Raw genomic sequence first — 448918 nt, forward strand, 5'->3', positions numbered from 1 at the left:
GTGACCCCGACGGCCTGAAACTCGCCCTCGTCGCGCACCCGCAGGGCGACCCGCGCGACCCGTGGGACACCGAGCTGGTCCCGGCCGAGCACGCGATCCGCGGCCTGCACTCGGTGACACTCTCCGTGACGAAGGAAGACGCCACCGCCGGCATGCTCACCGACGGCCTCGGCCTCAGCTTCGCCACCCAGGACAGCAACCGCCTGCGTTTCGCCGCCGGCGAGGGCGGGCCCGGCGCGCTGGTCGACGTCCTCGTGACGCCGGACGCGCCGCGCGGGCTGGTCGCCGCCGGCACCGTGCACCACGTCGCCTGGCGCGCGCCGGACGAGCCGACCCAGAAAGCCTGGCGCGAAGAGCTCGTCGACCAGGGCGTGCACGTGACGTCCATCCTGGACCGCCAGTACTTCCGCTCGATCTACTTCCGCGAGCCGGGCGGCACGCTGCTGGAGGTCGCGACCGACGAACCCGGCTTCGCCATCGACGAGCCGCTGCTGGAGCTGGGCCGCGCGCTCAAGCTGCCGCCGTGGCTCGAGCCGCGCCGCGAAGAGATCCAGCACATGCTGCCGAAGCTGAACCTCCCCGCCGAAAACAACCCGGAGCTGTCATGACGCTGGAGCACAAGTACGTCGAGGGTTCGCCGGACGCGCCGTTGCTGCTCCTGCTGCACGGCACCGGCGGCAGCCCGGACGACCTGCTCGGCCTGGCGCGCGAGCTGAGCCCGGACTCCGCCGTGCTGGCCCCGGCCGGCCCGGTGTCCGAGTACGGCGCCGCGCGCTGGTTCCGGCGGCTCGCCGAGGGCGTGTTCGATCACGAAGACGTCGTCAAGCGCGCGAACCAGCTCGCGGACTTCGTCCTCGAAGCCCGGGAGAAGTACGGGCTCGGTGACCGGCGGCTGGTCGCCGTCGGCTTCTCGAACGGCGCCAACATCGCGGCCGCGGCGACGCTGCTGCGGCCGGACGTCGTCCGCGAAGCCGCGCTGTTCGCGGCGATGTCGCCGGTCCCGGACCCGCCGGACCACGACCTGAGCGCGTCCCGCGTCTTCCTGGCCAACGGCGAACACGACCCGATGGCCCCCCTGGCGTCCACGGAGGAGCTGATCGGGCTGCTGCGCGAACGCGGGGCCGACGTCGTCACGCAGCGCCACCCCGGTGGGCACCTGATCACGCCGGACGGCGTCCGGGCAGCCCGGAAGTGGATCACGCCCTGACGTTTGTACGGGCCGTATATCGGCTGGTCCTACGATCGGGCGATGACTAACGAGGCACTACAGCGTGCTACGAAACTGCTGGACGCCACCATCCTCGCCGACGGGCACAACGACCTGCCGTGGGAGCTGCGCCAGCACGGCGGTCCGAACCCGGTCGAGGCGGCCGCGTCGCTCGACCTGACCGTCCGGCAGCCGGCCCTGCACACCGACTTCCCGAAGCTCGCCGACGGGAAGCTCGGGATGCAGTTCTGGTCGGTGTACGTGCCCTGTGAGTTCGAAGGCCACAGCGCAGTCACGGCGGTGCTGGAGCAGATCGAGGTCGTCCACCAGCTGGCCGAGCGCTACCCCGACCGGCTCCGGCTGGTCGACACCGCCGACGAGGCCGAGGCCGCGTTCGCCGACGGCCGGATCGCGTCGCTGCTCGGCGCCGAGGGCGGGCACAGCATCGCCGAGTCGCTCGGCGTGCTGCGGATCCTGCGCCGGCTCGGCGTCCGGTACATGACGCTGACGCACAACTTCAACACCACCTGGGCCGACTCGGGCACCGACGAGCCGGCCCACGGCGGGCTCACCGAGTTCGGCCGCGACGTCGTGCGCGAGATGAACAAGATCGGGATGATGGTCGACCTCTCGCACGTCGCGCCGTCGACGATGCGCGCGGCGATCGAGGTCAGCTCGGTCCCGGTGATCTTCAGCCACTCCTCCTGCCTCGCGGTGAACGACCACCCGCGCAACATCCCGGACGACGTCCTCGCGCTGCTGCCCGGCAACGGCGGCGTCGCGATGACCACGTTCGTGCCGGCGTTCATCTCGCCGAAGGTGAGCGCGTGGGACCAGGAGCTGAAGGCCGCGATGGAGGCCGCGGGCAAGGAGTACCGGAACCTGGCCCAGCGCGGGGAGTTCGTGAAGGAGTGGGACGGCCCGGTCAAGCCGAAGGCCACCGTCGACGACGTCGTCGCGCACGTCGAGCACGCCCGCGAGGTCGCCGGGATCGACCACATCGGCCTCGGCGGCGACTACGACGGCGTCGGCACGCTGCCGGAGGGCCTCGAGGACACGTCCAAGTACCCGGTGCTGTTCGCGGCGCTGCTCGAGCGCGGGTGGAGTGACGAGGACTGCGCGAAGCTGGCCGGGAAGAACACGCTCCGCGTGCTGCGGGAGGTCGACGGCTTCGCCCGTTAGGGGGTTTGACACAGCGCTCCCCGCGTGCCGGACGGACACTGAACACATGACGCACGCGCGCGGGGACGCGGCCGACCACCCCACCGGCCCGACACACCAGGACCTGCCCGGGAGCGAGGTGCCCGAGGGCGCCCTCGAGCCCGCCGAGCTGCGTGCCGGCGACGTCCGGCCCGGCGCCGAGGAGGTCGCGCCGGTGCGCCCGGCGCCGGCCAGGACCGGAGCGGCCACCAGGGGCCGGAGCCGGCCGACGCGGATCAGCGGCACCTGGGTCGCCGTCATCGCCGGTCTGGTCGTGCTGGTCGTCCTGCTGGTCTTCATCCTGCAGAACCTCGACCCGGCGACGGTGCGCTTCTTCGGCGCCGAAGGCAGCCTGCCGCTGGCCATCGCGATGCTGTTCTCGGCCATCGGCGGCGCGGTGCTGGTCGCGCTGATCGGCGGCGCCCGGATCCTGCAGCTGCGCAAGCAGGCCCGCCGCCCCCGCTGACGCATCACTTTCCCTAGGAAAGATGCGTCCGGAGGGCCCCTCAGACGTATCTTTCCTAGGGAAAGTGACGGCTCAGGCGATGATCGAGGTCATTGTCAGGAGCTGTGCGCAAACGTTTTCGTCCCCGGTCGTCCGGACGCGGCCGACGTCGGCGGCGTTGCGCGTGCAGAGCCGCCAGAACGTGTCCAGGTCCGTCGTCACGGTGGCCAGCGGCGTGCGCGACGGCGGCGCGCCCCGGTCCAGGACCCAGCCGTCGCGCTCGCGGCGGGCGTACCACCTGCCGGCGCCGGTGACCGTGTACCCCACCTGCTTGCCGACGCGCGCCTCGACGTCGCGCAGGGTGTGCGGGAGCGCGCGGACGAACGTGTCGGCGATCGGCTCGGCGTACTCGGCCTCCAGCGGCGTGTGCTCCAGCGCTTCGCGGATCTGCACGTGGTGGACCCAGAACTCCGAATAGTCGCGGGCCGCGTCCAGCCAGCGCGGCGCCGGCTCGTCGCCCGCCCAGCTGACCGGCTCGCCGTCGCCGTCGAGGTCCAGCTTCGCCCAGTATTCGGTCGTCTGGCCCATGAACTCGTACATCATGGTGAGCAGGACGTCCGTCGAGAGACGGCGGCAGGCGACGACCCACTCCTCGTTGAGCCGGTCGATGAAGCGGGGGAAGGACTCACCCGCGCGGGGGGCTTCGGAGGTGTGCCCGTCGCGGCTTCGGGACAGCCGGCCGACCTTGTCTCCCAGCAGGTGGGCGGCGACGTCCTTGACCGACCAGCCCGCGCACATCGTCGGCCGCCGCCAATCCTCGTCGGTCAGCGCGCCGAGCAGCGTCATCAGCGCTTGCTCTTCTTTCGAGAAGTACGGGAGGACGTCGATCGGCGGGCCCCAGCGCGTCGGACTCATGGCGTCCATCCAACACGGATGTCACACCACCATTCGGCCTACCCGCAGGTAGCATCAGCCCGTAAGCAGAGGGGAGTCCGCCGGTGAACGCAGAGCGACCGAACGGCCGGGGCACCGGCGACGAGGTGGCCGACCTGGCGCGCCGCGCCGGGCAGCTGGCGGGCTGGGCCGCGCGCACCGGGTTCGCGCTCGGCCGCAGGCTCCCCGGCGTCGAAACCGCCGAACGCGGGGTGCGGCAGGTCGAGCGCCAGCTGCTGGCCGAGCTGCGCCGCCGGCTCGACGAGGTCGACGACCCCTACCACGCGGCGCTCACCGCGGCGTCCGCGATGAACCGCCCGGCGGTGCCCGGGAAGGTCGAAGCCGCGGTCACCATCGTGCCGGCGCGCGACAACCACGCCGAGCCGCTGCGCGCCGCGATGGCCGAGCTGCTCAACCACTCCATCGGCTTCGGTCGCGAGCGGGCCCGCGAGTACTTCTACGCGATCATCCTGCGCCAGCTGACCCCGGACGAGGCGCGCATCCTGTCCGCGCTCTCGGACGGCTCGCCGTTCCCCGTGGTCGACGTCGTCGAGCGCACCGGCATCGGCAGCAGCGGGCGCGTCGCGCTGCGCAACGCGTCGACGGTCGGCAAGTCGGCCGGGGTGTCGCTGCCCGACCAGGTGCCCGGGTACGTCACGCGGCTGATCGGCCTGGGCCTGGTCGACCTCGACGAAGAGGTGCCGTCGCTGGAGACGCAGTACGAGATCCTGCTGACCGACGAGACCGTGCGTGACGCGGAGAAGCACGTCAAACGCGCGAAGTACGTCCGGCGGACGATCCACATCTCGCGCCTGGGGGCGCAGTTCTGGCAGGCCTGCGACCCGAGCTTCGGCTGACCCGGATGGGGTCGTTCCTCGCCGGCATCGTCGCCGACTTCGCCCAGCACTGGCCCCTCTACGTCTCGATCCCGGTCGTCGCCGCGCTGATCGGCTACGGCACCAAGCTCGTCGCGATCCGGATGATGTTCCAGCCGGTGGAGTTCATCGGAGTCAAGCCGTTCCTGGGCTGGCAGGGCATCGTGCCCAAGCGCGCCGCGCGGATGGCGAGCATCGCCTGCGACACGATGACCGAGCAGCTGATCAAGCCGGCGGAGGTCGTGGCGCGGCTGGACGCGTCCCGCATCGCCCAGGAGATCGAGAAACCGCTGCTCGCGGGCGTCGAGGACATCGTGCGAGAGGTGGCCGGGCACTACCAGCCGGGGCTGTGGGAGTCGCTGCCGGTGCGGGTGCAGCGGCTGGTGATCGAGCGCGTCCAGCAGGAGTCGCCGCGGATGGTCGCGGCCGTGCTCGACCTGATCAAGTCCGATGTGGACAGTGTGTTCGACCTCAAGGGCATGGTCGTCACCAGCCTGGTCAAGGACAAGCGGCTGCTGAACCGCATCTTCCAGGAAGCGGGGGCGAAGGAGTTCAAGTTCATCGCGCGGTCCGGGCTGGTGTTCGGCGGCGCGATCGGCGTGATCCAGATGGTCGCGTGGGTGCTGTTCAAGTTCCCGCTGATCATGCCGCTGTTCGGCCTTTTCACCGGCTGGTTCACCGACTGGCTGGCGCTGCGGATGATCTTCTACCCGATCGAGCCGCGCAAGTACTTCGGGGTGACTTGGCAGGGCTTGTTCCTGAAGCGCCGCGCTGAGGTCGCGGAGGCGTACGGGTCGCTGATCGCCCGGGAGATCATCACCCCGCACAACGTCATCGAGGCGATCCTGCACGGGCCGTTGTCCGACCGGGTGCTGGCGCTGATCCAGCGTCAGCTCGACCTCGAGCTGGGCCGCCGGGTCAGCGTCGCGAAGCCGTTGCTGGTGTTCGCGGTGGGCAGCCGGAAGTACCAGGACATGAAGCTGGCGATCGCGGAGCAGATCATGAACCGGCTGCCGGAGACCATGCGGTACATCGAGGACTACGCGGCCGACGCGATGGACATCCGGAACGTGCTGGTGTCGAAGATGAAGGAGCTCTCACCCCACGAGTTCGAGCGCCTGCTGCGGCCGGCCTTCGAGCAGGACGAGTGGATCCTGATCGCGACCGGTGCGGTGCTGGGCTTCGCGGTCGGTGAGGGTCAGGTTCTGCTGCTGGAGCACCTGGCGGCCTAGGCGTTGGCCACGTCGTAGGCCCGCCGCGCTTCGCCCACCTTCGCGCGGTGCTTCGCCGCCCACGCCGAGAGCGCGTGAAGCGGTTCGTCCAGCTCCGCCCCGTGCGGCGTCATCGTGTACTCGACCCGCGGCGGGACCTCCGGGTAGACCTTCCGCGTCACCAGGCCGTTGCGCTCCAGCCCGCGCAACGTCAGCGACAACATCCGCCTCGACACGCCCGCCAGAGCGCGCTCCAGTTCGCTGAACCGCCGCGGTCCGTCGCCGAGCTGGACCAGGACCCGGATCGCCCACTTGTCGCCCACCAGGTCCAGGACCTCGCGCAGGGAGCACATCTCGGCCGGAAGAGTTTCGCCGTCGTCCATCGCTGTGACCTCGTTCGTAACAGGCATGTGCCGCCGTACCAGGAAAGTGCCGTCTTCCAGCGGAAACGCAACCGGTCCACGATCGATTCCGGCAACCACGGAAAGGAACCAGGAATGACGAAGGCAGTGCGGTTCGCGACCGAAGGCGGACCGGAAGTGCTGGAGCTCGTGGACGTCGACCTCGGCGAGCCGGGCCCGGGCGAGCTGCGGCTGCGGGTCGAGGCGATCGGGCTCAACCGGGCGGAGGCGATGTTCCGCGCCGGCACCTACTTCGAGCGCCCCGACGAGTTCCCGGCCAAGCTGGGCTACTCCGCCTCCGGGATCGTCGAGGCCCTCGGTGAGGGGGTCACGAACTTCGAAGCCGGCGACGCCGTCAGCACCGTCGCGGGGTTTTCGATGCGGACGCACGGCGTCTACGGCGAGGCCGCGATCGTGCCGGCCACCGCGGTGCTCCGCCGCCCCGAAGGGCTCGACGCCGCCGAAACGGTGGCCCTGTGGGGGCCGTTCCTCACCGCGTACGGCGCCATCGTCGACGAAGGCCGCGTGCGTCCCGGTGACTTCGTGCTGATCACGGCGGCGTCGAGCAGCGTCGGGCTCGCGACGATCGACGTCGTCAACCACATCGGCGCGATCCCCATCGCCGCGACGCGGACAGCGGCGAAGAAGCAGCGGCTCCTGGACGCCGGCGCCGCGCACGTGATCGTCACGGACGACGAAGACATCGCCTTCCGGACGAAGGAAATCACCGGCGGCCGCGGCGCGGAGTTCGTCTTCGACGCCGTCGCCGGGGAGGGTGTGCGCAAGCTCGCGGAAGCCACGGCGAAGGGCGGAACGCTGGTCGTGTACGGCGCGCTCGACACCAAGGAGACCCCGTTCCCGCTGTGGTTCGTGCCGACCATGCGGCTGTTCAACGCCTTCGACCTGACCCTGGACCCCGGCCGGCTGGCCCGCGCGGAGCACTTCATCCGCGCCGGCGTGCGCGCCGGGACGTTCCGGCCGCGCGTGGACCGGACGTTCGACCTCACCGCGATCGCCGAGTCGCACCGCTACCTCGAAGCGAACGCGCAGTTCGGCAAGGTGGTGGTCACCGTGGGCGGCTGACCGGGCGAGCAAGTCCACCCGAACAGCCGTACACCTGTACGTATCCCCGGGCTCACCTCGCGCCTCTAATCTGCGTCGGCACCGACGACGACGGGCGGGGGAGCCCATGCCTCAGACAGCTGAACCGTGGCAGCAGGAGATCCGCCTGGCGATGACGATGGTGGGCGGCGCCAGCCTCGCCATCTGGATGGGCGGCGTCGCCACCGAGACGTCGCAGCTGCTGCGCGAGTCGCGGGGCGACGCCGAGCCCGGGCTCTACCGGAAGCTGCTCGACCTCCTGCGCGCGTCGGTGTCGATCGACGTGCTCACCGGGACCAGCGCCGGCGGCATCAACGCCGCCTGCCTGGGACTGGCCGAGGCCTTCGGTTCGACGCCGCAGGTGCTGCGGGACACCTGGATCGAGATCGGGTCGCTGGAGAACCTCGTCCGCGACCCGGCCGAGGCGCAGCCGCGGTCGATCCTCGACGGCGATCGCGTGCTGCTCGGCGACCTCGAGCGGGCGCTGCACCGGATCACCGACCCCGGTGCCGCGCCCAGCGAGCCGCCGGACGTCACCGTGCTGCTCACCGGCACCATGATCGACGGCGAGACCAGCAGGTTCGACGACGCGCTCGGGAACCTCGTGCGGGACACCGAACACCGCATGCTCTTCCGCTTCGAAGGTCCACTGTGGATGCAAGGGGTGCAGGGCCCGCTGGCGCTCGCCGCGCGCTCCACCGCGTCGTTCCCGGGCGCCTTCGAGCTGTCGCGGATGCCGATCGGTGCCGAGTGCGCCGACGAGCTGCACCCCGACATGACCGCCTACACCGACCTGACCCGGTCGCACTGGCTGACCGACGGTGGCGTGCTGCTCAACAAGCCACTGCGGCCGGCGCTGCGGGAGATCTTCGAACGGCCGTCGCACGCGGACGTCCGGCGGCTGCTGCTCTACGTCGTGCCGACCGGCGAGCGGGAGGTGACCGAGGTCGCCTGCGACCCGGCGGACCCGCCGCTGCTGTCGAACGCGATGAGCCGGGTCGCCTCGACGGTGATGAGCCAGTCGATCAGCGCCGAGCTCGAGGACCTCACCCGGCACAACGACGCCGTCGTGCGGACCCGTGACACCCGCGTTTCGCTGGCCGCGCTCGGCCTGCGCGGCGGCCCGGACTGCCTGATCGACCGGCGGCTGGCCACCGCCTACCTGGACCGGCGGACCGCGGAGGACGCCGCCGAGCTGGTCCAGGCGGCCACCCGGCGCTACGCACTGTCCGATGTGGACACCGAGGACCGCGAGTGGGCCTCCGGCATGTCGCAGCAGCTGCGCGCGGTCGCCGTGGCCGGGCTGAGCAGCGGCATCCCGCCCGAGCCGCCGTCGGCCACCGTGACGGTGCCGGACCTCGTCGCCTACCGCACGAGCGCGCTCGACGACGCCGTCGCGACCGGGCTGCAGCTGATCAACGGCGGGTTCCGGCTCGGCCCCGACGCCACGCAGGCGAAGGAGCTGAACGAAGCGCGCGCGGGGCTGCACGCGGCGCGGCAGAAGTCGGCCCGGGGCGTGCGGCTGGCGCAGTGGATCGCCGCGCACGACGGGCCCGGTGCGAGCAGCACGCTCGAGGTCTGGATCCGTGCGCTGGCCGAGGAGTGGGCCGGGCTCGGCCGCTCGGACGTGCTCGCGCAGGCCTGGCCGATGGTCCTGACGGCGCTGCGCGCGGCGGCGCCGACGTTGCGGGCGCTGACCGAAGCGGCGGAAGACGACACGGTGCAGACACTGCTCGACTGGCTGGCCCTGCCCGACGGCGGCGACGAAGTCGTCCAGGCCCGGCTGCTCGGCCTGCACGTCGCGACGCGGGGGCTGCTCGCGCAGGCGCCGTCGGTCGACCAGCGGGTGGAGCTCGTGCAGGTCAGCGCCGATTCGCGGACGCTGCTGGACCTGAAGCGCCGCCGGTCTTGGGACAAGCTGACCGGGATGCAGGCGGACTACTTCGGCGCGTTCTACAAGTCGTCGTGGCGTGCCAGCGACTGGATGTGGGGCCGGGTCGACGGCGCCGGCTGGCTGGTGCAGTGCCTGCTCGACCCGCGGCGGCTGGAGACCCTGCGCGACCTGGTCGGGGCGGAGACCTTCCGCGACGAGCTGGTCGCCGCCTTGAAGCCGATCTGGCGCGCTCCCGGCCGCGACGACAACGCCGAGCCCGCCGAGGTGGCGGAGCTGACCGGCCAGCTCGACGAGGAACTGGCGTTCCTCGGGCTGGATGCGGAGCTCGACCCGGTGGACTTCGCCGCCGGCCGGCCGGTCAGCATGCCGGTGACGGCGATGGTGCTGGCCCGCACGCGCCAGGCGGAGATCGCCGCGGAGGAGCTGCCGGTCGTCGCGACGCAGGCGGCCGCCGACGTCAAGGTGAGCGGGTGCAGCGGGAAGGCGTCGGCGGGGTTCCGGGCGCGGGCCGCGCAGCCGATCACCGACGCGGCCGCCGCCCAGCGCGTGTTCCAGGCGTGCCAGGTGTCGGCGGAGAAGCTCGCGGGCGAGCAGGGCACGGCTCAGCTGACGCGCACGCTGGTCAAGCTCGGCGCCGCGACGGTCAACGCGGGGACGGTGGCGTTCCACCTGCCCGGCGGCTGGCCGAAGACCGTCGCGGGCATCCTGCGGACGGTGGCCCGGAGCACGACGAAGGTCACGCAGAGCGCGTCCAGGCTGGGGACGCCGGGTTCGCTGGCGGCGGGCGTGCTGGCGCTGCTGGCCGGCCTGGTGATCGGCGACAGCGGCGGCGCGATCCTGCAGTGGGTCGGCCTCCCGGTGCTGGCGGGCGCGGTCGTCTACCTGGCGACGGCGGTGCTGACGATGGGCCGCACCCCGCGGCGGCTGTTCGCGGTGCTGGGCGTCCTGGTCGTGGCGGCGCTGCTGCTCGCGGCGTTCCTGCCCCCGATCGCGCAGCCGTTCTTCGGCTGGCTGGGGAGCGTGGTGGCCGGCTGGCGCCGGGGTGAGGGCGCGGTGTGGTGGCTCGCCGTGTCCGGGCTGCTGGTCCTGCCCGCCGTGGTGATGCCGGTGAGCGGGGCCTGGCGCCGGCTCCGGAGCCGCCGCCGGGCCTGACCGGACGATCGGCCGTCTCGGGGCCGTCCGCGGGCGAGGTGTCCGGAAGAGGGCGCCGCTCGTGCGGACCCGTGCGGAATACGGCCCGTCGCCTTGCGATCAAGGGCCCGAAGGTTCATGGTGCGGGTAGGTCGTGAGCCACGGGCGCGCGACCCAGGCGCGCGTATGCCCCGGAACCGTCCACTTCAAACATGTTTGTGGGACTGCTCACCGGGTACTCCGCGTCGCCGCAGGTCATTGCGGGGGTCGTGAGCCACGTCGCTGGCGAGCCGAAAATTCTCTGTTACGTTTCCTGAGTATGTCCGTAACGCACTTGATCGAATCCCCGACCAAGGCGGACGGCGCGGAGCTGTGGCGAATCGCGCGTGATTCCGCCAAGCTCGATCTCAACTCGCCGTACGCATACATGTTGTGGTGCCGCGATTTCGCCGAGTCCTCGGTCGTCGCGCGCGAAGACGGCAAGGCGGTCGGATTCGTCATCGCCTACCGCAGGCCCGGTGAGCCGGAGGCCGCGCTCGTCTGGCAGGTCGCCGTCGACGCCTCGCAGCGCGGGAAGGGCCTGGCCGGAGCGCTGCTCGACGCGCTGTACACCCGCCTGGTCGATGCAGGGGTGCGTTACCTCGAGACCACCATCACCCCGGACAACGACGCGTCCATCCGGCTCTTCACGTCGTTCGCGAAGCGCTGGAACGCCGCGATGGAAACCAGTGTGCTGTTCGGTGGAGAGGAATTCCCCGAAGCCGGGCACCTCCCCGAAGAGCTTTACCGCATCGGTCCGCTCACAGCACGCAAAGATCCGGGCGAGTAGGAGAAAAGAAACGTCATGAGCATCTTCGAAGAGCTCGAATCAGAGGTCCGCAGCTACAGCCGCGGCTGGCCGGTCGTGTTCGACCGCGCCCAGGGCAGCCATCTCTACGACGAGAACGGCAAGTCCTATCTGGACTTCTTCGCCGGGGCCGGCGCGCTGAACTACGGGCACAACAACCCGCGGCTGAAGCAGGCCCTGATCGACTACATCCAGCGTGACGGCGTCACCCACGCGCTGGACATGTTCACCGTGGCCAAGCGCGACTTCCTGCAGACCTTCCGCGACAAGATCCTCGACCCGCGCGGCCTGAACTACAAGGTCGTCTTCCCGGGTCCGGGCGGCGCGAACGCCGTCGAGGCCGCGCTGAAGCTGGCGCGCAAGGTGACCGGCAAGGAATCGGTCATCAACTTCACCAACGCCTTCCACGGCATGACGCTCGGCGCGCTGTCGGTGACCGGCAACTCGATGAAGCGCGGCGGCGCGGGCGTCCCGCTGGTGCACGCCACGCCGATGCCCTACGACGCGTACTTCGACGGCGCGATGCCGGACTTCCTGTACTTCGAGAAGCTCCTCGAAGACTCCGGCAGCGGGCTCAACGAGCCGGCCGCGGTGATCGTCGAAGGCGTCCAGGGCGAGGGCGGCATCAACGCCGCGCGCCTGGAGTGGCTGAAGGGTCTCGACGACCTCTGCAAGCGCCACAACATCCTGCTGATCCTCGACGACGTCCAGATGGGCTGCGGCCGCACCGGCCCGTTCTTCAGCTTCGAGGACGCCGGGATCAAGCCGGACATCGTGTGCCTGTCGAAGTCCATCGGCGGCTACGGCATCCCGATGGCGCTGACGCTGATCAAGCCGGAGCTCGACGTCTGGGAGCCCGGCGAGCACAACGGCACCTTCCGCGGCATCAGCCCCGCGTTCGTCACCGCGACCGAGGCGATCAACGTCTACTGGAGCGACGACGAGCTCGAGAAGTCGACCAAGGCGAAGGGCGAGCGCATCGCCGCCGCGTTCTCGGGCATCGTCGAGGCCTACCCGGACGCGAACCTGGTCGCCAAGGGCCGCGGCCTGGCGCGCGGCCTCGAGTTCGAGAGCGGCGACCTGGCCGGCCGCGTCTGCGCCGAAGCGTTCGCGCGCGGCCTGCTGATGGAGACCTCCGGTCCCGACGGCGAAGTCATGAAGCTCCTGCCGCCGCTCACCCTGACCGACGACGAGCTGACGCAGGGCCTGTCGATCATCGACGAGTCCATCAAGGCCGTCCTGAAGAAGTAGAGGAGTCACCCCCGTGCTCGTTCGCACGCTCGACGAGATCACCGACACCGACGCCGACATCAAGACCGAGAACTGGCGCAGCAAGCGGATCATCCTCGCCAAGGAAGGCGTCGGCTTCTCGGTGCACGAGACCACGCTGTACGCGGGAACGGTCAACGACTTCTGGTACGCCAACCACATCGAGGCGGTGTTCATCACCTCCGGCGAGGGCGAGATCGAAGACCTCGCCACCGGTGAGGTGCACCAGCTCAAGCCGGGGACGCTGTACCTGCTCAACGACCACGACAAGCACCAGGTCCGGCCGAAGACCGAGATCAAGTGCGTGTGCGTGTTCAACCCCCCGGTGACCGGCCGCGAGGTCCACGACGAGAACGGCGTGTACCCGCTGATCACCGAGTGACGAGGGAAGCGGGAGAGGAAACAGGAGGCGAAGCCCGTGACGCTGATGGACACCCGGGTCGACGACAGTTACCCGACCCGGATCACCGGTACGCCGGCGCACCTGCCGCGCGTGCACCCCACGGTGTGGGGTACCGAAGCCGACGGCCCGATCGACGCCGCCACGCTGGCGAACCACGAGACCAAGGGTTACACCGTGGTCGAGGACATGCTGTCGGTCGGGGAGGTGCAGACGTACTGGCAGGAGCTGGTGCGGCTGTCGTCCGACCGGGAGCTCGCCGGGGACGAGCGCGTCATCACCGAGGCGAAGACCGGTGAAGTCCGGTCGATCTTCGACGTCCACGAGATCTCGGACCTGATCGCCGAGCTGGTGCGCGACCCGCGCGTGCTGGACCGGGCCCGGCAGCTGCTCGGCTCCGACGTGTACATCCACCAGAGCCGCGTCAACTACATGCCGGGGTTCAAGGGCACCGGGTTCTACTGGCACTCGGACTTCGAGACCTGGCACGCGGAGGACGGCATGCCGTCGCCGCGCGCGGTCAGCTGCTCCATCGCGCTGACGGACAACTACCCGTTCAACGGCGGGCTCATGATCATGCCCGGCTCGCACCGGACGTTCGTCCAGTGCGCCGGCGAGACGCCGGACCAGAACTACAAGAGCTCGCTCAAGGACCAGCGGGTGGGCGTGCCGAGCGAGGACGACATCACCAAGATGGCGGCCGAGCACGGCATCGACCAGTTCACCGGCCAGGCCGGTTCGGCGCTGTGGTTCGACTCGAACATCATGCACGGCTCCGGGAACAACATCACCCCGTACCCGCGCTCGAACATCTTCCTGGTGTTCAACAGCGTGGAAAACGCCCTGGACCAGCCGTTCGCGGCGAGTTCGCCGCGGCCCGCGTTCATCGCCGGCCGCGACTCGACGCCGATCTCGCGCTGAGTCGTACCGGGGCTTCGCCCCGGGCCGGGGGCTCCGCCACCCGGAGCCCCCGGAAAGCGGAGAGCCCGCACGGCCCGCCGGTGACCGACCCGGTGCGCTTTGTTACCGTGTCGCCACCGCGCGGGCGTGTGGTCCGCGCAACAGACGTCTTCGCTGACGACCGGCGGGTGCTTCGCTCGGGGTGAGCTCACCCGCCCGGTCACCGGCGGTGACGGACGGGCGGACCGCGCCCCCTGGCGGCCCGGCCGAAGTTTCATCACGACCCCGTACCACCGGATCGGGACCGGTGGTACGGGGTCGTGTCACGTCCGTCCCCGTTCGCCGCTGGATGTCGCACCCCGCCGGGCTCCCCGCTGCGGATTTCGCAGATGCCTCAAAACTCCTGGTACCGGGCCTGCTCGACAGCCGGTGACCACGGTAGGTTGATTTTTCCGGCGAGGGAGACGCCGGCGAAACCGTGAACCCCCGGGGAGGTGGGCGCGAGCATGGCCGAATGCCGGTTCAAGCTGCTCGGGCCCGTCCAGCTCTTCGACGGCGACGTCGCCGTCCCGATCGGCGGCCCCGGCGTCCGCGGGCTGCTCGCCCTGCTCGCGCTCAAGCCCGGCAAGGTCGTCGGGCTCGACGAGATCATCGACGCCCTGTGGGGCCACGATCCGCCCGCCACCGCCCGGACCATCGTCCACGGCAACGTCTCCCACCTGCGGCGGATCCTCCGTGACATCGACGGCCCGAGCATCCTGACCACCCCGCCGGGCTACCGGCTCGAGGTCGAGCCCGACCGGATCGACGTCCACCGGGCGCGCACCCTGCTGGACAGCGCGTCCGTGGCCACCCCGGAGACCGCCGCCGCGCTGCTGGCCGAAGCGCTCTCGCTCTGGCAGGGGCCGGCGCTGGGCGGCGTGCCCGAGTCGCTGCAGGCGCCCGAGCTGGAGGACCTCCGCCTGGCCGTGCACGGCGCTCGCGTCGACGCCGACCTCGGCCTCGGCCGGCACGCCGAGCTGATCGTCGAGCTGAGCCCGATCGTCCGCGCCGACCCCCTCGCCGAGCGGACCGCCGGCCAGCTCATGCGGGCGCTCTACCACGCCGGGCGCCGCGGGGACGCGCTCGAGCTGTACCGGACCGTCTCGCGCGCCACCCTCCGCACGCTGGGCGTCGAGCCCGGCGCCGAGCTGCGCTGGCTGCACGAGCGGGTGCTCAACGACGACCTCCCGGTCCGGACCGCGGCCGCCCCGGCCGCCACCGAGGAGCCGGGCAAGCCGATCTCGCAGCTGCCCGCCGCGGTGCCGAGCCTGGCCGGGCGCGCCGGCGAGCTGGCCTGGCTCGACGGCCTGGTCACCCGCGCCGAGGCCGGCGAGACCACGATCGCGATCGTCACCGGCACCGCCGGGGTCGGCAAGAGCACGCTGGTCGTGTGGTGGGCGCACCGGGTCGCGGCGCGGTTCCCGGACGGCGTCCTGTTCGCGTCGCTGCGGGGCTTCGACCCGCACCACCCGCCGCTGGAACCCGCCGAGCTCCTCACGCAGTTCCTGCTCGGCCTCGGCGTCGAGACCGCGAAGATCCCGGAGCTGCTGCACGAACGCGTCGCGCTCTACCGGTCGCTGATCGCCGGACGGCGGATGCTCGTGCTGCTCGACGACGCCCGCACCGCCCAGCAGGTGCGCCCGCTGCTGCCGCCGAGCGCGCGGACGATGACGGTGGTGACCAGCCGGTCGCGCCTGGACGGGCTCGCCGTGTCGAACGCGGCCAAGCAGCGCGTCCTCGGCACGCTCGCGCCCGAGGACGCCGTCCGGCTGATCGAGGAGCTCGCCGGCCCGGCCGGGCACAACCACACGCTCGCGCGGCTCTGCGGCTACCTCCCGCTCGCGCTGCGGATCGCCGGGGCCCGGCTCTCGGCCAGCCCGCAGCGCACCGCGGAGGAGCTGGTCGACGAGCTCGGCAACGAGCGGACGCGGCTGGCCGGACTGCAGGTCGACGGCGCCGACGACAGCGTGCGCGCCGCCTTCGACGTCTCCTTCCGCGGCCTGCCCGGCGAGATCGCCGAGACGTTCCTGCAGCTCGGCGCGGTGCCCGGGGTCATGGTCGGGCCGCACCTGATGGCCGCGGTGGCGCAGATCCCGGTGGCCGAGGCCCGGCGGCGGCTGCGCGCGCTGGCGGCGCACAACCTGATCGCCGAGATCGCCCGGGACGTCTTCGCCCCGCACGACCTCGTCTGGCTCTACCTGCGTGAGCTCGCGGAACAGGAGCTCGGCGAGAAGGAGCGCGACGAGGCGATCGGCTGGACGGTCCGCTACTACCAGGCGGTGGCCGACCGGGCGCGGCGCCGGCTGGGGCACGTCGCCGATCCGCTCGACTTCACCGGGGTGCTCGCCGACGAGGCGATGCCGCCGCTGGCCGGCGCCGCCGAAGCGCGCGACTGGTTCGCGGCCGAGTGGCCGAACCTGCTGGCGGCGCTCGATGCCGCGTACACCGCGGGCCGCTACGACGACGTCTGGCGGCTCGCCCTGCTCGGTCACACCTACCGCGTCGCGTGCCCGCTGCTGGACGAGTGGACGCGGATGGCGGATCTCGGCGTCGCGGCCGCCGAAGCCGCGGGCGACGTCGCCGGGCAGTGCTGGCTGCGGCTCGCGCGGTGCGAGATCGCGCTGACGTTCGAGCTGCCGGGCGCCGGCCTGGCCGACGCCGAGCGGGCGCTGGAGCTCTCCGCCGGGTCCGCCGACGCGCGGCTGGTCACGTCCGCCGACCTGCACCTCGGCCGCGCGCTGAGCCGGCGCGGCGAGCACCAGAAGGCCATCGACCGGCTGGCCAAGGCGATCGCGGAGGCCTCGGACGTCACGCTGCGCGGGCAGGCGCTCAGCAGCTGCGCGCAGGCGGAGAAGCGGGCGGGCCGCCTGCCCGACGCGATCGCCCACCAGCTCGCGGGGCTGGCGATCGACCGCTCGCTCGGCGACGACGACCGGGTGGTCGTCTCGCTGGACAAGCTGGCCGAGCTCAGCCTCCGGGCCGGCGACCTGGAGGCGGCGGAGCGCTACGTCTGGGAGGCGATCGACCTGGCGATCAGCCGCGAGTTCGCGGCGCGCGAAGGCGCGCTGCGGCTGACACTGGGCCGGGTGCTGCGGGCGCGCGGTGATCTCGACGGTGCGCGGGAGCAGCTGGCGCTGTCGGTGCGCATTTACGAGCGGGTGCATCCGAAGCTGGTCGGTGAGGTCCGCGCGGAACTCGCCGAACTGCAGTGAGGATTTCCCGCGCATTCGAACTGCGACAACTCCGCGCCGCTGATTCAGGCTTGTGAAGAATCCATCGGTTGCGAATGTGTCACGGCCCGGTCTCGCGACGGCCGATTCGGCACGTCCGTGTCCCGGTGAGCCGGAAAGCGGGCGGAACCGGGGCCGATCCTTAGTGGATTCTTAGTGCTCCCGGGCGGCGTCCGCGTAGGTTCGACAGTGCCGGCCGAGCCCTAGGGGAGGGGCAGGCGGAGACGCCGGCGCCAGGCCCCGTGCGGGAAACCCCGCCGGGGCCGGGAGCCGCCAGGAGCGGCTCGTGGCGGCCCGGCCGGCCGACTTGGGGGTCAGGCCGGCCGGTCGCCAGGCTCCCGGCCGCCGTGGCTCAGCTCACGTTCGCCGTGCAGAGCGCGATCGTCGTCCCGCTGTTTTCCGCGACCTTCTTGCCGTCGACCAGAATGGCGCAGCTGATTTCGTTGTTGAGCTGCGAATTGCGGGTGTCCGCGGTCAGCGTCAACAGGTACGAACCATTGTTGTAGGACGCCTGGCCCTCCCACGCGTCGGTGCTCGCGGGAGCGTTTTCCGTGCGCTGGTCCGACAGGCTGCCGTACCGCACGGTCGCGCCGCCGGCGGAGGTCACCTGGAACGTCACGGCGTGCTTGTCGCCGGCCACCGCCGGCAGGTGCAGCCCGGACTCGCCGCCGCCGAGGAAGGTCGAGTACAGCAGCATCCCGGCCGTCGAGAGCAGTGCGGCGACGGAGACGACGGTGGCGGTGATCGCCAGCCCGCGATCGCCCACCGCCCCCTTCTTGGCCTGGACCAGTCCGACAACCGCCAGGACCAGCCCGATTCCGGCCAGCGGCCACGCGACGAACCCGATGTCCGGGACGAACGCGACAACCAGGGCGGCCACGCCGAGCACCAGCCCGACTATCGCGAGGATGTTCCGTCCGGGCTTCGCGTTGGCCTGACGACGCTCCGTGGCCGTCACCGGAGGCGCGGGCCGTCCGTGGCGCGCGGTGGTCGGCGGCGGGTACTGCGGGTCGGTCATCATGCGGACCCCTTCGGGTGGGAGTGCGACGACGTTAACCCATAAGAGTGCCCGAGAACGAAATTGTTACATTCTGGAAAAAGTCATTGTCCCACCATTTCGTGTCAGGTATCGGTATTTCCTGACAACGTGCGCAGGGTGTGGCCTGGTGATCAATGGGAAGAATATCGGAGTTCCCACTGTTCGGCGGCCGGTTTCACGACCTCGCAGCGGGTATCGTAGGTACCGGACGCACACCCGGATACCGCCGTGGAGCCTACGACGAGGGGTTGGTCCTGTTGCCCACGGCGAAAGTCGGATATCGGACTTATCAGTCGAAAAGGCTTACTTCGGGTGTGATTTCGAGGAGCTCGAAAACCGGGCGGCCGCGGCGGCCGTCGATCGTCGTGGCGCGCACGACGCGCAGCCGGGCGGTCACCGGGCGGTCGAGGTTCTCCTTGATCTCGTCGAGCAGGTCCGGCGCCACCGCGCCCTGGATCGTCCCGCCCGACTCGCGGTCGAGGTAGAAGATCCGGCGCCGGGTGCGGACGCCGTCGAGCCGCCCGCGCACCGTCTCGTAGCCGACGGCCTCGCGCGACTCCCGGAGGCTCCCCTGCAGGATCCGCGCCTGCTCGGTGGTCATGCTGCGCGTGACCTGTTCGCCCGAGGTCGGCGTCAGCGCCATGCCGATGCCGGCGTTCTTCGCGACGGCGTTGACGATGTCGCTCACGGCGTTGCGGACGGTGTCGCGCTGCAGCAGCACGGCGTCGAGGGCGCCGTCGTCCGAGCCGTTGGCCGGCAGGAAGTCGCACAGCTCCTTGACGGCCCGCTCGGAGAGCGTCTCGATGCCGTCGACGATCAGCGCGTCGTCGACGGCATCGAGCTCGGGGAAGCCGAAGAAGATCGCGTTGCCCGCCTGGCCGCGCTGGATCAGCGGCGCCTTGTCGCGGTCGGCCTGCTGGACGATCGTGACCTCGCCGGACGGGTTCCGGATGATGTGCCCGATCTTGGCCGTCGCGTCCTGCAGCGCGCGGCTGATGTCGGAGAAGGTGTAGGCGTCGATGCTCTGCTCGCCGATCACCGACACGTGCAGCAGCGGCGAGCGGGACGTCCGCTCGAACTTGGCGTTCGCCGCCATCGCCGAGGCGCGCGCGAGGTCGTCGAGCCACGTGCCACCGGGGATCTCGTCGGCGATGCGCCGGAACTCGTTCCTCACCAGACCATCTCCGGGTATCCCCTGCCGCCTTCGGCCCAGACCTCGGCCCAGACGTCCTCGTCGCCGGGCCGGCAGAGGAAGCCGTCCAGCATGCCCCCGACCGGCTGAACCTGGTCGAGGTACATCGCGGGCTGCCCGACGATCACGCCGCGGAGCGTGAGCAGGCCGTAGAGCGCCGACCGGCCGGCGTCGTCGAGCCGCTTCAGCGCGCCCCACTCGTCCGGGACGAGGACGACGTCGAGGCCGCGCGGCGGGTGCGCGGTGCGCATGACCAGCTCTCCGCCGATCCACGCGCGCCCGGACGGCATGATCCGCCGGGCCACGCCGAGGTAGCTGTTGAGCGCGCTGAAGAGGATCTCGCGCTCGTTCTGGTGCGGGGCGTCGAAGACCAGGCGTTCGTAGACGTCGGCGAGGTCGCAGGCGTGGCGGCCCGGCGGCAGGACCTGCTGCGCCGTCCAATGGGGGAGCGCCACGCCACCCCCTCCTCAGGCCTCGCTCACAGTGCGTAGCCGAACTTACCAGGATGGGTGTCAGTCACCGCGGCCAGGCTGGTGCGGCCACTGCGGAGCGGCCTCCGGGAGTTCGTCGGCCTCCGGCCAGGCGGGTTCCTCCTCGGTGGGCCAGTCCTCGGCCTGCACCCCGCGCTGCGGCGGCAGCGGGAGATGGCCTTCGCGGTGGCCGACGGGCTCGGGCTCTTCGTCGTCGTGGACGGTTTCGGTCCGCTCGGCGCCGGGCTGCATCCACGCCGCGGGGATGAACTGCGTCTGCTCGGCCGCGAGCGGTTCGGGCTCGGGTTCGGGCTCGTAGTACGCCTCGTCCACGGGCTCGGCGGCGGGCCTGGGCCGCCGGGTGGTGCGCAGGACGAGCCACGAGGTCAGCGCGCCGAGGGCGAAGGCGATGACCAGCCACAGCCAGATCTGCCCGAACAGCCACACCATCTGTTCACTCACCCCTAAACGACCGTGATCTCGACGCGCCGGTCTTCTTCGCCGCCGGTGGCGGGCCGGGTGTCGCCCAGCCCCCGGTAGGTCACGCGCTTGGCAGTCAGCCCGTTGGTGGTGAGGATCCGCGCGACGGCCCTGGCGCGGTCCCGGGAGAGCTTCAGCGCGGCCCTTTCGCCCCCCGGCCCGCGGCCGACGTGGCCGGTGACGCGGTACCGGAAGGTGTCCGGCGACTGGGCGAGGGCGATCGCGACGGTGCGGGCGGCCTGCTCGCCCTCGGGGGTGAGCCGGGCGGTGTCCGGCACGAAGGTGATCGGCGCCTCGGAGAGCATCCGGTCGATCTCGGCCTGGACGCCGGCCTTGTCGGTGGGCGGCGGTGCCGCGGTGGCGCTGGTGGTCGGCGGCGGGCTGCTGGTGCTGGGCGCGCTCGTCGGCGGCGGTGTGCTCGGCGCGCTCGGGGCCACCGGGGTGACGTCGCCTTGCAGCTGGGCGGCCCGGACGCCGTCGACGTTCTGGACGATCTCGAGGGCGCGCAGGGCCTGGTCGGGCGCGAAGCCGCTGAGGGTGGCGTCCCGGCCGTCGAAGGTGACGTTGCCCTGGGACAGCCCAGCTTGGGAGAGCGCGGTCCGGGCGTCGGCGGTGAGGTCACGCTGGATGTTCCCGCCCTGCGCCCAGGTGACGACCCCCGCCAGCAGCGCGGTGACCAGCACTCCGATCGGGACCACGAGGATCCAGCGACGACCACCGGGCATAAGGGGACTGTAAGCCGGGTGAGGCGGGCTGGCGAGCCGGAGAAGAGTGGTGGTCCACAAGTTGTCCCCAGGTAAGTCGACATGTGGACAACTGGCCGGGCTGTGATCGCTTCGGCACTTTGCGTCGGTGATGGCCGATACGATGGACTCGGGGTCGCCCCCCAGGGAAGGGCGGGGGCGTGTCTTGGGCGGCTGGGAGGTCCTCCGGATGTCGTGAATGACTCATTCCTGTCGTCAGATGAGGTGAATGGGTCATTCACGACAGCACGACCGAGCCCCTCGACCCGCCGGCGCCGAGATCCGACCTTGCCGACCCCCTTGCCCTCGGAAGGGCAGAGTGCATCGGCAACAGTCGTCGGGTGAGGTGAACGAGCCGTTCATGACGCCGCCGCGGCAGCCCCTGGTCACGCGCGCCGACTTTGCCGGAGCCCCGCCAGGGAGGGCGGGGGCCGCCTGAGCTGCTTGCCGCAGCGGGCCGAACGCGTGAAGGCCACCACCGGCGGTCGATGGTGGCCTTCGGGGGAGTTCCTCTCAGCTGGCCTGCTGCCGAGCCTGGGCGTTGTCCGGCACCTCGAGCACCTGCGGCACGAACGGAGCGAGCTGAGGCCGCTTGGGCGACAACCCGTCCCCCATCGACTCCCCGCGCAGCTGCCGCCGGATCCACGGCAGCAGGTGCACCTTCGTCCACGTCAGATCCGACCGCCGCGAGTCGATCCACCGGCTCGGGACAGCCTCCGCCGGCCACGGCTCCCGCCAGTCGCCCTCGACCGGCACCCCCAGGACCTCGGCCGACTTCAACGCGATCCGGCGGTGCGCCTCCGGTGAGAAGTGCAACCGGTCGTCACTCCAGGCTCGCCGGTCGTGCAGCGGGGCCATCGTCCACAGGTCGACCATCCGGGCGCCGTGCCGCTCCGCGATCGCCCACAGGTGGGTGTTGTAGATCGCCACCTTGCCGCGCAGGACCGACATCACCGACAGGACCTTCGTGTCCGGGCCGTTGAAGATCAGCACCGGGATCCCCGCCTCGCGCAGCTTCGCGACGCCCTCCTCGAAGCGCTCCGTCACCGCGTCCACGTCCGCCCCCGGGACGATGATGTCGTTGCCGCCCGCGCACAGGGTGACCAGGTCGGGCTTGAGCTCCAGCGCGATCGGGAGCTGCTCGTCCATGATCTCGTCGAGCATCTTGCCGCGCAGGGACAGGTTGGCGTACCGGAAATCGGGTCGCCCGCCGGCCAGTATCTCCGCGAGCCGGTCGGCCCAGCCCCGGAAGGAGCCGTCCGGCAGCGCGTCGTTGAGCCCCTCGGTGAAGCTGTCCCCGATCGCTATGTAGCTGTCGAATCCGTACACGCTGGGTCCCCTTCCCGTCTTGCGACCGATCACTCCCCGACATGTAGTTGTACACCCCAACTAACCATCCGGGCCCCACCGGTGTTCAGCCTGCGGTAACAGTGTCTTATCTTGTCGGCCTTCTCCGCCTCTCTATTACGTAGTCTTCACCTTGGGCATGCCGTGAGACAGCACACTCGAAGACAATCACCAGACTCTTGTGGTGAAAATCTCCCTGCTTGGAGCCTCCCCGGCGCGATCCGGCACGCTGGACACGTGTCCGCAGAACCCCGTGAGTCGCTCGCGCAGATCCTCGGTGGCCGCCGGGGCGCGCTCGACGCGAGCATCCCGCCCGCCGGCTTCGTCGTCGGCTGGCTCGCGGCCGGGCAGTCCATCGCCTGGGGCGCCGGCGTCGCCATCGCGGTCGCCGTGGCCCTCGGGGTCTACCGGACCGTCCGCGGCGGGAAGATCCGCGCGCTGGTCGTCAGTCTGGCCGCCGTCGTCGCGGCCGCGCTGATCGCCCTGCACACCGGCCGCGCCCAGGACTTCTTCCTGCTGCAGTTGATGTCCAATGTGGCCAGCGCGCTGCTCTGGGCGGCCAGCATCGTGATCCGCTGGCCGCTGCTCGGCGTCGTCGTCGGCCTGGTGCTCGGCCAGAAGACGCGCTGGCGCCGCGACCCCGTGCTGCTGAAGGCGTACTCGCGCGCCAGCTGGGTGTGGGTGTTCGGCCAGTACACGCTGCGGGTCGTCGTCTACGGCCTGCTGTGGTGGTCCGGCCAGGTGATCGCGCTCGGCGTGGCCCGCACGGTGCTGTCGTGGCCGCTGGTCGCACTGACCGTGGCGGTGAGTGGCTGGGTGCTCTACCGGGCGTTGCCGCCGGAGCACCCCGGCCTGCGCCTGGCTCCCGAAACCCGCTCGGACGACGTACCCGGGGCATAAGGCGGCCCCCGGCGAGGGGGGAGGGTCCGGGGGCCACTGCCTACGTTACCCGGCCGACCCGGGTTCAGTCGACGTTTTGACGTCTTCGCGTCGCGTTTTACTCAATTTTTTAGGGAAATACTGGTCTAACCACCCCTTCGCCGAAGGCGTCCACGGCCGCGAGCCAGGCCGCCCCCAGCACCCCATCGGAGCTGGTCAGCACCTCGAGCCCGGCCAGTCCGCGGCGCACGAGAGCGCCGACCGGGCTGGTTCCGGTGAGCACCGAACCCACGAGCACGACCGGCGTCGACTCGCCGGGCTCGCGCGCGGCGAGGGCGTTCGCGACCAGAAGTTCGGCCGCACGGGTGACGATCTCGCGCGCGCCGGGCTCGCCCGCGTCGTGCGCCGCGCTCACCAGCGGGGCGAACCGGGCGAGCCGGACCGGCGCCTCGGCGTTGGCGGCCGTGATCAACGCGCGCGACGCGGCGAGACGCTCCGCGTCCGTCCGGACGTCCAAACCGGACGGTCCGAGCGCGGCGGCGAGCACCGCGGACGGGAGCCCGTCGAGGGGCAGGCCGCGGCCGAGAGCCTCCAAAGTGGATCGGACGGCTTCGCGGCCGAGCCAGAACGCGGACCCTTCGTCGCCGAGCAGCCAGCCGTAGCCGCCCGCGGTGCCGGCCAGCCGGCGCTTGCGGATCCGGCCCGCGATGGAACCGGTGCCGGCGACGAGCACGGTCCCGTCCGGCGCCGAGGTCGCGGACGCGTACGCCACTTCGGCGTCGGCCACGACCCGGACGACGCCGGTGAGCCCGATCCGCGCCCACGCCGCGTCGAACACCGCGGCCACCGCCGGGTCGCTCAGCTTGCTGACCCCGGCCATGCCGACGACGCACGCCCGCACGCCGGCCGGATCGCGCGGGCCGAGCGCCTGGGTGATCGCGTCGGCGATCCGGCCCGCGGCGACCTCGGGCGCGTGCGCGTTCGGATTGGCACCTTCGCCGCGCCCGGTGCCCAGGACCGCGCCGGCGGCGTCGACCAGGGCAGCCCTGGTCGACGTGCCGCCGGCGTCGACGCCTACCGCGTAGCTCACCTCGTCTTGGTCACCTTCAGCAGGCCGCGCGGGCTGTCCGGGTCGCCGCCGCGGGCGAGCGACAGGCCGAGCGCGATCCGCTGGATGGGCAGGATCTCGAGGATCGGCGCGAGCTCCTCGACCGTGGGCGCGACGTCGATGCGCAGCGCCGCCGGCATCTCCGAGGCGGCCGAGCCGACCGCGAGCACGTCCGCGCCGCGCTTGCCGACGGCGTCGAGGACCTCGTGCATCGCCTGGCCGCCCTGCCCCTTGCTGGTCACCGCGAGCACGGCGGTCTCGCCGTTCACCGCCGCGACCGGGCCGTGCAGCAGGTCCGCGCCGCTGTACGCGCGGGCGGCGAGGTAGCTGGTCTCGGCGAGCTTGAGCGAACCTTCGAGCGCGGTCGCGTAGGAGTAGCCGCGGCCGGTGGTGAGGACCCGGTCCACGAAGCGGTACCGGTCGACCGCGCGCTGGACGCCCTCGGCGGCACCGTCGAGGGTCTGCTGCGCCAGCTCGCCGATCTTCTCGGCGTCGGCCGCCTTGCCGCCGCGCACCGCGTCGATCAGCAGGTAGAGCGCCATCAGCGTCGCCGAGTACGTCTTGGTCGCGGCGACGGCCTTCTCGACGCCCGCGCCGATGTCGACCCCCAGCTCGGACACCGCGCGCAGCGGCGAGTCCGGCGTGTTGGTGACGGACACCGTCAGCGCGCCCTGGCGGCGCGCCGTTTCGGTGACCTCGATCAGGTCGGGCGAGCCGCCGCTCTGGCTGACCGTGACGAACAGCACGTCCCGCAGATCGGGCCGCGCGCCGTACAGCGTCGCCGTGGACGGGGAGACAAGACCAGCCGGAAGGCCGAGAAGTACCTCGATCAGGTACTTCGCATACAACGCTGCGTGGTCACTCGATCCACGCGCGGCGAGCAAAGCGAAGCGCGGGGGGCGTTGTGAGATCTTTTCCGCCACCCCGGCGATTTCCGCCTGACGCTCGACCAGTCCCGCCAGGACGTCCGGCTGCTGGGCGATCTCCGCGGCCATGTGCTCGCCGGGCCGTTGTTCGGTCATCATTTTCCTCTCCACCTCCGGCATTATGTACCGGACTCAGGCGGCGTCGGTCAGGTCTAGACCAATGTTAGTGGGGCGGCGCGTTTGGGGAAAAGGGTACGTTTCTTACGGGGACGTGGCGCGCAATGAGGGAAGACATAGGGAGTCGGGCATGTTGGAGACCACCACCACGGGCGAGGCGGGCGTCATCGCCGGGATGCGCGGGCAGCGCGAGCCCAAGTACTGGGCGCTGAAACAGCACCTCCTCGACCTCTTGGACGTGCTGCCGCCCGGGTCGCCGATCCCGACCGAACGCGCGCTCGCCGGGGAGTTCACGGTCTCCCGCACCACCGTGCGCCAGGCGCTGGCCGACCTCACCGCCGAGGGCCGCCTGCACCGTGTGCAGGGCAAAGGCACCTTCGCGGCCGAGCCGAAGCTCGCGCAGCGGCTGCAGTTGTCCTCCTACACCGAGGACATGCGGCGCCAAGGCCTGAAGCCGTCGTCGAAGCTGCTGGAGCTCGAGGAGCTCCCGGCCGAGGGCGATCTCGCGAAACTGCTCGGAATCCGCACTGGTGCGAAAATTCTTCGCCTTCGACGTCTTCGACTCGCGGACTCGCAGCCGATGGCGCTGGAGACTTCGCACCTGCCGGCGGGCCGATTCCGCGGGCTGCGCAAGCACGTCTCGGCGGGCGGTTCGTTGTACGCCGTTCTACGCGAGTACTACGGAGTGGAACTGGAACGCGCCGAAGAGTCGATCGAGACGTCGCTCGCCGGCCCGGAAGAGGCGGAGATGCTCGGCGCCGACGTCGGCATGCCGGTGCTCCGGCTGACCCGGCACTCGTTCGCCACGGACGGCAAGCCGGTCGAGTACGCCCGCTCCGTCTACCGCGGCGACCGGTACAAGTTCGTCACCACGCTGCTGCCGTGAGCTGTTGACGGCGATCACCGCACGCGGTGGAGTGGCGGGGTGACAGCCACTGAGGACATCGGGATCCGGTGGGGCACCCACGCCGCGCGCGGCGTACTGGCCACCACCATCCTCGGATCGGGCATGGCGATGCTCGACGGCACCATCGTCAACGTCGCCCTGCCCCGCATCGGCGCCGAGCTGAACGCCTCCGTCGCCGGGCTCCAGTGGATCCTCGACGGCTACCTGCTGGCGCTCGCCGCGCTCATCCTGGTCGCCGGCTCGCTCGGCGACCGGTACGGCCGGCGCCGCATGTACCTCATCGGCGTCGTCTGGTTCGGCGTCGCGTCCGGGCTGTGCGCCGCCGCCGGGTCCACCGAGATGCTGGTCGCGATGCGGATCCTGCAGGGCATCGGCGGCGCGCTGCTGACACCCGGATCGCTCGCGATCCTCCAGTCGTCCTTCGCGCACGACGCCCGCGCCCGCGCGATCGGCGCCTGGTCCGGCCTCGGCGGCATCGCGGCGGCCGCCGGGCCACTGCTCGGCGGCTTCCTCGTCCAGGTCTGGTCGTGGCGGCTCGCGTTCCTCATCAACGTCCCGATCGCGGTCGCCGTCGTGCTGATGGCCCGGAAGTTCGTCCCCGAGTCCCGCGACCCGGAGGCGACCGGGCACCCGGACTTCGGCGCCGCCGCGCTCGGCGCGATCGGCCTCGCCGGGGTCACCGGCGCGCTGGTGGAGGCGCCGGCGCGCGGCATCGGCGACCCGATCGTGCTGGTCGCGGGCCTGCTGGGGATCGCCGGACTGGCCGCGTTCGTCGCCGTCCAGCGCCGCTCGGCCGAGCCGCTGGTGCCGCCGTCGCTGTTCCGCGACCGGACGTTCACCCTGGCCAACGCGCTGACCTTCGCCATGTACGCGGCGCTCGGCGGCGTGATGATGCTGCTGGTCATGCAGCTGCAGGTGTCGCTGCACTACTCGCCGACGGCGTCCGGCCTGGCCGGGCTGCCACTCACGGTGATCATGCTGCTGCTGTCGGGGCGGTCGGGCGCGCTGGCCCAGCGCATCGGCCCGCGCGCGCAGCTGGTGATCGGCCCGATCGTCGTCGGCATCGGGATGCTGCTGATGCTGCGCATCGCACCCGGCGCGTCCTATCTCGGCACGGTGCTGCCCGCGGTCGTCGTGTTCGGGCTCGGCCTGGCGACGGTCGTGGCCCCGGTGACCGCGACGGTGCTCGCCGCGGCCCCGGACCGCTTCGCCGGCGTCGCCTCCGGCGTCAACAACGCGATCGCGCGCTCGGGGGGCCTCCTGGCGGTGGCGGTGCTGCCCGCGGCGGCCGGCCTGACCGGCGAGGCGTACGCCGACCCGGTGGCGCTCACCGCGGGCTGGCGGACGGCGCTGATCATCTGCGCCGCGCTGGCGATCGCCGGCGGCCTGATCGCGCTGGGCATCCACAACGGCGTTCTCGCGCCGCCGTCCGAGCCGCGGTCCCCGGACGCGGACGAGTGCCCCCACCTGGGCGAGTGCTTCCACTGCGGCGTCGAGGGCCCGCCGACGCACGTCCGCGGCGGCTCCCCGGTGGCCGGCTCGTAAAGCGCCCCAATGTGGCGTTGGTTGCGTCCCACGCACCGAACGCCACATTGGGTGCGTCTGACGCACCGAACGCCACATTGGGGCGCTCGGGGCCCGCTCAGCCCGCCGCGAGGATCTCGGCGAACAGCGCCGGGTCGGCGTTGCCGCCCGAGACGAGGGCGACCGTGCGCCCGGCCGGCAGCTCGCCGGCGTGGAACAGGTACGCCGCCGTCGCCACCGCGCCGCTGGGCTCGGCGACCAGCCGGGCCTTCCGGGCGAGCGTGCGCATGGCCTCGCGGATCTCGTCCTCGGAGACCGTGACCATGGCGTCGACGACCTGCTTCAGGTGCGCGAAGGTCAGCTCGGACGGCTGGGCGCGCAGGCCGTCGGCGATCGTCCGGGCGCGGTCGGCCTGCGGCCAGTCGACCTGGCGGCCCAGGCGCAGCCCCTCCGCCGTGTCGCCGGCCAGCGCCGGCTCGACGCCGATGACCTTCGCCCGCGGGCAGCGCGCCTTGATCGCGGTGCCGACGCCGGAGGCCAGCCCGCCGCCGCTGACGGGCACCAGCACGACCTCGACGTCGGGGAGGTCTTCGGCGATCTCGAGGCCCGCGGTGCCCTGCCCGGCGATGATGGCCGCGTCGTCGTAGGGCGGGACGAGGGTCAGCCCGCGTTCGGCGGCCAGTTCGCGCGCTTTCCCCTCGTGTTCGCCGATGGGCACCTCGATCACCTCCGCGCCGTACGCGCGGGTGGCTTCGACCTTGATCCGCGGCGCGACGTCCGGCACGACGATCACCGCGGGCACGCCGTACTGCTGCGCGGCGTAGGCGACCGCCTGCGCGTGGTTGCCGCTCGAGTAGGCGATGACGCCGCGGGAGCGCCGCTCCTCGTCGAGGGCGCCGATCGCGTTGAACGCCCCGCGCACCTTGAACGCGCCGACCGGTTGCAGGCTTTCGGGTTTGAGCCACAGGGTTCCGCGGGGATCCCACGTCTGGAGCAACAGGGGCGTGCGCACGGCGACACCTTGGACGCGCTTCGCGGCGGCCTCGATGTCAGAGATCGTCACCAGTTCCATGTGCCGAGTATGTCAAGAAAATGTTCGAACAGCACTGTCTATTATGGACAGTCAGAGTGGTCCTTCTCACGTCGCGGCAACGCGGGGAGTTCCTCGCGCGCCCTACACGTTGGACACGGGAGAAGACTTACTACCGGATCGGGATCATGAGCAAGGAGAACGCAGCGGCTTCCGAAGCGAAGGAAGAAAAGTCGGGTCTGCGCATCGCGCAGGTGATGGCGGCGGCGCTGGCGGCGGTGACGGCTGCGCTGCTGGGGTCGACACTCGGCGTGGCCGGGACCGTCGCCGGCGCGGGCGTGGCGAGTGTGATCACGACGGTCGGCGGCGAGCTCTACCTGCGCTCGCTGCAGCGCACCCGTGCGGCGGCGCTCAAGGCGCGCCAGCTGGCGGCGTCCGGCATCCGCCGGCGCGGGGGGACCGGAGCCGGCGCGGAGGTGGCGCTGGCCGAGCAGCCGACGGTCCAGCTGCCCAAGCCCGGGGAAGACCCGGAAGCGCCCTCGCGGCTGCGGAAGCTGCGCTGGCCGTTGATCATCGGCACAAGCGTGGCGGCGTTCGCGGTGGCGATCCTGGCGATAGTCGGGTTCGAGTCGGCGACGGGCACCCAGATCGGCGGCGGCACGGGATCGAGCATCGGCAAGATCTTCGGCAGCGGCGGTGGCCACCCGGACACGACGCCGTCGACAACGCCTTCGACCAGCAGCACGAACGACACCCAGGAGTCGCCGACGAACACCCCGTCGACGACCACGGAGACGACCGCCCCGCCGACGACCTCGACGGGATCCCCGACGACCACACCGACGACACCGAGCACGACGGCCCAGCAGCCGACGACGTCGGCGGCCCCGCCGACCAGCCAGGGCGCGGCTGCCACCCCGACCCCGTAAAGCCGTGAAGGACTCCTTACCGGCCATAAGAGCCGGTAAGGAGTCCTTCACGGACTTCAGGACAGGGGGGCGCGCAGGTCCCGGGCAGCGGCCTCGGGGTCCTCGGCCTCGGTGATCGCCCGGACCACCACGATCCGCGAGGCCCCCGCGTCGAGGACCTCCGGGAGCCGCGACCCGTCGATGCCGCCGATCGCGAACCACGGCCGTGAGACGGCCGAAGCAGTGACGGCACGCACCAGATCCAACCCCGGCGCCGACCGGCCGGGCTTCGTCGGGGTCGGCCAGCACGGGCCCGTGCAGAAGTAGTCCACCCCCGGCTCCGAAGCCGCCGCGAGAGCCTGGTCAAGAGAGTGCGTCGAGCGGCCGATCACCACGTCGTCGCCGAGGATGCGGCGGGCCAGCGGCACCGGGATGTCGTCCTGGCCCAAGTGGAGGACGTCCGCACCCACCGCGAGCGCCACGTCCGCCCGGTCGTTCACCGACAGCAGTGCTCCGTGCCGCGCGCACGCCTCGGCCAGCACCTCCAGCGCCGCGATCTCTCCCGCGGCTTCCAAGGCGCCGGTCTTGTCGCGCAGCTGGATGATGTCGACGCCGCCGGCCAAGGCCGCGTCGGCAAATGCGGCCAGGTCGCCGCGGTCCGTGCGGGCGTCGGTGCACAGGTACAGGCGCGCGGCGTCGAGCCGGGCGCGGATCTTGTCACCGGAGAGGGCGGGCATAGCGGCGACCGTACCCCGCGCGTTGCTGATCCGACCAAAAGCAGGCCGGCCGTCGAGCGGTACGTGACGTTGCCGCGAAAGCCATCCGGCCGTGACTGCGGTTGGATTATCAGCTAACGGCACAGTAGGGTGGACGCGTCCGCACGGGAGCCCGAGGGACGGGCTGAGAGGGAGCTGCCGCTCCGACCGTGGAACCTGATCCGGGTCATGCCGGCGCAGGGAGCGTGATTCCCATGACGAACACCTTGGCCGTCGTCGGCGGCGGCGTGATCGGCCTGTCCGCGGCCTGGCGAGCGGCACGAACCGGCCGCGAAGTCACCCTCTACGACCCTGAACCCGTCCGCGGCGGCGCGTCCTGGCTGGCCGGCGGCATGCTCGCCCCGGTCACCGAGGCCTGGCCGGGCGAGGAGGACGTCCTCACCCTGGGCGAGGAGTCGCTGCGCCGCTGGCCCGGCTTCGCGAGCGACCTCACCCGGGAAGGCATCGACCCCGGCCTGGCCGGGCACGGCACGCTCGTCGTCGCGTTCGACAGCGCCGACGCCGGTCACCTCGACATCCTCGCCGGTCACCTGCACGCGATCGGCCGCGCGGCCGAACGCCTCACCGGCCGGGAGGCCAAGCGGCTCGAACCCGGCGTCGGATCCGTCCGAAGTGGACTCCACGTGCCCGGCGACCTGGCCGTGGACAACCGCAAACTGCTCAACGCCCTCTACGCGGCCTGTCAGAAGCGAGACGTCCGGTTCGTCCGCGAACGCGTCGAACGCATCCCGGACGCCGACGCCGTCGTGCTCGCCGCCGGCGCCTGGACCGGGCGGCTGCACCCGCAGCTCGCGGACGCCGTGCGGCCGCTCAAGGGCGAGATCCTGCGCCTGAAACCCCGCCGCGGCTGCCTGCCGCCGCCGGCGCACACGGTCCGGGCCGTCGTCGAGGGCCGGCCGATCTACCTCGTCCCGCGCGGCGACCAGGAGCTCGTGCTGGGCGCGACGCAGTACGAGGCGGGCTTCGACCAGGCCGTCACCGCCCGTGGCGTCCGCGAGCTGATCGAGGGCGCCGAACGCGTCTTCCCCGCGATCACCGAGTACGAGCTCGTCGAGACCGCTGCGGGCCTGCGAGCCGGCAGCCGCGACGTGCTCCCGTACGTCGGTGTCCTCGACGACGGCGTCTTCGCCGCCACCGGCCACCACCGCAACGGCCTGCTGATGGCCCCCGTGACCGCGGACGCCGTGGTCGCCTGGCTCGAGGGCGAGAAGCCGCCCGAAGGCGTCGAAGCGGCTTCGCCCGCCCGCCTGCACCAGAAGGAGCACGTGTGATGGAGATCAAGCTCAACGGCAAGTGGACGGAGTTCCCGGACGGCGCGACCGTCGCCGACGTCCTCGACGCGTCCGGCGGGCAGCGGCCCGGCATCGCCGTCGCGGTCGACGGCGTCGTCGTCCGCCGCGGCGACTGGTCCACCACCGCCGTGCCCAAGGGCGCGGGCGTCGACGTGCTCACCGCCGTCCAAGGAGGCTGAAATGGACGAAGAACCACTGGTCATCGGCACCTGCAAGCTGACGTCCCGGCTGATCATCGGCACCGGCGGCGCGGCGAACCTCGCCGTGCTCGAACGCGCGCTCGTCGCGTCCGGCACCGAGCTGACGACCGTCGCCATGCGCCGCGCCGACGCCGAAGGCGGCTCCGGCGTCCTGGAACTCCTGAGCAGGCTCGGCATCGAGCTGCTGCCGAACACCGCGGGCTGCCGCACAGCCGCCGAGGCCGTGCTCACCGCGCAGCTCGCGCGGGAGGCACTCGGTACCGATCTGATCAAGCTCGAGGTGCACGCCGACGACCGGACGCTGCTCCCGGACCCGATCGAAACCCTCGACGCCGCCGAACGGCTGGCCGCCGACGGGTTCACCGTGTTCGCCTACACGAACGACGACCCGGTGCTCGCGCTGCGCCTGGAGGAGGCCGGCTGCGCCGCCGTCATGCCGCTGGGCGCGCCGATCGGCACCGGCCTCGGCATCCGGAATCCGCACAACATCGAGCTGATCGTTTCGCGGGCGGGCGTGCCGGTGATCCTGGACGCCGGAATCGGCACGGCGTCCGACGCGACGCTGGCGATGGAGCTCGGCTGTGACGCCGTCCTCCTGTCCACGGCGGTCACCCGGGCGACGGACCCCGAACGGATGGCTTCGGCGATGCGTTCGGCCGTCGTCGCCGGTCACTTGGCCCGCGGCGCGGGGCGCGTGCCGCAGCGGTTCTGGGCGCAGGCGTCGAGCCCACCCCGGTGAACCCGGGTGGCTTAACGCCGAACGCGCACTGCGAACCCGTAAGGTTGACGGCACTTTCCGGCGCACCCGCGCACGCGTGAGGCAAGAAGGAGCCAGCCGTGACGAGCACATCGGTCCAGGACGTCTCGGGCAGGTTGTACCTCGCCGTCGGCAGGCTGTCCCGGTCACTGCGGCAGGCCGGTGTGCCCGGCCCGGGCCACGGCGCCATCTCGGCCCTCGCGACGCTGGTCATCTCCGGCCAGCTGCGCCTCGGCGACCTCGCCGCGAAGGAGGGCGTCGCCGCGGCGACCATGTCGCGGATCATCGCGTCCCTGGTCGAGGCCGGGTACGTCAGCCGTGAGTCCGACCCGGTCGACCGCCGGGCGTGGCTGGCGAAGGCGACCGAAGAGGGCGAGCGGCTCGTCTCCGGCGTCCGGTCGACGCGGGTGCAGGAGCTGAACCGGCGCCTCGACCGCCTGTCGCCCGAGCACCGCGAAGCCCTGACGACGGCGCTCCCGGCGCTCGAAGCGCTGATCGCCGACGAGGGTTAGTCCTCCGGCGGCAAGTCCCATTCGGTCAGCAGGCGGTTGCCCTCGCGGCGCCTGCGTGGCCGCCTGATCAGCCAAACCACGGCGATGACGACGAGGGCCGCCACCACCAGGCCGGCCACGACCACACCCACGGCGGTCCACGCGGAGACGTCCGGGTCGCTCTTGACGACCGTCTCGGACTGCCGGGCCACCGGATGGGCGGGAATGCCGGCGGCGCCGGAAATCGTGTCGCCCGGTTCGAGCAGCTTCGTGTCGTCGACGAAGTCCGCCAAACTCGGGTACCCCGCGCCGTCGGGTGCCACCAGCAGGCAGTCGCGAGTTCCGGGTTTGCAGGCGATGACCAGGTCGACGACGCTGACGTCGCCGTTCTTCGCCTGCTTCCTCAGTACGTTGATGTGGGAAACGTCGGCGTCCTTGCCGGCGAAGCCCTCGACGGTGCCGATGATGGCGTCGGCCGAGGGGCGCCCCGTGGACGCCGATTCCGGCCCGCAACCGGCGAGGACGACGGCCAGGAACGCGAGAACGACGGCGGGGCGTACGGGCATCTAAGCCGCCTTCTGTCGCAGTTCGGCCAGCTCCGCGCGAAGCGCACGAAGCTCGTCCAGGATCTCCTGGTTCGCGGCGGCCTGGGTTTCGGCCTGCTTCGCCTCTTCCTCGCGGATGTCCTGGCGCAGCTCGTCCTCCATGCCGCTGACCACGACGGCGATGAAGAGGTTCAGCACCGCGAAGCTCGACACCAGGATGTACACGACGAAGAAGATCCACGCCATCGGCGCCTGGACCATGATCTCCTTCGCGATGTCCGGCCACGCTTCGCCGGTCATCACCTGGAACAGCGTGAACAGCGACGTGCCGAGGTCGCCGAAGTTCTCCGGCGAGATGACGCCGAACAGCTTTGTCGCCATGACTCCCGCGACGAAGATGATCAGCGCGAGCAGCGCGGCGATCGACGCCATGCCGGGGATCGCCGCGAGCAGCCCGGAGACGACCTTGCGCATCGACGGCACGACCGAGATCAGCCGCAGGACCCGCAGCACGCGCAACGACCGCAGGACGGCGAACGGCCCGGTCGCCGGGATCACCGCGATGCCGACGACCAGCAGGTCGAAGACGTTCCAGTTGTCGCGGAAGAAGCCGCCGCGGTAGGCGTAGAACTTCGCGAGCAGCTCGGCGACGAAGATGCCCAGCGCGATGTGGTCGAGGGTGTGCAGGAGCCCGCCGAACCCGTCCATCAAGGACGTCGACGTCTCCATGCCGAGCGTGGTCGCGTTGAAGACGATCACGGCGATGATGAAGTTCTGGAAGCGGCGGTCCTCGAGGACCTTCGCCACCCGCTCGCGCCCGGTCAAGGCCGTCCCCCGCTCAGTTCAAGGAAAAGTAAACGCAGGGATGGTAACCGGGCCGGTACTCAGCGCTCCTCGGGTGCCAGCCGCCAGAAGGCGGAGACCGGGCCGACCTTGGCGCCCATCGGGTAGGCGTGCTCGACGGCGTGGGAGACGAACCACTTGCCGTACCGCGCCGCCTCCACCACGGACATCCCCTTGGCCAGGCCCGCCGTCAGCGCCGAGGCCATCGTGTCGCCCGCGCCGTGCGTGTGCGGCGTCGCGTAGCGCTGTCCGGGCAGCTCCACGAACGTCGACCCGTCGAACAGCAGGTCCACGCACTCCGGGTCGGCCTGCAGGTGGCCGCTCTTCACGAGGACGTAGCGAGGGCCCATCCGGTGGAGCACCACGGCCGCGGTGTGCATGCCTTCGCGGTCCTTGACGGTCATGCCGGTGAGGAGCCGGACCTCGTCCAGGTTCGGGGTGAGCACCGTCGCGCGGGGGAGCAGCTCGTCGCGCAGGGCGTGCAGGCCGGCGTCGTCGAACAGCGGGTGGCCGTGCATCGACGCCGCGACCGGGTCGACGACGAACGGGATTTCCTCGTCGCGGCCGATCCCGGCCCGGTCGCACGCGGCGGCGACGGCGTGGATGATCTCGGCCGACGCCAGCATGCCCGTTTTGGCCGCGCCGACGCCCATGTCCGCCGCGACCGCCTCGATCTGCCCGGCCACGATGTGCGGCGGCAGGTCGGCGCGGTCGTGCACGCCGAGGGTGTTCTGCACGGTGACGGCGGTGACCGCGACCAGGCCGTGCACGCCGCAGGTCAGGAACGTGCGCAGGTCCGCCTGCAGGCCGGCGGCGCCGCCGGAGTCCGACCCCGCGATGGTGAGCGCGGAGGGAGGGCTCGTCGTCATGGTCTTCCCGACTTCTGGTCTAGGCCAATCGGCCGCTTTTGCTTCATCAACAGTCCACCACGGTGGCACATTGTGTGGGCTACTCACCAGTTCATGGGGCGAAGGAGCCTGAATGAAGCTCTTCTCGGTGGCATTCCTCACGGCGGCGCTCGTGCTCTCCGGGGCGACGGCCGCGAACGCGGACGGCCCGAAGCTCTCCCACGTCACCACGGTCGGCGTGCACAACACCTACGACCCGGCGGCCTACGACTACCTGGCCAGGGCGCTCGACGCCGGCTCGTCGCTGATCGAGCTCGACGTCTGGCCGGACTTCTTCACCCACGAGTGGAAGGTCAGCCACTCGAACCCGTTGGGGAACAGCAACAACTGCGTCGCGGCCACCTCGGCGGCGCAGCTGTACACCGGCGGCAAGAACAAGAACCTCGAGTACTGCCTCGACGACATCCGGATCTGGCTGGCCGCCCACCCCGGGCACACGCCGATCACGCTCAAGCTGGAGATGAAGACGGGCTTCTCGGACAACACGGGCATGGGCCCGGACGAGCTGGACGCGACGTTCCGCTCGCACCTCGGCAGCGTCGCCTTCCGCCCGGCCGAGCTGCTCGGGAGCTACGCCACGCTCGACGACGCCTCCAAAGCGGACAACTGGCCGTCCGTGGACGCGTTGCGGGGCCGGGTGATCACCGAGATCATCCCGGGCACCGTCGAGGAGGGGAACCCGACCGACACGCTGCACACCGACGTCGAGTACGCGCGGTACCTGGTCGGGCTCAAGAACGCCGGCAAGCTCGGCGACGCGAACATCTTCCCGACCGTGCACGGCGCGGCCGGCGGTGACCCGCGGGACAAGTACACCGCCGACCTCAAGCCGTGGTTCGTCGTGTTCGACGGCGACGCGAACGCGTGGGTGACGCAGACCGGGCCGTGGTGGTACGACGCCAACCACTACTACCTCGTGATGACCGACGGTCAGAACGTCGCGCCCGCGATCGACGCGCACAACCCGACGGTCGACCAGGCCAACCAGCGCGTCGCCGACCTCGCGAAGCAGCACGCGTCGGTGGTCACTTCGGACTGGACCGGGCTCACGACGGTGCTGCCCCAGGTGCTCGCCCGGGGTTAGACGGTCAGCACGAGCTTCCCGGACACCCGCCCGGACTCACCCAGCTCGTGCGCCTTGGCGGCGTCTTCCAACGGGAAGGTCTGCTCGACGCGGACCTTCAGCTGACCGGCTTCGATCAACTCGACGAGGCCGGTCAGCCCGCCACGGTCCGGCTCGACGAGGATCCGTTCCGTGCGTACTTTCCTTTCCGCAGCGGCCTTTTCGACGCGGTCGGCGACCCCGCTGGGCACGGCGATCAGCAGGCCTCCCGGCTTGATCGCGGGGAGCCAGCGCAGGTCGCTCTCCTCGCCGACGAGTCCGAAGTAGACGTCCACATCGGACGTCGTGGCTTCGGGGTCGTGGTAGTCGACCGGCTCGTCGACCCCGAGCTCGCGCAGGAAGCCGTGCTTGCCGGCGCTGGCCGTGCCGATGACGTGCGCGCCGCGCGCCTTGGCGATCTGCACGGCGAGGTGGCCGACCCCGCCCGCGGCGGCGTCGACGAACACGCGTTGTCCCTTTTGGACGTTTCCCACGTCCACCAGTCCCTGCCAGGCGGTGAGCCCGGCCAGCGGCAGCGCGGCGGCCTCGGCGAACGACAGGCCGGCCGGCTTGCGCACGAAGTGCCGCGAGGGCGCGGTGACGTACTCCGCGTAGGCGTTGGCCGGGCGCGGGAACCAGGGCATCCCGAGGACTTCGTCGCCCTCCCGGACGCCGGTGGCACCGAAGCCGGTTTCTTCGACGATCCCGGCGACGTCCCAGCCGATGGTGAACGGCGGCTCGCCGAGGAACCCGCCGCCGGTCCGCACCTTCCAGTCGACCGGGTTGATCCCCGCGGCCTTCACCCGCACCAGGACCTCCGTGGGCCCGGGTTCGGGGCGCGGTGCTTCGGTGACGCGGAGCACCTCCGGCCCGCCGAGGGTCTCCTGGGTCACGATGCGCATTGCTCCACTCCTTCGTTCCGGGGTCGGTCCCTATACTCGGAGTGTTCGTCACTTTTCGCTAGAAGGCACTTATCGGTAAAGTAGGTACCTGATGGAAACCACCTGTGACCAGGACGGACCCTGGGACATCTACCTTCGCAGCTGCCCGTGCCGGGAGGTGCTGGACCTGCTGGCCAACAAGTGGACGGCCTTGGTGCTGGGCGCGCTGGCCCGCGGCCCGCACCGCTTCGGCGAGCTGCGCCGCGCGGTCGACGGCATCAGCCAGAAGATGCTGACCCAGAACCTCCGGCAGCTGGAACGCGACGGCTTCCTGACGCGCACGGTGTACCCGACAACGCCCCCGACGGTGGAGTACGCGCTGACGGACATGGGCGCGGAGGTCGGGGCGCACCTGGTGGCGTTGAGCACGTGGTCGCAGGCGAACTTCGACCGCATCCGCTCGGCGCGGCGGGAGTACGACGGCCGGGAGCTGCAGCCGGTCCGCTAGCGAGTCTGCCGCGGCTGGTCGTGAGTGGTTAGGGCGGTTCTAACCGCCCTAACCACTCACGACGGCGGCGGCAGGACCCAGAACGGGGAGACCGGGCCGACGCCGGCGCCGAGCGGGTAGGACTCCGCGACGCAGCGCTCGATGAACTTCTTGCCCGCCGCCACCGCGTCCGGGACCGAAGCGCCCTTCGCCAGCGACGACGTGATTGCCGATGCCATCGTGTCGCCGCCGCCGTGGGTGTTGTCCGTCTCGTACCTCGGGCCGCTCAAGGCGACGTACGAACTGCCATCCGTGAGCAGGTCCACGCAGTCGGCTGTGCCCTGCATGTGGCCGCCCTTGACGAGGACCCAGCGGGAGCCGAAGGCCAGCAACGCCTCGGCCGCTTCGCGCTGGGACGCCGTGTCGACGACGGAAATGCCGGTCAGCAGACGGACTTCGTCCAGGTTCGGCGTGATCAGCGTCGCGCGCGGGAACAGCTCCGTGCGGATCGCCTCCAGGGCGTCCTCCCGCAGCAGGGCGTGGCCCGTCATCGACGCCGCCACCGGGTCGACCACCAGCGGGAAGTCCATGCCGATCTCGTCGAGGGTCTTCGCGACCGCGCGGATGATCTCGGCCGTCGCCAGCATGCCCGTCTTCGCCGCGTCGACACCCATGTCGGACGCCACCGCCTTGATCTGCGCGGTGACGACGTCCGCCGGGATCTCCGTGAAACCCTGTACGCCCAACGAGTTCTGCACGGTGACCGCGGTCAGCGCGACGAGCCCGTGCACCCCGTTGGCGAAGAACGTGCGCAGGTCCGCCTGGATGCCCGCACCACCGCCGGAGTCGGACCCGGCGATGGTGAGGGCGGTCGGCGGAGTCACGGCTGCACCACGGGTAGGTAGACCTGGCCACCGGACTCGGTGAACTCCGCCGACTTCGAAGCCATCCCGGCCTCGATGGCCTCCACAGTGGACAGACCGTGCTCCTCGGCGTACTTGCGGACGTCCTGCGTGATCCGCATCGAGCAGAACTTCGGCCCGCACATCGAGCAGAAGTGCGCGGTCTTGGCCGGCTCGGCGGGCAGTGTCTCGTCGTGGAACGAGCGCGCGGTGTCCGGGTCGAGCGAGAGGTTGAACTGGTCGTTCCAGCGGAACTCGAAGCGCGCCTTGGACAGCTCGTCGTCCCACTCCTGGGCGTACTGGTGCCCCTTGGCCAGGTCCGCGGCGTGCGCGGCGATCTTGTAGGTGATCACACCGGTCTTGACGTCGTCGCGGTTCGGCAGGCCGAGGTGCTCCTTCGGCGTGACGTAGCACAGCATCGCCGTGCCGTACCAGCCGATCTGCGCCGCGCCGATGGCCGACGTGATGTGGTCGTAGCCCGGCGCGATGTCCGTCGCGAGCGGCCCGAGGGTGTAGAACGGCGCCTCGCCGCAGAGCTTTTCCTCCAGCTCGACGTTCTCCTTGATCTTGTGCATCGGCACGTGGCCGGGACCTTCGATCATCACCTGGACGTCGTGCGAACGCGCGATGTGCGTCAGCTCGCCGAGGGTCTCCAGCTCGGCGAACTGGGCGCGGTCGTTGGCGTCGGCGATCGAGCCGGGGCGCAGGCCGTCGCCGAGGGAGAACGTGACGTCGTACTGCCGCAGGATCTCGCAGAGTTCTTCGAAGTGCGTGTACAGGAACGACTCCTGGTGGTGCGCGAGGCACCACGCGGCCATGATCGAGCCGCCGCGGCTGACGATCCCGGTGACGCGCCGCGCGGTCAGCGGGATGTAGCGCAGCAGCACGCCGGCGTGCACGGTGACGTAGTCGACGCCCTGTTCGCACTGCTCGACGATGGTGTCGCGGTAGATCTCCCACGACAGCTTTTCCGGTTCCCCGTCGACCTTTTCCAGCGCCTGGTAGATCGGCACGGTGCCGACCGGGACCGGCGAGTTGCGGATGATCCACTCGCGCGTCTCGTGGATCCGCTTGCCGGTGGAGAGGTCCATGATCGTGTCGGCGCCCCAGCGGGTCGCCCACACCATCTTGTCGACCTCTTCCTCGACCGACGACCAGACGGCCGAATTGCCCATGTTGGCGTTGATCTTCACCAGGAAGTTCTTGCCGATGATCATCGGCTCGGACTCGGGGTGCTTGCGGTTGACCGGGATCACCGCGCGCCCGCTGGCGACTTCGGTGCGCACGAACTCGGGCGAAACCCTTTCGCGGGCGGCGATGTACTCCATTTCCCGGGTGATGACGCCCTGCTTGGCCCAGCCGAGCTGGGTGTTGTGCTCACGGCCGTCGGCCCAGCCGGCCCGCAGCCGGTGCAGTCCACTGTGGACGTCGATCTCCGCTTCGGGATCGGTGTACGGGCCCGATGTGTCGTAGACGTCGAAGTGTTCGCCGTTCGAAAGGTCGATCCGGCGTGCCGGAACCCGGAGTCCGGACTCGGTCTGGTGGTACACCTTGTGCGATCCGGTGATCGGACCCGTGGTGACGGAGACGTGCTTGTTCTCGAGCGTCGTCAACGACTTTCACTCCCTACGCCGGCATTACCCGGTCAGGTTCATGCGGTCGGTGACGCCCGGGAAAATCCCCAGCCACCCTCTCAGCCCGCCATGGCGCGAGCTCCCGCGTTGGTGTTGTGCCCCCGACCATGCCACGCCGACGGCACATACTCAAGCCCGCTCACCTCACCCGACCAGTTCGGCCGGTGTCGCGTACACGTCGACCATGGCTCCGTTGCGCAGCACGGTGATCGGCAGTGCGGTGCCGATCACTTCCGCGAACAGCTGCCGCTGGATGCCCTGGGCGTCCGAGACGCGGGTGCGCCCGACGGTCAGCACGAGGTCGCCGGCGCGCAGCCCGGCGCGGTCGGCGGGCCCGCCCGAGACCACCTCGTGCACCCGCAGCCCGGCCGCCTGCCCGGTGCGCCCGGCGATGTCGTCCGGTAGCGGCGCCGGGACGCCGACGACGCCGAGGTACGCGCGCCGCACCCGGCCCTCGACGACGAGCGTGTCGATGATCCGCCGCGTCGTCGCGTTGATCGGCACCGCGAGCCCGAGCCCGACGCCGGCGACCGCGGTGTTGACGCCGACGACGCGGCCGGCGGAGTCGGCGAGCGCGCCGCCGGAGTTGCCCGGATTGAGGGCGGCGTCGGTCTGGATGACGTCCTCGATCACGCGCCCGGCGCGGCCGTGGCGCACCGGCAGCGCCCGGCCGAGCGCGCTGACGACACCCGCGGTGACGGTGCCGGAGAAGCCGAGCGGGCTGCCGACGGCCACGACGAGCTGCCCGACGACGAGCCGGTCGGCGTCGCCGAGCACGGCGGCCGACGGCGTCTCGCCGCGCGCCCGCAGGACCGCGAGGTCGGACAGCGGGTCGGCGCCGACGACGTCGAAGGGCACCTCGCTGCCGTCGGCGAAGGTCGCGACGCCGCGCCGGTGGTCGGTGACCACGTGGGCGTTGGTGAGCAGGTGGCCGTCGTCGGCGAAGACGACCGCCGAGCCGCTGCCGCGCGAGAGCTGGACCCCGGCGACGTGCGGGGTGACGGTCTTCGCGACCGTGCTGACGGCCTGCGAGTAGGCGTCCATCGCCTCGTCCATGAATGCACCTCGATTACACCGTTGCAGGTGATACAAGTGTGCGCCTGGAGCGGTGGGAAAACCGTTCGCTGCTGGAGAACTCAGCCCTCGAGCGCGACGGTGACGCCGAAGCCCACCAGCAGCCCGCCCGAGGTGCGCTCGAGCCACCGCAGGCCGCGACGCAGGCCAGTAGCGCACCGGCGCCCGCGTGGGCCGGGACGAACTGCGGCAGGAACGACAGCGCGAACACGCCCGCCTTGGGGTTGCCGATGTTCGTGACGAGCCCGGACCGGAAGCCCGCGCCCGGCCGGATCGCCTTCTCCTCAACCGAACCGCGGAAGAACAGCGCCTTGATCCCGAGGCAGACCAGGAAGATCGCGCCTGCGATGCGCAGGACGTCGTACGCCGTCCGGGAGGCGGCGAGCACCGCGGTCAGGCCGAACACCGCGGCGAGCCCCCAGAACGCGACGCCGGCTTCGATGCCGGCGATGGTCGCGAAGGCGTTGCGCTTCGAGCCGCGGGCCGCCTGCTTGATCAGCATGACCGTCGCGGGCCCGGGGACCATCGCGATGAGGAACGCGGCGGGGATGAACGCGAGCAGGTTCGGCATCGCCCGATCGTCGCGGGCGCCGGACACGGTGGGCAAGCGTTTTCCCGGACCAGTGACGGTCAGTGGTTCACCGGTTCGGACCATGCGCCGGTGGAGGATCGGCGAGACACTTCCAGGCGCTTCTGTAACGGTGCAGAAGTGACTTTCTGTGGGGTTGATATGCGCAAACTCATGTTCGGCGCCCTCGCCGGGCTGCTGGTCACCGGATTGATCCCGGGGATCGCGGCGGCTCAGGGCGGTGGCGAGGCACCCGGTGCGCCCGGTGCCCATCCCAGCTGGCTGCCGGCGAACAAGACCGGGTTCGGCACCGCTCACGACCGGTCGAGCAACGTCTGGTTCACCCTCCAGGGTGGCCAGTTGTCCGAGGTCTACTACCCGGACCTGTCGACGCCGAGCGTCCGGTCGATGAACTTCGTCGTCACCGACGGCCGCAGCTTCGCCGTCACCGACTACACGGCGAAGTCCCAGCAGGTCCGGCGCACCGACGACGACAGCCTGACCTACGAGCAGACCATCACCGACGACCAGCACCGGTGGCGCCTGCGCAAGACGTACGTCACCGACCCGGCCGCCACGACGGTGCTGGTGGACGTCGACTTCCAGTCGCTCACCGGGCGGCCGTACCAGCTCTACGCGGTCGCCGACCCGGACCTGACCAACGACGGCTCGGACGACTCGGCCGCGCGGAAGGGCGACGCCGTCACCGCGCAGGACGCCACGAACGCGGCCGCGTTGACCGCGAAGCCCGCGTTCACCCGCACGAGCGTCGGCTATGCGGGCGCGTCCGACGGGAACACGCAGCTCGCGAAGACCTTCAAGCTCGCCGCGTACGACAGCGCCGCGAAGGGCAATGTCGTGCTGACCGGGCAGACCGCGGCCGACGGCGTCCGGAACCGGCACGTCACCCTCGCCCTCGGCATGGGCGCGAAGGCCGCCGACGCGCTCGGCAGCGCGCAGGCGTCGCAGCGACGCGGCGTCCGCGACATCACCCGCGCGTACGACCGAGGCTGGGAGCAGTACCTGCGCGGGGTGAGCAAACCGCCGTCGTCGCTGAAGACCGACGCCGAGCGCGACCTCTACAAGGCGTCGATGCTGACCCTCGCCGCGAGCGAGGACAAGCACCACCCGGGCGCCTTCATCGCGTCGCCGAGCATGCCGTGGCGGTTCGGGAACAACGACCCGGAGTGGTCGCCGTCCGGCACCTACCACCTGGTCTGGCCGCGTGACCTCTACCAGATCGCGACCGGCCTGGCGTCCGGCGGCGACACGGCCGCGGCGAACCGCGCGGTGTCCTACATGTTCGGCACGCAGCAGCAGGCCGACGGGCACATGCCGCAGAACAGCCGGGTCGACGGCGTGCCGTACTGGACGTCGATCCAGCTCGACGAAACCGCTTTCCCGATCGTGCTGGCCCAGCAGCTCGGCCGGACCGACCTGTGGCCCGGCGTCCGGAAGGCCGCCGACTTCATCCTCGGCTACCGGGGCCCGAACGGGCAGGCGTCGCCCTACACCCAGCAGGAGCGCTGGGAGGAGCAGGACGGCTGGTCCCCGTCGACCATCGCCTCGGTGATCGCCGGGCTCGTCTGCGCGGCGGACATCGCTTCGCACAACGGCGCGGCCGCCGACGCCGCCCGGTACCTCGCCGCGGCGGACAAGATGAAGGCCGACCTGCCCAAGCAGACGATCACCACGAACGGGCCGCTGTCGAAGGACCCGTACTTCGTCCGGCTGACCAAGGACGCGAACGCCAACGCTCCGACGACGTACAACCTCGGCAACTCGAGCGTGACGATGGACCAGCGCGCGGTCACCGACGCGGGCTTCCTCGACCTGGTGCGCCTCGGCGTCTACCGGGCCGACGACCCGGTGATCGTGAACAGCGTGCGCGTCACCGACAAGGAGATCGCGTTCACCACGCCGACCGGGCAGTTCTGGCACCGGTACACGAAGGACGGCTACGGCGAGCAGGCCGACGGTTCGCCGTGGGACTACACGTTCCCGGCGGAGAGCCGCACGACGTTCGGCCGGCTGTGGCCGTTGCTCGCCGGTGAACGCGGCGAGTACGAGCTGACGCTCGGCGACCCGTCGTCGGCCGCGCGGCGGCTGCGTGACCTCGGCCGGGTGAGCAGCTCGGCGGAGACCATGCCGGAGCAGGTGTGGGACGAGAACCCGCCGTCGGGCCAGACCGGCTTCCCGGCCGGCACGCCGAACACGTCGGCGACCCCGCTGGCCTGGACGCACGCCCAGTACGTCCGGCTGGCCTGGGACGTCAAGGCGGGCTCGGTCCTGGAGACGCCGAAGGTGGTCCGCTGCCACTTCCTCGGCTGCTGAGTTCGGCAAAAAGCCGTGAAGGCCTCCTTACCGGCTCTTATGGCCGGTAAGGAGGCCTTCACGGCTTTACGGGTCAGATGACGGCGCCGTCGTCCTCGGGGGTCTTCGGCGGCAGCCACGAGTTGCCCGGGACGCCCCACTTGTTGGACTTCAGCATCTTCTTCGCCGCGCGGGCGTGCCGCCCGACCAGCCGGTCGAGGTAGATGAAGCCGTCGAGGTGGTCGGTCTCGTGCTGCAGGCAGCGGGCGAAGTAGCCGGTGCCCTCGACCTCGATCGGGTTGCCGTCGAGGTCGAAGCCGGTCACCTTCGCCCACTTCGCGCGGCCCGTCGGGTACGACTCGCCGGGCGCCGACAGGCAGCCCTCCCAGTCGTCGTCCGGGTCCGGCATGGTCTCCGGGATCTCCGACGTCTCGAGCTTCGGGTTCACGACGAGGCCCTTGTGCCGGACGCCTTCGTCGTCCGGGCAGTCGTACACGAACACCCGCAGGTCGAGGCCGATCTGGTTGGCCGCGAGGCCGACGCCCTCGGCGGCGTACATCGTCTCGAACATGTCGTCGGTGAGCGTGCGCAGCTTCTCGTCGAACTCGGTGATCTCCCGAGTCGGCTGGTGCAGCACGGGTTCGCCGGCGATCACGATGGGGTGGATGGTCACGGCGAGCCAGTTTAGTCGGACCCTTCTGGTAGACCTGCATCAGACCGTGACGCGCCGACGCGGATGCCCACGTCGGCGGCGGCTTCCGTGGTTGAATGGCGCCCGCGGAAGAGCTAGGTCTGATTCGCCATGACGCCCGATTGAGAGGGACTCGGATGGACGCCGCGGAGTCGATGGCTGAGCCGCAGCCGTCGCCGCCGAAGCCCGTGCCCGGCCTGACCGAACGCGAGGTCGAGATCCTCGCCTTCGAGCGCCAGTGGTGGCGACACGCCGGGGCGAAGGAGAACGCCATCCGCGAACGCTTCGATTTGTCCGCCACGCGCTACTACCAGCTGCTCAACAAGCTGCTGGAGAAGCCGGAGGCGATCGAAGCGGACCCGATGCTGGTGAAGCGGCTGCGCAAGACCCGCGCCGCCCGCCAGCGCAAGCGTGGCGCCCGGCGACTGGGGATCGAGCTGAAATGAGCGTGTTTTCGGGAATGTCCCGGCCGATGAAGGCCGCGGGCGTCGCCCTGATCGGGGTGGCCATCATCGCCGCGGTGATCGGCGGGATCTCCGCGTTGAGCGGGGACGGGTCGAACGAAGCCGGGCCGAGCGGCACGCCGACCCAGCCGGGGACGTCCACCGGGTCGCAGCCGCCTTCGGGCTCGACTTCGACGACGCCGCCGCCGACCACCACTTCGCCGTCGTCGCCCACCCCGCCGTCGCCGACCTCGCCGACGCCGGGCCAGCCGACGTCCGGCCAGCCGGGGCAGCCCGGGCAGCCGGGCGACCAGCAGGCGTCCAACAAGTGGGTGACCGTCCGGGTCTTCAACAACTCCCTGATCAAGGATCTCGCCCAGCGGGCCGCCGCCGACTTCCGCGGCAGTGGCTGGAACGTCAACGAGGTCGGCAACTACTCGCAGGGCACCATCCCGACGACGACGGCCTTCTACCGCCCGGGCACCGACGAGGAAGCCGCGGCCAAGCAGCTCGCCCAGGAGTTCGGGATCAAGGCCGAGCCCCGCTTCCCGGGGATAGAGGGCGCGAGCCCCGGCGTGATAGTGATCGTGACGAAGGAATACGAGTCCGGCCACAAGGGCAGCTGACCCCGTAACTCGCGTGTTCGGGGCCGGAACTCACGAGTTCCGGCCCCAACACGCGAGATCCGGTTCGGATCACGCGAGTTGCGGCTTCAGTCCCCGGCCTGCGTTTTGGCGTAGGCCTCCAGCGCGGCGAGCTGGGCCGGGTCGAGGCTCGGACGGACCGTCTTGCGGGCACTGTCCAGGTGGACCGCGGTGACTTCGCGGGCCTCCAGGGACTCGCGCATCGCCGTCAGCGCCGCCTCGCGGATCAGGGCCGCGCAGTCGGCGGCCGAGTAACCGTCCAGAGTGGACGCGACCTCGGCGAGGTCCACATCGGAGGCCAGCGGCGTGTTCTTCGAGCTGGCCGAGAGGATCGCCGCGCGGGCTTCGGCGTCCGGCGGCGGCACGTAGACGCGACGCTCCAGCCGGCCCGGCCGCAGCAGCGCCGGGTCGACCAGCTCGGGCCGGTTCGTCGCGCCCAGGACGACGACCTCGCGCATCGGCTCGACGCCGTCGAGCTCGGTCAGCAGCGCCGCGACCACCCGGTCGGCGACGCCCGAGTCCGACGACTGGCCGCGGCGCGGGGCCAGCGCGTCGATCTCGTCGAGGAAGATCAGCGACGGCGCGGCCTCGGCGGCCCGGCGGAACAGCTCCCGCACCGCGCGCTCCGACTCGCCGACCCACTTGTCCATCAGCTCGGCGCCCTTGACCGCGAACACGTTCAGCGCGCCGGTGCCGGCCAGGGCGCGCACCAGGAACGTCTTGCCGCCGCCGGGCGGTCCGTACAGCAGCACCCCGCGCGGCGGTTCGACGCCGAGCCGGGCGAACGAGTCCGGATACCGCAGCGGCCACAGCACGGACTCGGTGAGCGACTGCTTGACGTCGACCATGTTCCCGACGTCGTCCAGCGTCAGCCCGCCGGTGGCCAGGTTGTCCGAAGTGGACATCGACACCGGGCGGACGGTGGCCAGCGCGTCGAGGAGGTCCTGCTGCGAGATCCGCGGCTCGTCCGCCTCACGCTGGCGCAGCGCGGCCCGCAGCGCCGCGTCCCGCCGCAGCGCGATCAGGTCCGCGGCGACGAACCCCGGCGTCCGCTCGGCCAGGACGCCGCAGTCGATGCCCGTGTCGAGCGGGACGTCGCGGAGCAGGACGTTCAGCAGCTCCCGCCGCGTCTTCGCGTCCGGCAGCGCCAGGCTGAGCTCGCGGTCCAGCAGGTCGGCGGTGCGCAGCCGCGGGTCGGCGGCCTCCGCACGGGCCGTCGTCGCGACGACGGCGAAGCGCTCGCGCCGCAGCGCCGTCCGCAGCTCCTCCAGCACGACGGTGGCGACCGGCGGCGGCGTGGCCGCGGGCAGCAGCGCGTCGACGTCGGTGAGCAGCAGCACGGTCGGCCCTTCCGCGGCGCGGATCGCCTCGCGCAGGCGCGAGACCGCGACGTTCGGGTCCAGCACCGCGAGGTTCGGCGCGGCGACCGGCACCACGCGGATGTCGGATTCGTTCGCGACCGAGCGGACGAGCGTCGCCTTGCCGACGCCCTCGGGACCGGACAGCAGGACGCCGAGGTGGGCGGGCGCGCCCAGCCGGGCCAGCAGCTCCGGCCGGTGGAACGCCAGGTCGAACCACTCGGCCAGCTTGCGCGCGGTCGCTTCGGCGCCGATGAGGTCGGCCAGTGGCACGGTCTCCTCGACGGTCTCCTCGATCACCACCTCGTCTTCGACGATCTCCGCCTCGATCCACTCCTCGGCCGCCGTGACGGCGGAGGTGCGGACGAGCGCGGTCGCCGTCCGGGGTGCGGCGGGCTGGGGCGCCTGCCGCGCGCCGTCGCGCCAGACGACCACTGTGGACGGTCCGACCGCGACGGTGCCGGCCGGCTCGGTCGCCGTGACGGTCAGCAGCTCGTTCGTCCAGGTCGCGCCGATCGCCCGCGACAGCTGGCCGCGCAGGCCGGCCGGGTCGGACCCCGGGCTCGGCGCGAGGTCCTGCGGCAGCAGGGAGACGGCGTCGCCGACGGTGAGCACCTTGCCGATGAGGGCGAGCCGGAGCATGTGCGGGCTGACCGAGACGCTGGCCAGCCGCGACCCGGCGACGGTGACCGTCTTCGCCGCGGAGACCTCGGCGGGCGCGACCACGACCTCGGCGCCCTCGGTGACGCCGAGGTTCGACATGGTGACGTCGTCGGTGAGCACGATGCCGGGCACGTCGGCTTCGTCGGTGGGCGCGGCGAGGGCGGCGCTGACCCGGGCGCCGGTGAGGTGCACGGCGTCCCAGGCCCGCAGGCCGAGCGCGTCGAGCACTTCGGGATGCAGCCGGACGACGCCACGGCGGGTGTCCAGCGCGGACGGCGTGTGCCGGACGGTCAGCGTGATCTGCGGGTGGCTCACGCCGTTCACCCTAGCGATGCCGAGCGGCCCCAGGCGTCGAAGCAGGTGACGTCTTCGACCGCCGGGCGGAAGTCGCACCGGGTCGTGTCGTCCCCACAATCACGCGTGTCGACCCTCTGATCACGAGTGTCGGCTTCTCGATCACGCGCGACCGCCGTGCCTCGAAGGGCAACCGCGTGATCAGAGGGTCGACATCTGTGTCTGGAGGGTCGACACCTGTGATTGGGGGGTCGACACGGCCTTACTTGCGGCGCAGGCCGATCTGGCGCCACGAGCGGCGCCGCGGGCCCTGGCCGTTTTCGCTGCCGCGGGGGGTGCGGACCGTCTCGCCGGTGCGGGGCAGCCGGACCGCGCGCATCGCCGCGCCCGCGACCCGGCGGCGCAGCGGGGGACGCAGGCCCAGGCGGCGCGGGGAGCGGGCCCGGCGGATCGCGCGGCGCTCGCGCGGCGGGACCGTCCAGGCCTCCGGGTGCGCGGCCAGCCAGCGGTGCCGGTAGACCGAGTACGGGATGTGCGCCAGGTACAGGATCATCGCCGCGATCAGGGCGACCAGCGGGAACTGGATGATCGCCGCAGCCAGCAGCGCGACGCCGATCAGCAGCGGCGCGATCGCCTTGGCCGGCGCCTTGACCGTCTTCAGCGACAGCGTCGGGATGCGGCTGATCAGCAGCGCCGCGATCGCGATCGTCCACGCCCACACGACCCACTGCGACGACCACCAGCCGCCGCCCCATTGCAGCCAGGCCACCAGCGGCAGCATCGCGAGCAGGCCACCCGCCGGCGCCGGGACGCCGACGAAGAACTCGCTCGCGTACGGCGGCTGCTCGGTGTCGTCCAGCAGTGTGTTGAAGCGGGCCAGCCGCAGGATCATGCAGACGGCGAAGATCAGCGACGCCACCCAGCCGATCCGGTCCGCGCCGGTCTGCCACACGTAGATGACCAGCGCCGGCGCGACACCGAACGAGATGCCGTCGGACAGCGAGTCCAGCTCCGCGCCCATCTTCGACGTCGCGTCGAGCAGGCGGGCGATCCGGCCGTCCAGGCTGTCGAGCACCGCCGCGATGCCGATCGAGGCGATCGCCATCGCGTAGTTCTTGGTCAGCGCGAACTGGACGGCCGACAGGCCCGCGCACAGCGCGAGCACGGTGATGGCGTTGGGCAGCAGCCGGACGCCGGGGGTGGTCACGCGGACCATCGATCAGCCTTTCGCAGGCGCGGCAGGGAGTTCGGCGATCACGGTCTCGCCGCCGACCGTGCGCTGGCCCTTGCTGACCAGCACCCGGGAACCCGGCGGGAGGTAGAGGTCGACCCGCGAGCCGAAGCGGATGATGCCGTAGGTCGAGGCGGCGCCGACCTTGTCGCCCTCGCGGATCTCGCAGAGGATGCGACGCGCGACCAGCCCGGCGATCTGCACGACGACGAGCTCGTGGCCGTCTTCGGTGCGCATCAGCACGGAGTTGCGTTCGTTGTCCTCGCTGGCCTTGTCCAGGTCGGCGGAGAGGAACTTGCCCGGGCGGTAGGCGACGCGCTCGATCACGCCGTTCGCCGGCACGCGCTGGACGTGCACGTCGAACACCGAGAGGAACACCGACACGCGCATCCGCGGCTCGGCCGGCAGGCCGAGCTCGGCGGGCGGGACGGCTTCCTCGATCAGCGACACGAGACCGTCGGCCGAGGCGAGCGCGACGCCGTCACGCGGCGGCGGGACCCGCTTCGGCTCGCGGAAGAACGCGGCGGTCGCCACGGTCGCGAGTGCACCGACGACCCCGAGGCGCTTGGAGAACCGGCGCGCGAGCAGCGTCGCGGCGACCCCGCCCGCCACGAACGGCCGGCCGGCCGGGTGCATCGGCGGCAGCGTTTCGCGGGCGAGCTGGAGGGCGTGCGCGACGGGGTTGCCGGCGGGCTCCGGCCGGGTGCCGCTCATGGTCGGGTCCCCTGTTTTCGTGTCGGAAGGACGGGTCGGCGCCGGGGTCCGGCGGCCGCGTACGGGCGCCACCACGCTACCGCTGCCCCAGGTGGGGCTCGGCGCGCGCCCCTGGTCGGCTCCCTCGTGAGGGTGTCCCCGCAGCGGGTGGGAGCGGCCACATTCCGGTAACGCAAAGTCGAATTCGGCGACAACACTGAGTAGTTGACGCCGCTCGGGGCGCTGCTGCGCGTACCGCGCCATGACTTGTGGGGGGACGATGACCGATCACCGCGACGCGGCCGATGCCCGCCTCGACGAGCTTCTGGGCGCGTGGTGCCGGGAGATCGACGAGGTGCCCGTGCCACGGCTGGTGGACCCGGAGCGCGCCGTCGACGTCGTCATCGAGGCGAAACGCGGCCGGGTGCATGCGCCCCCCGACGGCGCAGGCACCCGGCCACCGGGCGATGCGCGTGAGGAAGCATTTTAACTCCCCGGAGCGGCTTCGATCACTATTCGTCCGGCAAAAGTTACGAACGGTCACTCGGACGACGGCCGAGACCGCTCACGACCCGCAGGATCGCCAGCAGCACGACGGCGCCGAGGATGGCCACGCCGAAGCTGGGGAAGTCGAACTCGAACGTCATCGGCCGGCCGATCGCGAGCCGGTAGAGCAGCCCGCCGAGTGCCGCGCCGACCACCCCGACCAGCACGCTGACCAGGCAGCCCTGCCGGCGCCGGTCCCGGCCGCCGACGACGAGGTTCGCGGCCCAGCCGACGATCGCGCCGAAGATCACCCATGCGACGAAACCCATGGCGGGAGCTTACGCGAGCAGTCGCACAAGAGGTATTGCACAAGAGTTGTTGTACAACTACTCTTGTGTGACATGAGCGATGAGGTCCGGGACATCCGGGATTCGAAGGTGCTGGCGGCGGTGTCGCACCCTTTGCGGCGGCGGTTGATGGAACTGCTCCACCTGGACGGCCCGGCGACGGCGTCGATACTCGCGGGGAAGACCGGCCAGGCGGTCGGCAACATCAGCCACCACATGAAGGTGCTGGCCGCGGCCAAGCTGGTCGAAGAGGCCCCCGAGCTGGCGCGTGACCAGCGGGAACGCTGGTGGAAGCGCAGTGCGAAGACACTCCGGTGGGCCGCCGCGGACTTCCCGGACGATCCGGTCGCCGAGGCCGCCGAGGTGCTCACCCTCGACCACCAGATGGCGATCGCGCGCGAGTGGATCGCGAACCGTGAGACCTACCCTGAGCAGTGGCGCGGCTCGGCGTTCAGCACCGACACCTGGATGCGGCTGTCGGTTGCCGAGCTCGAGGAGCTGAACGAGCGGATCCTCCTGCTGCTCACCGAGTTCGAGAACCGCACTGAACCGGGTGACGGCGTCGAACGCCGTCCCGTCTTCTTCGCCGCGCGAGCTTCGCTGGGCCAGCCGTGAAGGGGCTCTGGGGGAACCGCGACTTCCGGCTGCTCTGGACCGGCGAGACCACGAGCATGCTCGGCAGCATGGTCGCGAGCACGGCGTTGCCGCTGGTCGCGGTGGTCACGCTCGGCGCGAGCACCTTCGAGGTCGCGCTGCTGACGGCGGTCGCCTGGCTGCCGTGGCTGGTCGTCGGCCTGCCCGCCGGCGCGTGGGTCGACCGGCTCCCGAAGCGTCCGGTGATGCTGACCTGCAACGCCGTGTCGATGGTGGTGTTCGGCAGCGTCCCGGCCGCCGCCGCGTTCGGGGCGCTGACCATGTCGTACCTGCTGGCCGCCGCCCTGCTCGGCGGCGTCGCGAAGGTGTTCTTCACCCTCGCCTACCGGGCCTACCTGCCCGTCCTGCTCGGCAAGGACGACCTCCTCGAAGCCAACGCGAAGCTGCAGGGCAGCGAGTCGGCGACCCAGGTCGGCGGACCGGGCCTGGCCGGGCTGCTGGCGCAGGCGTTCGGCCCGGTCAGCGGCATCCTCGCCGACGCGGTCAGCTTCGGTGTCTCCGTGCTGTGCGTGCGCGCGATCCGGGTGCGCGAGACCGTGGCCCCGGCGGTACGGACGCCGTTGCGCAGCCAGATCGGCGAAGGCCTGCGGTTCGTCATGGGCGACCGGTACCTGCGGTCGCTGATGGTGTTCGGCGCGGTGTCGAACCTCGCGCTGACCGGCTACAGCTCCATCCAGATCGTCTTCCTGTCCCGCACGCTCGGTGCCGCGCCCGGCCTGGTCGGCCTGGTGCTGGCGCTCGCCGCGGCCGGCGGGATCCTCGGCGCGGCGCTGGCCGGGCGGCTCGGCGCCCGCTTCGGCACCGCCCGCGCGTTCCTGCTGTGCGAGGTGGCCGCGGCGCCGATGATGGTGCTCGGGCCGTTGAGCGGACCGGGCTGGCGGCTGTCGCTGTTCGTCCTCGGCGTGTTCGGCGTCTGCGCGGGCGTCGTCGCGTCGAACGTGCTCACCACGACGTTCCGGCAGGCGTACTGCCCGCCGGAGCTGTTCAGCCGGATCACCTCGAGCGCCTCGCTCGCCGCCTACGGCACGATCCCGCTGGCCGGGGTCCTCGGCGGCGTGCTCGGCGAGGTGCTCGGCGTCCGCGAGACGCTGTGGGTGGCGTCCGTCGTGCTGGTCGCCGCGCTCCCGGTCCTCGCGCCCTTCCGGAAGCTGCGCGACTTCCCGGTCACAGCAGCAGGACGTCCACTTCCTCGCCTTCCGCTGCCGACGTGACGTCCTCGGGCAGCACGATCAGGCAGTTGGCCTGGGTGAACGCGGCCAGCAGGTGCGAACCGGGGCCGCCGCGGGGCCCGACGACCCCGGTGACCTCCCGGTCGGACGGCGTGAACACGCCCCGGCGGTACTGGCGGCGCCCGGCCGGCGAGGACATCGCCTCGGTCAGCCGGGCCCGCACCCGCCGCCGCGAGACGTCGGTGTGGCCCATCGCCGTCAGCAGCGCCGGGCGCAGGAACGCCTCGAACGACACCAGGACGCTGACGGGGTTGCCGGGCAGGGTCACCACCGGCACGCCCTGCCAGCGCCCGCAGCCCTGCGGCCCGCCCGGCTGCATCGCGATCTTCGCGAACTCGACGCCCTGGCCGGTCAGCGCGTCCTTCACCACTTCGTACGCGCCCGCGCTGACCCCGCCGGAGGTGACCAGCAGGTCGGCGTCGGCCAGCTTCGGCTCGATGACCTTGCGGAACTCCTCGACGTCGTCGACGACGCTGCGGACCACCTCGACCTCGCAGCCGAGGCCGCGGACCGCCGCGGCGAGCATCACGCTGTTGGACTCGTAGATCTGGCCGTGCCGCAACGGCGCCGGCGCGTCGATCAGCTCGGTGCCGGTCGAGGCGATCAGCACCCGCAGCGGCCGGTGCACCCGCACCTCGGCGAGCCCGACGGCGGCCGCCAGCCCCAGCTGCGAGTGGCCCAGCACCGTACCGGCGTGCAGCGCGACGCTGCCTTCGACGACGTCCTCGCCGGTGTGCCGGATGTGCGCGCCTTCCTTGGCCGCGGCGGAGATGGTCACGGTCTCGGTGCCGCCGTCGGTGTCCTCGACCATCACGACGGCGTCCGCGCCGGGCGGCAGCGGGGCACCGGTCATGATCCGGTGCGCCGTGCCCGGTTCCAGCGTCCCGACGTCGACGCGGCCCGCCGGGATGTCGTCGGCCACCGGCAGGGTCACCGGCGGGGCCGCAGTGTCATGGGCGCGGACCGCGTAGCCGTCCATCGCGGAGTTGTCGAAGGGCGGGAGGGAAACGCCGGCCCGCACGTCCTCGGCCAGGACGAGGCCGGCCGCGGCGGCGAGGGGCAGGGCGGTCGCGGGGGAGCTGCCCAGGAGCGCGGCAACGCGGTCGCGGTAGTCGTCGACGGAGATCACCGGACCATCCTCCCCGTCCTGGAGCGGCGTGCAAGACTCTGCCCGTCACGAGCACGCCGTAGGGGAGCACGCATGCAGGTCGGAGTCCGTCAACAGCCCTCGTTCGCCGTCGCCCGGCTGATGCTGGCGCCCGGCGAGCCGTGCCAGGTCGAGTCCGGCGCGATGATGGCCACCAGCTACGGCGTGCAGGTCCAGTCGCAGTCCCAGGGCGGGATCATGAAGGGCCTCGGCCGCGCGTTCCTCTCCGGCGAGTCCTTCTTCATCTCCACCTTCACCGCGCCGCAGAACGGCGGCTGGGTCGACGTCGCGGCCAACCTCCCCGGCGACATCCAGGTGATCCAGCTCGACGGCCGGACCGGCTGGGCCGTCACCCGCGGCTGCTGGCTCGCGTCGTCGCACGGCGTGCAGACCGAGACCAAGTGGGGCGGGATGAAGAACCTGATGGGTGGCGAAGGCGGGTTCCTGACCCACGCCACCGGCCAGGGCCAGCTGCTCGTCGCCTGCTACGGCGCGGTCGAGACCATCACCCTGCAGCAGGGCGAGATGGTCACCGTCGACACCGGGCACGTCGTCGCGTACGCCGACACCGTGCAGTACCAGATCCGGAAGGTCGCGACGGGCATCATCCAGTCCATGAAGAGCGGCGAAGGCCTCGTGTTCGACTTCGCCGGTCCCGGCCAGATCATGACGCAGACGCGCAACCCGTCCGCGCTGGTCAGCTGGATCGTCTCGCACGTCCCGTCCCGCTGATGCGCGTCCAGACCCGGCACACCCCCGTCTTCGGCGTCGCCCGCGTCCTGCTCGACCCCGGCGAGTCGGTGCAGGCCGCGCCCGAGACGCTGCTCGCCAGCCGCTTCGGCGTCACCGAGGCACCGGTGGGCCGCGGGGGCGTCCGCGCGGGCAAGTCCGCCGCGGTCGTCTACACCGCGCCGTCCGACGGCGGCTGGATCGACTTCGCGCCGCTGCGCCCCGGCGACGTCTACCCGCTCGACCTGGGCGGCGGCACGGGCTGGTCGGTGCACCGCGAAGCCGTGCTGGTGCGGCCCTCGTCGGTCCGGCACGACCCGAACTGGGCGCCGCTGCAGCAGCTCTTCGGCGCGGACTCCGGGTTCCTCGAGCACTACAGCGGAACCGGGCCGCTCGTGCTGGCCGCGCCCGGCCCGGTCGACGCGTTCGAGCTCGGCCAGGGCGAGCTGGTCACCGTCCGGCCGGACTACCTGCTGGCCTACCCCGACACCGTGCAGTGCCGGCTGCGGGCGCTCGATCCCGGCGGGCCGCAGTCGCTGCGCACGGGCGAAGGGCTCGCGGTCGACTTCGCGGGGCCAGGGACGGTGCTCGTGCAAGCGCGGAACGGTCGTCTTTCCCGCACGTGATCTTCGGACGAATTGCCCATTGCCGAGGGGAATAATTCCGGTAGCGTGATTGACACTCCGCCGCTGGCATCCGCTCGGGCCAGCGGATCCTTTGTGCTGAGGGAGGGCGCCGTGGCTGTCGGCACCGTCAAATGGTTCAACTCGGAAAAGGGCTACGGGTTCATCGAATCCACCGACGGTCCGGACGTGTTCGTCCACTATTCCGCCATTCAGGCCGACGGATTCCGCACTTTGGACGAAGGCGACCGCGTCGAGTTCGAAGTCCAGTCCGGCCGCGACGGGCGGAGCCAGGCGGCCGACGTCCGCAAGGTGTCGTAGCCACCCTCATCACCCGATTGGCGAACCCCCGGCAGGCTCCGAACCAGGGACGTTAGGCTGCCGGGCGTGACAGGCGATGTGTCGGGGGACCTCACCGGTCGCCGGCTGGGCAACTACCGTATCGACGGGGTGCTCGGCAAGGGCGGCATGAGCGTGACCTACAAGGCCACGGACGTGCGGCTGGGCCGCAAGGTGGCCCTGAAGGTCATCGGTGACCACCTCGGGGCCGACGCCGAGTTCCGCGAACGGTTCGTCGACGAGGCGCGCAACACGTCCGCGATCGACCACGCCAACGTCGTGCCGCTGTACGACTTCGGCGAGCTCGACGGCATGCTCTACATCGCCATGCGCATGGTCGACGGCGGCGATCTCGCCGGGTTGATCTCGGGCGGCCCGATCGCGCCCGCGCGCACCCTGACGATGCTCGACCAGGTCGCGGACGCCCTCGACACCCTGCACAACCGTGGTCTGGTCCACCTCGACGTCAAGCCGGCCAACGTGCTCGTGACGAAGAAGGAGACCTCGCGCGAGCACGTGTACGTCGCCGACTTCGGGCTGACCCGCCGCGGCGCGACGGGGCACCGGACGCGCGGCGGCGACTTCCTCGGTTCGCCGACGTACGCGGCGCCCGAGCACCTGCGCGGCGAGCCGCTGGACGGGCGCACCGACCAGTACGCGCTGACGTGCGTCCTCTACGCCTGCCTCACCGGCAGCCCGCCGTTCAAGGGCGACGTGCCGACGGTGATCAAGGGCCACCTCAACGGCGACCCGCCGGCGATCTCCCGGGCGGTCGCGCTGCCGCCGGCGATCGACGAGGTCATCCGGAAGGGGATGGCGAAGAACCCCGCGGACCGCTACCCCAGCTGCGTCGAGATGATCGCGGCCGCCCGCCGCGCGCTCGGCCCCCTGGCGGCGTCGGACACCCCACCGGGCCCTCCCGGGTCCAATTCGGGTGGAATCCCCGCGCCGCAGCGCCCCGGTCAGGTACAACAGGGGCCGCACCAGAACAGCGCACCGCAGGGAGAGGGGGCCCCCGTGCATCCGTACGGAGGACAGCAGCAGCCCGGCTACGGCCCGGGCCCGCAGGGGCCGCAGGGCCCGCCGCCCCAGGGGCCGCCTCCCGGCTACGGCTATCCCCAGCAGCAGGGCCCGCCGCCCGGGATGCCGCCGCAGGGCCCGCCCCCGGGGTACGGCTACCCGCCCCAGCAGGGCATGCCCCAGCAGGGCTACGGCCAGGACCCGATGCGGCTGCGCCCCCCGATGCCCGCCGGCGGCGCGGGCGCGTTCCACCAGCCGAAGAGCGGCGGCGGCGCGAAGTGGATCTTCATCGTCCTCGGCCTCCTGGTCCTGGCCGGCCTGGTCGTGGGCGCGATCTTCCTGTTCAGCGACGGCGGCAGCGGTGGCGGCGGCACGACCACGGCCCCGAACATCCCGGTCGGCCCCGGCGACTCGCAGGGCAACCCGACGTCGTCGCTGAACACCCCGCCGCCGTCGATCTCCATCAAGCCGGGCAACTGAATCCGGGCCGCGCTGAGCAGGTCTTCTTGCACTCTCCCCCGCAGAGTGCTAAACACGGACTTGGCACTCGACGCCGTTGAGTGCCAGGTGCGCGGCCACCGGCCGCGTGCTTGAAGGTCGGGACGGTGAGGCTGACCCCCACCCGGTTCAGTCGTCCGTCGCGGGCACCGAGCCTGGCCGAGGAAAGAGTCCTGCTGCCGCCGCTGCATGTGATACAGCGCGGCGGTGGCGCCCAATACCGGAGGACCACACCGCAATGGCCAAACTGATCGCGTTCGACGAGGACGCCCGCCGCGGTCTCGAGCGTGGCTTGAACATCCTCGCCGAAGCCGTCAAGGTGACCCTCGGCCCGCGGGGCCGGAACGTCGTGCTCGAAAAGAAGTGGGGCGCGCCGACCATCACCAACGACGGCGTCTCCATCGCCAAGGAGATCGAGCTCGAAGACCCGTGGGAGAAGATCGGGGCCGAGCTCGTCAAGGAAGTTGCCAAGAAGACCGACGACGTCGCGGGTGACGGCACCACCACCGCCACCGTGCTCGCCCAGGCCCTGGTCAAGGAAGGCCTGCGCAACGTCGCGGCCGGAGCCGACCCGATCAGCCTGAAGCGCGGCATCGAGGCGGCCGTCGAGGCCATCACCGAGCAGCTGCACAAGGCCGCCGTCCAGATCGAGACCAAGGAGCAGATCGCTGCTACCGCCTCGATCTCGGCCGCCGACCGCACCATCGGCGAGCTGATCGCCGAGGCGCTGGACAAGGTCGGCAAGGAAGGCGTCGTCACCGTCGAGGAGAGCAACACCTTCGGCCTCGAGCTCGAGCTCACCGAGGGCATGCGCTTCGACAAGGGCTACATCTCGGGTTACTTCGTCACCGACCCGGAGCGTCAGGAAGCCGAGCTGGAGGACCCCTACATCCTCCTCTTCGGTTCCAAGATCTCCACCGTCAAGGACGTCCTGCCGCTGCTGGAGAAGGTCATCCAGTCCGGCAAGCCGCTGCTGATCATCGCCGAGGACGTCGAGGGCGAGGCCCTGGCCACCCTCATCGTCAACAAGATGCGCGGCACCTTCAAGTCCGTCGCCGTCAAGGCCCCGGGCTTCGGTGACCGCCGCAAGGCGATCCTGCAGGACATCGCGATCCTGACCGGTGGCCAGGTCATCTCCGAGGACGTCGGCCTCAAGCTGGAGAACGCGGACCTGTCCCTGCTGGGCAAGGCCCGCAAGGCCGTCATCACCAAGGACGAGACGACCATCGTCGAGGGTGCGGGCGACGCCGACCAGATCCAGGGTCGCGTCAACCAGATCCGCGCCGAGATCGACAACTCGGACTCGGACTACGACCGCGAGAAGCTGCAGGAGCGGCTCGCGAAGCTGGCCGGCGGCGTGGCCGTCATCAAGGCCGGCGCCGCGACCGAGGTCGAGCTCAAGGAGCGCAAGCACCGCATCGAGGACGCGGTGCGCAACGCCAAGGCCGCCGTCGAGGAGGGCATCGTCGCCGGTGGTGGCGTCGCTCTCATCCAGGCTGCCGAGGCTGCCTTCGCGGGCCTGAAGCTCGAGGGCGACGAGGCCACTGGTGCCAACATCGTCAAGGTGGCCGTCGAGGCCCCGCTCAAGCAGATCGCGATCAACGCCGGCCTCGAAGGCGGCGTCGTGGTGGAGAAGGTCAAGGGCCTGCCGCAGGGTCACGGCCTCAACGCCGCCACGGGTGTCTACGAGGACCTGCTCGCCGCCGGCGTGCCGGACCCGACGAAGGTCACCCGCTCCGCGCTGCAGAACGCCGCTTCCATCGCGGCGCTGTTCCTGACCACCGAGGCCGTCGTGGCGGACAAGCCGGAGAAGGCTTCGGCCGCTCCCGCCGACCCGTCCGGTGGCATGGGTGGCATGGACTTCTGATCCACGCAGGGAAAGCCCGGTCCGCTTCGGCGGGCCGGGCTTTCTTTTTATGGGCGCGGTCTACGGCCTGGTGAAGAACCAGACGGCGTACGCGCCGAGGATGACAACGCCGAGAGCGAGCACGCCGAGGCCCCCTAGCCAGGCGGTGCTCGCTTCTTCCGCCTCCAGCGCGACGACGATCGCGCCGATGCCGGTGAGCAGGATCCAGATCGCGAGCCCGGCGGCGGAGTAGAGCACGGTTTTCGTGGCGCTCGCGCTGCCGGTGTCGTTGAAGGCGAGTGCGACGAACGCGGAGAAGGCCGTCAGCCCCAGCCCGGCGAGCAGGTAGAGCCCGCCCAAGATCCCCACGACGATCTTCGCCGCTTGCCTGCTCCCTTGATCCACGACCGCGAACCCTAACCCCTCGTACGGGGTTCGCGGTGAGCTTTTGCGCTGCTCGGACCAGGCGGCTACGCCGAACGGCCCGGACGTCCCCTTGGCGTCCGGGCCGTTCATCGGCACCCCCCGGTCATCCGGCGGGCACCGGCTCCCCCTGCGAGCCGGTGCCCGCCCGCGTTCAGGAGCCTTCTTCGGGGGTCAGAATCGCGGCGGCGATGTAGACCGGGATCGCGATGCCGACGGAAAGGAAGACGGCGGCGACCATGCCGATGCGCAGGACGCTGGCGTCGATGCCGAGGTAGGTGGCCCAGCCACCGCAGACGCCGGTGAGCATCTTGTCGCTCGTGCTGCGGCGGAGCTTCTTGGTTTCCGGGGTGTACACGCTGTTCGTCATGGCTCAATGTTCGCGCCGGACGGCCCCGCCCCACATCCGGAACGGCCCGGACCCGACCCTGAACTTGCGCTCAGGGAAACCACTCAGGTCAGGGCCCGGACCCTCGCCAGCCGGTCCCGCCACGCCGCCTCGACCTCGGGCGACGCGGGGTAGGCATCGGTGGGCACCGGAGCTTCACCCGGCACCGGCAGGTATCCGTCCACAGGGGACAGTGAGGACGCGCAGACGTCACCTTCCAGCAACGAAATCGTCCCCAGTCCACAAGCGAATTCCAGCTCCGGAAGCGCGCCGGCCAACGCCAGTCCCGCCGCCAGCCCGATGCTCGTCTCCACCGCCGACGACACCACGCACGGCAGCCCGCACGCCTCCGCGACCTCCAGCGCCCGGCGCACGCCCCCCAGCGGCGCCACCTTCAGCACCGCGATGTCCGCCGCCCCCGCGACCGCCACCTTCAGCGGGTCCTCCGCGCGGCGGATCGACTCGTCGGCCGCGATCCGGACCGGCACCCGCCGACGGACCGCCGCGAGGTCGTCGATCGTCGGGCACGGCTGCTCCGCGTACTCCAGGCCGCCCGCCGCCTTGTCGAGGTCCGTGATCGCGCGCACCGCCGTGTCGACGTCCCAGGCCATGTTCGCGTCGATCCGCACCGCACCGGACGGGCCGAGCGCGTCGCGGACCGCCGCCACCCGCTCGCAGTCGTCCGCCGGCGACGAACGCGGGTCCGCCACCTTCACCTTCGCCGTCCGGCAGCCGGAGGCGCGGACCAGTTCGTACGCCTTCTCCGGGCCGACGACCGGCACCGTCGTGTTCACCTCGACCCGGTCGCGGACCGGCGCCGGCCAGCCCGTCTCGCTCGCTTCCAGCGCCGCGTGCAGCCAGGGGACGCTCTCGGCGTCCGAATAGTCGGCGAACGGGCAGAACTCGCCCCAGCCCGCCGGGCCGGGCAGCAGGACGCCTTCGCGGACCGTGATACCGCGGAACCGATTGCGCAGGGGGATCGCGTAGACCTTCATCGTCGCCGATCATGCCATCCCCGACTTCGGCAAACGGGTGCCGAACAGCGCGGTTCCGGCCAGAATGACTCCGTGGTCCTCGACTTCCGCGTGCTGGGTCCGGCCGAGGTCACGGCAGACGGCCACCTGGTGCCACTCGGGGGCAGCCGGCCGCTGATCGTCTTGGCCGGGCTTCTGCTGCGCGCGAACCGGGTCGTGCCGGTCGACGAGCTCGGCCGCTGGCTCTGGAACGACGACCGCCGCCGCTCCAAGGGCGCGCTCCAGACGTACGTGCTGCGCCTGCGCCGCGCCCTCGGCGACCAGGTCGCGATCCGCACCGAGAGCGGCGGCTACCTGATCGAGCTCGACGACGACCTGCTGGACCTCTCCCGGTTTCGTGCCCTCGCCACCCGGGGCAAGGCCGCGATGGACCGCGGCGAAAGCCGGCGGGCGGCCGCGCTCTTCGCCGAGGCGCTCGGGCAGTGGCGGGGCGCGGCGCTGCTGAACGTCGAGTCGGACGCGCTGCACCGCGACGAGGCCGGTCAGCTGGCCGAAGAACGGCTGCGCGTCCGCGAGCAGTGGGCGGACGCCCTGCTCGACGTCGGCGAATACGGCACCGTCATCCCCGAGCTGACCCGGCTGACCAGGGAAAACCCGTTGCGGGAGCGGCTGCACGAGCAGCTGATGGTCGCGCTGTACCGGTCGGGCCGGCAGGCCGAGGCGCTCGACGTCCACCGCCGGATCAGCGACGTGCTGGCCGAGGAGCTGGGCCTCGACCCCGGGCCGTCGCTGCAGCGGACCCGCCAGGCGATCCTCACCGGTGCCGACGACGCGGCCGGCGCCGGCCTGCCGGCGCGCTACCGGCTGGGCGCCGAGCCGCAGGTGCCGCACCAGCTGCCGGCCGACCTGCGGACCTTCTCCGGGCGCGAGTGCGACCTCAAGGCGTTGCACGCGCTGCTGCCGGAGGCGATCGACGCCGGCACGTCGACGCCGATCGCGTCCGTCGAGGGCATGGGCGGCATCGGCAAGACGACCCTGGCCGTGCACTTCGCGCACGAGATCGCCGGCCGGTTCCCCGGCGGGCAGGTCTACCTCAACCTGCGGGGTTACGGGCCCGGCGAGCCGGTCGAGCCGTCGGCGGCGCTGGAGGCGATGCTGACCGCGCTCGGCGTGCCGTGCGAGGCGATCCCGGGCGACCTCGACGGCCGCGCGGCGAGCTGGCGGACGCACAGCGCGGGGCGCCGGTTGCTGGTCCTGCTCGACAACGCCAACCGCACCGAGCAGGTGCGGCCGCTGCTGCCCGGGCCGGGCTGCCTGGTCGTGATCACGAGCCGCTGGCAGCTGCGCGCGCTGGTCGCGACGCACGGCGCGCGGCGGATCGCGCTGGAGGAGCTCGGCGAGGAGGACGCCGTCGAGCTGCTCGCGTCGGCGATCGGCCTCGACCGGGTGGCGCGTGATCCCGCCGCGGCCGAGCGGTTCGTGCGCTACTGCGGCGGGCTGCCGCTGGCGATCCGGATCCTCGCCGTGCGGGCGGCGCAGTTCCCCGACCTGGCGCTCGACGAGTTCGTCGACTCGCTCGAGACCGACCTGCTCGGTTCGTTCGACCTCGCCGACGGCGAAGGGACGAACATCCGCTCGGTGTTTTCGTACTCCTACCAGGCGCTGGAGCCGCCGGCGGCGCGGTTGCTGCGGCTGCTCGGGCTGCCCACCGGCGTCGACTTCACCGCCCCGGCGGCGGCCGCGGTCGCCGGGCTGGACGTCGCGGCGACCCGGCCGATGCTGGAAACGCTGGCCGCCGCCCACCTGCTCGCCCAGCCGCGGCCGGGCCGCTACCAGTTCCACGACCTCATCCGGGCGTACGCCGGCGAAGTCGCTTCGCAGGTCGACCCGGCTTCGGAGCGCGACGCCGCTTTGGACCGGCTGCTGGACTGGTACCTGGCGTCGGCGCTGAACGCGTCACGGCGGATGCGGCCGGAGCGCTACTACCGGCTGCTGGACCTGGACGACCTCGGCGGCGGCCTGGAGTTCGCGTCGTACCACGACGCTTTGGACTGGTTCGGCGAGGAAGCCGGCAACCTGATCGCCGCGGTCCACCTGGCGCGGAGCCGGCGCGACGACGTCTGCTGGAAGCTGGCCTGGCTGCTGCAGAGCTACTTCGTGACGCGCTCGCGGCTCGACGAATGGCGCTCGGTGTTCGCGGTGGCGCTCGAAGCGGCGCGGGCGAGCGGTCACCGGCCGGGCGAGGCGGGCATCCTGAGCGGGCTCGGCGTGGTCAACGGCGTCGCGCGGCAGTACGACGAGTCACGGCGGTTCCTGGAGCAGGTGCTGGCGATCCAGCGCGAACTCGGCGCGCGGGAGGGCGAGGCACGGGCGCAGTACAACCTGGCGATGGCGGCGCACAACCTCGACGACTACGCCTGGGCGTACGAACACGGGATGCAGGCGCTGGAGATCGTCCGCGAGCTGGGGCTGGGGGCGTTCGAGGCCAGTGTGCTGCGGGCGCTGGGCGACATCTGCACGTCGATGGGCGACCACGAGCAGGCGCTGCGGCTGGCGGATGCCGCGCTGGCCGTGCTGGGCCCCGACGGCGAGCCGGTGGACACGCGGTTCACCCAGCACACGCGCGGCTTGGCGCTGGTGGGACTGGGCCGGCTGGACGAGGGGATCGCGTGCATCCGCGACTCGGTTTCGATGTTCTTCGAGATGGGTGAGCAGTACGAGGCGGCGGACGTGCTGGCCCAGCTGGGCACGATCCACCTGCGCCACGGGGACCGGGCGGTGGCGCGGGAGTGCTGGGTCCGCTCGGTGCGGCTGCTGACTGAGCTGGATCACCCGGACGCGGACGACGTGCGCGCGAAGCTGGCGGCTCTGGTGGGGTCCGGCGGCTGACCCGCGTGGATGGTGCGCGGCGGACCGCCCGCGTGCCGACCCCCAGCGACAGCACGCAAGCCGGTCCGGCCCGCGTGTCCACTCAAGCCGACGGCGCTCACTGTCCACTCACTGTCTCGTCTCACTGTCTCGTCGCCGGGGCGACACCGAGCAGATCGGCGAGGGCCTCGGCGTTGCGCGGTGCCTCCACCTTCACGTCGTTGTCGAAGTAGACGTGGACGTCGCGCTTCCCGCCGTCGTGCCAGGCCCGGATCTTGTCCGCCCACCGGCGCAGGGCCTGGTCCGAGTAGCCGCTGACGTAGAGCTCCTCGTCGCCGTGGAGGCGGACGTAGGTGAAGTCCGCGGTCTGGTCCTCGAGGAACGGCCACCTGCCGGCGGTGTCGGCGACGACGAGGGCGATCCCGTGTTCCCGCAGCAGCTCCTTCGCCGCGGGCTCGGCGAAGCTCGGGTGCCGGACCTCGAGCGCGTGCCGCAACGGCCGGCGCTTCCCGGGGTCGAGGTGAGGCGTTCCCTTCAGCTTGTCGTCGTGCTTGGCCGCGAGCTGGGCCGCCTCGGTCGTGGTGCGGGGCAGGAGGGCGAAGAAGTGCGCGAGCCGGTCGGGGTCGAACGTCAGCCTCGGCGGAAGCTGCCAGAGGAACGGCCCGAGCTTCGCGCCGAGGGCCAGAACGCCGGATGCGTAGAAGTTCGCGAGCGCTGTTTCGACGTCGCGGAGCTGCTTCATGTGCGTGATGAAGCGGCCGCCCTTGACCGCGAAGAGGAAGTCTGCCGGGGTCTCGTCGAACCAGGCGCGGTACCGCTCCGGGCGTTGGAGGGAGTAGAAGGAGCCGTTGATCTCGACGGCGTTCATCCGCCGCGACAGGTGTTCGAGCTCCCGCCGCTGCGCGAGTCCTGGTGGGTAGAACACCCCGCGCCACGGCGGGTAGCGCCACCCCGAGGTGCCGATCCGGATTTCGGCGATCGCCCTCACCGCCTTCCCGCGGTGGGTGATGCCCGCTCGCCGGTGCGGCCAAACGCGGCCAAGCGGGTGCCGTCCGGACGGATGGACCACCAGCCGGGACCGCCGACCCAACTTCACGGACGGCCGTCTGATGGGGCCTTTGAGCCGTTTGCTCATGGAGTGACTTTCGGTGGGGACGGGGGCGCCGAGGGGGCGGGTGCGTGTGGCGGGAGGTCGCTTGGGTGCGGGGAGCTGCCTCGCGGCGTGGAGAGCGCGGTAGCGGAGCCGAAACCGCCCCGCCCGCGGGAACCCGGTCGCACCCGCGGGAACCCTGCCCCGCCCGACGGAGCCCGGCCCCGTCCGCGGAAACCCCGCCCCGCCCGCGGGAACCCTGTCCCGTCCACGGGAACCCCGCCCCGCCCGTGGGAAACCGGCGTTCACGCCCAGGAGAACCGCCACAGCCGCGACTGCACCAACCCCGACGCGTACTCGCGCAGGTTCCCCGGCTGCCCCGCGAAGGTCGGCAGGCTGAACGCCCGGTGCTCCGCCGCCACCGTCAAGGCCCGTGCCTGGTTTCGGGGTGGCGCCGACACCGACAGCTCCAGCGTGTCGAACCCCAGCACCACCAGCGTCGCGCCGAAGCGGTCCTCCCAGCTGCGCAGCACCGCGGACAGCTCGGCCACCTGGTCCGTGCACTTGATCATGCCCGTCCAGCCCAGCAGGGCCGGGATGTCCGCCGGCCGCTCGGTCTGGACCAGACCCAGCCGGTGCGGGGCGCGCGACGCCAGGATCGAGCCCGTGTTGCCCGCTTCCGCCAGCGGGTCGGACCTGCGGGGGCTTCGCTTGGCCAGACCCGGGAACCGCGCGCCGAACGGGCGGAGGCACGCGCCGTCGCAGCAGGAACCGTCCCACCAGCGGGCCAGGGCTCCCGCCGCGTCCGCCGCCGGGACCCGGTGGCCCGCCGGGGCCAGGCGGCCGCGGTCGTCGATCCAGTCCTCGCCGTTCGCCGCGAAGCGCTGGTCGTGCGGGATCAGCACCGGCCACAACCCCGACCGCTCGAACTCGGCCACGCAGCCGAGGTAGCGCTCGGGCCGGGTCAGCGGCAGGTCGGACACCCACAGCCGGCCGTGCCACGATCCCGGTGGCAGGGTCTGGACCGGCGGCGCGGGCGTACCGGGGCGGAGCGGTGCGATGGTCATGGACGTCCCCTCGAACTTGTGTTCGGCTGGTGCATGTCGAACAGTAGTTCGAGGGTCCGACAATTTCCAGCGATCCACCCGCTCATCCGTTCGAGTGAATCCACAAATCCGCAGGTCAGAGCTATGGGAGGGACGTCTGTGGCGAAAGTTGTTCCTGTGACGATTCGCTAGGCCGAAGGAGGGATGACGGCCCGGTGTGGTCGCCCACGCCGGTCAGCAGACGGAGGCGTGCGCCCGCCGGATCGATGCGGGACGACCCCAGCGTGAACTCAGAGCGGCCGAAGCAGGTCGTCCGCGTCCACGATGTGGTACGCGTACCCCTGCTCCGCCAAGAACCGCTGCCGGTGTGCCGCGTACTCCGTGTCGACCGTGTCGCGCGAGACGATCGAATAGAAGTGCGCCTGACGGCCGTCGCCCTTCGGGCGCAGGAGCCGTCCGAGCCGCTGGGCCTCCTCCTGGCGGGAGCCGAACGTTCCCGAGATCTGGATCGCCACCGAGGCCTCGGGCAGGTCGATCGAGAAGTTCGCGACCTTCGACACCACCAGCGTCTTGATCTCGCCCCGGCGGAACTTGTCGAACAGCTCTTCGCGCTCCTTGTTGCGGGTCGCGCCCTGGATCACCGGGGCGTCGAGCTCGTCGCCGAGCATCTCGAGCTGGTCGAGGTACGCCCCGATCACCAGGGTCGGCTCGCCGGCGTGCTTCTCCACGATGGACTTGATCACCGGGGTCTTCGTCAGCGCCGTCGCGGCCAGCTTGTACCGCTCGTCGGCCTCGGCCGTGGCGTACTCCAGGCGTTCCGCGTCGGTCAGCGTCACGCGGACCTCGGTGCACTCCGCCGGCGCGATCCAGCCCTGCGCCTCGATGTCGCGCCACGGCACGTCGTAGCGCTTCGGGCCGATCAGCGAGAAGACGTCACCTTCGCGGCCGTCTTCGCGCACCAGCGTCGCGGTCAGGCCGAGCCGCCGCCGGGACTGCAGGTCCGCCGTCATCCGGAACACCGGCGCCGGCAGCAGGTGCACCTCGTCGTAGACGACCAGGCCCCAGTCGCGCGAGTCGAACAGCTCCAGGTGCCGGTACTCGCCCTTGGTCTTGCGCGTGATCACCTGGTAGGTCGCGATGGTGACCGGCCGGATCTCCTTCTTCTCGCCGGAGTACTCGCCGATCTCCTCCTCGGTCAGCGACGTCCGCGCGATCAGCTCGCGCTTCCACTGCCGCCCGGCGACGGTGTTCGTCACCAGGATCAGCGTCGTGGCCTGCGCGCGAGCCATCGCCGCCGCGCCGACCAGCGTCTTCCCGGCGCCGCACGGCAGCACGACGACGCCGGAGCCGCCCGCCCAGAACGCCTCCGCGGCCATCCGCTGGTAGTCGCGCAGGTGCCAGTCCTGCTCGTCGAGCGCGATCGGGTGCGCTTCGCCGTCCACGTACCCGGCGAGGTCCTCGGCCGGCCAGCCGACCTTCAGCAGCGCCTGCTTCAGCCGCCCGCGCTCGGACGGGTGCACGAGGACGGTGTCCTCGTCGATCCGGGCGCCGAGCATCGGGCTGATCTTCTTGTTCCGGACGACCTCGGTCAGCACCGCGCGGTCGGTGGTCGACATGACGAGGCCGTGCGCCGGGTGGTTGGCGATCTGCAGCCTGCCGAACCGGCCCATCACGTCGACGACGTCGATCAGCAGCGGCTGCGGCACGGGGAAGCGCGAGTACGTCGTCAGCGCGTCGACGACCTGCTCGGCGTCGTGGCCCGCGGCACGCGCGTTCCACAAGGCCAGCGGCGTGATCCGGTAGGTGTGGACGTGCTCCGGAGCCCGTTCGAGCTCGGCGAACGGCGCGATCGCGACGCGCGCGTCGCCGGCCTGGGCGTGGTCGACCTCCAGGAGCACGGTCTTGTCGGACTGGACGATCAGCGGGCCATCAGTCACAACTACTGTTATACGTGGCTCGCTCCGGCCCGCTCCCGTCGCGGGGTCGCCGGTGGGCCGCCACGGCCGAGGGGATCACTGGAGGGCACGTTGACCACACCACCGTTCGACGACAACCCGTTCCGGTCGCCGGACTACGCGATGCCGTCCGCGCCGATGCCGGCGGTGCCCGGTCAGCAGCCGATCCCGCACTGGTTCACGACGAAGGTGAAGATCACGCTCGCCGCGTGCGTCATCCTGGCGTTGGGCCTGGGCTCACTGGGCGCGTTGAGCATCTACTGGATCGACCGCGCCGGCCCGCCGTCCGACGGCGACTGCCTCTACCTGACGCGGGAGAGCGGCGGCAAGCTCGCCTACCACCGCGTCGGCTGCGGCACGGACAACGCGACCTACAAGGTCGACGACAGCTACACCGGGACCTTCCGCTGCGGCTCCGGCGACTACGTGCGGTTCCAGATCACCGGCACCGGCTCGGCCTCCCAGCGCACGCTCTGCCTGGCGCTGAACGTCAGCACCGGCGACTGCCTGCGCGACGTCGACGACCAGGCCACCATCGGCAAGGTGAGCTGCAACGACCCGGCGGCCAAGGAACGCGCCGAAGTCATCACCGGCTACCGCGGCGACGAGAGCTGCGAGGACGCCGACCAGGTGCTGAGCTACCCCGGGCCGCCGCGCCGGACCGTGTGCCTGGCCCCGCCGGGCGAGAACATCTAGCCGAACCACAGCCGGTAAGTCGCCGCCGAGATGTCGTGAATGACTCATTCACTTCGTCTGAAGACATGAATGAGTCATTCACGACGTCCGGCTGCCGCCGGGAGCTAATACCCGTTCTGGTCCGGGAGCAGGGCCTGGACGTCGAGGCGGTTCGCGAGCTGGCCCGAGTTGTGCATCAGGTCCGCGACGCGCTGCAGGCGGATGCCGTTGAGCGAGGCCGGGTACGAGCCGAGCGAGATCAGGGCCGCCGTGGTCGTGTCGATGTCAGAGAACTTCGGCAGCGCGTCCCGGACGATGGCCGGGTCGGTCGCGCTCTGCTGGGCCGCGCCCAGTGCCGTGCGGAACGCCGCGAGCGTGCGGGGGTTGGCCTGCGCGAACGGCTTGGCCGACGCGTAGGCGGACAGCGGGAAGTCGAGCGTCGCCCCGCGGGCGCCGTCGGCGAGGATGTGGGCGCCGAGGTCCTTCTCGGCGCGGGTGATGTACGGCTCGATCATCAGCGCCGCGTCGACGTCGCCCGCCTGCAGGGACTGCGGCATCCGGTCGAATCCGACCTGCTTGAACTTGATCTTCGTCACGTCGACGCCGGCGGTGCCGAGCACCGAGCGCGCGGCCAGCGCGCCGACGTCGTCGAGCATGTTCACCGCGATCTCGGGCGACTTCTTCGACGTCGGCACGACGTAGTCCGAGCCGGGCAGGGTGACCAGCGCCATCGTGGTGGGGCCGGACGCGTAGGCCTCGCCCTGCAGCTGGACGGCCGTCCCGCCGGCTGCGGCGCGGAACAACGCGACGTCGGAGGCGAAGGTGACGTCGAGGTCGCCGGCGGCCAGCTTGGCCAGCCCGTCTTCGCCGCCGAGTTCGACGAGCTGCACGTTCAGCCCCGCCGCGCCGAACCTGCCGGCCGCAACGGCGATCCGCAGCGGGGCCGTGTCGATGGCGTTGCCCACACCGACGCGCAGGGTGGTCCGTTCCAATGGCGGCGGGGCGGCCGGCGCGCCGGAAGAGAACACGCTGCACCCGGCGGTCGCCAGAAGCGCCGCCACCAGCGGAATCATCCGTCCGCGTCTGATCATGAACCTTCACCTACCGCGAGAATCTGGTTCTCGTGCTGGATCGTATGGTCCGCGCCCCATACGATCGCGGGCAGGGCCGTATCGCGCCAGCGCGGCTTTCGGATCTTCATGGAGCGGGCTACCGTTCAGTAGGTTCGAGGTGTCGTCGGATCCGTGGGTTCCCTCCCGCGGCGGAAAAGGAAACCAGGTGACCCGTCGCGAGAAGCGTCCCCGCAAGGGCGGCGACGCGGCGGATCCACGTTCGGCCGGCGGCCGGTGGCGGCTCCGCAACTGGCGTCTCGGCACGAAGCTCTTCGCCGTCCTCCTCATCCCCGCGCTGGCGGTGATCGCGCTCGTCGGCCTGCGGGTCAGCTCGGACCTGCGGGACGCCCGGCAGCTCGCGGAGTTCGCCACGCGCGGCCGCGTCGACAGCACGATCGCCGAAGCCCTGCACGAGCTGCAGCGCGAACGCGACCTCACCGTCCGGTTCGTCGCCCAGGACCGCCAGGGCGACACCGCCGACCTCACCGGTCAGCGCAAACGCGTCGACCAGGCGATCGGCACGTTCGAACGGACCCTGGCCGACAGTAAACCCCGGCTCGACGCCAAGGCGGCGGAAAGCCTGCAGCAGACCGACGACCGGCTGCGCGTTCTGGGCGGTCTCCGCTTCTCCGCGGAGCATTCGGCGTTCCCCGCCGACGCCGTGCTGCGCTCCTACAGCGAGCTGATCTCCGGCCTGCTCGACATCAGCGACTCGGCCGCCGCCGACGTCTCGGACCCGGAGCTCGCCCGGCTGCGCCTGGCCGGCAACGCGCTGGCCCGGATCAAGGACCAGATGTCGGTCAAGCGCGCGGTGCTGGCCGAGGCGCTCGCCGAAGGCAGCCTGAACCGCGACCGCACGCGCGCGCTGCTCGGCGCCGAAGCCGAGCTCGCCGCCGCGCGCAACGACTACCGCACCTTCGCGACGCCCGAACAGCAGCGGATGTTCGACGACACGGTGATCGGCCTGGTCGTCGACATCGGCAACGACATGGTCGAATCCGCGCTCACCCGCACCGAGAACGGCCAGAACCTCAACGGCCTCGACCCGAACCAGTGGGACGTCTCGGCCACGCACACGGTGAACCTCGCCCACCAGGTGCAGCAGGCGCTGCTGGTCCAGTTGCAGGAACGCACGGACGCCCTGGCGGCGCAGGCGCGCGCGGCGGCGATCTGGGACGGCGGCGTCGTGCTCGGCGTTCTGCTCGTCGCGGGCGTGCTGTCGGTCGTCATCGCCCGGTCCCTGTTGCGCCCTTTGCGGATCCTGCGCCGGACCGCCCTCGAAGTCGCCGAGCACCGGCTGCCCGCGGCCGTGCAGAACCTGCTCACCGACCCCGAACCCGCCCCGGAGAACCTGCGGAAACGGCTCGCCGTCGCGCCGGTCCCGGTGTTCACGCGCGAAGAGCTCGGCCAGGTGGCGCGCGCGTTCGACGCCGTGCACGGGGAAGCCGTCCGGCTCGCCGGCGAGCAGGCGATGCTGCGCGAGAACGTCAACGCGATGTTCGTCAACCTCTCGCAGCGCAGCCAGGACCTCGTCGAGCGGCAGCTGTCCGTGCTCGACCGGATGGAGGCCGACGAGCAGGACCCGGACACCCTCGCCGGGCTGTTCGAGCTCGACCACCTCGCGACGCGGATGCGGCGCAACAGCGAGAACCTGCTGGTGCTTTCGGGCCAGGACTCGACGCGCGAGGACGCCGGCGCCGTCTCGGCCGACGAGATCATCGGCGCCGCGCTCTCGGAGGTCGAGCACTACCAGCGCATCGAGCTCGGCCCGGCACCGCAGGTCGCCGTCCGCGGCGAGGCCGTCAACGACCTCGTGCACGTCATTTCGGAGCTGCTGGAGAACGCGACGCGGTACTCGCGCGACGCTCCGGTCACCGTCGCGAGCGCCGAAACCCACGACGGCGACTGGCAGCTCGAGATCATCGACCGCGGCGCCGGCATGCCGCAGGCCGAGATCGACCGCACCAACGCGCGGCTCGCGCACCCGCCGGACGTCGACGTCGAGGTGTCCCGCCGGATGGGCCTGTTCGTGGTCGCGACGCTGGCCACGCGCCACCGCATCGACGTCAGCCTGAGCTCGGGCCGGGACGGCGGGCTGGTCGCGACCGTGCTGGTGCCGGCCGCGCTGATCGTCGAGCTGCCGCCGATGCCGGGCCCGCCCCCGCCCGCCGAGCCGGCCGCGGCCCCCGAACCGGAGCTGCTGGCGCCGCTGGCCCCGCTCACGCCGCCGGAACCCGAGCCGGAGCCCGAGCCTGAGCCGGAGGAGCTGACCCCGCCGTCGATCGAGGCGGGCCCGCTGCGCCGGGCCCCGGTGGTGGCCCGCGAGCCCGGCCCCGAATGGCCGACCGCGGACGACGACTCGCACCTGGACCTCGACGCCCCGACCGAGCGGATGCCGGCCTACCGCGACGTCCTGTCGCGCTGGTTCGACGCGGCCGCGGCGCCCGGGGCGGCGGCCGCGCCCGAGGTACCGCGACCGCCTGCCGAACCGCTTCCGGTGGCCCAGGAGCCCCGGCCCGCCGAGCCCCAGCCGAGGCACGCGCTCTCGGCGGCCCCGCCGCCGCCACCACCACCTCCGCCGCCTCCGCCGGTCGTCGCGCCGGTGGCGGCCGAACCGAACCCGGACGACGAGGACACCGAACCGCAGATGGCGCCCGTCTCGCCTCCGGCCGCGATCGAGCCCGACTACGAGTGGCCGACGCCGGCCGAGCTGGAGCAGGAGGACGGCGCCGAGGACACCTGGCCGTTCCTCCAGGCCGCCGATTCGGCGGCGAGCCCCGGATCGGTGCCGGAGCAGCGGCCGATACTCTCTCTTTCCCCGGAAGCGGTACGCGAGCGGATGACGAGCCTTCAAGGCGGCTTCCGGCGAGGGCGGCACGCGAGGGGAGACGACACCCGGAACCAGTGAAACGGATGAGGCATGAGCTCGAAGACGCCCCTGCTGGAAGTGATCGCGCTGGACGCGGCGGACGCCGAAGGCGCGCAGGCGGGCGGGGCCGACCGCCTCGAACTGGTGACGGACATGGCGCAGGACGGCCTGACGCCGTCGGTCGAGACGCTGCGTGACGTGCTGTCGGCGACCGACCTCCCGGTGCGGGTCATGCTGCGTGACAACGGATCCTTCGCCGTCGGCGACCTCGAGGGGCTGCGCGCCGACACCGCCAGGCTGATCGACGCGGGCGCGCGCGAGTTCGTCTTCGGGTTCCTCACCGTCGACAGCGAGATCGACCTGGACGCCTGCGAAGCGCTGATCAAGGAGGTCGACGGTCTGCCGTGGACGTTCCACCGCGCCATCGACCGCACGCGGGATCCCTTGCGCGCGTACGACCAGCTGGCCGAGCTCGGGTGTGACACCGTGCTCGCGGCCGGGCATCCGAACGGGGTAGCCAGTGGGCTTTCCGTGCTGCAGCGGCTCGCGCAGCGTGAGAGCGGCCCGTCCCTGCTGGTCGGTGGCGGCCTGCGCGCGCAGCAGGTGCACCTCTTGCGCGCGGGCGGGGTGCGCGGGTTCCACGTCGGAGGGGCCGTCCGGCCGGATGGCTGGCAGTCCTCTGTGGACGCCGAAACGGTGCGCACCTGGGTGGATCTCGTCAAATCCTGAGGATCTGCGGAAGCCGTACGGCGTGTGGGTGCCTCGATTGGAAATCCGCAGCGGGCAGGCGGACAATTGCGTTATCCGCCAGCCGGTTATACCAGTATCGGTTCCGTGAATCTGTGAAATGAAATTGCATTCGCGTCTTGCGAATGACTGTTCACCACCGCTTGTGCAGCTGCACGTGCGTTACTGTGGTTGGGCTGCTTGGCGGCTGAATCCGTGGCACCTGCCGGTTATTGTTGGCGAAGTCGGGCTCTGTCGACGGTGACAATCGGCGACTCCAGTGAATTTCGACACCCTGGACCTCGGTGTCGCCAATTGTTTGGAATGTGCAGGAGGCGACGTCGTGGGTGCACGTATTCGGTTCGGGGTCGGCCCGGCGAGAAGCCATCCGGAAACCAGGATGGCGACCATCCGGTGGATTTCTGTCGCGCGGGGGCGGCTGATTCCCCGCGGAGATCGCCCGAGTTCGCCCGGAATGAGCCGGAAGGTCGAATCGTGACCGGTGCGATACCGCGTCAACGCGGAACCGAAACCTCCGAAGACGAGTTCGCGAAGCTGGGGCTCGGCGGCTCGCTCGCCCTCACCGGCTTGCTGGCCGCCGTCAAGATCGCGGAAACCGCCACGGGCGTGGTGCTGACCGCCGCCGGGGTACTGCCCGGCGCCAGCCCCGCGAAGGGACGGGCTCCGGCCTGGCCCGGCGGGGAATGAACGGGAGCTGCCCCGCGTCGGCAGCTCTCTACGGACGGAGGGCTGCCATGGCAGGCAGTGACGGGCGAGACGAGGTGCGCGGGGTGCGAGTGGGCCTCGCCGACGTGCGACGGCTGGAGGACGTGGTCGCGGAACTCAGGTCCCTGGACTACCGCTACGGCGGCGGCGCGTGCGGCGCGGCCGTCGAGTCGCGGCTGCCCGCGGCCGCGGCGCTGCTGGAGGGAGTGGCCAAGGCCGGTGTCCTGGCGAGGCTGTGCACGGTCGTCGCCGACCTGTACAACCTGGCCGGCTGGACGAACTTCGACCAGGACCGCCCGGCCGCCGCACTGGCCGCGTTCGAGCGGGCGCTGGAGCTCGCCATCCGGGCCGAGAACGACGACCTCCAGGCCAACGTCCGCTACCGCATCGGACGGCTGCACCTGCACTACGGCGCCGTCGACGCGGCGCTGGAGGAGTTCGCGCAGGGCCGGGAGGCGGCGCTGCTGGCGCACTCCAAGCTCGCCCAGGCGATCCTTTCGGCCAACCAGGCGTGGGCGTACGCCATGAAGGCCGACGTCACCGGGGCGCTGACCTACCTGCGCCGCGCCCGTGAGGAGTTCGCGGAGGCCGAGGAGCGCGAGCCGTCGCCGTGGGCCGCGTTCTTCGGGCCCACCGACATGGCGGCGATGGTCGGGACGGTGCACGGCGAGCTGGCCCAGATGGTCGACATCCGGCACGGCCGCGACGGCATCCCCGCGCTCGCCGATGCGATCGGCGGGTACGGCAGGGGCATGACGCGCAGCCGCTCGCTGACCTTGATCTGGCTCGCCACCGTGCACGCGCTGGACGGTGATCTCGACGTCGCCACCGCCGTCGGCGAGGAGGCGATCGAGCTGGCGATCGCCCTGCGGTCGCCGCGCACGCGGCAGCGGCTGCGCACGCTGTCGGCGGCGGCCCGCCGGTTTTCCGGCAACGCGGACGCGCGGGAGATCGTCGACCGCGTCGACGATCTCGGGCATTCCGGACGCTAATCGAATGACCATGAAAAGGTAAACCGCCCGGAAAATGAAAATGGGAACCGCGAAAGGGCAGACAAAAGTAGGTTCCTCGGCGTGACGGCGGTTTCTTATGCTTCTCGGCAACCTGCGGTGAGTATTGAAGCGCAGGCCCGGTCCCCACCGCCGAGAGGAAATCCCCCATGCGCTTGCGCAAGCTCGTCGCGGCCGCCGTGCCGCTGCCGGCGTTGCTCGGCCTCGCCGTGGTCGTCCCCGCCGCCGCGGCGACGGAAACCCTGGTCACCCTGGCCGACAGTGCCGCCCCGCTCGTCAGCAGTGCTCGCACCGGCGACGTCGCGGGCGGGCAGCGGATCACCGCGGCGCTGTCCCTGAAACTGCACAACCAGCAGGCCCTGGAAAAGTTCCTCGCCGACGTGCAGAACCCGGATTCGCCGCAATACCACCACTTTCTGACCCCGGCGCAGTTCAATGCCGAGTTCGGCCCGACGCAGGCCGACGTCGGCAAGGCCGTCTCATTCCTCGAGAAAGCGGGCGCCACCGGGATCGAGGTTTCCGGCAACCGCCAGGCCGTCACGTTCACCGGCTCGGCGGCCCAGCTCGAATCGGCGTTCCACACCCGGATCGGGACCTACCACGACCAGGTGTCCGGCCGTGACTTCTTCGCCAACGACGCCGCGCCGACCGTGCCGGCCGACGTCTCGGCCGTCGTGGGCAACGTCGTCGGCCTGGACAACCACGCCCTGCGGACGCACACTTCGGCCGTCGCGAAGCCGAACGTCGTCAAGGCCGTGACCCCGCCGGTGCTCAAGACCGCTTACGGCACCAGCGGTCTCTCGGCGACCGGCAGCGGCGTGAAGGTCGGCTTCGTCGAGTTCGACGGCTACCAGAAGTCCAACATCACCCAGTACGACAGCACGTACGGCCTTTCGGCGGGTTCGGTGACCACCGTTCCGGTCAGCGGCGCGAACTACGACTCGGCGCCGGGCGACGGCCAGATCGAGGTCGAGCTCGACATCGAGGTCGTGCACGCGCTGGCGGCCGCGGCGAGCGACTACGTGTACGAGGCCCCGAACACCAGCGCCGGCGAACTGGCGATGTACCAGAAGATCGCGTCGGACCACACGGTCAACGTCGTCTCGATCTCCTGGGGCGCCTGTGAATCCGCGGAAGGCTCGAGCGCGGCGAAGAGCGTCAGCAACGCGATCGCGACGGGCACCGCGGAAGGCATCTCGTACTTCGCGGCCGCGGGCGACGACGGTACGACCGACTGCTACCGCCAGACGGGTTCGACGGCGAAGGCCGTGGACTTCCCGGCGTCGAGCCCGAACGTGACGGGTGTCGGCGGCACGCAGCTGACGGTGACGTCCTCGAACGCCTACAGCAGCGAGAAGGCGTGGAACGACGGCGCGTCCAGCGGCTCGACCGGCGGCGGCATCTCGACGGTGTTCACGGCGCCGTCGTGGCAGTCCTCGCAGAGCACGACCTACCGCAAGGTCCCGGACGTCTCTGCCGACGCGGCGAGCGGCTCGGGCTACTACATCTATACGGCGGGCTCGTGGGAAACGGTGTGGGGCACGTCGGGCGCGGCCCCGCTGTGGGCGGCGTTCGCGACGCTGCAGAACCAGGTCCACGGCGGCGGACTGGGCAACCTGAACCCGAAGTTCTACTCGATCGGGAACGGGTCGTCGTACGGAACCGGGTTCCACGACGTGACGACGGGCAACAACACCCTGCACGGGACGACGGGTTTCAGCGCCGGCACCGGGTACGACCAGGTGACGGGCTGGGGTTCGTTCAAGGGGAGCGGGCTGTCCGGCCTGATCGGCTGAGTGCTCTTCGGCGGGGCTGTCGCGGATTCGCGACGGCCCCGCCGATCCGTTTTCGCCGGTGGCCGGTGACAGAATGCGTGCATGGCACCACTGGTAGCGACACCGCGGTCGCGGGCGCTGGGCTTCGGCCTCCGCACGGCGAGGGAGGCGCGAGGCCTGGGTGTGCGCGAGCTGGCGCGCCTGGCGCAGGTGGTGGCCCAGGATCTGTCGCATTGGGAGAGCGGCATGCGGGTGCCCAAGCTCGAGCAGGTGGGGGTGCTGCTCGGGGCGCTGCGGGTGGAACCACGGGAGCGGGACCGGTTGCTGGAGCTGGCGCGGAACGCCCGCGAGCCCAACTGGCTCGAACGCGCCATGCCCGGCGTTTCACCGGCTTCGGCGACCTACGCGGAGTACGAGCGCACTGCCACGGCGATGTTCGACTGGGAGCCCGTCGTGGTGCCGGGGCTGTTGCAGGCACCGGGTTACGCCAGGGCGATCCTCGAGTCGCACCGGTTGCCGCCCCGGGTGGTCGAGCAGCAGCTGGCGATCCGCCCGCGGCGGCGGGAGGTGCTCACCGGCCGCGATCCGCTGGAGTGCACTGTGTTTCTCGGCGAAGCGGCTCTTCACCAGCGCTTCGGTGAACCCCCGGTGATGATCGAGCAGTTCCGTTTCCTGGCGCGCGCGGCGCAGCCGCGCAACATCACGATCCGAGTGGTCCCGGCGAGCGTCGGCTACCACCCGGGGCTGCTGGGCCACTTCGTGATCTTCGACTTCGCCCAGCTGCCGTCGGTGGTACACATCGAGCACATCCGCGGCAGTGCCCACGTCTACGATGGAGATCACCTGGCCACCTATCGCGCGGCCGCGGAAGCCATGTCGGCCCTGGCTCTGAGCGAGCAGGATTCGCTCGCACTCATCCAGGGGGTGATCGCCGAACTGGAGTGAGATGCCCGAGTGGCGCAAGTCGAGCTACACCGATGAAACCAACTGCGTCGAGGTGGCGCCGGGGCCGGTGTCGCGGATCCGGGACACCAAGGACCGCTCCGGGGGCACTCTCGTCGTCAGTGCGGCCGCTTGGGGGGCTTTCCTTCGCATGACTAAGCATTAGTCTGAAGGCATGATCAAGCGTACGGTGCTGGACGCCACCCGCGAACTCCTCCGCGAACTCGGCCTCACCACGGTGTTCGGCAACCCCGGTACCACCGAGGTCCCGTTCCTGACCGATTGGCCGGACGACTTCCACTACATCCTCGGTCTGCAGGAATCCGCCGTCGTAGCGATGGCTGACGCCTACGCCCAGGCCACCCGCCAGGCGGTGCTGGTCAATCTGCACTCCGCCGGCGGGGTCGGGCACGGGCTGGGCAGTCTGTTCACCGCCTACCGCAACCGGACGCCGTTGATCGTGGTGGCCGGGCAGCAGAACCGGGCGCTTCTGCCGCACGACCCGTTCCTCGGCGCGACCGACGCGCCGGAGTTCCCCAAGCCATACGTCAAGTGGTCGATCGAGCCGGCCACTGCCGAGGATGTCCCGGCGGCGCTGGCCCGGGCTTATCACGTTGCGACGCAGGCGCCGTCGGGCCCAGTGTTCGTGTCCGTGCCCGCCGATGACTGGACCGCCACCACCGAGCGGCCGATCATTTCCCGGCCGCGCATCCGTGGCTACGGCCCCGATCCCGAGGCGGTCGACGAACTCGCCGCCGCGCTCGAGGCGGCCGAGCGCCCGGCGATCGTGGTGGGGGGAGCTGTCGATCAGGACGCTGCTGTCGTGGAGACGGTCGCGCTCGCCGAGCGGCTCAACGCCGGTGTGTGGGTCGCGCCGATGTCGTTCCGCTGCTCGTTCCCGGAGGATCACCCGCTGTTCCAAGGGTTCCTCGACCCGGAGCGTGGCGCGGTCTCGGATCGCCTTGCGGCACATGACCTCGTCGTCGTGCTCGGGGCGCCCGCGTTCACCTACCACGTCGACCGTGGGCGTGGGGAAGCTCCGCTGCCGCCGTTGTTCGTCGTCAGCGACGACGAGCAGGTCCTGGCGCGTGCGTTCGAAGGTACGGGTATCCGGGCGACGCCGAAGCTCGCCGTCCGCGCCATCCTGAACGCGGTCGGCCGGAGTGCCCGGCCCGCGCCGGCTCCGCGCCGGCGCCCCGCGAAGCCCAGCGGCGACCGGCTCACCTGTGAACTCGTCTACTCGACGCTCGCGGATCTGCTGCCGGACGACGCGATCATCGTCGAGGAGACGCCCAGCCACCGCGGCATCCTGCACGACCACCTGCCGATCACCGCGACCGACACCGGCTTCCTGACGATGGCCAGCGGCGCGCTGGGCTACGGCGTCCCGGGGGTGGTCGGCGCGGCGCTCGCCCGGCCGGACCGCAAGGTCGTGGGCTTGGTCGGCGACGGCTCCAGCATGTACGGCATCCAGGGCCTCTGGACGGCCGCGCGCCAGGATCTCCCGGTGACGATCCTGATCATGGACAACACGGAGTACGCGGCGGTCCGCATCCTCGGTGACGCGATCGGCGGCGAGAAGCTCCCGGGCACCCAGCTGGGCGGCATCGACTTCGCCCGGCTGGCGTCGAGCATGGGCTGCGAGGGCGTGACGATCACCGAGCCGTCGGGCCTGGTCCCGGGCTTGACGGCGGCGCTGGGGGACAAGCGCCCGACGCTGGTGCACATCCGGGTGGCCCCGTCGGACCAGACGCTCTACTGAGCTCCTGCACCACCGTCGCCGAGACGTCCACTGTGGACGCCCGTCCTCCGCACCCGCTGCGGCCGACGGTCGTCCACAGTGGACACCGGGTGTTCGGGTCAGCTCGCGGTCTTGGACCCCGTCACGTTCTTGGCCCGCTCGGCCAGCTCCCACTCCGCGGCGTCGGAAGCGGCGGTGGCCGCGGCCGAGGACTGTGCCGAGGTGGGAGTACCGCCGTGCAGCAGCCGCGCCACTTCGCCGCGCAGCGTCACGAACTCCGCCGACTCGCGCGTGGTGATCTGGTCGCGCTCGGCCGGCAGGCCCACGGGCAGGTCCGCCACGATCGACGCCGGCGACTTCGACAGCACCAGCACCCGGTCGGACAGGTAGACGCTCTCGTCGATGTCGTGCGTGACGACCAGGATCGTGCTGCCCTCCTCGCGCTGCACTCGCCGGGTCAGGTCCTCGAGTTCGAAGCGCGTCTGCGCGTCGACCGACGCGAACGGCTCGTCCATCAGCAGCAGCGACGGCCGGCTGGCCAGTGCGCGGGCGATCGACACCCGCTGCTGCATGCCGCCCGACAGCTGCCACGGGTACTTCCCGCCCACTGCGGACAGTCCGACGTGCTCCAGCGCCTCGGCCGCCCGCTTCCGCCGCTCTGCCCTCGAAATCGGCCGCCAGCGCAGGGGGAATTCGACGTTCTTCTGCACCGAGAGCCAGGGGAACAGCGAACGGCTGTAGTCCTGGAACACGACGGCGAGGTCGTCCGGCACGCCCGAGACGCGGTCGCCGTGCAGGCTCACCGTGCCCTCGGTCGGCGGGGTCAGGCCCGCGACGCAGCGCAGCAGCGTCGACTTCCCGCAGCCCGACGGGCCGACGATGCTGGCCAGCTGCCCGGCCTCGACGGTGAACGACAGGTCGTTCACCGCGGTGTGCGCCTTGGCGCCCGCGCCGTAGCGGTGGCTGAGGCCGGACACTTCGAGCATGGTTGACATGGGGAGAGGCCTTTCCAGCGTCAGTCGCGGCCGAGGCGGGTCGGCTGCCAGGCCAGCACCCGCCGCTCCGCGGCCAGGAAGATCGTGTTGAAGACGTAGCCGAGGATGCCCAGCAGCACCAGCCACGACCACATGGTCGGGAAGTCGAAGTCCTGCTGGGCGTTCATCAGCGACCGGCCGATGCCGTTGTAGGCGCCGACCAGCTCGGAGACGACCATCAGCAGCAGCGAGATGGACAGGCTGACCCGCAGCCCGGCGAAGATCTTGGGTGCCGCCGCGGGCAGCACCACCATCGTGAGCCAGTACCGCTTCGGCGTGCGGAAGGCACGCGAGGTCTCCACCTTCACCTGGTCGACCGAGCGGACCCCGTCGACCGTGTTGAGCAGCACCGGCCACACCGCGCCGAAGATGATCGCCCCGATCTGCATCCCCGAGCTCAACCCGAACAGCACCGCGAACACCGGGATCAGCGTGGGCGGCGGGATCGAGCGGAAGAACGCGAACAGCGGGCCGACGTAGTCCATCGCCTTCTCGGACCGGCCGACCAGCACACCCAGCGTGATACCGACGACGGCGGCCAGTGCCCAGCCGCCGAGCATCCGGGCGAGGCTGGGGAACACGTTGTCGAACACCGCGTCGGTGAGGAACAGGCTCGACGCGGGCCCGGTGAACCACAGCTTCGCGGCGGCGACCGCGATCTCCGTCGGCGGCGGGAAGAACTTGCTGCCGCCGGCCCGGGCGGCGAACTCCCAGACCACCACGAGGATCGCGAAGAGCAGCCAGTTGCGGACTACGGTGGCGGCACCGCGGGCAGCCCGGCGGCCCACCCGGCCGGAAAGAGTCGCCGTGCTCACGCGATCGCCTCCCGGTCGATGCTGCTCCAGCGGAACAGCCGCTTGCCCAGCAGTTCGAGTCCTTCGTTGATCAGGTAACCCAGCACCCCGGCAACCACAGTACCGGCCAGGACCAGGTCGAAGCGGACCGAACCGGTGCTCGCGACGAGGATGAAGTTGCCGAGCCCGACTTCGGAACCGGCCAGGAACTCCACGCTGACGACGGCGATCAGCGCGATGGTCGCCGAGAGCCGGATGCCGGTGAAGATGAACGGCGCGGTCTGCGGCAGCGCGACCGACGACAGGATGCGGAACCGGCTGGTCCCGCACGCCCGCGCGGTCTCCATCAGCACCGGGTCGATCTCGCCCATGCCGTAGATGGTGTTGAACATGATGGGCCACAGCGAGGCGTACACCGCGAGGGAGATCTTCGCGTCGGGACCGGAGCCGATCACCAGCAGCACCAGCGGCACCAGCGCGGTGACCGGGATCGGGCGGAGGAATTCGACGATCGCGGCGGTGGCGGTGCGCAGCACCGGGACGCTGCCCAGCAGCAGCCCGGCGAGCACGCCGACGACGATCGCGATGAGGATGGCGATCAGCCAGGCGAGCATGGTCGCGATGACGTCGCGGATGAAGTCGGCGTCGCCCAGCAGGTCCCCGACGGTGACCAGGACGACGCTCGGCGGTGGGATGAACGTCTTACTGACGAGACCGACCTGGACGACAACCTCCCAGAGCACGAGGAAGCCGAGCAGACCGGCCAGGCCGCGAAGCAGTTTCGTCACGTCAGCTGGTCGCCTGCGGAGCGATCATGGACGCGGCGTCGACCTTGCTGGTGATGACGCCCATCTGCAGCAGCAGGTCGGGCACCCGCTGGAGGCGCCGGGCGTCCAGGGTGGAGCCGTAGCCCGGCAGGGTGAGCAGCTTGGCCGTGTCCTGGTCGATCTTCGCGTACTTCACCAGCAGCGGCTCGACCTTCGCGCGGTCGTTGATCGACTCGATGGTGGCCTTCTTCATCGCGCGCTGGAAGGCCGCGAGGGTCTTCGGGTTCGACTGCACCCACTTCGTCGTCGAGCCGTAGCCGGTCAGGGGGAAGTCCTGGCTGGCGCCGGTGTTGATGTCGATGACCGGCGTCGCGCCGGCGATCTTCGCCGCCTGCGAGAGCTGCGGTTCCGGCATGTAGGCCGCGTCGACCTGGCCCTGCTGGAGCGCCGCCGCCATGTTCGGGAGCGGCATCGGCACCCAGTTGACCTTGCTGTAGTCGACGCCGTGGTCCTTCATCACCGACTTGGTGAGGATGTCGGACGCGGTGTTCAAGGCCGTGATCGCGATCCGCCTGTTCGCCAGGTCGTTGACCGTCTTCACGGGCGAGCTCGGCACCGTGACGATCGCGTTGCTCTTCGCGTTCACCGACGTGCCGTCGGCGACGAGCTGGATGTCGGCGGCGCCCTTGCTCTTGGCGACGAAGAACGGCATGTAGGTCGAGAGAGCGATGTCCGCCTCACCGGAGATCGCCTTCGTCATCGACGCCTGCCCGCTCGGCGCGATGATCTGCTCGACCTCGAGACCCTCGGCCTTGAAGTAGCCGCCGTCCTGGGCCAGCCAGAACGGCGCCAGGTCCGTGGTCGGCATGATCGAGACCTTGATCTTCGACTTCTCCAGGCCGCCCCCGTTCGACGAGGCGTTCGAGTCGTCCGAGCCGAGCGCACTGCAGCCGGTGAGGGCCGTGGCGGCTGCGACGGTGAGGGCGAGCCCGAGCGCGGCGCGGCGAGTGCGAACCCGGCCACTGCTCATGGCGTTTCCAAGCAAGGCCTGCTCCTTGAAGAAAGTGACGGTTCGTGAACCGAATCCGGTGGGAGTGCGTAACTCATTCTCGGGTCACCCGGGCCACTGTAGAGAACGTGACAGCTCGCTCACAACGGGTGGGATCGATACCCGAGAGAGTGGTGCAAGTCACCCCCCTGGCCTCTGGTCTAGACCCACTGCTCCACTCGCCGTAGTCGTTCACCCAGCGTAGGGTCCAGTTCCGGAATAAGGCATGACCAGCTGTGCGACGGCTGAGCGAACGCTGTGCAACATCATGCGCGAAGCGTCGGAAGGGTTACATCTTCCCCGGCCGTTCGCTACCCTCTGCACCTGCGGGGAGGTATCAACCTCCGATGTAGTGAGAGAGAGTGCCTGGATGGCCGATCAAGACGATCTACTTCGGTGTACCAGGGCGCGCTGTGCTTTTCCTGAGAGATTCTCCCCCGCAGAGACCACTGCCTGGCCGTGCTCAGCCGCCGTGCCGGTGGGCTAGGCGAAGAAACAGACCGATGCAGGACCAGCGCAGGGACCGGACCGTGATGCTCGAGCTGAACCGATTCCGTCCGACCGGACGGGGTTCAGGAACCCCCGTGGAAGACGATCTTTTCACCCGTACGGGTACCGTCTCGCGCTGGGCTCCTACCGATCGGCAGGAGAGCCGGAGCGCCGGGAGCGTGCTGACGAGTGGCTGAGGAGAAAGCGATGCGCCCTGGCGGGCGCTGGACTGACCAGGGTTTCACGAGCACGAACGATGATGGTGGTGCGGCGGTGCCGAACGAAGACGCCGCGGGGGTAGGAGGGACCCCCGCGCAGTCGCCCGGAGATGCTCCGGGCCGGAAGGCCGGGCTGTTCTCCGGCATGCGCGACTGGCGATTGCGGTCCAAGCTGGCCGCGATCCTCCTGATCCCCACGCTGACCGCGCTCGTGCTGGGCACGTTGCGCGTGGTCGACGACGCCCAGCAGGCGACCGAGTTCCAGCACACCGCCGAACAGGTCGCGTTCGCGGTCAAGGTCACCACAGTGGTGCACGAGCTGCAGAACGAGCGCTCGCTGGCCGTCGCGCGGATCGCGTCGGCGAACCCGCTGCTGCAGACCGGGCTCGACTCGCAGATCGCCAAGGTCGATCGCGAAGTCGCCGACCTGCGCAACGCGGCGGCGACCCTCAGCTACGACGACGACGCGACCAAGGACCGCTACACCCGCGGTATCCAGCGCCTCGACGCCCTGCGCCCGCTGCGGGCGGCGTTCAACACCCAGGGTGGCCTGCCCGACATCACGGTCATGACCGCGTACTCCGGCATCCTGGACGCCCTGATCGAGCTCGGCCGCGAGGTGACCACCGCGGTCACCGACCGGGACGTGCTCCGCCTCGGCACGAGCACGCAGGCGATCAGCGAGGCCAAGGAGTTCACCACCCGCTCGGACGCCGAGCTGCAGATCGCCGCGTTCCGCGGGAACTTCCCCGGCGACCTCCTGGACCAGACGCGCGCGTCGGCCTCCAGCGCGGACGCCTCGGTCTCGGCCTTCCTGGCGAACGCCGACGACGACCAGCGCCAGCTCTACAACGACACCTACTCCGGCCCGGAGGTCGACGACCGCCGGCGGATCCAGACCGCGGCGTTCTCCTTCGCCCAGCTGGGTGACGCGCCGAGCATCGACACCACGGCGCTCGGCAAGGACAGCACCGTGTCGGCGGACAAGCTGCACGCGGTCGAGTCGAACCTGCTGGCCCAGCTCAAGACCCGCGCCGACGACCTCGCCACGGCGGCGGTCAACTCGGCCTGGGTCGGCGGTGCCGTGGTGCTCGCGGCGCTGGCCGCCGCGATCGCGCTGATGCTCGTCGTCGCCCGCCTGATGCTGCGCCCGCTGCGGGTGCTGCGGAAGAGCGCGCTGGACGTCGCCTACACCCGGCTGCCCGAGACCGTGCAAGCGATCCTCGACGACCCGGACCCGGTCGGCGCCTCGAAGAGGGCCGTCCAGCCGGTGCCCGTCACCTCCCGCGACGAGATCGGCGAGGTCGCGCGGTCGTTCGACATCGTCCACGAACAGGCCGTCAAGATGGCCGCCGAGCAGGCCCTCCTGCGCGAGAACGTCAACGGCATCTTCGTGAACCTCTCCCGGCGGTCGCAGCGGCTGGTGGAACGCCAGCTCGGCGTCATCGACCGCCTCGAGGCCGACGAGCAGGACCCGGACCACTTGGCGAGCCTGTTCGAGCTCGACCACCTGGCCACCCGGCTGCGGCGCAACGGTGAGTCCCTGCTGGTGCTCTCCGGCGCCGGCCTGGCGAAGTCCGTCCCCAAGCCGGTGCCCGCCGCCGACGTCATCGGCGCCGCGGTGTCGGAGATCGAGCAGTACGCCCGGATCGAGGTCGGCATCGTGCCCGACGTCGCGGTCCAGGGCCTGGCGATCCACGACCTCGTGCACGTCCTCGCGGAGCTGCTCGACAACGCGACCTACTTCTCCGAGCCGGAGACGAAGGTCATCGTCCGGGCCGTGGTGACCCGCCGGAAAGCGCTCGCCATCCAGGTCACCGACCACGGTGTCGGCATGAGCGACGAGCGGCTGGCCGAGGTCAACGCGCGGCTCGCCGACCCGCCGGACCTGGACGTGTCGGTGACCCGCCGGATGGGCCTGTACGTGGTCTCGCGGCTGGCCAAGCGCCACGGCATCGAGGTCCGCCTGCGCGAGAACGAGGACATCGAGGGTGGCGTGATCGCCCGCGTCGTCGTCCCGGCCGAGCTGCTCACGCACCTCCGCCCGGGCATGGCGCGGCAGACCCCGCTGCCACCGAACCGGTCCGAGACGTCGATGTCGATGCCGAGCATCCCGATCCCGGCCGCGCGCTCGGACTTCGACCAGACGCAGTCGCACACGCCGGTCCCGCCTTCGGCTCCGCCACCGCCGCCCCCGGCCCCGCCGGCGCACGAGCCGGTGGCGAACCAGGGCGGACTGGTCCCGCTCGACCAGCCGATCAGCCTGGACGACCTGGTCAGCGGCGGCCGCGCGGCGGGCCCGTTCCTGTCGCCCGAGCTGCCGAAGCCCGACGTGCCGGCCTGGCCGACCGCCGAGGACCTGGCGCCGCTGACGCCGTCGACGAACGGCGAGGGCGCCAGCTCGAGGGCCGGCGACACGCAGTTCGCGCCGCTGGTCCTGCCGAAGCGCGAGCCGAAGTACGTCCCGCCGGAGGAGCCGCCACCACCCTCGCCGCGTGCGGACGAGGTCGCCCCTCCGTCGGCGCTCGAGGACGATGTACCCACCCGGCGGCTGCCCATCTACCAGTCGGTGCTGTCACGCTGGTTCAGTGAGGGCGACGACTCGACGGCCGACCCGGTGCCGGCGCAGAGCGAGGGTGAAGATCCGAACCTCCCGCCGCTCACCGGCTCCGACGAGCAGGTGGCGGAGCGGACCGTCGTCGCCGAACCGGTCGCCCGGCGCCAGGACCGCGAGCCGGTGGCGGACGAGCTGCTGCCGACCGCGGCGACCCGGCACCCGCTCCTCCCGCCCGACGACGGCTGGCACAGCGCTTCCGACGACGGCTGGCAGAAGGCGCAGTCGCTGCTGGAGTCCAAGAACGAGGAGATCACCACGGCCGGGCTGCCCAAACGTGTCCCGAACGCCTACCTGGTGCCGGGGTCGATATCCAGTCCCTCGTCCGACGGACCGGCGCAGAACAACTTCGCGGACAACACCGCGGGCATGCCCGGAACGGGTGCGATCACCCGCTCGGCGTCCGCGGCGCGGAGCCGGATGGCAAGCTTCCAGCGGGGCTACACCTCGGGACGGCATGCATTGAAGGAGCTCCCGGCCGAAGAACAGCTGGAAAGCAGCAGGGTTCCGGGGCGTGGCAACACCACAGACAGCAGTGAGGAGTGAAAGTGACACGGGCGGGTGCAATGCAGCCGGGTGGCTCCGCGCAGCCGAACGGCCAGGCGCATGCCAAGGCGAACAATGCCGGCAGCTTCGCTTGGCTGATCACGGATTTCGTGCACCGGGTGCCCGGCGCGGCCCACGCGGTCGTGGTGTCGGCCGACGGCCTGCTCCTCGCGGCCTCGCGTGGCCTGCCGAAGGACCGGGCGGACCAGCTGGCCGCGGTGGCGTCGGGGCTCACCAGCCTCGCGCGCGGCGCGGCCAAGGTGTTCGAAGGTGGGACGGTCGCGCAGACCGTCGTCGAGATGGCCAACGGCTTCCTCTTCCTCATGTCGGTTTCCGACGGTTCCTGTCTGGCTGTGCTCGGTTCACCGGAAAGTGACATCGGCCTGGTCGTCTACGAGATGACCCTGCTGGTGGAACGGGTCGGCCAGCAGCTGACGCCGGAGATGCGGGCCCAGCTGCAGGGCTCGGCAGTCCGCCGCTGAGGACACGGGAACCGAGGAGAGAGCCGTGGACGACGGGCGCTTGAGGGGCGATGGCCGGCTCGGTGACGACTTCTCCGGCGGGTGGTCCGAGCAGCCGGACGACGGCCGGGAGGACTGGCAGTCGTTCCGGGAACGGGTCGACCGCGAATGGCGGTCACGCCGGGTGCAGGCGTCCGACAACGACCCGGTGCGAGAACCCCCGAACTGGCTGACCGACAGCAACGCCGGCCAGGAACCGATCCGGCCGATCCAGCCCGGGAGCGGCGAGTACCGCGACCGGCTGCTGGGCGGGCCGGGAGCGGAGCTGTTCGGCGGGTCGAGCGGGCCGCTGTACGACGCGCACGACTTCGCCGCGTACAGCAACGATCGCGACTACTCGGCGGGGCTGGACTCCGGCGAGCTGGCCGCGGCGCTGCCGCGGCAGGCCCACCAGGAGTACGTCGACGAGCCGGCGCCGACCGAGATGGAGACCTCGGGCCTGGTCCGGCCGTACTTCCGGACCCGGGGCCGGACGAAGGCGACCCTCGACCTGGCGATCGAGGCGCTGATCTCGACCAGCGAACAGGGCCGGATGCTCGACCGGGTCCGGGTGCCCGAGCACCGGTCGATCTGCGACCTGTGCCTCGACACCCGGTCGGTGGCCGAGGTGGCGGCGCTGCTGCGCCTGCCGCTCGGCGTGGTGCGGGTGTTGATTGGTGACGTGGCGGGTCTCGGCCTGGTGCTGGTGCACACCAGCAGTCAAACCGTGGGCGACCGCCCGAGTATCGAGTTCATGGAAAGGGTGCTCAGTGGGCTTCGGAGAATTTGACTCCGACGCGAACGCGCCGCAGGTGACGGGTCCGACCTCGTCGGCCAAGATCGTGGTCGCCGGCGGGTTCGGTTCGGGGAAGACAACGTTGGTCGGGGCGATCTCCGAGATCGACCCGCTGACCACCGAGGCCATGATGACCGAGGCGAGCGTCGGGCACGACGACACCTCGGCCACGCCCAACAAGACCACCACCACCGTGGCGATGGACTTCGGGCGCATCTCGCTGGACTCGGACCTGGTGCTGTACGTCTTCGGCACCCCTGGTCAGCACCGGTTCTGGTTCATGTGGGACGACCTCGCGGTCGGCGCCATCGGGGCGGTCGTGCTGGTGGACACGCGGCGGCTCGCCGACGCGTTCCCGTCGATCGACTTCTTCGAGAACCGGAAGCTGCCCTACGTCGTCGCCATCAACTGCTTCGACCGGCTTCTGCACCACCAGATCGAGGACGTGCGGCACGCGCTCACCATCGCGCCGTCCGTCCCGATCATGGCGTGCGACGCGCGTGAGCGCGACTCCGCCAAGCAGGTGCTGATCTCCGTCGTCCAGCACGCGATCGCGCACGATTCGGCGCTGCGCGCGGGCTGAGGGTATGACGCCCCGAACCGGATGCGGCCGTTGGAGTGAACTCCGCGTGCTTCACCCACTTCGGGGAGCGCTGCCGCCGTCCGGAGGACGAAGCGGTCGCCGCGGTTCGGTAGCGTCGGGGACAGCGTCGCCTGCCCGGCCTGCCGCCGACCGGGCTGACCTGCGCGGACACCCCGCCACCGCGGGCCGCGGAGTGGGTTCCGCCTGCGCCGTCCGGACCGGGTCGGCGCGGAGCGCAGCCGAGCGCACACGTAGGGTGCGCAGCGGCCGGCGAGTGGTCGACTCGACACCGACGGCGGGGCGAATACGCTTTACGGTGGCGTCGTCGACCGGCCGTGCCGGCCACTCCGGGGTGCGGCGTGCGGTGCCGCAGGAGCAAGGAGGGGCAGTAGTGACGGCTTCCGGCCAGCAGCAGGGCTCGTTCGGCTGGCTCATCACGGACTTCGTGCGCCGGGTGCCCGGCGCCGCGCACGCCGTTCTGGTGTCCGCCGACGGGCTGCTCCTGGCGCCGTCGGAAGGGCTGCCCCAAGAGCGCGCCGAGCAGCTGTCCGCGGTCGCGTCCGGGCTGATCAGCCTGACGGCCGGGGCCGCGCGCTGCTTCGAGGCGGGCGGTGTCAACCAGACCGTGGTGGAGATGGAGCGCGGCTACCTGTTCCTGATGTCCGTTTCGGACGGTTCGTCGCTGGCGGTGCTGGCCGCGCCGACGTGCGACATCGGCACGGTCGCGTACGAGATGACGCTGCTCGTCGAGCGGGTCGGCCAGCAGATCACCCCCGAGCTGCGCTCCCAGCTCCAGGGCGGCGTGCGTGGGTAGGACACGATGAGGATTTCGGGATTCGACGATCCGGACTCCAGCGGCTGGGACGCACTGCACCGCGGTACCGAGCGCGAGGGTTTCGATTCGCCCAGCAAGTTCGACATGTCGACGCTGTCGACGATCATGCCCAAGCGCAAGCCGGCCCGTCCCCAGCCGGATTCGCAGGGCTACACGGACGAGGACACCCGCGAGTGGGGCCCGTCGTCCGATTCCGCCGACTTCGACGAGGACTACGACGAGGGCTACGACCCCGCCGAGCCGGAGTGGCAGGACGGGGAGACCTACGAGCCGGAGCCCCCGCCGCTCGAGCCGGCGTGGACGCCCCCGCGCGGCGCGCGTCCGCCTGCCCCGCCGCGCCTGCCGGCACCCCCGCGGCCCCCGGCACCCCGGCCGCCGGCACCGAGACCCCCGGTGTCCAGACCCCAGGCGGCGCCCCCGCCTGCGTGGGCTCCGCCGATCGACCCGCGGACCGGCTGGACGCCCCCGCCGGACCCGGAGACCCGCTGGATCCCGCAGCCGGAGCCGTGGGGGAGCCGGCCCGCGTCCTGAGCCCGGCGCCGGTCGCTTCGGCGGGCTCCCGGGTGCGCCCGTACACGCGGACCGGCGGTCGTACCCGGTCCGACCACAACCTGGCGCTGGAGGCGCTGGTCTCGACGTCCGACGACGGGCGCCGGTACCGCGGCGTGCGGTCGGTCGAGCACCGCCGGATCTGCGACCTGTGCCTGGACACGCGGTCGGTGGCCGAGATCGCCGCCCACCTGCGGCTGCCGCTGGGCGTGGTGAAGGTGCTGGTCGGCGACATGGCCGACATCGGGCTGGTGCTGATCCACCAGACGGAGCTGATCCTCGGGGACCGCTCGTCCCGCGATTTCATGGAACGCGTCCTGGCCGGACTGCGGGCGCTCTAGCCGCGCTACTCCTCGACCAGCGCGGCCGAGGTGATCCGGTGCAGCGAGTACCGCTCGTTGTTGTCGCCTTCGAGGATCCCGCCGCCGACCCGGACGGGCCGGATCACCCGCTGGCTGGCGGTCCCGCGTGAGTCGACGAACCCGATCCAGACCTCACGGCGTTCCAAGGTGGCCCGGGACAGCAGCTCCAGCGTTGCCGACGTGTCCGCCCCACCGCCGACCGGCGCCCGGACCGCGGACCCCCGGCGCCGGGCGGACGCGGCGTCCCCGGCCCGCAGGTTCGAGACGATCCGCGCCGCCTGGTCGGCCGTCAGCACCGCCTGCTCACCCGGGCTGCGCCGGGCCGCCCTGGCCTTCGCCGGCAGCCGGCGTCCACCCGGCCGGATGTCGACGACCCGGCCGTCCGGGCCCTCCGCCGCCGGGGCGAACCCCGCCGCGCGCAGGCCCGTGAGGACCTCGTGCAGCGGGTCCGGGCTGATCACCACCGTCGGCGCGATCAGCCGCAGGTCGTGCTCCGCCGCGACCGGGTGGGCCAGCACCTCCGCCAGCAACGCCTCGTCGTCGCACCGCAGGAACGACGCCGCGACGCCGCCGCGCAGCCGGCCGTGGCGCCGGGCGACGTCGTCGACCAGGTAGCTCAGCGACTGCGGGACCGGCGTCGCGGACTTCGCCTTGAACAGCGCGTGCAGCTCGCCCGCGGTCCGGCCGGTGTCCAGCGCCCGCCGGACGGACGCCTCGGTGATCCGGTAGACCGTCGCGTGGCCGGCCGACTCGACGTCCGCGGCGGCTGAGATTTCTGCCGCCAGCTCCGGCTCCAGGGGCCCGGGCGCGACGACCGTCAGGTCGGCCTGCAGCAGCACGTGGTCCACCGGCGCGGGCAGCGCGTCCAGGATCGCCTCGACCGCGCCCCGGCGGTCGTCGGCGAGCAGGGCCCGCGTCGCCGTCGTGACGCCGCCGAGCCCGACGATCCCCAGCGCCGACGCCTCGGACATCGTCCAGCGGACGGTCTCGTCCCGCAGCCGCCCGCCACGCCGCGGGGCCCGCCAGGCCAGCACCGCGACGAGCTCGTCGACGCTCTTCACACCGGCGCCCCGGGGCAGGTCGGCCAGTGCGGCCAGGACCCGCCGCCGCGCGACCGGCGCCAGCGGGCGGCGCAGCTCCTCCGACAGCGGCGCGATCGGCTTGTCCTTGGCGTCGCGCCCGCCGGCCATCCCCGGCAGCCGCGGCAGCTCCAGCCACGCCTGGGCCAGCGTCATCCACCGCTGCGCGGTCGGCGACGCGAGCCACGAGTCGGTCAGCGTCGTCGGCACCCACTCGGGCGCGGTCGTCTCGCTGTCCGCGACGAGCCCCGCGCCCACGGCGAGCTCGGCCAGCAGGATCGCCTGCGGCTCGTCGATCTCGAGGTCCTTGGCCAGCTTCTTCAGCTCGCGCACGCCGAGGCCGCCCGACTTGAGCACCGGCGGCGGCGCCGCGGACCACGAGCGCAGCAGGGATTCGGTGTGGCGCAGGAACTCCATCGCCTCACCGGCCGCTGCTTCGTCCAAAATGGACGGCTGGTGCGGGTGGACCGGCAGCGCGGGCTCGGTGAGCGCGCCCGGGGCGAAGACCCCGCCGCGCACCGCGATGCCGAGTTCGCGCGGCAGCTCGACGGTCTGGTCGTCGCGTCGCAGCAGCAGCCCGCGGGCCAGCAGCTTCTGCACCGGTGTCCCGGCCTTCTCGAGCGTCAGGTCGAGCCCGGCGTCGCGGGTGCGGCCGATCGGCGGGCCCGCGGCGAGGGCGGTGAGCACGCCGCGCTCGTCGTCGGGCAGCTCCGCGATCCGGGCCTCGAGGTCCTCTCCGGCGAGCGACGGCGCCGACGCGCCGAGCCCGGCCGGGAACGGCCCGAGTGCCTCCCGGACCGAGGGCGGCACGCGCAGCGCGTCGTCCGGGCCCCAGGCGAGTGCGCGGGCGCGCAGCCGGGTCAGTGGCCCGGCGATGTCGGCGCCGACCAGCTTCGCGACGTCCTCGACCGGCACCGGGTCGCGGTCCGCGCCGGCCAGCAGGCACGCTTCGAGCACGGCCAGGGTGACCGTGTCGAGGTCTTCGCAGGCGCGCGCGACGGAGCCCGGCGTGCCGGCGCGGGTGGCCAGCACCGTGCTGTCGGAGGGCGGTGGCGTCGACAGGTCGCGCCGCGTGCGGAGCAGCTCTTCGAGAGCGGCGTCGGACTCCGCGCGCAGCCAGTCCGCCAAGGAGGTCGCGGGCATAGAAGGCCAGGGTACCGGGCGGTTGCGACAGTCCGCCCGGGCTCAGGCAGACTGTCTCCCGAGAGACGGAGCACGGCTGTGGAGGACGTTGTGGCCAAGGGCGAGAAGAAGCACAAGGGTATCGACCCGACCTGGCCGGGCGAGGCGGGCGAGCACCCCGTGACCGAGCTGTCCTCGGACCGCCAGGGCGCGCTGTCGCCGTTCGGCGACATCACGTTCCCGCTCGACACGGTGCCCTACGTGCACCCCGAGACCGAGATCAACCGCTGACCGCATAGTTACTGGTCAGTACCGGTATCGGGGCCTCGTGAGGGCGGTCACGGGAGTAGGTTCGCTCCCGTCCCAGCCCCTCTTTCCCACGCGGGAGTAAGTCATGCCGGTTCCCGGTCCCGGATACTCGATCACCGTCCGGGTCGAGGCCCCGGCCTCGACCAGCGCGGCCGGTGACCTCACCACCGCCGTCGGGCGCGTCGGCGGTGTGCTGACCGCGTTCGACGTCGTCGAGTCCCACTCCGACTCGATCGTGGTCGACATCAGCGCCAACGCGCTGTCGGAGAACCACGCCAACGACATCACCCAGACGCTCGACTCGCTGCCCGGCGTCAAGGTCCGCAAGGTCTCCGACCGGACCTTCCTGATCCACCTCGGCGGCAAGATCGAGGTCACCCCCAAGGTCGCGCTCCGCAACCGTGACGACCTCTCCCGCGCCTACACCCCGGGCGTCGCCCGCGTCTGCCAGGCGATCGCGAACAACCCCGAGGACGCGCGCCGGCTGACCATCAAGCGCAACACCGTCGCCGTCGTCACCGACGGGTCCGCGGTGCTCGGCCTGGGCAACATCGGCCCGGCCGCCGCGCTGCCGGTGATGGAGGGCAAGGCGGCGCTGTTCAAGAAGTTCGCCGACGTCGACGCCTGGCCGGTCTGCCTGGACACCCAGGACACCGAGGAGATCATCAAGATCGTCAAGGCGATCGCGCCGGTGTACGCCGGGATCAACCTCGAGGACATCGCCGCGCCGCGCTGCTTCGAGATCGAGAAGCGGCTGCGCGAGCAGCTCGACATCCCGGTGTTCCACGACGACCAGCACGGCACCGCGATCGTCGTCGTGGCCGCGCTGCGCAACGCCCTGCGCGTGGTCGGGAAGAACATCGAGGACTGCAAGATCGTGGTCAGCGGCGTCGGCGCGGCCGGCTCGGCGATCATCCGGCTGCTGCTGCGCAAGAACCCGGGCGACATCGTCGCCGCGGACATCGACGGCATCGTCCACTCCGCGCGCGGCAACCTCGACGACAACCTGGCGTGGATCGCGTCCCACACCAACAAGCAGCAGGTCAGCGGCACCCTGCACGAGGCGCTCGCCGGGGCGGACGTGTTCATCGGCGTCTCGGCGCCCAACCTGTTCGGCGCCGAGCAGGTCGCCACGATGAACAAGGACGCCGTCGTCTTCGCGCTGGCGAACCCGGACCCGGAGATCGACCCGCTGGAGGCGCAGGCGCACGCCGCCGTCGTCGCGACCGGCCGCAGCGACTTCCCGAACCAGATCAACAACGTGCTGGCCTTCCCGGGCGTCTTCCGCGGCCTGCTCGACGCGCACGCGAACAACATCGACGACACCATGCTGCTCGCCGCGGCCGACGCGATCGCCGACGTCGTCGACAACGGCATGCTCAACGCGTCGTTCATCGTGCCGAGCGTGTTCGACAGCGCCGTGGCGCCCGCGGTCGCCGAAGCCGTCCGGAAGGCCGTGCGCGCCGAGCGCTGAGTGGTCGGTTCGGCGGACCCCGGAGTCGTTCTTTTGCCGGACGACCGGGGCCCCGCCGCGTCCTAGGCTTGACCCCGAGACGGTGGGGGGAGGCCGAATGCGGAGGACTTTGCTGGTCGCGGCGGTGGCCGTGGTGGTGGCGTCCGTCGTGCCGGGTGTGGCGCAGGCGGCGCCGGGTGCGCTGCGGTGGGGTGCGTGCCCGGCGGACGTCACGGCGCCGGGCCTGGAGTGCACGACGCTCGAGGTCCCGCTGGACTACCGGAAACCGGACGGGCGGCAGATCCAGGTCGCGGTGTCGCGCCTGAAGAGCGCGAACCCGGCCCACCGCCGGGGAGTGCTGCTGACCAACCCGGGCGGGCCCGGCGGGCCGGGGCTGGACATGCCGGCGCTGCTGGCGCTGATCGGGCTGCCGCAGAGCTTGCTGGACACCTACGACGTCATCGGGTTCGACCCGCGCGGCGTCGGCCACAGCACGCCGGTGACGTGCGATCTGGCGCCCGCGCAGCTGCGGAGCAACGTCCCGCCGTACGCGCTCGGCCCGGCGGACGTCGCCGCGCACGCCGAGTACGTGCAGGGGGTCGCGCGGCAGTGCGGCGCGTCGCGGACGGCGGCGATGCTGCCGTACGTCACGACGGCGAACACGGCCCGCGACATGGACCGGATCCGCGCGGCGCTGGGCGAGCCGAAGCTGTCGTACTACGGGATTTCGTACGGCACGTACCTGGGCGCGGTGTACACGACGCTGTTCCCGCAGCGCAGCGACCGGATCGTGCTGGACAGCAACCTGGCCCCCGGCGGTCTCGACGTCACCGGCTCGCGCTTGTTCGCCCAGGGCTTCGACGACCGCTTCCCGGACTTCGCCGCGTTCGCCGTCGCGCACCAGGAGTTCGGCCTCGGCAGGACGCGGGCCGAGGTGACGGCCAAGTACTTCGACCTGGCCGCGCGGCTGGACGCGAAGCCGAGCCCGGAAGGCGTCGACGGCAAGCTGTTCCGCCAGCTCACGTTCGGGATGTTCTACAGCGACGCGACCCTGCCGTACCTGGCTTCGGCGTGGCACGCGCTCGACACCGGGGCGCCGGTTCCGCAGCCACCGGGCGGGACGGTCCCGGACCTGGACAACCTGCTGTCGAGCCAGCTCTACGTGGTGTGCGGTGACTCGGCCTGGCCGGAGCCGGTCCGGACGTACCAGAAGAACGTCGCGATCGACCGCATCCGCCACCCGATGTTCGGGCCGGCGGCGGCCAACATCTGGCCGTGCGCGTTCTGGCCGTCCGAACCGGCGGAGCCCCAGGTCCGCATCGGCGACCGCGGCCCATCGGACATCTTGATGCTGCAGAACCTCCGCGACCCGGCAACCCCGCTGACGGGCGCCCGCCAGCTGCGCCGCGCGTTCGGCGACCGGGCCCGCATGGTGACGGCCGACCAGGGCGGCCACGGGACGTTCTTCTTCGGAGGCAACACCTGCGCGAACAACGCGGGAACGAAGTTCCTGACGACGGGAGAACTTCCACCCCGTGACCTGGCATGCGCGGCGGAGCCGTCCCACCAGGCACCAGCGGCGGCCCTCGCGGCGTTTCCGGTCCGCTTGTTCTGAGCTTGCGGACGGCCAACGCCAGGGTCGCTGCCCGCCGACGGTCCTCGCCGCGATGGCGGCGACACCCTCCGCCGCCGCCGGAAGTAGCCTCGGCGTGTGAGTGAACTCAGCCACGTCGACGAGACCGGCGCCGCCCGGATGGTCGACGTCTCCGGCAAGACCGCCACCGCGCGCACCGCGCTCGCCGCCGGGACCGTGCGGACCACCGCCGAGGTGCTCCGGCTGCTGGCCACCGACGGCCTCCCCAAGGGCGACGCCCTCGCCACCGCCCGCATCGCCGGGATCATGGGCGCCAAGCGCGTGCCCGAGCTGATCCCGCTCTGCCACCAGATCGCGCTGTCCGGGGTCAAGGTCGAGTTCACCCTCGGCGAGGCCGAGGTCGGGATCCGCGCGACGGCGAAGACCACCGACGTCACCGGCGTCGAGATGGAAGCGCTGACCGCGGTCGCGGTGGCCGGGCTCACCCTGCACGACATGATCAAGGCCGTCGACCCGGCGGCGACGCTGGACGACGTCCGCCTGCTCCGCAAGGACGGCGGCAAGACCGGAACCTGGGAGCGGCCGTGAAGCGCACCGCACGCGTGATCGTGGCGTCCAACCGCGCCGCGAAGGGCGTCTACGAGGACAAGACGGGCCCGGTGATCGTCGCCTGGCTGGCCGGGCGCGGCTACGACGTGCCGGCGCCGGTCGTCGTCGAGGACGGCGACCCGGTCGGCGTCGCGCTGCGGGCCGCGCTGGCCGACGGCGTCGCCGTGGTGCTCACCACCGGCGGCACCGGCATCTCGCCGACCGATCGCACCCCGGACGTCACGCGCGCGCTCCTGGACCACGAGCTGCCGGGTGTCGCGGACGCGATCCGCGCCGCCGGGCTGCCGAAGGTGCCGACCGCGGTGCTCTCGCGCGGTGTCGCGGGCGTTGCGGGGCGGACCTTGGTCGTGAACCTCCCCGGCTCCAGCGGCGGCGTGAAGGACGGCCTGGGCGTGCTCGACGGCGTCCTGGACCACGCGGTCGACCAGCTGGCCGGGGGCGACCACCCGCGTCCCGCCGCGGCCGGGCCTTCGGTGCGCGTCGCCCGGGCGCTGGTGACCGAGGACGTGCTGTCGGTCGAGGAGCACGCCCGCCTGGTCGAGGACGACGCCGCGGGCGCGGTGGTGACGTTCGCCGGAGTGGTCCGCGACCACGACGGCGGCAAGGGCGTGCGCGACCTGACGTACGAGGGCCACCCGAGTGCGAGCCAGGTGATCGCGGACGTGGTCGCGGAGCTGGCCACGCGCTGGTCCGGCGTCCGGGCGGTGGCGGTGAGCCACCGCATCGGTCACCTGACGATCGGCGACGTGGCGCTGGCGTGCGCGGTGGCGGCGGAGCACCGCGGCCAGGCGTTCTCGGCGTGCTCGGACCTGGTCGACGAGGTGAAGGCGCGGCTGCCGGTCTGGAAGCACCAGCACTTCACCGACGGCACGGACGAGTGGGTCAACTCGCCGTGATCCGGAAGACCGCGACCTGCTCGGCAGCCGCGGCGAACTCGTCCGGGTCGGCCGACCTGACCAGGCCCAGCCGGACGAACATCGGCACCCCGTGCGGCACCTCGCGCGGGAAGGCGCGCATGACGCTCGCGCGGAGGCCGGGATCGGTGACCTCTTCGAGCGTCACGGCTTGTTTCCGGCGTCCGTGGGCGAGCTCGCCCCGGCCGGCGGCCCGGACGTTGCGCGCCCAATCGCCGTCGGGAACGCCGGCGATGACGTAGCGCCGGCCGTCGACGGTCAGCGGCGAGACCGGAGTGGGCCGCGGCGCCCCCGACCGGCGACCGGGGACGGTCAGGACGTGGATGGTGCCGAGGCGCAGGCCCAGCCGCGTCAGCAGGCGGACGAACCGGTTGGCGGGGCGGAGCCAGCGAGGCAGGGCTTGACGGGGCACCACGGCGGCAAATCCTTTCGAGTATCGAAGTATCTGTCGTCACGGTAGACTCCTTCGAGTGTCGAAGCAATCTCTGGTCACGGAGGCAACCCGGGCGGCAGCGGCCTCCGGCGCGGCGAACGACGTGGTGGACGAAGCCGCGGCGTCGGCGTTCGGGGTCAACCGGACCGACCTGCGGATCATCGGCCTGATCGCGGCGGCGGGAACGCTCACGGCGGGTCAGTTGTCGACCCAGGCGCACCTGAGCCCGGCAGCGACGACGACGGCGATCCAGCGCTTGACGCACGCGGGGCACCTGACCCGCCGGACTTCGACGGAGGATCGCCGCCGGGCGGTGGTGGAGCTGACGCCGGAGGCGGCGAAGCTGCTCGAGGAGATCTACGCGCCGATCGAGCGTGCGGGGCGGGCCATCTTGGCGGACTACTCGGCGGAGCAGCTGGCGCTGGTGGTCGAGGTGCTACGCCGGGGCGAGCAGATGCAGCTGAGGGAGGCGGAGCGCATCCGCACGCTCTGAGAGGCCCGCAGAGGGCCGCACAAGCCGCCTGCGCGGGGGGATGGCCGCCGCTGGTGGCTGCGCACGGCAGCTCGCGCCTGGAGGGCCGCAGGCGGCTTGCGCCGGGCGCCTCGCACGGAGGTGCTGCGGGCGGCTCCTGTCGGGCGCCCAGCATGACGGGGCCGTGCGAACGGCTCGCACCAGGCTCGCGCGTGGCGAGGCCGTGTTCGAGCGGGTCTGTGGGTGTGCGGCCAAAGCCGGCAGCACACCGGGAGCGGCACGTGCGGCTCGCCACCGGCCGGTACCCGGCACGGCGCGGCCTCGGCCGCGCGCCGGATACGCACAAGCCCTCCACCGCCCGGGGGATTGGCGGTGGAGGGCTTGTGGTGTCACGGCTCGAGGCCGGACTCACGCATCACTGCGCGATCGTCACTTGGTGGCGATCTTCTGCCCGACGAGGATCAGGTCCGCGTTCGGGATGTACTTCGCGTTCAGGTCCTGCAGCTTCTTGTAGCCGCCGTCGACGTTGAACTGCTTGGCGATCTTGGACAGCGTGTCGCCCGCCACGACGGTGTAGTCACCGGCCGGGTTGGAGCTCGCCACGCCGGTCGCCGCCGGGGCCACCGGGGCCGCCTTCTTCGGGGCGACCGTGGACTTCTTCGGCGTCGACTGCTTGGTGGTCGTCTTGTGGGTGGCCTTGGGGGCCGACGAGCCGCCGCCCTTCTTGCCACAGACCGGCCAGGCGCCGATGCCCTGGCCCTGCAGGACGCGCTCGGCCACGGCGATCTGCTGCTCGCGGGACGCACCCGCCGCGCTGCCGGTGCCGCCGTAGGCCTTCCACGTGCTCTGCGAGAACTGCAGGCCGCCGTAGTAGCCGTTGCCGGTGTTGGTGTTCCAGTTGCCGCTGCTCTCACACTGCGCGATGGCGTCCCAGTTGGTCGCCGACGCGGGGGTCGCGGCGATAGCGAGGGGCGCGCCGACCGCAATGCCCGCGATGGCGACGCGAGCGACGGTGCGGGTGGCAGCGGACATCTTGCGGTGCTTGCCTCGGTAAGACATCTGAATGCATCTCGTTCCCTGCGCCTACGAGCCTGTGCTGAGGGTCAGGATCGGGGTCCTGGCGCCGGCCGTCTCAGACCGGCAGACGAGTCCGACGCACGACGCGTCTTCTTCGTCCCCTCGTCCCTGTCCGGAAATGCTTTCGCTCGGGGTATGGGTCCGGGGATCCGTTGGACAGGGCTAGGCGCTACGGATTCCCGGTCGTGCTGGTTGGTCGGGGCCAACCGAAAAGCGACGGTACGTAACGAGAGCCGTGATCGGAAATTATTCGGGGCGTGACCTACGTCACAGTAACAGCACGCAACCCCTGTCGATGCGACCGTTTGTGCAGGTCAGCGGGCCGTTATCTGCCCGTTTCCTTGTCGAGATAAAACACGGATCGTGAGGCTTGCATCACGTGTTTTGTGCAGCGAATGGACCATTCGCGACGTCCTGCCGGCGATAGAAGCGCGCATCTTATGACCACTCGCGGACCGACGCCAGACTTGACAACTGTGCCTCATGTGCCCCTTGAGTCACAGTAGTCCCACCTCTTCGTGGGGTTTGAAGTCACACCTGGAGCGGCTCCGGCGGGTGCCGGCGCCCAGGGGGGTCAACGCGCCGCGACGGACCAGGCGAAACGCGTCACCGGAAGGCGTTGCGGGTGGGGCGCGATCAGCTTCCCGCGAACACCCGGATCCGGTGACGCGCCACGCCGAGGGCCGGGAGCGGCTTCGCCGAGCGGTCGGATGCCGTACTCGAACGGTGGTCCGCATATAGAGAGGACGAACTCGCGTACCCGGGCGGACGGCACGGCCGGCGGGACGTGATCAGGCGGACGTCACGCGTGATCGGCGGGACGACACGCCGGTGTCAGCCGCCGGCGAAGGGCGGGAGGACGTCCAGCTCGGCGCCGTCGTGCAGCGGGCGGGTGAGGTCCCGCACCGCGAAGCCGTCGAGCAGGTAGCTCGCGGCGTCCAGGACCCGCGGCAGGTCCGACGGGTGGAGGCGGCGCAGCTCGGCCACGGCGTCGCCGACCGACGCGCCGGAAGGCAGCTGCACCTTCTCCTCTTCCTCACCCGCGGCGGCGCGCGCCGAGGCGAAGTACCGCACCACGATGGTCAGAGTCGACATCTCAGCCGCCGATCGCGCTCATCGGCCGGATCGGCTGCGCGAACCCGGCGTCGTTGATCTCGTGTCCCGCGAGCTTGCCCCACATCGTCGCGCGCCAGGCGTCCGCGATTTCTTCATCGCGCGCGCCCGCGCGCGCGAGGGAGCGCAGATCCGTCTCGTCGTTGCTGAAGAGGCAGGAGCGCACCGCGCCGTCCGCGGTCAGCCGCGTCCGCTCGCACGCCGCGCAGAACGGCCGGGTCACCGACGCGATCACGCCGACGTCACCGGGCCCGCCGTCGACCAGCCAGCGCTCGGCCGGCGCGCCGCCCCGGGCGACCGGGAACGGCGACAGCGTGAACTCCGCCTCGAGCATCTCGAGGATCTGGGCCGCGGTGATCATCTCGCCGCGGTTCCAGCCGTGCTGGGCGTCCAGCGGCATCTGCTCGATGAACCGCAGGTGGTAGCCCTCGGCGAGGCAGAACTTCAGCAGCGGCACGGCTTCGGTCTCGTTGAGCCCGCGGATCAGCACGGCGTTGACCTTCACCGGCGTCATCCCGGCGTCCCGCGCCGCGGCCAGCCCGGCCACGACGTGCGAGAGCCGGTCGCGCCGGGTGATCGTCACGAACGTCTCGGGGTCGACGGTGTCGAGCGAGACGTTGATCCGGTTCAGCCCGGCCGCCGCGAGGCCGGCCGCGCGCTTGGCGAGCCCGATCCCGTTGGTGGTCATGGACAGCCGGGGACGCGGCGACAGCGCCGTGACCCGCGCGATGATGTCCTCGAGCCCGGGCCGCAGCAGCGGTTCGCCGCCGGTGAGCCGGATGTCGGTGACGCCGAGCTGCTCGACGGCGATCCGCATGAGCCGGACCAGCTCGTCGTCGGTCAGCACCTGCTCGCCCGGCATCCAGTCGAGGCCCTCCGCGGGCATGCAGTAGGTGCAGCGCAGGTTGCACCGATCCGTCAGGGAAACCCGGAGATCGGTGGCCACCCGGCCGAAGGTGTCGATGAGGTGCGGGTTCTCGGGCCTGGGCACGCGAGATGACCCTCGTGTACCGGGGACGCGAGGAAACCCGAGATCCACTGCCGTCATTAGGCACAGGGTAGCTCCGGAACGTGCGAACTGACCCGCTCGCTAGGATACTTTGCGGAGTGAGTGGTTCAGTTGCCGAACTATCGTGCCGGGAGAAGGACCTGTGACGGAAAAGACTTACCCGGTCACCGAAGAGGAGCTGTTCCGCTTCGCGGAATTGGGCCGCCAAGGCAGCACGTTCACCGTCCTGCGGCACGCCAGGATCGCCGAGCGGATGGGCCTCTCCGGCACCGACCACAAGACGTTCGACCTGGTCATCCAATCGGGCGGACCGTTGACCGCCGGGCGGATCGCCGAGCTGACGGGCCTGTCGACCGGTGCTGTGACCGGCGTCATCGACCGGCTGGAGAAGGTCGGCCTGGTCCGCCGGGTCCGCGACCCCGAGGACCGCCGCAAGGTCCTTGTCGAGGTCGTGCCGGGGGCCGAAGAGCGCTTCGCGCCGCTCTTCCAGTCGGCCTTCGACACCCTTCGCGAGACGCTGGCGCAGTTCTCGCCGGCCGAGCGAAAAGCCATCGAGCGTTATCAGAATGTCATCCTCGAACAGCTTCGCGCTGAAGTCATGCACAATTCCCGCCCCGCGTAGCTTTTCCTCAACTGCGGAGATAATGTCTGCGGCATGCCGCAATTTCGGTTGTCCGAGGCCGCGCGCCTGCTCGGCGTCAGTGACGACACCGTCCGGAGGTGGGTGCGCGCGGGGCAGCTGACCGCGACCGACGACGCCGCCGGCCGCAAGGTCGTCGACGGCGCCCAGCTGGCGGGGTTCGCCCGGGCCCAGGCCTCCGGCCCCGAAGACCCCTCCACCGTCGGCCGCTCCGCCCGCAACCGGTTCGTCGGGCTGGTCACCGAGGTCATCGCCGACAAGGTGATGGCCCAGGTGGAACTGCAGTGCGGGGCACACCGGGTGGTGTCCCTGATGAGTACGGAAGCCGTCCGCGAGCTGGGCCTGCGCCCGGGGGTGCTCGCGGTCGCGGTGGTCAAAGCGACCACCGTCGTGGTGGAAACACCGGAAGGAAGTCGATGAAGAACCTCGCTTTTCGGGGGTCCGGGTGGCGAAGCGCCCGGCTAGGGGCGAAGCCCCGGTTGTCACAGCTCGCTCTCGCCGTCGCGGCCGTCGCCCTGTTCGCGGGCGCGTGCAGCAGCTCGGACGAGCCCAGCACGCAGTCCGGCGGGTCGTCGGTCACCGCACCCGCGCCCAAGGGGGCCGGGAACAGCGGCGGCACGCTCACCGTGTTCGCCGCGGCGTCGCTCACCGAGTCGTTCACCGCGCTCGGCAAGGAGTTCGAAGCCGCGCACCCCGGGGTGACCGTGAAGTTCAGCTTCGCGGGCTCGTCCGGCCTGGTCCAGCAGCTGACCAACGGCGCGAAGGCCGACGTGTTCGCCTCGGCCGACCAGGCCAACATGGACAAGGCCGTCCAGGGCGGCGTGATCGACGGCCAGGCGACCGTGTTCGCCACGAACAAGCTGGCCATCGCCGTCGCGCCAGGCAACCCCAAGGGGATCAAGTCGTTCGCCGACCTGAACAAGGCCGGGCTGACCGTGGTGACCTGCGCCGCGCAGGTGCCGTGCGGCTCGGCGACCAAGAAGGTCGAGCAGAGCACCGGCGTCACGCTGAAGCCCAAGAGCGAAGAGCAGGACGTCAAGCAGGTGCTCAACAAGGTCCAGTCCGGCGACGCCGACGCGGGCCTCGTCTACGTCACCGACGCCACGTCCGCCGCGGGCAAGGTGGACAAGGTGGACTTCCCGGAGGCGCAGCAGGCGATCAACAGCTACCCGATCGCCGCGATCAAGGGCGGCCAGGCCGAGCTGGCGCACCAGTTCGAAGAGTTCGTCCTCGGCACCGAGGGCAAGACCGAGCTGGGCAAGGTCGGGTTCGGCGCTGCGCAGTAGGGGTTCCGCGAGTGGCCGGCCGGGGCGCGCCCCGGCCGGCCACTCGCGCGTCCCGTGGGTGCTCGGGGTCCCGGCCGCGCTCGCGCTGGCACTGGTGGTGCTGCCGGTCGTCGGCCTGCTGGTCCGCTCCGACCTGACGCGGCTGCCGTCGCTGATCGCCACGCCGTCGTCGTGGCACGCGCTGCGGCTGTCGCTGATCACGGCGGCACTGTCCACCCTGGCCTGCGTGCTGCTCGGGGTGCCGCTCGCCGTCGTCCTCGCCAGGGCCCGGTTCAGCGGGGTCCGGCTGCTGCGCTCGGTCGTGCTGCTGCCGCTGGTGCTGCCCCCGGTCGTCGGCGGCCTCGCACTGCTCTACCTGCTCGGCCGCAAGGGCTTCCTCGGCATGCTGATCACCACGCTGACCGGCGAGTCGGTGCCGTTCACCACGACCGCGGTGGTCATCGCGCAGACGTTCGTCGCGATGCCGTTCCTCGTGGTCAGCCTCGAAGGGGCGCTGCGCGGCTCCGGCGACCGCTACGAGCAGGTCGCCGCGACGCTCGGCGCGCGCCCGTGGACCGTCTTCCGGCGCGTCACGCTGCCGCTGCTGCTGCCGGCGCTCGGCTCCGGTGTCGTGCTGAGCTTCGCCCGCGCGCTCGGCGAGTTCGGCGCGACGATCACCTTCGCCGGCAGCCTCGAAGACGTCACGCGCACGCTGCCGCTCGAGGTCTACACGCAGGCCGAAGTGGACATCGACAGCGCCGTGGCCCTGTCGTTGCTGCTCATCATCGTGGCGATCCTGGTCATCGCCGTCGCGCGGCCGCGCTCGTGGGAAGGGGGCCTGCGGTGAGCCTGACCGCCCGGATCGACGCCGTCCGCGGCTCGTTCTCGCTGGACGTGGACCTCGATGTGCCCACCGGGACCGTGCTCGCGCTGCTCGGCCCGAACGGCTCGGGCAAGTCGACGGTGCTGGGCTGCCTCTCCGGGTTGATCACGCCGACGTCGGCGGAGATCACCGTGGCCGGGCGCGCCCTGGCCGGCGTGGCGCCGCACCGCCGGGGGATCGGCCTGCTCTCCCAGGACGCCCTGCTCTTCCCGCACCTGTCCGCGGCCGACAACGTCGCGTTCTCCCCGCGCTCGACCGGCGCCGGCCGCCGCGCCGCGCGGGAGCGCGCCTTCTACTGGCTGGCCGAAGTGGACGCCGTCGAGCTCGCCGACCGGCGGCCCGGGCAGCTGTCCGGCGGCCAGGCCCAGCGCGTCGCGATCGCCAGGGCGCTCGCCGCCGAGCCGGAGCTGCTGCTGCTCGACGAGCCGTTCGCCGCCCTCGACGTCGACGCCGCGCCGGCGATCCGCGGCCTGCTGCGGCGGGTGCTCAAGACCGGGCCGACGACCGTGCTCGTCACGCACGACCCGCTGGACGCGCTCGCGCTCGCCGATCACGTCGCGGTGATGAACGGCGGCCGGATCGTCGAACGCGGCCCGACCCGTGAAGTGCTTTCCGCACCGCGGACGGCGTTCACCGCGCGGATCGCCGGGCTGAACCTCGTCGCCGGCACCGCGGTGCCCGAGGGACTGCGGACGGCGTCGGACGAGGTGGTGAGCGGGATTCCCGCCGCCGACGTGGTGCCGGGGGAGTCCGCGGTGGCGGTGTTCCCGCCGAACGCCGTCGCCGTCTACCCGCACGACGGCGAGCACCGCGGCAGCCCCCGCAACACGACCGACGCCGTCGTCGCGGCCCTGGAGCCGCACGGGCCGGTGATCCGGCTGCGCGCCGAGGGCGACGGCTGGGCGCACGGCCTGACCGCCGACCTCACCCCGGCCGCCGTGGCCGAGCTCGCCCTGGAGCCCGGCTCGGCGGTGACGCTCTCGGTGAAGGCCGCGACCGTGACGATCCACCCGGCGGCAGTCTCCTGACCCGAGCGCCCCAATGTGGCGTTGGTTGCGTCAGACGCACCGAACGCCACATTGGGTGCGTGGGGCGCACCGAACGCCACATTGGGGCGCTGGAGAGCCCGGGTCAGGCGTCGTGGTGGGGGTGGCCGCCGCCCGGGTGGACGTGGAACTTCGCCACCTCCGGCGGGTGCACGACGAACGGCCGCATCATGCCCTCGTCCTCGTGGTCGAGGATGTGGCAGTGGAACATGAACTCGCCGGTTCCCCCGCCGAACCGCCCGGCGACGCTCACCCACTGGCCGGGGTTCACGATGATCGTGTCCTTCCAGCCCTCCTCGTACTTCTCCAGCGGGACGTCGGTGAACCCGCTGATCGGCGCCGTCGTCCGCTCCGACGCCTGGTCGAACGTCGTGGTGAAGCTCCGCCGGAACAGGGCCTGGAACTCCGTCAGGTGGATGTGGACCGGGTGAGCCGGGGGCCCGCCCGCGACGTGCACGAGGTTCCACACCGCCCACCGGTCGTGGTCGATGAAGATGCCCGTGGTGTCGTCGAAGAGCCGTCCGGTCATCCGGAACGTCTTCAGCCCGCCGTTCGGGTCGTCCAGCTGGATGACCCCCTCGCCGCCCGGGTCCGCGTCGACCTGTTCGAGATCCCACATCTCCGGGTGGCCGTCCTTGTCGAGCAGCAGCGCGACCCAGACGTGGTCGTGGTCCTCCGGCAGCGTCGTGCCGTGCTGCAGCCGCACGTAGGACGTCGAAACCTTCTCCGGCAGCGTGAAGGAGTCGTGCTTCGCGCGGCCGTCCACCCGGAACTCCATCAGGTCCGGCTCGATCCCGCCGAGCCGCGGGTCGGCGTTGCGCAGCTTGAGCTGCTGCCCCTTGAAGCGGCTGAAGTCGATCAGGACGTCGAAGCGCTCGGCGGGGGCGACGGTCAGGCCGTTCGCCGGGAGCCGCGCGGGCGCGGGCAGCAGGCCGCCGTCGGTGCCGATCAGGCGGACGGCGTCGTTCACCGGGTTGTTGTTCTCGTCGACCAGGTTGAGCGTGTAGAACCGCGAGTTGGCCGCGTTGAGCAGCCGGAAGCGGTACCACTTCGCGTCGACGTCCAGGCGCGGCCAGATCACGCCGTTCACCAGGTTGAACGGCCCGGAGAACGGGATCATCGGGCCGTCCGGGACGTACGGGGACTTGAACAGCAGCTGCCCGGTGAGCGCGCCGGTCGCCGGGTCGGTGTCGAGGTTCCGGTCGGTGATGACCAGCGGGATCTCGCGGTCGCCGTGCGGCAGGTCGAGCGCGTCCTCTTCGTCGTCGCGGATCAGGTACATCCCGGCCAGGCCGGTGTGGACGTTGAAGCGCGTGATCGCCATGGCGTGGTCGTGGTACCAGAGCGGCATCGCCTGCTGCCGGTTCTGGTACTCGGCCAGCTGCGACGTGCCCTTGAGCCCCGCGTTGTGCGCCCAGCCGTCGTTGCCCGCGTTGGTGCGCGCGCCGTGGAGGTGCACGACCGTCCACGCCGGCAGGTCGGCGACGCCGTCGACGATCGAGTAGCCGGGCTTGTCCAGCTCGCGGCCCGGGCGGCTGGTCGGCGCGTCGGTCACCGGGCCCTGAACCGCGACCAACGGGAACTCGCCGTCGATTTCGTTCGACCACGAAATCCGCAGCTGCTTGCCGCTGCGCACTTCGATCGTCGGACCCGGGAAATGACCGGCATAGGTCCACAACGTACTTTCGGGCAATTGTGAGTGCAGTCGCTGCCGCCGGGTCACCATCGGAATGGTGATCGTCTCCCGGCTTCGGGGCCGGAGCACCGGTGGAATCGGCAATGGGTCGAGGAACTTGGTGAGTCCCCAGTTCGGCGCGGTGATGGCCCCGGTCGTGGCCGGGCGCTCGATGATATCGGTCATGCGATTCTCCCCCTTCTTGTCCGGGGGCAGGACGAATTGCGCCCCGGCGATTCCGCCGGCGACGTCGAAAAGTATTCCCCCGAACCCCTCGGTGACCGGATACGCGACTCCCCTCGCGATACCGGTAATTCCCACTGTAGCCTTTTTCGGCGTGAGCCGCAGGTGCTTCGCGCGCGTGATAGGTTCCGCGCATGAACGAACGCCGGTGGACGTATCTCTCCGACATGGACGGCGTCCTCGTCAAGGAGGAGCACCTCGTCCCCGGAGCCGACGAGTTCCTCGCCGAGCTGAAGTCGAACGGCATCGACTTCCTGGTGCTGACCAACAACTCGATCTACACCCCGCGTGACCTGCGGGCCCGGCTGGAACGCACCGGGCTCGACATCCCGGAGGAGTCGATCTGGACGTCGGCGCTGGCGACCGCGAAGTTCCTCTCGTCGCAGCGGCCGAACGGCTCGGCGTACGTCATCGGGGAAGCGGGCCTCACCACAGCGCTGCACGAGGTCGGCTACGTGCTGACCGAGCGCGACCCGGACTACGTCGTGCTGGGCGAGACCCGCACGTACAGCTTCAGCGCGATCACGCGCGCGATCCGGCTGATCGAGGGCGGCGCGAAGTTCATCGCGACCAACCCGGACGCGACCGGCCCGAGCGTCGAAGGCTCGATGCCGGCCACCGGGTCCGTCGCGGCGCTGATCGAGAAGGCCACCGGGCGCTCGCCGTACTACGTCGGCAAGCCGAACCCGCTGATGATGCGCTCGGCGTTGCGCCGATTGGGTGCGCACTCGGAGTCGACGCTGATGATCGGCGACCGGATGGACACCGACGTGCACTCGGGCATCGAGGCCGGGCTGCAGACGATCCTGGTGCTGACCGGCATCTCCACCCGGGAGTCGGCCGAACGCTATCCGTACCGGCCGACGCTGGTGCTCGACTCGATCGCCGACCTGATCGGGCGAACCACGGACCCGTTCGGCGAAGGCTGACGATGGGCCGGGCGGGAGCAGGGCTTATCGTCACCGGATGAGCAAGTCCACGTACGTAGTGGGCGACGTGCACGGCCACCGTGACGAACTGGCCTCCGCACTGCGCGCCGAAGGCCTGGTCGACGACGAAGACAACTGGTCGGGAGCGGAGGACCAGCTGTGGTTCCTCGGCGACTTCGTCGACCGAGGACCGGACGGCGTCGGCGCGATCGACCTGGTCATGCGGCTGGAAGAGCAGGCCGCGGAGGCCGGCGGCCAGGTCCAGACACTGCTGGGCAACCACGAGATCCTGGCACTGGGGATGTACCACTTCGGCGACGAGCCGGTGCCGTCCGACTTCGGCCCGCGCAGCTTCGCCCGCAGCTGGGAGATCAACGGCGGCCTCCTGTCGGACCAGGACCGGCTGACGCCCGAGCACATCGAGTGGCTGACGGCCCGCCCGCTGGTGGCGGTGGCGGCCGACCACCTGCTGCTGCACTCCGACACGCTGGAGTACCTCGACTGGGGGTCGACGGTCACGGAGATCAACGAGGCGGCGGGGGAGATCCTGGCGGGCTCGGACATCGAGGCGTGGTGGGACGTGTGGCGCCGCATGACGACGCGCTACGCGTTCCGCGGCCCGGACGGCGAGGAGAACGCCCAGAAGCTGATGGACGCCCTCGGCGGGTCCCGGATCGTGCACGGCCACAGCGTCATCGCCGACCAGCTCGGGATCCACCCGACGCAGATCGAGGGGCCGTTCCTGTACGCGGGCGGGAAGGCGCTGGGCGTGGACGGCGGGTTGTTCGTCGGCGGGCCGTGTCTCGTGGTGGAGCTGCCGTACGAGCCGGAGTCCTAGGGGATCTCGACGATCTCCTTGCCGAGCGGCATCAGGGACACCGGGATCATCTTGAAGTTCGCCACGCCCAGCGGGATGCCGATGATCGTGACGCACAGCGCGATGCCCGTGAACACGTGCCCGATCGCCAGCCAGAGTCCGGCGAAGAGGAACCAGATGACGTTGCCGAGGAAGGACGCCGCGCCCGCGTCGCGGCGTTCGACCACCGTGCGGCCGAACGGCCAGAGCGCGTAGTTCGCGATCCGGAAGGACGCCAGCCCGAACGGGATCGTCACGATCAGTACGCAGCAGATCACGCCCGCGAGCAGGTAGCCCAGTGCCATCCAGAAGCCGCACAGGACGAGCCAGATGATGTTCAGCAGAATGCGCATCAGACGTGCAGCTCCCCGCTCACGACGGTGACGGCCTGGCCGGCGAGGTGGACGCGGTCACCGTCCTGGCGGGTCCGGACGATCCCGCCGCGTGCGGAGATCTGGTGGCCGGTCAGTTCGGTGCTGCCGAGCTTCTCGGACCAGTAGGGCGACAGGATGCAGTGCGCCGAGCCGGTGACCGGGTCCTCGTCGATGCCGACGCCCGGCGCGAAGAACCGGCTGACGTAGTCGACGTCGTCGCCCTTCGCGGTGACCAGCAGCCGTCCGGTCCAGGTCGTCTTCAGTTTCGCGAAGTCGGGTTCGAGTTTTTTGACCGCTTCGGCGTCGGGGAGGACGGCGACGAGGTTCTCGACGCCGCGGCCGACGTACTCGATCTCGGCGCCGGGCAGGATTTCGGACAGGTCGTCGTCGGTCGGGGTCGGCGGGTCGGAGGGGAAGTCCAGCTCGACCCAGCCGCCGTCGGCCTTGGCGCGCAGCTCGCCGCTTTTCGTGGTGTAGGTCTGTTCGCCGCCGAGGACGTGGGTGGTCGCGACGGTCGCGTGGCCGCACAGCGCGACCTCGACCGCCGGGGTGAACCAGCGAAGCGATTTGGGGCCTTTTGCGTTCGTGACCACGAAGGCGGTCTCGGCGTGCTTCATCTCGGCAGCGACGGCTTGCATCCACGTGGGGTCGGCGGGCTCGTCCAGCAGGACCACCCCCGCGGAGTTCCCGGTGAAGGCCCGGTCGGTGAAGGCGTCGACGACGAAGAAGCGCATGTTCCCAATGTAGCCCGCGACCTGGGCGTGGTGATCATTTCTCAGGGAGATTCAAGGGTTGTCCCTTACGTCTCCCCGATAGTGGGCTTGACGATCTTCTCGCCGTCCGGGCCGCGTTCGGGCTTGAGGTCGAAGACGTCCTCCTCGACCGCGTACTTGTTCTTGTGCTCCTTGTCGTCTTCCTTCTTCTTGCCGGCCCCGGCGCCCGCGGCCCCGGCGCCACCGGCCTTGCCCTTCGCGGCCGCGGCGGCGGTCGCTCCGCGTTCGAGGCGCTGCCCTGTCTTCCCGGCGCCGGCGGCTTTGCCTTCGCCGGCGGCTTTGCCTTCACCGGGGGCTTCCTTCGGACCACCGGTGTAGCCGCCGCCGGAGACGCGCGAGCCGGCGAACCCGGTCCCGGCCCGCCCGGAGCCGATGCCGGGCTTGCTGCGCGTGATGTCGCCGCCCGAGCGGCCGCCGGACGTCCCGGGGGCCATCGCGAGGCCGTCCGGGGTCATCCGCGGGAAGGCGCCCGGGGCGGGCGTGCCGCGGAAGCCGGTGTTGCCACCGCTGAAGTTCGTCCCGCCGATCCCGCTGGTGGTCCCGGGCTGGACGAAGTTCGGCGGCGTGGTGCCGGGTGGCGTGGTGCCGCCGGGCGGGACGTAGCCGCCGGTGGTTCCGCTCGTTCCGCCGGGGCCGGTGCCGCCGATCGCGGGGGTGCCGGTGAAGCTGGTGCTGCTGGTGCCGTGGAAGCCGGAGACGGAGGTGGAGTCCCCACCCCCGAGCTGCGGCGGCGGCGCGTAGGTGGGCTGGGAGCTGGCGGTCTCGTGGTAGGTGCCGTCGAGGTTCTGGAGGACCTGGACGGCCTGCTGGTGCGCGGCGTCGGCTTGCTGCTGCTTGGCCTGGATGCCGGCCATGGTGCCGCTCATGCCGATGAGGTCGCCGTTGTTGTACTGCTGCTTCGCCTTGTCGAGCTCGGCTTGCTGGTCGAAGCCGGTGGGCTCGGGCATGTTGGTCTTGGCGTAGTGGGCCGCCGCGGACTGCTGGGAGTAGTGGTTCGACGCCAGCTGCATCGCGTTGCCGGTTTGTTCGGTGTGCCCGGCTGTGCTCTGGAAGAAGCCGTTCGCCTGGTCTGCTGCCGGGCCCTGCCAGGATCCGCCTGCCGCTGTGGCCGCGTCGCGGAACTGGTTGGAGGCGTCGGCCAGCCAGTTGCCGTAGACGTTGGCGACCCGGCTGCGGTCGTTGAGGTCCTCGAGGTCCAGGTTCTTGTGGACCATGTCGTACAGCACTTCGTGGGGCTGGTTCGCGTAGTTCTCGTCGGGCGATGGCGCACCGCCCCGCAGGGTTTGCCCCTCCTGCAAGAGTTTTCCCTGAGCAACCGAGTAGTCCGACGCGGCCTTCTCGGTGATGTGCTGGCCGTCGGCACCGCGACCTTGGAGCTTCTGGGCGGTTTCCGCGTAGTAGTCACCCTCGGACTGGCGATGCTGCGCCCGGTGCGGCTGACTCATGGCTGGACTCCGTATCAGTTCTTCGGCAGCAGGGGTTCGATTTTCTCCGAGAATCCTTCGACGAGCTTGCAGGCGTTGGCCGTGTCCGATCCCGAGGTCACCAGCACGAAGGCACGGGATGACGGCTTCACTTCCAGCCAGATGCCGCACTGCCCGGGCGACTGGCGAGGTTCGCGTACCTCGACCGCTGCGCGCTCGTGGACCTTCCCCTCACTTGCTTGGCTCGGGTTGCTGACGTTGTTCTTGTAGCCTCGGCCGGGCTGAAGGGACAGCGCCACGTCGACCGGGCTCACGTCGCCGGCCCTCGGCTTGTTCGCGGCGCAGCTTTCCTTCGCGTCGGCGACGGTCGGGATCGCCGCCGGAAAACCTTCACTGGCAAGCGCTTGGTCCAAGAGCGAGCACGGGTTCAGGGAGGCGAAGGGATTGTCCGGATCGCTCGACGACGGGGCAGTGCTGGATGTATCCGTCGTGCTGACGGCCGAGCTCGGGTTCGCTTGACCGCCGACCTGACTGGTGCAGGCAGCCACCGCCAACACCGTGAAAGCGGCGGCGGCCAGAACGGACGGGATGCGTTGAGAGATCACTGACCCTGCAGATTCTTGTTCAGCTCGGTGAACGCCACGGTGTGGGCGTCTTCGGTTTCGCGGTAGTTCTTTCGCGCGATCACCATCGCCTCACGCGCCTCTTCGACCCCGCGTTTCATGAGCAGGAGGTTGGGGATCAACGCCTGCGGGTCACCGTTGATCGTCGTCGCGTTGAACCGGGCGACTGCCTGCGCGTAAGCGCTGCTCCCCATCCTCGCGGCATCAGCTATGATTTCCACGTCACGGAGCATCTTGTCGTAGCCGTCGATGAAGAAGTCGCAAGCTTTGATGTAGGCCTGGAACCCTTCCTCGTTGACCGCGAACTGACCGCCCTCCGCGAGGGCCTTCAGGTGGCTGCCGCCCGTGCTCACCTTCTGCGCGGCCGCGGTGTCCGCCGGTCCGGCGACTATGCCCGAGAGGAAGTTCGACCCCGCGTCCCCTTCGCCGGGTGGTGGCGTGAACGATCCCGGCGCGCCGAACTGCGAACCGCCCATGACGCCCTCCCAGTCGTCGGCACCACCCTGCGTGGTCTCTCCGCACTGTACTAGTGACGAACAAGCCGCGTCAGTGGTTCCTGCCACGCTCGTGGAGCCAGGTGCGCAGGTGAGAACCGTCCGATGGGGTGAACGTGACCCGGGTTTCGCCGCCTGGCAGGGCCTCGCTGAACATCAGGAAGCGGCCGCCCGCGTTGTCGACGAACGTCACCGTTCCCGCCGGCCTCAGCGTGCCCGACACCCGGACCGACAGCTCGAACGTGCCGTAGCGGTGCAGGGGCCACGACGAAAACTCGGTCGCCGCGTCCGCGTCGCGGCGGGTGCCGGGCTCGATGAACGTCAGCTCCGCCAGCGGCACCGGCCGGTACGCCGGGAGCATGCCGACCACCAGGTCGACCAGCCGGTCGGGCCGGGTCTGGGCGAACAGGATCTCCTCGCCCGCCAGTTCCGAAAACACCCCCAGGCCGTGGCCGACGGCCGCGCGGTAGAACACCTGGCGGCCCTCCTCCGCCGCGCGGACGACGATCAGCACGTCCGGCTGGGTCCACGCCCGCAGCGTCTGCTCCACCTCGATGTCCAGCTTGTCCGGCCCCGCCAGCCCGCGCGCCCGCATCGACTCCCAGGACGCCGCCGCGATGCGTTCGTTCTCCGTGAGGGTGCGGCCGGGGCTGCGGATCTCGAACGGGTGCCAGTTCGCCGGAAGACCGGTACGCCGGACCGCCGTGTCGACCTCAGCCAAGCCCAGTGAAAATTCCTCCGGCACGTCCCCGAGCGTAGCGGAACGGCCACCCCGCGCTCAGATGTCGAGCTGCCGCACACCCGTCTCGCGCAACGCCACCCGGCCGGCCGTCGCCCGTTTGCGCAAGCGGACGATTTCGTGCGGCTGCAGGCCGATCGCGACGCCGAACGCCTCGACGTCCGGGAACCCGCCCTGACGCTGCCGCAGCTCCAGCGCCTTGGCCACCTGCTCCGGGGAAAGCAGGCGAGCCAGCTCCGGCCCCGAAGCCGAGTTGACGTCCACCAAGGGCGCGGCCACCGGAACGGGAGCCGGCGGCGGAGCCAGCGCCACGGCGTCCGCCGACGGAGCAAGCGCGACGGCGTCCGCCGGGACGTACGCCTCGATCGTGTCGTTCTCCCGCAGGTGCCGGTACGCCAGCCCGACCGTGAACGTCCGCATCCCGCCGTTCGTCCGCACCGCGACCCCGTCCCGCGCCAGCGACAGGATCCGCAGGTCCGACGCCACGACCGTGCTCCGCTCGTTGAACGTCGTCCCGATCGGCCGCAGCACCCGCGCCCGCGCACCCACGGTGAACAGCGAAGCGCGCTCCTCCGGGACCTCGACCGCCGCCACCACAGACCCGTTGGCCAGGTCGTTCAGCCCGTGCACGACGGCGACGCCCTCGCGCCGTTCCAGGTGGTCGTGCGCGGGCTCGTGGAACGCGGTCAGCACGTCGCCGGCCATGGGCGGCACGTCGCACTGGAAGCCGAGCAGCACCGTCCCCGGTTGGCCGGTCGGCAGCTCTTCGAGACGCCCCGCCGGCCCGAACAGCCCGAGCACCCGCATCGGCTCGCCGGCCGGACGCCCACCCCGTGCCAGCGAGACCAGGGCCCCGGACCGCAGGACACCGGTCCGGACGACCACCTGGACGTGGAAGCCGGTCAGCTGGTCGTAGGCCGGCGCGACCACCTGGGAATGGCTGTCCTGGCGGCTCAGGTCCGGGCCGACCTCGTCGTCTGTGTACAGCTCCAGCGAGTCGCCGCGCCCGAGCTCGGTCCACCCGGCCGCGACGTAGACGTCCTTGAGGAACCCGGCGTCGGTCACCGGCTCGATGTCGCTGGAGAAGAACTTCTTCCGCACCATGATCCCGAGGCGCAGGTTGTCCGCCAGGACGCGGTCGCGCCGCAGCAGCCGCGCGCGGGCGCCGCGGACCGCGCGCCCCACGCTGACCTGCCCGCCGGGCAGCTCCCCGAGGCCGGGGACGGTGACCGAGCTGTGGAGCGCCTTCCCGAACTCGACCAGCCCGACCCTGACCTCGGTCACGACGTGGCGGCCAGGGTGACGCTGATCGACTGGTCGGCGTTGACGCGCTCGGACTCGACGACCATCCCGTTCGAAGCCGCGCGCTCCTTCAGCCGGGCGAGCACCGCGCGCTGCACCTCGGCGGCGTAGGCCTCGTCGACCGACAGCACCAGCCGCTGGGCTTCGGCCTCGGCGAGGCCGGGGCCGTCGACGTGCGCCACCTGGACGCCGTCGGGGCCGTAGCCGAACGTGATCCGCCGTCCCTCCCACGCGGCGACGACGGAGGTGCCGTCGTCGGTGACCTGCGCCCGCAACCCGGTGAGCGCGCGGGCCAGCAGGTCGCGGTGGCGCATCCGGGTCCGCACGGTGACGACGCCGGGCTGCGCCTGTGCGTGCGCCGCGATCGTGGCGGCGTTGAGCTGGGCCAGCGCCTCACTGCGCAGCTTGAGCGTGACACTCATCGGTGATCCCCTTCGAGCAGCGCTTCGAGTACTTCGGTGGTGGCGAACCCGTTCAGCTCGATCGCGCCGTCCGGGGCGATCGTCAGCTCGAGGCGGTTCGGGGTGGTGAAGATCGACTCGTCGTAGCGGTCGGTCAGGAAGTGGAACCGCTGGTTCACCGACCCGACCCACGGCCGCGAGGTCTCCGGCCGGTCGGCGAGGAAAGGCCCGTCCACCAGCAGATCCGTCGAGTCCAGGAGCTTCGACGGCGGCAGCTCCTCCAGGACGTGCCCGGTGAAGGTCATCACCGAAAGACCCGCTTCACGGACGGCTGCGGCGAAGAGACCCAGCGGTTCCGGCTGGTCGAACGGCTCGCCGCCGAGCAGCGTGACGCCCTCGATGCCGTCGATTGCCAGGACGCGCGAAACCAGCTCCTGCCACGGCACGAGCGCGCCGCCGCGGGTCGTCCACGTCTGCGGGTTGAAGCAGCCGGGGCAGCGCACCGAACAGCCCTGCGTCCACACCGCGCACCGCAGGCCGGGGCCTTCGGCCGCGGTGACGTCGACGATCCGGTGGAGGTTCAGGAGTTCCATTGCGACTGCTGCTGCGAAGCGGTGTTCTCCGCCTGGACGGACGTGCGCCGGTAGTCCTCGGTGAACTCCGACGTCACGGTCTCCGCGCCGAGCAGGTCCTCCAGCAGCGGGATGTAGTCGAGGCACTTGGACCCGGTCACGCCGTGCGTCTCGGCGCTGATCGAGCCGTCCTTGCCGATGGTGACGGTCACGCGGTGCGTCATACGTCGATCGTCCTTCCCCTCGGGGACTCCGGCGGTGGCGGCGCGACCGGGGCCGCCTCGACCTCGGCTTCGGTGTCCGTCGCTGCGACGGCCCGGGTCTCCGCCCAGTTCCGGATGGCCAGGATTTCGTCGGCCTGGGTGACCGACAGCGGCACGGTCGACTTCACCGCCCGCACCAGGTCGTCGCGGCGCAGCGGCCGCTTCTCGGCGAACGCGTCGACCAGGCCGGACAGCACGGCCTGCTCGATCTCGGCGCCGCTGTAGCCCGCACTGACGTCGGCGAGCTCGGTGAACAGGGCGTCGTCCAACCGCAGCTCGCTGCGGACGAAGTCGTCGGTGACGCGCCGGCGCAGGTGGATCCGCCAGATCGCGGCGCGCTCGGGCGCCGAGGGCAGGTCGACGAAGAAGATCTCGTCGAAGCGGCCCTTGCGGAGGAACTCCGGCGGCAGCGAGCCGACCTGGTTCGCGGTGGCCATCACGAACACCGGCGCCGACTTCTCCTGCATCCACGAGAGGAACGTGCCGAAGACGCGCCGCGCGGTGCCGCCGTCGCCCCCGCCGCCCGCGCCGGCGAGGCCCTTCTCGATCTCGTCGACCCACAGCACGCACGGCGCGATGCCCTCCGCGGTGCGGATGACCGTGCGGATGTTCTTCTCGCTGGAGCCGACCAGGCCGGCGAAGACGCGGCCCAGGTCCAGGCGCAGCAGCGGCAGCCGCCACATGTTCGCGACGCACACCGCGGACAGGCTCTTGCCGCAGCCGGGAACGCCGGTGAGCAGCAGGCCCTTCGGCGCCGCGAGGTTGTACGCCGCCGCCGCGGGTGTCCACGTGCCGGTGCGCTTGGTCAGCCACCGCTTGAGCCGGTCGAGGCCGCCGACGGCGTCGAAGCTGGTTTCCGCCGGCACGATGTCGAGCATCCCGGACCGGCGGACGGCCTGGCGCTTCTCGGCGAGGATCAGCTCCAGGTCGCTCGGGTCGAGCCCGCCGCCTTCGACGAGCGCCCTGGCGAACGCGTTCTCGGCCTCCGGCAGGGTCAGCCCGCGCGCCGCGGCGACGATCATGTCCCGGTCGTCGCGGTCGATGCTGATCCGGACGTTCTGCCGGTGCGCGGCGACCATGCCGTCGAGCAGCTCACCGATCTGGCGCTGGTCGGGCAGCGGGAAGTCGACGACGGTGGCGTCGTGCTCCAGTTCCGGCGGCACGGGCAGCGACGGCGACACGAGGATCAGGCTGAGCGGCACCGGCCGGGTCTTGAACGCGGCGGCGAGCTCCCGCAGCCGCCGGACGACGTCGGGGTCCGGCCGGTGCCCGCCCTCGGAAACCAGCGACGGGTGCAGGTCGACGAAGACGAACACGGCGGGTTCACCCCAGCCGTAGACGCGCTCGAGCGCGGCGGCCGCGGCGCGGGTCTCGCTGATCGGCGGGCCGCCCGCGGGGGCCAGCCCGGTGGTGGACGACCAGACGTACACCCGCCGGGGTGTCCGCAGCCGGCCCTGGTCCTCGGCCACCGCGCGGATCTCCCGCAGCACCCGCTGCTCTTCGTGCGTCTCGACGACCAGCAGCGGGTAGCGAGCCTGCAGCAACTGGGTCAGCTCGTCGCGAAACCCCTGGCCGGCCATCGATCGCCCCCTCGAAGTCCGCCCGGACATTACCAGCGCTTCGATCTCGAATCGGCTCCGAGCAGTCGCGACCGGCGGGTTCGCTTCCTAGACTCGGGTCGCCCGACGAAGACGTCTAAGGGAGGCACCATGCCTGACGCGCCCGCCCTGCCGAGCTACGACTCGGGAATCGCCGAGGTTCCGCTGCTCGGGGACACCATCGGCGACAACTTCGATCGGACGGTGGCGGCCTTCGGCGATCGCGACGCCCTGGTCGACCGGACGGCCGGCCGCCGGTGGACCTACCGCGAGCTGGCCGCCGAGGTGAACGCGCTGGCGCTGGGCCTCGTCGCGCGGGGTATCGGCAAGGGCGACCGGGTCGGGATCTGGTCGCCGAACCGCGCGGAGTGGACGTTCCTGCAGTACGCGACGGCGAAGATCGGCGCCATCCTGGTCAACATCAACCCCGCCTACCGGTCGCACGAGCTGGAGTACGTGGTCAACCAGGCCGGGATCGGCCTGCTGGTCGCGTCGGACAAGTTCAAGACGTCCGACTACCCGGCGATGGTCGACGAGGTCCGGGAGAAGTGCGCCGCGCTGGAGCACGTGGTGATCCTCGGCAGCGAGAGCTGGCAGGCGCTGATGGACGCCGGCTGGCAGGGCGATCCGGCAACGCTGGCGGAGAAGCAGGCCGCGCTCTCGGCCGACGACCCGATCAACATCCAGTACACCTCGGGCACGACCGGCTTCCCCAAGGGCGCCACCCTCAGCCACCACAACATCCTCAACAACGGCTACTTCGTCGGCGAACTGTGCAGCTACACCGAATTCGACAAGGTGTGCATCCCGGTGCCCTTCTACCACTGCTTCGGCATGGTGATGGGCAACCTCGCGTGCACCAGCCACGGCGCGTGCATGGTGATCCCGGCGCCGGCGTTCGACCCTCGCGCCACGCTCGAAGCCGTCGCCGCCGAGCAGTGCACGTCCCTCTACGGCGTGCCGACGATGTTCATCGCCGAGCTGAACCACCCGGACTTCGCGAGCTTCGACCTGTCGTCGCTGCGGACCGGGATCATGGCGGGCTCGCCGTGCCCGGTCGAGGTGATGAAGCAGGTCATCGACCGGATGGGGATGGCGGAGGTGTCGATCTGCTACGGCATGACCGAGACGTCCCCGGTGTCGACGCAGACCCGGTCGGACGACTCGATCGAACGTCGCGTGTCGACGGTCGGGCGGGTCGGGCCGCACCTGGAGATCAAGGTCGTCGACCCGGAAACCGGGCTGACGGTGCCGCGCGGGGAGCCGGGCGAGCTGTGCACGCGCGGGTATTCGGTGATGCTCGGGTACTGGGAGCAGGCGGACAAGACGGCCGAAGCGATCGACGCGGCCCGCTGGATGCACACCGGCGACCTGGCGGTCATGGACGACGACGGCTACGTCAACATCACCGGCCGCATCAAGGACATGGTCATCCGCGGCGGCGAAAACCTGTACCCGCGCGAGATCGAGGAGTTCCTCTACACGCACCCGGACATCCTCGACGCGCAGGTCATCGGCGTCCCGGACGAGAAGTACGGCGAAGAGCTGATGGTGTGGATCCAGATGCGCGAAGGCGCGGAGCCGCTGACGGTGGAGAAGGTGCGTGAGTTCTGCGAAGGGAAGCTCGCGCGCTACAAGATCCCGCGGTACGTGCAGGTCGTCGACGCGTTCCCGATGACGGTGACCGGCAAGGTGCGCAAGGTCGAGATGCGCGAGAAGTCGATCAGCCTGCTGGGCTTGGAAAAGGCAGCCGCCGCCAAGCACGCCTGAAAGCCGTGAATGGCACATTCAGGGACTTCAAGTCCCTGAATGTGCCATTCACGGCTTACGTCAGCCGGCTGCCGCGGCGGCCTCCGCGATCGCCTTCGCGTCCTCCTCGCCGAACGTCTCCTCCAGCTGCTCCGGCGAGTAGTCGACGTCGATCTGCTCCACCGGCATCCCGCGCGCCGACTCGATCGCGCCCAGCCGGCGCTGGGCCCGGTCCGCCGCGTACTGGATGATCTCCTGCGGGTCGTTGTCGAACGGGATCTCCTCGAACTGGTCCTGCACCCACTGGATCATGTTGAGCGCGTGCGGCAGCAGCTCGCCCATCCGCTGCTGGACCGCGTCCCACAGGGAGTCGTCCGCGGCGACGTGGCGGCGGCACGTGAACGTGCCCCACGCCATGTGCCGGCGCTCGTCGTCGCCGATGCGGCGGACCAGCTCCTGCATGCCCGGCAGGATGTCGTGCTGGGTGCAGATCAGCTGCCACGAGTAGTAGCCGGTCAGCGCGAGGCTGCCCTCGATGACGTGGTTGTACGTCACGCTCGCGCGGATCTGGTTGAGCGGACTGGGGTCGTCCTCCAGCGCGCGCAGCGACTGCGGTAGTTCCTCGTAGAACAGCTTGCGGTAGTGCGGGTTCTCCGCGACGAACGGGTGGAGGTCCTGGGTCAGCCCGACCGCGTCCATCCAGCGCCGGAACACCTCGGTGTGCTTGGCCTCCTCGAAGCAGAACTGCGTCAGGTACATCTCGTCGCCGAAGCGGCCGGTCGCCGACATCGCGCGCATGAACGGCTGGATGTCCTCGGTGACGGCCTCTTCGCCGGCGATGAACTGCGCGACCAGGTACGTCGTGCTTCGTTTTTGCTCGTCGTTGAGGGTGTCCCAGCCTCCGCGTTCCCGGCTGAAGTCGATGTCGGCCGGGTTCCAGAACTTCTTGTTCCCCTTGACGAACAGGCGCAGCGGGAACGAGTCCCAGTTCAGGCCGCCCTTGCGCAGCGAGGAGAACCCGGTGCGCAGTTCCGCGAGGGTGTCGGTCATCGTGTCACTCCATTGTGGACGAATTGGCGGATGGTGGGTGCCAGCACCGCGGTGACGGAGTCGGCGGCTTCGGTCGCCGAGTGCGTGGGGAGCACCAGGTGCGACAGGGAAAGCCGCACCACGGTCTCCGCGAGCAGGGCGGCCGCCTCCGCCGAAAGCCCCGGTTCGAGCTCCCGGTACTGCTCGGCGGCGAGCTCGGCGGCCGCGGTGAGGATCGGCTCGCCCCTGGTGGTGAGCAGCGGCAGCAGGTCCTCGCCGGCTTCGGTGCCGAGCGCCGCCGCGACCAGGCGGTTCTCCCGCGCGTGCTCGATCGTGTAGACGACGGCGTGGTGGATGCCCGCCAGGAGCCCGTCCGCCGTTTCGAACCGCTGCCGGATCCCGTCGAGGAACTCCGACGCGGTGCGCAGCGCCACCGCCTGGGTCAGCGCCGCCTTGTTGCCGAACTCGTTGTAGACGGTCTGCCTGCTCACCCCGGCCCGGGCCGCCACGTCGGCCATCCGCAGCCCCGCGTAGCCGCCCTCCGGCAGCAGGTCCGCGGCGGCGTCGAGCAGGGCTTCGCGAAGAGACGCCTTCGTCCGGTCAGTGAAGCTGGTCACACCTTCACCTTGACACAGATCACTCTGCTGTCAAGACGCTGTACACCATCGGTCGACGTGTAAATCTGTCGGTGGTCGCCAGTACCGTGTCAAGCGTGGGCATCACGGTGGGGTTCGACCTCGACATGACACTGATCGACCCGCGGCCGGGCATGGTCGCGGCGATGAACGCGCTCGGCGCCGAAGCGGGCCTGCCGCTGGACGGAGAGCACTTCGCCGCCAACCTCGGCCCGCCCCTCGACGACGCGCTGCGCGGCTTCGAGGCGCCCGAGGAGCGCATCCCGGGTCTCGTCGACCGGTTCCGCGCGCTGTACCCGGAGCTGGTCGTGCCCATCACCGTCGCACTGCCGGGCGCGGCCGAGGCGCTCCGGGCGGTGCGCGCGGCCGGCGGGCGCACGCTGGTCGTCACCGGGAAGTACGGGCCCAACGCGCAGCTGCACGTCGACGCGCTCGGCCTGGAGGTCGACGAGCTCGTCGGCGAGCTGTGGTCGACGCGGAAGGCGGAGGCGCTCCTGGCGCACGACGCCCGGGTGTATGTCGGAGATCACGCCGGCGATGTCCGGGGAGCACTCGCCGCGGGCGCGACCCCGGTCGGCGTCGCCACGGGCCCGTGCGACCGCACGCTCCTGCTGAGCGAGGGCGCCGAGGTGGTGTTCGACTCGCTGACGGAGTTCCCGGACTGGTTCGAGCGGACCTTCGCGGGGAGCGTGGTGCCCTAGTCGGCTTTCTTGGCGCGCGCCTCGCGGACCAGCGCGATCAGCCCGAGCAGCAGGCCCAGCGGAGTGATGATCCCGGCGGCGGCCGAAAGCCACACCGGCAGGTTCTCCAGACCGGCGGCGAACATGATGAACACGGCGAGCACGGCCAGCATGCCGATGCCGAACAACCCGATGCCGATGCGCATCAGGAACGGTTTGCCCGGGGCTGCCACGGCGGCCTCCTTCGTCGCGGTCTTCATGAAGCAGAGGGTATCCGCAGGTATCGACTTCTCCCCAGGGCCGGTGGCGAGATACCCTTTCAGGAGCGCGCCCTGGGTACGCCCCCGGGCGCGTTCGTCGTGAGCGGGACAGCAGAAGGATTGGTGAGGGAAGTGCCGACCGGCAAGGTCAAGTGGTACGACGCGGAGAAGGGGTTCGGCTTCGTCACGCAGGACGGCGGCGCCGACGTCTACATTCGCAAGGCCGCGCTGCCGCAGGGCGTCGAGGGGCTCAAGGCCGGGCAGCGGCTCGAGTTCGGCGTCGCCGACGGCCGCCGCGGGCCGCAGGCCCTTTCCGTCCGCCTGCTCGACCCGCCGCCGTCGGTCGCCGAGGCGCGGCGCCGTCCCGCGGAGGAGCTGCACGGCCTGATCGAGGACATGATCAAGCTCCTCGAGCTGAAGGTGCAGCCGGACCTGCGGCGCAACCGCTACCCGGACCGCAAGCACACCAAGCAGATCGGCGAGATCATGCGCGCGGTGGCCCGGGACCTCGATCCCTAAGCCTCGAGCCGCAGGCCCCACACGTCGCTGGGCAGCAGGCCCGACTCGCCGGTGCTGGAGTTCAGCACGGCCGTGTACTTCTGCACGTCGACCGCCGAGATGCGGTCGGCGGGCGTCGGCGGGGTGACGGTGTAGGCGTACCGGTCCAGTGACGTGAACGGGATCGGGTCGCTCTGCTTGTACTCGCCCTGCGGGGTCACGTACTCGTAGACGATCTGCCACGGCGCGTCGGCGACCTCGCCGGGCACCGAGATCTGCACGGGCTTGCCCGGGCGGACCTTCAGCGTCTGCGTGTCGCCCTTGGCGCTGCACGGCTGCGCGAGCTGCTGGGAGTAGTCGCACGACAGCACCGGCGTGGTGTTGATCGTGTGGCCGTCGGCGTAGAAGGTGACCTCGGCCGGGCCGGGAGCCGAGCAGCCGGCCACCGCGAACCCACCGGCCGCAAGCAGGGCCACCACCCGGGAACGTCGCATGTGCCGGAGCCTACCGGCGGGGCGCCGGGTCCCTGGGCAGGCCCTGGGCCGGGAAGCTGCCGGTCGGCTCGGGGCGCAGCGGCCGGTCGCCGCCGAGGCCCGGCACGAGCGAGCCGCCGCGGCGCACCAGGTACGTCTGGGTCAGGCCGACCGCCAGCACGAGCGTGATCACCAGGAAGCCGATCCAGTACGTCGGCGGCAGCAGCAGGCCGACCGCCCCGCCGAGGCACCAGGCCAGCTGCAGCACGGTTTCCGAGCGGCCGAACGCCGACGCGCGCGACTCCTCGGGCAGGTCCTCCTGGATGACGGCGTCGAGGCTGATCTTGGCCAGCGCGCTGGCCGTCGCGCCGACCAGGCCGACGATCGCGGCCGTGGCCAGGCCGGGCAGGATCGTCGCGACCAGCGCGGCCAGCACGCAGCCCGCCACGCACCCGACGATCACCTGGTCCGGGCGGCCGAAGTGCAGGCGTGAGCCCAGCGCGTTGCCGAGGAACCCGCCGGCGCCCGCGGCGGCGCCGATCACGCCGAGCAGCAGCAGCTGCATGAACGGCGTCTGCCCGCTGCCTTCGGTCTGGGCCTTCACCGCGAACGCGGCGAACATCATGAGGAAGCCGGTGAGGATGCGCACCGAGCCGTTGCCCCAGAGCGCGACGACGATGTGGCGCCCCATCGGCTGACGGCGCTTCTTCTCCTTCGGGTGGGCCCACAGCGACGTCGGCACCTCACCCTCGGTCGCCTCGACCCAGGCCGGGATCCGCATCGACTGCACGGCGGCGGCGACGCAGATCAGCGCGGTGAACCAGAGCGCGCCCGCCGAGCCGGAGATCGCGTTGATGCCGCTGGCCAGCGCGCCGAACGCGCCCGCGGCGACCAGGCCGAACGTGGTCAGCCGGGCGTTGGTCTTGGAGAGCGTGATCTCCGACGGCAGCACCCGCGGTGTCACCGCGGCCTTGAGCACGGTGAACGACTTCGACAGCACCATCATCCCGAGTGCGGCCGGGTAGAGCAGCCAGTCGTCGAAGTGCAGGGCCATCACGACGGCCATCAGCCCCTGGCCGACCGACGACGCGCACATCGCCAGCCGCCGGCCGCGCTGGACCTTGTCGAGCGCGGGCCCGATCACCGGCGCGACCAGCGCGAACGGCGCGATCGTGATCAGCAGGTAGAGCGCGACCTTGCCCTTGCTCTCGCCGCTCGTCGCGGCGAAGAACAGGGTGTTGGCCAGCGCGATGGCCATCGCCGCGTCGCTGGCGTAGTTCAGCATCACGGCGTAGGTCAGCGACGTGAGACCGGATTTTTCGGCGCCGTCGGCCTTCGTCGCGCGCTGGAAGGCGCCCACGGCCTGGCCGGTCAGCTGCCGGCTGCGCATCGCCGCGACCCGCGTGACGGTGATCTTCTTCGGCAGCTTCGGCGTGCCGCCCGGGGTGCGCGGTTCCTCCCGCGGCGGCTGGGGCGCCGGCTCGGGCGGCCGCGGTTCGCCCGCGTAGCCGCCGGTGTCGTAGTGCTCGTACTCACCGCTGCCGGGGCGGCGTTCGCCCTGGTAGAAACCGGGCGGCTCGCGGTGCACGGGCTCGGTGCGGTTCGGGTCGTACGGCCGGGCACCGCGCGGAGGCGGCGGACGGTGCCCCCGCGGCGCGGCGGCGGTCGGCGCTTCGTTCGCGTTCGGCACGCGGTCGTCGTAGTAGCCACCACGCGGGGGTGGCGACGGTGGCGGGACGGGCCGTTCGACGCGGGTGGGCGGCGGCGCACTCCGGTGCTCGACGCGGGTGTGCTCCGCCCGGGTGGGGGCGACGGCCTCCCGCCACGGCTTGGCCTGCGCCGCGCCCGGCTCCGGTGCCCAGCGCCGCTTCGGCTTGCGGCCGCGCGGCTGCGAGCCGGAGCCGTCGGAGCGGGAGCCGAAGAGTGCCACGTCTCAATCCTGCCTTACCGGGGGCCGGTTCCGCCTGCTCATCCGTGCTTCAGTCGTTCTTCGGGACGAACCTCACCCGGAACGTGACCTGCCACTGCTTCCCGGTGAGGAGGAACTCGTCCGTGCCCGGTATGGCGGCTATGCCGTTGAGCACGTCCTCGGTGCCGGTTCTGTTCAGCTGCGCGCGCAGCTGACCTGCGTCGATCATCCCGGTGACGTGTCCGGTGGCGGCGTCGACCCGCAGGATGGTGTCGGTGTGCCAAACGTTTGCGTAGACGTCGCCGCCCACGCATTCGAGCTCGTTGAGCTGGTCGCGCCCGACGTCGACGGCGCCGGTGACGGCGAAGGTCTTCGGGTCGCGGAAGGTCAGCTGGGCCGAGCCGTTGCTCATGACGAGCCGTCCGCCGGCCTGGTGGCACAGGCCCCAGCCCTCGCCCTGGAAGGGCACTCGCCGCAGCTCGGCGAGGGTTTTCGCGTCGCGTTCGATGGCGAAGCCGTCCTGCCAGGTGAGCTGCCACAGCGTCGGCCCGAGCACGGTGACGCCTTCGCCGAAGAGCGGCGAGGGGAGCGTGGCCGTGGTGGTGGGTGGCCCGCCGGCGGGCCCCGCCGTGAGCGTCGACTGCCCGGCGAGGCCCGTGCTTTCGTAGAGGGTGTCGCCGGCGAACTCGAGGCCTTCGGTGAAGGCGGCGGGGTCGTGCGGCAGGGTCGAGACCACCTGGACGGTCAGCTGTTCCGGGCTCGTCTCCTGGCCGGGGGCACTGGCGCAGCCGCCCAGCGCGGCGGCCACCAGCAGCGTGGTGATGATCGGCGTGCGCACATGAACAGCCTGGCACGGGCGCCGAGGATGCGTGCGGCACAATTGGCCGCATGACGCTGCTGCTGACCCTCGATGACGGTTCCGTGCAGCGCAAGCTCGCCGATGCGGTGGAGTTCGCGCGCGCGGCGGTGCTCGACGAAACGCCCGAGGAGCAGATCGGCACTCACGTGGGTGTTTCCCGTGAGGACGCGGTCACGGCGAGTCACCTCTTCGAGGCCCAGGTACCCGGCTACCGCGGCTGGCGCTGGTGCGTGACGGTCGCCCTGGCGGGCGACGACGAGCCGGTGACGGTCAGCGAGGTCGTGCTGGTGCCCGGCCCCGAGGCGCTGATCGCGCCGGCGTGGGTGCCGTGGGAGCGCCGGGTGCGCGCGGGCGACCTGGGCGTCGGCGACATCTTCCCGACGGACGAGAACGACCCGCGCCTGGCCCCGGCGTACCTGCAGTCGGACGACCCGGCGGTGGAGGAGGTTTCCCGCGAGGCCGGCCTGGGGCGCGTCCACGTGCTGTCCCGTTTCGGCCGGACGGAGGCGGCGTCCCGCTGGCACGGCGGCGAGTTCGGGCCGCGCTCGGACATGGCTCGCAGCGCCCCGGACGTGTGCGGGACGTGCGGGTTCTTCGTGCCGCTGGCGGGTTCGCTGCGCGGGGTGTTCGGGGCGTGCAGCAACGACATCTCCCCGGCGGACGGCCACGTGGTGGACGTGGAGTACGGGTGCGGGGCGCACTCGGAGGTCGAGGTCGAGGTGACGTCGTCGGTCCCGGTGGCCGAGCTGGTGTACGACGACTCGCTGTTGGACTTCACGCCGGTCGCCCCTTCGGAGGTGGCGGAATCGGCGGCGGCCGAGCCGGAGACGGCGATCACGGAGGCGGACGTCTCGCCGGCGGAGGTGGAGCCGGAGGTGGCCGACGCGGCTGTGGCTGAGGATGCGGCTGTGGATGTGGTCGCTGTCGCGGTCGCCGAGCCGGTGGCGGCCGACCAGAGCGCGACCGAGTCCGATTCGGCTCCGGCACAGGTTGAGGCGGCTGTGGCTGCCGAGCCGGTGGCGGCTGAGCCCGACTCACCGCAAGCCGAGGCAGCTGTCGTGGCTGCCGAGCCGGTCGCGGCGACCGAGGGCGAAGCGGCCGAGGGCGAAGCGACTGAGGCGGCGGCCGAGCCGGTGCAGGCCGAGGCGGCCGATGTGGTGGCCGAGCCGGTTGCGGCCGAGGGCGAAGCGACCGATGCGGCGGCTGAGCCGAGTGCGACCGATGGCGAAGCGGCCGATGCGGCGGCCGAGGAGGTGCAGGCCGAAGCGACTGATGCGGCCGCCGGCGCGGGTGCGGCGGACTCCGAGCAGACCGAGGTGACGGTTCCCGAGACCGAGCGTGCGACGATCGCCGAACCGGTCGCGGCGCAGGCCGATGTGGCTGCCGAGCCGCAGGCGGCAACCGAGCCCGCGGCCGAGTCGGCCGATGAGCAGGCGGAAGTTGCCGCCGAAGCTGCTGCGCCGGTGCAGGCTGCTGTGGCGGACCCTGCGGAGGCGCAGCCGGCGCAAGCCGAGGTGACCGATGCCGCTGCTCAGCCGGAGCCGAGCCCGGCCGAGCCGCCGGCGGCTCCCGTCGCGGCGGATGTTCCCGAGCCCGCGGAGGCCGAGCCCACTCAGGCTGAGGTCACGGATGCGGTTGCCGACCCTGCGCCAGCGGTTCCCGAGCCCACGGAGGCTGAGCCCACTCAGGCTGAAGTCACGGATGCGGTGGCCGAGCCGCAGCAGGCCGAAGCCGTTGCGCCGGTGGTGCCCGAGCCCGCCGAGGCCGAGCCTGCACAGGCTGAGGTCACCGACGCGGAGCCGCCGCAGGGTGATGAGTTGCCTGTCGCCGCTCTCACCGACAATGTCGTCACCGAGACCTCGGAGACCGCTCAGGCCGATGAGGCTCAGGCCGCGGCCGACAGTACTGGCGAAGCCACCGGTGAGCAGCGGAACCTCTGAGCCGCACGGGGCCGATCCCTTCGGCACCGCGCGGCTCCGTGACTCCACCCTGCGCGCCTGGCAGGACTCGCCCACCCGGCTCATCGAGGACACCAACGTCGAGCGGGATCTGCGCGTCGGTGCCTATCGGGATCGGCTCTTCGTCGAGCTCGCCCAGAACGCCGCCGATGCCGCCATGGCCGCCGGGCGGCCCGGCCGGATCCGGGCGTCCCTCGTGGACGGGGAACTCAGGTTCGCCAACACCGGCGCCCCGCTCGACGCGCGCGGGGTCGCTTCCCTCGCCTCGCTGAGGGCATCCGGGAAGACCGGGGACACCGTCGGGCGCTTCGGGGTCGGGTTCGCCGCCGTCCGGACCGTTTCCGACGCTCCCAGCGTCGTCTCCACCACCGGCGGGGTCACCTTCTCCGCCCGGGAAACCCGCGCTGCCGCACACATCGAAGGCGACGTTCCGGTCCTGCGGCTTCCCTGGCCGGTGGCGGCCGACGTCCCGGCCGGCTTCGACACCGAAGTCCGGCTGCCGCTCCGGGACGACGTCGACGGGCAGGCGCTGCTCGATCAGCTCGGCGAGGACGTCGGGGACCTGCTCCTCGCCCTGCCGTGGCTCGCGGAGGCCGATGTGGACGGTCGCGTGTGGACACGGCGAGCTGACGGCGACACCGTCGAAATCCGGGGCCCGGAAAAGGAAACCCGGTGGCTGACCCATCGTGGTGACGTCGTCTGGGCGGTGCCGGTCGACTCCGACGGAGTCCCGAAGCCGCTCGGCGAAGACGTCCTGCACGCGCCCACCCCCACCGACGACGGACTCTCGCTGCCCGCGCGGCTTCTCGCGACCTTGCCCGTCGAACCTTCGCGTCGTCGGGCGCTGCCCGGGCCCGAGCTGACCCAAGCGCTCGAGAACGCCGCCGCCGAGTACGTTCGGCTGGTTCGCTTGCTGCCGCCGGAACAGCGGTTCGCCCTCGTTCCCGTGCCGGGGTTCCCGAAGTCCACTGTGGACGCAAAGCTGCGGGACGAAGTGCTGGCGAACCTCAGTGCCGAGCCGTGGCTGTCCACTCAGGACGGTGGGGAAGTCGCCGGGCGGCAGGCGAAGGTGCTCGACGTCGACGTGCCCGGGCTGCCCGAGCTGATCGCCGACGTCGTTCCCGGCCTGCTCAAGGGCGCGGCGCCCGCCGGTGTGCTGAAAGCCGTTGCGGTGCAGGTCATCGGCATCGAAGAGGTGCTGGAAACGCTGACCGGCGTCTCCCGTGAGCCGAGCTGGTGGCACGACGTCTACGCGGCACTCGCCCGGGCGGTCGAGTCCCACGCGCTCGCGAGTGAGCGGCTGGACGGGCTGCCCGTGCCCCTCTCCGACGGCCGGACGCTGCCCGGGGCGCGGGGTTGCCTGCTGGTCGAAGGCTCGGCCGAGCTGCTCGAGCTGCTGTCCGATGTGGATATTCCCGGACTGAGGCTGGTGCACCCCGCCGCGTCGCACCCGCTGCTGGAACGATTGGGCGCCAAGCAAGCCGACGCCAGGGAACTGCTCAACGCCGACCAGCTGCGCGACGCCGTCGAGCGCAGTGTCGAAGACGTCAAGTCCGGATTGGACGGGACGACCCTCGCGGGGGCCGTCCTCCGGCTGATCGCCGACTGCGGCGACGAAGCCCCTCGGTGGGTCGGTGCGCTCGCCCTGCCCGCCACCGACACCTGGCGACGCGCCGACGAGCTCGTGCTCCCGGCGTCACCGCTGCTCGACGTCTTCGACGAAGAAGTCTTCGACGAGGACGGCGCACTCGACGTCCTCGACGAGGACTTCGCCGAAGACTGGCCGGACGACACGCTCGAGGCCGCCGGTGTGCTCGACTCGTTCGCGCTGGTCGTCGACGACGAGCCGCACGAGCCCGACCACGACCTGCCGGACGAGGAAGCCTGGTGGGACTCGCTGCCGGAGCCGCCGTCGACGCTCGTCGCGATCCGGGACCTCGACCTCGTCGCCGACGACGCCTGGCCCGCCGCCCTGCGCCTGCTCGCCGCGCGTCCCGAGACGCTGCGCGCTCTGCGCACGTCGAACGGGCACGCGGCCTGGTGGATCGCGCAGTACGCCGTGCTCGGCGGGCTCGCCCCCAGCGAGTGGCGCCTGCCCGGCGCCGACCTGGCCGGGCTCTACGACGAGGCTCCCGACCTCGGCCTGAGCGAGGACCTGCTCGAGACCGCCGGGGTGCGGACCGACCTGACACTGTCCAGTGTGGACGAGGTCGAAGACGTCCTGAAGCGCCTCGCGGATCCGAATCGGACGATCTCGGGTGGACTGACCACCCGTGCTTACGACGCGGTCGTCGAGTCCGGGTTCGAACCCCGGCCGCCGGAGGCGGTTCGCGCCGCCGACGGGTCCGTCGTGGACGGTGCGCTGGTCCTCGACGTGCCGTGGGTGGCCGGCGCCCTGGAACCCGACCAGTACGTCGTCGCGCCCGAGGACCCCGAACGCCTCGCCGACCTGCTCGACCTCCCGCTCGCCAGTACCGAAGAAGCCGTGGTGACCAGTGCAGGCGAGTACGCGCCTTGGGCCGAGCTACCTGCGCTGAAGCTCGTCGCGGACCAGCTCGGCATCCGGCTGCCCGAGGGCGGCGTCCTGGTGCACGACCCGCTGACCGTGGCGATCCAGGGCACCGAGCACGATGTCCAGTGGTGGTCCGACGACCGGCTGCACGCCGCCGACACGTCCGAAGGCCTGGCGCGCGCGTTCGCCTGGGCGGCCGGGCGCTGGCCGGACCGGCACCTGATCACGGCGCTGCTCGACGACCCCTCGCCGCGGACGCTGCTCGCGTAAGCGCCGACGGCCTCAGAGGCGCTGCGCCGACTTCGAGCCCCGCCGGGCGGCGGCCCGCTGCCAGGCGATGATCGCCATGCCGACGAACCCGAGCACGAACCCGGACAGCGCGGTCTGCACCCACAGCCCCGAAGTCGTGAAGAAGAGCACCACCAGCGCGACAGTCCAGATCGAAGTGCCTACGATCACCACCGGCGTCAGGTCGGTCAGCCTCTTGGGCAGCTCCGGCGTGGGCCGCAACGAGCCCGTAACCTCCGGTGGATTGATCGGTTCACTCACGTGGTGAAGGGTACTCCGCAGCAGCGACAGAATGGGCAGGCGAATGGCGGAGCAGGAGACGACCCGTACCGGGACGTCCACACTGGACCGGTTCTTCAAGATCACCGAACGGGGTTCGACCGTGCCGCGCGAGCTGCGCGGCGGGCTGGTCACCTTCGTCACGATGGCCTACATCGTGGTGCTGAACCCGCTGATCATCGGCAGCTTCTCGGCCGGCGACGCGGGCGCGCACAAGGACCTCTTCGGCGGCATCCTGCCCGTCCCGCAGGTCGCCGCGGTGACGGCGCTCGTCGCCGGCGTCATGACCATCCTCATGGGGCTGGTCGCGAACTACCCGTTCGCCATCGCGACGGGCCTGGGCATCAACAGCCTGGTCGCGGTCACCATCGCCCCGCAGATGACCTGGCCCGAGGCGATGGGCCTGGTCGTCATCGAGGGCGTCATCATCGTGGCGCTCGTGCTCACCGGGTTCCGCACCGCGGTGTTCCGGGCGGTGCCGGCCGCGCTCAAGTCCGCGATCGCCGTCGGCATCGGTGTGTTCATCTGCCTGATCGGCCTGGTCGACGCCGGGTTCGTCCGCCGGCTGCCGGACGACGCGCACACCACCGTCCCGGTCGGCCTCGGCATCAACGGCTCGATCGCCTCCTGGCCGACCGCGGTGTTCGTCGTCGGCCTGCTGGTCACCGGAATCCTGGTCGCGCGCAAGGTCAAGGGCGCGATCCTGATCGGCGTGCTGTCGTCGACCGTGCTGGCCATCGTCGTCGAGGCGATCGTCAAGGCCGGGCCGTCGCAGGGCACGAACCCGAAGGGCTGGAACCTCGGCTACCCGGCGCTGCCGGACCAGGTCGTCGGCCTGCCGAACCTTTCGCTGGTGGGCGACGTCTCGTTCGGCGCCTGGACGCGGCTGCCGATCATCACCGTCTGCCTGCTGGTGTTCACCCTGGTGCTGGCCGACTTCTTCGACGCGATGGGCACGATGACCGGCCTCGCGAAGGAGGCCGACCTGCTGCCGGCGGACGGCCAGCTCCCCAACGTCGGCAAGGCGCTGTTCGTCGAGGGCCTCGCGGGCGCGGCCGGCGGGTTCGGCTCGGCCAGCTCGAACACGGTGTTCGTCGAATCGGCGGCGGGCATCGCGGAAGGCGCGCGGACCGGCCTGGCGAACGTCGTCACCGGCGTGCTGTTCATCGCCGCGATGTTCCTGACGCCGCTCTACCAGGTGGTGCCGGTCGAGGCGGCCGCGCCGGCGCTGGTCGTGGTCGGCGCGATGCTGATGGCGCAGATCCGCGACATCGACTTCACCGACTACTCGATCGCGCTCCCGGCGTTCCTGACCATCGTCGTCATGCCGTTCACGTACTCGATCGCCAACGGCATCGGCGCCGGCTTCGTCAGCTACGTCGTGATCCGCGCGGCGACCGGCAAGGCCCGCCAGGTGCACCCGCTGATGTGGGTGATCGCGGTGGCGTTCGTCGCGTACTTCGCGGTCGGCCCGCTCCAGGCGGCGTTCCGCTGATCAGCCCCTGATCTTCAGGGCTTCGTCGAGGACGCTCCGGTCGCGCTCGAAATCCGCGGCCGGGGCCTCGAACCGGATCGTCACCAGGGCGTCGCCGGCGCCGAGACCGACCACGGTCACCCGCCGGGGTACGCCGTCGCGCTCGTAGGTGAAGTCCCATTCCGCGGCGTCGCGTTCGGCGATCTGGGCGTGCTCGACGACCGTGCCGCCCTGCCGGCCCGCCACCGCTTGGAGCCCGCTGAGGGCGTCCTCCTGCGTGATCGGTACCCGGTCGGTCTCGAGCAGGAGATCGCCGTGGCGGAAGCTCGCGTGCTCCTTGTCGCGGGTCACGGCCCAGGACGACGGCACCGGGATCTCGATCGCCGAGCCGGGGCCGTCCGCGTCCGCGAGCCGGTAGACCTCAAGCGAGCCCCGGGTGGTCGTCGGTGCGGGCGGCGGTGGTGCGGCCGCCGGAGCGTCTTCGCCGCGCCAGAACTGCGCCGCCACGATGGCCAGGACAGCCGCGCCGATCACGGCCGAGCCCACCAGCTTCTTGTTCATCAGACCCCCAGGTCTCGTCCCTCGGAGAGGACGCGCGGCCGTGTCCCAGGTTGCGGGTTGACGGAGATCACCCGTGTGGCCGAAGTTTCGTAAGGTATGCTAACTATATGTCCGGCGACACGCACGAACGCTCCTTGGCGAGCCGTCTGCGTCTCGCGGTGGTCCGGCTCAACCGCCGGCTGCGGGCACAGCGCGTCGGGGACGACCTCACGCTGACGCAGGTCGCCGCGCTGTCCACCCTGCACAAGTGCGGTGCGCTGACCCCAGGTCAGCTCGCCGCGAAGGAAGGCGTCCAGCCGCCCTCGATGACGAGGGTGATCGCCGCGCTCGAGGAGATGAAGTTCGTCGAGCGGCGCCCGCACCCGACCGATGGCCGGCAGGCCATCGTCGAGCTGTCCGAGAGCGGACTGGCCTACGTGCAGAAGGCCATCTCCGTGCGGGAGGCGTGGCTGGACCGGCAGTTGGCGGAACTCGGCGACGAAGAGCGCGAAGTGCTCTCGAAAGCCGCCGAAATCATAGACAGGATGGCGGGGAACTAACCACGGTGACGGCCACGGGTAGCGAAACGAAGCGTTCCATCGAGACCACTGCTACCCGGGACACGGCACCACCGCCGTCCGCTTCGCCACCATCCGAGCCCCTTCCGCCGGAAACCCCGCGCCGCGGCAGCATGTTCGCCTCCCTGCGGGTCCGCAACTACCGGCTGTTCTTCACCGGCCAGGTCATCTCGAACATCGGCACCTGGATGCAGCGCATCGCCCAGGACTGGCTGGTGTTCACCCTCAGCGGCAACAACCCGATCGCCCTCGGCATCGCGGTGGCGCTGCAGTTCGCGCCGACCCTGTTCCTCTCGCTGTGGGCCGGCGTCCTCGCCGACCGCGTCGACAAGCGGCGGCTGCTGACCTGGATCCAGGTTGCGGCGTGTTCGCAGGCCGTGGTGCTCGGCGTTCTCGACATCACCGGGCTCGTCGCGCTGTGGCAGGTCTACGTCCTGTGCTTCACGCTCGGCATCACCGCGTCGCTCGAAGTGCCGACGCGGCAGTCGTTCGTCGCCGAAATGGTCGGCCGGGACCAGATCGCGAACGCCGTCGCGCTGAACTCGTCGATCTTCAACATGGCGCGGATCGTCGGCCCGGCGATCGCCGGGTTCGCGATCACGTGGATCGGCACCGGCTGGCTGTTCATCGCGAACGCGGTCAGCACGGTCGCGGTGATCACCGGGCTGGTCCTGATGAACCCGGACAAGCTGTTCCGCGTCGCGGCCGTGCCGCGCGAGAAGGGGCAGCTGGCCGAAGGCCTCCGGTACGTCCGGCGGCGCTCGGACCTGATGACGGTGATGGTGCTGGTGCTGTTCGTCAGCACGTTCGGCATCACCTACTTCAGCTCGCTGCCGATCGTCGCGGCGAACGTCTTCCACACCGCGGCCGACGGCTACGGGCTCCTGTCGACGCTGGTCGCGGTGGGCACGTTCACCGGCGCGATCATGTCGGCCCGCCGCGGGACGAAGGGCCGGCCGCGGGTGCGGCTGATGCTGGTGTCGGCGTTCTTCCTCGGTGTGTTCGAGCTGATCACGGCCTTCATGCCGACGTACCTGACGTTCGGCCTCGGCCTGATCCCGCTCGGCTTCGCCACGATGACGTTCCTCAACACGGCCAACGCGCTGGTGCAGACCTCGGTCAGCCCCGAGATGCGCGGTCGCGTGATGGGGCTGTACGTGCTGGTGCTCATCGGCGGCAACCCGATCGGCGGGCCGATGGTCGGGTGGATGGCGCAGGCGTTCGGCGGGCGGTCTCCGTTCTACATCGGCGGGGCGGTTTCGGCTTTGGCAGCAGTGGTCTGTGCGGTCGTGCTGATCCGGCGGGGTGGGGTCTCCTGGCCGGTGCAGCGAGGGTTCGGGCTTCGGGTCTTGAAGCGGGCGAAGGTCTAGCGGCCGAGGAGGGGCGGCACCACCTTCTCGGCGATCCGGCGTATCCCCGGCATGGTCCGGTCCAGGTCGTACACGCTGATGACGAGCGTCTGGGCGGAACCGTCGACGAGCTGGACTTCGATGATTCCGCCCGGCTCGCTGACGTCTGCCGGGCGGCCCGCGAAGCGGTCACCGAAGTGCTGGGTCAAGCTGCTGGGGTGGTACGAAAGCTTGACCTCGGCTCCGCCGGCCTGGTGCCTGCCCGTGCCGGGCCAGTCGGGTTCGACTTCGCCGAGGGAAAGGCCCAGCGCCCGGGCCAGCTGGGTGTAGAGCTGTCTCATGATCAGCGGGTAGGCGGCGTCGGCGATGCCCGTGCCGGTGATCGGGGTCATCTCGGGTGGGTGCAGCCGCTCCGCCTCGCTCGGCAGCGATGGCCCCGGCGTGGCGATCGCCCCGATCATCACGGTGCCGAGCCTCTCCGCCATCCCCCGGAAGTCACGCTCGGTGCGGACGCCCGCCTGGCTCGCGACCCGGAGCCGGAGCTCCGGTGCCGCCACTGTTCGCCGGTGTCGGCGAGCCGGACGATCAGCGTCGCGTCGTAGCCGGAACTGCTGGTCATCGTGCCCTGGTGCCCGGCGACCGCGACTCCGGCCGGTTCGACCCCGGTTACCGGAGCCGGCTCGGCGGTGTTCGCGGTGACGTCCAGCTCGGGGGTGACGACGTGGCAGGACGCGGCCGTCACCTCGCGCAGGACCGGGCCACCCAGCACCTGGCTCCAGGTTTGCTCCGGGACGGCTTCGCAGAGCACATGGCCCCGGCTGCTGAACGGCAGTGCGGCGGCCAGCTCGCCGGTCGGCATCGGGACCGGGCGGAGCGCCTCGCCGTGCGCCGTCGGCCACACGGACGGCAGTGCCCTCGGTGCCTCTTGCGGCGAGTCGCGGGTCAGGAACCAGCCCAGCCCGCCCACCAGCATGAAGGCCGCCGTCAGCGAGACGGCGAGCAGCACTGTGTGGTCCTTCGGCATCCCCCTCGTGTTCACGGCGTAACCGTATCGGCACGCACCGACAGAAAAGTGCGGTTTCCGGGGCCAGCGTCACGCGAACGAGTGAGATCCGGGTCTCCCCGGTCGACCTCTTGCCGATCGAGATGAGGTTAGGCTAACCTCATACATGTCCGCTTCGTGGTGGGAGCGGCAGTCAGTTCGGGAACGGACGGAGCCCCGGCCCTGGGAACCCCAGGCCGGGGCTTCGTTCATGCACGGCAGGGTCTATTTCACGGCAGTGTCGGGCTGAGCGCACCGCTCGTCAAGGGACTCTCACCCGGTGGCGTGGGCAGCCGCGTCAGCGGGAGGCCGAAGTAGACCCGGTACGCCGTGCGGATCGCGGCTTCGGTCGGCAGCACGACCTCGTGCCGGACGCCGTCGACCGTCTCGATCAGCCGGTCGCCCGAGAGCGTCACGCGGCCCTGGGACGTCGGGCGCGAGCACGTCAGGGACTTCGTGAAGTGCGACTCCGGGGACGTCGCCTGCCACCACGCCATCGGGACGAAGTCCGAGAGCGGCCGCGGCCGGCGCTCCAGGCGGTACTGCGGCTTGCCGTCCTGCACCACGTCGACGTCGCCGTGCGGTGCGTCCAGTACCAGGAACTCACCGTCCGGATCGGACTGGGCGTCCACGCCGGACAGTCGCAGCGGGTACCGGGAGAACCGGCCGAAACCGACCTCGACCAGCCAAGGCTCGTCGAGCTCGACGACGATCGCCGCGTGGTCCAGCGGCGGGCCGAGGGTGCCGTCCGGGCGGAAGACCTGCGCGGCGTGCAGCGACGCGGCGTACCCGAGTTCGCGCAGCAGCGCCGCGAAGAGGCCGTTCAGCTCGTAGCAGAAACCGCCGCGCCGGCGCTCGACGATCTTGCCGAACAGTGCTTCCTCGGCCAGCTTCACCGGCTCGCCGAGGTGGATGCTCAGGTTCTCGAACGGGACCGCGGTCAGGTGACGCTCCTGCAGGTGGCGCAGGGTTTCCAGGTCGGCTGCCGCGGGCCACGCGACCCCGAGGCGAGCCAGATACGCGTCAACGTCCATGGCGACCACTCTCACACCTCGACCGCACTCGAGGTCAAGCGAATTCACCCGACGACGAAAACGGGGCCCTCCCGCAGGAGGACCCCGTTCGCGAACCGCGTGCTCAGCCGAGCAGCAGGCCGTTGCCGCCGGCGACGGCGTTGTCGAAGCGCTTGCTGATCTCGGCCCAGTTGAAGATGTTCCACAGGGCCTTGACGTAGTCGGGCTTCACGTTCTTGTAGTCCAGGTAGAACGCGTGCTCCCAGACGTCGACCAGCAGGATCGGCACGGTCGGCAGGATCAGGTTGTTGTGGTGGTCGCGCAGCTGCTGGGTGATCAGCGTCTTGCCGATCGGGTCCCAGGAGAGCGCGCCCCAGCCGTTGCCCTGGATCGTGGTCGACACGGCGGTGAACTGCGCCTTGAACTTGTCGAAGGAGCCGAACGCCTCGTCGATCGCCGCGGCCAGCTCGCCGGTCGGCTTGTCGCCGCCTTCCGGCGACAGGATCTTCCACCACACGACGTGGTTGGCGTGGCCGGCCAGGTTGAAGGCCAGCGTGGTCTCGAGACCGACGATGTTGCCGAAGTCGCCGGCGTCGCGGGCTTCCGCGATCTTGTCGAGCGTGTCGTTCGCGCCCTTGACGTAGGTCGCGTGGTGCTTGCTGTGGTGCAGCTCGTTGATCTCGCCCGAAATGTGCGGCGCGAGGGCGCTGTAGTCGTAGTCGAGATCGGGGAGCTCGTAGCGGGCCATTGGCCCTCCTTCTGTCTTCGACACAAGTTTCCGGTATCGAACCTAGTAGCACACCGCCCTCCGCGGCGAGCGGGGGCGCGTGGTCGTCCCACTGCTTGGGGGTCCGGGTGGCGGAGCCCCCGGCCCGGGGCGGAGCCCCGGTCGGCGCAGTGTGGGACGACGGCTCGACAGTGGCGTACCCGAGGGCCGGCCACCCGAAACCGAGCCTGCTACCTGGACCTAACTGGAGGTCAACGAGCTGTGATGACGATCATTCAGGCGCGGTACTCGTCCAGCTGCGAAGCCAGCTCCTCGAACACGGCGACGTTGCACTCGAACGCCACCAGTGTCTCGTCGATCACCCGTGCGCGCTCGGCTTCGTCCCACGGCGCGTTGTCCAGCTTCGCGCGGTACCGGTCGCGGAAGCGGGGCGCGCTGCCGATGCCCTCGAAGTGGTAGAAGAGCGTGCCCGCCTCGGCGACGTCGTACTTCTTCTCCAGCAGCCGCCGGATCGCCTGGCCGCCCGCGATGTCGCCCAGGTAGCGCGTGTAGTGGTGCGCCACGTACCCGCCCGCCCACGAAGACGCTTCGCCGATGCGCGCGACATACGCCCGCGTCGAAGCGAGCGGCGAGATCGTCGAGCGCCAGTCCGGGCCGGCCAGGTGGGCGAGGTCGCGCTCGAGGTGGGGCAGCCGCCGCAGCTCGTCGAAGACGAACTCGCCGCCGATCGGGTGGCCGGCCATGCGGTCGCTCGCCGCCTCGAGCGCGCCGTAGACGAAGTAGTACTGGATCGCCAGCTGGGTGTAGCCCTCCTGCGTCAGCTCGCCGCCGAGCAGGGCGCGCATGTACGTCGAGTAGTTCGCCTTCTCGTGCACCTCGAGGGTGGACGCGCGCAAGGTCGCCGAGAACGGGCGGGCGTCGAGGTCCGTGGTCACCGACATGGGCAGGCCTCCCGGCGATCGATCTGACACGCTGTCAGAAAGAGCGTAGGCCATTTCCTCGGGTAAGGCTACCCTAAATCGAGGCCCCGACCGCGCGCAGCACGAACCGCACCGCGGCCTCGACGACGTCTCCCAGCTGCTCAGGAGGCCCGTCGACCAGCGTCCGGTTGCCCAGTGCCGCGGTGATCATCGGGATCAGGACGTCCGGGTCCTCGGCCGGCCAGCGCCCCAGGTCGACGCCGCCGGCCAGGATCGCGCGCAGCCGGTCGGTGATCGGGTCGGCGTGCGCGCTGATCCGCCGGTACGCCGCGGGCGCCAGCGCCGACGCGAGCGCCGTGCCCGGCGGCATGTGGTACTCGGCCAGCACGCGCAGCTGCAGCCGGACGAACGTCGCGAGCTGGTCGACCGGGTCGGCGTGGGCCTCGACGGCTTCGGTCAGCCGCGTGACGTACCGGGCCGCTTCGTCCTCGACGAACGCGACCAGCAGGCTTTCCTTGTCGGGGAAGTGGTTGTAGAGCGCGGTCCGGCCCACCCCGGCGGCCGCGGCGACGCCGGCGAGCGTGATCGCGTCGAAGCCGCGTTCGTAGAGCTGGGCGCGCAGGACTTCGAAGACCCGTGTCCGCACCTCGCGCCGGTGCGCCTCGAGCGACTCACCGAGAATCTTCGGCATCGACCCAGGCTAGCGGTCAGTCCGACAACTGCCAGGTGTGCACCGGCTCGCCGCTCTCCGACAGCTCCAGGTAGCGCCCGAGCATCCGGGTCAGCGCCGCCTCGCGGTCGAGCCCGCGTTCCTGCGCGCGCAGGACGTAGTCGCGCTGCCAGGTCGCCCCGGTCCGCCGCGCGAGGCAGCGGCGCTCGATGATCCCGAGGTACCGTTCGCGGGCCTCGTCGGAGACGTCGGAGCGGCGCAGCCCCTCGTGGGCGAGCGGGAGCAGCACGCGCAGCGCCAGCTCGTCCGGCGGGATCCAGCCGATGCCCGGCCAGTACAGCTGCGCTTCGAAACCGCGCCGCGCGCCGGCGTAGAGGTTCTCCTCCGCCGCCTGGAAGGACATCTGGCTCCACACCGGGCGTTCCGCCTCGGCGAGCGCGCGCTGGGCGCCGTAGAAGAACGCCGCGTTCGCCACGGTGTCGACGACCGTCGGCCCGGCCGGCAGCACGCGGTTCTCCACGCGCAGGTGCGGCAGGCCGTCGACGACGTCGTACACCGGGCGGTTCCAGCGCCAGATGGTGCCGTTGTGCATGCGCAGCTCGGTGAGCTTGGGCGCCTGGCCGGCGTCGAGCGCCTCGATCGGGTCTTCGACGTCGGTTTCCGGGAGCAGGCCGGGGAAGTAACGGACGTTCTCCTCGAACAGGTCGAAGATCGACGTGATCCAGCGCTCGCCGAACCACACGCGCGGCCGCACGCCCTGGTTCTTCAGCTCCTCCGGCCGGGTGTCGGTCGCCTGCAGGAACAGCGGGATCCGCGTCTCGTGCCAGAGCGCCTTCCCCAGCAGGAACGGCGAATTCGACGCGAGCGCGATCTGCAGCCCGGCCAGGCACTGCGCCGCGTTCCAGTGCGCCGCGAACTCCTCGGGCGCGACCTGGAGGTGCAGCTGCACGCTGGTGCAGGCGGCCTCCGGCAGGATCGACTCCGCGTAGCTGCGCAGGCGCTCGGGCTGCTGGCCCGGCAACGGCGCGCCTTCCATCGCGAGCACGGTGCGTTCGCCGCGGGCGGCGAAGATCTGGTCGTTCAGCGTGGAGTACCGGCTCTTGTTGGTGAGCCACTTCTGGTCGAAGTGCTCGTGCTTCAACGTCGGCAGGATGCCGATCATGGCCAGCGACGACCCGGTGTCGCGGGCCTTCGACGCCGCGGTGGCGAGGTACGCGCGGAGGTCGTCTTCGAGCTGGAGGGCCGAATCGCCGGCCAGCGGCCGCGGCGGCACGTTCAGCTCGATGTTGTGCTGGCCCAGCTCGGTGGTGAACGACGGGTCGTCGAGCGCCTCCAGCACCGCCGTGTTCGTCATCGACGGGCGCAGCTCGCGGTCGACGAGGTTCAGCTCGACCTCGAGCCCGATGTTCTTGCGGGGGAACGAAAAACTGCCGTCGGTGAGCATGCGGGCCAGCGTGTCCAGGCAGCGCTGCACCTTGCGGCGGTACCGTCCTCGGTCCAGCGTGTTGAACGGCTGAGCCGCGAGGTCCATCCCCATGACCATCCCTGCTTTGCGTCGGTGTGGACTAGGACGTGTTCAGGCCCCGGCGGACAACCGTTACACAGCCGATGCACCCGGGCTAGCGGCCAAACTGGTGCTCTCAGTCACGGGGGGTTAACCGACAGCAAAATACCCCCGTTCGGACCATTCACGGCTCGACGTTCGGACCAGTGAAGCACCCGGCAAGCGGATGACAAACTGGACGGATGGGCCTGATCCACATCGCCGATCGCGACGACCCCCGGGTCGACGATTTCCGGGACCTGTCCACTGCGGACCGCCGCCCGGACCGCCCGGGCGGCAAGGGACTCGTCATCGCCGAAGGCACGGTCGTGGTGTCCCGGCTGCTGGCGTCCCGGTACCCGGTACGGGCCCTGCTGGGCGTCGAACGGCGGTTCGCCGAGCTGGCGGACGACCTCGCCGGGCTCGACGTGCCCCAGTACGCCGCTTCCGCGGAAACGATGGCCGACGTCGTCGGCTTCCACCTCAACCGGGGGATCCTCGCGGTCGCGGACCGGCCGGCACCCCTGACAGTTCCCGAGGTCGTGTCCGGCGCCGGCACGATCGCCGTGCTCGAAGGCGTGGGGGACCACGAAAACCTGGGCGCGCTCTTCCGCAACGCGGCCGCGCTCGGCGTCGACGGCGTGCTGCTCGGGCCCGGCTGTTCCGACCCGCTGTACCGGCGCAGCGTGCGCGTGTCGATGGGCCACGTCCTGCGCGTGCCGTTCGCGCACCTCGCGGACTGGCCGGGCGGGCTCGACGACCTGCGGGCGCGCGGGTTCGCCGTCGCCGCGTTCACGCCTCGGCCGGGCTCGGTCCCGCTGCGCGAACTGCGGGCGCACGCGCCCGGACGGGTGGCGCTGCTGTTCGGCGCGGAAGGTCCCGGACTGACCGAAACGGCGCTCGCGGCGGCTGATCACGCGGTCCGGATACCCATGCCGGAGGGAGTCGACTCCCTCAACATCGCGACGGCCGCCGCCGTGGCCTTCTACGAACTGGCGCGGGCCCACTAAGGTTTCGGTTTCGAGGCGAAACCGGCGCGAAAGGACACCATGGAGCTGCGGATCCGCGGTGAGCGCGCGGTACTGGCCGGACCCGGCGGGGAGCACGCGCGCGAGGTCGACCCGCACAAGCTCGCGATCGGCGCGGACCTCGCGCAGGCCCTGCACGAGTGGGCGCGCGTCGCGTCCGCGGTCTCCGCCGACTCCGGCGCCGAAGCGGGCGCGGTCGTCTCGCAGCGCGGCCGTCAGCTGGCCGGCCGGCTCGCCTCGGTGATGGGTACGACCGTCCGGTTCGTGGACCCGGTGACCGGCGCCGACACGGTCGTCGAGCCGGCCCCGCGGACGGACACGCCCGGCCACCGGTTCGTCCGGTCGGTGCTCGGCCCGTCGGGCCCGCCCGGGGAGCCGACGCCGTGGCTGACCGGGCTGACCGTCTCGGCGTTCATCGCGGCCGTGGTCGTGGTGGCCATGCTGGCGCTGGCCTCGACGCTGGCCCGCGAGACCAGCGGCTGGCTGGCGCTGGTGGCGTCGGTCGTCGTGACGGCCGGGATCACGCCTTCGCTGTGGCTGATCCGCCGCACCCCGATCCTGCGCTGGGCCGCGTACGGCGCGGCGGGCGGCGTCGTGATCGCGTGGGTCGGCGTGCTGGTGATCGCCTTCTAGCGGTACCGGACGTAGGTGACGAGCGTGCCCTGGGCGCGCGTCCGGGTCTGCGAGCGGAAGACGTAGCCGTGGTAGCCGGCGATCTGGCGGAGCAGCTCGGGGGAGACGTCGAACTGGCCGGTGAAGAAGCTGACGCTGGTCTTCCCGGTGAACTCCTTCGCCAGCCAGCCGACGCGGGTGGAGCGCGGGAAGACCCGCAGCACCCACAGCAGCGGGGGCACGCCGAGCGCCGTGAGGAAGACGCCGATCCCGAGGAGGCGGGTGTCGCCGGTGATGGCACCGGTGACGGCGCTGCCGCCGAAGCACAGCAGGACCCACGCCACGGGGGCGAGGAAGCCGGCGAACGACATCCGGAACTTCCGAGGGGTGCTTGCCCTCGGAGCCGACGGGCGGCGCAGCAGCAGGATCCGGTCGGTGACGTCGGCGAACTCGGCGACCGGGGACAGGCCCTCGCCGGCGGCGAGCTCGGCGATCCGGGCCGGCGGCAGCTTCGCGTGCCGGACGCTCACCCACAGCTCGTCACGGCCGTCGAGGTGGTTGCGCAGCCACTGCTCCCGGTCCGGCGAACCGGCCGGGAGCTCGAAGACGGGCCGGGCTTCCGGCGGCGTGCCGAACACCAGGCCGGGACGGCACTTCGCGAAGAGGAACGACTCGCTATTGCGGCCGGTGACGAACGGGCCGCCGTAGAAGTAGCCGTGGAGCGAGGCGACCTCGCCGAGCAGTTCGGTGGACAGCGACACCGGGAACGGGACCGCGACCTGCGGGCTGCCGTCGAACGGCGCGTCCAGCCACGGCAGGCGCGGCGACCGGCCGGCGACGAACCGCATCACCACTCCCGCGCCGAGCAGGACCGCGGCGCCGCCGACGACGAGCAGCATCGGGCCCAGCGCCCGGTGGGCCAGCTGCGCCCAGACGATCGCGGTCCCCACGCAGGCGGCGAACAGCACGGCGAGGCCGGACCAGACCTGCGCGCGGGTGATCCGCCGCCGGGTGCGCGGCCGCAGTTCCTCGTCCGGCAGCCCGGCTCGGCGCAGCAGCAGGAGCCGGTCGGTCGGGTCGGCCACTTCGGCGACCACGGCCATCCCGGCGGCCGCCGCGACGGCGTGGACGTCCGCGCGGCCCAGGCGCAGGCGGCGCAGGCTCGCCCAGAACCGGTCCTCCCGGCCGAGCAGCCCGGCGAGCCGCCGCCGGTCGGCGTCCGTGCCCGGGCCGCGGTCGAAGTGCGGCGGGAACGAGCCGGGCGCGAACTCGAACCGCAGGAAACCGGCCTGGCCCGGCGGGGTCTCGCGGTACCGGCGGCCGGCCGCGGCCTGCCGGACCGCCGCGGGGTCGAGCCCCCACTGCGCCGGCGCAACCTCGACGACCGGGGCGCCGGAGAAGACGCGGAACCTCAGCTCGCCCAGGCGCAGCAGCCGCGCCTGCTCGGCGGGCGGTGCCGCCGTCGTCATCGAATGTCACGCTGCATGACCGATCCCTCCCTCAGCGTGACATCGTAGCCTGACGGGATGCGGCAGCTCGACGCGTTGCGGAAGTTGTGCCTGGCCCTGCCCGAAGCGACCGAGCGGCTCAGCCACGGGTCGCCCGCGTGGTTCGTGCGCGGCAAGAAGACGTTCGTCATGTTCGCCGACGACCACCACGGCGACGGCAGGCTCGCGTTCTGGTGCCCGGCGCCGCCCGGGGCGCAGGAGGAGTTGGTGCGCACCGAGCCCGAGCGCTTCTTCCGCCCGGCGTACGTCGGGCACCGCGGCTGGCTGGGCGTGCGGCTGGACGTCGACGTCGACTGGGGCGAGATCGACCGGATCGTGCGGGACGCCTACCGCCTGGTGGCCCCGAAGACGCTCGCGGCGCTGGTGGACTAGCGCCCCAATGTGGCGTTCGGTGCGTCAGGCGCACCCAATGTGGCGTTCGGTGCGTGAGACGCAACCAACGCCACATTGGGGCGTTGGGGACTGGCCGGATGACTAGCCGCGCTGTGAGCGGACCCCGAGGAGCACGTCCTCCCAGGACGGCACGATCGGGTGGTTCTTCTTGGCTTTCGGCCGCGGCTGGTCGGCGGCCGTGTCGTCCTCGGGATCCGCCGGGACGCGGGGGATCTCGCGGGTGTCGTCGTCCGGGTCCGGCTCGGCGGCCGGCAGCTCGGCGTGGTCCTGCGGCGGCACCGAGTCCAGCGTCGGCTGGAACTCCGCGTCGCGGGCCGGGTCGAGGGCGCGGACCGTGCGGGGTGCGCGGTAGGCGTTCGGGTCGAGCAGGACCTCGGCGTTCTCGTCGAGCGCCACCACCGTGCCGCCGTGCGCCCCGGGCGAGAACGCCCAGTGCGCGCGGTTGTCCGACCGGCCGGCCTTCCACTGCAGCACGACGACCCAGCGGCCGTCGTCGCCCTTCCAGGAGTCCCAGGTGGCCTGCGAGTAGTCGTGCCCGCGGACGCCGAAGCCGTACGCGACGACCTCGCCGAGCGTCTGCACGTCGGGGCCGTCCTCGCGGACCGGGTGGGCGCTCTGCGCGAGCTCGGCGGTCCGGGACCGCTCGAGGAGGACGGGGTAGGCGTAGCGCTCGACGCGCTGCTCCGAGATCCCGGCGCCGCTCGCGACTTGCTGGACTGATTCGCCGGCGCGGATTCGCGCCTGGATCTCGCGTGGCCGCATCTGGCTCTCCAACTCGATTTCGATCTGGCCGAGGCGGGTGATGTCTCCCCGCGCCGCCGCGCGCAGTCTCTCATCGGCCGGGAGGAGGAAACGCGTACGGCTCGCCGGGTCTTCGCACACGATGGACTTACCGTCCTCGTGCAACCCGACCACTCGCAGCGCGCGCATTGTTCGCCTTCCCCGATGCTTCACCGTTGTGGGTGCCCACGTTAGAACGGCGCGTCGGCTTGACGTGCGAGGCGCGCCGAGTCCGTGCAGAACTGCCCACTGTTCATTTCGAGACGTTCGCATCATGGATCACCCAGGTCGGCGGCTGCTGTGTGACACGCCGGACACGGTCAGTCACGATCGAGTGGATCATGAAGGCGGCAGGCGGACCGTCACGGTGAGGCCGCCGCGCCGGCCGGGCTGGGCGTCGGCGTAGCCGCCGTGGGCCTGGGTCACCGACCGCACGATCGACAACCCCAGCCCCGCGTTGCGCGTGTCCCCGGTCCGCTCCGCCCCGCCGACCCTCCGGAACGGCTCGAACAGCGTCGGCACGGCTTCGGGCGGCACCACCGGCCCCGAGTTCCGCACCTCCAGCGCCGGATCCCCGCGGACTTCGACGTACACCCAGCCGCCCGAAGCGTTGTACGTGATCGCGTTGACCACCAGGTTCGTCACCAGCCGCTCGAGCAGCACCGGGTCGCCCGCGACCGTGCGCGGACGCAGGCGCGTCTCGACCGTCACCCCGGCCGAGGCGGCCTGCGCGGAAGTCGCCCGGACCACCGACGCCACCACCTCGTCCAGCCGGACCGGGGCGCGCGCGGTCAGCCCGCGGTCGCTGCGGGCCAGGATCAGCAGGCCCTCGATCATCCGTTCGCTGCGCTCGTTCGTGTGCAGCAGGTGCGTGCCGAGCTTCCGCAGCTCCGGCGCCACTTCGGGGTCGGCCATCGCCACTTCGATCAGCGTCCGCTGCACCGCCAGCGGCGTCCGCAGCTCGTGGGACGCGTTCGCGACGAACCGCTTCTGGCTGTCGAACGACTCCGCGAGCCGGTCGAGCATGCCGTCGAACGTGTCCGCGAGCTCCTTCAGCTCGTCGGGCGGGCCTTCGAGGTTGATCCGCCGGTCGAGCTTGCCCGCCTCCAGCCGCCGCGCCGCCGACGTGATGTCGTGCAGCGGCCGCAGCGCGCGGCCCGCCATCAGCCAGCCGAACAGCACGGCCAGTGCCGCCGTCGCGACCAGCGCGATCGCCGAGCCGACCACCAAGGTGGACAGCGTCGAGGAGCGGTAGTCCTCCAGCGAGCCGCTGAGCAGCCGCACCGCGACGCCCGCGGACGGAATGGGCGTGCCGGCCGCGATGCCGTAGGTGGCGTCGACCGAGCCGATCGTCGTCGAGGCGACCCGGGCCGGGTCGGGCAGCTCGCTCTGCACCAGCAGGTAGTTGATGACGACCAGGACCAGCCCGGCGAGCAGGAACAGCCCGCCGTACCAGGCCGTCAGCTTCGTCCGGACGGAAAGGGCGTTCACGGCGTGCCGAACCGGTAGCCGGCGCCGGGCACGGTCTCGATCACCGGCGGGTCGCCGAGCTTGCGGCGCAGCGTCATCACCGCGACGCGCACCGCGTTCGTGAACGGGTCCGCGTGCTCGTCCCACGCCTTTTCCAGCAGGTCCTCGGCGCTGACCACCGCGCCCTCCGCCCGCATGAGCACCTCGAGCACGGCGAACTCCTTCGGCGAGAGCAGCAGGAACCGGCCGTCACGCGCGGCCTGGTGCCGCGGCAGGTCGAGCACGACGCCGTCGCGATCGAGCACCGGCGGCAACGCGGGCCGGGCGCGGCGCGAAAGTGCCTGCACCCGGGCGACCAGCTCGGCGAAGGCGAACGGCTTCGTCAGGTAGTCGTCGGCGCCGATGCCCAGGCCCGCGACGCGGTCGGTGACGTCGGCGGCCGCCGTCAGCATCAGGACACGCGCCTCGCCGCCCGCGCGGACCACCGCGGCGCACACGGCGTCGCCGTGCACCTTCGGCAGGTCGCGGTCGAGGACCACGACGTCGTAGCCGTGCACGCCGACCCGCTCCAGGGCCTGCTCGCCGTCGTAGCAGACGTCGACGGCCATCGAAAACCGCCGCAACCCCTCGGCCACGGAATCGGCCAGCAGCCGTTCGTCCTCCACCACCAGCACCCGCACCCGCACAGTCTGCGCAGGGAGGCCATAAGGACCGCATAAGCGACGTCGCTTAGCGCGCCCGAATCCCCCGATCCGTAGACCTGGCACCCATCCGGACACGAAAGGAGCGAGCCATGCGGACACGGATCGTCGTCGCGGCGCTCGGGGCGGCCCTGCTGCTCGGGGGCTGCGGCGCCAAGGGGGACGACGGCGACAAGGTCGCCTCGATCTCGACGCCGCCGAAGTCGGGCGGGCCCACCGCGGCCGACAGCAGCGGCAAGAGCGACGAAGACAAGATGCGCGAGTTCGCCAAGTGCATGCGCGAGCACGGCGTCGACATGCCCGACCCCAAGCCGGCCGGCGACGGCAAGGGCATGGCGATCACCCTGGGCGGCGACGAAAAGGACCACTCGAAGCTCGACGCCGCGCAGAACGCGTGCAAGCACCTCATGCCCAACGGTGGCGAGATGAAGCCGCCGAGCGCCGAGGAGCTCGACAAGATGCGCAAGGACGCCAAGTGCATGCGCGAGCACGGCATCGACATGCCGGACCCCGACCCCAGCGGCAAGGGCGCGATGCGGATCGGCGGAGCGGGCGACGACCCGAAGAAGTTCGAAGAGGCCGCGAAGGCGTGCGGACTCGGCATGAGCGTGCACGCCGAGGCCGCCAAATGAGCGAAGTGACCCACCTCAAGCCCCGCCGCCGTGGCCGGACGCGCTGGTTCGTCGCCGGCGCCGTCCTCGTCGTGGTGCTGGGCACCAGCTCGGTCGTGATCCTGACCCGGGTGTCGAGCGCGACGCCGGTCAAGGAGGCGACACCGCCGTCGGTCGAGACCGCCGAGGTCGTCAAGACCGACCTCAGCGAGGAGGAGGAAGCCGACGGCACCCTCGGCTACGGCGACGAGGAGACCGTCCAGGGCCGCAGGCCCGGCACGATCACGTCGCTGCCGGCGGCCGGCGCCACGATCACCCGCTGCAAGCCGGTGTACGGAGTGGACGCGAAGCCGGTGCCGCTGTTCTACGGCACGCTGCCGTTCTACCGCGACCTCGCCACCGGCGCGGACGACGGCGCCGACGTCAAGCAGCTGGAGGAGAACCTCAAGGCGTGCGGGTTCGGCGGTTTCGGCACGCCGGACAAGAAGTTCACCTCCGCGACGGCGGCCGCGCTGAAGAAGTGGCAGAAGTCGCTGGGACTGGAGCAGACCGGCGCGTTCGGCCAGGGCGACGTCGTGCTCGCGGCGGGCGAAGTCCGGGTGTCGGCGGTGTCGGCCAAGCCCGGTTCGCCGGCGCAGGGCGAGGTGCTCAAGACGACCGGCACCGTCCGCTCGGTGCAGGTGAAGCTCGACGCGGCGAAGCAGGATCTCGCGCAGCAGGGCGCGAAGGCGTCCGTGACGATCAACGGGAAGACGACGCAGGGCACGATCACCGACGTCGGGCGGACCGCCGTCGAGGGCAAGGACGCGGCGGGCCAGGACGACGGCAAGCCCAAGATCACCGTGAGCGTCCGGCTCGACGACCCCGCGGCCGGGGGCACGCTCGACTCGGCCCCGGCGACCGTCCGGTTCACCAAGGACGTCCACCAGGGCGTGCTCGCGGTCCCGGTCGGCGCACTGCTCGCGCTCGCCGAAGGCGGCTACGCGGTCGAGGTCGACGAGAACGGGCAACGACGGCTCATCGCCGTCCAAACGGGACTGTTCAGCGGCGGCAAGGTCGAGGTCACCGGGAACGGCCTGACCGCGGGCATGCGGGTGGTGACGACGTCGTGACGCCCGTGCTGCGCGTGCACGAGGTCACGCGCACCTACCCCGGCGGGGTCGCTGCGCTCGACGGCGTCTCGCTGACCCTCGAAGACGGCGAGATGGTGGCGATCGTCGGGCCGTCGGGGTCCGGCAAGTCGACCCTGCTGCACCTGATGGGCACGCTCGACCGGCCGTCGTCGGGCCGCGTCGAGCTGCACGGCCACGACGTCGCCGCGCTGCCCGACCGCAAGGTGTCCGCGCTGCGCTCGCGCTGGATCGGGTTCGTGTTCCAGCAGTTCTTCCTCGACGAAGGGATGAGTGCGGTGGACAACGTGTGCACCGGCCTGCTCTACGCCGGGGTGCCGCGGCGACGGCGTCGCGAGCGGGCCCTGGCCGCGCTCGACCGCGTCAAGCTGGGGCACCGGGCGTGGCACCGGCCCGGCGAGCTGTCCGGTGGGGAACGCCAGCGCGTCGCGATCGCGCGGGCGGTCGTCAACGAGCCGTCGATCCTGCTGGCCGACGAGCCGACCGGCAACCTCGACACCGGCACCGGCGCGTCCGTGCTTTCGCTGCTCGGCGAGCTGTCCGCGGACGGCACCACGATCGTCGTGATCACCCACGACCGGGAGATCGCCGCGGGCATGCCGCGCCGGATCGAGCTGCTCGACGGCCGGCTGCGGCTCGACACCGGCCTGGTGGGTGCGCGATGACCCTGGTGACGCTGCCGGAACCGGCCCGGCTCAAGCCGCCGGACGTCGTCGCGCTCGGCGCGCACGGCATGCGGACGCGGCCGGTGCGCGCGGTGCTTTCCGCGCTGGGCATCGCGATCGGCGTCGCGGCGATGGTCGCGGTGCTGGCGATCCCGGCGTCCGGCGGGCAGGCCCTGCACGACCGGCTGGCCGCGCTCGGCACCAACCTGCTCACCGCCGGGCCGGGGCAGACGCTGTTCGGGGACAACGCCGTGCTGCCCGACGACGCGGTCCCGATGGCCAAGCGGATCGGGCCGGTGGAGGCGGCCAGCGGCACCGGGAACACGTCGGCGAGCGTGCGGCGCAGCGACAAGATCGCGCCGGACGAGACGTCGGGGCTCGCCGTGTTCGCCGCCAAGCCGGACCTGCTGGGCGTGCTCGGCGGGAAGGTCCGCACGGGCGCGTTTCTTGCGGCGGGGAACCAGGACTACCCGGTGACGGTGCTCGGTGCGCAGGCCGCGGCCCGGCTCGGGATCGACCACGTCGACCCGGCCCGGCCGCCGCAGGTGCTGATCGGGACGCAGTGGTTCACCGTGGTCGGGATCCTCGCGCCGATGCCGCTCGCCCCGGAGATCGAGCGGTCGGCGCTGGTCGGCTGGGACATCGCGAAGCGGCTGCTCGGGTTCGACGGCCATCCGTCCACTGTGTACGTCCGCGCGAAGGAGTCCCAAGTGGACAGTGTGCGGTCGGTGCTGGGCGCGACGCTGAACCCGCAGGCGCCGAACGAGGTCGAGGTGCGCCGTCCGTCGGACGCGCTGGCCGCGCAGAAGCTGACGGACACGACCTACAGCGCGCTGTTCCTCGGCCTCGGCGGCGTCGCGCTGCTCGTCGGCGGGGTCGGGGTGGCCAACACGATGGTCATCTCGGTGCTGGAGCGGCGGCGCGAGATCGGCCTGCGCCGCGCGCTCGGGGCGACGAAGCGCCAGATCCGCGGGCAGTTCCTGGCCGAGTCGGTGCTGTTGTCGGGCCTCGGCGGGCTCGCCGGCGTGCTGGCCGGGGTGCTGGTGACGGCGGGCTACGCGCTGAGCCAGGGGTGGCCGGCGGTGCTGCCGTGGGCGACGCTGGCGGGCGGGGTCGGCGTCGCGGCCCTGGTGGGGGCGATCGCGGGGGCGTACCCGGCGGTGCGGGCGGCCCGCCTCGCGCCGACGCAGGCGCTGGCCTGACGCGGGTCAAGTCCGTGAATGGCACATCGAGGGACTCAGAGTCCCTCGATGTGCCATTCACGGCTTCAAGGCACCGGGTGCTACCTCCGGCGTGCGCAAAGGGAAGAGCGCACGGTGGAAGATCCACGGCCGTCGCCCGGCGAGTTGAATCGGGAGGCGAACCCGAGCGAAGGGAGCCGGCCGTGGAGCGGGTCGAGGCGAACCGGCGTGACTTCCTCCGATGGCTGGCGGTCGCCGGTGCGGGGCTCGCCGCCGCGGGGATCGCGCCCGCGGTGTTCGCCCAAGAGGCCGCCGCGGCCGGCGCGGACGTCGTCGTGGTGCTCGGGGCCACCGTCGTCGACGGCACCGACGGCCCGCCCGTCCCGGACGCGGCGGCCGTGCTGGTCGGCGACCGGATCGCCTGGACCGGCCCGGCCGCGGACCTGCCGCCCCTGGCCGGCGTCCGCGTCGTCGACGGCCGGGGCCGTCACCTCGTGCCCGGTCTCTGGGACCTGCACACGCACGGCCTCGACCTGGAGGCGATCTTCCCACCGTTGTACCTGGCCAACGGCGTCACCGGGATCCGCGAGATGTGGGGCTACGCCGAGAACCGCGCGGCGCGCGACAAGATCCTCCGCGGCGAGCTGGCCGGACCCCGGGTCGTCATGGGCAGCTCGATCATCGACGGCCCGGTGTCCCTGCTTTCCGCGCCCGTGACGAAGGTGGCGACGGCCGGCGAGGCCCGCGCGGCCGTCCGGACCGCCGAGGCCGAAGGTGCCGACTTCGTCAAGGTGTACTCGTACCTGGGCGCGGAGGCCTACGCCGCGATCGTCGACGAGTGCCGGCGCGCCGGGCTGCCGTTCGCCGGGCACTGGCCGTACCGGGTTTCGCAGCCGGCCGCGAGCGACGCGGGGCAGCGCAGCTTCGAGCACCTCTTCGGCGTCCCCACCCACGCCTCGGCGCGCCGGGACGAGATCCTCGCGACGCTCGCCGCGACGCCGTTCGACCCGGCGAACCCGCGGGCGTTCTTCGTCATGGCCCGCGAGCTGGACCGGCAGGCGACGGAGGCCTACAGCCCGTGGCGGGCCCGGGAGTTCTTCGGCAGGCTCGCCGGCAACGGCACTCGGCTGAGCCCGACGATGGCCGTGAACCGGGTGCTCTGCCTGCCCGCGGACACGTTCGCGCACGACCCGCGGCTGAAGTACCTGCCCCGGGACCTGCGGGACAACTGGGCCGAGCAGGTGCGGATCCGCACACCGGTCACCCCGGTGGAGATCGCGCAGCAGGACGCCTACTTCCACGCGCAGGTGGAGCTGGTCGGCGCGGCGCACCGGGCGGGCGTCGGCCTCCTCGCCGGCACGGACTGCCTGAACCCGTACGTCTTCCCGGGCTTCAGCCTGCACGACGAACTGGACCTCCTGGTCGAAGCGGGCTTGCCGCCGCAGCGGGCGCTGCAGGTGGTGACCCGCGACGCGGCGGCGTTCCTCGGCCGCTCCGCGACGGCGGGCACGATCACGCCGGGCAAGGTGGCGGACCTGGTGCTCCTCGACGCGAACCCCCTGGCGGACATCCGCGCGGTCCGGCGGATCGACACGGTGGTCGCGGCGGGCCGGGTGTTCGACCGCGCGGCGCTCGACCGGATGCTCGCCGACGTCGAGGCGGCGGCCGGCGCCCCGGTGAACGCCAGGTCAGTGCGGTTGCCGGTGCACAGCTGTTGCTGAGCGCCCGGTAATCTCGGCCGGTCGGACACCGGGCTGAGTGGGGGTAAGGCGTGTCGGGTTGGTCCGGGCGGAAGCTCGTGGCGGGGCTCGCCGTGCTCGAGGTCGCCGCCGTCGTGCTCGTTCTCGTGCTCAAGCGGTTCGACGGCCTGGACCTCGAGGTCTACCTCGGTGGCGCCAAGGCGCTGGCCGAGAACGGCTCGCCGTACGACGCCTGGGTGCCGACCACCCACCAGATCCTGCTGCCGTTCACCTACACGCCGTTCGCCGCGGCCGTGTTCCTGCCCGGCACGCTGCTGCCGTTCGCCGTGACGATGAAGCTGGTCAGCATCGCCTCGATCGTCGCGACCGGCGTCGTCGCCTACCTCTACGTCGCGACGCTCAACGGCTCGCTCACCGACCCGGCCAAGGTCAACGGCCGGGTGTCCGCCGCTCTCGTCGCCATCGGGGCGCAGCTCGCCGGGGCCCTGCTCGAACCGGTGCGCTCGACGCTCGGCTTCGGCCAGATCAACGCGCTGCTCATGGTCCTGGTCGTGCTCGACGTGCTGCTCCCCGGCGACCGCCGGCGGACGAAGGGCCTGCTCATCGGCGTGGCCGCGGCGATCAAGCTGACGCCGGCGGTGTTCGTCGTGTACTTCCTGGTGCGCCGGGACTTCAAGTCGGCCGCGCGGGTGGTCGCCGGGTTCGTGGCCGCGGGGGCGCTGCTGTGGCTGGTCCGGCCGTCGGCGTCCTTCACGTACTGGACGAAGCTCGTCTTCGACGCCGGCCGGATCGGCGGTGTCGACTACGTCGGCAACCAGTCGCTGCGCGGGCTCGTGACGCGGCTCGGCCTGCCGGAAACCGCCGGGAACGTCGGGTGGCTGCTGGCCGTGCTCGCCGTGATGGCGGTGGTCGCGGTGGTGATCGTGCGGGCGGGTGAGCCGGTGCTCGCGCTGACCGCGTGCGCGCTCGGCGGGCTGCTCGTGTCGCCGATCTCGTGGACCCACCACTGGACGTGGTGCGTGCCGATCCTGGTCCTGGCCGGCTACTACGGCGCTCGCGCGTGGCGGACCGACCGCGTCGTGACGTGGTGGTCGGGCGCGGTCGTCGCGGCCGGCCTGGCGCTGTTCATCGTCGGGCCGATGTGGTTCGCGCCGCGCCCGGCGCCGTCGGCCGGCTGGTGGCTCGCGACGGAGTCGTACGAACTCTTCGGCCTGCTGCTGCTGGCTCTCGCCGCGTTCGCCGCACCCCGCCTGAAAGCCGTGAATGTCGCATCGAGGGACTCTAAGTCCCTCGATGCGACATTCACGGACTTGTGATCAGCCCAGGCGCTCGACGACGTACTCGATGCTCTGGGTGAGCTTCGTGACGTCGTCCGGGTCGATGGCCGGGAACAGGCCGACGCGCAGCTGGTTGCGGCCCAGCTTGCGGTACGGCTCGGTGTCGACGATCCCGTTGGCGCGCAGCACCTTCGCCACCGCGGCGGCGTCGACCTCGTCGGTGAAGTCCACCGTGCCGACGACCTGCGAGCGCAGGTCCGGGTCCTTCACGAACGGCGTGGTGTAGCTCGTCTTCTCGGCCCACTCGTACAGCCGCGACGACGAGTCCTTCGTGCGCGCGGTCGTCCACTCGAGGCCGCCCTGGCCGTTCATCCACTCGATCTGCTCGGCGAGCAGGAAGAGCGTGGCGACGGCCGGGGTGTTGTACGTCTGGTCCTTGCGGGAGTTGTCCAGCGCGGTGGTCAGCGACAGGAACTCGGGGATCCAGCGGTCGCCGCCGCCGATCTCGCCGATGCGCTCGACCGCGGCGGGCGAGGCCAGCGCGATCCACAGGCCGCCGTCCGCGGCGAACGACTTCTGCGGCGCGAAGTAGTAGACGTCGAAGTCCTCGGCCTTGACCGGGAGCCCGCCGGCGCCGGAGGTGGCGTCGATCGCGACGAGCGCGCCGTCGCTGCCCTCGGGACGGCGGACCGGGACGGCGACACCGGTCGACGTCTCGTTGTGCGCCCAGCCGACCAGGTCCGCGCCGGCTTCGTAGGCGATGTCCGGCGCGCTGCCCGGCTCGGCCTTGACGACGATCGGGTCGGCCAGGAACGGCGCGCCCTTGGTGACGGTGGCGAACTTCGAGGAGAACTCGCCGTAGGTGAAGTGCTGCGCGCGCTCGCGGACCAGGCCGAACGCGGCGGCGTCCCAGAACGCCGTGGTGCCGCCGTTGCCGAGGATCACCTCGTAGCCCTCGGGCAGGGAGAACAGCTCGGACAGGCCCGCCCGGACGCGCCCGACGAGGGACTTGACCGGCTTCTGCCGGTGCGACGTGCCGAGGTAGGTGGAGCCGGACTCCGCCAGGGCGCTCAGCTGCTCGGCGCGGACCTTCGACGGTCCGCAGCCGAAGCGGCCGTCGGCCGGCTTGAGGTCTGCGGGGATGGTCAACTCAGCGTCGGTCATGGGGCCAGTCTCTCAGGTCGGGATGCGGCTGTTGAAGGCGGTTCTGGAACGTCCGGTATGTGGAACACGGGCCGTCGGACGTCCGCGTCCGACTCTGGGCGGCTCGTCCGGTTGGCGGCTTCCCGTGCCGGATCGTGGGGGTAAAAACACGGTTCCCGGACGTCCGTGCCGCCGGTAGCTTCCCGCGTTGAGGCTCTTCCGGGTCCCGCTCACCACCGCTCTGGGGGTGTGAGCGGGGCCCGGCGATCACTGCCAGCCCTCGACGCCGCCCGGCACCGGGGCGGCCGGGTCGTAGGGCGTGCGGGTGAAGATGAACGTCGCGAGGTCGAGGTGCGTGGCGACGCCGTCGGAGTCGCGGCCCACTTCGAGCGTCTCGCCGGCGTAGTAGCCGTCGAGGCCGACGTAGGTGTCCTGCCCGGTGGCGCGGAAGCGCGAGCTGCGCCCGGCACCGTCGGCGGGGGCCAGCAGGAGCAGCCCGTCACCCTGGATGCGCAGGTGGTACGGCGTCGGACCCCAGTGCCAGAGCCCGGTGAGGGCGAGCAGCGCGGGGTCGACGGCCGAGGGCTGCCACTCGGCGGGCAGGCGCGGCTCCAGCTCGTCGGTCATCGTGATCAGGTCCAGGCAGAGCTGGGTGATGCCGACGCCGGACGTCGAGTTGACGAGCGCGAGCGCGCCGGTCTGCGCGACCGGGTCGACCAGCGTGACGGCGAGGAACCCGGGCATCGAGCCGGTGTGCCCGGCCAGGCGCCGCCCCTGGTAGCGCACGAGCATCAGGCCGAGGCCGAACCCGGTCGTCCAGACGTCGGTGTCGTCGACGGTGACCATGGTCCGCATCTGCTCGATGGTCTCCGGCGCGAGCACACCGCCGCCGTGGCCGCCGAGGAACGCCGTCCAGCGGGCGAGGTCGGTGGCGGTGGACCACAGCTGCCCCGCGGGGGCCATCGCGCCGGCGTCCGGGCTCGGCTCCGGCAGGAGGACGTCGGCGAAGGGGTGCACGGCGAAGCCCTGCGCGTGGTCGCCGACCGGGTGCGGGGTGGTGCGGGTCATCCCGAGCGGGCCGAGGACCTCCTCGTCGAGCACCGAGAGCCAGCCCTTGCCGCGGTGGCGCGAGACGAGCTCGCCGAGCACGCCGTAGCCGACGTTCGAGTAGTGGAACCTCGCGCCCGGCCGGTGCCTGGTCGCGCCCTCGGCGAGGCTGCCGGCGAGCGCGTCCCAGTCGGCGCCGGGGGTGCGCTCCCACCACAGGCCGGGCGACTCCGCGGTCAGGCCGGAGGTGTGCGACAGCAGCTGGGCGACGGTGGCGGCGCCGAAGGGCGTGCCCGGGACGTGCTTTTCGAGCGGGTCGTTGAGGTCGAGCAGGCCTTCGTCGCGCAGCCGCATGACGGCGGTGGCGACGAGCGTCTTGGTGATCGAGCCCAGCCGGTACTGGGTGTCGGTGCCGGGCTGCCGGTCGCCGACGCGCCCGCGGCTCCCGGACCAGACGATCTCGCCGTCCCGCACGACGGCGGCGACGATCGAGGGGGCGCGGCAGGCGGCCTGCTCGTGGGCGATCCGGCGGAGCAGGGCGTGTTCGGTCGACTCAAGCATGGGGGCATTCTGCCGCGCCCCGGCCGGTGAAGCAGGTCCCGGCGCCAGACCTCACACCCGCCGGCCGTGCGCGAAGGGTCGACACGCGTGATTGGAGGGTCGACACGCGTGATTGGAGGGTCGACACGGCGTTGGGCCGGGCCGCCGCCGTGTCGACTGCTCAATCACGCGTGTCGGCTTCCCAATCACGCGTGTCGACCTCCCAGACACGGGAAACTCGGTTCAGCTCAGGAGGTTGCGGGACATCGCGGTTGTCACCGCGGCCGTGCGGTCGGACACGCCGAGCTTGCCGAACACGCGCAGCAGGTGCGTCTTCACCGTCGCCTCGCTGATGTGCAGCGCCCGGCCGATGTCGGCGTTCGTCCCGCCCTTCGCGACCAGCCGCAGCACCTCCACCTCCCGGGCCGACAGCGGCTGCGGCTCCGGGTTGCGCACCCGGTTGACCAGCTTCCCGGCCACCGACGGCGCCAGCACCGTCTCCCCGCGCGACGCCGCGCGGATCGCGTTCGCCAGCTCCGTGCGCGACGCGTCCTTCAGCAGGTAGCCCGACGCCCCCGCCTCGACCGCCCGCAGGATGTCGGCGTCCGTCTCGTACGTCGTCAGCACCACGATCCGCCGCCCCGGCTGCTCGCGCAGGATCCGCTTCGTCGCACCGACGCCGTCCAGCCCGGGCATCCGCAGGTCCATCAGCACGACGTCCGGCTGCGCGACGCGGTCGAGCGCGACGGCTTCGTCACCCGAGCCCGCTTCGCCGACCACGGTCAGGTCGGGTTCGGCTTCGAGCATGCCCCGGAGGCCTTCGCGGACGACAGGGTGGTCGTCGACGAGCATGATGCGGATCAAGCCGGCACCTCCAAGGTGAGTTCGGTGCCGCTGGGGCCACTCCGGACGCTCAGTCTGCCACCCACCTGCTCGGCGCGGGATCGCATGCCGCGCAGGCCGAAACCGCTGACGCCGTCCGGGTCGAAGCCGGTGCCGTCGTCCCGGACGGACAGCCGCACCGCACCGTCCACAACGGACAGGCGCACCGACACCGCCGACGCGCCCGCGTGCCGCCGGACGTTGGTCAGCGCCTCCTGCGCGCCCCGCAGCAACACCACTTCACCCGCCATGCCCAGCGCGGGCAGCTGATCGTCCACTTCGTACCGGACCGCGATGCCGGCCTCGTCGGCGAGCCGGTCGGCCTGGCGGCGGACGGCGTCCACGAGGGATCCGGCGGTGAGGTCCGCCGGCGCCAGCGCGGCGACCATCGTGCGCGCCTCGGCGAGGTTCTCCCGCGCCGTGCGGGCGGCCAGCTCGACGTGCCGCCGCGCCGCCGCCGGGTCGGTGTCCAGTTCGGACTCGATGGCCTCGGCGAGCGTGACGATGCTGGTGAACCCCTGGGCCAGCGTGTCGTGGATCTCGCGTGCGAGCCGTTCGCGCTCGGCCGCCGTACCCGCCTCGCGGGAGAGCCGGGCGACCTCGGCCTGGCTCGCTTCGAGCCGGTCGATCAGGTCCGCCCGCGCCCGGCTCTCCTCGATGACGTGCAGGATGAACTTGCCGGACAGGATCCCGAACACGACGAGGATCGCGGTCATCGGCAGCAGGATGTGCAGCGCCGGCCCCCGCAGCCCGTCCGCGGCGATCGACGACAGCGGGCTCAGCAGGATCACCAGCGTGGTGAGCACCGCGGCCGGCCGGAAGTCGAGCGTCGAGAACAGCAGCGGGCACACCATGAACAGGATGAAGCTGGACGTCGTGTTGGCGAACATCGCGACCGCGACCAGTGCCACGATCACCAGGGCCAGCGCCCACCGCTGTTTCAGGTGCCCGTCGTCGCGCACCACCCGCCGTCCCCACAGCAGGTACGTCAGCGCGAGCGCGGTGAGCGCCCCGACCGCGACGACGCTGCGGACCGGGTCGGTCTCGTCCAGCAGCACCAGCGTCGTCGTGGCCAGGTACGCGACCGCGAAGAGGATCTCCCAGAGCCAGTTGAACCGGTCCCAGGCGTCCTTCACTTCGTGTCGGTCCACCGGAAGCTCAGCCGCGCCAGCACCGCGCCCACCACGCACCAGATCCCCAGCACCAGTGCCACCCGCGGAAGTTCCCATGAGCCAGCCATCTCCATTCCGACCGCGCCGTCCGGCAGGAACACCGACCGGAAGCCCTGGCAGATCCACTTCAACGGGAAGAACGACGCGATGTCCACCATGATCTTCGGCAGGTTCGTGATCGGCGTGACGAACACGCCGGAAATGAACTGCAGCACCAGGTACAACATCTGTACCACGGCGACCGCGCCGGTGGTGGACTTGGCGAGCGAGCTGAGCGCGATCCCGAGCAGGGTGCACGACACGATGCCGAGCGCGAAGACCCACACCAGCGTCAGCCACTTCGAGGGCTCGGACGGCAGCTTCAGCCCGAAGAGCAGCACGGCGACCGCGGCCATCAGCACGGTCTGCGCCAGGCTGGACACCGCGACCAGCACCATCTTGCCGATGAAGTAGGACGACGAGGGCATCGGCGTGCCGCGCAGCCGTTTGAGCGCCCCGGTTTCCCGGTCGGCCGAGACGCCGGTGGCGATGCTGTTGAACGACGTCGAGACGATGCCGGAGCCGATCATCCCGGCCGCCAGCAGCTGCCCGGACGTGACGCCCGCCAGCGCCGTCGGACCGTCCAGGATGGATCCGAGCAGGATCATCAGGACCGCGGGCAGGGAGAAGGTGAAGACCACCTGCTCCTTGTGCCGGAAGAACTGCCGCAGCTCGGTGCTGCCCCGGGCCAGCCCGAGCGACAGCGGGCCGGGGAGGGCCACCGTTGCTTTTCCGGGGTTCCGGACGGCGGAGCCCCCGGCCTCGGACGAAGCCCCGGGTGTCGCAGTGGTCATGCCTTGTCTCCGATCAGGTCCAGGTAGATGTCCTCCAGGCTCGGCCTGGTCACGGTCAGCCCGGCGAGCTCCCTACCCCCAGCAGAGAGCTCGGTGACGAGCTTGGTCGGGTACGCGGTGCGCTCGACGTGCTCGCCGCGTTCGTCCGTCCACCGCACGGTGGCCTCGGCGGCGGCCCGGCCACCCAGGTTCTGCGGGGTGTCCTGCGCGACGATCTCCCCGCGGGCGATCACCGCGACGCGGTCGGCGAGCGCTTCGGCCTCGTCGAGGTAGTGGGTGGTGAGGAGGATGGTGCTGCCCTCGGCGGCGAGGTCGCTGATCAGCGACCAGAACTGCCGCCGCGCCTCGGGGTCGAACCCGGTGGTCGGCTCGTCGAGGAAGAGCAGCTCGGGCCGGCCGATGATCCCGAGCGCCACGTCGACGCGGCGCCGCTGCCCGCCGGAGAGCGACTTGACCCGGGCCTTGGCCTTCTCGGCGAGCCCGACCTTCTCGATCACCTCGTCGGGGTCGCGCGGGTCGGGGTAGTACTTCGCGAAGTGCCGCACGGTCTCGGCGACGCTCAGCTCGGCGGCGTCGTTGGCGGTCTGCAGGACGATGCCGATGCGTGACCGCCAGGTGCGCCCGGCCTTGCCGGGGTCCTCCCCGAGGACGGTGACCTCGCCGGCGGTCCGCTCCCGGTGGCCTTCGAGGATCTCGACGGTCGTGGTCTTCCCGGCGCCGTTCGGGCCGAGCAGGGAGAACACCTCACCCCGCGCGATGTCCAGGTCCAGCCCGGCCACCGCGAGGTGACCGGGGTACTGCTTGCGCAGGCCGCGCACGCTCACTGCTGTGGTCATGCCTGAAAGCTTGCTCGCTCGGGGCGGTGGACGGGAGCGACGCTCAGCTGAATCCGGGTGTCCACCGTTCGGTGGACAGAGTCGTCAGCCGGGACGCCCGATCCGGCCGCGTGGTTTCCCGTGGAACCACGAAAACGCTGTCATACAAGCAAAAACCGCCGAGATGCATGAACAGCGTCCGGCCGCCAGCCGCCGCGCGGGTGAACCACGCTGTTGACAAGTTGTCTAACATGACAGAATGTCTCACAAGTGGGTGACCGCCAGCGACGGTGTCCGCCTCTCGGTCCGCATCGAAGGCCGCGAAGACGGGCCCACGGTCGTGCTCGTGCACGGCTACCCCGACAACAGCTCGATGTGGGCCGGTGTGGTCGCCGAGCTGCGGGCAAGCCACCGCGTCGTGACCTACGACGTCCGCGGGTCCGGACAGTCGGACAAGCCGGCGGGACGCGCGTCCTACCGGCTGGACCAGCTGGCCGACGACCTCCGCGCCGTCGTCGACGAGGTGAAGCCGCACGGCAAGGTCCACCTCGTCGCCCACGACTGGGGCTCCATCCAGACCTGGCACGCCGTCACCGGTGACGGCCTGCGCGGCCGGATCGCTTCCTACACGTCGATCTCCGGCCCGAGCCTCGACCACGCCGGTGCGTGGTTCCGCGCGCAGCTCACGCGCCCGACGCCGAAGCGGCTCAAGAACGCGCTGAGCCAGTTCCTGCACTCCTGGTACATCCTCGCGTTCCAGGTCCCGCTCGTGCCGCAGCTGCTCTGGCGCACCGGGCTGCTGGGCGCGCAGATCCAGCGCATGGAGCCCGACGCCGCGAAGCCGGACAAGAGCGACGGCATCCACGGCCTCGAGCTCTACCGCGCCAACATGTTCACCCGCCTGTCCCGCCCGGTGCCGCGCACCGCCGACGTCCCGGTGCAGGTGCTGGCCCCGACTGGCGACGCCTACGTCACCACGCCGCTGCAGACCGAGATCGCGCGCTGGGTGCCGGACCTGCGGGTCCGCCCGATCGTCGGGACGCACTGGGTGACCCGCGCGAAGCCGAAGGTGGTCGCGGGTGCCGCCGCCGAGCTGATCGAGTACGTCGAAACCGGCGTCGAGAGCCGGGCCCTGAAGAAGTCGCGGGTGGGCACCGGCCGGTTCGAGCACAAGCTGGTCGTCGTCACCGGCGCCGGCAGCGGGATCGGCCGGGCCACCGCGCTCGCCTTCGCCGCCGAAGGGGCCGACGTCGTCATCACCGACATCGATCCGGCGGCCGCCGCGGAAACCCTGAAGCTGCTGGAAGAACACGGGATCGCGGAGTACACAGTGGACTCCAGCGACGGTGCCGCCGTGCACCGCTTCGCCGAAGACGTCCGGAAGAACCACGGCGTCCCGGACATCGTGGTCAACAACGCCGGCATCGGGATGTCCGGCCCGTTCCTCGACACGTCCGTCGAAGACTGGGAACGCGTCATCGACGTCAACCTCTGGGGCGTGATCCACGGCTGCCGCGCCTTCGCGCCGATGCTCGCCGAACGCGCCGAAGGCGGCCAGATCGTCAACCTCGCTTCGGCGGCCGCCTACCTGCCGTCGAAGATCCTCACCGCCTACGCCACGACGAAGTCCGCCGTGCTGACGTTGAGCGTCTGCCTGCGCGCCGAGCTGGCCGAGCACCACATCGGCGTCACGGCTGTGTGTCCGGGCATCGTGAAGACCAACATCACCAACACAACGCGGTTCGTCGGAGTGTCCGAAGAGGAGCAGCGACGGCGTCAGAAGGAAAGCTCGAAGCTGTACGCCCGGCGGGGTTTCGGCCCGGAAGGCGTCGCGAAGGACATCCTGCGAGCGGTCGAAAAGGACATCGCGATCGCCCCGTCCACCCCGGAGGCCAAGGCCGCGCTGGTTCTTTCGCGGCTGACGCCCGGGCTGCTGCGGCAGGCGGCCAAGCTGGACCTGACGCCGTGAGCCGGCCGCGGCGGATGTCGCCGCAGGCCCGCCGCGACGACCTGATCCGCGCGGCGCTCGACCTGTTCGGGTCGCGGGCGCCGGAGCTGGTCACCGTGGACGACATCGTCGCGCGCGCCGAGGTGTCGCGGCCGCTGTTCTACCGGTACTTCTCCAGCCTGCGCGAGCTGCAGGTGGAGGCGCTGCGCACGGTCACCGACGGGCTCATCGACGGCCTGGCCGGCCTCGAGGAGGGCCCGCCGGAGACCCGGCTGTGCGCGGCCGTCCGCGGCCTGATCGACGTCGCCGACCACTACCGCGCGGGCTACATCGCGTTGCTGCGCAGCGGTTCGGTGATCGCGACGTCGGAGACGGACGCGGCGATCGACGAGGTCCGCAACCGCGCGGTGGCGCTGATCCTGGACGCGCTCGGCGTCGAGGACCCGTCGCCGCTGCTGTCGCTGACCCTGCGCTGCTGGACGGCGGTCGTCGAGGGCGCCCTGCTCAGCTGGCTGCAAGAGCGCAGCGTCGCCCGCGAGTCCCTGGACACCTGGCTGGTCGACCAGCTCACCGCCATGCTCGGCGCGACCGCGGCCCACGAGGTCGCCCCAAAGCCGTGAATGGCACATCAAGGGACTCTAAGTCCCTCGATGTGCCATTCACGGACTTCAGCGGTCAGTGCTTGGTGACCAGTTCCCAGCCCTCGACGTCTTCCGGCGTGCGGGGCGCCGGGCCGACGTACTTGGCCGACGGCCGCACCAGGCGTCCGGTGCGCTTCTGCTCCAGGATGTGCGCGGCCCAGCCGGCGGTGCGCGCCGAGCTGAACATCGCGGGCATCATGTGCGGCGGGACCTGGGCGAAGTCCAGGATGACCGCGGCCCAGAACTCGACGTTCGTCTCGATCGGGTGGTCCGGACGCCGCTCGCGCAGCTCCGCCAGCGCCGCCTGCTCCAGCGCGGCGGCCGCCTCGTAGCGGGCCGCGCCGAGCTCCTGGCAGGTGCGGCGCAGCACGCGCGCCCGCGGGTCCTCGGCCCGGTAGACGCGGTGGCCGAAGCCCATCAGGCGTTCCTTGCGGTCGAGGATGCCCTTGACCAGGCCGACCGGGTCGCCGGTGCGCTCGACCTCTTCGATCATCGGCAGCACGCGCGCCGGGGCGCCGCCGTGCAGCGGGCCCGACATCGCGCCGATGGCGCCGGACATGGCCGCCGCGACGTCGGCGCCGGTGGACGCGATGACGCGGGCGGTGAAGGTCGACGCGTTCAGGCCGTGCTCGGCGGCCGACACCCAGTAGGCGTCCAGCGCCCGGACGTGCGCCGGGTCGGGCTCGCCGCGCCAGCGGATGAGGAACCGCTCGGTGATCGAGTGGGCCTCGTCGACGCGGGTCTGCGGGACGGCGGGCTGGCCGATGCCGCGCGCCGACTGCGCGACGTAGGACAGCGCCATCACCGAGGCGCGGGCCAGCTGCTCACGGGCCTCTTCGTCGGTGATGTCGAGCAGCGGGCGGTAGCCCCAGATGGGCGCGAGCATGGCCAGCGCGGCCTGGACGTCGACCCGGACGTCGCCGGTGTGCACCGGCAGCGGGAACGGCTCGGCGGGCGGGAGGCCGTGGCCGAACCGGCCGTCCACGAGGAGGCCCCATACGTCACCGAAGGTCACCTTGCCGGCGAGGTCCTCGATGTCGACGCCGCGGTAGCGCAGCGCACCGCCGTCCCGGTCGGGTTCGGCGATCTCGGTGTGGAAGGCGACGACGCCCTCCAGACCCGGTCGGAAGCCGTCGTCGGGTTGGCCGGACGGCTGTGGCTTGCTGATCGTGGAGGTAGTCACTGTTTCGCGGAACCTTTCGGTGCGCTTTTTTCCCCGTCTTGGTGGTGGTGCTCGCGCGGACGGAATAGCGCACGGAAAGCGCGCACCATCGCACGGATGGATAGACCTTGCTCCCTAGATCGCCGGGGGGCAATCGAAAGATGCGGTGGTTTCGGTCACGATTACGAGAACGATTCAGTCACCGAGGCCGTCCGGCAGGAGAATCTCCGCCACGCAGTGTGACGAAGCCCAGGTTAAAGGTATGTTTCCGAACCAGGCGGAGCCGTCGTCCGGGTGATAGACCTGAGCGATGCACCTCAGCCCGCAGGAGCGCGACAAGCTGCTCGTCCACGTGGCGGCCGACGTCGCGCGGAAGCGGCTGGACCGCGGCGTCCGGCTGAACTACCCCGAGGCGGTCGCGCTGATCACCGACCACGTCCTCGAAGGGGCCCGCGACGGGCGCACGGTGAGTGAACTGGTCGCGAGCGGCCGGAGCGTGCTCTCGCGTGCGCAGGTGCTCGACGGCGTGCCGGAGATGGTCGACTCCGTTCAGGTCGAGGCCACCTTCCCGGACGGCACGAAGCTCGTCACCGTGCACGACCCGATCGTCTGAGAGGACCTCGATGCGTCCAGGCGAGATCATCCCCGGTGCCGAGCCGGTGGAACTGAACCCGGGCCGCGCCCGCGTCCGGCTGCTCGTGCGCAACCTCGGCGACCGGCCGGTGCAGGTCGGCTCGCACTACCACTTCGCCGCGGTCAACCCCGGCCTCGAGTTCGACCGGGACGCCGCCCGCGGCCACCGGCTCGACGTCCCGGCCGGCACGTCGGTGCGGTTCGAGCCGGGCGTCGAACGCGAAGTCGATCTTGTTCCGCTCGCCGGGGCCCGCCGCGTACCGGGCCTGCGATCCGAATTCTCCGGAGAGTTCTGAAATGCCGCAGATCGACCGCGAGCGCTACGCCGAGCTGTTCGGCCCGACCACCGGCGACCGGATCCGGCTCGCCGACACCGACCTGCTGATCGAGGTCACCGAGGACCGCTCGATGGGCCCCGGCGGCTCGGGCGACGAGGTGCTCTTCGGCGGCGGCAAGGTCATCCGCGAGTCGATGGGCCAGGGCATGGCGACCCGCGCCGAGGGTGCGCCCGACCTGATCATCACCGGCGCGGTGATCCTCGACCACTGGGGTGTGATCAAGGCCGACATCGGCGTGCGCGACGGCCGGATCGTCGGGATCGGCAAGGCGGGCAACCCGGACACGATGGACGGCGTCGACCCGGCCCTGGTCATCGGGCCGTCGACGGAAGTCCTGGCCGGCAACGGCAAGATCCTCACCGCCGGCGGCATCGACTGCCACGTCCACTTCATCTGCCCGCAGCTCGTCGACACGGCGCTGGCCGCGGGGCTGACCACCTTGGTCGGCGGCGGCACCGGCCCCAACGAGGGCACGAAGGCCACGACCGTCACGCCCGGCGCGTGGAACCTCGGCCGGATGCTGTCCGCCATGGACGGTTATCCGGTCAACGTCCTGTTGCTGGGCAAGGGGAACACCGTCCGGCACGAGGCCCTGCGCGAACAGCTCGCGGCCGGCGCGGGCGGCTTCAAGCTGCACGAGGACTGGGGCACGACCCCGGCCGCCATCGACGCCTGCCTGACCGTGGCCGACGAGTCCGGCGTCCAGGTCGCGATCCACACGGACACCCTGAACGAGGCGGGCTTCCTGGAGTCCACTGTGGACGCCATCGGCGGCCGCTCGATCAACGCGTACCACACCGAGGGCGCCGGCGGCGGGCACGCGCCGGACATCATCGAGGTCGTCTCGCTGCCGAACGTCCTGCCGTCGTCGACCAACCCGACCCGGCCGCACACGGCGAACACCCTCGACGAGCACCTCGACATGCTGGTGGTCTGCCACCATCTCAACCCGTCGGTGCCCGAGGACCTCGCCTTCGCCGAGAGCCGGATCCGGCCGTCGACGATCGCCGCCGAGGACGTGCTGCACGACCTGGGCGCCATCTCGATGATGAGCTCGGACTCGCAGGCGATGGGCCGGATCGGCGAGGTGATCATCCGGACGTGGCAGACCGCGCACGTGATGAAACGCCGCCGCGGCGCGCTGCCCGGCGACGGCGCGGCCGACAACCTTCGCGCGCGCCGCTATGTCGCCAAGTACACGATCAACCCGGCCATCGCGCACGGCATGGAGACCGAGATCGGCTCGGTCGAGGTCGGCAAGCTCGCCGACCTCGTGCTGTGGGAGCCGAAGTTCTTCGGCGTCCGCCCGCACGTGGTCCTCAAGGGCGGCTTTCCGGCGTGGGCGGCCATGGGCGACGCGAACGCGTCCATCCCGACGCCGCAGCCGGTCATGGCGCGGCCGATGTTCGGCGCGAACATCGGGGCCGCGCTGAGCCTGCACTTCGTCGCACCGTCTGCTTTGGACAGTGGCCTGCGGGAGACGTTCGGCATCACGCGGCCGCTCGTCGCGGTGGCGAACACCCGCGCGCGGACCAAGGCGGACATGGTGCTCAACGACGCCACGCCGGACGTCCGCGTCGAGCCGGACAGCTTCGCGGTGCACGTCGACGGCGAGCTCGTCGAACCGCAGCCGGTGACGGAACTGCCCATGGCCCAACGGTACTTCCTCTTCTGATGGACCTCTCGGCGCTGATCCTCGCGGACTCCCGCTTCCCCGGTGGCGGGCACGTCCACAGTGGAGGGCTGGAGGAGGTCGTCTCCCGCCGGCTCGTGACGGCTGTGCGCGATCTCCCGGGATTCCTTTCCGGACGGTTGCGGACGGCGGGCGCGCTGGCCGCGGTCTTCGCCGCCGCGTCGGCACATGCGGCGGCCCGTTCTGTCGCAAGTGGACACTGGGCGCTGGTGGATGCCGAGCTGGACGCGCGGACGCCGTCGCTCGCGCAGCGTGAGGCGTCGCGAGCGCAGGGCCGGGGGACCGCGCGGGCCGGGCGGATCGCCTGGCCGTCTCCCGTGCTGGACGCGTTGCTGGCGGAGACTCCACGGCCGCATCACCCGGTGGTGCTGGGCGCGCTGGTCGGCGTCGCGGGCGGTTCGCCGTACGACGCCGCGATGGCCGTCGCCTACCTGGCGGTGAGCGGGCCGGCGAGCGCCGCGGTGCGGCTGCTGGGGCTGGACCCCTTTGCCGTCAACGCGGTCGTGGCCCGGCTGGATCTCGAATCCGTCTGTTCGGAAGCGGCGGCGGTGGCCGGGGACGACCCGGCGTCGCTGCCGTCGCCGGGCTCGCCCGCGTTGGATCTGTTCGCCGAGGCGCACGCCCGGCACCACCAGGAAGAGGTGCGTCTCTTTGCCAGCTGAGCACGGTCACGGACATTTCCACGAGGTCAACTTCGACCCGACGGCCGCCGAGCCCGACCACTACGACGCGGCGCCGACCGCGGGCCGCGCGTACCGGATCGGCATCGGCGGCCCGGTCGGGTCGGGCAAGACGGCGCTGACCGCGGCCCTGTGCCGCGCGCTGGGCGACGAAGTGAACCTCGCGGTCGTCACGAACGACATCTACACCACGGAGGACGCGGACTTCCTGCGTCGCGCGGGGGTCCTGGACCCGGCCCGGATCGAGGCGGTGCAGACGGGCGCGTGCCCGCACACGGCGATCCGCGACGACATCACCGCGAACCTGGACGCGGTCGAGCGCCTGGAGGAGAAGTTCCCCGGCCTGGACCTGGTGATCATCGAAAGCGGCGGCGACAACCTGACGGCGGTGTTCAGCCGCGGGCTGGCCGACAGCCAGATCTTCGTGGTGGACGTCGCGGGCGGGGACAAGGTGCCGCGCAAGGGCGGCCCCGGCGTCACGACGGCGGACCTGCTGGTGATCAACAAGATCGACATCGCACACCTGGTGAACGCCGACATGACGGTGATGACGTCGGACGCGCACCGGATGCGGGGTGAGCTGCCGGTCATCACACAGTCCCTTGTGGATACCCCGGACGCCCCGGCGGTGGCCGCCTGGGTGCGTTCCCTGCTGTGAAGGCCCACGCCCGGCTGACGGCGTGCTTCGACGGCACGCGCACGGTGCTGCGCGAGCTGCGCTCGATGGCGCCGCTGACGTTGTTCCCGCGCCGGGGCCGCGGTCCGGGAGCGGTGGTGCACCTGGTCAACTCGGCGACCACCCCGCTGGGCGGCGACGACCTGCTGCTGTCCGTCCGCGTCGGTCCCGGCGCTTCGCTGCGTCTTTCCGGCGTGGCGGCCACCCTCGCGCTGCCCGGTCTCCACGGCGAAGGTTCGTTGTCCACGGTTTCGGTGGTGGTCGAGGCCGGTGGTTCTTTGGAGTACCTGCCCGAGCCCACGGTGATCACGGCGCGGGCCCGGCACACAGCGGTGTTGCGTGCTTCGGTGGCTTCGGATGCGTACCTGCACACGCGGGAGGTCCTGGTGCTGGGGCGGGCGGGGGAGCGTCCGGGTTCGCTGACGACCTCGTCGCACATCACGCGGGGGGCCGTGCCGGTGCTGCGCCAGACGCTGGCGATCGGTGATTCCACTTTGGACGGCAGCCTGGCGGTGCTGGCCGGGCGCCGGGTACTGGCGACGGACGTGGTGGTCGGTGGTCCGGAGCTCCCGCCGACGTCGGGCGAGTGGTGGTCCCGCAGCCCCCTCGCCGCGGGCGGCACCCTGACGACTTCGCTGGGGCCGGACGCGGTCACCGCCCTCCGCCCCTTCGCCTGACCCGCTCGCCGGAGAAGACCCCCTGCGGCTTCTCCGGCGAGCGGCGATGTGAGCAGCCCCCGTTTTCCACGCTACCGGGGGCCACCGACGGTTTCGGCCGTCAGAACTTCGTGCCCAGCCACGTCAACGCCACCGGGCCGCCCGCCGACACCCCGCCGATGTGCTCCAGCAGCGGGAACTCCTGCCACGTCACCGACGCTCCGGCCGACTTCCAGCGGTCCCGCAGTCCCGCGCCGACGCTGAACGGGATCAGCTCGTCCAGCGTCGCGTGGTACAGGAACACCGGCGCCGAAGGTGCCACCGTCCCCAGGTAGTTCTGGGCCAGCCGGGCCTGCCAGCGCGGGTCGTGGATCGGGTCCGGCACCGTCACGAAGTCCCGCAGGTGCGCGAACGGCGCCGCCGCGCCCAGTTCGACCGTGCACGCCTTCGACACCCGGGCCACCGCCTCGCGGCCGCGGTCGTTCAGGATCGAAGAAAACGGCACGTCGGGATAGGCTGCGGCGAACCCCGTCGCCGCGCCCAGCACCAGGCCGAACGCCGCGCCCCCGTCGTTGGAGCGGAACACCGCGTTCAGGTCCGCCGGGACCCCGCCGGCCGCGACACCGACCACCCGAAGAGAAGGCGCGTAAGAACCCTGCAACTCCGCCGCCCACGCCGCCGCCTGGCCGCCCTGCGAATAGCCGAAAACGCCGACCGGGCCGGACGGCGACAGCCCCGCACCCGGCACCAGGGCCGCCGCGCGTGCCGCGTCCAGCACCGCGCGGCCCTCGGACTGCCCGACCGCGTACGTGTGCGTTCCCGGCGTGCCGAGTCCCTCGTAGTCCGTGACGACGACCGCCCAGCCCTGCGACAACGCCTGCGCCAGCAACGCGCTTTCGTTCTCGACGCCGTGCGCCAGCAAGGTGGACGGCGCGCACTGGTCGCCGAGGCCGTGCGTGCCCACCGCGTAGGTGACCAGCGGACGCGGGCCGCCGCGCGGCCACGGCGCCGACGGCACCAGCAGCGTTCCGGAGACCTCGTTCGGCGCGCCGGTCGCCGACGTCGAGCGGTACAGCAGGTGCCACGCCTTGACCGGGGCGGGAAGCGGGCCGACGAACACCGTCGTCGCCCGCGCCGAGACCAGGACACCGGGATCCGCGTGCGCCACCGGTGTGGCCACCGCGAAAATGAGGCTGACAGCGACCAGCAACCGACGAAGCATCATCGCCTCCGGTCCTTGGTAATCAAGATTTTCACAAACTAGTCAGACGGGTAGGATCTGGCAATCCCTCAGAAGGAGGAGACAACCGGTGGCTCGCACGTACGGCGGTGTCGCACCCGAGCAGCGCCGCGCCGACCGCCGCCAGCGGCTGCTCGTCGCCGGCCTGGAGCTGTTCACCTCCACCGGTTTCCGGCACACCAAGATCACCGAGGTGTGCGCGAGGGCCGGCGTGTCGACGCGGAACTTCTACGAGGAGTTCACGGGCAAGGAGGACGTGCTCCGCACGCTCCACGACCAGATCAACAGCCTGGCGCTCGCGCACGTCACCGCGGAGCTCGACAAGGTCGCCGACGCCGACGCGCTCACCCGCATCTCGACCCTGCTGGACGTCTTCATCGCCACGGTCACCGCGGATCCCCGGATGCCGCGCCTCACCTACGTCGAAGCGGTCGGCGTCAGCCCCGAGCTGGAGGCGCAGCACCAGGTGTGGGTCGACCGCTGGGCGGACTTCATCGCCGCCGAGGCGAGCCGCGCCGCCGAGCACGGCGTCGCGCCGGTGCGGGACTACCGGCTGACGGCGATCGCCCTGGTCGGCGCGGGTACCGGGCTGCTGCGCGAATGGCAGGCGCACGACCCGCCGCTGCCGGTCGAAGAGGTGGGCGCGGAATTCCGCGCGATGATGCTGGCGGCCATCATGCGGCCGGAAAAGATCTTGGAAATCCCAGGCAACCCCGGCGGCCACTCCGGCGTGGAAGAGTCGAGCCGGGAGGGGGCCCAGGGGGGAACCCGGCGAACGTGAAGGCCCGTTACCTGCAGCGGACGCAGGTAACGGGCCTTTACGGACGTTACGCCTCGCGCGGGGCCGGCATGCCCAGCGAAACCGGGCCTGTCGTCCGGCACACGTCGTGGCAGCTGTTGTCGAGCGTGCAGCACAGTGAGCAGATCGGGCCGTCCTGCTTCGCGCAGTCGGCGACGTCCGGCAGCTCGTACGGGTCGCTGCAGACCGAGCAGGTGTGCGTCGCCCGCAGGTCGGCCTCGACGTCCGGGCCGGCGACCGTGTTCGGCCGGACCAGGTAGTACTTCCCGCGGGTCACCGCGGCCAGCGTCGGTACCAGGATGATCGCGATGACCAGCGCGAGCAGCGGGCTGAACGCCGCCAGGAACGGCCCGAACAGGCCGAAGTACGCGGCGATCGACACCGCCGACGCGACGACCATCGAGCCGAACCCGACCGGGTTGATCTTGTGCAGGTAGGCCCGCTTGAACTCGATGTAGCGCGGCGAGAGCCCGAGCGGCTTCGCGATCACCAGGTCCGCGCACACCGCGCCGATCCACGCGATCGCGACGTTCGAGTAGAAGCCCAGGATCTTGTTCAGGAAGCCGAACGCGCCGAACTCCATCAGCGCCAGCGCGATCCCGCAGTTCACCAGCACGTACCAGACGCGGCCGGGGTGCTTGTGCAGCACGCGGGAGAAGAAGTTCGCGAACGACAGCGAGCCGGAGTACGCGTTCGTCGTGTTGATCTTGATCTGCGAGACGACGACGAACAGCGCCGCGAACGTCAGCGCCACGGGGCCGAGCGCGGGCTTCACCGCTTCGAGGTACGGGGCGATCGGCTCCAGCGCGTGCGACTTGCCGACGACCCCGAGCGCGAGGAACGCCAGCAGCGCGCCCCCGATCTGCTTCGCGGCGCCGAGAATCACCCAACCGGGTCCGGCCGCGAGCACCGCGGCCCACCACGACCGCTTGTTCTCCGCCGTCTTCTCGGGCATGAACCGCAGGTAGTCGGCCTGCTCGCCGATCTGCCCGATCAGCGACAGCGCGACGCCCATGCCGAAGCCGAACCCGATCGCGGAGAACCCGGCGCCGGCGCCCTCGGTGCCCCCGAAGTGGGTGAACTCGGCGAACTTGCCGGGCTCGCGGACGAGCACGACGACGAACGGCAGCACCAGGCCGGCGATCCACAGCGGCTGCGTCCAGGTCTGCATCTTCGCGACCGCGCCCATGCCGTAGAGCGCGAAGGGCAGCACGATCAGCGTCGCCAGGAGGTAGCCGACCGGCAGCGGGATGCCGAGAGCGAGCTCGAAGGCCTGGCCCATGATCGAGCCCTCGAGCGAGAAGAAGATGACGGTGAAGCTCGCGTACACGAGCGACGTCAGCGTCGACCCGAAGTAGCCGAAGCCGGCTCCGCGGGTCAGCAGGTCCATGTCGACGCCGGACTTCGCGCACGCGGCCGCGATGGGCACGCCGGTCACGAAGATGACGACGGCCGCGGCGAGGATCGCGAGGACCCCGGACGTGAAGCCGTAGGAGAGGACGATGCTGGCTCCGATCGCGAAGTCGGCGAGGTAGGCGATACCGCCCAGCGCCGTCGTCGCGACCACGAACGGTGACCATTTCCGGAACGAATGAGCGGCGAAGCGCAGTGAGTAGTCCTCGCGGTTTTCGTTGGCCGCGAGCGGGGCGTAACGGCGTTTCGGCGGAGCGCTTTCTTCGGCGTTGGACAGGGTCTCGGTCATGCCTGCCTCCGGGGTGGTGGGGAACGGGCCGAAGGTAGGGCGGCGCTGTATCGATCCTGGTCCGGCGGGTAACGCCCGCGTTACGGCTTGCTGACTAGCGGTTACGGGCTGATGGCGGGAAGGGGGTGGCGGGTCTCACCGTTCAGTGGGTTCCGCCGCAGCTCGGAAGGCCCTAACGTGCCTAGGGCCGAAGTCGACTGATGCCCCGACCGGGCGTGGAGGTTTGGCGTGATGCCGGAGATCGATCAGCAGGTGGAAGACGCCGTGGTTCGCCTGCCCGGAATGCGCGTGGCGTACGACGGTGCAGCGTTCGACGAATCCGCACTGGCGGCCACCTGGACCGATCAGCTGCAGGGCTGGCTGAACCAGGCCGTCACCGCGGGCATCGCCGAACCGAACGCGATGGTGCTGGCGACGGCGGACGCCGAAGGCCGGCCGTCCTCCCGCACCGTGCTGTGCAAGGGCCTCGACGAGCGCGGCGTCGTGTTCTACACGAACTACACGTCGGAGAAGAGCCACGACCTGACCGCGACGCGCTACGCGTCGGTGACGTTCCCCTGGTACGCGCTGCACCGCCAGGTCCACGTCCGCGGCGAGGTCGAGAAGGTCGGCGTCAAGGAGACGGCGGAGTACTGGGCCCAGCGGCCCCGCGGTTCGCAGCTCGGCGCGTGGGCGTCCCCGCAGTCCCGGGTGGTCGACGGACGCCGCGCGCTGGACAACGCGCTGAACGGCATCGAGCGCCGCTTCGCCGACGTCGAGCAGATCCCGGCCCCGCCCCACTGGGGCGGCTGGCGGATCCGCCCGGACCTGGTCGAGTTCTGGCAGGGCCGCGAGGACCGCATGCACGACCGGCTGCGCTTCGTCCGCAACGACGACGGCTGGAACATCGAGCGCGTCGCCCCCTGAGTTCCCAGCGCCCCAATGTGGCGTTCGGTGCGTGGGACGCACCGAACGCCACATTGGGTGCGTCTGACGCAACCAACGCCACATTGGGACGCTCTTCCGGGCGACGGAAATCACGCGACCCGAGATAGTTAGCCCAGCTAAACTCGTCCGTTGTGACTTCTGAACCGGAGACCTTGCCGCCCCGCTCGGGCGTGCGCAAGCTCCTCGGCCGCATCATCGTCGACACCCGGCCGCTGAAGATCCCGGCCTTCCGGCGGCTCTGGCTGTCCACTGTGGTCACCGCCGTCGGCACGCAGCTGACCGCCGTCGCCGTGCCCAAGCAGGTCTTCGACCTCACCGGGTCCTCCGCCTACGTCGGCCTCACCGGGCTCGTCGCCCTCGTCCCGCTGCTGGTCTTCGGGCTCTGGGGCGGCGCCGTCGCCGATGCCGTCGACCGGCGGAAGCTGCTCGTCGTCACCAACGTCCTCGTCGCGATCACCTCCGCGCTGCTGTGGCTGCAGGCGTTCCTGAACTTCGGCTCGGTGTGGCTCGTCCTCGGCCTGCTGGCCGTCAACCAGGCCCTCTTCGCGATCAACATGCCCACGCGCGGCGCCGTCGTCGCCCGGCTCGTGCCCGGCGAGCTGCTGCCGTCGGCCAACGCCTTGAGCTCGACGATGTCGACCTTCGGCGCCGTCTTCGGCCCGCTGCTCGCCGGGGCGCTCATCCCGGTCCTCGGCCTTTCCACGCTCTACCTGATCGACGTCGTCGCCCTCACGATCACGCTGCTCGCGGTCTGGAGGCTGCCGGCACTCCCGCCGCTCAACGGCCCGTCGCGGCGCGCGGGCGTCAGCGACGTCGTCGAAGGCTTCCGGTACCTCGCGACGAAGAAGGTGCTGCTGGCCTCGTTCGTCGCCGACATCATCGCGATGGTCTTCGGCATGCCGCGGGCGCTGGTCCCCGAGATGGCCGAGCGCACGTTCGGCGACCCGCCCGGCGGCGGGCCCGCGCTCGGCTGGCTCTACGCCGCCCTGCCCGCGGGCGCGATGCTGATCGGCCTGTTCTCCGGCTGGCTGACGCGCATCCACCGCCAGGGCGTCGCGGTCGTCGTGTCGATCTGCGCGTGGGGCGCGGCGGTGGCGGCGTTCGGGCTCGCGCACTCGCTGTGGCTCGCGGTCCTCTTCATGGCGGCGGCCGGCGCGGCGGACATGGTCAGCGCGGTCTACCGGATGGCGATCCTGCAGGTCGCGACCACCGACGAGATGCGCGGCCGGCTCCAGGGCGTGTTCACGGTGGTGGTCGCCGGCGGCCCGCGGATCGCCGACCTCGTCCACGGCTGGGGCGCGGCCGCGTTCGGCACGGCGGTCGCGGCGAGCGTCGGCGGCCTGCTGGTGATCGTGTCGGTGTGCGCGTCGATGTTCCTGCTCCCGGCGTTCTGGCGGTACCGGGCGCCGACCGCGTAGGCCGTTCGGACTAGGGTGCCGGACATGCGTACCCTCGCCGTCGTTTTGGTCGCTTTTGCCGCGTTGACAGCCTGCTCTTCGGGCGACAAACCGTCTTCGACGCCGTCGTCGTCCGCGCCCAAGCCGAGTTCGAGCGCCAACGCCGCTGCGGCGGCGTCGCTGGACCCGTGCAAGCTGCTGCCCGCGGCCGCCGTCTCGAAGGCGCTGTTCCTGGACAACCTCCAGGCGGTGGCGGGCCCGGTCCAGGACAACGCGGCCAACGGCGGCAAGGCCCGCAGCTGCGAGTACCAGCTGAACGGCAAGGCCGCGGGCGCGCTCGCGGTGACGCGCTACGAAGGCCGCCGGGCGAAGCCGGCCGACATGGTGGCGTCGATCAAGAAGGCGAAGGCGGGCGCGAAGGACGTCGCCGGCTTCCCGGACGGCGCCGTCTACTACGTCGACGAGCAGAAGACGGCCACCCTCGCGTCGGCCGAGCTGGTGTCGGGTACGCCGGTGCTGGTCAACTACACCGGCCCGGCGAAGATGACGCCGGAGCAGATCGCGCCGCTGGTCAAGCAGGCCCTCGACGCCAGCTGATCACGCCCAGCCGACGAGCCGCCGCTCCGACAGCGTCCCGGCGGGCGGCAGCTGCGTGAGCGCGGGCCGCGCGATCGCGCCCGGCGTCGTCGGCGAGGTGAACCATTCGCCCTGGTCGGTCTGGTAGAGCACGCCGGCCTTGTCCGGCGCGGCGGCCACCTTGGCGATCGACGGCTCGGACCGCTCGACGAGCTTGGTCAGCTGAGGGGTTCCGCCGTCGAGGTGCAGCCGCATCAGCACGCCGTGCTCGTCCGAGCCGGCGACGGCGGACATCAGCGCCGTCGTGGCGTCGAGCGCGGTGACGAATTGGTAGGTGGCGCCCGGTTCTTCGTAGTAGGCGTAGGCGATCGCACCCGACGAGTCGGCCAGATAAGCCAGGCCGTCGCCGGCGTGCCGGACGTCCCGCCAGGTCAGCACCTCGCCTTGCGGTCCGATACACCAGTCCTCGACGTGCTGGTCGGAACTGTCGTTCGGCACGATGTCGGCTTCCTTGACCGGCTGCCCGAGCTGCCGGTAGCCGACGGAGTACACCGCCTTGTCGTCGTCGAAGTACAGCTTCGACCCCGCCGGGCCGAACCGCGGGTTCCGGAACCGCGAAGTCTTCTCGCTCATCGACCGCTCCGGCGCGGGCACGCTGCCGGTGCGTTCGTACCGCCGGTCGGCGGCGTTGAGCTTGAAGACGTCGACGCCTTCGTCGGTCTCCAGCGTCGCGTACTGGCCGTCGGGGGAGACGAGGTCCAGCTTCGTGGCCGGCCCGTCGAAGCGGGTCAAGGAGCTGTCGTAGCCGGGCAGGGACAGGGTCGTCTTCACCGCGCCGGTGGCGGGATCGGCGAAGACGACGTCGTCGAAGCCGGTCTGTTCGGAGTGCTGCAGCAGGACGACCCCGGAAAGATCGAGCGGTGCCGCTTCCGGCATCGCGGCGGCGGCCGGGGCAGGCGGTGTGCCGCTCCCGCACGCCGTGACCAGCACCGCGACCGACCCGATCAAGGCCGCACTCCACCACTTCTTCGTCACCACTGAGCCTCCTTCGTCACGGCTCAGATGCGACGGAAGATCATCCGGTTCCCTCGATCAGCGGCGCAGTGCCGCCAGCTCGACCGGGCTGTGCGCCGAGAACACCGTCACCTCGTCCGGGTGCTCGCGGGCCAGTTCGTACAGCCGCTCCAGGTTCGCCAGCCGAGCCTTGCGGTCGGTCTGGACGAGGTTCTGGAACGCCGTCATGCCCGGCGGGCAGTGCGGGGCGACCGGGTCCAGCTGGCCGTGGAAGAAGTACGCGTCGCCCGCGTGCAGCAGCCAGCCCTCGCCCGTGTCGACCGCGACGCCGGTGTGGCCGCGCGTGTGGCCCGTGAGCGGGACCAGCAGGATCTCCTCCGGCAGGCCCTTGAGCGACCGGACCGCCTCGAAGCCGAACCACGGCTCGCCCGGCTCGTCGTAGGTGCTCCACAGCGGGCGGTGCGCGAACTGGGCCGCGCGGTAGCGGTTCTTCTCGGCCGCGTTCGACGGCGACGTCGCCGCCCGGTGCTCCTCCGCCCGGACGTGCACGACGGCGTTCGGGAAGTCGGCCAGCCCGCCCGCGTGGTCGACGTCGAGGTGCGTCGCGACGACGTGCCGGACGTCGGCGGGGTCGAGCCCGAGCGCCTTGATCTGCGCGACCGCCGTTTCGGCGGCTTCGAGCCGGGCGCCGACCATCGCCATGAACGGCCGGCCCAGCCACTCGCCGGGGCGGGCCACGGCCTGGCTGCCGAACCCGGTGTCGACCAGCACCAGGCTGTCGCCGGTCTCGATCAGCAGGCAGTGCGCGACCAGTTCCGCCCGCCGCAGCAGGCCGGGCTCGCCGTCGAGCAGCTTGCCGCCCGCCGGGCGCATCGATCCGCAGTTCAGGTGGTGCACCTTCATACCCTGCTCCTGCTCGTTTTTCGGGGGTCCGGGTGGCGAAGCCCCCGGCCCGGGGCGAAGCCCCGCTTGGCACGGAGGCTCAGCCGGAGGAACTCGGTCTCGTCGTGCGCGGCGAAGACGGTGACCTCGCCGCCGTGCTCCTGAACAAGCTGGCGCAGGCGGCGGTGATTGTCCAGCCGGGCGCCCTTCACCGTCTCCATGTGGCCCTCGAACCACTTCAGGCCCGGCGGGCAGTGCGGGGCCTCCGGGTCGACCTGGCCGTGGAAGAAGTACGAGTCACCGGCGTTGAGCAGCCAGCCGTCGCCCGTGTCGACGGCGACCCCGGCGTGCCCGCGCGTGTGCCCGGAGAGCGGGACCAGCAGGATCTCCGGCGGCAGGCCGTCGAGCTGCCGGACGGCGCCGAACCCGAACCACGCTTCGCCGGTGTCCGCATAGGACGTCCACTGTGGACCATGGGCGAACTGGATCGTGCGGTAGCGGCCGCGCTCGGCGGCGTCGCGAGGCTCCTGGAACGCCCGCAGCTCTTCGGCGTAGACGTGCACGCGCGCCCACGGGAAGTCGATGAGCCCGCCGGCGTGGTCGAGGTCGAGGTGGGTCAGCACGATGTCGCGGACGTCCGCCGGGTCGAAGCCGAGCGCGCGGATCTGCGCGATCGCGGTCTGCGCGGGATCTTCGACCGGGTTGGACTGGCGGACGAAACCCGCGCCCAGCCAGGCGTTCCGGTCGACGGCGGCCGGCGTGCCCATGCCGGTCTCGACGAGCACGAGACCCGTGTCCGTCTCGAGGAGCAGGCAGTGGCAGACCATGGTGGCGCGCCGGAGCAGGCCCGGCCGGCCGTCGATCAGCTTGCCGCCGAGCGGGCGCATGGTGCCGCAGTTCAGGTGGTGGACGCGCATCAGGAGAGCTCCCGGTCGAGGGTGGCGTGCAGGTGGGTGGCGACGGCGCGCAGCGGTGCGACGTCTCGGCGGGTGCGGGCCAGCAGCAGCCCGCCTTCGATCGCGGCGAGCACGACGGTGGCCAGCTCGTCCGCGCGATCGGCCGGAAGCCGGTGTCCCGCAAGGTGTTCTTTCAGGATTTCGTGCCACGACGAATAGCCGTCGGCGCAGGCTTCGCGGATCGGCTCGCTTTCCGCCGCGGCGTCGAGCGCGACCGTCGCGAGTGGACACCCGCGCTGGAAGTCCGACTCGGTCAGGAAGCCCGCGAGCGCTTCGACGGCGCGGTCGACCGCGGTCACGGCGTCGGGCGCGTCGCGCAGGATCGCTTCGAGGAGCGCGCCCGTGCGCTCGCCGGAAAGCCGGACGGCCTCGGCGGCGAGCTGCTCCTTGCCGCCGGGGAAGTGGAAGTAGAGCGACCCCTTGGGCGCGCCCCCGGCCGTGGTCAGCTGGGTGAGGCCGGTGGCGTGGTAGCCCTGGGTCTGGAACAGGTCGGCGGCGGTGTCGAGCATCCGCTGCCGCGTGTCGGTGCGACGGACCATGACACCGACTGTAGCTCAAACTATGACGACCGGTCTAGTTAGTTCGAGTCTCGGTAAGGTCGTCGCATGGGCAACCCGACCGGTCAGCAGTTCGAGATCACCCGCGGCAACGCGCGCGCCGTCGTCACCGAGATCGGCGCGGGGCTGCGCGCGTTCGAGGTCGGCGGGGTGCCGTACGTCGAGGAGTTCCCCGAAGACGCGAAGCCGCCGAAGGGGGCCGGGCAGGTGCTGCTGCCCTGGCCGAACCGGACCAAGGCCGGCCAGTGGACGTTCCAGGGCGAGAAGCAGCAGCTCGAGATCACCGAGGAGGCGCGCGGCAACGCCATCCACGGCCTGACCCGCCACCTCGAGTGGGAGCTGCTGGAGCACGCCGAGTCGTCGATCACCCTGGCCGTCGACGTCGAGGTGCAGCCGGGCTGGCCGGTGCCGCTGCGCGCGACCGTCACCTACGAAGTCGCGCCGCGCGAACTGACCGTAACCCACGAGATCCGCAACGAAGGCGAGCAGCCGATCGGCGTCGGCGTCGGGACGCACCCGTACTTCCGGATCGGCGACGTCCCGACCGACGAGCTGACCCTCACGCTGCCCGCGAGCCGCGTCCGGCCTTACCTGGGCGACGAGCAGATGCCGTACGCGCCCGAGCAGGACGTCGAGGGCACCGAGTACGACTTCCGCGCCGGCCGGGTGCTGGCGGACGTCGACCTGGACACGGCGTTCGGCGGGCTTTCGGCGGCTTCGGACGGAACGCACCACTTCGTCCTGGGCCACGAGGACCAGCGGCTGGTGGTCTGGACCGGCCCGGACTTCCACTGGGCGCAGGTGTTCACCCCGGACGACCTGGTCGGGCGCGGCCGCGCGGTCGCCGTCGAGCCGATGACCTGCCCGGCGGACGCCCTCAACACGGGCACCCACCTGATCGAGCTCGAGCCGGCGTCGTCGTGGTCGGGCAGCTGGGGCATCCGGGTCGGGTGAGGCGGCTGGGCGTCGCGGACGCGGGCGAAGTGCTGACGCTGCAGCGCGCGGCGTACGTCACCGAAGCCCGCGCGCACGACGACTGGAACCTGCCGCCCCTGTTGGAGACCCTCGATGAGACGCGGGCGGCGCTTTCGTCGTGCCTGTCCTGGGGCATCCGGGAGAACGACCGGTTGGTCGCGTCGGTGCGCCTGACGGTGACCCGGCACGTCGGCGTGATCGGCAGGCTGGTCGTGGCGCCCGACCGGCAGGGGGCGGGCCTCGGCAGCCGGCTGCTGCTGGCGGCGGAGTCGATGGCCCCGCCGTCGGTGACGCTGTTCCGGCTCTTCACCGGCTCGAAAAGCGCGGGGCCGCTGCACCTGTACGCGAAGCACGGCTACCGCGAGACGCACCGGACGCCGGAGAACAACCACGAACTGGTGCACTTGGAGAAGGCCCGCGTGCGGCCGTCCGAGTGAGTTCGTTAGCGTGGCGAACTATGGCGAAGGCAATTGTCGGGGGCCATGTCGTCCCCATCGACGGTGATCCCATCGAAGGCGGCACGGTCCTGATCGACGACGGCAAGATCGTCGCGGTCGGCACCGAGGCCGACGTCGACATCCCGGAGGACGCCGAACTGGTCGACGCGGCGGGCACCTGGGTGCTGCCCGGCTTCATCGACGCCCACGCGCACCTCGGGGTGCACGAGGAGGGCGAGGGCTGGGCCGGCAACGACACCAACGAGATGACCGACCCGAACGGCGCCCGCTTCCGCGCGATCGACGGCATCGACCCCTACGAGTCCGGCTTCGACGACGCGCTGGCCGGCGGCGTCACGAGCGTGGTCATCAAGCCCGGGTCGGGCAACCCGATCGGCGGCCAGACGATCGGCGTCAAGACCTGGGGCCGCAGCATCCTCGACATGGTCTTCGCGGAGCACGTCAGCGTGAAGAGCGCGCTCGGCGAGAACCCGAAGCGCGTGTACGGGGAGAAGAAGCAGACGCCGTCGACCCGGCTGGGCGTCGCGGCGATCCTGCGCGAGGCGTTCACCAAGGCCCGCAACTACCAGGCGAAGCGCGCGCACGCGGAGTCCGAGGGCAAGCCGCACGAGGTCGACCTGACGCTGGAGACGCTGTCGAAGGTCCTCGACGGCGAGCTGTACTGGGACCAGCACGTCCACCGCGCGGACGACATCGTGACGGCGCTGCGGCTGGCCGACGAGTTCGGCTACAAGCTGGTGATCAACCACGGCACCGAAGGCCACCTGATCGCGGACCTGCTCGCCGAGCGCGACGTCCCGGTGATCCTGGGGCCGCTGTTCACCACGAAGTCCAAGGTGGAGGTGCGCAACCGGACCTTGCGTTCGGCCGGCATCCTGGCGCGGGCGGGCGTGAAGATCGCGATCACGACGGACCACCCGGTGATCCCGATCAACTTCCTGGTCTACCAGGCAGCCCTGGCGGTCAAGGACGGCCTCGACCCGGCGACGGCGCTTCGCTCGCTGACCGTGAACCCGGCCTCGATGCTGGGCCTCGACGGCCAGATCGGCTCGCTGAAGCCCGGCCTGGACGCGGACGTGGTGCTGTGGAGCGGCGACCCGCTCGATGTGATGAACCGCGCGCTGCGCGTGTTCGTCCGGGGCGATGAGGTGTATCACTTCGACGAGACGCTCGGCGAGGGCGTCTCGAAGGACCGGCGGTACCGCGAGGCCCGCTGAGTTTCGGACGGCACGCCGGTAACCGGGCGGTTCCGGCGTGCCGTCCGATCAGTCGAGGAGCGCGTTCAGGTCGATCTTGACCGGGAACGGGACTTCGGTGGTGAAGGTGCCGGTGACCGCTGAGGCGTCCTGGTAACCGAATTCGCCGGCTTGGTGGCACGCGACCAGTGAGACTGGCTCGGAGATGTCGACGATCCAGTAGTGCGGGATTCCTGCGTCGGCGTACTCGTCGTGTTTGACGTGGTAGTCGGTGCGCTTCGAGCCCGGCGACACGATTTCGACGACGATGGCTACCTCTTCCGCCCGGAGCATGGTGCGGTCTTCGCGAATGCGGGCAACCCCGGCTCTCTCGACGATGAGCAGATCCGGGCGGCGGGAAAAGCCCGGTCTGCCCGGGGGAGCCAGACCGAGGTTCACGTCGGTCTCGGGCAGAACGCGGAGATGGTTCGGCAACTGGCCGGCGAGTTGCTGCCCCAGTTCGAAGACCACGATGTTGTGGTCGGCAATAGGGCTGGGTGACATCACGATGCGGCCTTCCACAAGCTCGGTGAAACCTGAGTCGGTTTCACCGAGTTCCGCGTACTCCTCGATCGTCAGCAGGTGATCGGGGATCTCCCACCGGCGAGCGGGGCGCGGCTGGGGAAGTGCAGTCACAGCTACTCCTCACGTCGCCGGAATTGTCTCACGGTTCAAGTGCAACCATGAGTAACCGTATTTGTACCGAGCGTGTGACACCTTTCCCTCGACCGGCTATGCCTTCTTCAGCTCCCGCGCGATGACCAGCCGCTGGATCTGGTTCGTGCCTTCGAAGATCTGCGGCACCTTCGCCTCCCGCATGTACCGCTCCACCGGGAAGTCCCGCGTGTACCCGGCCCCGCCCAGGACCTGGACCGCGTCGGTCGTCACCTTCATCGCGCCGTCCGTCGCCACCAGCTTGGCGATCGACGCCTGCCGCTGGAACGGCAACCCGCGGTCACGTCGCCGGGCTGCCTCCAAGTACGTCGCTCGCGAGGACTCCACCGTCGCCGCCATGTCGGCCAGGAGGAACTCGATCCCCTGGAAGTCGATGATCGGCCGGCCGAACTGCGACCGGCCCTTCGCGTACGTCACCGCTTCGTCCAGGGCCGCCTGGGCCAGGCCCACCGCGCACGCCGCGATGCCGAGCCGGCCGGAGCTCAGCGACGACAGGGCGATCCGCAGCCCGTCTCCCGGCTCGCCCAGCAGCCGCGACGAAGACACCCGGGCGTCCGAGAACACCATCTGGGCCGTCGGCGAGCCGGTGAGGCCCATCTTGCGTTCGCGCGGGGCCGCCGACAGGCCGTCGGTCGAGGAGTCGACCAGCAGGCACGAAATCTCCTCCGGGCCGGTGCGGACCATCGTCGTGTAGAAGTCCGCCACGCCCGCGTGCGTGATCCACGCCTTGGTGCCGTTCACGACGTAGTCCGGGCCGTCGAGACGCGCGCGCGTCGAAAGGGCCGCCGCGTCCGAGCCCGCCTGGGTCTCCGACAGCGCGTACGCGCCCAGCAGATCGCCTTCCAGCATGTCCGGCAGCCACTCGCCGCGCTGCTCGTCCGTGCCGTACTCCGCCAGCGCGTAGCAGGACATCGTGTGCACCGACAGCCCGACGCCGACCGTCATCCACGCCGTCGCGATCTCCTCGAGGGCCTGCAGGTACACCTCGTACGGCACCCCGCCGCCGCCCCAGCGCTCGGCGTACGGCAGCCCGAGCAGGCCGGACTTGCCGAGCAGGCGGAACTGCTCACGGGGGAACTGTTCGGCCTCTTCGGCCGCCGCCGCGCGCGGAGCGAGCTCGTCACGGGCGATTTCCCTGGCCAGCGCGACGAGGTCCTCGGCGTCCGAATCCGGGAGCAGGCGTTCGGCGGGCATCGGTGTCCTCCAAAGCGGTACTGAAAACAGTACTGTGGGCTTGGTTAGAGTACAGTACGACGGGCCTGGGGTGGCCGGAAGACGTAGGAGATAGTGAGCCGATGCCCCCCGAACCCCGCCGACGGCCGACCGCGCGCCAGCGCGCCCTGCTCGGCGACCTCGAGGCACTCTTCCTCGCCGAGGGCTTCGCGGACTTCACCCTCGACGACCTCGCCGGGCGCCTGCGCTGCTCGAAGTCGACGCTCTACGCGCTCGCGCCCAGCAAGGAGCAGCTCGCCGTCAAGGTCGTCACCCACTTCTTCCGGGGTGCCGGCGCGCGGATCGAGGAGCGGATCGCCGGGATCGACGACGCCCGCAAGCTCATCGGGGAGTACCTGGCCGGCGTCGCCGAGCACCTGAACCGGGCGTCGCCGTCGTTCATGCGCGACCTCGCCGAGTTCGGCCCGGCCCGCGAGGCCTACCAGGTCAACAGCCGGTTCGCCGCCCAGCGGCTGCGCCAGTTCATCGACAAGGGGGTCGCCGACGGCGTCTTCCGCGACGTCCACGCCCGGCTCGTGGCCGAGATGACCGGGCTGATCATCGAGGGCATCCAGACCGGGGTGCTCGGGCAGCGGATCGACGTCTCCGACGCCGAAGCGTTCACCGCCCTGGGTGAACTGCTGCTCGGCGGGCTGAACAAATAGCGGACAGGAATTGTCAGCCTGAACTCCATTAAACTCCCCGCGTGATCGTCGTAGGCGGAGAAGCTCTGGTCGACCTGGTTCCCGGTGACCCCTTGGATTCCACTGTGGACGGTGGGCTGCGCGCGCTGCTGCCCCGCCTCGGCGGCGGGCCGTACAACGTCGCGCTGGCGGCCGGCCGCCTCGGCGTGCCGACGGCGTTCCTCTCGCGCGTGTCCACCGACCGCTTCGGCGACGCGATGGTCGAGCGCCTGCACGCCTCGGACGTCGACACGTCGCTGCTGCAGCGCGGCGACGAGCCGACGACGCTCGCCGTCGTCGCGCTCGACGCGAAGGGTGCCGCGCGCTACACGTTCTACGTCGAGGGCACCGCGGACCGGCTCGTCGCGGACCCGGGCCCGCTGCCGGGCACCGTGACCGCGCTCTCGCTGGGCACCCTCGGGATGGTCCTCGAGCCCGGCGCGTCGGCGTACGAGGCGATGCTGCGGCGCGAGGCCGCCCGCGGTGTGCTGACCGTCCTCGACCCCAACATCCGCGAGGCTTTGATCACCGATCCGGCCGCCTACCGCGCCCGGTTCGCGTCCTGGCTGCCGGACGTCCGGCTGCTCAAGATCTCCGACGACGACGCCGCGTGGCTGACCGAGGGGGCCGACCCGGTCGCCGCCGCGAAGACGTGGATCGAGTCCGGTGTGGACGCCGTGGTGCTCACCCGGGGCGCCGACGGCGTCGCGGTGATCACCGCCGCAGGTGAGCTGGCCCACGTGCCGTCGCGAAAGGTCACCGTCCGCGACACCATCGGCGCCGGCGACACCGTGCAGGGCGCCCTGCTGGCCTGGCTGCACACCCGCGACGTCACCGACCTGGCCTCACTCGACGCGGGAGCGTGGCGCGAGGCGCTGGAGTTCGCGGCGAAAGCGGCGTCCATCACCGTTTCGCGGAGCGGGGCCGAGCCGCCCACGTCCGCCGATATGGCGTCCACCGTGTGAACCTGGTCCCAAAGGGGCACCCAGGAGCAACGTCACCGCTGCGCGAACGCACGTATCTCGACTAGCGTAGAGAGGCATTCTTCATACCCCAGCGGGGCGGTGTGCAGCGAGGCGCCAGTGTTTCCTCGCGTGAACACGTGGCTACCTGTGGAACCCGCAGGCGCCGCCGACCCGTGACGAAACGTGAGAGGGACTTGCATGTCCGACGCGACGACTGCGGGGCAGTCCGGCGGCGAAACCGCGAAGCTGACCCTGCCGAGTGGCGAGCACGAGTTCAAGATCGTCCACCCGGTCGAGGGCGCGCCCGGGATCGAACTGGGGAAGCTGCTGGCGCAGACGGGGTACATCACCTACGACCCCGGGTTCGTCAACACCGGCGCCGCGTCGTCCGCCATCGCCTACATCGACGGTGACGCCGGGATCCTCCGGTACCGCGGGTACCCGATCGAGCAGCTGGCCGAGAAGTCGACCTTCGTCGAGGTCTCGTACCTCCTGATCTACGGCGAGCTGCCGACCGAGGCCCAGCTGGCCGACTTCACCGAGAAGATCCAGCGGCACACGCTGCTGCACGAAGACCTGAAGGCGTTCTTCAGCGGCTTCCCGCGCGACGCGCACCCGATGCCGGTGCTGTCCAGCGCGGTGTCGGCGCTGTCGACCTTCTACCAGGACTCGCTCGACCCCTTCGACGAGCCGAACGTGGAGCTGTCCACCATCCGCCTGCTCGCCAAGGTCCCGACCCTGGCCGCGTACGCGTACAAGAAGTCCGTCGGCCAGCCGCTGCTGTACCCGGACAACTCGCTCGGCCTGGTCGAGAACTTCCTGCGGATGACGTTCGGGTTCCCGGCCGAGCCGTACGAGGTCGACCCGGACATCGCGAAGGCGCTCGACCTGCTGTTCATCCTGCACGCCGACCACGAGCAGAACTGCTCGACCTCGACCGTGCGCCTGGTCGGCTCGTCCGAGGCGAACCTGTTCGCGTCGATCTCGGCCGGCATCAACGCGCTGTTCGGCCCGCTGCACGGCGGCGCGAACGCCGCGGTGCTCGACATGCTCGAGGGCATCAAGAACGACGGCGGCGACGTCGCCAAGTTCGTCGAGCGGGTGAAGAACAAGGAAAAGGGCGTGAAGCTGATGGGCTTCGGGCACCGGGTCTACAAGAACTACGACCCGCGCGCGAAGATCATCAAGAACACGGCCGACGAGATCCTCGGCAAGCTCAAGGGCGGCGACCAGCTGCTCGAGATCGCCAAGAAGCTCGAAGAGACCGCGCTTTCCGACGACTACTTCATCGAGCGCAAGCTGTACCCGAACGTGGACTTCTACACCGGCCTGATCTACCGGGCGCTGGGCTTCCCGACGAAGTTCTTCACGGTGCTGTTCGCGCTCGGCCGCCTGCCGGGCTGGATCGCGCACTGGCGCGAGATGATCAACGACCCGGCCACCAAGATCGGCCGCCCACGGCAGATCTACACCGGCCACGCTTCGCGGGACTACACCCCGATGTCGGAGCGCTGATTCTTTCAGCTGATCGATGAGCGCCCCGTCGTGCACCCGCACGGCGGGGCGCTTATCGTTGTCCGTCGTGACTCGAGAAGCACCCGTCGTCCTGTGGTTCCGTCGCGACCTGCGGCTGGGCGATCACGCCGCCCTGCTCGAAGCCTCGAAGCACAGCAAGCACGTCCTCGCGCTGTACGTCCTCGACGAGGCGCTGCTGAAGCCGGGCGGTGCCCCGCGCGAGGCGTTCCTGTACGGGTGCCTGGAGAAGCTGGACGAGCAGCTCGGCGGACGGCTGATGCTGGTGCGCGGCGAACCCGCGGCCGAGGTCGTGAAGGCCGCGAAGAAGATCGGTGCCGCGGCAGTGCACGTCAGCGCCGACACCGGACCCTATGGTCGCCGCCGGGACGCCGAAGTCGCGAAAGCGTTGGCGGAGAACAACATGGACTGGGTCGAGACGGGCTCGCCGTACGCCGTGACGCCGGGGCGCGTCACCAAGCCGGACGGCGATCCGTACCGCGTCTTCACGCCGTTCTTCCGGGCGTGGACCGCGCACGGGTGGCGCGGGCCCGCCGACACCGGACCGTCCCTTGTGGACTGGGTGGAGCCGCCGCGCTCGCTGAAGATCCCCAAGCCGCCCAAGGTTTCCGCGACGCTGCCCGAGCCGGGTGAGCAGGCCGCGCTGGACGTCTGGCACGAGTTCCTGGACGACGGCGTCGAGACCTACGACTCCGATCGTGATCGCCCGGACCGCGAAGGCACGACCCGGCTTTCGCCGTACCTGCGCTGGGGCTGCGTCCACCCGCGGACGCTGCTGGCCGACCTGGCGGGGGACGACCGCGCCGGCGCGAAGTCGTTGCGCAGCGAGCTCTGCTGGCGCGAGTTCCACGCCGACGTCCTGTGGCACCGCCCGGAAACCGCGCGGAAGAACTACGACAAGCGGTTCGACGGGATGAAGCACGATGACGACCGCGAGGCCTTCGAACGGTGGTGCGCGGGCAAGACGGGCTACCCGATCGTCGACGCCGGGATGCGGCAGCTGCTGGCCGAGGGCTGGATCCACAACCGCGTCCGGATGGTCGTCGCGAGCTTCCTGGTCAAGGACCTGCACCTGCCGTGGTGGCTCGGCGCTCGGCACTTCATGAAGCACCTCGTCGACGGCGACCTCGCGTCCAACCAGCTGAACTGGCAGTGGGTCGCCGGCTCCGGCACCGACGCGGCGCCGTACTTCCGGATCTTCAACCCGACGACGCAGGGGGAGAAGTTCGACCCGAACGGCGACTACGTCCGCAAGTACGTGCCGGAGCTGCGCGCCGTCGCCGGGAAGGCCGTCCACAAGCTGAAGGACCGCCCGAAGGAGTACCCGGAGCCCATGGTCGACCACGCCCACGAGCGCCAGGTTTCCTTGGAGCGGTACGGAAAGATCACTTCATAGCGTCGAGGACCAGCTTCGCCGCCACTTCCGCGCCGTCGGTCCGGATCGTGGCGGCGACGGCGGTCGCGCACGCTTGGGCTTCGAAGGCCGTCTTGAGCGCGGAGGACAGGGATTCGACGGTCGGCACCGGGCCGTCGTGCGCCGCGCCTATGCCCAGCTCGGCGACGCGGCCGGCCCAGTACGGCTGGTCGCCGCCCTGCGGGACCACCACCTGAGGCGCGCCCGACCGGGTGGCGGTCGTCGTGGTGCCCGCGCCGCCGTGGTGGACGACGGCGGCGCACCGGCCGAACAGCGCCTGGTGGTTGACCTCGCCGACGACGAAGCAGTCGTCCCGGTCATCGGCCAGGCCCAGATCGGCCCAGCCCTGGCCGACGACCGCCCGGCGGCCGTGCGCGCGGATCACCTCGATGGCAACGCGCGCGGCGTCCTGCGAAGCGCGCATGGGCATGCTGCCGAAGCCCGCGTACACGGGGGGTTCGCCGGCGTTCAGGAACGCCTCGAGGCCGGCCGGGAGCGGGCGGTCGTCCGGCACGATCCACGCGCCGGTCTGCACGACGTCGAGCTCGGCCGTCTCGCGCCACGGGTCGAGCACCGGGTCCGTCGCCAGCAGCGGGCGGTCGCCGAGCACGTAGCCGAGGACGCCGCCCACCGGCGGCAGGCCGTGGGCCGCCCGCTGGGCGTCGAGCGGCGTCTTGAACAGCGCGTCGATGTTCCGGGCCTCCAGCTCCCACAGCGCCCGGTGGCCGGTGTCCGACGGGAGCGAGAGGTTCGCGTGCGTCAGCCGCGGTGGGTGGTGCGGTGTCGGCAGCGTGAGCTGCTGGAACGTCGCGTACAGGTAGGGGATGCCCCGCTGCTCGGCCACCGACCGCGCGCCCGCCACGGCGGGCACCAGGCCGGTCGCCACCACCGCGTCGCACCCTTGCGCGCCCGCGGCGAACTGCGCGGCGATCAGCTCGGCCGCGCGCTCGGGAAGCCCTTTCGCCGTCGGCGGCTTCGCCCCGGTGACCAGCGGCCGCACGGCCTGGCCGACCGGCACCATCTCCACGCCGACGCCGGTCAGCCGCCGCGCGAACTCCTCGTCGGGCGGCGCGCACACCCGCACGTCGGCACCGCGCGCCCGCAGCCGCACCGCGAGCGCCACCAGCGGCTCGACGCCCCCGCGCGAGTCATACCCGGACAACAGAACACGCACTCGATCACTCCCGATTCCGCGGATCTCCGGTCAGGACGGTGATTCTGCGGCAAGAACCGGGTCTTGCCGCAAGCCCGGGGGTGCGCTATAACGTGAGAAGGGGAAGGGGCCGGTGCTCCTTCCCCTTCGTCGTCCGTCGTAGACGGACACTGTGGACGGACCTCAGCCGCGCAGGGCTTCCGACAGCTTGATCCGGCTGCCGATGCGCAGCACGCTGTTGCCGTAGATCTTGCCGCCCAGCCAGGTCAGCAAGGCGACGAGCGCGACGGTAAGCCCGAGCGAGAGCGCGATCTCCCAGCCCGCCGCCGCACCGGTCGAGATCCGGGCCGGCATCAGGATCGGCGAGAGCAGCGGGATGAGCGAAAGCACCTTCGCCCCGGTCCCCGACGGGTCCTGCAGCAGCAGGTTGATCCCGGCGATGAACCCGACGACGAGGATGATGTTGAGCGGGGAGACGACCGACTGGGTGTCCTCCTGCCGCGACACCAGCGACCCCAGCGCGCCGTAGATCGTCGCGTACAGCAGGAACCCGAGCAGGTACCAGAGCAGGCCCCACAGCAGCGTGCCGGTGGCGAAGCCGGACAGGCTGAACACGCCGGTCACCGACGCCGCGACCAGCCCGGCCGCGCCGAGGATCACCAGCTGCGTCAAGCCGACCAGGCCGAGCCCGATCACCTTGCCCAGCAGCAACTGCCACGGCCGCACGCTGGCGAGCAGGATCTCCACGACCCGGCTCGACTTCTCCTCGACGACGCCCTGGGCGACCATGGTCCCGTAGGTGATGATGCTGATGTAGAGCAGGAACGCCACGATCAGCCCGACGATGAGCCGCTGCGTGTGGTCGGCGGGTTCCGGTGAGAGAGCGTCGTCGCGCACGTGAGTGCCGTTGACCTGCGCCATCACGTCGGCGGGCTCCAGCTGCGCGGACGACAACACGCCGTCGAGCACCTGCTGCTGGGCGACCTGGTCGAGCACCCGGCGCAGTTGATCGTCCAAAGAGGACTTGTAGGTGGCGGTCAGCTTCGCCGCGCTGCCCGAGACGAGCGCGTCGAGGTCGCCGTCCTCGACCTTCTTGCGGCCCTCGGCTGGATCGGTCACGACGACCGTCGAGATCTCCCGGCCGGACAGGGCGGCTTCGGTCTGCAGCTGCTGGGCGATCCCGATCGCCTGGCCGGTCAGCCCGACCTCGTTCTTGTCCGCCGAACCCGCCAGCGCGGTCTGGAACCCGACGTACCCCAGCAGCAGCACCAGCAGCACGGCCGTGCCGATGACGAACGAGCGGGTGCGCAGCCGGGTGTTCAGCTCGCGCTTCATCACGAGCCAGACGGCCCGGCGGGCACTGAGCTTCCTCATCGCGGTTCCCCCTCTTTCGAACCGGCACCGTCGGACACGGCGTCGCGGAAGAGCTCGGTCAGCGACCGGCGACGGCGGCTGAACTCGGTGACCGGCCCGGTCGCCAAAGCCGCGGCGAGCACGGCCTGGTCGTCGGCGCCCGGGTCGAGGTCCAACACGGTGGTGGTGCCGTTCTCCTCCAGCACGCGCACGCCGGGCAGGCCCGCGGCCCAGCCGGGGCGCGCGGCCGGGGCGGTGACCACGAGCTTGCTGCGCGCGCTCGAAGTCAGCTCGCCGACGGTGCCGACGGCCACCATCCGGCCGGTGCGGATGATCCCGACCCGGTCGCACAGCCGCTCGACGAGGTCGAGCTGGTGGCTGGAGAAGACGACCGGCACGCCGGTCGCGGCCTTCTCGCGCAGCACGCCGCTCATGACGTCGACGGCCAGCGGGTCGAGGCCGGAGAACGGCTCGTCGAGCACCAGCACGGCCGGGTCGTGCACCAGCGCGGCGGCCAGCTGGACGCGCTGCTGGTTGCCGAGGCTCAGCTTCTGCACCTCGTCCTTGCGGCGGTCGGCCAAGCCGAGCCTGCTGATCCAGTTCTCCGCGTTGCGGTGGGCCTCGTTCGCGCTGAGGCCGTGCAGCTCGGCGAGGTAGATCAGCTGCTCGAGGACCTTCATCTTCGGGTAGAGCCCGCGTTCCTCGGGCATGTAGCCGATGTGCGTGCGGGCCTCGTGCGTGATCTTTTCGCCGCCGAACCGGACCTCACCGCCGTCGGCGGCGAGCACCCCCAGCGCGATCCGCATGGTCGTCGTCTTGCCGGCGCCGTTGCTGCCGACGAAGCCGAACAGCTCCCCGGCGCGGACGTCGAACGTGACGCCGTCCAGCGCGACCTTCGCGCCGTAGCGCTTGGAGATCCCGTCGATCTCCAGCGTCCCCTCAGTCATTCCCCATCCCCTCTTCGAAGTCCTCGGGGTCGTCGTCCGGCAGCGACCAGCCCAGCACGATGGTCGGCATGGTGGTGCCGGTGACCAGCAGCGCCGACAGCATCATCGCGCCGCGGACGCCGCCGTCTTCGGTGTGGGCGACCAGCAGGCCGTAGATCATCGCGACGATCATCAGGTAGCTGAGGATCTGGAACCCGGCGTAGGTGACGCGGTGGCGCCACTCGCGCTCGCGTTCGTCCAGCAACCGCGAGAAGCCGCCGCTCATCCGGCCGGTGAGGATCCGCAGCAGTACGAAGGTGCCGCCGCCCAGCAGGATGCTGCCGCACCAGAGCGCGCCGTACAGCCAGTCGCTGCCGGTGGTGAAGATCGACGCGCTGACGATCAGCCCGAGGTCGGCGAGCGCCAGCGCGGCGACCAGCGGCCGCCGGTGCCGCCGGTCGCGCCAGCCGGGCAGCCGCCGGGCGTGCCGCAGTTCGCGCTCGTCCATCTTGTCCAGCTGACGTTCCCAGTAGGCCGCGAGCCGGCCCGGTCGTTCGGTCATGCTCCCCCCTCGCGGTAGACCTGGGTGGACAGCGGCGTGAACGGCGCGCGGCTGAACACCGCTTCGACCGGCAGGTCGAACACCGCGCAGATCCGGAAGGCCAGGTCCAGGCTCGGATAGTGATCGCCCCGCTCGAGAGCGCCGATGGTTTGCGGATTGACCTCGACGGCGTTCGCGAGCGCGGCCCTGCTCAGCCCGCGCTCGGCCCGGAGCACGGGGAGCCGGTTGTAGATCGGCAGCTCTTTGCCGCGTCTGACCGGACTCATGGAAGGTACTGTTGCAAAAACCCAACGAGTCGTCAACTCAAGAGAACATCAAGTCCGAGTTTTCCGGCTGCCTCGAGCGCCCCAATGTGGCCTTCGGTGCGTTGAACGCACCGAAGGCCACATTGGGTGCGCCGGATCAGGTTGGCCTGGCGGGACGACTGCCGGGTCAGGCGAGGCCGGCGAGCGACTTGTCGACAAGCTCTGCGACCCGCGGCGCCGCGGCCTCCGCGTCCGCCGGGATCAACGCCAGCCGCGTCCGGCGCTCCAGCACGTCCGCCACGTCCAGCGCCCCCTCGTTGCGGACCGCCCACACGACCTCGGCCGCCGTGATGTCCGCTCCCGGGGCCACCGGGGCCGCGAACTCCGCGTCCAGTTCGCCCAAGGCCGCGACCCGCGGCGCCTCCGTGCCGTAGCGGGCCACCAGCCGGGGCGCAGCGTCCACAAGAGACAGATCCGACCGCGAAGCCGCCCCGAGCAACGGCAACCGCGCGGTCCGGCACGGGGAAGCACTGAGACCGGCCAGGCGAACCGCCGCGTCGACCGCGTCCTCCGCCATCCGGCGGTACGTCGTCAGCTTGCCGCCGACGACCGTCAGCAGCCCGTCCGAGCCCACCAGCACCGCGTGCTTGCGGGACAGGTCCGCCGAACGTCCGCTCGTCCCCTCGACCAGCGGCCGCAGGCCGGCGAACGAGCCCGCCACGTCCGCCCGCGTCAGCGGCCGGGCCAGTACCGAGGAGGCGAGCGACAACAGGAAGTCCACATCGGACTCGGGAACCGCCGGCACGTCGGGGATCGGGCCCGAGACCGGCTCGTCCGTGAGTCCCAAGTAGACGCGGCCGTCCGGCTGGGGGAGCAGGAACACGAACCGGTTGGTCTCGCCCGGCACCCCGATGTTCACCGACGTCGTCCCCATCGGGACCGTGCCCGGCGCCAGCACCAGGTGCGAACCCAGCGACGGCCGCAGCCGGACCGCGCCGGTCAGCGTCCCCGCCCACACGCCCGTCGCGTTGATCACCTGGCGCGCGTGGATGTCCAGCGAGTCACCCGAAACGCCGTCGCGGACCCGTACCCGGTCCGCCGACAGCGACGAAGCCGACAGGTGCGTCAAAATGCGGGCGCCGAACGAGGCTGCCGTCCGCGCCAGGGAAACCACCAACCGCGCGTCGTCGACCAAGGCGCCGTCGTAAGCCAGCAGGGCGCCGCGCAAGCCGTGAGCGGAAAGTCCCGGTGCCAGAGCCAGAGCCTCGGCAGCAGGGATCGAACGCGGCCGCGGCAGCACCGACGACGGTGTCCGCGCCGCCCGGCGGAGGCCGTCGCCGGCCCGCAGGCCGGCCGCCACGAGTGCCTGGTGCGCCCGGGATGTGCTGGGGTACAACGGAAACAGCTGCGGCATCGCCCGCGTCAGGTGCGGCGCGGTGCGCGTCATCAGGATGCCGCGCTCGACCGCGCTCTCGTGCGCCAGGCCCAGCTCGCCCTTCGCCAGGTACCGCAGGCCGCCGTGCACGAGCTTCGACGACCAGCGGGACGTCCCGAACGCCAGGTCGTGCGCCTCGACGAGCGCCACCGACAACCCGCGCGAAGCCGCGTCCAGGGCGATGCCCGTTCCGGTCACCCCGCCGCCGACCACGACGACGTCGACGCGCTCGCCCGCCGCCAGCTCCGCGAGCTCGCGTTCGCGGCGCCGCGCGTTGAGCGAGCCGGACGTCATGGCTTCAGTGCCGCGTCGAGCACGTGGGTGAACTCCGCCAGCAGCGCGGCCTCGCCGACGTCCGCCGTGGCCGGCCGCAGCGAGAACGCGAACGACTGGACCACCAGCAGCACCGACCGGGACTGCACCGCGACCGGTGCCCGCCGGATCGACCCGTCCTGGTGGCCGGCCTCCAGCAGCTGGTGCAGCGCCTGCTCGGCGAACTTCTGCGTCGCGCCCAGCCGCTCCACGATGTACGGGAGGACCAGTTCGGGGTCGACGTCGAGCAGCGTGCGGAACAGCGGGTCGGCCGCCAGCGCGCGGACGCCGGCCGCCGCGATGAGCACGAGCCGCTCGCGGCTGTTCGCGGCCTCGGCGCCGCGTTCGCTCGCCGTGCGCAGCAGCCCGCTGAACTCCCGGGTCATCAACGCGGCGAGCACGCTGCGGACGTCCGGGAAACGGCGGTAGACCGTCATCCGGCTGACGCGCGCGGTGCGGGCGATTTCGGCGAGTGTGGTGCGGCGCACACCGACGGCCAGCACGCACGAGCGCGCGGCGTCGAGCAGCACGTCATCGGCCACGCGCGTCGCCGTCTGACGGTTGCGGGTGTCCGCGAGCGCCGAGGATCCCGCGGTCTCCGTAGTGTGACGTTTCACGTCCATGTGTCACACTGTATCGGTGAACGCGCTCATTGACCACCGCCTTCGACGGTCCTGGACCCCGGAAGCCGCCGACGCCGCCCGGCTGCCCGTGCGGGCGGCCAAGTGGCTTGAACAGCGTATCGGCCCGACGGCTCCCGGTGCTGCCCCAGCCGGCGATTTGCCGGTGAAAATACCGTCACCGAAACTGGACGAATCTGCTGTCGCCGCGTTGACGGAAGTGGTCGGCGCGGAAAACGTGCTGGTCGGCGACGCGGAGCGGCTGGCGCGCGCGACCGGACTGTCCTACCTGGATCTGCTCCGCCGTCGCGCGCCTTCGGCGGACTTCCCGGTGCCCGACGCGGTCGTGCTGCCGGCGGACCCGGACGAGGTCCAGGCGGTGCTCGAAGTGTGCGTCCGGCACGACGTCGGGGTGGTGCCCTTCGGCGGCGGCACCTCGGTCGTCGGCGGGGTCGCCGCGCTCCGCGGTGAGAAGGCGTCGGTGATCGCGCTCGACCTCGTCCGGCTCGACGCGCTGGTGTCGGTCGACGCCGAGTCGCGCCTCGCCGTCCTGCAGGCCGGCGTCCGCGGTCCCGAGGCCGAGCGCCTCCTCGGCGAGCACGGCCTGACGCTCGGGCACGTCCCGCAGTCGTTCGAGCGGGCCACGATCGGCGGTTTCGCGGCGACGCGCTCGGCCGGGCAGGCGTCGTCGGGCTACGGGCGCTTCGAAGACATGGTCAAGGGCGTGCGGCTGGCCACGCCGCGCGGCGAGTGGAAGCTCGGGGTCGCGCCGGCGTCGGCGGCGGGCCCGGACCTGCGCCAGCTCGCGGTCGGCAGCGAAGGAACGCTCGGCGTGATCACCGAGGTGTCGCTGCGGGTGCGCCCGGCGCCGCCGGTCCGCCGCTACGAGGGGTACGCGCTGCCCGGCTGGGAGGCCGGCGCGGCGGCGGTGCGCGACCTCGCGCAGCACCACGCCCTGGCCGACGTCACCCGGCTCTCCGACGGCGACGAAACCGAAGTCTCCTTGGCGCTGAACGCCAGTCTCAAGACGACGGCGCTGCGCCGGTACCTCGCCGCGCGCGGAGTGGCGCGGCCGTGCTTCCTCATCGTCGGCTGGGAAGGCACGGCGCACGACGTGGCGCTGCGTCGCCGCGAGACGGCGCGCCGGCTGAAGGCCTCGGGTGCCGTGCGCGTCGGCAAGGCGCTCGGCGAGTCCTGGCGGCACGGCCGGTTCGCCGGACCCCGGCAGCGGGACGCCCTGCTGGACCAAGGGGTCTGCGTCGAGACGCTGGAGACCGCGGCGTACTGGTCCCATGTGGACGAACTGCGCGACGACGTCCGGGCGGCGTTGACGTCGTCGCTGGGCCGGTCGATCGTCATGTGCCACATTTCGCACGCGTACGAGACCGGCGCCTCGCTGTACTTCACGGTCCTGGCCGCTCGCGACGAGACCGACCCGATCGGCCAGTGGCAGCGCGCGAAGGCGGCGGCGTGCGAGGCGATCACCGGGCTGGGCACGATTTCCCACCACCACGCGGTCGGCGTCGACCACGCGCCGTACCTGAAGGCGGAGATCGGCGAGCTGGGTGTCGAGGTGCTGCGCGCGGCGAAGTCCGCGGTGGACCCGACCGGGATCCTCAACCCGGGGAAGCTGGTCTGAGCACTTCGCAGGGGACGCCGTGGCCGCCCGCGGCGACGCCTTCGAGCGCCGCCGCCTCGGCTTGGGCGACGTCGGCGGTGCGCACCGGCTTGCCGTCCACCAGCAGGGGGTAGCGGATCGGCGCGGCGCCGACGTACGTGTGGACCTCGCTCAGGCGGGTGCCGTCTTCGAGCGTGATGTCGGGTTCGGTCAGCCGGGCCAGGTGGTAGCGCGTGCCGCGGCCCTCGCAGCGGTCGAGCACGGCCAGCTGGTCCGGCGTCACGAACCAGATCGCGTGGTCTTCGACGCCGTCCGTGGCGGTGAGGGTGGCCGGGCGCTGGTCGTCGACCACGCGGAAGCCGGCGGCCCACACCGCGGCGAGCCCGCCGCAGCGCGCGTGCGCCACCACGACCGGGCCCTCGAGCCCGAGCCGCCCGCGCAGCCAGGTGATCTTCGACGGGTTCGCGTTCGAGCCGTAGGCCAGCACGGCCATCCGGTCGCGCCAGCCCGCGGGCGCGGCGTCGAGCGGGTGCCCGACGCCGTCGACGTGCACGAACGAATGGCCCGGCCGGGTGCCCGGGTAGGGCTCGGCCGGGTACTCGTCGTCGGTGAAGAGGGTCAGAAGGTCACCACGCTGCGCAGGACGTCACCGTGGTGCATGCGCTCGAAGGCGTGCTCGACGCCGTCGACGCCGATGCGCTCGGTGACGAACTTGTCGAGCGGCAGCCGGCCCTGCAGGTAGAGGTCCACGAGCATCGGGAAGTCGCGGCTCGGCAGGCAGTCGCCGTACCACGACGACTTGAGCGAGCCGCCGCGCGAGAAGAAGTCGATCAGCGGCAGGTCGTTCAGGCGCATGTCCGGCGTCGGGACGCCGACCAGGACGACCGTGCCGGCGAGGTCGCGCCCGTAGAACGCCTGCCGCCAGGTCTCCGGGCGGCCGACGGCGTCGATCACGACGTCCGGGCCGAAGGAGTTCGTCGCGTCCTGCATGGCCTCGACGACTTCGGCCTCGGCGAGTCCCTTGCTGTTGACGGTGTGGGTCGCACCGAAGTCCTTGGCCCACTCCAGTTTCCGGTCGTCCGTGTCGATCGCGACGATCGTGGTGGCGCCGGCGAGTTTCGCGCCCGCGATGGCCGCGTCCCCGACGCCGCCGCAGCCGATGACCGCGACCGAGTCGCCGCGGGTGACGGCACCGGTGTTGAGGGCCGCGCCGAGCCCGGCCATCACACCGCAGCCGAGCAGCCCGGCGACCGCGGGCTCGGCCTCCCGGCTGACCTTGGTGCACTGTCCGCTGTGGACGAGGGTCTTTTCGAGGAAGGCCCCGACGCCGAGCGCGGGCGACAGCTTGGTGCCGTCTCCGAGGGTCATCGGCTGCGCCGCGTTGAACGTCGAGAAGCAGTACCAGGGCTTGCCGCGCCTGCACGCCCGGCAGGTGCCGCAGACCGCGCGCCAGTTGAGGACGACGTAGTCGCCGGGCTCGAGGTCGGTGACGCCCTCGCCGACGGCTTCGACGACGCCGGCGGCTTCGTGGCCGAGCAGGAACGGGAAGTCGTCGTTGATCCCGCCCTCGCGGTAGTGCAGGTCGGTGTGGCAGACCCCGCAGGCCTGCACGTTCACGACGGCCTCGCCCGGCCCGGGATCGGGCACGAGCACGGTCTCCAGCGAGACGGGCTCACCCTTCGCGCGCGAAACGACCCCCTGGACCTCGTACGGCATGCGAATCCACCTTCCGGCTGCACTGCTGGTTCCGCCCGCAGCTAATCACGGATCATGCGGAGATGGCGACATCCGCATGAGTGAGGTTCGGTGATCCATGCGCAACCAGTTGCGCTTTACGCAACTGAGTGTGGCTCACGTCCGGGAGGGCGCGCGGGCGTGGTGTCGTGAATGACTCATTCACCTCGTCCGACGACATGAATGAGTCATTCACGACGTTCGGTCACTCGAACACCGGCGTGCCTCCGGCCCCCGGTTTCCAGCTTATCGGGAGGTACCGACAGTTCCGGGCGGCTCCGGCAGGTCCATCGACGCGAGCCGGGCCGGGTCGGCCACCGCCGCGATTCCGGCTATCCGGCCGTCGACCACTGTGAACGCCACCACCGACAACGGGCTGCCGTCCTCGCGCCAGGCCACGACGCCGGGCAGGCCGCCCACCAGCACCGCACGGCCGCCCGACGCCGCGCCGAAGCGCGCGCCCGCCGCCACGTTCGTCGCGCCCAACACCACCACCACACCGTCCGGGGTGTCGACCGTCAGCTTGACGTCGGGGTCGAGCACGCGCAGCAACTCCTCGAAGTCGCCGTCGCGGGCCGCTCTCAGGAACGCGTCCACCACCGCACGCTGCTCGGGCCCGGCCGACAAGGCCGGCGAAGGCGTCCGGACCTTCCGGCGGGCGCGGCTCGCGAGCATCTTCGACGCGCCGGGGGTCTTGCCGAGGATCCGGCCGATCTCCTCGAACGGCACCCCGAACAGGTCGTGCAGCACGAACGCCAGCCGCTCGCCCGGCCCGAGCGACTCGAGGACGACCAGCAGCGCGAGCCCGACCGAATCCGCGAGAGCGACGTCGTCTTCGGGGCTCTCGTCCACCGCCACGACGATTTCGTCGTAGGGCGCCTCGGGACGGGACCGGCGCGAGCGCAGGACGTCCAGGCTGATCCGGCCGACCACCGTGGTCAGCCAGCCGTCGAGGTTGTCGATGCTCGCCGCGTCCTGGCGCGACAGCCGCAGCCAGGCCTCCTGGACCACGTCCTCGGCGTCGGCGTGCGAGCCGAGCACGCGGTGGGCCACCGCGCGCAGCCGGTCGCGCTGCGCTTCGAAGGCCTCGGTCACCGTGTCGGGCATGTCGTTACCTTCCTCCGTTCCGCTCCGTCGTGGGGATGACGGGCCCGGAGGGGCACAGGTAACAGGCGGAGGACCGATGGAAGCACGGGTGAAGGACTCGGGGAATCCCGAGGTGTTCGGCGCGATCCAGCAGATCGTCAAGGCGGTGCACGCCGGCGGGGTCGACCCGCTGGTGCTGGAGCTGGTCCACCTGCGGGCCAGCCAGATCAACGGCTGCAGCCCGTGCGTCCACGGCGGAGTCCAGTCGGCGAAGCGGCACGGCGAGACCGACGAGCGGCTGCACAACGTGGTCGCGTGGCGTGAGACGCCGTTCTACACGGAGCCGGAGCGGGCGGCGCTCGCGCTGACGGAGGCCGCGACCCGCATCCAGGACGGCGAGCCGGGGGTGACGGACGCGATCTGGGAGGCGGCGGCGAAGCACTTTGACGAGAAGCAACTGGGCGCGATCACCCTGAACATCGCGCTCACCAACTTCTTCAACCGGATCAACCGCACCACGCGGCAGCAGGCCGGCCAGACCTGGTGAAGGTCCGTGAATGTCGCATTGAGGGACGCTACGTCCCTCAATGCGACATTCACGTCCTACGCCGGGGTGATGATGTACGCGACGCCGCCGGGGCCGCCCGCCACCGTCCCGTCGGCGCGGTACCGCTTGGTGCGCTGCCAGATCTTCTCGAACTGGTCGCGCTTGTAGACGTTGCGCACCCGGTCGTTGCTGCTCGACGCCGGGTCGTTCGCGATCACGTCGCCGTCCTTCGTGAAGCCGACGACCACCATGATGTGCCCGGACGTGCCGTAGCCGGCGCCGTCCAGCTCCGAAGCCAGGAACGACTGCGACGTGATCACCGGGATTCCGCGGGCGATGTACCCCTCGAGCTCGTTCAGCGAGTGCAGCCGGGTGATGTGCCCGCGCAGCCCGCGCGACGCCGCGTACGCGGTGTTGAACGGCCAGTTGCCGGTGCCGTCGTAGGCGTGGTCGTAGGTGTAGCGCGCCGCGAACGCCACCGACGGGTCGACGTAGTCCGCCGGGATCCAGGACATCTCCGCCGCCGACGGCTTCTTGCCCCAGTACTCGGCGACCATCTCGGTCGACGTCGGGCTGCACCAGGCCTCGCCGCCCCCGCCGTACTGCGGGAACTGTCCCTTGTGGAGGTTCTGCGCGTACGCCGGCACCTTCAGCTCGATCCCGGTGGCGCGCCCCGGCTTCGTCGTCTGCACGTCGAAGCGGTCCGGCACGGCGGACGTCATCGCGCCCAGTGAGGTCACCGACGGCGTCGCGGCGGACCCGGCCTCGCGGTAGAGGCTGATCCGCAGCTTGTACGACTTCAACGTCACGCCGGTCTTCATGACCAGCGTGTCCACGTCGACCAGCGCGTTCGCGTCGTCCTGGCCGTCGACACTGGTGCGCAGGATGTCGGCGTCGCCACTGGCCCAGCGGCCCATCACGTACCACGCGGTTTCGGTGCCCGTCGAGGTCCGGCCCTGCGCCTCGACCTGCAGCCAGGTCTTCGCCGGCGTCAGCGCGTTCCAGGACGCGACCAGCTGCGTCGCACCGAAACCCTGCCGGTACGACGGTGACGTCCACTGGCCGTACTCGTACGTCTTCGTCGTGCCGAGCTCCGGCTCGGTGTGCTCGACCGTGCCGATCGGGCGCGTGATGCGCAGGCCGTCGTGGGTCAGCGCGAGCCCGGCGAAGTCACCTTCGTGGAAGCGGCCGCCGCTCCACTCGTGGTAGTCGATCGCCTCGTCGTCGTGGGGCCGGGCCGGCGCGGCCTCGGCGACTTGCGCGGTTACAGCGGTCAACACGACTACCGACAATAAGGTGAACAACTTGCGTACGTGCATCCCGGCTCCCTGTTAGACCCACCCAGTAGCCAGGGATTTTCGCCGGTCGGGCCAGGTATGTAAACAGGTACCTACAGGACGGCCTGCGTCTGTGTCACTTTCGCGACCAACTTGCCGTCGTCGTCGTGGATCTCCGTCTCCACCACGACGAACTTGCGGCCGGCGTGCAATGGTCTGGACGACGCAACGGCGTAGCCCGAACGCACGGCACGCAGGAAGTTCGTCTTCGACTCGACGGTCGTCGTGCCCTGCCCGCCTTCGGGGAGGTTGAGGAACGCGCACACGGCACCGGTCGAGTCGGCCAGCGCCATGAGCGCGCCCCCGTGCAGCGCGCCGCCGAGCGTGCAGAGGCTCTCGTCCCACTTCAGCCGGCTGCGGACGAGCGCGGCCCCGTGCTCCAGCACCTCGACGCCGAGGCGCTCGGAGAACGGCATGGAGCGGTGGAAGAGCTGGGTGCCCTCGGGATCGGTCATGCGGCCCAGCCTGCCGCACCTCCCGCAGCGAGTCGATTACCTCGCAGGTAAGGCCCGTCGTGAGTGGTTAGGGCGGTTCTAACCGCCCTAACCACTCACGACGGCCGCGGGAGACTCAGGACAGGGGGTTCACCAGCAGCAGCTCGGTGTTGTGGTCCGCGGCGTCCCCGACGCGGCCGAGGTCGGTGTGGATGTCGTTGTAGGACAGCTCGCGGTACAGCGACGCAAGCGCTTGCGGCGTCCGGTCGCCGTAGTCCACGGCGTACGGTGCCTCGGCCTCGATCAGCGTCGTGAACAGCGACAACGTGCCGTCCGCGTTGTCCGCGACCTCGACGATCCGGGCGTGCTGCGGGAAGTCGATGTGCGACGCCGTGTTGATCTCCCAGAAGCCCTGCTGCGGCGTGTTCCCGGCGTGCGGGGTGATCTTGTTGAGGTGCGTGTGGCCGTTGACCCACGCGAGCACGTTCGGGAACCGCTTGAGCAGCGCGACGAACGCGTTGCCGTCCAGGCGCGGGTCGAGCAGGTGGCGCGAGTCGGGCAGCACGTTGCCCATCGAGCCGCTGGTGTGGTGGCTGAACAGGAGGAACAGCTCGTCGGAGACGTCGTGGGTGACCTTGCGGCCGAAGAAGTCGTAGTACGTCGAGCTGTTGCGCTTCAGCGTCGACTCGACCCAGTTGTACTGCGCGAGGCCGATCGAGCCGTCGGCGAACCCGGCGTCGGTCGTCGTGTCGAGGCTGATCCCGGTGACGCCCGGCGCGATCCGGAAGGTGTAGTAGACGTTCTTGCCGTCGGCGTTGGCGCTGGTGAAGCCGTGCCCGACCGGGCCGGGGCCGGTGTTGGCGGTGTCGAGGTGCGCGCGGACGAACTCGCCCGTGTCGAACGGGCGGCGCCGCGCGTCCGGCGTCACCTCGCGGATGGTGCCCGAACCGCCGAACAGCTCGGCGATCGGCACGCTGGAGCCCGGCTTCTCGATGGCGTCGGCGAGCTTCTTCGCGGTGGTCTCGTCCTTGCCGATGACCTTGTACTTCCCGGTGTAGAAGGCGTCGATGCCGGGGATCTGCGCGGGCAGCGAGCCGACGATGCTGTCGTCGTGGTTGCCGAAGGTGCAGAACCACGGGACGTCGAGGCCGGGCGCGGTGAACGTCTTGATGCCCGCTTCGAGCAGGCCGGGCAGCTGCGGGAAGCCCTTGGCGGAGTAGGCGTCGCCCACCCCCGGGATCGACGGGTTCCAGAACTCCTTGTTGCCGGAGCTCTGGACGCCTTCGTACGCGTTCGCGGCGCCGGAGTTCGGCGTGACGCTGCCGCCGTTGAGGACCTTGAGGAACCAGTCGAGCTCGATCAGCTCGTGGTTGTCGGTGTTGTCGCCGGTGGTGACCATGAGGTCGAACGGCCGCCCGGTGAACGGGCCCTGCCGCACGCTGTTGACGCGTTCGACGAGCGCGCTGGTGGCGACGGTGCCGAGCGCTTCCTGCGGCCGGTGCGCGGAGCCGATGAAGGGGTGCAGGTACTCGAAGCGCGCGGGGCTCTCGGTGTCGGTGATGTGCAGGTCGGTGAACTGCACGAACGCGCTGAGGGCGCGGCGCCGGTCGTCGCGGCCGCTCTGCGGGGTGGCGAGGTCGCTGCGCACGACCAGCGGCCAGCCGGGACCGCCGGTGAGCCGGGTGTAGGCCGGGCCGGCGGTGACGGCGGTCGCGACCTGCTCGAGCGTGGTGCCGGCGGTGGAGACCGAGCGGGTGCTCGTGAGCCTCAGCGCGCGGTCGAGGGCGTTCGCGGTGGGCGTGCACAGCAGGAGTCCGAGACCGGCGGCGCCCGCGGTGGCGAAGGTGCGCCGGGTGAGTTCGGCCATTGTTGTTCGCTCCCCAGTTTCTCGGTTGCCCAGCACCGTGCCGGACGCCGGTGTCCGGTCGGTGAACGTGACGTTTCGAGCCACCTTGTCACAGGCGTCGGGGAGGGTGTACCGCCGAAGGTCGTGGTCATTTCGGCCGCTGGGGAGCCGGTCGAGGACGACCTCGGTGCCGGCCGGTCAGCAGGCGTAGGTGCACGCCGCCGTGCCGGCCGCCGCCATGACGCCGAAGAAGAACAGCATCACGATCACCGCCGGGATCACCGCGATGATGCCGCACACCAGGCCCGCGATCCCCATGCCCTTGCCCGTGTAGCCCGGGCGGTCGGCCTGGACCATGCCGCCCCACGACAGGCCGATCGCCAGGAAGCCGAGGACCAGGTCGAGGAACGGGACCCAGAACAGGACCAGGGCGACGATGCCGACGACCATGCCCGCCACCGCCATCCCGCTGGTGATCAGCGGCTGGTACGCCGGGTACGGCTGGGACACGTACTGCTGCGGGGTGTACGGCTGCACCGGGTACTGCTGCTGCGTCCCCCAGGGCTGCGGGACCGGCGCCGAAGGCGGGTACGCCGGGCCTGGCTGGTCAGGCTGCCGGTAGGGGTCGAACTCGGTCATCGTGCACCTGTTTCTGTCGTTACCCGGAGTCGTCGGTGCGCCGGTTCCGGGCGTTACGTCAGCAGTAGATACCGCAGGTCGTCACGGCCGCCGTCGCGGAGAAGAAGATGACCATGAAGATGATAGCCGGGATCATCGCGATGATCCCGCAGACCAGGCCCGCGACGCCCATGCCACGGCCGGCGAACCCCGGCTTGGCGGCCTGGGCCAGGCCGGCCCAGGACAGCCCGATCGCGAGCAGGCCCATCAGCACGTCGCCGACCGGGATCCAGAACCCGAGCAGGGCGAGGATGCCGACGACCATGCCCGCGACGCACAGTCCGCTCGTGCGCAGCATCGGCATCGGCATCGGCACGCCGTACGCCGCCGGGTACGGCTGGGCAGGCACCGGCACCGACACCGGGTTCTGCTGCCAGACGGGCTCGCTCGGGACGGGCACGCGCGACGCCGGGTCGTCCGGGTGGACCGACGGGTACGGGTCGGAACCGGTCATGGGAGTACCTGCTTCCTTCGGGACGACCCCGGAGTCGGCCGTGCCCCGCGGCTTGTTACGAGCCGCCCAAACCGGACTCCGTCACCCCGCGCACCAGGTACCGCTGCAGGAAGGCGAACAGCAGCACGATCGGCAGGATCGACACCGCCGCCGCCAGGAACAGCAGGTTCAGCTGCGGGTTCTGCGCCGTCAGCAAACCGGACAGCGCCACCTGGACGGTCCACGAATCGGGGGACTGGGCGATGATCAGCGGCCACAGGAACGCGTTCCAGCTGCCGATCACCGTGATCACCGCGATCGCCGCGAAGAACCCCCGGGAGTTCGGGACCACGACGCGCCAGAACACGCCCCAGCGCGTCAGCCCGTCCACCCGCCCGGCCTCTTCCAGCTCGCGCGGGAAGTCCAGGAAGTACTGCCGGAACAGGAAGACGCTGAACGCGCTGAACAACCCGGGAACCACCAGCCCGCGGAAGTCCGACAGCCAGCCGAGCGTCGAGACCACCACGAAGCTCGGCACGAACGTCACCGACGTCGGGATCATCAGCGTCGCCAGCACCGCGGAGAACACGATCCGGGAATGCCGGTACGGGATCCGCGCCAGGCCGTAACCCGCCAGCGAGCAGACCACCAGCAGGCCGACCGTCTGCAGGACGGCCACGATCGCCGAGTTCAGGAGGCTGCGCGCGAAGGGGACGTCCTCCAGGGAGAACAGCTTCGAGAAGTTCTCCCAGTGCACAGTGGACGGAAAGAGTGTCCACTGTGGAGCTGTGATCTCCGCCCGGGACGCCAGCCCGTTGCGCACCAGCAGGTAGAACGGCAGCAGGAACAGCACCGCTGCCACCGCCAGTGACGTCCACCGGAGGAAGGCCCTCATGACGCCCGTCCGAACCGGAAGACCCGGCCCTGCAGCAGCGTCACCAGGGCGATGATCAGGGCCAGGATCACCGCGCCCGCGCTGCCGCGGCCGAGGTCCTGGCCACCCGAGCCCAGCGACGTGTAGTACAGGTACACCAGCGGCGGCCGGGCGAACGGCGGGTAGCCGCGGGAGTCGCCCATGATGTTGTAGAACTCGTCGAACGCCTGGTACGCGTTGATCAGGTTCAGCAGCAGCACGGCCACGGCCGTCGCGCGCAGCTGCGGCAGCGTGATGTACCGGAACACCTGCCACCCCGGCTTCGCGCCGTCGAGCCACGCCGCTTCGTACAGGTGCCGGGGGATCCGCTGCAGCGCCGCGATGAACAGGATCATGTAGAACCCGAGCTGCAGCCACAGCCGCGCGGTCACCAGCACGATCCAGTACAGCGGCGGGTGGACCGTGCCCGTCCAGGCCACCGGGTCGACGCCGAACAGGCCGAGCACCGTGTTCGCCAGCCCGTACCGGACACCGGAGAACAGCGACGTCTTCCAGATCAGCGACGCCACGACGTACGAGCACGCGAACGGCAGGAAGAACACCGACCGGAAGAACGCCCGCGCGAACCGCAGCTGGTCGACGCCGAGCGCGAGCGCCAGCGACAGGACGAACGTCAGCGGCACGATGAACACCGCGAACACGCTGAACGTCCCCAGGCTCGCCAGGAACGGCTCGTCGGTGAGCATGTGGCCGTAGTTGTCCAGCCCGACGAACTGCGTCGGCGTCACCGTGTTGCGCGCGTCGAAGAACGACAGGTACGCGCTCCACCCGATCGGCAGGTACGCGAAGACGGCGAGCCCGATCAAGAACGGCCCGACGAACAGCCAGAACGCGCGTGCGTCGCGCCGCTTCGTCCCCGGTGTCATCCGAAGAGGCGCTTCAGTTCGGCCTTCGCCACCTCGACCGCCGTCTTGGTCTGCGCGACCGGGTCCGCCCCCTCCTTCGCGATCTTCGCGACGGCGTCGGACAACGCCGTGTTCGACTGCTGGGTCCACACCGGACCGCCGACGAGGTGGCCGTTCTCCTTGACGAACCGGGCGGCGTCGGCAGCCGGGCCGGACTTGAGGCTGTCCGCGCGGCCGACCAGGCTCTGCCGCGCCGGGACGTGGAAACCGAACTTCGTCGCGAATTCCAGCTGGTCCTGCGTCTGGTCGACCCAGAGCCACTTGACGAACGCCTTCGCCTCGGCGACGTGCGCGCTCTTGGCGTTGACCATCGCGCCGTACGCGCCGACCGGGACCGACGGCGCCCCCGTGCCGTCGAGGCGCGGGAAGGGCAGCACGCCGAAGTCGTCGTCGAAGGCGTCACGGATCTTCGGCACGGCCCACAGCCCGGTCCACTGCATCGCCGCGAGCCCGTCGATGAACGCACCCGGGTCGGACCAGTCCGCCGGCGCCCCGAGCAGCAGCGAACCGTTGGCGTTGAGCGTGTGCAGCTTGGCCAGCGCGGTCGCCGCGCGCGGGTCGTCGAAGCCGACTTCGCGGTTGCCGTTCTTCAGGTAGTCGAGACCGGCCGACCAGAGCAGCGGCCCGGTGAACACGCCGACGCCGCCGTCGTTGCCCGCGAAGAGGCCCTTGACGCCGTCCTTCGTGAGCTTCGCGGCCGCGTCGATCAGCTCGTCGACCGTCTGCGGCGGCTGCACGCCCGCGGCCTGCAGCAGGCTCTTGCGGTAGAACAGCACCTGCGTGTCGGCGGCCTGCGGGATGCCGTAGACCTTGCCCTCGACGGTCTGCGTGGCCAGCACGGCCGGGCTGAAGTCGTCCTTGACCGGCGCGATGACGTCGTCGAGCGACACCACCTGGTTCTGCCGCACCCAGTCGATCTTGACCTGCGCCTCGAAGACGTCCGGCACCTTGCTGTTCTGCAGCGCGGTGACGATCTTCGAGTCGTAGTCGCCGGGGTTCCACTGCACGTCGACGGTCGCGCCCGGGTAGGTCGCGGCGTACCGCTTGACCGCGTCCTGGACACCGTCTTCGCCGTACGCGTGGTACCACTGCTGGAGCGTGACCTTCGGCGTGTCCGAGGGTGGCGGGCCCGCCGAGTACGCCGTCGACGGCGGCGGGGTGCCCTGCCGCCCGGTGTTCGACCCGCACGCCGTCGCCAGCGCACCCATTCCCGCGAGCGCGAGAAAACTCCGCCTGTTCCGCTGCTGCATCCCCAGAACCCCTCCGACGTGCTCTGAAGGCCACCATGAGGGCGTCAGACTCCCTCATGGTGGCCCGCAGAGGCTTGCAGACTCGCCGGAGATTTACCCGTTAGAGCTGTGCGATGTCGAGCTTTCCCTCGGAGTAGGACGCGCGGATCCGCTTCTTGTCGAACTTGCCGACGCTCGTCTTGGGGACTTCGTCCACGAACGTCCAGTTCTCCGGCAGCTGCCACTTCGCGACCTTGTCGCTGAGGAACTCGCGCAGCTCGGCGGCGGTGACGTTTTGGCCCTCCTTGAGCACGACGGCGACCAGCGGCCGCTCGTCCCACTTCTCGTCGGGGATGCCGACGACCGCGGCCTCGGCCACCGCCGGGTGGCCCATGACCTGGTTCTCCAGGTCGACCGACGAGATCCACTCGCCGCCGGACTTGATGACGTCCTTGGCGCGGTCGGTCAGCGTGAGGTAGCCGTCCGCGCTGACCTTGCCGACGTCCCCGGTGCGCAGCCAGCCGTCGTGGAACTTGTCCGGGTCGACCTCCGCGCCGCCGTAGTAGGAGCCGGCGATCCACGGGCCCTGGACCTCGAGCTCGCCGACGGCCTCGTTGTCCCAGGGCAGCACCGCGCCGTCGTCGTCGATCAGCCGGGCCCGCACGGACGCCGGGAATCGGCCCTGCGTGTAGCGGTAGCGCCAGGCCTCGTCGCCGGTCGCGCCGGCCGGCGGGCGGGCGACGCTGCCCAGCGGCGACGTCTCGGTCATGCCCCAGGCGTGCAGGATCGAGACCTTGTGCTTCTCCTCGAACGCGTGCATCAGCGACGGCGGCACCGCCGACCCGCCGACGACGACTTCGCGCAGGTGGGAGATGTCCTGCGGGTTCGCGTCGAGGTGGGCGAGCAGGCCCTGCCAGACGGTCGGGACCGCGCCCGCGAACGTCGGCTTCTCGGCGGCCAGCATCGCGGCGATCGGGGCCGGCTGGAGGAACCGGTCCGGCATCAGCAGCGACGCGCCGACCATCAGCGACGCGTACGGCAGGCCCCACGCCATCGCGTGGAACATCGGCACGATCGCCAGCGCCTTGTCGCTCTGCGCGAGGTTCATGCTGTCGCTCATGCAGACCTGCATCGAATGCAGCCAGATCGAGCGGTGTGAATAGGCGACGCCCTTGGGGTCACCCGTCGTGCCCGAGGTGTAACACATCGCAGCGGCGGAGCGCTCGTCGACGTCCGGCCAGTCGAAGGTGTCCGGCTGGCCGGCGAGCAGCTCGGCGTAGGCGTGCACCTGGACGCCGTCCGGAGCCTCGAGGGCCGCGGCGTCGCCGTTGGCCACGATGACGTGCCGGACCGTCTTGAAGTGGGGCAGCTGCCTCGCCAGCAGCGGGACGAGCGTGCCGTCGACGATGACGACCTGGTCCTCGGCGTGGTTGGCGACGAACACCAGCTGCTCGGGGAACAGCCGGATGTTCAGGGTGTGCAGCACGGCGCCCATCGCCGGGACGGCCAGGTAGGCGGCCATGTGCTCGGCGTTGTTCCACATGAACGTGCCGACGCGCTGGTCGCCTGTCACGCCGAGGCTCCGGAGCGCGTTCGCGAGGCGGGCGGCGTTGCGGCCGAGGTCGCCGTAGGTCTCGCGGCGGGCTTCTGAACCGGTCCAGGTGATGACTTCGCTCGCCGAGTGCACCGACGTGCCGTGGCGGAGCAGGTTCGCCAGCGACAGCCGGCCGTCCTGCATGGTGCTCAACATGGTCGCTCCCGGGGGGTCGTTCGCCGGTGAACTGGGGTTGCGCCGACTCTAGTGCGGATCGGGTGAAGCGGGCATGGTCAACAACGGCTCCGTTCGGTCACGGTCGTCGCGCGATCGGGCGACGACCGAACGGTGATCATGATCGACAATTTTTGCGCTTTTCCTGGTATGTAAGGAAATACGTGTCGAAACCGGGTGTAGTGGAGACTTCACTTCCGGGTGAGTGAGGCCACTCGGGGTGCTTCTTGGGAGCGTTTCCGCAGGCCGGAGCGGGTTGCCTGGCATCACCTCCGGGGGTAATAAGTGCGTGTCGGTTGCACGGTCATCAAGCCGGTGGCGTTTACTGGGGCCGTGGTAAGAGACGGCTGGCCAGCGCTTGCAGGAGCAAGCGCACCGAAAAGCCGTCGGCCGCGAAAGCGGAGACCTGAGAGGAAAGGACTACTACGTTGGCTCTGCCTACGTTGACTCCGGAGCAGCGCGCCGATGCACTCGCCAAGGCGGCCGAGGCTCGCAAGGCGCGTTCGGAGCTGCTCGCGTCGATCAAGTCCGGCAAGGAGAGCATCGAAAAGGTGCTCAAGCAGGCCAAGGAGAACAAGACGATCGGGAAGACGAAGGTCACCCAGCTGCTGAAGGCCGTCCCCGGCCTCGGCGCGGTGAAGGTCGCCGCCCTGCTCGAGCAGGCCGGCATCGACCCGGACCGGCGCGCCGCCGGCCTGGGCGAGCGCCAGCGCGAGGCGCTCATCGACGCGCTCAAGTAGCCCGTCACCAGGAGCTCCCGCGAGGGGAGTGTCGCTCGTGACACTCCCCTCGCGGATCTCCCGAAGCCTGGGACGCTGGACTACGTGAGCTCACCTGATCCGGCGACCCCGGTTTCCGACCTCGCCGCCCGCTACCAGCGAGGCGACTTCCTGTTCACGACGGCCGAGCGCGCACTCCTCGCGCAGGGCACGATCCGGACCGTCACCGAGACGGACCCCCGGCGGCTCGCCTCGGCGATTCCCGGCGTCCTGGCCGGCACCGGTGCCCCGCTGGCCGTCGGTGTCCTGCCGTTCGACACCGGGCCCGACACGAAGGTGCCGGGCCACCTCGTCGTGCCCCGGACCGTCCACCGCGCCGAAGGGGCGCCCTCGCTGCCGCGGGAGGTCCTGCCGGCGCCCGTGCGGGTGCGTGCGGTGCCCTCTCCCGAGCAACACATGGCCACCGTCCAGGCTGCCGTCGCGGCTTTGGCCGACCGTGGCCTGCGCAAAGCCGTCCTCGCCCGGGCGCTCGACCTCGAGTTCGCTTCGCCCGTGTCCGCGGAGCGGATCGTGCGGAACCTGGCGGTCGGCAACCCCCGGCACTTCACGTACGCGGCCGAACTGCCCGGCGGCCGGTCGCTCGTCGGCGCCACGCCCGAGCTGCTGCTGCGCCGCACCGGCCGCACGGTCTTCTCGTCGCCGCACGCGGGGTCCATGCCGCGCTCGGCCGACCCGGCGGCCGACCGGGCCAACGGCGAGGCGCTGCGGACGTCGCGCAAGGACCAGCTGGAACACGCCGTGGTGATCGACTACCTGGTCGAGGCGCTGCGGCCGTTCTGCCGGACGCTCGAGGTCCCGGCGGAACCGGAGCTGGTCACGACGCCGGCGATCTGGCACCTGCGCACGCCGATCACGGGCGAGCTGGCCGACCCGGACGTCACGGCGCTCGACCTGGCGGCGGCGCTCCACCCGACCCCGGCGATCTGCGGCACCCCGACCGAGGGTGCGCGCGAGCTGGTCCAAGAGCTGGAGCCGTTCGACCGCGACTACTACGCGGGAGCGGTCGGCTGGGTGGACGCCTCGGGCGACGGCGAGTGGGCGGTGGCGATCCGCTGCGCCGAGATCGCGTCGACGTCGATGCGGCTGTACGCGGGGGGCGGCATCGTCCCGGCTTCGGACCCACGGGCCGAACTGGACGAGACGACGGCGAAGTTCCGGACGCTGCTGAGCGCGATGGGCCTGGAGGACAGCGTCTAGGGCACCCAGTGTTCCTCGGTCACCGACAGCTCGTCGGTGGTCAGGACCGCGATGGCCGCGCGGTAGCCGTCGGCGGCCTTGAGGTCCGCCAGCCGCGTGCGGGCCGGCTCCAGGGCCGGGTCGCCCGACTCCACCAGCCGCGCCGGTTCGTCGAAGCGGGAGAACGTGATGCTCTTCAGCGGGATGCGCAGGCCCTTGCCCGTGGCCTTCATGACGGCTTCCTTGCGCGTCCAGTAGACGAAGAACGCCGCCGCCTTCTCCGCGTCGCTCAGGCCGGTCAGGTGCGCCGCCTCCGCCGGGCTCAACGCGTATTCGATCAGGCCGTCGTCCGCCTTGCGGCCGGCCGTCTCGACGTCCAGGCCCACCGGGACCGACGGCGTCGCCGCGACGCCGATCAGCTCGCCCGAGTGCGAGATCGACAGCGTCAGGTCCGCGCCGGGGATCCGCGGCCTGCCGTGCGGCTTTCCGCAGTCTTCGCAGGTCGCGTCGAACTTCACGGCCTCGACGGCCAGCCCCAGCCGCTCCGCCGCCACCGTCTTCGCCAGCACCCGGCCGGTGAGGAAGCGCCGCTTGTCCGCGTCCTGCCGGTACGCGTCGAAGCGGCCTTGCTCGACCTCGTCCAGCAGGCGCAGGAAACGCTCTTCGGCGGGCAGCGGGGACGACCAGCGGACCACGATCTCCATCACCTCTCCGATCCTTCCGGGCGCCGGAGCGGTTGTCACGAATCCGGGGACAGGTCTGGGGTGATCACCCCTTGCGGCCGGGCGATCGCGCGTCCGCCCGAGGCGGCCCTTTGGGGGATTTCCTTCGCATGACTAAGCATTAGTCTGTGCCCATGATCAAGCGCACGGTGCTGGACGCCACCCGCGAACTCCTCCGCGAACTCGGCCTCACCACGGTGTTCGGCAACCCCGGTACCACCGAGGTCCCGTTTCTCACCGATTGGCCGGACGACTTCCACTACATCCTCGGTCTGCAGGAATCCGCCGTCGTAGCGATGGCTGACGCCTACGCCCAGGCCACCCGTCAAGCGGTGCTGGTCAACCTGCACTCCGCCGGCGGGGTCGGGCACGGGCTGGGGAGCCTGTACAACGCCCATCGCAACCGGACGCCGTTGATCGTGGTGGCCGGGCAGCAGAACCGGGCGCTTCTGCCGCACGACCCGTTCCTCGGCGCGACGGACGCCCCGGAGTTCCCCAAGCCGTACGTCAAGTGGTCGATCGAGCCCGCCACTGCCGAAGACGTCCCGGCGGCGCTGGCCCGCGCCTACCACGTCGCGACGCAGGCGCCGTCCGGGCCGGTGTTCGTGTCCGTGCCCGCCGACGACTGGACCGCCACCACCGAACGGCCGATCATTTCCCGCCCCCGCATCCGCGGCTACGCACCGGATCCCGAGGCGGTCGACGAACTCGCCGCCGCGCTCGAGGCGGCCGAACGCCCGGCGATCGTCGTCGGCGGAGCCGTCGACCAGGACGCAGCCGTCGTCGAGACCGTCGCCCTCGCCGAACACCTCAACGCCGGCGTCTGGGTCGCGCCGATGTCGTTCCGCTGCTCGTTCCCCGAGGATCACCCGCTGTTCCAAGGCTTCCTCGACCCCGAACGCGGCGCGGTCTCCGACCGGCTCGCGCAGCACGACCTCGTCGTCGTGCTCGGGGCGCCCGCGTTCACCTACCACGTCGACCGTGGGCGTGGGGAAGCTCCGCTGCCGCCGTTGTTCATCGTCAGCGACGACGAGCAGATCCTCGCCCGCGCCTCCGAAGGCATCGGTATCCGGACGACGCCGAAACTCGCCGTCCGCGCGCTGCTGAACGCGGTCGGCCGGAGTGGGCGGCCCGCGCCGTCGCCCCGCGAGCGGCCCGCGAAACCGAGTGGGGAGAAGCTGACCGGCGAGTTCGTCTACTCGACCCTGGCGGACCTGCTGCCGGAGGACGCGATCGTCGTCGAGGAGGCGCCCAGCCACCGCGGCGCCCTGCACGACCACCTGCCGATCACCGCCACGGACACCGGCTTCCTGACGGTGGCCAGTGGCACGCTCGGTTATGGCGTCCCGGCTGTGGTCGGCGCGGCGCTCGCCCGGCCGGACCGCCCGGTGGTCGGCGTGATCGGCGACGGCTCCAGCATGTACGGCATCCAGGCTCTTTGGACGGCCGCGCGCCAGGATCTCCCGGTGACGATCCTGATCATGGACAACACGGAGTACGCGGCGGTCCGCATCTTCGGCGATTCGATCGGCAGCGAGAAGCTGCCGAGCACCGAACTGGGCGGCATCGACTTCGCCCGGCTGGCGTCGAGCATGGGCTGCGAGGGCGTGACGATCACCGAGCCGTCGGGCCTGGTTCCGGGGCTGACCGCGGCCTTGGCGGACAAGCGCCCGACGCTGGTGCACATCCGGGTCGCTTCGTCGGAAAAGTCGCCGTACTGACAAGGTGACGCGTCCGCCGGCCCGGTACCCGCCGCGGCCGGCGGCCCGTCCGAACGACCAAGGCCGGCCCGGTCGGCAACCTCCCGGAGCGGGAGGAAGCCGACCAGGCCGGCCTTGGTCGCGGAGCAGTTCTCGTTACGTCAGCTGGTCGCCTGCGGAGCGATCATCGACGCGGCGTCGACCTTGGTCGTGATCGCGCCCATCTGGAGCATCAGGTCGGGCACCCGCTGCAGGCGCCGGGCGTCCAGCGTGGCACCGAAGCTGGGCAGGCTGAGCAGCTTGGCCGTGTCCGCGTCGATCTTCGCGTACTTCACCAGCAGCGGCTCGATCTTGGACCGGTCCTTGTTCGTTTCGCTGGTGGCCTTCTGCAGCGCGCGTTGGAAGGCGGCGAGGGTCTTCGGGTTCGCCTGCACCCACTTCGACGTCGCGCCGTAGCCCGAAAGCGGGAAGTCCTGGGTGGCACCGGTGTTGACGTCGATCACCGGGATCGCGCCCGAGGTCTTGGCGGCCTGCGAGAGGAACGGCTCGGGAAGCAGGGCCGCGTCGACCTGTCCCTGCGCCAGCGCCGCCGCGGTGTTCGGGAACGGGATCGGGACCCAGTTCACCTTGTCGATGGGGACGCCGTGGTCCTTCATCAGGGACTTGGCCAGCAGGTCGCTCGCCGTGTTCCGGGCGGTCATCGCGATCCGCTTGCCCGCCAGGTCGTTGACCGTCTTCACCGGCGAGTTCGGCGCCGTGACGATCGCGACGGACTTCGGGCTGACCGAGGTCGCGTCCGCGACCAGCTGGAAGTCGGCCGTACCCGTGCTCTTCGCGACGAAGAACGGCATGTAGCTCGAGATCGCGATGTCGGTTTCACCGGAGACCGCTTTCGTCAGCGCCGCCTGGCCGCTCGCGGCCACGACGGCCTCCACCTCGAGACCCTCGGCCTTGAAGTAGCCGGCGTCCTGGGCCAGCCACAGCGGAGCGGTGTCGACGGTGGGCAAGATCGCGACCTTGATCTTCGACTTCTCCAGGCCGCCCCCGTTCGACGAGGCGTTCGAGTCGTCCGAGCCGAGCGCACTGCAGCCGGTGAGGGCCGTGGCGGCTGCGACGGTGAGGGCGAGCCCGAGCGCGGCGCGGCGAGTGCGAACCCGGCCACTGCTCATGGCGTTTCCAAGCAAGGCCTGCTCCTTGAAGAAAGTGACGGTTCGTGAACCGAATCCGGTGGGAATGAGTGACTCATTCTCGGAGTCACGCGGCCACTGTAGAGGCGGTGACAGGGTGCTCACAACGGGTGGGATCAATACCCAAGAGCGTGGCGCACGTCACTCTTTTGGCCTCTGGCCTAGGCTCACTGCTCCACTCGCCGTAATCGTTTACCCAGCGTAGGGCCAAGATCTAAAATATGAGATGACAGTAGCTCGCTGTCGGCCGAAGTGGGTCTGGGAGCAGTGCTGGACCAAGCTGTTCGGGCATGCCACCACCGTCAACGCACGACTGCCGCAGTGGTCGATCCACTACTCTTCGTGATCGTGCCGCTGCAACGAGTCCTTGCGTGTGCGTGACAGGTCGCGCAAAATGGCAACTTAGCAAGCGCTTAGCCAGTGGCGGAGGAGCAGCTCGGATGGATTTCTCACTCAGCACCGAAGAACGTGAAGTGCGCGACTGGGTCCGCACGTTCGTCCAGCGGGAGCTGATCCCGCTCGAGCAGGAGGTCCTGCGGCGCGAGCGCGCCCACCAGCCGGGGCTGACCGGTGAGGAGCTGAAGGCCCTCCAGCTCAAGGCCAAGGAGTCCGGCTTCTGGGGTGTCTTCACCCCGGAGGAGTACGGCGGCATGGGCCTGTCCGCCGTGATGGCCGCGCTGCTGGAGGCCGAGCTCGGCCGCACCTTCGTGCCGTTCCGCTTCGGCGGCGCCGCGGACAACATCCTGTTCCACGCCAACGAGGAGCAGAAGCAGACCTACCTGCTGCCGACCATTTCGGGCGAGCGCAAGTCCTGCTTCGCGATCACCGAGCCGGGCGCCGGGTCGGACGCCAAGGCCATCCGGACCACCGCCCGCAAGGACGGCACGGACTGGATCATCAACGGCGAGAAGACCTTCATCACCGGGGGCAACGAAGCCGACTTCACGATGGTCTTCGCCATCACCGACCCGGAGAAGGGCGCGAACGGCGGCGTCACGTGCTTCCTCGTCGACCGCGAGGCCGGCTGGAAGTCCGAGTACATCGACACCATGGGCGAGTGGGGCCCGGCTTCGCTGATCTTCCAGGACGTCCGCGTGCCCGAGACGCAGATCCTCGGCGAGGAGGGTCGCGGCTTCGAGCTCGCCATGCAGTGGATCGGCCAGGGCCGCTACCTGCTGCCGGCGCGCGCGATCGGTTCGTGCGAGCGGCTGATCTCGATGGCCATCGAGCACGCCAACACCCGCGAGACGTTCGGCCAGAAGATCGCGGAGCGGCAGGCCATCCAGTGGATGATCGCCGACTCCGGCGTCGAGCTCGAGGCGCTGCGCTGGCTGGTGCTCAACGCCGCCTGGCAGGTCGACCAGGGCGTCGACTCGCGGCACGCGCAGTCGATGGCGAAGCTGTACGGCGGCCAGAAGGCCAACGAGATCGTCGACCGCGTCCTGCAGATCCACGGCGGCATGGGCTACACGCGGGAGCTGCCGGTCGAGCGCTGGTACCGCGAGCTGCGGCTGCTGCGCATCTACGAAGGCACCGACGAGATCCAGCGCCGCACGATCGCGCGCAACCTGCTCAAGGGGCACGTGAAGGTCGGCGGCGTGCTCGGCTGAGGTCTCCGGAAAGCGAACGAGGCCACCTCCCGGACGCCCGGGAGGTGGCCTCGGTGGTGCTCCGGGTTACTGCTTGTTGCGGATGGCGATCGGAACGCCGGCCAGGTCCTCTTCGTTGCACAGGAGCTTCACGTCGTAGTACGGCGAACCCTGACGGTCGTCGTAGTCGAGGTGGATGGCCAGGACGTCGAGCGGCTCGCCCAGCCATTCCTGCGCCTGCCGTAGCCATGCGGAGCACCGCTCCAGGGCGGTGGGGAGATCGTCATCGCGGAACTCGACCGGGCGGTAGGGGACATCCTGCACCTGATCGCGGGGGTGTGCCGGCGCCGGGAGGCCCGGCGCGAGACCCGAGTCGTCCAGTTCCAGTTGGATCGTTTCCTCAGTCACCCTTCGAGCGTCCCCCACACACGCCGTCTGGGCAAGGCGTACACAGGTAAAAGCGCCGCTAAACGGACATGCCCCACTCTTTCGCGACGATTTCCCGGCAGCGTCGCAAGTCGGCCACGCCGGGCGCGGACGTGCAGCCCAGCGCCCTCGACACCAGCTCCGCGTAGTGCTCGGCGAGCTGGTCCAGCGCCAGCGGCCCGCGTGGGGAATACCACCTGGCCACGCCGCTGCACATCTCCAGCAGCGCGAGCCGGGTGACCGCCGGGTGTTCGGTGTGGAACACCCCCGCCGCGACGCCTTCGTCGATCGCCGCCGCCCACAGGTCTTCGTACGCGTCCCGCAACGCCACCACCGGCTCGCGCGCGGCCGGCGACAGCACGTCGACTTCGTTGTCCACCACGCGGGTTTCCGCCGGGCCGACCGCGTGCGCGAGCACGTGCAGCGCGACCAGCGTGCGCAGCCGGTGCACCGGGTCCGCGCTGCCGGCCGTCGCTTCGCGGGCGGCGTCCAGCAGGCGGTTCAGCGCCGTGTGCATGATCTCCGCGAGCAGATCCTCCTTGGTGCCCATGTAGTGGTACAGGCTCGCCGAGGAAAGTTCCGCCTCCTGTGCCAGGTCCCGGATGCCCGTGCCGTGGAACCCCTTGGTGGCGAACAGTTTCACCGCCGCCGCGCGGACGCGCTCCCGGCTGGTCACAGCCATGCTTCCGCCTTCGCGTCCCACGACCCGGCGCGCGGGTCGGCCACCTTCCGCAGCTCGCCCTTGGCGACGCGCTCGGACGGCGTCATCGGCAGCTCGGCGGCGAACGCCCAGAAGCGCGGAACCTTGAAGTAGGCCAGCTTTCCCGAACAGAACTCGACCAGGGAAGCCGGCTCCGGCCGCTCGCCGTCGCACACCACGTACGCCTTGATCTCCTCGCCGCGCAGTTCGTCGGGCACCGCGACGACGGCCGCGAGCCGGACCGCCGGGTGCAGCAGCAGCGCGCGTTCGACCTCGTCGGCGGAGACGTTCTCGCCGCTGCGGCGGATCATGTCCTTCGTGCGCCCGACGTAGTACACGCGCCCGGCGTCGTCCATCCGGGCGAGGTCGCCGGTGTGGAACCAGCCGTTCCGGAACGCCTTCGCCGTCGCCTCGGGATCGTCGTGGTAGCCGTGCATCAGCCCGATCCCGCGGATCAGCAGCTCGCCGGTTTCCCCGCGCGGCACCGGCTTCCCGTCCGCGCCGGCGATCATCGCCTCGCGGTCGCGGCTCGGCCGCCCGATGCAGCCGGTGCCGACGGTCTCGTCGTGGTCGGCCGCCGTCATCCGGATGTCGCCGCCGGTCTCGGTCATCCCGAACGCCTCGTACCACGGCACGCCCCAGCGCGCCTCCAGTTCGGCGTGCAGCTCGTGCGGGATCGCGGACGCGCAGATCGCGCGGACCCGGTGGTCGCGGTCGGCCTCCGACGGCTCCTGCCGCAGCAGCAGCGCCGGCATCAGCCCGAGGCAGTAGAACCAGCTGACGTCGTGCTCGCGGACCTTCGCCCAGAACGTGCTGGGGTGGAAGCGGTCCAGTACGACGAGGGTGGCGCCGGCGGCGAGCCCCAGCGCGACGTTCCACTGTGGATCGATGTAGTGGAACGGCTGCGCGGTCAGCATGACGTCGTTCTCGCCGACGGCGGGGAAGTCGGTGGCCAGGCCGACCGCCAGGGTCGTCCAGTACCGGTTCGGCAGGACGCAGCCCTTGGGCGCGCCGGTGGTGCCGGACGTGTACTGGATGTTGACGGGGTGTTCCGGCACCGGGGTGAACTCCGGCGGTTCGGCGCCGGTGCGGAGCCGGTCCGGGGTGATGACCTCGGTCAGCCCGATCCGGCCGAGGAGATCGGTGAACTCCGGTGCGGCGACGGCCAGTTTCGCGCCGGAGTGGCGGAGCACGTGGGCGCCGTCGAACTCCTGGTAGTTCGTGTTGACCGGGACCAGCTGCGCGCCGATCTTGGCCAGCGCCAGCCACAGCAGCGGGAACGCGGGAACGTTGCGCAGCATCACCGCGACCCGGTCGCCGGGGCCGATGCCGCGCTCGGCGAGGGCGGCGGCGAACCCGTCGCTGAGGCGGTCGACCTCGGCGAAGGTGAAGCGGTGGCCGCCTTCGTCGAACACCCAGGCCGTGCGGTTCGGCCACAGCTGCGCGGCCCGCGTGACCAGCTGGGCGAGCGTGCCGATCTCGGCGAGCGGGGTCACGTCCGGCTCCGGAAGGCCTCCGTGGACGCGGCGACCGCGGCCGAGGTTTCGGTGATGAGGGCGTGGCTGACCTCCAGCTCGAGCGCCGGCTCGAGGTCCGTGGTCGCGTCGAGGACGCGCTTCGCCATCGCCGCGGCGGCCGGCGGGTGCTCGGCGATCCGCTTCGCCCAGCTGAGTGCTTCGGCCTGGAGCTGCTCGGCGGGTACGGCGGCGTTGACCATGCCCAGCTCCGCGGCCTTCCGGCCGTCGAAGCGCTCGCCGAGCAGCAGGAGCTCCTTCGCCTTGAGCGGGCCGACCAGGAGCGGGAGCAGCCGCGACGCCGCGCCGGTGACGCTCAGGCCCAGCGAGACTTCCGGGAACGCGAAGACGGCGTCCTCGGCGGCCAGGATCAGGTCGCAGCCGAGCGCGAACTCCGCGCCGGCGCCGATCGCGTAGCCGTGCACCGCCGCGATCACCGGCTGGCGCAGCCCCCGCAGCCGCCGCGTGACGTCCTGGAGCCGGTCGAGCCGCGCCCGCGAGTCACCCGCGGGGGTGGGCTCCTTGAGGTCGTGGCCGGCGCAGAAGGCGCGGCCGTTCCCGGACAGCACGACGACGCGGGCGTCGCTGCGCGCGGTGGCGTCGAGGGCGGCGAGGAAGTCGTCGACCAGGACGACGGCGACCGCGTTCAGCCGCTCGGGCCGGTTCAGCCGGATCTGCGCGATGCCGTCCTCGACGGCGAACTCCACGGTGGGCATGCGGCCGATGCTAGACGTTCGATCGATCGATCGATAGCCTCTTGACGGTACAGCGGCGCGGAGCGCCTCCGTTGAGGGTGGCGGCGGGGGGAGGAAGGCGGAGATGCGGGTCGACACGGTCTACGAGAACGCCACGATGTGGACGGGCGCGGGTCTCACCAGCGCACTCGCCGTGCTGCACGGCCGGGTGGTTGCGCTGGGCGACGATGCCCGCGAGCTGTCCGCGCATTCCCGCGTCGACCTGGCCGGCGGCTTCGTCGTGCCCGGCTTCCACGACGCGCACAACCACATGGCGTGGTTCGGGATGGGCCTCGACGACGTCCCGCTGGGCGGCTGCCGCAGCGTCGAGGAGGTCTACGACGCCGTCGCCGCCCGGGCCGCGACGCTGCCGCCCGGGAGCTGGGTGATCGGCAGCGGGTACGACCAGAACAAGCTCGCCGGCGGGCACCCGGACCGGCACGGGCTCGACCGGGCGGCGCCGGGGATGCTCGTGCGGCTCAAGCACACGTCCGGGCACATGACCGTGGTGAACTCGGCCGTGCTCGACCGGCTCGACCTGGCACACGTCCCGGTCGGCGGCGACGTGGTCCACGTGGACGGCTCGCCGACCGGGTTGCTGCGCGAGCAGGCCCAGCTGCTGCTGCGGCCGCTGACGTACCCGACGCCGGTTTCGCGGGTCGTCCGCGGGCTCGACCGGGCGTCCGAGCAGTACCTCTCGGAGGGCATCACCAGCGTCCAGGAGGCCGGGATCGGCGGCGGGCTGGTCGGCGAGACACCCGCGGAGCTGGCCGCCTACCAGGTGGCGCGCGATTCGGGGGTGCTGCGCGTCCGGAGCACGGTGATGGTCGCGGCGAGCGTGTTGCACGACCTGCCCGACGGCGCCGGCTTCGGCCTCGACCTGGGCCTCCGCACGGGCCTGGGCGACGAGTGGCTGCGCGTCGGGCCGATGAAGCTGTTCGCCGACGGGTCGCTGGTCGGCCGCACGTGCGCGATGCACGAGCCGTTCGACGGCGAGCCGGACAACCGCGGCTACTTCCAGGTGCCCGAGGACGAGCTCGCCCGCACGATCCGGCGCGCGCACGACGCGGGCTGGCAGATCGCGACGCACGCGATCGGCGACCGTGCGATCACGGTGGTGCTCGACGCGTACGAAGCCGCGTTGGCCGCTTCGCCGCGTACGGACCACCGGCACCGCATCGAGCACTGCGCGGTGCTTCAGCCCGCGGAGCTTTCTCGGCTTGCTTCGCTGGGGTTGCTCGCTTCGCCGCAGGGACGCTTCGTCAACGAACTCGGCGACGGCATGCGCGCCGCTCTCGGCGAGTCTCGCGTCCCGTGGTGCTATCGGCTGCGAAGCGTGCTTGACGCGGGTTGCGTGCTACCCGCGTCTTCGGACCGCCCGGTCGTCAACGGCGCTCCGCTGCTCGCGCTGGCCGACATGGTGCGTCGGCTCACCGCGTCTGGAGAGCCCTTCGCGCCGGAAGAGGCGTTGACGCCGGAGCAGGCATTGCGCGCGTACACGTACGGCTCGGCGTACGCGACCTTCGCCGAGCGTGACCTGGGCACGCTGGAGGAAGGGAAGCTCGCCGACTTCGCGGTGCTTTCGGGATCACCGCTCGAGGAGTCCGCTTTGGACGGGCTGAGCGTGCAGGGGACGGCGGTCGGCGGCGAGCTGCGTTACCAGGCTCGGCTCTCGTGAGGCTCACGGCCTCGGCCACCCTCCGCTCATCCCTTCCCGCCCACGAACTCCAGCGCCTCTTCCGCCAGCGCGGCCCACGGCTGCGGCGACCCCGCGTCCAGGGCCAGCCACTCCTTCATCGGCGTGCCCTTGTTCGCGTCGAAGCGCACGCCGTGCCCGCCCTCGACCAACTCGTCCACCCGGCTTCGGGGCAGCTTCAGCACCAGCTGCCCGCGGACGAACATCGCGAAGATCCGCCCGCCCACGCGCAGCGCCGTGCGCCCGAATCCGCCGGTCGCCCCGGGTGGCGTGATGCCCGGCCGTCCGGTGAACTCGTCGACCAGCTCCTCGAACCGCTGGTCCGGTGACATCGACCACCTCCGGCCCCGACACTAACGACCACCACCGACAGAAACAGGAGGCGAGATGCCCGTCCGCGACGCCGTCTTCGAAGACATCGAAGAGATCTGCACGCTCATCGAAGAGCACGCCGTCTACGAGGACAACCACGACCTGAAGCTCGACCGCGCCGAGATGAGCGGCCACCTCTTCGGGCCGGCGCCGAAGGCGTGGGTGCTGATCGCGACCCCGCCCGGCGAGCCCGGGACGGTCGCCGGCCTCGCCTTCTGCAGCTGGAGCTTCTCCACGTGGGAAGCGCGGCCGGGGATCTGGCTGGACGACCTGTTCGTCCGCCCCGCCCACCGCCGCTACGGGCTCGGCAGCGAGTTGCTCGACGAGCTGAGCAACCGCACCAGCGGCCGCGTCGAGTGGGACATGCAGGAGGGCAACGAAAAGGGCAAGGCGTTCTACGCCCAGCTCGGCGCGGAACCCGTCCCCGGCTGGATCCGCTACCGCTGGCGGCCGTGAACTTTCACGAGAAAGAACCCGGCCCCGTATCGTATGCGGCATGGGAGATGGTTCGGTCCGGAGGTCCTCGTCGGTCGAGGACTACGTCCGGGTGATCTACGGCCTGGTCGAGCGGGGCGAGGCGGTCACGAACACCTCCCTCGCCGGCCGGCTGGAGGTCAGCCCGTCCTCGGCGTCGGGGATGGTCACGAAGCTGTCCCAGCTCGGGCTGGTCACCCACGTGCCGTACCGCGGGATCGAGCTCACCGCCGACGGGCGGGTCCTGGCGCGCTCGGTGCTGCGGCGCCACCGGCTGATCGAGACGTACCTGGTCTCCGAGCTCGGCTACACGTGGGACGAGGTCCACGCGGAGGCGGACGCGCTGGAGCACGCGGTGTCCGACCGGCTGGTCGAGCGCATCGCGGCCAAGCTGGGCAACCCGGTCCGCGACCCCCACGGCGACCCGATCCCGGCGGCCGACGGCAGCGTCGAGGAGCTGTCGGTCCGCATCCTGGACGACCTCGAGCCGGGCGCGGTGGGCGAGATCGTCCGGGTCTGGGACACGGACCCGGAGCTGCTGCGCTACCTGACCGAACACGCGATCAACCTGGGCGAACGCATCGAGGTCGTCGAGCGGCAGCCGTTCGGCGGGCCGATGGTGGTGAAGGTGGGCTCGCCACCGGATGCGGCGACGCACGCCATCGGCAAGGAGATCGCGCAGGCCCTGTCGGTCACCCTGCGCTGAGCCCGAGCGCCCCAAGGCCACCTTGGGTGCGGTGAACGCACCCAAGGTGGCCTTGGGGCGCTCTGTCGTCAGGCTGCGTACGCGCGAGTGACGTCGTGAAGCGGATGTGGTGACCTGCCCGCCACCCCGACCATGGCCTGCATGAAACCCTTCCGCTTCGGCGTCGTCGCCGGTCACGCGCCCGATCTCGTCTCGTGGACCGCTCAGGCCGAACGGGTCGAGAAACTCGGCTTCGACACCCTCCTCGCCACCGACCCCGTCGGCACCGCCGACCCCTTCGTCCTGCTCGGGGCCGCCGCCGCGGTCACCTTGGACCTCACCGTCGGGACCTTCGTGCTCGCCGATCCCTTCCGGGACCCGAAAGCCCTCGACTGGCAGGTCCGGACCCTGCACCAGCAGACCGGGGGCCGGTTCGAGCTCGGGCTCGGCGTCGGGCGGCCCGGGGCCGCGGCGCACACCGAAAGCCTCGGCCGGAAGTTCGGCGAACCGGGTGAGCGGATCACACGGATGGCGGAGACGATCGCGTACTTCAAGCGGTCGGCCGACCGCCCGCGGCTGGTGCTCGCCGGCGGCGGGCCGAAAATGCTGGCGCTCGCCGCGCAAGAAGCCGACACCGTCACCTTCACCTGGATGCCGAAGACCACCGAAGCGGAGGCCGAGTCCATTGTGGATCGATTCCGTGCGCTCGCCGGCGACCGGCTGCCGGACATCGAGCTCGGGCTGAACCTGATGGCCGTCGGGGACGAGCCGTCGCCGGGAATCGCGCGGTGGGCCGGGGTCGACGTCCCCGAACTCGCTGCCGCCCACGCCGTCACCGTGCTGCCCGCCGATCCGGGTCGAGCGGCGGAAAGGCTTCTCGGGTGGCGGGAGCGGTGGGGGATTTCCTACGTCACGATCAACGCGGGCTACGCGGAACCCTTCGCCGCCATCGCCGCGAAGGTACGGCTCGCAGGTGGGTGAGGGCCCTTCCGATCTTGCGGAGCTGGGCCTACGCTCCAATTTTCGTATTCGGGAGTGCTTCGGAGCGTTGTGATGACCGGTCAGCGAACACGCACCATCGACCGGGGGGAACAGGCGGAGCTGAGCCAGCTGCTCTCCGCCGGGCCGTTCGACGTGGCACTGCGGGCGGCGATCCGGGCCCGCGGGCTCGGGCTCGACCGGATCCGCTATCGCTTGCGCGGCAGGGGAACCACGGTCAGCCTGGCCACCCTCAGCCACTGGCAGTCCGGGCGGTGCCGGCCCGAGCGGCCGGAATCGTTGGAGGCGCTGCGGAATCTCGAGGACATCCTGAACGTGCCGGACGGCGCGCTCAGCAAGCTCCTCGGGCCACCGCGGGGAAGAACGCGCTTCCACGTGCAGGCTCCGCCGCTCAATTGAGCGGTACCAACGGAAATCCGCTCACCTGAGCGGATCACGTAGGCTCGCGGCATGCGAGCTGTGGTGATGGAGGAGTTCCGCGTCCCGCCGGTCGTGCGGGAGGTGCCGGAGCCGGCGGCGCCGCCCGGTGGCGCGGTGATCGAGGTCGACGCCACCGGCGTCTGCCGCAGCGACTGGCACACGTGGCAGGGCCACGACACCGCGGTGAAGCTGCCGCACGTCGCCGGGCACGAGCTCGCCGGCCGCATCGTCGCGCTCGGTGCGGGCGTGCGCGGCTGGGAGCTCGGCGCGCGCGTCACCGTGCCGTTCGTCTGCGCCTGCGGCACCTGCCCCCAGTGCGCCCGCGGTGACCAGCAGATCTGCGACCGCGAGTTCCAGCCCGGCGCCACCCACTGGGGTTCCTTCGCCGAGCGCGTCGCCATCGAGCACGCCGAGACGAACCTCGTCGCGCTGCCGGACTCGCTCGGCGCCGCCGAAGCCGCCGCGCTCGGCTGCCGGTTCGGGACGGCGTTCCGCGCGGTGCTGCGGCAGGGCCGGGTCACCGCGGGGCAGTGGGTTTCGGTGTACGGCTGCGGCGGCGTCGGGATCTCGGCGGTGCTGCTGGCCGTCGCGGCGGGCGCGAAGGTCGTCGCGGTGGACGTCTCGCCGGCGGCACTGGCGCTCGCGGCGAAGTCGGGTGCGGCGCTGACCGTCGACTCGTCGGCCTTCGCCGGCCCGGAAGCCGTCGCCGCGCACGTGCGCGAGCTGACCGGCGGCGGCACGCACGTCTCGCTCGACTGCCTCGGCGCGCCGTCGACCTGCGCGGCGTCGGTGGGCAGCCTCCGCAAGCGCGGCCGGCACGTCCAGGCCGGGCTGATGCCGCCCGCGCAGGGGATCGCGCCGATCCCGATGCACCGGGTCATCGGCGGCGAGCTGGAGCTGGTCGGCATCCACGGGCTCCAGGCCCACGAGTACCCGGAGCTGCTGCGCGTCGTGGAGACGGCGGGGATCGACCTCGCCGCGCTGATCGGGTGCCGGATCGGGCTCGACGACGTCCCGGCCGCGCTGGCCGCGATGAACGACCCGGTACCGGCGCGGGCCGGGGTCACCGTCGTGACGTTTCGTGACTGATCCGCGTCGGCGAGGTCAAGTGACGCGTTCGTAGCTGATCCACGCTGGCCTTGTGACATTCAGGTGTGGGAACGTCTAGGCATGGTGGCCCATAGCGAGGGGACACGGCCGCAGGAGCGTCCCGTTGGTCCGATCGGGCGGCTCCTGCGGCTGTACACCGCCGCGGGCGTGACGTTCCGCGGCCACCGTGTCGTGCCTTCGACGATCACCGAACGTGTCCAGCAGGAGTCTCCGGCACAATCGAGGTGATGGACGCCCTCCTGCCGCGCCCGCGCGCCGAACTCGCGCCCGGTGCCGTCCACGTGCCCGACTGGCTCGGCTTCGACGAACAGCGCGAGCTCGTCGCGGCGTGCCGTGGCTGGTCCGGCTACCGCCACACCCGGCTGCCCAACGGCGGCGTGATGTCGGTGAAGTCCGTCTGCCTGGGCTGGCACTGGTACCCGTACGGCTATTCGCGCACGACCGGCGAGGGGACGCCGGTGCTGCCGTTCCCCGGCTGGCTCGGCGACCTCGGCCGCCGCGCGCTGGCGGACGCGTACGGCGAACCGGACGCGGACTACGCGCCGGACATCGCGCTGGTCAACTTCTACGACGCCACCGCGAAGATGGGCCTGCACCAGGACAAGGACGAGCGCAGCCTCGCGCCGGTGGTGTCCTTCAGCCTCGGCGACGCGTGCGTGTTCCGCTTCGGCAACACCGAGACCCGCGGCCGGCCCTACACCGACGTCGAGCTCCGCTCGGGTGACGTGTTCGTGTTCGGCGGCCCGTCGCGACTCGCCTACCACGGCGTGCCCAAGACGCTGCCGGGCACGGCCGACCCGGCGCTCGGCTTGGCCGGGCGGCTGAACATCACGCTGCGGGTCTCGGGTCTCTAGTCCGCTGTGGACTCTTCCTCCGGCACGACGATCAGGCGGATGGCGAGCGCGCGCGAGCCCGGCGGGCGGTGGCCCGGCTCGGTGACGTACTTCCAGACCAGGTTCTGGTACTCCTCGACGAACGAGGTGATCTGCTCCTTCGTCAGGGTCAGCCCCGCGCGGAAGATCTGGTTCCAGCCCTCGCCGCTGTCGTAACCGGCGTACGCCCGGGTGACCAGGCCGAGGTCGTGGCTCATCTTGAGCGCGCCGAGCTTGCGCGCGGCCTCGCGCTCGTCCGGCGTCAGCTCCAGGCCCGGCGGGGTGTAGATGTCCTTCATCAGCGATCGCCACCAGCGTTCGCGGCCGGTGGAGCGCTCCTCGATCTCCGCGATCAGGTCGAGGTCGGCGAGCCGGCGGAGGTGGTAGCTGGTCGTCCCGGTGCTCTCCCCGAGGGCTTTCGCGACGCTCGTCGAGTTCGCTTCGCCGTGTTTGCCCAGGTAGGACAGGATGTCCCGGCGCACGGGGTTGGCCAGGGCCTTGTAGAAGGCCTTGAGATCCGCGCCGGTGAGGACGCGCCGTTCGGGACGTTCGACCATCGCCCGAGCCTACTACAGAGGATGTTTGCAAAGAATCTCTGCAATCGGCTACGGTGGTTCGCGAACGGGGGTTCCGATGAAAAGACTCTTCTGGGCGGCTGGACTGTGCCTGCTGCCGTGGATCGCGGTACTGGGGCTGACACTGCCGGACGTCTACCCGGCGCAGCACTGGCGGCTCGCGTGGACGGGCTTCGACACGGCGGAAGCGTTCGGCCTGCTGGTCACGGCCTGGCTCCTCGGGCGCGACGACCCGAGGACGCCGTTCGCCGCGATCGGCACGGCGACGCTGCTGCTGACCGACGTCTGGTTCGACGTCGTGACGGCCGGCGACGACGTGGTGTTTTCGCTGCTCATGGCCGGTCTGGAGGTGCCGCTGGCGCTGGCGTGCCTGACGGTGGCGGTCCCCCGCCGGGTGCCGGCGCATGTCTGAGCTGAGCCCGCGCCTGCGCGACGAGATCGACGACCAGGTGGCGGAGGCCTTCGACGCCTACCTCGCCGAGCGGCGGCCGCGCCGGCCGTGGCGGGGGTGGCCGCTGGTGGTGACGGTGGCACTGGGGGTCGTCACCACCTGGCTCGCGCCGGGCGCGGCCTGGGCGGCGTGGCTCGCCATCGCGGTCACCAACGTCGTGTGGCTGGTGGTCGTGAGCGGGAAAGCCGGCCTGGGACCCGCTAATCGCGGGGAGGGACCCGGGTTTCCGTCGTAGGATCGCGATCCGGACGGCGAACAGGATGACATGGTGAGCGGTACCAGGGTGTTGGTGGCGGGGGCGAGCATCGCGGGGCCCGCGCTGGCCCACTGGCTGCGTCGGCAGGGAGCCGAGGTGACCGTGGTGGAGCGGGCCCCCGGGCTGCGTCCCGGCGGGCAGGCGGTGGACGCGCGCGGGGTGGCCAAGGAGGTCATCCGGCGGATGGGGCTGGACGCGGCGGTGCGCGCGGCCCGCACCGAGACCGCCGGCGCGCACACCGTGGATGCCGAGGGGAACGTGCTGGAGACCTACCGCGCGGACGACCACGGCGGCGACGGGTACATCGCGGAGATCGAGATCCTGCGCGGTGACCTGTCCCAGGTGCTGTACGACGACACCCGCGACACTGCCGAGTACGTCTTCGGCGACCGGATCGCCGAACTCACCCAGGACGCCGACGGGGTCGACGTCGTCTTCGCGAGCGGCGACCGGCGGCGCTTCGACCTGGTGGTCGGGGCGGACGGGCTGCACTCGGCGCTGCGGGCGATGGTCTTCGGGCCGCGCGAGCGGTTCGTCCGCCACCTGGGATCCGTGCTGGCCTTCTACAGCGTGCCCAACGAGTTCGGGCTGGACCGCTGGATGCTCGACTACCAGGAGGCCGGGCGCTCCGCCGGGCTGCGCCCCCTGCCGGACCCCACCCGGGCGATGGCCATGCTGTCCTTCTCCGCGGCGGACTTCGACGTCGACCACCGCGACGTCGAGGCCCAGAAGCGCCTGCTGCGCGAGCGGATGGCCGGCTTCGGCTGGCTGACCCCGCGCATCCTCGCGCACCTGGACGACACCCCGGACTTCTACCTGGACCAGATCGCCCAGGTGGTGATGGACCGCTGGTCGGACGGCCGGGTGGCGCTGCTCGGGGACGCGGCGTTCAGCTCGTCACCGCTGTCCGGCGGCGGTACCGGGCTGGCCCTCGTCGGCGCCTACCTGCTGGCCGGGGAGCTGGCCGCCGCGGAGTGGGACCCGGCGGCCGGGTTCGCCGGCTACGAGCGGCGGATGCGCCCGTTCGTCGAGGCCAACCAGGAGATCGGCCGGCTGCACGCGCAGAGCCGAGGCATCCCCGGGCCGGACGCCGAGCCGGCCGAAGAGCCCGACATGGAGGCGCTCACCGCCCTGGTCGAGCGCGCGATCAACGGTGTCGAGCTACCCGACTTCGGGGCGGTCACCGCTCACGACGCGGGCCTGAAGCGCAGGGTCTGACCGGGGCGCAGCTGGGCCGCGACGTCCAGGTCGTCCTCCTCGACGACCGCGATCACCGGGTAGCCGCCGGTCGTCGGGTGGTCCGCGTGGAACAGGATCGGCCGGCCCGACGGCGGCACCTGCAGCGAACCCGGGACGCACGCCTCGGACGGCAGCTCGTCGTGGCGGACCCGCTCGAGTGCGGGTCCCGTCAGGCGGATGCCGACGCGGTCCGAGTCCGGCGAGACCGTGTACACAGCGGACAGCAAGTCGTCCGGCGACGCGAACCAGTCGCGACGTGGTCCCGGTGTGACGCGCAGGACCGGCGCGTCGGGCAGCGCCGCGCGCGGTGCCAGATCGGCCGCCGGGAAAGCGCCAGGCGTACCCACCGGCAGCAGCATCCCGGCGGCGAGCGGTGGCGGCCCCAGCTTCCCGAGCGTGTCCGTGGACCGCGAGCCGAGCACCGGTGGCACGTCGATCCCGCCGCGCACCGCGACGTAGCAGCGCAAGCCGGCGGAAGCCGTGCCCAGCACGAGCTCGTCACCCGGCCACAACGTCATCGGCGCGTTCATGCCACCCGGCGACACCGGGCACAGCGCGCCGGTCACCGCCACCGTCGTGACGGCCGAAGCGCGCAGCACCAGCCCGCCGAGCGTCACCTCCAGAGCCGCGGCGCCAGGAGGGTTCCCGACGAGCCGGTTGGCCAGCCGGAACGACCCGCGGTCCGCGGCACCCGATCGGCCGACGCCGAGCGCCGCGTGCCCGGGCCGGCCGAGGTCCTGCACCGTCGTCGTGAACCCCGGCCGCACGACTTCGAGCTTCACGCCCTCACCGCCTCGAACCGCACCTTCGTGCCCGGTGGCAGCAGGTTCGGCGGGTCGCGCTCGACGTCCCACACCGGAACGCCCGTCCGGCCGAGCAGCCGCCAGCCGCCCGGCGACGCGCTCGGGTACACCGCGCTGTACTCGCCGGCGATCGCCACCGAGCCCGCCGGGATGCGCGTCCGGGGCGTCGGCCGGCGCGGGACGTGCAGCGCCGGGTCCAAACCGGACAGGTACGCGAACCCCGGCGCGAACCCGCAGAACGCCGAGACGTACGAACCCCCGCTGTGCCGGGCGATCAGGGAAGAAACGCTCAGGCCCGCATCGGCCGCGACGTCGGCCAGGTCCTCGCCGTCGTACACCACCGGGATCACCACCTCGGCCGAAGAGGAGACCACACTGTCCACAGGGGACACCTGACGCAGCAGCGCGCCCAGCCGGTCCGCGTCCGTCACCGACGGGTCGAAGCGGACCAGCAGCGTCCGGGCCGCCGGGACCAGCTCGACCAGGCCGTCCGGAGGTGCTTGTTCCAGCGCGGCCTGGAAACCGAGCACGTCGTCCGGTTCCACGAGCACCGCGCGCCGCCCGCACGGCAGCAGCCGGACGGTCATCCGGCGAACGCGCCGAGCGGGACGTCCGCGCCGGTCAGCCCGTCGCGGATCCGCCGGGCCAGCTCCACCGCGCCCGGCGTGTCCCCGTGCACGCACAGGGAATCCGGGCGCAGGTCGAGCCGGCCGCCGTCGGCCGTGACGACCCCGCCGCCGGTCGCCATCGCCACCGCCCGCTCGGCCACGGCCGAAGCGTCGTGCAGGACCGCGCCCGGCTCCCTGCGCGACACGAGTTTGCCTTCGGAGGTGTAGGCGCGGTCGGCGAACGCCTCCGCGTACGCCACCACGCCCGCTTTTTCGGCCTGCCGCTGCATTTCCGAGTCCGGCAGGCAGAGCAGCGCGAGCGCGGGGTCGTAGCGGCGCAGGCCGTCGACGATCGCCGCGGCCTGCTCGACGTCCACCGCCGCGGTGTTGTACAACGCGCCGTGCGGTTTCACGTACGTCACGCGGCTGCCCGCCGCGCGGGCGAACGCGTCCAGTGCGCCGATCTGGTAGAGCACCTCGTTCGCCAGTTCGTCCGGCGGGATGTCGAGCGCGCGCCTGCCGAACCCGGCCAGGTCCTGGTAGCCGACGTGCGCGCCGATCGCGACGCCGCGCCCGGCCGCCAGCTCGCACACCCGCCGCATCACCGACGGGTCGCCGGCGTGGAAGCCGCACGCGACGTTCGCGCTGGTCACGATGTCGAGCATGGCTTCGTCGTCACCCATCTTCCAGGCGCCGAAGGCCTCGCCGAGATCGCTGTTCAGATCCATCTCAACCCATCCGGTATTCGCTGTCGTGGCGGTCGGTGATGAACATGTACCCCGGCGCGTGGGTGATCGCGAACGGGGGCCTCGACGCCATCAGTGCCGCCTGTGGCGTGACGCCGCAGGCCCAGAAGACCGGGACGTCACCCGGCTCCGCGGCCACGGGATCGCCGAAGTCCGGCCGGGAAAGGTCCTCGATGCCCAGTGCCCGTGGATCGCCGACGTGCACGGGCGCGCCGTGCACGGCCGGCATCGCGCGGGTGATCCGGACGGCGTCGTCGACGCGGTCCTCCGGGATCTGCCGCATCGACACGACCATCGGTCCGAAGAGTCGCCCGGCGGGCTCGCACTGCCGGTTCGTCACGTACATCGCGACGTTGCGGCCCTGCTCGACGTGCCGCAGCGGGATGCCCTCGGCGGCCAGCGCCGTCTCGAACGTGAAGCTGCAGCCGATCGAGAAGGCGACCATGCCGCTGCGCCACAGGCCGGTCGCGTCGGACACCTCGCCGGCCAGCACGCCGTTCTGCCAGATCCGGTAGCGCGGCAGGTCGGTGCGCAGGTCCGCACCCTCGGCGAGCCGGGTGGCCGGGTCGCCGGGGTCGGTGACGTCGAGCAGCGGGCACGGCTGCGGGTTGCGGGTGCAGAACAGCAGGACGTCGTAGGCCCAGTCCTCGGGCACGGCGATCAGGTTGGTTTGGGTGAAGCCGTTGGCCCAGCCCGTGGTGGGACGAGCGGTGCCGCGGCGGAACACTTCGCGCGCTTGCGCCGGTGTGAACGTCGCGGGTTCGTCAAAGGTCGTCACGAGTTCCCCCTCAGTCGACGAGTTCGATACCCCGGGTCTCGGGAAGGCCGAGCAGCGCGAGCACGGCGATGCCGTAGCCGAGCGCGCCGAACACGATCGCGCCGCCGGCACCGAGGAAGCCCACGATGGTCGGGAAGATGGCGCCCACCGCACGGCCGAAGTTGTACGTGAAGCCCTGTCCCGTCCCGCGCAGCGACGTCGGGTACAGCTCCGCGAGGTACGCGCCGAAGCCGCTGAAGATGGCGGACATCGAGAAGCCGAGCGGGAAGCCCAGCACCAGCACGAGCCCGTTGGCGCCCTTGGGGATCTGCGTGTACGCGACGATCAGCGCGGCCGAGAGCAGCGCGAACGTCAGGAAGGTCTTCTTGCGCCCCATCAGGTCCGTGAGGTAGCCGCCGCAGACGTAGCCGACGAAGGCGCCGGTGATGAGGAACGCGAGGTACCCGCCGGTGCCGATCACGGTCAGCTCACGCGTCTTCTTCAGGTAGGACGGCAGCCACGTCGAGATCGTGTAGTACCCGCCCTGGACGCCGGTGGCGAGCAGCGCGGCGAAGAACGTCGTGCGCAGGAGGTCGGTCTTGAAGATCCGGACGAGCGTGCCCTTCGGGCGTTCGGCCTTCAGGCGTTCTTCGGCGCGCGGGGCGTCCTTGACGCTCTTGCGCACCCACAGCACGAGCAGCGCGGGGATGACACCGGTCCAGAACATGATGCGCCAGGCCACGTCGTCACTCGCGACGCTGAACACGACGGTGTAGACGATCACCGACAGGCCCCAGCCGACCGCCCACGCGCTCTGCACGAACGCCACGGTCCGGCCGCGGTAGCGGGCCGAGGAGTACTCGGCGACCAGCGCGGCACCGGCCGCCCACTCACCGCCGAAGCCCAGGCCCTGCAGGGCGCGGAAGACCAGCAGCGTCTCGAAGTTGGGCGCGAAGCCGCAGAGCACCGTGAAGATCGTGTACATCGCGATGGTGATCTGGAGCGTGCGGACGCGGCCGATCCGGTCGGCCAGCATGCCGGCCCCGACCCCGCCGATGGCCGACACGACCAGCGTCGTCGTGCCGAGCAGGCCGGCTTCGCCGCTCGAAATGCCGAAGTACGCGGTGATCGCGGCCAGGCCGAGCGGCAGGGTCTGGTAGTCGAACGAATCCAGGCCATAGCCGCCGAACGCGCCCACGAAGGCGCGCCGCCCGCGTTTTCCGAGCGTGCGGAACCAGTCGAACGGCCGGGCCTCGGTAGCAGTTGTCGCAGTCATGGGCACCTCCTGGCCAGTGTCTCATCGTGGCGTGCCTCACACAGTAGGGATTGTTGAACAATTCCACAAGATGCCAATTGGATCGTCCTCAGTGTGCTGGGTACCATCGGTGTCGTGGTCATCGAAGACAGCGACGTCCCGGGCCTGGAGGCCGACCGCGGCCTGGTCAGCCGCAAGAGCACGGCCGAGCGGGTGGCCGGCGTCCTGCGCAAGCGCATCGCGGAAGGCTTCTTCCTGCCCGGCGGCCGGCTGTCCGAGCAGGACATCGGCAACGCGCTCGGCGTCTCGCGCAACACGCTCCGCGAGGCGTTCCGGCTGCTCACGCACGAACGGCTGCTCGCCCACGAGCTCAACCGCGGGGTCTTCGTCCGGATCCCGAGCGTCGAGGACGTCGTCGACATCTACCGCGTCCGCAAGATCATCGAGTGCGCGGCGGTCCGCGGGGTGACGGCGAAGCCAGCGTCCTTCGCGCGGATCAAGGAGAAGGTCGACATCGGTGACGAGGCCGCCCGCACCGGCAACTGGAAGGACCTCGGCACCGCGAACGTGTGGTTCCACCAGGAGCTGGCCGCGCTGTCCGGCAGCGAGCGCGTCAACGAGCTGGTCGGGCGGCTGACCGCCGAGCTGCGGCTGGTGTTCCACATCATGGCCGAGCCGCGCCGCTTCCACGAGCGCTACCTGCCGCGCAACCACGAGATCCTGGACCGCATCGAGGCCGGCGACGGGCCGGGCGCGGAGCAGCTGCTGATGAAGTACCTCGAGGACGCCGAGGACCAGCTGGTCAGCGCGTACGCCGACCGCGCCGAGGCGGCCCGGGCGGCCGTCGCAGCGGAGTAGCTACTTCCGGCGGCGCACCATCTCGGCGATCCAGACCGGCGCGAACGGCGACGTGCAGTTCGGCGGCGTCGGGTAGTCCTTGAGGACTTCCAGGCGTTCGCCGATTTCGACGGCCCGGGCGCGGTGGCCGGCGTGCTCGATCCCGATCTGGGCCAGGCAGTGGTTCATCGCCCACTGCAGGCGGTCCGGCGCGTCCTTCATCTCCTTCTCGATGACGTCGAGCAGGCCGTCGAGGTCCTCGGGGTGCTTCGCCACGCGTTCGGTGGTCAGCGCCCAGCCGGCGCTCGCGACCACGGGGTCCGGGTCGGCGAACCAGCTCCGGCGCAGCTCTTCGGCGTGCGGGCTCTTCTTCACGACGTAGTTGACGAGCCAGTCGTGCACCTTGGGGGTGCGCGCGCTCCGCAGCATGGCGTCCAGCTCGTCGCGCTCGAACGCCTTCGGGCGGCAGATCAGCGTCGCGAGGAGCTTCGCCGCCGTGTCGTCGGTGGCCCACAGCCCGCGTGCGAGGTCCTGCTGCGTCTTCAGCCGTTTCGCGACCGCGCGCAGCTTGCTCAGGTTCACGCCGTGGTCGTCGCCGTGGTTCTCGTTCACGGCGCGGACCTTCGGGTCTTCGAGCGCGGCCAGCTCGGCCAGCACGTCGTCCACTGTCGATTCGGGCACGGCGGTCAGTCTACGGCTGCCCGTTCGGGCACCCCGGCATTTTGACGGTCCCCAATCCGCCCTCGGCTCGCTAGCCTGCGAAGGCGGTTTCGCCGCCGGAGACCCCCAGCGGCAGGCGAAACCCACCCGCTGCCGGGCCGGGGCCTCCCCAGTGTCACGGTCCGGCAGCCCAGACCCGTAAAAGCCGTGAATGGCACATTGAGGGACTTAGAGTCCCTCAATGTGCCATTCACGGACTTTCGGGGGCGGGGTCAGCCGGCGTAGCGGGCGAAGATCCTCGTGAAGTCCCACGCCTGCTGGGAAACGCCCGAACACGTGTCGTCGTTCGGGTAGGCGCCCGGGCAGGGCCGGTCGCGGTTGGCCGACCAGAACGTCAACCGGGCCAGGTGGTGCTGGTTCGCGTAGGCCAGGATCGTGGTGAAGTCGTTCAGGGTGACCGTCTCGCTGTTGTCGGTGATGCCGTTCATCGACGAGATGCCCATGTGCCGGTAGGCCGTGTCGTCGTCATAGCCGTAAGCCGACTTGACGACGTTCTTGAGGCCCTCGGCCGCGCGCTGCGTGAGCGTGCCCATGTTCTGGCCGGCGCCGCCGAAGTCGAACGGCATGATGACCCAGCCGTCGACCGTCAGCCCGGCCTGCGCCGCCCGGTTGACCAGGCTGTTGTCCGGCCCCGACTGGCCGGTGCCGAAGGTGACGTACAGCTTGATGCCCGGGTTGTTCGCCCGGACCGTCTTCAGCGCGTCGACCGTGCGCTGCTGCACCGTCGGGTTGCTGTAGGCGTCGGCCTCGATGTCGATGTCGATCGCCTTGAGGCCGTAGGCGCTGATCACCTTCTGGTAGCCCGCGGCCAGCTCGCCCGCGCTGCCGCACGACGACTCCAGCTTGTTGCCGGAGTAGCCGCCGAACGACGGGATGACGTCGCCGCCGCCCGCGCGCACCGCGTTGATCGTGTTCTGGTCGACGCCGCCGGTGAGCGCCCGGCCGCCGTCCCACTGCGGGTTGCAGTAGCCGTTGGACAGGATGAACGCCAGCGTGAACCACTTGACGCCGGTGGCGTTCTGGATCGTCTGCGGGCTCGGCGGGTTGCCCCAGCCGTTGTAGAGGTACGGCGCGACGGCCATGACGCCCGGCCCGGGCGGCGGGGTCGTGCCGCCGGACGGGAGCGTCCACTGCTGGTTGGCCGTGCTCGCGCACGTCCAGATCTGCAGCCGGGTGCCGTTCGCACTCGAGTTGCCGGTGGCGTCGAGACACTTGCCCGACCCGGTGTTGACCAGGTTCTTCGCCGCGTTGGCCGTCCACTTCTGGGCGTTCGAGCCGTTGCAGTCCCAGAGCTGGATCGTGGTGCCGTTCGCCGTGCCCGCGCTGGTGACGTCGAGGCACTTGCCCAGCGCCTGCAGGGAACCGTCGGACCCGACTGTCCACTGCTGGGCGTTGGAGCCGTTGCAGTCGTAGAGCTGGATCGCCGTGCCGTTCGCGGTGCTCGCGGCGTTGACGTCGACGCACTTGCCGCCTAGGCCGGTGATCGGCCCGGTCGCCGCCTGCGCGGTGCCCGGGGCGAGCACCACCGCCGACGCGGCGATCAGGGCACCGAATGCTGCTCGTTTCTTCATGCGGGCACGTTCCACTTCTGGTTGGCGGCGCCGGTGCACGTCCAGATCTGCAGCCGGGTGCCGTTCGCGCTCGAGTTGCCGGTGGCGTCGGCGCACTTGTTCGAGCCAGCGCCGACGAGGTCCTTCGCCGCGGTGGCCGCCCATCTCTGGTTCGCCGTCCCGCCGCAGTCCCAGAGCTGCAGCTGCGCACCGTCCGCTGTGGACTGCCCGGTGACGTCGAGGCACTTGCCCAGCGCGCGGATCGTGCCGTCGGTGCCGACTGTCCACTGCTGGGCGTTGGAGCCGTTGCAGTCGTAGAGCTGGACCGCGGTGCCGTTGGCGCTGTTCGCGCCGGCGACGTCGATGCACTTGCCGCCGAGCCCCGTGATCGGGCCGGTCTTGCCGGTGCCGCCGCCGTTGCCCTGGTTGCCGGCCCAGGTGAACGTCGCCGATGTGTGGCCGGGCAGGGTGTAGGTGAACGAGGAGGTGCCCCAGTTCACGCGCACGCTCTGGTTGCCCGTGCTGGAGTTGTACGCGATGAGCGCCTTCGAGCCGTCCGGGTTCTTCCAGGCGACGTTGCGCACGGTCGAGTTGTCGTTCGAGTCGATCCGGTACGCGCCCGGCTTCACGAACTTCGTCAGGTGGCCCATCGTGTAGTACTCGACGGTGTAGTCGACCTGCCCGCTGCGCGAGTCTCCGTTGTGGACGGTGATCAGGCCGGTGCAGGTGCCGCAGCCGCCGTTGTGCGGGCCCATGTTCTGGTCGACGGCGAGGCTCCACTTGGTGACGCTCTTCGACCAGTTGCGCGTGTAGTCGACGATGTTGTTCATGTCCTCGGCCTGCTGGTTCGAGATCCAGGTGCCGCCGGAGTGCTCGGTCGAGTAGGCGTTGACGTTCGGGTACTGGTTGTGCGTCGTCGTCTGCTGCGCGATGTCGCCGCCGTAGCCGTGCCAGGCCACACCCCCGAAGTTCGGGTGGGTGCGGATCGCCGCGTCGTCCAGGGTGGGCGCGCCGTAGGACGCGTAGGTGTCCCAGTTCCAGTCGAGCGCGAGGACCTTCGTGGACAGTCCGGCACCCTGCAGCGCCGGCAGCAGGTTGTTCTTCGCGAAGTACGCCAGCCCGGCGCCGTTCCAGTTGGTCGACGGGTAGCTCGAGCAGCACGTCGGCTCGTTCTGCATCGAGACGTAGTCGATCGGCACGCCCGCGGCCTGGTAAGCCTGGAGGTACTTGACGAAGTACTGCGCGTAGGCCGGGTAGTACTGTGATTCGACCCAGCCCAGCAGGTAGCTGTCGTTGTCCTTCATCCACGGCGGCGCGCTCCACGGCGACGCCATCACCTTGGCCTGGGGGTTGAGCTGCTTGGCCTGCTTGGTCAGCGGCAGCACGTCGGCCTGGTCGTGCGCGATCGAGAAGTGCGTCAGGTTCGGGTCGGTCTGCCCGGCCGGCATGTCGTCGAAGGTGTAGCTGTAGCGGGCCAGGTCGGACGCGCCGAGCGGGTTGCGGATGAAGCTCAGCCCGATCCCGCTGTTCGGGTCGAACAGCTTGCGCATCGTGTCGTCGCGGGTGGCCTGGCTCAGGGCGCCGCTGGAGTTCATCAGCCACGCCGCGGTGTCCGTGAAGGACGCTCCGCCGCCTTCGAACTGCTGGTAGGTGGTGCCTTCGTTGACATTGATCGTCACGCCGCCGGTGCCGGTGCCGGAGGTGAACGTGACCGGGGTCTGCTGCTGGAGGCCGCGGGTGACCGTCCGGCCGCCGGAGTCGCTGGTGGTGGTGAGCCAGACGTTGACCGTCTCGCCCGCGGCCTGCGCGGGCGCGGCGAAGGTGGCGGCGGCGACCGCGGTCACGCCGAGCAGGGAGAGAAGAGAGCGTTTTCTCATGGGAGCGTCCACTTCTGGTTCGCGCCGGTCCCGCAGGTCCAGATCTGGAGCCGGGTCCCGTTGGCGGAGCTGGCGCCGGTCGCGTCCAGGCACTTGCCGGAGCCGGCGTTCACGAGGTTCTGCGATCCGTTCGCGGACCACTTCTGCGCGGCGCTGCCGTTGCAGTCCCACAGCTGGATCGGCGTGCCGTTGGCCGTGCCCGCGCTGGTGACGTCGAGGCACTTGCCGAGCGCGCGGACCGTGCCGTCGGTGCCGACCGTCCACTGCTGGGCGCTGGACCCGTTGCAGTCGTAGAGCTGGACGGCCGTGCCGTTGGCGTTGTTCGCGCCGGCGACGTCGACGCACTTGCCGCCGATGCCGGTGATCCGCCCCGCGTTTCCGGCGGGCGGCGTGGTGGTGCCGCCGGCGAACTGCGTGGCGACCTGCTCGCCGAGGCTGGTGGCGTTGGCGTGGTTCTCGATCGGGTCGACGTGCGTGTTCGGGAACACGATGTAGGTCACCGGGCCCTCGGTGCCGCCGTTGGACGGGTCGGGGTTGATGCCGAGGTTGACCGCGGTCGCGTAGGACGCCTCACCGATGATGCTCGTCGGGCCGGTGTCGCCGACCACGGCGTAGGTGACCTGGTTGTTGTAGATCACCGCCACGACGGAACCGCCGTCGATGCCGTGGTTGCGGTAGTCCCAAGTGGACGTCGGCTGCGGCAGGACGATGTACGGCAGTTGTGCCGCGTTGAGCGGCTGGTCGGTCGAGGTGTGGAAGGCGGTGTCGGGGTAGAAGCAGCAGTCGGTCTGCTCGTTGCACTGGGTCGTCCGGACACCGTCGCAGTCGATGTCCATGTCGGCCGTGAAGAACACCGCGCCGTTGGCCTGGCAGACGGGCACGGTGGCCGCGCCGCCTTCGTCGAAGGAATATCTGCCGTTCGAGATCTGCTGGCAGTTCTGCGTCTTCGCGAGCAGCTGGCTCGCGGACGGACCTGCCTCGACGGCGGCTTGGGCGGAGCCGGTGGTGAGGAAGGAAAGCGCTAACAGGGCACACCCCATTAGCGCGACGAGAAATCGTCGCACTGGAATTCTCCTTGTGGGGGAAGGAAATAGTGCCGGGTAGGCGGGCCGGGCGGGGCCCGCCTACCCGAGGTGGTGGATCAGGGAGTGGTCCACTTCTGGTTGGCGCCGCCGCCGCAGGTCCAGATCTGCAGCCGGGTGCCGTTCGCACTGGAATTGCCGGTGGCGTCGAGGCACTTGTTCGCGTTGGGGTTCACGATGTCCTTCGCCCCGGTCACGACCCATTGCTGGGCGCCGGTTCCGTTGCAGTCGTAGAGCTGCACCGGTGTCCCGTCGGCGGTGCCGGCGGCGTTGACGTCCATGCACTTGCCGAGGGCGCGGATCGTGCCGTCGGTGCCGATGGTCCAGTTCTGCGCCGCGTTGTTGTTGCAGTCGGTGATCTGGATGGGCGTGCCGTTGGCGGTGTTCGCGCCGGCGACGTCGACGCACTTGCCGCCGATGCCGGTGATCCGCCCGGTGCGCCCGCTCGGGGTGCCGCCGCCGGTGTCGTTGGTGACGTGGACGTAGTCGACGACCAGCTGCTGCGGGAACTGCGTGCTGCTGTTGGGGTCGCCGGGCCAGTACCCGCCGACGGCGAGGTTGAGGATGATGAAGAAGTTGTGGTCGTAGACCCAGCGGTTGCCGTTCAGGTCGGCCGGCGTGCGGGTCTGGTAGAGGTTCCCGTCGACGTACCACTTGATCTGGTTGGGCGACCAGTCGACGGCGTAGGTGTGGAAGTCGTCGGAGAAGTTCGGGCCGTTGTAGGCCGCGCCGATGCCGCCGGAACCGGAGTAGCCGGGGCCGTGGATGGTGCCGTGCACGGTGTTCGGCTCGAACCCGACGTTCTCCATGACGTCGATTTCGCCGTCGGTCGGCCAGTTGCCGCCGCCGAGCATCCAGAACGCCGGCCACATGCCCTGCCCGCGCGGGAGCTTCATGCGCGTCTCGAAGTGACCGTAGGCCTGGCTGAACTTGCCGGCGGTGTTCATCCGCGCGGAGGTGTACTCGCAGCGGCCGTACCAGCAGTTGTAGTTGCCGGGGTTTTCCTTCTTGGCGGTGATGACCAGGTGGCCCTGGCCGTCGAGCTGGGCGTTGTTGGTGCCGGAGGTGTAGTACTGCCGCTCGTGGTTGTTGACGTTGTCGCCGGTTTCGAGCTGCCACTTCGACCCGTCGACGGCAGCGCCCGCAGGGCCGTTGAAGTCGTCGGTGAAGGTGGCGGCGGCCATCGCGGGGGACGGCGCCAGGACCTGCTGGCCGAGCAGCAGCAGGGAGCAGGCGGCCAGGAGCGCCGCTGTTCTCTTTCTGGTTTTGCGGAACGAGGTGGACATCTTTGTCGCCTCTCTCACCGGGGGGACCGGCGTTCCGCGCGCAGCACGGAACGCGGGAGGGGGAGGTGGCCTCGCATGCCGGGGCGGCGGCAGGCGCGACCGTTGCGCCGACGCTCGCGGTCCGGGCGGGGTGGATGCCAGCGGCGGCGGGTCTTCGGTGCTTTGTTGTGCTTGGCAACAAAGTATGCATGGTCCAGACAAGCCGGGCAACCGTCGGCCGGTCATTTTTTTTCAACCCGAATTAAGGGTGGGTGGGTGACGGGTGGAGCTGCTGGAGTGCTGGTCGAGCCGGTTCCCGCTCAGTGGGGCACGGGCTCTCTCCACAGGCTTGGCGAGTTGTGGACAGGTGGGGTGCCTGGTGCGGGCTTTGCCCGGGTTTTGTCGGGCGGCACCGATACGCTGGAGCGGGGATGGACCCCCTGGGAGGGCGGGCTCTGCTCGGGGCCGTGGGGGCGAAGCGAGGGGCACGTCATGGCCGACGGCAAGCCGGCACCGCCGGCCGGGATGCCGGCTGGCCGACGGCAAGCGGCACCGCCGCCTGGGACGCCGGCCGCTTCCGTGTCTGGCGTGGTGCTCCGCTACGCCTGGTTCGAGGGACGCAAATGGCTCACGCTGCGTCGGAGTCCGGGGCGCCCGGCTTCGCGATCCTCGAAGTCGCTCCCTGGTCGAGCAGATCCGCCACCGGCAGGGTCGCCGCTCCCGTCGCCACCGCGTCCAGGCCCAGTGACCCCAGCTGGATCGACGTCTGGCTGAACGGGTGCCGCAACGCGTGCTCGCCCGCCGCTTCGCGGATGCGGGGCAGCAGCTGCTCGCCCAGCGCCAGCCCGGCCCAGCCGCCGATCACGATGCGCTCCGGGTTGAACAGGTTGATCAGGTTCGCGATCCCCGCGCCGAGGTACCCCGCCGTCTCGTCGAGCACGCGGGCCGCCGTCTTGGACTTCGGGGCCGCCTCCAGCAGCGCCGCGAACTGGGCCTGCTCGTCCTCGCCCGGGACGTCCTTGCCGCGCACCCGGCGGTACCGGGCCAGCACCCCGCCCGCCCCGATGTACGCCTCCAGGCACCCGCGCGCGCCGCAGCGGCAGTCCTGCCCGCCGTAGGCGATCGTGGTGTGGCCCCACTCGCCCGCGCTGCTGGTCGAACCCCGGTACGTCGTTCCGTCCGTCACCACCGCCGCCCCCACGCCCGAGCCGATCAGCGCGATCACCGCGTGCTTCGCCCCGCGGCCCGCGCCGAACCACATCTCCGCCTGGCCCTGCGTCTTCGCGCCGTTGTCGACGAACAGGGGAAGCGTCACGCCGGCGTCGTGCAGCAGCGAAACGAGCGGCACCGCGTCCCAGCCGACCGTCGGCGCGTGCACCAGCACCCGCGAACCCTGCTCGACCGTGCCCGGCACGCCGATGCCGACGCCCAGCACCGCCGAGTCGTCGATGCCCGCGCTCGCGAACACCTCCCGCAGCCCGGACGTCACCTGCTCGACCGCCGTCGCCGGGTCCGGGGCCTTCGGCAGGGGGTGCTCGACCGTCGCGAGGCGGTTCATCGCCAGGTCGAACAGCTCGACCTTGACGCCCGTTTCCCCGATGTCGACGCCTGCGACGTGCCCGTACGCCGGGTCGACGCGCAGCAGCACGCGCGGCCGGCCGCCGTCGGACTCGACCTGTCCCGCCTCCGTGATGAGCCGTTCTTCGCCCAGTTCGGCGGTCACGTTGCTGACCGTGGCCGCGCTCAGTCCGGTGAGCTGGCTGAGTTCGTGCCGCGACAGCGGGCCGTCGAAGTACAGTTTCGACAGCAGGAGGGAACGGTTGTGCCTCCGCAGGTCACGGACGGTGGTGCGCTTGCTCGCCATGGGCAACCCATCTGAACTCTTACCGGCTCACGGACAGAATGCCTGATCACCGCAAGTTGTGGCTATGTATTAAGTAGTGAACTAAGTCCCGAACCCATGGTCGCACGGCCGGTCTCTGGCACAATCCCGGACGTGACCCAGGTGGTGCGCCAAACGACCAGAGACCTCCGGCGGCACAATCGCGCGGCGCTCCTCTCCTCCCTCTACCTCCGCGGCCCCGTCAGCAGACTGGAACTGGTAGCTGAATCGGGTTTGTCGGCCGCCACCGTTACCAACGTCGTCTCCGAGCTCATCGCCGACGGCGTCGTCGCGGAGGCCGGGTCGGTCGAATCCGACGGGGGACGGCCCCGGACACTGCTGGCCGTGCGGCCGGACTTCGGGCACGTCGTGGGCGTCGACGTCGGCGAGACGCACGTCGAGGTCGGCCTGTTCGACTGCGCGCTCGGGACGCTCGGGACGGTGCGTCACCCGCTCGTCGGTACCCGGCTGGATCCGGACGAAGTGGCCGGTTTGGTGCGAACAGGCATCGCGGAAGTGCTCGAAGGCGGCGAACCGGACGCGGTGTTCGGCGTCGGCATCGGCGTGCCCGGCGCGGTCCGCGACGGCGGGATCGTGCACGCGCCCACCCTCGGCTGGCGCGGCGTGGCCTTCGCCGACCTGATCCGCCCCCACGTCGACGCGCTGTTCACGCTCGGCGCCGAGCGCGGCCCCATGCCGGTCCACCTGGACAACCGCGCCCGCACCCTCGGCCAGGCCGAAACCTGGCGCGGCGCCGGCCGGGGCGCCGAACGCGCCATCGTCGCCCTGCTGGGCGTCGGGGTCGGGGCCGCCGTCGCGACGGCCGGGCGCTCGCACCCGGACATCACGACCAGCGAGTGGGGCCACACCGTCGTCAAGGCGGGCGGGGCCGCCTGCCGGTGCGGCTCGCACGGTTGCCTGGAGGCCTACGTCGGCACCGAGGCGGTCGTCCGCCACTACGCCGACCTCGTCGGCAAAGAACCGGTCATCGGGGACGAAAGCGATGCCGAACTGGTGCACATCGTCGCCGAGGCGGCCGTCGAGGGCCCGGCCGCCGACGTGCTCGCCGAGGCCGCCGAATACCTCGGGATCGGCATCGCGAACCTGATCAACCTGCTCAGCCCGGACCGGGTGGTGCTGTCCGGCTCCGCGGGGGCGATCATGGGACCGGCGATCCTGCCCGCCGTGCGCGACGCGGTGAGCCGGCACGCGCTCGACTACCTGGCCGAGCGCACCGAGGTCGTCCTCGGCAGGCTCGGGCCCGAGGCGGTCGCACTCGGCGCGGCCACCCTGCCCATCGCGCAGCTGCTCGCGACGGGTGGCCGGACCGGCTGAAACCCTTGCGTCGCAAGGAGTAGTGCCCTCAACAGGTCCAGACCGCCAGTTCTTTTATTACTTAAACTTAGGCACAAAACGTTACCCGCGTGTTATTGACGTGACCCGAGTCACCCGGGTTGACTTCGGGGCGTCGTTCGGTCGCCGGCGGTCGGGGCTCGCTACCAGTCGACAGCAAGCAAGTCGTCGATGACCAGGAGGAACCGATGCGAGTCAAGCGCTCCATCGTCGCAGCGCTCGTGGCAGTAATGGCCGTCGGAGGCCTGACCGCGTGCGGGGGAGGCAGCTCCGACGCCGGTCAGAGCAACCCGAACGCGGTGCTCAACGTCGGCAAGCCCGACGGCCCGCAGTCGGAGAACAACAACCCGTTCCTCGAGACGTCCGCCCTGTCGAACATGGGGTACCGGTGGATGATCTACGAGCCCCTGGTCATGCTCAACCGCGTCAAGCCGCAGGAGCCCGGCAAGCCGTGGCTGGCGACGAAGTGGGACTGGTCGGACAACTACAAGAAGCTCGTCCTGACCGTCCGTGACGGCGTCAAGTTCTCCGACAACCAGCCGATGACCGCCGAGGACGTCGCCTACACGTTCCAGCTGCTGCGCGACAACAAGGCGCTGAACATCGACGCCGTGCCGTACAAGGACATCACCGCGGCCGGCAACCAGGTGACGCTGGGCTTCGACAGCTCCCAGTTCGTCAACCAGGTCAAGATCCTGCAGACGCTCGTCGTGCCGAAGCACGCGTGGCAGGGCATCAAGGACCCGGCGCTCGACACGGTGAAGAACCCGATCGGCACCGGGCCGTACACGCTCAAGTCGGCCACGCCGCAGACGATGATCGTCGTCCGGCGCGACAGCGGCTACTGGCAGGAAGCGCCGAAGGTCAAGGAGATCCGCTACACCTCCTACACCGACAACAACGCGCAGGTCGCCGCGCTGGTCAGCGGGGCGTCGGAGTGGAGCTTCGTCTTCATCCCGAACTACAAGGCCGTCTACACGAACAAGGACCCGCAGCACTACAAGCTGTGGTTCCCGGCGCAGCTGGCCGTCCACGGCCTGTGGTTCAACACCGAGAAGGCCCCGTGGAACGACGCGAAGCTGCGTCAGGCGGTCAGCAAGGTGATCAACCGCGACGACATCTTCAACCAGGGTGAGGCCGGCTACTTCTACCCGAAGAACGACCAGATCACCGGCATCCCGACGCCGGCGGGCGACCCGTTCATCGCGCCGCAGTACAAGGGCCAGACGGTCAAGGTCGACGTGCCGGGCGCCAAGGCGCTGCTGACGGGAGCCGGTTACAAGTTCACCGGCGACAAGCTGGCGGACCCGAGCGGCAAGCCGGTCACGATCAAGCTGACCGTCCCGTCGGGCTGGTCGGACTACATCACCGACCTGGAGATCATCAAGGACAACCTGGCGCAGATCGGCATCACCGCCACGGTCGAGAAGATGAACCAGGACGCGTGGATCAAGTCGGTCGACACCGGTGACTTCGAAGGCCTGATGCACTGGACCAACGACGGTGCGACGCCGTACGACATGTACCGCGACGTCATGGACGGCAACCGCTACAAGCCGACCGGTCAGGGTGGCATCAACGGCAACTACGGCCGCTACAAGAACGACGAGGCGACCAAGGCGCTCGAGACCTACGCCAACGCCGAGGACGACGCCGCCCGCACCGCCGCCATGGCGACGCTGCAGAAGATCATGATCGACCAGCAGCCGATGATCCCGACCTCGGCGGCCAACTCCGGCGGCGAGTACAGCACGAAGAACTGGGTGGGCTGGCCGGACGACGCCAACCCGTACGGCCCGGCGCAGCCCACGCTGCGCAACGCGCTCGACATCGTCCTGCACCTGAAGCCCGCGGCCTGATCCATGGCGGACTCAGTTGTGACGAAGGATCACGGGGACGGCCGCGGCGACGCGGCCGCCCCCGCCCCCTCCGGCCCCGTCGCCGTCGGGCCGGAGGGGGACACGGCGGCGGTCACCTCCGGTGCGGGTGAGGTGGCCGGCGCCGTGGTCCTGGAGGCCGCGGGACTCACCAAGCACTTCCCGGTGCGGCGGAAGGGCCGGGCGGCACTGACCGGCCCGCGGCGCGCCGTCCAGGCCGTCGACGACGTGAGCCTGACGCTGCGGCGGGGCCGGGTCACTGCGCTGGTCGGCGAGTCCGGCTCGGGCAAGTCGACGGTCGCGCGCCTGCTCGCGGGGCTCTACCCGCGGACCGGCGGCGACATCCGGCTGCACGGCGAGACCGTGAACATCCACCGCGGCAAGGCGTTCCGCGCCTACGCCCGGCAGGTCCAGATGATCTTCCAGGACCCGTTCGCGTCGCTGAACCCCGTGCACACCGTGCGCTACCACCTGACGCGGGCGCTGAAGATCCACGGCCGGGCGGGCGACGACCTCGAGAAGGCGTTGCACGACCTGCTGTCCCGCGTGCAGATGACACCGCCGGAGCGGTACATCGACAAGTTCCCGCACGAGCTGTCCGGCGGGCAGCGCCAGCGCGTCGCGATCGCGCGGGCGCTGGGTGCCGACCCGGAGGCGCTGCTGGCCGACGAGCCGGTGTCCATGTTGGACGTCTCCATCCGGCTCGGTGTGCTGAACCTGCTGCGCGACCTGAAGGAACGCCTGCACCTGGCGATCCTGTACATCACGCACGACATCGCGTCGGCGCGCTACTTCGCCGACGAGACGATGGTGATGTACGCGGGCCGGATGGTCGAGGGCGGCGACAGCGAGACCATCACGCAGCGGCCGGCGCACCCCTACACGCGCCTGCTCATCGACTCCGCGCCCGACCCCGACCGGCTGGCCGGCGGGAGCGACGAGCTCGACCCCGGCGAGGTGCCCGCCGAGCGCGGGGCGGGCGAGCCGCCGAGCCTGATCGACCCGCCGTCCGGCTGCCGGTTCCACCCGCGCTGCCCGGTCGCGATGGAGCGGTGCAAGAGCGACCTGCCGCCGCGGTTCGAGGTCGACGACGCGCCCGGCCACTGGGCCGCGTGCTGGCTGTACGACGGAGCGGCCCGATGAGGTTCCTGCTGCAACGGCTGGCCTTCTACGTCTTCACCGCGTGGGCCGCCGTCACCATCAACTTCTTCATCCCGCGGATGATCCCGGGCGACCCGGTGCAGTCGCTGATCGCGAAGAACCAGGGCATGATCAGCGCGGACGCGATCCAGTCGCTGTACACCCTCTTCGGACTGGACAAGAACGAAAGCCTGATCTCCCAGTACTTCGACTACTGGGGCCAGCTCTTCCGCGGCGACCTCGGGATCTCGTTCACGTTCTTCCCGTCGCCGGTGTCGGAGCTGATCGGCGACAGCCTGCCGTGGACGATCATCCTGGTCGGCATCACCACGATCGTCGGCTTCGCGCTCGGCACCGGACTCGGGGTGGTGGCCGGCTGGAAGCGCGGCTCGTGGGTCGACGGCCTGCTGCCGGTGACGACGTTCCTCTCGTCGATCCCCTACTTCTGGCTCGGCCTGATCGCGCTCGCGCTGCTGGCCGGCCCGGGCAGCTTCTTCCCGTCGTCCGGCGGCTACGACCCGGGCGTGGTGCCCGGCTGGGACGGCGGGTTCATCGGCAGCGCGATCCAGCACAGCCTGCTGCCCGCGCTCACCATCCTGATCAGCTCGATGGGCAGCTGGATCCTGGGCATGCGCAACATGATGGTCACCGTCGCCTCGGAGGACTACGTCACCGTCGCGCACGCCAAGGGCCTGCCCGAGCGCCGGGTGATGGTCGGGTACGCCGCCCGCAACGCGCTGCTGCCCAGCGTGTCCGGCTTCGCGCTGGCACTCGGGTTCATCGTCGGCGGCACGCTGCTGGTGGAGATCGTCTTCTCCTACCCCGGCGTCGGCTACCAGCTGTTCCAGGCGGTCGGCTCCCAGGACTACCCGCTGATGCAGGGCATCTTCCTGATCATCACGCTGTCGGTGCTGGTGGCCAACCTGTTCGCCGACGTCGCCTACCTCGCACTCGACCCCCGCACCCGGAAGGAGGGCTGACATGGCCGTACCCGCGGCGGACGTCAAAGCCGCCCAAGCCCTCCCCGTCGACGCGATCGCCGGCCGGGCGAAGCGCCGCCGCTTCCGGTTCCTGACCGGCGGCAAGACCGGCACCGGCCTCGCCGTCATCGTCTTCTTCGTGGTCATCGCGATCATCGGGGACTGGATCGCGCCGTACGACCCGTCGGCGCGCAGCAACGACCTGATGGAGTCGCCGTCGGGCCGGCACTGGTTCGGCACCACCCACCTCGGCCAGGACATCTTCAGCCAGGTCGTGGTCGGCACGCGCAGCGTCATGCTCGTCGGGCTCACCGCCGGCGTGGTGGCGACGATCCTCGCCGTGATCGTCGGCGTGACGTCCGGCTACCTCGGTGGCACGCCCGGTGAAGGCCTCTCCGCACTGTCCAACGTGTTCTTGGTGATCCCGGCGCTGCCGCTGATCATCATCATCGGCAGCGCGGTGCCCACCGGCGGCGACTACCTGGTGGCGGTGATCATCGGGTTCACGTCGTGGGCGTGGGGCGCGCGCGTCCTGCGGGCGCAGACGCTTTCGCTGCGCGGCCGGGAATACGTCGAAGCGGCCCGGGCGACCGGCGAGTCGACGTGGCGGATCATCTTCTTCGAGATCCTGCCCAACCTGACCGCGGTGATCGCGTCCAGCTTCGTCGGCACGGTGATCTTCGCGGTGATGTCGGAGATCACGCTCGCGTTCGTCGGCGTCTCGGGACTGTCCAACTGGAACTGGGGGACGATCCTGTTCTGGGCGCAGAGCCAGCAGGCCCTCGCGCAGGGCGCGTGGTGGTGGTTCGTGCCGGCCGGGCTGGCGATCGCGATCCTCGGCACCGCGCTGTCCCTGCTCAACTTCGGCATCGACGAGTTCGTCAGCCCGCGGCTGCGCGGCAGCGGCAAGGCGCGCGTCAAGGGCGCCGACGGACGGACGCATCGCATGCGCGTGGGCTTCACGCCCGTGCTCGGGCGGGAGGAACAGTCATGATGGACCCGGTCCTGGAGATCAAGGGCCTGGACGTCGACTACGGCGTCGGCGACGAGGCCGTGCGCGCGGTCCGGGACGTGCACCTGACGCTGCACCGCGGCGAAGTCCTCGGCCTGGCCGGGGAAAGCGGCAGCGGCAAGTCCACTTTGGCCTACGGGCTGACGCGGCTGCTCGCGCCGCCGGGTGTGATCCGCGGCGGCCAGGTGCTCTACCACCCGGCCGACGGCGAGCCCTACGACGTGCTGAAGCTGACGGACAAGCAGCTGCGGGACTTCCGGTGGGCGGAGACGTCCATCGTGTTCCAAGGTGCGATGAACTCGCTGAACCCGGTGCACAAGGTCGTCACGCAGCTCGTCGACGTGATCAAGGCGCACGAGCCGCGGTCGACGAAGGCCGGCCGCTACGCCCGGGCGAAGGACCTGCTGAAGCTCGTCGGCATCTCGGCCGACCGGCTGGAGGCCTACCCGCACCAGCTCTCGGGCGGCATGCGCCAGCGCGTGATGATCGCGATGGCGCTGGCGCTCGAGCCGCGCGTGGTCATCATGGACGAGCCGACGACCGCGCTCGACGTCGTGATGCAGCGCCAGATCCTCGGCCAGCTGGTGGAACTGCGCGAGCGGCTGGGCTTCTCGGTCCTGTTCATCACGCACGACCTTTCGCTGCTGGTCGAGTTCTCGGACCGGATCGCGATCATGTACGGCGGCCGGATCGTCGAGCAGGCGCCGGCGGCCGAGCTCTACCGGGACGCGCTGCACCCGTACAGCCACGGCCTGCTGAACTCGTTCCCCGCCCTGCGGGGGCCGCGCCGCGAGCTGTCCGGGATCCCGGGATCGCCGCCGGACACGCGCGGGATGCCGGCCGGCTGCGCGTTCCACCCGCGGTGCCCCAAGGCGTTCGAGCCGTGCGACTCGAAGGTGCCCGAGCTGGGCCTGCCCGGCGGCGACCCGACGCGGGAAGTGGCCTGTTTCCTGCACCCTGTCGCCTCTCACTGAACGCCGCCCGTCCTGTCCGGTACACCTGGAGGAGACCCGCCTTGACCGAGACCACAGCCGCGACCGCCGAACAGCAGGCGCTGATCGACACGCTGCCGCCGGACTTCCGCTGGGGCGTGGCGACCGCCGCGTACCAGATCGAAGGCGCGGTCGCGGAAGACGGGCGTACTCCGTCCATTTGGGACACCTTCTGCCAGGTCCCGTGGGCGATCGACAACAACGACACCGGCGAAGTGGCGTGCGACCACTACCACCGGATGCCGGCGGACATCGAGCTGGTGAGCGAGCTCGGCGCGGACACCTACCGGTTTTCCGTGGCGTGGCCCCGGGTCCAGCCGCGCGGGCGCGGCGGGGTCAACGAGGCGGGCATCGGGTTCTACGACCGGCTGGTCGACGAGACGCTCGGTCGCGGGATCACGCCGTGGCTGACGCTGTACCACTGGGACCTGCCGCAGGAGCTGGAGGACGCGGGCGGCTGGCCGGCGCGCGACACGGCGTACCGGTTCGCCGACTACGCGATGCTGGTGTTCGACCGGCTCAAGGACCGGGTGCGCCACTGGACGACGCTGAACGAGCCGTGGTGCTCGGCGATGCACGGGTACGTCCACGGCGTGATGGCGCCGGGCCGCCGTGACTACGCGGCGGGCCTGCACGCGGTGCACCACCTGCTGCTGGGCCACGGGCTCGCGACGCAGCGGATGCGCCAATCAGCACAGCGCCCCACGGAGTTCGGGATCACGCTCAACATGTGCACGGCCGACCCGGCGACGGACTCCGAAGAGGACGTCCGCGCGGCGCGGCAGGCCGACGGCCTCGGTGTCCGGATCTACCTCGACCCGCTGGTGCGCGGAGAGTACCCGGCCGACGTGGTCGAGGACCTGGCCGCGCGCGGCGTGCGTCTCCCGGTCCAGGACGGCGACCTCGACGTGATCTCGACGCCGCTGGACTTCCTGGGCGTGAACTACTACTTCGGCCAGCAGTTCTCGGGCGTGGACGAGACCGGCCGCGCGGTCGACGACGACGGCGTGCCGGCGTCCCGGACGGTCCCGTTCGGCGAGCCGACGACGGCGATGGGCTGGGAGATCCTGCCGGACAAGTTCACCGAGCTGCTGACCCGGCTGGGCCGCGACTACCCGGGCCTGCCGATGTACATCACGGAGAACGGCTCGGCGTTCGACGACGACCCGGACTCGTCCGGGTTCGTCCGCGACGAGCAGCGCACGGCGTACCTGGCTTCGCACATCGCGGCCGTGGCGGCGGCGCGCAACGCGGGAGCCGACGTGCGCGGGTACTTCGCCTGGTCCCTTTTGGACAACTTCGAGTGGGCGTACGGGTACGCGAAGCGGTTCGGCCTGATTCGGGTGGACTACGAGACGCAGGCCCGCACGATCAAGCAGAGCGGCTACTTCTACCGCGACACGGTCCGCCGGGTCCGCGGCAGCTGACCCAAAGCCGTGAATGTCGCATCGAGGGACTCTAAGTCCTTCAATGCGACATTCACGGCTTGCGGCTGGGTCACCCGAGTGGGGGTGGGGTACGCCCCACCCCCGTGTCGGTGGTGCGCACCATGGTTCGGGCCGCCGCGCAACCCCTAACGTCGGACGGGAAAGTTCCCGAGACGACGGACAGGGGGAATCATGGCGGTCCGGACAGCGGCCCAGCCCATCCCGAGCACGACGACGAAGGCCACGAAGGCCTGGTGGCGGCGGCCGTGGATCGGTCCGTTGGCCCTGCTCGTGCTCGCTTTCCTCTCCTTCTCGTTGCCGCCGTACCTGGCGTTCGACCCGGCGCAGTCGCGGGTGCCGGCGCCCGAGGGGTTCCCCGCGCACTACTGGTTCCTCGTCGGGCACGTCATCTTCGGCTCGGTCGCGATGATCGGCGCCGTCCTGCAGATCTGGCCGTGGCTGCGCCGGACGCACCCGGTGGTCCACCGCTACGCCGGCCGCGCGTACGTCTTCGCCGGGGTGCTGCCCTCCGGGCTGATGGCCCTGACCATCGGTTCGCAGAGCCCGTTCGGCCCGGTGACGCGGGTCAGCGACGTGCTCGCCGCGGTCCTGTGGATCGGGTGCACCATCGCCGGCTGGCGGGCGGTGCGCGAGCGCCGCTTCGGCGACCACCGCAAGTGGATGATCCGCAGCGTGACGCTGACCTTCTCGATCATCGTCAACCGGGTGATCGCGCCGATCGCGATGATCGTGCTGGAACCGCAGATCCCGACCACCTTCGGCGGCAGCGAGCTCGCCTACAGCCAGAGCGTCGGGGCCATCTCCGCCTGGGGCGGGCTGGCGTTCGCGCTGATCGTCAGCCAGCTGATCCTGGAGCGCCGGCCCGCGAAGAAGCCAGCCATCGCGCGATGATCGTCCGCTGGATCTCCGACGCGCCTTCGTAGATGCGCGGGGCCCGGACTTCGCGGTAGAGGTGTTCGAGCAGGTGCCCGCGTCGCAGGGCGCGGGCACCGTGGAGCTGGACCGCGGAGTCGACGACGAACTGGGCCGCCTCGGTCGCGAACAGCTTCGCCATCGCCGCGCGGCCGCCGAGGTTCGGCTCGCCCGCGTCGTATGCTCCCGCGGCCGCGTAGACCAGGAGCCGGGCGGCTTCCGTGCGGGTCGCCATCTCCGCCAGTGCGTGCCCGACCGCCTGCTGCTTGATCAGCGGACCACCGAAGGCATCCCGCACCCCGGTGTAGTCCACAGTGGCGTCGAGCGCCGCCTGGGCCATCCCGACGGCGAACGCGCCGACGCTCGGGCGGAACAGGTCGAGCGTCCGCATCGCCACCGCGAACCCGCGGTTCTCCTCGCCGAGCAGCTCCTCGCGCCGGACCTCGACGCCGTCGAAGGTGACCGTGCCGATCGGGTGCGGGCTCACCAGGTCCAGGTGCTCGCCGCCCAGTCCCGGCCGGTCGGCGGGGACGACGAACGCGCTGACCCCGCGTGCGCCTGCCCCGGGCGTGGTCCGCGCGAACACCGTGTAGAAGTCGGCTTCCGGCGCGTTCGAGATCCACATCTTCTCGCCCGTCAGGCGCCAGCCGTCGCCGTCGGGCTCCGCGGCCAGCGACAACGCCGCGGCGTCCGAGCCGGCGTCCGGCTCGGTCAGCGCGAACGCCGCCACCGCGTCCCCGGCCGCCACCGCGGGCAGCCATTTCGCGACCTGATCGTCCTGGCCGGACTGGAGGATCGGGTAGCTTCCCAGGCCCTGCAACGCCAGCGCCGTCTCGGCCTCGGTGTTCACCGTGGCGAGGTTCTCCCGCAGGATGCACAGGTCGGTCGCGGCCGCCTGGCGTGACGGCTTTCCTTCGGCGATGCCGGGGAAGAGCCGCGAGAGCAGCCCGAGCGCGCCCATCTCCTTGAGCAGCGGACGGTTCACCGCACCCTCCACACCGGACTCGGCGAGCGGGCGCAGCCGGTCCTCGGCCAGCCGCCGGACTTCCGCGGCGAAGGCCTGCTGGTCGGGGTCGAGGGCGAAGGTCATGACGAAGCTCCCGGTCGCCAGCGGGCATGGGCGGTGCCGGCCGGGCCCGACCGGACGAGGTCGAGCCGCGGCTCGGGGCCGTCGGTGCGGCCGGACTGCGGCTTGCGGCTGCCCGCGGCGAACGGCTTCGGCCACGGCATCGCGTACCCCTGCTCGGCCGCCGCGTGCAACGTCCACTGTGGATCGTAGAGGTGCGTGCGGCCCAGCGCGCAGAGATCCGCGCGGCCGGCCAGGATCAGCGAATTGACGTCGTCGTAAGAGGAAATCGCGCCGACCGCGATCACCGCGACGCCGTACTCCTCGCCGATCTCGTTGCGGATCCGGTCCGCGTACGGCGTCTGGTAGCTGCGGCCGTACTGGGGCTTCTCGTCGCAGACGACCTGGCCGGTCGAGACGTCGATGCCCGCGGCACCGTGGGAGGCGAACGCCCGCGCGATCTCGACCGAGTCGTCGGCGTCGATGCCGCCGTCCGCCCAGTCGGTCGCCGAGATCCGGACGGTCATCGGCCGCTCGGCGGGCCAGGCGGCGCGCACCGCGTCGAAGACTTCGAGCGGGAACCGGAGCCGGTTCTCCAGCGAGCCGCCGTAGTCGTCACTCCGCTGGTTGGTCAGCGGCGAGAGGAACGAGGACAGCAGATACCCGTGCGCGCAGTGCAGTTCGAGGACGTCGAACCCGGCGCGCGCGGCCGCGTGAGCGCAGGCGACGAACTCGTCGCGGATCGTGGCCATGTCCGAAGTGGACAATTCGCGCGGGACCTGGTTGCGGTCGGAGTACGGCAGTGCGGAAGGAGCGCAGACTTCCCAGTTGCCCGCCGGAAGTGGTTCGTCGATGCCCTCCCACATGAGCTTCGTCGAGCCCTTGCGCCCGGAGTGCCCCAGTTGGACGCCGATGCGCGCGGGGGACTGGGCGTGCACGAAGTCGACGATCCGCTTCCACGCCGCTTCCTGCTCCGCGGTGTACAGCCCGCCGCAGCCGGGGGTGATCCGGCCTTCGGGGGAGACGCAGACCATCTCGGTCATCACCAGCCCGGCGCCGCCGAGGGCCTTGCCGCCCAGGTGCACCAGGTGGAAGTCGCCGGGCACACCGTCGACCGCGGAGTACATGTCCATCGGGGACACCACGATCCGGTTGGCCAGCTCCAGCTCGCCGAGCTTGAACGGCTGGAACATCGGCGGCCGCGACGTCGTGCCGAGCGACCGTGCGAACCAGTGGTCCAGCTCGGTCGCGAACTCACGATCGCGCAGGCGGAGGTTGTCGTAGGTGACGCGGCGGCTGCGCGTGAGGATGTTGAACGCGAACTGCGGCGGCTCCTGGTGGGCGTACTGCGCGATGTTCTCGAACCACTCCAGGCTCGCCTGCGCGGCGCGCTGCGTCGACTGGACGACCGGCCGCCGTTCCAGTTCGTACGCCTTGAGCGCCTCGGCGACGCCGTCGTTTTCGTGCAGGCAGGCGGCCAGCGCGAGTGCGTCCTCCATCGCCAGCTTCGTGCCCGAGCCGATCGAGAAGTGCGCGGTGTGCGCGGCGTCGCCGAGGAGGACGACGTTGCCGTGCACCCACGTCTCGCAGCGGACGGTGCCGAACGAGACCCACTTCGAGTTGTTCGCCATGATCTTGTGCCCGCCGAGGACGTCGGCGCACAGCTCGCGGATCAACGCGATGGACTTCTCGTCGCTCTCGCCGGGCTTGAGCGAGGTCGTCGCGATCGGCCCGAACGTCCGCTGCCAGACGTCCTCCTGGACCTCGAGGATGAACGTGCTGCCGTCGCGGCCGTACGGGTAGCCGTGGATCTGCATGATCCCGGCCGGCGTCTCGAGGACGTAGAACTTGAAGGCGTCGAACACCAGGTCCGTGCCCAGCCAGATGTACCGGCACCGGCGGGTCTCGACGCTCGGCCGGAACGTCTCGGCGTAGCGGGCCCGCATCGCGGAGTTGACGCCGTCGGCGGCGATGACCAGGTCGTAGCCCGAGAGGTCCGCCGGCGCCTCTTCGCGGAAGTGGAGGCCGACGCCGAGCTCGGCGCAGCGGCTCTGGAGGATGCCGAGCAGGCGCTTGCGGCTCATCGCGGCGAAGCCGTGGCCGCCCGAGGTGGTGACCGTGCCGCGGTAGTGGACGTCGATGTCGTCCCAGCGGGCGAACTCGGCGCGCATGGCTTCGTGCACCGCCGCGTCGGCGTGTTCGATGCCGCCGAGCGTCTCGTCGGAGAACACGACGCCGAAGCCGAACGTGTCGTCCGGCGCGTTGCGCTCCCAGACGGTGATCTCGTGTCCGGGCCCGAGCTGTTTCGCCAGCGCGGCGAAGTACAGACCCGCCGGGCCGCCACCGATGACCGCGATACGCACGCCGTCCAGGGTATGTCGTCACCTCTACGACCGTCAATAACGCGAAAGATGGCGTACGGTGTCCCGCATGGAACGCATCAACCCGCCGGAGCTGGGCAAGCCGTCCGGGTTCTCGCACGCGGTGGTGGCCGAAGGCCGGGTCGTCTTCCTCGCCGGGCAGACGGCGCTGGACGCGTCGAACCAGATCGTCGGCGACGGCGTCGTCGAGCAGTTCGAGCGCGCGCTCGGCAACCTGCTGACGTCGCTGCGCGCGGCGGGCGGTTCCCCGGAAGACCTGTGCAGCGTGACGATCTACATCGTCGACATGGCGGACTACCGGACCCACGCGCGCGAGATCGGCGCGGTCTGGCGGCGGCTCGCGGGCACCGAGTACCCGGCGATGGCCGGCATCGGCGTCGACCGGCTCTGGGACGAAGAGGCCCTCGTCGAGGTGCAGGGCTTCGCCGTCGTCCCCGGTCGTGAGTGAGAAACAGTGTTCTAACCCTGTTTCTCACTCACGACCACTTGCGCCGGGTTTCAGCCGAAGCTGATCGACTTCGTGACGAACGCCCGGGCCGGGTCCTCCAGCTGCGCGTGCAGCTCGAAGAACAGGTCGGCCGCGCGGATCCCCGACCAGTCGTCGGGCAGGAACTCCGCGGGCAGGCCGGGGTCGAGGTAGGGCATCCGCCGCCAGCCGGTCAGCACGCGGACGTAGTCGGCGAAGGCCTCTTCGTCGGCCGTGGACTTGCGACGCTGCCAGCGGCGCAGCGCGGGACCGTGCTCGTCGAGGAACGTCGTGTAGAGCTCGTCGAGCCGGTCGAGGTCCCACCAGTCGCGGACCTTCGCCCGGACGTCGCCGAAGGCCAGGTGGTCGGCGCGGAACAGGTCGGCGTACCCGGCCAGGCCGAGCCGGGTCAGCGCCTCGGCGGTCGCGGCGTGCAGGTGGGCCGGGGCGATCCAGACGCCGGAGGCGGCGGTGCCGAAGCCCATCCGGGCGAGCTGGGTGCGCAGCAGGTGGCGCTTGTGCCGCTCGGTTTCCGGCACCGAAAACACCGCGAGGAGCCAGCCGTCGGCCGCGGTCGCGCGCCCGCGGCGGAAGATCCGCTCGTCGCCCTCGCGCAGGATCTCGCGCGCGTCGTCCGACAGCTCGTAGCCGGCCGTGGCACCGCGGCGCACCGCTTCGAGGATCCCGCGCCGCTTCAGCCGGGAGATCGAGGAGCGCACCGCGGGCTCGTCGACGCCGACGGCGGCCAGCAGGTCGATCAGCGAGGCGACCGAGAGCCAGCCGCCCTCGGTGCGCGAATAGAGGCCGTACACCGTCACGATGAGCTGGCGAGGCTGGGCCGCCCGGCCGGAGCCGTCCAGTTCGGTTGCCTCGGGTACGGCCGTCATCGGGCCACAATAACGAACGCTGGCCCACCAGGGGATACGCGTTTGGGAGCAGTTTGGAACGAAGGGGAGTTTCTAGGTCTGTTGTCGCTGGTCAACCGGCGTTCGTTACGCCGTTGTTCGGAGCGTCTGGGAGCGGCTGGTTGCCGCGCTTCGTCCCACGTTTCGTCCCACGCGGTCCCACGGCGCGCAGCGGCTTCTTGTCGCCGAGCGCGGCGCGCAGCCGGTCCTCGGACTGCTCGGTCTCCTGGACGTAGCCGAACAGCTCTTCGAGGTCGGCGTGGCCCATCGACCGCTTGACGGCCATCACGTCTGCGCCGCCCTCGACCGCCCGCGTTGCGTAGCCGCGGCGCAGGCCGTACCCGCCGGTGTCCAGCCCGGCGCGCTTCATCGCTCGGCGCAACGCCGGCTGGTTCGCCGGGCGGCCTTCCCGGTTGACGAACAGCAGCGCGCTGGTGCACTTCGAGCCGTCGTAGTGCTCGACCCCGCACCCGCCCTTCAGGTCTCGGCCCTCGATCCGGGAGTCGTAGATCTCGCACGCACGCACGGTCATCGGCACCGTTCGCACGTCGCCGTCCTTCGGGTACCCACGGATTTTCTTCGAGCGCTCCACGTACACCTCGACGACGTGGACCTTTCGCCCCTTGCGATCGATCCGCGCGACGTGCAGGCCGGCCAGCTCGTTCGGTCGCATCCCGACCTCGAGGCCGAAGTCGACCATGTCGGCGTACACGCCGGAGTCGTCGCCGAAGTTGCCGCGGCTCTCGGCGGCGCGCTCCGTGGTCACGAACTTCTTCGGCTTCCGCCTGTTCAACGGCGGCAAGGCGATCCGCACGCACGGGCTCGCGTCGAGGATTTCCTGATCGACGGCGGCGGTCATCACCAGTCGGAACGCGGAATAGATCAGATGGACGTACCCCGGGGACATGCCCGTCCGGACCTTCAGGTCGGTCTTCACCCACGTGTTGACCTGCACGCGCTTGATCCGATTCAGGGGTTCGTCGCCCCACTTCGGGAACACGTACTTGTTCATGACGCTGGCCTCGACCACGCCGCGGTCGGACTCGAACCGGCGCTCGTCGCTCAACTGCTCGTACCACTCCCGGAAGGTGACGCTGGCCGAGAGCGTGCCATCGGACGCCGCGGCCTTCCGCTTCGCCTTCGCCTCGGCGTCGACGGCGGCTTCACGGGCGTCGCTCTTGCGCGGGAAGGTGCCCTTGACGCGCTGCTTCTTCCCCTCGGCGTCGACATAGAGGCCGCGCCATCTACCGCTCGGGAGCTTCTCCGTGCTCGGCACCGGCCATCCCTTCCGCGTATTTCGCAGCTTTTGCTGCAGCTTCGTCTTGGACTTCTCTCAAGTGGTGGTATTCCATCCTTCTCATCGTCAGCCTCGACTCTGCCTCCATGATCTGGATCTCCACACTCCGCGCGCGCGAATGCAGGGATTTCAGTGCGTCCGGGTCGTTCCGCGCCGTAGCCTGGCCGGTCTCCTCTCTGATCGAAGTTTGCTGCTTGCGCAAATTGTCAAGTCTCTCGCTCGCTTCGGCGATCTCCATCGCCGCGTGTGCAACCCGGCCATCAAGTTCGGGTTGATGCCACCGATACAGTGCGCCGTCAATGAAGTCGCGTAAGCGAATGAGGTCATCGCGATCCAGGCCGGCAATGCGATCTCCAAAGCTGGGCTCCCTGGCGGTCACGGTCGTATCGGCGGTGACGACAGCCGGAGATCCGGCTGTTCCATGGCCCATGGCTAATCCTGCGGAGGCGAAGACGACTCGGTCGGAGGCGGGTGCGTTCGCGGGCGTCAGTCGCAAAGCGCTCTTGTGGAGTTTTTGGTGCGTTCCGTCAATAGCGTCTTGCGTAAAAGCATCAAGATCGAACTCGTTTATCCTGCGCGCTATGTTGACGGCAGAGTTCTTCCCGAGGAGCGCGAGACTGGTTCCACGTGTCCATCCCAACGTGTCATCGATCGCATGGAGCGTCTTCGGCTGGTACCGGTCGGCGCGCGCGTTCTCGACGCTTCGCTGCGTGCCAAGGGACGGTCCGCCCAATTCAACAACTTGGTCCTGCGTGAGACCTAGTGCCTCTCTGCGGGCGCGCACGACCTTCGCGAGCAGGTGTGGGCCCGCCTGGTTGGACGGCCGGTCTTCGGTCTTCGCCACGCGGGCCCTCTTCCTTGGTCGATGGGAGCGTGTGAGGACACTAGTAGACGACAACTTGTTGGTCCGTGCAAGTCGTGCGTGCCTTACATCACCGTAATGGCCCTGGTGGGCGACTATCTGAGCGACAGCTTGTCGACCCTGGCGACAAGCTGTGTTTGTAATGGCGATCTGATGCTGGTAGCTTCCGTGATTGCCAGAGGACATCTGAACGGAGTAGCGCCATGGACCAGAGCCCGCCGGGCAGACGGATCTTCAGCCCCAAAATGGCCGCACAGTCGGTGGGCTGCCACGAGAAGACGATCTTGAGGGCCCTTCGGCTGGGGGAGCTGATCGGCTACCAACGTGCCGCGAACTGCTCGTGGCGGATCTTCGAGGGCGATCTGCTCGCCTGGGTTCGCGGCGAGCGACCCGTCAAGGCCCGGAAGTCGGCGTGACCACGCCGAACACCACTCAGAAGATGACGCCGCCCGGCGGCCACCGGACGGCGTCTGCGAACACGAAATTCCCGGGAAGGAACACCATGTCCAACAGGCATTCTACCGAAGACCAGCAGCGCATCGCTGCGGAGTACCGCGCGCTGGGGATGCCCGCGACGGCGGACAGCGTCCTGAACCCTCCCCGCCGCTACTCGCGCCCCGCGTGGCAGCGCCGCATCCTGCGGGTCATCAGCCCGTCGTGGCGAGCACGGGAACGCCGGGTCGCCGAGTTCACGCGGCTGGTGGCGCTGGCCTCACGTGCCCTCGAGCGCGAGCAGGCCGGGCCGCAGGTCGAGCAGGCCCGGGACGGTGCTCGGTGAACGACCTCTTCGACGCTGGCGACTCCGTCCCCTCGTGGGTCGCCAGTCCTGCAATGCATCCGGCAGAACTGGTGAACCGCACTGTCCACTTCGCGGAGGCTGCCCGAGAAGGCCGCCTCCGCGCGCTCGACGCGATCGTCGCCGTCGAAGCCGAAGTTCTGGCCTACGTCCGGCACCTCGGCGACATGGCTGCCACCCGGGACGCCGAGGTCACCCGATCCGCGGAGGGCAAGGTGGCTGCGGACCCGACTGGGACCTCGGCGCGCGCGGCCCGGCTCGTCGAGCCGCGGACCGGTAACCAGCGTGGGGCCATCTTGCGGTTCATCGTCGAGGGCAACGGCTCGACCGACTTCGAGATCGCCCGGGACCTGCGCATCCTGCCGAACAGTGTTCGGCCGCGCCGGGGTGAGCTGACGGATGGCGGGTACGTCGTCGACTCCGGCCGGACCCGCCGTCATCGCGGCTCGGACTGGGTGGTCTGGGAGGCCACCGACGAGGCCCGTGCCTGGTACGCCCGCACCCTGAAGGAGTCAGCATGAGCAAGATCGTCGCGCTCCTCGGCTACCTGTTTGGTCTCGCCGGGGTCGCTGCTCTCGCTCACCACGCGGGCCGGCGCTCTGTCGAGCGCCGGTTCGCCCAGGCCGTCGCCCGCGTCGTCGAAGACATCCAGCGGGAGGATCGATGACCGCCACGATCATGACGTGGGTACTCGCAGTCGCCGCGGTTTCCGGCGTGCTCGGCCTGCGGGCCGGGGTCGGCCTGGCGCGGCGCTGGTCCCGGCGAGCACTGCAGGATCACGACGCCGCAGTGCTCGCCGAGTTCACCAGGCGCATGAGGGACCACCGAGTACGGTCCGTCGATCTCGACCGCCGGGTGGCTGACGCCGAGCAGCAGCGTGTCGATGCTGCCGAGATCCGCGCGACCGCGGAGAAGCTGGGGCCGCGTATCCGGGAGGCCGGTCGTGGGTGACTTCGTCTACCGCACGGCATCCGACTTCGCCCTGCACACCCGGCACTTCTCCCGCCGTGGCGGCGTCGAGACGATGGACGGTGACGCCGTAGCCATCTGCTCCGGCATCCCGGCCGACGAGATCGCTCGGCGCATCGCCGCCGGCACTGGTGCCGTGATCACCGAAGAGGAACTGCGTCGCGGCTGGGCACGCACGGACGCTGTGCGCGTCAAGCTCGGCCGGAATCCAACCGTCTACGACGTGCTGCGGGAGTTCGGCGACGAGTCCACTGAAGCGGGCCTGCTCGGCGGCGCGGCGTGAGCGCACTCCCGCTGGAGGGACATTTTTGGTGTCCCTCCAGCGCGTGGAATGGTCATAGCGTCGTCTCCGTGCTGAGTGACGCGGGAGCGCGTTCGTGAATGAGTCCGTTGTGGACGGGGTGCTGCAGGTGGTCGCGGTCGAGCCGGTGGATATCACCGGGTCGACCGCGGCCGCCCGTGCCGACGCTGAGAAATATCGGGCTGAGGACCCGCCCTACGCCGAGCTGATGGCGACTCTCGCCGCGCTCGGCGACCTTCTCGACACCGACCCGGATCCCGCCGAGTGCGCTGCGCTGCTGCAGCGCGTCGATGCGCTCGACCGGACGGTCGACTACCAGGCCTGCCAGCGGTGGGTGCGCTGGTCCGTGCGAACCATGAACTTGGAAAGGGTGGCGTGATGGCGCGCGAGCACGCACGCATCTTGTGTCGCATTTGGAGAGATGCCGACTTTCGGGCCTTGACGGTGGACCAGCAGTGGTTGTTCGAGGCGCTGCTGTCGCAACCCACCATCAGCAACGCTGGCGTGCTGGCGTTGACTCCACGCCCATGGGCGCGGCTCGCGGAGGACATGACGGCCGAACGTGTCGAGGCCGCGCTTGCCGGGTTGGCTGCGAAGCGGTACGTCGTGCTCGACGAGGACACCGGCGAGCTGTTGGTGCGCACGTTCATGCGCAACGACGGTGTGTCGTCGAACGGCAAGGTGTTCAAGAACGCGCTGAAGGTGGCGCTGCAGGTGCAGTCCGAAGCGCTGCGCCGCGTGCTGGCTGCCGAACTGCGCAAGGTCGGCACCGAGGACGCGCGCCAGGCGGCCGCCGAGCTGGCCCCGGATGCTGATGCGCCGGTGCCGACGACGGTTCATGGTGGAAATTCCACATCGGACAGGATCGCCGATCAGAAAAAAAGTGAACGGCCGCAAAAAAGCTGCGGGGTAGGGGAAGGGGTAGGGGAAGGGGGTAAGTCACCTTCCGTAGGTGGTTCCGTTTCGTCCAACCGTCGCCGGTCGGACAGCGCGAGCGCCAGGGCGATCGACAAGGCGTTCGACGAGTTCTGGTCGGCCTACCCCCGACGCGAAGCGAAGAAGGGCGCCCGGGTCAAGTTCGGCCAGGCCGTCAAGAGCGGCACCGACGCTGCCACGATCATTGCCGGTGCCCGCCGGTACGCCGCGTACGTCGCCCAGGTGGGCCGCGAGCGCGAGAAGATCAAGATCCCGACGACATGGCTCAACAACGGCTGCTGGGACGACGAGCTGAACGGCCCCACGACGACGCAGGCGCCGAAACCGACCGGGGACCTCGCGGAGTGGCTGCGCGAGCGCTGGCAGGCCGGTGACGCCGCCGGAGTGGCCCGCCTGCTCGGCGAGCGCTACGAGCGGCCCGACATCCCGGTCGCCGTCGACGGCAAGGACGCCATTGCCGCGTTCTTCCGCACCTCGGCCCGTGCCTGGATCGAGGACCACCGCGGTGCCGTGCTGGCGAAGCTGACCGGGAAGGCGGCGGCATGAGCGACGACGAGCAGTACCCGGCGCCGAACCTGGCCTCCGAGGCGCTGGCCCAGCTGCGCCCGGTTGCCGAAGAGGGCTACCTGATCAGTCTCCTGACCACGATCACCGCCCGCGAGCTCCGCGAGGAAGCCCTGGTGCGTGTTCAGCCGGAGGACTTCTCCGTGGCCGCCTACGGCGGCCTGTGGGAAGCCGCGCAGCAGCTGCACGCCGAGGGCAAGCCGGTCACTGCGCGGACCGTCGCCGCAGCCGCCGACACCGCCGGCGAGCTCGCCGAGCGCACCGTGGCCCGCTTCGTCGGCGCCGTCCCGAACCCGGCGGACTTCCCGTACGCGCTCGCCGAGGTCACCCGCTGCGGCGCGCTCCGGCGCGTCGTCGAGGCCACCGTGCGGATCCAGCAGCGCACCATGGCGGCCGCCGACGGCTCGGCCGCCCTCGCCGCCGCGCACGAGGAGCTGGGCAAGCTCGACACCGCCGAACTCGGACAGGACGAGCACACCCGCACCTTCCGGGACGTGCTCACCGAGCTAGACGCCGCGCTCCGGAGCCCGGAGACCTACCGGTTCGTGCCGACGCCGTGGGACGACCTGAACGAACGGTTCTCCGGCGGGCTCCACATGGGACGCATGATCATCGTCGGTGCGCGGCCCGGCGAAGGAAAGTCGATCGCCGCGCACCAGATCGCCGAGCACGCCGCGAGCCTCGGCCACCCCGCCGCGATCTTCAGCGTCGAGATGGGCTCGGTCGAGGTCGCCGGCCGGATCGTGGCCAACGGCGCCACCGTCGAGATGGGCGAGATCACCCGCCGCGAGCTGTCCGACCACTCGTGGCGCAACTTCCACGAGTATCGAGCTCGCGCGCAGGACTTCCCGCTCACCATCAACGAACGCCCGGACCTGACGCTCGGCTACATCGCCGCGCAGTGCCGCGCGCTCAAACGCCGGAACGGTCTCGACGTGGTGGTGATCGACTACCTGCAGCTGCTCAACGGCGACCGCCGAATGCCCCGCGAACAACAGGTGTCGGCGATCTCCCGCGGCCTCAAGCAGCTGTCCCGCGAGCTCGACTGCGCGGTGGTTGTCCCGGCCCAGCTGAACCGCAACGCCGTCGCCCGCGGCAAGGCCGGGCTGTCGGACCTGCGCGAGTCCGGAAGTATCGAGCAGGACGCCGACGCCGTCATCCTGCTCGCCCGCCAGTACGACGACGAGGGCGAGCCCAACGGGATGCTCGCCGTCGACATCGCGAAGAACCGCTTCGGCCGCATGGGCGAACTCGAACTGCCCTGGCGCCCCTACCTGTCCCGCATCGGCTGAACGGAGAACCCCGTGCGCGAGTCAGTCCCCGGTCGCCCCGTCACCTACGACCCCGACGAACCCCGCCCACCGTCCGAATGGGCGCAGATGTGCGCCGACTTGGAGCCCGTCCGGCAGCAACTCCGGAATGCACCCCCACCCGACGAACTCCAGCTCGCTGCGGTCAAGGCAGAGGAGAAGGGCCGCCGTCGGCGTGACCACCGATGGCACCGCGCTCGGGCGGAACTCGGGGGGTGACGATGCTCGAGCCGAGCAGGGCGGCGAGGGTGTCCCGCTGGCGAGGGGTCAGCGGGGGTGCTTCGTCGGCGAGCCGCTTGGCAGCGGCAGCTGTGTCAGGGTGCACCCGGGCACGGAGCTCTTCGAGCGTCACTTAGACCGAAGCCCCTTGTTCCGGTGGTGCTTCGCCGATCGGGGCGTCGCACCAAACACCGACACGTCGACAGGCTCCGGCGAAGGCTTCGGCGGTTGCGCTACCGTGAGAAAACGATCCAGCTCGGCGTCGGGAACGGCGTAACTCTTCCCAACCTTCACAGCGCCGAGCTGCCCGCTGTGGATCAGCTCAAGTACGGTGCCGTAGCTGAGACCGGTGAGCTTGGCGACCTCCCGCGGTCGCCAAGCAACCCGCGGAGGTTGTCCAGTGTCTCGCTGCGGCGGCGAAGCCGACTCCTGCCGCGAGCTCAGGACCGCGACCATCAGGTCCGCGATCGCCTGGCCAGCTCTACCTGCAGCAGCCCGGATCTCGGCATCACCCATTCCGGACTCCCGCGGCGCGACGCCTCCGCGCCTCGACGCCCTTCCGTGACAGCTGGGTGAACCACAACCGCCGGGCGTACTCAGCTCGCCTCGCCCGCTCCGCTGGGTCAAGCACGCCGTCAGGATCCACCTCACGCTCAAACCGGTCCGCTGCGGCAGCTCGAGCCGATGCGGTCATCTCGGTTCGGTCCTCACGGGCAAGGCGGGACAGCATCCCCATCCGGCCGGCCCTCGAACGCTCCTCAGGAGTCATGGAAGCCAGTCTTAGTTGATCAACTGCTCTCCCGCCCGGTGAACTCGGCCTCGGCCTCGCGAAGAACCGCTTCGGCCGCATGGGCGAGCTCGAGCTGCCCTGGCGCCCCTACCTGTCCGGGATCGGGTGATGATCAGAAGAGTTTGACCGTGAGAGCCACTCCCGGAGAGACGAGCAGTTCAACCTCGTTCCTGCCGTTGGGCTCGCCGACGATCTCAGCGGACAACCAGAACGGGCCCTTCAGCAGCTGCTCTGTGATGAAATCCCGGGCTTGCTCGGGATTCTGGGCGTCGTGGAGTCGGTACTCGATACCGCCGTACGTGATGTTGACCATGCTCATCAGTCGTGTGCCGCGCCCGAAGTGTTTCCGCGGGGTCGTGCTCGATCCATGGAACAGTGTCCACAGGACGCCCCTCGCTTCGTCCTGGATCCGCAGCACCCGCGCGAGTCGTCCGGCTCCTAGGCGAGGACTCGCCGTCGAGGAGGAACAGGTGAGGCCGGGCCGCTAGATCAACGAGTAGCCCGGCCTCATCCAGTTCGAGACTGCCGGCGCGTAGCGCCGCGGGCGAGATACGCCTGAATCTCGTCTTCAGGGATCAGGTAAGACCTGCCGCTGATGAACCCGCCGAGCTGGCCGCTGCGCACCCGCCGGCGGACTGAGTGCGAACTCATGCCCAGCAGCTCAGCGGCCCCTGGAGCTGACCAGCCGAGACGGCGCTGCGGCCCACGCCGGTCGATCCCCGGCCGCAACGCCGTCTTAGGCGGTCCCGGCGACGGCGTGACCACCTGCGGCAAGGCCTTCAGCATCGCGACCACCAGGTCGGCGCAGGCGGCCCCGATCCTGTCGGCAGCCGCCCGGATCTCGGCATCGTCATCGTGCCGTCCTAGCTGGAGCCGAATAGCGCTGCCGCGCGAGACACCCGAACGTGGAACTAACCTTCTAACCGAGTTAGAGAGTTAGAATACGTACATGGCGAACGACACGACCGGTGTCGGCCGGCACCTGCGGATGCTGCGCGAGCAGGCCGGCCTCACGCAGACCGAGGCCGCGCTCCGCGCCGGCCTCACCCGCGAGGCCGTGTGCGCCATCGACAACGGGCGCCACGACCCACGCATGTCGACCATCCGCCGCTACTGCGACGCCATCGGCGCACGCGTCTACATCGGACTCGGCGGCGATGGCTGACCACCAGCGTCCGGGCGACACCACCCGCAAGGGCTACGGCGCCCAGCACCAGCAGCTACGCGCACAGCTCGCCCCCGCCGTGGCTCTGGGCACCGTTCCATGTGCACGCTGCGGCTACCTCATCGCACCCGGCGAACTCTGGGACCTCGGCCACAAGGACGGCACCAACAAGCGCGAGTACTCCGGGCCCGAACACCGCACGTGCAACCGAGCCGCCGGCGCGGCCGCGCGCGAGGCCGCGCGCATGGCCGACCCCGCCCCTCGACCGATGACCAGGTGGTGACAGACCATGCGACGACAAGCCTCTGACCTGCAGAAATACGAGTGCGCAATGGATAGTGCCTCTGACCTGCGGTTTTTCCCGGACCTCCCTGGCCGGTTGATCCACGTCCCTGTCATCTTCTCTCTCCCCGGGCTCTGCGGGGGCCCGCGGTGACCGGCTTGGGCGCGCTGGCCGACCCGGGGGACGTGCTGGGCGCTGTCCGGGTCGCGCTGGCCGAGCTTGACTTGGACGGGGAGGACCAGGCCGCGATCGTGCTTGCCTTGCGGCTCGGGGCGGCGGTCGACGCTGAGGAGTCCGGGCGGACGTTGGCCGAGCTGGCGGGCAAGCTGCTGGCGGTGCTGACCGAGCTGGGCGCGACGCCTGCGGCTCGGAAGTCCATCGTGCCGCAGGCCGCGCCGACGGCCCGCTCGGCGGCGCAGCTGGCCAAGGATGAGCTGAAGGCGCGTCGCGTGGCCCGGCAGACGGACGGAACTGGCTGATGAGCGCGGCCGAGGTGCCGGAGGCCGGCGCGGTGCTGGGCTCGACGCTGCCGCGGATCTGGACTCGGCCGCTCATCGAGGGCCCGCCCGGTCCATGCGGGTGCGGGTGCGCACTGACGCCGGCCACGTCGTACGGGTTCGAGGTCGAGGAGTTCGCCCGGGACACCCTCGAGCGGCCGCTGGACCCGTGGCAGCGATGGGCGGCGATCCACGCCGGTGAGCTGCTGCCGGACGGCCGTCCGCGGTTCCGCGTGCTGCTGATCCTGGTCGCCCGCCAGCAGGGAAAGACCGAGTTGCTGGTCATCTTGGTGCTGTTCTGGCTGTTCATCGAGGAGCGTCGTCTGGTGCTCGGCACCAGCACGAACCTCGACTATGCGCGGGAGTCCTGGGAGAAGGCAGTCGAGCTGGCTGAGGGCTCCGACGCGCTCGCCGAGGACATCCCGGTGAACGGCGTCCGCCGCGCGAACGGCGAGCAGACGCTGCGCACGATCTACAAGACGCGGTACAAGATCGCCGCGTCGAACCGCAAGGGCGGTCGGTCCCTCACGATCGACCGGCTGATCCTGGACGAGCTGCGCGAGCACCACGACTGGACGGCCTGGAACGCCGCCGTGCCGGCCACGAACGCCGTGCCGGACGCGCAGGTGTGGGCGATCAGCAACCAGGGTGATCACCGGTCGGTGGTGCTGGACTCGCTGCGCGCCTCGGCGATGCAGTTCATCGAGTCTGGCGAGGGGGACCGGCGGCTCGGCCTGCTGGAGTGGAGCGCGCCGCTTGGGTCCAAGCCGACCGACGTGCGCGCGCTGGCGATGGCGAACCCGAACCTGGGGCGCCGTACTGAGGTTGACTCGCTCCTCGGTGACGCCTTGCGTGCCGAGAAGGCCGGCGGCGAGGAGCTGGCGGGGTTCCTCACCGAGATTCTCTGCGTCAAGGTGCCGATGCTGGACCCGGCCGTGGACGCCGGCGCATGGGCCGACTGCGCGGACCCGGGCACCCTCGATGGCGTGCGCGACCGGGTCGCGGCCGCGGTCGACGTGTCGCTGGACGGCAAGCACGCGACGCTCGTCGCGGCTGCGCTGCTGCCGGACGGGCGGGTACGCATCGAGGTCGTGCGCCGCTGGGAAGGGCCGAACGCCACGCAGCAGCTGCGCCGCGAGCTGCCACCCCTGGTGGCGAAGATGAAGCCGCGCAAGCTCGGGTGGTTTCCCAACGGCCCGGCCGCCGCGATCGCCGCCGATCTCGCCGACCGCAAGCAGGGCCCGCGGGCAGCCTGGCCGCCCCGGGGCGTCGAGGTCGACGAGCTGCGCAAGGACGGCGCAGCGATCTGCATGGGCTTCGCCGAGATGATCACCGGGCACGAGATCGCCCACTCGGACGACGAGCTGCTGACCGCGCACGTGACGAGCGCGGAGCGAGCCCGCCAGGGCGACGCCTGGCGCTTCACCCGCAAGGGCGCCGGGCACTGCGATGCGGCTTACGCCGCGGCCGGCGCCGTGCACCTGGCGCGCACCCTTCCGCCACCGGCGGCTCGGCCGCTCGTGGTGGTGGCGCGCCCCCGTAGTGAGTAGTCCACACCAACACTCGAATGATGACGGTATTCGGATACCGGCCGTATCTTGATCGACGTGGGACTGCTGCGGGACATCTTCACGTGGGGCGCGGGCCCTGCGCCCGCACCCGAACGCGTCCGCGCGCAGGCCGACCCTGCGGAGACTCCCCGCTGGGCTCGGCCGCTGAACTTCCAGCTCGACATCCCGCCGGAGATGGCCGCCGGCGGCCCGCTGTCGGACGGGCTGCTCTCCACCCGCGTCTCCCGCCGCATGGCCATGTCCGTGCCCGCGGTCAAGCGGGCCCGTGACCTGATCTGCGGCACCCTCGGCGCGCTGCCCCTGCAGACCCACGCACCGACGCGCGCGGTGGTCGAGGACACGTACACGCTGCTGCTGCAACCCGAACCCGACGTGGCGCGGTCGGTCACGATGACCCGCACCATCGAAGACCTGCTGTTCGAGGGCGTGGCCTGGTGGCGGGTGCTCGAGTTCGGCTGGCACGGCTACCCGACCAAGATCCGCAAGCTTGACGCGCGCACGGTCAACGTCCAGGAGGACTCCAAGGTCTACGTCTCCTCGACGACCGGCCGGCCGCAGGGCTCGGCGTGGGAGTACGTCCCGGACGCCGAACTGATCCGCATCGACGCGCCGAGCGACCCGCTGCTGGTCGCCGGCGCCCGTGCGATCCGGATCGCGTTGATGCTCGACGCCGCCGCGTCGCGGTCGGCGTCGGACCCGTTGCCGCTGGGCTACTTCTCGCCCGCCGACGGGATGACCGACCCCACCCCGGACGAGGTGCAGGAAATCCTTAACGAGTGGGCCAAGGCCAACCAGGAACGCGCCTGGGGGTACGTCGGGGCGGCACTCAAGGCGAACACCCTGCAGTGGTCGCCCGAGCAACTGCAGCTCGCATCGTCGCGTGACTACGCGGTGCTGGAGATCTCCCGGCTGACCGGGCTGGACCCGGAAGACCTCGGCGTGTCCACCACCTCGCGCACCTACGCCAACGCCGAGCAGCGGCGCCTCGACCTCATCGACTTCACGCTGCGCGCCTACGCCGCGGCGATCGAGGACCGCATGTCCATGAACGACGTGTTGCCGCGCGGCTACCTGGCCCGCTACGAGTACGCCCACTTCCTCAAGTCCGACACCTTGACCCGGATGCAGGCGTACAAGGCCGGCCGTGAGGTCGGCGTCTACAACGACGAACGGATCGCCCGGCTGGAGAACATCCCCACCGCGACCGTCCCCAAGCCCCCGGCGTCGGCACTTCCCCCGACTCCGCCGACGCCGGGCACCAAAGCCCAGGAGACGCCCGTGTCCGCTGCACTGCCCTTCCCCACGGTCCGCTTCGCCGACGACAACCCCGGCACCCTGACGCTCGGCTTCGCCGCCGACCCCGCCGCCGCCGAGTTCAAAGTGGACAGCGCGAAGCGCACCGTCTCCGGCACGGCGGTGCCCTGGGGCGCAGTCGCGCGCTCGGGCGGCCGCAAGTGGAAGTTCGCCAAGGGCTCGCTGCACTGGGGCGGCGACGCCACCCGCGTGAAGCTCAACCGCGACCACGACCGCTACCAGTCCTTCGGCTACGCCTCGACCCTCGCGAGCACCGACGCCGGTCTGGCCGCCGCGTTCCGCATCGGCCGCGGCCCCGACGGCGACTCCATGCTCGCCCTGGCCGAAGACCACGTCTACGACGGCTTCTCCATCGAAGTCGACTTCGAACAGGGCGACGGCTGGGAGCCCGACCCCACCGACGAAACCGTGTGCCTGGTCTACAGCGCCACGCTGCGCGCGGTCGCCCTGACCGCCATGCCTGCCTTCGACGGCGCGCGCGTCGCGTCCGTCGCCGCCACCCGAGAGAAGAAGGAACCCACCATGACCGCACCCACCGCCGAGCCCACCGCCCCGTCGGCAGCGGGCGCGGCCCCCGACTTCGCCGCGTTCACCGCCGGCCTGTCCGAGGCGATCGGCTCGGCCGTCGCCGAGGCGTTCGCCAAGCTCCCCGCCCCGCAGGGCCGGGAAGTCATCCCCGCGGGCCAGGCCGCCACGGTCACCAGCGAGCCGCTCGTGTACCAGATGGACGGTCACGGTCCGTCGATGATCAAGGATGCGTGGAAGTCCCGCACCGAGGGCGACGTGGACGCCCGGTCCCGACTGGAGAAGTTCTCCCTGCAGCTGGCCGACGCGCAGCGCCGCGCATCGCACCAGGCGACCTCGGCCGCGTTCGCCGGCGCGACCACCGCCAACGCCGCGGCCGTGATCCCACCGGGGTACCGGCCGGACCTCTACGTCACGCAGCTGCTGCAGGGCCGACCGCTGTGGGGCTCGGTCTCTCGCGGCACCCTCTCGGACGCGACGCCGTTCACCATCCCGGCCTACACCTCGAGCACGGGCATGGCGGGCAACCACACCGAGGGCACGAACCCGACCTCGGGCACGCTGACCATCGGCACCAAGACCGTCACCCCGAACGCCGTGTCGGGCCTGTTCACCATCACCCGGGAGATCGCCGACAGCTCGAACCCGGCGATCGACGCGATCGCCACGCAGGCGATGTCCGAGGCGTACTCGCAGAACGCCGAGGCGAAGCTGTACGCCGAGCTCAACGGCGCGAACGGCCAGGGCGGCACCATCACCACCGGGCAGGTCCCGTCCGGCGCCTGGGTCTACACGTCCACCGGCGGGTCGGCCGCGGCCGGCACGTACGGCGGTGAGAAGCTGCTCGCCGCCGAGCGCGCGGTCCTCGCGCAGTTCCCGTTCCACCGCTTCGCCGCGCCGACCGTGGCCCACCTCTCGCAGGAAGGCACCACCGGCTACGCCACCGCGCTCGACGGCAACGGCCGGCCGCTGCTGCCGAGCATCGGCGCGCAGAACTCCGCCGGCATCGGCAACGCCGTCACGCAGGGGTGGTTCGTCGACGGCCTCCCGAACCTGCCCACCTGGTCGATGAGCGGCAACGCGGCGGGCGACGCCGACGTGCTGATCTTCAACCGCAACGACGTGTGGGCGTGGGAGTCGCCGCTTCTGACGTTCCGCTTCGAGGAGCGCGGCGGCCCGGCGAACATCGACCTGGCGCTGTTCGGGTACGTCGCGGTGCGCCTGCTGCGCCCGACCGGCCTGCACGCCATCCGTCACACGGTGGGCGCCTGATGGCCACGCCGAAGTCACGTGTGGCCGGTGCTGACCGGCCCACGCCCGAGCAGACGGCCGAGAAGGATGCGGCCGCCGCGTCTGCAGCCGAGCGCGCCGAGGAGACAGCGGCGGCCGAGGCCGCCGCGGTCGAGGGCAGCGACACCACCACGGACTACGCCCGCCGAGCCGGCGGCTGGGTGCTCACCGACCGCGGTTGGGTGATCGAGGACCAGCCTGCCGACGCGCACCAGGACGACGAGCACGCCGAGGGAGGCGAGCAGACGTGACCGTGGCGTGGCCGCCGCAGCTCGCGGACCTGAAGGAGGACATGAACGTCCCGGACGACCGGGACGACGACCTGCTGCAGGCGAACCTCGACGCCGCGGTGGCCTTCGTCGAACGCGTCCGGTCCGATGTGGACTACGGGCAGTTCCCGATGCCGGGGGCGAAGGTCCCGACGGCCGATCTGATGCTCGGCACGATCCGGCTGGCCGTGCGGTGGTTCACCCGCCGCCGGTCGCCGGAGGCGCTGGTGGACATGGCCGAGCTGGGCTCGGCGCGAGTGCCGTCGTTCGACGCTGACATCGACCGGCTGCTGCGCATCGGTCGCCACGCAAGGGCGATCGTCGGATGAGCACCAGCATGCAGGACGCCGTCGCCGCGCTGGAGACCGCGCTCGCCGCCATGAACAAGCTGCGTGTCTACCAGGACCCTGGCGCCACGGTTCAGGGCATCGGCGCGGTGATCACGCCGCCGACTGTCGCGTGGGACAGCTTCGGCCGAGGCTGCGGCCCGACCGAAGCCACGTTCGTTGTGCACCTGGTCGTCCCATTCGACCAGTACGCCACCGCACGGCTCTACGAGCTCGTCGAGCCGGTGCGAGACGCGATCGAGGCGAACCCGCTGTTCGCGGTCGTCTCGGCATCCCCGGGCCTGCTGAGGCAGGGCGGGGCCGATCTTCCCACGTACGCCCTGACGGTCGACGTGGGTTTGTAGGAGGAGGAAGACCATGGGTGCGCTTACCGCTCGGCGGCTCAAGCTGCTGAACCTCACGATCGGCACGGTGTCGGTCGAGTGCCAGCTGTCGAGCTGGACGCTGGACCCCGGCGTGCAGGACGGCGACCGGCTGTACAGCTACTGCCCGGACGGCGTCGCGGTCGCCGAGACCGACGCGGAGCCGACGCTACAGGTGAAGACCTACAGCAAGTGGGTGGCCGGCGGGTTCGAGGACTTCCTGTGGAACAACCGCGGCGTGGTCGTGGACTTCCAGCTCGACCACCACCCGGACATCGCGCTCGAGCACGTGCGGTGGACCGGGCAGGTGCTGATCCAGCCGGCGCCTGTCGGCGGCGACCGGGGCGACCAGGAGATGACCGAGATCACGTTCATGTGTGTCGGTGACCCCGAGTTCACGCGGCCGTAAGGGAGATCGACGACATGGCACGCCAGTCCGTTACCACGCAGCAGATTACTCGCGCCGGGACGATCCCGACCGCGGGCTCCCCGAACGTCGACGGCGACATCATCGACACCGGCGCGTCGGTTTTCCTGTTGCTGTCCAACACCGGTGCTTCGCCCGCATCGGTCACCGTCGTCTCGCAGGCCACGTTCGACGGGCTCGCCGTCGACGACCTGACGGTGTCGCTCGCGGCCGGCGTCACGCGCGTGGTCGGCCCGATCTCGCCGGGCACGTTCGGGTTCCCCGCCGGCGACACCAACGCCAGCCGGGCGTTCGTGAACTACACCGGCACCCCGGCCGACATCAAGCGCTCCGTTCTGTCCTACTAGGAGACACGTCATGCTGACCTTGCACATCACCGGTGACAACGGGTTCGACGCTGAGGTGGTCGCGAAACCGCGGCACATTCTCGCGTTCGAGCGCGCGACCGGCACGAAGTTCTCCGAGCTGGAGGACGAGGTGTCGATGGCCACGATCTACCAGCTGGCGCACCTGGTCATGAAAATCCAGCACCCCCAGGACACCCCGGTGAAGCTGGCCGAGTTCGAAGAAACCTTCGACGTGCTGCCGGTCGCCGACGAGCAGACGCCGGACCCTACCCCCGCGGGAGCCTGAACCGCACGGTGATCGCTCTCGCGGTCGCCACCGGGATAGCCCCGCAGTCCATCGCAGCGCTGGACGAGCGGTCGATCATCACGATGGCCTGGATGGTCGACCAGCAGAACAAGCAGGCCAACGGGAAAACCTCGGGGACAGGTGAAGTCCCGAGCCGCTACGGCTCCGCCCAGATGTCCGGATAGGCGCGAGGGAGGTGCACCCGATGGCGAAGACCATGCTCGTCGTGAAGGTGCGCATCGACGGTGTGCGGGAGATTCTGCGCGCCTTCAGCGTGCTGCCGAAGGACGCGCAGAACGCGATCCGCGACCACTCGCAGGCCCTGGCGCGCAAGCTCGCGATCAAAGCCGTGGTGGACGTGTCGCTCCACGGTGGACCGCAGGGGCCGAACCTCTCGACCACGGTCAAGGCCGTGCGTGACCGGGTCCCGGCGATCCAGGTGGGCGGCACCCGGCGGATCGGTAGCACGCGCGCACCCGCGTACGGGATGCTGTTCGGCTCGCTGTTCGGCATGAACGGCCGGTCCGGGTGGTTCTCCTACGCTCGCTACGCCAGCGCGGCCGGACGCCAGTACCGACCGCACCAGGGCCGGGACGCGTACGCGTTCTTCCCGCTCGTGGAGCGCGAGGCCGCCACGATTTCGCGCGAGTGGCACGCCGCGGTCGATGACGTGATCCGCAAGTTCTCCGAGGGCGGTGCGTGATGGCCAGCGGCGAGCGCACGGTCAGGATCAAGTTCGACGGCTCCAGCGCCGGTCTCGTCGCCGCGGCGGCGGTGGCCAAGGCCGAGATGAAGTCGCTGAGCGACGACGCGAAGAAGCGCAGCAAGGCGCTGAACGACTTCGCCGGTGGCGTCGGCAAGGCCGCGCGCGGCGTGATGGATCTGGCATCCAAGGCCGCGTCCGCCGCGTCGATCGCGAATCTGCTGCCCGTCGCCATCAATGGGATCATCGCTGCGGCCGGGCTGCTGCCGCTCGCAGTCGCGGCCGGGTTCGCGTTCGCCGGTGCGATGCTGGCTGTCAAGCTCGGTGCCGACGGTGCGAAACGTGCGTTCTCCCAGCTGAATCCGCAGCTGACTTCGTTGAAGTCGGCGGTGTCGGCGAGCTTCGAGAAGTCCCTGAACCCTGCCGTCAAGAACCTGCAAGGCCTGCTCCCGAAGACCACCAGCGGGTTTCAGCAGATCGCCACCGCGATGGGCGGCGTGGCCACGAAGGTCACGGGCGTGGTCGCCTCGGCGAAGGGCGCCGAGCAGGTCAACACCCTGCTGTCGGGCACGGCCAAGGTGGTCCAGAACGTCGGCGCGTTCTTGGCCCCGGTGACCGCCGCGTTCCTGCGGATCGGCGCGGTTGCGATGCCGATCCTGGTGCAGCTGACCGGCGGGCTCGGCGCGGCCGGTGAGAAGTTCAACGCGGCGGTGCAGAGCTTCGCCGACTCCGGCGGGCTGGAGCAGTGGATCCGCAAGGCCGTCGACGGGTTCAAGTCGTTCTTCGCCGTCGTCGGTGACGTGGTCGGGATCATCTCCTCGGTGCTCGGCGCGATCCAGGACGCCGGTGGCGGAGTCGGTGGGTTCATCGGCCCGCTGCTGAAGACCGTGCGCGAGTTCCTGGACTCCGCGCAGGGGCACGACACGCTGGTGAAGTTCTTCCAGGCGCTGAACACCGTGGCCGGTGTGGTGTCGAAGGTGCTCGGCGCGCTGCTTCAGGCGGTCGCTCCGGCGATCCCGCCGCTGGCCTCGGCCTTCGCGAACCTGGCGACGACCATCGGCAACATCCTGGTGCCGGTCATCAACTTCCTGGCGCCGGTGCTGCAGAACATCGCGAACTTCATCGCGCAGAACACCAGCTGGATCACGCCGCTGGTGATCGCGATCGGCATTTGGTCCGCGGCAATCTGGGTGCTGAACGCCGCAATGTACGCCAACCCCATCGGGCTGGTTATTGCGGCGATCGTGGCGCTGATCGCGATTGTGGCCGTGATCATCACCTACTGGGACCCGATCGCCGCCTTCTTCGTGAGCCTGTGGAACACCGTCAAGGACGCCGTGACCGCAGCGGCCGCATGGATCTGGCAGCGGCTCGTCGACGCCTGGAACTTCATCAAGGGCGTGTGGTCGAGCGTCTCCGGGTTCTTCTCCGGTGTGTGGGGCGGAATCACCAGCGGTGTGACTACCGCGATGAACTGGGTCCGCGACCGGTTCAACGATGCGTGGGGCTTCATCAAGGGCGTGTGGAACGGCGTTGGCAGCTTCTTCTCCGGCGTGTGGTCCAGCATCGGCAACGGTCTGAAGAGCGCGCTCAACGGCGCGATCCGGCTGCTGAACGGCGCCATCGACGGCATTAACAACATCACCGGCGCCGTCGGTATCCCGTCGATCCCGCACATCCCGTACCTGGCCAAGGGCGGCACCGTGCAGGGCGGCCGGCCGTACATCGTCGGCGAGCAGGGCCCCGAGCTGTTCGTCCCAGGCCAGACCGGCCGCGTGGTGTCCAACGCCCAGACCTTCGGCGGCCCGCAGGTCGTCGAGCTGACCATCGACCTGGGCAAGGGCATGAGCGAACGCATCCGGATCGAGCTCGACGAGACCGGACGGGCAACGGCGCGCGCGGCCGGCGCCGGGGCGGGGGGTATGCGATGAGCACCACCACGACCTACCTCGATGACCTCGGCCGCGTGCGCGTGGCCTTCACCGGCCTGAACACCGACGCGGACTACGCGCTCGTCGAGCGGTCCACCGACGGCATCACCTGGACCACCGTGCGCGGGGGCGACAAGGTCGGCCTGACCGCCGGCGCGGGCAAGCTCGACGACTACGAATTCACTGCGGGCGTCGCGAACACCTACCGCGTGACCGCCGTCGACTCGGCCACCGTGACGCACTTCGGCGTGGGCACGTTCACCACCGGCAACAACGCAACCCTGACCCCGCCGCTCCCCGCCGGGTCCATCCCCACCGGCGCGATGCTGGTGCTGACCGTCACGCACCGGAACACCGCCGCCACGATCACCACGCCGGCCGGATGGACGCTGCTCGCGGGCGGGGCGGGGCACATGGCCGTCTTCTACCGCACGTACGGCGCGGGGGTCACGGCGCCGTCGGTGGCGTTCTCCGGGGGCGCGGCGGGTGACTCGTGCTCGGCGCAGAACGTCGCCTACCCCGGCGCGACGCTGGCGCAGGACGGCGTGGTGTGGCTGCTGGACACGTGGAAGCAGATCCAGCCCACCACCGCCGCCGTGCCCCCGGCATCGTTTGCCGATCAGCAGGGCGGCTCCAACTCGGCGGGGGCGAACGGCGAGACACACGTGAGCTGGCGGACCGACGCCACCGCGAACGTCCGCACCGTCACGGCCGGAACGATGACGTGGACCGGTGGCGGCGCGGCGGTGTCCAAGGCCCGGTTGCTGCGGATGACCCGGCGCCCCAACGTCGGGGTGGAGACCTCGGCGATCACGCCGGTACTCGATTCCGTCTGGATCAAGAACGTGCGCCGGCCGTCCCTGAACCGCAAGGTCACCGTCTCCGGCATCTCCGAGATCACCCGCCCGGCGCGCGTCGCGATCATCGACGTGATCGGCCGCACCTACCCGCTGGCGATCAACGACGTGCGGGGATCGAGGCGGCTCACGCTCACGGTGACCACCCCGAGCCTGGCCGCCGCCGCCGACTTCGACAACGCACTACTCACCGGCCACGCCGTGTTCATCCAGGCCCCCGAGCTGGACTGTGCCGTGCCGACGCTGTACGCCACGATCGGCGACACCGCCCAGCGCAAGACCTCCGCACGCGGCGTGCGCCGGTACTTCGACCTGCCGGTGACCGAGGTCGCCGCCCCGGCGTCCACCGTGTACTCCGACACCTTCACCTACGCCGACGTGCTCGCCACGTACGCCACGATCGCCGACGTGATCGCGGCCAACGCGTCGTACTCGGCGCTGGTGGACAAGGTCTCGACTGCGGTGGTGATCGTGCCATGAGGCCCACCACGGACAGCTTCCTGACCGGCCTGCGCGGCTCGCACACGCTGGCGTCCCGGTGCACGCTGGTCGCGCCCGGCCAGACCGGCACGTCCCCGGCCGGGATCCCGGTCCCCGGCGTCTCCGATCTCGGTCGTCTTCCGATCATCTCCGGCGACGTGACCACCGACATGACGGCCGACGTTCAGTCCACCTTGGACCTGGCGACCGTCTACCCGTGGCCGTCCAAGCCGAGTGACCCGGGCACGCCCTACGGCCAAGAGATCTACGTCGAGCGTGGCATCGAGTACGGCACCGGCACGCAGGAACTGGTGGGGCTCGGTTACTTCCGCATCGACAAGGTGGAGCAGCAGAGCGTCCCCGACGGCGCGATCCGGATCACCGCATCCGACCGGATGGCGATGGTCCGCGACGCCCGCAACACCGCGCCCGTGCAGTTCGGCTCCGGCGCCTCGGTCGGCTCGGTCATCGACTACGTGGTCGGACAGGCCGTGCCGGGCCTGGTCACGGTCTACGACTTCAGCGCCTACACCACGCTTCTCGGCGCCGATCACGTGCTCGACGAGGACCGGCTCGGGTTCGTGCAGGACTTGCTTGCCGCGTACGGGAAGTACGGCTACTTCGACTACGCCGGGCGGTTCCAGGTGAGATCCGTGCCGGACCTGACGAAGGCGTCGCCGGTGTGGGATATCAACTCCGGCCGCGACGGCGTGCTGGTGTCGATGCAGCGCACCATCTCCCGGGAGGCGGTCTACAACATCGTCGTGGCGCGCGGTGAGCCCGTCGGTGAGCTGCCGCCCGTGCAGGCCGTCGTGTCCGACGACGACCCGAACTCGCCGACGTGGGTTGGTGGCCCGTTCGGGCTGGTGCCCACCGTTTACGCCTCGGCGTTCATGACGACCGTCGACCAGTGCCAGCGGGCCGCAGCGGCGAAGCTGTCGAAGGTCACCGGCCTGCCCTACGCGGTGTCGCTCGGGTCTGTGCCGAATCCGGCGCTGGAGGGCTGGGACGTGGTCACCGTGACCTACCCGGGCGGCGCCGAGGTGCACGTGATCGACCGCGTCACCTACGGCCTGGCGCCGGGCGACTCGATGGGCATCGACACCCGCAAGCAGTACCTGACGCGGAGGGCCGGGTGATGGACGCTCTCGCCTACGCCGTCGCCATGGCCGCCGCGAACGCCGCCGCCGCAACCCCGCCGGGCGGCGGTGACCTCGCGCATTATCAAGGCCAGATTGTCTCGTGGGACGAAGCCTCCGGGCTGAACTCGGTACGGGTCAACGGTGCGATCGTCTCGAACTTGCGCGTGATCCGTGGTGGCATCGGGCTGGCCTACCAGCCGGGCGACACCGTACTGATTGAAAAGCGCATGTCGCAGTGGTACATCCTCGGCAACGTCGGCGCGCCGGGCGCGGGCGCTGCGAACCAGATCCAGTCCGCGCTAGTTGCTGCATCGGAGGCCACCGGTTCCACGAGCTTCACCGATCTGGCCACCGTAGGCCCGTCGGTGACCGTCTACATCGGATCGTCTCGCCGCGCGCTGGTGCTCGTGTCCGCCTACATCGTCGCAACAGGCACCGCATCCTCAGGCACGGCGCTAGGCGGCAGGATGAGCCCGCAGGTAAGTGGCGCCTCAACCATCGCTGCGGACAACACCCTCTCGGCAAGTCTTGCGGCTGTTACGGACCCGTCCGGCTTCGCGGGCGCAGGCGTCACAGCAACCTTTCTCCGGCTGTACACAGCAGCCGACGGGCTCAACGTCGGGATGAACACGTTCACGTCCAAGTACAACTCTCGACTGTCCAGCCCGACATGTGCTTTCGCCTCCCGCAACCTCACCGTTATTCCGTTCTGACACAAGGAAAGGAGCCCAGTCATGGGCAACACCGCTCGGTACGGCTGGGCCTTCCCCGAGGTCACCGACCCGCCGAACACCAGCCTGCACCTGAAGAACCTCGCGCAGGCCGTCGAATCCACAGTGGGCGGGCTCGACGACACCGCGGGAGCCGCGAGCCGTCCGCGTGGCTACGTCGGCGGCGCTTCGAACAACGTTGACCAGAACGTGAACACCGGCGAGGCTATCGTGATCTCGACGACGTTCACCGCCGTGGCCGGCCGCCGGTACAAGTTCACCGCCGATTTCGAGTACTACCAGAAATCTGGGACCCCGGCCACGAACATGTCGCAGAAGATCCGGGTCATCGCCGGCGGCACGGCCACGGCGACTGGCGGAACGATCGTTCGTGGCAAGTACCCGAACACCGGGCCCGCCCTGTTCATCACGCTGCCCGTGACCCTCGTGGGTGACTGGGTTGCTCCGTCGTCCGGCACGTTCGCCGTGTCGTTAACTACCAAAGTCGATGCGGGGCAGGGTGGTATCGCCGGTGGCGGTACAGACCACACGTACGAGATCCTCGTGGAAGACATCGGGGTCTGACCATGATCACAAGCACCCGCAACCCGTTCGAAACGCTGATCGTCGCGGCGTTCGGCCTGTATTGCGTGGCCGGGCTGGTCGCGTTCGACAAGGTAGCCACCACGACGCTCCGCGGCTACCCCGTCCCCTTCGGGCACGTGTTCCTTGCCGTCGGGCTGGTGACATGCTCGGTCGCGCTCACCGGCATCATCCGCGCGACGACCGTGCGCGGCGTGCTGTGGGAGCGGGCCGGGCTGACCGGGCTCGCCGGAGTCGGCCTGGCGTACGCGGTCTGGGGCTTCGGCACCACCGGCGTGCGGGCGCTGGCCTTCTGCCTGCTGCTGCTCGCGATGTCCGTAGCAGCGGCTTGGCGGGCGGTGCAGATCTCGCGTGCCCGGAAAGTGGCTCTGGCATGAGCGACATCGGTACCTGGGTCGGGATCGTGCTGGGCAGCGGTGGCGTCGGCAAGGCGGTTTACGACCTGATCAAGAGCCGGGCTGACGCCCGGAAGGTCGGGGCCGACGCCGCCAAGACGCTCGTGGAGACCGCGGCTGAGTCGAACAAGGACCTCGGCGAAGACCTGAAAGAAGTCCGCACCGAGCTACGCGAAGTCCGCGCGACACAGCGGCGCCACGACGACGTGCTGCGCGTTCACCATCGATGGGACGAGCAGGTCGTGGACCAGCTCCGCCAGCTCGGCGGATCGATCGCCGACCCGCCACCGCTCTACCTTCCGGAGGTGCCCTGATGCGCACGATGTACGACGCGGTCACGGCCGCGAACATCACCAAGGCCAACCCGAACCCGCAATTGGTGGCTGGCTATATCGACAAGATCAAGCTCGAACCGTGGTCGGCCGCCGACTGGGCCCGGTTCCCGAACGCGCGCAAGGTGACCATCGTCAAGAAGGCGTCCACGAACGACGGGCATGTCCTCGACGTGGAACCCGGCGACGCCACGCCGGAGCAGGCACCTGGCTGGGCTGCGATGCGCCGGCGCTCCGGGTTCGCCTACCCGGTCATCTACTGCAACCGCTCGACGTGGCCGAAGGTCAAGGCCGCGTTCGTTGCGCAACGGGTCGACCCTCCGCTGTACTGGATCGCAACTGCCAGCGGCCGGCCGGAGATCCCCGAGGGCGCGATCGCCGCGCAGTACCTGCTTGACGTGGCGCCCGGCATCGACGTGTCCGCCGTCGCGGACTACTGGCCGGGCGTCGACCCCGCCCCAGCCAACGGCGGCCCGGCCGCCTCGACCACCGGAGTGGAGCTCATGGAGCGCATCACGATCAATCCGCCCGCCGACGACCCGACCAAGGACCAGGCCCGCCGCGTGTTCCTGTCCGGAAGCCAGGGTGCCGCGGTCATCTTCCGGCCGCGGCTGAATGCCGAGGGCTACGCCGTCAACCCGATCTGGGTCCCCTCGATCTTCGCGTGGGGCAACGACCACCAGGGCATCGGCTACAACCCGGCCGACGACAAGGACTACCAGATGAAGCTCACCAGCCACCGCGCCTACCGGCTGCCGGGCGCGCTGTGGGCCGACCTGAACTTCAGCTGTGCCGGACCGTTCGAGCTCGACATCGTCGGCTGAGCGGAGAACCCCACCGCCCGCTTCATGCCGGGATGATGGGGGCCTTCTCATGCTGAGGTGCGAGCAAACTACGGCCGGGCCAGTTCGCGCCGACCATCGTCGGTGAGGACGTAGTAGCGGTGGGTCTGATTGGGTTCATCCCACCCGTCGGTGAGCCAGCCGCGGTCCTGCAGCTTGTTCAGCATCGGGTATAGCAGCCTGCTGTGCACCTGCGCGTCGCGGCGCAGGTCTTCGGGGTAGAAGCGTGCCTCGGCTGCTCCCGCGAGCAACACCGCCACCAGCCTGCGCATTTCCCGAGTCGACCGCATGGGCTCGATCCTAACTCTCGTCGTCCTGCTCCGGCGGGTGCTGCAGCCAGCGGAACAAGTTCGACCGGTACGGGCCGCCCGGTCGGGTTGGGCCGGCCGGCTGCTGCGGCGGGTAGCTTCCGGCCAGTCCGTCGTAGACCACGCTCCCGTCCTGGCCTCCGGCGAGGCAGCTGCGGCGGTCCCGTCGGCGACCGCCGGGCTTCTTCGGCATGGGCTTCTCCTAGCGCCGCGGGGGCGGCGGCTGGATCGGGCCGCGCTGCGGGGCGGGATTGTCGCGGGTAGGGCTGCTGGGCCTGTCCTTGCCCGGCCCCGGCCTTGTCGGTCCGGGTCCTGCGGGGTTGCGCGGCATCGGCCGTCCTTGGGTTCAGCGAATGGGCAGGGTGAGTTCGGGGCCGATGCGCCCGGCAAGGCCGGCCGTAGCCGCGCACCGGGCCCCGACTCCGCCGCGCACGGCACGGTGTGGGCGGCGGCCTGGAACCCGGCCGGCGCGCAGGGGAGGGCGAGCGCGCCGGCCGGGAGCTCACGACGGCTCGTCAGGTGGCTCTGCCGTCGTGAGCAGCTCGTGAGGCTTGGGCTGTAGGCCGTCGAGCTGGCCAGCGCGGGCGGCAAGTTCGGCGCCGATGCCGACGAGTTGACGGCCGAGCGTGCGCAGCCCGTCCGCGTAGGCGGCGTCATCGGGCTGCAAGGTCAAGAGCTCGACCGTGACGCGCCCGATCTCGGTGTTCACCTTGGCGAGTCCGGCGAGCAGGCGGCGGTCATGTACGTCCACGGGTCACCACCTCGAACAGGTCACCTGCGAACCCGCCACCAGGCGTGCGCGGGTGCGGTAGTCTGGCCCACGAGTGCGCAGCACACGAGGGACAAGCCTGGCTGCGGAGCGGGATCAGGCCGCGCGGACCGATACCCGGCCGGTCGTGCTCGAGCGGATATCCCGGGCCGAGCAGACACCAGGGCCGTAGCAGGTCCAACCGCCGGTCGTTCAACTCGGCGACCAGGTAGAGGTGGGCTCGTCCGTCGGCTTCGAACAGGCGCCACTCCCAGCGCGCGAGGGGAGGCAGCAGGTTCAGGCGTGTGCGCGGCCGCTCGTCGAGGGAGGTCACGACGGATACCGGCTCTGCCTCGGCCACCACCGCTGAACCTCGGCGCGCGCGGCCTGCCACTCGCGAGTGGTCATCTCCGACGCCGGGCGGAACCGGTCGCCAGCCGCCGTAGTCCGGTCGGGGCGTGAAGAGGTGAACAGGCGGGTCTCGGCGGCCCGGTCCTGAGGCGGAACCCGGTCGCTCACATCGCCCCCGTCTACGGAGGGTGGCTCACCTTCGCGTGCCGTCACATCGTTGACGCTAGGAGCGATAATGGCTGGTAGGAGTAGCCCGAGAAGGTGGCCATCCGACGGGGGTGGCCAGAAACAGGGGCCAAGGCGATGATGGCCACCTGGCAGGGTGCGAACCGCGAGGAGTACGAGTGGAGCAGCAAGGGGTCGGCGCACTGCTCCGAATCCAGCGAAAGGGCGCCGGCCGTTCCCAAGCCGATCAGGCCGTTGTGCTTTCCGCGATCTCCGGGCGGGCCGTCACCCGCAATGAGGTGTCGCGGTGGGAGTCCGAGCGACGGTTGCCGACCCCGTTCTGGCAAGAGCACATCGCTGCGAGCTTCGAAATCGACGTGCTGGACATTCGGCGAGCTGTCGTGGCGACTCGTGCAGAACAGCGGAAGGCGAAGACGGGAGAGGTAGTGCAGCGGCGCGAATTCATCGGAGCAATGGCCTCTCTGGCGATTCCGCTGGCTCGCACCGAACAGCCGACCGCGCGCCGGATCGGGCAATCCGACATCGATGAGTTGCGCCGCCGAACAGCCCGGCTCCGCCGCCTCGACAACATCATGGGCGGTGCCGAGACCTTTCCGGTGTACTCCGCCGAGGTCGATTTCACGCAGCGGCTGCTCCGCGAATCCAGCCACGCGATAGAGATCGGCCGGCAGCTGCGCGCGCTGCTGGCCGAGCAACAGCAGCAGGCCGGCTGGGCGGCGTTCGACCACGGCCAGCACGCACTCGCCCAGCGGTTGTACAGCGCCAGCCGGGACGCCGCCGAGGAGGCCGGGGCGCTCGACCTCGCCGGGAATGCACTGGCCTACGCCGCCTATCAGCAGACGACCACGGCGCAGAGCGGCACCGCGCTGGCCACCGACTCGTGCGAGGTTGCGCGGCCGATGGCCACACCGAAGGTGAACGCCCTGCTCCTCGAACGGAAGGCGTGGGCGCACGCGACGGCGCGTGAGCCGCAGGAGGCCGACCGGGCGCTGAACCAGGCTCGTGAAGCGCTGCAAGTCCGGGACGACCGGCCCGATCCGGACTGGGTGTTCTGGGTGAACGAGGCCGAGATCGACATCATGGCCGGCCGGTGCTGGACCGAGCTACGCCGCCCGCTGCGAGCCGTGCCGGTCCTGGAGCAGGTGTTGGCCGGGTTCGATGACACGCACGCGCGGGACAAGGCGCTGTACCTGACGTGGCTCGCCACGTCCTACCTGCACGCCCACGAGGTCGAACAGGCCGCCGCGACCCTTACACGCGCCGCCGACCTAGCCGCTGGGGTCAGCTCGGTGCGCCCGGCCGTCAGGATCCAGGCTGTAGCTCGCCAGCTGACGCGGTACCGGTCGACGCCGGTGGTCGGCGAGCTGCTAGCCCGGCTGGGCGCCTAGGCATCCGAGCTCGTCGCCTCCTCGAGCCACCGCAGGTAGTCGGCGGAGCCGCGTACGAGCTCGACGGCAGTCACCTCCGGCTTGTCCCACGGGTGCTGTTCGACGATGTGCGCTTCGAGTTCGGCGTAGCGGGCGTCGGTGGTCTTGAATGTCACGTTCCACTCTTCGCCCTCGCCCTGCTCGCCGAGGTGCCAGAAGAACGACGCCACGGGACCGGTGACCTGCGCGGTGGCCGCCAAGCGCGCGGACACCGCAGATCCGGCGATCTTCGCTCCAGCCGCGCGGTCCGGGGTCGTCGTCGTCACGAGAAGGTGAACAGCCATGCCGCCAGCCTAGGGGCGCACAGACCTCGCCCGCTGCCCCGTGAAGGTACGTTCGCTAGCTCGTCGGCTGGACGTGCTCCGTCCACTTGGCGCCGTCCCACCACTGCGTCACGCCATCTTGCGTCGGCGACGGATACCAGCCCGCCGGAGGTCCGACCGGCGCCGGCGCGGGTGCGGCAGGTGCCTCGGCCTGCTGCTTGAGTGCCTGCTGCTGGAGTCGCGTCTGCGCCTGCAGTTCACGCAGCGACTTCTTGGCCACGCGCTGCTTCTTGCTGCTGCCGCTCACAAGCCCGCCCGTGCCGAGCATGAGCGACTTCCGGATGATGCCCACGTGTTCACCTTTCCGTCAGGAGTACTCGCCAGAGTCGGTGATCTAGCTCGCCGTGTTACGCACTTGCCGCGGAAATCTGATCGAGCAGCGCGGCGAGGGCCGCGGCCCGGCTGCCATGCTCGAGGCCGGTGTTCCAGCGGGCCGCGGTGTCGCCGTCCTCCCGCCAGCACGCCCACCACCGGCGGGCGCCGTAGCGCCAGCCGCGCCACTCCCGGCCGTCGCCGACCCAGCCCACCCAACGGCCGTCGAGGTAGACCCGGTAGTCCGTCGTGCCGCCGATGTACATCGGCTCGTCGCGCTGCTCCCGCTGCAGACTGGCCGCGCTCATTGGCCGGCCGCCGCGAGCAGCCGGCGCGCCGCGCCGTCTTCGAACGCCGTGCACCCGACCACCGCTCGGCACGTCTCCCGCGCCCGGGCGTCGAGGTACGGCGTGTACCGCGAGCCGAGCAGCAGCGACCCGCAGTCCGCGACCGTCTCGACGTTCCGGCCGTACGCGCGCGAGCGGAGCCGGCTGTCGGGGTAGGCGCGCTGCTGCTGGGTGTGCATCCACTCGTGGTTGACGATGGAGAGGATCAGGGCCGGGTTGCATGGCACGACCTCGGACACCGTCACGCCCTCGTCGGGGCGCGCCACGCCCCACGCGTCAGGCCGGGTGGGGCCGACGCGCCACTCGACACCGAACCGGCCGAGCTGTGCGAGCCGCGTGTCGACGAGCGCGGCGCGATCGCAGGACGGCGCCGCGGCCGCGTGCGCGGGGGCCAGGCCGACGAGCACGCTGGCGATGGCCGCGAGCGCGACGATGAGGGCGAGGGAACGAAGGGCGATAGGGTGTGTCTGGGAGCGCATCGGGGCCTCTCGTAGTAGGCCCTTCGTCCCACGTATGTCCCACGATCATCGCGTTCCCGCTGGTAGAGGCCAGAGGCCCCGTCATCGGGCCACAATAACAACTCCCGTGCCGATCGCTCCGCTACGATTTCGCCGCGATGCTGCCAGCCACCAAGGGGATCTTCGACCGGCTCACCCGCCGCGGCCGCCTGATGACCAAGCGGGCCTGCGACCGGCAGGGCCACGTGCTGCGCAGCGGGCGTTTCCTCTTCCGGACGCCGACGGCGTGGGAGTACGCCGCCGCGGTCGCCTGCGGCAGCGACCCCGCCGCCCAGCGCTGGCTCGGCTGGCTGCCGGACTCGATCGTGGCCCGGGGTGCCCGCGCGGACGCGCTGCGCGTCGTGCCCGGCACCGGCCCGGACTGGGTGTCGCCCGATCCGCAGTCGATCGACCTGGTGATGATCGACGTCGAGGCCAACCGGTGCGTCGGCCTGGTGAGCGTGCACACCGGCGAGGACGGCGGCCCGGAGACCGGCGGCTACCTCGCGCCGGACTACCGCGGCCGCGGCAACGGGCGCGTGCTGTTCGCGGCCGGGCTGACCCTGGCGCACGACCACCTCGGCCTGCCGCGGGTGCGCGCCGGCGCCGAGGTCGGCAACGTCGCGAGCGCGCGGTCGCTGCAGGCCGCCGGCCTCGCCCGCGTCGCCGGGCCGCCGACGTACCGGCTGCCGGACGGCCGCGTCACCGAGGCGTGGTGGTTCCAGCACGCCGTCCCGCGGACCACGCGCTGCGGCGGCCCGCAGGCGACGTGGTTCCCGGCGTCGCTGCTCTGATCACTTCGGCCGACGCCGACGTTTCCGGTGGCTACCTTCGCCGCATGACTTCGCTCGCCGCTCCGGTTCCGCCGGTGCCCCTTGACGTCCCCCCGGGAAGTGTCGCCTGGTTACGGGCTTCGGTCGCCCGCTTCAGCAATGGTTCCGACCACGCGCGACGGCGGGCGCTAGGGGTGTCCCTGTTGGCCGCGGTCGATCCGGATTCCTTGCGGGACAAGGCTTTTGCGCGGACCGTCGAAATCATGAGTGCGGTCGAGGAGGCCGACGTGATGGCGGTGCTCGCGCGGCCGGTGCCGGTCGGGGTGCTCGCGGAGGCGCTCGGCCTGCCCGGCGTCGCGGCGGACGTGGTCCCGGTCGCGGCCGCCTACCACCCGCACGTGACGCCGGACGCCGACGCCGAAGCCGCGGTGGGCCGGCTGATCGCGGCCTGCGGCGGACCGACCGAACTCACGGCGGCGCGGATCGGTCTGCTGGTCCAGGCCTGCGACGCCACGGCCGGGCTGATCGGGAACGCGCTTTCCGCTTCGCTGGCGGGAAAGCCCGCGGAATTGCTGGCGGAACCGCCGGTGGTGGCCACGCGCCGGCGCGTCGACGGCTCCGACGTCACGGTCTCGCTGACCGGAACGCCGTTCGGTGCCGGGCCGCGCGAATGCCCGGGTTCGCGGCACGCGATCGCCCTCGCGACCGGCGTTCTCCAGGCGCTGCGCGGGTTTCGCCTGACAGAAGCGGAAACGGCGTGGGTGTCGTCGCCGAATCTCCGGATGCCCGCGGTGCTGCGGGTGACCCGCGGCTGAACCGTGGCCGGGTTCTGCTAAGAATTACCGCGTTCATCTTCTGGGGAAGGCGCGGAAATGCTGTATTTCGATGGTCTGATCGGCATCGTCACGCTCGGGTTGTGGATCTTCTGCCTGGTCGACGTGATCACGACGGACGAGTCGTCCTGCCGCAACCTGCCGAAGGGGCTGTGGCTGCTCGTCGTGCTGGTGCTGCCGCTGGTGGGGTCGATCATCTGGCTGGTCGCGGGGCGGCCGCAGCAGGTGACGCGGGCGCGCGGCCCGTACGAGCGGAACGCGCCGGCGTACCCGGAGTACGACCGCCCGGGCCGTTTCGCGGCCGGCAACCCGGACGACGACGACGAGTTCCTGCGCAAGTGCCGCGAACGCGCGGAGGCGCAGCGGAAACTGGCGCGCGAGAAGCGCACGGAGGACTGAGCCCGAGCGCCCCAATGTGGCGTTGGGTGCGTGGGGCGCACCGAACGCCACATTGGGTGCGTGGGACGCACCGAACGCCACATTGGGGCGTTAGCAGGTGGGGCCCTCGCAGGCGCCGTGTTCGTAGGCTTCCAGGGTCGAGATCACCAGCCGGCGCTCGGCCGGCGTCAACGGCGCCAGCGCGTTGCTCCACGCTTGCGCGCCGCGTGCCAGCCACGCGTCCACCGCCGGGCGTCGCTCCGGCGTGATGCTCACGATCGTGCGGCGGCGGTCCGCCGGGTCCTCGTCGCGGTTCAGCACGCCCTGACGGCTGAGGTCGCCGACCATCAGGCTCGCCGTCGTCGGCGCGACCTCCAGGCGGCCGGCCAGCTCGGTGACCGTCATCGGGCCGTCGAACAGCAGGATCGACAGCAGCGACAGGTGCCGCGGCGCGAGCGCGCAGCCGTCCAGCTCGTCGGGGACCGGGGTCCGCTTCGCGCGGCCCACCAGGCGCGGCATCAGCAGCAGGAGCCGGCGCACGCCGTCTTCGAGACTCAACCCGGCCTCCGTTGACACCGCCTGCCTCCCGTCGGTAGCTTTGTTTGCAAAGCAAACACTTCTCGGATGTCCCGAGCCTACCTCGGGCCACGAACGAGCGTACCGGTCAGAACAGGGGATTCCATGACAGCGCCAGCCGACATGAACGCATTCAACAACCAGGTCGTCGAGGAGTTCCGGACCAACGACGGCGTGGTCGGCGGCATGTTCGAGGGCAAGAACGTGCTGCTGCTCACCACGATCGGCGCGAAGAGCGGGGAAGAGCGCCTGTCGCCGCTGGTCTACACCCGCGACGGCGACAACCTCGTCATCGCCGCGTCCATGGGCGGCGCACCGAAGAACCCGGCGTGGTTCCACAACCTCGTCGCCAACCCGAAGGTGACCGTCGAGGTCGGCAGCGAGACGTTCGAGGCCACGGCCACCGTGGTCGCCGACCGCGCCGAGCGCGACCGCCTCTACGCGGGCATGGTCGCGCACGCCGAGGGCTTCGCCGACTACGAGAAGAAGACCACGCGGGTCATCCCGATCGTCGTCCTCGAGCGCTGACGTCCCGTCCCGCCGGCCGCACCGGAGCGCGGCCGGCGGGAGGCGGGTCAGCCGAACCGCCCTGCCGGGTCGTACTTCGCCTTGAGCTGCTTCAGCCGGGCGACGTCGCCGGCCGGGAAGGCCGTCGCCAGGTCTCCGGCCGGGTGCTCGCCGTAGAGGAACGGCAGCAGCCGGCCCGTCGACCACGGCGCCAGCGCGTCGAACAGCTTCGCGTGCGCCCGGCGGATCGGGTCCACGCCGTCCTCGACCACGGACAGCGCCCGCACCACGAACTCCGCCGCCGAGTCCCAGCCCACGCCGGCCGCGGGACGGCGGGCCAGTTCGCCGCCGAGGCGGTCGATGATCAGCACCGTCGCCACCGGCGCGCCCGGACCGGCGTGCTCGACGATCGACGTCAGCATCCCGTCGTTCAGCACCTCCACCGTCGCGTTCGTCCCGTGGTAGGGGTGCGGGTGCGGCGGATCGCTCGCGATCGATCCCGAATCCGTGTACGGCAACCGCTTCAGCGTGTCGAGCAGCACCGGCGCGGCGGCTCGCAGCGGCGCCACCGCCGAGTCGCCGTCCTCGCCGAGGTAGGCGATCCGCACGTTCGCGACGTGCTTCCCGCGGATCGGCTCCGGCAGGAACGGCAGGTCGGGCAGCGGGACGACGGCGATCGACGTCGTCAGCTCGTCGGGCGCGGTCATCGCCCACGTCCGCCACGCACGCAGCACCGCCGGCAGGTCCGCGGCGTCGAAGTACAGCCCGCCGCCGTACAGCTCGGCCACCGGGACCAGGCCGAACTCGAGCGCCGTCACGATCCCGAAGCCGGCGCGGCCGCCGAGCAGGGCCCAGAACAGCTCGGACCCCGGCGTCACCGTGCGGAGCTCGCCGTCGGGGGTGACGACGTCGATCGCGCGCACGTGGTCGGCCGCGCGGCCGAACCGTCGGGCCATCAGCCCGAAGCCGCCGCTGAGCGTGTAGCCGACGACGCCGACGTCCGGTGACGAGCCGCTCAGCGGGGCCAGCCCGTGCTTCGCCGCGGCTTCGATCACCGCGCCCCAGCGGACGCCGGCGCCGACTCGTGCGGTCTTCGCGTCGGGGTCGATCTCGACGCCGGTCATCCGGCGCGTGCTGATCAGCAGGCCGTCGGTGCCGGCGGTCAGGCCGTGTCCAGTGGCCTGGACGGAGACGGTCAGGCCGTGCTCGGCGGCGTACTCCACCGCGGCGACGACGTCCTCGGCGGTCTCGGCGGCGACGACCACTGCGGGCCGGGTGGCGACGGACGTCTGGAAGCCGGCGACCTCTTCGGTGTACCCGTCTTGACCAGGGCGAAGGGTGTGCATTCCTGGCTCCTTTCGTTGCTCCCAGCTTCACGCCGGAGCGATCAGAAGTCCAAGATCTGGTTTGTCTACCAGCTAGAATCAGTGCTTATGGAACTGCACCAGCTCGCGTACTTCGTCGCGGTCGCCGAGGAAGGCAACTTCACGCGCGCGGCCGAACGGCTGCACGTCGCCCAGCCCGGGGTGAGCGCGCAGATCCGGCGGCTGGAGCGCGAGCTGGGTCAGGAACTGCTGGACCGCTCGGGCCGCACGGTCCGGCTCACCGACGTCGGCGCCGCCGCGCTGCCCCACGCGCGTGCGGCACTCGCGGCGGTGAAGGGAGTGCGCGAAGCCGTCGACGAGCTGGCCGGCCTGGTCCGCGGCCAGGTCGCGATCGGCGCCGTGACGTCGGCGGGCCCGGTCCGGCTGCCGGACCTGCTCGCCCGCTTCCACGAGCGCTACCCGGCGGTCGAGATCACGCTGTCCGAGGCCAACTCGGACACGATGCTGGCGGCCCTGCGCGAGGGCCGGCTCGACCTGGCGGTGGTCGGTCTCTCGACGGATCCGCCGCCCGGCATCGCGACGCAGGTGCTGATCGACGAGCCGTTCCTGGCGGTGACGGCACCCTCGGGTCCGCTGGCCGACCGTGCGGAGGTGGTGATCGCGGACCTCGCCGGGCTGCCGCTGATGGCGCTGCCGAAGGGCACGGGCCTGCGGACGGCGCTGGACGCCGCGTTCGCGCGCGAGGGGCTGATGCCGCGGATCGCGTTCGAGGCGGCCGACCCGAACGTCCTGGTGCAGCTCGCGACGCGGGGGCTCGGGGTGGCGGTGGTGCCGGAGTCGCTGGCCCGCTACCACGAGGCGGAGCTGCGGGTCGTCACCATCGCGGGGCCCGGGCTGCGCGGCGTGCTGGCGCTGGCCTGGCGCACCGACGGCCCGCTGAGCCCGGCCGCGCGGGCGCTGATCGCGTTCGCCCGGGGTGATTACCGCTCTTGACACATCGTCAACAGTGTCGTTTCCTGGAGGACGAGGAGGCGTCACGATGACCGATACCGCCCTCCAGGACGCCGTCGTCGGCGCCGGGCTGCTCGCCGGCAGCGCGAACGTGATCATGCAGCTCTCCCGCGCGCCCGTCGGGTACGGCGTGCTCGAGAGCAAGGTCGACAGCGGCAACCTCTTCCGCCACCCGATGAAGCGGACGCGGACCACGCTCACCTACCTCGCCGTCGCCACGATGGGGACCGACGCCGAGCGCGCCGCGTACCGCCGCGGCGTCAACGAAGCCCATGCCCAGGTGCACTCGACCGCCGAAAGCCCGGTCGCCTACAACGCCTTCGACACCGATCTCCAGCTGTGGGTCGCGGCCTGCCTCTACAAGGGTTTCGAGGACGTCTACCTCGCGTTCGTCGGCGGCGAGCCGGCGCACTTCTACGGCGAGGCCGCGGCGCTCGGCACGACGTTGCAGGTCCGGCCCGAGATGTGGCCGGCGGACCGCGCGGCCTTCGAGGAGTACTGGGCCGCCGGGCTCGCGGAGGTCGGCATCGACGACACCGTCCGCCGCTACCTCACCGACATCGTCGACCTGCGCTTCCTGCACCCGGTCGTCGCCGCGCCGGGCCGGCGGTTCCACCGCTTCGTCACGACGGGCTTCCTCCCGCAGCGCTTCCGCGACGAGATGCGCCTGCCGTGGACCGCGGCCGACCAGCGCCGGTTCGACACGCTCCTCGCCACGCTCGGCCGGGTCACCCGCCTGCTGCCGGCCGCGGTGCGGCGGTTCCCGTTCAACCTCTGCCTCTGGGATCTGCGCCGCCGGCTGCGCACCGGGCGGCCGCTGGTCTGAAGGCTCGCCGGGAGTTGACCGCCTCGCGCGCGGGCGCGAAGGTGGGCCGATGAGCAGCGACGAGGTCCGGCACGGCGTCAAGCTGAGCAGTCTCGACCAGGAGGTCTTCCCCGACGCGGGGGTGACCAAGCGGGAGTGGCTCGACTACCTCGAAGCCGTCGCCGACCGGATGCTCCCGCAGACGCGCGACCGGCTGCTCACGGTGCTGCGGGTGCTGCGTGGACAGGGCCCGTTCATGCAGAAGAACCTGCCGAAGTACACCCCGGACTGGGTCGAGCGGGCGACCGTGTGGGCGGAGCGGTCCAAACGGGACGTCACGTACGCGCTGTGCAACGACCTCCGCACGCTCATCTGGTTCGGCAACCAGCGGGCGATCGAGTTCCACACATCGCTCCACCGCGGCGACCCGGGTAGCGGCCCGACGCACCTGATCCTCGACCTGGACCCGCCCACCGACGGACCGTTCACCCTGGCCGTCGGGGCCGCGAAGCTGGTGCGCGAAGCACTGCGCAACGACGGGCTCGACGGCGCGGTGAAGACGAGCGGCTCCAAGGGCGTCCACGTCTTCGTGCCGCTGGCGCCGGGCCAGCCGATCGAGGACATCGCGGCGGCGACGCGGGCGGTCGCGGCCCGCGCCGAGCGCATCGACCCGTCGCTGGGGACGACGGAGTTCGTCAAGGACCGCCGCGAGGGCAAGGTGTTCCTGGATTCGACCCGGGCGGGCGGCGCGACGGTGGTGTCGGTGTACAGCCCCCGCCACCGCCCGGGCGCGCCGGTGTCGTTCCCGGTCCGGTGGGCCGACCTGGACAGCGTCAAGCCGGGGGACTTCACGGTGCACACGGCGCCCGGGCTGCTGGGCGACGGTGCCGACGCCTGGACCGAGGAGATGCCCGAGCCGTTCGTGCTGCCGGAGGACCTGGTGGCGGAGGGGCACACGATCCCGATCGCCCGGGTGGTGGCGATGCACGAGGGCAAACGCCGAGCCCGGGCGGCCCGCGAGTCGGGTTAAGCGGCCTGGTTGGGCGGCCCGGCAGTGCCTTCCGCGGCCGGACCGCGTGACTGGAGGGTCGGCTCGTGTGTCTGGAGGGTCGACTCGCGTGATTGAGCGGTCGACACGGCCCGCGAGTCGGCTTAAGCCGCCTGGTTGTGGCTCCGCCAGACCGCCCCGTGCGGGCGCCGCAGCGTCGCGCGGGTGATCTCCACGATCCGGGCCGGTTCCGACGTCGGCACGCGGTGGCGGGCCAGCCACACCGTGTCCCGGCCGAACGACCACACCAGCGACGCCAGCGCGGCCACCACGAAACCGAACGAAACCGCCCACGGCAGCAGGCCGGAAACGGCCACCACCAGCACCACGCCCTGCACCGCGGCCACCGTCTTCCGGGCCATGCTCGGGTACAGCGGAGCCGTCAACCAGGGCAACGCCCACGAAGCGGCCACGAACGCGTACCGCATCAGGCCGATCGCCAGCACCCACAGCCCCAGCGTGCGAGACACCTGGATGCACAGCAGCAGGATCAGGAACGCGTCGACCTCCATGTCGAACCGCGCGCCGAACTCGGACGCCGTGCCCGTGCGGCGGGCGACCTGGCCGTCGAACCCGTCCATGGCCAGGGCCACCGCGACCAGCGCGACCAGCAGCCACAGCGGGTGGCCGCCGTCGGCGATCAGCTCGGCCGCGCCGCCCACCAGGACCGCGCGGGCGAACGTGATCCAGTCCGCCGGGCCGAACTTCCCGCGGCCGCTCTGCCGCAGGCCCCAGCCCGTCAGCAGCACCAGCGCGAGGCCGTACACGGTCCCGGTCGCCCAGGCGAGCGGGGGAAGGAAACCGGCCCCGGCGGCGAGCACCCACACCGGGACCGCAGAGCGTAGGAGAAGTCCGTTCTTGATCATCTTTCACTCCGCGAATCGGCACGGCTGCTCATAGGGTGACGGCGACACCAGCCTCCGGTCGCCTGCAGAGGAGAACACGTGGAACAGGCTTTCTGGGTTCAAAGACCCGACGAAGGCGCGATCCGGTCTGTGCCGCTGCGTGAGCCGGAACACGGCGAAGTCCTCGTCCGCACGCTCTTCTCCGGCGTCTCCCGCGGCACCGAAACCCTCGTCTTCCGCGGCGGCGTCCCGGCGAGCCAGCACGAGGTCATGCGCGCGCCGTTCCAGGAGGGCGAGTTCCCCGGCCCGGTCAAGTACGGCTACCTCAACGTCGGCGTCGTCGAGCGGGGCCCGGCCGACCTCGAGGGCAAGACGGTCTTCTGCCTCTACCCGCACCAGACCGCGTACGTCGTCCCCGCGAGCGCCGTGACTCCGGTGCCGGACACCGTCCCGCCCGGCCGCGCGATCCTCGCCGGCACCGTCGAGACCGCGGTCAACGCCGTCTGGGACGCGAAGCCGAAGCTCGGCGACCGGATCGCGGTGATCGGCGCCGGCATGGTCGGCTGCAGTGTCGCGAAGCTGCTGCAGGGCTTCCCGGCCACCCGCGTGCAGCTGATCGACGTCGACCCCGGCAAAGCCGGGATCGCCGAGGCCCTCGGCGTCGACTTCGCGACCCCCGACGAAGCAAAAAGCGACTGCGACCTCGTCGTGCACGCCAGCGCGTCCGAACAAGGACTCGCCAAGGCGCTCGAACTCCTCGCTCCGGAAGGCGAGGTCGTCGAGCTGTCCTGGTACGGCGACCGCCGGGTGAGCGTGCCGCTCGGCGAGAACTTCCATTCGCGGCGGCTCACGATCCGCAGCAGCCAGGTCGGCACGGTCGCCCGGCCCGACCGGGACTACGCCCAGCGGCTCGCCCTCGCCCTCGAGCTGCTGGCCGATCCGGCCTTCGAAGCGCTGGTCACCGGCGAGTGCATGTTTGAAGATCTTCCGTCGGTGCTACCCAGGCTCGCCGCGAATGAACTTTCCGCCCTCTGCCTCCGTGTCATGTATCAGCCGCAGTGACCACGTCCACCCGAACGCATCGGAGGTCTTGGTGTTCAGCATCACCGTCCGTGACCACGTGATGGTCGCCCACAGCTTCCGCGGAGAAGTCTTCGGACCCGCGCAACGCCTGCACGGCGCGACCTTCGTGGTGGATGCGACCTTCCGCCGCGCCGAGCTCCACGAGGACAACATCGTCGTCGACATCGGCAAGGCCACGGAAGAGCTCGGGGCGGTGCTGAGCGACCTGAACTACCGCAACCTCGACGACGAGCCGGTGTTCAAGGGCATCAACACCTCCACCGAGTACCTCGCGAAGGTCATCGCCGACCGCCTCGCCGACGCCGTCCACGCCGGCCGCCTCGGCGAAGGCGCGCGCGGCCTCGAAGGCATCGCCGTCGCGCTGCACGAGTCGCACGTCGCGTGGGCGAGTTACGAGCGTGCGCTGTGAACAGCCTCTACGTCGTGCTCCCGGGGGACGTCGACGACGTGACCGTCCCCAGTGGCGGCAACACCTACGACCGCCGGATGTGCGACCGGCTGGCCGACGCCGGCCTCGACGTGCACGAGATCGCCGTCTCCGGCACCTGGCCGCGCCCGGACACCGAGGCCCGCGCGGTGCTCGGCCACCTGCTGGCCGCGCTGCCCACCGGGTCCGCGGTCCTGCTGGACGGCCTGGTCGCCTGCGGCGTGCCCGAGGTGATCGTCCCGCAGGCGCGCCGGCTCTCGCTCTCCGTGCTGGTGCACCTGCCGCTGGCCGACGAGACCGGCCTGCCGCCCGCGCTGGCCGCCGAGCTCGACGCGCTCGAGCGCGAGACGCTGCGGGCCGCGAGCTCGGTCGTCGCGACCAGCGAGTGGGCCGCGCGCCGGCTGGTGAGCCACCACGGCCTCGCCCCGCACCGCGTGCACGCCGTGCCGCCCGGCGTCGACCCGGCACCGCCGGCCATCGGCACCGACGGCATGTCCCGCCTGGTCTGCGTGGCCACGGTGACCCCGCGCAAGGGGCAGGGCGTGCTCGCCCAGGCCCTGGAAACCGTCGCCGACCTGCGCTGGACCTGCGAGTGCGTCGGCGGGATCCGGCGCGAGACGAAGTACGTCGAGCGGCTGCGCGAGCACCGGCTCGGCGCCCGCTTCACCGTCACCGGTCCCCGCACCGGCGCCGCGCTGGCCGCGACCTACCACACCGCCGACCTGCTCGTGCTGCCCTCGCGCGCCGAGACGTACGGCATGGTCGTCACCGAGGCCCTCGCCCGCGGCGTGCCGGTGCTGACCACCGACGTCGACGCGCTGCCCGACACCGTCGGCGTCGCGCCCGACGGCTCGATCCCGGGGATGCTCGTGCCCGGCGACGACGTCGAAGCGCTCGGCGCCGCCCTGCGCCGCTGGCTCACCGAGCCCGACCTGCGGACCCGCCTGCGCGCGTCGGCGAAGCTGCGTCGCGAGACCCTGACCGGCTGGGACGACACCGCCCGCCGGATCGCCGAGGTCCTGCAGCGGCAGGAGGCGGCGGCATGACCGCGTTCGCGCCGGACTGGCTGTACCTGCGGGAACCCGCCGACGCCGCGGCCCGCGCCACCGAACTCGTCGATACGCTGCGCGAAAGCCTGGCCGACGGCGACCTGGTCATCCGCGACCTCGGCTGCGGCACCGGCTCGCTCGGCCGCTGGCTGGCCGGGCGCCTGCCCGGCACGCAGCGCTGGATCCTGCACGACCACGACGCCGAGCTGCTCACCCGCGCCCGCACCTCCCTGCCGGCCACGGCGCTCGACGGCAGCCCCGTCGACGTCGTCGCCGAGGAGCGCGACGTCACCGAGCTGCGGGCCGCGGACCTCGCCGGGACGTCGCTGGTCGTCGCGTCCGCGCTGCTCGACCTGCTGACCAGGGACGAGGTCACCGCGCTGGCCACGGCGATCGCCGAAGCGGGCTGCGCGGCGCTGCTGACGCTCTCGGTCACCGGCGTGGTGGAGCTGTCGCCCGCCGACCCGCTCGATCCCGCCCTCGTCGCCGCGTTCAACGCCCACCAGCGCCGGCTCACCGGCGGCAGGCGGCTCCTCGGCCCCACCGCGGTGGACGTCGCCGCGACCGCGTTCGGCCGGCTCGGTGCCACCGTCGTCCGCGGGGCCAGCGCCTGGCGGCTCGGCCCGGACCAGGCCGAACTGCAGGCGCAGTGGCTCGAGGGCTGGGTCGGTGCCGCCGTCGAGCAGCTGCCGGAGCTGCGCCCGGTCGCCGACGTCTACCTGCAGCGGCGGCTCGAGATGGCCCGGGCCGGCGAGCTGCACGCGGTGATCCACCACGACGACCTGCTGGTCCTGCCGCCGAGCCTGGAGGTGGCGGCGTGAAGCGCGCACTGGCCTGGCTGCGGATCCTCGGCGCCTTCGGCATCCTCGGCGTCCTCGTCTGGCAGCTCGGCAGCGCCGCCTTCCTCGACGGCCTCGGGCGGATCAGCACGCCCGGCGTGCTCGCCGCCCTGGTCATCGGCTTCGCGACGACGCTGTTCAGCGCGGGCCGCTGGCAGATCGTCGCCACCCGGCTCGGCCTGCGGCTTTCCCTGCGCACCGCGGTCGCCGACTACTACCGCGCGCTGTTCCTCAACGGCGTGCTGCCCGCGGGCGTCCTCGGCGACGTCCACCGCGCGGTGCAGCACGGCCGCGACTCCGGCGACGTGCCGCGCGGCGTGCGCGCCGTCGTCCTGGAGCGCACCGCCGGCCAGCTCGTGCTGATCGCGTCCGCGGTCACCGTCGTGCTGGTGTCGCCGGGGGTCGTGCCCGGCGCGTTCCGCGAGGTCGTCACGGTCACCGGGGTGGTCGTCGTGCTGGCCGCCGTCGCCGCGGTCATCGCCGGCCGCGTGTTCGGCGGGCGCTGGATCCACAGCCCGTCGAAGGTCCGCCGCGGCTTCGCCGTCACCCTCGCCGACCTGCGGCTGGGCCTGTTCACCCGCGAGACCTGGCCCGGCGTGGGCTTCCTGTCGGCCGCGACGCTGGCCGGGCACCTGGCGCTGTTCGTCGTCGCCGCCCGCGTCGCCGGGGTCGACGCGCCGGTCGGGCAGCTCGTGCCGCTGATGATCCTCGCGCTGCTCGCGATGGGTCTCCCGCTCAACGTCGGCGGCTTCGGCCCGCGCGAGGGCGTCTGCGCCCTGCTCTTCGGCGCGGCCGGGCTCGGGGCCGCCCAAGGTGTCACCGTCGCCGTGGTCTACGGCGTGCTCACGCTCGTCGCGAGCCTGCCCGGCGCCGGTGTCCTGCTCGTCCGGAGCGTCGCCGGGTTCCGCGTGACCCGCGCTCCGCACACCGGTGTCCTGCCTGCTCCGCGCACCGCGGCGGACACCGGGATCGAATCGGAAGTGGGGTTGAAGTCATGACCGCAAGCGACGCCATCGGGGACCTGCCGCACCGCGCCGTGGTCGAGCGGGTGGTCGACACCCGGCTGCCGACCCGGCACGGGACGTTCCGCGCGGTCGGCTACCTCGATCGCACCGGCATCGAGCAGGTCGCGCTGGTGTACGGCGAGATCGCCGAGCTCGGCACCCTGACCCGGGTGCACAGCGAGTGCCTCACCGGGGACGTCTTCGGCTCGACGCACTGCGAGTGCGGCGAGCAGCTGGCGGCGGCGCTGGACCGGATCGTCGAGGAGGGCTCCGGCGTGCTGGTCTACGTCCAGGGCCACGAGGGCCGCGGGATCGGGTTGCTCGCGAAGCTCAAGGCGATGCGGCTGCAGGACGAGGGCCTCGACACGGTCGACGCGAACGTGGCGCTCGGCCTGCCGGTGGACGCCCGCGACTACCACGCGGCGGCGGGCATCCTGCAGGACCTGGGGGTCCGGTCGGTGCGGCTGCTGTCGAACAACCCGAAGAAGGTCGAGCAGCTCACGCGCTACGGAATCCGGATCAGCGAGCAGGTTCCGCTGCTGGTTCCGCCGAACCCGGAGAGCCTGCGCTACCTCCGGACGAAGGCCGAGCGGATGGACCACCTGCTCCCGCACCTGGGTCAGGCCCTCGCCGGCAACTGACGCTCGTGAGTGGTCAGGGCGGTTCTAACCGCCCTGACCACTCACGACGAGCCGAGCACCTCGAGGACGCCGGCGAAGCGCTGGACCAGCGTGTCCAGCACGACGTGGCCCTTCGCCGCGCTCGCCAGCGAAGGACGGCCGACCACCCCCGACTCCGTGTACGCCCGCAGGCCCAGCGTCAGCAGGTGGTCCCGGTCGGTGACGTGATCGGCCGTCTCGTGGCCGGGCCGGACCAGGTCCGGGTGCGCGTGCAGCAGGATCGACGTCTCCAGTTCGCCCGCGTGCATGTCGTCGTCCAGCGACGTGCGCAGGCCGGCGGCCGCGTGCGCGGCCTGCCAGTCGGCGACGCCGGGGAACAGCGCCATCGCGCCGGCGGCCTCCTGGACCACATTGGACAGTACGTAGTTGCCGCCGTGCCCGTTGACCAGTACCAGCCGGCCGACCCCGGACGCCTTCAGCGAGGCGGCGACGTCGGTGACCACGGCGTGCAGCGTGCGGGCGGAAATGCTCACCGTGCCGGCCCACGCCGCGTGCTCGTGGGAGCACGAGATCGTGATCGGCGGCAGGTGGAGGACGGGGTACGCCTCGGCGACGGCCTTCGCGAGGGTCGCCGCGATGACCGTGTCGGTCGCCAGGGGAAGGTGCGCACCGTGCTGCTCGAAGCTGCCGACCGGCAGCACCGCGACCCCCGCGCCCCGCTGCTGCTCGTCGGCCGTGGTCGCGAGCGGGAAGAGGTCGGTCATGAGCACGTCCCTTCACTAGGTTGGAGTCATGAGCGAGCATGCCGCACTACTCGACGTCGCGCGCGAAGCCGTGGCGAAGGCGACGGAGATCGTCCGGTCGCGCCCGACTTTTTCCGTTTCCGCGAAAGGTGATCGCGACCTGGTGACCGATGTCGACACGGCGGTCGAGGACGCGCTGCGGGAGTTCCTCACGGCCGAGACGCCGGAGATCGGCGTCCTCGGCGAGGAGCGCGGCCGCAGCGGCGGCGACGGCGGCCGCTGGTGGGCCCTGGACCCGATCGACGGCACCGCGAACTTCGCCCGCGGGATTCCACTCTGCGGGATTTCCCTGGCGCTGGTCGACGGCGAGCACAGCACAGTCGCGGCGATCGCCCTGCCGTACCTCGGCGTCACGTACACCGCGTCGCGCGGCGAAGGCACTTTCGCGAACGGAGAGCGCGTCGGCGCGTCGGTCGCGACGGAGATGTCGGACGCCATGATCGCCGTCGGCGACTTCGCGATCGGCCGTCTGGCCGAGGAGAAGAACGCGACGCGCCTGCGGCTGCTGTCGGACCTCGGCGCGCGGGCGCAGAAGATCCGGATGCTCGGCACCGCGGCGATCGACCTCGCCTGGGTGGCGGACGGAAAGCTCGACGCCGCACTGATCCTGTCCAACAATCCTTGGGACACCATGGCCGGCGTGCTGCTCGTGCGCGAGGCCGGCGGGGCCGTCGTGGACCGCGACGGCAGCGAGCACACGGTCGGTTCGTCGTCGACGATCGCCGTCGGTGCCGGGCTGCGCAAGGAGATTCTGGACGCACTTGATCGGGCGTACGGGGTTGTTCGTTAGGATTCCGGGTACCCGGTGGGCAGCGCCACAGCGCGCGATTGCGCTGTCCGTCCGAGGTTTTCGGTTACGTTGGTACCGCCCGGCGGATGATCCTGGCATGCTGGCCGGATCTCGTCGGCACGTACGAAGAATGGTGGATGCTCGTGGAAAGTCGCCGGATCCGCGATCGGTACCGGCTGATCGAGCCGATCGGCGGCGGCGCGATGGGCACGGTGTGGCGGGCCCAGGACGAGATGCTCGGCCGCACCGTGGCGATCAAGGAACTCCTGCTGCCGCACGACCACGACGAGCACCGCACCGAAGAGGCGAAGAACCGCGCGATGCGCGAGGCGCGGATCGCCGCCCGGCTGCAGCATTCCCACGCGATCACGGTCTTCGCCGTCCTCGAGGAGGAGGACCGGCCCTGGCTGGTCATGGAGTACCTGCCGTCGAAGAGCTTCGCCGTCCTGATCCAGGACGAGCCGGCTTCGGTCGACGACGCCATCCGCGTCGGCGCGCAGATCAGCTCGGCGCTGGCCGGCGCGCACCGCGCGGGGATCGTGCACCGCGACGTGAAGCCGGCCAACATCCTGGTGTCCGAGGACGGCACGGCGAAGATCACCGACTTCGGCATCTCCCGCGCGATCGGTGACGTCAAGCTGACGGCCACCGGGGAGATCGCCGGCACGCCCGCGTACCTCGCGCCCGAGGTGGCCCGCGGCGAGGATGCGGACTTCGCCGCGGACGTCTTCTCCCTCGGCGCCACGCTGTACGCCGCCGTCGAGGGGAAGCCGCCGTACGGCACCGCGGACAACCCGATCGCGTTGCTCTACAAGGCGTCCAGCGGGGAGATCGAGCCGCCGGAGAAGGCGGAGCGGCTGACCCCGCTGCTGCTGCGGATGCTCGCGACCGACCCGGCCGAACGGCCGTCGATGGACGAGGTCGAGCAGGAGCTGCGGGGGCTGCTGACGGACGTGGAGCCGGGCGAGTCGGTCCTCGCGGCGACGCTCCCGGAGACCGAGGCCGCCCCGGTCACGGCCGTGCCGACCGTCCCGGCCACCGTCGCCGTCCCGCCGGCCGGCGAGGTCGCCGCCGTGACGCCGGGCGCGCGCAAGGGCCTGATCGCCGTCGGTGCGGGCGCGGCCCTGCTGTGCGTCGCGGTCGTCGTCGCGATCCTGCTGGTCGTGCGGCAGAATCCGCCGCAGGACAACGCCGCCCCGCCTGCCTCGCAGCCGTCGACCTCGGCTTCCGCGACCCCGTCGACGTCGGCGTCACCTTCCCCGGCGTCCAGTTCGGCGCCGGCGGCCACGCCGCCGCCCACCTCGACACCCGTCTCGCCGGTGTCGTCGACCAAGACGGCCGCCCAGGCTCTTTCCGACTACTACGCGCTGCTGCCGGGCAACCCGGCGCAGGCGTGGAACTTGCTGACGGACAACTTCAAGGCCACCCGGCACCAGACGTTCGAGCGGTACACGAGCTGGTGGAAGCAGTTCAAGTCGGTGAAGGCGACCAACGTCAAGGAAGCCGGCCCCGGCAAGGTGACCGCGACCGTCCTCTACAACGGTGGCCAGGCCGAGAGCGACACCTTCACGATGATCCAGGTGGGCGGTGTCTGGATGATTGACGTCCAGAGCTGAACCGACTCGCCGCCGGCCGCGTGTGACAGATGAGCCGTCATCGTCGTCGACCGCGCTGGAGGTTGCCGTGTCCCGTTCCACCGCTCTGCTCCGGCGCTCGCGATGAGGCCCGCCGACCCGATGGTGTTCATCCTCCCGGCGGCGCCGCCCGGGAGCGACACGTACGACAAGCGGATGTGCCAGAACCTGCCCGCCGTCGGGCAGCCGGTGCTCGAGCTGCCGATCGCCGGCGACTGGCCGGAGCCGGACGCGACGTCGAGACGCCGGCTGGCGAGATCCCTGACCGCCCTGCCGGATCGGACCGTGGTGCTGCTCGACGGCGTGATCGCCTCGGGCGTGCCCGAGATCGTCGTCCCGCACGCGCGGCGGCTGCGGCTGGCCGTGCTGGTGCACCAGGCCCTCGCCGACGAGCCGGGCCTCGACCCGGCGCACGCGGCGGAGCTGGACGCGTGCGAGCGCGAGACGCTGCGGATGGCCGGGATGGTCGTCGCGACCAGCCCGTGGCTCGCCCGGCTGCTGATCGACCGCCACGACCTGGACCCGGGCCGGGTCTACGTCGCCAAGCCCGGCACCGACGCGGCGCCGCTCGCCGCGGGCGCCGACGGCGTCTCCCGGCTGCTGTGCGTCGGCGACGTCACCCGCCGCAACGGCCAGGACCTGCTGGTCCAGGCCCTCGGCGAGGTCGACCACCTCGCACTGTCCTGCGTCATGGCCGGCTCGCTCGAGGCGGACCGGGGGTACGTCGACGAGCTCGGCTGGTCGATCGAGCGGCTCGGTCTCGGCGGCCGGATCACGCTCGCCGGCGACGCGGTCGACCTCGGCGCCGCCTACAACGCCGCCGACCTGCTGGTCATCCCGGCGCGCGCGCCGATGTCCGGCATGTTCATCGCGCAGGCGCTGGCCCGCGGCATCCCGGTGCTGGCCACCGAGGTCGGCGGGGTCTACGACGCGCTCGGCGTCGACGCCGACGGCGAGATGCCCGGGCTGCTCGTCGAGCCGAACGACCCGTTCTCCCTGGCCGACGCGCTGCACCGCTGGTACGCCGATCCCGAGCTGCGCCGGTCGCTGCGCACGGCGGCGCTGGGCCGGGGCAGCGCGCTGGAGGAGTGGGAGGTCGCGGCGCGCCGGCTCACGCAGGCGCTGTCGAGGCTGGCGTCCGAGCCCCGCATCGTCGCCTGACGCTTGCCGCGCGACGGTGGCGTCCGGGAATCTGGCCCGATGTGGCCCCGACACCGGACCTCGTCGCCGACCGAACTCGCCTCGGAGCGGGGATTCCTGGAGCTGGTCGGGCGGCAGCCCGACCTCCCGCTCCGGGATGCCTTCCTCGGCTTCCGCGACCTCGTCTCCGCGGACATCGAGTGGATCGATTCCCGGAAGAAGCGGTTCAAGAAGCCCGCCTCCCGGGTGCGGATCTCCGCGCTGGTCCTGACCGCGCTGTCGACGATCGTGCTCGGCATCCCCGAGATCCCGCTGCGTGCCTCGATCGCCTTGCCGCTGGTCGCGACCGTCACGGTGCTGACCGGCCTCGAGACCTTCTTCACCTGGCGCTCGCGCTGGCTGCTCATGGAAGAGACGCAATACCGGATGAACCGGCTGCGCGACGAGATGGACTACCACCTGGTCACCACGCCCGCCGCGGACTTGCGCCGCGACCGGCTCGATGCCTTCTACGCCGAACAGCAGGAACTCTGGGCCGACGTGAGCCGGCGGTGGGTCGAGTTCCGCAAACACGACCGGGCGCCCCAGCCGGAGGTCCGCCCCGCGCCTTGACCGATTCCTTTCGCCGTCTCCGCCGGTCAGCAAGAGTGTGACCGTGGATTTCGAGCCGTACCGGCGTGAGCTGCTGGCGCACTGCTACCGCATGCTCGGCACCCCCGACGAGGCCGAGGACGTCGTCCAGGAGACCTACCTGCGCGCGTGGCGGGCGCACGACCGCTTCGAAGGCCGTTCGTCGGTGCGGTCGTGGCTCTACCGGATCGCGACGAACGCCTGCCTCACCGCGCTTGAACAGCGGGGACGGCGGCCGATGCCGTCCGGGCTGGGGGCACCGGCCACCGATCCCGACGCCCCGCCGGTCCCGGCCGAGCCGGGTGACGCCTGGCCGCGCCCGATCCCGGACGCCCTGATCACCCCGGAGTCCGCGGACCCGGCGGCGATCGCCGTGGCCCGCGACGGCGTCCGGCTCGCCTTGATCGCCGGCCTGCAGCTGCTCCCGCCACGGCAGCGCGCGGTGCTGATCCTTCGGGAGGTGCTGGCGTTTCCGGCGGCCGAGGTCGCGGAGCTGCTCGGCACCTCCGTGGCGGCGGTGAAGAGCATGCTCCAACGGGCGCGCGCGACCCTCGACGCGGGCGGTGAAGTCGGCGACCTCACCGAGCCCGAGCAGCGCGAACTCCTCGACCGGTACATGAGCGCGTTCATGAACTCGGACCTGGCGGCGCTGGAGAGCGTCCTGCGCGACGACGCGGTGATCGAGCCGGTGCCGTCGCGGACGTGGTTCGCCGGGAAGCGGACTTGTGTCGCATACCTGCGACACGTAATGGGCGAGCCGGGCGAGTGGCAGATGACCCCGGCCCGCGCGAACGGCCAGCCCGCGGCGGCGGTCTGGTACCGCGGCGAGCCCTTCGGCCTCGCGGTCCTGACCCCCGGCAAGGGCGGCATCGCGCGGATCACCGTCTTCGGCTTCCCTGACCTGGTGGAGCGGTTCGCCTCTGCCGCGGCCGGTCGTGAGTGAGAAACAGTGTTAGAACACTGTTTCTCACTCACGACGGGATCACGCCAGGGTGAGCGCGTAGATCTCGACCCGCGGGTCGTTCGGCAGGCTCACCGACTGCAGCGTCTTGCCGCCGTCCAGCGCGGCCGAGATGCCGAACAGCCGCACCGGCGGCCCGTCGACGCCGCTGCCCGCCTTGATGCGGTGCGGCATCTCGAGCACGACCGGGCTGCCCGAGCCGGCCCAGTCACCGAACGTCGCGGTGACGTCGGCGCTGGTGCCGTCGGTGTAGTGCGCGGTCAGCGTGGTCGTCACCGGCCCGTTGTGCGACGCCCCGACGAGCTTCAGCGCCGTGCGCTGCCCCGCCGGGAGCAGCAGCGACTGCCCGCGGGCCTCGACGAAGTTCGCCGCCGTGCCCGAAGCGTCCGGCGCCGCGTACGTGACGCCGTCCCAGGTCACCGGCCCGGCCGGCGGCAGCAAGTCGGCGTCGTAGCTCCAGCCGCCGCCGTCGAAGTTGCCCTCGGTCGACGCCGCGACGGTCGCCGTGCCGTCGTGGTTGTAGTCGCGGCCCAGCTCGACCGCGCACTGCGCACCGGCCGTCGAAGCGCACGCCGACGGTGTCCGGACCTCGATCGTCGCCGAGCGGGTCACCGTGTTCGCGCCCAGCCCGGCCACCTTGACCTGCACCGGGTACGTCCCGAGGGCCGCGCCCGCGGGCACGGTCACCGTGATCGGCACCGTCTTCTGCACCGGCAGCCGTCCCGACCAGATCAGGTCGACCGGCTGGACCTTCGCCTTCCACCCGGCCGGCGCGGTCGCGGAGATCGTCACCGGCTGCAGCAGCGGGTTCTGCGCGAGGACGTCCAGGTCGAGGTGCACCTGCTGCGCCGAACCCGCCGGGATCACGACGGACGACTGCCGCAGCGACGCGTCGACGTGCCGCCGCAGGTCACCGGCGGCGTTGTTCACCGACGGCGGTTCCGACCCCGTGCCCCACGATGACGGCTTCGACCCGAGCTTGTGGTTCAGCGTCCCGCCGTGAGCCACCGAAGACCAGTCGAGGGAGGTTTGCCGGACGTCGCGGCCGTTGAGCGACACGCTTTGCACGTACCGGTTCGTGTCGCTCGCGCCCGGCGCGTTCACCGTCAGCGTGCCGCCCTGCGAGCGGCCGTACTGTCCGATCCGGACGGTCGCCGACTCGAACTGCGGGCTCGACAGCGCGAGGAAGTTCGCGCCGCTCATCGTCGGGTACAGGCCCAGCGAGGAGAAGACGTACCAGGCGGACATCGTGCCGAGGTCGTCGTTGCCGGTCATGCCGTCCGGGCCGGTGGTGAACAGCGTCATCGCCGCGCGGACGACGGTCGCGGTCTTCGCCGGCGCGCCCGCCCACAGGTACATGTACGGCGCGAGCAGGTCGGGCTCGTTGTTCGGGTTGTACGTCGCCTTGCCGTAGTAGTCGTACGGGCTGGAGATCCAGTCGTTGCGCGCGGTGCCGGCCGGGTCCTTGAGCAGGTTGCCGTAGGCGAAGAAGGAGTCGAGCCGCTGCTCGGTCGTCTTCTTGCCGCCCATCAGCGACACGAGCCCGGCCGGGTCCTGCGGCACGAGCCACTGGTACTGGTAGGCGCCGCCCTCGTGGAACTGGTGGTCGGCGTCGACCGGGTTGTACGGCGTGAGGAAGGTGCCCTCGGTCGTGCGCGGGCGGAACTGCTGCGTCGAGGAGTCCCAGAGGTTCTTGTACCACTGACCGCGGTCGGCGAACATCCGCGCGTCGGCCTGGTGGTTCAACCCCTTCGCCATCAACGCGAGCGCCGCGTCGGCCGCGGAGTACTCCATGGTCGCCGACGCCGGGTGCTCGCAGTCGTTGTCGCCGCCCTTGGCCGCGCAGTCCTTGCCGAGTTCCAGCCCGCTCGGGATGTAGCCGCGGTCGTTGTAGTAGGTGACACCGGAGCGCCCGTTGTACGGCGAATCGGCGGGCGGCGTGCTCGTCGCGTTCTTCTTGAGCAGCGCGTACGCCTCTTCTTCGTGTCCGGCGAGCAGACCCTTCGACCACGCCTCGACGAGGAACGGCGTCACCGGGTCACCGGTCATGATGTTGGTTTCGCTCTCGGCCAGCGCCCAGCGCGGCAGCCACCCGCCGTCGCGGCCGATGGCCACAACCGACAGCGCGACGTCGCGTGCGACCTGGGGTTCGAGCATTTCGAGCAGCTGGTTCTGCGGCCGGTAGGTGTCCCAGAGCGAGAAGTTCTGGTACGGCGTGTAGCCGCTCGCGGTGTGCACTTTGCCGTCGAAGCCGGTGTACGCGCCGTCGGTGTCGCCGGCCAGGTTCGGGTGCAGCTGCGCGTGGTAGAGCGCGGTGTAGAACGCCGTCTGCCGTTCGGTCGTGCCGCCGCCGATCTTGATCGCGCCGAGCTTGTCGGCCCACTGCTGGTGCAGCGCGGCGCGCGTGGCGTCGAAGTCGAAGTCCTTCGTCTCCGCCGCCAGGTTCTTCCGCGCGCCGTCGAGACCCGTGTAGGACAGGCCGACCTTGAGCACGACGTCGTGGTCGGTGCTCGCGTCGAAGCTGGCCCAGGCGCCGTTGCCGCCGGTGCCCGCGGCGTCGCGGCTGCCCTCGGTGCGCGTCGAGCCGCGCCAGGTGCCGTAGGAGCTGAACGGCCGGTCGAAGGTGGCGGTGAAGTAGACGGTGTGCTCGTCGTGGCCGGCGCAGAACCCGCCGGCGCGCACGCGGCCTTCGAGGGTCCGGTCGCCGACGACGTGGATCTCGGAGTCCTTGACCGACTGGTTGGCCTGGCCGGTGTTGAACAGGACGTTCGCCTGGCCGGTCGACGGGAACGTGTAGCGCTGCCAGCCGGTGCGCGCGGTCGCCGTCAGCTCGGCGTTCACGCCGTACTTCTTGAGGCCGACGCGGTAGTAGCCCGGCTCGGCGTGCTCGTCGTCGTGGCTGTACTCGGACCGGTAGGCGTTCTTGTCAACGTTGTCGACGGCGCCGGTGGTCGGCATGATCGGCAGCTCGCCCATCACGCCGCAGCCGACGCCGGACAGGTGCGTCTGGCTGAAGCCGTAGATCGCGTTCTGCAGGTAGTCGTAGCCGCCCTGACCGCCGGTGTCCGGGCTGACCTGCACCATTCCGAACGGCGCGCTCGCGCCGGGGAACGTGTTGCCGAAGTTCTGCGTGCCGACGAAGGGGTTGACCAGGCTCACCGGATCGGCACTTTCCGGAGCGGCTTCCGCCACGGCAGGCGCCAGCCCGGTGACGACCACCCCCACCGCCACCGCGGCGGCCAACCGTCTGCTCTGCGACCACATGGGCGCACCTCCCAGGATGACAACGTTGTCAGAAGCGGACCTTCGGTCAGGCCCTCGGTTCGGTGAGCAGCTTTCCACCTCGGTGCGGGTTTGAGAAGCCCTCAGCCGGCCGCTTCGCGCAGCAACCGGGCGGCGGTCCCGACAGCGTTGTCGGCGAGGTTGCCGTAGCCGAGGACGAGCGCGGGCTCGCCGGGAGCTTCCCGGTAGTCGTCGAGGTCGGCCACTTTCACGCCCTTGGCGCGCGCCCTCTTCGTCACTTCGGCCGCGTCCCGGTCGAGGTGCAGGACGAGGTGCAGACCGGCCGCTGCACCCGAAAGCCGCACGGGGCCGAGCGCGTCGACGAGCCGGTCACGGCGTGCGCGGTACCGCAGGCGCGCGGCCCGGAGGTGCCGGTCGTAGCCGCCGCTCTCGACGAAGCCGGCGAGCGCGAGCTGGTCGACCACCGGCGGCGCGTGCCCCGAGAGAGTCCATTGTGGAGGGAGCGCGACCCAGCCGAGCCCGAGCGCGGGGCTGAGCGTCTTGCTGACGGACCCGAAGAGCGCGACCCGTGCCGGATCGGTGCCCTGGACGGTGCCGACGGGCCGCCGGTCGTAGCGGAACTCGGCGTCGTAGTCGTCTTCGAGGATCAGCCCGTCGACGTCCCGGGCCCAGGTCAGCAGCTCCACACGTCGTCGCGGGGAGAGGACGGCGCCGGTCGGGAACTGGTGCGCCGGCGTGACGAGCACGGCCCGCGTCCCGCGCGGGATCCGATCGACGTCGATGCCTTCTCCGTCGACCGGCACCGAATCGATCGCCATCCCGGTCGCGGCGGCGGCGCGCCGCAACCGCGTCCAGCCGGGGTCCTCGACGGCCAGCCGCGTGACACCCTTTTCGAGCAGGGCGCGGCAGACGCGGGTCACGCCGTCGGTGACGCCGCCGCAGATCAGGACGTCGTGCGTTTCGGCACCCCGGACTCGCCGCAGGTAGCCGGCGAGAGTCCGGCGGAGCCGGGGGTGACCGCCTCGATCGGGCAGCCCGAAGTCGGCGTGCGGCACGGTCGTGAGCACCTCACGCACGGCGTCCGCCCACCGCTGCCGCGGGAAGTGCCGCAGGTCGGGCAGCCCCGGGGCGAGGTCGTACCGCGGCGGGGCTTCCCTGCGTACGGGGGTTCTCGGCGCCGGTTCGCTCGCGACGCGGCGCACGCGCGTGGCCGATCCGGTGCGCCCGGCGAGGTACCCCTCGGCGACGAGCTGGGCGTAGGCCTGCGTGACGACCCACCGCGAGCACCCCAGATCGGCGGCGAGCTGCCGGCTCGGCGGCACGGCGACGCCGTCTTCGAGCCCGCGGATCGCCCGGCGCAGGGCGCGCGCGAGCTGGTCGTGCTTCGGCCCCGACCCGCTCAACTCCAACAGGACACTCCAATTGGTCTGTGGCCCGGCCACGCCATTGGACTGTAGTACCGGACCGATTCTCTTCTAGGTTCGTGTGCATGAAGAAGGTGGAACTGGGCCGGACCGGCCAGTGGGTGAGCCAGGTGTCGCTCGGCTGCATGACGATGGGGACGTCGACGGACGAAGCGACGTCGGCCCGCATCCTGGACGCGTACCTCGACGCGGGCGGCGACTTCCTGGACACGGCGAACTGCTACGCGTGGTGGGCGGGCCCGTCGTTCGTCGGCGGCGAAAGCGAGTCCATGCTCGGCAAGCTGCTTCGCGGCCGCCGGGACCGGGTGTGCCTGGCGACGAAGGTGGCGGCGGGCATCACGGACTTCCCCGCGGCCCGCACCGCGACCCGGCCGGACGGCACGACGGACTGGGAGGCGAGGGAGCGCACCTACGAAGGTGCGAGCGCCGCGGTGATCCGGCGCGAGGTGGAGGAAAGCCTGCGGCGCCTGGGAACGGACCACATCGACCTGTACTACGTCCACGTCGACCTCCGCCGCGAGCCGCTCGAGGAGACACTGTCCGCATTGGACGATCTGGTCCGGTCGGGCAAGGTCCGCCACACGGGCTGGAGCAACGTCCGCACGTGGCGCCTCGAGCGCATCCGCACGCTGGCGCTGGCGAACGGCTGGCCCTCTCCGGCGGCGGTCCAGGTCCAGCACTCGTACCTGCGCCCGGCCGGCGCCGACGTCCCCTCGATCGCGGGTGGCGAGCTGCTGGACTGGCTGGCGGCGCACCCGGACGTCTCGCTGGCGGCGTATTCGTCCCTGCTGCGCGGAATCTACGACGACGCGGCCTATCGCGAGTCAACACCGATCTGGCGTGCGTACGCGGGCCCGGACTCGGAGGCGCGGCTGGCCGCGGTGGCGAAGGTGGCCGCTTCGCTGGGAGCCACGGGCAACCAGGTGGCGCTGGCGTGGCTGCTGCGTCGCGGGGTCATCCCGCTGATCGGCCCGCGCACGTGGGAGCACTACGCGTCGATCGCCCCGGCGTTCACCTTGGAGCTTCCGGACGAGCACATGTCCTTGCTGGACAACGCGTAGGCGGTGGCGAGCAGCGCGGCGACGCTCGGTTTGTGTTCGTCGCGCCGCCGCCAGGTCATGGTGACCTCGGTCGTCCGTCCGGCGAGGGGGACGGCGACCGCGCCGGGGTGGTCGACCATCGCGGGCACGATCCCGCACCCCATCCCGGCGGCCACGCAGCGCCCGAGGGCGGCGAGGCTGCCGACCTCGGTGCCGACGACGGGCCCGTCGATCCGGTCCAGCATCTCCCGGAAGCCGCAGCCCTTCGGCGTGGCGAGGAACCCGACGCCCCGGAGGTCGCCGGGCCGGATCTCTTCCTTTTCCGCCAACGGGTGTCCCGGCGGCACGATGACGACGAGCGGTTCGGCTTTCAGCGCCCGGCTCGCCAGCGCCGGGTCGTCCGGCGGGGTGCCGAAGGTGAAGCAGACGTCCATTTCGGACTCTCTGACGCCCTTGTACAGCTCCCCGCGTCCGCCTTCTTTCACAGACATCCGGACGCGCGGCCACCGCGTTCGGTAAGCGCCGAGGATCGGCGGAACCCAGTGCGTGCACAGGGTTTCGAGCGCGCCGATGGTCAGTTCGCCGTCGGGTTCGCCGCGCTCCGCGTCCACGGCGGCCTTGGCTTCCTCGGCAAGCGAAAGCATCCGATCGGCGTAGCCGACCAGCCGTTCCCCGGCGGCGGTGAGCTTCCGGGTGGCGCGGTCGAAGAGCGGCGACCCGAGTTCGGCTTCCAGGGCCTGGATCTGTTCGGTGACACTGGACTGGGCGTAGTGCAGTTCGGCGGCGGCGCGGGTGAAGTTGAGCGTCCGCGCGACGACGCGGAAGGTGCGCAGGTGACGCAGTTCCATGTGGGCCCCCATCGGCGTTCCCGATACCCGCCATCGTAACTGCCTGCTTCCGCCGACGTCACGGAGCGTCCAGGCTTTCGGTGTGCCAAGACTCCTCATCGGCCTTTCGCTGGGCTACTTCCTGGTCATGCTGGACACGACGATCGTGACTGTGGCGCTTCCCGCGTTGTCGTCTTCTTTGCCAGTCCAGCAATGGATTTCGAACGGTTACACGCTGACGTTCGCGGCCTTCCTCCTGACGGCGGGCGCCTGGTCGGACCGCTTCGGCGCCCGCCGGGTGTTCTTCACGGGCTTGACCTCGTTCGGTGTGCTGTCTCTGTTGTCGGCGTTTTCGTTCGCGCCTTCGATGCTGATCGCGCTCCGCGCGCTGCTCGGAGTGGCGGGAGCGCTGCTGGTGCCGTCATCGCTGTCCCTGATCACGGCGGCCTACCCCGCGGCCGCCGCCCGCGCGAAGGCGATGGGCGTGTGGGCGGCGTTGAGCGGAACGGGCCTGGTGGCGGGCCCGCTCCTGGGCGGCTTGCTGACGCAGACCTTCGGCTGGCGAGCGATCTTCGTGGTGAACGTCCCGGTGGCGGCGGTGGCTCTGGCACTGTCTTCCGCGGCGCCGCGCACCCCGCCCAAGCCAGGCCGCTTCGACCTGGTCGGCCAGGCGTCGGCGATAGTCGCTTTATCGACATTGACCTACGCCCTGGTCGAGGGCAGCCCGTGGATCCTGCCGGTTTCCGTGGTCGCGGCAGCGGTGTTCGTGACGTCCCAACGCCGCCCGGACGCGATGCTCCCGCGGCGCCTGCTGTCCCGGGGCCTGCTGGCGGGCGCGATCGTGAACTTCGGCTTGTCGGGCGTGTTGTTCGTGCTGTCGCTGTACTTCCAGGAGACGCGGGGCTATTCGCCGTCATCGACGGGCCTGGCATTCCTGCCGTTGACGATCCCGACGGCGTTCAACCCGATCTTCACGGGCCGTTGGGTGGCCCGGATCGGCCCCCGAATCCCGGCGGTGTCCGGCTTCCTCCTGATGTCGGCGGGCACGTCGATCCAGGCGTTCGCCCCCGCGCTTTCGGTGGTGGCGCTGGCGCTGCTGGGTTTCGGGGTGTCACTGGCGATCCCGGCACTGCTGACGGCGGTGGTCGGCTCGGCCCTACCCGACCTGGCGGGCATCGCGGGCGGAGCACTGAACGCTTCCCGTCAGACGGGCGCTGTCCTGGGGGTGGCGATCCTCGGAGCCCTGATGACGAGGACGACAGTGTCGATCACCCTGCTCGTGGCAGCGTGCCTCCTCGCGGGTGGAGCACTTGTCGTCGCGTCGAAGTCGAATGCGGGCCGGACTCGAGTCAGTCCTCTCGAATAGTCCGAAGAGTCGCGCCGGTCTTCTCGATGAACCAGAAGGACCACCCGTTGCGGTTCGGGTGGACGTTGTCAACGCTTCGTGAACCTTGACCCCGGGTGGTCTCCGGAAAGTTGACCCCTCCGAGGTGTTGTTGTCTAGTTCTGGTTGGGGTTCTGCTGCTGGTCGCGCAGCAGATTGCGGCGTTGGCGGGTCCGGTAGGAGTCGCCGGTGAGGGTGAGAACCTCGGCGTGGTGGACCAGACGGTCGATCATGGCCGCGGCGACGACATCGTCGGAGAAGGTCTCGCCCCAGCGGCCGAACGGCAGGTTCGAGGTCACCATCACCGAGCCCTGCTCGTAGCGGGAGGCGATGAGCTGGAAGAACAGGTTCGCCGCGTCCTGGTCGAACGGGATGTAGCCGACCTCGTCGATGATGATCAGCTTGTAGCGGCGGATCTTCTTCAGCTCAGCCTCCAGCCGGTTGCCGTGATGGGCGGCGGTGAGCCGGGCGATCCAGTTGCTGGCGGTGTCGAACAGCACCGAGTGGCCTGCCTGGGTGGCCCTGACTCCGAGCCCGATCGCCAGGTGGGTTTTGCCGATGCCGGGCGGGCCGAGCAGAATCACATTCTCGGCCTTCGCGACGAACGTGCTGGTCGACAGGTGCGCCAGCACGTCGCGACGCAGCGAGGGCAGGTGGTCGAGGTTGAAGTCCTCCAGGGTCTTGACCGCCGGGAAGTGGGCGGTGCGGATCCGCATCACGGTGCCTTTGGATTCGCGGTCGGCGACCTGGCGCTGCAACAGTGCGGCGAGGTATTCCTCATGGGACCAGTTCTCGTCCCGGGCCTGGCCGGCCAGCTGCTCCCAGAACGCCCCGATCGTCGGGGTCTTGAGCACCCGGGTGAGATAAGCGATCTGGGACGGCAGCCCGTCTTTCGGCGCTGCGGCCGACGGTTTGGGCTGGACGGTTGTGCTCACGTGTTGCTCGCTTTCGTTGGTGGTGCAGTGAAATCGACGCCGAAGAGCGCGTCGTAGTCCGGCAGGGCCCGCATCGCGACGACGTGTCCGTCGGCGTGACGGCGGGTCTCGCCGGAGACCTCGCGGCGCAGGCGTTCGGCCGCGAAGTTCTTCCGCAGCAAGGCCGCGGCGGCCTGGTGGGCCGGGTCGGTGACCACGACCTGCTTGGCCCAGCAGCGGCCATGCCGGGCGACGAGTTGCCCGTCGCAGAACACCGTCACCTCATCCGGCGAGGCGGTGACGTCAACGAACCGGCCGATCATCCGTGGGTCGACGGAGTAGTCGACGGTGTCGACCCGCACGTAGTAGTCCCGCCCGAGCCGGACCCGCTGGTTCAGCCCGATCGGCGGGGCGACCGGCGGCAGTGGCAGCATGGCCTGGTAGTCGGTTTCCAGCAGCTCGACCGGGCGGCCCTGGATCGACCGGACGGTCCGGTTGTTCGCCCGGACCAGCCAGTCCTCAAGCTGGGTGTTGAAGTCGGCCGGGCCGGTGAAGACCCGGCCGGGCAGGAACGAGGTCTCCAGAAACTGGTTGTTCCGCTCGACCATGCCCTTGAACTCCGGGTCCCGCGGCGGCGCGAGCACGATCTTCGCGGCCAGAGTGCCGACGAACGCCGCGGCCGGGACGCTGACCCGCCCGGTCCCGCCGATCGCGGACTCCCGGTCCCAGACCAGCTGCTTGGTGACCCGGCCGATCCCGTTGATCAGCTGCCACATCCCCGACAGGATGTCCCCAGCCTGCCGCGACGGGATCATCGTCGCGGTCAGGAACCGCGAGAAGCACAGCGTCATCACCAGCACCGGCAGCACCCTTTCCTGGCCCGCGGCGACCGGGATCCGTGGCTCGGGAAACCACAGGTCGCACTGGGCGATCTGGCCGGGCGCGTAGACGACCCGGTCGACCGGATCGATCCCGGCATACTCCGGCCGCAACACGGCCAGCTTCTTCTTCAGCGGCGACATCGAGTACGGCCAGCCGATCTTCTGCGCGATCACCGGGCCTGGCATCCGCGGCCACTCCGCCAGCAGCGCCCGGATCTGCGGCTCGAACGCGTCCGCCACCGACCCTCGCGACGCCCGCTGATACGACGGCGGACCGTCCGACCTCAACGCCGCCCGGACCGTGTTCCGCGCGACCCCCAACCGCCGGGCAATCTCCTTGATCGGCACACCCTCAGCCCGATGCAACCGGCGGATCTCCGCCCAGTCCTCCACGTTCAACACCCTCCTACCTCAGAGGGGGGCAACTTTCGGAAGACTCCTGGGGGTCAGTTTTCACGAGTCAGCGGCAGACGTGGGGATTGAGTGCTTGGACCACGCCGATGGCCGCTCCGCTGGGGCTCTTGTACGAGCGGCCGGCCAGCTCGCCGGTCGTGATGGCCACGCGCTTCGTGTCCGGGTTGAAAGTCGCCTCGATGTGCTGCTTGACGAAGTTGTCGAGCAGTCGCCGGACGACTTCGCCTGCGGAGATGTGCCACGCGCGGGCAAGAAGCATGACCCGGTCGTGGTCGTGGAGGTTCGTGCGGCATGTCGACCTGTGGCGCGGATAAAAGGCTTTCGAGTTTCCTGATCGTTGACTGTTTCCTGTTTGTGCAGGCAACAGGAAACGCCTTGTTTGCCTATTCTGGGTGACGAATCCTGGTTGCAGGGCCCGGAAATCCCCCGGAATCCCTGAAAAACCCCCATTCCTTTGGAGGATTCGTCATGTCCATGCCCAAGAAGCTGGCCAAAATCGGTGGACCCGTGCTCGCGCTCTGCATCGTCGCGGCGGCGCCGGTGATCGGTTCCGCCACGGCGTTCGCCGACGGTGACGGTGGTACGCCGCCGCCGGTCACCACCACCAACCCGCCGCCCGCGGGGACCGACGGCAACCCCTGGCACGGTTGACGTGCGCCGGGCCGGCCGTCAACCGGCCGGCCCGGAATGCGTCACCGCGACGCGCAGGCGCATTCCAACGCGGCGCGTTCGTCGCGCACTTCACCGGCTTCCGGTAGATCGAGCGCGTCGAATTCGGCTTCGGCGGCCGTCCAGTGCGCGACCGCGCCCGTGTGCTCACCCAGCGCGTGGAGCGTTTCGGCGACACCGCGATGAGCGCGGGCTCGATAGGCGCGGTTGCCACTGCCGTCAGCCAGGTCCAAGGCCGCCTTGCACGCCGTCAAAGCGTCCCGCCGGGCACCGCGGGCGAGTGCGGTCGCACCGCGGTCGAGGTAGAGCTGGGTGCGCAGGTCGGCATCCGGCACGTTCGCCGCCACTTCACGCGCCTTGTCGTGGTAGCGCACCGCCTGGTCGAACCGGCCCTGCTTGCGGTGCACGTTTCCGATGTTGTTCAGCGCGTAGGCCTCGACGCAGTGGTCCCCGACCTCCGCGGCGTGCCCGTGCGCCTCCGTGTAACTGGCCAGCGCCTCCGGGAGCAGACCCGAGTTCTCCTGCACGGACCCGAGGTTGTTCAGCGCGTGCGCCACACCCTGGACGTGACCGATTTCGCGCAGCATCCGCGCGGCCGCCGAGTGCTGGCCCAGCGCGACGTCGAGGTTGCCGTGCAGCTCGTTGAGGTAGCCGAGCATGCTCAGCGCGTGGGCCTCGCCCCGCCGGTCCTCGCTCTGCTCGTACTTCGTCAACGCGGCCTCGAGGTGGGCGATCGCCTGCTCGTGCTTGCCCAGCTCCATCGTCGGGATCGCGAGCGCGCACAGCGTCGCGGCTTCGCCTCGCGGGTCGCCGAGGCGGCGCCATTTCGGCAGCGCCTGGGCGGCCAGCTCCAGCGCCTCCGCGAGCTGCCCGCGCCGGTCGTGCGCGGTGGCCAGCCGCAGCAGCACGTGCGCCTGGCCGTAGTCGTTGCCCGAGTCGGCCGAGACGGTCTTCCAGGCGAGGTCGAGGGTGTCGATCCAGTCCTCGAACTGGTTGGTCGTGTTGAAGTAGCGCCACAGCAGCACGGCCAGCCGCCACGTGTGCTCGGGCAGGTCGTGCCGGGCGGCGTAGTGGATCGCGGCGACGAGGTTGTCCCGCTCGGCGGCGATCCACCGGAGCCCGGCGCGGGCGTCGGCGAAGACGGGCGTCACGGGGCAGACACGGTCCGTCCCGGGCAGCTGCGCCCGGTCGAAGGGGTAGGCGGCGCCGACCGCGGCCGCCAGCGTGACCAGGTAGAAGTCGAGCAGCCGCACCAGCGCCCGCCGGGGCGCCGGTTCGACGGCGGCGAACTCCTTGAGCGGGTCGAGCATCTGGTACCGCTCCGGCGCGGCCTCCTCCAGCAGGCTGACCTCGTGCAGGTCGTCGAGCAGCTGCCGGGCCTCGGTGACGTCGCAGCCGGCGAGGGCGGCACCGCCCGCGACGTCGACGTCCGGCCCGGGCAGGCTGCCGAGCAGCCGGAACAGGGCGCGCTGCGGCTCGCCGAGCTGCTGGTAGGAGACGCGGACGGCGGCGACGCCGTCGTCCTCACTCCAGGGGCCGTTCTCTTCGAGCAGGTGGAGCAGGTGCTCCAGCGGCCACCGGTCGTGCCGCCGGAACAGGGCGGCCGCCACCCGGATCGGCATCGGCAGGAACCCGCACCGCTTGACGATCAGCGCCACCTCGGCCGCCCGTCCGCGCACCCGCGGCGGGTCGGTCAGCGCGTGGAACAGCTCGGCCGCTTCTTCCGGCGGCAGCGGCGAAAGCCGGATGTTCTCCCCGGTGTCCGCGTCACCCATCCGCCGGCTGGTGACGACGGCGAGGCAGCCGTCGGCCTCGGGCAGCAGCGGCCGGATCTGCTCGGGCGACGCGGCGTTGTCCAGCACGACCAGCGTGCGGGTGCCCCACAACGTCGTCTGGTAGAGCGTGACCTTCCGGCCCACGGTGGCCGGGATCTGTTCGGCCGGCACGCCGAGCTCGACCAGCAACTCGGTGAGCGCGTCGCCGACGCTGGTCTCGGGGACGCCCGGGGTGAACCCGTTCAGCCGGGCGAGGAGCTGGCCGTCGGGGAAGCGGTCACGCAGCCGATGCGCCGCTTCGACGGCGAGACCGGTCTTGCCGACACCGGGCGCGCCGCTCACCCAGACGGCGTGGCGTCCGTTCGCGGCGGCCGTCTCGATCGTGGCGAGCTCGGCGGCACGCCCGGTGAACCCGCCGGGTCGCGACGGCAGTGAGCTGGGCGGATCGCCGTGTTCGGCGCGCGCGGCGAGGTTGCGCAGCACGGGCCCCGGTTCCATGCGCAGCTCGGCGAGGGCGTCGCGGGTGCCGTGGAAGACGCGCAGCGCGCCGACCCGGTCACCGCCGGCGATCAGGGCGCGCATGAGGAGTTCGGCGTGCTTCTGGCTGGCCGGGTCGGACCGGACGAGCGGCCGCAGCCGGTCGCGCGCCGAGCGGTGGTCGCCGATGTCCAGCTCCAGCTCGGCCAGGTCGCCGACGGCGTCGGGCAGGCTCTCCTCCGGGATCACGACCTCGGGCCCGCCGACGCGGTCGATGTCGATGTCTTCGAGGAACCGCCCGCGCCACAGCCCGACGGCCTCCCGCAGGAGCTCGATCTTCCGACGGGGGTCGTCGGTCCGGCCGGCTTCGGCGCGCAGCCGGTCGAACCGGACGGTGTCGAGCTGGTCCTCGCCGACTCGCAGGAGATAGCCGGTCGGCGTCGTCTCGATGCCCACGTCGGCCGTGTCCTGGACGATGTCGCGCAGCCGCTTGATGTAGCCGCGCACCAGGGTGGGTTTCGTTTCCCGGCCGGCCCAGACGATCTCGGTGAGCCGGGCGGTCGACACCGGCTTGTTCGCGTTCAGGAGCAGCACGACGAGGACGAACCGTTGCTGCTGGTCACCCAGCTGCACCCGTGCGCCGTCGTGCCACGCTTCCAGCGGGCCGAGCATCCGAAACTCCACACAGCCTCCCCGGCCGTCAGCTTGCGTTCCCCGGTTGGTGTCGCGCAATCGGCCGTTGGAGTTTCGGTAATCCGCATTTCTTGCACGTTCGATACACACCGCGTTGCCAGACTCCGCCGGTCGAATCAGGGGTGAAGGAGAAACCGGTATGGGGTCCGACGTGTTGCCGTGTTACGTCGCGTGCGACATCTCGCTTTCGATGGCCGACCACATCGAGGAGCTGAACAGGGGATTGCGCGAGTTCCGCGGGGCGGTCCACGCCGACGCGTCGGTCGCCGACCGGGTGCTGTGCAGCGTGATCGGCTTCGGGGAGGAACCCGCGGCGGTTCACGGGCTCTACCTCACGGGTGAGGTCGCCGAGCTGCCGCCGCCGAGCCCGTGCGCGGGCACCAACTTCGGCCCGGTGTTCACGTTCCTGCGCTCGGCGATCGACACGGACATCCGGCTCTTGGAAACACACCGGGTGCGGGTGCACCGGCCCTTGGTGTTCTTCCTGTCCGACGGTCAGCCGACGGACCCGGTGACCTGGCCGGCGGCGTTCTCGTCGTTGTGCGACCCGGCATGGCCGCGCCGTCCCCGCGTGGTGGCGTTCGGCGTCGGCGACGCGGACGAAGAGGCACTGGGCCGCATCGGCACGTTCCGCACGTACCTGGGCAGAGACGGCGTCCGCCTGGGGACGGCGCTGATCGCCTCGGTGATGCACGTTCTGTCCACTTCCGGTCCACCGCCCGGCCGCACGCTGTCCTGAAGGGGGTGCTGGCCATGGAAACGCACTGAAGGAGAACGACCGTGGAGCGTTCTGAGCTGGTCCAGGAGCTGAAGACGCTGCGCAAGGGGCGCGGGCTGGCGGGCCGCGTCGAGGACCGGGTCGGCCCCCGTCTTCGTTCGGCGTGCTCGGTCTTGGCGGAGGACGGGATGGTGGCGATCCGCGACAAGGTGGGCGGCCGCCTGTCCGAGCTGGCGGCGGACCTGCCCGAGGACCTGCGGGTGGCGGCGCTGGCGGCCTTCGCGATCTGCGCGGAGGCCCGCCAGCCGCTGTACCAGGACCGGGTCCGCTGGGCGGCGAACCGCCTGGACCGCGACCCCCGGACGGTCCGCCGCCGCGTGGACGAGGCGATCGACCTGCTGGCCGAGATGGCGACGGGTTCGTTGCGCGCGTCTCCGCCTCCGACTCCGGAGTCCCGTTGGCACACGGCTTCGCTTGCCGTCGCTCTCGTGCTCGACCAGCCTCAGCCCTCGGTTCTCGAGCAGCGCCGGATCGTCGCTGATCAGGAAGGGCTTCGGTCTCTCGACCTGGCTGTCTCGCTCCCCGGTGGACGTTCGGACCTGTCGGTCACCGTTCTTTACGGCGGGACCTTGCTGGACCGCGGGATGGAGACGAGTGATCGGTGGGGGTACGGGCTGGAGCTGCCCCGTCCGCTGTCCCGGGGCGAGTCGTGGGAGTGCGCGGTGCTGTTCCAGCTCCCTTCACTGTCAGCGCTGCGACCGCACATGGTGACGGTGCCTCGTCAGCCGTGCGACCAGTTCGACCTGCACGTCCGCTTCGGCCGGGTTCCTCCGGAAGTCTGGGCGATGGAGGGAGCGTTCCAGAGGGACGTGTCGGACCCCGGCTACCGCGGCCGCCCGGAGCCGGTGGATTCGTCGGGGGAGGTCTACCTGCGGTTTCGTGGCCTCACGCCAGGCCTGGCGTATGGAGCCCGCTGGGCGGATCACCGGTGACCAGCTCGTGGCCGTCCCAGGTGAATCGCGCGGTGGTGACGGCGTCGTCACCATCGGCTCCGGTGATCAGCTGGTGGATGCCGATTCCGCTGAGCTCCGAGTAGACGCACCATTCGTGGTCCGAGGTCAGCATGAGGTCCAGGTCGAGCGCTGACAGCAGGGCGAATACCTGCCCGCGGTTCGTGGCGTCAACACCGACGAACACCTCGTCGAGAAGAATGACGCGTGGTGCCTCCGGCGCGACCTGGTAGTGCGCTGCGACGGCGGCGAACAGGGGGAGGTGGAGGGCAATCGCCTTCTCCCCACCCGACAGCGCGCCGTGCAGCTTGCGCGTGAGCAACTTCCAGCCTTCGCCGTTGGCCCGGTCGACCTTGACCACGAAATGGTGCCAGGCGGTGTAGTCGAAGACCTGAGCCAGCTGCTGCTCCCAGCTCGTCGCCGTGTCGTCCGCCTTGGCCTGTTCGATCCGGTCCCGGAAGAACCGGTGCAGCGACTCCCGTTCAGCGTCGTTCAACCCGGCCGGATCCTTGAGCAGGAGGTCGCGTGCCGCTTTGGTGCCGGTCGGCAGGTCCGGCGCTACCTGCCAGACGAGCCGGACCGCTACCTTGGACGCTGTTCGCACCCGTTCCAGCCGGGCGTTCATCCCGTCGACGAGCTCGTTCGCCTGCCTGATCCGGGCGGCCAGGTGCCGCCGGGTGTCCCCGGTCAAGGTCTGGTCGAAGAGCCGCCGTTCGCGTTCGGTGATCTCGTCGCGGCTTTGATCGGCTTCGGTCCGGAGAATGTGCAACAGCTCCGCAGCGCCGATTCGGACGCCGTCGACCACCGCGGTGAAGACCTGCACGTCCTCGTCTGTCTCGAGATCGAGGTCAGCGCGGGACTTCAAGGTCTCGCGGCACGAGTGCACGGATTCGGAAAGCCGGTGCAGGGCGTCACCGATGTTCGTGGATGAATGCGGAACGGCCGGCCAGGTCGCGGCGACCAGCCGGGCAGCTTCCAGCGCCGCGCGGACGCCCTCCGACGCGGAAAGGGTCGCTTCGAAGGCAGCCAGGTCGATTTCGCTGTCGGCGGGCAACACGCCGGTCGCGAGCTGCCGGAACCGGTGCGCCGAGGCATCCCGGTGGTTTCCGGCCTGCGTGTGGGCGTCGGCATCGGTTTCCCGGCGGACCTTCAGCTCACCGAGTTTCCCAGTGAGTTCGTTGACCAGACCTGCGGTCGATGCGCGCTCCTCACCCAACCGCGCCGCCTTGGTGCGCAGAGCCTCGATTTCGGCCAGCACTTCGCGGTAGTCGACGCCGAAGGTGCTGTCGACGGCTTCGAGAGTGGCGGCAAGGCGTTCGTGCTCTTCGGTGGCTTGCGCTGCTTCTTCCGCCCGTTCCGAGGCTATCTCCGCCGATCGCCGAGCCTGCTCGGTCGCCGCACCGGCGACCTGCCGGAAGGTCGCCAGCCCGGCCTGCGCTTCGAGCCAGCCTTCGGCCTGGTCCTGGAACGAAGTGAGAGCAGCGGCGAGCGTTCCCAAGGCGGTCCGGTCGGTCGGCACCCCGTGCTCGGCGGCGAGTGCGGTCAGCTCGTGGAGGGTACGGGCCACGTCGCGATCGCGCGCGGTGACACCGTCAACCCGCTCCCGGACGATTTGCTCGGCTGCTGCGCGCTGGGATTCGCGCCGGGTCACCACCTCGGTCGCGGTCACCACCTCGGCGTGGCCGGGGCGCGCCGCGCGTTCGTGGGCGACCACTTCACGGCGAGTCCTCAAGGCGGCCAGTTCTTCGCCGAGCGAGGTCACCACGCCGTCGTACTGCGCGATCGAGGCCGTCAGGTCGTCGATACGACGTTGCCGGGCTCGCTGGCGTGCGAGCGCACCCACGTAGGAAGCGTGCTCCTTCTCCCAGCTTCCGCTGAGCGAGCCCATTCGCCACGAGCCATCGGCAGCGACCGCCGCGGGTGCGTTCTCGGGGAGCCGGTCGCCGAAGGCGATCGACCTCAGCAGCCGTTCGACGGTCGCGGGCTCCACCCCTCCATCGCGTTCGGGGACCAGGACGTCGTCGAGGGAACGCCCGGCGACCGGTGGAAGGGCGTCCGGATCCGCGAAGACGTCGTGGCCGTCGACCTCGCCGCGCGGGCCGATCCAAGCGTCCAGGAGGCCGCTTCCTTCGAGCGCTGCCTCGACCGCCGCTGCCGTATGAGCCGGGGTCGCGTCGGCGAAGTCGACCAGCCGCCACAGCGGTGCGCCGGTCATGGCGGTGCGATCGGTGGTCCGTGTCGGTGGCGTGGCCGGTGGGAGGTCCTGTTCCGTGCGGAGCCGGTCGAGAGCGCTGACCAGCTCGCCGCGTTCCCGCTGTGCCGTCGCCAGCGCCGCGCCGGTCGTCGTCTCTTGGCGGGTGATGTCCTCCAGGATCGGTGTCGCGACCGCGTCGACTGCGGCGAGGAGGACAGGCTCCGCTTCCAGCCGGGTCAGCAGGCTTTCGGGCTCTGGGAACGTCAGCTCGCGGCAGCCGGCGATCCAGGCCAGGAGTTCGCCGCTCAGCGCGGACAAGGCGGCCTCACGTCCGGCGACCGCGGCGGTCAGCCGACCTTGTGCTTCCGAGAGCCTGGCCCTGGCTGTGTCCAGGTCGGCCTCCGCCTGCGTCCGCCGGTCCACGGCGCGTTCGTGACTGTCGAGTGCCTTCCCGGCAGTGTCGAGCTGTTCTTGTCTGCTCCGCACGGCCGCGATGAGCAAGACGCGGGCGGCACTCGTCTCGGCTTCGAGCCGCGTCGAGACTTCCTCGTGCACGCTCAGCAGGCCGGCGCGCATCGCGGCGTTGCGTGTCTCGAGTTCTTGCGTGCGGACGGCTTCGGCCTGTCGCTCCACCGTCTGCGCGGCCGTCTGCCGAACCTGTTCGTCGTTTTCCGCTGCGGATCGCTTGGCCGCTGCGTCCCGGCTGAGTCGATCGGCGGTGGCCCGCGCCTTCGCTGTCCGGCTGCGCAATCTGTCCAGTTCCTGCCCCTGCTTGTATTCCTCACTTTCCATGAGACCGGTCCTGCGTGCTTCGGTCGTGCCGAACTCCGCGGCCAGCTCCTCGGCGCGGCGTTCGGCTTCCGCCTTGAGGACGGCAACGGCCCGGTGGCGTTCAGCCGAGTCCCGGGCGGCCCTGGCCAGGTTGTCCAGCTCGGTGGTCGCCGAGATGAGGTTCGCCGCGCCGGCCCGCAACACCCGCTGGGCATACGTTCGCTGGCGAGCAGCCAAAGTCCGGGTCGCGATGACTTCTTCCTCGAGCGCCTTGAGCCTGTCCCGCTGTGCGTCGAGCCGCTCGAAGCCTTCGGCCAGATCGGCGATTTCCTGCTGTCCCAACGGGGGCAACGCGCGGGAAAGGAGGTTCGACAGCAGGCTCGGGTCGAGCCGCTGGGACAGTTTCGGCATGCGCAGCTGGAGCAGGGCCATGATCAGCGCGTCGAAGCGTTGTTCGTTCAGCCCGGGGAACAGGGTCGTGCGGATCTCCGCGCGGTAGTCGCTTGCGTTGGCATGGACGACGCCGTCGGTCCCGAGGCGTTCCTCCAGCGCACTTTTCGTCAGTGGCTGGCCTGCTTGGTTGACGAGGGAGAGCCCGGCCGGGCCGACACGCAGGCTGGTGGTGAAGTAATCGGGGTGCACGGTGGCCGTGTGTGTGCTCGCCTGCAATCGGGCGCCACAGCTGAACCACCGCTCAGGCTCGCCGGGGTAGCGGAACTCGAGCCAGACGTAGCCGACCCTGGTCGTGCCGGTGGCGCCTTCCCCCATGAGGTTCCAGTGCATGGTTCGTTCGCCGGTGCCGAACGTCGAGAGCCGGTTGGCGCGCAGGCTCGCGTCGAACAGGAAGGGCAGCAGCAGCTCCAACGCCTTCGACTTCCCGCTGCCGTTGGGGCCGCGGAGCAGCAGTCGCCCTTCGTGGAACTCGAAGACCTCGTCGTAGTACCGCCAGACGTTGAGGATCCCGGCGCGGCTCGGCACCCATCGGGCCGGCCTCGCCGGGGTTTCCTCGGTGGCGTGGTGAGGGAGTTCGGTGACTGTCATGACGTCGTTTCTCCGGATCCGGTGGTCCGGGCATCGCGTACCGCGTAGCGGGCCGCTGCCGGCAGTGGCCGGATCAAACCGGCTTCCTGGTGAGCGAGGCCGAACTCCGCCAGGACCGCCAAGGCGTCGGAAGCCAGCTGACGCGGACCGTCATCGTCCCGGTACGTCTTCGCCCAGCGGGGAAAGCGGTCGAGCAATGCGGAAGCTTCGATCTCCAGCTGTTCCATTGTGGATGGACGGGTCAGTGTTTCGAGCAGCAACAGCGCAGCCACCTTGGCAGTGCCGGCGTCGTCCGGGAAACGGGTGTCGGTCGCGATCCCGTCGGTGTCCACGAGGAGAACTCCTTCGGCTCGTTCTTCCAGGACGAAACCGGCTTGGTCCGCGGCGCGGCGCAGCAGTTGCCGCCCGGTGGGTGAGGCCAGGTAGGCGCGTTCGTCGGCGCTGAGGTCGTCGAAGTAGAGCACCGGATCGTCGACGAGCCGGCGGAACACCGAATGCCGCAGCCACAGGTTTCGCTGGACCTCCGAGTGGCTGGCGGTTTCGTCGTGTGCGCCGGAGGCCAGGCCGTAGCGCCGTTCACGCGAAACGGCGGCGAGCAGTTCGTCGAAGCGCAGCGCCACTTCGTCGACCGGCACCGCCAGCTGCGACGCCCCGACCGGCGCGGCCAGGAGCCGGAGCAGCAGGGTCGCGTCGATCCGGTAAAGCACCTTCGCCTCGGCCGAGTCCACGAAGGCTTCGGTCGTCCCGTCGACGACCTCGACGGCACCATACAACTCCAGCAGGCGCAGGACGTCGACGAAGGCCATTCGTTCGCCGCGGATCGCGGTGTCGAAGTTCGGCACCACGTCGTCCGCCGCGGTTGCGCGGCCCACCCGATCGGCCAGCAGGCCGATGGTGGTCACCGGAACGGCGAGCAACTCGGCAGCGACGACGCACAGCAGCGCGTATCTGCGCCGGTCGAACGGGGTCCGTCCGGACCGCAACCGCCGGGCGGGCCGGGTCGGGTCCGTGACGGTCCGAACCTTGACGAGCCGGGCGTAGCCCAGCCGCGGTTCGACGGTCAGCGTCCACCCGCAGTAGTAGTCGAACCACTGCCGGATCGGGTCTCGGCGTCGCCTGACCAGGTCAAACGTTTCCGGCTGGCTTCGCTCGGTGATCAGCGGTGCGGCCAGCAGCCACCGGATGCCGTGCGCGACCTCCTCGCGCTCGGCGGCTACCAGCTGATTGTCCAGCTTGGTCACGGGCGGCCTCCGGCGGTCCGTCGTACGGGACGCTGTCCGGCTGTCCGGATCTCGACGTCGTAATCGGGCCCGCGGAACTGTCCGCGAGGCGTGGTCAGCACGGCTGTCGAGCCGTCACGCGGTAACCGGAGGACGATCTCGATCCGGCCATCGGACGTCGTGCTCCGCCGGCCGCCGCCGCGGCCGGGTGCGGCACCGAGGGCTCGCCCCAGCAGGTCCAGCAGCCGTTCGAACACGCTGTGATCCAGCGTTCCGAACGAAGACAGCCGGACCGGGCCACCCGTGTCGAGCATGTCCCACGCCGCTTCGAGTTCGGCTCGCTCCGCGCGCGCCTGTTCGGCTCTCGCCGCGCGCACGGCTGCGACGTCGCGAACTTTGCCGGTGCGGCTGAACCGCTCCGTGCGTCCGCTGGTCCTGAGGAGCGGGGAGACCTCGACCGGCGGGGCCTCCGCCCATGCTGAGGTCGAACTGATCAGCTCGGGGTCGGGATGCGCAAGGTGGGCATGACGCGCGGAGCTGAGCCCGAAAACGGTCGACCACAGCCGGTGGAGGTCGTCCTGAGCGGGAACCACCGTGAACCACCGGGCGAGTTCGCGGAAGTCGGAGACGGCGCTGCTCGTCCGCCGTCGCGACTCCGTGATCCGGTCGAGCACCTGGAGCAGGGTGATGATCGCCTTGCGGGCCACGATGTGCAGGTGCTCGACCCGTGGCTGGGATCCGTCGACCGGCAGGAACCACGCGCGCAGGCCCGCCCATTTAGCGCGCCGGTGTTCGAGCCAGGCCGGTCCCGGGTCGCTGGTCGTGAGCTGGGGGAGATCCGCGCCGGTCAGGGCGCGCAGCTGCATCAGGCCGACACCGTGGTCCTCGACCTGCTGGATCCGGACCGCGATCGTGTGCGCCCGGTGCTCGAGATTGGTGAGGAATTCCTGGAGGTAGGCGACCGTACTCGCCTTGACCTCGTGGAACGTCGTGAGGTTCGCCCCGTCGGCGCGCAGGAGCCGCTGCAGTTCGCCGTTGAACTGCTTCGTGTTGCCACGCAACGCTTCGAGATGAGCCTCGAGTTCGAGCAGCGCGGTGAAGATGCGCCGGTTGGTGCCCCTGTCCAGCTCCCGGACCAGATCGCCGAGCCGGTCGGCGATCGCGTCGAGCACCGCCGTCTGCAACGCACCGGTCGCGGCGAGGACGTTCATGGCGTGCACAACGCCGGCGAAGGCGGCTTCTCCCTGACGGGTCAGGGAGTACTGGAGGTTGCGACGTTCGTATTCACCGGCCGTCCGGTAGTTCTCGGAGTGGTTCTGAACGACATCGACGAGGTTCCAGTCGCGGAGCTGTTTCAGCCTCCCGGTGAGTTCGTCGTCTTCGATCGCTTCGAGCCAGCCGATCGAGCGCAACCACGCTCGCACGTCGTCCAGGCTCAGCGCGGTCTCGAGCCGTTCGTTCGCCTCACCGAAAGCGTGCAGGATCGAGACGTCGAGCCCGGCCCGATCCCCGCTGGTGAAGCGGAACATCTCGGGCGGGACACGGATCGGATCCATGCTGCCTCCCGGTGGTCAACGGCCAAGCTACGGGATGGCACCGACAGTTTCGGGGGTGCCGCCTCGGTGACCACGGTTTGTCACGTTGTTGTCCGCCGAACGATTTCATCCAGAAGAGCCATTGCCAACCGCTCTTCCGGAACCGTCTTGCCGAGTTCGGTGAGCTGCCCGGCCAGCTCCCTGTCCCACGGCACCCCGGTGACGCGGCCTACAGGAGGCCCATCTGTCACGGCAGCCACATAGTCGGCGCAGTGCATCCGCCAGGGCGCGGCACCGGTTCTGGCGACGACATTGGCCGCGATCCTGAGCCCTTCGCCGTCGAAGTCACCGTGGTAGTACAGCGTCGAACCGGCGGCACGCAGCCTGTTGAGCAGAAGGATGCCGGCGCTGCTCGGCCAGCCCGACGTGCACACCAGCGGCGGGCAGTCCGGGCCGAACCGGTCGAGCGCCACGGCGAGGACACTGGGGTTCTCGAAGATCCACACTTCCGGCGGAACTCCGGTCAGCCGGGTCGTGGCCCGGAGCTGCTGCAGAGTCAGCGTCGCCGCCAGCCCGGCGTCGGCGCAGAGGCCGAGAATGCGGCCGGCAACGCCGCCTTGCGCGCGCAGCCCGGCGGCGAGCACGGTGGAGGAAAGCTGGTCATCGGCGATCCCCGCCCGTTCCCACAAGGCCCGGCGTTCGGGCGCGTCGACCGGAGGCGGGACGTCGTAGATGGCGACCAGGGCCTTGAGGACGAGGTGGGCGCAGCGCGTGCCCTCGTCAAGAGCATGTGTGTGGCCGAGCACCTTGTCCGCGAAAGACGGTAACGGCTGTCCGGCTGCAGGGAGTTCCGCGAGCACCCGCAGAGCCTTGCCGAGTTCGTTCTTCGTGCGGGCGACCGACCCTTCGACGAGTCCCGCTCGCCGGACCCCGGCCGTCCAGTCGGCCAGCGCGGGCTGAGCCGCGACAACCGGGTGGCCGCCGAGCCATTCCCACAGCTCGGCTCGCCGCGCCTCGGCCTCACGTCGTTCCGCTGCGCGATCACCGATCGGTCCGATCAGTCGGGTCACTACGTCGCGGGTGTCTTGGCCAGTCCGTTCCCGGAGCACTTCGTCGAGCCGCTCCAGAGCGATGCTGAGGTGCTGGCCGGGCAGCCGCGCGGAACCGAGCAGGTCGGCGACGGCGGTCCGCTGGTCGAAATCCAGCGGCCCCACGTTGACCCGGCTGACCGGCCGACCACTCGAAAGCCGCGCGTGCACGGCTTGCCAGAGCGGCATCAAGGCGAGTGACAGTTCCACGATGCCCACCAGGATAAGGAAGAGATCAAGCGCGACGGCGATCGAGCAGGCATTCGCCGAGGCCGGCGAACACGCGTCGACGGGGGCCATCGGCAGCACGCCCGTCCAGGCCAGGTGCAGCCGGACGCATTCTGCGCAGCCGGGCGTCGACGTGGCGCCGGGCGGCCGGGAAGCAGGTGCTGTCGCCAGGGTCGGCCGGGTGTCATGCTTTCCGTACCTGGTCGACTACGCAGAGGAGCTGCTCGGGGTGGCGTTCACGGTGGACACCTTCCAAGCCGGGTTGCGCTGCGAGGCGGCCAACACGACCAAGCCGACCGAGGTGCTCGGCAGAAGCACGCCCGGTTTCGCCGAGTGGTACGGCAACCTGTCCGAGTCCGAGAAGGACGAGCAAGCCGAAGCAGGGCGGAATGCCTTGTCGCAGTTGGTATCCGACGACGAGCCTGCCCCGCCCCGCCGGAGGTCACCAGACTCCGTCGACGAGGAGGATTTCTCCGAGATGGACTGGCTCGATGGCTGACCCGCGAAACAGCTCCCCGTTGTTCGACGCCGACGCCGTCCTCCGCAAGGCGTATTTCGGCGTTTGGCTCATCAGCCTCGTGTTCGCGGGTCTCGCCATCTGGGGCGTCGTCCGTTACCCCCACTGGTCGTGGGTGGTCCCCATCGTGGCGGCCGTGGCCGCGCTGGCGGCGAACCACCGCCTGCGCAACGCAAATCGCCGCGGCGAAACCGTCGTGCTGGGTGCGGCGACCCTGGTGTTCGTCGTGGTGTCCGGCGTAATGCTCGGCGTCACGCTGCGCTTGGCCCGTTCTTGACACCCGAGCGGATCTCTTCGCCACGGTGTCGAGTGCCCCCGGCAGGATTCGAACCTGCGACACCCGCTTTAGGAGAGTGGGTGACGGCGTCGCCTAGGGCCTCTACCAGCCACTATGACCTCACGGCTGTCCCGTATGACCCCAGAAACCACACGGTTGAACACGGTTTCGGGTCACGAAATGGGTCATGCCAGGTCGCCCGAAGTGTGGCGTAGAGCACACGCCGGACAGGCGTGTTGCCGTACTCGCATAGCTACCGACCGGTCGCGTGGCCCCATCATGACAGAGGACGGCGACGACGTGCAGCGAGGTGGCGCGGGCTCCTCCCTTTGCTGTCGCGGCGAGGCGAGCACGCTCGTCGGCGACTCTCGCTCGGGAGGTCAACCTCTGGGCCGGTAGGGTGCTCCGTCGATAACTGATAGCTGAATGGGAAGTACTCTCATGCCGGGGGTATCGAAGAGATTCAAAGTTGGTTGCAGTCTGCAGCCTGTGAAGTCCCGTTGTTCCGCTCCTCTGCCTGATGGCCGCTCGATGTCCTGGTTTGCGTGAACACCTGGGTTAGCGTGCTCAGCGCCGGCGCTGCCCGTGCCCCCGCCCGGGTGATCAGCCGCCGGAGGTCAGGTGCGAGCTTCATTTCGGGAGACGGCGTCGGGACTAGTGCTTCATCAAGCAACGTTGGGTAGGTAATCCGGGTGGCGGATCTTGGAGTTGACGGCGAAGTGGCGTTTGGGGTGGCAGTGGCGGTTGCGCCAGCGGAGGTAGCCGGCGATCGCGGCTTCCTGAGCAGCGTGGCTGGGGTAGTCGCTGCCGTCGAGGGTGAAGCAGTGGACCGCGGTGAACTCGCGCTCAATCCAGTTCAGCCACGGGGCGTTGGTGGGTGTGTAGACCAGCTCGATGTCGTTGGCCGCGCACCAGGTCCTGACCTCGGCCTTGCCGTGGGGACCGTAGTTGTCGCAGATCAGGTAGAGCTTCCCGGCCGGGAAACGTCGGTGCAGCTGTTTGCAGAAGTCGAGGAACTGCGGCCAGCGTTGCGGTCGCGGAACCGGTAGAACATCTGCCCGGTGGCGAGGTCGAGCGCGGCGAACATGTGCCGGACGCCACCGGTGCGGGCTGGCCTTGGCCGAACCGGAACCAAAGCGCGCGCTCACGCACGCTGCGCGAGCCAAGTAGCACACCAGCAGGGCGATTGCCATCCGCAGTGAATCCTATTCACGCAGCCGCGTACTGGACCACCTCCGACTCGGAAAGGTTCGCGTCGCTCAGCGCGAGCCTGCCGAAGCGGCCAACGTCGGCTTGCGGGCTCTCGAGCAGGCCAACGGCATGCGCTCGTCGGTTCTGACCAAGTGGCTGGCCAGCTTGGCGGACCCGCTGGAGGCGCGGTACGCCTCCGTTCCGGCGGTTGCGGTGTTTCGCGAGGCACTGTCCGACTACATGCGCGTCAACACCGCGGGGGGCCGTCGTGAACGATCCGGCGACTGAACTTGTGCACTACGACCATCTCGGACCGGAGGGCGCTGCCGACGTCGCGAAGGCGCTGAGTTCCTTATACCGCGACGTGTACGCCGAACCGCCCTACAACTGGGGCGACGAACACGTCGAGTTTTTCGCCAAGCGGTTCGAGCAGCAACGGCAAGCGCCCGGCTTTGACCTCGTCGTAGCACACGCGGCCAGCGGACTGGTGGGCTTACCTTCGGGGTGACGCTGTTGCCGGATACACCCTGGTGGCGGAACCTCACCACCGAGGTAGATAGCTCGCTGACCGAGGAACACCTCGACCGAACATTTGCGGTCGCGGAGCTGATCGTGGCCCGGGAGCGGCGACAGCGTGGTGTTGGCAAGCGGCTACACGACGAGCTCCTAGCCGGCCGTCATGAGGAGCAGGCTACGCTGACGGGGTTACCGGCTGCCGAGCCAGCCCAACAGGCTTATGCTGCCTGGGGCTGGCAACGCGTGGCGCAGAAGCGGAATCCTTTGCCGGGGTCACCCGTCTTTGATGTGATGGTTAAGGATTTCACGTAGCTCAAACCAAGAATTTCCCTACAGCGCATGGCGCCGCAGTTTCCACCCTTCCGTCTCTCCGCCACTTTCTGCTGACCTTCGATGCCGTGCGGCATGGTTTCAAGTAGGTGTAAAGTAAGCGTATGACGGAGCAAGGTTCCAACGATCCGCGGGAGAAGCGACAGCAACTCAAGGCTGGCGGAGCTATGAAGGCCTTGCCCCCGGAAGTCGTCGGCGCAGTCATTGCGCATCCCGTTCATCAGGCCAACCGTGCCCGCATAGAGACCCTGATCGAATGGCTCCGGTCATGCAAGGAGCCAGGAGACTACAATGAATTCCAACGTCACTTGTTCAAAGCCGTCTACGAGGTCGAGGAGCGCCGCAGTCAGTGCTCCCGCATCGTCAAGCGGCTACGAAAGGGCGAGTCACTTCCGGTCGACCGGCCGGCACCGTCAAATGACAGCGACCCAAGCGTGTTGGCAACATGGGAATTTGAGCTCTTTGTATACGAGCGCTTGGCTCGACAGTTGCGGACCGTTGGCGATGGCTTAGCTTGGCGCTGTTTTGGTTATGACAGGCGCCTAATACTTGCTTTGTCCCGCAATGCATCGCCCGGCATGATGTATGGCAAAGAGGGTTTGCCGTTCGAGCTTGGTCGCGTCAATCATCTGTGGGACGACCGTCAACATTTCACGCTTCTGCATGACCTCACAAACTGCCTCCGCATTGCCGACCTTTCCGAGTTCACGGCAGATGGTGGAATCCTGCTACACGAAGTCAAGAAGAACCCGCAGGCCGACCGAAGCGCCCAAATGAAGCGTATTGAGGTCGCTGTCAACGCCGTGATGCACGGCGGGACTCTTCCTGGGGAGCAGCTTGACGCGCGACTGGTTGAGCTAAATGAGCCCTATGCCGTGAACCTTAGGCAACTTGATGACCTGCTCCAGCTTGCCAAGCGGCACGGTTGCCGGGGGATGCGCCTGTCTCAAGGCCGAGCCCTCTTTGCCACCTCGATCCCTGATAATTACAATCGCTGGAAAGATAATCCTGAAGCCGGTATGGCCTCGTCTGATTCAGCTCGGCTGCGAGCCATTAAACGCGCTGGAATCGGCAAAGCGATGCATCATATTCAAGGATTCAGCGGCGATACTGCGGCACGCTCTCCCATCATGGCACCATGGTCGATCTACCCATTCAGTGCAGAGGATTGTTCCGCGCTCATCTGTGATCTGCTTGGTTTCCAAACAACCCTTTCTGTAGATTCACTTGTCGACAGCCTGACGGCGGTTGGCCTCCACGCTGAGATTCTTCTCAGCCCGGCCGATGGTGAGCTAAGCGGCGAAAAAGGGTGCTACGCGCCTGGATGGACAACAGATCGCTGACACTGCATGCCGAAGGCTTGAACGTGCTGCTGTATGAACTCCTGGAACCGGACGCCTGGGCGCGCGGGGTGCTGGAGACACTGAGCGGTGAGACCCGGCCGGGCTCGCCAGGTGTAGTTTTTGCAAATGAAGCTTCCAGCTGGCTTTGACGCTATTCCAAACGTACGAGGTCGTCCCGAGTGACAGCCACAGTTTTTTGGGAGCCCCGCAGGCTAGCCGAAGGCATTGGACGTGCACGGATAGCGATGACAAAGACAGTAACGCCAGAGGCGTGCAACCTCGGTGGCCATAAGGTCGCCTCCTCGTCGGACGAGATCTGAAGGTTGTTCTCACTCAGGTTTATGACGATGAGATAGGAGACTGTCTTGCCGTAGTCGTGTGCATACTGGACTGCCTGATTGAAACCCTTCCGTATGTATGAAACGTCGTAGTTGTCGCCGTTGTACAGCTTCGTCTCTTCAACCAGAGAGTCATCGCTGCCCAGGTTGGCGATATTGTCCGCCTCGCCTGATGCTGAACGGGGTTGGGAAATAATGTAGTCCACACCTTGGTCAAACAAGAACTTCTGAATATATCGGTCGTAGATTGCCTCCCCATGCTTCTTGTCTGTATTGTATCGTGCGTAAAGCTCGTTGACGTCGAAAGTCTCCAGCCGCCGCTTCAGTCGTTCCATTAGGTAGAGCGTCTGACTGGCCGTGCCGAGTCGCTCTTGCAAGTAGTCAACGAATGGCTCAATCGCCTGGTCGGTCATACAACGCAGCGCAGCGTCAAGGTCGCGTTCACCGAAAGGTGCGAAGGAGAAGGCGAACAGATTGATCTGAGCGTTACCGTCAGCGAGGTCATTCAGCAGTTGCCAGACAACTTTCGCGCGCCCCTCTTCAGTATTAGGCCAGTCGTAGCCGTCACTGTTGATGTTCTGGTCGATCCAATCCTTCGCGATGAACTCAGGGTCGAATCGCTGGACTGACTCAACGATCGCTCTGAGTGCGGGTGAATTAAGGACGAAGCTCCGAAGGTAGCGACACTCAGTTACATATGCATCCTGACCAGTTTTGTAGAGGCGTCGGTAGCGGTCGCGCAGCTTGATTTGAAGGTTTTGCTCGTACTTCACTCGAAGAGTCCTCTCAGATATTTCTTAATTTCCTCAATCACGCTATATAACGAGCCATTGCTGTCAATCAAGTGAATCATGGAGTGGCAACATCGGCAGCGACGGTGTACCTGCGTGTGCACATCTAACAGCTGGACTTCGATGACGTAACTGCACTGCGGACAGGGAAATTCGATGAACTGTGACAGCAGTCTGTGGGAAAAGTCGGACAACGGGGCGCCTCCGGTATGTGCTATGGGGCATCACGCGTGATCAACTCTCGACACCCTCGTTCCCGGGTTGTCTCGCTGCGCAGCAACCAACTTTTATCACAACGCGTCCGCGCACGCCCGAAGTAAGGTATTGACGGCAACACTTGCCGGCATGTCGACAAAACGGAGAAGGCTTGCTTTTCGTGATATTTGACGATGCAACACGTCGTGTGCTTGCGTCTTGAACTCAAGCAAGCGAGTCATGTAATTCTTATCATTGCGACTACCCCAACCGTAGTTGTTGGCCGCTTCCTTGAAGTCATCAAAGCCAAAGATTGGTGGCACATGATCCAGGATAGCTCGCAAGATCGCGTGGGAGCTGTAGGTCTTCTCATGAGCGTAGTTGTCGTTGAGCTCGGCGATCAGCTGGAGCAACTTTTCACAGTTGAATCGGGCTGCTGGCATCTTGGCCTCGATTGCCGCGACTACATCAGGGTGGACGTAGTCAGCTGTCTGTGGCACGGGCCTGCTCCGTGAAAACCCGCGCGTATGCATCGGGAGCGGTGGGATAGGTACGCTGCCCGATTCTGCTCGCCAAGTCGCCTGAACTGCTCGGTATTCAGCCAGCGAGCGGACCCGCGCGAACCGTCTGACGTCGCGCCCGAGTGTGAATTCCCAGCTTTGCTCTGCGGGCTTGAACCCCGCCGATCCCCACTGCTCGACGACCAGCAATTCTCCGAGTCGTCGCACGTCACTTCGCGCATCTTTCTTCAAGCGAAAAGCGCGCAGGAGGTCTGCACTTGAAACGACGCAGGTGTCGTTTTGCCTGTATTGGGAAGGCTCGAAATCCAACTCTTTCTTTGCGAACCAGCGAAGTGTTCGGAAGAACAAGCTGAGGTCATGTTCGCTGTCTGGGCAGAGCGCCACGCCTTCGAGTGTTAACCGCAGAAAGGTGTCCGCTTGGGGTGGAGCACCACCTGACCATGTGGGTTGTAGCACGTCCTTAGGGATGTCACGTAGGACGCGAGCGAGGTCTAACTTGTCGTTCTTGCGCAAGGGGCGATCGAGGTTCCCGAACGTCGGCCACCTGCCACGGTCAAGGAAAAAATCGTAGACCGCTTGGAGGACAGTTTGCATCTCTCGTGGTGGCGACGTATGCAAGGTATCCACGTGTTCGCACTCCAGTCTGCGGCGGTTCATGGTGAGGATACGCCTCAGTCAGGGGCAGCTGCGATCTGCCCTCGATAGTCAGTCGATCGTGCTCGCGCAATCGTCACCTCGTCCAAACGCCGCGACCTTTCCATTGAACGGCTCCTCAACCAGCAGCCCTCGGACTTTGTGCGTCGCTCATTGCTTGCGCAGTTTATCGAGCTCGCCGCTAAAGACCTAGTCGTCCGCTCCGCATATAGTTCGTTTGCGCGCGCCTAGGAATCAAGTTTTGGTTGGCAACTGTTCAAGAAACTAGCCGAAGCCGACGCGGGCCTGCTGCAACGCCTTCGCCTACCGACGGCGGTGCGCAGTCTGACGGGCTTGAGCCGTCGTAGGGACCGACCCGTTGAGCAGCGTGGCCATCACGCACTTCCAGTCGTGCCGGTATCGGTGAAACCGCGCTGCAACCGCCCGAGCTTCGCGGTTGTTGGTAACGGTGCCGTTCGCCTCGATGACCTCGGGGCTAGTGCGGCATCAAGAAACGTTGACGTTGTCATCGTGTCGCGTGGACATCCGGGCCGGTGATCGCGAGGCTGGCGGTGGAGGTGAGGCTGGTGGCGCGTCAGCCGGAGGTGTTCGCGCGGTCGCTGGAGCCGGAGGAGGCTCAGCGGCTGGTCAAGATCACAAGGTCGGCGAAGGACCAGGTGCGGCTGCGGCGGTCCGGGATCGTACTGGCCTCGGTGCAGGGCCGCTCCGCGGGAGAGATCGCGGCGATGTTCGCCGCGACCGAAGGCGATGTGCGGGAGGTGATCCACGCGTTCAACGACTCCGGGTTCGCGGCGTTGTCCCCAAATGGAGGGGCGGCCGACCAGCTAAGTTCGGGCCGGCCGCCCGCAACCAGATCTGCCGCACCGCCGCCTGCAAACCGACCGAGCTGGGGTTGCCGTTCACGACCTGGAGCTGACCAGGCTGGTCGACTACCTCGCCGAACACGCCTGGATCAGAGCGAGCACAGAGACCGTCCGGAAGATCCTGCGCAAGGAGGGCGTGTCCTGGCAAGCGACGAAGACCTGGAAAGTCAGCAAGGACCCGGACTTCATAGCGAAGAAGACCCGCATCCTCGACCTCTACGACCACCCGCCCGCCGACGGACGGGTGATCTGCGTCGATGAGTTCGGGCCGCTGAACCTGCAGCCCCGCCCTGGTCGAGGCTGGTTCCCTCGCGGCCGACCGGCCCGCCTGCGCGCGACCTACACCCGCACCGGTGGCGTCCGGCACATGTTCGCCGCGCTCGACCTCGCCACCGGGCAGATGTTCTACCGGTTCCGCGACCGCAACGCTGGCCGCAGTTCCTCGACTTCTGCAAACAGCTGCACCGACGTTTCCCGGCCGGGAAGCTCTACCTGATCTGCGACAACTACGGTCCCCACGGCAAGGCCGAGGTCAGGACCTGGTGCGCGGCCAACGACATCGAGCTGGTCTACACACCCACCAACGCCCCGTGGCTGAACTGGATTGAGCGCGAGTTCACCGCGGTCCACTGCTTCACCCTCGACGGCAGCGACTACCCCAGCCACGCTGCTCAGGAAGCCGCGATCGCCGGCTACCTCCGCTGGCGCAACCGCCACTGCCACCCCAAACGCCACTTCGCCGTCAACTCCAAGATCCGCCACCCGGATTACCTACCCAACGTTGCTTGATGAAGCACTAATTGACGAGTTGATATTTCCGGCGGATGCTGAAGTTAATGGTGTCGATGTGGGCGGTCACTTGGATCGTCGACACCAGCCTCCCCTTGCCACATAGCACCGGAGGTCTGTGATGTCCGACTCCACTGTAAGTGCGCCGCGTTTCTTGTCCGTTGGTCAAGCAGCAGAACTGCTCGGCGTTTCCGCGATGACTATCTACCGCGCCGTAGATGAAGGTGCCTTCCCGGCGATTCGGACGCGAGGGCGTATCTCGATCCCCGCAAAGGCAATCGACGCGATGGAGGCAGTTGCCATCTCGGAAATGCGGGCGGTCGACTCCAGCGAGTTCACGCTGCCGATGAGGAACGGTGTCGAAGCTGGTAGTAGGTAGAGGTTCGTCTGTGGGGTCCTGAAGGCTGGCCCCAGCGGCAGTGGCCCTCAGGATGCGGTTGCATGCGAATTGGTGCCTGTCGCGTCGATGTTGCGATCGCAGCCTGAGGGGGTCCGCTTGTCCGCGGGTGGGGGTGTACAGAGTGGGGGAAGTTAATTCCGTGTTTTGGCCAGCCGCTGCACTTTCGGTCAAGGTGTATGCGTCGCAGTCCGACTGTCCCCCTGCGTAGTGGTGCACGCGTTCGAGGATCCCCAGGTTGAGAGCGGCATCTCGTGCTCGGCGGACGGTTTTGGGATCGAGGCCTGCTCGTTCGGCCCAGTGGCGTACAGAGATTGAGCCTCCGGTGGCGAGAAACGCGTGCGCGAATGCGTCAAGGGCCGCCCGCAAGCTGCTGACTCGTACGCCGGCGATCGTACGGGTGTGCACCGCGATACCGGATTCGCGAGCCAATTGTCGATCGACCGCGGCCTGAAGCACGGTCTGAACGTGTTGCAGCCGACGGAGCGGTGGCTCGTCCAGGCGTTCGCCAGCTCGGTGCGGTCCGAGGCGACGGCGTCGTGGTCTGCTCTCTTGCGCCTCCTGGAGAGCTGGTAGCCAACGGCTGTGGCGCCAGGCGTCCCTGCCGACGTGAGCCGCTTGCTTGGGGGATGCCTGGTGGAAGAGGTCCCATGCCTGCTCTTCGGTGAGACTGCGTTCGGCGGCGGCGATCGTGGTGGCGGGTGCCCAGAACCATCTCCGCCAGGCAGTTTCGCCGATGCCGCGGGCTTTGGTTCCGGCAAGGTTGGCGAAGGCCCAGGCGTGCGAGGTGGTGTGGCCGGCGCGGGCGAGCGCGAGGGCGTGGCCGTACTCGTCTTCGGATCTGCTGCGGCCGCCGCTGCTTCGTCGCCGTGCGGGCCGTGACGTGCGAGCCGAGGCAGAGTCGGGGAGTTGAGGCGCGTCGGCCACTGTCAGCATGGAGTTCACGATTGGGCTGGGCAAGTTGTGCCGGTGGGGCGAGGAGGTGAGGCGGAGGGTCGATCGGAGGGTGGCGGAGACGTCCTGCCGGGTGGCGACCGTGCGGAGGACGACCTGGAGTTCTCGGCGCAGGTAGGCCGGCGTTTTGATGATGAGGTGGGTATGGCCGGGGCGGCCGGATGCGCGGCGGAGCCAGGGCAGGCCGTAGCGGTCGGCCCAGAGGATCAGCTGTTCGGCAACAACGTCGCCTTCTTCGGTGCCTGCGCCTTTGTCCGTGGGGTCGATGTCGATCGCGAGCATGGGGTGCCGGAGGGCCCCGACGATCGCCCGGGCGGCTGGGTGGGTGTTGAGGATGTCGACGGCGCTGTCGAGGTCGCGGGTGATCGTGTGGGCGGCGTTGTCGTCGTCGATGACGATGAACGGCGGACTGAAGAGTGCCTGGTCGAGGCGTGACGGGGCGTAGGTGTCGAGCATGGGAAGTCCTCGGAGCTCGGCCTGCGGGGCGGGTGTTGATCAGCGCCGCGCGTGTGCTGGTTCGTGCTCCGGTGTGCGCCAGGGCCAGCGCAAAACGGGGGCGAGGATGTTCAAGCCGGGTGGCACCGTGTCGATGCGGAGGATGGCGGCGGTCCAGGTCATGCCGATGCCGATGCCGAGCAGGGCGACGTGGTCGCCGGGGGTGACGGCGCCGCGGGTGAGCAGGTGGGTGAGGCCGATGATCTGGTCGTTGGGGCCGATGTGGCCCCATTGGTCGCCGGCGTGGCAGAGGGTGCGGTCGGCGGTGATGCCGAGCGGTCGCAGGCATTGCGTTTCAAGCAGGTGCCGTCCGTAGTGCGGTAGCAGCACCCAGCGCAGCTGATCGAGGCCGAGCTCCGCGTCGCGGAGCGCTTCGTCGATGACGGCGCGGACACCGTCGTGGTTGCGGCGGGCCACGGAGGCGGCGCCGACGGCGTCGGTGTACTGGCGTTTGCGTTCGCGGATGCGCTCGATGCCAAGTTCTGTGCTGCCGGCGGGGAGGAATCGGTGGTTGCCTCGGTGGAGTTGTTCGAGAGTGGGGTCGGTGTAGGAGCTGGTGGCGAGGATACGGGCGAGGCCGGGGTGGCGGCCGAGGATGAGGGCCGAGCCGCCGTCGCCGTAGGCGATGCCGTGGTCGGCGGTGAGGTGGTCGAAGGCGGGCGAGCCGAAGGTCTCACCGCCGGTGAGCAGGACGGTGTCCAGGTCGGGGCTACCGGCCAGGACGCGGGCGGAGATGTCGATTCCGCCGACGAGGCTGTTGCTCATGGCGTTGAGCTCGCTGGCGATTCCGCGGCCGGCGGGGAGGCCGAGGCGGGAGCGGACGTAGGCGGCGCGGGACCAGAAGTCGATGCCGCGGCTGCCGCGCCAGATCGCGGCGTGGAAGTGCAGGTCGGGCACCGGGAGCGGGCCGGTGGTGGTGATGGCCATGCTGGCGAGGGCGTTGCGTCCGGCGCGGACGGCCAGATCCATCCCGGTGCTGCCCGAGGCGATGGACACGGCGCGCTGGCTGGTCGCGCCGTGCAGCGTGCGGCCGGACTCGAGGTCGTCGACGGCCACGATCTCGCCGAGTGCGGCGCCGACGCCGCGCAGATGCAGGTTGCTCCAGCGCATCGTCAGCACCGCCCGACCTGGGTTGGGTGCGCCGGGATGTAGGCGTGGTCGGCAAGGATTGCCTCGACCGAGCAGTAGTAGGCCCGCAGGTGGTGGCGGGTGATGCCGGCGCAGGCGGCTATTTCGTCGAGCGTGAGCGGTCCGCCGGGTGGCGGGTTGTCGAGTAGGTCGCGGGTGGTGTCGGTGATCCAGGTACGCATGAGGTCTCCCCGGTCGAGCGGGTGGGTGGGCACGCCAGGTGACGGGGAGGCGCCGAACGGGTCTGGTCGGCGGGTGGCGTGGTGCTGGGCGGAGGGTGATAGCGGGTTTAGGTGCGGCGGGCGCGGCCGCTGCGCCGGGTGAGCAGGGCCTTGTGGTGGGCGCGGCGCAGGTCGGGGATCTGGTCACGCGCGAGGCGGTCGAGTTCGGGCATGCGGTGCACGTCGGTGTCGAAGCCGGGGTCGGTGCGGAAGACCAGGGCCAGGACGGAGGCGTTGTTGCTGAGGTTGACCACCGCGTACGGCAGGGTTGCGGGGATGTAGATCATGTCGCCTGCCTGCGGGTGGAAGGGCTGCATGGCGTTGCCCGAGAGGATGGCGACGTGGCCGCTGATGATCGCGATCGCGGTTTCGGTGGTGTCGTGCCGTTGCGGGGCGAGGGTGGTGGCGCCGGGCAGGTGCATCCGGCCGCCCGACAGCGCGCGGGTGGGCACGATTCCGGCGCGCAGGATCGGGGTGAGCGTCTCGTCTTCGCCGGCCAGGTTCCCGGCCGCGGACGGGATCTGCGTGGTCGTGGCGTCCATCTCGACAGTCCTTCCAGGAGGTTCAGTGGGCTGGGGTGTCGGTGGTGTGGTGGGTGAGCTCGCAGGCCAGCGCCGCGTTCGCCGCGGCGGCGGGAACGGTCCGGCGGCCGTGCCCGCAGGCAGCGGCGACCGCGAGGACGGGCCGGTCCAGTTCTGTTTCGACCAGCCCGAGCGCGGTGCGGGAGTCTGTGGGGTGGGTTTCGTCGACGAGTCCGGCGATGACGTCGATGTCGTGGCGCAGGTGCCGCAGCGACCGGTAGAACCGCGGGTCCGTCGGTGGGGCTTGGGTGCCGGTGCACATCGGGATGTGCGCAGGCGGCATCGGGATCCGCAACCGTTGTAGCTGCTTGTGCAGCGAGTTGAGGAACTGCACCGCAGGCACGAGGTCGGTCAGCGCGAACAGCGGTTGGTGGCCGAGGTCGCCGTGGCAGAGGTGGATCCGCCACGTCGCCTCGCGCGGGCCGTCGGCGAAGACGCGCGCGACCTGCTTGGCCAGCGCCCGCACCGCCGCCGGCCAGAGCGGCCGCGGGGTGCGGTCCAGCGTCGCGAGGACGGCGGGGGTCTCGAGCTGGAAGACGACCTGGCTGCCGTGCTGGCGGTGGATGGTGTGGACGTCGTCGAGCACGGCCTGCCGGAACGCCGGCAGGTGCGTGACCGCGGCGCCGGGGCTGCCGAAGGTGAACAGCGCCAGGTCGTAGGGGTTCGGGATCGATACCTGGTGCGGCGGGAAGTCGCGGTCGTCGTGCAGCTGGTCGCGGGCGGTCATGACGGCGTCGGTGTGGGCGGCGCGGCCGAGGGACAGGTCTTCGGATTCGAGCCAGTGGCCGCGCTTGAGGCGGTAGGTCGGCATGTCGTCGTAGTCGGCCGACTGGCCGGTGCGGACGGGTTCGAGTGCGTCGACGGCGGCGAGGCCGTCGAGCCAGTTGATGATCCACCGCGGGTCCGGGTCGCACGGCAACCCGGTCAACGCCGTGTCGGGGGTGTGGTCGAGGAACCACTGCATCATCTGGCGGTGGTCGCCGGTCAGGACGGCGGGCAGGGAGCCGATGAAGTGCACGGCTCGGACGTCCTCGCGTGTGGTGGCGTCGAGCTGGTTGTGGCTGGGGTGGCTGAAAACGAGGGTGGACATGGATTTCTCCCCTGGTGGGTGAAGTTGGGATGGGTTGGTGGTGGTGCGGGCGTGGGGAGGGGCCGCCCGGCGGGGACGTGGGAGCGGGAGGGGGTGCGCGGGCCCGCGATGGAGGGTTTTAGGGTGCGGGCCCGCGTGGCCTGAGGGTTAGCCGGTGACGGCGACGTGGCCGGGCTTGGGCTGCGGCTTGGGCGCGGTCCGGTCACCCGGGTTGTCGCCTTGCTGCTGGTGCTGTTCGCCCGGCTTGATCTGGCGGGACGTGCCGGGTGTGCCGGGCTTGTGCGTCGGTGCCGGGTGGGTGCCGGTGGGCGGGTTGCCCGTCGGCGGCGGGGGCGTTCCGGCGCCGCAGCTGACCGTTGCCACGGTCACCGTGATCGCCGTGCCCGCGCTCGGCTTGCTGGAGGTCGGCCCGCCGGTGCCGTTCGTGCGGGTCGGGGCGGTGCTGGTGGTGACGGTGATGACCCCGGCGGTGCCGTTGCCGCCGGGAGAGACTTTGAGGTTGCCGCTGCCGCCCTTGGGGGCGCTGGTGGTGATGGCGCCGTTGCGGCAGGTCGCGGTGAAGGGCCCGACGGTGGTCCCGCCGACCCGCACCGAGGCGACGCGGGCTTCGGCGAATCCGGCGCCGGCTTGCAGGCTGATGCCGCTGGCCACGAGCGCGCCGCTCGGGGTGGACACCGAGCCTCCGGCGGTCTTGATCGCGCCGCTGCTGGACACGCTCGGCCGGGCGGAGAGGTGTTCGCCGCCGGAGACTGAGATCCCGGTCGCCGTCGACGTCGCCGCGGCGGCTGCGAGGACGGGCGGTGCCGCGGTGGCTGGGGTGCAGCTGGAGGCGAGGGTGGTGAGGGTGCCGATGAGGAGCGCGCCGGCTCCGGCAGCGGCGAGCGCGGTACGAGTGGTGTTCATGACAGATTTCTCCAGAAGTGTTGGTGTGGTTTGGTTAGCGGATGAGGACCGGGGTGCCGATGGGCACCGGGTCGCTGGGATTGGTGAAGGTGGCCAGGGCGTCGGCGGGGATGCGGATGCAGCCGTCGCTGGACGGGCGGCCGAACACATCAGTGGTGGGCCAGCCGTGGATGCCGGTGGTGCCGGGCCCGCCGCCGTAGGTGGAATAGGTCGTGGAGTGGATCCCGAGCGGGAAGATCACCGGGCTGAACTTCTGCTTGGCGTCGGTCATCGAGGCGAGCACGAACGTCCGTCCGGCTGGGGTGGGCGTGGCCGCCGTGCCGACTCCGACGTTCCAGGTGCCGATCTGCTGGTGGTCGCGGTAGAGCGTGAGCCGGAACGCGGCCCGGTCGATGACGATGCGGTCGGTCGTTGACCGGATCGTGAGCGTGTTGTCCTGGGTAGACAGCCAGCCGGTGGAGCCGTTAGGCCGCGACGGCAGCAACACCTGCACCCAGCCCGGTTCCTCGGCGATGACCGGCACCCACGTGTCGGATCCCAGCTGCGTGGTCGGCAGGACCGCAATGGCCGCCCCACCGGGCTGGTCGAACATCGGGACCGGCTCGGTCGGGTGCACGAGTTGCCCATCCGGTTCCTTGTCTGCTGTCGCATCCCGCGGTGCAGCCGGGATTGTGCCGAAGGTGCTGGCCTCGGGCAGCCCAGCGAGGTTCGGGACCGCGCGGGCGGCCACGACAGGGGTGTGCAGTTCGACTCCCAGTTCCACCGGCTCTGTGCCGCGCCCGGTGTCGGGCGCGGGCTGCGACGGCGCGAGCAGCACGCCGGCGGTGGCGACCATCGCGATCCCGGCCAGCCAGAGCGCGAGCACCCGCCACCTGTTCGGCGCCGACTGTGGCGTCTCGGACATGGAACAGTCCTTCCTCAAGGTCAATGGAGGCCGCGGTGAGCCCGCCCGCTGTCGAGCGGGCCCACCGCGAGAAGCGTTTGTGGTTACTGGGAAAGCACGGCGATGAAGCCGTCGGCGGGGGTGCCGAGGCCGGTGACGTTGTCCCAGCCGGGGCCGCTTTGGAGGTTCTGGGGTCGGGCGTCGAAGTCGATCAGGTAGCTGCCCTGCCCGCCCGGCACGGCGACGCCGCCGAAGGCATGCATCATCGGCGTCCACACCCCCGCCTTTTGCGGGACGACATCCGCGATCGCACCGGACCCCTTCAAGCTGTAGAGGACCGGGGTCAGGAGCCCGGCGCGGGCGTTGCCGGAGCGGGCCTGCTGGGCGTCGACGACGAGCCCGGCGATCAGCGGCGAGGCCAGCGAGGTACCGCCGTAGGAGCCGATGCCGAACTGGCCCTTGATGGTCTGCCCGACCAGCATCCCGGTGTAGGAGTCCGCCAGCGCCGCGATGTCGGGCACCGCCCGCTTCCCGCCTGCGCCGGGGACGACGCCGGCCTGCCAGTCGGGCGCGTCGTAGAGGGCGGAGGTGCCGCCGCCGGAGCCGGAGGCGAACGGCCCGTCGGCGTCCCGCTGCGGCGACCACGACGTGCCGGACTGAGTGTTGCCGCTGTTCTCCCACCCGGTCAGCACCTTGGCCTGGTTGTTCTGGTCCAGCCCGACACTGGTCCCGCCGACGGCGACGACCCACGGACTGGAAGACGGGAAGCTGGCGGTTGCGTGGCCGACGGGGCCGGAGTTGTTGCCGGCGTCGCCGGAGGAGACGGTGATGGTCTGGCCCTGGATCGCGGCCTGCAGCGCCATGCTGTTGAACTGGTCCCGCGCGGCCTGCGGCAGGCTGGCTTCGCCGTCGGCGTTGCCGTAGCTGTTGCTGATCACGTCCACGGCGTTGTCGGCCACCGCCTGATTGAACGCGTCGTAGATCCCCGTCCCCTTGCAGGTCTTTCCGGCGTAGTAGCGGATCTTCGCGCCCGGGGCGATCGTGTGGGAGGCCTGCACGTCCAGGGTCTGTTCGGCGGCCCAGCCGTCGGCGCCGCATTCCTGTGCGTCGGTGAACCCGCCCTGCGGCAGCACAGCGCTGTACTGGCCGGCCGCCAGGGGCGGCACGCCGAGCTGGGCGGCGGCCTGGTTGGTGTCGGCCACGACGGTTGCGGAGTTGTACGCGCCGACGACACCGATCGTCGTGCCAGCCCCGGTGTTTCCGTTGCCCAGCTTGTACATCGCGCGGACCTGGGTGCCGGTGTAGCCGCACAACGAGTTGGACTGGAGGCCGGCCGAATACTTCTGCGGAACGTCGGTGTTGTTCTGCTCGCCCCACCACCGCGCGCAGTGCTGCTCCGCCGCCGCGGCTGCCGGGCGGGCATGCTGGGGCTTGAGGAGCGCGGCGCTGTCGTCCAGGCCGAGCACCGCAGTGATCGAGGCTCGCAGCGAGGTCGGCACGGTGACCGGCGACGCCGGGGCCGAGAGGGTTCGGGTGACACCGTCGACCCGGGCCCGGAATGCGGCAATCCTCGTGCCGAAGGCGGTTTCCAGGGCCGCGGTCGGTGCTTCGGCGTCGACGAAGTGCCTGTTCGCGCTGGCTCCGGTCACGTGCAGGCCCTGCTTGGCCAGCCACTGCGAGACCTGATTGACGGTGTCCTGTGTGGCGGCGAATCGGTCGAGGAACTGCTGTGAGGACAGGAATTTCCCGTGCTCGGCGCTGCCCGGCGTCGCCAGCTGCGCGGCGAGGCGTTCGGCGCCGGGCTGGTCGCGCAGGGCCAGCGCGACCTGGATGTGCCGGACGGTGTTTCCGTTGCTGCGGGCCACCTCCGTGTGCGGGGTGGCCCAGGCCGGGGTGCTCCCGGCGATCGGCGCGCGGTCGCCGGTGTCGCCAGCAGGGGTGTGGGGTGCCGCGACGGCGGTGGCCGCGGTGGAGGCGAGTAGGGCCGCGGTCGCGGCGAGGGCATGCCAAAGACGGCTGTGCATCGAGGTTTCTCCTTATGCGAAAAGGGAAAGCCATCCAGCGCGGCGTCCGTCGAGCGACGGGCGTGCTGAAGGCGTGCCTCGTGCCGCAGCCAGGGATACGCAAGGTGGGCTGAGCGGAGACTTCGGACGATGTGGACCGGCCGTGCGGGCCTGGTCATCGTGACGGTCGCGGTGCGACCGGAGAGGATCTACATCGGAGGTCGTCGTCGGATAGACACGACAACGGCGGTCCGCGCGCCATAACGTGAAACAATGACGATGTGAACACGTGTCAGTCCTAACGTGACAGCCGACCGTGCCTTCGCCACGCCTCCCCCGGCGTGAACACGGTCAACCTTGCTGAGACGAACAATAACCAGTTCTCGTCAAAAGTCAACGCACGTGTCCACTGATAGCGGACCTGCGTGTGCTTCTCTGGACGGGTTCCTGTGCAGTGTTGCAGAAAGTGCATACTCGAACGCTTTTCGTGATCTTCGCCGCGCAGCCCTTTTTCGATCGAGCGACCGAGGGTTGGCTGCTACTCAAGGTGATCAACGTGCTGCGACCTGGTTGTTGACGATTAACCCGATTGAGTGTTCCGATGGTTAATGCTTGAGGGTCGCGGTGCTACCCGTGGTACGAAACATGACGCGGAGCGCGGCACGCCTGGGGTGAACGCGGCGCTCGCCGACGAGGGGTGTCACGGGAACCGATCGAGACCCGTGACGAGCAGGGACGGCGCGAGGAGGAGCAATGCGGGAGGCGGCGGCCGGAGCAGCATGCAGCATGATCACCGCTGGCGTGATGCGCTCGAATCATGGCGCGTAGACGTTCGCCGGGAACCGGTCTGCCGGGGGTGACCTATCCGACGACGCTCGTCGGCCAGTCACACAAGGTTACTGAGGTGGAGGGCTATCTCGACGAAGGCACTCCCCTCGTGACGATGACGGGTAGCGGCGGAGTCGGAAAAACGCGTATGGCCGGAGAAGTCTTCTGGCGGCGACGCGATGACTACGACGCTGCGGCTTTTGTTCGCCTCGCAGAAATGAGCGACGAGGCACGGGGTGAGCCGACGATCGAGCGAATCTGCAACTTGCTACTCGCAGATTTACGCGTTGCCAATCATCAGCCTGACGCTGGCCCCTTGGACGTACTGATCGGGTTCCTGCGGGACCGACGCGTCCTGCTCGTGCTGGACAACTGCGAACAACTGCTCGGGCCCGTTCAGGAACTCGTGGACCTGCTGATCAACCAGGCCCCGCAGCTGCAGATCATCGCGACGAGCCGCGCCTGGCTACAGATCCACGGCGCGCGGATCGTGCACCTCAATCCACTCCGCATCCCAGAGGAGAACGCCGAGCGCGCCGAAGCCGAGGAATGCGACGCGGTCCGGCTGCTGCAGGACCGCGCCGCCCTGGCCGGGCGGCCGCTGACCGCAGGCGACGACTGGTCGGTCATCGTGCGGCTCGTGCGCTGGTCCGACGGGATCCCGCTCATCCTGGAACTCGTCGCGGCCCAGCTGAGCACCGGACGGTCACCTCGCGTGGTGTTCGAACGGCTGGAAGGCGGGCTGTCGCTGCGGTACGCCCCGGGCACCCGCGGAGTCCAGGCCCATCACCTGGCCTTGGACGTGGCAATCGGCGAGTCCTGGAAGCTGTGCTCCGAGGTGCAGAGGCGGGTGTGGGCCCGGCTGACGGTGTTCACCGGCGGCTTCACCCTCGAGGCGGCCGAGCAGGTCTGTGCGGATGCCGCCGTCGACCGTGCCGAGATCCTCACGACGCTGGACTACTTGGTCCAGCACTCGATCATCGAGAGCGCGTCCGCGGACGGTCGGTACCGGCAGCACAACTATCTGCGCGAGTACGGCCGCCGGAGCCTTCGGCATTTCGGCGACCAGGACGCGATCGAGGAACGCCTCTGCGCGTGGGTCGCGCAGCTGGTGCGTGGCGCGGCGGAAGGCTGGTTCAATGCGGACGAGATGTGCTGGCTGAGCGGGGTCAATGCCGAGTCCGGCAACATCGCCGCGGCGGTGACGTGGTGCGCTGAACGCGGGCAGGTAGAGCGCGGGCTGACGATCATGTTCGATCTGCTGCGGACCCGCGCGCCCTTCTTCTTCGCCACCGAGATCCCCGTCTGCCGCCAGGTCGAGAAGCTGTTGCGGCTCGGGCCCACGACGCCGTCGCCGGTGCGGGTCTCGGCGCTGGCGATGGTCGGCTGGATCTGGACCGCTCTCGGCGCCCGCGACCGCGGCAAAGCCCACCGCGACGAATGCCTCGACCTCGCCCGGCAGCTCGGCATGGAGAACGCGCCTGCGGTGCAGTTCATCGACGGCACGTATGACGCGCTGGCCCAGGGCCTGCGCTGCGGCTACGCGAAGCTGGAAGCGGCGCGGGAGGGTTTCCGCGCGGCAGGAGCGCACGGCTCGGCGTACATGGCGGGGCTGTTCCACGCGTTCACCGCCGGCTTGCTCGGCCCGGTCGAAGAGGCCGACCGCATGTCGCAGTGGTGCCTCGATCAGGCGCACGCCAGCGGCGCGGAGTGGGCGATTACCTGGGCGGAATGGACCCGCGGCCTGCCCGAGGGATCGCGGCCGCAGGCCAGCGCCCGTAACGCGCTGCGCGCGCAGGTGAAACTCGGCGACTTGTGGGGACCCGCCTGGGGCGTGGAAGAGGAGGCTCGCAAGCGGGTACTGGCCGGTGACTACCTCGGCGCAGCGCACTTGTACGGCGGGTCGGACAGCCTGCAGGCCCGTCACGGTGTCCGGTTCAACGGCCTGCCCGGGTGGCGCCATCATCGCGACATCGCGATCGCCGCCATCATCGACGCCATCGGCGAGGAGGCGTTCGAGGCGGCACGGGATGCCGGTGGCCGGTGGCGCGACGATCGCATCGTGGCCTTCGCTCTCGGCGACGCCGACCACACCTCCCCGCCGCTGACCGAGCGGCAGTGGCAGATCACGAGCATGGTCAGCGACGGGAAGTCGAATATCGAGATCGGCGCGATTCTGCACAATTCGGCGCGCACGGTCGAAGGTGACCTGACGAAGATCTACCGCCTGTTGAACCTGTGCGGTCGCAAGGAACTGGCCGAGTGGTACCAGGCGTATGTTGCGGCTAGCGGCGGCTCCACTGGGCCGGCAGCGCCGCCACGCCGCGGATGACCCCGAACGTGCGCCGCACGGTCGCGTGCGGCTGGAGCCGGAAATCGGGGACGGCGCGCAGCAACTCGTCCAGCATGACCCGCAGTTCGACTCGGGCCAGGTGCCGGCCGAGGCAGCGGTGCTCGCCAGCGCCCCACCCCAGGTGCGGCGTCCGGGTGCGCTCGCGGTCGAGCCGGAAAACGTCGCCGTCGGCGAAGTGGCGTTCGTCGCGGTTGGCGCTACCCCAGGCCAGCAGCAATCGGTCCCCGGGGGAGAGCGGCATCCCGCCCAGGTGGGTGGCGGCGGTGACGGTACGGCCGGTGGCCGCGACGGCCGGCTCGTAACGGACCAGCTCCTCGACAAACGACCCCAGCAGCCCCGCATCGCCCGCCACACGCTCGCGTAACGCGGAATCTTCCAGAAGCTGCAGGATCGCAGTGGCGCAGGCATCAACGGTGGTCAGATGTCCGGCCGCGACCATCAGCATGGTCATCTTGACCAGCTCGTCCTCGTCCGCAGTCCGACCGTCGACCTCGACGGTGACCATGCGCGAGAGCAGGTCAGAGCCGGGGTGGGCGCGGCGTTCGCGGATCTGCCCCAGCAGGAAGTCCGCGTACACCCGGCCGATCTGCCGGGCCTCGGTCAACGTCTCGGCGCCGTAGAGGGCGCGCACGTGCTCCGAGAGCCATGCCCGCTCCATCTCGGCGAGCCCGAGGACGCGCCCGATGACCAGGGGCGGCACCTGCTGGGTGTAGCCGCCGACCAGGTCTGCCGCCCCATGCGGGATCAGTTCCTGCAGCGTCTCCCGGCAGATCGCCCGCACGTACTGCTCCTGAGCCGCCGCGGCCGCCGAGGTGAAGAAGTCCATGAGCGCGCGCCGCCACTGGTGATGGTGCTCCTCGTCGGTCTCGAACATCGGTGCCACCGCCTCCCGCATCTCGGTGACCACCGCCGCCGCACCCAGCCCGTCGACGTAGGCACTGAACCGCTCCGGCGCGTGCGCCGCCTCGCGGATCTCGCCGTAGCCGGTGACCAGCACGAACCCATCCAGCTCCTCGCTGCGCGCGACCGGGCACCCCCGACGGATCGCCCCCAGCGTTTCGTACGCCGTCGCCGCGATCGCGGGATCGAGATGGTTGAACCCCCGTGCCAACGCCACCGGATCAGTGGTAGCCCCGCGCGTCGGCGCGTCCCCCGAATTCAGCACCATGACTTCTTGACTAGTCGGCCGCAGACCCAGGAATCAACCCTCCACCAGGCAAGAATGTGGCCCGCGCAAGAAATATGCGGACCCGCATCGACCCCGCAACGACCGCAAACACCCCCGCATGACCCCGCAATCGAACTTTGCGGGATCCGGCGGGCGCATCCGGGCGTCTGAGGTTCATTGCGTCCGTCAGGATGGCGACAACGCTGTGAACTGCTGCGATGAAGATCCATTGCGGCAGGGGTTGACCAGGGGGCCGGTGAAGTCCGGCTGGATCGACAACATCCAGGGGAGAAAGTTGAATCACACAAGAAACGAGGACGAGGAGTTCCTCCGGCGCTGCGAAACAATCATCGCCACGCTGCCAATTCGGTACCCGTTCGAGCTACGCACCTTCCTCAAGGCCGTCGGGAAACAGCGGGGAATGACCGTGGTCCTGGGGCGGATGCTGACCGGGCGCAGCGGGACCAGCGGCCTGCTGGTGCGCATGCGGACAGAGTGCCTGCTCGGGGTCGCGGCCGCCGCCGTCCCGGCGCACGTCTACCACATCGTCTTCCACGAGGTCGGGCACTGGGTGCTGGATCACCCGGGCGACTACGTCTGCAGCCGCCGCACGAGCACCGGCTACCAACGGGAGATCGACGCCGAGCAGTTCGCCCACCTGCTGCAGGCGCACGTACGGGCCGGGACCACGCGCCACCGCGACCGCCAGCTCCCACCCGGCCGCACGGCCCTGCGCGCCGCCTTCGGGGCCCGTCACCACCTGTGCGCCGATGGCTGACGCGGTCATCGTCCTCTGGTACGGCGCCGCCGCCGCGGGCGTCACGGAATCGGTGCGGAAGGTGCTGGTCAACCGCGGCGTCGGCTACACCCTCAGCCGCCACCTGCTGACGGCCGGCATCGCATGCATGGCTCTGTCGATGGCGGCCGGGGACCCGATGACCTTGGACTGGGCCGACGCCCTGACTGGGCTGCACAACGTCGCGATCGTCGTCCACCACGTGCTCGGGATGCTGGCCATGGTCTGCGTCGCCGCGTTCCTGCACACCCTCGGGCAGCTACGCCTTCCCATGCCCGGTGTGGTCACGATCTTCATGGCCTGCGCTGCGGCGATGGTCACCCTGTATGTGCTGGCCGGCGCGCACACGTCCTTCTTCGCCTCGCCCCGCAACCCCTCGTTGCCTTCCCAGCTCTACAGCGCGATCTACCTGGGTTACATGGTCGGCTGGCTCGCGCTGCTGCTGCTCGGGCTGACCGTGGTGGCCGCGGGCGAGGTGGCAGGAGTCCGCGGCGGCGTCGCCCTCGCTCAACTGGGCGTCGCAGTGTCGCTGGTCGGGCTGTGCTGGCGGTTCGGTGGCGCCATCCGGCTGCTGTTCGACCCACACCATCCGCCCCGGGGCAGCCACTTCGGGGTGTTCACCGACGCCGCCGGGCTGCTGCTGTTCATCCTGGGCTCGGCGTTCGCCGCAGCGACCCGCAGGATGTTCGACCGGCGCGACCGGCGCCGCACGGAACGCGAGGACGGTGCGATCGAGCGCCTGTGGAGGCGGACGCGGATCCTGCTCGCCAGCCGTCGCCGGTCCCCCTTGACCCAGCCTCAGCAGGTGGTCGAGATCGAGGACGCGCTACTCATCGTGGACCAGACGATCGACGATGCGATACGCCGCGCGATCCGGCAGGACCTGCAGGACCTTGCCCTTGTCTACGGCGTGAACATCGAACCGATGGCCACCGCCGTGGAGATCGAGATCGCGATCACCGCCCTCGTCGCGCACTTGTCGCGCCCATCGTGTGAGCACATCTCCGACAACAGCACCGACGACGTCGAGGACACGGAGGTGTGGTGGCCGGAAACCGAGCGCCTGCGCGTCGACGACGGCACGCGACGGGTCTGGCTGGCTGCCGTCGGAGAGGCGTTGAGCGAGCGCCGGGTACAGCGGCTGGCGACGAAGTTAGGACCGCGACAGCCCGCCGCCGGCAGCCGGATGTGATGGGCGGGGGTGCCGGAGTGTCGGACGGTCAGCGGGGCCGGTCGTGGCCGGTGTCGCGGGGATTGCGGGCGATTCGTTCCAGCACCTTCAGCAACAGCTGCTTGTCCGCGTCGCGAGCGCCGCCCAGACGGCTGGCGATGGTCCGGGCGTTGACCCCGACCCCGCCGATCTCGATCATCAGTTCGTGCGCTCGGCGGTCGGTTTCGTCGTAGGGCACTTCGAACTCCGCGGCTCCCACGTGGGGGTCGAGCAGGTCCCGGTGGATTCGCCAGAACGCGGCCAAGCCTTTGGTGATCGACGGGCGGGTGTTTTCCCGGATCCCGCCCTTGAAGTTGTGCAGGGCCTGTTTGGTCACAGGCACTCCACTGCGGGCTTGGACCCACCGTGCCACCAGCGGGACCCGCGCGACGAAACTCCGAAATCCGGGGTCCTCGTCGGCGGCCAGGCGGGAGATCTCGTCGGGATCGACGACGGGCTCACCGTCGAGCACGTAGTAGGTCGACTCGTGCTCGAACAGGCAGGTCAACCGCTCGGCGAAGGTGTCCAGGTTGAGCAGCTCGAGGGTGAGCTGCTGCTGGGCAGCGTAGGAGCGGTGCGGGATCGGCGAGTCCAGGTGCGCCGGCGAGGTCGATTCCCAGCTGTCGAAAACCGGCTCGTCCTCATACCGTCGTCCCACACCGCACCCCGCCCATTGTCGTGACCATCTGGTGCAGACTTCGCTGCGATGGATCGTGTTTGACACATCGCAGGTTCCGTCTACCATCGAATGCAAAGAGCCACACTCGTTGCGAGTATCTTCGGTTTACCGAGGGAAAGCAACCCATGCCACCCCGTACAGGGGGTTGGAGCACGGTCCCGCTGTGACCGCCGCACCCTTCACCGGCGCACCACTACCGCTGAGGGGAGGCCCGTCATGGTCCCATCCGAGAACCTACCCGTGGACGTTCGCTCCGGTGTGGACGCGCCGGAGACCGAGCCGCGGGCCACGCCCGCGGAGGAAGCGGTCGAGGTACTCGACTGGTCGCCATTCGGCCGGATCGTGCCGATCCTGGCCGCGTCACCCGGGGCCGGAGCCACGAGTGCCGCTGTCGCGATCGCCGACGCACTTCAGCTGGCGGGGCGCTCGGTTCTGCTTGTCGACGCAGGCGATCCGGTTCGTTCCGGATTGGGACGCGCAGCGCGGGCAGACGGGCCACGACGGACCGGGCCTGGCCTGGCAGCCGGCATTCGGTTTTCCCGGCGTGCCCGCACAGTCCTGGCGCGCCTCGACGTAGCGGAGACCACTGGAGAGCCGGTGTTGTTTCCGCCGCCTCCGTACTGGCATCCCGGCGGCAGCCGCAGTGTCGACGTGACGGTGGTCGACATCGGCCACGATCCCTGGCGGCTCGCGACCGACCCCGCACTCGGGCCGGGACAGTGGCTGCGCGTCGGCAGCCCGTCACCGATTCCCGCACTGGTGGTACGGCCCACGGTGCCCGGACTTGCACACGCGGAACAGGTCCTGGCCCGCCTGGCCCCGTGGGTGCGTGTGGGCGCGGTCACCCCGCCCACACAGCTGCTCGTCGTCGGGGCTCGCCGCTGGCCGAAAGGGGTCGCGGGCACCGCAGGGCGCCGCACCAGCGTCCTGCTACCCGACGCGGTGTTCTTTCCCCACAACCGGGAGATCGCCACCCACGGCATCACCGCAGAGGTGACACCCGCTTCGCTGCGGACGCCGGCCGACCGCCTCCTTCGTTCCTGGCGGGTGCTGCCGCAGCGGACACGCCGCCTACACCTTCGATGGGCATCTCCTGCTGGTGGGCGTGAGGGCCGTGTGGCCGAGCGCGACACCGGCTGAGCCCATCCCGCTGCCCAGCTGAGTAGAACTTCAACGCCCTCCCACTTGACCCGCCTGACGTGACGTCGGGCGGTGCGATGTGGAGGGCGCGATGTCCGCGCACAGTGTCATCGACTGGCTCGGCCAGATTCCCAACCCGACACCGGTGCAGCCCACCGTCGGTGGCGACAAGATCCTCGGGCTGCTCAACAACGTCAAGTGGGGCGCGGGTGTTGCCCTCGTCTTCGGCTTCTTCGTCGGGCTGATCGTCTGGGCCGGTGGCCGCTGGGTCGACCATCACCGGGCCGGGAAAGTCGGCGTCGTCATGATGCTCTGCGCCGTCGCCGGCGCGATTCTCTACGGCATCGGCTGGTCGCTGATCAACAGCTTCGCGGGCGGCTGAGCCATGTTCACTACCACGGAATCGCCGCACGCTCGCCGGCGACCGCGCCGCCTGATCATCGTCGCCGTCCTGCTCGTCGTAGTGGTCGCCGTGGTGCTGGTTGCCCGACAGGCAACGGTACCACCGTCGTCCCCTACGGCAGCGACTCCGCCCGGCGTTGCACCCTCACCGACACCCACAGCGCCGGTCGACGAGGCCGCCGCGCTGGCGACCCGGCCCATGCTGACCCTGCCGCCCGAGGCAGCCCTGCCGCATGAACTCACCACCGCCACGGCCGGACCGCCGATCACCGTCCCGCGACCGGCCCCGATCGCCAACCGCGTGCTCTCCGACGGGTTCCCAGCCACCGCGGAAGGCGCGCTTGGCTGGCTGACCGATTTCAACGAGACGGCGCTGCGCGGTGGCGACCCGGCCACCTACGCGCGGGCCTACGGCGAAGCTGCACTCCCGCACGCCCCGTCCCTGCAAGGCAGCGGGCCGCTCGCGCTGCTGACCTCGTTCCGCAACGAAGCCGGCATTCGCCCCGGTGAGCTCACGCCCGGCCTGACGGTGACCTACGACGTGTCCCAGGGCTTGATCAAGGGCACCGCCGAGGGCGGGCGGTTCGCGGTGGTGTGCACGCTCGGTCAGCTGAGCTTCGACTACCAGGGCCAGAGCACGAGCATGGGCATCGGCGACTGCCAGGCCCTGCGCTGGACCGGGTCCGCCTGGCGCATCGCTCCCGGCGCCCGTGCGGCCTACGCCGCCTGCGCGTGGCCGGGCAGCGCCGAATCGGTCGCGGCCGGCTACCGGCCGCTGAACCGGGACGGTGCCCGGTGAGCCCGCTGGATCTGCTCGATTCGCTGGGCGGCCTCGCTGGCAAGGCGGTCGGCGCGACCGCGGCGGGCGTCTTCGAGCCGCTTATGAAGGCCACCTGGGCGTCGGCCTTGTTCATCCTGCGGACCGCCTTCGAACTTGTCGACCAGTTCTCGATCTTCACCGTCTCCACCACGGACGGGCCGGTCTCGGTGCTGTGGCCGATGACGCTGTGGATCTCCGGGGTCATCGCGCTGGGGATGTTCTTCTGGCAGATCATCACCACTGTTCTGCACGGCGGCCGCGGCTTCGTCCGCCTGATCACCGGACCGATTCAGTACGGCATCGCTCTCGCGGTGACCGTCGGTGTGGTCGCGGCGTTCCTCGCTGCCGCTGACGGCCTGACCGAAGCGATCCTGTCGACCGGGCTGCGGGTGGGGAACTTCCGCGACGCGCTGAACATGACCGGCTTCACCGACGCCCTGTCCGATGAGGTCAAGAACATCGTGCTCGGCCTGGCCGGCACCTTCGGGGTGATCCCGGCCGGGCTGGGGTTCGCGTTCGAGGCGGTGTTCCGCGAGGCAGCGATCTATGTCGTGGTCGCGACGATCCCCATCGCCGCTGCGGGATTGGTGGCGGAGGTGACCGCGCGGTGGTACTGGAAAGTCGTCCGCTGGGGCCTGGTCGCGATCGTGATGAAGCCCGCCTTGGCGTTCGTGCTGGTGCTGGCGGTCGCGATCGTCGGCGGCGCACAAGGGCTGTCCGGGCTGCTGGCCGGCATCGGGGTGCTGTTTCTCGCGCTGTTTGTGCCCCTGGTGCTGTTCAAGCTGTTCGCGTTCGTCGACCCCGACTCCGACCCGCAGGGCGTGTTCCGGGACAAGCTTGCCGATGCCGGTTTGGACTCCTACGGCGCTAACAGCATCGCCGGTCGCGCAGCGGGCGCGTTCGGGAACATGGCCCGCAAAGACCTAAAAAACAAGGGCAACGACGGTGACGGCGACTACGGCGATAGCCAGGAGCAGGCGAACGTCGATCGCTTCGACCAAGCTGCCGCTGACGACGACACGACCACCGGGCTGTCTGACTCGACGGGTGATGAGCACGCACCTGACGGGACGGACGATGCCGCCACGACGCCCTCCGGCAACGCGGCCGACGCCGACGCTGACGCGGCTGGCAGCGGCGACGCAAAGGACTCCGGAACCGACCCGGCAGCCGAGAAGACGGAGCCGCCGACACCCGAAACCGGCGATACCGGCGGAGTGAGCGCAGCCGGGCCTGCCGCCGACGATGACGACGGCAGCGGCGAGTTGCCACCATCCGACCCAGGAGGAGATACCGGGCCACCGACACCGCCGGTCCCGAAACCCGAGGGCGGGCCGCCGGATGACGGCGGCGGTGGTGCTGCTGCGGGCGAGGCCGAGGAAGCGGCGGTGCTGCTGTGAGCACCGCTACCCGGATCTACAAAGGACTGTCCCGCCGAGAGCGGGCAGGCTGGATCATCGGGCTGACACCCGTGCAGGCGTTCGTGTGCGTCGGGCTCGCCGTCCCGGTGATTCTCGCGCTGGCCGCCGGACGTTTCGGCCAAGCCTTGGTGCTGGGCGGGTTCTGCGGCACAGCGGCGGCCCTGGTCGTGGTGCCGGTCCGTGGCCGTCCGGCGCTGCGGTGGCTGGGACATCTGCTTCTCTACCGGGTCGGGATCGCGTTGGGCTGGTCGCGGTGGCAGTCGCGCGCGGTCACCGGCCAGACCGCCGATCTCGATGAGCCGGATCTGCCCGGTGTGCTGGCTCGGCTGCGGTTTCCCGACGGACCACCGCTGAGAGATGTGGGCCGGGTGTGCCTGATCCACGACACCGGCGAGGGCAGGTGGGGCGCCACCGCCCGCCTCACTCACGCCGGGGTCGGGATGCTCTCCGACGTCCAGTGCGAACGGCTGGCCAACCGGCTCGGGAACCTGCTGCTCTCGATCGGGCACCGCGAGGTCATCGGCCGGATGAGCCTGCTGGTGCGCACCATTCCCGACGACGGCGCTGACTACCAGGCCTGGCGCGCCGACCACGACGTCCCGGATGCCCCCACGCTCGCGCGCCAGGCGACCGCAGAGCTGGACCGGCTGGTCGGGGCAGTGTCGGTCCGGCACGAAGTGTTCGTCACCCTCTCCGGAACCGAAGACGCCCTCCGCCGCCCGGCCGCCGCGGCCGGAGGCGGGGTCGCCGGACGGGCCGCGGTGCTCTACCGCGTGCTGGACGGACTCGAGGACAAGCTCAAATCCCTGGGCGCCACCGGCGTGAAGTGGCTCTCGGGCACGGAGCTGGCGGTGGCGATCCGCACCGGGTTCAACCCGGCCACCGCCGCCGGTCTGGCGGCGCGCCGCCATCGCGCGGGCAACGAGGAGGGTGTCCGCTGGGCTACGGCCGGGCCGGTGCACGCACCAGCACCCTCGGCGCGGGCGTACTACCACGACGGCTTCGCCACCGTGTCCTACTCGGTGCTGATGCCCGAGGCCGGAACGGTGTTCGGGTCACTCGGCGGGCTGCTGGCGGTCAAGACCGCCGGCGAGCGCCGCAGCGTGGCCATCCACTACGAGACCCTGTCGCAGCATCGGTCCCGCAAGGCTGTGCGCCGGCTGCGGTTCCGCACCGGTGTGGTGCGGGACTGGAAATCCTCGAAGGGTTTCAACTCCGGCGCCGCGGAGGCCAGGGAGGCGGGCGGGGCGCGGGCGCAGGAGCACGCGGTCGCGGCCGGGCACGGGATCGTCCGGTTCGCCGTCGCCGCCGCAGTCACGATCCCGGAGACGTGGAACGTCGAGGACCATGCGGCCAAGCTGGAGAACGACATCGCCGGCCGGTTCCAGCTACTGCGGATGGAACTGGCCCAGGATGCGGGGTTCGTCGCCGCCGTCCTGCCGGTCGGAGTGGGGCTGCCCCGGCTGCGTGGCGGTGCGTCGTGAGCAGGCGCGCGAGCGAACGGACCGCCGCGGAACTGCTCGCCACCTTCGGACCTGCGGTCAGCACTCGCCCACCCGGACCTCGGCGTCCGGACGGCCGTAGTGCTCGCCTGAACCAGCGGGCCGCGCCGCGGCGTGGGTTCGCCCGGCCGGGGTATGGGTGGTCGCCGGTGGCGGCGCCGCTGCAGGTGTATCAGGCCGGCACGCACGAGATCGGCGGGTTGTTCCCGCTGCTGGCGGCGAGCCCGCTGCCGGCGGTCGGGGCGCGGATGGGCTACGACGTGCACTCCGGTGGCGCGTTCTACCTGCACCCGGTCGAGTTCGTCCTGCGCTCGATCTGCACCAACCCGAACATGGTCCTGTTCGGCGAGCCCGGCCGAGGTAAGTCCTCGACGGTGGTGGCGTTTCTGCTGCGGATGATGCTCACCGGCGTCCGTACCCTGATCTCCGGCGACGTCAAAGGCGAATACACCCCGCTGCTGCACGCTTTGGGTGTCACGCCGATCATGCTCGGCCGGGGCAGTAGCGCCCGCCTCAATGCCCTCGACCTGGGCCCGCTCGCTGCGCGCTGGGATGTCTGGTCGACCGAGCGGCAACGTGACGAGCTCGACGGGGTCCTGGGCCGGTGGGTGCAGCTGCTGGTCGCGCTGGCCGAAGCGCAGGGCTACCGGCCCACCGTCACCGACGAGGCCGCGCTCTCGGCGGTGCTGCGGCAGCTGCTGGGTGTTCGCGACGGCTACACCCAGCTCACGCCGATCACCATTCCCGACGTCCACCGGATGCTGTCGGACCCGGATGAGCAGCTGTGGCAGAGCCTGCGCTTCGCCGGCCGCCGCCAGTTCCTCGACCACCTCCGGTCCATCACCGACGCCCTGGCCAATCTGATCTCCGGCCCGCTGGCGGGGTTGTTCGACGCCCCCACCAACTTCACCGTCGACTGGAACGCCCCCATCCAGAGCCTGGACCTCTCCCGGCTACGTACCCGCGGCGACCAGGCCGTCGCCGTCGCGCTGACCTGCCTGGGCTCGTGGTCCTCGTTGGCCACGGATCTGCAGGAGGACGGGGAGCTGCGGATCGTCGTCCGTGACGAGATCTGGCGGCAACTGAGGCTCGGGCTGCGCGCGGTCCAGGCGGTCGACAGTGAACTTCGGCTCTCGCGCGCGGAACGCAAGATCCAGATCCTGGTCAGCCACAAGCCCGGCGACTTCCTCTCCGTCGGCGCCACGGGCTCACAAGAGGTCGCCATCGCCCGGGATTTGCTGGCCCTGTGCTCGATTCGTGTCCTGCTTGGACAGTCGACTCGTGTGGCGAGTGAGCTGGCCGATGTCCTTGCACTGTCGGACAAGGAGCACGACGCCACGACGGGGTGGGCCAACGACCGGCAAGGCCGCGCGCTGTGGAAGATCGAGAACCGGACTGGGCTCAAAGTTCAGACGGTGCTCAGCCGGATCGAGCGGGAGATCTTCGACACGAACTCTCAACTTGTCTCGAAGCCGAACCGGTTACCGAGTAACGACGTTGCGGCGATGCCATCATGAGGCCCCACGGGATGCTCGCTGGCGTGGCCAGCGCTCTGGTCGCGGTGGTGGTGCTGCCGATCCTGGCTCTGGCCTTGCTGATCGGACCCGCGGCGACCGCGACGATCGTCCAGCTGGGCGGCTGCGAACAGGGCGGTCCTGGTGGCGGCTCGGTCGTGATCGACCGCCAGCAGCTGGGTGCCGGCGAGATGGACATCGCCCGCACCATCGTCGACGTCGTCCAGCAGCGCCGGCTGCCCCGGCGGGCCGCAGTCCTCGCGACCGCCACCGGCATCGTCGAGTCCGGGCTGCGCAACCTCGACTACGGCGACCGCGACTCGCTCGGGGTGTTCCAGCAACGCCCGAGCCAGGGGTGGGGCACCCGCGAGCAGATCCTCAACCCCGTGTACGCCACCGGCAAGTTCCTCGACGCCCTGATCGCCTTGCCCGGCTGGGACACCATGGCCCCGGGCCGGGCTGAGCAGGCGGTGCAGCGCAGCGGCTTCCCCGATCGTTACGCTCCGCGCGAACCGGCCGCCGTCGCGATCGTGGATCGGTTCTGGACGGGGCCGGACAACCCGACCCCGCCGGTAGCGCCCGGCGGCGGCACCGAGGCAGTGCAGGCGAAGGCGCTGTGCCCGGACCAGGGCGGATCCGACGTCCCCCGCGACCCGGGCCAGATCGACCCGAAGAAGCTGCCACCCGGGTTCACGCTGCCGGACGATGTCCGCCAGCGTGCCGCGGTCGGCTTCGCCCTGGGCCAGCTCGGCAAACCGTACGTGTGGGGCGCGAAAGGCCCGAACTCCTACGACTGCTCAGGGCTGATGCTCGCCTCCTGGGCCGCCGCCGGAGTCGGAATCCCCGCCGGCACCGTCAGCCAGGTCCACGCCGGGCACGCCGTCACCTCAATCCAGCAGGTCCAACCCGGCGACCTGCTGTTCATTCCCGGTTCGCTCGGCACCGCTCGCGTGCCGCGGCACGTGGGGATGTACGCCGGACACGGCCTGATCGTCGACGCCTACGACACCGACACCGGCGTCATCCTCGAACCCCTCTCCGCATGGACCTCGAAGATCGTCGCGATCCGCCGGATCGCCGACCCCAGCTCGCCCTCCCCGCCACCGGGAGGGAGCCCACTCTGATGAACCCCGTGGCGTTGCCCTCCCGCTGTCCGGGAGGAGCGGCCGATGCCGCGCACACGCACCGACACACTCAACCTCGACCGCGACGTCGCACTGATGGGCCTCGCGATCGCCGCCCTGGCGATCCTCTGCAGCCTCGGAGCGATCGTCGTCACCGCCGCCGTCCTGGTCACCGGCTTCCACACCGGTAGCTGGGCGTGGCCGCCGATCACCGCGTGGCCGGGCTTCGCCCTGACAGTCGCCTTCCACGCTGCTGATCCCGGGCCGGCCCTGCCGGTCCCGTGGTCGGGCGCGGTCAGCGACCACCAGCTGGCGTTCTACATCTGGTTCACCACGATCACTATGCTCGCCGCCGGCCTCACCGTGGGCGCCGCGATCCCGGTCTGGCGCCGGGTGGCACCGTCTGATGCCGGCCACGCCACCCGCCGCGAGATGACCAGAATCTTGTCGGTCGAGGCTGCGCGCAAGACCGCGGTGTGGACTCGCGGTGACCTCACCGACGAGCAACGCCGGACCGCGCCGGTCGAACAGATCGCGGTACCGCTGCACCGCGGGCCGCGACGCCAGCAGCTGGTGACGTCGCTGGAGACCCCGACCGGGACGATCGCCCCGACCCGCTCGGGCAAGTCGCGGACGGATCTGGTGCACAAGGCCCTCGCGGCGCCGGGTGCGCTGATCGCGTCGACGACGAAGAACGATCTCGCCGAGTGGTGTCTGCTGGCCCGCACCCGCCCCCCGGGGGCCGGGCCGGTACTGGTGATCGACGCCACCGGCACCCTTTCCTGGCCGGCGCATGCCCGCTGGTCCCCGGTTACCGGCTGCGCTGACCCGGCCGTCGCACTGCGGCGGGCGGAGACGCTGATCGAGGCGTCCTCGCTCGGGCTGGAGAATGTCGGCGGCAACGACGCGGTGTTCCGCGGCCGCGCGACGATCGTCATGCAGGCGTATCTGCTCGCCGCCGCAAACCATCACCGCACGGTCGATCATCTCGTGCGGTGGTCGATCGCCAAACCTGCCGACCGGGAACCGGTCGAGCTGCTGGAGCAGCAGTATCCGCAGCTGGCGCAGAACCTGGAGTCGGAGATCGGGATGGTCGCCGAGACCTCCGACGCGGTCTGGATGAGCGTGCGGCGGGCGATCGAGCCGTTCATGAACCCGGCCATCCGCCACTTCGCCACTCCGAGCCCGGGTGAGGAACTGGACATCGACGAGTTCCTGCGCCGCCGGGGCAGCCTGTTCATCGTCGCCGGGGAACACCAAGCGCCGCAGGCCCGGTCGGTGCTGACCGCGCTGGTGGAGCAGATCCTCACCACCGCCCAGGACACCGCACTGCGCCGCGAACGCCGCCGGCTGGAACCACCCGCCACGGCGATCCTGGACGAGTTGTTCGCCGGTACGCCGGTGCCCCGGCTGCCGGCGATCATCGCCGACTCCGCCGGGCGCGGGGTGCTGATCCACTGGTCCGCGCAGTCGCGCTCCCAGCTCGACGAGCTCTACGGCGAGCCCGGCCGACTGCAGCTGATCGACAACACCCTCACCCTGACCGCGTTCCCCGGGCTCAAGGACGACAAGACGCTCGAGTGGCTGTCGACGCTGGCTGGGCAGCACCGCCGCCGAACACACCAGCAGCACAGCGACGGACTGTTCAGCGCCGGGCGCGGCGCCACCGGCGAGGAAACCGTCCCGACACTGCGCGCAGGCGACATCCGCACCCTCGACCGCGGCCGGGTCCTGATCCTGCACGGCAACCTCCGCCCCATCCTCGGGCACACCGTCGATGTCGAGCAACGACCGGACTGGCCCCAGCTTCAGGCTGACGTCGGCGCGATCCGCTCCGGGAATGCCGCGATCACGCCGGAGGGCTACCCGCTGATGCTGCCTGCTGTGGGCGATCTGCGATGAGCGACGACGACATCGCCGAACGCCCCGACGATCAGGACCGGCCGGAGCCGCGGTCGCTGGACGAGCTCAATGAGGCGGTCGCCGGGCTGGAGACGGTCACTACGGCGCTGGGACGCCAGATCGAGCAGGTGGCGGAGAAGCTCGGAGAGCTGATCGATGAGCCGGACAACGATCCGCGGCTGGCGCGGTGGCTGACGTTCCTGCCACCGGAGGCGGCGGAGGACAAGGCGCATCGCAAGGAAACACCGCTGTTCACGCTTGCGCATTTCGTGCAGTACTACAACGAGACCTACGTCGGCAATCCCGGGACCCGCTCGGTCGCCATTCCCGACTGCTGGCTAGACCATCCCGGCCTGGTCGCCGAGATCGCCACCCTCGCCTACACCTGGCGCGAAGCCCACCTGGGCAAGAGAGCCACGGTCCGCGATGCGCAGTACTGGCACGACCACTGGCGCCCTGGTTTTGCCGAGCGCATGGCCACCGAGTGGGTCCATCAACGCTGTCGCTCCGACGGCCACAAGACCGCCGGCGCACCGGCTCGTCCCGATCGGTTCACTCTGGACCATCGCGAACGGCAGGAACGGGCAGCTGCCCAGAGCAGCGACACGGAGCCGCACTCCGGGTCCGGTCGGTGATGACCGTGCCCGCGTGTCGACCGGCACGGGCACGTGCATCGGTCACCTGGTTCGCGCGTGTGTCGGTGATCGCGCTCTACATCGGCTGCGTGGTCGGCGCGAACTGGCTGGCAGAGGACCTCGGCGCGGTCGGCATCGGATTCGGGCTGCACGCCGCGGCCGCGGTGTACGTGGCGGGTCCGGTGCTGGTTGTGCGGGACTGGGTGCAACGCCTCGCCGGGCTGCGGGCGTCGCTGCTGGCTGTCGCCGCGGGCACGGTGCTCTCGTGCCTGGTTGCTGGCCCGGCCATCGCGACCGCGTCCGCGGTGTCCTTCGCCGTGAGCGAAGTGCTCGACGCAGCGGTGTATTCCGTCGTCGTCCGGCGGGGCGGTGTGGTCGTTGCGGTCCTATGCAGCGGGATGGTCGGGCTCGTCGTCGACTCGCTGCTGTTCCCGGCGATCGCGTTCGCCTGCTTGGCGCTGACGCCCGGTCATCTGCTGGGCAAGGCGTACGGCGTGCTCGCCGGCACGATCCTGACCGCTGTCGTCCGCCGCCGGCTATGAGGTTCCGATTCCTGCTTGGGACACATCGGCCGCATTGGCTGGCGCTGCTCGACGTGCCGCTGTTCGTGTCCGATCGGACGCTGCGCCGGTACAAGACGTTGCCAGTTGCGTCCTGTGATTGGGCCTGCGACTCCGGGGGTTTCAGCCAGCTTTCGCAGTGCGGGACGTGGGCGTGTGGGCCTCGCCCACGTGAGTACGCGGCCCGGATTCGGCGCTACCGCGACGAGATCGGCCGCCTGCTGTGGGCCGCACCGCAAGACCACATGGTAGAAAACACGATCCTTGCGCGCACGGGCCTCGACGTTGCGCAGCACCAAGAGCTGACGATCAGCAACTATCTGGAGCTGCAGTCCATCGACGCGGATCTGCCGTTCATCCCGGTGTTGCAAGGACAGTCCATCGAGGACTATCACCGCTGCGCTGACCGCTACGAGCAACGCGGAGTCGACCTCGCCACCGCTGCTCTCGTTGGTGTCGGCAGTATTTGCCGGCGCCAGCACACCGCAGAAGTCGAGGGCATAGTGCGTTCACTCGCCCAGCGCGGCTATCGACTGCATGCCTTCGGCGCGAAGACTCTGGGCCTGGCCCGGTACGCGGACAACATCGTCAGCAGCGACTCGCTCGCCTGGTCCTTTGCCGCCCGGTGGGAGCCGCCACTGCCGGAATGTTGCGGCCACCGTCGGTGCAACAACTGCGTAAAGTTCGCGCTTCGCTGGCGTCGGAAGGTACTCCAGACGATCGAAACAGCCGGAACCAATACGACAACCACAGCGAAGCCCGACAGCGTGAGTTATAGTGGCACCGTCCGGCACATCGTATTGGCAGCCGGAGTCACTGGAGGTTTTGCCATTATGGCACAGAAAGTTCTCGTGGAGATGGTCGACGACATCGACGGCGGCGCGGCCAGCCAGACAGTCCCGTTCGCCCTGGACGGGGTGAGCTACGAGATCGACCTGTCCGACGACAACGCCGCCGCGCTACGCGATGAACTTGCCCGGTACGTCGCCGCCGGACGACGGATCGGCGGCCGTAAGGTGCGCCTGGCGGCTGGCGAGTCGGCTCAGTCGAAGAAGCCTGGCACAGCGGCCGCAGACCGTGAACGGTCACGACAGATCCGGGAGTGGGCCAACAACAACGGCTACACCGTTTCCGAACGTGGCCGTCTCTCCGGCGAGATCATCGAAGCATTTGAGGCGAACGACGGCCAGCCCATCGTCGCCGACGAACCCGCCCCGCCCGCGAGGAAGCGAGCGCCTCGCAAGAAGGTCGCGGCCGCGAGGAAGTAATGACAGCCATCTAGAAGTGATTGCGGCATAACGATGTCCGGCGAAGACGGCCACGCGCACGATTCATGGCTGCCTCGCCGGACATCGTTATGCCGCCAACTCAGTAGTCGAGTTCGCGGTGACTGCTTTCGCTGTAGCCGTGGTCGTGGTCGTCGACCAGTTCTTCCAGTTCGGTGCGTCGCGCGGCCGCGGCGGTGTCCGCGTCGGCTTCTGCTTCCTGTTCCTTTTCGGCGGCGAGTCCGGCGAAGAACCGTGCGGCATAGTCGTCGGCGGTGTCGCGCAGTGACTCTCGGATCAGCACGGCGTCCGATGCGGTGTCTTCGCGGCCAGGTGTGGTCATCAGGTGCGTCCAATGCCGAGTGGCGTCCCACGGTGCGTCGGCGCGAAGGTGACCCACTGGCGCGCGCAGCATCGTCGGGGCGGGCACCGAAACGCACGATCCATGCCGGTTGCTCCTGTACGGCTCGATCTCGGAGTTGTTCGGTGCGTGCGGTGATCTCCGCGTTCAGGGGCGCCGGCTGTTCCAACAAACTGTTCTGATGCATGTCGTGCGGGACTAGTTCCTCTCTGGTCGCCAGACCGGCACATGCGGCAGCTTCCCCGTGTTCGATACTGTCAGGTGTTCCATGTCGCCACTGCGCTGTCGTCGTCCGATGAGTCCAAGTCGCGCTACATGGTAGATAGGCTGAGGCCGCCTACGTCAAGGTAGGTAGATGGTCTCGGCATCAACTGACTCCCCAGATGTGTGTTGCGGTAAAGCCGCAGCGATCTTGCGGCTTTGTACCGAAGACAAAACGTCCTGAGTCGACGCATTCTTCTGCTGTCCCTTTTGGCTGATGAAGGAGAGCAAGTTGCAGAACGAAGGCGTCATCGTTCGGAGTGTGGTGGATGGGCCAGGAGGTGTATACCGTCGCAGGGCGGCGCTCGTGGCCCTGTTCGCCGGGGCGGGTGTCCTGGCCAGCTTGGTGAGCGGTCCGGTCGCCCAAGCTCGCGACTGCCAGAACGTGCCTCACGAGACGGTGACGGCGGGCGCCGCGGGTGCCGGTGCAGGTGCTCTGGTGGCCGGCCCGGTCGGCGCCCTTATCGGAGCGGGCGTCGGGGCGATCGGCAGCATGGTCGGTGGGTGTACCCAGGTCGTCAACGGCACCGCACACCCAGCAAAAAGGTAGCTGCGGGCCGATGGCGGCGGAGTGTCTCCGGTCGCGTGCTGGCCGGAGGCGCGCCGCCATCCTGAAATGGAGACGGTCATGTCCACAGAGCGCAAGAACGAATCAGCGCTGCGCGCACTGTGTCGTCGGGGCAAGGTCATTGCAGTGTCAATCGGCGCGACGACTCTGCTCGTCGCCGCATCCTGGCTGTTCCTGCTGCCTGCAGGTGCAGCTCCGGTGTCCGCGTGTTCCCTGCTGTCCGCCGACTACTTGGCGGGCTCCTTGGGTGCGCCCTCCTTCAAGGGCATCGCCGCGACCAGTTCGCAAGCGGGATCTGTGCATCATCGGTGCCTCTACAGCGGCGAACGCGGCGACCGTATCGTGGTGGTTCTCGAAGTTGCCGATTTCACACCTTCCGACGCCACTCCGGGCACCGTACTCGCTGACGTGACGCGCAGCAGTGGCCACCGCCAACCCGTGACCGGCCTCGGCGATTCTGCCGAGTTCGTCACAGACTTGGACGGGACGGCGAACGTTGCGCTGGCCACCGCCGAACGCAGGGAAAGCGGTGTCCGGGTGCACGCTGTCGTTGTATCCCGAGACTACAACCCGACCGAGGAGAAACTCAAAGAAATCATCGAGCCGGTGCTGTCATCTTCGGACAGCAAGGGCTGAGGCGACGGTGTAACACGTGTCTCAATTATCGGACCCGCCGGTCGACAGCGGCGAATTAGGGCTTCTAATGGAGAAACGTCCGGCGTCCGAGAGGAAGAATCGGTGTCTGCTGTCGTTCGCGTCGTGCTGGTCGACGACCATCCCACGGTACGGGCCGGCCTCCGTGCCATCCTCGCTTCCGTCGATATCAGCGTCGTGGCGGATGTTGATTCGCTCGCGTATGCCCGCCGCGAGGTGGCTACGCTGCGCCCGGACGTCGTTCTGCTGGACGTGGGGTTGGGCTGCGAGTCCGGAATGAGTGTGGTGGCGGAATTCGCTGCCGAGTGCGGTGTGCTGGTTCACACCATGCACTCGGACTTGGCCCGGGAAGCGCTGTCCCGCGGCGCTTTGGGCTTCGTGACGAAGATCGCACCGGGTGAGGTGCTGGTGTCTGCGGTTCGTGCGGTTGCGGCCGGGCGTGGCTACCTCGATCCGGCCGTGGCGGCCGAACTCGCTGTGCGGCAGGAGCGACGACCGCTCAGCGTCCGGGAGCGTCAGGTCCTCGAGCTGCTGGCCGATGGTCTCACCAATCGTGAAGTAGCTGAAGCACTGTCGATCAGCGTCCGCACCGTGGAAAGTGTCAGGGCGAGTCTGCGCAACCGGCTGGGTTTGGTCGGACGAGCCGATCTCGTCGCTTATGCGCGCAAGGTAGACAAGGTCGGGACGTAACGATGCGTAGCGCTGTCATCAGGTCAGTGTGCGTTGCCGGTATCGGCTTCGGCTCATTGACCGTGCTCGTGGATGCGGCCGTGCCAGCTCCTCTGCTCGCCGATCCCATAGCGGCGTTGTCGATCGCGTTCGGAGGCGGAGTGCTGGTCGCGTCGCTGCCAGGGACTCGGTGGCTCCGCATGAGCACGGCGTTGATTGCCGTCGGGGCACTGATCCTCGGTGTCGGCTACCTGATCGACAAGACACTGCTCCCGGCGGCCCGCAATGCGGCGTTCGTATTTCTAGGGTTGGCCGTGGCGTGCGCGGTACGCGGGTGGCCGGAGCTCGTTCGGCTGTTAGACCAGACCAAGGCAAGATCGGTCCTCCGATTCCAGAACTACCACGCCGCACGGATCGCCGACGAGCTGCACGACGAGGTACTGCAAGCGCTCGCCCTGACAAGCAGGCGGCTGGACAGCGCCGTTCGACGAGGAGACCGGGAATGCCTGGTCGCCGCGTCCCGCGCGGCAGTGGAGACACTCAGCGATCAGGCGACGATCCTGCGCGGGATCGTCAGCACGTTGCACCCGGTGACATTGCGACACGTCGGGCTGGCGGAAGGAACCCGTGAACTTACCCGGCAGGTGGCCGCCGCGAACGGCCTGGTCATCAGCGTCGTTGCCGATGATGCGACGGTCAACGGGCTGGATCCGGAAATTGCGACGGTGGTCTACCGGGTCGTCCAAGAGGCACTGAGGAACATCGTCAAGCACGCCGAGGCGAGCACGGTGCGAGTACGGATGGCGTGTTATCGCTCCCACCTCGCAGTCACCGTCTCCGATGACGGCCGGGGTTGGTCCGGTTCGGCCGCGCGGGCGAAGCACTGCTACGGCCTGGCGAGTATGCGATGGTGGTGCGCGGCCTATGGTGGAGACCTGACCGCAGACAACTCTCCCGGGGGCGGCGCTCGGATACGGGCCACCTTCCAGACTCGTATCGCCGAGATACGACAGGGTGAGCCAGCTCGCAGCTGACCGGACTCGGCTCGCCACCGAGCCTTCGCTCTCGTCGTGCTCTGCTGACTGGGAATGACATAGCAGGCGGACGCCGGCGGCGGTTCAAACAGCCCAGCCGCCGGTCCACTACGCAGCTGCAAGAAATCGGGAGAACCGAGGTGCTCAAGGGGCACCTGGAGAAATTAACTCTGGACTGTCGTCGAGATTCCTCTGCGTAACTCAGTAGCTCAGCCCGCGGTGACTGCTTTCGCCGTAGCCGTGGTCGTGGCCGTCGACAAGTTCTTCTTCCAGTTCGGTGCGCGCCGCGTCCGCGGCGGTGTCCGCTTCTGCTGCCTCATCCTTTTCCGCGGCGAGTCCGGCGAAGAACCGTGCGGCGTAGGCGTCGGCGGCGTCGTGCAGTGACTCGCGGGTCAGCATCGCCTCCGATGCGGCGTCTTCGCGGTCAGGTGTGGTCATCAGGTGCCTCCATTGCAGGGTGATGTCCCGCCAGGCGTCGGCGCGAAGGTCGTTGCCGGGCGGTGGGTTGCCGATCGGGGAGGCAGCATCGGTGGTCGTGATGCCGTAGGTTTCACGATACGCCGCAACAAGCCCAACAAGGTGCTCCCACTGCTGAGCGAGCGCAGTGTCGTCGGGGCGGGCACCGAAGTGTGCGAGCCACGCCGGTTGCTCCCGTACAGCTTGGTCTCGCAGCTGCCCTGTTCTCGCGGTGATCTCCGCGTTCAGGGTCGCCAGCCGTGCCAGCGAACCGTGAGGGTTCGCCGCGTGTGCGAGATCGGGTTGGGCCTGCCACGGTAGGGCGGAGTGGTGTCCGGCGCCGGCATCGTGCTGGCGCACGAGCGCGCCGACAAGCGCCACGCCGGTCTCGCGGGGATCGGCGTGTTCGGCACCGGTCGTTGTCGCGGCGACCTGTCGGGCGGCGTCGGTGAGCGCGGTGTCGGGGTCGAGTCCGCGGGTGGCGCCGCCGGCGGCGTGGCGCCACACGATCCCCCACCTCTCCTCCGCCACGGCGGCGTCGGGCAGGTGCGCGGCGACGATCTGCCGCCAGCGCGCGATCTGCTCGTCTGTGGCGGGGGCGATCCGGGCGGGCGCGTCGTGGGTCCGGACGTGCTCGTTGACCCGCTTGGCGAGGACCGCGGCCGGGTCCTGGGCCCAACTGAACCCGCGGTCGTCGACCAGGTCGCGGACGATGCGTTCGGCCTGCCACCCTCGGTCCTGCGCGCGAGCCAGCACCGCCAACACGGCCGGTTCGGCGCCGGCGTTGACCGCGTCAGGGACGTAGCGGGCCAGCACATCGAGGTAGCGGTCCTCATCACCGTCACGAGCCAGCAATTCATAGCGACGAATGAGCACGTTCAACGGCTCGAGGACGACGCGTTCCTCGACGTCATCGAACTCGGCGAACACCTCGTCCAGCTCGGCGGTGTGAGCCGTCGCGCGCGGCTGCGCGGGTGCGGACGGGGCTGGCGCGTGCAGCTGGCCGAAGGACTCCCAGCGCTCGCTCAGGCCGCGCCAGGCGTGTGCCCGCGCGCCGCGGCTGTCGGGCTTGGCGCCCAGCGGCGCCTCACCGCGGATGCGGAACGTCTCGCGGTAGGCCGCGACCAAGCCGACCAGGTCGTCCCAGTCCTCGGCCGCGATCGGGTTGTCCGGGCGCGCCCCGAGCCCCGAGACCCATTCGGGCTGGTCGCGGATCACGGTGGCACGCAGGTGCTCGACGCGGTCGGCGATCGCGTGATTCATCTCGTGCAGGTACTGAGCGTGCCCTGGGTGGTGGCGGACGTGGGCGAAGTCGGGTCGGGCCAGCCACGGAACGGCACGCACATGGGCCTCACCGCGCTCACCTCGGCGCTCCAGCTCGGCGGCCAACGCGGCGTCGGCGTAGCGGTCATCCGGCATCGGATCCGGCACCACTGGCCGCCCCGCAAGCTGATGCGCGACGGCGGTCACCGCTGCATCGATGTCGAACCCGACCGCCAACGCCCCGGCCGCGCGGACCCAGATCTTCTCCCATTCCGGGTCTTCGACGGCCACGTGCGGGGCGATCGCGTCGACGATGCCCCGCCACCGGGTCACGTCGGCCGGCTGCGGTGGTGCGGTCGGTGAGGGCGGCCGGCGGCGTTCGAGGTGCTTTCGGATACGGGCCTGCAGGGCCGCGCCGGGGTTGTCGGCGTCGTCGAGGGACTGACGCCAGCGCATGACCGCGGCGACGAGCGGGTCGGGCTCCCAGCCGAGATCGTGGGCGTTGCGCAGCGTCTGGATGAGCGCCGGCTCACTGTCGAGATCGACAGTGGAGGGAGCGTGGCAGGTGAGGATGGCGCGGTAGCGGTCCTCGTCGCGGTAGGTGGCGGTGTAGTTGTAGCGCAGCACCAGCGTGCCCATCGACACCGCCTCGTCCTGCGCCTCCCGCAGAGTCTCGGTCGCAGAGACCTCGGCCCCGGAGTGGTTCAGCACCCCTGTCAGCACCGACCGCGGGGACACCGGTTCCGGGGTCTCGCGGTGCCGGTCGATGACGTGGTGGTGGGTGACGACGTAGATGAAGTTGTGCAGCATGGCGCGGGTGATGCCGGGGTAGAACTGCTCGCGCGTCATCGTCGGCGGGACCAAGAGGTGGGCGTTGCCGGTGCTGGTCATGCCCTGGACCCGGTTGATGGTGGCGGCGTAGGCGAGTTCGACGTGGGCCTGGACATACCCGGCCGGCAGAGTGATTGCGGCTTTGTGGACGCGGTGCTGGACGGTGATTTTGCCGTTGGCGTGGACTTCGGTGACGGTCCAGACGTCGCCGTTCTTGACGAAGTCCTTCCCACCGAACAGCGAGAGCAGGCGTTGGTTGTGCCGGGTGACGACCCAGTCCCCGACGCCGGCGTTGGTGGCGTCGTGCAGATCCACCTCCCGCCCGCGGTCGACCGCACCCCCAGCAAGTCGACGTTCCCGGGCGTCGATGTTCAGCGCGACGGTGTCCTCGTTGGTCGGCACGATCAGCAACGACTGCACACCGGCGTCGAGATCGGCCTGCCACTGCGACCGCGCGGCATCACGCATCGTCTCGAGCGACCCGTCCGAGACTCGGCCGTGCTCGAAGTAGTACTCGAGCCCTTTGGGGTTCCACGCGCGGATCTGCAACGACGCCGCGGCTTGCTCTTTACGGTCTGCGCCGCGGAACCGAACGATCTCCCGGAATCGGACGGCGCCGACGTCGTGGGCGATCAGCCGGATTGCCCCGCCAGCTTCGACGGCGGCCAGCTGCGCGTCGTCTCCGATCAGCCGGACGTCGGCGCCGTTCTTCAGGGCGTACTTGACGACCTTATGCAGGGTGTGGGTGCCGGCCATAGCGGCCTCGTCGACGATCACCAGATCCCCGGCCTCCATCGGGAACGCGACGCGAGCGAACCCGAACTTCAGCGCGGTGGTCAGCTGGTGCAGCGTGTGCGGCTTCGCCCCGATCGAGGAGCCGAGCTCTTGGGCCGCCCGGGCGGACGGGCCGAAGGCGTAGACCCGGTGCCCGGTGCGCCGCCACGCGGTCGCCAGGACCTTCATTGCCGACGTCTTCCCCGCACCGGCCGGAGCCAGTGCGAGCTGAACCCGCCGGCCCGAGCGCGCGAACTGGCGCACCATCTCCGTCTGCCCGGCATTCAACCCCTGCCCGGTGAGGGCCTTCTCGACGGTGTCGGTGCGCAGGCGGTGCCCGCCGCCGCGGCGCGCCCAGGCGACCAGGTCGCCCTCGGCGGCGAGGGTCGCGCTGGTGGTGTAGCGGGTCGAGTGGTGCTCGACGAACACCGACTCACCGTCCCGGCGACGCAACGAGGCCGGCTCGTTGACCGCGGTCGGGCCGACCAGGGCGAGAGTGTCAGGCTGGGCGAGGACGGTGTCGACGACATCGACGATCAGCTGTCCGCGCTTGTCGACCGGCATCCGCAGGTGCGCGGACTGCCGGTGCGCTTCGGCGGCGAGATTCCACCACGAGAAGTGCGCGTAGTTGTCCGACACCACCTCCCGCGTGACCTCGGCCAGCTTGGCGATGTCGACCGCGTCCGGCTCGGCGTGTCCGCTGAGGAACACCTTCCGGCTCAGCGTGTCCAGCACCGCCGCCGGAACGAGGGTCAGAGCGTGCTCGCGCCACGCCGCGAGGTGTTCGGGCAGCGTCTTCGGAGGTTGTTTGCCGGGGCGGTTATCGTACTGGGCGGCACGGTCGATCGCGAAAATGTCTTTCGGCGTCGGCTCCTTCCCGTGCTGGGCCTTGAACTCGACGATGCGCTTGGCGCGGGCGGCTTCGAACTGGCGGTGGCGCTGGGAGAACAGCTTCACCAGCTCGACCGAAACCCCTTCCAGCTGCCACACGGGGCGTTTCATGTCCACGCCTTCGGCACCCCGCTGCACCCAGGAGGCGCCTTGCTCGCGGAACAGGTCGCGCAGCCGGTTGTCGAAGTACTCCGACGCGGTGACCGTTGCGGCCAGGACAGTGCGGCCGTCGAGGGCGGTCCATTCACCGTCGTCGCTGCGTTGCACCTTCGAGGAGATCAGCGCGTGGATGTGCAGGTGCGGGTCGGAGGCGCGGGAATCCCAGTGCTCGAACAACGCCGCGGTGATCCCGTTGACGTCCACCTGGGCCTCGCCCATGTTGCCGCGGCGGGTGAACGCGACGTTGCCCTCCACCCAGGACAACGTGTCACGAGCGGCTCGGCGGACCATCCCGGCGATCAGTTCTCGCTCCGCCGGTGCCGCCATGGCCCACGCAATCGACACCGACTTGTCCGGGGCGAACACCATCTCGAACCCGGAGACCGCCGACTTAAGATTGCGTTTCTGCTCCGCCAGCCATTGTTTGAGGTCGGCCTCGCTTGCCGGCCCGTCGCCGTCGTGGCCCTTGCGGTAGGCCTGGATCTGGACGCCGTGGCGGATCTCGGCGCGTGTGGCCGCGGAGATCGGCGCGCCGACCGGACGGCCGTGCAGGTGGTTGCGGTCCTTGTACGCCTGTGACACCTGGGAGCGCAGGTGATCCAGCGCGGAGTACTGCGGGAACCGCCGACCCAACCGAGTCGCCTTCAGCGCCTCGGCGGCGGTTCCGCCGCCGGCGATCATCTCGGCTTCAATGGCGTCCGCGTGCGGGTTGCGGCCTTCGCCAAAGAGGCTGTTCATCTGGGCAGGGGTGACTGCGCCGGAGAGTCCTAAGTGCTCTGCTCCGGCGCCGAACCATTGGCCTGCCGGGTAACCACGGGAGAGGTAGTAGTCACTTAACAGCTCGCCGGGAGCGAGCTCACGGCTGCGATCGGCGCACGCCACCGTGTTCGTGAGATACTCATGACCACCAGGGCTCAGCTTGCGCAAGCCCATCATGTCCACATCAGACTACGCCGAAAATCCGGCGGCATCCACCTGGTTCAGAACGTCTGCAAGACGTGCTGTGTGCGGGGTAGGGGGTGGGATGGGTGAGGTGGTGGCGGTGGCGTGGTCGGCGGGGTGAGTGGGTGGCGGGGTAGGTGTGGGGCTGGGGTGTGGTGTGGGTGGGGTGCGGTAGGTGGGGTGGTGTTGGTGGGGCGGGGTGGTGGTGACCGAAATTTGCGGTCGAGCGCCGGCGCCTGCACTAAGGCGCCCCCGGCGCCGTCTGCCGGCGCCTGCGCGGTCCCCGGGCTGTGCCGACACAGCAAAGCGGCCGCCGATCCGGAGATCGGCGGCCGATTTGCGTGCGCGGGCTGGCTAGAACAGACGGTCGTCGCAATCGATGTGCCCACAACCGATGTGGCAGGTACGGCCGTTGCGTTCCTCGCGCCCGGTTGTGGGCTGGGTGGCGGTGGTGAGGCGGGACAGCTCGCGCCGGATCGCGTCGGCGGGAATGACCTCGGTGACGGTGCCGTCTTGGCTGGTGGCCCATTGGGCGTAGCGGGCGAGTAGTGCCCGGAGGTACGCGGCGACCGGTGCGGGCGCGTCGGTCGGGATGGTGTCGGCGGCGATCTCGCGGTCGATGTCGGCGAGAAGAGCGTCAAAGGTGCGCACGGTGGCGGCTCCTGGTTCGGGCGGCGCGGGAGCACCCGGTTCGGGTGCCCCCGCGCGGCGGGTGGTCAGGCGGCGGCGGCGAGTTCGCGCGACGGCGCGAACGTGACCAGCGGCGGCGTGTTCAGTTCCCGGCAGATTTCGCACCGGTCGTCCGTGCTCGGGGTGCGCTGCTCGCTGGGGGTGTGTTCGAGGTTGCACGCCACGCACAACCCGTCGGGCGCGACCGGGAGCAGCGCGAGCCGGTCGTAGTCGTCGTCGGTCATCGGCTGGCCGGTCTGCTCGCTGAGGACGTCGGCGGTGTCGTCACGGTCGCCGTGCCGCTGCCGCTCGGCCTCGTAGGCGTCGACACCGCTTTCGTTCTTGCGGACCAGACCGGCGGACGGGATCGCCTGCTCCACTTCGCGCCACTGCTCGTCATAGTCAGAGTCGGTAGCGCTGTCGACGTAGCGGCGCGCGGCGCGCTGCTCGATTGGTTCGTGCCTGGCGGCGATCCGGTGGGCGGGCACGGTAGTGGTGTGCTCGCCGTTGGTCGGGCGCTCGGCGCTCTCGGCGTCTGTGGCGCACGTGCTTGAGCAGTAGCGCATTTCGGGGAGTCCGGCGAGGTTGCCGTCACAGTTGCCGCACCGGTGGATGTCGCCGGAGGCGGCTTCGTTGGCCTGCTGCCGGGCGGCGGTGCGCGCGCGGGCGTGGGCGGCGCGGGCCTTGCTGGCGTACACGCACGTCATGACCAGAGTGCGCAGGTCGTCGGCGAGGTCGGGCCATAGGGTGTAGGCGGTCTGGATGGCCTCGACGATGGCGGGGTGGTCGGCGCTGGGGTTCTTCAGCAGCGTCCCGCACACGGTGAACACGTGCTGGTGAGCGTGCTGGGTCTGCGCGTTGAGCCACCGCAAGCCGTTGAGCGCGTCGGCGATGCGCGGCGGGGTCTCGCGCAGCATCACCGTCACGTCATTCACCTCGGTCACCGCGACGTCACGGCGGGTCTCGCTCGACCAGACACACACGTTGAACAGCTCGCGCTCGGCGTTGCCGTAGCTGTCCCACTCGGCGTGGACGTTGCGCACGGCGGCGAGAACGTCACCGCTGATTGTGGCGTCGGTGTTGAGCAGCGTCGCGCACGCGGTGAGGATCGCGGGCGGGTTCGCGCCGCTGTGGGTGAACATCTTCTTGAGTTCCTGCAGCGCGGGACGGATGCGCGGCGGCTGCGCCTGCAATGCGCGCACCGCGCGTTCGATGCTCTGGCGGTGCTTGGGGTGAATGGTCGAGACCATGATATCCAACTTTCTTTGTACGGGATTTGTGAAGGATTTCGGGTTTGCCCTCCCGGTTACCTTGCGATTTCCATATTACTCGGTTACTGCTTCCTGTTCCACTCGAAATGGCGTTTTCGGCAGCGTATTTCGGGAAGTTTTAGCGATCGACGAAGTCGTTTAGTCGCATTTATTTATCGCCCCCCGTGCGTCGTCCAGGCGGCTCGCTGGCCGTGCTCTCATGCTTGCCGGGGCCTGGTCGTCGGTGTTGTAGAAGCCGCTGTATGCCGAGTGGGTGGTGGGTGGCCCCGAAGCAACAAGGGCAGGCCTCCGGCCTGCCCTTAACGCCTGACCTAGGGAGTAGGGGCCCCAAATGCAAGGGTGGGGCCTCAAATTAATTTTGGCCACGCTTTTCGGTCAAAATTAATTTGGGGTGCCCTTGCATTTGGGGGGACGACCGATACAATTTCGGGGCCACCCACCACCCGCGGACGTAACGAGAACACGGGAGGTTCCCACTGCCAGCGTGGGCTAGGAGCAGGTGCCTGACCAGCCGAGACGGCGCGTCCTGCGTGGGTACGGTGTGGCTGTGGCCTGCGGGTATGCTGCTTGTAGCGCTCCGTGGGCTTGTACGGACCTTGTGGCGGAGCGTCAGCGGGCCGCCGCGAGTTTTGCCACTCGCCACTTCGGTGGCGTGGCCTTTCGAGGCTGCTGCGGCGGTACCGCGCCCCTCCTCCTAGCCCGTCGGCCATCGTCGTCACGGCGGCGGACGCGGTCGGTCGTTTCGACGGCGGCGTGACCGTGGCGTCGCTAATACGGCACGGTGGCGACGCGGCCGCGGGTAACCTGGAGCAGTACCGCTGCCCTCCCCGTGCGGGAGGTGCGTCATGGTTGAGCGTCAAACAAGTGACTCCAGGCGGAAGCGCCGGTCTTCGGCGACGCTGGCGAGGCTGGAGGCGGCGCGGCGCCGCCGCGCTGAACAGCTGGAGCGCGAGCGAGAGAACGAACGACGCGTTGACGCGGCGCTGGGGCCGTTCGCGGAAGCGGTGACGGCGATCGAGGCGGTAGAGCGCCGGCGTGAGGATCGGATCGCCGCGCTGGAGGCGCAGCTAGACCGGAAGCTAGCCGAGCTGGACCGGCAGCGCGCCGCGAAGGGTGCGGAGTTCGAGCGATCAGCCGAGCAGGTCCGCGCGGATGCGGAGATGGAGATCGGCGAGTGGCGCGCGGTGATGGCGACCTCGGTCGCTGAGATCCGCGCGGCGGATGTCGGGGCAGCGGAGACGGCGGCTCTGCTGGGGATCTCGGCGAAAACGGTGACCGCGTTATCGCGCAGCGCGGCGGCGTCGGAAGCTGGCAAGCACCGGAGTGACGGTGCGACTGCGGATGCAGGCCCAGTGGACGCGTCGCCGGTTGCGAGTCCCGCAGTTGAGGAGCCGGTGGACGAGCAGGACGTGTCGTCGGAGACGAGACCATATTCGGACGTGGATGTTCCGGCGGACTGAGCAGCCGGGCACGCCGGGCGCGAGAAGAGGGGCGGTGGCACCGTCAGGTGCCACCGCCCCTCTTGTGGTGTCGGCGGGTTAGCGCGTCGCGGTCTGGTGGTCGGCCTGCTGCCCGGCGAGGCGCCGGGCGTGGCGGGCGAGGAAGAGGCGCTTGCGTCGCTGGTAGTAGACGATCATCGCGGCGATGCCGCAGCAGAACGGGATTCCGACGGCCCAGTGCCCGGCGGCGCCGCCGTCGTCGGCTCCGGGGAAATGCGGGAGGAAGAGGTAGCCGGGCAGGGTGAGTGCGCCGAGGATGGCGCCGCGGCGGTAGCGGTGGGCGAGTTTCGGTTTGATGCGGTTGCGGCTGAGGTAGGCGACGCCCAGCCCGAGGAGCGCACCGAACACGACGGCGCCGGGGAGGGCGAGCAGGCCGGCGGGGTCGGTGAAGGGCGTGACGAGGAGTCCGATGTAGCCGAAGGGCTGGCTGGCGAGGTAGAAGCCGGTGCCTCCGGCGAGGACGAGCGCGGGGATCGTGACGCCGTAACGAATGCTCATACTTCGAGCGTAGAGAAATTCCACTACCCCAAAGGGTGGTTGTCGGGCTCGTGCGCGCTTCCGCTGCCCGGCGGCACGGGTCCGATTCTGCTGTGCGGTGTCGCTTGGTGCGGCGGTGGTGTCGTGGGTGGCGGACATGGTGGGCTCCCGGAGTGGTGGCATGGGAACGGCCGGTGGCCCAGCCCATCGGGCTTGGCCACCGGCCGCAGGTGGTGGACGGTGGTGTCCGGCCGGGGGAAGGTCCGGCCGGACACCCGATCGGTCAGAAGGGCGGGGCGTCGTTGCCCGCGGCGCCCGCGCCGACCAGTTCGCGCTCGTCGGCCGCAGCCCACGGGTCGCCGGCCGGGTCCGGGCTCACCTTCGAGGCCGCGGTCTTCGCGTTCTTGGTGACCTCGGTGGTGGCGTAGCGCAGCGACGGGCCGATCTCGTCGACGGTCAGCTCCATCACGGTGCGCTTCTCGCCGTCCTGGGTCTGGAACGAGCGCTGCTGCAGGCGCCCCTGGACGACGACGCGGGCGCCGCGGGTCAGGGACTCGGCGACGTTCTCGGCCGCCTGGCGCCAGATGGTGCAGCGCATGAACAGCGCCTCGCCGTCCTCCCACTCGCCGGTGGAGCGGTTGAAGGTGCGCGGGGTGGAGGCGACGGTGAAGTTCGCGACCGGCGTGCCGGTGGCGGTGAAGCGGAGTTCGGGGTCGGAGGTGAGGTTGCCGCAGAGGGTGATGATGGTGTCGCCGGCCATGGTGGCCTCCCTGGTGCTCGTTGGGGTGTGGAACGCGGCGCAGCCTCAGCACGCAGCGGCCGGGGGTCGCCGTCAGGCGACGTCCCCGGCCCTGGCTCATCCGCCCGGCGTGAACCAGCCCGCTGCTGAGCTGGCATCGGAGTTCGGCAGGTGAGGGCGCTGGTTCACCCGGGCGGATCGGGCCGGGCTTCGGGGACGCACTGCCCCCGGCCGGGGTGTGCTTACCTTCGGGCGATCCACGTCCCGGCGAGCCGGGCGAGGCCATTTCCGATGACACCCACCCGCCGTCGCGCCACCACCCGCGACGATCCCGAGCACGCGTCGCAGGCATTCGGTCCGCGGGCTGCTGTCTCGCTCCGGGGCACTCCGGCAAGCGGCGCGACCGCCGTGACGTGGGTGGGCGTCATGCCTGGTCGATCGCGGGCTCGCTGAGCAGGGCGCGGCGAGCGTCGACGCTGGCGTTCTCGAATACGTGTCGGATCTCCGACGGTGCGACAGCGTGGTCAAGAACGGTGGAGTGCATCGCCGTCATGAGATGTGCTCGCGGTCGGCGTCCTCGCGCGATCCGCGCGACGATTGCGCTACAACGAAGATGGGCTCGCCCCTGCACCGAGACGACCTAGGTTGTCCATGAGGCCGGCGCCTACCGGGTACCGCTACACTGGAGGCTTCCAGACCGAGACGGCAAGTCGCGACGTCTCGCTCAACTGGCCAAGGACGCGATCCAGCTGAAAAGTTGGTCGGGTCCGGCGTGGAGAAAGCCGCTCGGCCAGGGATCGAGGTTCGATGCCTGTTCTGGTTGTGTTTGTTATTTCCGTTGTTGTTGGTGCCGCTAGCGCCGCGATCGCCTCGTACTGTAAGTGGTTGATGGTCAAGGCGCTGGTCGCAAAGGCAAAGCCGTCGGATGTGCCGCGGATCGCCGAGGCAGTGTTCAAGCCGGAGATTCGGCGACCTGTCGAACGCGTTGAAGCGGCCCGGCGTGAGATCGGCCGAAAGTAGTTCTAACCGGACGCTGAGTCCGCTCACGGCGTAAGCCGAGTTCCCGAGTACCGTGGCGGCCTCGCACAGTCGTGCGAGGCCGCCACGGCCGGGAGCAGGAGCCCGGCAAAGAGCTTTCCCACCGCGCATACGCGATGCTGGGCGAACGGTGTCGGTACCAGGACGGGCTCTTCCAGCCCGGCGGAGAGCTAACCGATCGCCGCAGGTATCACGCTTGGTCGATCGTGGGCTCGCTGAGCAGGGTGCGGCGAGCCTCGACGCTGGCGTTCTCGATTACGTGTCGGATCTCCGACGGTGCGACAGCGTGGTCGAGCACAGTGGAGAGCAGCAGCGTCATGGGGTGCTTCGGGTCGGCGTTCTCGAGCGCGATCCGCGCGACGGTTCCGCTGCCACGCAGGTAGGCGTGCAACGCGATGACGATGGCCAGCTGGCCGGCGACGGGGTCGCAGCTGTGGCGCCACAGGTGCAGGACCAGGTTCTCTGCGGCCAGGCGCGTCGCGTCATCGGGGACAGCGAGCAGCGCGCCACGGAACGACAGGGTGGAGAAGGTGGCGGCGAGATCGGCGATGACCGCGTCGTCGTTGGACAGCTCGCCGTGGGCGGCAGCACGGATCGCGGCGTCGGCGCGGGCCAGGCGGACGTGTGCGGCGAGATGCCAGCTGTGGTCGATGGCGGCGGATGTGACGGCGTCGGTGATGTGGGGCTGCAGACGTGCGCGGAGGTTCTCGGGTGCTGGGGTGAACCGCGCCGCGAGGTCGTCCCGAGACGCGGCGATGGTGTGACCGGCAGCGACGGCGGCCGCCGCGGCCGCGGCGGCTGCGGGGTCGGGCAGGACACCGGTGCGGCCGGCGTCGCGGTAGGAGCGCCAGCGCGCGCCTTCGGCGACGGCCGGCACGTGCACGACGTCAACGTCAGTGAAGCCGTGTTCGGCCAGCTGCTCGATAACGCTGTCGACGTCGGTGCGCTGCGGAAGCGACCCGTCGTCGGCGTTGTCCCCATCGACGGTGCGGACGACGATGCCGATGACGCAGGAAACTGGCAGGTCGCCGCATTGCCGGTTGAAGTGCCGCGCGCAGTCTTCGGCGTGGCCGGTGAGGTGGGTGAGGTCGATCCGGGCGAGCGGGCCGGTGATGACCGAGCCATCGTCGTTGGTGAGTGCGGTGATCAGCACGAGGGAGTCGTCGGGGATGAAGCCGAGCAGCGCCGGGAGGCTGACGACCATGGTCGTGGTGCTGGCGAGAGTGAGAGACATGAGCGTCCTTCCCGAGGAGGAGGGAGTACGGGCTGTCGGCGGGGACCGGGGTTGTCGATCAGTGGCCGAGTTCGTCGCGCAGCGTCTGTGCGGCGGTGTGGGCGATCCAGGGTGGCGACGGTCGCCGGACGTCCCGGCCGGAGGCCGGGATGAATCCGTTGACCGCGACGCTCCAGAAGTCCGGCCAGGGTGGGGCGTCGGTGCGTTCGCTGCGGTAGATGACGATCACGTCCCGTCCGTCGCGGCGGCGGGCGCGGGCGGTGACCCGGATCGCGATCCGCGTCCAGTCGCGGCGTTGCACGGGCTCGTCGTAGAGCAGCGAGACCGGTGTGGCGGGCAGCGCCCGGCACAGCTCGACGAGGACGCCGCGCGCGACGTTCCAGGCGCCGAGATCGTCGAGGTTGCCGCGGCGGGGGACGTTGCAGGCGACCGACTCGGGCAGCACGTAGGAGCGGCTCCAGTCGTAGGGGCTGAACCACAGCTGGTTCTCGGGCATCGGTCAGGCCTCCACTGTGGTGGCGTCGCCGACAAGGTGGGCTGGCGCGCGCATACCGCGGAGCGACCGCCGGGTTCCGCGGGGTCGGAGACGGTCCGGCGGCCGCCGAGTTCGGTTTCGATCAGCCGGCACGCCAGCTCGTAGGCGAAATCGCTGTGGTCGCTGGTGTTGGGGACGGTGGATGCGGTCACGAGGGACCTCCGTGTCGGGTGCGGATGACCGCGCCCGACCAGCACGCCCGGGGCCCCGGCGCTCGGCAGCTCGGCGCGGCCGAGCTGCGTGAGGTCGGCGCCGGGGTCCCTGGGTGTGCTTTCCTGGCCGCGACCGTCCGCCCCGAACAGCGGGTGCTCGGACGGTCTCGCTGCAGCTGGCCGGGGCGTGGGGTCCTACTGCGGCTGGGATTTCGCGGCTGGCTGACGCGTGGCGTGATCGCGGATGACGCGGATGTTGTGGTCGTGTAGGACTTCGGCGTGGCGGCCGTCGTCGGGCACGTACACGAAGGCAGCGGGATCGTCGATGTTCCTGGTGGTGAAGCAGAGCATGTAGTGGGGGCCGGCGGTCCGGGAGTCGCTGCAGATTTTCTTGGCGTCAGCGACGCTGACCCGCCAGAGAACCCGCTGGCGGGTCGGGTTGGTGTGTTTGCTGGCGATGAACACCAGCGCTTCACCTGACGGCAAAGAAGTGTCCTTTCCGGATTGGGCGGAGCGTCAGGAGCGGGTTCGCGGCGGCGCGGTGATCGGGCGGATGCGCAGCGGCGGCGTGAGCAAGTAGCAGGCGGCGGGATGGCCGTAGAGGGTGACGACGTCGTAGCGGGTCAGCCAGACCGCATGCCAGGCCTCGGCGGGTGCGCCGAGGCGGCGGTCGCTATCCGCGCCGTGGACGGCGTCGGCGTCGATCTTGTGGGCGCTGGCGCGGTAGTGGCTGCGGCGCCCGGCGACCATCGGGCAAGCCGCGATGGTGTAGGCCGCGCAAAGCGGATGCAGCCCAGGCTCGGTGCTCGCGCAGCGAGCCAGGTCGGACTCGCGCACGAGCAGAACGAGACGGTCGCCGAGGGCGCGGCCGCAGACGCCGCAGAGCCGCCGGTGGATGGCCGTGCGGGTCTTGGCGGCATCGACCGCGCCGATCAGATACCTGCCATCGGCGGTGCGGGGCGTCACCCAGGGGACGACGAGACCACCCAGGATCGGCAAGTGGGCCAGAGCAGTAGGGATCGGTGGTGCCGAGTCGGCGGAGTCGGGGCAGGAGGGCATGGCGGTCCCTTTCCGGCCGGGCGCGACGGAGGCCGCCGCGCCCGGCCAGCAGTCGAAGGACGAGGCGGTCAGGCGTTGAGGGCGGGTGCGACGAGGCAGACGCAGTCGTCGAGGTCCTCGCCGCAGTCCACGCAGCAGACGCCGACGAGCAACCGGTAACACCAGGAGGGGCAGGGCTGGTTGTCGGCCGCGCAGAAGGGGCACGCGCCGCACGCCATACACAGCCCGGTTCCAGGGTCGACGGCGTCGGTGACACCGCAGTAGTGGCAGCCGTCGTCTAGGCCCCACCACGCGGTCTGGCCGGGGTGGGTGTCGAGGTAGTCGCGGTTGGAGTACCAGGAGCGGTTGTCCCAGTATCCTGCCTGCTCGTTGAACAGGTAGCCGTGGTCGGGGTAGCGCGGGTTGACGGTCAGGATGACCAGCTTGTTGGACGCGCCGAGCCAGGACTCGATGCGCTGCCGGGTCGCCAGGCGATCGATGGCCAGGAATCGTTTTGCGGAGAGGATGTCGTCGGCCGCGATGCGGGTGTCCGACCGCGGATCACCCTTGCTCGGGTGGGCTTTCTTTGGCAGGACTCCGTTGTGGGCCAGGACGGTGCGGGGGTCGCCGCCGATCGGGAAGGGGTGGATGTTGTCTTCGGTGACCGAGCCGTGGGTGGCGTAGCGGCTGTGGAAGAGGGCGGGCTTGTCGGGGTGCAGGCCGCGCAGGGCGGCGAACTCGTCGATGACGGCGGCGGCGTTCATGCCGCGGCCGGTGATGATGCGGTCGCCGTCGACGACGGCGTAGCCGTGGCCGTCGTTGTTGTGCACAGCGCCGTTGGCCAGGGCGGTGGTGTCGGGCTGGATCCCGGCGGGAAGGTAGGTCAGCATGCACATGCCAGGTCCTCCAGTTCGGCGGTCAGCGGCGCGTACTGCGGGTGGGACAGCAGCCACTGGGTGAAGGCGCCCCAGGTCCACCCGCCAGCCCGGGTGATGTCGGGGACGGTCAGGTCGCGGGTGTAGGCGACGGAGGCGTCGGCGAAGGCGAGTGCGGCCTGCACGTGCTGGATGTCGAGGCTGGAGGCGAACACGCGCAGTTCGAAGGTGTCTTCGGGCTGCGCGTTGATCGCCGAGCTGCGCTGCCCGTAGTAGGTGCCCTTGCAGGCGTCTTTGATGTGGTTGCGTTCGGCGTCGCGGAATGCGGCGTAGCTGCTGGTGCGGCGGGCGACGGTCTGGACGTCGTCGGCGTTGCGGTAGACGAACTTCATCCACCGAAACACGTGACACGGCCCGGCGAAGGCCGCACGGCTGATGTGGACGTGCAATCCGTTGCCGTCGCCGCTGCAGCCGGCGCCCTCGAGCGTCTCGAGCAGATGCCAGGGGAACGAGTCGAGGGCCCAGCGGTAGGCCATCGGGTGGGTGACGAGCTCGAACCCGTAGTCGATGCTGCTGTCTTCCTTGAGGTAGCCGAGTCCGTTGAGGGTGTCGACGGTGTCGTCGATGCGGTCGCACAGGTGCCCGAGCGGAACGTTGATTTCCAGCTCGAAGCCGAGGTAGCGGGGACCGATGCCGTGGAAGACCGGTTTCGGCTTGTACGAGTAGCTGTGCAGACGGTCGAGATCGTCGTCGGTGTCGTGGTCTTCGCAGTAGGTTCCGCTGTCGATCAGGGTGGTGCAGACGCCGCACTCGTAGTAGTCGAGTCGGCTGGCGCAGTCGTCGCACAGGTCGCGGCCGGTCTCGGTGCTGCGTAGTGCGTCGTCGTAGTGGTCGCAGTGGTCGCACAGGTCGAAACCGTCGAGGCAGTTCGGGCACAGCTGGCGGCCGCCGGTGGCGTAGAGCGGTTCGTAGAGTCGCAGCGGCACGAGGCCCGAGCACCGGGTGCAGGTGAAGGACTCGTCGGCCTCGTCGAGGGCGTGATTGCGGCAGAGGAATCCGTCGCGGATGAGAATGTCGCACTGATCGCAGGTGCGGTAGCGCTCGGCGCGCTCGCAGTACTCGCAGATCCGGCCGTCGTTGTCGGTGACCGAGGTGACGTCGGTGATCTGCCCGCATCCGTTGCACTGGTGCAGGGTGCGGACGCAGTCGTCGCAAGCGGCCAGCGTGGGGCTCAGATGGAGCGGCGTTGTGGTTTCGCTGCCGCAGTCGCCGCAGCGGACGATGTCGTCGACAGGTGTGGTCATGGCGGGTGGCCTTTCGCGCTGTAGACGTGAAAAGCGCCCCTCCCGTCGGGAAACCGGGGAGGGGCGCATGGACTGAAGGGAGAGCCGGTGGCGCGGTGTTGGGTGTTCGGCGCGCACCGCGCTACCGGCCCTCGGGGGCGGTGCCCCGGTCCGGGTAGGGAAGCCCCGGGCGGGACACCGAGTGGAGAAACATCAGCAGGCTGGTCCGCCTGATGCGGTTCGTCGCCTGTGGACGGTTGTCGTTGGTGCTGTGGTGGCCTCCCGGGCCTCGTCGGTGTGCGGGACGCGACGGGGTTTGAGCGCCCGCGGGCCCGGGGCGTGAAGCCCGGCGGGCTCGTCCGGCCGGTGTGAACCGGCGATCGGAAACGCGCGTGGGTGCGCGGTGCCGCGGCGCCGGTTCACCCGTGCCGGATGTGGTGGGGCGCCGGGTTCAGGCGCCCCGGGACTGGGGGTGCTGTGCTCTCGATGACCTGCACGGCCGACGGTGCCGGGATCACCTTGTCCGCGCGGATTTCGCTGTCCTGGCCCAGCGCTGACGCCAGATCAGAACGCGGTCCTTTGCGCCGCAGTGGTTTCTAGGTAGCTACTTTCGCCGGCGCAGGCGGTCCGAGATTGACGTGAGCAATATCGGGAGGAAGTACAGCAGGGTGATCGACCCAATCACGGCGACGAAGATGCCGACGATGGTGACCGGCATTCCAAGTAGTGCAGCGGCGCCGCGGACGCAGTGTTCGGGCACGTGGACTCGAGTGTGGGCTGCATGCGACGGGCCCTTCTTCTCCGCTGGGACAGGGACGTCCATTCAGGAACGTCAGAGGTGACTCAGAAGTCGGGTGTGGACGTGGTCAGCTCGGCGCGCAGTTCCTGGGAGATGGCGAAGAAGTCCGGGTCGACCGCGGCCGGGTCGATACCGTTGCGGTGCATCGCGCGGATCAACTTGCTGAGCTGGGTCGGCCGCGGATCCTTGGCGAAGATCGCAGCGGCGGAGATGCCATCGTGGCGCAGGTAGGCCGTCGTGGCAGCCAGGACGGCCATCTCCGGTGCATACCGCTCGGGGGCGTGACGCCACAAGTGCAACCAGAGTTCGGCGGAAGATGCGGATGCATCGGCGACACTCCGTTCTGCGCCGCGGGCACGCCGCGCGGCCCGGGCGAGGAGGACAGAAAGGGCAGGAACGGGCCCGGCACCATGTGTGCGGGCCCGCCCCTGTCCTTTGACAGCGGGGTGACGTCGATCGGTTAGCTCGCGGCGCCGGCCAGCTCCGCGGCGGCGACTTCCGGCTCTGCCGGAGCGCCGGTGCCCTCGGAGAGTTCCCGCGCGATGTCGATCCCGGCACTGACGCGCGACCCACTGCCGCCCGGCTCGGCGACACCGGTGGTACGTGCATCGAGCACGTCGCCGTGCTGCTCATCGTCGGCCGCGTCGCTGGTGGGGGTCTCGCCGAGCGCCGCGGCGATGACGTCCCGCTCGCTCTGCGGCTCGATGATCAGCTGCTCGACGTCGGAGGCCGGATAGCCGGCGCCGACGAGTGCGGTCAGGTACTCCTGCGCCGCCTGCTGCGCGTATCGCCACGCGTTGCGCGAGAGCGCCTCCTCCATCGCGCAGAAGGTGAGGAACATGTCGTAAACGGTCGCCTTACCCGGCGTGGAGGCAGTGGCGACCTTCTCGGACAGGTCGGTCACGGTGCTGCCGACGGGCAGGCCGAGCAGCTGGCGGGCGAGGGCGTGGTTCTGGTTGAACGCGCGGCGCAGCTCGTAGCCGCCGTGGGCCTTCTGCCGGGCGAGGAACAGCTGCGCGCCCTTGGGCGCGGTCTTGCGCAGCGCGAACTCGGCCAGCCACTCACGCCGCGGCTTTTCGGAGGCGTCGATCAGCTCGTTGTTCTTGCGCACCCACCGGCGGATGATCCGCGCCTCGGTGCGGGCGCGTTCGTCGGCGGCCAGCGCAGCTCGCGCGGCCGCGAGGTCGCTCTCCTCGCCCGCGGCGCCCGCACCACCGCCATCACCGGTGTCGAGTGTGCTGGTGGTGCGGGGGGTGAGGTCGACACGCCCGGCCGGGGCGTGGCTGAGCGCGTGGCCGTGGGCGCGGAAGTCGGCGCAGCCGTAGACCGCCACCGGGACGCGGTCGCCGTTGTCGTCGTGGTGGTCGTCCTCGATCCAGGCGCCGTGGCCGGGGCAGGACGCGTGGTCCTGGGCGGTCAGCGCGGTGTAGGGCGCGTCCTCGGGGCTGGGGCGCAGCCGGTCGAGGGAGCGGGCCTCGCCGGTGTCGAGGGTGAGGCTGCCGCCGAAGATCGTCACCTTGGCGGCGGCCAGCTCCCGGGTGAGCTTCGTGACCAGGGCGGCGAGCCGCTGCTTCTCGGCGTGTTCGGCGCGCTTGGCGTGGGCGAAAACCTGGAAGTTGTTCGGCTCGGTGCGCGCGATGCGGACCAGTTCCTTGGCGGTCTCGCGGTCGCCGGCCTTGTCGAACTCGGCGACCACCGCGGCCTGGACCAGGTTGAGGTCGAAGCGTTCGGCGGCCTTGAGGGCCAGCTCGCTCTCCCCGGCCTGGAGCACCTGCTTGACGTAGGCGGCGCCGTTCCTGCCGCGGGCGAGCTTGCGGGCGATGCCCGCAGGCGTGAGGTTGAACGCGGCCAGCTGCTGGATGGCCCGCGCGCTGTCGCCGAGCGTCAGCGGCTTACGAAGATCGTTCTCCTCGAGCTGGCGGACGATCCGCTCGATCGTGGCCTTGCGCTCGTCGGCCGGCGGCGGGGTCTTCATCCAGACCGGCAACTCGACGCCCGCCGCGCGGGCGTTTTTGAACCGACGTTGCCCTTCGGTGATCATGACGATGCCGGTCTCGTAGTTGCGGTAGCCATTGGCCGCGGTGTTGATGCCGTTGTTCTTGAAGTTCGCCGTGGTCGCCGGGTCTGCCTCGGCGTTCTCGGTGCGGACGTTCTCGGCGAGCAGCGCCTCATCCGGGTTGATGTGGATGACGGTGTTGATCTCGGCGTCCCACTGCGCGTGCAACGCCGCCAGCTCGTCCTCCGACAGCCCTGCGAGCGGGTTACCGCCGGACGCTGCCTCTGCGGTACCGGCGAGGTCGGTAGGGGCGTCTTCGAGGCTGGTCGGTGCGGGATCGACCTCCGGGGTGGTGGGGTCGGCTTCGTCGGCGCGCTGGGTGGGCAAATCCATCGTGGCGGTCACGCGGGCTCCTTGATACGGGCCGGTCGGTCACCAGGAACCCCGGTGACCGACCACGAACCCCGCACACCGCGCCGCCCCGAACTGCTGTTCGGCCGTGGAGAAAGGCGATGTGCGGGTGTCCCGGTCGGGACGCACTCGCCACAGCGGGGCCGCCCGCGTCGGCGGCAAGCCCGCCCCTTTCCTGCCCATCCGCCGCCGACGTCGTGATCGGGCGGGCTTCCGCCGATGCCAGGCTCCGCTAGAGTGCGTCGGCCCGACCGGAACACCCACACTGCTTTTCTCAGCGCAGTAACACTTTTAAGAATGACTGCTTCAGTTGGCCAGTTGAGCGGTTGGGTCGGCGACAGAATGCTGCTCTGCACGGGTGGTTCGTGTGCAGTTGGTGGGCATGTCCGCCACAAGGCTTGCGAGCGGCGCAGTGCGCTTGCTGGGTGGCCGACGGTCTGGCGGACAACGTTTCTAGCCCAGCGCGGTCGCACTCGTGCGGGCTGGATGAACTGCTGATGGCGTACGAGCTTCTGGGAATGCGGTGTCAAAGTCCGCAGTCGCCCGTACACTACAGGGCATGAAATCCCCTTCAAGTCACGCCAGCGAGTATGTCGGCCCCATTTGGACGCTGAACGCCCGAGACAATTTCCTTCTTCGGATGACTCGTAGCTACTTCAACCTAGACTCCACTTCCGTTCGACGTGAGATAGAAGCGGCCCATCGAGAGACAGTCGACCTCCTCGGACGCAAAGGCGTGAAATATATGGATCTACGAGCAGCCCTCGTCCCAAAGGGCGACGGGGCTGAGGTGGTATTCGTATTCGACTCGGAAGTCGAATACGGTCCCGAGCCATTCCGACGTGTACTGCAAATGCTGGACCAGAATCACACCTGTAGCATCCTCGCCGGTGACCTTCTCGGCATCCCCGACGACTTGGCTCGAGGTTTATTGGAGAATTACGTCAATTGGTTCAGGCGTCCAACACTCCTTCATAGCAGTCAGCTCTACGGTATCTACATCAACAATCTGACGTCGACCAGGCTTGATGCACTTCGTCGTTCAGTGGAAAGTATGTCGTGCTACGTCGGATTTAGTGACGTTACTTACAGTACCCCCTTCAAAACCTGGATGTCGATGACACTTCCATCCTGCTATGTAAAGCTGCGTAATGTATTCATTGCGGCCCATTCCGACGATTTGTCGGACGAGGAAAACGAAGATGCGCGCGGATGGGTTGGCGAAGATCGACGATGTGTGAGCATTGCCGATCACTACTTCGAATTGTTTCTCTCGTTCAAAATCGAACGTCAACTTTCAGCAGGAGACCGCGAGGATGTCTACCTAAGCCTTAATGGCATCAGTGACCATCCATCAGGGCTTTCTGATCTTGATATCGAAATAACGCCGGAGAAGCTTGAATACCTTCAGCGCGAAAAGGCTGCGTCTCTCGGTCGTGCTGGACTGTTGGAGCTATCGGTTGACGAGGTGCGCGCTCAGATCTCCGGTAGGATGGGATCCAACTACGTATACAACCTCCGATACCACCTCGAGCGCGGACAGTCATTATTCAACATTATGCTCGAATTTTCTCACGAAGACCAGAGGTTCAAGCTGATGGTCGCACTGGAGTACCTTCCGTCAATCCGAACCTTGAGGATAATTACGGCCTTCTAGGTTGCGAATGTGTGTTATCAAAATGTCCATTGGTCAAATTCTTCCAAGTGGACAGCCGAAGTGTGCAGTCATATACGAGCCATATGCAGATGGCGACGGCCGGTCAACTGTCGTGCTCAACGGCCAACCATCGCGAAAAGTCACAACTTTCTTCATCCCTCTGCCCAGGCCGCAGCAGCGGGCTTATCGCTAAAGTCCTTTCCTGGTCATCTCTCACTTCAGCTCACCTTGGAGCCGGATTCCGCAGTAGGCCCAGCATTCCGCTGCGGTGGGAGAGCGTCAGCCAGATGTCGGCGATGTCCGGGTGCGCGCGGCCGTCCAGGTCGGCACGTGTCCAGGCCAGCCGAAGGCACCGCGCAGCGGTGCGGGGAGTAATCCGGCCTTGTCGGATCGCGTCGTCCAACTCGCCCACGGCGTTGGCGGGGAGGCCGGCGACGGCTTTCGTGTAGTCGATCTCGGCGCCGGGTTCCGGTGCGGCACCCCACCGGTAGCGCGCGCGTTCCCGCGCTCGGGCGACGCTGTCTCGTAGCGACTCCAGGGACGGTAGCGACGGATCGGGCTCGGCGACGGTGACCTCCCGCAGGAACAGGTCGACGCGGTCGAGCAACCACTGCGGGATCCGGGCGAGGTAGCGCGCACGCTGCGCCGGGGTGCAGCGGCAGTTCTTGGTCCGGACACTGCCGCAGAGGCAGTCGCGGGCGGTGAACACCATGCGCGCTCCGGCCGGGCGGGCTTCGGCGCCCGCCGCGGCGGTGATGCCGATCACGCCGTTCTCCAGCGCCGGACGCAGGACCTCGACGATGCGGGTAGAGAGGCCGGGGAGGTCCTCGACGGTCAGGACACCGCGGTGGGCCAGCGTCAGCAGTCCCGGGCGACTGAGGGATCCGGCTACCGCGGCGATCGTGTCGTCGGGCAGCAGGGGAACTCCGGGCGGCCGGTGGTGCTCGCTGCGGTCAGGGGCAGGTTCGTCGGCCAGGAAGTGCCACGTACTGACCTCGAGTGCCTCGGTGTCGGTGAGGTCGGCCATTAGCGCCCGGATCAACCGTGGCAACAGGAGGACCGGGGTGCCGGGAGCCGCGACGTGCAGGGTGTGGTGACCGCCGGCCGCGGCGACTGCGGCGGCTCGGACCGCCGTGGGCGTCAGTCGGGCCCAGGCTTCGGGAGCCCACGACGTGGTAGGCGATGCTCCGTCGCCCGATTCGGGCCGCGGGGCCGGAGTGGGTCCGCCGCGCAGCCAGCTGACCAGCTCATCCAGGCAGGCGACAGGAACGATGGTGAGGCCCGGGACGAGACCGGCCTCGGCGGCGTTCGCGGCAGGCACGACCAGGTGGGTGAAGCCGCCCTCGGCGGCCGCGATCGCCCGCGTCCGTACATCGGGGAGCGGGCGGACGGTGCCGTCGAGACCGAGTTCGCCGATCAGCGCCGTCGCGGTGAGCCGCCGCGCCGGCACGGCCTTGGTGACCAGCAGCGCCGCGGTCGCGGCGGCGAGATCGACGTCGGAGCGCGGGTGCGTGGTGGAGGCGGTCAGGTGCACGACGCCCTCGGGCCACGACAGGCTGCTGTTGCGGATGGCCGCGCGGACCCGGTCGCGGGTCTCGCGCGAGACCGGGTTGAGGCCGTGCACGCGCAGCCCGGTGTCGCCGACGCCGAAGTTGGCGCGGATGTCGACGATCCGGGCCTGGGAGCCGTCGAGGGTGATCACGCGGGTACGAGCTTCCATGGCATCGTCCTTCCGGGGAGGAGAAAGGAACTCCGGCGCCCGAGAGGGGCTCCGGAGGCGGGGTTGTTCATCGCCGCGCAACAGCGGCGCCGAAGGTCAGCGGCAGGAATCGGGTGAGACGGGCGCGGTGCGGTCGGCGGCGGCGCGTTCACCGACGAGTGCGGCGAGGGCGAGCGCGTTCTCGACGGTGGCGTCGATGCTGAACCGCACCCGGCGCTGGCGGCCACGCCAGAACGGCTGCAGCACCTGCGCGGTCGCGAACAACGGCTGACCGTAGGCACCGACCGACACGGTGCTCGCCCCGGCCGTCGGGGCCGTGCCGAAGGCCGCCCCGATCGCGGCGAGAACGAGGGGGATCAGCCATACAGCCAGGTCATCGACGTGGCCAGGCACTCGGCGGCGGTCCCCGCGTCGGCGGCCGACAGCAGTGCCGCGCCCCGCACGACGATCGCGGCGTCCGTCGGGTCCCTGGTGAGTAGTTCGCCGATCACGGTTTCGGCGTCGGCGCCGACATCGGCAGGATCGATGACAAGCGGCAGGGCAGGATCATCGAGGTAGGTCGCCAGGGTGGCCGGGTGAGTGGGATCGGTCATACCCGTCCTCCGTGCGCGGGCCGACGCGCGGCGGAGCAGTTGACGGCCGTCGGTACGGTGCCGTGTCGGCACGATGATAGCGAGATTCCGGCCGATATCGGTTGTGCCAGCGGCAGGTGCGGGAGCCGGCAATGGAAGATGCCGGTGTCGTAGGCGACGGCGACGGCGTGCGCGCGATTACGGGCATTCAACTTGGCGAAGATGTTCTTCATGTGGGTGCGGATGGTTTCGGGTGAGCGGAACTGCTTCCCTGCGATCTGGATGTTGCTCAGACCGCGCGCAACATCGCAGAGGACGTCCCGTTCGATGGCAGTTAGCTCGGTCGCACGTGGCACGGTCGGACCTCCGACAACGTTCGACGAGACGCGCAAGAGGAGACTGGCCGGGACAGCGCGGCGCGTGCGCTGACCCGGCCAGCCCCGAACCGGGACTCGGCTCGCCCGGGGAAAGGCGTGCCGACTCGGGGATTCCCGGTTCATTCAGGTGGCCTCGCAGGGGTGGCGTGTGGACGACACCGGTCACCCAGGTCCCGTCGTGGCACCGGTCAAGGCCCTGGTCTTGCGGTCGGGGCGTTTGATGTTCTGCGGTGGGCCTTGACCGGTGTCGCGGGACCTGGTCGCGTGATCGAGGCCGCGCGACACCGCGAGGTCATGGGTGGCCGGGAGCCACGGCATCGGTCCAGGGCTCGTGATCGGAATCGGCTATCCACGTGATGAGGGCGTGGCCGGGCTGCTCGTCAACGGGCAGGTCGAGATGCAGGGCGGATTCGGTGAGGGCACGGGGCTCGTGGCGGTCGACCAGACAGGCAGTGACGCGACAGACGGTGCCGACGGCGCGGCCGTCGAGACGCAACGGCCAAACATGATCGAACGGGTAAGTGGCACGGAGCGATGCGTGCGCGGGCGGTGGTCGGGGTAGTGGTAAGCGGCCCACCAGTTCAGCGCTAACATGTGTAAATGGCTCAGGTCGAGATTTGCGCCGTCTGTGGAAACAATCCGGCGACAGGGCAAGGTGAGCACGTTTGGCCACAGTGGTTCCTCAAAGCAATGGACGCGCTAGGCCCACCAAAGAAGCCGTGGGCGGTCAACTCGATCCCAGTTGTAAATAAGCGTGGTGTGCCAATCCATCATTCTCAGCGGCAGCGCGTGCTCTTGCCGGTTTGCAGAACTTGCAACGGTGAGCTTAACAAGCGCTTCGAAATGCCAGCAAGAGAAGTTGTCAAAGAACTCGCGACCAATGGCTGGTCGGGCGAATTTAATCAAGCCGAGTGGCACTCGGTTGGGATGTGGTGGGCAAAGGTGCTGTTGATGCTCGGTCATCCCAAGGCGAGGCTGGGTGACAGGCGTCTGAACGATATTGCTATTCGTTTCGACAATCCTCCGCATGATTATCGCTGGATGGTCGATGGCAGTTCTCCTCCTGTCGACCTATCACTGTGGGTTTTCAGAGGTGCCATCGAAGATTCTGAATCAGAATTCACGATGGTGCTTCCTGATTCGGTGGCGATGCGCAGTGGGTCCACTGCTCTATGTCATGAATTATCACTCGTCACAGAAGGTCTATGTGTAACGGTTGTTTCACATCCGGGGGTTTCTATCGACCATCCGCTCGTAAATCGCCAGGACGCGTGGGAACTGCTCCATAACCCTCCTCAACGTGGAGATCTCTCGAAGTTGAGGTCTCTGCCTGGGAAAGCGGTATCGTGGATGCGCGGAGAAAAGGTGCCCGAGGGGCACAGTGTTGGACCAGATCAATTCTCGCGACTGACGGCGATGATCGGGTACGAATCCGATGACGTCCTACCCGAACCCGAAGGCATTTAGCGCAGCAAGCGGAAGGTGTAAGCGATCCGTCGTCCAGACGAGATTGTAGTGAGTGGATCCGGGGTCGATTGGGTCGCGGCGGCAGCGATGTACGACGTGATCTGCTCTGGGCAGCACGCCGAGGCGTCCCGAGCGGTGATACGACGTCCGAGACGCTGCAGCCGCGACGAAGTATTGATGACGTGGGCTACCAGCGTGTCGCGCCGACCCGGCCGGCGGTCTCGTCTAGCTCGTGCTCGACGACCTCGGCGCTGGCGTGCTGCTGGAACAGCAATCCGACGGTCGCGGCGCCCGGCGCACCGTGCGCGTGGGCTAGAGCGCAGGCGGCGAGATGGCGGTCGCCCCGGCGGACGGCGCTGGCCGCGATCAAGGTGGCCAGCCGGGCCCGAGCCGCAGCGTCGGTACTGCCGCGGTAGAGGGCCATCCACAACTGCTCGATTCGCTGCGGGTCGAGCGTGTTCGGTGGAAGGAGCGCCGGTCCGTAGGTGGCGTTGTCGGCTAGCGCGGTCGTGACGGCGAAGGCCGCGACGTCGTCGACGAGTTCGCCGCGACCAGCTTGGACGGTGGCGTGGGTGACGATCCGGTTGGCCTCGTTACCGCGACGAACTAGGAACGGCACGATCCGGCGGGCGAACCGGCCAAGGTCGGCCGGCAAGGTCTCCCCGGATTCGGTGAAGGGCAGGCCCCAGGTCGGGGTCGGGGCATCGCCGCCCAGCTGTACCGGGGCGGCGAAATCGAGGTCGGCGCCTGGCGTGATCACGGTGCCGAGGTGGGTGGGGCGGCGATAGTCGCGCCAGGGAGCGCCGGGGCGGGTGTGCGGGGCCCAGTAGCGGCCGATGACGGTGTGCCCGGCAGGCCGCAGGTCGGCCTCGAGCGCGGCGATCGCGGCCCGCAGCGGCAGCCAGTGCCGGGAGTGGTTCTCGGCGATCACGATGACGACCAGGTCGGTGTCACGGTCGGCTGGCAGCGCCGCGAGCACGTGCCCGGCGATCTCGGTGGTGGTCATGCGCCGCGCCAGGCTAACCGGGAAGGCCGCGCCGGTTGGCGACGTCAGCCGCCGCGGGGTTGGGCTGTCCGCGTGGGAGGGCAGAGCTATGACGTGCAGGGTGCCGGCACAGGTGTCGGGCAGGGATCCGATCAGTTCACCGGGGGTCAGGTACGCGGTCACGGTCGGCGCTCCTCGGCTCGGCCTCCCCGGCGTGCGGGCTGGGGAGGCGGTGGCGGCCCACGAAGGTGTGAGCCGCCACCGCCTTGAGCGCGCGTCCGACGGCGGCCCCTCACGCTGCGCGAGGTCATCGGGCCTGCGTGAGGCGCGGGCCGTCGTCGGGGCGTGCGCTAGCGTCGATCGGTCTCGTCCACCGGGATGGCCGCCTCGGGTTCGGCGTCCACCTCGTCCTCGGGCTGCTCGATCACCGCGATGACGTCGTCGGCCGAGGTGACCAGACGGGCCGTGCCGTCTTGGATCAGCCGGTGGCACCCGGCGGACGCGGTGGAAGACAGCGGACCCGGGATGGCCAGGACGGGTCGACCGAGCCTGTCGGCCACGCGCGCGGCGTGCCGGGCACCACTGCGCTGGCCGGCCTCGACCACGACCGTCGCCCGGGTGAACGCGCCCAGAAGCCGGTGGCGCAGAAGAAACCGGTGCCGCGCAGGCGGCACGCCCGGCGGGTATTCGGAGACGACCGCGCCGGAGGTGGCGATCCGCTTCAGCAGGCCTACGTGTCCGGCCGGGTAGCCGCAGTCGATTCCGCATGCCAGAAGGGCGACGGTGCAGGCTCGGCGATCCGTGGCCAGCGCTCCGCGGTGGGCGGCGCTGTCGATGCCGTAGGCGGCGCCGCTCCACACCGTGACATTCCGAGACGCCAGCGTGTAGGCGAACTCGGCGGCGTGGTGCTCGCCGTACTCGGTGGCGGCCCGTGCTCCCATGACCGCGACCGACCGCGCGGACGCCAGCTCGTCCAGCCGTGGCTCGCCCTGGATCCAGAGGCCCAGAGGTGGCCCACCGAGGGTGGCGTCGTCGGCGGCCAGCGTGCTCAGGCCGCCGACGACGCCGGCCGGCCACTCGTCATCTTCGGGGATGACGAAGCGGGCGCCAAGCTCTGCGGCGGTACGCAGGGCGGCGTCGGCGCGCATCCAGTCAACGTCGAGTCGGGTTTCGGTGAGAACGTCGGTCGGGGCGGTGCGTTCGGAGACGTGGTGGGCGGCGTCGACGGGCCCGACCTCGGCGACGTAGCGGGCGAGGAACGGGTTGGCGGGTTCGGCGGCGTGCTGGAGGAACGCACGGGCACGCCGCGCGTCGGTGGAACAGGACATGAAGACTCCTTCATGGGGAGCTGAACGGGCGGCCGGCGATCACGATCCGGGGAAGCTAAGCACCCGGATCTCGCTGCCCCGGCGTTCGACGACGGTGCCCACCGGCCACATGGCGGCCAGCAACAGCAACTCCACCGCGGCATCGATGACCCCGTTGCGCGTCTCGACGTTGTCCTTCCAGCCGAGGGCGAGGAGTCCGGCATGGAAACGGCCGATGTACTGCGCGGCGGTCATGTCGGTTGCGACGACCTCGGCGGTGGTCGAGGTCTGCCGACTGGTGATGCCGGCGAAGCTGCGGGCGCAGCCGCAGATGGGCGAGTCCGGGTCGTCGTGGTATTCGCCGGGAAGATCGACCAGTTCAGTACCCGGAATGCTGTTGGAGTCGTTGACCCGGTCGCCTTGGGTGCGGTGGGTGGAGACGAAGTACTTCAACACGGATTCCTCCTCGGTGGCCGCGGCCAGGGTGGGCGGCGGACGCGGCCTTGGCCAGCGGGCCCCGCGGGGCCGGGGCAAGCCGGCCGGAGGATGGCGGTCCTGTCCCTCGTAGACGGTGGGCTTGCCCCGGACCGCGGGTCTGCTGCACTGCGCTGCAGACCCGCCCAGCCGTGGTCGCAGAGCGGGAAAGGATGATGTCGTCGAGTGCTGCGCTTCGCGCGCAAGGTGACACTCAAAGTTACTATCAAAAAATACGCCACACTTGTGGCGAATTACTCGTTTCTGGGGCACTCTGGTGTTAGAAGGTGATCCGCGGTGGTCCACAGGGAGCGACCACAGTGGACCCTTCTGGGGACCCGGGCCGCTACCAACCCCCGGCGGCATAAAGGTTCCCGGCTCGGGAGAGGGCACTGGGGAGGGCGCCTCTCCCGAGCCGAAAACTTCAGCAACCGACGACGCGCCGGCCGTTTTCGGTAGATGGCGAGGTTTCGGGCCCGAGGAGATAGGCCTGGACTGGGCGTCGGTTTTCGCGCGTGCGTTGACGAGCCGCTGCCCTCGCGCTGTAACACGCTCATCTTCTGGGCAGCCGCGACGCGCCAGAGCGACAGGAGTTCCTTTTCATGACAACGAGTCTTCTGTGTGCGAAGCGGATCGCGGCGTAACTGCTGACGTTCGGTGTCCTCGCAAGCGCAACGATGGCAGCGGTGGTACCGGCCAACGCAGCTGAAGCATCGTCAGCCGCCGACGTGGTGTCCGACCAACCGGACGTCGGTACACCGGGCGAGGGCGACGCCAACGCGGGCACGCCGGCGGTCGCGCCCGACGGATCCGTCATCTGGTCCACGCCCACGTCGCCGCACGCGAGGCCGAGGTCGGCCGCGACGGCGCAGGGGTTGGATAGCGGTCACCGCGACCGCCGACGGCGCGCGCATCCGATCCCGGCCCGTTGACGGTCCGGTGTTAGGCACGATCGGCTACGGCGCCGGGTTCTGGGTATCGTGCACGCGCGGAGCCTCCGACGGGCACGCCTGGGGTTGGTCCTACCGCGCCGGCACCTACGGCTGGGTCCGCGGGGACCTGTGGGAGGTCGAGCAGCACACCGGACCCGGCGGTGGTGAGACGCCAGCGGTTCCGCGGTGCCCATAGCGTCGCGGCGGCACCCGCGGGTGCCGTGTGTGGGCGGGTCGTTCCGGCCGATGTATCTCGTCGGCTGGGCCGATGTCCTGGTGGCTGCGGAGCTGTCGCGCTAGTGGCTGGCGGGTGGGGTGCCGTCTCGCCACACGCACGGTGTGCTGGCGCCGATGTTGAGTCGGCCTGCAGAAGATGCTTCGAGGCTCATCAGATAGTCGTCTCGGGATGCGTTGAGGAAGAGGTCGTGGGGGCGCTTGTCGGCCTCCACGTGCCAGCCGTTGGTCGTGAACCAGGTTTTCAGTTTGTCGAAGTAGCCTGCGTTGGCTGCTTTGTCGACGCCGTCGACCCAGTAGTTGACGCTCGTCAGGACCTTGCCGGTCGGCCTGTCGCTAGAGTCGTTGCACTGGAGTGGTTGGGGCCCTTGGTCGGTCAAGTGGAAGCCGCTAGCGAACACGGCGTTGGCTGCGTCCTTGACCATCTTGTCCGCGTTGGCTTGAACCTCGGAGAGTGACGCGGTCTTTTCCATTTCTCCCTGCTCTCCGCATGCCGACACGGTGAACAGCAGCGCCGCCGCTGAGACGGTCGCGAGGGCACGCGTGGTAGTTGTTCGAATCCTGCGGCTCACGGCCTGCCTCCGGCGATGACGTTTCCCATTGACCTGAGCGAATCCGACCGGGGAAGCCAGTAGTCGCCGTGCGAGCTCAGCGGGTTGGTCGAGTTTGACTGGAATGTTTGTCCGCCGAACCACGCCGTCGTCGGATCAGGCCCGAGCGGGTCGATTTTGTCCGCTGCCGGGTTGTCGAAATTGGTCAATGCCGGGATGGGATCGGTGGGTGCCTTGGTGGAGTAGATGTGCTGGCCGACTTGGTCGGCCGGGACGCCGTCGAGATGGAGATCGCCTGCGTGCTGGACACCGACACCGGGGCTGGCGACCATGACCATGTTGTCGGCAGGAAGTCCGAGATCTCGGGCGGTCTGTCCGACGACGGTGGTGCCGTAGCTGTGACCGATGATCGTCGTGTTCACCTCGCCTGGCTGGTGGGTTGCGCCCAGGCCGTCCTGAAAGCGTCGAAGAGAGGATTCGGCGTGGTCGGCGTAGCTGGTGCTGGCGGCGTCAACGAGGGTTTGCGGGGCGTCGTAGCCGGCCCAGGTGATGACCGAGGTTGACGGCGATCCTGATCGCTGGGCTGCCTGGACCATGGCGTCGGATCGGTTGATGTCGGTGGCCATGCCGTCGTTGATTCCCGCGGTGGTGCCGGGGACGTAAGTGGCGACGTTGGCGGCGGTGTCGGGATTGCCGATGGCGATGATGGCTTGCCCGGATTTCTGGGGGTTGATGCCGAGCAGGTAGGCGTGAGGTTGCCCGGGCAGGGGGTTGGCGAGGCGGTCGTTGATCTGGTCCATCCCGGTCAGTTTGCCGTTGAGGCTGTCGCGTTGCCGCTCGAGGTCGAAGTACTCGGTCTGCTCGGTGGGGTCGCTTTGGTTCAGGTTGTCCATCCGGTGCTGCAGGTCGTCGCGTTGGTGTTTGAGATCGTCGTACTGCTGGGTGAACACGGTCCGGTTGGCTTTGTCCCGGACGTCGGCGGGGATGCCGTCCATGGCGCCGAGCGCGCCGGGCCGGTCGTGCAGCAGGATCGCCTGGCCGGCGGGGGACAGGGAGTTCCACCAGGCTGCTGTCTGGGACGGTGTTGCGTTGGGTGGGGGTTCGGGCAACGTGAGGCCGGGGTCGCGGGCACCGTCGGCGGCCGCGGCGGTGACGGTGGTCTCGTCGCCGGTGCCGAAGTCGCCTTCTTGGGCGCGTTTGAGGACGGAGGCGAGGTCGGCGTCGATGTCGTCGGCGGTGCGCAAGGCCTGGGTGATCGAGTCGGCGATCTGAGTGCGGATCCGGGCGCGGTCCTCGGGATGGATGTCCGGCGGGGCTTGGCCGGCGGGAAAGGTATCGGTGACGGTGCCGTCCTGGGCGATGCGATAGCCGTATTTGCCGGCGAGGGCTTCGGCGTTGGTGATGGCGTGCTGCACGCCAGTGATGGCGTCGGCGGCTTGGCCGATCGCTTTGGCGACGACGCTCGCCCCAGCCGCCATCTTGTCGATCCTGGACATGAGGCTGTGGTGGGCCGAGCCGGCGGTGTCGGCGGATGGGCCGGCCCAGCCTTCGACCGGCATCACTTTCCCGAAATCGTCACCTGAATGGGTGAGGATCTGGAGCCGTTGCTGCACAGTCCGGAAGATTTCGTCGAGTTGTCCGGTGTTCCACCGCTTGACGTCGGACAGGGCCACCATCAGCGCGGCCCGTGCAGACGGCCGGCGTCGGCGGTTGCGATGGCGGCGCCGTGGTCGCCGGCTTCATAGCGGTCCGCAGCCAGCCCAAGATCGCTGCCGTAGCGCTCGGCTTCGGTGCACCAGCCGCGGAACGTCATTCCCCAGCTCGCTCCGAACGAGGATGCGGCGGGCGCAGCTTGGCCGCCAGGCAGGGCTTCGACCAGGCCGGTGACGGGTTCGGCGCAGTCGGCGCCGCGCAGCTGGCTAAGCGCGTCGGCGATGACTCGTCCGGCGGCTCGGAGCGCGTCAGGCACCGTCTGGAATCCCATGTGTTCCCTCCCCGTAGTCGCCGTATCACACTACGGGACATCAGCGAGCCGCTTCAACGCGTCGGGGCGCCCAGGAGGCCGATGAAGCGCAGGTCAGGTGGGGTTACGCAGGCGCGGTGAGTAGAAATACTCAGCTCGGCGGCCCGGCCGTCCCGTCGGCATCCTCAAGTGTGATCTCTGGAGACTCGGTGGGTACGGGATCGAGCCTGACGGCGATCGTGTCGAGCAGCTGAGCGAGCTGAGCTGCGGAGGCCGGCGGCACGGTGCCGGCTTGGGCGGCAGCGCGCACTCGGTTCGCCGCCGAAGCGATAGCGCCGGAAATGTGGTGCGGGTCGACGTCAGGATCGAGGGAGTTCATGGGTTCTTTCTGGGCGTTGGAAAGAATATTGGCCGAAGCCGTACTCGTGGTGTGTCTCTACGTGATTATGTTCGCGACTTTTGACCGCACTTGTTCGCGGGTTCTGACCGCACATGTTGATCACCGACGTGATCAGTGTCGGCCAGTTCTGACCGCACCGTTGCCTTCCTCGCGATCAAGTGTGGTCGTCACTCGGCACACCTCCAGGTCGTTCGTCCTCCGCTTCGCTCCGGGCGCTCCACCTGGACCTGCGCCTTCGCAACGACGCAGACGGCGAGGATCGAGCAAAGGCGACGTATGCCCACCCCGCGGGCCGGGATCCGGGGTGCGGTCACTTCTCACGAACACAAGCCTCCCTGCCGAGCGGGGTGCGGTCGGTTGGCACAGAGAAACGCGGTCGCAACTGGCGGACAAAACCACTCTACGACATCGAGGGCTACGAACCCGATTTGTAAGAACGGGAAGCGACGGTCTTTCAATCGTCGTGAGGGTGGAAGTTGGACTGCAGCGTCACGATGCCTCTGCTGCGTCGGGTAACTCGGTAGGTCCGGCCTGCGTGCCTTGCAGTGTTTCGTCAACGGACTGCAGCTCGACGGCATGGCGGCGCAGCATGTGCGTGGCGCGCTGGTAGGCGGTGAGCGTGTCTCGATCGGCCAAGTAAGTGCTGGCGCGATGGTGGTGTACCGCGGCCGCAAGTGTGACTTTGTGGTGGCGGTACAAGGTGAACGGGCTGATGAGTCCAGGTGCGCAGACGTCGGCCGGGACGACTCGCAGTGCGATGTTCGGTCGGGCCGCCAGGTGCTTGAGGTTGCTCAGCTGATCGGTGCGCATCTGAGGTGGGCAGGCGTGGAGTGCAGTGTCGCCAACGAGGAACGTGTAGTGCCGGTTCGGGTCAACGAGGTCATTGCGGCGAGTGGGCTCGGCGAGACTCTGCGCGTCCGCATAGCCGGGGTCAGCGAACGGATGGTTGAGCAGGTACAGATCATGTGCAGGGGTACGCAGCAGGTCCGGGATGAGTGTGGGTGCCCATTCGACGACGTCGGTGGCGAGGTGCTCGTAGTGCCAGGCGAGAGCGGCGTGGTCCCGGTGGTGGGCGTCGACAAATGCGGGGTCGTCGGCGTGGTCAGCTTGATTCAGGATGCGCTTGACGGTGACGCGATCGGCGTGGAGCGCATCGAGGAGCTGGGCTACGGCAGTGATCGGCGGAATGCGTTTCGCTGTTTCCCAGTTTGACAAGTCTTGCGCGCGGAGGCCGAGCCTGGCAGCCACCTGACGCATCGTGACGTGGCGGGCGATGCGGAGCGTGCGGAGGGCCAAGCCGACGGCGACCGCTGGGGGTGGCTGGACAGCGTACGTATTACGGCGTGGATCGCGGATTAGCGGGCGCACTGTGGTTTTCTTTCAGCGTGTGAGACGTGGTCAGGAGGCTGGGTGGTCGCGGCAGTGACGTCAGCGGCGTAGGTGCTTTGCCCCTTGTTCAAGTCGGCGATGGTTGCTGTCCGGGTCGGCGGTCGGCCACGGTGACGTCGGGGCTTCGGCTGGTTGAGTGGGTAAGCGGCGCAGGCCGTACAGCACACGGGCCATGACTTCCGGGGCCGGTTGATCGGGCGGGCGACGAGGAGGTGCCTCGGTACGACCGACGTACGGCCGTGGACGATGCGGGTGCACCGGCAGCATGCCGTCGGTGGGTTTCGCGGCCGGGGCAGGGTGGATAACCGGCAGGACGTCTGTCGGAGCGTTGGCGGCTTCGGCTTCGGCGCGTTCGTGCGCTACCCGACGCCGGATGCTCGCCACGCTGCTGGGGCTGCGCTGTATTCGCCGGTTGTGCTGGACGTCGCGGAGGATGTGCGCGACGACCAGCACGATCGGCGACGCCAGACAGGCGAGCACGACGAGGACGCCGACGTTCACTGATCTGGCGGCTCGGGTGGATCAGCCGCCTTCGCTGAGGCTGGCGGGGTGAGATTGTCGGCGTAGAGCCGTAACACCTCGGCCAGTGCCGCCAGCAGCCCCACCGTCTCGTGGAGTTGGTCTGACGTCGCCGTGCTCGTGCGCAGGCGCATAGCCACTGTAACGAGCTGTCTTCCGGTGATGGTGACGCGGTCGGCCAGGTTGAGCGGGGCGGCTGGTGCATCCTGGTTGTTGGCATGGGTGATGAGCACGTCTGCCAGTTCCATCAGGAGTCCAGCGAAGGCGCGCTCACGTTTGGAGGCCATGGTGCCGGTGAGGAGTTCGCGGCTGATCTCCGGCACGTGCTTGTTCACGCCCGCTAGTGCCCGTACTAGTTCAGCTGTTTGCTGGTCCATCGGGGGCTACTCCGTCGTCCGGCTGCGCATCGCGTGCACCTGTGCTCCTGCGTCCAAGACCAGTCGCTCACGCATTGCGTCCTGCAGCAGCGTGTTCAAGGCCAGGTGCCGCAGACTCGGCACTACGACGTGCCGGGTCTGCGTCCGTACCAGTTCGGTCACCAGTTCGTCGAAGCCGTCTCGGGCACCACAGTGGAACTCGAAGAAGAAGCTGACGAAGCGCAGGTCGAGGCTGTGTGCGTACCGGATGACTGCCTGCTCGAGGCCGCGCACCTTGCGATCGGGCAGGCCGGCCGGAACGCGCATGTAGCCGTAGGCCAGCGGAGTGGTCAGGCACTTCGTGGCGACGTCATTCCGGCTGAGCAGTGTTGTGGCCGGCATCAGAAGCCGTCCCGCAGGCGCGCGGCCTGACGTACTTTGGCGCATGGCCATGGCGTCCGGCATATCGCGCAGCCACGGTGCTTGGTCGACGGCCGATGTACGACGAGGTAGACGTGCAGCAATGCATACATCTGTAGTGGCTTAATGCTGAATGCTGCAGGTCGGCGCGTGGATTGCACGACGGAGTAGGGCACCGGGATCGCCTCGTTCGTTGCTTGCGGTCGTTGGTCAGCACCCCGACGGTCGGGACATCACGGCGAACAGGAGATCGTGCGTGCGGGAGCTCGGCTATGGCCTCGGAGGCGAGAGAAGAGATCCCAGGGGCCGCCGGGGTGCCGTAAATGACCATGGATTGGTCCAGTCGCGGCCACCAGGGCACAAACCGGACTGAATCTAACCGGTCCTTGCATTGCCGGGTCTGACCTGCGGTAATGTGATGAACGCAGGGCGTAGCCGGAGGGGTGATTATGGGCGGACGGCGGTTCGGCTTCATCCGAGCGCGCAAGAAGGCGTGCTTCACGCAGGAGTCGTTGGCCCATGCCCTCAACGTCGACCCCACGACCGTGGGCCACTGGGAGCGCGGGCGGACCGAACCGCTGCCCTACAAGCGTCCGAAACTTGCCAAATTGCTGAAGGTGTCGCTGGCCGAGCTGGAGGATCTGCTGGCCGAGGGCACACCTCGTGCGGCGGTCGAGTCGGCCCCTGTCGTCCAGCGCGGTGCGCCCGGGACGACACCGACGACCACGCCGCGCAGCGGCTTGTTGCTTCCGATTATGGTGAATGGACGGCCCGTACTAGTGCCGCTGGACGGGGCTACCGTCGCCGCCAGCGAGCTGGGGTCACTTCTGCCTCCCGCTCTCGTCGCCGACGACGAGGCTGACCGTGCAGCTCATGCCGCCGAATGGGACACCGTGAGTCCACTTAGTCGTCGCTCGCTGCTTAAGTACGGCGTACCCGCCACGGTTTTGCCGGCGCTCGGGCTTGATGAACTCCAGCGCGTCTCCGAAGCCATGGCGGACGCACGCCGGCATTTCGACGGCCCGGTGCTCGATTATTTCAGCCGCCAACTGGCCGCATGCAAAGCCGACGACGGCACGCTCGGCCCGGCGAAGACCTTACCGCTCGTGCTCGGGGTGGTGAGTGCCGTTGAAGAGCACGCTCGCGATGTCAAGCCGAACATCAGGCGAGACCTGCTCAGGCTCGGTGCCGAAAGTGCTGAGTTCGCTGGTTGGCTCTACCGCGATGTGCGTGACTTCGGTCGGACACTGTATTGGTACGACCGAGCCATGGAATGGGCGCAGGAGGCAAACGATCCGGCCATGCAGGGCTACGTCCTGCTCAAGAAGGCGCAACTTGCGTTCGACGAACGCGAACCGCGGCGGATGCTCAGCCTGTCGCAAGCTGTGCGACGTGGACCATGGACGCTTCCGAACCGAGTTCAAGCCGAATCGGTGCAGCAAGAAGCACGAGCGGAAGTCATGCTGGGTGCGACTGCCGACGCTGTGGCATCCAAGCTCGACGAGGCTCGCCAGCTCCTGGGCGCTCGAGACGAGAGAGACTGCTCGTTGGGAGCGCACTACAACGACACGCTGCTGACCATGCAAACTGCGATCTGCTACACCGAGGCTGGCGCACCGCGACGCGCCGTGGAGCTGTACGACGAGTCACTGGTGGAAGACCGATTCTCGCCGCGCGACTACGGGTTTTTCCTATCGCTGCGAGCCGGCTCTCTGGCTTTGGCCGGAGAGCCTGATGAAGCCGCCCGGACCGGCGTCGAGTCGGCCGCCCGAGCCGACAGCACCAGCTCCCGACGCACGAAACAGGAGTTGGTGCGCGTACTGGAATACCTTCGCCCATGGGGCAACCGTCCAGCCGTCGTGCAGCTGGGCGAGGTTGTTGCTCGATAGCCGGTCCAGGAATTCAGTCTAAAGTCAACCAGTCACGGACTGCGGCGATCACCTCGGCCTGCCAAATTTGGCTTTGCGGATTGGCGTACGTCGGATCATCGTGCACGGCGAAGCCGTGCTGCGCGCCCTCGATTTCAAGCAGCCGATGAGGCGCTGTCAGGCGGCGGTCCGCGTCACGGGACGACTCCACTGGGATAAAGGTGTCTTTCGTGCCGTGGACGACGAGCGTGGGTGCCTGGATGTCGGCCATAGCACGCCGGGCATCCAGCCAGAACACCTCGTTGAGTAAGGCCCGGCTCAGCTTGAAGGTGGGTGAGTGCGGCAAGAAGCCCTGCTCAGCCAAGTCGCGAGCAGCCTGTTCGGTCAGGAAGTCGTTCCGCCAGAAGTCCTTTTGGTCCACGAATCGCTGCTTGTAGTCCAATAAGGGGTTGAAGAGAACCAACCGCTCGACATCGGCCTGTCGTCGAGCGGCGTAGTAGGCGGCCAGGCCACCCGAGAAACTGGCGGCGACGAGCGACGCAGCATTTACCCCGAGCTCCTGGCAAATGTGGGCTCGAGCCGCTCGGATCGCGTTCAGGACCCCGGCGAGGGACAACTCTTCTTGACGGCCTTCGCTCTCGCCGTGGCCGGGAAGATCGAAGCGTAGGGAAGCCACGCCGCTCTCGGCCAGACCCGCAGCCAACCGGGTGAAGAAGCCCGCCTCGTGACGAGTGACGCCACCCCCGTGCACGAGTACGACTGCGTGGTTGCTTTGGCCGACGGGCTGGACCAGCGTGCCGACCAGGTTGAGGCCATCTAGCGACCGGACGGTGACGTCGATGCTGTGTGCGCTCATGGCTTGATCCTAGAGATCTGGACGCTCACCGTCGTGGAACCTGGTTCAACGCATGGGCTTCGACTCTTGCGGGAGGGAGGCCTTCTTTCGGTTGCTAGTGACTCCGAACTGCATTCCGCCATGATCATCCGTCTGGTCACCCGCTGAGTTCGCCACATTCCCGCAGGTGGCACCGCTGAAGGCAAGGTCGACTCAGCATCCGTCCGGTTTGTGCCCTGGTGGACCTGGCGAGAGAGCTCCATGGTCATTTATGGCACCCCGGCGTTCGGTCGTACCGCTCCACCAGGTGACAGCGGACGTCCCCACCGCGGCGCGGTCCCGTCGCGCCTCGTGTTCGACGTGGTCCCGGCCGTCGGGGTGCCCCCAGAACCCACGAGGAGAACGAACCGGTCGGCGAGCCTCGACCAGAAGCAAATCCGAGCCGACGCCGGACCGTTCCGGGGTCACTGCCCTCTACCTGCGAAGGAGCGCTCGATGACCGGGAATAGCGTCAACCGCGATGGAGGGGGCGAGCATCCGGCCGGTGGGCGGGGCGAGGGTCGCGGCGGATAGCCCAGCCGCGAGAGCGCGATCGCCGCCGACGGAATTCCCGCCGATCGCGTCGGCAGGCACGTGGCTGCCGCCGGCCGGTCGACCGTCGCAGTGCTGGCACTTCCTGCGCGGGGGCCGCGCCGTGGACCCCGACGCGGCGCGTTCCTGGTCTTCCGAAATACGCAATCCACAAACTGTCAGACCTCTCTGGAACGGTAATCATGTGAACACACTCCGACACAACGACGTCAGTGCCGCTAAGCTCCGCGATGCCCTGGTCGATACGCTTCTCGCCAACAGCATGATCACCTCGCCGGAGGTGGAGCGCGCGTTCCGCACGGTGCCCCGGCACCTGTTCGTTGCCGACGGCACCCCGCTGGAGGTCACCTACAACATCGACAACTCGGTCGCGATCAAACGCGGCCCGGACGGCGTGATCATCTCCTCCACCAGCGCGGCCTACATCCAGGCCCGAATGATCGAGCAGGCCGGCCTCACCGCGGGCATGAGCGTGCTGGAGATCGGATCCGGCGGCTTCAACGCCGCCCTGCTGGCCGAGATTGTCGGCCCGGACGGGCGCGTGGTCAGCGTGGACATCGACCCGGACGTGACCGACCGCGCTCGCGAAGTGCTCGAGCAGACCGGATACGGCAATCGCGTCGACGTGGTACTCGCCGACGCCGAGAACCCGCTACCAGGGCTGCACGAACCGTTCGACGCGATCCTGGTGACGGTCGGGGCCTGGGACCTGGCACCTGCCTGGCTTACACACCTGGTCGAGGGCGGCACGATCGTCGTTCCGCTGCGGATGAACGGAGTCACCCGCGTCATCGGCTTCCGCCGCGAGGACGACCACCTGGTAAGCACGTCGTCCGAGGTAGCCGGGTTCGTCTCGATGCAAGGCGATGGCGCACGCGACGAACGGGTCTTCCTGCTGCCCGACCGCAACGGCTACCACGTCAAGCTGCGGTTCGAGGGCGACGTCCCGGCCGGGCTGGATCAGCTGGACGGGGTGCTGGCGACCGAGCGCACCGAAGCCTGGTCCGGCGTCACCATCAAGCACGGGGTGTCCTTCGCCGACCTGCACCTGTGGCTCGCCGTCTTCCTGCCTGGCTTCTGCAAGCTGGCCGTGGACGAGGGCACCGACCTGGCTGCCGAGCGCAAGGGCTGGTTCCCCTTCGGTGCGGTCCACGGCGACTCGTTCGCCTACCTGGCCGTCCGCCCCCTCCCGGAAGGCGGCGGATCGGAGTTCGGCGCGCGCGCCTACGGGGCCCACGGCGACGACGCCGCCACCGCGCTGGTCGAGCAGATCCAGGCATGGGACCGCCACGGACGCGACCGCGAACCCACGTTCACCTACTGGCCGACCGGCTCCGACCGGCCCGAGTTCGGCAAGGACACCGCCGTGCTGGTCAAGACGCACGGCGTGGCGACGATCTCCTGGCCCCGGGCGGCGTCCGCCGCTCGGTGACCGGGTGCCCTGCACAACCCGAGAAATGAAGGAGTGAACCGAATGTCAGCAGCACTGGCTGTCGAGCCCGTTGGCGTGGTCGATGACGCGGAGTTCGAGCTGGACCTGCGCGTGGTGGAGTCCTCCACCAAGCTCGTGATCACGATGTGCGACACGAGCGACGGATGCGGCAGCACCTGCAGCACCAGCGCGTGCACCACGTTTTCCAACGACCCGTACTGATCCAACCCCCTGCTGTCGGCGTCCGAGTCTGGCTCGGGCGCCGACAGCAAAGGGTGCCCTTGATCGTGACCGGGTGAGGAGAGCCGACCGCCATGACCGTGTCCCCGCGCTACCAGCACGCCGGCCTGCTTCTGGCCCGCGTCACCACCGATCCCGGTGATCTCGACCCACCGACGCGGCTCCACCCGGGCGACCCGGTCGCGGTCGAGCAGGAAGGCAGTGTGTGGCTGGCGAAAGTGTGGGCGCGCCCGGAGGTGAGGGACGCGGTAACGCTGGCCAGCCCCGTCCTCGGCGCCCGCGTCGACCGCATCGTCAGCGACAGCACCACCAAGACCACAGCGAAGGAGTTACGTCGTGCCGTGGTGTCTGTGGCGTCTTACCTGTTGCGCTGGCAGCGGCGGTCGACGCCGTTCGGCCTGTTCGCCGGCGTCGGCGTTGTCGACATCGGTCCCGCGACGGCCGCCGTCGGAACGCGGCATCGGGCCGTGGCACGGGTGGACGGCGAATGGCTCACCGCGCTGATCGACCGGCTCGAACGGCATCCCGTTCTGCGCCGGCGTTTGACGGTCGTGGTGGACGACGCGCGGATCGTGCGCGATGGACGCGTGATCGTGCACTGCCGGGCCGGGGTCGGCGCCGCCACACCCGGGCCGTTGCGGGAGTCCTCGGTGCGGCTCACCCGCCCGGTCAGGTTCGCGTTGGCCGCGGCCGCTGCGCCGATTCGCTTCGACACCCTCGTCGAGCGGATGACCGGCGAGTTCCCGTCTGCGTCGCCCGGCAAGATCGACGCCTTGCTGCAAGGCCTGGTCGACGCCGGTGCCCTGATCACGAGTCTGCGGCCGCCGATGACCAGCGCTGACACCGTGGCCCACCTGGTCGGAGCCTTGCGCGCGGCCAACGCGGAAACTCTCGACGACGTCGCCGCAGTCCTGCGTGACCTCGATGCCATCACCGTCGACCTCGCCCGGCACAACCACGCAAAGGACCCTGATCAGGCGCGGGACATCCGCGCCGCGGTCGCGGCCCGAATGCGTGCCCTGGTGCCTGATGCCAGCGATGTACTGGCCGTCGACGTGCGCCTCGACGCGACGATCACCCTGCCCGCGCGGGTGCTCGACGAGGCCACACGAGCCGCCACCATCCTGCTGCGGACCACGACACAGCCGTTCGGGACGGCCGCGTGGCTCGACTACCAGGCCCGCTTCCTCGCCCGCTACGGTCCCGGCGCGCTCGTGCCGGTGCGGGACCTGATCGCCGAGTCCGGCCTGGGCTACCCGGCCGGCTACCTCGGCGCGCCCCGCGCGAGGCCCGCGTGGCGTGCGCTGACCGACCGCGACGCCACTCTCCTCGCGCTGATCCAGCAGGCCACCCTGTCCGGAGCGCGGGAGGTCGACCTGACCGACAGCGATGTCGATGCGCTGACCGTCGGGGACCATTCCGACGTTGTCCTGCCTCAGCGGGTCGAACTGGGCGTCGCCGTCAATGCCGCATCGACGGCGGCGATTGACCGCGGCGAGTTCCAGTTGAAGGTCACGGCCGCGCCGCGCGCGTACACCAGCATGGCCGGCCGATTCGCCGACCTGCTCGATGACGCCGACCAGGCCCGGCTGGCCGCGACCTACAGTGCACCGCAGCCTCCGTCGGACCAGGACGTCCCGGCCACGGCGGCCGCGGACGTGGTGGCCGTACAGCTATCGTTCCCGCCGCGCCGACCGCACAACGAGAACGTCGCGCGGGTTCCGCCACTGCTGGGCAACGTCGTGTCGCTGTCGGAGCATCCCGACCCCATGCGCCCGAACCTCACCGTCATCGGGGTGGACGCCTTGGCGGTCACCGCCGACGCCGAGCAGCTGTACTTGGTGCAGATCTCCACCGGCCGGCGGGTGATACCGCGGATTCCGCACGCGCTGGACACCTCGGTGCAGAGCCCACCGCTGGCCCGGTTCCTCGCCGAGGTCGCCGACGCGCGCAGCGCGGTGTTCCGCGGCTTCGATCTCGGCGCCGCCCGGGTGCTGCCCTACGTTCCGCGCATCCGCTACCGCCGCACGGTCCTCGCCGCCGCCCGCTGGCTCCTCTCCGACACCGACCTGGCCGCGCGCCCCGAAGGCGGAGGCTACGACGAGGCGTTGCGGGCGTGGCGGCAGCGGTGGCAGGTACCAGCCCGGGTGGTGCTGGTCCACGGCGAGCTCCGCCTGCCCGTAGACCTCGACCAAGAACTCGACCGCTCACTACTGCGGGCCCGCCTGGAGCGAGCGGGCCGGGTCGAACTGCACGAAGACGGCCCGCCGGACGGACAAGGCTGGATCGGGCGACCGGCAGAGCTGCTGATCCCGATGACCGCGATCACCCCGCCAGACCGGCCGTTACCCGCCACCGCAGCTCCCAGTGCGGTCCTGCAGCCCGGTGACTCCGCCCTGGTGCACGCGCAGATCGTCGGCAACCCGGCACGCTTCGACGAAATCCTCACCAGGCACCTGCCCCGCTTCGCCGCCGAACTCCACGACGCCGGCGAACCGGACAGCCGGGTCGCGTCGTGGTGGGTACGGCGGCACCGCGACATGATCCGACCCGAGGCCGACCAGCACCTCGCAGTGTTCCTGCGCCTGACTCATCCGCGGCACTACGGCGCCATCGCCGCCCGGCTGGCCGCGTTCGCGACCGACCTCGAATCCCGCGGGCTTTCCGGCCAGCTCACGCTCGCCCCCGCGCCGCAGCACCTCGCCCGCTACGGCGACGGCCCCGCGCTCGCGGCGGCCGAGCAGGTCTTCGCCACCGACACCGCGGCCGCCATCGCTCAGCTCGACGCGGCGCAGGTGTCCGGGATTCCCGCCCAAGCGCTGGCCGCGGCGTCACTGGCGCACCTGGCCGCATCCTTCGCGCCCGATCCACACACCGGGTACCGGGCGCTGCTGGGATGCCTGCGCCAAGAGCACGGGCCACTGGACCGGCAGCTACGCGAGCACGCGCTCACCGTGGCCGACTCCACCGACGGCTACCGCGCTGTTCGCGCGCTGCCCGGCGGCGAGGCGGTCGCCGCCTCCTGGCGTGCCCGCGACGCCGCGCTGCACGACTATCACGATGCCCTTGTCCAGCAGGGCCGAAAGCCGGGTGGGGTGCTGCGCACGCTGTTGCACGAGCACCATATCCGTGCCGTCGGCGTCGACCCGACGTTCGAGAAGGAGACCGGGCGCCTCGCCCGCGCGGTCGCGCTGCGCCTGCTCGCCGCGGCCGGTGCCCGATGACCGCCGACGCAAGACTCAACCCGGACGGCGCGGCGTCATTGACGCTTGATGATGTGACCGGCCAGTCCCTAGCCCGTGGCGGGGTCGCGGACGCGCTGCTGCACGTCGAACGCGCGTGGACGGGCGCCGGCAGCTGGGCCACCGCGCAGGACCACATCTGCCGGGTGGTGGCGGGCCCGGTCGACGCCGCCGACCACGCTGGCCTCTACTACGGCGCGCCCGCGATCGCGTTCCTGCTGCACGCCGCCGCCGACCACCATCCCCGCTACCGCACGGCCAGCCAGACGATGGACGAGCACGTGCTGCGCCTGACCCGGCGGCGCCTGGACACCGCCGCGACCCGGATCGACCGAGGGGAGCCTGCGGCGTTCGCCGAGTACGACCTGTTCTACGGGCTCACGGGCATCGGCGCTCTGCTGCTGCGGCATCACCCCTGCAGCGACGAACTGGCCGGAATCCTGCAGTACGTGGTCACTCTCGTCGCCCGACCGCGCCGCGAGGATGGCATCGAGTTGCCGGGCTGGTGGGCGGCGCACGATCCGGACGAGATCGTGCCGACCCCCGGCGGACACGCGAACTTCGGCATGGCCCACGGCGCAGCCGGGCTGCTGGCCTTCCTTGCCCTGGCCACTATGGACGGTCACGTGATCGACGGCCAGCGCGAGGCGATCAACGTGCTCACAACCTGGTTCGACCGGTGGCGCCAAGACGGACCGAAGGGATCGTGGTGGCCGCGGTGGATCACCCGCGATGAGCTGAACGCGGGTCGCCCTGCCCACACCAGCCCTGGCCGGGTCTCTTGGTGCTACGGGACGGTCGGCATCGCCCGCGCCCAGCAACTGGCAGCCCTGGCCACGGGCGACATCCGACGTCAGCAGGATGCCGAAGACGTCCTGGTCGCGGGCCTGACCGACACCCATCTCGACCGGATCACCGAGCCGGGCCTGTGCCACGGCATCGCCGGGGTGTTCCAGACCGCCTACCGCGCGGCCCGCGACGCCCGCGGACCGGCGCTGGCTGACCGGCTCCCGGCGCTGGCCGACCGACTCACCCGGCACGCACGCGGCGATGAGGACCGCCGCCATCGAGCACACGGGGCCGGGCTGCTGACCGGACGCGCGGGAGTGGACCTGGCGCTCGAGACCGCGCGGCGCAGCACGCCGCCTCACACCGGATGGGACGCATGCCTGCTGATCACCTGACCACCACGCCTCGGACGACCACGCCGCCGCCCACCGGTCTCCACGCCGCGGTGCTCGCGGTGCTCGCCGGCGCCGACCCCGCGGACGTTGCGGCTCGCCACGCCCTGGGGCCGGCCGACCTCGACGATGCTGTGCGGACTTACGAGGCCGCCGGGGTCGCCGCGCTGGAGCGACGTGCCGAAGACGCCTGGTACCAGGTGCGTGTCCAGTTCGCCGACTGGTCGGCTGTCGAGACAGTCGGAGCCACGATGCTCGGACCGGCCCTGGACGATCTTCGCGCCTGTGAAGCGATAGCGGGGTGGTGGTTTCTGCGCAAGCATCCCTGCTGGCGGGTGCGGTTGTGGCGCGCGAACACCGCGGCGGTCGACCGTGTGCTCGACCGGCTGACCGAAACCGGCGTTATCGCGCGCTGGTGGCCGACGGTGTACGAGCCGGAGACCGCGGCCTTCGGCGGTGCGGCCGGCAGCGACACCGTTCACGAGCTGTTCTGCGCAGACAGCGCGGGCGTGCTTGCCTACCTGCGCCACGACGTCCTTGGCCTCGGCCGTCGGGAACTGTCGGTTCTGCTGATGAGCGGGGTGATGCGCGCGGCTGGACTGGACACCTTCGAAAGCGGCGATGTGTTCGATCGGGTCGCTCGGTTGCGGCCTGCGCCGACCGACGCCGACATCGAGCGCCTCGACAAGCTGGTCGAGAGCGTGCGCCGGCTCCTGTCGATTGCCGACCTGGCCGAGAGCCAACTGTTCACGCCGGGCGGGCCGGTCGCGCACGCCGCGCCCTGGCTCGCCGCGTTGCACGTCGGCGGCGAACGACTCGGCCAGGACGCCGCGGCCGGGCGACTGGACCGGGGCCTGCGCGCCATCCTCACCCACGTGGTGATCTTCCACTGGAACCGCTTTGGTCTCTCCGCCACCAGCCAAGGCATCATCGCCCGCGCGGCGGCCATTGCGTTGCTGCCCCGGAGCTGATCATGAATCCCACACGTAGCGCGTCCAAGTTGATCGCCGCGATCCGCCGCCTCTGCCCTCGATGACAGTCAACGCGAACTGGTCGTGCACCAGCGAACGGTGGCAGGCAAAGATCGGGGTGCATTGCGCATTCTGAGGTGTCGACGTACGAGAGCCACCATCGCGGCGGAGTTCACCGATGACGATCGAAATCAAGTCGACTTATCCACAGGTGGTCTGCGGTGTGGACAATCTGTGGACAGTTCGCGGGCCTCTGCGAGCGCTCACCATAAGTTCTCGGTCAGAAGAGGCCGGGCTGATCGGCAACGTGCGCGCCTGGCTTCTTCGCCGGAATGAGTGCGATGCGCTCGAGGTCCATCAAGGTCGACCACTTACCCCGCCGCAGGAGTTGCTGGAGGACGGCGAGAGTGAGGCGGACGTCGGCGAGTGCGCGGTGTCGGTTGCGGGGGATCTGCGGCAGACGTCGCGCTGGGTAGCCTCATTAGTGTTAATTGCGGCGAGATCACGCTTCAGCTGTCAACCGCCGTGGGACGACACACGGGACAGCACGCGACGCAGAGCGACTGCCGCACCTGCTGTGCCTGCCGCCACTTCCCGTTGATGGCGCTCTCCGAGATGGGCCAGCCATGCTCTCCGAAATGGGCCAGCTGAGGAGTGCAGCGTAGCCGGTGTCAACGGCGGAGCGGGATCACTCCGTCGGGTGCCGCGACGGGCATCTGCGGTCGTGCGGCTTCGGGCGTGGTGAGCAGCGCGACGATGGTGACCGGGCCGCCGCAGTGCGGGCAGTCCCGCTGGGCCGCGATGTGCGGCAGCGGCGCCGCAGGCGCCGGCGGGGTCGCCGCCGGAGGCGGTGTCCCGAAGGACCTGGCGGTGCTGGCTGCGGGTGTGGTGCGCTCGACCTCCCGGCGGGCGGCCGCGGTGCGTTTGCACTGGCGCGAGCAGTAGAGCCGGGTCTTGGCCTGCCGGCCGGTCGCGACGAACCGCTCCCAACAGATCGGGCAGGTCTTGCGGGTCGCGTTGTAGTCCGGGTCGCGCGGGTCAGGAGACATGCGCGTTCACCGCCTTCCGCAGCTTGTCCGATGTAGACTGATGCGACCGCAACCGGTAAGACGGGCCGTCGATGCCGACCACGGTCGCGCGGTGCAGCAACCGGTCCAGCATCGCTGCCGCGACAGTCGCGTCGCCGAAAGCCGTTGCCCAGTCAGCAATCCCGACGTTCGTTGTCAGGATCGTGGACGACTTGAGGTAACGCTGGTTGATCACCTGGAACAAGGCTGAGGCCCCGTCGCCGGGTAACGGCAGATAGCCCAGTTCGTCGATCACGAGCAGTTTCGGGCCGGCGAAGAACCGCATGCAGGTGGCCCAGCGGCCTTCGACTGCGGCCTTGTGGCAGCGGGCGGCGAGGTCGGCCGCGGTGGTGAAGTAGACCCGGTTCCCGGCCTCGGCCGTCCCGCGCGCGAGCGCGGTGGCCAGCATCGTCTTGCCGACCCCGGGCGGCCCGACGAACAACACGTTCGACGCGTCGTCGAGAAAGCGGAGGGTGGCCAGGTCGCGGATGAGTTTCTCGTCGACCCCGGGCTGGGCGGCGAAGTCGAAGTCCGCCAGGGTCCAGGGATCGGGCAGGCAGGCGAACCGCAACCGGCCGGCCAGCCGGCGTTCTTCAGTGGCGTTGACCTCGATCTCCAGCAGCCGCTCCAGCGCAGCGGTCATCGACAGGTTCTCCGCCCGGGCCTGATCGAGGATCCGGGGCAGGGCTTCGGCGGCGTTGTCCAGCTTCAGGTAGGAGAAGTGCGAACGGAGTTGCTGATAGCGGCGGGCCTCGCTCATCTGTGGCCCTGAACGGTTTCCGGACAAGTGATCAGTCCTCCTCGGACTCATAGGTGGGTGCACTGCCCAGCTTCGCCGCGGTGGCGGCGTAGGTGGCCAGGTCGATCACGACGTGGGCCGCGGGCCCCGTCGCGGGCAGGCCGCGCAGTCGTGCTGCTTCGGCCAACGCCGCCGACGACGGCGGCCTGCGCGTCTTGTGGGTGCAGGGCCGCTCGTGGCTGAACGCGCCCATCGCGGCGTGTTCAAGCGCGATCACGTGCCCGTCGTCGCGGATCACCCGACCCGCCCCGTCCGGGGCCCGGCTGTGAACCGCGACGGTCGCGCCGCCCTCGGTGACGATCCGCAACATGTCCGCGCCGAGCCGGTGGCGGACCTGAACCTGCGCGCCGCCCAGCCCGGGCGGGACGGAGTAGGCGTTGCCGCGGAAGGACACCAGCGCCTGCGGCGTGACGATCCGACCGAGGTCGAACTCGGCCGGGAACGCGACCAGCGGCGGAGCATGCAGCCGCTCGGCCGCGGCCAGGCCGGCGACGGTGGTGCGTTCGCCGTCGATGACCCGGCGGCGACTGTCGAGCTTGGTCGCGAGCCGGTCCAGCCCGGCCTGGGCCTCGTCGATCGTGACCTCGTCGCCGAGGGTGCGCCACCAGCGCTGCGCGGCCGAGTGGTTGGCCTTCTCGACCACGCCCTTGCGGTTCCCGCGCCGCGGCGGACACGTCACCGACCGGACTCCATAGTGCTTGGCGACCTGCGCGAACGCAGGCGTGATCCGGCCGGAGGCGGGATGGCAGACCGTGGCCATCCGGTCGAACCGCCAGACCTGGGTCACCCCGCCCAGCCGGCGAACCACCGCATCGAGGGCCTCGATCAGGTGCGGGAAATCCTCGGCATCGGCCAGGACCCCGCGCCACTTGCTCGAGTGCGCCAGCGCGCCGACCAGCAAATGCGCCTGCTTCCCGGCGCCCCAGCTCACCGGCGGGTCCGGCAGCTCCAGCCAATCCCACTGAGTCTCCTCACCCGGCGGGTGAGTGATGATCGCGACGTCCCGGCCGCGGGCCACCTGGCAAGGCTCGCAGTGCGGGCGCAGCTGATAGCGGCGCAGCGCGCGGGTGAACGTCGAGTATCCGCCCTGGTAGCCGAGCTCGGCGACCTCGTCCAGCAGCGTCGCCGCCCACAGATGCGGGTCGTCGGCCAGCCGGGCCCGGCAGTAGGCCACGAACGGCTCGAACGGGTCCGGCCCCACCGGCCGGCGTCTGCCTGGCACCACGTCGCCGGCCAGGTAGCGGCGGATGGTCTTGCGGTCGCGTCCGAGATGTCGGGCGATCGCCGAGACCGACCAGCCTTGAGCACGCAGCGCCTGCGCCTCCACGTCTTCCTCCAGAGTGAGCATCCACGCCTCCGGCAACGGTCTCGGTGATCAACACCGAAACCGTCACCCCGAGGCCGCTGACCAGCGCAAACGACGCGCCGACAGGACACCCCAACTGGGGAATTTCAGAGAGCAGGACTGGCCCTATTCAGAGAGCACCATCACCGTTCTAGTTCCTCGGCCTGTCCTTGCGCGGCCAGCAGATCGATCAGCCACTCCCCAGCGCGCCTGTCGCCGTTGTCGGCATGGGTGCGCATCAGCTGGAGAGCGTCCTCGTCCTGTCCACGCTCGGCCAGCAGCTGAGCCAATCGGTAGGCAGCGCTTGCGTTGCCGTCCTACCTGGCTGGCATGAAGAACCAGGAATGAGGCGTGTGCGGCGACAGTTGGGTCACGGCCCACGATCGCGAGTCACGCCGCCGACGTTCGACCGAGTTGGCGACCGAGGTGGCAGTACGAACGGCAATCCCTGTCCGCGCCGGCCCGGTGATTTTTGCAGTCCTCGTGATCGGTTGAAGCGCCTCCGCCCGTTCAAACGAGGAGCCGGGCGAGGCCCGCGATGACGAGGTCGTGCTCGGAGCCAGTAGGCGGGGAAGTGTCGGGTTTCCACTGGTTGGCGATGGTGACACCCGGTGGTACGAGGTCGAGTCCGTCGAGCCACTGCGACAGTGTGGCACGGGTGCGGGCGACCAGCGGGCTGGCGCTGTTCTGGTACAGCTCGATGCAGGTGCGGACCTGGCGGCGTAGCTCGGGCGGGGCGGTCTCGTCGGTGAGGTGTGACAGCGCGAGGTAGCTGCCGCGGGGCAGGGCGTCGCGATAGGCGTCGATGATGCCGGCGGGGTCGTCGCGGTCGGGGATGAAGTGCAGGACCGCGATCATCAGCAGTGCGATCGGCTGGTCGAAGTCGAGCAGTGCCCGGGTGCCCGGGTGGTCCAGGATGGCCTCGGGGTGGCGGAGGTCGGCGTCGATGACGGTGGTGGCCGAATCCTCGCGCAGGAGAAGCCGGCTCTGGGCGACCGCGACCGGGTCGTTGTCGACGTAGACGACTTTGGCGTCGGGAGCGAGGTCGCGGGCGACCTGGTGGACGTTGCCCACGGTGGGGATACCGGAGCCGATGTCGATGAATTGCCGCACGCCGGCGTCGACGAGGTAGGTCACGGCGCGGCGGAGGAAGTTGCGGTTGTCCACCGCCATGGTTTTCGCCGGCGGTAAGACCGTCAGGATGCGTTCGGCGAAGGTGCGGTCGATGGGGGTGTTGGTCGAGCCGCCCAAGAACCAGTCGTAGGCACGGGCGACGCTGGGTTTCTCGGGGTCGACGGCTGGACGATCGGACAGGTTGTCCTCGTTCGACACCTATTCTCCCCTCGCCGAAAATTCAGACTAGCAACCGCAAGATGCAGAAAGCATCCACCACTTGGGCAACGCCGGTGCCCACTACACCACACTCACCGCAATGGCCGCACCCGCACCTGAATCGAGTGACGAGCGACAGTTTCGGTACTGACGTTGCGCGACGGCAATCACGCTTCCGGGCGAGTCCGCGTTTTTTTGGGTGACATCGTGTCAAAAACTGGCTCTCTGGCCGAGTAACAGGTGTGAGCGTTGCGTTCCCCCGGGCGCGCTATTCCCGTCCCCGCAGAATCTGGAAAGGACTACCCCGAGATGTCCTCGAACTGGCCGCCTGTGCTGATGGTGGCGTTGACCGCCGCGCTGACGTGGCGGCGCACCCGCCCCGCCGTGGCCCGTGTGCTGCGCTGTGCCGCGGCGACGTGCCTGGCGTGGTGGTCGCTGCGCATGCTCGCCGCGCCGTCGGCGCCGGTGGTGGTGCTGCGCTGGCGGGTGTCCGGGCGGGCGCTGACGGTCGTGCTGGGGCCGCCGCTGGGCCAGGGCACGGAGTGACCGATTCGGCTCAACCTCCGGCCCGCAGACCGTGGACGGAGCAGGACTACCTCGAGTGCTCGACGATCGTCACCGAGAGGCGGAAGGCCTTGACCTCCTACGTCCGCAAGCTGGCCCCCGGCGTGGATCACGACAACGTCGTCGGCGAAGCGCTGCTGGCGTTGTATCAGCGGTGGGACCGCATCGACGGCGACAAGTTGTCCTGGCTCTACCGCGTCGCCCACAACAAGGCCGTCGACGCGACCCGGCACAAGGAGGCCGGGCACGCCGAGATCGACGAAACGGCCGGAGTCACCGACAAAGCCGCACCGATCGGAGTGTGGACCCCGCCGAGCCCGGGAGAGCGGCTGCTGTTCGTCGAGGCGATCGGCGCTCTGCCGCGCCGGCTCGGCCTGCCGCTGACGCTGCTGGAGAAAGGCTGGCGAGTCGAGGACATCGCCGAATACATGGGCCTGCCCACCACGACCGTCGGGGTCTACCTGTCGAGGGCGAAGAACTACCTCAACCGCCTGCTCACCGCCGCCGACGAGGCCAGACCAGCTCACCGAGCGGAAAGGAGGAACCGATGACTCCCTCGGCACCCAGGCCCACCAGCCCCCAGCCCCGCCGCAACACGGGCGTCCCGGCCTCGTTCCACGACCGGGCGGCCGCGCTCCTGGCCCGCATCAGCGCCTTCACCATCGCCGCCGATGACCGGATCAGCGACCCGGTGGCCGCCGCCGACGTCGCGGCAGCGGTGCGCGAAGCACGGACCCCGGCGCCGGCCGGGCTGGTGTTGACCGTCGACGACGCGATCGATTTCGGGCACCGCTGGTACGCGGCGCTGACCAGCGACGCCTACCTGCAGATCCACCGCAGGTTCGCCGAGCAGCAGTTCGGCCGCTGGACCGCGGCGATGCTCACTGCCTTCGGGGCGCCCGTCCTCGATCCGCATCGCCGGCTCGGCCCACCCGGCGACCTCCCCGCCCCGCGGGGGATCGGCTACGAACTGGCCTACGTGCACAAGCTGCCCGCCGCCGCGCTCGGCACCTGCGTGGCGCTGCTGTCGGACCTGGCCGCCGAATACACCCCCGGCGCGTCCCGCGCGACCCGAACCGCGGTCGTTGGGGCGTTCGCCAGCGGCTTCGGCGAAGGGCTGCAGGAACGCGTCCGGGACGAGCAGACCGCGCTCACCTCCGCCTTCCTGCATCTCAACCCCGCGACTGGCCGGGAGGACGGGCCGGCGGCGCGGCGGTTCCGCGCCGCGGTCGCGGACACCGTCACCGCGGTGCTGGCCCTCGACGAGCACGGCGGCATCCTCGAGGCCAACACCACCGCGCAGAACCTGCTCGGCGCTACGTTGGCCGCACTACGCGGACGCACCCTGGCCGAGCTCGCGATGTGTGCCGATGACGCCGAGCAGATCACCCGCGCCGCCGAGGCCCTGCGCACCGCCGGGGCCGATCTGCCCGGCGCCGCGCAGGCGCACGTGGAGTTCCGCATCACCAGCGCCACCCACCCCGGCGCCCGCTGGCTCACCGCGACCCTCGGCCGCGCCGGCGGCACTCAGCGCGGCTACTCGGTGGTGCTGGAGGACGTCACGTTTCTGCGCGGTCTCGAGCGCGGCATCGACATCGAACCCAGCACCGGGCTCCTCACCGAGCAGGCCTTCACCGCCCAGACCGCCCGCATCCTCACCGAGTCCCGAGACCGGATCGCGTTGCTCACGATCCGGCTCTCCGGTTGGTCCCACCTCGACCACGTGTTGCCCCAGGAGCTGCGGGCCGGGCTGCTGAGCCAGCTGCACACCCGTATCCGCGCCGCCCACGACCCCGTCCGCCATCGCCAGCTCGTCGGCCGCCGCGGTGACGAAGTCCTGGTGCTGCTCTACGACCTCACTGATTGGTCCACCGTGATCCACCTGGTCAAGCAACTCTCGGACTGGCTCCGCGACCCCGTCCACCTCGATGCCCACCAGATCCGGCTGCACCCGCGCATCGGCGTCGCCCAAGCCCGCCCGGCCGACACCCTCGATGATCTGCTGCGCCGCGCCCGCCGGGCACTGCACGATCCCGCTCACGCCCGCGTTCCCTGGATCCATGTTGACCCCGTCACCCAGCCCGCGACCGGTGACGACCGGCACCGGGTGGAACTGCTGGCCGAACTCACCAGCGTCCTGGAAGCCGGCACCCTCGGCGTCGACTACCAGCCCATCTGCACACCGGCCGGTGCGCTGGCCGCGGTCTGGCCACAGCCATACTGGCTCAGCGGCACCGGCGCGCGCCGGGAGCTGGCCGAGATCGCCGAGCTGGCCGAACACACCGGCTTGCTCGCCGCCGCGCTGCCGCACGTGCTCGCCACAGCCGCTCGCGACACCACCCGCTGGACCGCGGCTGGTCGCGTGGCGCCGGCGGTGCTGCTGGGGCTGCCTGGCGCCACCGTTCACGACGACGCGCTGCTCGACACCCTCACCGCGCAGGCCGCCGACAGTGGTCTGCCCGTCGGGTGCCTGCATTTGGCCATCCCCGCCCGCGCCCTCACCGGGGCCCCCGCGGTCCTGCGCCGGCTCCGTGAGCTGCCCACCGGGCCCGCAGGGATCCGGCTGGCGCTGACCGAGGTGCTCGACGATCACGTCCCGATCGAGGCGTTCACCACCGTTCCGTGGGCGATGATCGGCCTCACCGCCGCCACCGTCACCGCGTTGACCACCACCCCCGCCGGCACGACTCCGCTGGTTGCCGCGCTCACGACGATCCGGGCCTTCGGAGCCCAGGCCCTCACCGACGTCACTGAGGGGCGGCCGCCGCATCGCGGGTTCGACCTCCACCACGCTCACGGGACTATCACCGCCGACCTGGTGCACACCTTGCTGTCCGCACCGGGAACCCGCGCGTGACCGCCGTGTCCGCTGGGGCGGCGATGCCGTGTTCCCCGGATGAGCGTCGCCCTGGCGGGCACACCCTGTTGCCGTGGCTGGGAAACCGGCTGAAAGTGATTGTGGTGGAGGGAATCGATCATGGTAGGCGGCGAGGGAGATTCCGGGCCGTTCGTGTGGCGTGTGGCCGCGGTCCTCGGCGGGATTGGCGTGTAGGGGTGGCTTGCGCCCTGGCTCGCGTTCGCCTGCTGACGCTGCCGCACCGCGGCCTGCGGCGGTGATGGTCCGTGCGTGTCGAGCTCAAGACAGTCCTGCGGTCTCGCGCCAAGCCCGGCGACCGCAGCGACGAGGAACTGGCGCGGCAAGCTCGGGCAGGGGACGTCGAGGCATTCGGGGTGCTGGTGCAACGGTACTGCGCTGCGGTGTCGCACATGATCAACTCTCGTGTCGTCGACCCGTTCGAGGCGGAGCGCCGAGTGATCGAAGTCTTCTGCGCGACCTGGCGTGACCTGCAGCACCCGCTGTGTTCTCGCCGAGGGTTCCTCGGGGTCTTGGGCCACGCCGTCGCCCGGAACGTGGCCGATCTCGACCCACCCGCAGAACTGTGACGCTGTTCTGCGTCCAGGTGGAGGAAAGTTCCGAAAGCAAGGCATTTTTGGGTGCGGACCTGGGTATGTTCTCCGCGCGGGCCCGGTCGTTACCCTCCCCCCTCGACGACCGGGCCCGCATCCACGACATGGCCCGGCCAGCTAGCCAGCCCCGGTTGACCATCAGATGCGTTCGCGGCTGCGCGCGTAGGGTCCGTAGCCTCCCGAGAACAACTGGGTCGGATCGCGCCGCTCGGACCGGCGCTGGCGCGGCCGAGTCTCGGTGGACGACCGACACGTCGAGGTCGCGCGGAAAAACCGGTGAAGGCTTACTGACTTGCTCATTGGCTGGTTCGTGTGGCTGTGCGGCGCGGGCTGGGGACCCGCCCCTGTGCCGGAATTGCCCCGACGCGAGCCCAGCACACCGTATGCCCTGGTGGCGACCTCCTCGGACTCGTGACCTAATTGACCGTGGCTCTGCCTCAATCAGCCAGGAAGGCGGGGAGTTGCGGAAACTCCCAGCCGGACACGTCTTGCGGGAGCCACTCAGGCTCTGCTGCATACGCCGCCGTCCACCGCACCTGCTGGTCCGCCACATCATCGCGCAGAGCGACAACGACCGTCTCCCGGACGGTGTGTGCGTTGATAAGGCGTCGTAGGCCGCATCCGCTTGTCGAGCGAGTCGTCTGGTTTTCGGCCGTCGAGTCTGCCGCGCCGAGCGCTACGACTGGGCCGGACGAGAGGACGACACCGGCCAGGTGGCTGGCGCCGGCCAGGTCTGCGCGGAGGTTCGCTGCAACCCGGTCTACGCGCTCGGCCCAATCGAGCGTGGCGAACTCCGTGAACTGGAAGAAGCCGTCAAGGGCGTCAACGCGCAGCCAGACCGGCAACGCCCCTTCACTTTGACGGGCCTTGCCTTGGAGAGCCCGGCCGAGACGCCGCCAGCCGTCCCGAGTTGCCAAAGCACCGACGAACGTGCGCTCGTGTGTTGGCGAGCCAGCTCGGCGGACTTCGGCTCGTCCCATCGGTGACTCGATCCGCTGCACCTCGTGTTCGCTGCTGACCGTTACCGCCTCGATGGCAGCGAGCCACGCTGCGGTCTCGGCTTCGTCGCGGTGGTCGATCAGCTCCACCGCGATGCGTACGTTATGGCGGAGTTCGAGCGCGGTCACCGTTTGCCAGACGCGGTGTTCGTACGCTTCCCATGCCTGGTCAACGTCGGCACGAGCGAGGGAGGTGGTTTCGACCAGGAAGGGGGCGCCGCCTTCCGTCGGCGTGACCAAGAGGTCGGCCTTGTTGCGGCTGCCGCTGATTTCGGGCTCGAAGGTAATCGCCGTCCCAGCGCTTCGGAGGGCTCGATGGACTTCGAGTTGTAGAAGGGCGTGTCGCCAGTCAGTAGTGCTGACTCCCCGCTTGAGACTCCGCAGTACGGTCGTGAAGGTCGGCTCCTTGGTTGCGGACTCCAGCCGCATGACAAAAGCCAGGAACTGCGGCAGCGCCGCGGCGTGGAACATTAACAAGTTGAACTCGCTGGGCCAACAGCCCTTGCGTTCGAATTGACGACGCGGCCATGACGGGCCGAGCAATCGCTCTGCCTTGTCGATGGCCAGCCCAACGGCTGCGATGCCCTCCGGGCTGTACGGCGCGCGGGTGAGTCGTCGTCGAAGCGTGTCCCAGCTGGGTACCTGGTCATTCATCGGGCGATACTCTCAGGTCCGGAAAGAGAACGGCGTCTATGAGGCTGGGGCATCATGATCAGCGGCGTACCGGGCAGCGTGCTGAATCAGACTTTCGACGTGATCGAGGTAATCAGCCAGCTCACTGTCCGCCGGCAGAGGGCTTCCGTCGGGATCCCCATAACGTGCGAACGGCCGGGCCGTCAGAAGTCGCCTCATGGTCTGGTACCAGTCCTGTGGGCCGTTACCCAGGTGCGTGTAGTTGTTGAGCCACGCTTGGCGTGCACCGTGAGAGTTCCGCCCTTTGTGAGCGACATTCTGCAGCGACGTCATGGCCGTCACCGCGAGTTCTCCTGCCGCCAACGCCGTCTCCACCGTTGGGCCGAGACGTCCAGCAGCCAGCGTCTCCCGCGCGGTTGAGATGAATTCCGACGCCCGTTTGAGTAGTTCGACTGCGCGCTCGCGGTTGTAGCGGAAGTCGAAGGCCACTGCGCCCCCGCCTCCGGGAAGGAACGCGAACGCGGTCCATCCGGCGTTGGGCTCGATCTCGGCCGGACGCAGGCCCGAAACGTGCTCGACGTTTTCCGCGGTCACCGGTTCGCCCGATGCGACTGCGTCACGCACCTGAACCGTGGCCAGAAGCTCCGCTTGGTCGTTGAGCGTCACCTCGGGAGCGCCGTTCGGATGCAACACGACAAGAGCCTGCACGACCTCGTCGCGCGTGATGTCGAGGTTGCTCGCCTCGATGTGCGGCACGATCCAGAGCGTGAACATTTGATCTATTAGCGCGTCCGCGCTCAGCCCAGGTGGGTCCAGCTCGCTCACGGCAAGAGCGTATGCGCCACGTGCCCGGCACGACCACGAGATTTCGTCCCGCAAGCCCGACCACGACCGGCGAAGGTCACGCAACGGAGACCCGACGGCAAGGACCTGGGCGGCAAGGTTACGGGCGATATCGCGATCTCTGGTGGTGCTGTGTTGGTCGAGCTGGAGCACCTCGACGCTCATTCGACCCTCTGCTGCAGCTTGACGGCACGGTGATCGCCGTAAGCTGCTAGTCCGTCGACGAGCCGGTGCCAGCGAGCGATGCCCTGGACGTCGAGTTGTCCGGACCCGTGGACGGTTTTCAGCCACTCGGGCAGGACCCAGCACCGCCCTGCGATGGCGGCGTAGTCGCCGTTGATGGCGTCTTCCGCCCAGGTGAGCCCCGTTGTCGCCTGCCACGCGGGTGGGGAGCAGTTGGCGAGGTCTGCGACGGCATCGACAGCTTTCGATTCGCCGCGTGCGAGCTTCAGCCACCGGACAGCGAGATCGGCGATGTCGTCGGGATCCAACCAGCGGGCTCGAACTCGCTCCAGGGTGGCCGCGGGATTGGTGTCGCTGATGCCGATCTGGGGAGTAGGCAGAAGTCCGGCGAGTGCGCTCTCGCGCCAGTGGTGGCGGCCGGGGAGGCTGGCTCCGCTTTTTAGGGCATCGAGTGCGGTAGTCATGACCAGGCGCCAGACCGGAAGCAGCGACGTACGAAGGGCGTCGTCGTAGGTGAAGAGCTGGCGTAGGTCGTCGAGAAGCTCGTCGAGCGCTTGTGCATTGGTGGTGAAGGCACGCACATAGGACACTAGTGGCGTAAGGTCTCCGTTCACCGCGGTCTCGATCAGCACCCGGACCACACGATCCCGGTGGCGGTTGTGGTGGCGGCCATAGCCCTTTGTGGCCCAGTGGTCGGTCGCCCGTCGATGGGCGTCGAACAGCACGTCGCGCAGTTGCGCGGCTGTGGCCGCGATGCAACTGCCACTTCGGGCTGCGGTTGCGGCGGACACGAGGGGCGCGGTGAGCCGATTCACGAGGAGCAGCTCGGTGGGCACAGCCGGCAGGGTCGTCTCGTACGGCGGATCGAGTGGGTCGGTGAGCCGCTGTTGCGTCGCTTGATCCCAGCCACCGAGCCGGCAGTCGCGCAAGCCCTGCTCGACGGCGGCCCACGCGAGCTGGTGTCGGCAAGTTTCTGCAGGCGGGTTCGGTGTGCACGGTGCTGACCAGATTGGCCCGACGCCGAGCGCGAACACTGCTCGAACCTCGTCAAAGAGGCTGGTCGCGCTGGCGAGCAAGGCTTCCTCGATGCCTTGCCGGTTTAGTAGGATGTGGTCAAAAGCGGGCAGGAGCAGGGCGGGGAGAGCGACCGCGGCGGAGCGGTCGGCCCCGTCCGGGTCGATGGTCACGCTGCGGCTCAGCTCGCCGACCCGCGGGCTCGTCGCCACATCGATCAGGACGTTGGCCGCCCACCGCAGATCCTCATCGGGCAGCCGGGCGCGTCCTTGAGCGTGGGCGATGACCGAGGCGGCGGCGACGGCGGCGACCGGGTCAGCCGGGTGAGCTGGGCCACGGACGGCAGGGTGCTCGGCAAGGTCGCGAGCGAGCAGCAGATCGTCGACGAGCGTATCCACCGGGGCGACACGGTCTTCCGATCTCGTGTAGGTCTGGTGCAAGCGCAGCGCCATGTCGCCGCGAGCGAACTCCTCATGCGTGTGGGTAAGGCCAGCGGCGATGTCCTCCGGGACCGCCCACTCGAACCGGATGTGGCCGTCCTCGGTGCGGCTGAGGCGGTAGTTCTCCGCACGGAACTGGGCCGCCCACCCTTGGACCATGAGCAGGTCGGCGGCCTCGTCATCGGAGCCCGCGACCAGCTCGCGGGCCCGCTCGACCAGCTCGTCCCCTCGGGCAGCGAGGAAGGAGAGTCGATCGTGATCACCGGCGAGCATGGCCATCACGATCATTTCGCCGACCACGTTCTGGAAGCTGGCCGTGCGCCGGTGTCGACCGACCAGATCGGTGGGGTCTGGGCCTTGGGCGTGGAAGTGTTCACCGACAGCGCGAGAGGTCTCCAGGTGCCACAGCTCGGGGCGGACCAGCCAGCGATCGAGCATGTCGCCGGCGCGGTCGAGATGGCGGACCAGCAGACCGACCACCAAAGCAGGCATGGCCAGGTTGTGGCAGTCGCGCAGCAAGATCTCAGCCACGCGCGCCAACGGCACGCCGAGTGTGTCGACGAGCTCATCGGCGAAGCGCTCGACGGCCAGGAGGGCGCTCACGCACGGGTACGGGCCGACCGACGAGCCGCGGTACCAGGCCCACACGTGCTCGTCGCCCACGCAATGCCGGACTCCCACCCCAGGAAGATCCAGCTCGAGACCGAGCGGGGGAAGTTCGGGCGCATCGACGCCCGTCGGTTGGTCGGGGTTCGGGCCGACACGCACGATGGCAGCGCGGTCGAGCATCCTGTTGACCATCGCGAGCGCATCCACGGGGCGAGTATGAAGCAGCCGATAGAACGGCCCGAAGTACCACCCTGCAAAGGGAGGACCGCCACCACCTGCACGTGCGTGGTGGCGGATGCCCTCGTCGAGCAGCCCCCACGATCCCATGTGCTCCGCGTCATGCGGCTCGATGTAGTACGCCTCGGCCAGGGTGAGGAGCAGCTGCGGCTGGTACTGCGACAGGGCGATCACGGCGCCTACGGACTCCACCGCCGGTGCGAGGTACCCGCCGCCCTCATCGGCCTGTTTTCGCAGGAACGCCTCGGCGTTGTGATCCAGATCGGGGCCGAGCATGGCCAGTACTTCCACGGCGAACTCGTCGTGGTCCTCCGGCGAGGAGGCGAGCAGACGATCACGGACCCGCTGCCGAAGGGACAGCGTGCCAGCCTTGATCTTGATAAGCCCCCGCAGCCAGGCCAGCACCACCTTGCGGACCTGCTCGCCAGTGTCCCGGTCGTATCGATCATGCTGTCCGACCTCGGCGTCACCGCAGTAGGTCAGCGCGACGAGCGGACCCAGCGCCGCCGGGTCGCCCCACTCGTGGTCGCTGTAGCGGTGCAGCGCCAGGCGCAGCAGCGTGCGCAGGCCGGATCGCTGCTCGGCGAGCAGGCTCGGCCACGCTCGTCGCAGCACGGCTTCGGCGTCGCCGTGCGTCAGCATCGCCTCCAGCGGCACTTCGGCCCACCGCGCGCCATGTTGGTTGGCCAGCTGGTCGAACACCGCTTGCAGTCGGGCGCGCGGTGGCTCGGTGTCCTCACCGGCCGCACTGAGTGCGGCCTGACAAGCAGCCCGTGCAGCTCGCAACGCAAATCGTGGGGCGCCAGCATCGAGGAGTAGCTGCCATCCGTCGATGATCAGGAGCCGAGTAAGGGCGAGATCCCGCACCACATCGCTGGCGAAGGCGTCCCCAGAGTGCCAGGCGCTGGTCGGGCCGGGCGCGAGGAGCAACCCGTCCGACCGCAAGGACGGCAGCACGGTCGGATCCGGAAGCGTGTGGTTGCCGCCGGGCAGCAGGAGCGTTCGTGCCAGCGACGTCAGGGCACGCTCTCGGGCCTCCGGGGACGGGCCACCCGGCGGGTGCTCACCCCCGCGGCGGACGAGCTGGTCCCAGATAGCCGCGAACAAATCCGATTCCGAGAGCGGCCCGTCCGGCAGTCGCCAGGCGACATGTGCCCGGAGGAGCAACTCCACCAGGCCAGGTCTACCCAGCAGCCACGCGGCCCGCAGGTCTTGGCCGATCCGTGACAGGACCGGGAAGACGGCCGCGATCTGTTCGGCCTCACCCGGCAGCAGGCGTGGAACATGGTGCTCACGCAGGACTGCGCTACCCGCCGCAGCTTGTGCACTTCTCATCGCGTCGGCCACGGCGGCAGCGGCATCTTCACGGGTGACGGCGATGACACCGAGCCCGGCTCGCAACGCCGCGATGGTGAGTTCGGTTAGGAGGGTGCTGCGTCCCTCGAGCACGGATTCGACACCGTCGAGGACCAACAGCCGCGTCGAGGCGGTCGCGGTCGCGCTGAGCACCTCGACCAGCTGTCCACCAAGAACGGTTTCCAGGGTGAGCATGTCGGCGGGCAGGTCCTGCAAGCTCACCGAGGTCACTGCGGCGCCCGCCGCCGCCATGTCCTCGGCGGCTCGAAGGGCTAGCGCCGATTTCCCGACGTCAGGTTCACCACGCACGATCAGGATTGCGGGTCCCACCGCCGCCGCTTGCATCGCGGTCGCCAACGCGCTCCGCGCCTCGGTGCGCGGTATTTCAAGGACCTTCTGATCGTCAGTGAGGTTGAAGCGGGTCCGGTCGCGCAACCGTTCGGCGAGCCGGTCCAGAAGGCTCCACGACTGGGGGAACGAGGGCGATCGAGCCAGGGAGATCCCGGCCAAGTCGCGGCGTAGCAGCCCTTCGGTCACCTCAGCGCCAGCGGGCGCGTACTGACCGGTAAGTTCCGCCAGGCGCGTGAACAACTGGTCCGCCGCTGCCGGCGTTCCCTCACGGGTGGCCGGGCGTAGCTGGCGAACCGCGATCGTGCGGTCGGACTGGTCCGGGCCTTCCAGGCGCACTTCCAGCGGGCGCAGAGCCGACAGCAACCGCCAGGTGAGCACGTTGGGCGCGATCACCGTCGAGTCGATGTTTGCCCTCGCCGCAGCCGCCTGCACGAGCGTGTCGATGTGCCTGAGCCGAGCGCGGACAGCTTGGCTGGCCTCGCCAGGTTCTGCGACCTTGGCGCGAAACGCTGGCTCGTTGTCGGTGGCCTGGGCGATTGCACACAGGGCACGGAGTTGCCGAACTGCCGCATTGGGGCTGGCTACGACAAGGGCCAGACGCCACCGCCCCGCGACCACCTCCTCCCAATGCTCAGTCACCACCCGCAGGCTGGACGCGAACAAGTGCTCGGACGGCACCTCGCTCGCCACGAAAGCCGGTGCCCGGCGGACCCCGACGGACAACCGCCGGATCTCGCCATCCGGCACACGACCTTCGACGAGGACGTCATCCACCGGGCTGACCGCGCTGGCTTGGAACCGCACCATGATCGGTCCGGCGTCATCGCCCAACCCCGGCACGGGATCACCGGTCAGCAGGCAGCCCAGAACCGTGGCGGCATACCGGTGCTCGAAGACCGTCCCGCCGCCACCCGTCGAGTACGGCGATGCCGCCACCTGCGACCCGACATCGCCGATGGGCATGTTGCAAGACTACGTACCCGCTAGGAAGGAACCCTCGCGACTCACGGGGGCCTCATGCTGGACGCAAGACAGCAGCGAGCGCTACGGCATGCGACTCGTTCCTGCCGCTCGTGGTTCCGGACAGACGCTGACAGAGCGTGAGTGGGGCACTACGCACGGCACATCGAGGTTCACAGCCTAGTCGCGGCCCCAGCGGAGCGAACCATCACCGGCGTCAGCCCACAGCGAGGCGGTCAAGTCGCGCGGTAACGAGCTGTAGAGGCACAAGTAGGACAAACCGGACAATGCGCCCTAAGGCCGTCGCTCCTCGGGTGACAGTCCTTCCGTCCTTGCGGTGCCCCCGGCGGGAGCACCAAAGGATGGGAACAGGGCTGACCAGCGGTTTCAGGGTGGGTGCTTGGTTGTGCAGGCCAGTTTCGTCTTGTAGGGGGTCAGGTGATGCTCGCGTCCGGTGGCGCGCTGTTGCGGTCTTGGTGGTGCCACAGCAGTACGTCGCGGATGACCGCCGCCTGTTGCCTGCCAAGGCGCTCAGCTTCGGCGCCGTCAACGAGGTTGATCTCGAAGTTGACGTCCGTGGCCTTGTGTTGCTGGCGGCGGCTCCGCTGCGTGGAGTTGGGCGTTGTGGTCACGCTGCGACCTGGGCATCAGCGTGTCTCAAAGCTTGGCGGTCCGCCCGGTCCATGCCGCCCCACACGCCGTAGCGCTCGTCATTGGTGAGTGCTGTGATGGCACAGGTGAGGCGGACCGGGCACAGGCGGCAGATCGCTTTGCAGTCCACCGCAGCATTGCTTCCCGGCTCGGCGTCGATCCAGTCGACTTCTCGGTCGGCGTTTCGGCATGCTGCGTGCACGTGCCATTTCGGTGCACGCAGCTCCATGAGCGTGGTCATACGGCCGGACGGAGAGGGCCGCCGAGTAGGTAGTCGGCGAGGTGTCGGGACGCGGTGGTGAGTTCGGAGGCGACCTGGTAGCGGCTCATGCCGTGTCGCTTGGCCGCGGTCGTCCGGTTGTCGTGGTCGAGGAGACTTCGGAGACGAGGTCGGCCTGCTGAGGGGTGACGACGCCGGAGAGCATGGCGCCGGCCAGGACGAGGTCCGGGTGGCCGCCTGCTGAACGGAGATCGGCGACGTCGGTGAGGTCGGATCGCGTCATCGCCCGTCGCCGCTCGCTGTTGCAGGCTTCATGCCCGCGTCGGAACGCGGCCCAGTAGAGCTGCCCGTACACCTTCCGCGCCCGCGCGTCGGCGACGTCGAGCGCTTCGAGGAAGCCGGCGCCGTCGATGTCCTGTTGGCCAGCAGGACACGAGCCTGACCGGGTTGTCCTTTGACGAGGTGGCTGCCGGTGTTCGCGTTCGCCTAGCCTAGGGGCGCTGCGGCCGACCGGTCATGACGACGAGGATCAGCGCGAGGGGGGCGCACCGCCGTGAGTGGTCAGCGCCACCGCGTCCTGACGTGGTGGCGCTGAGATGGCCGGTTGGGTGGTCGAGGAACGCGCGGAAGGGATGGCGCTCATCGCCGCCGATGAGACGGACATAGACCTGCCGTTCCCGAGGCTGCGTGCCGCCGACTTCGCCGCCTTGATGGTCCTTGACGAGCTGGTGCGGACGCACGGTGCAGGTTCGGTCATCACTGCCGACGAGCTTGGTTGAGCGGCCACTGCGGTCCGGGAGCGGCACTCCAAAGCGTTGATCAACGACTTGCGCATGGGCGGCGCCGTGGAATTCACGGCACAGGATCTGCTGGGAGCGCTGGACCTGTTGCGTCCGACCGGAGCACCGGACAGATGGCGGCTGACTGCCGCAGCCGCCCGCTACCGTGACCCGCGGGTGGTCGCCGTTAACGCGAGGCTTGAGCTGGCTGGCTGCCTCGTCTCGGCAGGCGCTGTCGTGGTGCAGAGGAGACCTCTATACCGGCTAGGCTCGCTGACCGGCACCGAACTCGCAGGCTCATCAGGCGTCCACCGCTTCCTGTGACTCGGCTGTCAACCTTGATGTGGAGCGGGGTGATCAGTCCGAATCGTTGCCGAGGCCTGTTGTGCAGGCGCGTGGTCAACGGGCATATCCTATCTTCACCTTGAGTGGGAAGGCTAAAACTAAGCATGGCTTCACGTAGTCGTCTGGTCCAAGGAAGATCAATACCTGATCGCTGGACTGTTAGTCCGCTGCACGCGCTCCTTGAGGAGGAATTCGCGGGCGCATGGGGTGTTGAACCTGCCGCGAAGCCCGAAAATGTAAAAGTGTTGCGGTCGACTAATCTGGATGACGACGGGCATTTGGACTATACTTCAGGCGCTCTGCGGCTATTTGCAAGCCGTGATCTCCATGAGAAGCAGTTGAAAACTGGGGATTTGCTGTTGGAATCCTCGGGTGGTGGCCCAGGAAAGCCTGTTGGGAGGGTTGCGTTTTTTTGTGACCCGCATGATGGTTGGAGATACAGTGTGTCGAATTTCTTTCGCACACTACGTCCGGGCCCGGCTGTAGTGCCCAAGTATCTGGCGTACTGCCTGTCGCATGTCTATCGGCAACCGTCAATATGGCAGTTGCAGCAACAGACGACCGGTATTATCAATCTGAAGTATAGCGATTACCTCGATCAGGACGTTCTTGTCCCCCCGTTAGGGGAGCAGAAAAGGATTGTTGAGGCGCTCGACGCCGTGGGTGAGTCGATTCGATCTGCGGGGCGTCACCTTGCAAAGATGGAGGCTATGGGGCGCGGATTGCTTGCGGGTGTGTTCAGTGCTGGTTCGGGGGAGCGAGTTGGATGGACGTCTTTCAGGGTAGGCGAGCTGCTTAATGGCCGCCCTAAAAACGGGTACAGCCCGAAGGCTGGGAACGGGTTTTCTGGTACCTACATGCTTGGTCTGGGTTGTCTGACTGTAAATGGTTTTTCTGCAACGCAGTTGAAGTATGCTCCTGGTGATGATCCCGCAGTCGGACGTGCTGTGTTGACAGACGGTGACTTGTTGATCGGGAGGGCTAATACCCGTGATCTAGTCGGCATGATAGGTCGATATGCGGACATTGGCTATCCGTGCATTTATCCCGATCTCATGATGCGCCTCCGTGTCGGCGATAAAGTACTCCCGGAGTTTCTTGAGCTCCTGCTTCGGTCTGACGACTGTAGGCGTCAAATTCAGGCGCGGGCTTCGGGCACCTCAGAGAGTATGGTGAAGATCAGTGCTGATATCGTGTTGAATCTGACTGTTCGAGTTCCGTCGATTGCTGAGCAGCAGCGAATTCTTGATATGAATAATTCTCTTTCCGTGGCGGTGAATGATGCGCGATTGGAGATAGCGAAACTTCGTCGCTTTAGTGATGGGATGATGGATAGCCTATTGACGGGTCGGACACGCATCGAAGTCTGATGAGTTCGGCTGACAAATCGTGCGTCCAGCTGGTGTCTACCTCCTGAGGTTCTCGATCGAGTGATGCCATGCACACATCTGGGGTCGTAACTACCTGTGGGTAGCCCGTCCGGTCTATACTGCGACCAGGGCAGATGCCGGATTTTCGGCCCTGGTCTGCAAGTCTTCGACGTGAGACACTGCAAAAGACGGTCCGATCACGGGTGAAGGAGGTGAACCGTGCTCCTGAGGTTCCGTGTCGCCAACTACCGCTCGCTCCGCGACGAGCACGAGCTGTCGTTCGTGGCCTCGGACGTCGACGACGAGATCGTCCGGCACACTGGGGTCGAGTCCGGCGGCAAGGAGATCGGTGTCATCCCCGCGGTAGGGATCTTCGGCGCCAACGCCTCCGGCAAGTCCAACCTGCTCAGTGCCCTTGTAGCCATGCGCGCAGCCGTACGTGACTCGGTGGCGGATTGGGCACGAGACGAAGGTGTGCCGAGGGACCCGTTCGCACTCGATCCCGCGTGTCGACGCGAAAACACACTGTTCGAGGTAGACCTTCTGCTGGGCCAGACCAAGGTTCGCTACACCTACGGCTTCGAGCTGTCAGATGAGCGCGTCGAAGCTGAGTGGCTCCATGCCTACCCCGGCGGTCACAAGCAGGTGTGGTTCGACCGCGAGGCTGATCGAGCCGGTGGCGAGGAGTTCCGGTTCCCCAACGAGAACCTGCGCGGCGCCAAGAAACTTGTCGAACTGGCAAGGCCGAACGCCCTGTTCCTCACTGTCGGAGCGAGCTTCAACAACAAGCAGTTGCGGCCGCTCCACCGGTGGTTCACCAACAACTTCTGGGTGGTGGCTTCGGATGACGCCGGCGTCGCCCAGCGCAGTGACTATACCAGAGAGCGGCTCGTCGATCCGAAACGAGGAGACGACTACCGGAAGCGCGTCGAGTCGCTGCTGCGAGTCGCGGATCTGGGAATCGTCGGGCTGGACATCGACGAGGCACTGCCGAACGACCAGCAGGTCAAGCTGCTGCATCGTACCGGACGTGGCAAGCCGCTCCCACTCGACTTCCGCACCCAGGAATCGCTCGGTACGCACGCCTGGTTCGCCTTCCTTGGCCCTGTGCTGGAGATGCTGGAACGAGGCTCGGTGCTGCTGGCCGACGAGCTTGACTCCAGCCTGCATCCCGTCCTTGCCGCCGAGGTCGTCCGGCTGTTCCAAGATCCAGACGCGAACCCGAACGGTGCTCAGTTGCTGTTTACCACCCACGACGCCACGCTCTTGGGTAAAGGCGTGGTGGGGCGTCCGCTGAGTCGCGACCAGGTGTGGATCACGACAAAGCGTGGTACTGGCGAAACTGAGCTCTATCCGCTTACCGATGCGGGCCCGCGGACCACTGACAATTTGGAACTCGGCTACCTGCGTGGGCGCTACGGTGGCGTGCCACGGGTGACGGCCGGCGAGCTGGCCCGTGAGGTGACGGAACTCGTGTCGGGGGGCGTGTGAGCAGGCGCAGCAATCCGCACGCGGACAAGCCACTGCACAAGACCAAGGGTGCTTCACGCGAGCATCGCGTCATCTATGTCGCGGTCGAGGGAGAACGCACCGAGGTCGACTACCTCACGTACCTCAAGAAGGATCTCCTCGACTCGAAGCGGATCACGCTGCACGTCCTGGCCAAGCGGAACGGGATGAAGCCTCTCGAGGCTGTCGACTACGTTCTCGCTCAAGCTGAGGATCCGCGGCGCGACGAGCTCTGGGCGATGTTCGACCGCGACCAGCACGAGGGAATTCCGCAGGCGTTCGACAAGGCCAGCGCGAAGAACGTCAAGATCGCCTACTCCAGCCCCTCGTTCGACCTGTGGTTGCTCCTGCACTTCACCGGGTTCAACTCGGGGCGGCAGAGCGGATCCAGCACCATCGTGCACGAGCAGCTGCGCAGGCAGCGTGGGTTTGAGACGTTCGACATCCGGGGCGACAAGAGCGTCAGAGGCGAACGCGTCGAGGCACTGCGGGACAAGCACGAGATCGCCGCACGCAATGCGAAGAAGCTGGCGAACGACTGCCCAACCACGACATGCTCCGACCAGGCCGGACACGACGACGATCACTGTCCGCCGCTGAGGCGGGATCCGTGTACCGACGTGTGGCAGCTGCTCGTCTCCCTGAAGATCATCGACGCCTGAGTAAGGTTCGCACGTGGCAAAGCTGACTCTCTCCCAACTGGAACGGCATCTCTTCACCGCGGCGGACATCCTCCGCGGCAAGATGGACGCCTCCGAGTACAAGGACTTCATCTTCGGGATGTTGTTCCTGAAGCGGTGCTCGGACGAGTTCCAGCCCGAGTGGCAGCGCGTCTACGAACTGATGATGGATCGCACCGACAACGACGTTGAGCAGTCGCTGGCCTGGGCGAACAACTCGGACGCGTATGCGGAACACATCTACGTCCCTCCCCACGCCCGCTGGTGGAAGGGGCCGCACCTGCGCAGTGCCGGCGACCAAGCCCCGCCGAAGGGGCTGAACCAGCTCACGGTCGCGGACACGGTCGCCACGGAGCTCGACAAGGCGATCGCCAACCTGGAGAGCCACAACGGCAACAGCCTGCGTGGCGTGCTGCGGCACATCCAGTTCAGCCGGGAGACCGGCCAGACGAAGCTGACCAACCGTGAACTGGTCGACCTGATCCACCACTTCGACCGGTACCGCCTCCGGGACATCGACTTCGAGTTCCCGGACATGCTCGGCGCGGCCTACGAGTACCTGATCGCCGAGTTCGCCGACTCTGCCGGCAAGAAGGGCGGCGAGTTCTACACGCCGCGCTCGGTGGTGCGGATGATGGTGCGGCTGGTTGACCCGCAGCCGGGCGACAGCGTCTACGACCCATGTGCGGGCTCAGGCGGAATGCTCTTGCTGGCCAAGGAGCACGTCGAGGAGCACGGTGGCGACGTTGAACAGCTCGCCCTCTACGGCCAGGAGAAGAGCGGCACCTCCTGGGCGATGGCGAAGATGAACCTTCTTCTGCACGGGGCCCGAGATGCCGATCTTCGCAACGGTGACACGCTCGAGGAGCCGTTGCATCGTGACGGCGACAAACTGAGGCGGTTCCGGAAGGTTCTCTCCAACCCGCCGTTCTCGCTGAACTACCGGACCGAGGACGTGAAGTTCGCCGACCGGATGATGTTCGGGTGGGCCCCGGAAACCGGCAAGAAGGCCGACCTGATGTTCGTCCAGCACATGGTCGCCGTGCTGACGCAGAACGGCATCGCCGCGACCGTAATGCCGCATGGCGTCCTGTTCCGCGGCGGAGCAGAGCGCACGATTCGCGAGAACATGCTTCGTTCTGACGTCATCGAGGCGATCATCGGCCTCGGCCCGAACCTCTTCTACGGCACCGGGATTCCCGCCTGTGTGCTGGTGTTGCGTAGCCCAGGCGGCAAAACCGACCCTCGCAGACAGAAGAAGGTCCTGTTCATCAACGCCGACCGTGAGTACACCAGCGGTCGGGCGCAGAACGAGCTGGGACCGGAGCACGCCGAGAAAATCGTCAGTACGTACAGGGACTGGCAGGAGATTCCCGGCTACTCGCGCGTCGTGACGGTCGACGAACTGCTGGCCGACGACGCCAACCTGAACATCCGTCGCTATGTCGACAACGCACTGCCTCCTGAGCCACAGGACGTGCGGGCGCACCTCCACGGTGGCATGCCCAAGGCTGAGGTCATGGCCAAGGCCGATCTCTTCTCCGCGTTCGGCGTGGAAGCGCAGGTGTTGTTCGCCGAGCGGGAACCCGCCGATCCGGACTACTACGACTTCCTACCGGAAGACGCGAAGGTCACCGCAGAGCGGATCACCCAGCTCGCCGCACAGCGCGAAAGCGACCTCAGAACCGCCTATCAGCAGTGGTGGGACGAAGAGGCCAAGCTCATCGTCGAACTGCCGGAGCACAAGAAACTGATGCTCCTACGTGCCGACCTGCTCAGCGGCTTCACCGGCGCGCTCGTTCCGCTGGGAGTGCTGGACGAGTTCACCACCGCGGGCATCGTCGCGGGATGGTGGATGGACAACCGTCACGATCTCAAGGCGCTTGCCGCAGGTGGATTCGAGCGGGTGCTGGACGGTTGGGTCGACACGATCGAGGCCATGCTCGAACCGGTCGAACAGCCAAACGGCAAGCTCAAGCAGCCGACCGCCGTCGAGCGCCGTAAGGCGCTTGATCACCCGGTTGTTCCCTACCTGCTGCCTGACTTCCTGGCGGAGCTGGAGAAGGCGGAGGCGGAATACGCAGAAGCCGATGCCGCGCACAAGGCCGCAAAGGCTGCACTTGACGGCGGTGACGAGGAGGAAGCGGACGACGCCGAGGAGTCCGAGGTGACCGCGGAAGAGGTGGCCCGGCTCAAGAAGGTTGCCACCGCTGCCCGGTCCAAGCGCACGAAGCTGGAGAAGCTGTTCAAGGAGCAGCTCAAACTGGCTGCTCAGCGCGCGCCTCTCGAAGGCAATGTAACTGACATCGTGCTGCGGGTGTTCGAACGAGACCTTGCGCGTCGACTCGACAGGTATGTCGCCGCAGGACGTGCGGAGCTCGTCGCCACGTTCAACCGTTGGAGTGACAAGTACCGCGTGCCGCTGTCACAGCTGGAGGCCGAGCGTGATGCCGCGACACGCAAGCTCGCCGAGTACCTCACTCAGCTGGGTTACGCATGATCAAGGCTAAAGTGTGACGAATGCGGCACCCGGAACGGGACGAGGTCGAACGGCCCCTGATCGATCAGCTGGTGGCGATGGGGTGGACCCATCTGCCGTACGCCGGCCCAGGCGAGGGACGGCAGACCTACAGCGACGTGATCCTGCTGGACCGCTTCCGCGACGCGGTACGTGCGATCAACCTCGGCCCGAACGGGCAGCCCTGGCTCGATGAGGACCGGCTCACCTCGATAGTCAACCGAGCCGTCCGCGATCCAGAACCCGGCGTGCAGGGCAACATCGCCTTCACCGAGCTGCTGACCGGTGCGGCACTCACCGTCGAAGGACTCCCGGACTGGGACGACGGTGTGCGTCAACCGGTCAAGCTGGTGGACTGGGCGAACCCCGAGCGCAACGAACTGCTCGTCGTGTCGCAGTTCAGGATCGACACCTTCGATGGGCGACGGCCCTACATCGTGCTCGACCTGGTGCTGTTCGTGAACGGCCTGCCGTTCGCGGTGATCGAGTGCAAAGACCCGGGACCGACCGCGGTTGACGAAGCCATCGCCCAACTGCAGGGCTACGTGGCCGACGCGCCGGACCTGGAGAGGTTCGCTCAGCTGCTCATCGCGACGGACCGTGAAACGGCGCAATACGGCACCATCACGTCGCCGCCCGAGTACTTCGCCGCCTGGCGGCTGGTCGAGCCTGGCATCGAGCAGACCATCCGGACGGAGATCGGCAAGCCGGAAGGGCAGTCGCTCCACAGCCAGGAGATCCTCGCCGGAGAGATGTTGCGACCGGCGACTCTCCTGGAGTTGATTCGCGACTTCACCGTCGGTCAGGTCGTCAGCGGCCGCCAGGTGAAGATCGTGGCCCGGTGGCAGCAGTTCCGTGCAGTCCGCCGCATGGTTCGTCGCCTGGCAGAACGTCGGCGAGCTATCTCCGCCTCGGCCGCACCGGATCCCCGTGGCGGCGTCACCTGGCACACCCAGGGCTCCGGCAAGAGCCTCACCATGTCCTTTCTGGTGCGAGTGCTGCGACAGCACGACGAACTGCGGGGCTTCAAGGTCGTTGTCGTCACGGATCGGCTCGACCTGGAAGAGCAGATCCTGAAGAGCCTCGGTACTACCGGGGAAACGCCTCGGCGCGCGAAGTCCGTCGTAGACGCGCGCAGGCACCTCGCAAGCGACACGCCAGATCTGGTGCTGGTGACCATTCAGAAGTCCCGCGACGAGGACTCGGATGACGACGTCGACGAGACCGGTGAGAAGGCCGACGCTCCATCGCTCAACGCCAGCACGGACATCATCGTTCTGGTCGACGAGGCGCACCGGTCGCACTCGTCGTTTCAGCACGCGAGGCTGCGCGCCAACCTGCCGAACGCGGTGCTCATCGGCTTCACCGGCACGCCGATCCTCAAGGGGGACAAGAAGACCACTCGCGACATCTTCGGCCCGTTCCTCGACGTCTATGCATTGAAAGACGCGGAGAAAGACCGAGCTGTCGTCCCCATTCGCTACGAGTCACGGGAGATCCCCGGTGCGGTGATCGACCGGGCCGTTCTGGACGCGGGTTTCATGGCGTCCGTGCCGGTGGACGATGCGGACCGGGAGAGGCTCGTCAACCAGTTCGCCCGGCACCGCGAGGTCCTCGAGGCCGCCGAACTCATTCGCGCGAAAGCGGACGACATGCTCCGCTACTGGGTGCGGAACGCGTTGCCTGACCGCTTCTCTGCTCAGGTCGTCGCAGTGTCTCGAAAGGCCGCGGTTCGCTACCGTGAAGCCCTTCTGGAGGCACGCCAACGACTGCTCGCCGACGTCGACGACCTTGGCCCGGCCGTTCTGCACGACCCGATGGCGTGGGAGGAAGCCGATGAGCGGACGCAGACCCTTCTTGAGGCTGCTGAGCACCGTGAACTGCTGAGTCGGATCACCGCGGTGGCGGTGATTTCGAGGGGCACGACGACGGAGGACGCGGACTGGGAGGAGTGGACGAGTTCGGACCGGCACCGCGAGTACATCGCGCGGTTCAAGGACGGTCTCGGTGATGTTGCGGAGCTGGAGCCGGATCTGACATGGGAGGCTCATACCGGCGCGCTGCACCACGCGCATCCGATCCAGCGTGGTGGCGACGAACCATGGCGTCGAAGCGTTGAAGACGCTGAGCCTGACACCGAAATCGCTCCGGCCACCGCGAAGTCTTCTGTCGCGCCCATCGCCTTCATCGTCGTGAAGTCGATGCTGTTGACGGGTTTTGACGCGCCTGTCGAACAGATCCTTTTCGTGGACCGGCCGATCCGCAAGAGCGCTGAGTTGCTGCAGGCGATCGCGAGGCCCAATCGCCCTCGCAAGCACAAGTCATTCGGTCTCATCGTGGACTACGTCGGCATCTCGGCGGATCTGGTGCGGGCGCTCAACGAGTACGACACCGATCACCTCGACGAAGTCATCGGTGACGCCGACTCCCGCTCGTTTATGAAGCCGCTGGACGAAGCGGTTGTGCCAGAGCTGCTGCTCCAGCACAACGCTGTAACGAACTTCCTTGCCCAGCACGGAATTCGCGCGGTGAGCACGCCCGAAGAGCGTGAGGAGCTGCTCTCTCGCCTCGACGATCCCGAGTTGCGGGCCGAGTTCGACGACGTCACCAAGTCGTTCCTGACTGCGCTGAACGCGGTACTTCCTCGTCCAGAAGCCCTGAAATACCAAGGAATTGCCCGCAATCTCGGCATCGTTCAGTACCTCGCCCGCCGGCGCTACCGGGATGCTCGCACGCACTTCAGTCCGTATCGGTACGGAGCCAAGATCAGGCAACTCATCGATGCACACATTCGTGCGGAAGGCATCCTTCAGCGCATCCCACCGGTGGAAATCACGGCGGCGGACTTCGCGGAGAAGGTTGACGCGCTTCCCGACGACCGGGCTCGCGCGCTGGAGATGAAGCACGCGATGAGCGAGCACATCAGCACTCGGATGGCTTCGGACCCCCATACCTACCGACGGCTGAGTGAACGGCTCGACGAGATCCTCCAGCAGATGGAGCAGGACCACGACTTTGGCCAGACCTATCTGGAACTTGTCGGGTTGCGCGCACAGACGTTGGCCGAGGAAGCGGCCACGACCGAGCTCGGGCTTGACCGGTGGACGGAGAAGCCGATCTACAGTCTCCTCGAGGAGGCAGCGGCGAACCGGAAACCGGGTCTTGCGCACATCGACATCTTCACGGCTGCACGAGGGTTGGCACTCCAGATCAGCACCGAGGTGTTGAGGCCGCACTTCCTCTACAACGGTCACGTGCGAGACACCGCGCGCAAGCGGCTGATCAACACCCTTGTGGTCGAGACTTGTCTGGCTCCATCCGAGGCACAGCATGTCGCGGACAAGTTGGTCGATCTGGCCACGAGTAACCGCGAGCGTTTCCTGCGGCTGGCTGATCGGCCGCGGCAATGACCCACGTGCTGGACACAGCGGTTCGTGAGGCGGCCCTGCCGCGCCACTGGGCGTGGCGGGTGGAGGTTCGGCCCCGACGCCGCACACTCGGGTTGGATGTGCTGCCAGACGGGATGATCGTGATCGCGGTCCCGGCACGAATCACACCGGCAGAGTTGACTAACGCTCTCCAAGATCGCCGCCTGTGGCTGGCCAAGGCGGTTCGCCGTCGCGCAGAGCTGGCTGCTGATCATCCGGCCAAGGACCTGGTGGACGGGGAGGGGTTCACATACTTGGGGCGTCACTACCGCCTGCTTCGAGTCGCGGAGCAGACGATGCCCGTGAGGCTGCACGGCGGCTGGTTGCAGTTGAGCAAGCAGGCGGGTGGCCCCGAGATCATCGAGTGGTATCGGACGCGTGGGCAGGCGTGGCTCACGGAACGGGTGCGATCGTGGGCCGGTCGAATCGGTGTCGCGCCGCCGCAGGTGATCGTTCGCGATCTGGCAACTCGATGGGGACTGCGTACCCGTGACGGTTCGGTCGTCTTTCATTGGGCGACCATTCAGCTACCGCCGGATCTGTTGGACCTGGTGGTTGTGCACGAGTTGGTCCACCTGGTCGTGTCACGCCACGACGATGAGTTCAGACGTCGGCTGACGATCGCGTTGCCTGACGTTGCCGACTTGGAGTCGAGGTTGGCCGACGCTGGTCGCCGCGTGTGGATAGGCGATCTCCGGGCGACTCCGTTTTGAGGCCGGATTCTCTACCGTCGGATGCACGACCCAGGCACGGCCAGACTTCAATCCGGCCGGGTTCACTATCGCCGATCAAGTGCTCTCGTGGCATCTAGCGCGATCTTGGCGTTTCGACGCGAGAACGTATGCCGGGGAGTGCAGTTGAGCGGTCATCACGACGCGCCCGTCGAACTTGCGACTGCCGTCGTAGGACTAACGGAACGTTCACGACCTCACGCGCGTTGTGGTGCACGAGGAGCGTGAGCTAGCTCTGCTGATGGCCGACCTTGCGGTTGTAGCGCGCTCTGTCGATCAGTAGCCCCGGTAACGCTCTTGATTTCGGAGCGTAGAGCCCCCGTAGGAGACCAAGGGGAACAGGGATGACCTGCAGGTTTGCGTTTGCTCACGAGGTCAGCCCCGTTAGGGGAACGGGGCTGAGCTGCGGAAACACTTGATCACTGTGGTGCCCCCGGCAGGAATCGAACCTGCGACACCGACTTTAGGAGAGTCGTGCTCTATCCCCTGAGCTACGAGGGCGTGTCCCCAACTCTAGACGATGTTGAGGTCGTCGCGCACGGGGTGGTCAATCACAGCGCTACGAACGTTGCGATGACTTCCCCAGTAGCGTGACCGCGGACGATCAACTCGTAGTCGTCGATGGTGATGTCCCTGCCGCCGTGCCGCCGTGCGGCGCCAAGCAGCAAGCGCCTGAGCTGGGCAGGATCTGCGGGATCGGCCTCGGCCAGGAAGGTCTTTACGGGATCGGCGAGGTACATAAGTTGCAGGTCGAGCAACGCAGTACCCGTTGCTCGGACATCGGCCTTGGTCTGTTCAGTCAGTGCACGCGGCCCGGGCGTGGCATCTGCGACGGTTGGCTTGTCGGGTTCCAAGATCAGCGGGCGCTTCCCACGCCCTCCCTCGGAGAGCAGCCCCCATGCTCGCAGCAGCCCGGCTGCCCGGTGCGCGGTCCCGACGCTGACGCGATGGGTCGCGGCGATCTCCTTGATCGAAGGAGCGACGCTGCCGGGCTCCAGGTCGCCATCGATGATCGCTCGGCGCATCGTTGCGGCAATGTGCTCGTACGGAGCGCTGGGTCGTGTCTTGGCGCGTTCGACCGGGCCCTCGAGAGTTGGTCGAGCAGGCATGCTGGCCCTGAGTTCCCCTGCGGCTCGTTGATCAGCCTCCGACTTCCACGCTGCGTAAACGCGGAGGGTTGTAGTACCTCCGCCGGCGTGCCCGAGTCGGCCCGCAACGGTCCGGATGTCGATGCCCGCCGCGATGAGTTCGGTCGCGTTGTAGTGCCGCAGCGACTTCATCTGCGTGTTGATGCCGAGAGAACGGACCATGCGACGGTAGCGCTGGGTCACCGAGCGGGGCTTCAACGCAACGGAGTGGTCGGCGGTCAGCGAGAACATAAACGCGTCGTCGTCAAGTTCGATTCCTGCGGCCTGCGCGATGGCCTCGACGTGGGCCCAGTACTCGGCAAGCATCTCGTTGGTCTCGTCGTCAAGGACGACATTCCGGCGAATGTGGTTCTTGATGTCCTTCTCGAAGACGTCGTTGCGAACTTGCGCAACGGCGCGCCGAAGATAGATGACCTTGCGTTCACTGTCCCAGTGTCGTCGACGTATGGCGATGACCTCACCGCGGCGAGCGCCGAGAATCATGGTGAGCCAGACGTACATTCCCCAAGCCAAGTCGCGGCGGTACGCGTCTGCGACGATGATTGCAGCTTCTTTCGGGCTGGGCGGATCTGGCTCGGGAAGGACTGGCTCGGGCGCTTTGAGGCCGGCGAGCGGGTCAATTGACCACCAGTCCCATTCAAGCGCTTCGGAGTAGGCGCCGGTGAGGATGAAGTGAATCTTTCGTACCGTGCTGGTCGCTAGGCCGACGCATGTGTGTGGCTTGCATCGCGCATCGCAGACGTGCTTTACGCGCGTGCGATGGTCGACGAGATTGGCTTCCTGGCAGTGAGTTCGGCACCGGTAGCACTCGGCGTAAAGTTTTTTGAGTAGGTTTTTCGGCTTTTTTCCAGCCTTCTCCTTTCCTATGATAGGAATAATGTGCAGGTCGATGAGCTCCTGGTCGCGGGCGAGTGTGGTGCGAGCGATCTTGTCGCCGATCTGACGCTCAGCTTGATAGCGATCAAGCAGGTGTGCGACTGAGGCATTGGTTTTCGCGTGACGATCTTCGATGACCTGATTGAGTAAACGCGTTAGCGCGTTGTCGGCCTCGCGCCTCGCATTCGGGCCCGCCGGGATAGTCTCGGTCGGCCGGATGCGCTTCCTGGTGACGGGATCGAAGCCGCCGTCTACGCGGACTCGGATGCTCCCGCTCGGAAGGACATCGGTCGTGCCCTGCGGGGCTCTCAAGCGCCCGGCGCGCCCCTTGGTGACGCCGGACCTAGTGCTTCCACCTCGTGACCTGGTCATGATCCAATTCTAGACCCGTTTTGGGTCATGAAATGGGTCACGCAAGCCGGGTGGAGGCGGATTGCAACCCTGTCACCTGCACAGGCGCGAGGGGTTCGATCCTGGGACGACCGCTTTAGGAGAGCGGTGCTCTATCCCCTGAGCTACGAGGGCCTGCTGCTGCCGAGGCAAGCTTAGCCTGCCGAAGCACGACCCAGCAGCAGGGGCACGGATGGAGCAGCCCGACCTCCGTCGTCACCCAGGTGAGTGGTTCTGCGGGGTGACCGGGCTCTGGGATACACCCTGCCGGACGGCCCACCGCACCTGACCTGGACGGACCAGTCGGTCACCTGGTCGTGTCTGGTTTCGAACTGCTGAACAACAGTAGGTAACCTTCGTTAACGGGACGCGGGGAGCCGCCTCCTACTGGCTGTTGCGGAGGGCTTCGTTGATCAAGCTCATGTTCGCCGACGACGAGGAACTGGTGCGCTCGGGGTTGCGCGCGATGATGTCCGGGGCTCAGGACATCGAGATCGTGGGCGAGGCCTCCGACGGCAGATCCGCAGTGGAGGTCGCCCGGCGGTACCACCCCGACGTCGCCCTGCTCGACATCAAGATGCGGGCGCCCGACGACGGCATCCGCGCTCTTCGGGCCATCCTCGCCCTGCCCGATCCGCCCACCGTGGCCATGCTGACCACCTTCGACATCGACGAGTACGTCAGCCTCGCGCTGCGGCTCGGGGCCAACGGCTTCCTCCTCAAGGACATCGATCCCGCCGCGCTGCTCCGCGCAGTCCGGGACCTGGCCAGGGGAGGCGCGGTCCTCGACCCGGGTGTCGCCGCGCGGATGGTTCAGTCCCACCGGGACGAACAACGCGCTGCTCAGCCCGCGCGGAAGCTGCTCGCCTCACTGTCCGAACGCGAGCGTGAGGTCGTCGCGCTCATCGGGCAGGGCCTGTCCAACGCCGAGATCGGCGGGCGCCTCCACCTGTCCGAAGCCACCGTCAAGGGGTACGTCTCCGCCGTGCTCTCGAAGATCGGTGCGGCCAACCGGGTGCAGGCCGCCCTGCTGGCCTACCGCGGTGGACTGTTAGACCAGTAGATGCTGCTCACGGCGCTGGAGTTCCTCGGGCTCGTCGCCTTCGCGGCGTCCGGGGCGCTCGCCGCCGTGCGGGCCCGGCTCGACGTCTTCGGGGTGGTCGTCGTCGGGCTCACCACCGCGCTCGGTGGCGGCGTCATCCGGGACGTGCTGCTCGGCATCCACCCGCCCACGACGCTGCGGAACTGGCCCTACCTCGCCGTCTGCGCGGTGACCGCCCTGGTCGTCTTCGCCTTCCACCCTCAGGTCGCGCGGCTGCGGCGGGGCGTGTTGCTCGCCGACGCGCTCGGGCTCGGCGTCTTCGCCACCGCCGGGACGACCATCGCGCTGAACGCCGGCGCGACCGTCTACGCCGCGTGCCTGATCGGCATGACGACCGGCATCGGCGGCGGTGCCGTGCGCGATCTCCTGCTCCGGGAAATCCCCATGGTCCTGCGGAAGGAGATCTACGCCGTCGCCGCGCTGGCCGGTTCGGTGCTCGTCGCCGTCGGTCACGCAGTGCGACTGCCGGAAGGCCCGGTCACCGTGGTCGCGGCCGCCGCCGTGGTCACCGTCCGGATGGTCGCGCTCTGGCGGCACTGGAACGCTCCCGTCGCAAGAGCACCGGAGTGAGGGAATCTCTTTGTTAGTTCTGTGTGTGTTCTTAGGCGAGTCTCAGCACGCTGAGTAAAACTGTCGCCATGCGCATCCTTGTGGTGGACGACGACCGCGCCGTCCGTGAGTCGCTCCGGCGGTCCCTGGAGTTCAACGGCTACCAGGTCCAGCTGGCCAGCGACGGTGCGCAGGCCCTGGAAGCGATCATCGCCGACCGGCCGGACGCCATGGTCCTCGACGTCATGATGCCCCGGCTCGACGGGCTCGAGGTGGCCCGCCGCCTGCGCAGCACCGGCGACGACCTGCCGATCCTCGTGCTCACCGCCCGCGACACCGTCTCCGACCGGGTGTCCGGGCTGGACGCCGGCGCCGACGACTACCTGCCGAAGCCGTTCGCGCTGGAGGAGCTGCTCGCCCGGCTGCGGGCGCTGCTGCGCCGGGCCAGCCCGGAGGCCCCGAACGGCCAGGCTTCCGAGATGCTGTCCTTCGCGGACCTGACGCTCGACCCGGGCACGCGCGAGGTCCGCCGCGGCGGCCGCGAGATCAGCCTGACCCGGACCGAGTTCGCGCTGCTGGAGCTGTTCCTTTCCTACCCGAAGCACGTCCTCACGCGGGGCCGGATCCTGGAGGAAGTATGGGGTTACGACTTCCCGACGTCGGGCAACGCGCTGGAGGTTTACGTCGGCTACTTGCGCCGCAAGACGGAGGCGGAGGGGGAGCCGAGGCTGATCCACACGGTGCGGGGAGTGGGGTACGTCCTGAGGGAAACCCCGCCGTGACCGAACCCGGCGACCCTCGCGGCACGCGCTGGGGGACGCGCCGGTTCTCGCTGCGCGGCCGGGTGACGCTGCTCGCCGCGGCCTGTGTCGCCGGCGCCGTCGCGCTGGTGTCGATCGGCGCGTTCATGGTCGTGCGCAGCAACCTCTACCAGCAGCTGGACGACGGCCTCATGGCGCGGGCGCAGGCCGCGGTCGACTCCCCGCAGGTGGGGACCGAGCTGCGGCAGGTGCCGGGCGCGTTCCTGGCCAGCGCCGACCTGCAGATCGGGCAGCTCAACGCGGCTCCCGACGTCCAGCACGCCGTGATGACCTACCCGCTGTCGAGCTCGCCGCCGCCGTTCGACCAGCGCGAGCTGAACGTCGCCAACGGCGATTCGGCGGAGTCGCTGCGGACGGACCTCCGCACCGACAGCCGCGTGGTCGCGCTGCCGTCCGGGCACGGCGAGGCCATCGTGCTCGCCCAGTCGATGGGCCCGACGAAACGCACCCTGAACGAGCTCGCTCTGGTGCTGTTCCTCATCGGCGGGGCCGGCATCCTGGTCGCCGCGGCCGCGGGCACCGCCGTCGCGCGGACCGGGTTGCGGCCGGTCGACCGGCTGACGTCGGCCGCCGAGCGCGTCGCGAAGACGGGCGACCTGCGGCCGATCCCGGTCAGCGGCGACGACGAGCTGGCGCGCCTCACCCAGAGTTTCAACACCATGCTCGGCACGGTCGCGGACTCGCAGGAACGCCAGCGCCAGCTGGTCGCGGACGCGGGACACGAGCTGCGGACGCCGTTGACGTCGCTGCGCACCAACCTCGAACTGCTGCTCGCCGCGAGCAAACCGGGCGCGCCACCGCTGCCGGATGAGGACCGGATCGACATCGTCGCCGACATCAGCGGCCAGCTCGACGAGCTGACGCAGCTCATCGGCGACCTCGTCGAGCTCGCGCGCCAGGACGAGCCGCGCGAGCGCTTCGAGCGCGTCGAGCTGCTGGACGTCGTGGAGCGGGCACTCGACCGGGCGCGGCGGCGCGCGGGCGAGATCAACTTCGACGTCTCGCTGCAGCCGTGGGTGCTCACCGGCGACAACAGTTCGATCGAGCGAGCGGTGCTGAACCTGCTGGACAACGCGGTGAAGTTCTCGCCGCCGGACGCGACGGTCTGGGTGCGGCTGTACCCGCTCGGCGACGGCACCGCCGTGGTCGAGGTGGCCGACGCCGGCCCGGGCATCGCCGAGGAGGACCTGCCCAAGGTGTTCGACCGCTTCTACCGCTCGTCGGAGGCGCGGACGCTGCCCGGTTCCGGCCTCGGCCTGGCGATCGTGAAGCACGCGGCCGAGCGGCACGGCGGCGCGGTGTACGCCTCGCGGGCCCCCGAGGGTGGCGCGTTGATGACGATCCGGCTGCCGGGGGCGCCCGGCTGATCCGGGCGTTTCCGGGACACCGGGGACGGCTTCGGCCAGGATCGGCGGATGTCCTGTCGCGAGCCGGTCCGCCGATGTCTCGTCGCGGCGGCGAGCGGGCTGCTAGCGACGCTGGCGTTGAGGGTGTTCCAGTTGCCGTACCAGGACCTGTGCACCGGCGCGGCGTGCTTTCTCGTCGCGCTCCTCGTCGTCCCGCTCGTGCTGCTCGGCGGGGCGTTGCTCGCGTATGTGCTCATGGCGCTGGCCCGCGTCCGCCCGGCCTGGCCCGTCGCGCTCGGCGGGCCGTTCGCCGTCCTGGCGTTGATCACCACCGTGCTCGACGTGGGGGAGGTGCCGTACTGGGCGTTCTCCGCCGTGGTCGCCGGCTGCTACCTGCTCGCGGCGCTCGTCACCGCGGACGAGCTGCCGCCCGCGTGGCGGGTTGCGCTGGCCTCGCCCGTAGTGGTGTTGTTCGGCTGGGGTGTGATGCTGCCGATCG

At 70.0% G+C, this 448918-nt stretch carries 445 protein-coding genes, 1 tRNA gene, 4 pseudogenes and 2 riboswitches (2 of these 452 running past the window's edge); of the genes and pseudogenes, 237 read left to right on the plus strand and 213 right to left on the minus strand.

The window, feature by feature from the left end:
* The 4 genes in view from QRX60_RS15630 to QRX60_RS15645 are tightly spaced (at most 46 nt apart) and all read left to right on the plus strand, a layout consistent with a single transcriptional unit that may run on beyond the window.
* A protein-coding gene (locus QRX60_RS15630) for a ring-cleaving dioxygenase (protein ID WP_286001500.1) crosses the window boundary here: on the plus strand, positions 1–608 show its 3' portion. It extends 358 nt beyond the left edge of the window; the window shows 608 of its 966 coding nt (coding positions 359–966); the start codon falls outside the window, past its left edge; its stop codon occupies positions 606–608.
* A complete protein-coding gene (locus QRX60_RS15635) occupies positions 605–1207 on the plus strand; it encodes an alpha/beta hydrolase (RefSeq protein ID WP_286001501.1) in 603 nt (200 codons plus the stop codon). The genes QRX60_RS15630 and QRX60_RS15635 overlap by 4 nt, the downstream gene beginning before the upstream one ends.
* 42 nt (positions 1208–1249) lie before the next feature.
* On the plus strand, positions 1250–2389 hold the full coding sequence (locus QRX60_RS15640) for a dipeptidase (RefSeq protein WP_286001502.1): 1140 nt from the start codon (positions 1250–1252) through the stop codon (positions 2387–2389).
* Positions 2390–2435: 46 nt separating this feature from the next.
* Positions 2436–2873 carry a LapA family protein gene (locus QRX60_RS15645; protein WP_286001503.1) on the plus strand — a complete coding sequence of 146 codons (438 nt, stop codon included), beginning with the start codon at positions 2436–2438 and terminating at the stop codon, positions 2871–2873.
* A gap of 72 nt (positions 2874–2945) precedes the next feature.
* On the opposite strand, the gene QRX60_RS15650 is transcribed toward QRX60_RS15645, so the two are convergent.
* The gene (locus tag QRX60_RS15650) at positions 2946–3767 is read right to left on the minus strand and encodes a maleylpyruvate isomerase family mycothiol-dependent enzyme (RefSeq protein ID WP_286001504.1); all 822 of its coding nucleotides are present in this window, start codon (positions 3765–3767) and stop codon (positions 2946–2948) included.
* An 83-nt stretch (positions 3768–3850) separates the two neighbouring features.
* Here QRX60_RS15650 and QRX60_RS15655 point away from each other — a divergent pair, with 83 nt between their 5' ends.
* Complete coding sequence (locus QRX60_RS15655; RefSeq protein WP_286001505.1) at positions 3851–4642, plus strand: Abi-alpha family protein; 792 nt, start codon at positions 3851–3853, stop codon at positions 4640–4642.
* A gap of 5 nt (positions 4643–4647) precedes the next feature.
* The gene (locus QRX60_RS15660) at positions 4648–5892 is read left to right on the plus strand and encodes a DUF445 domain-containing protein (protein ID WP_286001506.1); all 1245 of its coding nucleotides are present in this window, start codon (positions 4648–4650) and stop codon (positions 5890–5892) included.
* Here the strand turns inward: QRX60_RS15660 and QRX60_RS15665 are convergent.
* The gene (locus QRX60_RS15665; protein ID WP_286001507.1) at positions 5889–6254 is read right to left on the minus strand and encodes a winged helix-turn-helix transcriptional regulator; all 366 of its coding nucleotides are present in this window, start codon (positions 6252–6254) and stop codon (positions 5889–5891) included. The genes QRX60_RS15660 and QRX60_RS15665 overlap by 4 nt on opposite strands.
* Positions 6255–6368: 114 nt before the next feature.
* Here QRX60_RS15665 and QRX60_RS15670 point away from each other — a divergent pair, with 114 nt between their 5' ends.
* From QRX60_RS15670 to QRX60_RS15700, 7 genes are all read left to right on the plus strand, one after another.
* A complete protein-coding gene (locus tag QRX60_RS15670; RefSeq protein ID WP_286001508.1) occupies positions 6369–7355 on the plus strand; it encodes a zinc-dependent alcohol dehydrogenase family protein in 987 nt (328 codons plus the stop codon).
* Between the two features lie 106 nt (positions 7356–7461).
* Complete coding sequence (locus QRX60_RS15675; RefSeq protein WP_286001509.1) at positions 7462–10419, plus strand: patatin-like protein; 2958 nt, start codon at positions 7462–7464, stop codon at positions 10417–10419.
* A gap of 298 nt (positions 10420–10717) precedes the next feature.
* A complete protein-coding gene (ectA, locus tag QRX60_RS15680) occupies positions 10718–11227 on the plus strand; it encodes a diaminobutyrate acetyltransferase (RefSeq protein ID WP_286001510.1) in 510 nt (169 codons plus the stop codon).
* A 15-nt stretch (positions 11228–11242) separates the two neighbouring features.
* Positions 11243–12496 (plus strand): diaminobutyrate--2-oxoglutarate transaminase, encoded by a 1254-nt coding sequence (gene ectB / locus QRX60_RS15685; RefSeq protein ID WP_286001511.1) that lies wholly within the window; start codon positions 11243–11245, stop codon positions 12494–12496.
* 13 nt (positions 12497–12509) lie between these two features.
* The gene (locus QRX60_RS15690) at positions 12510–12896 is read left to right on the plus strand and encodes an ectoine synthase (protein ID WP_086678856.1); all 387 of its coding nucleotides are present in this window, start codon (positions 12510–12512) and stop codon (positions 12894–12896) included.
* A 36-nt stretch (positions 12897–12932) separates the two neighbouring features.
* A complete protein-coding gene (gene thpD / locus QRX60_RS15695) occupies positions 12933–13835 on the plus strand; it encodes an ectoine hydroxylase (RefSeq protein ID WP_286001512.1) in 903 nt (300 codons plus the stop codon).
* A 485-nt stretch (positions 13836–14320) separates the two neighbouring features.
* On the plus strand, positions 14321–17068 hold the full coding sequence (locus QRX60_RS15700; RefSeq protein WP_286001513.1) for an AfsR/SARP family transcriptional regulator: 2748 nt from the start codon (positions 14321–14323) through the stop codon (positions 17066–17068).
* A gap of 370 nt (positions 17069–17438) precedes the next feature.
* Here the strand turns inward: QRX60_RS15700 and QRX60_RS15705 are convergent, their stop codons facing one another.
* The 6 genes from QRX60_RS15705 to QRX60_RS15730 all read right to left on the minus strand — a co-directional run bounded on the left by QRX60_RS15705 (position 17439) and on the right by QRX60_RS15730 (position 22339).
* Complete coding sequence (locus QRX60_RS15705; RefSeq protein ID WP_286001514.1) at positions 17439–18107, minus strand: DUF4190 domain-containing protein; 669 nt, start codon at positions 18105–18107, stop codon at positions 17439–17441.
* A 307-nt stretch (positions 18108–18414) separates the two neighbouring features.
* Positions 18415–19299: a hypothetical protein gene (locus QRX60_RS15710; RefSeq protein ID WP_286001515.1), complete on the minus strand. Its 885-nt coding sequence runs from the start codon at positions 19297–19299 to the stop codon at positions 18415–18417.
* Complete coding sequence (locus QRX60_RS15715) at positions 19296–19772, minus strand: DUF6932 family protein (RefSeq protein WP_286001516.1); 477 nt, start codon at positions 19770–19772, stop codon at positions 19296–19298. The genes QRX60_RS15710 and QRX60_RS15715 overlap by 4 nt, the downstream gene beginning before the upstream one ends.
* A 57-nt stretch (positions 19773–19829) precedes the next feature.
* Positions 19830–20237: a hypothetical protein gene (locus QRX60_RS15720; RefSeq protein WP_286003604.1), complete on the minus strand. Its 408-nt coding sequence runs from the start codon at positions 20235–20237 to the stop codon at positions 19830–19832.
* Between the two features lie 14 nt (positions 20238–20251).
* The gene (locus QRX60_RS15725; RefSeq protein ID WP_286001517.1) at positions 20252–20992 is read right to left on the minus strand and encodes an OmpA family protein; all 741 of its coding nucleotides are present in this window, start codon (positions 20990–20992) and stop codon (positions 20252–20254) included.
* Positions 20993–21523: 531 nt separating this feature from the next.
* A complete protein-coding gene (locus QRX60_RS15730; protein ID WP_286001518.1) occupies positions 21524–22339 on the minus strand; it encodes an SGNH/GDSL hydrolase family protein in 816 nt (271 codons plus the stop codon).
* 255 nt (positions 22340–22594) lie between these two features.
* On the opposite strand from QRX60_RS15730, the gene QRX60_RS15735 reads away from it, so the two are divergent.
* Complete coding sequence (locus QRX60_RS15735; RefSeq protein ID WP_286001519.1) at positions 22595–23257, plus strand: DUF3159 domain-containing protein; 663 nt, start codon at positions 22595–22597, stop codon at positions 23255–23257.
* Positions 23258–23366: 109 nt separating this feature from the next.
* Here QRX60_RS15735 and QRX60_RS15740 read toward each other — a convergent pair whose 3' ends face one another.
* A complete protein-coding gene (locus tag QRX60_RS15740) occupies positions 23367–24326 on the minus strand; it encodes an N-acetylglucosamine kinase (RefSeq protein WP_286001520.1) in 960 nt (319 codons plus the stop codon).
* The gene (locus tag QRX60_RS15745; RefSeq protein WP_286001521.1) at positions 24323–25369 is read right to left on the minus strand and encodes an SIS domain-containing protein; all 1047 of its coding nucleotides are present in this window, start codon (positions 25367–25369) and stop codon (positions 24323–24325) included. The genes QRX60_RS15740 and QRX60_RS15745 overlap by 4 nt, the downstream gene beginning before the upstream one ends.
* A 148-nt stretch (positions 25370–25517) precedes the next feature.
* Between QRX60_RS15745 and QRX60_RS15750 the strand changes: the two genes are divergently transcribed.
* A complete protein-coding gene (locus tag QRX60_RS15750) occupies positions 25518–26273 on the plus strand; it encodes a GntR family transcriptional regulator (protein ID WP_286001522.1) in 756 nt (251 codons plus the stop codon).
* Positions 26274–26312: 39 nt separating this feature from the next.
* Positions 26313–27839, plus strand: coding sequence for an MFS transporter (locus tag QRX60_RS15755; protein WP_286001523.1), 1527 nt, complete (start codon positions 26313–26315; stop codon positions 27837–27839).
* 97 nt (positions 27840–27936) lie between these two features.
* Here the strand turns inward: QRX60_RS15755 and QRX60_RS15760 are convergent, their stop codons facing one another.
* Entirely contained in the window at positions 27937–28890 is a 954-nt protein-coding gene (locus tag QRX60_RS15760) for a threonine ammonia-lyase (protein ID WP_286001524.1), read from the minus strand.
* Between the two features lie 146 nt (positions 28891–29036).
* Here QRX60_RS15760 and QRX60_RS15765 point away from each other — a divergent pair, with 146 nt between their 5' ends.
* Complete coding sequence (locus QRX60_RS15765) at positions 29037–29777, plus strand: hypothetical protein (RefSeq protein WP_286001525.1); 741 nt, start codon at positions 29037–29039, stop codon at positions 29775–29777.
* A 56-nt stretch (positions 29778–29833) separates the two neighbouring features.
* Here QRX60_RS15765 and thiE read toward each other — a convergent pair whose 3' ends face one another.
* Positions 29834–30493, minus strand: a complete 660-nt coding sequence (gene thiE / locus QRX60_RS15770; RefSeq protein ID WP_286001526.1) for a thiamine phosphate synthase — start codon at positions 30491–30493, stop codon at positions 29834–29836.
* Positions 30494–30626: 133 nt separating this feature from the next.
* Positions 30627–30732, plus strand: a riboswitch (TPP riboswitch).
* On the opposite strand from thiE, the gene thiO reads away from it, so the two are divergent.
* The 4 genes from thiO to QRX60_RS15790 all read left to right on the plus strand — a co-directional run bounded on the left by thiO (position 30727) and on the right by QRX60_RS15790 (position 33293).
* Positions 30727–31803 (plus strand): glycine oxidase ThiO, encoded by a 1077-nt coding sequence (gene thiO / locus QRX60_RS15775; protein ID WP_286001527.1) that lies wholly within the window; start codon positions 30727–30729, stop codon positions 31801–31803. Its footprint overlaps the riboswitch before it by 6 nt.
* On the plus strand, positions 31803–32003 hold the full coding sequence (gene thiS, locus QRX60_RS15780) for a sulfur carrier protein ThiS (RefSeq protein ID WP_286001528.1): 201 nt from the start codon (positions 31803–31805) through the stop codon (positions 32001–32003). Before thiO ends, thiS begins: the two co-directional genes overlap by 1 nt.
* Before the next feature lies 1 nt (position 32004).
* The gene (gene thiG, locus QRX60_RS15785; RefSeq protein WP_286001529.1) at positions 32005–32763 is read left to right on the plus strand and encodes a thiazole synthase; all 759 of its coding nucleotides are present in this window, start codon (positions 32005–32007) and stop codon (positions 32761–32763) included.
* A 98-nt stretch (positions 32764–32861) separates the two neighbouring features.
* On the plus strand, positions 32862–33293 hold the full coding sequence (locus tag QRX60_RS15790; protein WP_286001530.1) for a MarR family winged helix-turn-helix transcriptional regulator: 432 nt from the start codon (positions 32862–32864) through the stop codon (positions 33291–33293).
* On the opposite strand, the gene QRX60_RS15795 is transcribed toward QRX60_RS15790, so the two are convergent.
* Genes QRX60_RS15795 through thiD (QRX60_RS15805) form a run of 3 tightly spaced genes read right to left on the minus strand, consistent with a single transcriptional unit; the run spans position 33290 to position 35529 of the window.
* Positions 33290–33838, minus strand: coding sequence for a hypothetical protein (locus tag QRX60_RS15795; RefSeq protein ID WP_286001531.1), 549 nt, complete (start codon positions 33836–33838; stop codon positions 33290–33292). The two genes, QRX60_RS15790 and QRX60_RS15795, sit on opposite strands and share 4 nt — an antisense overlap.
* Positions 33839–34642 carry an ion transporter gene (locus QRX60_RS15800; RefSeq protein WP_286001532.1) on the minus strand — a complete coding sequence of 268 codons (804 nt, stop codon included), beginning with the start codon at positions 34640–34642 and terminating at the stop codon, positions 33839–33841.
* A 59-nt stretch (positions 34643–34701) separates the two neighbouring features.
* A complete protein-coding gene (thiD, locus tag QRX60_RS15805; protein WP_286001533.1) occupies positions 34702–35529 on the minus strand; it encodes a bifunctional hydroxymethylpyrimidine kinase/phosphomethylpyrimidine kinase in 828 nt (275 codons plus the stop codon).
* Between the two features lie 112 nt (positions 35530–35641).
* Between thiD (QRX60_RS15805) and QRX60_RS15810 the strand changes: the two genes are divergently transcribed.
* Positions 35642–36652: a phosphatidylinositol-specific phospholipase C domain-containing protein gene (locus QRX60_RS15810; protein ID WP_286001534.1), complete on the plus strand. Its 1011-nt coding sequence runs from the start codon at positions 35642–35644 to the stop codon at positions 36650–36652.
* Here QRX60_RS15810 and QRX60_RS15815 read toward each other — a convergent pair.
* A complete protein-coding gene (locus tag QRX60_RS15815) occupies positions 36649–37572 on the minus strand; it encodes an NADP-dependent oxidoreductase (RefSeq protein ID WP_286001535.1) in 924 nt (307 codons plus the stop codon). The genes QRX60_RS15810 and QRX60_RS15815 overlap by 4 nt on opposite strands.
* A 91-nt stretch (positions 37573–37663) precedes the next feature.
* On the opposite strand from QRX60_RS15815, the gene QRX60_RS15820 reads away from it, so the two are divergent.
* Entirely contained in the window at positions 37664–38059 is a 396-nt protein-coding gene (locus QRX60_RS15820; RefSeq protein WP_286001536.1) for a winged helix-turn-helix transcriptional regulator, read from the plus strand.
* Between the two features lie 56 nt (positions 38060–38115).
* Here the strand turns inward: QRX60_RS15820 and thiD (QRX60_RS15825) are convergent, their stop codons facing one another.
* The 4 genes from thiD (QRX60_RS15825) to QRX60_RS15840 all read right to left on the minus strand — a co-directional run bounded on the left by thiD (QRX60_RS15825) (position 38116) and on the right by QRX60_RS15840 (position 42219).
* Complete coding sequence (gene thiD, locus QRX60_RS15825) at positions 38116–38922, minus strand: bifunctional hydroxymethylpyrimidine kinase/phosphomethylpyrimidine kinase (RefSeq protein WP_286001537.1); 807 nt, start codon at positions 38920–38922, stop codon at positions 38116–38118.
* Positions 38919–40553: a phosphomethylpyrimidine synthase ThiC gene (thiC, locus tag QRX60_RS15830; protein ID WP_286001538.1), complete on the minus strand. Its 1635-nt coding sequence runs from the start codon at positions 40551–40553 to the stop codon at positions 38919–38921. Before thiC ends, thiD (QRX60_RS15825) begins: the two co-directional genes overlap by 4 nt.
* Positions 40547–40670, minus strand: a riboswitch (TPP riboswitch). Its footprint overlaps the gene before it by 7 nt.
* A 48-nt stretch (positions 40671–40718) precedes the next feature.
* On the minus strand, positions 40719–41630 hold the full coding sequence (locus QRX60_RS15835; protein WP_286001539.1) for a S1C family serine protease: 912 nt from the start codon (positions 41628–41630) through the stop codon (positions 40719–40721).
* A 13-nt stretch (positions 41631–41643) separates the two neighbouring features.
* The gene (locus QRX60_RS15840) at positions 41644–42219 is read right to left on the minus strand and encodes a LysE family translocator (protein ID WP_286001540.1); all 576 of its coding nucleotides are present in this window, start codon (positions 42217–42219) and stop codon (positions 41644–41646) included.
* Positions 42220–42378: 159 nt separating this feature from the next.
* Here QRX60_RS15840 and QRX60_RS15845 point away from each other — a divergent pair, with 159 nt between their 5' ends.
* Positions 42379–44550: a glycoside hydrolase family 15 protein gene (locus QRX60_RS15845; RefSeq protein WP_286001541.1), complete on the plus strand. Its 2172-nt coding sequence runs from the start codon at positions 42379–42381 to the stop codon at positions 44548–44550.
* Between the two features lie 73 nt (positions 44551–44623).
* On the opposite strand, the gene QRX60_RS15850 is transcribed toward QRX60_RS15845, so the two are convergent.
* Positions 44624–45202: a peptide deformylase gene (locus tag QRX60_RS15850; protein WP_155540615.1), complete on the minus strand. Its 579-nt coding sequence runs from the start codon at positions 45200–45202 to the stop codon at positions 44624–44626.
* A 155-nt stretch (positions 45203–45357) separates the two neighbouring features.
* Between QRX60_RS15850 and QRX60_RS15855 the strand changes: the two genes are divergently transcribed.
* On the plus strand, positions 45358–45666 hold the full coding sequence (locus QRX60_RS15855) for a DUF3263 domain-containing protein (protein ID WP_003101701.1): 309 nt from the start codon (positions 45358–45360) through the stop codon (positions 45664–45666).
* Positions 45663–46289, plus strand: coding sequence for a LytR C-terminal domain-containing protein (locus QRX60_RS15860; protein ID WP_286001542.1), 627 nt, complete (start codon positions 45663–45665; stop codon positions 46287–46289). Before QRX60_RS15855 ends, QRX60_RS15860 begins: the two co-directional genes overlap by 4 nt.
* An 86-nt stretch (positions 46290–46375) precedes the next feature.
* Here QRX60_RS15860 and QRX60_RS15865 read toward each other — a convergent pair whose 3' ends face one another.
* The 3 genes from QRX60_RS15865 to QRX60_RS15875 all read right to left on the minus strand — a co-directional run bounded on the left by QRX60_RS15865 (position 46376) and on the right by QRX60_RS15875 (position 50567).
* Entirely contained in the window at positions 46376–48643 is a 2268-nt protein-coding gene (locus QRX60_RS15865) for an AAA family ATPase (protein ID WP_286001543.1), read from the minus strand.
* 241 nt (positions 48644–48884) lie between these two features.
* The gene (gene pssA / locus QRX60_RS15870; protein WP_286001544.1) at positions 48885–49838 is read right to left on the minus strand and encodes a CDP-diacylglycerol--serine O-phosphatidyltransferase; all 954 of its coding nucleotides are present in this window, start codon (positions 49836–49838) and stop codon (positions 48885–48887) included.
* A 3-nt stretch (positions 49839–49841) separates the two neighbouring features.
* Positions 49842–50567: a phosphatidylserine decarboxylase gene (locus QRX60_RS15875; protein WP_286001545.1), complete on the minus strand. Its 726-nt coding sequence runs from the start codon at positions 50565–50567 to the stop codon at positions 49842–49844.
* A 259-nt stretch (positions 50568–50826) separates the two neighbouring features.
* On the opposite strand from QRX60_RS15875, the gene QRX60_RS15880 reads away from it, so the two are divergent.
* On the plus strand, positions 50827–51036 hold the full coding sequence (locus QRX60_RS15880; protein WP_286001546.1) for a hypothetical protein: 210 nt from the start codon (positions 50827–50829) through the stop codon (positions 51034–51036).
* 40 nt (positions 51037–51076) lie between these two features.
* On the opposite strand, the gene QRX60_RS15885 is transcribed toward QRX60_RS15880, so the two are convergent.
* Positions 51077–51361, minus strand: coding sequence for a GlsB/YeaQ/YmgE family stress response membrane protein (locus QRX60_RS15885; protein ID WP_286001547.1), 285 nt, complete (start codon positions 51359–51361; stop codon positions 51077–51079).
* 72 nt (positions 51362–51433) lie between these two features.
* On the opposite strand from QRX60_RS15885, the gene QRX60_RS15890 reads away from it, so the two are divergent.
* Both QRX60_RS15890 and QRX60_RS15895 read left to right on the plus strand, forming a co-directional pair.
* Positions 51434–51994: an ArsR/SmtB family transcription factor gene (locus tag QRX60_RS15890; protein ID WP_286001548.1), complete on the plus strand. Its 561-nt coding sequence runs from the start codon at positions 51434–51436 to the stop codon at positions 51992–51994.
* The gene (locus QRX60_RS15895; RefSeq protein WP_286001549.1) at positions 51991–53244 is read left to right on the plus strand and encodes an MFS transporter; all 1254 of its coding nucleotides are present in this window, start codon (positions 51991–51993) and stop codon (positions 53242–53244) included. Before QRX60_RS15890 ends, QRX60_RS15895 begins: the two co-directional genes overlap by 4 nt.
* Here the strand turns inward: QRX60_RS15895 and moeA are convergent.
* Positions 53198–54391, minus strand: coding sequence for a molybdopterin molybdotransferase MoeA (gene moeA, locus QRX60_RS15900; protein ID WP_286001550.1), 1194 nt, complete (start codon positions 54389–54391; stop codon positions 53198–53200). The two genes, QRX60_RS15895 and moeA, sit on opposite strands and share 47 nt — an antisense overlap.
* 72 nt (positions 54392–54463) lie before the next feature.
* Here moeA and QRX60_RS15905 point away from each other — a divergent pair, with 72 nt between their 5' ends.
* From QRX60_RS15905 to groL, 5 genes are all read left to right on the plus strand, one after another.
* The gene (locus tag QRX60_RS15905; RefSeq protein ID WP_286001551.1) at positions 54464–55141 is read left to right on the plus strand and encodes a TIGR00266 family protein; all 678 of its coding nucleotides are present in this window, start codon (positions 54464–54466) and stop codon (positions 55139–55141) included.
* Positions 55141–55764, plus strand: coding sequence for an AIM24 family protein (locus tag QRX60_RS15910; RefSeq protein WP_286001552.1), 624 nt, complete (start codon positions 55141–55143; stop codon positions 55762–55764). Before QRX60_RS15905 ends, QRX60_RS15910 begins: the two co-directional genes overlap by 1 nt.
* A gap of 111 nt (positions 55765–55875) precedes the next feature.
* Positions 55876–56082, plus strand: a complete 207-nt coding sequence (locus QRX60_RS15915) for a cold-shock protein (RefSeq protein WP_286001553.1) — start codon at positions 55876–55878, stop codon at positions 56080–56082.
* A 66-nt stretch (positions 56083–56148) separates the two neighbouring features.
* Entirely contained in the window at positions 56149–57600 is a 1452-nt protein-coding gene (locus QRX60_RS15920; protein WP_286001554.1) for a serine/threonine-protein kinase, read from the plus strand.
* Positions 57601–57856: 256 nt separating this feature from the next.
* Positions 57857–59485, plus strand: a complete 1629-nt coding sequence (groL, locus tag QRX60_RS15925) for a chaperonin GroEL (RefSeq protein WP_155540626.1) — start codon at positions 57857–57859, stop codon at positions 59483–59485.
* Between the two features lie 60 nt (positions 59486–59545).
* Here the strand turns inward: groL and QRX60_RS15930 are convergent, their stop codons facing one another.
* From QRX60_RS15930 to QRX60_RS15940, 3 genes are all read right to left on the minus strand, one after another.
* Positions 59546–59980: a hypothetical protein gene (locus QRX60_RS15930; RefSeq protein WP_286001555.1), complete on the minus strand. Its 435-nt coding sequence runs from the start codon at positions 59978–59980 to the stop codon at positions 59546–59548.
* Between the two features lie 61 nt (positions 59981–60041).
* Positions 60042–60257, minus strand: coding sequence for a PspC domain-containing protein (locus QRX60_RS15935; RefSeq protein ID WP_286001556.1), 216 nt, complete (start codon positions 60255–60257; stop codon positions 60042–60044).
* Between the two features lie 83 nt (positions 60258–60340).
* On the minus strand, positions 60341–61270 hold the full coding sequence (locus QRX60_RS15940) for an o-succinylbenzoate synthase (RefSeq protein WP_286001557.1): 930 nt from the start codon (positions 61268–61270) through the stop codon (positions 60341–60343).
* Positions 61271–61342: 72 nt separating this feature from the next.
* Between QRX60_RS15940 and QRX60_RS15945 the strand changes: the two genes are divergently transcribed.
* Positions 61343–64138, plus strand: a complete 2796-nt coding sequence (locus QRX60_RS15945; protein ID WP_286001558.1) for an AfsR/SARP family transcriptional regulator — start codon at positions 61343–61345, stop codon at positions 64136–64138.
* 121 nt (positions 64139–64259) lie between these two features.
* On the opposite strand, the gene QRX60_RS15950 is transcribed toward QRX60_RS15945, so the two are convergent.
* The 3 genes from QRX60_RS15950 to QRX60_RS15960 form a co-directional block, all read right to left on the minus strand.
* Complete coding sequence (locus QRX60_RS15950; protein ID WP_286001559.1) at positions 64260–65105, minus strand: DUF72 domain-containing protein; 846 nt, start codon at positions 65103–65105, stop codon at positions 64260–64262.
* Between the two features lie 407 nt (positions 65106–65512).
* Positions 65513–66274: a DUF4253 domain-containing protein gene (locus QRX60_RS15955; protein WP_286001560.1), complete on the minus strand. Its 762-nt coding sequence runs from the start codon at positions 66272–66274 to the stop codon at positions 65513–65515.
* 269 nt (positions 66275–66543) lie between these two features.
* A complete protein-coding gene (locus tag QRX60_RS15960) occupies positions 66544–68190 on the minus strand; it encodes a DNA repair helicase XPB (RefSeq protein WP_286001561.1) in 1647 nt (548 codons plus the stop codon).
* Positions 68191–68280: 90 nt separating this feature from the next.
* Here QRX60_RS15960 and QRX60_RS15965 point away from each other — a divergent pair, with 90 nt between their 5' ends.
* On the plus strand, positions 68281–68904 hold the full coding sequence (locus QRX60_RS15965) for an LppU/SCO3897 family protein (protein ID WP_286001562.1): 624 nt from the start codon (positions 68281–68283) through the stop codon (positions 68902–68904).
* A gap of 104 nt (positions 68905–69008) precedes the next feature.
* Here the strand turns inward: QRX60_RS15965 and QRX60_RS15970 are convergent, their stop codons facing one another.
* Complete coding sequence (locus QRX60_RS15970; RefSeq protein ID WP_286001563.1) at positions 69009–69974, minus strand: ABC transporter substrate-binding protein; 966 nt, start codon at positions 69972–69974, stop codon at positions 69009–69011.
* Between the two features lie 187 nt (positions 69975–70161).
* Here QRX60_RS15970 and QRX60_RS15975 point away from each other — a divergent pair, with 187 nt between their 5' ends.
* The 8 genes from QRX60_RS15975 (at position 70162) to mdlC (QRX60_RS16010) (ending at position 79805) form a co-directional block, all read left to right on the plus strand.
* The gene (locus tag QRX60_RS15975; RefSeq protein WP_286001564.1) at positions 70162–72903 is read left to right on the plus strand and encodes a sensor histidine kinase; all 2742 of its coding nucleotides are present in this window, start codon (positions 70162–70164) and stop codon (positions 72901–72903) included.
* Positions 72904–72915: 12 nt separating this feature from the next.
* Positions 72916–73593 carry a copper homeostasis protein CutC gene (locus QRX60_RS15980; protein ID WP_286001565.1) on the plus strand — a complete coding sequence of 226 codons (678 nt, stop codon included), beginning with the start codon at positions 72916–72918 and terminating at the stop codon, positions 73591–73593.
* A 492-nt stretch (positions 73594–74085) separates the two neighbouring features.
* Positions 74086–74298 carry a hypothetical protein gene (locus QRX60_RS15985; protein ID WP_286001566.1) on the plus strand — a complete coding sequence of 71 codons (213 nt, stop codon included), beginning with the start codon at positions 74086–74088 and terminating at the stop codon, positions 74296–74298.
* Between the two features lie 47 nt (positions 74299–74345).
* Entirely contained in the window at positions 74346–75308 is a 963-nt protein-coding gene (locus QRX60_RS15990) for a hypothetical protein (RefSeq protein WP_286001567.1), read from the plus strand.
* A 167-nt stretch (positions 75309–75475) separates the two neighbouring features.
* Positions 75476–77122 carry a S53 family peptidase gene (locus QRX60_RS15995; protein WP_286001568.1) on the plus strand — a complete coding sequence of 549 codons (1647 nt, stop codon included), beginning with the start codon at positions 75476–75478 and terminating at the stop codon, positions 77120–77122.
* 81 nt (positions 77123–77203) lie between these two features.
* A complete protein-coding gene (locus tag QRX60_RS16000; protein WP_286001569.1) occupies positions 77204–78046 on the plus strand; it encodes a helix-turn-helix domain-containing protein in 843 nt (280 codons plus the stop codon).
* 1 nt (position 78047) lies between these two features.
* Positions 78048–78209 (plus strand): DUF397 domain-containing protein, encoded by a 162-nt coding sequence (locus tag QRX60_RS16005; protein ID WP_286001570.1) that lies wholly within the window; start codon positions 78048–78050, stop codon positions 78207–78209.
* A gap of 9 nt (positions 78210–78218) precedes the next feature.
* A complete protein-coding gene (gene mdlC, locus QRX60_RS16010) occupies positions 78219–79805 on the plus strand; it encodes a benzoylformate decarboxylase (RefSeq protein WP_286001571.1) in 1587 nt (528 codons plus the stop codon).
* A 98-nt stretch (positions 79806–79903) separates the two neighbouring features.
* Here the strand turns inward: mdlC (QRX60_RS16010) and QRX60_RS16015 are convergent, their stop codons facing one another.
* The 4 genes from QRX60_RS16015 to QRX60_RS16030 are packed head-to-tail and all read right to left on the minus strand — an operon-like array spanning position 79904 to position 83409.
* Positions 79904–80779: an ABC transporter ATP-binding protein gene (locus QRX60_RS16015; RefSeq protein ID WP_286001572.1), complete on the minus strand. Its 876-nt coding sequence runs from the start codon at positions 80777–80779 to the stop codon at positions 79904–79906.
* A gap of 20 nt (positions 80780–80799) precedes the next feature.
* The gene (locus QRX60_RS16020; RefSeq protein WP_286001573.1) at positions 80800–81633 is read right to left on the minus strand and encodes an ABC transporter permease; all 834 of its coding nucleotides are present in this window, start codon (positions 81631–81633) and stop codon (positions 80800–80802) included.
* On the minus strand, positions 81630–82400 hold the full coding sequence (locus QRX60_RS16025) for an ABC transporter permease (RefSeq protein ID WP_286001574.1): 771 nt from the start codon (positions 82398–82400) through the stop codon (positions 81630–81632). Before QRX60_RS16025 ends, QRX60_RS16020 begins: the two co-directional genes overlap by 4 nt.
* Before the next feature lies 1 nt (position 82401).
* Positions 82402–83409 carry an ABC transporter substrate-binding protein gene (locus QRX60_RS16030; protein ID WP_286001575.1) on the minus strand — a complete coding sequence of 336 codons (1008 nt, stop codon included), beginning with the start codon at positions 83407–83409 and terminating at the stop codon, positions 82402–82404.
* Between the two features lie 714 nt (positions 83410–84123).
* On the opposite strand from QRX60_RS16030, the gene QRX60_RS16035 reads away from it, so the two are divergent.
* The 7 genes from QRX60_RS16035 to QRX60_RS16065 all read left to right on the plus strand — a co-directional run bounded on the left by QRX60_RS16035 (position 84124) and on the right by QRX60_RS16065 (position 90898).
* Positions 84124–87294 (plus strand): sensor histidine kinase, encoded by a 3171-nt coding sequence (locus QRX60_RS16035; RefSeq protein WP_286001576.1) that lies wholly within the window; start codon positions 84124–84126, stop codon positions 87292–87294.
* Between the two features lie 20 nt (positions 87295–87314).
* Entirely contained in the window at positions 87315–87776 is a 462-nt protein-coding gene (locus tag QRX60_RS16040) for a roadblock/LC7 domain-containing protein (protein WP_013230256.1), read from the plus strand.
* A 25-nt stretch (positions 87777–87801) separates the two neighbouring features.
* On the plus strand, positions 87802–88584 hold the full coding sequence (locus QRX60_RS16045; RefSeq protein ID WP_286001577.1) for a DUF742 domain-containing protein: 783 nt from the start codon (positions 87802–87804) through the stop codon (positions 88582–88584).
* Positions 88565–89173 (plus strand): GTP-binding protein, encoded by a 609-nt coding sequence (locus QRX60_RS16050; RefSeq protein WP_086861435.1) that lies wholly within the window; start codon positions 88565–88567, stop codon positions 89171–89173. Before QRX60_RS16045 ends, QRX60_RS16050 begins: the two co-directional genes overlap by 20 nt.
* A gap of 391 nt (positions 89174–89564) precedes the next feature.
* Positions 89565–89987, plus strand: a complete 423-nt coding sequence (locus QRX60_RS16055; RefSeq protein ID WP_286001578.1) for a roadblock/LC7 domain-containing protein — start codon at positions 89565–89567, stop codon at positions 89985–89987.
* 6 nt (positions 89988–89993) lie between these two features.
* Positions 89994–90539, plus strand: coding sequence for a hypothetical protein (locus QRX60_RS16060; protein ID WP_286001579.1), 546 nt, complete (start codon positions 89994–89996; stop codon positions 90537–90539).
* A complete protein-coding gene (locus QRX60_RS16065) occupies positions 90515–90898 on the plus strand; it encodes a DUF742 domain-containing protein (protein WP_408630232.1) in 384 nt (127 codons plus the stop codon). The genes QRX60_RS16060 and QRX60_RS16065 overlap by 25 nt, the downstream gene beginning before the upstream one ends.
* Positions 90899–90903: 5 nt before the next feature.
* Here the strand turns inward: QRX60_RS16065 and QRX60_RS16070 are convergent, their stop codons facing one another.
* On the minus strand, positions 90904–93141 hold the full coding sequence (locus tag QRX60_RS16070; RefSeq protein WP_286001580.1) for a helicase-associated domain-containing protein: 2238 nt from the start codon (positions 93139–93141) through the stop codon (positions 90904–90906).
* 90 nt (positions 93142–93231) lie between these two features.
* Between QRX60_RS16070 and QRX60_RS16075 the strand changes: the two genes are divergently transcribed.
* The 5 genes from QRX60_RS16075 to QRX60_RS16095 all read left to right on the plus strand — a co-directional run bounded on the left by QRX60_RS16075 (position 93232) and on the right by QRX60_RS16095 (position 97981).
* A complete protein-coding gene (locus QRX60_RS16075) occupies positions 93232–93411 on the plus strand; it encodes a hypothetical protein (RefSeq protein WP_286003605.1) in 180 nt (59 codons plus the stop codon).
* 103 nt (positions 93412–93514) lie between these two features.
* A complete protein-coding gene (locus QRX60_RS16080) occupies positions 93515–94903 on the plus strand; it encodes an NAD-dependent malic enzyme (RefSeq protein WP_286001581.1) in 1389 nt (462 codons plus the stop codon).
* 97 nt (positions 94904–95000) lie between these two features.
* Positions 95001–96497, plus strand: coding sequence for an alpha/beta hydrolase (locus tag QRX60_RS16085; RefSeq protein ID WP_286001582.1), 1497 nt, complete (start codon positions 95001–95003; stop codon positions 96495–96497).
* A 96-nt stretch (positions 96498–96593) separates the two neighbouring features.
* Positions 96594–97064 carry a cyclic pyranopterin monophosphate synthase MoaC gene (gene moaC, locus QRX60_RS16090; RefSeq protein ID WP_285476874.1) on the plus strand — a complete coding sequence of 157 codons (471 nt, stop codon included), beginning with the start codon at positions 96594–96596 and terminating at the stop codon, positions 97062–97064.
* Complete coding sequence (locus QRX60_RS16095; RefSeq protein WP_286001583.1) at positions 97061–97981, plus strand: molybdenum cofactor biosynthesis protein MoaE; 921 nt, start codon at positions 97061–97063, stop codon at positions 97979–97981. Before moaC ends, QRX60_RS16095 begins: the two co-directional genes overlap by 4 nt.
* Here QRX60_RS16095 and QRX60_RS16100 read toward each other — a convergent pair.
* Positions 97968–98414, minus strand: a complete 447-nt coding sequence (locus tag QRX60_RS16100; RefSeq protein ID WP_286001584.1) for a nitroreductase/quinone reductase family protein — start codon at positions 98412–98414, stop codon at positions 97968–97970. The genes QRX60_RS16095 and QRX60_RS16100 overlap by 14 nt on opposite strands.
* Positions 98415–98469: 55 nt before the next feature.
* Between QRX60_RS16100 and QRX60_RS16105 the strand changes: the two genes are divergently transcribed.
* Positions 98470–98925: a MarR family transcriptional regulator gene (locus QRX60_RS16105; protein ID WP_286001585.1), complete on the plus strand. Its 456-nt coding sequence runs from the start codon at positions 98470–98472 to the stop codon at positions 98923–98925.
* Positions 98926–99333: 408 nt separating this feature from the next.
* Here the strand turns inward: QRX60_RS16105 and QRX60_RS16110 are convergent, their stop codons facing one another.
* From QRX60_RS16110 to moaA, 3 genes are all read right to left on the minus strand, one after another.
* Positions 99334–99963 carry a LysM peptidoglycan-binding domain-containing protein gene (locus QRX60_RS16110; protein ID WP_286001586.1) on the minus strand — a complete coding sequence of 210 codons (630 nt, stop codon included), beginning with the start codon at positions 99961–99963 and terminating at the stop codon, positions 99334–99336.
* Positions 99964–100815: 852 nt separating this feature from the next.
* Positions 100816–101076, minus strand: a complete 261-nt coding sequence (locus QRX60_RS16115; RefSeq protein ID WP_286001587.1) for a MoaD/ThiS family protein — start codon at positions 101074–101076, stop codon at positions 100816–100818.
* A gap of 1 nt (position 101077) precedes the next feature.
* The gene (moaA, locus tag QRX60_RS16120; protein WP_286001588.1) at positions 101078–102085 is read right to left on the minus strand and encodes a GTP 3',8-cyclase MoaA; all 1008 of its coding nucleotides are present in this window, start codon (positions 102083–102085) and stop codon (positions 101078–101080) included.
* Between the two features lie 160 nt (positions 102086–102245).
* Between moaA and QRX60_RS16125 the strand changes: the two genes are divergently transcribed.
* From QRX60_RS16125 to QRX60_RS51585, 6 genes and pseudogenes are all read left to right on the plus strand, one after another.
* A complete protein-coding gene (locus tag QRX60_RS16125) occupies positions 102246–102725 on the plus strand; it encodes a MarR family winged helix-turn-helix transcriptional regulator (RefSeq protein WP_286003606.1) in 480 nt (159 codons plus the stop codon).
* Positions 102726–102758: 33 nt separating this feature from the next.
* Entirely contained in the window at positions 102759–103163 is a 405-nt protein-coding gene (locus QRX60_RS16130) for a TOBE domain-containing protein (RefSeq protein WP_086675206.1), read from the plus strand.
* 59 nt (positions 103164–103222) lie between these two features.
* On the plus strand, positions 103223–104029 hold the full coding sequence (gene modA, locus QRX60_RS16135; RefSeq protein WP_286001589.1) for a molybdate ABC transporter substrate-binding protein: 807 nt from the start codon (positions 103223–103225) through the stop codon (positions 104027–104029).
* A 58-nt stretch (positions 104030–104087) separates the two neighbouring features.
* On the plus strand, positions 104088–104855 hold the full coding sequence (locus QRX60_RS16140; RefSeq protein WP_286001590.1) for an ABC transporter permease: 768 nt from the start codon (positions 104088–104090) through the stop codon (positions 104853–104855).
* A 74-nt stretch (positions 104856–104929) separates the two neighbouring features.
* Positions 104930–105334, plus strand: a pseudogene (locus QRX60_RS51580) (ATP-binding cassette domain-containing protein); the annotation flags it as partial.
* Positions 105335–105454: 120 nt separating this feature from the next.
* Entirely contained in the window at positions 105455–105919 is a 465-nt protein-coding gene (locus QRX60_RS51585; RefSeq protein WP_408630268.1) for a TOBE domain-containing protein, read from the plus strand.
* A 103-nt stretch (positions 105920–106022) separates the two neighbouring features.
* Here QRX60_RS51585 and QRX60_RS16150 read toward each other — a convergent pair whose 3' ends face one another.
* On the minus strand, positions 106023–107798 hold the full coding sequence (locus QRX60_RS16150) for a multicopper oxidase family protein (RefSeq protein WP_286001592.1): 1776 nt from the start codon (positions 107796–107798) through the stop codon (positions 106023–106025).
* 191 nt (positions 107799–107989) lie between these two features.
* On the opposite strand from QRX60_RS16150, the gene QRX60_RS16155 reads away from it, so the two are divergent.
* Entirely contained in the window at positions 107990–108784 is a 795-nt protein-coding gene (locus QRX60_RS16155; protein ID WP_286001593.1) for an HAD-IIA family hydrolase, read from the plus strand.
* 37 nt (positions 108785–108821) lie between these two features.
* Positions 108822–109622, plus strand: coding sequence for a metallophosphoesterase (locus tag QRX60_RS16160; RefSeq protein ID WP_286001594.1), 801 nt, complete (start codon positions 108822–108824; stop codon positions 109620–109622).
* Here the strand turns inward: QRX60_RS16160 and QRX60_RS16165 are convergent.
* The 11 genes from QRX60_RS16165 to QRX60_RS16215 all read right to left on the minus strand — a co-directional run bounded on the left by QRX60_RS16165 (position 109619) and on the right by QRX60_RS16215 (position 118185).
* Complete coding sequence (locus QRX60_RS16165; RefSeq protein ID WP_286001595.1) at positions 109619–109993, minus strand: YccF domain-containing protein; 375 nt, start codon at positions 109991–109993, stop codon at positions 109619–109621. The two genes, QRX60_RS16160 and QRX60_RS16165, sit on opposite strands and share 4 nt — an antisense overlap.
* The gene (locus tag QRX60_RS16170; protein ID WP_286001596.1) at positions 109993–110748 is read right to left on the minus strand and encodes a PhzF family phenazine biosynthesis protein; all 756 of its coding nucleotides are present in this window, start codon (positions 110746–110748) and stop codon (positions 109993–109995) included. Before QRX60_RS16170 ends, QRX60_RS16165 begins: the two co-directional genes overlap by 1 nt.
* Before the next feature lie 65 nt (positions 110749–110813).
* Positions 110814–112232 (minus strand): hypothetical protein, encoded by a 1419-nt coding sequence (locus QRX60_RS16175; protein ID WP_286001597.1) that lies wholly within the window; start codon positions 112230–112232, stop codon positions 110814–110816.
* Positions 112233–112246: 14 nt separating this feature from the next.
* Entirely contained in the window at positions 112247–112816 is a 570-nt protein-coding gene (locus QRX60_RS16180; protein WP_286001598.1) for a DUF3558 family protein, read from the minus strand.
* The gene (locus tag QRX60_RS16185; protein ID WP_286001599.1) at positions 112813–113310 is read right to left on the minus strand and encodes a hypothetical protein; all 498 of its coding nucleotides are present in this window, start codon (positions 113308–113310) and stop codon (positions 112813–112815) included. Before QRX60_RS16185 ends, QRX60_RS16180 begins: the two co-directional genes overlap by 4 nt.
* Positions 113311–113380: 70 nt before the next feature.
* Positions 113381–114073: an ESX secretion-associated protein EspG gene (locus QRX60_RS16190; RefSeq protein WP_286001600.1), complete on the minus strand. Its 693-nt coding sequence runs from the start codon at positions 114071–114073 to the stop codon at positions 113381–113383.
* 33 nt (positions 114074–114106) lie between these two features.
* Positions 114107–115351, minus strand: coding sequence for a hypothetical protein (locus QRX60_RS16195; protein WP_286001601.1), 1245 nt, complete (start codon positions 115349–115351; stop codon positions 114107–114109).
* Complete coding sequence (locus tag QRX60_RS16200; protein ID WP_286001602.1) at positions 115348–115791, minus strand: hypothetical protein; 444 nt, start codon at positions 115789–115791, stop codon at positions 115348–115350. The genes QRX60_RS16195 and QRX60_RS16200 overlap by 4 nt, the downstream gene beginning before the upstream one ends.
* A complete protein-coding gene (locus tag QRX60_RS16205; protein ID WP_286001603.1) occupies positions 115788–116363 on the minus strand; it encodes a 4Fe-4S single cluster domain-containing protein in 576 nt (191 codons plus the stop codon). The genes QRX60_RS16200 and QRX60_RS16205 overlap by 4 nt, the downstream gene beginning before the upstream one ends.
* Positions 116351–116566: a DUF2997 domain-containing protein gene (locus tag QRX60_RS16210; RefSeq protein WP_286001604.1), complete on the minus strand. Its 216-nt coding sequence runs from the start codon at positions 116564–116566 to the stop codon at positions 116351–116353. Before QRX60_RS16210 ends, QRX60_RS16205 begins: the two co-directional genes overlap by 13 nt.
* Positions 116563–118185 carry an AAA family ATPase gene (locus QRX60_RS16215; RefSeq protein ID WP_286001605.1) on the minus strand — a complete coding sequence of 541 codons (1623 nt, stop codon included), beginning with the start codon at positions 118183–118185 and terminating at the stop codon, positions 116563–116565. The genes QRX60_RS16210 and QRX60_RS16215 overlap by 4 nt, the downstream gene beginning before the upstream one ends.
* A 129-nt stretch (positions 118186–118314) precedes the next feature.
* Between QRX60_RS16215 and QRX60_RS16220 the strand changes: the two genes are divergently transcribed.
* Positions 118315–119973 carry an AMP-binding protein gene (locus QRX60_RS16220; RefSeq protein ID WP_286001606.1) on the plus strand — a complete coding sequence of 553 codons (1659 nt, stop codon included), beginning with the start codon at positions 118315–118317 and terminating at the stop codon, positions 119971–119973.
* 60 nt (positions 119974–120033) lie between these two features.
* On the opposite strand, the gene QRX60_RS16225 is transcribed toward QRX60_RS16220, so the two are convergent.
* Entirely contained in the window at positions 120034–121002 is a 969-nt protein-coding gene (locus tag QRX60_RS16225; protein WP_286001607.1) for a R2-like ligand-binding oxidase, read from the minus strand.
* Positions 120999–121598 (minus strand): TetR/AcrR family transcriptional regulator, encoded by a 600-nt coding sequence (locus QRX60_RS16230; RefSeq protein WP_286001608.1) that lies wholly within the window; start codon positions 121596–121598, stop codon positions 120999–121001. The genes QRX60_RS16225 and QRX60_RS16230 overlap by 4 nt, the downstream gene beginning before the upstream one ends.
* Before the next feature lie 95 nt (positions 121599–121693).
* On the opposite strand from QRX60_RS16230, the gene QRX60_RS16235 reads away from it, so the two are divergent.
* Positions 121694–122317, plus strand: coding sequence for an HAD family hydrolase (locus QRX60_RS16235; protein WP_286001609.1), 624 nt, complete (start codon positions 121694–121696; stop codon positions 122315–122317).
* Here QRX60_RS16235 and QRX60_RS16240 read toward each other — a convergent pair.
* Positions 122314–122556: a hypothetical protein gene (locus QRX60_RS16240; protein ID WP_286001610.1), complete on the minus strand. Its 243-nt coding sequence runs from the start codon at positions 122554–122556 to the stop codon at positions 122314–122316. The genes QRX60_RS16235 and QRX60_RS16240 overlap by 4 nt on opposite strands.
* 132 nt (positions 122557–122688) lie before the next feature.
* Between QRX60_RS16240 and QRX60_RS16245 the strand changes: the two genes are divergently transcribed.
* On the plus strand, positions 122689–123075 hold the full coding sequence (locus QRX60_RS16245; protein WP_086861937.1) for a cold-shock protein: 387 nt from the start codon (positions 122689–122691) through the stop codon (positions 123073–123075).
* Here QRX60_RS16245 and QRX60_RS16250 read toward each other — a convergent pair.
* Genes QRX60_RS16250 through QRX60_RS16260 form a run of 3 tightly spaced genes read right to left on the minus strand, consistent with a single transcriptional unit; the run spans position 123072 to position 126274 of the window.
* Positions 123072–123548, minus strand: a complete 477-nt coding sequence (locus QRX60_RS16250) for a DUF2771 family protein (RefSeq protein ID WP_286001611.1) — start codon at positions 123546–123548, stop codon at positions 123072–123074. The two genes, QRX60_RS16245 and QRX60_RS16250, sit on opposite strands and share 4 nt — an antisense overlap.
* 10 nt (positions 123549–123558) lie before the next feature.
* A complete protein-coding gene (locus tag QRX60_RS16255) occupies positions 123559–125457 on the minus strand; it encodes an MFS transporter (protein WP_286001612.1) in 1899 nt (632 codons plus the stop codon).
* A 49-nt stretch (positions 125458–125506) separates the two neighbouring features.
* The gene (locus tag QRX60_RS16260; protein WP_286001613.1) at positions 125507–126274 is read right to left on the minus strand and encodes a glutaminyl-peptide cyclotransferase; all 768 of its coding nucleotides are present in this window, start codon (positions 126272–126274) and stop codon (positions 125507–125509) included.
* Positions 126275–126324: 50 nt separating this feature from the next.
* On the opposite strand from QRX60_RS16260, the gene QRX60_RS51590 reads away from it, so the two are divergent.
* Both QRX60_RS51590 and QRX60_RS16270 read left to right on the plus strand, forming a co-directional pair.
* A complete protein-coding gene (locus QRX60_RS51590; RefSeq protein WP_408630233.1) occupies positions 126325–128235 on the plus strand; it encodes a DUF3027 domain-containing protein in 1911 nt (636 codons plus the stop codon).
* Positions 128216–131035: a sacsin N-terminal ATP-binding-like domain-containing protein gene (locus QRX60_RS16270; RefSeq protein ID WP_286001614.1), complete on the plus strand. Its 2820-nt coding sequence runs from the start codon at positions 128216–128218 to the stop codon at positions 131033–131035. The genes QRX60_RS51590 and QRX60_RS16270 overlap by 20 nt, the downstream gene beginning before the upstream one ends.
* 12 nt (positions 131036–131047) lie before the next feature.
* Here the strand turns inward: QRX60_RS16270 and QRX60_RS16275 are convergent, their stop codons facing one another.
* Complete coding sequence (locus tag QRX60_RS16275) at positions 131048–131275, minus strand: DUF2530 domain-containing protein (RefSeq protein WP_286003607.1); 228 nt, start codon at positions 131273–131275, stop codon at positions 131048–131050.
* An 82-nt stretch (positions 131276–131357) separates the two neighbouring features.
* Between QRX60_RS16275 and QRX60_RS16280 the strand changes: the two genes are divergently transcribed.
* Positions 131358–132827: an NCS2 family permease gene (locus QRX60_RS16280; protein ID WP_286003608.1), complete on the plus strand. Its 1470-nt coding sequence runs from the start codon at positions 131358–131360 to the stop codon at positions 132825–132827.
* On the opposite strand, the gene QRX60_RS16285 is transcribed toward QRX60_RS16280, so the two are convergent.
* Positions 132828–133367, minus strand: coding sequence for a hypothetical protein (locus tag QRX60_RS16285; protein WP_286001615.1), 540 nt, complete (start codon positions 133365–133367; stop codon positions 132828–132830). It abuts the gene before it with no gap.
* Between the two features lie 107 nt (positions 133368–133474).
* Here QRX60_RS16285 and QRX60_RS16290 point away from each other — a divergent pair, with 107 nt between their 5' ends.
* Both QRX60_RS16290 and QRX60_RS16295 read left to right on the plus strand, forming a co-directional pair.
* Positions 133475–133906, plus strand: a complete 432-nt coding sequence (locus QRX60_RS16290; RefSeq protein WP_086675176.1) for a MarR family winged helix-turn-helix transcriptional regulator — start codon at positions 133475–133477, stop codon at positions 133904–133906.
* A gap of 131 nt (positions 133907–134037) precedes the next feature.
* Positions 134038–135294 carry an MFS transporter gene (locus QRX60_RS16295; RefSeq protein WP_286001616.1) on the plus strand — a complete coding sequence of 419 codons (1257 nt, stop codon included), beginning with the start codon at positions 134038–134040 and terminating at the stop codon, positions 135292–135294.
* Here the strand turns inward: QRX60_RS16295 and QRX60_RS16300 are convergent.
* From QRX60_RS16300 to QRX60_RS16330, 7 genes are all read right to left on the minus strand, one after another.
* The gene (locus QRX60_RS16300) at positions 135291–135758 is read right to left on the minus strand and encodes a hypothetical protein (RefSeq protein WP_286001617.1); all 468 of its coding nucleotides are present in this window, start codon (positions 135756–135758) and stop codon (positions 135291–135293) included. The two genes, QRX60_RS16295 and QRX60_RS16300, sit on opposite strands and share 4 nt — an antisense overlap.
* On the minus strand, positions 135734–136312 hold the full coding sequence (locus QRX60_RS16305) for a hypothetical protein (RefSeq protein ID WP_286001618.1): 579 nt from the start codon (positions 136310–136312) through the stop codon (positions 135734–135736). The genes QRX60_RS16300 and QRX60_RS16305 overlap by 25 nt, the downstream gene beginning before the upstream one ends.
* Before the next feature lie 233 nt (positions 136313–136545).
* Positions 136546–137349, minus strand: a complete 804-nt coding sequence (locus QRX60_RS16310) for an arylamine N-acetyltransferase family protein (RefSeq protein ID WP_286001619.1) — start codon at positions 137347–137349, stop codon at positions 136546–136548.
* Positions 137350–137452: 103 nt separating this feature from the next.
* The gene (locus QRX60_RS16315) at positions 137453–138076 is read right to left on the minus strand and encodes a superoxide dismutase (RefSeq protein WP_103336673.1); all 624 of its coding nucleotides are present in this window, start codon (positions 138074–138076) and stop codon (positions 137453–137455) included.
* A 254-nt stretch (positions 138077–138330) separates the two neighbouring features.
* Positions 138331–138996, minus strand: a complete 666-nt coding sequence (locus QRX60_RS16320; protein WP_286001620.1) for a biliverdin-producing heme oxygenase — start codon at positions 138994–138996, stop codon at positions 138331–138333.
* A gap of 73 nt (positions 138997–139069) precedes the next feature.
* Positions 139070–139666, minus strand: coding sequence for a TetR/AcrR family transcriptional regulator (locus tag QRX60_RS16325; RefSeq protein ID WP_286001621.1), 597 nt, complete (start codon positions 139664–139666; stop codon positions 139070–139072).
* A 16-nt stretch (positions 139667–139682) separates the two neighbouring features.
* Entirely contained in the window at positions 139683–141182 is a 1500-nt protein-coding gene (locus QRX60_RS16330) for a glutamate-cysteine ligase family protein (protein ID WP_286001622.1), read from the minus strand.
* A gap of 209 nt (positions 141183–141391) precedes the next feature.
* Here QRX60_RS16330 and QRX60_RS16335 point away from each other — a divergent pair, with 209 nt between their 5' ends.
* Positions 141392–142198, plus strand: a complete 807-nt coding sequence (locus QRX60_RS16335; protein ID WP_286001623.1) for a TrmH family RNA methyltransferase — start codon at positions 141392–141394, stop codon at positions 142196–142198.
* 39 nt (positions 142199–142237) lie between these two features.
* On the plus strand, positions 142238–142849 hold the full coding sequence (locus tag QRX60_RS16340; protein WP_286001624.1) for a DUF2537 domain-containing protein: 612 nt from the start codon (positions 142238–142240) through the stop codon (positions 142847–142849).
* Here QRX60_RS16340 and QRX60_RS16345 read toward each other — a convergent pair.
* Positions 142846–144297 carry a hypothetical protein gene (locus tag QRX60_RS16345; RefSeq protein WP_286001625.1) on the minus strand — a complete coding sequence of 484 codons (1452 nt, stop codon included), beginning with the start codon at positions 144295–144297 and terminating at the stop codon, positions 142846–142848. The genes QRX60_RS16340 and QRX60_RS16345 overlap by 4 nt on opposite strands.
* Before the next feature lie 57 nt (positions 144298–144354).
* On the opposite strand from QRX60_RS16345, the gene QRX60_RS16350 reads away from it, so the two are divergent.
* Positions 144355–144708, plus strand: coding sequence for an MmcQ/YjbR family DNA-binding protein (locus QRX60_RS16350; RefSeq protein WP_286001626.1), 354 nt, complete (start codon positions 144355–144357; stop codon positions 144706–144708).
* Positions 144709–144810: 102 nt separating this feature from the next.
* On the opposite strand, the gene sepH is transcribed toward QRX60_RS16350, so the two are convergent.
* The 3 genes from sepH to QRX60_RS16365 form a co-directional block, all read right to left on the minus strand.
* On the minus strand, positions 144811–145659 hold the full coding sequence (gene sepH / locus QRX60_RS16355; RefSeq protein WP_286001627.1) for a septation protein SepH: 849 nt from the start codon (positions 145657–145659) through the stop codon (positions 144811–144813).
* Positions 145660–145848: 189 nt separating this feature from the next.
* The gene (locus tag QRX60_RS16360) at positions 145849–147000 is read right to left on the minus strand and encodes a sensor histidine kinase (RefSeq protein WP_286001628.1); all 1152 of its coding nucleotides are present in this window, start codon (positions 146998–147000) and stop codon (positions 145849–145851) included.
* Entirely contained in the window at positions 146997–147659 is a 663-nt protein-coding gene (locus QRX60_RS16365) for a response regulator transcription factor (RefSeq protein ID WP_286001629.1), read from the minus strand. Before QRX60_RS16365 ends, QRX60_RS16360 begins: the two co-directional genes overlap by 4 nt.
* 113 nt (positions 147660–147772) lie before the next feature.
* Here QRX60_RS16365 and QRX60_RS16370 point away from each other — a divergent pair, with 113 nt between their 5' ends.
* The 6 genes from QRX60_RS16370 to QRX60_RS16395 all read left to right on the plus strand — a co-directional run bounded on the left by QRX60_RS16370 (position 147773) and on the right by QRX60_RS16395 (position 154283).
* Positions 147773–148312, plus strand: a complete 540-nt coding sequence (locus QRX60_RS16370; RefSeq protein ID WP_286001630.1) for a hypothetical protein — start codon at positions 147773–147775, stop codon at positions 148310–148312.
* Positions 148309–149403, plus strand: a complete 1095-nt coding sequence (locus QRX60_RS16375; RefSeq protein WP_286001631.1) for a peptidoglycan-binding protein — start codon at positions 148309–148311, stop codon at positions 149401–149403. Before QRX60_RS16370 ends, QRX60_RS16375 begins: the two co-directional genes overlap by 4 nt.
* The gene (locus QRX60_RS16380; protein ID WP_286001632.1) at positions 149400–150086 is read left to right on the plus strand and encodes an ABC transporter ATP-binding protein; all 687 of its coding nucleotides are present in this window, start codon (positions 149400–149402) and stop codon (positions 150084–150086) included. Before QRX60_RS16375 ends, QRX60_RS16380 begins: the two co-directional genes overlap by 4 nt.
* Positions 150083–151288 carry an ABC transporter permease gene (locus QRX60_RS16385; protein WP_286001633.1) on the plus strand — a complete coding sequence of 402 codons (1206 nt, stop codon included), beginning with the start codon at positions 150083–150085 and terminating at the stop codon, positions 151286–151288. Before QRX60_RS16380 ends, QRX60_RS16385 begins: the two co-directional genes overlap by 4 nt.
* Before the next feature lie 182 nt (positions 151289–151470).
* The gene (locus QRX60_RS16390; RefSeq protein WP_286001634.1) at positions 151471–152988 is read left to right on the plus strand and encodes an amidohydrolase family protein; all 1518 of its coding nucleotides are present in this window, start codon (positions 151471–151473) and stop codon (positions 152986–152988) included.
* A gap of 50 nt (positions 152989–153038) precedes the next feature.
* Positions 153039–154283, plus strand: coding sequence for a glycosyltransferase 87 family protein (locus tag QRX60_RS16395; protein ID WP_286001635.1), 1245 nt, complete (start codon positions 153039–153041; stop codon positions 154281–154283).
* Here QRX60_RS16395 and serC read toward each other — a convergent pair whose 3' ends face one another.
* The 6 genes from serC to QRX60_RS16425 all read right to left on the minus strand — a co-directional run bounded on the left by serC (position 154284) and on the right by QRX60_RS16425 (position 160697).
* Entirely contained in the window at positions 154284–155408 is a 1125-nt protein-coding gene (gene serC / locus QRX60_RS16400; protein WP_286001636.1) for a phosphoserine transaminase, read from the minus strand. It abuts the gene before it with no gap.
* 246 nt (positions 155409–155654) lie between these two features.
* A complete protein-coding gene (locus QRX60_RS16405) occupies positions 155655–156995 on the minus strand; it encodes a serine hydrolase domain-containing protein (protein ID WP_286001637.1) in 1341 nt (446 codons plus the stop codon).
* Between the two features lie 222 nt (positions 156996–157217).
* Positions 157218–157838, minus strand: coding sequence for a response regulator transcription factor (locus QRX60_RS16410; RefSeq protein WP_286001638.1), 621 nt, complete (start codon positions 157836–157838; stop codon positions 157218–157220).
* Positions 157835–158992 (minus strand): sensor histidine kinase, encoded by a 1158-nt coding sequence (locus tag QRX60_RS16415; protein WP_286003609.1) that lies wholly within the window; start codon positions 158990–158992, stop codon positions 157835–157837. Before QRX60_RS16415 ends, QRX60_RS16410 begins: the two co-directional genes overlap by 4 nt.
* Positions 158989–159861, minus strand: a complete 873-nt coding sequence (locus QRX60_RS16420) for an ABC transporter permease (protein WP_286001639.1) — start codon at positions 159859–159861, stop codon at positions 158989–158991. Before QRX60_RS16420 ends, QRX60_RS16415 begins: the two co-directional genes overlap by 4 nt.
* Positions 159858–160697, minus strand: a complete 840-nt coding sequence (locus QRX60_RS16425) for an ABC transporter ATP-binding protein (RefSeq protein WP_286001640.1) — start codon at positions 160695–160697, stop codon at positions 159858–159860. The genes QRX60_RS16420 and QRX60_RS16425 overlap by 4 nt, the downstream gene beginning before the upstream one ends.
* A gap of 253 nt (positions 160698–160950) precedes the next feature.
* Between QRX60_RS16425 and QRX60_RS16430 the strand changes: the two genes are divergently transcribed.
* Positions 160951–162645, plus strand: a complete 1695-nt coding sequence (locus QRX60_RS16430; protein WP_286003610.1) for an SDR family oxidoreductase — start codon at positions 160951–160953, stop codon at positions 162643–162645.
* Positions 162646–162659: 14 nt separating this feature from the next.
* Positions 162660–163244, plus strand: a complete 585-nt coding sequence (locus tag QRX60_RS16435) for a TetR/AcrR family transcriptional regulator (protein ID WP_286003611.1) — start codon at positions 162660–162662, stop codon at positions 163242–163244.
* Positions 163245–163299: 55 nt separating this feature from the next.
* Here QRX60_RS16435 and QRX60_RS16440 read toward each other — a convergent pair whose 3' ends face one another.
* Positions 163300–164448, minus strand: a complete 1149-nt coding sequence (locus QRX60_RS16440; RefSeq protein WP_286001641.1) for a citrate synthase 2 — start codon at positions 164446–164448, stop codon at positions 163300–163302.
* A gap of 289 nt (positions 164449–164737) precedes the next feature.
* On the opposite strand from QRX60_RS16440, the gene QRX60_RS16445 reads away from it, so the two are divergent.
* From QRX60_RS16445 to QRX60_RS16470, 6 genes are read left to right on the plus strand one after another with little or no spacing between them, the layout of a single operon-like run.
* Positions 164738–165040 (plus strand): urease subunit gamma, encoded by a 303-nt coding sequence (locus QRX60_RS16445; RefSeq protein ID WP_155540714.1) that lies wholly within the window; start codon positions 164738–164740, stop codon positions 165038–165040.
* 10 nt (positions 165041–165050) lie between these two features.
* Positions 165051–165356: an urease subunit beta gene (locus tag QRX60_RS16450; protein WP_286001642.1), complete on the plus strand. Its 306-nt coding sequence runs from the start codon at positions 165051–165053 to the stop codon at positions 165354–165356.
* 1 nt (position 165357) lies between these two features.
* Positions 165358–167073: an urease subunit alpha gene (locus QRX60_RS16455; RefSeq protein WP_286001643.1), complete on the plus strand. Its 1716-nt coding sequence runs from the start codon at positions 165358–165360 to the stop codon at positions 167071–167073.
* Positions 167073–167753, plus strand: coding sequence for an urease accessory protein UreF (locus QRX60_RS16460; protein WP_286001644.1), 681 nt, complete (start codon positions 167073–167075; stop codon positions 167751–167753). The genes QRX60_RS16455 and QRX60_RS16460 overlap by 1 nt, the downstream gene beginning before the upstream one ends.
* A complete protein-coding gene (ureG, locus tag QRX60_RS16465) occupies positions 167743–168429 on the plus strand; it encodes an urease accessory protein UreG (protein WP_286001645.1) in 687 nt (228 codons plus the stop codon). The genes QRX60_RS16460 and ureG overlap by 11 nt, the downstream gene beginning before the upstream one ends.
* On the plus strand, positions 168426–169124 hold the full coding sequence (locus QRX60_RS16470) for an urease accessory protein UreD (protein ID WP_286001646.1): 699 nt from the start codon (positions 168426–168428) through the stop codon (positions 169122–169124). Before ureG ends, QRX60_RS16470 begins: the two co-directional genes overlap by 4 nt.
* A gap of 100 nt (positions 169125–169224) precedes the next feature.
* Here QRX60_RS16470 and QRX60_RS16475 read toward each other — a convergent pair whose 3' ends face one another.
* Positions 169225–170325, minus strand: a complete 1101-nt coding sequence (locus QRX60_RS16475) for a lipase family protein (protein ID WP_286003612.1) — start codon at positions 170323–170325, stop codon at positions 169225–169227.
* A gap of 88 nt (positions 170326–170413) precedes the next feature.
* On the opposite strand from QRX60_RS16475, the gene QRX60_RS16480 reads away from it, so the two are divergent.
* The gene (locus QRX60_RS16480; RefSeq protein ID WP_286001647.1) at positions 170414–171124 is read left to right on the plus strand and encodes a TetR/AcrR family transcriptional regulator; all 711 of its coding nucleotides are present in this window, start codon (positions 170414–170416) and stop codon (positions 171122–171124) included.
* A gap of 46 nt (positions 171125–171170) precedes the next feature.
* On the opposite strand, the gene QRX60_RS16485 is transcribed toward QRX60_RS16480, so the two are convergent.
* On the minus strand, positions 171171–172844 hold the full coding sequence (locus QRX60_RS16485; RefSeq protein WP_286001648.1) for a purine-cytosine permease family protein: 1674 nt from the start codon (positions 172842–172844) through the stop codon (positions 171171–171173).
* A 231-nt stretch (positions 172845–173075) separates the two neighbouring features.
* Here QRX60_RS16485 and pdxH point away from each other — a divergent pair, with 231 nt between their 5' ends.
* The 3 genes from pdxH (at position 173076) to QRX60_RS16500 (ending at position 175765) form a co-directional block, all read left to right on the plus strand.
* On the plus strand, positions 173076–173750 hold the full coding sequence (gene pdxH / locus QRX60_RS16490) for a pyridoxamine 5'-phosphate oxidase (protein WP_286001649.1): 675 nt from the start codon (positions 173076–173078) through the stop codon (positions 173748–173750).
* A 173-nt stretch (positions 173751–173923) separates the two neighbouring features.
* On the plus strand, positions 173924–175189 hold the full coding sequence (locus QRX60_RS16495; protein WP_286003613.1) for an MFS transporter: 1266 nt from the start codon (positions 173924–173926) through the stop codon (positions 175187–175189).
* A gap of 24 nt (positions 175190–175213) precedes the next feature.
* Positions 175214–175765 carry a DUF3558 family protein gene (locus tag QRX60_RS16500; RefSeq protein ID WP_286001650.1) on the plus strand — a complete coding sequence of 184 codons (552 nt, stop codon included), beginning with the start codon at positions 175214–175216 and terminating at the stop codon, positions 175763–175765.
* On the opposite strand, the gene QRX60_RS16505 is transcribed toward QRX60_RS16500, so the two are convergent.
* Genes QRX60_RS16505 through QRX60_RS16520 form a run of 4 tightly spaced genes read right to left on the minus strand, consistent with a single transcriptional unit; the run spans position 175766 to position 179135 of the window.
* Positions 175766–176779: a hypothetical protein gene (locus QRX60_RS16505; RefSeq protein WP_286001651.1), complete on the minus strand. Its 1014-nt coding sequence runs from the start codon at positions 176777–176779 to the stop codon at positions 175766–175768.
* A gap of 57 nt (positions 176780–176836) precedes the next feature.
* Positions 176837–177661, minus strand: a complete 825-nt coding sequence (locus QRX60_RS16510) for an MBL fold metallo-hydrolase (RefSeq protein WP_286001652.1) — start codon at positions 177659–177661, stop codon at positions 176837–176839.
* Positions 177658–178557, minus strand: coding sequence for an MBL fold metallo-hydrolase (locus tag QRX60_RS16515; RefSeq protein ID WP_286001653.1), 900 nt, complete (start codon positions 178555–178557; stop codon positions 177658–177660). The genes QRX60_RS16510 and QRX60_RS16515 overlap by 4 nt, the downstream gene beginning before the upstream one ends.
* On the minus strand, positions 178557–179135 hold the full coding sequence (locus QRX60_RS16520; RefSeq protein WP_286001654.1) for a TetR/AcrR family transcriptional regulator: 579 nt from the start codon (positions 179133–179135) through the stop codon (positions 178557–178559). Before QRX60_RS16520 ends, QRX60_RS16515 begins: the two co-directional genes overlap by 1 nt.
* A 66-nt stretch (positions 179136–179201) precedes the next feature.
* Between QRX60_RS16520 and QRX60_RS16525 the strand changes: the two genes are divergently transcribed.
* The 3 genes from QRX60_RS16525 to QRX60_RS16535 are packed head-to-tail and all read left to right on the plus strand — an operon-like array spanning position 179202 to position 181803.
* Positions 179202–180107, plus strand: coding sequence for an aldose 1-epimerase family protein (locus QRX60_RS16525; protein WP_286001655.1), 906 nt, complete (start codon positions 179202–179204; stop codon positions 180105–180107).
* Positions 180074–180565 (plus strand): GNAT family N-acetyltransferase, encoded by a 492-nt coding sequence (locus QRX60_RS16530; protein ID WP_286001656.1) that lies wholly within the window; start codon positions 180074–180076, stop codon positions 180563–180565. The genes QRX60_RS16525 and QRX60_RS16530 overlap by 34 nt, the downstream gene beginning before the upstream one ends.
* Before the next feature lie 20 nt (positions 180566–180585).
* A complete protein-coding gene (locus QRX60_RS16535) occupies positions 180586–181803 on the plus strand; it encodes an amidohydrolase (RefSeq protein ID WP_286001657.1) in 1218 nt (405 codons plus the stop codon).
* A gap of 48 nt (positions 181804–181851) precedes the next feature.
* On the opposite strand, the gene QRX60_RS16540 is transcribed toward QRX60_RS16535, so the two are convergent.
* Positions 181852–182457, minus strand: coding sequence for a Uma2 family endonuclease (locus tag QRX60_RS16540; RefSeq protein ID WP_286001658.1), 606 nt, complete (start codon positions 182455–182457; stop codon positions 181852–181854).
* A gap of 96 nt (positions 182458–182553) precedes the next feature.
* Positions 182554–183690 (minus strand): acyl-CoA dehydrogenase family protein, encoded by a 1137-nt coding sequence (locus tag QRX60_RS16545; RefSeq protein WP_286001659.1) that lies wholly within the window; start codon positions 183688–183690, stop codon positions 182554–182556.
* 101 nt (positions 183691–183791) lie between these two features.
* On the opposite strand from QRX60_RS16545, the gene QRX60_RS16550 reads away from it, so the two are divergent.
* The 4 genes from QRX60_RS16550 to QRX60_RS16565 all read left to right on the plus strand — a co-directional run bounded on the left by QRX60_RS16550 (position 183792) and on the right by QRX60_RS16565 (position 188285).
* Positions 183792–184373, plus strand: a complete 582-nt coding sequence (locus QRX60_RS16550) for a TetR/AcrR family transcriptional regulator (RefSeq protein ID WP_286001660.1) — start codon at positions 183792–183794, stop codon at positions 184371–184373.
* Positions 184374–184414: 41 nt separating this feature from the next.
* A complete protein-coding gene (locus QRX60_RS16555) occupies positions 184415–185356 on the plus strand; it encodes a carbohydrate kinase family protein (protein ID WP_286001661.1) in 942 nt (313 codons plus the stop codon).
* A 198-nt stretch (positions 185357–185554) separates the two neighbouring features.
* A complete protein-coding gene (locus tag QRX60_RS16560) occupies positions 185555–186871 on the plus strand; it encodes a citrate synthase (RefSeq protein WP_286001662.1) in 1317 nt (438 codons plus the stop codon).
* A gap of 67 nt (positions 186872–186938) precedes the next feature.
* Positions 186939–188285 (plus strand): cryptochrome/photolyase family protein, encoded by a 1347-nt coding sequence (locus QRX60_RS16565; protein WP_286001663.1) that lies wholly within the window; start codon positions 186939–186941, stop codon positions 188283–188285.
* Here the strand turns inward: QRX60_RS16565 and QRX60_RS16570 are convergent.
* The 7 genes from QRX60_RS16570 to QRX60_RS16600 form a co-directional block, all read right to left on the minus strand.
* Complete coding sequence (locus QRX60_RS16570; protein WP_286001664.1) at positions 188275–189477, minus strand: glycosyltransferase; 1203 nt, start codon at positions 189475–189477, stop codon at positions 188275–188277. The two genes, QRX60_RS16565 and QRX60_RS16570, sit on opposite strands and share 11 nt — an antisense overlap.
* Positions 189478–189639: 162 nt before the next feature.
* Complete coding sequence (locus QRX60_RS16575) at positions 189640–190830, minus strand: ABC transporter permease (RefSeq protein WP_286001665.1); 1191 nt, start codon at positions 190828–190830, stop codon at positions 189640–189642.
* A complete protein-coding gene (locus QRX60_RS16580) occupies positions 190827–191756 on the minus strand; it encodes an ABC transporter ATP-binding protein (protein WP_286001666.1) in 930 nt (309 codons plus the stop codon). The genes QRX60_RS16575 and QRX60_RS16580 overlap by 4 nt, the downstream gene beginning before the upstream one ends.
* Complete coding sequence (locus QRX60_RS16585; RefSeq protein WP_286001667.1) at positions 191749–192297, minus strand: hypothetical protein; 549 nt, start codon at positions 192295–192297, stop codon at positions 191749–191751. The genes QRX60_RS16580 and QRX60_RS16585 overlap by 8 nt, the downstream gene beginning before the upstream one ends.
* Positions 192294–192563, minus strand: a complete 270-nt coding sequence (locus QRX60_RS16590) for a helix-turn-helix transcriptional regulator (RefSeq protein WP_284742952.1) — start codon at positions 192561–192563, stop codon at positions 192294–192296. Before QRX60_RS16590 ends, QRX60_RS16585 begins: the two co-directional genes overlap by 4 nt.
* Before the next feature lie 166 nt (positions 192564–192729).
* Positions 192730–194271 (minus strand): glycerol-3-phosphate dehydrogenase/oxidase, encoded by a 1542-nt coding sequence (locus tag QRX60_RS16595; protein WP_286001668.1) that lies wholly within the window; start codon positions 194269–194271, stop codon positions 192730–192732.
* Positions 194268–194831 (minus strand): TetR/AcrR family transcriptional regulator, encoded by a 564-nt coding sequence (locus QRX60_RS16600; protein ID WP_286003614.1) that lies wholly within the window; start codon positions 194829–194831, stop codon positions 194268–194270. The genes QRX60_RS16595 and QRX60_RS16600 overlap by 4 nt, the downstream gene beginning before the upstream one ends.
* 97 nt (positions 194832–194928) lie before the next feature.
* On the opposite strand from QRX60_RS16600, the gene QRX60_RS16605 reads away from it, so the two are divergent.
* Positions 194929–196548 (plus strand): FAD-binding oxidoreductase, encoded by a 1620-nt coding sequence (locus tag QRX60_RS16605; RefSeq protein WP_408630234.1) that lies wholly within the window; start codon positions 194929–194931, stop codon positions 196546–196548.
* Here QRX60_RS16605 and QRX60_RS16610 read toward each other — a convergent pair.
* From QRX60_RS16610 to QRX60_RS16620, 3 genes are all read right to left on the minus strand, one after another.
* Positions 196526–197080, minus strand: a complete 555-nt coding sequence (locus tag QRX60_RS16610; RefSeq protein ID WP_286001669.1) for a gamma-glutamylcyclotransferase family protein — start codon at positions 197078–197080, stop codon at positions 196526–196528. The genes QRX60_RS16605 and QRX60_RS16610 overlap by 23 nt on opposite strands.
* Positions 197081–197145: 65 nt before the next feature.
* A complete protein-coding gene (locus QRX60_RS16615) occupies positions 197146–198243 on the minus strand; it encodes an S-(hydroxymethyl)mycothiol dehydrogenase (protein WP_286001670.1) in 1098 nt (365 codons plus the stop codon).
* Between the two features lie 264 nt (positions 198244–198507).
* Positions 198508–199368, minus strand: coding sequence for a sigma-70 family RNA polymerase sigma factor (locus tag QRX60_RS16620; RefSeq protein WP_286001671.1), 861 nt, complete (start codon positions 199366–199368; stop codon positions 198508–198510).
* 76 nt (positions 199369–199444) lie between these two features.
* Between QRX60_RS16620 and QRX60_RS16625 the strand changes: the two genes are divergently transcribed.
* Positions 199445–199894, plus strand: coding sequence for a carboxymuconolactone decarboxylase family protein (locus QRX60_RS16625; RefSeq protein ID WP_286001672.1), 450 nt, complete (start codon positions 199445–199447; stop codon positions 199892–199894).
* Positions 199895–199950: 56 nt separating this feature from the next.
* Here the strand turns inward: QRX60_RS16625 and QRX60_RS16630 are convergent, their stop codons facing one another.
* The 9 genes from QRX60_RS16630 to QRX60_RS16670 all read right to left on the minus strand — a co-directional run bounded on the left by QRX60_RS16630 (position 199951) and on the right by QRX60_RS16670 (position 209440).
* Positions 199951–201213 (minus strand): peptidase C39 family protein, encoded by a 1263-nt coding sequence (locus tag QRX60_RS16630; RefSeq protein ID WP_286001673.1) that lies wholly within the window; start codon positions 201211–201213, stop codon positions 199951–199953.
* 71 nt (positions 201214–201284) lie between these two features.
* Positions 201285–201686 carry a PaaI family thioesterase gene (locus tag QRX60_RS16635; protein ID WP_286001674.1) on the minus strand — a complete coding sequence of 134 codons (402 nt, stop codon included), beginning with the start codon at positions 201684–201686 and terminating at the stop codon, positions 201285–201287.
* A gap of 115 nt (positions 201687–201801) precedes the next feature.
* The gene (locus QRX60_RS16640; RefSeq protein WP_286001675.1) at positions 201802–203532 is read right to left on the minus strand and encodes a TIGR03767 family metallophosphoesterase; all 1731 of its coding nucleotides are present in this window, start codon (positions 203530–203532) and stop codon (positions 201802–201804) included.
* A 177-nt stretch (positions 203533–203709) separates the two neighbouring features.
* Positions 203710–204150, minus strand: a complete 441-nt coding sequence (locus tag QRX60_RS16645) for a DUF4190 domain-containing protein (protein WP_286001676.1) — start codon at positions 204148–204150, stop codon at positions 203710–203712.
* Positions 204151–204208: 58 nt separating this feature from the next.
* Complete coding sequence (locus tag QRX60_RS16650; protein WP_286001677.1) at positions 204209–204643, minus strand: DUF4190 domain-containing protein; 435 nt, start codon at positions 204641–204643, stop codon at positions 204209–204211.
* A 55-nt stretch (positions 204644–204698) separates the two neighbouring features.
* Positions 204699–205517, minus strand: coding sequence for a carbohydrate ABC transporter permease (locus QRX60_RS16655; protein WP_286001678.1), 819 nt, complete (start codon positions 205515–205517; stop codon positions 204699–204701).
* Positions 205514–206422: a carbohydrate ABC transporter permease gene (locus tag QRX60_RS16660; RefSeq protein WP_286001679.1), complete on the minus strand. Its 909-nt coding sequence runs from the start codon at positions 206420–206422 to the stop codon at positions 205514–205516. Before QRX60_RS16660 ends, QRX60_RS16655 begins: the two co-directional genes overlap by 4 nt.
* The gene (locus tag QRX60_RS16665) at positions 206419–207711 is read right to left on the minus strand and encodes an ABC transporter substrate-binding protein (RefSeq protein WP_286001680.1); all 1293 of its coding nucleotides are present in this window, start codon (positions 207709–207711) and stop codon (positions 206419–206421) included. The genes QRX60_RS16660 and QRX60_RS16665 overlap by 4 nt, the downstream gene beginning before the upstream one ends.
* Before the next feature lie 100 nt (positions 207712–207811).
* Positions 207812–209440, minus strand: a complete 1629-nt coding sequence (locus QRX60_RS16670; protein WP_286001681.1) for a long-chain fatty acid--CoA ligase — start codon at positions 209438–209440, stop codon at positions 207812–207814.
* A gap of 446 nt (positions 209441–209886) precedes the next feature.
* Between QRX60_RS16670 and mihF the strand changes: the two genes are divergently transcribed.
* On the plus strand, positions 209887–210198 hold the full coding sequence (gene mihF, locus QRX60_RS16675; protein WP_026468624.1) for an integration host factor, actinobacterial type: 312 nt from the start codon (positions 209887–209889) through the stop codon (positions 210196–210198).
* An 84-nt stretch (positions 210199–210282) separates the two neighbouring features.
* Positions 210283–211434: an isochorismate synthase gene (locus QRX60_RS16680; protein WP_286001682.1), complete on the plus strand. Its 1152-nt coding sequence runs from the start codon at positions 210283–210285 to the stop codon at positions 211432–211434.
* Here QRX60_RS16680 and QRX60_RS16685 read toward each other — a convergent pair.
* Complete coding sequence (locus QRX60_RS16685) at positions 211431–212117, minus strand: 4'-phosphopantetheinyl transferase family protein (protein WP_408630269.1); 687 nt, start codon at positions 212115–212117, stop codon at positions 211431–211433. The two genes, QRX60_RS16680 and QRX60_RS16685, sit on opposite strands and share 4 nt — an antisense overlap.
* Before the next feature lie 152 nt (positions 212118–212269).
* On the opposite strand from QRX60_RS16685, the gene mdlC (QRX60_RS16690) reads away from it, so the two are divergent.
* Entirely contained in the window at positions 212270–213856 is a 1587-nt protein-coding gene (gene mdlC / locus QRX60_RS16690; RefSeq protein WP_286001684.1) for a benzoylformate decarboxylase, read from the plus strand.
* Between the two features lie 140 nt (positions 213857–213996).
* Here mdlC (QRX60_RS16690) and QRX60_RS16695 read toward each other — a convergent pair whose 3' ends face one another.
* The gene (locus tag QRX60_RS16695; protein WP_286001685.1) at positions 213997–215004 is read right to left on the minus strand and encodes an ABC transporter substrate-binding protein; all 1008 of its coding nucleotides are present in this window, start codon (positions 215002–215004) and stop codon (positions 213997–213999) included.
* A gap of 458 nt (positions 215005–215462) precedes the next feature.
* Here QRX60_RS16695 and QRX60_RS16700 point away from each other — a divergent pair, with 458 nt between their 5' ends.
* Positions 215463–216632, plus strand: coding sequence for an acyl-CoA dehydrogenase family protein (locus QRX60_RS16700; RefSeq protein ID WP_286001686.1), 1170 nt, complete (start codon positions 215463–215465; stop codon positions 216630–216632).
* A 66-nt stretch (positions 216633–216698) separates the two neighbouring features.
* Here QRX60_RS16700 and QRX60_RS16705 read toward each other — a convergent pair whose 3' ends face one another.
* Genes QRX60_RS16705 through QRX60_RS16720 form a run of 4 tightly spaced genes read right to left on the minus strand, consistent with a single transcriptional unit; the run spans position 216699 to position 219967 of the window.
* Complete coding sequence (locus QRX60_RS16705; protein WP_086680390.1) at positions 216699–217019, minus strand: hypothetical protein; 321 nt, start codon at positions 217017–217019, stop codon at positions 216699–216701.
* Positions 217020–217077: 58 nt separating this feature from the next.
* Positions 217078–217719 carry a TetR/AcrR family transcriptional regulator gene (locus tag QRX60_RS16710; protein WP_286001687.1) on the minus strand — a complete coding sequence of 214 codons (642 nt, stop codon included), beginning with the start codon at positions 217717–217719 and terminating at the stop codon, positions 217078–217080.
* Positions 217710–219233, minus strand: coding sequence for an ATP-dependent acyl-CoA ligase (locus QRX60_RS16715; RefSeq protein WP_286001688.1), 1524 nt, complete (start codon positions 219231–219233; stop codon positions 217710–217712). The genes QRX60_RS16710 and QRX60_RS16715 overlap by 10 nt, the downstream gene beginning before the upstream one ends.
* On the minus strand, positions 219230–219967 hold the full coding sequence (locus tag QRX60_RS16720) for an enoyl-CoA hydratase/isomerase family protein (protein WP_286001689.1): 738 nt from the start codon (positions 219965–219967) through the stop codon (positions 219230–219232). Before QRX60_RS16720 ends, QRX60_RS16715 begins: the two co-directional genes overlap by 4 nt.
* A 103-nt stretch (positions 219968–220070) precedes the next feature.
* Here QRX60_RS16720 and QRX60_RS16725 point away from each other — a divergent pair, with 103 nt between their 5' ends.
* Positions 220071–221663, plus strand: coding sequence for an amidohydrolase (locus QRX60_RS16725; protein ID WP_286001690.1), 1593 nt, complete (start codon positions 220071–220073; stop codon positions 221661–221663).
* Between the two features lie 26 nt (positions 221664–221689).
* On the opposite strand, the gene QRX60_RS16730 is transcribed toward QRX60_RS16725, so the two are convergent.
* Positions 221690–222013, minus strand: a complete 324-nt coding sequence (locus tag QRX60_RS16730; protein WP_286001691.1) for a hypothetical protein — start codon at positions 222011–222013, stop codon at positions 221690–221692.
* Between the two features lie 55 nt (positions 222014–222068).
* Here QRX60_RS16730 and QRX60_RS16735 point away from each other — a divergent pair, with 55 nt between their 5' ends.
* The 6 genes from QRX60_RS16735 (at position 222069) to QRX60_RS16760 (ending at position 226595) form a co-directional block, all read left to right on the plus strand.
* Entirely contained in the window at positions 222069–222509 is a 441-nt protein-coding gene (locus QRX60_RS16735; protein WP_286001692.1) for a GNAT family N-acetyltransferase, read from the plus strand.
* A 40-nt stretch (positions 222510–222549) separates the two neighbouring features.
* The gene (locus QRX60_RS16740; RefSeq protein ID WP_286001693.1) at positions 222550–223233 is read left to right on the plus strand and encodes a metal-dependent transcriptional regulator; all 684 of its coding nucleotides are present in this window, start codon (positions 222550–222552) and stop codon (positions 223231–223233) included.
* A gap of 141 nt (positions 223234–223374) precedes the next feature.
* Positions 223375–224193 carry an LLM class flavin-dependent oxidoreductase gene (locus QRX60_RS16745; protein ID WP_286001694.1) on the plus strand — a complete coding sequence of 273 codons (819 nt, stop codon included), beginning with the start codon at positions 223375–223377 and terminating at the stop codon, positions 224191–224193.
* Positions 224194–224265: 72 nt separating this feature from the next.
* The gene (locus QRX60_RS16750) at positions 224266–224610 is read left to right on the plus strand and encodes a transcriptional regulator (protein WP_286001695.1); all 345 of its coding nucleotides are present in this window, start codon (positions 224266–224268) and stop codon (positions 224608–224610) included.
* A gap of 51 nt (positions 224611–224661) precedes the next feature.
* Positions 224662–225720, plus strand: coding sequence for an alcohol dehydrogenase catalytic domain-containing protein (locus QRX60_RS16755; RefSeq protein WP_286001696.1), 1059 nt, complete (start codon positions 224662–224664; stop codon positions 225718–225720).
* Positions 225721–225968: 248 nt separating this feature from the next.
* Positions 225969–226595, plus strand: a complete 627-nt coding sequence (locus tag QRX60_RS16760; protein ID WP_286001697.1) for an alpha-ketoglutarate-dependent dioxygenase AlkB family protein — start codon at positions 225969–225971, stop codon at positions 226593–226595.
* On the opposite strand, the gene QRX60_RS16765 is transcribed toward QRX60_RS16760, so the two are convergent.
* The gene (locus QRX60_RS16765; RefSeq protein WP_286001698.1) at positions 226592–227170 is read right to left on the minus strand and encodes an ArsR/SmtB family transcription factor; all 579 of its coding nucleotides are present in this window, start codon (positions 227168–227170) and stop codon (positions 226592–226594) included. The two genes, QRX60_RS16760 and QRX60_RS16765, sit on opposite strands and share 4 nt — an antisense overlap.
* 76 nt (positions 227171–227246) lie before the next feature.
* Here QRX60_RS16765 and QRX60_RS16770 point away from each other — a divergent pair, with 76 nt between their 5' ends.
* Genes QRX60_RS16770 through QRX60_RS16780 form a run of 3 tightly spaced genes read left to right on the plus strand, consistent with a single transcriptional unit; the run spans position 227247 to position 229113 of the window.
* The gene (locus QRX60_RS16770) at positions 227247–227600 is read left to right on the plus strand and encodes a hypothetical protein (RefSeq protein WP_286001699.1); all 354 of its coding nucleotides are present in this window, start codon (positions 227247–227249) and stop codon (positions 227598–227600) included.
* Positions 227593–227874, plus strand: coding sequence for a hypothetical protein (locus tag QRX60_RS16775; RefSeq protein WP_286001700.1), 282 nt, complete (start codon positions 227593–227595; stop codon positions 227872–227874). Before QRX60_RS16770 ends, QRX60_RS16775 begins: the two co-directional genes overlap by 8 nt.
* A 30-nt stretch (positions 227875–227904) precedes the next feature.
* On the plus strand, positions 227905–229113 hold the full coding sequence (locus QRX60_RS16780) for an FAD-dependent monooxygenase (RefSeq protein ID WP_286001701.1): 1209 nt from the start codon (positions 227905–227907) through the stop codon (positions 229111–229113).
* Here QRX60_RS16780 and QRX60_RS16785 read toward each other — a convergent pair.
* Genes QRX60_RS16785 through QRX60_RS16805 form a run of 5 tightly spaced genes read right to left on the minus strand, consistent with a single transcriptional unit; the run spans position 229083 to position 233324 of the window.
* Complete coding sequence (locus QRX60_RS16785) at positions 229083–229916, minus strand: 5-oxoprolinase subunit C family protein (RefSeq protein WP_286001702.1); 834 nt, start codon at positions 229914–229916, stop codon at positions 229083–229085. The two genes, QRX60_RS16780 and QRX60_RS16785, sit on opposite strands and share 31 nt — an antisense overlap.
* Positions 229913–230524, minus strand: a complete 612-nt coding sequence (locus QRX60_RS16790; protein WP_286001703.1) for a 5-oxoprolinase subunit B family protein — start codon at positions 230522–230524, stop codon at positions 229913–229915. Before QRX60_RS16790 ends, QRX60_RS16785 begins: the two co-directional genes overlap by 4 nt.
* On the minus strand, positions 230521–231273 hold the full coding sequence (locus QRX60_RS16795) for a LamB/YcsF family protein (RefSeq protein WP_286001704.1): 753 nt from the start codon (positions 231271–231273) through the stop codon (positions 230521–230523). The genes QRX60_RS16790 and QRX60_RS16795 overlap by 4 nt, the downstream gene beginning before the upstream one ends.
* Before the next feature lies 1 nt (position 231274).
* Positions 231275–232069: a putative hydro-lyase gene (locus tag QRX60_RS16800; RefSeq protein WP_286001705.1), complete on the minus strand. Its 795-nt coding sequence runs from the start codon at positions 232067–232069 to the stop codon at positions 231275–231277.
* A 10-nt stretch (positions 232070–232079) separates the two neighbouring features.
* A complete protein-coding gene (locus QRX60_RS16805) occupies positions 232080–233324 on the minus strand; it encodes an MFS transporter (RefSeq protein ID WP_286001706.1) in 1245 nt (414 codons plus the stop codon).
* 114 nt (positions 233325–233438) lie between these two features.
* On the opposite strand from QRX60_RS16805, the gene QRX60_RS16810 reads away from it, so the two are divergent.
* Positions 233439–234161: a GntR family transcriptional regulator gene (locus QRX60_RS16810; RefSeq protein ID WP_286001707.1), complete on the plus strand. Its 723-nt coding sequence runs from the start codon at positions 233439–233441 to the stop codon at positions 234159–234161.
* On the opposite strand, the gene QRX60_RS16815 is transcribed toward QRX60_RS16810, so the two are convergent.
* The 6 genes from QRX60_RS16815 to QRX60_RS16840 form a co-directional block, all read right to left on the minus strand.
* Positions 234162–234821, minus strand: a complete 660-nt coding sequence (locus QRX60_RS16815) for a DNA alkylation repair protein (protein ID WP_286001708.1) — start codon at positions 234819–234821, stop codon at positions 234162–234164.
* 251 nt (positions 234822–235072) lie between these two features.
* On the minus strand, positions 235073–236431 hold the full coding sequence (locus QRX60_RS16820) for a ricin-type beta-trefoil lectin domain protein (RefSeq protein WP_286001709.1): 1359 nt from the start codon (positions 236429–236431) through the stop codon (positions 235073–235075).
* Positions 236428–238287, minus strand: a complete 1860-nt coding sequence (locus QRX60_RS16825) for a ricin-type beta-trefoil lectin domain protein (protein WP_286001710.1) — start codon at positions 238285–238287, stop codon at positions 236428–236430. The genes QRX60_RS16820 and QRX60_RS16825 overlap by 4 nt, the downstream gene beginning before the upstream one ends.
* Positions 238284–239351, minus strand: a complete 1068-nt coding sequence (locus QRX60_RS16830) for a ricin-type beta-trefoil lectin domain protein (RefSeq protein ID WP_286001711.1) — start codon at positions 239349–239351, stop codon at positions 238284–238286. Before QRX60_RS16830 ends, QRX60_RS16825 begins: the two co-directional genes overlap by 4 nt.
* A 77-nt stretch (positions 239352–239428) precedes the next feature.
* A complete protein-coding gene (locus QRX60_RS16835; protein WP_286001712.1) occupies positions 239429–240655 on the minus strand; it encodes an RICIN domain-containing protein in 1227 nt (408 codons plus the stop codon).
* A gap of 607 nt (positions 240656–241262) precedes the next feature.
* Positions 241263–242498 (minus strand): ROK family transcriptional regulator, encoded by a 1236-nt coding sequence (locus tag QRX60_RS16840; RefSeq protein WP_286001713.1) that lies wholly within the window; start codon positions 242496–242498, stop codon positions 241263–241265.
* A 132-nt stretch (positions 242499–242630) separates the two neighbouring features.
* Between QRX60_RS16840 and QRX60_RS16845 the strand changes: the two genes are divergently transcribed.
* The 8 genes from QRX60_RS16845 to QRX60_RS16880 all read left to right on the plus strand — a co-directional run bounded on the left by QRX60_RS16845 (position 242631) and on the right by QRX60_RS16880 (position 252209).
* Entirely contained in the window at positions 242631–243851 is a 1221-nt protein-coding gene (locus tag QRX60_RS16845) for an ROK family transcriptional regulator (protein ID WP_286001714.1), read from the plus strand.
* A 206-nt stretch (positions 243852–244057) separates the two neighbouring features.
* A complete protein-coding gene (locus tag QRX60_RS16850) occupies positions 244058–245728 on the plus strand; it encodes an ABC transporter substrate-binding protein (RefSeq protein WP_286001715.1) in 1671 nt (556 codons plus the stop codon).
* Between the two features lie 18 nt (positions 245729–245746).
* Positions 245747–246889 (plus strand): ABC transporter ATP-binding protein, encoded by a 1143-nt coding sequence (locus tag QRX60_RS16855; RefSeq protein WP_286001716.1) that lies wholly within the window; start codon positions 245747–245749, stop codon positions 246887–246889.
* Entirely contained in the window at positions 246886–247866 is a 981-nt protein-coding gene (locus QRX60_RS16860) for an ABC transporter permease (RefSeq protein WP_286001717.1), read from the plus strand. Before QRX60_RS16855 ends, QRX60_RS16860 begins: the two co-directional genes overlap by 4 nt.
* Position 247867: 1 nt before the next feature.
* Positions 247868–248860, plus strand: a complete 993-nt coding sequence (locus QRX60_RS16865; protein ID WP_286001718.1) for an ABC transporter permease — start codon at positions 247868–247870, stop codon at positions 248858–248860.
* Positions 248857–249852 carry an ABC transporter ATP-binding protein gene (locus QRX60_RS16870; protein WP_286001719.1) on the plus strand — a complete coding sequence of 332 codons (996 nt, stop codon included), beginning with the start codon at positions 248857–248859 and terminating at the stop codon, positions 249850–249852. Before QRX60_RS16865 ends, QRX60_RS16870 begins: the two co-directional genes overlap by 4 nt.
* A 41-nt stretch (positions 249853–249893) precedes the next feature.
* Positions 249894–251297, plus strand: coding sequence for a GH1 family beta-glucosidase (locus tag QRX60_RS16875; RefSeq protein ID WP_286001720.1), 1404 nt, complete (start codon positions 249894–249896; stop codon positions 251295–251297).
* Positions 251298–251489: 192 nt separating this feature from the next.
* Positions 251490–252209: a DUF2306 domain-containing protein gene (locus QRX60_RS16880; RefSeq protein ID WP_286001721.1), complete on the plus strand. Its 720-nt coding sequence runs from the start codon at positions 251490–251492 to the stop codon at positions 252207–252209.
* Here QRX60_RS16880 and QRX60_RS16885 read toward each other — a convergent pair.
* On the minus strand, positions 252154–253320 hold the full coding sequence (locus QRX60_RS16885; RefSeq protein ID WP_286001722.1) for an acyl-CoA dehydrogenase family protein: 1167 nt from the start codon (positions 253318–253320) through the stop codon (positions 252154–252156). The two genes, QRX60_RS16880 and QRX60_RS16885, sit on opposite strands and share 56 nt — an antisense overlap.
* Positions 253317–255659, minus strand: a complete 2343-nt coding sequence (locus QRX60_RS16890; RefSeq protein WP_286001723.1) for a bifunctional salicylyl-CoA 5-hydroxylase/oxidoreductase — start codon at positions 255657–255659, stop codon at positions 253317–253319. Before QRX60_RS16890 ends, QRX60_RS16885 begins: the two co-directional genes overlap by 4 nt.
* A 67-nt stretch (positions 255660–255726) precedes the next feature.
* On the opposite strand from QRX60_RS16890, the gene QRX60_RS16895 reads away from it, so the two are divergent.
* Positions 255727–256125: a RidA family protein gene (locus QRX60_RS16895; protein ID WP_286001724.1), complete on the plus strand. Its 399-nt coding sequence runs from the start codon at positions 255727–255729 to the stop codon at positions 256123–256125.
* Between the two features lie 50 nt (positions 256126–256175).
* Here QRX60_RS16895 and QRX60_RS16900 read toward each other — a convergent pair whose 3' ends face one another.
* From QRX60_RS16900 to QRX60_RS16910, 3 genes are all read right to left on the minus strand, one after another.
* Positions 256176–257030, minus strand: coding sequence for a PaaX family transcriptional regulator (locus QRX60_RS16900; protein WP_286001725.1), 855 nt, complete (start codon positions 257028–257030; stop codon positions 256176–256178).
* A gap of 91 nt (positions 257031–257121) precedes the next feature.
* Entirely contained in the window at positions 257122–258324 is a 1203-nt protein-coding gene (locus tag QRX60_RS16905; RefSeq protein WP_286001726.1) for a tyrosine-type recombinase/integrase, read from the minus strand.
* On the minus strand, positions 258293–259189 hold the full coding sequence (locus QRX60_RS16910; protein ID WP_286001727.1) for a helix-turn-helix domain-containing protein: 897 nt from the start codon (positions 259187–259189) through the stop codon (positions 258293–258295). The genes QRX60_RS16905 and QRX60_RS16910 overlap by 32 nt, the downstream gene beginning before the upstream one ends.
* 221 nt (positions 259190–259410) lie before the next feature.
* On the opposite strand from QRX60_RS16910, the gene QRX60_RS16915 reads away from it, so the two are divergent.
* From QRX60_RS16915 to QRX60_RS16955, 9 genes are all read left to right on the plus strand, one after another.
* Complete coding sequence (locus QRX60_RS16915) at positions 259411–259623, plus strand: MerR family transcriptional regulator (protein ID WP_286001728.1); 213 nt, start codon at positions 259411–259413, stop codon at positions 259621–259623.
* Between the two features lie 86 nt (positions 259624–259709).
* Positions 259710–259985, plus strand: coding sequence for a hypothetical protein (locus tag QRX60_RS16920; protein ID WP_286001729.1), 276 nt, complete (start codon positions 259710–259712; stop codon positions 259983–259985).
* Positions 259982–260524 carry a hypothetical protein gene (locus QRX60_RS16925; protein WP_286001730.1) on the plus strand — a complete coding sequence of 181 codons (543 nt, stop codon included), beginning with the start codon at positions 259982–259984 and terminating at the stop codon, positions 260522–260524. The genes QRX60_RS16920 and QRX60_RS16925 overlap by 4 nt, the downstream gene beginning before the upstream one ends.
* Complete coding sequence (locus QRX60_RS16930; RefSeq protein WP_286001731.1) at positions 260521–260670, plus strand: hypothetical protein; 150 nt, start codon at positions 260521–260523, stop codon at positions 260668–260670. The genes QRX60_RS16925 and QRX60_RS16930 overlap by 4 nt, the downstream gene beginning before the upstream one ends.
* Positions 260667–260954 carry a hypothetical protein gene (locus tag QRX60_RS16935; RefSeq protein ID WP_286001732.1) on the plus strand — a complete coding sequence of 96 codons (288 nt, stop codon included), beginning with the start codon at positions 260667–260669 and terminating at the stop codon, positions 260952–260954. Before QRX60_RS16930 ends, QRX60_RS16935 begins: the two co-directional genes overlap by 4 nt.
* The gene (locus QRX60_RS16940; RefSeq protein WP_286001733.1) at positions 260947–261255 is read left to right on the plus strand and encodes a hypothetical protein; all 309 of its coding nucleotides are present in this window, start codon (positions 260947–260949) and stop codon (positions 261253–261255) included. The genes QRX60_RS16935 and QRX60_RS16940 overlap by 8 nt, the downstream gene beginning before the upstream one ends.
* A gap of 109 nt (positions 261256–261364) precedes the next feature.
* Positions 261365–261652: a hypothetical protein gene (locus tag QRX60_RS16945; protein WP_286001734.1), complete on the plus strand. Its 288-nt coding sequence runs from the start codon at positions 261365–261367 to the stop codon at positions 261650–261652.
* A gap of 59 nt (positions 261653–261711) precedes the next feature.
* Positions 261712–262755, plus strand: a complete 1044-nt coding sequence (locus QRX60_RS16950; protein ID WP_286001735.1) for a hypothetical protein — start codon at positions 261712–261714, stop codon at positions 262753–262755.
* Positions 262752–264065, plus strand: coding sequence for a replicative DNA helicase (locus QRX60_RS16955; protein WP_286001736.1), 1314 nt, complete (start codon positions 262752–262754; stop codon positions 264063–264065). Before QRX60_RS16950 ends, QRX60_RS16955 begins: the two co-directional genes overlap by 4 nt.
* A 366-nt stretch (positions 264066–264431) precedes the next feature.
* On the opposite strand, the gene QRX60_RS16960 is transcribed toward QRX60_RS16955, so the two are convergent.
* The 3 genes from QRX60_RS16960 to QRX60_RS51595 form a co-directional block, all read right to left on the minus strand.
* Positions 264432–264818, minus strand: a complete 387-nt coding sequence (locus QRX60_RS16960) for an excisionase family DNA-binding protein (RefSeq protein ID WP_286001737.1) — start codon at positions 264816–264818, stop codon at positions 264432–264434.
* 386 nt (positions 264819–265204) lie between these two features.
* Positions 265205–265510: a hypothetical protein gene (locus QRX60_RS16965; RefSeq protein ID WP_286001738.1), complete on the minus strand. Its 306-nt coding sequence runs from the start codon at positions 265508–265510 to the stop codon at positions 265205–265207.
* Positions 265511–265599: 89 nt separating this feature from the next.
* Complete coding sequence (locus QRX60_RS51595; RefSeq protein ID WP_408630235.1) at positions 265600–265878, minus strand: helix-turn-helix domain-containing protein; 279 nt, start codon at positions 265876–265878, stop codon at positions 265600–265602.
* A gap of 163 nt (positions 265879–266041) precedes the next feature.
* Here QRX60_RS51595 and QRX60_RS16970 point away from each other — a divergent pair, with 163 nt between their 5' ends.
* From QRX60_RS16970 to QRX60_RS17070, 21 genes are all read left to right on the plus strand, one after another.
* Complete coding sequence (locus QRX60_RS16970) at positions 266042–266257, plus strand: helix-turn-helix transcriptional regulator (RefSeq protein WP_286001739.1); 216 nt, start codon at positions 266042–266044, stop codon at positions 266255–266257.
* Complete coding sequence (locus tag QRX60_RS16975; protein ID WP_286001740.1) at positions 266250–266540, plus strand: hypothetical protein; 291 nt, start codon at positions 266250–266252, stop codon at positions 266538–266540. Before QRX60_RS16970 ends, QRX60_RS16975 begins: the two co-directional genes overlap by 8 nt.
* Positions 266541–266689: 149 nt before the next feature.
* Positions 266690–267019 carry a hypothetical protein gene (locus QRX60_RS16980; protein WP_286001741.1) on the plus strand — a complete coding sequence of 110 codons (330 nt, stop codon included), beginning with the start codon at positions 266690–266692 and terminating at the stop codon, positions 267017–267019.
* Positions 267019–268587 carry a terminase gene (locus tag QRX60_RS16985; RefSeq protein WP_286001742.1) on the plus strand — a complete coding sequence of 523 codons (1569 nt, stop codon included), beginning with the start codon at positions 267019–267021 and terminating at the stop codon, positions 268585–268587. The genes QRX60_RS16980 and QRX60_RS16985 overlap by 1 nt, the downstream gene beginning before the upstream one ends.
* 57 nt (positions 268588–268644) lie before the next feature.
* Complete coding sequence (locus QRX60_RS16990; protein ID WP_286001743.1) at positions 268645–271719, plus strand: phage major capsid protein; 3075 nt, start codon at positions 268645–268647, stop codon at positions 271717–271719.
* Positions 271719–271988, plus strand: coding sequence for a hypothetical protein (locus QRX60_RS16995; protein WP_286001744.1), 270 nt, complete (start codon positions 271719–271721; stop codon positions 271986–271988). The genes QRX60_RS16990 and QRX60_RS16995 overlap by 1 nt, the downstream gene beginning before the upstream one ends.
* On the plus strand, positions 271985–272335 hold the full coding sequence (locus tag QRX60_RS17000) for a phage head-tail connector protein (RefSeq protein WP_286001745.1): 351 nt from the start codon (positions 271985–271987) through the stop codon (positions 272333–272335). Before QRX60_RS16995 ends, QRX60_RS17000 begins: the two co-directional genes overlap by 4 nt.
* Entirely contained in the window at positions 272332–272697 is a 366-nt protein-coding gene (locus QRX60_RS17005; RefSeq protein ID WP_286001746.1) for a hypothetical protein, read from the plus strand. The genes QRX60_RS17000 and QRX60_RS17005 overlap by 4 nt, the downstream gene beginning before the upstream one ends.
* A 13-nt stretch (positions 272698–272710) precedes the next feature.
* The gene (locus QRX60_RS17010) at positions 272711–273124 is read left to right on the plus strand and encodes a hypothetical protein (RefSeq protein WP_286001747.1); all 414 of its coding nucleotides are present in this window, start codon (positions 272711–272713) and stop codon (positions 273122–273124) included.
* Positions 273125–273138: 14 nt separating this feature from the next.
* Positions 273139–273489, plus strand: a complete 351-nt coding sequence (locus tag QRX60_RS17015) for a hypothetical protein (RefSeq protein WP_286001748.1) — start codon at positions 273139–273141, stop codon at positions 273487–273489.
* 10 nt (positions 273490–273499) lie between these two features.
* Positions 273500–273775 carry a hypothetical protein gene (locus QRX60_RS17020; protein WP_286001749.1) on the plus strand — a complete coding sequence of 92 codons (276 nt, stop codon included), beginning with the start codon at positions 273500–273502 and terminating at the stop codon, positions 273773–273775.
* Between the two features lie 8 nt (positions 273776–273783).
* A complete protein-coding gene (locus tag QRX60_RS17025) occupies positions 273784–273960 on the plus strand; it encodes a hypothetical protein (protein WP_286001750.1) in 177 nt (58 codons plus the stop codon).
* Positions 273961–273980: 20 nt separating this feature from the next.
* On the plus strand, positions 273981–274478 hold the full coding sequence (locus QRX60_RS17030; protein ID WP_286001751.1) for a hypothetical protein: 498 nt from the start codon (positions 273981–273983) through the stop codon (positions 274476–274478).
* Complete coding sequence (locus QRX60_RS17035) at positions 274478–276409, plus strand: phage tail tape measure protein (RefSeq protein ID WP_286001752.1); 1932 nt, start codon at positions 274478–274480, stop codon at positions 276407–276409. Before QRX60_RS17030 ends, QRX60_RS17035 begins: the two co-directional genes overlap by 1 nt.
* Positions 276406–277746 (plus strand): hypothetical protein, encoded by a 1341-nt coding sequence (locus QRX60_RS17040; RefSeq protein WP_286001753.1) that lies wholly within the window; start codon positions 276406–276408, stop codon positions 277744–277746. Before QRX60_RS17035 ends, QRX60_RS17040 begins: the two co-directional genes overlap by 4 nt.
* The gene (locus tag QRX60_RS17045; protein WP_286001754.1) at positions 277743–278885 is read left to right on the plus strand and encodes a DUF5047 domain-containing protein; all 1143 of its coding nucleotides are present in this window, start codon (positions 277743–277745) and stop codon (positions 278883–278885) included. The genes QRX60_RS17040 and QRX60_RS17045 overlap by 4 nt, the downstream gene beginning before the upstream one ends.
* On the plus strand, positions 278882–279601 hold the full coding sequence (locus QRX60_RS17050; protein WP_286001755.1) for a hypothetical protein: 720 nt from the start codon (positions 278882–278884) through the stop codon (positions 279599–279601). The genes QRX60_RS17045 and QRX60_RS17050 overlap by 4 nt, the downstream gene beginning before the upstream one ends.
* A gap of 21 nt (positions 279602–279622) precedes the next feature.
* Complete coding sequence (locus QRX60_RS17055; RefSeq protein ID WP_286001756.1) at positions 279623–280183, plus strand: hypothetical protein; 561 nt, start codon at positions 279623–279625, stop codon at positions 280181–280183.
* A gap of 2 nt (positions 280184–280185) precedes the next feature.
* On the plus strand, positions 280186–280578 hold the full coding sequence (locus QRX60_RS17060) for a hypothetical protein (RefSeq protein ID WP_286001757.1): 393 nt from the start codon (positions 280186–280188) through the stop codon (positions 280576–280578).
* Positions 280575–280910, plus strand: coding sequence for a hypothetical protein (locus tag QRX60_RS17065; RefSeq protein WP_286001758.1), 336 nt, complete (start codon positions 280575–280577; stop codon positions 280908–280910). Before QRX60_RS17060 ends, QRX60_RS17065 begins: the two co-directional genes overlap by 4 nt.
* Entirely contained in the window at positions 280910–281752 is an 843-nt protein-coding gene (locus QRX60_RS17070; protein ID WP_286001759.1) for a hypothetical protein, read from the plus strand. The genes QRX60_RS17065 and QRX60_RS17070 overlap by 1 nt, the downstream gene beginning before the upstream one ends.
* A 68-nt stretch (positions 281753–281820) precedes the next feature.
* Here QRX60_RS17070 and QRX60_RS17075 read toward each other — a convergent pair whose 3' ends face one another.
* The 3 genes from QRX60_RS17075 to QRX60_RS17085 form a co-directional block, all read right to left on the minus strand.
* Entirely contained in the window at positions 281821–282042 is a 222-nt protein-coding gene (locus tag QRX60_RS17075) for a helix-turn-helix transcriptional regulator (protein ID WP_286001760.1), read from the minus strand.
* Positions 282043–282070: 28 nt separating this feature from the next.
* Complete coding sequence (locus QRX60_RS17080) at positions 282071–282271, minus strand: hypothetical protein (protein ID WP_286001761.1); 201 nt, start codon at positions 282269–282271, stop codon at positions 282071–282073.
* Positions 282272–282580: 309 nt separating this feature from the next.
* Entirely contained in the window at positions 282581–282829 is a 249-nt protein-coding gene (locus QRX60_RS17085; protein WP_286001762.1) for a hypothetical protein, read from the minus strand.
* A gap of 692 nt (positions 282830–283521) precedes the next feature.
* On the opposite strand from QRX60_RS17085, the gene QRX60_RS17090 reads away from it, so the two are divergent.
* Entirely contained in the window at positions 283522–284751 is a 1230-nt protein-coding gene (locus QRX60_RS17090; protein WP_286001763.1) for a hypothetical protein, read from the plus strand.
* Here the strand turns inward: QRX60_RS17090 and cutA are convergent.
* Genes cutA through QRX60_RS17110 form a run of 4 tightly spaced genes read right to left on the minus strand, consistent with a single transcriptional unit; the run spans position 284748 to position 286179 of the window.
* Positions 284748–285074, minus strand: a complete 327-nt coding sequence (gene cutA / locus QRX60_RS17095) for a divalent-cation tolerance protein CutA (protein ID WP_286001764.1) — start codon at positions 285072–285074, stop codon at positions 284748–284750. The genes QRX60_RS17090 and cutA overlap by 4 nt on opposite strands.
* A 55-nt stretch (positions 285075–285129) precedes the next feature.
* Entirely contained in the window at positions 285130–285405 is a 276-nt protein-coding gene (locus QRX60_RS17100; protein ID WP_286001765.1) for a DUF2510 domain-containing protein, read from the minus strand.
* A gap of 55 nt (positions 285406–285460) precedes the next feature.
* A complete protein-coding gene (locus QRX60_RS17105) occupies positions 285461–285733 on the minus strand; it encodes a hypothetical protein (protein ID WP_286001766.1) in 273 nt (90 codons plus the stop codon).
* Positions 285730–286179, minus strand: a complete 450-nt coding sequence (locus QRX60_RS17110; RefSeq protein ID WP_286001767.1) for a hypothetical protein — start codon at positions 286177–286179, stop codon at positions 285730–285732. The genes QRX60_RS17105 and QRX60_RS17110 overlap by 4 nt, the downstream gene beginning before the upstream one ends.
* 209 nt (positions 286180–286388) lie before the next feature.
* On the opposite strand from QRX60_RS17110, the gene QRX60_RS17115 reads away from it, so the two are divergent.
* From QRX60_RS17115 to QRX60_RS17125, 3 genes are all read left to right on the plus strand, one after another.
* Positions 286389–287063, plus strand: a complete 675-nt coding sequence (locus QRX60_RS17115) for a GNAT family N-acetyltransferase (RefSeq protein WP_286001768.1) — start codon at positions 286389–286391, stop codon at positions 287061–287063.
* A 242-nt stretch (positions 287064–287305) separates the two neighbouring features.
* Positions 287306–287857 (plus strand): cytochrome P450 family protein, encoded by a 552-nt coding sequence (locus QRX60_RS17120; protein WP_286001769.1) that lies wholly within the window; start codon positions 287306–287308, stop codon positions 287855–287857.
* A gap of 57 nt (positions 287858–287914) precedes the next feature.
* Positions 287915–288274, plus strand: a complete 360-nt coding sequence (locus tag QRX60_RS17125; protein ID WP_286001770.1) for a PLDc N-terminal domain-containing protein — start codon at positions 287915–287917, stop codon at positions 288272–288274.
* A 90-nt stretch (positions 288275–288364) separates the two neighbouring features.
* On the opposite strand, the gene QRX60_RS17130 is transcribed toward QRX60_RS17125, so the two are convergent.
* The gene (locus tag QRX60_RS17130; RefSeq protein WP_286001771.1) at positions 288365–288829 is read right to left on the minus strand and encodes a MarR family winged helix-turn-helix transcriptional regulator; all 465 of its coding nucleotides are present in this window, start codon (positions 288827–288829) and stop codon (positions 288365–288367) included.
* A 105-nt stretch (positions 288830–288934) separates the two neighbouring features.
* Between QRX60_RS17130 and QRX60_RS17135 the strand changes: the two genes are divergently transcribed.
* Positions 288935–289357, plus strand: a complete 423-nt coding sequence (locus QRX60_RS17135) for a nitroreductase family deazaflavin-dependent oxidoreductase (protein ID WP_286001772.1) — start codon at positions 288935–288937, stop codon at positions 289355–289357.
* A gap of 47 nt (positions 289358–289404) precedes the next feature.
* Here the strand turns inward: QRX60_RS17135 and QRX60_RS17140 are convergent, their stop codons facing one another.
* Positions 289405–290682 carry an FAD-binding oxidoreductase gene (locus QRX60_RS17140; RefSeq protein WP_286001773.1) on the minus strand — a complete coding sequence of 426 codons (1278 nt, stop codon included), beginning with the start codon at positions 290680–290682 and terminating at the stop codon, positions 289405–289407.
* 87 nt (positions 290683–290769) lie between these two features.
* Between QRX60_RS17140 and QRX60_RS17145 the strand changes: the two genes are divergently transcribed.
* Genes QRX60_RS17145 through QRX60_RS17155 form a run of 3 tightly spaced genes read left to right on the plus strand, consistent with a single transcriptional unit; the run spans position 290770 to position 293507 of the window.
* Entirely contained in the window at positions 290770–291654 is an 885-nt protein-coding gene (locus QRX60_RS17145) for a LysR family transcriptional regulator (RefSeq protein ID WP_286001774.1), read from the plus strand.
* 46 nt (positions 291655–291700) lie between these two features.
* A complete protein-coding gene (locus tag QRX60_RS17150) occupies positions 291701–292498 on the plus strand; it encodes an oxygenase MpaB family protein (protein WP_286001775.1) in 798 nt (265 codons plus the stop codon).
* Between the two features lie 49 nt (positions 292499–292547).
* Positions 292548–293507 carry a DNA polymerase domain-containing protein gene (locus QRX60_RS17155; protein ID WP_286001776.1) on the plus strand — a complete coding sequence of 320 codons (960 nt, stop codon included), beginning with the start codon at positions 292548–292550 and terminating at the stop codon, positions 293505–293507.
* Positions 293508–293629: 122 nt separating this feature from the next.
* Here the strand turns inward: QRX60_RS17155 and QRX60_RS17160 are convergent, their stop codons facing one another.
* Positions 293630–294391: a CDP-alcohol phosphatidyltransferase family protein gene (locus QRX60_RS17160; RefSeq protein ID WP_286001777.1), complete on the minus strand. Its 762-nt coding sequence runs from the start codon at positions 294389–294391 to the stop codon at positions 293630–293632.
* 78 nt (positions 294392–294469) lie between these two features.
* Here QRX60_RS17160 and QRX60_RS17165 point away from each other — a divergent pair, with 78 nt between their 5' ends.
* From QRX60_RS17165 to ribA, 6 genes are read left to right on the plus strand one after another with little or no spacing between them, the layout of a single operon-like run.
* Complete coding sequence (locus QRX60_RS17165) at positions 294470–295432, plus strand: zinc-dependent alcohol dehydrogenase (RefSeq protein WP_286001778.1); 963 nt, start codon at positions 294470–294472, stop codon at positions 295430–295432.
* Between the two features lie 31 nt (positions 295433–295463).
* Complete coding sequence (locus QRX60_RS17170) at positions 295464–295862, plus strand: 6-pyruvoyl trahydropterin synthase family protein (protein WP_286001779.1); 399 nt, start codon at positions 295464–295466, stop codon at positions 295860–295862.
* Positions 295859–296926: a glycosyltransferase family 4 protein gene (locus tag QRX60_RS17175; protein ID WP_286001780.1), complete on the plus strand. Its 1068-nt coding sequence runs from the start codon at positions 295859–295861 to the stop codon at positions 296924–296926. Before QRX60_RS17170 ends, QRX60_RS17175 begins: the two co-directional genes overlap by 4 nt.
* Positions 296923–297750, plus strand: a complete 828-nt coding sequence (locus QRX60_RS17180) for a methyltransferase domain-containing protein (protein WP_286001781.1) — start codon at positions 296923–296925, stop codon at positions 297748–297750. The genes QRX60_RS17175 and QRX60_RS17180 overlap by 4 nt, the downstream gene beginning before the upstream one ends.
* On the plus strand, positions 297747–298766 hold the full coding sequence (locus QRX60_RS17185; protein WP_286001782.1) for a lysylphosphatidylglycerol synthase transmembrane domain-containing protein: 1020 nt from the start codon (positions 297747–297749) through the stop codon (positions 298764–298766). The genes QRX60_RS17180 and QRX60_RS17185 overlap by 4 nt, the downstream gene beginning before the upstream one ends.
* A complete protein-coding gene (ribA, locus tag QRX60_RS17190; RefSeq protein WP_286001783.1) occupies positions 298763–299413 on the plus strand; it encodes a GTP cyclohydrolase II in 651 nt (216 codons plus the stop codon). Before QRX60_RS17185 ends, ribA begins: the two co-directional genes overlap by 4 nt.
* Before the next feature lie 41 nt (positions 299414–299454).
* Here ribA and QRX60_RS17195 read toward each other — a convergent pair whose 3' ends face one another.
* Complete coding sequence (locus QRX60_RS17195; protein ID WP_286001784.1) at positions 299455–300156, minus strand: creatininase family protein; 702 nt, start codon at positions 300154–300156, stop codon at positions 299455–299457.
* 28 nt (positions 300157–300184) lie between these two features.
* On the opposite strand from QRX60_RS17195, the gene QRX60_RS17200 reads away from it, so the two are divergent.
* The 5 genes from QRX60_RS17200 to QRX60_RS17220 all read left to right on the plus strand — a co-directional run bounded on the left by QRX60_RS17200 (position 300185) and on the right by QRX60_RS17220 (position 305332).
* Complete coding sequence (locus QRX60_RS17200; protein ID WP_286001785.1) at positions 300185–300985, plus strand: inositol monophosphatase family protein; 801 nt, start codon at positions 300185–300187, stop codon at positions 300983–300985.
* Between the two features lie 137 nt (positions 300986–301122).
* A complete protein-coding gene (locus QRX60_RS17205) occupies positions 301123–302601 on the plus strand; it encodes a serine/threonine-protein kinase (RefSeq protein WP_286003616.1) in 1479 nt (492 codons plus the stop codon).
* Positions 302602–302721: 120 nt separating this feature from the next.
* Entirely contained in the window at positions 302722–303780 is a 1059-nt protein-coding gene (locus tag QRX60_RS17210) for a glycosyltransferase (protein ID WP_286003617.1), read from the plus strand.
* 39 nt (positions 303781–303819) lie between these two features.
* Positions 303820–304371, plus strand: a complete 552-nt coding sequence (locus QRX60_RS17215; RefSeq protein WP_286001786.1) for a DUF4231 domain-containing protein — start codon at positions 303820–303822, stop codon at positions 304369–304371.
* A 37-nt stretch (positions 304372–304408) separates the two neighbouring features.
* On the plus strand, positions 304409–305332 hold the full coding sequence (locus QRX60_RS17220) for an RNA polymerase subunit sigma-70 (RefSeq protein WP_408630236.1): 924 nt from the start codon (positions 304409–304411) through the stop codon (positions 305330–305332).
* Between the two features lie 39 nt (positions 305333–305371).
* Here the strand turns inward: QRX60_RS17220 and QRX60_RS17225 are convergent, their stop codons facing one another.
* Both QRX60_RS17225 and pdxR read right to left on the minus strand, forming a co-directional pair.
* Positions 305372–308614 carry a GH92 family glycosyl hydrolase gene (locus QRX60_RS17225; protein ID WP_286001788.1) on the minus strand — a complete coding sequence of 1081 codons (3243 nt, stop codon included), beginning with the start codon at positions 308612–308614 and terminating at the stop codon, positions 305372–305374.
* A 101-nt stretch (positions 308615–308715) separates the two neighbouring features.
* On the minus strand, positions 308716–309996 hold the full coding sequence (gene pdxR, locus QRX60_RS17230; protein ID WP_286001789.1) for a MocR-like pyridoxine biosynthesis transcription factor PdxR: 1281 nt from the start codon (positions 309994–309996) through the stop codon (positions 308716–308718).
* A gap of 86 nt (positions 309997–310082) precedes the next feature.
* Between pdxR and QRX60_RS17235 the strand changes: the two genes are divergently transcribed.
* Positions 310083–311078 (plus strand): aldo/keto reductase, encoded by a 996-nt coding sequence (locus QRX60_RS17235; protein ID WP_286001790.1) that lies wholly within the window; start codon positions 310083–310085, stop codon positions 311076–311078.
* Here the strand turns inward: QRX60_RS17235 and QRX60_RS17240 are convergent.
* A complete protein-coding gene (locus tag QRX60_RS17240; protein ID WP_286001791.1) occupies positions 311006–311905 on the minus strand; it encodes a LysR family transcriptional regulator in 900 nt (299 codons plus the stop codon). The genes QRX60_RS17235 and QRX60_RS17240 overlap by 73 nt on opposite strands.
* Positions 311906–311987: 82 nt before the next feature.
* On the opposite strand from QRX60_RS17240, the gene QRX60_RS17245 reads away from it, so the two are divergent.
* Positions 311988–313250 (plus strand): MFS transporter, encoded by a 1263-nt coding sequence (locus QRX60_RS17245; RefSeq protein ID WP_286001792.1) that lies wholly within the window; start codon positions 311988–311990, stop codon positions 313248–313250.
* A gap of 134 nt (positions 313251–313384) precedes the next feature.
* Here QRX60_RS17245 and istB (QRX60_RS17250) read toward each other — a convergent pair whose 3' ends face one another.
* From istB (QRX60_RS17250) to QRX60_RS17260, 3 genes are read right to left on the minus strand one after another with little or no spacing between them, the layout of a single operon-like run.
* Positions 313385–314203: an IS21-like element helper ATPase IstB gene (gene istB / locus QRX60_RS17250; protein WP_286001793.1), complete on the minus strand. Its 819-nt coding sequence runs from the start codon at positions 314201–314203 to the stop codon at positions 313385–313387.
* Entirely contained in the window at positions 314200–315465 is a 1266-nt protein-coding gene (istA, locus tag QRX60_RS17255; protein WP_286001794.1) for an IS21 family transposase, read from the minus strand. The genes istB (QRX60_RS17250) and istA (QRX60_RS17255) overlap by 4 nt, the downstream gene beginning before the upstream one ends.
* A gap of 58 nt (positions 315466–315523) precedes the next feature.
* Complete coding sequence (locus QRX60_RS17260; RefSeq protein WP_286001795.1) at positions 315524–315736, minus strand: hypothetical protein; 213 nt, start codon at positions 315734–315736, stop codon at positions 315524–315526.
* A gap of 209 nt (positions 315737–315945) precedes the next feature.
* Here QRX60_RS17260 and QRX60_RS17265 point away from each other — a divergent pair, with 209 nt between their 5' ends.
* Complete coding sequence (locus QRX60_RS17265; RefSeq protein WP_286001796.1) at positions 315946–316128, plus strand: hypothetical protein; 183 nt, start codon at positions 315946–315948, stop codon at positions 316126–316128.
* A gap of 41 nt (positions 316129–316169) precedes the next feature.
* On the opposite strand, the gene QRX60_RS17270 is transcribed toward QRX60_RS17265, so the two are convergent.
* A complete protein-coding gene (locus QRX60_RS17270; protein ID WP_286001797.1) occupies positions 316170–319082 on the minus strand; it encodes an AfsR/SARP family transcriptional regulator in 2913 nt (970 codons plus the stop codon).
* 148 nt (positions 319083–319230) lie between these two features.
* On the opposite strand from QRX60_RS17270, the gene QRX60_RS17275 reads away from it, so the two are divergent.
* Both QRX60_RS17275 and QRX60_RS17280 read left to right on the plus strand, forming a co-directional pair.
* Positions 319231–319830: a vWA domain-containing protein gene (locus tag QRX60_RS17275; protein ID WP_286001798.1), complete on the plus strand. Its 600-nt coding sequence runs from the start codon at positions 319231–319233 to the stop codon at positions 319828–319830.
* A gap of 41 nt (positions 319831–319871) precedes the next feature.
* Positions 319872–320801: a hypothetical protein gene (locus QRX60_RS17280; protein ID WP_286001799.1), complete on the plus strand. Its 930-nt coding sequence runs from the start codon at positions 319872–319874 to the stop codon at positions 320799–320801.
* Here the strand turns inward: QRX60_RS17280 and QRX60_RS17285 are convergent.
* The 4 genes from QRX60_RS17285 to QRX60_RS17300 all read right to left on the minus strand — a co-directional run bounded on the left by QRX60_RS17285 (position 320755) and on the right by QRX60_RS17300 (position 328887).
* The gene (locus tag QRX60_RS17285) at positions 320755–324825 is read right to left on the minus strand and encodes a TIGR02680 family protein (RefSeq protein ID WP_286001800.1); all 4071 of its coding nucleotides are present in this window, start codon (positions 324823–324825) and stop codon (positions 320755–320757) included. The two genes, QRX60_RS17280 and QRX60_RS17285, sit on opposite strands and share 47 nt — an antisense overlap.
* Entirely contained in the window at positions 324822–326066 is a 1245-nt protein-coding gene (locus tag QRX60_RS17290) for a TIGR02678 family protein (protein WP_286001801.1), read from the minus strand. The genes QRX60_RS17285 and QRX60_RS17290 overlap by 4 nt, the downstream gene beginning before the upstream one ends.
* Positions 326063–327601 (minus strand): TIGR02677 family protein, encoded by a 1539-nt coding sequence (locus QRX60_RS17295; RefSeq protein WP_286001802.1) that lies wholly within the window; start codon positions 327599–327601, stop codon positions 326063–326065. Before QRX60_RS17295 ends, QRX60_RS17290 begins: the two co-directional genes overlap by 4 nt.
* Before the next feature lie 80 nt (positions 327602–327681).
* Complete coding sequence (locus tag QRX60_RS17300; protein WP_286001803.1) at positions 327682–328887, minus strand: TIGR02679 family protein; 1206 nt, start codon at positions 328885–328887, stop codon at positions 327682–327684.
* Between QRX60_RS17300 and QRX60_RS17305 the strand changes: the two genes are divergently transcribed.
* Both QRX60_RS17305 and QRX60_RS17310 read left to right on the plus strand, forming a co-directional pair.
* Positions 328880–329395, plus strand: a complete 516-nt coding sequence (locus tag QRX60_RS17305) for a hypothetical protein (protein WP_286001804.1) — start codon at positions 328880–328882, stop codon at positions 329393–329395. The genes QRX60_RS17300 and QRX60_RS17305 overlap by 8 nt on opposite strands.
* Positions 329388–329690, plus strand: coding sequence for a hypothetical protein (locus tag QRX60_RS17310; protein ID WP_286001805.1), 303 nt, complete (start codon positions 329388–329390; stop codon positions 329688–329690). The genes QRX60_RS17305 and QRX60_RS17310 overlap by 8 nt, the downstream gene beginning before the upstream one ends.
* Before the next feature lie 665 nt (positions 329691–330355).
* On the opposite strand, the gene QRX60_RS17315 is transcribed toward QRX60_RS17310, so the two are convergent.
* Positions 330356–330883 carry a transposase gene (locus tag QRX60_RS17315; protein ID WP_286001806.1) on the minus strand — a complete coding sequence of 176 codons (528 nt, stop codon included), beginning with the start codon at positions 330881–330883 and terminating at the stop codon, positions 330356–330358.
* Positions 330884–331010: 127 nt separating this feature from the next.
* Here QRX60_RS17315 and QRX60_RS17320 point away from each other — a divergent pair, with 127 nt between their 5' ends.
* From QRX60_RS17320 to QRX60_RS17335, 4 genes are all read left to right on the plus strand, one after another.
* Complete coding sequence (locus QRX60_RS17320; protein WP_286001807.1) at positions 331011–331169, plus strand: hypothetical protein; 159 nt, start codon at positions 331011–331013, stop codon at positions 331167–331169.
* The gene (locus QRX60_RS17325; RefSeq protein WP_286001808.1) at positions 331150–331389 is read left to right on the plus strand and encodes a hypothetical protein; all 240 of its coding nucleotides are present in this window, start codon (positions 331150–331152) and stop codon (positions 331387–331389) included. Before QRX60_RS17320 ends, QRX60_RS17325 begins: the two co-directional genes overlap by 20 nt.
* A complete protein-coding gene (locus QRX60_RS17330) occupies positions 331386–331709 on the plus strand; it encodes an N-acetyltransferase (protein WP_286001809.1) in 324 nt (107 codons plus the stop codon). Before QRX60_RS17325 ends, QRX60_RS17330 begins: the two co-directional genes overlap by 4 nt.
* A gap of 122 nt (positions 331710–331831) precedes the next feature.
* Positions 331832–333070, plus strand: a complete 1239-nt coding sequence (locus QRX60_RS17335; RefSeq protein ID WP_286001810.1) for a hypothetical protein — start codon at positions 331832–331834, stop codon at positions 333068–333070.
* Between the two features lie 151 nt (positions 333071–333221).
* Here QRX60_RS17335 and QRX60_RS17340 read toward each other — a convergent pair whose 3' ends face one another.
* From QRX60_RS17340 to QRX60_RS51600, 3 genes and pseudogenes are all read right to left on the minus strand, one after another.
* Positions 333222–334181: a hypothetical protein gene (locus QRX60_RS17340; protein ID WP_286001811.1), complete on the minus strand. Its 960-nt coding sequence runs from the start codon at positions 334179–334181 to the stop codon at positions 333222–333224.
* A 308-nt stretch (positions 334182–334489) separates the two neighbouring features.
* Positions 334490–335428 carry a hypothetical protein gene (locus QRX60_RS17345; RefSeq protein WP_286001812.1) on the minus strand — a complete coding sequence of 313 codons (939 nt, stop codon included), beginning with the start codon at positions 335426–335428 and terminating at the stop codon, positions 334490–334492.
* A gap of 444 nt (positions 335429–335872) precedes the next feature.
* Positions 335873–336043 (minus strand): annotated as a pseudogene (locus QRX60_RS51600) (hypothetical protein); the annotation flags it as partial.
* Between the two features lie 525 nt (positions 336044–336568).
* Here QRX60_RS51600 and QRX60_RS17350 point away from each other — a divergent pair.
* Positions 336569–336928 (plus strand): hypothetical protein, encoded by a 360-nt coding sequence (locus tag QRX60_RS17350; RefSeq protein WP_286001813.1) that lies wholly within the window; start codon positions 336569–336571, stop codon positions 336926–336928.
* Positions 336928–337221 carry a transposase gene (locus tag QRX60_RS17355; RefSeq protein ID WP_286003618.1) on the plus strand — a complete coding sequence of 98 codons (294 nt, stop codon included), beginning with the start codon at positions 336928–336930 and terminating at the stop codon, positions 337219–337221. The genes QRX60_RS17350 and QRX60_RS17355 overlap by 1 nt, the downstream gene beginning before the upstream one ends.
* A gap of 7 nt (positions 337222–337228) precedes the next feature.
* Here QRX60_RS17355 and QRX60_RS51775 read toward each other — a convergent pair whose 3' ends face one another.
* The 8 genes from QRX60_RS51775 to QRX60_RS17400 all read right to left on the minus strand — a co-directional run bounded on the left by QRX60_RS51775 (position 337229) and on the right by QRX60_RS17400 (position 345897).
* Positions 337229–339028, minus strand: coding sequence for a hypothetical protein (locus tag QRX60_RS51775; RefSeq protein ID WP_456298889.1), 1800 nt, complete (start codon positions 339026–339028; stop codon positions 337229–337231).
* Between the two features lie 39 nt (positions 339029–339067).
* A complete protein-coding gene (locus QRX60_RS17370) occupies positions 339068–340177 on the minus strand; it encodes a 3-oxoacyl-[acyl-carrier-protein] synthase III C-terminal domain-containing protein (protein WP_286001815.1) in 1110 nt (369 codons plus the stop codon).
* Between the two features lie 2 nt (positions 340178–340179).
* Positions 340180–340377, minus strand: coding sequence for a hypothetical protein (locus QRX60_RS17375; protein WP_286001816.1), 198 nt, complete (start codon positions 340375–340377; stop codon positions 340180–340182).
* Between the two features lie 107 nt (positions 340378–340484).
* Positions 340485–340958, minus strand: coding sequence for a cupin domain-containing protein (locus QRX60_RS17380; protein WP_286001817.1), 474 nt, complete (start codon positions 340956–340958; stop codon positions 340485–340487).
* Between the two features lie 22 nt (positions 340959–340980).
* Positions 340981–342087 (minus strand): hypothetical protein, encoded by a 1107-nt coding sequence (locus tag QRX60_RS17385; protein ID WP_286001818.1) that lies wholly within the window; start codon positions 342085–342087, stop codon positions 340981–340983.
* Positions 342088–342234: 147 nt separating this feature from the next.
* The gene (locus tag QRX60_RS17390) at positions 342235–342990 is read right to left on the minus strand and encodes a hypothetical protein (protein ID WP_286001819.1); all 756 of its coding nucleotides are present in this window, start codon (positions 342988–342990) and stop codon (positions 342235–342237) included.
* Between the two features lie 34 nt (positions 342991–343024).
* Complete coding sequence (locus QRX60_RS17395) at positions 343025–343855, minus strand: L,D-transpeptidase family protein (protein ID WP_286001820.1); 831 nt, start codon at positions 343853–343855, stop codon at positions 343025–343027.
* A gap of 122 nt (positions 343856–343977) precedes the next feature.
* Positions 343978–345897, minus strand: a complete 1920-nt coding sequence (locus tag QRX60_RS17400) for a S53 family peptidase (protein WP_286001821.1) — start codon at positions 345895–345897, stop codon at positions 343978–343980.
* An 883-nt stretch (positions 345898–346780) separates the two neighbouring features.
* Here QRX60_RS17400 and QRX60_RS17405 point away from each other — a divergent pair.
* Entirely contained in the window at positions 346781–349036 is a 2256-nt protein-coding gene (locus QRX60_RS17405) for a helix-turn-helix transcriptional regulator (RefSeq protein ID WP_286001822.1), read from the plus strand.
* On the opposite strand, the gene QRX60_RS17410 is transcribed toward QRX60_RS17405, so the two are convergent.
* A complete protein-coding gene (locus QRX60_RS17410) occupies positions 348990–350225 on the minus strand; it encodes a cytochrome P450 (protein WP_286001823.1) in 1236 nt (411 codons plus the stop codon). The genes QRX60_RS17405 and QRX60_RS17410 overlap by 47 nt on opposite strands.
* 421 nt (positions 350226–350646) lie before the next feature.
* On the opposite strand from QRX60_RS17410, the gene QRX60_RS17415 reads away from it, so the two are divergent.
* Positions 350647–351003: a hypothetical protein gene (locus QRX60_RS17415; protein WP_286001824.1), complete on the plus strand. Its 357-nt coding sequence runs from the start codon at positions 350647–350649 to the stop codon at positions 351001–351003.
* On the plus strand, positions 350996–352213 hold the full coding sequence (locus QRX60_RS17420) for a hypothetical protein (protein WP_286001825.1): 1218 nt from the start codon (positions 350996–350998) through the stop codon (positions 352211–352213). Before QRX60_RS17415 ends, QRX60_RS17420 begins: the two co-directional genes overlap by 8 nt.
* 28 nt (positions 352214–352241) lie before the next feature.
* On the opposite strand, the gene QRX60_RS17425 is transcribed toward QRX60_RS17420, so the two are convergent.
* Positions 352242–352889: a hypothetical protein gene (locus QRX60_RS17425; RefSeq protein ID WP_286001826.1), complete on the minus strand. Its 648-nt coding sequence runs from the start codon at positions 352887–352889 to the stop codon at positions 352242–352244.
* Positions 352890–353150: 261 nt separating this feature from the next.
* Here QRX60_RS17425 and QRX60_RS17430 point away from each other — a divergent pair, with 261 nt between their 5' ends.
* The 12 genes and pseudogenes from QRX60_RS17430 (at position 353151) to QRX60_RS17480 (ending at position 365198) form a co-directional block, all read left to right on the plus strand.
* A complete protein-coding gene (locus QRX60_RS17430) occupies positions 353151–354050 on the plus strand; it encodes a P-loop NTPase family protein (protein ID WP_286001827.1) in 900 nt (299 codons plus the stop codon).
* Between the two features lie 91 nt (positions 354051–354141).
* Positions 354142–354432 (plus strand): hypothetical protein, encoded by a 291-nt coding sequence (locus tag QRX60_RS17435; protein WP_286001828.1) that lies wholly within the window; start codon positions 354142–354144, stop codon positions 354430–354432.
* Positions 354433–354651: 219 nt separating this feature from the next.
* Positions 354652–355251, plus strand: a complete 600-nt coding sequence (locus tag QRX60_RS17440) for a hypothetical protein (RefSeq protein WP_286001829.1) — start codon at positions 354652–354654, stop codon at positions 355249–355251.
* Positions 355248–356672, plus strand: coding sequence for a hypothetical protein (locus QRX60_RS17445; protein WP_286001830.1), 1425 nt, complete (start codon positions 355248–355250; stop codon positions 356670–356672). Before QRX60_RS17440 ends, QRX60_RS17445 begins: the two co-directional genes overlap by 4 nt.
* Entirely contained in the window at positions 356669–358177 is a 1509-nt protein-coding gene (locus QRX60_RS17450) for an SCO6880 family protein (protein WP_286001831.1), read from the plus strand. Before QRX60_RS17445 ends, QRX60_RS17450 begins: the two co-directional genes overlap by 4 nt.
* Before the next feature lie 167 nt (positions 358178–358344).
* On the plus strand, positions 358345–359712 hold the full coding sequence (locus tag QRX60_RS17455) for an ATP-binding protein (protein ID WP_286001832.1): 1368 nt from the start codon (positions 358345–358347) through the stop codon (positions 359710–359712).
* Between the two features lie 23 nt (positions 359713–359735).
* Complete coding sequence (locus tag QRX60_RS17460; RefSeq protein ID WP_286001833.1) at positions 359736–360833, plus strand: C40 family peptidase; 1098 nt, start codon at positions 359736–359738, stop codon at positions 360831–360833.
* A 45-nt stretch (positions 360834–360878) separates the two neighbouring features.
* Entirely contained in the window at positions 360879–362735 is a 1857-nt protein-coding gene (locus QRX60_RS17465; protein ID WP_286001834.1) for a type IV secretory system conjugative DNA transfer family protein, read from the plus strand.
* The gene (locus QRX60_RS17470; protein WP_286001835.1) at positions 362732–363370 is read left to right on the plus strand and encodes a hypothetical protein; all 639 of its coding nucleotides are present in this window, start codon (positions 362732–362734) and stop codon (positions 363368–363370) included. The genes QRX60_RS17465 and QRX60_RS17470 overlap by 4 nt, the downstream gene beginning before the upstream one ends.
* A 59-nt stretch (positions 363371–363429) precedes the next feature.
* Positions 363430–363912, plus strand: a complete 483-nt coding sequence (locus QRX60_RS17475; RefSeq protein WP_286001836.1) for a VUT family protein — start codon at positions 363430–363432, stop codon at positions 363910–363912.
* Positions 363909–364604: pseudogene (locus QRX60_RS51780) on the plus strand (deazapurine DNA modification protein DpdA family protein); the annotation flags it as partial. The gene QRX60_RS17475 and the pseudogene QRX60_RS51780, both read left to right, overlap by 4 nt.
* Positions 364605–364763: 159 nt before the next feature.
* Positions 364764–365198: a histone-like nucleoid-structuring protein Lsr2 gene (locus QRX60_RS17480; RefSeq protein ID WP_286003620.1), complete on the plus strand. Its 435-nt coding sequence runs from the start codon at positions 364764–364766 to the stop codon at positions 365196–365198.
* Between the two features lie 100 nt (positions 365199–365298).
* Here QRX60_RS17480 and QRX60_RS17485 read toward each other — a convergent pair whose 3' ends face one another.
* Positions 365299–365625 (minus strand): hypothetical protein, encoded by a 327-nt coding sequence (locus tag QRX60_RS17485; RefSeq protein ID WP_286001837.1) that lies wholly within the window; start codon positions 365623–365625, stop codon positions 365299–365301.
* 409 nt (positions 365626–366034) lie between these two features.
* Here QRX60_RS17485 and QRX60_RS17490 point away from each other — a divergent pair, with 409 nt between their 5' ends.
* From QRX60_RS17490 to QRX60_RS17505, 4 genes are all read left to right on the plus strand, one after another.
* Complete coding sequence (locus tag QRX60_RS17490) at positions 366035–366367, plus strand: hypothetical protein (RefSeq protein ID WP_286001838.1); 333 nt, start codon at positions 366035–366037, stop codon at positions 366365–366367.
* A gap of 78 nt (positions 366368–366445) precedes the next feature.
* On the plus strand, positions 366446–367021 hold the full coding sequence (locus tag QRX60_RS17495) for a hypothetical protein (RefSeq protein ID WP_286001839.1): 576 nt from the start codon (positions 366446–366448) through the stop codon (positions 367019–367021).
* 123 nt (positions 367022–367144) lie between these two features.
* The gene (locus QRX60_RS17500) at positions 367145–367729 is read left to right on the plus strand and encodes a response regulator (protein WP_286001840.1); all 585 of its coding nucleotides are present in this window, start codon (positions 367145–367147) and stop codon (positions 367727–367729) included.
* A gap of 2 nt (positions 367730–367731) precedes the next feature.
* Complete coding sequence (locus QRX60_RS17505; RefSeq protein ID WP_286001841.1) at positions 367732–368742, plus strand: sensor histidine kinase; 1011 nt, start codon at positions 367732–367734, stop codon at positions 368740–368742.
* Between the two features lie 201 nt (positions 368743–368943).
* Here QRX60_RS17505 and mobF read toward each other — a convergent pair whose 3' ends face one another.
* From mobF to QRX60_RS17520, 3 genes are all read right to left on the minus strand, one after another.
* On the minus strand, positions 368944–374052 hold the full coding sequence (mobF, locus tag QRX60_RS17510; protein ID WP_286001842.1) for a MobF family relaxase: 5109 nt from the start codon (positions 374050–374052) through the stop codon (positions 368944–368946).
* Between the two features lie 360 nt (positions 374053–374412).
* Positions 374413–374709: a hypothetical protein gene (locus QRX60_RS17515; protein ID WP_286001843.1), complete on the minus strand. Its 297-nt coding sequence runs from the start codon at positions 374707–374709 to the stop codon at positions 374413–374415.
* Positions 374710–374774: 65 nt separating this feature from the next.
* Positions 374775–375977 carry a hypothetical protein gene (locus tag QRX60_RS17520; RefSeq protein ID WP_286001844.1) on the minus strand — a complete coding sequence of 401 codons (1203 nt, stop codon included), beginning with the start codon at positions 375975–375977 and terminating at the stop codon, positions 374775–374777.
* 866 nt (positions 375978–376843) lie between these two features.
* Here QRX60_RS17520 and QRX60_RS17525 point away from each other — a divergent pair.
* Positions 376844–377458 (plus strand): hypothetical protein, encoded by a 615-nt coding sequence (locus QRX60_RS17525; RefSeq protein ID WP_286001845.1) that lies wholly within the window; start codon positions 376844–376846, stop codon positions 377456–377458.
* A 78-nt stretch (positions 377459–377536) separates the two neighbouring features.
* On the opposite strand, the gene QRX60_RS17530 is transcribed toward QRX60_RS17525, so the two are convergent.
* Both QRX60_RS17530 and QRX60_RS17535 read right to left on the minus strand, forming a co-directional pair.
* Positions 377537–377995 carry a hypothetical protein gene (locus tag QRX60_RS17530; protein WP_286001846.1) on the minus strand — a complete coding sequence of 153 codons (459 nt, stop codon included), beginning with the start codon at positions 377993–377995 and terminating at the stop codon, positions 377537–377539.
* A gap of 262 nt (positions 377996–378257) precedes the next feature.
* On the minus strand, positions 378258–378734 hold the full coding sequence (locus tag QRX60_RS17535; protein ID WP_286001847.1) for a single-stranded DNA-binding protein: 477 nt from the start codon (positions 378732–378734) through the stop codon (positions 378258–378260).
* 786 nt (positions 378735–379520) lie between these two features.
* Here QRX60_RS17535 and QRX60_RS17540 point away from each other — a divergent pair.
* Positions 379521–379733: a hypothetical protein gene (locus QRX60_RS17540; RefSeq protein WP_286001848.1), complete on the plus strand. Its 213-nt coding sequence runs from the start codon at positions 379521–379523 to the stop codon at positions 379731–379733.
* A gap of 208 nt (positions 379734–379941) precedes the next feature.
* Here QRX60_RS17540 and QRX60_RS17545 read toward each other — a convergent pair whose 3' ends face one another.
* The 8 genes and pseudogenes from QRX60_RS17545 to QRX60_RS17580 all read right to left on the minus strand — a co-directional run bounded on the left by QRX60_RS17545 (position 379942) and on the right by QRX60_RS17580 (position 388068).
* A complete protein-coding gene (locus QRX60_RS17545; RefSeq protein ID WP_286001849.1) occupies positions 379942–380985 on the minus strand; it encodes a DUF4192 domain-containing protein in 1044 nt (347 codons plus the stop codon).
* A 58-nt stretch (positions 380986–381043) separates the two neighbouring features.
* Entirely contained in the window at positions 381044–381481 is a 438-nt protein-coding gene (locus tag QRX60_RS17550; RefSeq protein WP_286001850.1) for a hypothetical protein, read from the minus strand.
* A gap of 386 nt (positions 381482–381867) precedes the next feature.
* Entirely contained in the window at positions 381868–382137 is a 270-nt protein-coding gene (locus QRX60_RS17555) for a hypothetical protein (RefSeq protein WP_286001851.1), read from the minus strand.
* 51 nt (positions 382138–382188) lie between these two features.
* Positions 382189–382671: a hypothetical protein gene (locus QRX60_RS17560; RefSeq protein ID WP_286001852.1), complete on the minus strand. Its 483-nt coding sequence runs from the start codon at positions 382669–382671 to the stop codon at positions 382189–382191.
* A 128-nt stretch (positions 382672–382799) separates the two neighbouring features.
* Positions 382800–383606 carry a class II glutamine amidotransferase domain-containing protein gene (locus QRX60_RS17565; protein ID WP_286001853.1) on the minus strand — a complete coding sequence of 269 codons (807 nt, stop codon included), beginning with the start codon at positions 383604–383606 and terminating at the stop codon, positions 382800–382802.
* Positions 383594–384889 carry a hypothetical protein gene (locus QRX60_RS17570; protein ID WP_286001854.1) on the minus strand — a complete coding sequence of 432 codons (1296 nt, stop codon included), beginning with the start codon at positions 384887–384889 and terminating at the stop codon, positions 383594–383596. The genes QRX60_RS17565 and QRX60_RS17570 overlap by 13 nt, the downstream gene beginning before the upstream one ends.
* Positions 384890–385711: 822 nt before the next feature.
* Positions 385712–386173, minus strand: a pseudogene (locus QRX60_RS17575) (DUF4192 family protein); the annotation flags it as partial.
* On the minus strand, positions 386128–388068 hold the full coding sequence (locus tag QRX60_RS17580; RefSeq protein ID WP_286001855.1) for a hypothetical protein: 1941 nt from the start codon (positions 388066–388068) through the stop codon (positions 386128–386130). The gene QRX60_RS17580 and the pseudogene QRX60_RS17575, both read right to left, overlap by 46 nt.
* A gap of 565 nt (positions 388069–388633) precedes the next feature.
* Here QRX60_RS17580 and QRX60_RS17585 point away from each other — a divergent pair.
* On the plus strand, positions 388634–389731 hold the full coding sequence (locus QRX60_RS17585) for a hypothetical protein (RefSeq protein WP_286001856.1): 1098 nt from the start codon (positions 388634–388636) through the stop codon (positions 389729–389731).
* Between the two features lie 223 nt (positions 389732–389954).
* On the opposite strand, the gene QRX60_RS17590 is transcribed toward QRX60_RS17585, so the two are convergent.
* The 5 genes from QRX60_RS17590 to QRX60_RS17610 form a co-directional block, all read right to left on the minus strand.
* On the minus strand, positions 389955–391451 hold the full coding sequence (locus QRX60_RS17590; protein WP_286001857.1) for an ATP-binding protein: 1497 nt from the start codon (positions 391449–391451) through the stop codon (positions 389955–389957).
* 96 nt (positions 391452–391547) lie between these two features.
* A complete protein-coding gene (locus tag QRX60_RS17595; RefSeq protein WP_286001858.1) occupies positions 391548–391844 on the minus strand; it encodes a hypothetical protein in 297 nt (98 codons plus the stop codon).
* A complete protein-coding gene (locus QRX60_RS17600; RefSeq protein WP_286001859.1) occupies positions 391808–392044 on the minus strand; it encodes a hypothetical protein in 237 nt (78 codons plus the stop codon). The genes QRX60_RS17595 and QRX60_RS17600 overlap by 37 nt, the downstream gene beginning before the upstream one ends.
* Complete coding sequence (locus QRX60_RS17605) at positions 392041–392379, minus strand: response regulator transcription factor (RefSeq protein WP_286001860.1); 339 nt, start codon at positions 392377–392379, stop codon at positions 392041–392043. Before QRX60_RS17605 ends, QRX60_RS17600 begins: the two co-directional genes overlap by 4 nt.
* A gap of 313 nt (positions 392380–392692) precedes the next feature.
* The gene (locus QRX60_RS17610; protein ID WP_286001861.1) at positions 392693–392896 is read right to left on the minus strand and encodes a hypothetical protein; all 204 of its coding nucleotides are present in this window, start codon (positions 392894–392896) and stop codon (positions 392693–392695) included.
* A 104-nt stretch (positions 392897–393000) separates the two neighbouring features.
* Here QRX60_RS17610 and QRX60_RS17615 point away from each other — a divergent pair, with 104 nt between their 5' ends.
* Entirely contained in the window at positions 393001–393867 is an 867-nt protein-coding gene (locus QRX60_RS17615) for a hypothetical protein (RefSeq protein ID WP_286001862.1), read from the plus strand.
* A gap of 187 nt (positions 393868–394054) precedes the next feature.
* On the opposite strand, the gene QRX60_RS17620 is transcribed toward QRX60_RS17615, so the two are convergent.
* The 8 genes from QRX60_RS17620 to QRX60_RS17655 form a co-directional block, all read right to left on the minus strand.
* The gene (locus QRX60_RS17620) at positions 394055–395035 is read right to left on the minus strand and encodes a DUF4192 family protein (RefSeq protein ID WP_286001863.1); all 981 of its coding nucleotides are present in this window, start codon (positions 395033–395035) and stop codon (positions 394055–394057) included.
* A gap of 167 nt (positions 395036–395202) precedes the next feature.
* On the minus strand, positions 395203–396180 hold the full coding sequence (gene dprA, locus QRX60_RS17625; RefSeq protein ID WP_286001864.1) for a DNA-processing protein DprA: 978 nt from the start codon (positions 396178–396180) through the stop codon (positions 395203–395205).
* A 39-nt stretch (positions 396181–396219) separates the two neighbouring features.
* Positions 396220–396615, minus strand: a complete 396-nt coding sequence (locus QRX60_RS17630; protein ID WP_286001865.1) for a DUF7715 family protein — start codon at positions 396613–396615, stop codon at positions 396220–396222.
* 1246 nt (positions 396616–397861) lie between these two features.
* Positions 397862–398371 carry a hypothetical protein gene (locus QRX60_RS17635; RefSeq protein WP_286001866.1) on the minus strand — a complete coding sequence of 170 codons (510 nt, stop codon included), beginning with the start codon at positions 398369–398371 and terminating at the stop codon, positions 397862–397864.
* The gene (locus tag QRX60_RS17640; protein WP_286001867.1) at positions 398368–400026 is read right to left on the minus strand and encodes an alpha/beta hydrolase; all 1659 of its coding nucleotides are present in this window, start codon (positions 400024–400026) and stop codon (positions 398368–398370) included. Before QRX60_RS17640 ends, QRX60_RS17635 begins: the two co-directional genes overlap by 4 nt.
* The gene (locus QRX60_RS17645; RefSeq protein ID WP_286001868.1) at positions 400026–400334 is read right to left on the minus strand and encodes a hypothetical protein; all 309 of its coding nucleotides are present in this window, start codon (positions 400332–400334) and stop codon (positions 400026–400028) included. The genes QRX60_RS17640 and QRX60_RS17645 overlap by 1 nt, the downstream gene beginning before the upstream one ends.
* Before the next feature lie 130 nt (positions 400335–400464).
* A complete protein-coding gene (locus QRX60_RS17650; RefSeq protein WP_286001869.1) occupies positions 400465–400692 on the minus strand; it encodes a hypothetical protein in 228 nt (75 codons plus the stop codon).
* A gap of 510 nt (positions 400693–401202) precedes the next feature.
* A complete protein-coding gene (locus tag QRX60_RS17655; RefSeq protein ID WP_286001870.1) occupies positions 401203–402081 on the minus strand; it encodes a Scr1 family TA system antitoxin-like transcriptional regulator in 879 nt (292 codons plus the stop codon).
* 267 nt (positions 402082–402348) lie between these two features.
* Between QRX60_RS17655 and QRX60_RS17660 the strand changes: the two genes are divergently transcribed.
* Positions 402349–402606: a hypothetical protein gene (locus QRX60_RS17660; RefSeq protein ID WP_286001871.1), complete on the plus strand. Its 258-nt coding sequence runs from the start codon at positions 402349–402351 to the stop codon at positions 402604–402606.
* Here QRX60_RS17660 and QRX60_RS17665 read toward each other — a convergent pair.
* Positions 402600–402956, minus strand: coding sequence for a hypothetical protein (locus tag QRX60_RS17665; protein WP_286001872.1), 357 nt, complete (start codon positions 402954–402956; stop codon positions 402600–402602). The two genes, QRX60_RS17660 and QRX60_RS17665, sit on opposite strands and share 7 nt — an antisense overlap.
* A 48-nt stretch (positions 402957–403004) precedes the next feature.
* The gene (locus tag QRX60_RS17670; RefSeq protein WP_286001873.1) at positions 403005–403430 is read right to left on the minus strand and encodes a hypothetical protein; all 426 of its coding nucleotides are present in this window, start codon (positions 403428–403430) and stop codon (positions 403005–403007) included.
* A gap of 416 nt (positions 403431–403846) precedes the next feature.
* Between QRX60_RS17670 and QRX60_RS17675 the strand changes: the two genes are divergently transcribed.
* On the plus strand, positions 403847–405286 hold the full coding sequence (locus QRX60_RS17675; RefSeq protein ID WP_286001874.1) for a helix-turn-helix domain-containing protein: 1440 nt from the start codon (positions 403847–403849) through the stop codon (positions 405284–405286).
* A 13-nt stretch (positions 405287–405299) separates the two neighbouring features.
* Here QRX60_RS17675 and QRX60_RS17680 read toward each other — a convergent pair whose 3' ends face one another.
* Positions 405300–406121: an alpha/beta hydrolase gene (locus QRX60_RS17680; RefSeq protein WP_286001875.1), complete on the minus strand. Its 822-nt coding sequence runs from the start codon at positions 406119–406121 to the stop codon at positions 405300–405302.
* 754 nt (positions 406122–406875) lie between these two features.
* Between QRX60_RS17680 and fxlM the strand changes: the two genes are divergently transcribed.
* From fxlM to QRX60_RS17705, 5 genes are all read left to right on the plus strand, one after another.
* Positions 406876–408123, plus strand: a complete 1248-nt coding sequence (gene fxlM / locus QRX60_RS17685) for a methyltransferase, FxLD system (RefSeq protein ID WP_286001876.1) — start codon at positions 406876–406878, stop codon at positions 408121–408123.
* A gap of 42 nt (positions 408124–408165) precedes the next feature.
* Positions 408166–408345: an FxLD family lanthipeptide gene (locus tag QRX60_RS17690; RefSeq protein WP_103343787.1), complete on the plus strand. Its 180-nt coding sequence runs from the start codon at positions 408166–408168 to the stop codon at positions 408343–408345.
* Positions 408346–408437: 92 nt separating this feature from the next.
* Entirely contained in the window at positions 408438–411587 is a 3150-nt protein-coding gene (locus QRX60_RS17695; RefSeq protein WP_286001877.1) for a lantibiotic dehydratase, read from the plus strand.
* Entirely contained in the window at positions 411584–412789 is a 1206-nt protein-coding gene (locus QRX60_RS17700) for a lanthionine synthetase C family protein (protein ID WP_286001878.1), read from the plus strand. The genes QRX60_RS17695 and QRX60_RS17700 overlap by 4 nt, the downstream gene beginning before the upstream one ends.
* The gene (locus QRX60_RS17705; RefSeq protein WP_286001879.1) at positions 412771–413757 is read left to right on the plus strand and encodes a thiopeptide-type bacteriocin biosynthesis protein; all 987 of its coding nucleotides are present in this window, start codon (positions 412771–412773) and stop codon (positions 413755–413757) included. Before QRX60_RS17700 ends, QRX60_RS17705 begins: the two co-directional genes overlap by 19 nt.
* A 671-nt stretch (positions 413758–414428) precedes the next feature.
* Here QRX60_RS17705 and QRX60_RS17710 read toward each other — a convergent pair.
* The 5 genes from QRX60_RS17710 to QRX60_RS17730 form a co-directional block, all read right to left on the minus strand.
* Positions 414429–414806, minus strand: a complete 378-nt coding sequence (locus tag QRX60_RS17710; RefSeq protein WP_285997628.1) for a hypothetical protein — start codon at positions 414804–414806, stop codon at positions 414429–414431.
* Complete coding sequence (istB, locus tag QRX60_RS17715; protein WP_020661064.1) at positions 414796–415584, minus strand: IS21-like element helper ATPase IstB; 789 nt, start codon at positions 415582–415584, stop codon at positions 414796–414798. The genes QRX60_RS17710 and istB (QRX60_RS17715) overlap by 11 nt, the downstream gene beginning before the upstream one ends.
* Before the next feature lie 31 nt (positions 415585–415615).
* Complete coding sequence (gene istA, locus QRX60_RS17720; RefSeq protein WP_285997627.1) at positions 415616–416971, minus strand: IS21 family transposase; 1356 nt, start codon at positions 416969–416971, stop codon at positions 415616–415618.
* 140 nt (positions 416972–417111) lie between these two features.
* The gene (locus QRX60_RS17725; protein ID WP_286001880.1) at positions 417112–417258 is read right to left on the minus strand and encodes a hypothetical protein; all 147 of its coding nucleotides are present in this window, start codon (positions 417256–417258) and stop codon (positions 417112–417114) included.
* Positions 417259–417478: 220 nt separating this feature from the next.
* On the minus strand, positions 417479–418300 hold the full coding sequence (locus tag QRX60_RS17730) for an SAM-dependent methyltransferase (protein WP_286001881.1): 822 nt from the start codon (positions 418298–418300) through the stop codon (positions 417479–417481).
* Positions 418301–418609: 309 nt separating this feature from the next.
* Between QRX60_RS17730 and QRX60_RS17735 the strand changes: the two genes are divergently transcribed.
* From QRX60_RS17735 to QRX60_RS17750, 4 genes are all read left to right on the plus strand, one after another.
* The gene (locus tag QRX60_RS17735; RefSeq protein WP_286001882.1) at positions 418610–418846 is read left to right on the plus strand and encodes a hypothetical protein; all 237 of its coding nucleotides are present in this window, start codon (positions 418610–418612) and stop codon (positions 418844–418846) included.
* Positions 418843–419415 carry an RNA polymerase sigma factor gene (locus QRX60_RS17740; RefSeq protein WP_286001883.1) on the plus strand — a complete coding sequence of 191 codons (573 nt, stop codon included), beginning with the start codon at positions 418843–418845 and terminating at the stop codon, positions 419413–419415. The genes QRX60_RS17735 and QRX60_RS17740 overlap by 4 nt, the downstream gene beginning before the upstream one ends.
* Positions 419412–421721, plus strand: coding sequence for an EAL domain-containing protein (locus QRX60_RS17745; RefSeq protein ID WP_286001884.1), 2310 nt, complete (start codon positions 419412–419414; stop codon positions 421719–421721). The genes QRX60_RS17740 and QRX60_RS17745 overlap by 4 nt, the downstream gene beginning before the upstream one ends.
* Positions 421722–421987: 266 nt before the next feature.
* Positions 421988–422308 carry an RNA polymerase sigma factor gene (locus tag QRX60_RS17750; protein ID WP_286001885.1) on the plus strand — a complete coding sequence of 107 codons (321 nt, stop codon included), beginning with the start codon at positions 421988–421990 and terminating at the stop codon, positions 422306–422308.
* 461 nt (positions 422309–422769) lie between these two features.
* On the opposite strand, the gene QRX60_RS17755 is transcribed toward QRX60_RS17750, so the two are convergent.
* From QRX60_RS17755 to QRX60_RS17780, 6 genes are all read right to left on the minus strand, one after another.
* Entirely contained in the window at positions 422770–423984 is a 1215-nt protein-coding gene (locus QRX60_RS17755; RefSeq protein WP_286001886.1) for a hypothetical protein, read from the minus strand.
* Positions 423985–424020: 36 nt separating this feature from the next.
* The gene (locus QRX60_RS17760; protein WP_286001887.1) at positions 424021–424788 is read right to left on the minus strand and encodes a hypothetical protein; all 768 of its coding nucleotides are present in this window, start codon (positions 424786–424788) and stop codon (positions 424021–424023) included.
* 179 nt (positions 424789–424967) lie between these two features.
* A complete protein-coding gene (locus QRX60_RS17765) occupies positions 424968–429959 on the minus strand; it encodes a hypothetical protein (RefSeq protein WP_286001888.1) in 4992 nt (1663 codons plus the stop codon).
* Between the two features lie 431 nt (positions 429960–430390).
* Positions 430391–430588: a hypothetical protein gene (locus tag QRX60_RS17770; RefSeq protein ID WP_286001889.1), complete on the minus strand. Its 198-nt coding sequence runs from the start codon at positions 430586–430588 to the stop codon at positions 430391–430393.
* Complete coding sequence (locus QRX60_RS17775; RefSeq protein ID WP_286001890.1) at positions 430585–430836, minus strand: WhiB family transcriptional regulator; 252 nt, start codon at positions 430834–430836, stop codon at positions 430585–430587. The genes QRX60_RS17770 and QRX60_RS17775 overlap by 4 nt, the downstream gene beginning before the upstream one ends.
* Before the next feature lie 97 nt (positions 430837–430933).
* The gene (locus tag QRX60_RS17780; RefSeq protein ID WP_286001891.1) at positions 430934–431110 is read right to left on the minus strand and encodes a hypothetical protein; all 177 of its coding nucleotides are present in this window, start codon (positions 431108–431110) and stop codon (positions 430934–430936) included.
* A 313-nt stretch (positions 431111–431423) separates the two neighbouring features.
* Here QRX60_RS17780 and QRX60_RS17785 point away from each other — a divergent pair, with 313 nt between their 5' ends.
* The 9 genes from QRX60_RS17785 to QRX60_RS51605 all read left to right on the plus strand — a co-directional run bounded on the left by QRX60_RS17785 (position 431424) and on the right by QRX60_RS51605 (position 442317).
* Positions 431424–431606, plus strand: coding sequence for a DUF2398 family protein (locus QRX60_RS17785; RefSeq protein ID WP_286001892.1), 183 nt, complete (start codon positions 431424–431426; stop codon positions 431604–431606).
* Positions 431607–431642: 36 nt separating this feature from the next.
* Positions 431643–431930, plus strand: coding sequence for a hypothetical protein (locus QRX60_RS17790; RefSeq protein ID WP_286001893.1), 288 nt, complete (start codon positions 431643–431645; stop codon positions 431928–431930).
* A 125-nt stretch (positions 431931–432055) separates the two neighbouring features.
* Complete coding sequence (locus QRX60_RS17795) at positions 432056–433321, plus strand: restriction endonuclease subunit S (RefSeq protein ID WP_286001894.1); 1266 nt, start codon at positions 432056–432058, stop codon at positions 433319–433321.
* A 219-nt stretch (positions 433322–433540) separates the two neighbouring features.
* Positions 433541–434812 (plus strand): AAA family ATPase, encoded by a 1272-nt coding sequence (locus QRX60_RS17800; RefSeq protein WP_286001895.1) that lies wholly within the window; start codon positions 433541–433543, stop codon positions 434810–434812.
* Positions 434809–435492 carry an RloB family protein gene (locus QRX60_RS17805; protein WP_286001896.1) on the plus strand — a complete coding sequence of 228 codons (684 nt, stop codon included), beginning with the start codon at positions 434809–434811 and terminating at the stop codon, positions 435490–435492. The genes QRX60_RS17800 and QRX60_RS17805 overlap by 4 nt, the downstream gene beginning before the upstream one ends.
* 13 nt (positions 435493–435505) lie before the next feature.
* Positions 435506–438010 carry a type I restriction-modification system subunit M gene (locus QRX60_RS17810; RefSeq protein WP_286001897.1) on the plus strand — a complete coding sequence of 835 codons (2505 nt, stop codon included), beginning with the start codon at positions 435506–435508 and terminating at the stop codon, positions 438008–438010.
* Between the two features lie 20 nt (positions 438011–438030).
* Positions 438031–441438, plus strand: coding sequence for a type I restriction endonuclease subunit R (locus tag QRX60_RS17815; protein WP_286001898.1), 3408 nt, complete (start codon positions 438031–438033; stop codon positions 441436–441438).
* Entirely contained in the window at positions 441435–442169 is a 735-nt protein-coding gene (locus QRX60_RS17820) for a M48 family metallopeptidase (protein WP_286001899.1), read from the plus strand. The genes QRX60_RS17815 and QRX60_RS17820 overlap by 4 nt, the downstream gene beginning before the upstream one ends.
* The gene (locus QRX60_RS51605) at positions 442147–442317 is read left to right on the plus strand and encodes a DUF2399 domain-containing protein (RefSeq protein WP_408630271.1); all 171 of its coding nucleotides are present in this window, start codon (positions 442147–442149) and stop codon (positions 442315–442317) included. The genes QRX60_RS17820 and QRX60_RS51605 overlap by 23 nt, the downstream gene beginning before the upstream one ends.
* A gap of 295 nt (positions 442318–442612) precedes the next feature.
* Here the strand turns inward: QRX60_RS51605 and QRX60_RS17825 are convergent.
* Together QRX60_RS17825 and QRX60_RS17830 are read right to left on the minus strand one after the other, a co-directional pair.
* Positions 442613–442688 (minus strand) — tRNA-Arg (locus QRX60_RS17825).
* Between the two features lie 50 nt (positions 442689–442738).
* A complete protein-coding gene (locus QRX60_RS17830; RefSeq protein ID WP_286001900.1) occupies positions 442739–444583 on the minus strand; it encodes a tyrosine-type recombinase/integrase in 1845 nt (614 codons plus the stop codon).
* A gap of 427 nt (positions 444584–445010) precedes the next feature.
* On the opposite strand from QRX60_RS17830, the gene QRX60_RS17835 reads away from it, so the two are divergent.
* The 5 genes from QRX60_RS17835 to QRX60_RS17855 form a co-directional block, all read left to right on the plus strand.
* On the plus strand, positions 445011–445664 hold the full coding sequence (locus QRX60_RS17835; RefSeq protein WP_003087851.1) for a response regulator: 654 nt from the start codon (positions 445011–445013) through the stop codon (positions 445662–445664).
* Positions 445665–446273, plus strand: a complete 609-nt coding sequence (locus tag QRX60_RS17840; protein WP_286001901.1) for a trimeric intracellular cation channel family protein — start codon at positions 445665–445667, stop codon at positions 446271–446273.
* Positions 446274–446341: 68 nt separating this feature from the next.
* The gene (locus QRX60_RS17845; protein WP_286001902.1) at positions 446342–447034 is read left to right on the plus strand and encodes a response regulator transcription factor; all 693 of its coding nucleotides are present in this window, start codon (positions 446342–446344) and stop codon (positions 447032–447034) included.
* The gene (locus QRX60_RS17850) at positions 447031–448440 is read left to right on the plus strand and encodes a HAMP domain-containing sensor histidine kinase (protein WP_286001903.1); all 1410 of its coding nucleotides are present in this window, start codon (positions 447031–447033) and stop codon (positions 448438–448440) included. Before QRX60_RS17845 ends, QRX60_RS17850 begins: the two co-directional genes overlap by 4 nt.
* Positions 448441–448488: 48 nt before the next feature.
* Positions 448489–448918, plus strand: the 5' portion of a protein-coding gene (locus QRX60_RS17855) for a hypothetical protein (RefSeq protein WP_286001904.1). It continues 8 nt past the right edge of the window; the window shows 430 of its 438 coding nt (coding positions 1–430); its start codon is at positions 448489–448491; its stop codon lies beyond the right edge, outside the window.

The organism is Amycolatopsis mongoliensis (genome assembly GCF_030285665.1).
In the GTDB taxonomy this organism is placed as follows: domain Bacteria; phylum Actinomycetota; class Actinomycetes; order Mycobacteriales; family Pseudonocardiaceae; genus Amycolatopsis; species Amycolatopsis mongoliensis.

What these genes read in the sequence shown, in the direction of transcription:
- QRX60_RS17570 (WP_286001854.1), bottom strand. Translation starts at nt 384,889, where the DNA reads ATGACCACACCTGTCGACGACATCGTCCGCTGCGGCGACTGCGGCAGC.
- ectA (WP_286001510.1), top strand. Translation starts at nt 10,718, where the DNA reads ATGTCCGTAACGCACTTGATCGAATCCCCGACCAAGGCGGACGGCGCG.
- QRX60_RS16315 (WP_103336673.1), bottom strand. Translation starts at nt 138,076, where the DNA reads ATGGCCCGCTACGAGCTCCCCGATCTCGACTACGACTACAGCGCCCTC.
- QRX60_RS16765 (WP_286001698.1), bottom strand. Translation starts at nt 227,170, where the DNA reads ATGGTCGAACGTCCCGAACGGCGCGTCCTCACCGGCGCGGATCTCAAG.
- QRX60_RS17305 (WP_286001804.1), top strand. Translation starts at nt 328,880, where the DNA reads ATGCCCACCAGGATAAGGAAGAGATCAAGCGCGACGGCGATCGAGCAG.
- QRX60_RS17385 (WP_286001818.1), bottom strand. Translation starts at nt 342,087, where the DNA reads ATGTCCACCCTCGTTTTCAGCCACCCCAGCCACAACCAGCTCGACGCC.
- QRX60_RS16015 (WP_286001572.1), bottom strand. Translation starts at nt 80,779, where the DNA reads ATGTCAACCATGCTCGAAGTGTCCGGCCTCAGCCACCGCTACGGCGCG.
- QRX60_RS16740 (WP_286001693.1), top strand. Translation starts at nt 222,550, where the DNA reads ATGGGAGATGGTTCGGTCCGGAGGTCCTCGTCGGTCGAGGACTACGTC.
- QRX60_RS16500 (WP_286001650.1), top strand. Translation starts at nt 175,214, where the DNA reads ATGCGTACCCTCGCCGTCGTTTTGGTCGCTTTTGCCGCGTTGACAGCC.
- QRX60_RS15720 (WP_286003604.1), bottom strand. Translation starts at nt 20,237, where the DNA reads ATGGTGTGGCTGTTCGGGCAGATCTGGCTGTGGCTGGTCATCGCCTTC.
- QRX60_RS16735 (WP_286001692.1), top strand. Translation starts at nt 222,069, where the DNA reads ATGCCCGTCCGCGACGCCGTCTTCGAAGACATCGAAGAGATCTGCACG.
- QRX60_RS15765 (WP_286001525.1), top strand. Translation starts at nt 29,037, where the DNA reads ATGAGCAAGGAGAACGCAGCGGCTTCCGAAGCGAAGGAAGAAAAGTCG.
- QRX60_RS17535 (WP_286001847.1), bottom strand. Translation starts at nt 378,734, where the DNA reads ATGGCCGGCGACACCATCATCACCCTCTGCGGCAACCTCACCTCCGAC.
- QRX60_RS16155 (WP_286001593.1), top strand. Translation starts at nt 107,990, where the DNA reads ATGAACGAACGCCGGTGGACGTATCTCTCCGACATGGACGGCGTCCTC.
- QRX60_RS16345 (WP_286001625.1), bottom strand. Translation starts at nt 144,297, where the DNA reads ATGACGACGGCGGCACCGCCCGCCGAGCAGGCGCGGCTGCTGCGCCTG.
- QRX60_RS16250 (WP_286001611.1), bottom strand. Translation starts at nt 123,548, where the DNA reads ATGCGACGTTCCCGGGTGGTGGCCCTGCTTGCGGCCGGTGGGTTCGCG.
- QRX60_RS16485 (WP_286001648.1), bottom strand. Translation starts at nt 172,844, where the DNA reads ATGACCGAGACCCTGTCCAACGCCGAAGAAAGCGCTCCGCCGAAACGC.
- QRX60_RS16185 (WP_286001599.1), bottom strand. Translation starts at nt 113,310, where the DNA reads ATGGGCGGTTCGCAGTTCGGCGCGCCGGGATCGTTCACGCCACCACCC.
- QRX60_RS17070 (WP_286001759.1), top strand. Translation starts at nt 280,910, where the DNA reads ATGCGCACGATGTACGACGCGGTCACGGCCGCGAACATCACCAAGGCC.
- QRX60_RS17320 (WP_286001807.1), top strand. Translation starts at nt 331,011, where the DNA reads ATGCGCTCGTCGGTTCTGACCAAGTGGCTGGCCAGCTTGGCGGACCCG.
- QRX60_RS16560 (WP_286001662.1), top strand. Translation starts at nt 185,555, where the DNA reads ATGTCCGACGCGACGACTGCGGGGCAGTCCGGCGGCGAAACCGCGAAG.
- istB (WP_020661064.1), bottom strand. Translation starts at nt 415,584, where the DNA reads ATGAGCGAGGCCCGCCGCTATCAGCAACTCCGTTCGCACTTCTCCTAC.
- QRX60_RS16820 (WP_286001709.1), bottom strand. Translation starts at nt 236,431, where the DNA reads ATGAAGAAACGAGCAGCATTCGGTGCCCTGATCGCCGCGTCGGCGGTG.
- QRX60_RS17415 (WP_286001824.1), top strand. Translation starts at nt 350,647, where the DNA reads ATGACCGTGGTCCTGGGGCGGATGCTGACCGGGCGCAGCGGGACCAGC.
- QRX60_RS16620 (WP_286001671.1), bottom strand. Translation starts at nt 199,368, where the DNA reads ATGCCCGACACGGTGACCGAGGCCTTCGAAGCGCAGCGCGACCGGCTG.
- sepH (WP_286001627.1), bottom strand. Translation starts at nt 145,659, where the DNA reads ATGCGCGCGCTGCGAGTGGTCGGGTTGCACGAGGACGGTAAGTCCATC.
- QRX60_RS16330 (WP_286001622.1), bottom strand. Translation starts at nt 141,182, where the DNA reads ATGGGGATGGACCTCGCGGCTCAGCCGTTCAACACGCTGGACCGAGGA.
- QRX60_RS17105 (WP_286001766.1), bottom strand. Translation starts at nt 285,733, where the DNA reads ATGAGCGCGGCCAGTCTGCAGCGGGAGCAGCGCGACGAGCCGATGTAC.
- QRX60_RS16975 (WP_286001740.1), top strand. Translation starts at nt 266,250, where the DNA reads ATGGCTGACCACCAGCGTCCGGGCGACACCACCCGCAAGGGCTACGGC.
- QRX60_RS17195 (WP_286001784.1), bottom strand. Translation starts at nt 300,156, where the DNA reads ATGACCGACCTCTTCCCGCTCGCGACCACGGCCGACGAGCAGCAGCGG.
- QRX60_RS17285 (WP_286001800.1), bottom strand. Translation starts at nt 324,825, where the DNA reads ATGACAGTCACCGAACTCCCTCACCACGCCACCGAGGAAACCCCGGCG.
- QRX60_RS17205 (WP_286003616.1), top strand. Translation starts at nt 301,123, where the DNA reads ATGCTCGTGGAAAGTCGCCGGATCCGCGATCGGTACCGGCTGATCGAG.
- QRX60_RS17675 (WP_286001874.1), top strand. Translation starts at nt 403,847, where the DNA reads ATGGGCGGACGGCGGTTCGGCTTCATCCGAGCGCGCAAGAAGGCGTGC.
- QRX60_RS15650 (WP_286001504.1), bottom strand. Translation starts at nt 3,767, where the DNA reads ATGAGTCCGACGCGCTGGGGCCCGCCGATCGACGTCCTCCCGTACTTC.
- QRX60_RS17785 (WP_286001892.1), top strand. Translation starts at nt 431,424, where the DNA reads ATGGCCGGTTGGGTGGTCGAGGAACGCGCGGAAGGGATGGCGCTCATC.
- QRX60_RS17550 (WP_286001850.1), bottom strand. Translation starts at nt 381,481, where the DNA reads ATGCCCGAGAACCAGCTGTGGTTCAGCCCCTACGACTGGAGCCGCTCC.
- QRX60_RS16960 (WP_286001737.1), bottom strand. Translation starts at nt 264,818, where the DNA reads ATGGGTGATGCCGAGATCCGGGCTGCTGCAGGTAGAGCTGGCCAGGCG.
- QRX60_RS17295 (WP_286001802.1), bottom strand. Translation starts at nt 327,601, where the DNA reads ATGGATCCGATCCGTGTCCCGCCCGAGATGTTCCGCTTCACCAGCGGG.
- QRX60_RS15880 (WP_286001546.1), top strand. Translation starts at nt 50,827, where the DNA reads ATGACCGATCACCGCGACGCGGCCGATGCCCGCCTCGACGAGCTTCTG.
- QRX60_RS16930 (WP_286001731.1), top strand. Translation starts at nt 260,521, where the DNA reads ATGAGCAAGATCGTCGCGCTCCTCGGCTACCTGTTTGGTCTCGCCGGG.
- QRX60_RS16115 (WP_286001587.1), bottom strand. Translation starts at nt 101,076, where the DNA reads ATGTCGACTCTGACCATCGTGGTGCGGTACTTCGCCTCGGCGCGCGCC.
- QRX60_RS15835 (WP_286001539.1), bottom strand. Translation starts at nt 41,630, where the DNA reads ATGGACGAGGCGATGGACGCCTACTCGCAGGCCGTCAGCACGGTCGCG.
- QRX60_RS16935 (WP_286001732.1), top strand. Translation starts at nt 260,667, where the DNA reads ATGACCGCCACGATCATGACGTGGGTACTCGCAGTCGCCGCGGTTTCC.
- QRX60_RS17115 (WP_286001768.1), top strand. Translation starts at nt 286,389, where the DNA reads ATGCTGCCAGCCACCAAGGGGATCTTCGACCGGCTCACCCGCCGCGGC.
- QRX60_RS17240 (WP_286001791.1), bottom strand. Translation starts at nt 311,905, where the DNA reads ATGGAACTGCGTCACCTGCGCACCTTCCGCGTCGTCGCGCGGACGCTC.
- QRX60_RS17815 (WP_286001898.1), top strand. Translation starts at nt 438,031, where the DNA reads ATGCGGCACCCGGAACGGGACGAGGTCGAACGGCCCCTGATCGATCAG.
- QRX60_RS15955 (WP_286001560.1), bottom strand. Translation starts at nt 66,274, where the DNA reads ATGACCATCGCACCGCTCCGCCCCGGTACGCCCGCGCCGCCGGTCCAG.
- QRX60_RS17525 (WP_286001845.1), top strand. Translation starts at nt 376,844, where the DNA reads ATGGTTGAGCGTCAAACAAGTGACTCCAGGCGGAAGCGCCGGTCTTCG.
- QRX60_RS17705 (WP_286001879.1), top strand. Translation starts at nt 412,771, where the DNA reads ATGCCTGCTGATCACCTGACCACCACGCCTCGGACGACCACGCCGCCG.
- QRX60_RS16755 (WP_286001696.1), top strand. Translation starts at nt 224,662, where the DNA reads ATGCGAGCTGTGGTGATGGAGGAGTTCCGCGTCCCGCCGGTCGTGCGG.
- QRX60_RS17150 (WP_286001775.1), top strand. Translation starts at nt 291,701, where the DNA reads ATGACCGATACCGCCCTCCAGGACGCCGTCGTCGGCGCCGGGCTGCTC.
- QRX60_RS17015 (WP_286001748.1), top strand. Translation starts at nt 273,139, where the DNA reads ATGGCACGCCAGTCCGTTACCACGCAGCAGATTACTCGCGCCGGGACG.
- QRX60_RS15890 (WP_286001548.1), top strand. Translation starts at nt 51,434, where the DNA reads ATGAGCGATGAGGTCCGGGACATCCGGGATTCGAAGGTGCTGGCGGCG.
- QRX60_RS17020 (WP_286001749.1), top strand. Translation starts at nt 273,500, where the DNA reads ATGCTGACCTTGCACATCACCGGTGACAACGGGTTCGACGCTGAGGTG.
- QRX60_RS17055 (WP_286001756.1), top strand. Translation starts at nt 279,623, where the DNA reads ATGGGCAACACCGCTCGGTACGGCTGGGCCTTCCCCGAGGTCACCGAC.
- QRX60_RS17830 (WP_286001900.1), bottom strand. Translation starts at nt 444,583, where the DNA reads ATGACCAGGTCACGAGGTGGAAGCACTAGGTCCGGCGTCACCAAGGGG.
- QRX60_RS17660 (WP_286001871.1), top strand. Translation starts at nt 402,349, where the DNA reads ATGCGGGTGCACCGGCAGCATGCCGTCGGTGGGTTTCGCGGCCGGGGC.
- QRX60_RS15675 (WP_286001509.1), top strand. Translation starts at nt 7,462, where the DNA reads ATGCCTCAGACAGCTGAACCGTGGCAGCAGGAGATCCGCCTGGCGATG.
- QRX60_RS16160 (WP_286001594.1), top strand. Translation starts at nt 108,822, where the DNA reads ATGAGCAAGTCCACGTACGTAGTGGGCGACGTGCACGGCCACCGTGAC.
- QRX60_RS16215 (WP_286001605.1), bottom strand. Translation starts at nt 118,185, where the DNA reads ATGGCCGGCCAGGGGTTTCGCGACGAGCTGACCCAGTTGCTGCAGGCT.
- QRX60_RS16870 (WP_286001719.1), top strand. Translation starts at nt 248,857, where the DNA reads ATGATGGACCCGGTCCTGGAGATCAAGGGCCTGGACGTCGACTACGGC.
- QRX60_RS16825 (WP_286001710.1), bottom strand. Translation starts at nt 238,287, where the DNA reads ATGAGAAAACGCTCTCTTCTCTCCCTGCTCGGCGTGACCGCGGTCGCC.
- QRX60_RS17695 (WP_286001877.1), top strand. Translation starts at nt 408,438, where the DNA reads ATGACCGTGTCCCCGCGCTACCAGCACGCCGGCCTGCTTCTGGCCCGC.
- QRX60_RS16880 (WP_286001721.1), top strand. Translation starts at nt 251,490, where the DNA reads ATGGCGGTCCGGACAGCGGCCCAGCCCATCCCGAGCACGACGACGAAG.
- QRX60_RS17410 (WP_286001823.1), bottom strand. Translation starts at nt 350,225, where the DNA reads ATGGTGCTGAATTCGGGGGACGCGCCGACGCGCGGGGCTACCACTGAT.
- QRX60_RS17530 (WP_286001846.1), bottom strand. Translation starts at nt 377,995, where the DNA reads ATGAGCATTCGTTACGGCGTCACGATCCCCGCGCTCGTCCTCGCCGGA.
- QRX60_RS16130 (WP_086675206.1), top strand. Translation starts at nt 102,759, where the DNA reads ATGCCGCAATTTCGGTTGTCCGAGGCCGCGCGCCTGCTCGGCGTCAGT.
- thiD (WP_286001533.1), bottom strand. Translation starts at nt 35,529, where the DNA reads ATGACGACGAGCCCTCCCTCCGCGCTCACCATCGCGGGGTCGGACTCC.
- QRX60_RS17265 (WP_286001796.1), top strand. Translation starts at nt 315,946, where the DNA reads ATGTCCATGCCCAAGAAGCTGGCCAAAATCGGTGGACCCGTGCTCGCG.
- QRX60_RS17470 (WP_286001835.1), top strand. Translation starts at nt 362,732, where the DNA reads ATGAGCGACGACGACATCGCCGAACGCCCCGACGATCAGGACCGGCCG.
- QRX60_RS17370 (WP_286001815.1), bottom strand. Translation starts at nt 340,177, where the DNA reads ATGCGCTGGAGCAACCTGCATCTGCGCGGCGTCGGCGCCGCACTCGGC.
- QRX60_RS16290 (WP_086675176.1), top strand. Translation starts at nt 133,475, where the DNA reads ATGTCCGGCGACACGCACGAACGCTCCTTGGCGAGCCGTCTGCGTCTC.
- QRX60_RS16900 (WP_286001725.1), bottom strand. Translation starts at nt 257,030, where the DNA reads ATGACGGCCGTACCCGAGGCAACCGAACTGGACGGCTCCGGCCGGGCG.
- cutA (WP_286001764.1), bottom strand. Translation starts at nt 285,074, where the DNA reads ATGGCTGTTCACCTTCTCGTGACGACGACGACCCCGGACCGCGCGGCT.
- QRX60_RS17275 (WP_286001798.1), top strand. Translation starts at nt 319,231, where the DNA reads ATGGGGTCCGACGTGTTGCCGTGTTACGTCGCGTGCGACATCTCGCTT.
- QRX60_RS16425 (WP_286001640.1), bottom strand. Translation starts at nt 160,697, where the DNA reads ATGACCACAGCAGTGAGCGTGCGCGGCCTGCGCAAGCAGTACCCCGGT.
- QRX60_RS16335 (WP_286001623.1), top strand. Translation starts at nt 141,392, where the DNA reads ATGGGCCTGATCCACATCGCCGATCGCGACGACCCCCGGGTCGACGAT.
- QRX60_RS16385 (WP_286001633.1), top strand. Translation starts at nt 150,083, where the DNA reads ATGACCCTGGTGACGCTGCCGGAACCGGCCCGGCTCAAGCCGCCGGAC.
- QRX60_RS16895 (WP_286001724.1), top strand. Translation starts at nt 255,727, where the DNA reads ATGGAACGCATCAACCCGCCGGAGCTGGGCAAGCCGTCCGGGTTCTCG.
- QRX60_RS16515 (WP_286001653.1), bottom strand. Translation starts at nt 178,557, where the DNA reads ATGCGCGTCCACCACCTGAACTGCGGCACCATGCGCCCGCTCGGCGGC.
- QRX60_RS16590 (WP_284742952.1), bottom strand. Translation starts at nt 192,563, where the DNA reads ATGAGTCCGGTCAGACGCGGCAAAGAGCTGCCGATCTACAACCGGCTC.
- QRX60_RS16580 (WP_286001666.1), bottom strand. Translation starts at nt 191,756, where the DNA reads ATGACTGAGGGGACGCTGGAGATCGACGGGATCTCCAAGCGCTACGGC.
- QRX60_RS17315 (WP_286001806.1), bottom strand. Translation starts at nt 330,883, where the DNA reads ATGGCAATCGCCCTGCTGGTGTGCTACTTGGCTCGCGCAGCGTGCGTG.
- QRX60_RS16535 (WP_286001657.1), top strand. Translation starts at nt 180,586, where the DNA reads ATGGCGAAGGCAATTGTCGGGGGCCATGTCGTCCCCATCGACGGTGAT.
- QRX60_RS16420 (WP_286001639.1), bottom strand. Translation starts at nt 159,861, where the DNA reads ATGACCACTGCGACACCCGGGGCTTCGTCCGAGGCCGGGGGCTCCGCC.
- QRX60_RS17045 (WP_286001754.1), top strand. Translation starts at nt 277,743, where the DNA reads ATGAGGCCCACCACGGACAGCTTCCTGACCGGCCTGCGCGGCTCGCAC.
- QRX60_RS16915 (WP_286001728.1), top strand. Translation starts at nt 259,411, where the DNA reads ATGGACCAGAGCCCGCCGGGCAGACGGATCTTCAGCCCCAAAATGGCC.
- QRX60_RS16745 (WP_286001694.1), top strand. Translation starts at nt 223,375, where the DNA reads ATGAAACCCTTCCGCTTCGGCGTCGTCGCCGGTCACGCGCCCGATCTC.
- QRX60_RS15980 (WP_286001565.1), top strand. Translation starts at nt 72,916, where the DNA reads ATGAGCTCGAAGACGCCCCTGCTGGAAGTGATCGCGCTGGACGCGGCG.
- QRX60_RS15855 (WP_003101701.1), top strand. Translation starts at nt 45,358, where the DNA reads ATGGACGCCGCGGAGTCGATGGCTGAGCCGCAGCCGTCGCCGCCGAAG.
- QRX60_RS17640 (WP_286001867.1), bottom strand. Translation starts at nt 400,026, where the DNA reads ATGGTGGCCCTGTCCGACGTCAAGCGGTGGAACACCGGACAACTCGAC.
- QRX60_RS16350 (WP_286001626.1), top strand. Translation starts at nt 144,355, where the DNA reads ATGCGGCAGCTCGACGCGTTGCGGAAGTTGTGCCTGGCCCTGCCCGAA.
- QRX60_RS16645 (WP_286001676.1), bottom strand. Translation starts at nt 204,150, where the DNA reads ATGACCGAGTTCGACCCCTACCGGCAGCCTGACCAGCCAGGCCCGGCG.
- QRX60_RS15700 (WP_286001513.1), top strand. Translation starts at nt 14,321, where the DNA reads ATGGCCGAATGCCGGTTCAAGCTGCTCGGGCCCGTCCAGCTCTTCGAC.
- QRX60_RS16455 (WP_286001643.1), top strand. Translation starts at nt 165,358, where the DNA reads ATGCCGCAGATCGACCGCGAGCGCTACGCCGAGCTGTTCGGCCCGACC.
- QRX60_RS16060 (WP_286001579.1), top strand. Translation starts at nt 89,994, where the DNA reads ATGAGGATTTCGGGATTCGACGATCCGGACTCCAGCGGCTGGGACGCA.
- QRX60_RS17125 (WP_286001770.1), top strand. Translation starts at nt 287,915, where the DNA reads ATGCTGTATTTCGATGGTCTGATCGGCATCGTCACGCTCGGGTTGTGG.
- QRX60_RS15860 (WP_286001542.1), top strand. Translation starts at nt 45,663, where the DNA reads ATGAGCGTGTTTTCGGGAATGTCCCGGCCGATGAAGGCCGCGGGCGTC.
- QRX60_RS17010 (WP_286001747.1), top strand. Translation starts at nt 272,711, where the DNA reads ATGGGTGCGCTTACCGCTCGGCGGCTCAAGCTGCTGAACCTCACGATC.
- QRX60_RS16725 (WP_286001690.1), top strand. Translation starts at nt 220,071, where the DNA reads ATGCGGGTCGACACGGTCTACGAGAACGCCACGATGTGGACGGGCGCG.
- thiO (WP_286001527.1), top strand. Translation starts at nt 30,727, where the DNA reads ATGACGAACACCTTGGCCGTCGTCGGCGGCGGCGTGATCGGCCTGTCC.
- QRX60_RS17690 (WP_103343787.1), top strand. Translation starts at nt 408,166, where the DNA reads ATGTCAGCAGCACTGGCTGTCGAGCCCGTTGGCGTGGTCGATGACGCG.
- QRX60_RS17520 (WP_286001844.1), bottom strand. Translation starts at nt 375,977, where the DNA reads ATGGTCTCGACCATTCACCCCAAGCACCGCCAGAGCATCGAACGCGCG.
- QRX60_RS17465 (WP_286001834.1), top strand. Translation starts at nt 360,879, where the DNA reads ATGCCGCGCACACGCACCGACACACTCAACCTCGACCGCGACGTCGCA.
- QRX60_RS16325 (WP_286001621.1), bottom strand. Translation starts at nt 139,666, where the DNA reads ATGCCGAAGATTCTCGGTGAGTCGCTCGAGGCGCACCGGCGCGAGGTG.
- QRX60_RS15845 (WP_286001541.1), top strand. Translation starts at nt 42,379, where the DNA reads ATGCGCAAACTCATGTTCGGCGCCCTCGCCGGGCTGCTGGTCACCGGA.
- QRX60_RS16460 (WP_286001644.1), top strand. Translation starts at nt 167,073, where the DNA reads ATGGACCTCTCGGCGCTGATCCTCGCGGACTCCCGCTTCCCCGGTGGC.
- QRX60_RS16720 (WP_286001689.1), bottom strand. Translation starts at nt 219,967, where the DNA reads ATGCCCACCGTGGAGTTCGCCGTCGAGGACGGCATCGCGCAGATCCGG.
- QRX60_RS16510 (WP_286001652.1), bottom strand. Translation starts at nt 177,661, where the DNA reads ATGAAGGTGCACCACCTGAACTGCGGATCGATGCGCCCGGCGGGCGGC.
- QRX60_RS51595 (WP_408630235.1), bottom strand. Translation starts at nt 265,878, where the DNA reads ATGCTGAAGGCCTTGCCGCAGGTGGTCACGCCGTCGCCGGGACCGCCT.
- QRX60_RS17310 (WP_286001805.1), top strand. Translation starts at nt 329,388, where the DNA reads ATGGCTGACCCGCGAAACAGCTCCCCGTTGTTCGACGCCGACGCCGTC.
- QRX60_RS16710 (WP_286001687.1), bottom strand. Translation starts at nt 217,719, where the DNA reads ATGGCTGTGACCAGCCGGGAGCGCGTCCGCGCGGCGGCGGTGAAACTG.
- QRX60_RS16625 (WP_286001672.1), top strand. Translation starts at nt 199,445, where the DNA reads ATGGAAGCACGGGTGAAGGACTCGGGGAATCCCGAGGTGTTCGGCGCG.
- QRX60_RS17840 (WP_286001901.1), top strand. Translation starts at nt 445,665, where the DNA reads ATGCTGCTCACGGCGCTGGAGTTCCTCGGGCTCGTCGCCTTCGCGGCG.
- dprA (WP_286001864.1), bottom strand. Translation starts at nt 396,180, where the DNA reads ATGTCCTGTTCCACCGACGCGCGGCGTGCCCGTGCGTTCCTCCAGCAC.
- ribA (WP_286001783.1), top strand. Translation starts at nt 298,763, where the DNA reads ATGACCGCAAGCGACGCCATCGGGGACCTGCCGCACCGCGCCGTGGTC.
- QRX60_RS16660 (WP_286001679.1), bottom strand. Translation starts at nt 206,422, where the DNA reads ATGACACCGGGGACGAAGCGGCGCGACGCACGCGCGTTCTGGCTGTTC.
- QRX60_RS16770 (WP_286001699.1), top strand. Translation starts at nt 227,247, where the DNA reads ATGAAAAGACTCTTCTGGGCGGCTGGACTGTGCCTGCTGCCGTGGATC.
- QRX60_RS16240 (WP_286001610.1), bottom strand. Translation starts at nt 122,556, where the DNA reads ATGAAGACCGCGACGAAGGAGGCCGCCGTGGCAGCCCCGGGCAAACCG.
- QRX60_RS15750 (WP_286001522.1), top strand. Translation starts at nt 25,518, where the DNA reads ATGTTGGAGACCACCACCACGGGCGAGGCGGGCGTCATCGCCGGGATG.
- QRX60_RS15815 (WP_286001535.1), bottom strand. Translation starts at nt 37,572, where the DNA reads ATGCGCATCGTGACCCAGGAGACCCTCGGCGGGCCGGAGGTGCTCCGC.
- QRX60_RS16805 (WP_286001706.1), bottom strand. Translation starts at nt 233,324, where the DNA reads ATGACTGCGACAACTGCTACCGAGGCCCGGCCGTTCGACTGGTTCCGC.
- QRX60_RS16525 (WP_286001655.1), top strand. Translation starts at nt 179,202, where the DNA reads ATGGGCAACCCGACCGGTCAGCAGTTCGAGATCACCCGCGGCAACGCG.
- QRX60_RS17480 (WP_286003620.1), top strand. Translation starts at nt 364,764, where the DNA reads ATGGCACAGAAAGTTCTCGTGGAGATGGTCGACGACATCGACGGCGGC.
- QRX60_RS16790 (WP_286001703.1), bottom strand. Translation starts at nt 230,524, where the DNA reads ATGACCGTCCGGCTGCTGCCGTGCGGGCGGCGCGCGGTGCTCGTGGAA.
- QRX60_RS16150 (WP_286001592.1), bottom strand. Translation starts at nt 107,798, where the DNA reads ATGACCGATATCATCGAGCGCCCGGCCACGACCGGGGCCATCACCGCG.
- QRX60_RS15905 (WP_286001551.1), top strand. Translation starts at nt 54,464, where the DNA reads ATGCAGGTCGGAGTCCGTCAACAGCCCTCGTTCGCCGTCGCCCGGCTG.
- QRX60_RS17495 (WP_286001839.1), top strand. Translation starts at nt 366,446, where the DNA reads ATGTCCACAGAGCGCAAGAACGAATCAGCGCTGCGCGCACTGTGTCGT.
- QRX60_RS16000 (WP_286001569.1), top strand. Translation starts at nt 77,204, where the DNA reads ATGGCACCACTGGTAGCGACACCGCGGTCGCGGGCGCTGGGCTTCGGC.
- QRX60_RS17795 (WP_286001894.1), top strand. Translation starts at nt 432,056, where the DNA reads ATGGCTTCACGTAGTCGTCTGGTCCAAGGAAGATCAATACCTGATCGC.
- QRX60_RS16635 (WP_286001674.1), bottom strand. Translation starts at nt 201,686, where the DNA reads ATGACCGATCCCGAGGGCACCCAGCTCTTCCACCGCTCCATGCCGTTC.
- ectB (WP_286001511.1), top strand. Translation starts at nt 11,243, where the DNA reads ATGAGCATCTTCGAAGAGCTCGAATCAGAGGTCCGCAGCTACAGCCGC.
- QRX60_RS17155 (WP_286001776.1), top strand. Translation starts at nt 292,548, where the DNA reads ATGAGCAGCGACGAGGTCCGGCACGGCGTCAAGCTGAGCAGTCTCGAC.
- groL (WP_155540626.1), top strand. Translation starts at nt 57,857, where the DNA reads ATGGCCAAACTGATCGCGTTCGACGAGGACGCCCGCCGCGGTCTCGAG.
- QRX60_RS16200 (WP_286001602.1), bottom strand. Translation starts at nt 115,791, where the DNA reads ATGAGTGTCACGCTCAAGCTGCGCAGTGAGGCGCTGGCCCAGCTCAAC.
- QRX60_RS16585 (WP_286001667.1), bottom strand. Translation starts at nt 192,297, where the DNA reads ATGACCGAACGACCGGGCCGGCTCGCGGCCTACTGGGAACGTCAGCTG.
- QRX60_RS17435 (WP_286001828.1), top strand. Translation starts at nt 354,142, where the DNA reads ATGTCCGCGCACAGTGTCATCGACTGGCTCGGCCAGATTCCCAACCCG.
- QRX60_RS15705 (WP_286001514.1), bottom strand. Translation starts at nt 18,107, where the DNA reads ATGATGACCGACCCGCAGTACCCGCCGCCGACCACCGCGCGCCACGGA.
- QRX60_RS17765 (WP_286001888.1), bottom strand. Translation starts at nt 429,959, where the DNA reads ATGCCCATCGGCGATGTCGGGTCGCAGGTGGCGGCATCGCCGTACTCG.
- QRX60_RS16300 (WP_286001617.1), bottom strand. Translation starts at nt 135,758, where the DNA reads ATGGCGGAGAGGCTCGGCACCGTGATGATCGGGGCGATCGCCACGCCG.
- QRX60_RS17745 (WP_286001884.1), top strand. Translation starts at nt 419,412, where the DNA reads ATGACTCCCTCGGCACCCAGGCCCACCAGCCCCCAGCCCCGCCGCAAC.
- QRX60_RS16550 (WP_286001660.1), top strand. Translation starts at nt 183,792, where the DNA reads ATGCCCCCCGAACCCCGCCGACGGCCGACCGCGCGCCAGCGCGCCCTG.
- QRX60_RS15820 (WP_286001536.1), top strand. Translation starts at nt 37,664, where the DNA reads ATGGAAACCACCTGTGACCAGGACGGACCCTGGGACATCTACCTTCGC.
- QRX60_RS17400 (WP_286001821.1), bottom strand. Translation starts at nt 345,897, where the DNA reads ATGCACAGCCGTCTTTGGCATGCCCTCGCCGCGACCGCGGCCCTACTC.
- QRX60_RS17005 (WP_286001746.1), top strand. Translation starts at nt 272,332, where the DNA reads ATGAGCACCAGCATGCAGGACGCCGTCGCCGCGCTGGAGACCGCGCTC.
- QRX60_RS17585 (WP_286001856.1), top strand. Translation starts at nt 388,634, where the DNA reads ATGAAATCCCCTTCAAGTCACGCCAGCGAGTATGTCGGCCCCATTTGG.
- QRX60_RS51590 (WP_408630233.1), top strand. Translation starts at nt 126,325, where the DNA reads ATGACGCTGCTGCTGACCCTCGATGACGGTTCCGTGCAGCGCAAGCTC.
- QRX60_RS17210 (WP_286003617.1), top strand. Translation starts at nt 302,722, where the DNA reads ATGGTGTTCATCCTCCCGGCGGCGCCGCCCGGGAGCGACACGTACGAC.
- thiG (WP_286001529.1), top strand. Translation starts at nt 32,005, where the DNA reads ATGGACGAAGAACCACTGGTCATCGGCACCTGCAAGCTGACGTCCCGG.
- QRX60_RS16700 (WP_286001686.1), top strand. Translation starts at nt 215,463, where the DNA reads ATGGATTTCTCACTCAGCACCGAAGAACGTGAAGTGCGCGACTGGGTC.
- QRX60_RS17615 (WP_286001862.1), top strand. Translation starts at nt 393,001, where the DNA reads ATGGCTCAGGTCGAGATTTGCGCCGTCTGTGGAAACAATCCGGCGACA.
- QRX60_RS17735 (WP_286001882.1), top strand. Translation starts at nt 418,610, where the DNA reads ATGTCCTCGAACTGGCCGCCTGTGCTGATGGTGGCGTTGACCGCCGCG.
- QRX60_RS15760 (WP_286001524.1), bottom strand. Translation starts at nt 28,890, where the DNA reads ATGGAACTGGTGACGATCTCTGACATCGAGGCCGCCGCGAAGCGCGTC.
- QRX60_RS17645 (WP_286001868.1), bottom strand. Translation starts at nt 400,334, where the DNA reads ATGGGATTCCAGACGGTGCCTGACGCGCTCCGAGCCGCCGGACGAGTC.
- QRX60_RS15875 (WP_286001545.1), bottom strand. Translation starts at nt 50,567, where the DNA reads ATGAGCGGCACCCGGCCGGAGCCCGCCGGCAACCCCGTCGCGCACGCC.
- QRX60_RS16085 (WP_286001582.1), top strand. Translation starts at nt 95,001, where the DNA reads ATGCGGAGGACTTTGCTGGTCGCGGCGGTGGCCGTGGTGGTGGCGTCC.
- QRX60_RS15640 (WP_286001502.1), top strand. Translation starts at nt 1,250, where the DNA reads ATGACTAACGAGGCACTACAGCGTGCTACGAAACTGCTGGACGCCACC.
- QRX60_RS16035 (WP_286001576.1), top strand. Translation starts at nt 84,124, where the DNA reads ATGCGCCCTGGCGGGCGCTGGACTGACCAGGGTTTCACGAGCACGAAC.
- QRX60_RS15940 (WP_286001557.1), bottom strand. Translation starts at nt 61,270, where the DNA reads ATGAAGGTCTACGCGATCCCCCTGCGCAATCGGTTCCGCGGTATCACG.
- QRX60_RS15810 (WP_286001534.1), top strand. Translation starts at nt 35,642, where the DNA reads ATGAAGCTCTTCTCGGTGGCATTCCTCACGGCGGCGCTCGTGCTCTCC.
- QRX60_RS17180 (WP_286001781.1), top strand. Translation starts at nt 296,923, where the DNA reads ATGACCGCGTTCGCGCCGGACTGGCTGTACCTGCGGGAACCCGCCGAC.
- QRX60_RS16175 (WP_286001597.1), bottom strand. Translation starts at nt 112,232, where the DNA reads ATGAGTCAGCCGCACCGGGCGCAGCATCGCCAGTCCGAGGGTGACTAC.
- QRX60_RS15665 (WP_286001507.1), bottom strand. Translation starts at nt 6,254, where the DNA reads ATGGACGACGGCGAAACTCTTCCGGCCGAGATGTGCTCCCTGCGCGAG.
- QRX60_RS16080 (WP_286001581.1), top strand. Translation starts at nt 93,515, where the DNA reads ATGCCGGTTCCCGGTCCCGGATACTCGATCACCGTCCGGGTCGAGGCC.
- QRX60_RS17215 (WP_286001786.1), top strand. Translation starts at nt 303,820, where the DNA reads ATGTGGCCCCGACACCGGACCTCGTCGCCGACCGAACTCGCCTCGGAG.
- QRX60_RS16040 (WP_013230256.1), top strand. Translation starts at nt 87,315, where the DNA reads ATGCAGCCGGGTGGCTCCGCGCAGCCGAACGGCCAGGCGCATGCCAAG.
- QRX60_RS15970 (WP_286001563.1), bottom strand. Translation starts at nt 69,974, where the DNA reads ATGATCAGACGCGGACGGATGATTCCGCTGGTGGCGGCGCTTCTGGCG.
- QRX60_RS16775 (WP_286001700.1), top strand. Translation starts at nt 227,593, where the DNA reads ATGTCTGAGCTGAGCCCGCGCCTGCGCGACGAGATCGACGACCAGGTG.
- QRX60_RS16860 (WP_286001717.1), top strand. Translation starts at nt 246,886, where the DNA reads ATGAGGTTCCTGCTGCAACGGCTGGCCTTCTACGTCTTCACCGCGTGG.
- QRX60_RS17670 (WP_286001873.1), bottom strand. Translation starts at nt 403,430, where the DNA reads ATGGCCATGCGCCAAAGTACGTCAGGCCGCGCGCCTGCGGGACGGCTT.
- QRX60_RS16835 (WP_286001712.1), bottom strand. Translation starts at nt 240,655, where the DNA reads ATGTCCACCTCGTTCCGCAAAACCAGAAAGAGAACAGCGGCGCTCCTG.
- QRX60_RS16615 (WP_286001670.1), bottom strand. Translation starts at nt 198,243, where the DNA reads ATGCCGTACGAGGTCCAGGGGGTCGTTTCGCGCGCGAAGGGTGAGCCC.
- QRX60_RS16310 (WP_286001619.1), bottom strand. Translation starts at nt 137,349, where the DNA reads ATGGACGTTGACGCGTATCTGGCTCGCCTCGGGGTCGCGTGGCCCGCG.
- QRX60_RS15645 (WP_286001503.1), top strand. Translation starts at nt 2,436, where the DNA reads ATGACGCACGCGCGCGGGGACGCGGCCGACCACCCCACCGGCCCGACA.
- QRX60_RS17065 (WP_286001758.1), top strand. Translation starts at nt 280,575, where the DNA reads ATGAGCGACATCGGTACCTGGGTCGGGATCGTGCTGGGCAGCGGTGGC.
- QRX60_RS15725 (WP_286001517.1), bottom strand. Translation starts at nt 20,992, where the DNA reads ATGCCCGGTGGTCGTCGCTGGATCCTCGTGGTCCCGATCGGAGTGCTG.
- QRX60_RS16630 (WP_286001673.1), bottom strand. Translation starts at nt 201,213, where the DNA reads ATGCACGTACGCAAGTTGTTCACCTTATTGTCGGTAGTCGTGTTGACC.
- QRX60_RS17035 (WP_286001752.1), top strand. Translation starts at nt 274,478, where the DNA reads ATGGCCAGCGGCGAGCGCACGGTCAGGATCAAGTTCGACGGCTCCAGC.
- QRX60_RS17140 (WP_286001773.1), bottom strand. Translation starts at nt 290,682, where the DNA reads ATGCACACCCTTCGCCCTGGTCAAGACGGGTACACCGAAGAGGTCGCC.
- QRX60_RS16545 (WP_286001659.1), bottom strand. Translation starts at nt 183,690, where the DNA reads ATGCCCGCCGAACGCCTGCTCCCGGATTCGGACGCCGAGGACCTCGTC.
- QRX60_RS16110 (WP_286001586.1), bottom strand. Translation starts at nt 99,963, where the DNA reads ATGTCTTACCGAGGCAAGCACCGCAAGATGTCCGCTGCCACCCGCACC.
- QRX60_RS16575 (WP_286001665.1), bottom strand. Translation starts at nt 190,830, where the DNA reads ATGAGGAAGCTCAGTGCCCGCCGGGCCGTCTGGCTCGTGATGAAGCGC.
- QRX60_RS17420 (WP_286001825.1), top strand. Translation starts at nt 350,996, where the DNA reads ATGGCTGACGCGGTCATCGTCCTCTGGTACGGCGCCGCCGCCGCGGGC.
- QRX60_RS17225 (WP_286001788.1), bottom strand. Translation starts at nt 308,614, where the DNA reads ATGTGGTCGCAGAGCAGACGGTTGGCCGCCGCGGTGGCGGTGGGGGTG.
- QRX60_RS16885 (WP_286001722.1), bottom strand. Translation starts at nt 253,320, where the DNA reads ATGACCTTCGCCCTCGACCCCGACCAGCAGGCCTTCGCCGCGGAAGTC.
- QRX60_RS51585 (WP_408630268.1), top strand. Translation starts at nt 105,455, where the DNA reads ATGAACGGCGGCCGGATCGTCGAACGCGGCCCGACCCGTGAAGTGCTT.
- serC (WP_286001636.1), bottom strand. Translation starts at nt 155,408, where the DNA reads ATGACCGACGCTGAGTTGACCATCCCCGCAGACCTCAAGCCGGCCGAC.
- QRX60_RS16170 (WP_286001596.1), bottom strand. Translation starts at nt 110,748, where the DNA reads ATGCGCTTCTTCGTCGTCGACGCCTTCACCGACCGGGCCTTCACCGGG.
- QRX60_RS15930 (WP_286001555.1), bottom strand. Translation starts at nt 59,980, where the DNA reads ATGAACGGCCCGGACGCCAAGGGGACGTCCGGGCCGTTCGGCGTAGCC.
- QRX60_RS16780 (WP_286001701.1), top strand. Translation starts at nt 227,905, where the DNA reads ATGGTGAGCGGTACCAGGGTGTTGGTGGCGGGGGCGAGCATCGCGGGG.
- QRX60_RS17650 (WP_286001869.1), bottom strand. Translation starts at nt 400,692, where the DNA reads ATGAACTCCCTCGATCCTGACGTCGACCCGCACCACATTTCCGGCGCT.
- QRX60_RS16985 (WP_286001742.1), top strand. Translation starts at nt 267,019, where the DNA reads ATGAGCGCGGCCGAGGTGCCGGAGGCCGGCGCGGTGCTGGGCTCGACG.
- QRX60_RS15745 (WP_286001521.1), bottom strand. Translation starts at nt 25,369, where the DNA reads ATGATGACCGAACAACGGCCCGGCGAGCACATGGCCGCGGAGATCGCC.
- QRX60_RS17080 (WP_286001761.1), bottom strand. Translation starts at nt 282,271, where the DNA reads ATGCCGAAGAAGCCCGGCGGTCGCCGACGGGACCGCCGCAGCTGCCTC.
- QRX60_RS16695 (WP_286001685.1), bottom strand. Translation starts at nt 215,004, where the DNA reads ATGAGCAGTGGCCGGGTTCGCACTCGCCGCGCCGCGCTCGGGCTCGCC.
- pssA (WP_286001544.1), bottom strand. Translation starts at nt 49,838, where the DNA reads ATGGTCCGCGTGACCACCCCCGGCGTCCGGCTGCTGCCCAACGCCATC.
- QRX60_RS16730 (WP_286001691.1), bottom strand. Translation starts at nt 222,013, where the DNA reads ATGTCACCGGACCAGCGGTTCGAGGAGCTGGTCGACGAGTTCACCGGA.
- QRX60_RS16070 (WP_286001580.1), bottom strand. Translation starts at nt 93,141, where the DNA reads ATGCCCGCGACCTCCTTGGCGGACTGGCTGCGCGCGGAGTCCGACGCC.
- QRX60_RS15795 (WP_286001531.1), bottom strand. Translation starts at nt 33,838, where the DNA reads ATGCCCGTACGCCCCGCCGTCGTTCTCGCGTTCCTGGCCGTCGTCCTC.
- QRX60_RS17160 (WP_286001777.1), bottom strand. Translation starts at nt 294,391, where the DNA reads ATGATCAAGAACGGACTTCTCCTACGCTCTGCGGTCCCGGTGTGGGTG.
- QRX60_RS17380 (WP_286001817.1), bottom strand. Translation starts at nt 340,958, where the DNA reads ATGGACGCCACGACCACGCAGATCCCGTCCGCGGCCGGGAACCTGGCC.
- QRX60_RS17600 (WP_286001859.1), bottom strand. Translation starts at nt 392,044, where the DNA reads ATGACCGATCCCACTCACCCGGCCACCCTGGCGACCTACCTCGATGAT.
- QRX60_RS16670 (WP_286001681.1), bottom strand. Translation starts at nt 209,440, where the DNA reads ATGTTGAGCACCATGCAGGACGGCCGGCTGTCGCTGGCGAACCTGCTC.
- QRX60_RS17545 (WP_286001849.1), bottom strand. Translation starts at nt 380,985, where the DNA reads ATGTCTCTCACTCTCGCCAGCACCACGACCATGGTCGTCAGCCTCCCG.
- QRX60_RS16850 (WP_286001715.1), top strand. Translation starts at nt 244,058, where the DNA reads ATGCGAGTCAAGCGCTCCATCGTCGCAGCGCTCGTGGCAGTAATGGCC.
- QRX60_RS16920 (WP_286001729.1), top strand. Translation starts at nt 259,710, where the DNA reads ATGTCCAACAGGCATTCTACCGAAGACCAGCAGCGCATCGCTGCGGAG.
- QRX60_RS17590 (WP_286001857.1), bottom strand. Translation starts at nt 391,451, where the DNA reads ATGGAAGCTCGTACCCGCGTGATCACCCTCGACGGCTCCCAGGCCCGG.
- QRX60_RS16405 (WP_286001637.1), bottom strand. Translation starts at nt 156,995, where the DNA reads ATGCTTGAGTCGACCGAACACGCCCTGCTCCGCCGGATCGCCCACGAG.
- QRX60_RS15910 (WP_286001552.1), top strand. Translation starts at nt 55,141, where the DNA reads ATGCGCGTCCAGACCCGGCACACCCCCGTCTTCGGCGTCGCCCGCGTC.
- QRX60_RS15840 (WP_286001540.1), bottom strand. Translation starts at nt 42,219, where the DNA reads ATGCCGAACCTGCTCGCGTTCATCCCCGCCGCGTTCCTCATCGCGATG.
- QRX60_RS17030 (WP_286001751.1), top strand. Translation starts at nt 273,981, where the DNA reads ATGGCGAAGACCATGCTCGTCGTGAAGGTGCGCATCGACGGTGTGCGG.
- QRX60_RS16320 (WP_286001620.1), bottom strand. Translation starts at nt 138,996, where the DNA reads ATGTCGGTGACCACGGACCTCGACGCCCGCCCGTTCTCGGCGACCTTG.
- QRX60_RS17780 (WP_286001891.1), bottom strand. Translation starts at nt 431,110, where the DNA reads ATGACGCGATCCGACCTCACCGACGTCGCCGATCTCCGTTCAGCAGGC.
- QRX60_RS16595 (WP_286001668.1), bottom strand. Translation starts at nt 194,271, where the DNA reads ATGACGTCCGGCTCGCTCAACGCGCGGCGCCGCGAACGCGAGCTCGCG.
- QRX60_RS16520 (WP_286001654.1), bottom strand. Translation starts at nt 179,135, where the DNA reads ATGGTCCGTCGCACCGACACGCGGCAGCGGATGCTCGACACCGCCGCC.
- QRX60_RS17440 (WP_286001829.1), top strand. Translation starts at nt 354,652, where the DNA reads ATGCTGACCCTGCCGCCCGAGGCAGCCCTGCCGCATGAACTCACCACC.
- QRX60_RS16340 (WP_286001624.1), top strand. Translation starts at nt 142,238, where the DNA reads ATGGAGCTGCGGATCCGCGGTGAGCGCGCGGTACTGGCCGGACCCGGC.
- QRX60_RS17135 (WP_286001772.1), top strand. Translation starts at nt 288,935, where the DNA reads ATGACAGCGCCAGCCGACATGAACGCATTCAACAACCAGGTCGTCGAG.
- QRX60_RS17075 (WP_286001760.1), bottom strand. Translation starts at nt 282,042, where the DNA reads ATGCGCAGGCTGGTGGCGGTGTTGCTCGCGGGAGCAGCCGAGGCACGC.
- thiS (WP_286001528.1), top strand. Translation starts at nt 31,803, where the DNA reads ATGGAGATCAAGCTCAACGGCAAGTGGACGGAGTTCCCGGACGGCGCG.
- QRX60_RS16685 (WP_408630269.1), bottom strand. Translation starts at nt 212,117, where the DNA reads ATGGAGATCGTGGTCCGCTGGTCGTCCCCGCTGCCCGCCGAAGAGCGT.
- QRX60_RS16655 (WP_286001678.1), bottom strand. Translation starts at nt 205,517, where the DNA reads ATGAGGGCCTTCCTCCGGTGGACGTCACTGGCGGTGGCAGCGGTGCTG.
- pdxH (WP_286001649.1), top strand. Translation starts at nt 173,076, where the DNA reads ATGCCGGAGATCGATCAGCAGGTGGAAGACGCCGTGGTTCGCCTGCCC.
- QRX60_RS17775 (WP_286001890.1), bottom strand. Translation starts at nt 430,836, where the DNA reads ATGGAGCTGCGTGCACCGAAATGGCACGTGCACGCAGCATGCCGAAAC.
- QRX60_RS16205 (WP_286001603.1), bottom strand. Translation starts at nt 116,363, where the DNA reads ATGGAACTCCTGAACCTCCACCGGATCGTCGACGTCACCGCGGCCGAA.
- QRX60_RS15990 (WP_286001567.1), top strand. Translation starts at nt 74,346, where the DNA reads ATGGCAGGCAGTGACGGGCGAGACGAGGTGCGCGGGGTGCGAGTGGGC.
- QRX60_RS15995 (WP_286001568.1), top strand. Translation starts at nt 75,476, where the DNA reads ATGCGCTTGCGCAAGCTCGTCGCGGCCGCCGTGCCGCTGCCGGCGTTG.
- QRX60_RS16955 (WP_286001736.1), top strand. Translation starts at nt 262,752, where the DNA reads ATGAGCGACGACGAGCAGTACCCGGCGCCGAACCTGGCCTCCGAGGCG.
- QRX60_RS17390 (WP_286001819.1), bottom strand. Translation starts at nt 342,990, where the DNA reads ATGAACACCACTCGTACCGCGCTCGCCGCTGCCGGAGCCGGCGCGCTC.
- QRX60_RS16795 (WP_286001704.1), bottom strand. Translation starts at nt 231,273, where the DNA reads ATGGATCTGAACAGCGATCTCGGCGAGGCCTTCGGCGCCTGGAAGATG.
- QRX60_RS16030 (WP_286001575.1), bottom strand. Translation starts at nt 83,409, where the DNA reads ATGAGCAGTGGCCGGGTTCGCACTCGCCGCGCCGCGCTCGGGCTCGCC.
- QRX60_RS16750 (WP_286001695.1), top strand. Translation starts at nt 224,266, where the DNA reads ATGACCGGTCAGCGAACACGCACCATCGACCGGGGGGAACAGGCGGAG.
- QRX60_RS16970 (WP_286001739.1), top strand. Translation starts at nt 266,042, where the DNA reads ATGGCGAACGACACGACCGGTGTCGGCCGGCACCTGCGGATGCTGCGC.
- mdlC (WP_286001684.1), top strand. Translation starts at nt 212,270, where the DNA reads ATGATCAAGCGCACGGTGCTGGACGCCACCCGCGAACTCCTCCGCGAA.
- QRX60_RS17680 (WP_286001875.1), bottom strand. Translation starts at nt 406,121, where the DNA reads ATGAGCGCACACAGCATCGACGTCACCGTCCGGTCGCTAGATGGCCTC.
- QRX60_RS15670 (WP_286001508.1), top strand. Translation starts at nt 6,369, where the DNA reads ATGACGAAGGCAGTGCGGTTCGCGACCGAAGGCGGACCGGAAGTGCTG.
- QRX60_RS16370 (WP_286001630.1), top strand. Translation starts at nt 147,773, where the DNA reads ATGCGGACACGGATCGTCGTCGCGGCGCTCGGGGCGGCCCTGCTGCTC.
- QRX60_RS16280 (WP_286003608.1), top strand. Translation starts at nt 131,358, where the DNA reads ATGGCGGAGCAGGAGACGACCCGTACCGGGACGTCCACACTGGACCGG.
- QRX60_RS16210 (WP_286001604.1), bottom strand. Translation starts at nt 116,566, where the DNA reads ATGACGCACCGCGTGACCGTCACCATCGGCAAGGACGGCTCGATCAGC.
- QRX60_RS16165 (WP_286001595.1), bottom strand. Translation starts at nt 109,993, where the DNA reads ATGCGCATTCTGCTGAACATCATCTGGCTCGTCCTGTGCGGCTTCTGG.
- QRX60_RS17200 (WP_286001785.1), top strand. Translation starts at nt 300,185, where the DNA reads ATGAGCGAGCATGCCGCACTACTCGACGTCGCGCGCGAAGCCGTGGCG.
- QRX60_RS16285 (WP_286001615.1), bottom strand. Translation starts at nt 133,367, where the DNA reads ATGAACAAGAAGCTGGTGGGCTCGGCCGTGATCGGCGCGGCTGTCCTG.
- QRX60_RS16435 (WP_286003611.1), top strand. Translation starts at nt 162,660, where the DNA reads ATGTCGCCGCAGGCCCGCCGCGACGACCTGATCCGCGCGGCGCTCGAC.
- QRX60_RS17710 (WP_285997628.1), bottom strand. Translation starts at nt 414,806, where the DNA reads ATGTCTCCTGACCCGCGCGACCCGGACTACAACGCGACCCGCAAGACC.
- QRX60_RS17060 (WP_286001757.1), top strand. Translation starts at nt 280,186, where the DNA reads ATGATCACAAGCACCCGCAACCCGTTCGAAACGCTGATCGTCGCGGCG.
- mobF (WP_286001842.1), bottom strand. Translation starts at nt 374,052, where the DNA reads ATGATGGGCTTGCGCAAGCTGAGCCCTGGTGGTCATGAGTATCTCACG.
- QRX60_RS16475 (WP_286003612.1), bottom strand. Translation starts at nt 170,325, where the DNA reads ATGCTTCGTCGGTTGCTGGTCGCTGTCAGCCTCATTTTCGCGGTGGCC.
- QRX60_RS51775 (WP_456298889.1), bottom strand. Translation starts at nt 339,028, where the DNA reads ATGCTCGACACCTACGCCCCGTCACGCCTCGACCAGGCACTCTTCAGT.
- QRX60_RS17375 (WP_286001816.1), bottom strand. Translation starts at nt 340,377, where the DNA reads ATGCGTACCTGGATCACCGACACCACCCGCGACCTACTCGACAACCCG.
- QRX60_RS16840 (WP_286001713.1), bottom strand. Translation starts at nt 242,498, where the DNA reads ATGGCGAGCAAGCGCACCACCGTCCGTGACCTGCGGAGGCACAACCGT.
- QRX60_RS17260 (WP_286001795.1), bottom strand. Translation starts at nt 315,736, where the DNA reads ATGCTTCTTGCCCGCGCGTGGCACATCTCCGCAGGCGAAGTCGTCCGG.
- QRX60_RS16995 (WP_286001744.1), top strand. Translation starts at nt 271,719, where the DNA reads ATGGCCACGCCGAAGTCACGTGTGGCCGGTGCTGACCGGCCCACGCCC.
- QRX60_RS16865 (WP_286001718.1), top strand. Translation starts at nt 247,868, where the DNA reads ATGGCCGTACCCGCGGCGGACGTCAAAGCCGCCCAAGCCCTCCCCGTC.
- QRX60_RS17145 (WP_286001774.1), top strand. Translation starts at nt 290,770, where the DNA reads ATGGAACTGCACCAGCTCGCGTACTTCGTCGCGGTCGCCGAGGAAGGC.
- QRX60_RS16295 (WP_286001616.1), top strand. Translation starts at nt 134,038, where the DNA reads ATGTTCGCCTCCCTGCGGGTCCGCAACTACCGGCTGTTCTTCACCGGC.
- QRX60_RS17120 (WP_286001769.1), top strand. Translation starts at nt 287,306, where the DNA reads ATGAGTGCGGTCGAGGAGGCCGACGTGATGGCGGTGCTCGCGCGGCCG.
- QRX60_RS16220 (WP_286001606.1), top strand. Translation starts at nt 118,315, where the DNA reads ATGCCTGACGCGCCCGCCCTGCCGAGCTACGACTCGGGAATCGCCGAG.
- QRX60_RS16225 (WP_286001607.1), bottom strand. Translation starts at nt 121,002, where the DNA reads ATGACCGACACCCTCGCGGAACTGCGCACCGGGTTCTCCTCGCTGCGC.
- QRX60_RS17540 (WP_286001848.1), top strand. Translation starts at nt 379,521, where the DNA reads ATGCCTGTTCTGGTTGTGTTTGTTATTTCCGTTGTTGTTGGTGCCGCT.
- QRX60_RS16665 (WP_286001680.1), bottom strand. Translation starts at nt 207,711, where the DNA reads ATGCAGCAGCGGAACAGGCGGAGTTTTCTCGCGCTCGCGGGAATGGGT.
- QRX60_RS15660 (WP_286001506.1), top strand. Translation starts at nt 4,648, where the DNA reads ATGGGGTCGTTCCTCGCCGGCATCGTCGCCGACTTCGCCCAGCACTGG.
- QRX60_RS17505 (WP_286001841.1), top strand. Translation starts at nt 367,732, where the DNA reads ATGCGTAGCGCTGTCATCAGGTCAGTGTGCGTTGCCGGTATCGGCTTC.
- QRX60_RS16375 (WP_286001631.1), top strand. Translation starts at nt 148,309, where the DNA reads ATGAGCGAAGTGACCCACCTCAAGCCCCGCCGCCGTGGCCGGACGCGC.
- QRX60_RS16445 (WP_155540714.1), top strand. Translation starts at nt 164,738, where the DNA reads ATGCACCTCAGCCCGCAGGAGCGCGACAAGCTGCTCGTCCACGTGGCG.
- QRX60_RS17235 (WP_286001790.1), top strand. Translation starts at nt 310,083, where the DNA reads ATGAAGAAGGTGGAACTGGGCCGGACCGGCCAGTGGGTGAGCCAGGTG.
- istA (WP_285997627.1), bottom strand. Translation starts at nt 416,971, where the DNA reads ATGCTCACTCTGGAGGAAGACGTGGAGGCGCAGGCGCTGCGTGCTCAA.
- QRX60_RS16640 (WP_286001675.1), bottom strand. Translation starts at nt 203,532, where the DNA reads ATGGCCGAACTCACCCGGCGCACCTTCGCCACCGCGGGCGCCGCCGGT.
- QRX60_RS17700 (WP_286001878.1), top strand. Translation starts at nt 411,584, where the DNA reads ATGACCGCCGACGCAAGACTCAACCCGGACGGCGCGGCGTCATTGACG.
- QRX60_RS17040 (WP_286001753.1), top strand. Translation starts at nt 276,406, where the DNA reads ATGAGCACCACCACGACCTACCTCGATGACCTCGGCCGCGTGCGCGTG.
- QRX60_RS17755 (WP_286001886.1), bottom strand. Translation starts at nt 423,984, where the DNA reads ATGAATGACCAGGTACCCAGCTGGGACACGCTTCGACGACGACTCACC.
- QRX60_RS15935 (WP_286001556.1), bottom strand. Translation starts at nt 60,257, where the DNA reads ATGACGAACAGCGTGTACACCCCGGAAACCAAGAAGCTCCGCCGCAGC.
- QRX60_RS17565 (WP_286001853.1), bottom strand. Translation starts at nt 383,606, where the DNA reads ATGTGCATGCTGACCTACCTTCCCGCCGGGATCCAGCCCGACACCACC.
- QRX60_RS15885 (WP_286001547.1), bottom strand. Translation starts at nt 51,361, where the DNA reads ATGGGTTTCGTCGCATGGGTGATCTTCGGCGCGATCGTCGGCTGGGCC.
- QRX60_RS17490 (WP_286001838.1), top strand. Translation starts at nt 366,035, where the DNA reads ATGAAGGAGAGCAAGTTGCAGAACGAAGGCGTCATCGTTCGGAGTGTG.
- QRX60_RS16650 (WP_286001677.1), bottom strand. Translation starts at nt 204,643, where the DNA reads ATGACCGGTTCCGACCCGTACCCGTCGGTCCACCCGGACGACCCGGCG.
- QRX60_RS17845 (WP_286001902.1), top strand. Translation starts at nt 446,342, where the DNA reads ATGCGCATCCTTGTGGTGGACGACGACCGCGCCGTCCGTGAGTCGCTC.
- QRX60_RS15635 (WP_286001501.1), top strand. Translation starts at nt 605, where the DNA reads ATGACGCTGGAGCACAAGTACGTCGAGGGTTCGCCGGACGCGCCGTTG.
- thiE (WP_286001526.1), bottom strand. Translation starts at nt 30,493, where the DNA reads ATGCCCGCCCTCTCCGGTGACAAGATCCGCGCCCGGCTCGACGCCGCG.
- QRX60_RS16005 (WP_286001570.1), top strand. Translation starts at nt 78,048, where the DNA reads ATGCCCGAGTGGCGCAAGTCGAGCTACACCGATGAAACCAACTGCGTC.
- QRX60_RS16760 (WP_286001697.1), top strand. Translation starts at nt 225,969, where the DNA reads ATGGACGCCCTCCTGCCGCGCCCGCGCGCCGAACTCGCGCCCGGTGCC.
- mdlC (WP_286001571.1), top strand. Translation starts at nt 78,219, where the DNA reads ATGATCAAGCGTACGGTGCTGGACGCCACCCGCGAACTCCTCCGCGAA.
- QRX60_RS17820 (WP_286001899.1), top strand. Translation starts at nt 441,435, where the DNA reads ATGACCCACGTGCTGGACACAGCGGTTCGTGAGGCGGCCCTGCCGCGC.
- QRX60_RS17335 (WP_286001810.1), top strand. Translation starts at nt 331,832, where the DNA reads ATGACGGAGCAAGGTTCCAACGATCCGCGGGAGAAGCGACAGCAACTC.
- QRX60_RS16450 (WP_286001642.1), top strand. Translation starts at nt 165,051, where the DNA reads ATGCGTCCAGGCGAGATCATCCCCGGTGCCGAGCCGGTGGAACTGAAC.